Here is a 461,373-nt window from a genome sequence, read left to right as displayed (position 1 = left end):
TTCGTAGAAGGTGATCGGCCCGCTGACCGGTTCCTGTTCCTTGTACATCCGCGCCTGGTCGTCGATCACCCGCTGGCGCATTTCCTCCTCGGTGTAGGGCTTGGGCTCGAACGCCGAGCAGGCGCTCAGGAGGACGCTGACGGTGATGGTGGCGCTCAGGCATTTCAGGGCGTAGGCGGGCATGTTCTTTCCTTGATCCGTGCAAAGGGGGCGCGCATTCCTCATTGGCCGCTCCGGCGTTGGGCGGCCTCGCGCAGCTGGGCGCGGAAGCCCGCTGCGGTCTGTGCTTTATCGGTCTTGCCGACCATGTCGGCGGGGAAGGGGGCCCACAGCGACGGGTCGGGCAGCAGCCCGTCGGCGCTGAGGCTGATGACGCCATGGCGGCCGTCCACCCAGTTCTTGTCCAGGGCCGCCGCGCGGCGACTCTCGGCCACGGCGCGGGCGACGAACTGGCCCTTCACCTGGCCGAGGTTGGCGCCCAGCGACGGGCTCTCGATCTCCGGCGTGGCGAAGAGATCGATGTTGCTGCCGTCGGCGCCCCAGGCGGAGAGCGAGAGGCGGTCGTCGATGCGCTCCACCACCGGCTGCACGAAGATCGCCGGGTCCACGTTGGGCAGGCGATCGCGCGGGTAGCCGTCGTCGCCGAAGCGGTCCAGGTGCGGCCCCGGCGGGATGTACGGCGTGGCGATGTCCAGGGTGATGGTCAGCACCGCGTCGTCGGTGGCGCCGGCCAGGTCGCTGATGGTGTAGGTGAAATGGTCCTTGAGGACCTGGCCCAGGCCCGCGGCGGCCAGCACCTCGCGGTTGCTCAGGTCGATGCGGTAGGTGTAGCTGCCGTCCGCGTTGAGCACGAGCGTGCCGTAGCGCCCGGCGATGGGCTGGCCGACCACGCCGGCGGCGCCGGTGTCGGTTTCCTGGCCGGTGCGGATGCCGGTGACGGTCAAGGCGTCGCCGCCATCCACGTCGCTGTCGTTGGGCAGGACGTTGCCGCTGGCCTGGGGCGCGGGCGTCTGGTCGGTGGCGCTGTTGCTGTCGTCGCGCGCCACCGGGTTGTCGTTGGCGCCCAGGATGACCACCGTCAGGCGCGCATCGGAGGTGGCCCCGGCGGTGTCGCGCATGCGGTAGGTGAAGACTTCCTGCAGCTTCTCGTTGGCGCTGCGCATGGCCTGCACGGTGGGATTGTCGTTGTCGACGCGGTACTCGTAGCTGCCGTCGGCGTTGATCGTCAGCCTGCCGTACAGCCCCTGCAGCACGGTGCCGGCACTGACCGTGGTGCCGTTCTGGCTGGTGAAGTCCAGCACCGCCTTGGTTTCGCCGTACTGCACGCCGTCGACGTCGGTGTCGTTGTCCAGCACGTTGCCGCGCGGGTCGACGCCGGGAGTGCCGTTGTGGACGCCCCCGGCCTCCACGGCCAGGGCGCTGTCGTCGCTGGCGATGGGGGTGTCGTTGCGCCCGTCGATGACGACGGTGAGCACGCCCGGCGTCGCGCCGCCCCAGATGTCCGCGCCCAGGTAGGTGAACCGGTCCTGCAGGGTCTGGCCGCTGGCGCGCAGGGCCTCGACCTCGGGCAGGGAGTTGTCCAGCACGTAGTTCCAGCTGCCGTCGTCGTTGATCGTCAGGTTGCCGTACAGGCCTCGCAGGGTCTGCCCGGGCACGGCGGCATCGGCCGGGGGCGGGCCGTCGCCGGCCCAGAACGAGACCACGTGCATCACGTCCTGCGGGATGCTGGTGATGGTGTCCGGGTCGGTGTCGTTGGCCAGCACGTTGCCCGAGGGGTTGCTGCCCGGTATGGCGTTGTGCAGGCCGCCGTCCTCCACCGCGGTGCCGAAGTCCGGCTCGGTCACCGGCGGGTCGTTGCGCCCGCGGATGATGATGAACAGCGTGGCCTGGTCGCTGAGGCCGCCGTCGTCGGTCACCTGGTAGGTGAAGGATTCGATGGCGAAGGCCAGCGGCCCGAGGGAGACGATGGTGGGGTTGGTGCTGTCGACGACGTACCGGTAGCTGCCGTCGGCGCCGATCACCAGGGTGCCGAAGACGCCCTGGATGACCTGGCCATTGGCGTTGCTGGTGCCGGCCGGCACGGCGGTCAGCGGCGGGGTGCGGTTCTCCGCGCCGACGCCGATGCCGGTGACCACCATGTGATCCCCGGCATCGACATCGGTGTCGGTGCCGAAGTAGGTGCCGAGCACGCCCAGGCCGCTGATCACGTTGCCGGTGGGGTTGCGCCCACCGCTGCCGTCGAGGTTGGCCACCGCGTAGTTGATGTCGTCGTGGGCCACGGGGGCGTCGTAGCGGCCTTCGATGGTGATGGTCAGCTGGGCGATGGAGGCGGCGCCGTCGGTGTCGTGCATGCGGTAGGTGAAGACTTCCGTCAGGCTGTCGCCGGTCTTGAGCGCCTGGACGGCGGCGAGGTTGTCGTTGACCACGTAGCGGTAGGAGCCGTCGGCATTGAGGGTGAGGCTGCCGTAGTTGCCGTCCAGGGTGCGCGTTCCGTTGACCAGGCTGAGGAATGCGCCATTGGTGGATTTGGCCCCGGTGTGCAGGGCGTCGAGGGTGCGCGTCTCGCCATAGCTGGTGCCGTCGACGTCGAGGTCGTTGGTCATCACATTGCCGAGGGCGGGCACGCCCGGCGTGGCGTTGTTGGTGCCGCCGGCCTCGATGGCGATGCCACTGTCGTCCAGGGCGATGGGGGTGTCGTCGCGGCCGTGGATGACGATGGTGAAGCTTGCGCTGACGGATTTGCCCTGGCCGTCGCTGACGGTGTACTGGAAGACGTCGCTGAGGGTTTGCTGGTGGGTGCGCAGCGCCTCCACCAGGGGGTTGTTGTTGTCCACCACGTAGCGGTAGTTGCCCTGGGCGTCGAGCACCAGGCTGCCGAAGCGGCCCACCAGGCTCTGGCCGAGGGTGCCGGCGGCGCCGTTGAAGTTGATGAAACCGGTGATGGTCACGGGGTCGCCGTCCGGGTCGCTGTAGGCGCCGCGGATGCTGCCGCTCGGGTCCAGGCCCGGGGTGGCGTTGAGCAGGCCGCCGGCTTCGATGGCGTCCACGCTGACCGGGTTGACCACCGGCGGGTCGTTGACCCCGGTGACGGTGATCACCAGTTGCGCCTGGTCGGTCAGCCCGCCGGTGTCGTGGATGCGGTAGGTGAAGATCACGTCCAGGCTCTGGTTGGCGGCGAGCGCGCGGATGGCCGGGTCGGCGCTGTTGACGGTGAAGGTGAAGGTGCCGTCGTCGTTGATGGCGAGCTGGCCGAAGCTGCCGCTGATCAGGCTGCCGTTGCCCAGCCGCGCGACGGTGCCGGTGATCGTGGTGGTGATGCCGCTGGCGACGCCGGTGAGTGCCCCGCCCGCGCTTTCCAGGCCGGAGCGCACGCCATCGACCTTGAGCTTCGTGGCGTTGGGCTGGTCGGCGTGGTCGACGTCGGTGTCGGCACCGACGCCGCCGACACCGGCGACCACATTGCCGCTGGCGTTGACCGGCGCCGGGCTGCCGTCGCTGGCGCCGGCCGTGGCGCTGGCGTGGTCGTCCACCGCCACCGGTGCGTCGTTGGCGCCGCGAAGGGTGATGGTCAGGGTGGTGATGGAGCTCAGCCCGCCGGCGTCGGTCATCTGGTAGGTGAAGTCTTCGACCAGCGACTCGCCGGGGGAGAGCGCCTGCACCGCCGGCAGGCTGTTGTCGATCACGTAGCGGTAGGAGCCGTCGGCATTGATGGTCAGGCGGCCGAAGCTGGCCTGCACCGTGGTCGCCGCGCCGGGGCTGACGGCGAAGATCCGTCCGCCGCCGGGGCCGTCGTAGCGAACGAGGCTGACGGCCTTGGTCTCGCCCAGGGCCACCGAGTCCACGTCGGTGTCGTTGGTCAGTACGTTGCCGGTGGCGTCCTGGCCGGGCGTGCCGTTGCTGGTGCCGCCGGCCTCGATGGCGGTGCCGGTGTCGCCACTGGCGATGGGGGTGTCGTTGGCGCCGTGGATGTCGATGGTCAGGGAGGTCGAACTGGTCAGGCCGCCCGTGTCGGCAATGAAGTAGCCGAAGGACTCACGCAGAAAGTCGGCCGTGGTGCGCAGTTCCTGGACCGCGGCGTTGTTGTTGTCGACCACGTACTGGAAGCCGCCGCTGGCGGTGATGAACAGCGTGCCGTAGCGGCCCGCGAGGCTCACCACGCCGGTAGCCGGCACCGTGACGAAGCCGCCGAAGGAGTTCTCCAGGCGGGTGACCCGGAGCACGTCGTTGTTGGTCTGGATGTCGACGTCGGTGTCGTTGGTCAGCACATTGCCGGTGGGATCGATGCCGGGGTCGGCGTTGTTCAGGCCGCCGGCTTCCAGCGCGATGGCCAGGTCGGGATTGGCGATGGGCGCATCGTTCACCGGGTCGATGACGATGTTCAGCGTGTCGGTGTCCTTCAGCGCGTCGTCGGGGTTTTCGCCGGGGATGCCATCGCCGTCCGCGTCGCCGAAGTTGCCCTGGTCGTTGGTGACCATGGTCAGGGTTTCGCGGTCGCGGAAGGTGTTGAAGTCCTGGTCGCCCTTGTAATAGATCTGGCTGAGCAGCACGTTGATCTGCTGCAGGGTGCCGGTGAGGACCAGGGTGCGCCCCGCGCCGGCCGGGGGCGCGTCGCTCGCGCCGGGCGTCGTCGCGCTCTGCCAGAGCACGCCGTGCACCACGCTGAGGGTGACGGTCATGATGCCGTCGGCATTGCCGGCGTTGACGTCGACGTCGCTGGTGGCCAGGCCGACGATGTGCAGCACGGTGTCTTCCGCGCCATGCTGGTCGGCGACGGTGTTGATCGGCGCTTCGTTGAGGTGCACGTAGCCGGCGTCGGCGATGCCGATGGCGCCTTCGGCGAGGTTCAGGTTGATGCTGCCCAGGCCCACGGTGGAGGTGCCGGTGTCGGTATCGACGCGCACGTGGAAGCGGTTGTTGCTCGCCTGGGCGAAGTTCTGCGCCACCGCCACGAGGTAGTTGCCCGAGGGCAGGATGGCGAACTGGTAGGTGCCGTCGGCGGCCGTCGTCGTGCTGAAGAGGCGGTCGTCGCCGGTGCCGAACAGGCCGTCGTCGCCGGCCCAGGTCAACGTCACGCCGATGCCGCCCAGGCCGGGGCCGTCGGGCGTCACGCTGTTGGTGGCCGATTTCGTGTCATCCCACAGGGTGCCTTGCACCACGCCCATGCCGGCGCCGTCGCTGAGGATGTAGTTGTTCAGCCCGCTCGCGCCGTCCTGGCCGGTGCGCTCACCGTCGACGCCGCCGGCGGTCAGCGGCAGCGAGCCGCCCCAGCCGGCGTTCTCGAAGCTGGTGGGCAGGCTGGTCCAGGTCAGTACCGCCGAGCTGCTGGCGTCATCGGGGACGATGGTGTTGGGCAAGGTGACGCTGTAGATCACCTGGACCGTGTCGCCGACGTTCAACTGGTCGAAGTTGAGCACCACCTGGCCACCGACGATGCTGGCGGTGACGCCGGCGGGCAGGGTGCCGGTGGTGTAGGAGGTGCCGTTGATGACGATGCTCTGGATGGCGTAGTCGCTGCCGTTGGGGAACTGGTCGCGCAGCACGACGTTGTAGGCCGGCACCTCGCCGTTCTGGGTGAAACCGACCGACACGGTGGCCGAGGTGGTGCCGGCGACGCTGCCGGCGGCGATGTCGATCACCGACTTGTCCATGCCGGTGAAGCTCGGTTCCACCACGTGCTCGAAGACCGTGGCGCTGTGGCCGCGATCGACCCCGCCGTTGTCGCCGACGTGTTCGAACACGTTCACGCCCAGTTGCTTGCCGCTCTGGTTGCTGGCGATGTTGGCGACGCGGACGTTGAACTCGAGGATCACACCCTCGATGTCGCCGTCGTTGACCTCGGTGTTGGTGAGGTTGCCCAGGTTGAAGGTCACGGTCTGGCTGCCGTCGGCGTTGGTGACGATCTGCAGGCGGCCGTTGTTGATGTCGAAGACGCCGGTGGGCTTGTCGCCGGACAGGTCCGGGTGGATCGGCAGCGAGACGTCGCTGTTCTGGTTGCCGACCATGCCCAGCGTGCCGCCGCTGATCAGGTTGGTGGCGTCGGTGGTCAGCCCGCCGAGGGCGCTGGAGCCCAGGGCGATGAGGATGTTGTTGAGGTTGGCGGGGATGAATTCCAGCCCAGCAGCCAGCTCGATGCGGATCTGGTAGTTGGGGTTGTCGCCGGTGGGCACCACGACCGCCACGCGATAGCGGACGATCTCGCCGACCACCACGGTTTCCTCCAGCCCGGCGGTATCTGTGACGCCGGAGCTGTTGGTGGCCGGGGGCGTCGCGTCCAGGCCGCCCACGCGGGACACCTGGATGCCGTTGGTGACGGGGATCAGCAGCGTGTTGATCTGCCGGTAGTCGTTGAGCACGCCGGAGTTGAGCAGCCCGTCGTCGCCGCCGCGCTCGCCAGCGGCGGTGTCGGTGGCGTTGCTGAGCCCGTCCAGGCTGGTCCAGCGCACCACGACGCTGTTGGAAATGACCGCCTGGCCGGCTGCCGTGGCGTTCACCACGCCCGTCAGGGTGATGACGATGCTGCCGCCGTTGGCGATATCGATGTTGGCGCCGTTGGCGGTGACCAGCTGGCCGTTCTGGATGACGAAGTCCACGCCGCCGTTGTTGGTGGCGCCGCCGTTGTAGACCGTGCCGTTGATGACGATGTTGTCCATCTGCGTGGGCAGGATGTTCAGCAGGCTGAGGTCGAAGGCATTGGTGCCGGACGTGTTGCCGATGGTGATGGTGTAGGTGACCGTGTCGCCTTCGTCGAAGCCGCCGTAGGTGGGCGTGGAGAGCACCTGCTGGCTGACGGTCAGGGTCGGCTCGACGATGGTCACCGCCGGCTGCTGCGGGCTGGCGACGGTGCGGTCGACCGCCGTGGCGCCATTGGGCGTGTCGCCGTCGGGGTCGCTGTAGGTCAGCTGCGCGCCGTTGTTCAGGGTGACGCCCTGCTGGTTGCCCTGCACGTTGCTCGCCACCAGCACCAGGCGGATGACGAAGGCGTTGTTGCCCAGGTTGTTGTCCGCCGTGGAGCCCGCGGCGCTGAACACCAGGTTCAGGTCGCCGCCATCGCTGCCGTCGCCGCTGAAGCTGAGGACGCTGACGTTGCCGGCGAAATCCAGGCCCAGCGCGCCGCTGCCGGCGGCCGTGGTGATGATCTGGTACCCGGCGCCGCCGAATGCCGTGAGATCCAGGCGCAGGCCCGGCGGGATCAGGTCGGCCAGGCGCAGGTTGGCGGTGCTGCCTTCGGGCAGGGTGACGACGATGTCGTAGGTTATCTTCTCGCCGATCACCAGGTTGCTGCCGGTGGTGTGGCTGGCGCTGGAGTCGTCGTCGCTGAGGCTGCCGTTCTGGTAGGTCTTGCTGATGCTTGGCGCGGCCACCTGCTGGTTGGCGACCTCGACGAGGTCCACCGGGGTGAAGTCCTGGCCGCCCTCGACGCTGGCGTAGTGGGTCAGCGCGGCGCTGCTCTGCAGGGTGCGCGAGGCGAGGATGGCGTTATCGACGGTGACGTCGTAGGTGATCACCACCACGTTGGCGCCGGATAGGTCATTGGCGGTGCCGGCGCGGCCGGCGAGCAGGGTGCCCTGGTTGTTGGCGTCGAGGAAGGTGATGCTGTTGCCGCTCACGCTGTAGTCCACACCCTGCACCAGCAGCGTGCCGTCGCCGCGATGGATCTGCAGGTTGGCGCTGGACAGGCTGCCGCCGACGAAGGCCAGGCCCGCCGGCAGGGTGATACTGGTGGACACGTCGAAGGCGTTGCCGCCGCCGCTGTTCTTGATCGCCGTGGCCAGGCGCAGGGTGTCGGCGCCGTCGATGCCGCTGACGTTGCCGTCCACCGCCGCCAGGCTGGTGACGCTGCCGCTGAAGGGCACGCCGCTGGTGCCCGGCTGGGCCCAGGTGCCGGTGGTGCCGGTCACCGTGCCGTGGGTGGTGGAGACTACGCCGTGCTTGATGTCCAGCACCGGCTCGGCGACCGATTCGATCACCGCCACGTCCGAGGAGATCAGCACCGTCTTGTCGATGGTGGTGGTCTGGCTGGATTGCGCCAGCACGTCGAGTTCGCGCTGGTCAGCGAAGGGCTGGTCGCCCACCCGCATGGTGAATTGCACCTGCACGCGGGCGCCGTTGAGGCCTGTGGAGGCGTAGTTGCCGAAGTTGAAGATGATCGAGTTGCCCGGCCCGGTGCGCACGGAGTCCGGCACGTCGCCGATGTTGTTGCCGGCGCCGAAGGTCCACTGGCCGACACCGGTGCCCTGGGTCCAGTCGACCACCTGGGAGGTGAGCAGCGGCAGCGGCAGGTAGGCGGTGAGGGTGAAGTTCTCGTAGTCCGCCACCAGCAGGTCGTAGGTGATGGTGAAGGTCACCACGTCGCCGGGGCGCAGTTCGCTGCTGCCGGGCGCGCCACCGTTCACCTGGGTCAGCTGGATGTCGATCTGCGAGGTCTGGATGGTGCTGGTGGTGGCGGAGCCGTCGGTCTGCTCGCCGCCCAGGTTCACCGAGTCGCGCAGCACGGTGGCGTCCACCACCGCGTTGTTGCTGACGCTGTCGCCCTCGTTGAGCTGGTCGTGGGGCGGGTGGTCGGTGGTGTAGGTGGTGTCGATGGTGGCGTCGTAGACGATGGACATCCGCGTGGCGCCTTCCTGCGCATCGCCGTCCCAGAGGTCGCCGAACAGCGCGTAGAGGCCCGGCCCCTGCACGGCGGCGGCGATGGAGGCGCCGATGTCGAAGACCAGCGTGGTGCTGCCGTCGGCATTCACCGTGGCGGTGTAGATCACCGGGATGACCTGGGTGCCGCCGTGCTGCTGGATGACGATGCTCGGCGGGTTGGCGGCGGAGAAGGTCTGGCCGTCGCTGAGCTGGTCGGTGACGGTGAAGGTGCCCTGGCCGAGGATGTTCTTGCCGAAGGCGTAGAAGTCGGAAATCGCCACGTCCATGGTGTAGCGCAGCGTATCGCCGGGGGTGATGCCGACGCTGCCGACGTCGTTCTGCAGGTTCACCGTCTTGAGCAGGGTGATGGACTTGGCGACGAAGGTGACGCCCGCGCCATCGCCGGTGACGGTGAAGGGGTAGCCGTCCGGGTCGAGGGGGCGGTCGCGCACGTCCAGCGGGTTCCAGTCGCCGCTCACGGTGGCGGTGCCGAAGGTGATGGTGCGCGGGTTGCCGGTGGCGGGGTCGAGCACCGGGCGCCCGGCCGCGTCGATCTCCGGCACGTAGAAGCCGACCGTGGTGGTGCTGGCGGCGCTCAGGGTGTCGTAGTGGATGCTGTAGCTGGCGACGAACACGTTGGGGTTGTTCAGCGCCGCGGCGATCAGCGTCGGGTTGGTCAGCACGGTGCCGTCGTGCAGGGTGATGGAGGTCAGGGTGCCGCCGGCGCCGGGGGTGATGGAGCTGACGTGGACCTGGTCCGGCACGGTCTGGGTGACGGTGACGTTGGTCAGCGTCTGGCCGGGGGCCGGGGTCACGGTGACCGTCTCGGTGCGGGTGAAGTTCGGCCCGGTGACGGTCTCGCCCTCGGGCATGTTCACCGTCTGGGTCACCGACAGCAGCGTCGGGGTGACCACGAAGCTGTGCAGCGCGGCCTCCACCAGGGTCGGGTCCTGCGCGGGGTTGTTCAGCGAATCGTTGCCGTACTCGAAGCCGCCCCGGGCATTGATGGTGAGGTTGGGCGCGCCGTCGGAATAGCTGGTGTCGGCCAGGTTGCTCAGTTGCGCGGTGATCTGGATGTCGATGGCCGGCTGGCCGCTGGCGACGCTGGCGTAGGGCAGTTGCAGCACCACCATCTGGTCGCCGGGCTTCATGCCGACGCTGGCGGCGTTGATCACCAGGGCGCTGCCGTTGGCGTCCTTGGCCAGCGGGTGGGTGGTGTTGCCGCTGGCGTCGAAGGTGATCACAAAGCTTTTCACCGCCTGGCCCAGGTAGGTGGCGGAGACGAAGGTGGCGCCGTCGTTGCCGTCGCGCCCGGTGGCCGGCATGAACAGGTCGATATAGGGCGCGTAGCCCACCTGGGTGGACGGGTTGCTGAAGATCACGTCGAAGGTGAAGGTATCGCCCAGGCGCACGCCCGCGCCGCCGCTGCCCATGGCCACGGTGGGGCTGGCGTTGGCCAGCAGGCCCTGGAAGCTGAGCAGGGTATCGGCACCCAGGGCGATGGATTTGTCCACGTCGCCGGCGCGCACTTCCAGGTCCCAGTCGCCGCCGGCGCTGCGGGCGCCGGTCGCATTGCTGGACGCGCCGACGTCCGCGCCGGTCCAGCGCGCCAGTTCATCGACCAGCGCCTGCCCGGCGCTGCCGGCGCCGACGTCGCAGCCATACAGCTGGATGTCTGCCCCGGCGTTGAGTTCGCCGCGCCAGGCGCTGAGGCGCTCGCCCAACTGGTCGACGCTCTGGCGGGTGAAGGTCTGGTTGCCCAGGGTGAACTGGCCGGTGGCTCCGTGGGAGAAGATCTGGATGGAATCCACCTTGCCCAGCTGCGCCAGCGCATTACTGATCGCGGCAATGGCGTCCTGGCCGGCGTCCACCACCAGCGCGCTGGAGCCCACCGGCAGGTTGGCGGCGAGCTGGTCGCGGTTCTCCAGGCGGGCGTCGATCACCACCAGGTTGCGCGGCGCGGGCTGGGCGGGCGCGGCGGCCTGGGCGCGGGCCTCGACGGCGGTGGCCGGCTGGGCGGTGTCCTTCGCCTCGGCGGCGGTGCTGTCGTGGTGTTGCTGGTCGACGGCCGCAGCGGCGGCGCCGTCGAACAGAATGCGTTGCTCCAGGGCCAGGGCGTGCGCCGCCGGCTGGAAAAGCTTCGAGCGATATTTGGCCTGCATTTCCCTATTTCCAACTGGTCAATCCCGAGAGAAAAGCAGTCCTACGCATATCTGCTTACGGAATTGACGCTAGTCGGAAAAGCAATTTTCGCCAGTAGTTACAGCGGCATAAGCGATGGAGCGCACTACATTTCGCACCCGGCATGTACCGTTTTTCTTACATAAATTTCGCTCGGGGCCGCTGCCGGCGCGGGCTGGGAATCTGACCATGGGATCAGGGCTGAAGAGGAACGCCGGCGGGAGCGACCCCTGATTGCCGTCACCCCGGTGGACTGCCCAGCGTTGGCTACGCTTGTGCGAACGATCGGAACAACATGCAAACCAGGACGACGGGGGATGGCAATGGTCAAGAGCTCGGCGGGGCGGGCGATCCTGTGGATGCTGCTGGCCATCTGGCCGTTGGCGGCGACAGCAGCGTCATCGGCAGGGGATGCCGCCGTGGTGGCCGGCGAGCAACCGCCGGCAGAATTGAAGATCGATAACCGCAGCGTCATCGTATTTCGCGGCACGCTGCTGGGCGAGTCGCCCGCGGCGCGGGTGCACCGGGCCACCACCATCATCGGCGAGGCGCTGGAAAACGGGGGCGAGCTCGCCGTCGGCATCGACCCGATCCAGGACAGCTACCTGGTGCTGCTGGGCTACAGCCGCGCCTTCATCGTTACCCCGCAGGACGTCGACCCGCCCGGCACCTCGGTGCGCGCGGCGGCGGAGAAGGCCGCCGCCAATCTGCGCCAGGTCGTGGTGGAAAGCGGCGAGGCGCGCAGCCTGCACTTTTTGCTCCGCGCCGCCGGCTATGCGGCGCTGGCCAGCGTGCTCTACGGTCTGCTGCTGCGCGCCGCCGGTTATCTGCGCGGCAAGGCCCTGGGCGTGCTGCCGCGGCTGATGCGTCGGCGCACCCACCTGCTGCGGCTGGGCGGCACGCCGCTGCTGGATACCCAGCACCTGCAAGGCCTGCTGGGGCGGTCGCTGTCGCTGCTCTACTGGCTGGTGGTGGCGCTGCTGAGCTATCAGTGGCTGAGCTTCGTGCTGTCACAGTTCCCCTACACCCGGCCGTGGGGCGAGAGCCTCAACGTGCACCTGCTGGACCTGGCGCACTACCTGGTCAACGGCATACTCGATGCGCTGCCCGGCCTGGCGGTGGCGCTGTGCATCCTGCTCATCGCCCGCGCCTTCAGCGGTTTCAGCCGCCGCCTGCTGCAGCGGCTGGCACGGCCGGGCAACCTGCGCTGGCTGACCGTGGAAACCCTGCAGCCGACCACGCGGCTGACCTCCCTGGCGATCTGGCTGTTCGCCATCGTCATGGCCTATCCGTACCTGCCCGGCTCCGGCACCGAGGCCTTCAAGGGCCTGTCGGTGCTGGTGGGCCTGATGATTTCCCTGGGCGCGTCCAGCGTCATCGGGCAGGCGGCGTCGGGGCTGATCCTCACCTATTCGCGCACCTTGCGTGCCGGGGAGTTCGTGCGGGTCGGCGAGCATGAAGGCACGGTCACTGAGGTCGGCATGTTCAACACCACCATCCGCACCGGCCTGGGCGAGGTGCTGACGCTGCCCAACTCGATGATCACCAGCTCGGTGACCAAGAACTACTCGCGCATCGTGCAGGGCACCGGCTACGTGGTGGATACCGTGGTCACCATCGGCTACGACACGCCCTGGCGGCAGGTGGAGGCCATGCTGATCGAGGCGGCGCGGCGTACCGAGGGGATTCTCGCGACGCCCACGCCGCAGGTGTTCCAGACCGCGCTGTCGGACTTCTACCCCGAATACCGCCTGGTGGCCCAGGCGATTCCCAGCGAGCCGCGCCCGCGGGCGGAGCTGCTCAGCCTGCTGCACGCGCATATCCAGGACGTGTTCAACGAGTACGGCGTGCAGATCATGTCGCCGCACTACCTGGGCGACCCGCAGCAGCCCAAGTGGGTGCCGCGCGAGCAGTGGCACGCCGCGCCGGCCAGGCCTGAGGCCGGCGGCGACCGTTGAGCCTGCGAGCCGGCGCGGCGCCGGTGGTCATCTATGCTCAGCGCTCCATGGCCGCCTTGCGCAAGGATCGGCCGCGCATCGACCCATCTTCCGGAGGCACCGCATGAACCTGCACCTGTCCGACAAGCTCGCCCTGGTCAGCGGCTCGACCAAGGGCATCGGTTTCGCCATCGCCCAGGGCCTGGCCCGCGAAGGGGCGCGGGTGATCCTCAACGGCCGCAGCCAGGCCTCGGTGGACGATGCCCTGGCGCGCCTTCGCGCCGGGCAGGGCGATGCGAAGGTCGAAGGGTTCGCCGGTGACCTCTCCAACCCGCAGCAGATCGCCACGCTGGTGCAGCGCTACCCGGCGGTGGATGTGCTGGTGAACAACCTGGGCATCTTCGATCCCAAGCCCTTCGAGGACATCGACGACCAGGAGTGGCTGCGCTTTCTCGACGTCAACCTGCTGTCCGGCGTGCGCCTGTCCCGCGCCTACCTGCCGGGGATGAAGCAGAAGAACTGGGGGCGGGTGGTGTTCATCAGCAGCGAGAGCGGCATCCAGATTCCGCTGGAGATGATCCACTACGGCGTCACCAAGACCGCCCAGCTCGGCCTGTCCCGCGGGTTGGCGGAATACTGCGCGGGCACCGGGGTGACGGTGAATGCGGTACTGCCGGGGCCGACCGCGTCCGAGGGCGTGGGCGAGTTCGTCGACAAGCTCTCCGGCGGCCAGCCGTTCGAGGAGTTCGAGGCGGAGTTCTTCCGCACCGCGCGGCCGGGTTCGCTGCTGCAGCGTTTCGCCCGCCCGGAGGAAATCGCCAACCTGGTGCTCTATGTCTGCTCGGAAGCTTCGTCCGCCACCAATGGCGCGGCGCTGCGGGTGGACGGCGGGCTGGTGCGCTCGGCGTTCTGAATCACTCGGCGCTGCGGCTTTCGAACTCCAGGCCCAGCGCCAGGTCGCCGCAGCCGAGTTGGCCAAGCCAGGCCTGCGCGCTCGGCCCGGACAGGTGCGCCTCCAGCTCGGCCTGGCTGGCCCAGCGGGTGAGCACCTGCCAGCGGTCGGCAGCCAGCGCGTGCAGCTCGCCGGCCTGGCAACCGGGTTGCCGGCGCACCTGCGCCAGCAGGGCAGACAGGTGAGTACCCAGCGCCGCGGCCTGGCCGGGGACTGCCTGGACGCGAACGATGGCAATGGCGGACGGGGACATGGCGAGGCTCCTTGTGCTGGGGTGGCCATTGGGCGCTGGCGCCGGCATCCGGTAAAGGCCGGAACCGGCTTTCAAAGCCGATGCTGAAAGGGTACGAGCCTGCGCTGCGCGCCTGAACCGCCAATTCCACGAAAAACCGCCGGGCCAATCTGTTGGGGCCGTGTTGCGATGCCTCCGACGCCTGTAGGAGCGGACTTCGTCCGCGATGGGGCATCGGTCATGCCCGCAGTGGCCGGAAAGCGATCGCGGACAGAGTCCGCTCCTACGAAAGCGCTCCGTGGCGTGCCTTTTGTAGGAGCAACTGTCTTTCTCTGAAAGTCCGTGCCTGTGTTTCCCTCTCCCTGAAGGGAGAGGGGACTGTACTGTGCAGGTTGAAACCAGGATGTCAGCCGGCACGGGCAGTTCCCTCTCCCTTAAGGGCGGGGGCGGGGGAGAGGGCACGCCCCGGCGCGGCTTTTGTAGGAGCGGGCCATGCCTGCGATCCGTGAGCAGGGCTCACGGCATTGATGCACACCGGGATGCGCGGACATTGTCCGCGGTTCGCGGGCGTGGCCCGCTCCTACAGGATTCGTCCAGAGCGACCGGGTATCGAAGCGAGGGCTCAGGCCAACTGCTGCAGCAGGTCGCGCAGCTTGTCCAGCGCCGGGTCGATGTCCAGCGTGTCGATGGCGCCGAACCCCAGCAGCAGGCCATCACGCACCGGCACCTGGTGATGGAACGGCGCCAGCCCGTAGAGGCCGACGTCGACCTTGCGCGCCAGCTCGCAGAGCAGCGCCACGTTGACCGGCTCGCGCAGCAGGGCGGTGAGATGGAAGCCGGCCACCGACGGCACCGCCTCCAGCCAGGGCGACAGGTCGCCCGCCAGCCGCGCGAGGATGCGTTCGCGACGCCCCGCGTAGATGCCGTGGCAGCGACGGATGTGCTTGAGCAGGTAGCCCTCGCTGATGAACCGCGCCAGCGCCCACTGCGGCAGCGTCGAGCTGTGCCAGTCCACGATCTGCCGGGCACGCACCAGCGCCGGGAACAGGCTCGGCGGCGGGATCAGGTAACCCAGGCGCAGCTCCGGCAGCAGCACCTTGGAGAACGTGCCGATGTAGGCCACCACGCCGTGGCGGTCGAGGCTCTGCAGCGCATCGGTGGGCCGCCCTTCGTAGCGGAACTCGCTGTCGTAATCATCCTCGATCACCAGCGCGCCCAGCTCCAGCGCCCGCGCCAGCAGCGCCTCGCGCCGCGCCGGGCTCATCGGCATGCCCAGCGGGAACTGGTGCGAGGGCGTGGTGTAGATCATCCGCGTGCCATCGGGAATCTGCGCCACGCAGATGCCCTCGGCATCCACCGGCACGCTGACCACCTCGGCGCCCAGGGTCTGGAAGATCAGCCGCGCCGGGGTGTAGCCGGGGTCCTCCATGGCCGCCTTGTCGCCGGGGCGCAGCATGACGCGGGCGAGCAGGTGCAGCGCCTGCTGCGCGCCGTTGCAGACCATCACGTCGTCCAGCTGGCAGTTCACCCCACGGGCGTAGGCGATGTGCCGCGCGATGCCGTCGCGCAGCGGCGCGATGCCCTCGGGGGCGCTGTAGTGCCCGCGCAGGCCGGTCATCTGGCGCAGCGCATGGTTCACGCAGCGCCGCCATTCCTCCTGGGGAAATTGCAGCTGGGTGGTGGCGCCGCCGATGAAGTCGGCCCTGGCCGTGCCGGCGCCGGGGTGGCGCAGGCGCGTGTCGAGGCTGGCCCAGCGCTCGATGTTGTCCTGGCTGGCGAAGCGCACGCCATCCCGGCGACGGTCGTGGCGCGGCAGGTGGGTGTTGACGAAGGTGCCGCTGCCGATCTTGCCCACCAGCACGCCCTCGTAGGTGAGCTGGGCGTAGGTGTCGGAAATGGTCTTGCGCGAAATGCCCAGCTGCTCGGCCAGCAGGCGGCTGGGTGGCAGGCGGCTGCCGGCGGCGAGGCGGCCGGAGTCGATGGCTTCGCGCAGCTGGCGATAGAGTTGCCCGGCGAGATCCTTCTGGCCGTGGATGATCAGGTGCAGCTCCAAGGGCGGACTCCGCAGGTTCAGTGCCGTGGCGCAAGCGTAGCGCCGGCCGGTGGCGCGGTGAAGTTGCGCGGTGGAAATTCCCTGGATTGGCCACTCGCCGCCCGGACGGCGCGGCGCACAATCACCGAGTCATCCCCTGGAGTGCCGTCATGCAGCCGCGTCTGGATTACTACACCGCCTCGCCGGAAGCGCTGAAGGCGGTGCTGGCGCTGGAAGCCGCCATCTTCGAACTGTCGCTGGAAAAGCCGCTGCTGGAGTTGGTGCGCCTGCGCGTGTCGCAGGTGAACCATTGCGCGTTCTGCGCCGACCTGCACGCCATGGAGGCGCGGCGCAACGGCGAGAGCGAACGGCGCCTGTTCGCCGTCAGCGTCTGGCGCGAGTCACCGTTCTTCACCGAACGGGAGAGGGCGGCGCTGGCGTGGTGCGAGTCCGTGACGCTGCTGTCCGAGTCCCAGGTGCCGCTGGAGGTCTTCGAGGCGGCCCGCGACGCGTTCAGCGAACGCGAGCTGGTGGACCTCACCGTGGCCATCGGCGCGATCAACCTGTGGAACCGGCTGGGCGTTTCGTTTCGCCAGCAACCGCCGGCGTGAACGGCAACGCGCCGGCTGCCTTTCTCTTTTGTAGGAGCGAGCTTGCTCGCGAACGAATTCACCGGCAGCTACGGTGTTGAGGCTGTTCGCGAGCAAGCTCGCTCCTACAGGCTTCACTCCGGCGCAGGGGGAGACAGCACAATGCTCCCACCATTAGAGCGCTCGCTGCGGCTGCGAGCGCCGGGATGAAGCTGCCAGTCAACCCACGCAGCGCGCTGGCCGCCAGCGGGCCGATGATCTGCCCGACGCCATACAGCGCCGTCATCGCCGCGAGCATGTTGAAGCGCACCTGCGTGGCCACCGCGCGGGCCGCCGGCATGGCGATGGTCACGGTGCCCATGAAGCTGCCGCCCACCAGCACCGCGCTGGCCAGGTAGAGGAGGGCGGAGTCGCCCAGCGCCGGCAGCATCACGCCCACGGCCTGCACCAGCAGGTTCAGTGCCAGCGCGCGGCGGCCGCCCAGCCTCAGGTGCAGGCGGTGCCAGAGGAAGCAGGACGGCGCGGCGCCCAGGCCGAACGCGGCCCAGACCTGCAGCGGGTCGATGGCGCCCAGGCCGCTCTTCATCAGCAGCGGCAGGTAGGTGGCGGTGATGATGTAGCCGAAGCCGGCCAGGCCGTAGACCAGCAGGATGATCGACGCAGGCAGCTCCGGCGCCGGCCCGGTGCCGTTCGCCGTGTGCCGCGACGCAGCCGGCGCTTCTCGGCCCAGCGCCGGCACGGCGAGCAGCGACAGCACCAGCCCGGCCAGTGCCAGCACGCACCAGATCGCCGCGCTGCCCAGGCCGAAGGCGTTGCCGGCGGCGATCAGCTCCGCGGAGGCGAGGATGCCGACGCCCACGCCGGCGAACATCATCGGCGCGCCGTGGCTTTCGCCCATGCGCTGCAGCAGCCATTGCGCAGCGCTGACCAGCACCATGGCGGTGAGCACGCCGGCCAGCAGGCGCACGCCGACGGCGAACCAGACCGGCGCCGGAATGGCCATGGCAACGAGGGCCAGCAGTGTAGCGGCCAGGGCCATCACGCAGATGCGCGCCGCATGCCGCTCATGGCTGCGCGCCAGCAGCAGGGCGCCGAGCAGGTAGCCCGCGTAGTTGGCCGAGGCCGCCAGGGAGCCGCCGGTGACGCTGAGCACGCCGTCGCGCACCATCAGCGGATACAGGCCGGTGAAGGCGAAGCGGCCAAATCCCATGCCCACGGCCAGGATCAGCGCCGCCGAGAGTGCGGCGGGCAGGCGGCGAGCGCGGCTCATGGGCGCGCCTCCAGGGCTTCGCGCCAGCGCTGGAAGGCGCCGGTGGCATAGCCATCGCGCCAGATCAGCAGGGTGTCCACCTCCATCAGCGGCACCACCTGCAGGGCGGGCGTGTCCCGTTGCAGTTCCAGCACCGAGCGCGGCAGCACGCCGAAGCAGGAACCGGTGTTCACGCAGGCGAGGATGCCGTGGTAGGAGCCCACCTCCTGCACGGCGAGCGAAGCGCCCCTCAACCAGCGCTCGAGCAGCTGGCGGTAAGTGCAGCCGCGGGCGAAGCCCACCAGGGTGCGGATCTGCACGTCTTCGGGGCGGGTGACCGGCGGATGGTCGCCGGGCAGCACCAGCAGCAATTCCTCGCGAAAGACCGCTTCGGCGCACAGGCCACGCTCCAGCAGCGATTCGAAGCCGGGCTCGGCGTGCAGGATGTCCGGATGGGAGATCAGCGCACAGTCCAGCTGGCGCTCCAGCACCTGATTGATGAGTTTCTGGCTGTGCCCCGTGCTGATGTGCAGCTCCACCTCCGGATAGGTGCGATGGAAGCGCGCGAGGATCGCCGGCAAGCGGCTCGCCGCGGCCGCCTCCATGCTGCCCAGGCGCAGGCTGCCGGTGGCGCTGCGAGGGTGCAGCGACTGCCGCGCTTCGTTGGCCAGCGCCAGCAATTGTTCGGCGTAACGGAGGAATTCGCGGCCCTGGTCGGTCAGCGTCATGCGTTTGCCGTCACGCAGGAACAGCGCCGCACCCAGGTCTTCCTCGAGTTGGCGGATGCGCGTGGTGACGTTCGATTGCACCCGCTGCAGACGAGCGGCGGCGCGGGTCACGCTCTGTTCCTCGGCCACGCAACGGAAGATTTCCAGGCTGGAGAGATCCATGATTGATCTTCAATAGAGAATAAGTTGCGAAGAATATTCTCTTCATGAGATGGTAAGTCAAGCCATTGATCGACCACCCGGCGGCGAATCCGCCGGCCCCGCGACGAGGACCCCGTCATGCGCATCACCGAACGGCTCGGCATCCAGCACCCCATCATCCAGGCGCCGATGGTCGGCGTGTCCACCCCGGCGCTGGCCGCGGCGGTGTCCAATGCCGGCGGGTTGGGGTCCATCGGCCTGGGGGCGAGCACCGCGGCCCAGGCCCGCGCGCTGCTGGCGCAGACCCGCGCGCTGACCGACAAGCCGCTCAACCTCAACCTGTTCTGCCACCGCCCGGCCGTGGCGGATCCGGCCCGCGAAGCCGCCTGGCTGGAACACCTGCGCCCGCTGTTCGCCGAGTTCGATGCGCAGCCGCCGACGCAGATCACCGAGATCTACCGCAGTTTCCTCGCCGACCCCGAGATGCTGGAGTTCCTCATCGAGGCGCGCCCGGCCGTGGTCAGCTTCCATTTCGGCCTGCCGCCGCAGGACTGGATCGACCGTCTGAAAGCGGCCGGCATCCGCCTGCTGGCCACCGCCACCTGCCTCGCCGAAGGCCGCGCCATTGAGGCGGCGGGCCTCGACGCCATTGTCGCGCAAGGCTATGAGGCCGGCGGCCACCGTGGCGTGTTCGAGCCGGAAAAGGACGCCCGCATCGGTACCTTCGCGCTGGTGCGTACGCTGGTGAAAGGCACCGGGCTGCCGGTGATCGCGGCGGGCGGGATCATGGATGGGCAGGGCATGCGCGCCGTGTTCGAACTGGGTGCGCAGGCGGTGCAGATGGGCACGGCCTTCATCGGCGCCGACGAGTCTTCGGCCAACGCCGCGTTCAAGGCGGCGCTGCGCGGCGAACGTGGCGAGCGCACCGAAGTGACGGCGGCGATTTCCGGCCGCGCGGCGCGCGGCATGGTCAATCGGCTGTTCACCGACGTCGGCAGCGCGACTGCGCCGGCGCTGCCGGACTACCCGATCACCTACGACGCGGCCAAGGCGCTGACCGCCGCTGCAGCCGCCAAGGGCAACAGCGATTTCGCCGTGCAGTGGGCCGGGCAGGGCGCGCCGCTGGCGCGGGAGATGCCGGCGGCGGAACTGGTGGCGACGCTGATGGCCGAGTTCCGCACCGGCACGAACCTGTAGGAGCGAGCTTGCTCGCGAACGGATTTCCCGAAGGCACTGGCGTCAAGCGGTTCGCGAGCAAGCTCGCTCCTACACGCGCGCCCTACGAGTTGCTGACCTGTAGGAGCGGGCCACGCCCGCGATCGCGCGCACGGCGCGCTCCTGCACGCGTATCCGCGTCAGCGGGCGCTGACGGCGGTGGCGGGCTTCTCCCGCGGCCGCCATAACTCGGCCAGCAGCACGCCAGCCAGGGTCAGCGCGCCGCCCACCAGGTGGTAGCTGGTGAGCCGCTCGCCCAGCACCACGGCGGCGATGGCGGCGGTCAGCACCGGCAGCAGGTTGAAGAACAGCGACATGCGGCTCGGCCCCATGCGCTGGACGCCCTGCATCCACGCCAGCGCGCCGACGATGGAGGCCAGCAGCCCGGCATACAGCACCAGCGGCAGGTTGGCGGCGGACAGGCCGTGGTGCGGCGAGGCCAGGTACAGCGGCGCCAGCGCGACGATCGCCACCAGCACCTGCAGGTACAGCATCAGCAGCGGCGGCAGCGGCAGGTTCCACTTCTTCAGCAGCACGCCATACACGCCGTAGGCGAGGGTGGCGACGATCATCATGCCGTCGCCCAGGTTCACGCCGTGGCTGAGCAGTTGCCGCGGGCTGCCCTGGGTGATCACCAGCAGCACGCCGCCCAGCGACACCAGCGCCCCCAGCAGGGCGGCGAGGCTCAGCCGGTGGCGCAGCAGCACGGAGGCCAGCGCCAGTGACATCAGTGGCATCAGCGAGAGGATGATGCCCATGTTGGTCGCCGAGGTGAGCGCGGCGGCGTAGTAGGCCAGGCACTGGTAGACGGCCATGCCGAGCAGGCCGAGGGTGACGATCCTGCCCAGGTTGGCGCGGATCACCGGCCAGTGGGCGAGGGTGGCGCGCAGCAGGAAGGGCGTCAGCAGCGCGCCGGCGAGCACCCAGCGGAAGAAGCCGATCTCCGCCGGGGCGATCTGCCCCACGGCGAGCTTGTTGACGACGGTATTGCCGGACCAGATGACCACGGCCAGCAGGGGGAACAGGTAGTTCATGGGTTCTTGCAGATCTCAGGATTGACTTCGGAGTGGGGCTGTTTCCCTCTCCCCAGCCCTGGCTACGCGCCCTGCTCCGAAGGGAGAGGGACTGGTTCGGAGCAGGATTACGCCGTTGTGTCAGCCGGCACGAACGGCTCCCTCTCCCTTCAGGGAGAGGGCTGGGGAGAGGGTGCTCCACCGATGGCGCCCATTGTCCGCCCGTCCGAATCCAGACGTATAATGAATACCGGACAATCCACCCCGGCATTCGGACATGACCCGCGCGCTGCCGCTCCCGCTTCCCGACATCGACCAGATGCCCGCCGCGTTGTACTTCCGCTACGACGAGTTCGACGCCGGCACCCACTCGCCCAGCCATCGCCATCCCTGGGGCCAGCTCAACTACGCGTCGCACGGCGTAATGGAGCTGGAAGTGGACGGCCAGCGCTTCCTCTCGCCGCCGCAGTACGCCGTGTGGGTGCCACCGGGACTCGAACACAGCTGCTACAACCGCCAAGCCATCATCTACCGCTCGCTGTATGTGTCCGCCGAGGTGGCGCGCAAGCTGCCGCCGAGCCCCTGCACGCTGGCCATCAGCGACATCCTCAAGGCGATCCTCTCCGACTTCGCCGCACGCCGGGTGAACATCCCGCAGAGCGCCGCCGACCAGCGCCTGGCCGAGGTGGTGATCGACCAGCTGCAGGCCGCACAGCCCCACGACGACTACCTGCCCTATGCCAGCGGCGGTGCGCTGGGCGAGGTGCTGGCCGCGCTGCAGGCCGAGCCGGGCGACAACCGCACCCTGGCGCAGTGGGCCGAGCGCGTGCACAGCACCGAGCGCACCCTGGCCAGGGCCTGTCAGCGGGAGCTGGGGATGTCGTTCGGCGAATGGCGCCAGCGCCTGCGGTTTCTCGCCGCCATCGAGGCACTGGCATCGGGGGAAGGGGTGCAGCAGATCGCCTTCAACCTGGGCTACAGCAGCCCCTCGGCGTTCATCGCCATGTTCCGGCGGCTCGCGGGCACCACGCCGGAGCAGTATCGGTTGACCTTCCGCGCCCTGGCGCGGGGCTGAGGGCTCAGCGGCGTCCTTCTTCGAGGCCCTTCAGCGTCTTGCGGCAATGCACCAGCGCGTCGCGCACCATGAAGTTCACCAGGGTCGGGGATACGCCCAGTTCCTCGGCGATCTCCTTCTGCGTGCGGCCGTGCAGGCGGTACATCTCGAAGGCGTAGCGGGTGCGTTCAGGCAGGCTCTGCAGGGCGCTGGAGATGGCCTCCAGGGTCTGCCGGTCCTCGTGTTCGATCTCCGGCGAGGCGGACGGCGTGGCGATGTGCAGGCCTTCTTCCTCGCTCCCCGAATAGCGCTTCTCCAGCGCCTGGCGGCGATAGAGGTCGATGGCCAGGTTGCGCACCACGCGCATCAGGTAGCCGCTCTGCGACTGGATGCCGGGCGTGAGGTCGCTCGCATTGAGCTTGAGGTACGCATCGTGCACCACGTCTTCGGCATGGCTGCGGCAGCCGAGGATGCGTGCGGCCGCATTGATGAAGGTCTGCCGGTGGGTGGCGAACAGCTCGTGGAGAGCGGGGCGCGGCTCGGCGGGCATTGGCTTGGACATGCAAGGTTTCCTATGCGGCGGCGGAGGCGGGGACGTCCACATGGGTTGAGGCGGTCAATCTAGTTCAAATGATAATTATTATCAATTTATTCGGAAGACTCCGACTCTCGCTCTGGAACAAGGGGTCCCACATAGGCTCGGAGATTTTTCATTCGCATCCATTCGTCAGAACTCTCGTCTTTCAGGTGAAGGGCAAGCCAGGAAATTTCGCCGGGGCATATCTTATGAGAATTAATCGCATCCGAGAACACTAACTATTTCATCTCCTCCCTCGTCTTCATGGCAGAGCCGGAAAACAGCGGTAGTGGCCGCTGGCCGGCATCCCGGACAGCTGAAGGAGAAGAGCGATGGCGTTCGATCGCGACGATGCGGTGTACAAGGTGCTGGTCAATGGCGAAGAGCAGTACTCGCTGTGGCCGGACTACAAGGAAGTCCCCGCCGGCTGGCGCGAAGCCGGCCAGCGCGGCAGCAAGGCCGAGTGCCTGGCTTTCGTCGAGGCGAACTGGACCGACATGCGTCCGCTGAGCCTGCGGCAGAAGATGGACGGCCCGGCGGCGGGGCACTGACCCATGCTGCGTCTGTTCTGCCTGCCGTATTCCGGCGCCAGCGCCATGCTGTATGCGCGCTGGAAGCGCCAACTGCCGAGCTGGGTCGAGGTCTGCCCGGTGGAGCTGCCCGGCCGCGGCCGGCGCTTCGCCGAAGACCTGCAGACCGACCTGCGCGCCCTGGCCAGCCAACTGGCCGATGAGCTTGCGGCGCGCCTCGATCAGCCCTACGCCCTGTTCGGCCACAGCCTCGGCGGCCTGCTGGCGTTCGAGCTCGCCCATGCCCTGCGCGAGCGCGGCCTGCCGATGCCGCAGGCGCTGTTCGCCTCGGCGGCCTCCGCACCGGCGCGTCGCGACAGCCATCGCGAGCTGGCGCAGGCGCAGAGCGACGCCCAGCTGATCGAGCGCATGCGCCGCCTGGGCGGCACGCCCGACGCGGTGTTCGCCGACGAGGAAATGCTGCGCCTGACCCTGCCGGTGATGCGTGCCGACTTCCTCCTCTGCGGCCTGTACGACTACCGCCCCCGCCCGCCGTTGGCCTGCCCGATCCATGTGTTCGGCGGCAAGGCCGACCGGCTCTCGGTGGACTCGCTGTCGGCCTGGCAGGACGAGACCAGCGCCGGCTTCTCCCTGGAGATGCTCGACGGCGGCCACTTCTTCCTGCATGCCGGCGAAGCGCGCCTGCTCGAACTGCTGCTCGGTCACCTGCGCCAGCCCGGCCAGTCGACCAGCGCAGCGCTGGCCTGATCGATCCACGCGGAGACCCCGATGCCCACCTCCACCCTGTTCGACATTGCTCCCCTGGCCGAAGCGCGCGGCGGCCTGCCGCTGCTGGTGCAGGCCCGCGGCGACGGCATCGACCTGCTCGATGCCCTGGCCGAGCTGCGCCCACTGGTGGCGGAGCGCCTGCCGGTGTGCGCCGGCATTCTCTTTCGCGGCTTCCAGGTTGGCGCGCCGGAGCGCTTCCGTGAATTCGCCGCCGGCTTCGGCCACCCGCTGCTCGACTACGAGTTCGGCTCCACCCCGCGCAGCAACGTCACCCGGGGCGTGTACACCTCCACCGAATACCCGCCTCACCAGCACATCCCGTTGCACAACGAGCAGGCCTACACCCGCGAGTGGCCGATGAAGATCTGGTTCTACTGCGTGCAGGCCGCGCAGAGCGGCGGCGAAACGCCGATCGCCGACAGCCGCGAGATCTACCGCCAGGTGGACGCGGGCATTCGCCGGCGCTTCAGCGAACGCGGGCTGATGTACACCCGCAACTACGGCAACGGCCTGGACGTCGCCTGGGAGCAGGTGTTCAACAGCGACGACCCGGCCGTGGTCGAGGCCTACTGCAAGGCCCACGGCATCGGCTGGGAGTGGAAGGAGGACGGTGAGCTGCGCACCCGCCAGGTCTGCCAGGCGGTGGCGCAGCACCCGGCCACCCGCGACTGGGTCTGGTTCAACCAGGCGCACCTGTTCCACGTCTCCAACCTGCCGCCGGAGGTACGCGAAAGCCTGCTGGAAATCGTCGACGAGGAAGACTTGCCGCGCAACGTCTACTACGGCGACGGCAGCCCCATCGAGACCGCCGTACTCGACGACATCCGCGGCGTGCTGGAGGAGGCCAAGGTGAGCTTCCCCTGGGCCAGCGGCGACGTCCTGATGCTCGACAACATGCTCGCCGCCCACGCGCGCTCGCCCTTCAGCGGGCCGCGCAAGGTGGTCGTGGCGATGGCGGAGGGGCATGGGGCGGATGTGCAGGCCTGATGGCCGTGCGGATAGCTCCCTGGCTTTCGGAGGAGTGCTCGGCCAGGGCTGCGGAGAGGGTAAGGGCCAGCGTCGGAGCGGCCGGAAGGACCCTCTCCCTAACCCTCTCCCTGAAGGGAGAGGGGACTGGTCCGGAGTGATGGGAGGTTTCAGGAGTACGCCGGAAATGAGAGCCGGCTCGGATAGCTCCCTCTCCCTTTAGGGAGAGGGCGGGGGGAGAGGGCCGCACCCAGCGCCGGAGCGGCGGGCAACACCCTCACCCCAATCCTCTCCCAGAGGGAGAGGGGACGATCGGAGCGAGTGAGCAGTTCGGCTCTCCGATCCACAGAACGCAAACACAGCTGAACCCACGAATTTCCCCCCGGCGGGCCCCCCACACCCGCCGCCAGAACAGGTGATGTCATGAACGACCGCTACGAAGCCGCAGGAAACCTGGTCGAGGCCCTGCTGCAACGCGCCTGCGAAATGCCGCGCAAGACTGCCCTGCGATTCATCGCCGAGAACGTCGAACTCCCCATCAGCTTCCGCGAGCTGGACGAGCGCGCCCGCGCCATGGCCGCCTGGATGCTGCGCCATGGCCAGCAGGGCGACCGCGCCGTGCTCCTGCTGCCCAGCGGCCCGGAGTACGTCACCGCCTTCTTCGCCTGCCTCTACGCGGGCATCATCGCCGTGCCGGCCTACCCGCCGGAGTCCGTGCGCCCGCAGCACCTGGCGCGGCTGCGTTCGATCCTCGATGACGCACAGCCCAGCCTGGTGCTCACCGACTCCACGCTGATCGAGGCCCTGCGCCCGGCCTGCGCGCGTGACCATGGCGAGAGCCCCCTGCTGCTGGCGGTGGACCAGGCGGACCCGGCGCTGGCGGTGGAGTGGCGGATGCCCGAGCTGGCCGATGACGACATCGCCTTCCTGCAATACACCTCCGGCTCCACCTCGACGCCCAAGGGCGTGCAGGTCAGCCACGGCAACCTGGTCGCCAACGAACGGCTGATCCGCCATGGCTTCGGCATCGGTGACGACGACGTGATCGTCAGCTGGCTGCCGCTGTTCCATGACATGGGCCTGATCGGCGGCCTGCTGCAGCCGATCTACAGCGGCATCGAATGCGTGCTGATGTCGCCACGCTACTTCCTCGAACGCCCGCGCCGCTGGCTGGAAGCCATCGCGCGCTTCGGCGGCACGGTCAGCGGCGGGCCGGACTTCGCCTACCGCCTGTGCTGCGAGCGGGTCAACGAGGCCGCCCTGGAAGGCCTCGACCTGAGCCGATGGCGCGTGGCCTTCTCCGGCTCCGAGCCGATCCGCCCGGACACCCTGGAACGCTTCGCCGCCTGGTTCGCCCCGGCGCGCTTCGACGCCTCGTCCTTCTACGCCTGCTACGGCCTCGCCGAGGCGACCCTGTTCGTCACCGGCGGCGTGCGCGGCCAGGGCATCGGCCAGCTGGAAGTGAACCTCCAGGCCCTGGGCGACAACGTCGCCCGTCCGGGGCGGGGTACGTCGCTGATCAACTGCGGCGGCGCCCAGCCCGATCATGAGATCCAGCTGGTCGACCCGCTCAGCGGTGACATCCTCGGCCCCGACCGCGTCGGCGAAATCTGGAGCAGCGGCCCCAGCGTCGCCCGCGGCTACTGGCGCAACCCCGAAGCCAGCGCGCGCACCTTCGTCGAGCGCGACGGCCGCACCTGGCTGCGCACCGGCGACCTGGGCTTCCTGCATAACGACGACCTGTTCGTCACCGGGCGCCTCAAGGACATGCTCATCGTCCGTGGCCAGAACCTCTACCCGCAGGACATCGAACGCTGTGTCGAGGACGAGGTGGACCTGGTGCGCAAGGGCCGCGTCTGCGCTTTCGCCATCGAGCACCAGGGTCGCGAGGGCATCGGTATCGCCGCCGAAGTCGGGCGCAGCGTGCGCAAGCTGATCTCCGCCGAGGCGCTGGCCAGGGCCATCGCCGCCGCCGTGGCGGAAACCTTCCAGGAAGCGCCGCTGGTGGTGGCGCTGCTGGAGCCGGGCGCGCTGCCCAAGACGTCCAGCGGCAAGCTGCAACGCTCGGCCTGCCGCACCCAGTTGCTCGACGGCAGCCTGCAGGCCTATGCCATCCAGCGTGCCGGCGAGCCGATCAGCGACGGCGCCAGTGCCAAACCGGCCGCCGCGCTGTCCGCCGAGGAGCAGGCTATTGCCGCGCTGTGGAGCGAAGTGCTGGAACTGCCGGCGATCCGCCGCGACGACAACTTCTTCGCCCTGGGTGGCAACTCCATCAAGGCCACCCAACTGATGGCGCGCCTGCGTGAGCGCCTCGGCCGCGCCGTGGAATTGCGCGTGCTGTTCGAAGCGCCGGAACTGGGCGCCTTCGCCGCCGCCCTGGCCGCGCTGCCGATCACCCAAGCCGAGTCTGTGCCGCAAGTCCCGCGTGCCGGCCTGCTGCCGCTGTCGCCGGCCCAGCGCCGCCTGTGGTTCCTCTGGAAGCTGGAGCCGCACAGCGCCGTCTACCACATCGCCGGGCGTATGAACCTGCGCGGCGAACTGCGCCGTCCGGCGGTGGAGCAGGCCTTCGCCGTGCTGCTCGGCCGCCATGAAACCCTGCGCAGCCGCTTCATCGAACAGGCCGACGGCGAGGTGGCGCTGCGCCTGTCCGACGACACGCACGTGGAGCTGAGCGAGAGCGACTTCAGCGCCCTGGGCAGCGCCCGCCGCGATGCCGCTGCCCAGGAGGACGCCAATGCCTTCGCCGCGCAGCCCTTCGACCTGGCCAACGGCCCGCTGCTGCGCCTGCGTCTGCAGAACCTCGGCGGCGGCCGCCAGGCGCTGCTGCTCTGCGTGCACCACATCATCGCCGACGGCTGGTCGCTGAACCTGCTGCTGGAGGAATTCGCCGAGTGCTACCGCGCCATCGTCGAACAGCGCCAGCCGGTGCTGCCGGCGCTGCCGCGCCAGTACCTCGACCTCGCCGCCGCCCAGCAGAGCACGCTGGAAGCGGGCGAGGGCGCGCGCCTGCTGGACTGGTGGAGCGAACGCCTGGGCACCTCCCATGCGCCGCTGGAACTGCCCTTCGCAACGGGCGAGAAAGGCCAGAGCGCCGAGCTGATCGAGCGCGAGGTGGACGCCGAGCTGACCGGCAAGCTGCGCAACCTGGCCCAGGCCCACGGCGCGACCCTGCCGATGCTCCTGCTCGGCGCCTACAACCTGCTGCTGCAGCGCTACAGCGGCCAGCACGACCTGCGCATCGGCCTGACCCAGGCCGGCCGCGAGCAGCTCGACAGCGAACGCCTGGTCGGCTTTTTCGTCAACCTGCTGGTGCTGCGCAGCGAGCTGCCCGAAGGCGCCAGCCTGCGCAGCGTGCTCCGCCAGCTGCGCGACGACCTGCTGCAAGCCCAGGCACACCAGGGCCTGCCGTTCGAGCAGCTGGTGCAGGCGCTGCAACCCGAGCGCGGCCATGGCCGCCATCCGCTGTGCCAGGTCGCCTTCGATCACCAGTGGCAGCCGCGCGCCGGCAATGGCCTGCCGGGCGTCAGCGTGGAAGCGCTGGAGCAGCTCGACTTGGAAACCCCCTTCGACCTGGTGCTGCGCGTCCGCGAGGGCGAGCAGAGCCTGCGCCTGAGCTTCTGCTATGCCCGCGAACGCTACGCCGCCGCCGGCATGCAGCGCCTGGTCGGGCACTTCCTCGACCTGCTGCGCGCCTTGCCGCACCTTAACGCCGACGCCGTGCTGGACGCCCGCGACTGGCTGCCCGCCAGCGACTGGCGCATCGCCGTGGCGGGGGAGGCGCCTGCCTTCGAGGCGCTGAGCGAAACCATCGCCGCCCAGGCGCGCCGGCACCCCGCCAAGGTCGCGTTGATCGACGGGCAGCGCGAAGTGAATTTCGCCGAGCTGGAGGATCGTTCCAACCGCCTGGCGCAACGCCTGATCCAGCGCGGCATCGGTGCTGAACGCCGGGTCGCCGTGGCCCTGCCGCGCGGGGTGGACGTCCCGCTGGCGCTGCTGGCCGTGATGAAGGCCGGCGGCGCCTACCTGCCGCTGGATGTCGACTACCCCGAGGAGCGCCTGGCCTGGCTGATGCAGGATGCCGGCGTCGACCTGCTGCTGACCAACGCCGCGCTGGCCGAGCGCCTGCCGCTGCCCGAGGGGGTCGAGCGCCTGGTGCTGGAAGAAGCCGACCTCGGCAACGCCCTGGCCGTGCGCCCGCTGCTGCACATCCAGGCGCAGAACCTCGCCTATCTGATCTACACCTCCGGCTCCACCGGCCTGCCCAAGGGCGTCGCCGTCGCCCACGGCGAGATCGCCGCGCACTGCCGCGCCATTGGCCAGCGCTACGCGATGAGCGAGGCCGACCGCGAGCTGATCTTCATGTCCTTCGCCTTCGACGGCGCCCACGAGCGCTGGCTCACCGCGCTGTCCCACGGCGGCAGCCTGCTGATCCGCAACGACGCGCTGTGGACCGCCGAGCAGACCCTCGAACAATTGCGCCACCACGCGGTGACGGTCGCGGCCTTCCCGCCGGCCTACCTGCAACAGCTGGCTGAACAAGCGTTGATCACCGGTCACGCGCCGAGCATGCGCATCTACTGCTTCGGCGGCGACGCGGTGCCCGAGGCGGCCTACCAACTGGCGCACCAGGCGCTCAAGCCGCAGCACCTGATCAACGGCTACGGCCCCACCGAAACCGTGGTCACCCCGCTGCTGTGGAAGGCCGACGCGAACACCCCCTGCGGCGCCGCCTACGCGCCCATCGGCGAGGTGGTGGGCGAGCGCAGCCTGTACATCCTCGACGACCGCCTGCAGCCGCTGCCGCGTGGTGTGGCCGGCGAGCTGTACATCGGCGGCCACGGCCTGGCCCGCGGCTACCACCAGCGCGCCGGCATGACCGCCGAACGCTTCGTTGCCGATCCTTTCTGTTTATACGGCCAGGCGGGCCGACTGTACCGCAGCGGCGACCGCGTGCGCTGGCGCGAAGACGGTGCGCTGGACTACCTCGGCCGCGTCGACCAGCAGGTGAAGATCCGTGGCTTCCGCATCGAGCCGGGCGAGATCGAAGCCCGCCTGCGCGCGCTGCCCGGCGTGCGCGAAGCGGCGGTGATCGCCCGCGACAGCGAACGCGGCAAGCACCTGCTGGGCTATGTCTGTGGCGACAGCCTCGCCGAGGACGTGCTGAAAGCCGCCCTGCGCGCGCAACTGCCGGACTACATGGTGCCGTCGCGCCTGCTGGTGCTGGAGCGGATGCCCCTCAACGCCAACGGCAAGATCGACCGAAAGGCGCTGCCTGAACCGCAAGAGGCCGCCCGCGCCAGCGAAGCCCCGCGCGACGGCCTGGAAAGCCGCGTCGCCGCTGTCTGGTCGGAAGTACTCGGCGTGCCCGCCGTGGGCCGCGAGGACGACTTCTTCGAGCTGGGCGGCCACTCACTGCTGGCCACGCAGGTCATCTCCCGTCTGCGCCGTGACCTGGGTTGCGACGTGCCGCTGCGCGACCTGTTCGAAGCCAGCCGCCTGGACGAATTCGCTGCACGGCTGGCGGCTCTTGCGCCCAGCGCGCGTCCGGCCCTGCGCGCCGTGGCCCGCGACGGCGACCTGCCGCTGTCCGCCGCCCAGAGCCGCCTGTGGTTCTTCTGGCAGATGGAACCGGCCAGCGCGGCCTACAACGTGCCGGGCGCCCTGCGCCTGCGCGGCCCGCTGGACGAGGCCGCACTGCGCCGTGCCTTCGACGCCCTGGTCGCGCGCCATGAAACCCTGCGCACCACCTTCGACGAGGTGGATGGCCGGGCCTTCCAGCGCATCCAGCCGGGGCTGGCCCTGGATCTCGCGCGCGTCGATCTGTCCGCTGAAAAAGATGCCGAAGCCGCCGCGCGCCACCTGGCGGAGACAGAAGCGCAGCGCCCCTTCGACCTGCGCAACGGCCCGCTGCTGCGCCTGACCCTCCTCAAGCTGGCCGATGCCGACCACGTGTTGCTGCTGACGATGCACCACATCGTCTCCGATGGCTGGTCGATCCGCGTGCTGGTCGACGAATTCAGCCGCCTCTACGGCGCCTTCGCCGCGGGCGCGGACCTGCACCTGCCGGCGCTGCCGGTGCAGTACGCCGACTACGCCCAGTGGCAGCGCGAGCTGCTGGCGGGGGAGGAGGGCCAGCGTCAGCTGAGCTGGTGGACCGAGCAGTTGGGCGGCGCCGATGCGGAGCGGGAATGGCCGGTGCTGGAACTGGCCACCGACCGCCCGCGCCCGGCCGTGCAGAGCTACCGTGGCGGCAGCCTCGGCTTCAGCCTGGATGCCGGTCTTGGCAGCCGCCTCAAGCAGCTGGCCCGCGAGCAGGACGTCACCCTGTTCATGCTGCTGCTCGGCGCCTACGCCGTGCTGATGCAGCGCTGCAGTGGCCAGCGCCACCTGCGCGTCGCGGTGCCCATCGCCAACCGCCAGCAGCTGGAGACCGAAGGGCTGATCGGCTTCTTCGTCAACACCCAGGTCATGCCGTTCGCCCTGCGTGACGACGAGTCCTTCGCCGCGCTGCTGGCCCGTCTCAAGCCGCTGGCCCTCGGCGCCCAGGCGCACCAGGACCTGCCGTTCGAGCAACTGGTGGACGCCCTGCAACCCGAGCGCAGCCTGGCCTACAACCCGCTGGTGCAGGTGAAGTTCAATTTCGGCTTCGACGTCAGCCGCCTGCCCGACGCCGGTGCGCTGAAGCTGGAGCTGTTCAGCGAGGAACAATACGGCGCGCGCTTCGATCTCGCCCTGGACATGGCCGAGGCGCTGGACACCGACGGCCAGCCGGGCGACGAGCTGCGCGGCAGCTTCGTCTATGCCCGCGACCTGTTCGACGAGGACAGCGTCGCCGCCATCGCCGGCCAGTTCGACGCGCTGCTGCGCCAACTGTGCGCCGAACCGCAGCGCGCCCTCGGTGAGCTGCCGCGGCCGGTGGCGTCGCGCCGTCGTGGCGAAGCGCGGCAGTGGCCGCAGCAGGACGTGCTCGGCCTGTTCGCCGCCCAGGTCGCCGCGCAGCCGGATGCCATCGCCGTGCAGGACGATGGCGTCCGCTACACCTACGCGGAGCTGGACCAGCGCACCAACCGCCTGGCCAATGCCCTGATCGCCAGCGGCGTGGAGCAGGGCGAGTGCGTCGCGATCTGCCACGAGCGCAGCGCGCAGTGGGTGCTCCTGCTGCTGGGCGTGCTCAAGGCCGGCGCCACCTGCGTGCCGCTGGACCCGGCGCAACCGGCCGAGCGCCTGCGCCAACTGCTCGCCGACAACGGCATCCGCCGCGTGCTGGTGAGCGATGTAGCGCTGCTGGACGCGTTCGGCGACGCCGCCCTGCTGATCCCCGCCGGTGGCCCGCAGGAGGGCGCCGAGGCGGCGCCCGCGCGGCGCATCGACCCGCAGCAGGCCGCCTATGTGATCTTCACGTCCGGCTCGACGGGCCAGCCCAAGGGCGTGCGCGTCAGCCACGCCGCGCTGGCCAACTACGTGCAAGCCGTGCTCGAACGCCTGCAACTGGACCAGGGCCGCGCCCGCGGCCTGGGCCTGGCGATGGTCTCCTCGGTGGCCGCCGACCTCGGCCACACCACGCTGTTCGGCGCCTTGTGCGGCGGCGGCCGCCTGCACCTGGCCGATGCCCAGGCGGTGGCCGACGCCGAGCGCTTCGCCGCGTTCATGCAGGAGGTGGACGTGCTGAAGATCGTCCCCAGCCATCTCGCCGGCCTGCTCGCCGCCGCGCCCGACGCCGCTGCGGTACTGCCGCGTCGCCTGCTGGTGCTGGGCGGCGAAGCCTGCGACCGCGCGCTGCTGCAGCCCATCCGCGAGCTCGCTCCCACGCTGCGCATCGTCAACCACTACGGCCCCAGCGAATCTACGGTCGGCGTGCTCACTCACGAATGGTCGCTGCCGGACGCTCTGCCCGCGGCCAGCCTGCCCATCGGCACGCCGCTGGCCAACACCAGCCTGCGCGTGCTCGACGAGAACCGCCGCGACCTGCTGCCCGGCGTGCCCGGCGAGCTGTACCTCGGCGGCGCCGGCCTGGCGCTGGGCTATCTCGGCCTGCCGCAGATGACCGCCGAGCGCTTTGTGGAAGTCGACGGCGAGCGCCTGTACCGCAGCGGCGACCGCGTGCGCCTGAGCCGTCGCGGCGAGGTGGAATTCCTCGGGCGGGTGGACGACCAGGTGAAGATCCGTGGCTACCGCGTCGAGCCGGGCGAGCTGGCCCAGGCCCTCAAGCGACTGCCCGGCGTGCGCGACGCCGTGGCCCTGGCCGAGCGTGACAACGACGGCCCGATCAAGCTGCTGGCCTGGGTCGTGGCCGAAGGGCAGGGCGTGGACAGCCTGCGCGACGCCCTGGCGGCCAGCGTGCCGGACTACCTGCTGCCAGCCCAGCTGACGCTGCTGGAGCGCCTGCCCCTGAACGCCAACGGCAAGGTCGACCGCAAGGCCCTGCCACGCGCCGAAGCGGTCGCCAGGAGCGTCGACAGCGCGCCGCTCTCCGAACTGGAACAGCGCATCGCCGACATCTGGCAGGCGGTGCTGAAGGTCGAGCGCGTCGGCGCGCAGGACAACTTCTTCGAGCTGGGTGGCGACTCCATCCTCAGCCTGCAGATCATCGCGCGCATTCGTAAACTCGGGTACAAGCTCAGCCCGAAACAGCTGTTCGAGCGGCAGAGCGTCCGCCAGCTGGCGCAGTGGCTGGAAAGCCGCGCCCCGACGGCACCGGCAGCGCCCGCACCAGTGACCGCCGTCAGCGGTGAGGTGGCCCTGTCGCCGGTGCAGGCGCGCTTCTTCGAGCGCGTGCCGGGCGCCCAGCGTCACCACTGGAACCAGGCGTTGCTGCTGCAGCCGCGCGAAGCACTGGACGGTGACCTCCTGGCCCGCGCGCTGCATTGGCTGCTCGGCCAGCACGACGCGCTGCGCCTGCGCTTCGACGGCAGCCGCCAGCGCTACGCCGAGCCGGGCCCACTCGACATGACCCTCCTGTGGCGCCGCCGCGCGGCGGACGCCCGCACCCTGGAGCGCCTGTGCGACGACGCCCAGGCCAGCCTGGACATCGCCAACGGCCCGCTGCTGCGTGCCATGCACGTCAGCCTGGCCGACGGCGGTGAACGCCTGCTGCTGGTCATCCACCACCTGGCGGTGGACGGCGTGTCCTGGCGCATCCTGCTGGAAGACCTGCAGTACGCCTACCGCGAGCTGCGCGCCGGCCGCATGCCTGCCGCTCTGCCGCGCAGCGACAGCTACCAGGCCTGGAGCGCCCGCCAGCAGGCGGCGGCCAACAGTGCCGAGGCGGCCGCCGAGCTGGACTACTGGCAGGCCCAGCTGCGCGATGCGCCGCGTCTGACCCGCGCCCGCAGCGACGCGCCGGTCACCTGGAAGGAAGCCGCCAACGCGCGCTTCAGCCTCGACGCCGAGACCACCCGCCAACTGCTCGGCCCGGCACTGAAAGCGCAGCGCCTGCAGATCAACGACCTGCTGCTGACCGCGCTGGCCCGCGCCCTGTGTGCCTGGACTGGTGAAAGCTCTGCGCTGGTGGAGATGGAAGGCCACGGCCGCGACGCCTTCGATGGCGAAGCCGCGCTGGACCTGAGCCGTTCCGTGGGCTGGTTCACCGCGCTCTATCCCGTCCGCCTGCAAGCCGGCGGCGAGCCGGGTGCGGACCTGCGCGCCACCCGCGAACACCTGCGCAACCTGCCGCGCGCCGGCATCGGCTATGGCCAACTGCGTTACCTGAGCAGCCACGCCGCCAGCCTGCGTGACCTGCCGGCGCCGCAGGTGACCTTCAACTACCTTGGCCAGCTCGACCAAGCCTTCGCCGACGCCGACTTCCTGCCGGCCTTCGAAGGCGTGGGCCGCAGCCAACCGCTGAACGCTGCGCTGGGCAATGCGCTGGTCTACGCCGGCCGCGTGCTCGGTGGTGAACTGAGCCTGGAAGTCACCTACAGCAGCGCCATGTTCGACGCGGCGGACATCGCCGAGCTGCAAGCCCTGCTGCGCGCCGAGCTGCAAGCACTGGTCGCTTATTGCCTGAACACCCCACGCAAGCTGGAAGCCACCGAGCTGCCGCTACTCGGTCTCGATCAGCAACAGCTCGACGCACTGCCGTTGCCGGCCGGCGTGGAAGACCTCTATCCGCTGTCGCCGATGCAGCAGGGCATGCTGTTCCACGCCCTTGACGTGCCGGGCTCCTCGCTCTACGTCAACCAGCTGCGGGTCGATCTGGACGGCCTCGACGAGGCGCGCTTCCTCGCTGCCTGGCGCGCGGTCATCGCCCGCCACGCCAACCTGCGCACCGGCTTCCTCGCCAGCGCAGACGCCGCGCCGCTGCAGTTCGTCCTGCGCGACGTGCAGCTGCCGGTGCAGTCCTTCGACTGGCGCGACCAGCAGGTCAGCGCGCAGCAGCTGGAAAGCGTCGCCGACGCCCAGCGCAACCTCGGCTTCGACCTCGCCAAGCCGCCGCTGCAACGCCTGGCGCTGGTGCGCCTCGGCGAGCGCCGCTACCACCTGATCTGGACCTGCCACCACCTGCTGCTGGACGGCTGGAGCAGCGCGCGGCTGATCGGCGAAGTGCTCGCGCTCTACCGTGGCGAAGCACTGCCGGCACCGGCCGCGCAGTACGGCGACTACATTGGCTGGCTGCACGCCCAGGACGGCGCGGCGGGCGAGAGCTTCTGGCGCGAGCGCCTGAAGGGCGACGAGCCGACCCCGCTGGCCACCGCCTGCAGCGCCGGTTTCCGCGAGGAGCCGCTGCGCGAGCTGCACAGCCGCCTCGACAGCGCACCGCTGCAACGCTTCGCCCAGGCCCAGCGCATCACCCTCAACACCCTGGTGCAGGGTGCCTGGGCGCTGCTGCTGCAACGCTACTGCGGCCAGCGCAGCGTGACCTTCGGCGCCACCGTGGCCGGGCGCCCGGCCACGCTGCCGGGGGCGGAGGAGAGCCTCGGCCTGTTCATCAACACCCTGCCGATTGTCCAGGCGCCGGATGACGCCCAGCGCGTCGGCGACTGGCTGCGCGAGCTGCAAGCCTTCAACCTCGACGTGCGCGAGTTCGAGCACACGCCGCTGTACGACATCCAGCGCTGGGCCGGTCGCGGCGGCCAGGCGCTGTTCGACAGCCTCATCGTGTTCGAGAACTTCCCCATGGATGCGGCGCTGGCGTCGTCCAGCGAGGACGACCTGCGCATCCTCGGCCACCACCCGGTGGACGGCACCAACTACGCCCTGGCCCTGGTAGCCAGCGCCGGCGAACAGCTGGACGTGCGCTACACCTACCGCGCCGACCGTTTCAGCGCGAGCCAGATCGAGCAGTTGCGCGGCCACTTCGAGCGCTTGCTGCTGGCCCTGGTGGAGGATGCCGAGCGTCCGCTGGGCCGCGTCAGCCAACTGGCCGACGCCGAGCGCAGCGCACTGCTGCAAGGCGGCAACGACACCGCGGCGGCATTCCCGGCGGACGTGCAGCTGCAGGAACTGATCGAGTGCCAGGTGGCGGCAACCCCGCAGGCGCTGGCCGTGCAGTTCGGCGAGCAGCGCCTGAGCTACGCCCAGCTCAATGCCCGTGCCAACCAGCTGGCGCACTGGCTGCGCGGCCAGGGCGTCGGCCCGGACGTGCTGGTCGGCGTGGCCGCCGAGCGTTCGGTGGAGCTGGTCGTGGCGCTGCTGGGCATCGTCAAGGCCGGCGGCGCCTACGTGCCGATGGACCCGGACTACCCGCAGGAGCGCCTGCAGCACATGCTGAGCGACAGCGGCGTGAGCCTGCTGCTGACCCAGCAGCACCTGCTGGAGCGCCTGCCGGCGAGCAATGCCGTAATGGTCTGCCTGGACAGCCAGTGGAGCGAAATCGCCACGGCGTCCGAGGACAACCCGGCCATCCTCGGCAGCCCGCAGAACCTGGCCTACCTGATCTACACCTCCGGCTCCACCGGCAAGCCCAAGGGCGCCGGCAACAGCCATCGCGCGCTGGTCAATCGCCTGAACTGGATGCAGAAGGCCTACGCGCTGGATGCTTCCGATCGCGTGCTGCAGAAGACCCCGTTCAGCTTCGACGTGTCGGTGTGGGAGTTCTTCTGGCCGTTGCTGACCGGCGCCGCCCTGGTGGTCGCCGCACCCGGTGCGCACCGCGACCCCGCGGCGCTGCGCCAGGTGATCGAGGCGGGGCAGGTCACCACGCTGCACTTCGTGCCCTCGATGCTGCAGGCCTTCGTGGCGTCCGGCGAGCTGGAACGCTGCCCGTCGCTGCGGCAGGTGATGTGCTCCGGCGAAGCGCTGCCCTATGCGCTGCAGCAGCAGTTCCGCCAGCGCAGCAGTGCGAAGCTGCACAACCTCTACGGCCCGACCGAGGCGGCGATCGACGTCAGCTTCTGGGCCTGCGAGGAGGACAACGCGCGGCAGGTGGTGCCCATCGGCCGGCCCATCGACAACCTGCGCCTGGTGCTGCTGGACGAGCGCCTGGAGCCGGTGCCGCAGGGCGTGGCCGGCGAGCTGTACATCGGCGGCGTGGGCCTGGCGCGCGGTTACCACGCGCGGCCCGGGCTGACCGCCGAGCGTTTCGTCGCTGACCCCTTCGGCAGCGGTGATCGCCTGTACCGCACCGGCGACCTGGCGCGCCAGCGCGACGACGGTGCCATCGAATACCTCGGCCGTCTCGACCACCAGGTGAAGATTCGCGGCCTGCGCATCGAGCTGGGCGAGATCGAAGCGCGCCTGCAGGCTCACCCGCAGGTCAGCGAAGCGGTGGTGGTGGCCAGGGACGGCGTGCTGCTGGCCTACGTGGTCGCCAGTGCCGAGCCGGAAGTCCTGCGCCAGGCGCTGCAAGGCGAGCTGCCGGACTACATGGTGCCGTCGCGGATCATCACCCTCGATGCCATGCCGCTGTCGCCCAACGGCAAGCTGGACCGCAAGGCCCTGCCGGACCCGCAGCTGGGCGACAGCCTGCGCGAGTACGTGGCGCCGCGCAGCGACCTGGAAGTCGAACTGGCCGGCATCTGGCAGCACGTGCTGCAGGTGGAGCGCGTCGGCCTGCACGACGACTTCTTCGAACTGGGCGGCCATTCGCTGCTGCTCACCCAGGTCGGCCTGACCCTGCGCCAGCGCCTGGGCCTTGAGTTGCCGCTGCACCGCCTGTTCGAGCTGAGCAACATCGCTGCGCTGGCCGCCTGGATCGAAACAGAGCGCGCAGGCACTGCCAGCGCGGAAGAGGAACTGAACCTGATGGATGAGCTGCTCGGCGAGCTGGAGAATCTGTGATGAGTGGGGCAATGAACCAGCCGATGGATGCGCAGCTGAAACAGGTCGCGGAGCGCCTGGGCGCGCTGCCCGAGGACAAGCAGATCCTCTTCCTGCGACAGCTGCGCGATAAAGGCGTGAGCCTGTCGCGCCTGCCAATCCTGCGCGAGGGGCGCGAGCGCGCGCCGCTCTCGGCGGCCCAGGCGCGGCTGTGGTTCCTCTGGCAGATGGAGCCGCACAGCGCCGCCTACAACATTCCCGCCGCCGTGCGCCTGCGCGGCGCGCTGGACGAAGGTGCGCTGGCGCGGGCCTTTGCCGCGCTGATCGCGCGCCATGAAAGCCTGCGCACGGTGTTCCGCAGCGCAGATGGCCGGCACGATGATCCGCCGCAAGGTGACGTGATGCAGTGCATCCTGCCGCCGGGGCCAGCGTATCTGGAGACGACGGATTTTTCGGGCGAAACCGAGGCGCGGCAATGGCTCAACGACTGCGCCCAGCGCCCCTTCGACCTCGCCGACGGCCCGCTGCTGCGCCTGCACCTGGCGCGCCTGCCGGGCGAGGCGCTGCTGCTGGTGAACCTGCACCACATCATTGCCGACGGCTGGTCCATCGGCGTGCTGATCGATGAGTTCGCGGCGTTGTACAGCGCGGACGTCCAAGGCGCACACGCCGATCTCGAACCCCTGCCGGTCCAGTACAGCGACATCGCCCGCTGGCAGCGCCTGTGGCTGGCTGCGGGCGAGGGCGAGCGGCAGCTGGCCTACTGGAAGGACCAGCTGGGCGATGAATCGCTGCTGCTGACCCTGCCGGGCGACCGTCCGCGGCCGCTGGTGCAGAGCTATCGCGGCGCGACGCTGGACTTCGAGCTGCCGCGCGCCCTCGGCGATTCCCTGCGCGAGCTGGCGCGGGGGCAGGGCGCCACGCTGTTCATGCTCATCCTCGCGGCCTACCAAGTGCTGCTGTCGCGCTACAGCGGCCAGCGCGAGCTGCGCGTCGGCGTGCCCATCGCCGGCCGGGGCCGCCCCGAGAGCGAGCGGCTGATCGGCTTCTTCGTCAACACCCAGGTGCTGTCGGCGCGCATCGATGGCGACCAATCCTTCAACGCCTTCCTCGCCCGCACCCGCGACGCGGTGCTCGGCGCCCAGGCCAATCCGGACCTGCCGTTCGAGCAACTGGTGGATGCGCTGCAACCCGAGCGCAGCCTGAGCTACAACCCGCTGTTCCAGGTGGCCTGCAACCACCAGCCGAGCCGCCGCGACGCCCTGCGCGAACTGCCGGGCGGCCTGCAGCTGGAGAGCCTGGAACTGGACAGCGGCATCGCCAAGTTCGACCTGACCCTGAACACCGAGGAAAGCCGCGACGGCCAGGTGCGCGGACAGTTCATGTACGCCGCCGACCAGTTCGACGCGGCGACTATCGCGCGCCTCGGCGAGCACTTCCTCAACCTGCTGCACGGCATCGTGGGCGACCCGCAATGCCCGGTGGCGCGACTGCCCCTGCTGGGCGGCAGCGAGCGCGAGCAACTGCTCCACGGCTGGAACGCCACCGCGCTGGACTACCCGCGCGACGCCTGCCTGCACCAGCTGATCGAGCAGCAGGTGCAGCGCTCGCCGGATGGCGTGGCGCTCACCGACGGGCAGCGCAGCCTCCGCTACGCCGAGCTGAACCGCCGCGCCAACCGCCTCGCGCACTGGCTGCGCGAGCAGGGCGTCGGCCCGGACAGCCGCGTCGGCGTCGCCCTGGAACGCTCGGTGGAGCTCCCGGTGGCGCTGCTGGCGGTGCTCAAGTCCGGTGGCGCCTACGTGCCGCTGGACCCGGAGTTCCCCGCCGAACGCCTGGCGCACATGCTCGAAGACGGCGGCGTGCGCCTGCTGCTGACCCAGCAGCACCTGCTCGGCGAGCTGCCGCAGACCGGCGCCCACGCCTTCTGCCTGGACCGCGACTGGGCGCTGCTGGAGGGCTACGCCGACAGCGACCTGCCGAACCTCGCGCGGCCCGACGACCTCGCCTACGTCATCTACACCTCCGGCTCCACCGGCAAGCCCAAGGGCGTCGCGGTGCGCCACGGCGGGGTGGTCAACTTCATGCTCAGCATGGCCCGCGAACCCGGCCTCGATGCGCAGGACCGCGTGCTCGCGCTGACCTCGCTGTCCTTCGACATCTCCGCGCTGGAGCTGTACCTGCCGCTGCTGGTCGGCGGCCGCGTGGTGCTGGTGGACCGCGACGTCGCCCGCGACCCGTCGCGCCTGCTCGGCGTGGCGCTGGAGCAGGGCGTGACGGTGATCCAGGCGACCCCAAGCACCTGGACGCTGCTCAGCGGCCACGAGGACTTCCCGCGTCTACGCGGCTGCCGCTTCTTCTGCGGCGGCGAGGCGCTGTCCGCCGAGCTGGCGGACAAGCTCACCGCGCAGACCGAAGCCTTGTGGAACCTCTACGGCCCCACCGAAACCACCATCTGGTCGGCGGCCTGGAAGATCGACCAGGGCGCCCGCGCGCTGCTCGGCCAGCCCATCGGCAACACCCGGCTGTACATCCTCGATGGCGAGCTGCAACCCGCGCCGATTGGCGTGGCGGGCGATTTGTACATCGCCGGCGACGGCCTGGCCCGCGGCTACCACGGACGCCCGGCGCTGACCGCGGAGCGCTTCGTCGCCGATCCCTACGCTAGGGAAACCGGCGCGCGCATGTACCGCACCGGCGACCTCGCCCGTTGGCGCGCCGACGGCGTACTGGAGTACCTCGGCCGTATCGATCACCAGGTGAAGATCCGCGGCTTCCGCATCGAGCTGGGCGAGATCGAATCGTGCCTGCTGGGCCAGCCCGGTGTGCGCGAGGCGGTGGTGATCGCCCGCGACACGGGCCAGGTGAAGCAACTGGTGGGCTACGTGACCGGCCCGATCGAGAGCGACCTGCGTGCCGCCTTGCTGGAAGCGTTGCCGGACTACATGGTCCCCGCGCAGATCGTCCCGCTCGAGCGCATGCCGCTGACCCCCAACGGCAAGCTCGACCGCAAGGCACTGCCGGAGCCGGACTTCAGCCAGCTGCAGAAGACCTACCGCGCGCCGCAAAGCCCGCGCGAGCAGACCCTGGCGGGCATCTGGTGCGCGGTGCTGGGCCTTGAGCGGGTGGGGCTGGACGACAACTTCTTCGAGCTGGGCGGCGACTCCATCGTCTCCATCCAGGTGGTCAGCCGCGCCCGTGCCGCCGGCCTGCACCTTCGCCCGAAGGACCTGTTCCAGCACCAGACGCTGCAGGCGCTGGCCCGCGTTGCCGGTGATTTCGTCGCGGCCGATGCGCCGGTTGCCGCTGCCGCCATCGAGGCGCCCGACGCCGCGCAAGTGGCTGCGCTCGGACTGGAGCCAGAGCAGATCGAGGACCTCTATCCGCTGTCGCCCATGCAGCAGGGCATGCTGTTCCATGGCGTGGATGGCAGCGAGGGCGGCGTCTACGTCAACCAGCTGCGCGTGGAGGTGCAGGACCTGGATGTGGAGCGCTTCCGCGCCGCCTGGCAGGCCGCGCTGGATGCCCACGACAACCTGCGCGCCAGTGTGCATTGGGAGGGGCTGGACCAGCCGGTGCAGGCGGTGCACAGGCACGTCGAGCTGCCGCTGGAGGTGCTCGACTGGCGTGGCCGCGAGGACATGGACGCCGCGCTGGGCGAACTCGCCGCCGCCGAGCGCAGCCGCGGCTTCGACCTGGCGCGGCCACCGCTGCTGCGCCTGGTGCTGGTGCGCAGCGGCGAGGCCAGCCATCAACTGGTCTATACCCATCACCACCTTCTCCTGGATGGCTGGAGCAACGCCCAGCTGTTCGCCGAAGCACTGCGCCGCTACAACGGCGAGACCATCGCCGAGCAGGGCCGCTACCGCGACTACATCCACTGGTTGCAGGCCCAGGAAGCCCAACAGGCCCAGGACTTCTGGAGCGCGCGCCTGAACGGTTTCGCCCAGCCCACCGTGCTCGCCGACAGCCTGGCGCGCCCGGCGGACGGCAGCGGCCACGGCCTGGAATACAGCCGCTACGACGCGGCGGCCACCGAGCGCTTCAAGGCCTTTGCCCGCAGCCAGCGGGTGACGCTCAACACCCTGGTGCAGGCGGCCTGGATTCTCCTGCTGCAGCGCTACACCGGCCAGCAGCGCGTGGCCTTCGGCGCCACCGTGGCCGGGCGGCCCGCGCAACTGCCCGGCGCCGACAGCCTGCTGGGCCTGTTCATCAACACGCTGCCCATCGTCCAGGCGCCGGCCGAGCACGCCGACCTCGGCGACTGGCTGCGCGAGCTGCAGGCCTACAACCTGGAAGTGCGCGAGTTCGAGCACACGCCGCTGTACGACATCCAGCGCTGGGCCGGCCAGGCCGGGCAGGCGCTGTTCGACAGCATCATCGTGTTCGAGAACTACCCGGTGGACGAGGTACTGCGCAGCGCCCGGGGGCTGCGCTTCGGCGAACTGAAGTCGAAGGACGAGACGAGCATCCCCATGGACCTGGCCGTGCGCGTCGGCGAGCGCCTGGAGATCGAGTACCAGTACCTGCGCGCGCACTTCAGCGCCGACGCGGTGGCGCGCCTGCGCGGCAACCTGGAACAGGTGCTGGACAGCCTGCTGCACGGCGCCGGCAAGCGCATTGGCCAGCTGCAATGCCTGTCCGCCCGCGACCGCGAGGCCCTGGCGGCCTGCCGTGGGCCGCACCAGCTGCTGCCGACGCCCGAACCGGTGCACCTGGCCATCGCCCGCCAGGCTGCCCAGCGCGGCACGGCCGTGGCCCTGATCTGCGGCGCCGAGCAGCTCGACTACGCCACGCTGGAGCGCGACTCCAACCGCCTGGCCCATCGCCTGATGGCCCTCGGTGTAGGCCCGGAAGTCCGCGTGGGCGTGGCGCTGCCGCGCGGCGTGCGCCTTCCACTGGCGCTGCTGGCGGTGCTCAAGGCCGGCGCCGCCTACGTGCCGCTGGACGCCGAGTACCCGCGCGAGCGCCTGGAATTCCAGATGGCCGACGCCGGCATCGCGCTGCTGATCACCGACAGCCGCCTGCGCGCGCGCCTGCCGCTGCCGGCGGGCGTGACCTGCCTGGAGCTGGATGGCCTTGACCTCACTGGCGAAGACTGCGACCTGCCGGTGGTCGCGCTGGAGCCGGAAAACCTCGCGTACCTGATCTACACCTCCGGCTCCACCGGCAAGCCCAAGGGCGTGGCGGTCAGCCATGGCCCGCTGGCGATGCATTGCGCCGCCATCGGCGAGCTGTACCGGATGGACGCGGCGACCCGCGAGCTGCACTTCATGTCCTTCGCCTTCGACGGCGCCCACGAGCGCTGGCTGACCACCCTGGTGCACGGCGGCGGCCTGGTGCTGCGCGGCGACGAGCTGTGGACCCCGGAACAGACCTACCGCGTGCTGCACGAGCAACAGGTGAGCGTGGCGGCGTTCCCGCCGGTGTACCTGCAACAACTGGCCGAGCACGCCCTGCGCGACGGCAACCCGCCGCCGGTGCGCATCTACTGCTTCGGCGGCGACGCGGTGCCCAACGCCAGCTTCGAACTGGCCAAGCGCGCGCTGCGGGCCGAGCACCTGATCAACGGCTACGGCCCCACGGAAACCGTGGTCACGCCGCTGCTGTGGAAGGCCGACCGCGATACCGCCTGCGAGGCCGCCTACGCGCCCATCGGCAAGGGCGTCGGTGCGCGCACGCTGTACATCCTCGACGAGCAACTGCGCCAGGTGCCGCTGGGCGTGGCCGGCGAGCTGTACATCGGCGGCGAGGGGCTGGCGCGCGGCTACCATGCGCGCGCCGGGCTGACTGCGGAGCGCTTCGTCGCCGACCCGTTCAGTGCCGGCGGCGGGCGGCTCTACCGGTCCGGCGACCTGGTGCGCGGCCGCGCCGATGGCGTGATCGACTATGTCGGGCGCATCGACCACCAGGTGAAGATCCGTGGCTTCCGCATCGAACTGGGCGAGATCGAAGCGCGCCTGCAGGACCACCCGCAGGTCAGCGAGGCGCTGGTGGTGGCCCGCGACGGTATCAGCGGCAAGCAACTGGTCGGCTACGTGGTGGGCGAGGCGGACGGCGATGCGCTGCGCAGCTTCCTGCGCGCGCAGGTGCCCGACTACATGGTGCCGGCGCAGATCCTGCGGCTGGAGCGCTTCCCGCTGTCGCCCAACGGCAAGATCGACCGCAAGGCCCTGCCCGAACCGACCTGGCAGGGCGAGGCCTACGAGGCCCCACGCAACGAGCGCGAACGCGCCCTGGCGGTCATCTGGCAGGAGGTGCTGCAGGTCGAGCGCGTGGGCATTCGCGACAACTTCTTCGACCTGGGCGGTGACTCCATCCTCAGCCTGCAGATCGTCTCCCGTGCCCGCCTGGCGCTGGGCGAGGGCGTGGAGATCCGCCTGCGCGACCTGTTGCAGTACCAGACCATCGCCGGCCTGCTGGAGCGCGCCGGGAGCGTGGCCGAGGCAGCGTCCACAGCGACCGTGGCAGCGGCTGACGATGGAGAGTCCTTCGGCCTGGTGCCGATCCAGCAGTGGATGTTCGAGCAGCAGCTGGAGGAACCGGATCACTTCAACCAGGCGGTGCTGCTGGAGTGCCGCCAGCACCTCGTCGCCGAGGCGCTGGAAGCGGCGCTGCAAGGCCTGTTGGCCGAACACGGCAGCCTGCGCCTGTCATTCGCCCGCGGGGCTGACGGCCTGTGGCGCCAGCGCACGCGTGAGGCCAGCGAGATCACCGGCACGCTGCTCTGGCAGCGGCAGGCGGCGAACGCCGAGGAGGCGCTGCTGATCGCCAACCAGGCGCAGCGCAGCCTGGACCTGGCTGAAGGCCGCCTGCTGCGCGGCGTGCTCACCGACCTGGCCGATGGCACCCAGCGCCTGTTGCTGGTGATCCACCACCTGGGCGTGGACGGCGTGTCCTGGCGCATCCTGCTGGAGGAGCTGCAGCAGCGTTACGCGGCGCAGCTCGCCGGCGTGCCGGCGCCCCGTTTCTCGCGCACCAGTCCGTACCGCGCCTGGGCCGAAGGCCTGCGCGAGTATGCCGACAGCCAACTGGCCCAGGCCGACCTGCCGTACTGGCTGGAGCAGACCGACGCCGCCGGCCTGGGCGAGCCGCAGCGCGACAACCCGCGCGGCGCCGCGCGCATGGCGTACCTGGAGCAGGTGTTCCTGCGCCTGGATCGGCAGCAGACCCAGCGTCTGCTGAAGGTGGCGCCGGAGGCCTATCGCACGCAGATCAACGACCTGCTGCTGACTGCCCTCGGCCGCACCCTGTGCCAATGGTGCGACAGCGAATCGGTGCTGATCGCCCTGGAGGGCCACGGCCGCGAGGACATCCTCGAGGGCGTCGACCACAGCCGCACCCTGGGCTGGTTCACCAGCCTGTTCCCGCTGCGCCTGACACCGGGGCAGGGCGGCTACGCCCAGGCCATCCCGGCGATCCGCCAGCAACTGCGCGCGGTGCCGGACAAGGGCATCGGCTACGGCGCCCTGCGCTACCTGGGCGACAGCGCGCTGCGCCGTCAGCTCGCCGCCCGCGCCGAGCCGCGCGTCACCTTCAACTACCTCGGCCAGTTCGACCAGAGCTTCGATGACCAGGCGCTGTTCGTGCCGCTGCAGGAGAAACCCGGCGACACCTACGCCGCCAGCACGCCGATGAACAACTGGCTGGAAATCGTCGGCCAGGTCTACGACGGCGAGCTGACCCTGCGCTGCCTGTTCAGCCGGCGGGTATTCCGTCCGTCGCGCATCGAAGCGCTGATGGCGCAGTTGCGCACGGAACTGGAGGGGGTGATCGGCCATTGCTGCGCCCAGGTGGAAAGCACCGCGCGCCAGGAGCGAGCCACGGTATGAATGCATTGATGAATGAGGTGGGCATGCTGCACCCGGAGATTTCCGCCTTCCTGGACATGGTCGACGACGGCCGCCGCACGGGCCGCTCGGCGCTGCACGAACTGCCGCTGGAGCAGGCGCGGCAGGACTTCGAGGCTTCCTCGGAATCGCTCAAGGCCGGCGCGCCGTCGATGCCGGTGGAGAACCTGCTGATCCCCGCGCGGGAGGGCCGGCAGTTGCCGGTGCGCCTGTATCGGCCGGTGGGCTCCAGCGACGCGGCGATCCTGTATTTCCACGGCGGTGGCTACACCGTGGGCAGCCTGGATTCCCATGACGGCCTGTGCCGGTGGCTGGCCAGGCACTGCGATTGCGCGGTGATCTCGGTGGGGTATCGCCTGGCGCCGGAAGCGCCGTTCCCCGCAGCCGTACGCGATGCGCGCGATGCCTGGAACTGGCTGCTGGGCTCGGCCACCAGCCTCGGCCTGGACCCGCAGCGCCTCGCTGTGGGTGGCGACAGCGCGGGCGCTGCGCTGGCCACCGTGCTCTGCGCCGAACTGGCGGGCGAAGGCGCCACGCAACCGTGCGCGCAGCTGCTGTTCTACCCGGCCACCGATGCCAGCGCGCGCAGTGAGTCCCAGGAGCTGTTCGCCGAGGGCTATCTGCTGGAAACCGCCAGCCTGGACTGGTTCTACCAGCAGTACGTGCCTGACGTTGCGCAGCGCCGGGATTGGCGTTGTTCGCCGGTGCATGCGGGGGCGGTCCTGCAGGGCTGCGCGCCGGCGTTGCTGTTCGCGGCGCAGTTCGACCCATTGCTGGACGAAGGCCTGGCCTACGCCCAGGCGCTGGTGGCGCAGGGCGTGGAGGTGGAGGCGCAGCGCTGTTGCGGCATGACCCATGACTTCCTGCGCATGGGCAACCTGGTGCCGGAGGTGGAGGGCTATTACCGACGTGTGGCGGACTTCCTGGCGGCTCGCTGGTAAGCCAGCGCTGCACCGACTGTAGGAGCGGACTTCGTCCGCGATCGCGTGCATGGCACGCTCCTACAGGTTGGCTGCGGTTCGTGTAGGAGCGGGCCATGCACGCAATCGGTCATCCGCTCCGAGCCACGGTGGTACCGGTCGGGACGATGGCAGGAGGTGGTTCGCGAGCAAGCTCGCTCCTACAGGTTGGCTTCGGTGTTTCGGTGGACGTAGGAGCGGACTCCGTCCGCGATCGCGTGCATGGCACGCTCCTACAGGTTGGCTGCGGTTCGTGTAAGAGCGGGCCATGCCCGCGATCCGTCGGCAGGGCCGGCGGTGGCTGTCGCGGCGATCTTCAGGGCTGCTGCGTCGGTTAGGGTGTTCATGCGCCGCTTCGACGTGCGCGGGGACTTCCTGTTTCGCCCCCTCGGGCGACCTTCTTTGGCAAACGCCCCAAAGAAGGCAAAGGTCTTGCCCCGGACATCCGGTTTTTCGCTTAGGCGAAAAATGCCCTCGGTCCATCGCAGTTCCAGGGGCACGCCGCGACAGGCCATCCCTGGCCCATCGCGGCTCTCGCGGCATCCATGCCGCTCAACCCCTGGAACTCCGATTCCACTCGGCCTCCTGAACGGGGCGTCCGGCGCGTGCGGATATTTCTCTGGAAACCTTCAAGAGACAGAGCGGTGCTGATCCTGTAGGTCCTGTAGGTCCTGTAGGAGCGAGCTTGCTCGCGAACCGCCCAACACTGACCCCCCCTGTACCAGCGGACATTGTCCGCCATCGCGTGCATGGCACGCTCCTACAGGTGGGGCGCGATCGCGCGCGTAGCGCGCTTCTGTCAGGCATGGTCATCTCGCGCACCGGCGAGACGCCGGTGCGCGCGTCTGTCACTGAATCGCCGCCACCGGCTGTGCCGCCAGTTGCCGGCTTGCGGCGTCCTGCAGGGCGGGGGCTGCCCAGTCGGCGGACTTGAAGTCGCGGCGGATCAGGCCGAAGGACTTGGCCGCGGCGATCGATGCGTCCAGGCGGCCGAGGAAGTCGGCGTCCAGCTTCGGCGAGAGCACGCCCGCCAGCGGGCGGCCCTGGTATTCGCTCTTGAAGATCACCGCCGGGTAGCTGGCCTGCTGGGACACGAGGTCAATGTAGGCGTCGCGGTTGGCCTCGGTGCTGGCCCATTGCACCGCTTGCAGTTGCACCTTGAGCAGGCGCTCGACGATGTCCGGGTGGGTGTCGACGAATTCGCCGTTGCCCACCAGCAGGGCCTGCAGGGTGCCAGCGCCGCCGAGGTCCTGGGTGCTCAGCGGGATCTCCGCCAGGCCTTTGTCGCGCAGGGCGAACAGGCCGGCCAGGCCCCAGGTGGCGTCGATCTGCTTGGCGGCAAGGGCGGCGAGGGCGGCGCTGAAGTCGAGGTTGATGACCTTCAGGTCCTTCTCGCTCAGGCCGGCGCTGGCCAGGGCGTTGTCGAACGACAGCTGGCTGGCGGTGCCGCGGAAGATGCCGACGCGCTTGCCCTTGAGGTCGGCCAGGGTCTTGATGCCCGAGCCGGGCTGCACGCCCAGGTAATGGTTCACCCCACGCGCGGTGGCGGCCAGCAGGCGGCTGTCGAGGCCACTGGATTTGCCGATGATCGCGGCCAGGTCGCCCAGGTAGGCGAAGTCCACCTGGCCGTTGGCGAAGGCCTCGTTGACCACCGGGCCGGCACCCTTGAAGAAGCTCCACTTGACCTGGATGCCGTCGGCGGCGAATTCCTTCTCCAGCAGTTGGCGGGTGTAGAGGACATCCACCACCCCGCCGCCGGAGTGATTCTGCCCGGCGCTGACGTCGGGCACGGCGATGCGGATTTCCTTCACTGGCTCGGCGGCCTGGGTAATCAGCGGATAGGCGCCGAGCAGCCCGGCCAGCACCGGCGCGGCGAAGAGGGACAGCAATTGGTTGGTGAGGGCCTTCATGGCGCCTGCCTCCTGCAGTGGGGGGAGCGCATGTGGCTCCGGCGCCCGCACTAAAGGCATGTCTGCGTCCATCAACAAAATAATAAAAATTCATTTTTTAGTAATTATTCGAGCTAAGCGAGGCGTCATCGGCGTTCGCGGGCAGATGCCCGCAGGGCATAAAAAATATTCGGCGAATGCATTGGATGCAGGCGGGGGGCTTCCCTTAAATGGCCTGTGTTAGCTCGTAAATGCATTGATGCGATTATTTATATTCCAATGAAGAATATCACCAAGCCCTATCGCCTTGCTCTTCCCGCGCCACGCCTGAGGCCTCCCACGTTGGGCTGGCGGGGCGTGGAGACCCTCCTGCCGTGGCTGGTGCCGCTGGCCATTGGCGTGCTCTGGTGGACGGCCAGTCATCGCCACTGGATGTCCGCGCAAATCCTGCCCACCCCCGAACTGGTGTGGCAGGCCGGGCGCGAACTGCTGGCGAGCGAGCTGTGGCAGCAGTTGGGCGTCAGTTTGAAACGTCTGCTCTGGGGCCTGCTGGCCGGCATCCTCAGCGGGCTGGCACTGGGCGCCTGGCTCGGCTTCAGCCGCCGCGCCGAGCGTCTGGTGCTGCCCACCTTCAGTGCCCTGGCGCAGGTCCCGACCCTGGCCTGGATTCCGCTGTTCATGCTGTTCTTCGGCATCGGCGAACTGCTCAAGCTGGTGGTGCTGATCAAGGCCATCATCGTGCCGGTGACGCTGCACACCCTGGTCGGCGTGCGCGACGCCCAGCCGCGCCTGCGGGAGGCCGCCGCCGTGCTGCGCCTGTCGCGTCGGCTGCTGCTGTGGCGGCTGATCCTGCCGGCGGCGCTGCCGGCGTTCCTCACCGGCGTGCGCCTGGCGCTGGCGCAGGGCTGGACGTCGCTCCTGGCCGTGGAACTGCTGGCCTCCAGCGAGGGCATCGGCTACCTGATGGTGCAGGCGCGACAACTCTTCATGCTCGATATCGTGTTCGTCTGCATCCTGGTCATCGGCCTGGTGGGTGCAGCCATGGACCGTGGCATCCAGGCGCTGGACCGGCGCCTGGTGCACTGGCCGCAGCAGGCCGCCGGCGAGCTGCGCCGCAGCCAGCCGGGGCGCAGCGGCGCAGGGCAGGGGTGGGAGCGCCTGCAGCCCTGGCTGTTGCCGCTGGGCCTGCTGGCGATCTGGCAGGCGGCGAGCGCGCTGGAGTGGGTCGATCCGTCGATTCTCGCCAGCCCCGCGTCGGTCGCGGTGGCACTGTGGGAGGGGTTGCTGGACAACAGCCTGACCGTCGCGCTGCTGGCCAGTCTGCAACGCACGCTCGCCGGCCTGCTGCTGGGCGGCGCGCTGGGCTTCCTGCTCGGCCTGGGGCTGGGATTGTGGCGTCCGGCGGAGCGGCTGTTCGGCCCGTCCTTCGCGGCGTTGCGGCAAGTGGCGATCTTCGCCTGGGTGCCGCTGCTGACCGCCTGGTTCGGCCTGGGTGAACTCGCAAAGGTCGTGTTCGTCGCCCTCGCCGCGTTCTTCCCGCTGCTGCTGGCGACCCAGCGCGGCATCGCCAGCCTGCCGGCGCAACTGACCGAGGCGGCCATCGCCCTGCGCCTGTCGCCCTGGCAGCGGCTGCGCCGGCTGGTGTTGCCGGGCGCCGCACCCTCGGTGTTCGCCGGGGTACGCCTGGCGCTGATCTATGCCTGGCTCGGCACCATCGGCGCCGAGTACTTCATGCCCTCGGACGGCGGCATCGGCAGCCTGATGATCGGCGCGCAACAACTCTTCCGCATGGACCTGGTCGGCGCCGGCATGTTGCTGGTCGGCCTCACCGGAGCCCTGCTGGCCGCCCTCGGCCAGCGCATCGAAGCGCGGGTGACGCGCTGGAGACACGCATGAACGCATTCGCATCCCAGGCCCTGGTGAGCTTTCGCCAGGTGGCCAAGAGCTTCCCCGTGGACGGCCGCGAGCTGCAGGCCATCGAACGCTTCGACCTGGAGATCGCCGACGGCGAGTTCATCGCCATCGTCGGCGCCAGCGGCTGCGGCAAGTCCACGCTGCTGCGCCTGCTGGTGGGGCTGGACCGCGAGTTCCAGGGCGAGATCCGCATCGATGGCGCGCTCATCGATGGCATCGGCGGCGAGCGCGGCATCGTGTTCCAGGAGCACCGCCTGTTCCCCTGGCTGAGCGTGGAGCAGAACGTCGCCCTCGGCCTGGTCAACGAACCGCTGAGCGACACCGGCAAGGCCGCCAAGGTGGCCGACTATCTGCAACTGGTGGGTCTGAGCGCGTTCGCCCGCGCCTACCCGCACCAGCTTTCCGGTGGCATGGCGCAGCGCGTGGCGATTGCCCGCGGCCTGGTGGCCAGCCCGCGCATCCTGCTGCTGGACGAACCCTTCGGCGCGCTGGATGCGCTGACCCGCCAGCAATTGCAGGAAGAACTGCTGCGCATCCGCCAGCGCGAGCGCATCACCACCGTGCTGGTGACCCATGACGTGGAGGAGGCGCTGTTCCTCGCCGACCGCGTGGTGGTGATGGCGCCGCGGCCGGGGCGTATCAAGCGCATCGTCGAGGTGCCGCTGGCACACCCGCGCGAGCGCGGCGGCTACGACTTCCTGCGCCAGCGCGAGGCGCTGCTGCACGAGCTGACGGGCGAGGGCGACTACGTCGCGCCGCAGCCCAGGCGGGTGGAAGACCTGCCGTTCGAGTTCATTGCCTGCTGACCTGAAGAACCCTCACCCCAGCCCTCTCCCAGCGGGAGAGGGAGCCGTCCTCTGCCAACCGGGAAGCACGGAGTTGATCCTCGTGCCGATCAGTCCCCTCTCCCTCTGGGAGAGGGTTAGGGTGAGGGCGCTCTGGAAACACTGACCATCAGAACGAGAGCCCCCATGAGCAAACGCCCCAACTTCCTCGTTATCGTCGCCGACGACCTCGGCTTCTCCGACCTCGGCGCCTTCGGTGGCGAGATCGCCACGCCGCACCTGGACGCCCTGGCTCTCGATGGCCTGCGCCTGACCGACTTCCACACCGCGCCGACCTGCTCGCCGACGCGCTCGATGCTGCTGACCGGCACCGACCACCACATCGCCGGCATCGGCACCATGGCCGAGGCGCTGACCCCGGAGCTGGAGGGCAAGCCGGGCTACGAGGGCTACCTCAACGACCGCGTGGTGGCGCTGCCGGAGCTGCTGCGCGAGGCGGGCTACCAGACGCTGATGTCGGGCAAGTGGCACCTGGGCCTGAAGCTCGAGCAGGCGCCCCACGCGCGCGGCTTCGAGCGCTCCTTCTCGCTGCTGCCGGGCGCGGCCAACCACTACGGCTTCGAGCCGCCCTACGACGACAGCACGCCGCGCATCCTCAAGAGCACGCCGGCGCTGTACGTCGAGGATGACCGTTTCATCGAGGAGCTGCCGGCGGACTTCTATTCCTCCGACGCCTTCGGCGACCGCCTGATCGATTACCTCAAGGAGCGCGACCAGAGCCGGCCGTTCTTCGCCTACCTGCCGTTCTCCGCGCCGCACTGGCCGTTGCAGGCACCCAAGGAGGTGGTGGACAAGTACAAGGGGCGCTACGACGCCGGCCCCGAGGCCCTGCGCCTGGAACGCCTGGAGCGGCTCAAGCAGCTGGGCCTGATCGACGCCGACGTGAAGGCGCACCCGGTGCTGGCCATCAGCAAGGAATGGGCGCAGCTGAGCGACGAGGAGCAGGCGAAATCGGCGCGGGCCATGGAGGTCTACGCGGCGATGGTCGAGCGCCTGGACTGGAACGTCGGCCGCGTGGTCGAGTACCTGCGCCAGCAGGGCGAGCTGGACAATACCTTCGTCCTGTTCATGTCCGACAACGGCGCCGAGGGCGCGCTGCTGGAAGCCTTCCCGCGTTTCGGCCCGGACCTCCTGAGCTTCCTCGACCAGCACTACGACAACAGCCTGGAGAACATCGGCCGGGCCAACTCCTACATCTGGTACGGCCCGCGCTGGGCCCAGGCGGCTACCGCGCCGTCGCGCCTGTACAAGGCCTTCACCACCGAAGGCGGCATCCGCGTGCCGGCGCTGGTGCGCTACCCCGCGCTGCAACGCCAGGGCGAGATCAGCCATGCGTTTTCCACGGTGATGGACATCACCCCGACCATCCTCGACCTGGCTGGCGTGCGCCACCCCGGCAAGCAATGGCGCGGCCGCGAGGTCGCCGAGGTGCGCGGCAAGTCCTGGCTGGGCTGGCTCTCCGGCGAGACCGAGCAGGCCCACGACGAGAAGACCGTCACCGGCTGGGAGCTGTTCGGCATGCGCGCCATCCGCCAGGGCGACTGGAAGGCGGTGTACCTGCCCGCGCCGGTCGGCCCGGCCACCTGGCAGCTCTATGACCTGGGCCGCGACCCCGGCGAAACCCAGGACCTGGCCCAGAGCGAGCCGGCAAGACTGCAGGCGCTGATCGAGCACTACACGCGGTACGTCAACGAGACCGGCGTGATCGACGCGCCGCCGCCGTTCCTCGCGCGCTGATCGCACGCATCCACCACAAGGCCCCGGAGCAACCCTCCGGGGCTTTGTCATTGCGCACCGCTGGTAAAAAAGCCTGAACTCCTCCGGCTTCGTTTCACCCAAGGGATAGGTACAAGACCGAGGCCGCCCCCATGGCGGCCGTTCACCTGGGATGAGGAGCGACGTTTCATGGCCAAGCAACCTGGCAACGAAGCCGGCAAACAGAGCGAACTGGCAGGCACCGGCACCGCCGATCGCGGCAACACCAACGAGAAGCTCGAGCAGCTGGAGCGCTACCGCGAGGACGCCACCGGCGAGGCGCTGACCACCAACACCAACGTGCGCATCGCCGACAACCAGAACAGCCTGCGCGCCGGTGATCGCGGACCGTCGCTGCTGGAAGATTTCATCCTGCGGGAGAAGATCACCCACTTCGACCACGAGCGGATTCCCGAGCGCATCGTGCATGCCCGTGGCGCCGCGGCCCACGGCTACTTCGAGTCCTACGACGACTGGAGCGCGCTGACCAAGGCCTCCTTCCTCGGCAAGGGCGGCAAGCAGACGCCGGTGTTCGTGCGCTTCTCCACCGTGCAGGGCCCGCGCGGCTCGGCCGATACCGTGCGCGACGTGCGCGGCTTCGCGGTGAAGTTCTACACCGACGAGGGCAACTACGACCTGGTGGGCAACAACATGCCGGTGTTCTTCATCCAGGACGCCATCAAGTTCCCAGACTTCGTCCACGCGGTGAAGCCCGAGCCGCACAACGAGATCCCCACCGGGGCCTCGGCCCACGACACCTTCTGGGACTTCGTCTCGCTCACGCCGGAGTCCGCGCACATGGTCACCTGGGCCATGTCCGACCGCGCCATTCCCATCTCCCTGCGGCACATGCAGGGCTTTGGCGTGCACACCTTCCGGCTGATCAACGCGGCGGGGGAAAGCTCGCTGGTGAAGTTCCACTGGAAGCCCAAGTCCGGCGTCTGCTCGCTGGTCTGGGACGAGGCGCAGAAGCTCGCCGGCAAGGACCCGGACATCCACCGTCGCAAACTCTGGGAGGACATCGAGAGCGGCGACTATCCCGAGTGGGAGCTGGGTGTGCAGGTGATCCCCGAGGCGGATGCCGACCAGTTCGACTTCGACCTGCTCGACCCGACCAAGCTGGTGCCCGAGGAACTGGTGCCGGTGAAACTGCTCGGCCGCATGGTGCTCAACCGCAACCCGGACAACTTCTTCGCCGAGACCGAGCAGGCCGCGTTCCACCCCGGCCACATCGTGCCGGGCATCGACTTCACCAACGACCCGCTGCTGCAGGGCCGGCTGTTCTCCTACACCGACACCCAGCTGCTGCGCCTGGGTGGGCCGAACTTCAACCAGATCCCGATCAACCAGCCGCTGTGCCCGTTCCACAACAACCAGCGCGACGGCCTGCACCAGCACATGGTGCACAAGGGCCGAGCCTCCTATGAGCCGAACTCCATCGATGGCGGCTGGCCCAAGGAGACCCCGCCGGCGGCGCGCCAGGGCGGCTTCAGCAGCTACCACGAACCGGTGAACGGGACCAAGGTGCGGGTGCGCGCCGACTCCTTCGCCGACCACTTCAGCCAGGCGGCGCTGTTCTATCACAGCCTCAGCGAGGTGGAGCAGGGTCACGTGGCCTCGGCTTACGCGTTCGAGCTGTCGAAGGTGGAACGGATGTCGATCCGTGAGCGCGAGGTGAACGAGATCCTCGTCAACATCTGCCCGAAACTGGCGGAGAAGGTGGCCAGCCAGATCGGCGTCACGGTGACCGCCAAGCCCGCCTCGGTGCCGCAGCCCACGCTGTCGCCGGCGCTCAGCCAGGTCAACCTGCTCTCCGGCGATATCCGCTCGCGCAAGGTGGCGATCCTGATTGCCGACGGGGTGAGCGAGAGCGACGTCAGCGACCTGATCGATGCGCTGGAGAAGGGCGGCGCATCGGCCAAGCTGATCGCCCCCAGTGCCGCGCCAGTCAAGGCTGCGAGCGGCGCGGAGCTGATTCCCCATGCCAGCTGGGACGGGCTGCCGTCGGTGGTCTTCGACGCGGTGTTCGTGCCCGGCGGTGCGCCGGTGACGCAGCAGATCAGTGGCGATGGCCGCGCGCTGCATTACCTGCTGGAAGCCTACAAGCACCTGAAGCCGTTGGCGTTTGCCGGCGATGCGCAGGCGCTGCCGGGGCAGCTCGGATTGGCGGCGGATGAAGGCGTGATCCAGGGCGGTTCGGCGACCGATGTGTTCGCCCCGTTGGAGGCGGCGCTCAAGCAGCACCGCGTCTGGGCGCGGGAGCCGCAGGTGGCGAAGATTCCGGCGTAAGCCGGGCTCGCTCGAGAGGGGTTGTCGTTTGGCAGCGCACTGGCAGCGAAGAGCCCCTCTCCCTAACCCTCTCCCGGAAGGGAGAGGGGACTGTCTGGCGCGAGTGGAAGCCTCCGTGCTCGCCGGTTGACGCTTTCTCGCGCGAGATTTCCCGAAACTGTAGGAGCGGGCCATGCCCGCGATTGTCCGGGTGTGAGCCGGTGGTTCCGGCAGACGCGGGGGCTCCGGTCGCGGGCGTGGCCCGCTCCTACAGGGGGGCGATCCCTTGGGGTTGAAGTAGCAGACCGTAAGGCGATTGCCCGGGTGTGAGCCGGTGGTGCCGGCAGGCGCGGAAGCTTCGGTCGCGGGCGTGGCCCGCTCCTACAGGGGGCAGACGTAGGGCGAATAACGCCGTCAGCGTTATCCGCCGCTCCTGCGCGATCACGCCAGGCGCTTCACCGTCAGGGTCACCGCTGCGATGCGTTCCGCGTCGCGGTACGCGGCGCTGTCCAGTTCCTCGCCGAAGACGTCCGGGTCCATTTCCTCGTAGCGCCAGCTCACCGGCCGGTCGGCCAGCAGCGCGTCGACCTGCCTGCGCAGCGGCGCGTCGCCGTTGATCACCGCGGCGCCGGTGTAGAGCAGCAGGGTGCCGCCCACCGTGAGGCGCTCCAGCGCCGTCTCGACGATGCGCAGCGACAGGCCGCCACCGTAGTCGCCGCCGCCATGGCGGTAGGTGCGTTCGTCCGGGTCGAGCAGATAGGGCGGGTTGGCGACGATCAGGTCGAACTGCCCGTCAACGCCGTCCAGCAGGTTGCTCTGGCGGATCTGCAGGTCATCGATGCCGGCGAGGTAGGCATTGGCGCGGGTGAAGTCCAGGGCGCGTGGGTTGATGTCCACGGCGCTGACTTCCGCCTGCGGGCAGGCCTGGGCGATGAGGATGGCGCCGGGGCCGGCGCCGCAGCCGATGTCCACTGCGCGGCGCACGGTCCCGGCGTCTGCCTGCTGGAAGAACTGCTGCAGCGCGCGGGCGAAGCGGTAGGTGTCCGGGCCGAAGAACACCGCGTCGTGTTCGACGGTCGGGTAGGCCGAGTGGGCGAACAACTGGTCGTCCAGGCTCGACCAGCGCACCGCGCTGCGCCATTGGCTGTCCTGGCGTTGCAACAGGCCGCCGGTTTCCAGCAGCGCCAGCAGGCGCTCGCTCACCACAGTGTCGGGGAATAGCCGGCTCCAGCCGAACACGCCGTGCAGATCCTCGGCGACCTGGTTCTGCGGGCGCGCGTTGACCCGCGCGTGGGTCGCGGGGGTGACGGTGGTGAAGTGGTAATCCTGTGCCTGCAACTCCTGGCCGAGGGTGATCAGCACCTCCAGCCGCGAGTCGAAGAATGAAGTCATGGTTCGATCCCCAGTTTATCGGTGTAGATGCGCGTGGCCAGCAGCCCGGCTGGCGTCCAGTGGCGATGCGGTGCCATCAGGGCGACCAGCCGCTGCATGCGGCTGCGCGGCGAAAGGGTGGACAGCTCGCTCAGCAGCGCGCGTTCCTCGGCGGCGAATTCCGAGCGGACCGGCGCGGGCTCGGCACTGGCCTTCTCGCTGCCGCTCCAGGGGTTGCGCGGCGGCGGTTCGCTCCAGTCGCCGGCGATCCAGTCGTGCAGCAACTGCCGTTCGTAGGGCGTGAACACGCCGAACATGACGGCGCTGTCGCCGCTGATGAGGTTCCACAGGCGGCTGTGGGCCGGGTCCTGGTGGCGCTTGATCCAGCCCTGGCGTTCCAGCGCCGCGAGCAACTCGCCCATCCGCCCGGGGCCCGCCATCCACTGGTTGACGGTGCGCCCGCCGATGCGCGCGCGGTCGTCGTGCATCTGCTTGGCGAAGGGCCGCTTGCGTTCGAGCATGGCGATCACTTCGGCGTCCAGGTCGAAGCCATCGAGAAGCTGCCGGTTCGACAGGCCGGCATCGTTGAGCCGGTAGCCGGCGTGCACGCGGCGCAGGAAGGCGTCGCGGTCGGCCAGGTGCGGCAGGTTCGCCTGCAGCGCCTGAAGGGCTTTGCGCCCGTGGCCGCTGGCGGCGTTGTCGATGGTCACGTGGAGGCGGAAGTACTCCGGGTCGATGCCCAGCTCACGCAGTTCGTAACTGGTGATCATCAGGTGCAGCGGCGGCAGTTCGTAGCCCAGGTTGTAGCCCAGCACCTCGGGCAGGTAGGCGTCGCTCAGGTAGCCCAGCGCAAGCTGCACGACGCCCTGCACGTAGTGCGCATCGCTCAGCTCGAGCGGCGTGTCGCAGCCCAGGGTGTCGAGCAGGCGCTGGTAGATCAGCACATGGTTACGCGCGGGAATGCCGTGGCCGAGCTCTTCCAGGCAGATGTGCACCAGGGGCAGCAGCCGCGGCTCGCTCCAGTGGGCTAGCACGCCGTAGAGCCAGGCGCCATCCACGTGCTTGGTGGGGGCGACCGCCTGGAGAAAGTGCAAGGCGTGGGCGCGGTTGCGGAAGTGCCGGCGCGGCGCGCCGTCGCGGCGTTCGCCGAGGTAGGCGGCATAGGCTTGCGCGCTGCGTTCGGCGCGGTTGGTCAGCCAGTCGTCCCAGCGCTCGGGATCGCTGGGCAGTTCATCGTCGTCGGCGGCGCGCTGCAGGTCCAGCTGCGCATCGAGGAAGGCGGCAGCGCTGTCCAGGTGGGCTTCCGGTTGGCGCAGCAGGGCGTGGTACAGGTCGCCAATGGAGCGATGCTCGCGGTGGGAGGCGACGGCATTCGGGGCGGCAGGTGGCGTCATGCAGGGCTCCTCGAGCGAGAAAGTGGTGGTCCTTCCTTTGCGAGTGGATGGGCGGGGAAAGGTTTCAACTAAACGCCGAGCTGCGCGGGCCAGCGGGTTCGCTCCCACGAGGCGCAGCACCGCAGCGCCCCTGTAGGAGCGAGCTTGCTCGCGAACCGCACGGCAGCGGCTTTCCAACGGGCGACGAAGCCCGTGGCACAAAGACTGAACGCCACCGCGCCGTCTCGCGTCCCAGACATAACCGTCACCTCCGAGGTCCGCCATGCCCGCACGCGCCGCGCTGCCCCGATTCGGCATCGAGGAAGAATTCTTCCTGCTCGATCCCGCCAGCCTCGATCTGGCGCGGGCGGTGCCGCTGGGTTTTACCCACGCCTGCCGTGGCGTGCTGGGCGATGAGGTGGCCGAGGAAATGTTCCTCTGTCAGTACGAGCTGGTCAGCCCTGTGCTGCGCCACCTCGACGAGGCCGCTGCCTTGCTCCACGACCGCCGCCGGCGCCTGCGCGAGATCGCCGCGTCCCACGGGCTGCAAACCCTCTGCGTCGCGGCTCATCCGTTCACCCGGCTGCATCGCCAGGCGCCGGCGTTCCACCCGCGCTACCGGCACTTGTTCGACGAGCAGGGTGTGGTGGCACGGCAGAGCCTGCTCAGTGGCCTGCACGTGCACGCGGAGGTGCAGGGCATCGATCGTGTGCGGGTGATGAACCGCGTGCTGCCGTGGATGCCGCTGCTCCTCGCCCTGAGTGCGTCGTCGCCATTCTGGGGTGAGTGCGATACCGGGCTGGACAGCTATCGCCAGTCGTTGTGCGGCGAGTGGCCGCGCATGGGGCCGCCGCCACGCTTCGCCGATGAAGCGGCTTGGCGGCGCTACGTCGCCGTGCTGCTGCAGAACGGCCTGATGGACGAGCCCGGCCACACCTGGTGGTATGTGCGGCCCTCGGCGCGCTACCCGACCCTGGAGCTGCGCATCACCGACGCCTGCCCGCGCCTCGACGAGGCGCTGTGCATCGCCGGGTTGTTCCGCTTGCTGGTGGCCCAGGCGCGGGAGCCGTTGGAGAGCGAGGACCCGCACTGGCAGCAGGCACGGCAGGCGGAAAACTTCTGGCAGGCGCGGCGGCATGGCTGCGCCGGGCGCTTCCTGGTTCGGGACGACAGGCTGGTCGGCGCGCACGAGTGGCTGGAGCAGGCGCGGGCAGCGGTCGAACCCTGGCTGGACGAGGAGGGCGAGCGACTGTTCGACCGCGCGCGGCGCATCATCCAGGTGGGCAACAGCGCCCAGCGGCAGCGTGCGGCGTACGCGGCCGCCCTGGCCAAGGGGCGGTCGGAAAAGGCGGCGTGGCGCGCGGTGGTGCGGCATCTGCTGGAAGAAAACCGACGGCCGCCCGACTACAGGGACTGACGGCGGCCGCCGGAAATACCTTCCCATCGTCTGTATCGACTCAGGCGGGCCCCTCCTTGAGGCCATCCTGATGGGCGGCGGACAGGTGCGGCTCCTGCCGGCTGTCCTCGGGTTCGATGTTCACCAGTTCCTCCAGCGACTCCTCGCGGGTCACTTTCGGATCGGGATCGGGCGTATCCATGGGCGTTTTCATCGGTACCTCGCTTGCCGGCTACTTGCCGGCGAGGGCGCGCAGGCGGGCGCCCGCCATCACCACCTTGCGCGGGCGGTGGGTGGGGTTCACCGGGACGAAGGTCTGCAACTCGATGCGCTTGAGGAACCAGTCGACGTTGTCTTCCTCCAGCGGCCCCTCGATGGTCATCAGGTCCCGGCGGATGCGCTCCACCAGGTTGTTCAGCAGCACGGCGTTGCGCTGTTCCTCCTGCTGGATGACGCGGGACATCAGGCGCTTGCCCTTGGCGTTGCGCAGGCTGATCAACACCGTCCCGTCGGGGCGGTCGATGAATTGCGGGCGGTAGTCGGTGAACAGGTGGCTCAGGTGCTCGATGGCAGTGTCGTGGCAACTGGACATGTCGATCTCCCGGATGCGTGGCAGAAGCCAGCCTGGAGCGCTGGCTTGAGCGGGAACCGTTGCATCGGCCGTTCCACCCCGCTCGGGGCTGTCTCAGCGGCTTAACAGGTTGTTATTGTTGGGAAACCCTTTGGCGTACTGGCCCCTGGGCATCAGCAAAGTGCAAGGTCGCCCTGGCCAGGGGCTGGAAAATGCACGGCGAGACGGCTGCGTCGGCGGCGCAACCTTCCGTCTGAAACCGCCAGCGGCCAGCCGCGAGGCCTTACCGGCGGGGTCCCGTCCAGCCCGGGCCATCCATGGGATGCCGCGGGTTGCCGCCGGCGCCAGGGCCAATCGCCAGTATTCCCCCCGCCGTCGCGAGCGGGCAGGGTGGGAACTGGGGACGGGAGGTGGCCATGACGCAGTTACGACGCCTGGACGTGGAGGCGGTGCTCCACGAGGCCTATCCGCTATTCAGCTTCTCCTGCTTCCGCGAGGCTGGCGGGAGCTATTCCATCAGCCTGGGCAGCCAGCTGGCGGACATGCCGCGCATCACCGTCGTGGGTATCCACGGCCATGAGCTGAGCACCGCCGTGCGCGTGCGCAACCTGGGGCTGGAACTGATCAACAGCTTCATCGACGAATGACCCGCGCCGGCCTGCACGCCGGCAGAAAAGCTGAACTCCGCCGCCTGGCCCGGGCTCAACCGGCCTGAACGCACACAGGTCACACCAGCCCGGAGGCATTGCCATGAGCCATCCCGACAAGCCGCACGCGAACCCGCAGCACATCGAGATCGACGACACCGAAGACCGCATGGGCAGCGTGCGCGAACTGGATTTCGAGAAAGGCCCCGAAGGCCGCATCGGCGACGAGCGCTCGCCCGAGGACGTGGAGCGGGAATTCCCCGCCCAGCGCCGTCGCGAAATGGGCCTGAGCGGCGGCGAAACCCTCGGCGACAGCGCCGTGGAAGACGGCGTGAGCATGGACGACCTGGCGCCGGAAACGCTGATCGACGAAGAGGGCACCGAATCGCCGCTGGACCCGGCCGACAGCACGCCGGTGGACCAGGAATTGCACATCCGCCGCGAGAGCGAGATCGGCGGCGGCATCGGCCTGGACGAAGCCGAGGAGGGCCGGGTGCACCCGCTCGACGGCAAGCCCTGGGACGCCACCGACCCGGACGAGGAGCAGTGAGCCATGCCCCGCGCCGCCGCCATCCAGAACCCCACCCTCAAGGAATACGCCCGCAAGCGTGACTTCAGCGGCACCCCCGAACCCAGCGGCGAAGCCCCGGCCAGCCACGCCGGGGAGTACGTCTTCGTGGTGCAGAAGCACGACGCCAGCCACCTGCACTACGACTTCCGCCTGGAGCTGGACGGTGTGCTGAAAAGCTGGGCAGTGCCCAAGGGGCCGTGCCTGGACCCGAGCGTCAAGCGCCTGGCCATCGAGGTGGAAGACCACCCGCTGGACTACGCGCGCTTCGAGGGCCACATCCCCGAAGGGCACTACGGCGCCGGCGATGTGATCGTCTGGGACGAAGGCCGCTGGACGCCCATCGGCGATCCGCACGAAGGCATGAAGAGCGGCCACCTGAAATTCCGCCTGGCCGGCAGCAAGCTCGCCGGCAGCTGGAACCTGGTGCGCACGCGCATGGCGGGGCGCAAGCCGCAGTGGTTCCTGATCAAGGGGCGCGACGACCAGGCGCGGGATTTCCCGCGCTTCGACATCCTCGCCGAAGCGCCGCTGAGCGTGGTCTCCGGGCAGTCGCTGCCCAGCGAGGCGGCGGCGCTGAAGCAGAAGGCGGCGCCCAAGCGGGCGCAGGCCAAGCCGGCGCGGGACACCTCGCGCTCCAAGGCAGCGCCGAAAAAGACGGCCAGGACGGGCAAGGGCAAGCTGCCGGACGCCATCTCGCCCGAGCTGGCCACCCTGGTGGACGCGCCGCCCGCCGGCGACTGGCGCTACGAGATCAAGATCGACGGCTACCGCATCCTCGCCCGGCTCGATGGCGGCGAGGTCAGACTGATGACCCGCAACGGCCACGACTGGTCGGCGAAGCTGCCGGAGCTGTGCCAGGCGCTCGCGGCGCTGCCGGTGCAATCGGCCTGGCTGGACGGCGAGATCCTGGTGATGGACGAGGAGGGCCGCCCGGATTTCCAGCGCCTGCAGAACGCCTTCGACGCCAATCTTTCCGCGCCCATCCACTACACGCTGTTCGACCTGCTCTGGCTGGACGGCGTGGACTATCGCGACCAGCCGCTGGAAGCGCGCCGCCAGGCCCTGCAGCAGGTGCTGCGGGGCAATCAGCAGGCGTCGCTGCGCTACTCCGAAGACTTCACCGACGACCCCCGCAGCGTGCTCGCCAGCGCCTGCCGCCTGGGCCTGGAAGGGCTGATCGGCAAGCGCGCCGGCAGCCCCTATACGCAGAAGCGCTCGCGCGACTGGATCAAGCTCAAGTGCAAGCGCCGCCAGGAGTTCGTCATCGTCGGCTTCAGCGAACCCAAGGGCTCGCGCGCGCACTTCGGCGCCCTGTTGCTCGGCCTGCATGACGCCGATGGCGCGTTGCGCTACGCCGGCAAGGTCGGCACCGGTTTCAGCAGCGCCACGCTGAAAACCCTCTACCAGCAGCTCAAGCCGCTGCAGCGCAAGACCTGCCCCTTGCAGCAGGCGCCCAAGGGCGCCGACGCCCGGGGCGTGACCTGGCTGCGCCCGGAGCTGCTCTGCGAAGTCGCCTTCGCCGAGATGACCCGCGAAGGCCTCGTGCGCCAGGCGGTCTTCCATGGCCTGCGCAGCGACAAGCCGGCCAAGGCCATCGTCGAGGAAAAACCGCAGAAGGCGCCGCGCGCGACCGGCGCAAAAGCGGCAAAAGACAGCACCGGCAACACCCTCGAAGGCGTCACCGTCACCCACCCCGAGCGGGTGATCGACGCCACCAGCCAACTGCGCAAGATCGACGTCGCGCGCTATTACGAAAAGGCCGCCGAGCGCCTGCTGCCGTGGCTGGCCGACCGCCCGGTGTCGCTGGTGCGCGTGCCGGACGGTGTCGGCGGCGAGCAGTTCTTCCAGCGCCATGCCTCGCGCACGGGTATCCCCGGCGCCGAGCAACTGGACCCGAAGCTCGACCCCGGCCACGCGCCGCTGCTGCGCATCGCCACCGCCAAGGGGCTGATCGGCGCCGCGCAGATGAGCGCGCTGGAACTGCACACCTGGAACGCCGCCCTCGATGACCTGGAAAAGCCCGACCGCTTCGTCCTCGACCTCGACCCCGACCCGGCGCTGCCCTGGCAACGCATGGTCGAGGCGACCCAACTGACCCTGACGCTGCTCGACGAGCTGGGGCTCACCGCCTTCCTCAAGACCAGCGGCGGCAAGGGCATGCACATCCTCGTGCCGTTGCAGCGGCGCCACGGCTGGGACGAGGTCAAGGACTTCGCCCACGGCATCAGCCGGCACATGGCGCAGCTGATGCCCGATCGCTTCAGCGCCGTGTCCGGGCCGAAGAATCGCGTCGGCAAGATCTTCATCGACTACCTGCGCAATACCCGTGGCGCCAGCACCGTGTGCGTATGGTCGGTGCGGGCGCGGGAGGGCTTGCCGGTGTCGGTGCCGATCGGTCGGGAAGAATTGCCCACGCTCACCGGCGCCAACCAGTGGACGATTGCCACGGTCGACGAACGCCTGAAGGCGGCCGACCCCTGGGCCGACTGGGCCAGGACGCGGCAGCGCCTGACCCGCGCCATGTTCGACCAGCTCGAAGGCTAGGGCGCCTGCGACGCCACCAGCTGATCGGCCAGCTCGCGCTGGTGGTAGAGCATCGGCAGCCAGAGGCGGGCGAAGCCTTGCAGGTCGGTGTCCGCGTCGTCCTTGGTCATGCGCTCGAAGGCCGTCACCGCCTGCTTGCTCGCTTGCAGCTGGGCCACTGCGTAGTCATGGTCGAAGCGCTCGCTGGCGCCGAGCGGTGCCTGGGAGTTTTCCGGCTTCAACGGGGCGTCACTCTGGGCGGGGGCGCCCTTTTTCTGCGCCAGGGTCTGCAGGTCCCGTAGCAGCGCACCGTGCTGATCCAGCACGCCCTGGGCCTGGTCGCGCACGGCCAGGGTCTTGCCATAGCGGATCGCCTGCTGCGCGCGGGCGAGTTGCTGCTGGCTGTTGCTCAGGGCGGCGGAGATGAACGCCGAGGCCTTGTCCGACTCCTCGGCGGACGCCGTGGCGGCAACGCCGTTGCCCAGGAGTACGAGCAGGCCCAGCAGCAGGCTGCGGCAATACGCGGAGGCAGGTGAGGTGATCATGGGACTTCTTCCTTTTGGGTCGTGGCATTACCGCGGTGGACGGCTGTCTGCGCGCGCGGTTCAGAAAAGCCGGTCGGCGGCGCGCGCCGCTGGCGAAAAAGCCTGAACCATGGCCGCTGCCGCCGGCCTACCCAGTGAGTCCGCGTCAATGGGAGGAAGCATCCATGAACGAACAACGCTGCGCCTGCGCCGGCTGCTCCTGCAGCCTGGGCGCCAACGCCGTCTACCGCGAGGGCCGGGCGTTCTGCTGCCAGGCCTGCGCCGACGGCCACCCGGACGGCGAAAAACACTGCCAGGACCCGCACTGCCACTGCGGTGAGCAGAAGCCGCCGCGCGCCTGACGCGCCGCGCGATGCCGCTGCGCATCGCGCTTATCCATCCGTTTGTCTATCCGAGGAGAACGCCATGAGCGAGACCCAGACCCTGCCGCCCCAGCACCAGGACCAGCAGCCCGGCTCCGAGCAGCAGATGCAGCCGCAGCCTGAATTCGTCTCCGGCCAATACCGCGCCGCCGCCAAGCTGGCCGGCAAGGTGGCTATCGTCACCGGCGGCGACAGCGGCATCGGCCGCGCGGTGGCGGTGACCTTCGCCCGCGAGCGCGCCGACGTGGTGCTGCTGTACCTCAACGAATCCGAGGATGCGCTCAAGACCTGCCAGATCATCGAATCCCTTGGCCAGCAATGCCTGGAGATGGCCGGCGATGTCGCCGATGCCGGCTTCTGTGCGGAAGTGGCGCGGCGCGTCCAGGAGCGCTGGGGCCGGGTGGACGTGCTGGTGAACAATGCCGGCGAACAGCATCCCCAGGAGCGCCTGGAGGACATCAGCGAGGAGCAGTGGGAGCGCACCTTCCGCACCAACATCTTCGGCATGTTCCAGCTCACCAAGGCCGTGCTGCCGTTGATGCGCGAGGGCGGGACGATCGTCAACACCACCTCGATCACCGCCTACAAGGGCAACCCGACGCTCATCGACTACTCGTCCACCAAGGGCGCGATCACCTCGTTCACCCGTTCCCTGGCGATGAACCTGGTCAAGCGCGGCATCCGCGTCAACGCGGTGGCGCCGGGGCCGATCTGGACGCCACTGATTCCCTCGACCTTCGACGCCGAGCAAGTGGCCACCTTCGGCAGCAACACGCCGATGGGGCGGCCGGGGCAGCCCGAAGAACTGGCCCCGGCCTATGTCTACCTCGCCAGCACGGACTCGTCCTATGTCAGCGGGCAGGTGCTGCACGTGAACGGCGGGACGGTGGTCAACGGCTGAGCCGCCGACCACCGCGCCACCCTCAGCGCTGGCGGCTCAAGGCGCAGGCCGCGGCAAGGATGCCGGCGGCCGCCGCGAGTATCGCGGCGGTCTGCCAGGGATGCTCGCCGACGTATTCGCCGCTGGCCTGGATCGCCCGGCGGCTGCGCTCCACCAGGTGCTCGCTGGTTTCGCGGCTCTCGTCCACCAGGTGGCGCAGCTTGGCCTTGAACGCCGGCAGTTGGTCGGCGGTGAGGTCGCGGCCGCTTTCCAGCAGGCTTTCCAGGTCGCTCACCAGTGATTGCAGCTCCTGTACGCCGCTATTGCGGGATGAAGGGAACCATCGATAGCTGCCCATGGCATGTCTCCTTTGTTGCGTGGGGGATAGGTGGCTGGTGCGTGGCTCAGGCGGCCTTGCGCAGGGCGTCGATCAGCTGCTGCTTGCGCATGCTCGAACGGCCGGCGATGTGCCGGGTGCGGGCGCGGTTGAGCAGCTCGGCCTTGGTCATCGATTCCAGCGACTGGTCCGGCCGGGGCACGCCGTGCTTGGTGGCCACGGCGCGCTTGGCCGAACTGCGGCGCGAGGCGGCCTTGGCCGGCGCGCTCTTCTTCTGCCCCGAGCCGCCGCTGCGCTCGCCGCCGCCGGACTGCTTGTTGACCGTGGCCCAGGCGCGGGCTTCGGCTTCGTCCTTGGAGACGCCGCGGTTCTCGTAGCTTTCCTCGATGTGCTCGGCCTTGCGCTTCTGCTTGTCGGTGTACTTGTCTTTGCTGCCCCTTGGCATGGCGGTTCTCCTGTCTGTGCATGGTGGTGTCTGCGGCGCTCTGGCGCGCCCGGCCTGGAAAAGGCCCACATGGGGGAGAAACCACTCGTCGCCAATCGTTCGGCGTTTCTGATGAGCGGGCCGCGCCAATGGGAGAAAAGGTCTGAACTACCTGTTTTCTGCGCGGACAGATGCACTGGGGCGTTTCGCGCTCCGTGCCTCATTGGCGACCAGTCACCGACACATAAGGAGGCGGCAATGGCCCTGGACAGCATGCCCGATCAGTCGGCAGTCGAAACCTTCAAGCACGCCGTGCTCACCCGTTTGCGCTACGCGGTGGGCAAGGACCCCTCCGACGCCTTCGACCATGACTGGTTCGAGGCCGTGGCCCTGGCCACCAGCAAGTACCAGGTGGACAACTGGGAAGAGACCACCCGCGCCATCGATCGCAGCGCGCGCAAGCACGTCTACTACCTGTCCCTGGAATTCCTCATTGGCCGCCTGCTGATCGACAACCTGAGCAACCTCGGCCTGCTCGACGTGGCGCGCCAGGCGCTCTCGGAACTGGGCGTGGACCTGGAGCGCATCCGCCTGCTGGAGCCTGACGCGGCACTGGGCAACGGCGGCCTCGGGCGCCTCGCGGCGTGCTTCATGGAGAGCATGGCGACGCTGGACATCCCCGCCCACGGCTACGGCATCCGCTACGAGCACGGGCTGTTCAAGCAGGTGATCGGCGACGGCTGGCAACTGGAACACACCGAAACCTGGCTGGACTTCGGCAACCCCTGGGAATTCGAACGGCCCGAATCGACCTACAGCGTCGGTTTCGGCGGCATCGTCCACAGCGAGCCGGACGCCAATGGCGTCGAGCGCCAGCGCTGGGAGCCCCTGGAGCGCGTGCGTGCGGTGGCCTACGACATGCCGGTGGTCGGCTGGCGCACCGCCAGCGTCAACACCCTGCGGCTATGGCGCGCCCGCGCCGAGGACACCCTCAAGCTCGACCGATTCAACGCCGGCGACCACCTGGGCGCGGTGGCCGACACCGTGCGCGCGGAGAGCATCTCCCGCGTGCTCTACCCGGCGGACAGCACTGAAGCCGGGCAGGAACTGCGCCTGCGCCAGGAGTACTTCTTCGTCGCCGCCTCGCTGCAGGACCTGATGCAGCGTCACCTGGGCAAGGGCGAGGATGTCTACAGCCTGCCCGAGCGCGTGGCCATCCAGCTCAACGACACCCACCCGGCGATTGCCGTGGCCGAGCTGATGCGCCTGCTGCTGGACGAACGCGGGCTGGACTGGTACGACGCCTGGGAACTGACCGTGGCGACCCTGTCGTACACCAACCACACCCTGCTGCCGGAGGCGCTGGAATCCTGGCCGGTGGGGCTGATGGAACGCCTGCTGCCGCGCCACATGCAGATCATCTACCTGATCAACGCCTTCCACATCGACGCCCTGCGCGCCAAGGACATCCACGACTTCAGCCTGTTGCGCTCGGTGTCGCTGATCGAGGAGGACCACGGCCGCCGCGTGCGCATGGGCAACCTGGCGTTCCTCGGCTCGCACTGCGTCAACGGCGTCTCCGCGCTGCACACCGAGCTGATGCGCGAAACGGTGTTCCGCGACCTGCACCGGCTCTACCCCAACCGCATCAGCAACAAGACCAACGGCGTGACCTTCCGCCGCTGGTTGTTCCAGACCAACCCCGAGCTGACCGAACTGCTGGTGGAAACCCTGGGCGAGGACGTGCTGGACGACCCCGAGAACCGCCTGCGCGACCTCGCCGCCCATGCCGAGAAGTCCGCCGTGCGCCAGCGCTTCGCCCAGCAGCGGCGCAACGCCAAGCAGCGCCTGGCGGCCCTGATCGAGGAGCGCATGGGCCTGCGCGTCGACCCGGACGCCCTGTTCGACGTGCACGTCAAGCGCATCCACGAATACAAGCGGCAACTGCTCAACCTGCTGCACACCGTGGCGCTGTACCAGGACATCCGCAGCGACCCCACCACCGAACGCGTGCCGCGGGTGAAGATCTTCGCCGGCAAGGCCGCGCCCAGCTACGTGCTGGCCAAGCTGATCATCAAGCTGGCCAACGACATCAGCCGCACGGTCAACGCCGACCCCACCGTGCGCGGGCTGCTCAAGGTGGTGTTCATCCCCAACTACAACGTCAGCCTGGCCGAGTCGATCATCCCCGCGGCGGACCTTTCCGAGCAGATCTCCACGGCGGGCCTGGAGGCTTCCGGCACCAGCAACATGAAGTTCGCGCTCAACGGCGCGCTGACCATCGGCACCCTCGACGGCGCCAACGTCGAGATGTGCGAGCGCATCGGCCCGGAGAACATGTTCATCTTCGGCCTCAAGGCGCAGCAGGTGGAAGCGCGCAAGCGGGCGGGGGAGCTGGCGATGCACAACGAGATCGCCAGTTCGCCGCGCCTGCAGGAAGCGCTGATGGCGGTGAGCAGCGGGGTATTCTCGCCGGACGACCCGCAGCGCTACACCGCGCTGGTGGACAGCCTGCGCTTCGACGACCGCTTCATGGTCTGCCCGGACTTCGACGCCTACTGGGACGCCCAGGAGCGCGTCGAACAGCTGTGGAGAAAACCCTCGCGCTGGTGGAAAGCTTCTATGCTCAACACCGCGCGGGTCGGCTGGTTCTCGTCTGACCGCACCATCCGCGAATACGCCCAGGACATCTGGAAGGTGCCCACGGGACCACAATAAGAAGGTGCGACGATTGGTGGCAGTTCGCGGGGCAGCGCAGCGGTGATCGCTTTGTGTAGGATGCCGCCCGCCACGCCATGAGCACTTCAAAGACCGGGAGACTGCCGATGCTGATCCGTGACTTTCGCGACGACGACATGGACTGCGTGCTGGATATCTGGCTGCGCGCCTCGCAACAGGCCCACGGCTTCATCGAGAGCGATTTCTGGCAGCAACGCCTGCAGGACATGCGCAACGTCTACCTGCCCGCCGCCGCGTCGCGCGTCCTCGAGAGCGACGGCCGGGTGAGCGGTTTCTACAGCCTGCACGACGGCGCACTGGCCGCGCTGTTCGTCGCCCCCGAATGCCAGGGCCGCGGCCTGGGCTCGCACCTGCTCAGCGACGCGAAGATCCACCTGCCCATGCTCGAGCTGGCGGTCTATTCGGCCAACGCCGGCGCCGTCGCCTTCTATCAGCGGCACGGCTTCGTGGTGCTGGAAGAACGCCAGGACGCACACACCGGGCACCCCGAAGTGCGCATGGGCTGGAGCGCGCGCCCGGCGGTTTGCGGAGGTTGAGGGGCGGGGCGCTGGCGATGGGCAACCCCGCCAGCGCCGGCGGGGCTCACGGCCTCCGCTGAAAGCCCGATGGCTACCAGAACCCTCCCGCATGCCGGCTGGACGCGTAGTCCAGGTGCAGGGCGAAGGAGCTCTGGAAGAATTCCAGCAGGCGGGTGTCGAGCACCATTTCGTTGAGCGAGGCGAGCGAGCCGATCACCTGCTGCACGTCGGCTTCGCTGTCGCCGCAACGGTTCTCGTGGCACAGGCGCTGGGTCTGCGGGTCGGCGGTGATGCGGCACACGCACTCCGGGTCATGGCAGGACCCCCGCACTTTCAGGCTCAGCTCCGGTAGGTGGCGGCGGCCTTCGAGCAGCTCCACGGTGCATTCCAGGCCGTGTTCGCGGGCGAATTCGCTGGCGCGGGCGAAGGCGGGCAGGGCCACCTCCACGAGGGCGCTTTGATAGGCATTGGCGAAACTCTCGGGGTCGTCGCTCATCCGCGGTCTCCTTTGCAGGTTGCACGATGCACGGCCGGTGGGTGGCCGGGGTTTGAGTCATGGACCACGCAACCTGCGGCTTTCACGACACATCGGCGGACTTTCCGCCGAGCGGTTGTGCGCCGTTGGGAAAATTGAGCAAACCAAATTGCCTTCGCGCCGGTCTGGACTGATATCGGGGCCGCCACACGAGCCGGACATGGACCTACTGGAGCGCATCTGGGCGACGCTGGTCGCCGAGTTCTCCGACCTCAGCGAAGTCGAGCAGATCACCCGCGCCTCGCTGCGCCTGTCGCTGGCGGTGCTGCTGGGTGGCGTGCTGGGCTATGAGCGCGAGAGCAAGGGCAAGGCCGCCGGCCTGCGCACCCACATGCTGGTGACGCTGGGCGCGGCGCTGTTCGTGATGGCGATCCGCGAAGGCAGTACGGAGGCGGACGCCGTCAGCCGCGTGATCCAGGGCATCGCCGCCGGCATCGGGTTCCTCTGCGCGGGGACGATCCTCAAGGGCAGCCGCGCCTCCGATGTAAAGGGGCTGACCACGGCGGCCGGTCTGTGGCTGAGCACCGCCATCGGCATCAGCGTTGGCCTGGGGCATTCGGCGACCGCCGTGCTCGGCACCTTGCTGGCGCTGCTGGTGCTGCATTGCCTGCCCCATGCCGGCGAGCGCCGGGCCGAGCGCCTTTCCATCAACGAACAGCAGCGGGAGGACCGCGATGTTCCGTGAATTTCCCCAGGCCTGCGCCTGGACCGATGCGATGGTCGAGCAGGGCCGCTACACCGGCCTGATCGAGTACCAGGTCAGCCGCGAAGGCGCGGCGGTGGAGGTGCTCTGGGTCTACGCGCCGGGTAGCCGCAACGGCGCCGAGGCCGAGGCGGCAGCGCAGCGCATGCTCGAACGGGTGCGCGATATCGACGGCGAAGGCCGCGTGCATTTCGACGACGGCGTGACCCTGCAGGAGGACTGCCCATGGCCCGTGTGATCTGGAAGGGCGCCATCAGCTTCGGCCTGGTGCACATCCCCGTGGCGCTCAACAGCGCCTCGCGTTCCAGCGGCACCGACTTCGACTGGCTGGACGAGCGCAGCCTGGAGCCGGTGGGATACAAGCGGGTGAACAAGATCACCGGCAAGGAGGTGCCCAAGGAGCACATCGTCAAGGGCGTGGAGCTGGAGAAGGGGCGCTATGTGGTGATCAGCGAGGAGGAAATCCGCGCCGCGCGGCCGGAGGCGACCCAGACCATCGACATCCTCAGCTTCATCGATATCGAGGAGATCCCCGTGCCGTTCTACGACTCGCCGTACTATCTGACGCCGGAGAAGCGCGGTGAGAAGGTCTACGTGCTGCTGCGCGATACCCTGAAGAAGACCGGCAAGGCCGCGGTCTGCCAGTTGGTGATGCACAGCCGCCAGCACCTGGCGATGCTGCGCGAGGAGGGCGAGGCGATCCTGCTGATGACCCTGCGCTGGCCGGCGGATGTGCGCGAGGTGGACGAACTGGGCCTGGCGCTGGACAAGGTCAAGCTGGACAAGCGCGAGGCGGAGATGGCCGAACGCCTGGTCAAGGACATGACCGGCCAGTGGCAACCGGCGGAATACGAGGACACCTTCAGCGAGGAAATCCACCGCCTGGTGGAACAGAAGGCCGCCAAGGGGCAACTGGCCCAGGTGCCGGAAGCCGAAGCCAAGGGCGGGGAAGGCGCCGACATCATCGACCTCACCGAACTGCTCAAACGCAGCCTCAAGGGCGATGGCAAGAAGCGCACGGCCGCCAGCGCGCCGGCGAAGAAGAGCCCGGCCAGCAAGCCCGCCAGCAAGGGCGCGGCCAGGCGCAAGACGTCCTGAGCGAACCGTCGGTGCAATTAGCCTGAACTTGCCGGACCTCCGCCGCTTCCAACCCCCTGTAGCTCGCCAATCCACCATGAGCGCGCCAGGGGGCGCGCACCGCCGCGAGGAGGGCGCCGCGATGGAACTGGAGAACCCCGCCAGCCGGGCTGAAGCCGCCGCCAATGAGGCGCGCATCGTCATCGAGGACGTGGAGCCGCGCCTGGAGAGCGGCCGCTTTGCCGCCAAGGCCATCAGCCACCGCGCGTCGCGCATCCACGCACGGATATTCAGCGATGGCCACGACAAGCTGGCCGCCGAGGTCGCCTGGCGTGAAGGCAAGGGGCAGCCCTGGCAGAAAACGCCTTTGCTGCCGATCGGCAACGATCACTGGGAAGCGCACATCACCCCTACCCAGGTCGGCCGCACCGAGTTCATCGTGCTGGCCTGGATCGACAGCTACGCGAGCTTTCGCTACGAGCTGGAGAAAAAGTACGCCGCCGGGCAGGTGGTGGACCTCGAGTTTCGCGAAGGCATCGAACTGTTGCACAAGGTGCTGCAGACGGCGCCGGACGACTGCGAGGCGGAGCTGGGCGAGATCGTCCGCGAGCTGCAGGACAGCCAGAGCCGCGAAGCACGCTTCGGACTCTTCATGGCGCCGCGCACCCTGGAGCTGATGCAGCGCGCCGAGCACCGGCCCTTTCTCACCCGCAGCCTGACCTTCGAGCTGGACGTGGAACGCCCCCTGGCCGAATTCGCCAGCTGGTACGAGCTGTTCCCGCGTTCGGAGAGCGCGGTGCCCGGCCAGCACGGCACCTTCGCCGATGTGCACAGGCGCCTGCCGGACATCGCCGCCATGGGCTTCGACGTGCTGTATTTCCCGCCGATCCATCCCATCGGCCGCACCCACCGCAAGGGCCGCAACAACAGCCTCCAGGCGGGCGAGGGCGACCCCGGCAGCCCCTATGCCATCGGCAGCGAGGAGGGCGGCCATGACGCGGTGCACCCGCAGTTGGGCACCCTGGCGGACTTCCGCGAACTGGTGGATGCCGCCCGCGAGCACGGCCTGGAAGTCGCCCTGGACTTCGCCATCCAGTGCTCGCCGGACCACCCCTGGCTGCGCGAGCACCCCGGCTGGTTCAGCTGGCGCGCAGACGGCAGCATCCGCCATGCGGAAAACCCGCCGAAGAAGTACGAGGACATCGTCAACGTCGATTTCTACGCGCCGGACGCGGTGCCCGACCTCTGGCTCGGCCTGCTCGACGTGGTGCTGGGCTGGGTGGAGCAGGGCGTGACCCTGTTCCGCGTGGACAACCCGCACACCAAGCCGCTGCCGTTCTGGGAATGGCTGATCGCCGAGGTGCGGCGCGAGCACCCGCAGGTGATTTTCCTCGCCGAGGCGTTCACCCGCCCGGCGATGATGGCGCGCCTGGGCAAGGTCGGATTCAGCCAGAGCTACACCTACTTCACCTGGCGCAATACCAAGCAGGAGCTGGAGGAGTATCTCGGCGAGCTGAACCAGGCGCCGCTGCGCGACTGCTACCGGCCGAACTTCTTCGTCAATACGCCGGACATCAACCCGTATTTCCTGCAGCGCTCCGAGCGCCCCGGTTTCCTCATCCGCGCGGCGCTGGCGACCATGGGGTCGGGGCTATGGGGCATGTACTCGGGCTTCGAACTGTGCGAGGCCGACCCGGTGCCGGGCAAGGAGGAGTATTTCGATTCGGAGAAGTACCAGCTGCGCCAGCGCGACTACCACGCGCCCGGCAACATCGTCGGCGAGATCACCCGGCTCAACCGCATCCGCCGCGAGAACCCGGCGCTGCACAGCCACCTGGGCTTCCAGGCCTACCGCGCGTTCAACGACAACATCCTGCTGTTCGGCAAGCGCACCGCGGACCTCTCCAACTTCATTCTGGTGGCGGTCAGCCTCGACCCGCACAACGCCCAGGAAGCCGACTTCGAACTGCCGCTGTGGGAGTTCGGCCTGCCCGATGACGCGCCCATGGGTGGCGAGGACCTGATGAACGGCCACCGCTGGACCTGGCACGGCAAGCGCCAGTGGATGCGCATCGAGCCCTGGCACCTGCCGTTCGGCATCTGGCGCCTGCACCCCGAGACCTGAACCTGAAGGATTGCGACCATGGCCAAGCGCAAGACCCGCCCCTTTCTCGATGACCCGCTCTGGTACAAGGACGCGGTCATCTACCAGTTGCACGTCAAATCCTTCTTCGACGCCAACAACGACGGCATCGGCGATTTTCGCGGGCTGATCGAGAAGCTCGACTACATCGCCGAGCTGGGCGTGAACACCCTCTGGCTGCTGCCGTTCTACCCCTCGCCACGTCGCGACGACGGCTACGACATCGCCATGTACAAGGGCGTGCACCCGGACTACGGCACCCTGGCCGATGCCCGCCGCTTCATCGACGCGGCCCACGAGCGCGGCCTGCGGGTCATCACCGAACTGGTGATCAACCACACCTCCGACCAGCATCCCTGGTTCCAGCGCGCGCGGCGGGCGAAGAAGGGCTCCCAGGCGCGCAACTGGTACGTGTGGTCCGACGACGACAGCAAGTACGACCAGACGCGGATCATCTTCATCGACTCCGAGCAGTCCAACTGGACCTGGGACCCGGTGGCCGGGCAGTACTTCTGGCACCGCTTCTACTCGCACCAGCCGGATCTCAACTTCGACAACCCGCAGGTGCTGCGCGCGGTGCTCGGGGTGATGCGCTACTGGCTGGACCTGGGCGTGGACGGCCTGCGCCTGGATGCGATCCCCTACCTGATCGAGCGCGAAGGCACCAACAACGAGAACCTCCCCGAGACCCACGTGGTGCTCAAGCGCATCCGCGCCGAACTGGACGCCCACTACCCGGACCGCATGCTGCTGGCCGAGGCCAACCAGTGGCCGGAAGACACCCGCCCGTATTTCGGTGGAACCGACGGCGGCCCCGGCGACGAATGCCACATGGCCTTCCACTTCCCGCTGATGCCGCGCATGTACATGGCCATCGCCCAGGAAGACCGCTTCCCGATCACCGACATCCTGCGCCAGACCCCGGCCATCCCCGACAACTGCCAGTGGGCGATCTTCCTGCGCAACCACGATGAGCTGACCCTGGAGATGGTCACCGACGACGAGCGCGACTACCTGTGGAACTACTACGCCGCCGACCGCCGCGCGCGCATCAACCTGGGTATCCGCCGCCGCCTGGCGCCGCTGGTGGAGCGCGACCGCCGGCGCATCGAACTGCTCAACAGCCTGCTGCTGTCCATGCCCGGCACGCCGACCCTGTACTACGGCGACGAGATCGGCATGGGCGACAACATCTACCTGGGCGACCGCGACGGCGTGCGCACCCCCATGCAGTGGTCGATGGACCGCAACGGCGGCTTCTCCCGCGCCGACCCGGCCAGCCTGGTGCTGCCGCCGATCCTCGATTCGCTCTACGGCTACCAGAGCGTCAACGTCGAGGCCCAGGCCCGCGACCCCCATTCGCTGCTCAACTGGACCCGGCGCATGCTCGGCATCCGCAAGCAGCAGAAGGCCTTCGGCCGTGGCAGCATCACCATGCTGTCTCCGCCGAACCGGCGCATCCTCGCCTACCTGCGCCAGTACAAGCCCGAGGGCGAGGACGCCAGCGAAGACACCATCCTCTGCGTGGCCAACCTGTCCAATGCCGCCCAGGCGGTGGAGCTGGACCTCGCGGCGTTCGACGGCCGGGTGCCGGTGGAGATGCTCGGTGGCTCGTCCTTCCCGCCCATCGGCCGCATGACCTATCTGCTGACCCTGCCGCCCTATGGCTTCTACTGGTTCTACCTGGCCGACAGCCAGCAGATGCCGGCCTGGCACGTTAAGCCGGTGGAGCGCATGCCCGAACTGCCGACCCTGGTGCTGGCCCAGCGCCTGGGCGAGATCATGAATGGCGCCCCGCGCGAGCTGCTGGAGAACGACTCGCTGCCGCGCTACCTGCCCAAGCGCCGCTGGTTCGCCGCCGGGCGCCTGGAGGCGGGCAGCGCCCATCTGCTGTATGCCATGCCGCTGACCGAGGACGATGCCGCGCCGCTGGTGGCAGAAGTCGAGGTCAATGGGGGCGAGGGCGCTGAGCATTACCAGCTGCCGCTGGCTGCGGTGCCGGAGAAATCCAGCGCCGGCCACGACCTGCCGCAGCAACTGGCCCTGGCGCGCCTGCGCCGGGGGCGCCGCGTGGGGTTGCTCACCGATGCCTTCAGCCTGCCGCGCTTCAGCCGGTTGATCCTCAACCAGCTGCGCCAGGCGGCGACCCTCCAGGGCCCCGCCGGCGAGCTGCAATTCCTGCCGCAAGCAGGGCTGGCGCAGCACGCGGACATCGACGACGAAGCCGACATCCGCGTGCTGGGCGTCGAGCAGTCGAACAGCTCCGCGCTGATCGGCAATCGCCTGCTGCTCAAGCTGCTGCGCCGGGTCTTCCCCGGCGTGCATCCGGAGGCGGAAATGGGCGGCTATCTCAGCCGGCGCGGCTTCGCCAACATCGCACCGCTGCTGGGCGAGGTGCGCCGCATCGACGCCCAGGGCCAGCCGCACACCCTGATGCTGCTGCAGGGCTACCTGAGCAACCAGGGCGATGCCTGGAGCTGGACGCTCAACCAGCTGGAGCGCGCCATGCGCGACGGCCTGCTGCCCGGCGTGGAAACGCCCGAGCCGGAATTCGACCCGATGGCAGAGCTGCGCCTGTTCGCCGGCAAGTTCGGCCAGCGCCTGGGCGAGATGCACCAACTGCTGGCCGAGGCCACCGACGAGCCGGATTTCGGCCTGCACCGCAGCGCCGCCGCCGACAGCGCGATCTGGACCAGCAGCATCGGCGCGCAGCTCGAGCAGGCGCTGGAAGCGGCGCAGCGCACGCGCGAGCATCTGGATGAGCGCGGTGGCGTGATGCTCGACTGGCTGCAGGAAAAACGCGGCGAACTGCTGCAGGCGGTCGGCAACCTGGCGCGGCTGGCCGAGGGCGGGGTGATGATCCGCGTCCACGGCGACCTGCACCTCGGGCAGGTGCTGGTGGTGCAGGGCGACGCCTACCTCATCGACTTCGAAGGCGAGCCGAATCGTCCGTTGGCCGAGCGCCGCCAGCGCCACAGCCCGCTGAAGGACGTGACCGGTGTGCTGCGCTCCTTCGATTACGCCGCCGCCATGGCCCTGCGCAGCGCCCAGGGCACCGAGGCGCCCGCGGAGGTGCAGGCGGCCCGTGGCGAGTTGGCCCTGCGTTACCGCCGCGAGGCCCGCGACGCCTTCCTCGAGGCATACCGCGCCGCGGCGGTCGACCTGCCGCATGAATGGCATGGCCGCGAAGGCGAGGGCGCGGCACTGGCCCTGTTCAGCCTGGAAAAGGCCGCCTACGAAGTGCTCTACGAAGCCGGCCACCGCCCGGACTGGCTGGAAGTACCCCTGCAAGGACTATTCGAATTGGCACGACATCTGATTGGAGGACGTACATGACCCCGCGTAGCGACCTGGACCACCTGCAGCGTGCCGATCACGCCGACCCTTTCGCCTTCCTCGGCCCACACCGCGATGAAGACGGCGAGCTGGTGCGCGTGTGGCTGCCCGGCGCGCTGGCGGTGGAATTGCTGTCGCCCCGCGACGAGTTCCTCGCCGCCATGGAGTCGGTGGACGCCAGCGGCCTGTTCATCGCCCGCTTGCCGCAGAAGACGCCATACCGCCTGCGCATCCACTGGCCGGAGCACGAGCAGGTCACCGAAGACCCCTATGCGTTCGGTCCGTCCTTGAGCGAGCTGGATCTCTACCTGTTCGCCGAGGGCAATCACCGCCAGCTCGGCAAGTGCTTCGGCGCCCAGGTGATGGAACACGAGGGCGTGCCCGGCGTGCGCTTCGCCGCGTGGGCGCCCAATGCCCGGCGGGTGTCGGTGGTGGGCGACTTCAACGGCTGGGACGGCCGCCGCCACGTGATGCGCCTGCGTTACCCGGCGGGGGTGTGGGAGCTGTTCATCCCGCGCCTGCAGCCGGGTGAGGTCTACAAGTACGAACTGCTGGGGCAGGACGGCTTGCTGCCGCTCAAGGCCGACCCGATGGCGCTGGCCACCGAAATGCCGCCGGCCACCGGCTCGCGGGTGCCGGACCCGACGCCCTTCGCCTGGCAGGATGACGACTGGATGCGCCAGCGCGGCGAGCGCCAGGGCCATGATCGGCCGCTGTCGATCTACGAATTGCATGCCGGCTCCTGGCAGTGGGTGGACAACCGCGCGCCCACCTGGGACGAGCTGGCCGACCGGTTGATCCCCTACATCACCGACCTGGGCTTCACCCATATCGAGCTGATGCCGATCATGGAGCACCCCTTCGGCGGCTCCTGGGGCTACCAGCCGCTCTCGCTGTTCGCCCCCACCGCACGCTACGGCAGCCCGGCGGACTTCGCCCGCTTCGTCGATCGCTGCCACCAGGCCGGCATCGGTGTGATCCTCGACTGGGTGCCGGCGCATTTCCCCACCGACGCCCATGGCCTGGCGCACTTCGACGGCACCTCGCTGTACGAGTACGCGCATCCCTTCGAAGGCTTCCACCAGGACTGGGATACCTACATCTACAACCTGGGGCGCAACGAGGTGCATGGCTTCATGCTGGCCTCGGCGCTGCACTGGCTGCGCGAATACCACGTCGACGGGCTGCGCGTGGATGCCGTGGCCTCGATGCTCTACCGCGACTATTCGCGCAAGGAGGGCGAGTGGATCCCCAACCGCCACGGTGGCCGGGAGAACCTCGAAGCCATCGAATTCCTCAGCCACCTCAACGCCGTCGTCCACACCGAAGCGCCGGGCGCGCTGGTCATCGCCGAGGAATCCACCGCCTGGCCGGGCGTCAGCCGGCCGACGGAAGAGGGCGGCCTGGGCTTCGCCTACAAGTGGAACATGGGCTGGATGCACGACAGCCTCTCGTACATCCACGAGGACCCGATCAACCGCGGCTACCACCACCACAAGCTGACCTTCGGCCTGCTCTACGCCTTCAGCGAGCACTTCATCCTGCCCATCTCCCACGACGAAGTGGTGCATGGCAAGGGCTCGCTGCTGGGCAAGATGCCGGGCGACCGCTGGCAGCAATTCGCCAACCTGCGGCTGTTCCTCTCGATGATGTGGACGCACCCGGGCAAGAAGCTGCTGTTCATGGGCTGCGAGTTCGGCCAGTGGCGGGAGTGGGACCATGACGGCCAGCTGGACTGGTACCTGTTGCGCTATGCAGAGCACTTCGGCACCCAGGCGCTGGTCCGCGAACTCAACCGCCTGCTGCGCGAGGAGCCGGCGCTGCATGCCTTCGACGACCGCGCCGAGGGCTTCCACTGGCTGATCGGCGACGACTCGCTCAACAGCGTGTTCGCCTGGCTGCGCCTGGCTGGCGACGGCGCGCCGCTGCTGGTGGTGCACAACTTCACCCCGGTGCCACGCCCGCACTACCGTGTCGGCGTCCCCCTGGCCGGGCACTGGGAGGTGCTGTTGAACAGCGACGCCGACGCCTTCGGCGGCTCCGGCGCCGGTAGCCGCGGAACCCTGGAGAGCGACCCGCATGAATCCCACGGGCAGACCCAATCCCTCGCGCTGGACCTGCCGCCCCTGGGCTGCCTGATCCTGCGCCCGGCGGGAGACGCCACCCTGTAGGAGCGGGCCACGCCCGCGAAATGCCTCGCGGCGGAATCCGCTGGTTCCGGTGCAATCAGGAAAAAGGCGCGCGCCGCAGGGTTCGCGAGCAAGCTCGCTCCTACAGTCGGCGTTGGAGCGGGCTTCGTCCGCGATCGCGTGCATGGCACGCTCCTACAGGTGGGCTGGCGCTTGTGTAGGAGCGGGCCACGCCCGCGACCCGCCGGCAGGGCCGGCGTTGTGCGGGTTCGCGAGCAAGCTCGCTCCTACTGGCCAGCCTTGGCATAGGGGCGGACTTCGTCCGCGATCGCGTGCATGGCACGCTCCTACAGGGGGGCGGTTCGTGTAGGAGCGGGCCACGCCCGCGATCCGCCGGCAGGGCCGGCGTTGTGCGGGTTCGCGAGCAAGCTCGCTCCTACAGGTCGGCCCAGGCGTAGGAGCGGACTCCGTCCGCGATCGCGTGCATGGCACGCTCCTACAGGGGTGGCGGTGCGTGTAGGAGCGGGCCACGCCCGCGACCTCGTCGGCGGGGCCGACGGGGCTCCATCCCCGGCGAGGCTTTCGCGGGGTTGTCCTGCGCACCGGTCTTCCCCCGCAAAACCGAAGGGTTGCACCTTTTTCAACCCTGGCACGAACACTGCTTTCCTCCTGCCGTCCGGCCGCTCCTCGCGACTTGTCGCCGGGCGAGCGCGTGGCCGTGCTCCGTTTGGTAGCGCCGTGTGTGGGAAATGTCACCGGTTGCACCGGATTTGCGCGTACGACCAACCGCTTGTTTTTATTGGGTTGCACCTGGTTGCACCTTGCGATTCGGCGGTATAACCTTGCGCCGTTTTTCAGGCACACCTTCTAACAACAGGAAGCCCCATGGCCACCACCACCCTTGGCGTGAAGCTCGACGACGCCACCCGCGAGCGCCTCAAGCTGGCTGCCCAGCAACTCGACCGTACCCCGCACTGGCTGATCAAGCAGGCCATCTTCTCCTACCTGGAGCAGGTGGAAGGCGGGCTGACCCCGGCCGAGCAATCCGGTCTCGCTGCCGCGGCGGGCGAGGAATCGCTGGATGCGCTGAACGAACAAGGGCTGCAGGTCTTCCTCGATTTCGCTGAAAGCATCCTGCCGCAGTCGGTGCTGCGCGCGGCCATCACCGCCGCCTACCGCCGCCCTGAAACCGAGGCGCTGCCGATGCTGCTGGACCTGGCCCGTCTGCCGAAGGAGCAGGCCGCCGCCGCCAGCAAGATGGCCCTGGGCATCGCCGAAAAACTGCGCAACCAGAAGAATGCCGGTGGCCGCCAGGGCCTGGTGCAGGGTCTGCTGCAGGAGTTCTCCCTGTCGTCCCAGGAAGGCGTGGCGCTGATGTGCCTGGCCGAGGCGCTGCTGCGCATTCCGGACAAGGCCACCCGTGACGCGCTGATCCGCGACAAGATCAGCAACGGCAACTGGAGCCAGCACCTGGGCCAGAGCCCGTCGATGTTCGTCAATGCGGCCTCCTGGGGCCTGCTGATCACCGGCAAGCTGGTGTCGACCCACACCGAGGCCGGCATGTCCTCGGCGCTCAACCGCATCATCGGCAAGTCCGGCGAGCCGCTGATCCGCAAGGGCGTGGACATGGCGATGCGCCTGATGGGCGAGCAGTTCGTCACCGGCGAGACCATCGCCGAGGCCCTGGCCAACGCGGCCAACATGGAATCCAAGGGCTTCCGCTACTCCTACGACATGCTCGGCGAAGCCGCGCTGACCGATGAGGACGCCAAGCGCTACCTGGCTTCCTACGAACAGGCCATCCATGCCATCGGCAAGGCCTCCCACGGCCGCGGTATCTACGAAGGCCCGGGCATCTCGATCAAGCTCTCCGCGCTGCACCCGCGCTACAGCCGTGCCCAGTACGACCGGGTGATGGACGAGCTGTACCCGACCGTGCTCGGCCTGGTGAAGATGGCCCGCGACTACGACATCGGCATCAACATCGACGCCGAGGAAGCCGACCGCCTGGAAATCTCCCTCGACCTGCTCGAGCGCCTGTGCTTCGAGCCGTCGCTGGCCGGCTGGAACGGCATCGGCTTCGTCATCCAGGCCTACCAGAAGCGCTGTCCGTACGTGATCGACTACGTGATCGACCTGGCCAAGCGCAGCCGTCACCGCCTCATGATTCGCCTGGTGAAGGGCGCCTACTGGGACAGCGAGATCAAGCTGGCCCAGGTAAACGGCCTGGAAGGCTACCCGGTCTACACCCGCAAGCCGTACACCGACGTCTCCTACCTGGCGTGCGCGCGCAAGCTGCTGGCGGTGCCGGAATCCATCTACCCGCAGTTCGCCACCCACAACGCCCACTCGCTGTCGGCCATCTACCAGCTGGCCGGGCAGAACTACTATCCCGGCCAGTACGAGTTCCAGTGCCTGCACGGCATGGGCGAGCCGCTCTACGAGCAGGTGGTGGGCAAGGTCGCCGACGGCAAGTTCAACCGTCCGTGCCGCATCTACGCACCGGTGGGCAGCCACGAGACCCTGCTGGCGTACCTGGTGCGCCGCCTGCTGGAAAACGGCGCCAACACCTCCTTCGTCAACCGCATCGCCGACCACAGCATCTCCCTGCAGGACCTGGTGCTGGACCCGGTGCTGCAGGTCGAGCAGATGGCCGCGCAGGAAGGCACCCTGGGCCTGCCGCACCCGCGCATCCCGCTGCCGCGTGACCTCTATGGCGAGGCCCGGCTGAACTCCGCCGGCATCGACCTGGCCAACGAGCACCGCCTGGGCTCGCTGTCCTCGGCGCTGCTGTCTAGCACCAACCACGCCTACCTCGCCGAGCCGAGGCTGGGCCTGGCCGACGCCGCGCCGGGCGAGCCGCAGCCGGTGCGCAACCCCGCCGACCACCGTGACGTGGTGGGCCACGTTCGCGAGGCCAGCGAAGCCGACGTCAACAACGCCATCCTCGGTGCACTCTCCAGCGCGCAGATCTGGCAGTCCACCCAGCCGGCCGAGCGCGGCGCCATCCTGCAGCGCGCTGCCGACCTGATGGAGGCCGAGATCCAGTCGCTGATGGGCGTGCTGGTGCGCGAGTCGGGCAAGACCTTCGCCAACGCCATCGCCGAAGTGCGCGAGGCGGTGGACTTCCTGCGCTACTACGGCGCCCAGGCCAGCACCCACTTCGCCAACGACAGCCACCGCCCGCTGGGCCCGGTGGTGTGCATCAGCCCGTGGAACTTCCCGCTGGCGATCTTCAGCGGCCAGGTGGCCGCCGCCCTGGCCGCTGGCAATACCGTGCTGGCCAAGCCCGCCGAGCAGACGCCGCTGATCGCCGCGCAGGCCGTGCGCATCCTGCTGGAAGCCGGCGTGCCGGCTGGCGCCGTGCAACTGCTGCCGGGCCGTGGCGAGACCGTCGGCGCCCGCCTGGTGGGCGATGAGCGCGTGCGCGGCGTGATGTTCACCGGCTCCACCGAAGTGGCCGGCATCCTCCAGCGCAACATCGCCGGCCGCCTCGACGCCCAGGGCCGCACCATCCCGCTGATCGCCGAGACCGGCGGCCTCAACGCGATGATCGTCGACTCCTCGGCGCTGGCCGAGCAGGTGGTGGTGGACGTGGTCAACTCCGCCTTCGACAGCGCCGGCCAGCGCTGCTCCGCGCTGCGCGTGCTGTGCGTGCAGGAAGACGCCGCCGACCGCGTGGTGCAGATGCTCAAGGGCGCCATGGCCGAGTACCGCGTCGGCGCGCCGGAGCGCCTGCACACCGACATCGGTCCGGTGATCGACGAGGAAGCCAAGGCCAACATCGACAAGCACATCCAGGCCATGCGCGACAAAGGCCGCAAGGTGTTCCAGAGCGCCCGCCTGGACGCCGAGGAAATCAAGCGCGGCACCTTCGTCGTGCCGACTTTGATCGAGCTGGACAGCTTCAGCGAACTCAAGCGCGAAATCTTCGGCCCGGTGCTGCACGTGGTGCGCTACCAGCGCGCCGACCTGGACCAGTTGCTCGCGCAGATCAACGAATCCGGCTACGGCCTGACCCTGGGCGTGCACACCCGCATCGACGAGACCATCGCCCAGGTCGTCGGCACCGCCCATGTCGGCAACCTCTACGTCAACCGCAACGTGGTGGGCGCGGTGGTCGGCGTGCAGCCCTTCGGCGGTGAGGGCCTGTCCGGCACCGGTCCGAAGGCTGGTGGCCCGCTGTACCTGTACCGCCTGCTCTCGACCCGCCCGCAGGATGCGGTGGCCAACCAGCTCAAGGGCGATGGCGCCCAGGCGCTGCCGCGTCCGAAGGACGCCCAGCAGGCCGTGGAAGCCCTGGCCAAGTGGGCCGGGCAGAAGGACGCCGCCCTGGCGAGCCTGCTCAGCGGCTACGGCGAGCTGGCTCAAAGCTTCACCCAGCAGGTGCTCACCGGCCCGACCGGCGAACGCAACACCTACACGCTGCTGCCGCGCGAACACGTGCTGTGCCTGGCGGAAGACCGTGCCGACCTGCTGGCCCAGCTGGCCGCGGTGCTCAGCGTGGGCAGCCGTCCGCTGGTGGCCGAGTCCAACGCCGCCGTGGTCAAGGAACTGCCGAAGGAAGTCGCCCAGCGCATCGAGCTGGTCGCTGACTGGAGCGCGACCGACAAGGTGTTCGACGCCATCCTGCACCACGGCGATTCCGACCAGCTGCGCGCGGTCTGCGAACTGGCCAGCCAGCGCAAGGGCGCCATCGTCGGCGTCACCGGGCTGAACCGCGGGGAGACCGACATCCCGCTGGAACGCCTGCTGATCGAGCGTGCCCTGAGTGTCAACACCGCCGCTGCCGGCGGCAACGCCAGCCTGATGACCATCGGCTGACGACCGTGCCGGGAGCGCCTTACCGGGCGCTCCCGGCCAGCTTCAAGGCCGCCACCGCGGCCACCGGCCCGCCAGCCCCCGGGTGGAGCTACCCGCTCCCGGCAGGCCGTCTCCCTCGCGCCTCCTGGCGCACTCCGTTTCGGGCAACAGGCCCGGCACAACGGCGGGGCTACCCGCTCCGCCGCTTTTTAAAGCTCCACCTACCCTCGTTCGCCCTGGATTCGCTCCTTCATCAGGCAGTTTTCCGCTGTCAGGGGCGGCTCATTAGCCAGGAGTTTGTGCTGATAATCCGGAATCTCGAAGTCTTGCACGTCCAACCGCTTGAGCCACTGATCGGCGGACCAGCCGACCAGGCGGTATTCACCATCGTGGGAGCCGCCATGCAGCGAGCCGACGGTTTCGTAGCGAATGCCTTTGAGCAGATGGTTCAGCAGCACATAGGGCGCGGGCTTGGGGTCTTCGGTGTCGCCAGCGAGATAGGGATAGGCGCCTGATTGGATGATCACGCCGCCGCCGTAGTCGTAGAAAGCGAAGTGGCTGGGGGGCAATTGGCTGCGCAGGGCGTCCAGGCCGCCAGCCAGATTGAGGCGTTCCTGATCGAGCAGGGTCAGCCAACTGACGGTTTTTATTTTGGGGAATTTGAACTGGGGTCGATTAGCCAGTAGTGCAGCAGTGCCTACATCCAGACCTAACATGCGGTCAGCCATGAAGGCTTCGGTTGGCTCGTTATCATCCCGTTTGTTAACAGAAAGATTGAAGGCATGGCCGGCATATCCTTGTTCTGGCTTTAGCCGTCGAGAAAACTCGAAGAACAACTGCAGAAAGCTCAGTGGGTGTTGTTCTTGGTACAAAAGAGGAACGGAAAACTCTAATACACTAAGGCTGTTCCCCATGTTAGCTTGCCACGCACGCTTGCCATAAATCTCGAAGAGCCAAGCGCCGGCGTCACAGGATTGTTTTCCGTTGATATAGTAAAAGCTTAAGTGGTCATCTTCATCCATCTGAGAAATCATATCGCGCAGGGAGTTGGCCTTGGAGTATTGTACTAATGGATCTCCTTGAGGAGGTTCTTCACGCCATAACCAAGTTAGGTGGGGTTCTGAAAACTTATTAAATTCATCGAAACACTGACACAAGGCTTCACGTACGAGCTGTGTATGAGCATCTCTGAAATAGAGGGTGCCTCGCAGACAAAGTACGGCTCCGACGTAGTCTTCTCGTCCACCTTTCATCAGCAGGTTGCCGGGCATTTCTACCAGATGAGGTTGTTTAGTTAACTCTGCAGCTAGATCAAATGGATGTTTCATGGTGTGCTCCTCGGAGTTCAATAGGCTGGAATGGTCTGAGGGATGCGACTTTTGCCACGGGTAATGATGAACATAATTGCTCCTGCCACTGTCGCGGCCCAACCAAGCTCCTTGGTTGAAATCTTCGTCTCCTGCTCCTGTTGATTGCAATCACATTCAGTGGCTTTCAGTACAACGACTTTCTGATCATCCTGAGTAATTTCTGCGTAAGCATCCTTCTGCTCATTGCTGGCTGGATCTGGCGGAAACTTCATCTCCACGACCTGCTTGATATTGTCCCGTGTCGGCGGCTTGGTCGGGTCCTTGACAATGACTACATCGGGGCGGCGAATCATCCCTTTTCCTGGCTTGAACGGCGGATGCTCCGGGTCTTCATCCCAGTACTTCCTGATCCACCCCGGTATCCAGCCATGGGGGCTGCTGCCGGTCTGACTGTCCAGCATGGGTTGTGGTGGGTTCTTGGTCATGTCGTAGCTGACTTCGGGTTTGTAGGGGCTGCGCTTTTGAAGGATCTCATCCAACTCCCCCAGCCGCTGGGCCACGCAGGCTTGTTTGAGGTTCCTGCCGTCCTGGCTGATATTGGGGGTGCTGCTGCAATAGCAGACGGCGGAGCAGAGCACCTTTTTGTCCTGCGGGTCGAGTTCGGGTTGGCCGGTTCGGATGGGAGTTTTCACCCCGCCCGACTCCAGGTTGCCCTGACCGAGGCTTGGCTGATCGCTCATGCTTCATCTCCATAAACGAGGTCGAGGTAGATGGGCTGCGGGGTGTCGCGATCGACCCAGGCGGTCTGGCCCTCTGCGTCGGTGGTTTCGATGGCGCTCCAGCCGTCGTCGGTCCAGACCTTGACCTTGCGCCCGGCGATGGGCTTGCCGGTTTTCTGGTCGATCAGCTGGAAGCGCCCTGAGTACGGGCCCTGTGGGCGCGCCGTGGTACGTGCGGCAATGAGGGCGTCGGCGGCCTGATGGGCGGCGGCGTACTGCTCCTGAATCTGCGCCTGGGTGGTGGTGTACTGGGTGGCGGAGCCGTACACGACGTGGTTCGGGCAACTGCAGGCCACCTGATCGCCCGTGGCGACGTAGGGCTGGGCTTCAAACCAGTCATCGGCGGTGCCGATGATGGGGAAGGCACCATTGCATTTGCCGCACCAGGCCAGGTCGCCCTTTTGGGCAATGGGCTTGTTGCCTTCCAGCCAGGTGCTGGTGGCGGAAATGATCTTGCCGTAGGTCGTCTGGTCGCCCAGACAGGCCAGTGCTCTCATCGCGTGTTCCTCGAGCTGGGTTCATTACCACTGGCTGCTACCGGTACGAGGACAGGAGGTGCCTCACCGGTAGCGAGGTGCGCATGCCTTGCGGGCATGCCGGGAGGCTGGAAGCTATCAGTCGAGGATTGGCGTGAGAGCGCAGGGGCGAGGAAGGGGAAGGTTCAGTCCTGCTTTGCGGCGAAGGCTGCCGGGCAGAGGGGAAATGGTGAGGTTCGAAGTCGGAACCGGGCGACTTGCATGACTTTCAGGGGCGGACATTCAGGTCCTCAAGCACCTTGTCTGTAGGAGCAAGCTTGCTCGCGAACCGCTTGATGCCGGATAGGACTGGCTGTCCACAAGACCCGAGAGCGGTTTATGGCGGAGCTACCCGCTCCGCCGCTTCCCCTTTCGCTGTTCAGACCGGCGCTGCCGTGCGGGTCAGTTGCTCCAGCAGTTCCAGGTCGGTGCTCATGCCCGAGGTCTCGCGGATGCGCGCGAGGATCTCCTTTTTCAGGGCGATGAATTCCGTTGCCATCTTCATGTCCTGGTTGCGCTCGGCCGGCAACGGCACCTCGTAGACGCTGTCGATGCGGCCGGGGCGCGGGGCCATCAGCACCACGCGGCCGCCCAGGTAGATGGCTTCCTCGACGTCATGGGTGACGAACAGGATGGTGCTGTTCTCCAGGCGGTGCACATGGCGGATCAGGTCGTGCATCACCTCGCGGGTCTGCGCGTCCAGGGCGCCGAAGGGCTCGTCCATCAGCAGGATCTGCGGCTTGGGCATAAGCGCGCGGGCGATCGCCACGCGCTGCTGCATGCCGCCGGAGAGCTGGCTGGGGTAGGCCTGGGCGAAGGCCGAGAGGCCCATCAGGTTGAGCAGCGCGTCGGCGCGGCCGCTGGCGACCTCCACGTCGGCATCGCCGCGCACGGTGTCGGACACCACCTTGAGCCGGCGGCAGAACTTGATGTTCTCCATCACCCGCAGCCACGGGTACAGGCTGTAGTGCTGGAACACCATGGCGCGGTCGATGCCGGGGCCGTCCACGGCGCGGCCATCGACGAGGATCTCGCCGCCGCTGTGGCGCTCCAGGCCGCCAATGCTGCGCAGCAGGGTGGACTTGCCGCAGCCCGAGGCGCCGACGAAGGTGACGAACTCGTTGGCGCGGATGTCCAGGTTCACGTCCTGCAACGCCTGCACCTGCCGGCCCTGGCTGCTGAAGACCTTGTCGACGTGGCGGATGGCGATCTTGTTCTGGCTCATCGGATTTACCTCTTCATCCAGGGGAAGGCCACCCGACCGAGCCAGCGGAACGCCTGGTCGGTGAGCAGGCCGATGACGCCGATCAGCAGGATGCCGGCGAAGATCTTGTCGGTCTGCATGTAGCGCTGGGCGCGCAGGATGGCGTAGCCCAGGCCGGAGTTGGCGGCCACCAGTTCGGCCACCACCAGGTAGGTCCAGGCCCAGCCGCAGGTGATGCGCAGGGTGTCCAGCAATGCCGGGCGCGCCGAGGGCAGCACCACCAGGCGGATGATCTCGGCGCGGTTGGCGCCCATGGTCTGCGCCGCCTCGATCTGCGCCAGGGGCACGCGGCGCACGTCCTCGGCGACCATCAGCACCATCTGGAAGAAGGTGCCGATGAAGATAATCAGCACCTTGGAGCCTTCGTCGATGCCGACCCAGAGCATCACCAGCGGGATGAACGCCACCGCCGGCATGTAGCGGATGAAGTCGGTGAGCGGTTCGAGGAAGGCCTGCACCGGGCGGTAGGTGCCGATGTACAGGCCCAGCGGCAGGGCGATCACCGCGGAGGCGAGGAAGCCGGCCATGACCCGGTAGACGCTGATGGCGATGTCGCCGACCAGACCCTCGTCGCTCCACCAGTGGCCGATGCGCGCCAGCACCGCGTCCGGGCCGGGGAAGAACATCGGGTTGGCCAGCCCGGCGGCGCTGTAGGCCCACCACAGCAGCAACGGCAGCAGCAGGCCGGCGGCGGCCAGGGTCCAGACGGCGCTGCGCGGCAGCTCGCCACGGATCACCCACCAGCGCTGGCGGGCAGGTTGCGTGGCAGGGCGGGGCAGGGGTTGGTGGGCGGTCATGGCGTCACCTCCACTTCGGGGAATAGGGGCCGCTCGCAGGGTTGCCAGCCACCGGCCGGCGGCTTCGCGCCCAGGCGGTTGAGCCAGCGGGCGTCGCGCAGCAGGTCGGGGTGGTCGGGATCGGCGTCGGCGGGCAACAGACGGGCGGCGATGCGCGCGGGCAGGGTGCTCAGCTCGATCTGCCAGGGCATCGCACCGCCCTGGTGACGGCCAAAGCTCAGTTCGAAATCCAGCAGCTCGGCGTTGTCTCCGTCGAACAGCGCGGCCAGGGACTCGGCGTGCGGCAGCGCCAGGCGCCGTCCAGCGGCGAACAGGAAGCAGTCGCCGGCCAGCAGCAGGCAGCCCTGGCGGCCATCGGCGCCCAGCAGCCAGGTGCCGCGGTTGCGCCCAAGGGATTCCGGCAGGCGTTCCCAGACCTCGTGGTAGCTGCCGTCCTGGCCGTCTTCCAGCACCTTTTCGCTGTCGACGAAGTGCATGCGGCCGATGTCCTCGCCGCCGTTGGGCGGCTGGAAGTCGATCGCCCGATGCCACTGGCAGATATCCCCGGTGACCTCGGTGATGCCGGCGAATCCGGCCTGGGTGGCCAGTTGCGCGGGCGTTTCGGGTGCCGGCAGCGGAATGCGCAGGTCGGCGAACAGGCGCTCGGTCTGCAGCCAGTAGACGCGGGTGCCGGTGTCGTGGATGCCCGCCGTGGTGGTCAGCAGGGTGCGTTGCCAGACGCCGAGGTAGGCGGGCGGTACCGCGGGAAGGTTCAGGCCAGGCACGGGTTTTCCTCCCATTCGGCGAGCACGGAACGACTGTCCAGCACGCGGCCGAACAGCCCGCCTTCCACCGCCACCATCGCCAGGGCGGCGGCGTGCAGCTCGGCGCTCGGCGAGCCGCAGGCATCGCTGACCAGCGTGCAGGCATAGCCCAGTTCCACCCCGGCGCGCAGCGTGGAGGACACGCAGACTTCGGTTGTCACGCCGCACAGCACCAGATGGCCGATGCCGCGGCGGCGCAGCAGCAGGTCCAGGTCGGTGTAGGCGAAGGCGCTGTAGCCGGGCTTGTCGATCACCGGCTCGCCGGCCAGCGGGCGCAGCTCGTCGATCAGGTCGTGGCCGTATTCGCCGCGCACCAGCAGGCGGCCCAGCGGGCCGCGGGCGCCGATGGGCGCGCCGGCCTGTTCGGCGCGGCGGCGTTTGCTTTGGTGCAGGTCGCTGAGGTCCGGGCGATGCCCTTCGCGGGTGTGCACCACCAACAGGCCCTGGGCGCGGGCGCTGTCCAGCAGGCGGGAGATGGCGGGGATCGGTGCGCGCAGGCGGCCGATCTCCAGCCCCGCCTGGTCGGCGTAGCCGCCGGGGGCGCAGAAGTCGCGCTGCATGTCGATGACGATCAGGGCACTGCTCACAATGCGAACTCCTTGCGCACCGCGGCGGCGATCCCCTGGACGATGTCCTTCGCCATGCGCAGGCCCTTGTCGGGGCTGGAACCGCGCGCCGACGACAGCACACCCGAGGGCGGCACCCATTCGGTGCGGCTGGGGTACATGTCGTAGGGGGGGAAGTCGGCCGGGCCGTCGTCGGGAATCAGGTCCAGGCGCACCAGGTTGGGCAGGTAGTGCAGCATCAGCGAGGTCTCGATCACCGCCGCGTGCTCCAGGGCGAAGCCGGGGAAGCCGTCAGGGAAGACGTCGTTGAGCGTGGCCTGGCTGCAGAAGTCCCAGTGCTCCAGGCGCATCACGTCCAGCGGGCTGGAAGGGCCCCGTTCGTGCAAGGAGAGTTCACGCAGGGCGAGCTGGATGCCCTCGGTGACGAACCACTGGTTCTCGTAGTGCCCATCCACCAGCACCAGGCGGGTGACGCCATGGCGGGCGAACTCGCGCACGGCGTCGCGCACCAGGGCGATCAGGGTCTGCCCGTCGAGGCTGGTGGTGCCGCAGAAATGCTGACCGCCGCCGCACTTGGGCTGCGACTTGTAGCCGTAGGAGAGGGCGGGCGCGACCAGGCCGTCGACCTGGCGGGCGACGTCTTCGCACAGCGCACTGGCCAGCAGCGCATCGGTGCCCAGCGGCAGGTGCGGGCCGTGCTGCTCGGTGGCGCCGCACGGCAGGAACACCACGGGGGATTGCTCGCGCACCCGGCGCGCGTATTCGACCCAGCTGAGCTGGTCCATGCGGACAGTCATGTTTCGGCCTCGCAGAGAGTGGGGGAAGAGTCAGCAGACGGGCGCGCGGCGATCAGCGCCGCGGCCAGCACCAGGGAGCCGCCGAGCCATTCGCGCAGGCCCAGTTCGCGCTCGCCGAACCAGGCGGCAGTGAGCACGGCGACCAGCAACTCGATCACCACCAGCACGGCGGCGCGGCTCGCTTCGACGTGGCTGAAGCCGTATTGCGCGGCGCCCATGGCGGCCAGCCAGAACAGCCCGAAGCCGGCCAGCTGCAGCCATTGGTGAGCGTCGAGGGTGGGCAGTGGCGTGCCTTGCAGCAGGCAGAACAGGCCGCCCAGCGCGGCGCTGCCGATGAAACCGACCACCGCCTTGCTGGCCAGCGGCACCTGTTCGGCGGCGCGGGTGGCGAGGTTGTTGAGGGCGAAGGCGAAGCCGGCGGAGAGCGCCAGCCAGTCGCTCGGTCCCAGCGGGCGAAAGGTCTCGCGGCTGACGCCCAGGGTGAGGGCGATGCCGAGCATGGCCAGCGCCAGGGCGCCGAGCCGCGCGGGGGTGAGCTGTTCGCCGAACAGCAACCGGCCTCCCAGCAGGCCCCAGACCGGCGCGAGATAGAACAGCAGCATGGCGCGCACCACGTCGCCCTCGGAGAGCGCCGCCACCAGCCCGGCGGTGGCCCAGCCGCCGAACGCGCCGATGGCCAGCAGGGCGCCGCGCTGGGGCCACCATTGCCGGCGTTGGCGCAGCACCAGCGGCACGGCCACCGTGCACAGCATTCCGTAGGTGCAGAGCACCACCGGCATGCCGGACAGGCCCTGGCCGGCGAAGTGCGCCAGGGGCATCCAGCCCAGGCCCCAGATACTGGCGCCCAGCAGCAGGACGAGTTCCGCGCGCATCAGGCACCCATCCAGGCGCCGCCGTTGGCGCCGAGCATCTGCCCGTGGAAGAAGCTGGCGCCGGGCGAGACCAGGAACAGCACCGCCGCGGCGATCTCCTCGGGCTGGCCGAGACGCCCGGCGGGGATCGCGGTTTCGCGGGCGATCATCGCCTCGCTCATGTGCTCGACCGAGACCATCGGCGTGTCCACCGGCCCCGGCGCCACGCCGTTGATGCGGATGTGCGGGGCGAATTCCCGCGCCAGCGCCTTGGTCAGGCCGATCACCCCGGCCTTGGCGGCGCAGTAGGCGGCGTAGCGTTCGCGGCCGAGCTGGCCCAGCTCCGAGGCGATATTGACGATGCAGCCGCTGCCGCGCGCCTGCATGTGCGTCAGGGCGTGGCGACAGCAGCGGTACACGGCATGCAGATCGACGCCGAGCAGTGTCGCCCAGTCGTCCTCGCTGGTATCGAGAAAAGGCTTTTCCAGGATGATCCCGGCGTTGTTCACCAGGATGTCCAGGTCGCCGTCCGCCAGCACGCGGGCGAACATCCCGGCGACCTGTTCCGGCACCGCGACGTCGGCCTGAATGGCGTGGGCGCGGCCGCCAGCGGCCGCAATGCGAGCCACCAGCGCAATGGCGGCTTCCGGTTGGTCGAGGTGGTTGATCCACACCTGCGCGCCGGCCTCCGCCAGTGCCAGGGCGACGGCTCGGCCAATGCCCTGGGTGGCGCCGGTGACCAGCGCGGTTTGTCCTGCGAGCGGTTTGCTCATCGCGTCACCCCGCCATGCCTGAGCGACAGCGCCTTGTCGGTGATGCGTACGCGTGTGCCCCGGTAGTCGATCATGTTCAGACCGCCGTCAGGAACGAGACGCCCACGGCGCCGTAGAAGCCATCGGCGCGGTCCTTGCCCGCCGGCGCGACCTCGCCGTAGTGGTCGTCCACCACGCGGCGCAGGCGGTGCTGGTGGAAGCTCTTGAACAGCAGGTGCATCGGCAGCAGCTGGGCGTAGTCCTCGCCGTACAGCTCGTGGTGCAGCCTGCGCAGGCGGTACCAGGGCGCGACGGGCTTCTCGTGGTGGGCGTTGTGGTAGGCGAAGTTGAGCAGCAGCAGATCGAGCACCGGCCAGCGCACCGAGACCACGTTGGAGTAGGTGTTCATCTGTTCGTAGGTGCGGTCGCGGGCCTTGTCGTTGGGGATCTTGCCGCCGTCCTCCAGCACCGCGAAAGCATCGTAGGTGTGCTGGTAGGCGTCGGTGAAACGCAGGACCACGATCATCAGCGTCCAGGCGACGAAATAGAGCACCAGCGCCTTGGGCGACGCCGCCGCCACCCCGGCGAACAGCGCGCCGCGCACCAGCAGGGTCAGCGCCACTCGGCGGCGGTTGGCGCGATGGCGGGGGTTGTCGGTGATGAAGGGCAGGAGGATCACGTAGTAATGCATGATCAGCTCGATGGCCGGCACGTAGGCCCATTCGGCGGCCAGTACCAGGCCGCGCACCCAGCGCGGGCTGCGGGCGAGGAAGGCCTTGGTGTCGAAGGTGATCACGTCGGCGCGGTCGACGTGGTGGCGCATGTGCTTGCGGCGCAGGTCCTGGAAGCCGGCGTAGCAGCTGCCGCACAACCAGCTGCAGGCCTCGCCGGCCCAGGTGTTGTGCTCGGGCCGGGCGAAGATGGTGCCGTGGGCGAATTCATGGATCAGGTACGCCGCGACGATCATCGCGTGGCCCAGCAGCAGGGTGCCGGCGGCGTTGAGCAGCCAGCTATCGGCGAACAGCTGGGCGAAGCCGGCAGCGTAACCACCGAAGGCATAGGCCAGGGCCAGGCTGTTGGGCAGCCGGCCATCGGCGTAGCGGTACAGGGACGCGGACATGAAGAACCTCCGTGGGCGCTCCCGCCCTCCCGGCAGGAGCGGTAGGTGGGCGCCTTACTGGGCGAGGGCCTGGACGAACTGCGCGTCGAAGGTCTGGGCGAGGTCGGGGATCGCCGGGATCTGGCTGTTGTCCTTGAGCAACTGGGCGATCACCGCGCCGCTGCCGAAGAAGGAACTGGTGGCGTCGGACTTCTCGAAGTTCCTGCTCATCTCCGCCAGCGGGATGTTGTACACCCCGGCCATCTGCTCCTTGGCTTCGGTGGCGCTGACGCCCAGCACCTTGCCAATGATCTCGGCGGATTCGTCCGGGTGCGCCTTCATGTAGGCCAGCCCGTCGGCGTAGCCCTGGATCATCGCGGTGATCGCCTTCTGGCGCTTGCCGATCACCGCCTGGTTGAACACCAGCACGTCGGTGATCAGGCCCGGCGCGTCCTTGGAGGAGTACACGACGTGGAACTTGTCACCGGGCATGCCGAGGATCTGCGAGACGTTGGGCTCGTAGGTCACGCCCACCGGCAGGCTGCCGGAGGCCATGGCGCCGGGGATGCCCTCGGGCGTCATGTTCACCGGGCTGATGTCCTTGTCGCTCAGGCCGTGGCTCTTGAGCGCATAGGCGAGCAGGAAGTCGGACGGCGAGAGCGGGTTGAAACCGATCTTCTTGCCCTTGAAATCGGCGACGGAGGTGATCGATTTGTCCGCGACGATGGCATCGCCGCCGTTGGAGAAGTCGATGGGCATCACCACGCGGTAGGGCTGGCCCTTGGCGACGCCGCCGACCACCTGGTCGTAGGTGAGCATGCCGCCGTCCAGGGCGCCGCCAGTCATCGCGGTGGGGATCAGCGCCGGGTCGTTGAAGAACTGCAGCTCCACCTTCAGGCCGTGGGGCTTGTAGAGGTCGAGTTTGTCGGCGACATAGAAGGGCGCGTAACCGGCCCAGACGACGGTGCCGATCTTGAGTTTTTCGGCGGCCTGGAGCGTCAGCGGCACGACCCCGGCGGCAGCAAGCAGACAGGCACCGAGCAGGGTCTTGCGCAGGGAACGCAGGGAAAGCGGCATGGTCATGGCATTGCTCCTAACGGTTGGAAATCGGCACGGGATGACATCACGTCTCCCGGGCTTTTCTCCCGCCGTGTAGCCCTGTCCCTAGGGCCGGAAAACTCTCGGACCAGACGCCCTTCTCGCGAAAGACCGGAACCCTAGTTCGCCTGTGGTGCAACTCCACTGTGTGCCTTGCTGCGTTCGCCCACCCGGTGGCTGCCTTGCCGTGGGTGATGCATCCCGTTGCAGGGGACAGAGCAATTGAAATGCCAGTTTTCCCGCTGCGGAAAAACCACCGGGGATTTCAATCGTTTAGCTGAAACCCCGGGTTCGCGGAGGGTGCCGCCGACCTGCAGGCGGGCACCAAGTCGATGCGCCTTGCCTTCTATTGAGGCATCAGGCGGTGCGCGCGGCGCTGCGCTTGAGCGACGCCGCCGCCGTGGCCACGAACAGGCCGGCAGCCAGTGCCAGGGCCACCGGCACGCCCTGCGGGCCGAGGTCCATCAGGCTGCCGCTGAGCAGCGGCCCGAGCAGGCTGCCGACACCCCAGAGCATGCCGGCGGCGGCGTTGGCGGTGACCAGGTCGCGACCGCGGAAACGCTGGCCGATCAGCACCAGCGCCAGGGTATAGACGCCGCCGGCCACCGCGCCCAGCAGCATCAGCGCCGGCCACAGCAGTGACGGCTGGCCGATCAGCCAGGGCAGGCCGAGGCCGATCAGCATCGCCGCGACACCGCAGGCGAGGTGCAGGGCGGGGCGATCGACCCGATCGGAGAGCCAGCCCAGCGGCAACTGGCAGAGCATGTCGCCGAGCAGGATCACCGTGGCCATGAACGCGGCGATGCCCACCGCGTAGCCGTGGCTGGAGGCGTAGACCGGGAAGAGCGACAGGACCACGCTGTCGAAGAAGGAGAAGAACAGCACGCCCATGCACAGGGCCGGGGCGACCCGCAGGAAACCGGCGAGGGAGAAGCTGCGCGGCTCCTCCACGTGCTCATGCAGGCCCTCCTCGGGCATGGCGATGGCCACAGTGGCCAGGGCGATCAGGTGCCCGGCGCTGACCAGCAGCACCACCCAGGGCGTCTGCGCGCCGAGCAGCGCCACCAGGGTCGGGCCGAGCAGCTGGAAGGCGGTGAAGCTGGTGGCGTAGAGGGCCACGATGGTGCCGCGATTGTTCTCGCCGCACAGCTCGTTGACCCAGGCCTCGCCAAGGATGATGGCGATGCCCATGCCGACACCCAGTGCCAGCCGCGCCGCGGCCAGCAGCCAGAGGGAGTGGCTGCTGAACTCGATGGCGGCGGTGCTCGCGGTACACAGCACGAAGCACAGCAGGTACAGGCGGCGCCGGCTCATCAGCTGGCAGGCGCGGTCCACCAGGGTGGCGGCGAGGATCATGCCGGCCGCCGGCACGGCCGAGAGGATGCCGATCTGCAGCGCGCTGGCGCCGTTGTCCAGCAGGCGCAGCGCCACCAGCGGGAGCGTTGCACCCAGGCTCAGGCCGACGATGGAGACGGCGAACAGCAGCACCGCCAGCAGCGGTTTGTCGAGGGTAGTTGGGGTAGTCATGAAACCTTCTCTTGCCCGAGCTTTCCAGCGGCGGGCGTACCAATGCATGCGAGCCCGCGGCGGCTGCCGGTGGGCGGAATCGGAATGCGGAAATGCCAGCGCGAACGCGCGGCGTCCGGCTCAGCAGCCGGCGGGCGGGGAGAAGGTGAAGGCGAACAGCACGCTGCGGCGACGGCGCAGCGCGGTATCGATCTTGCGTACGCGCGGAGGCTCTCGCAGCAGGGCGAGGCTCGGATCGGCGAAGCGCTGGAACGGGGTCATGGTGCGGGTAACACGGGGCTGTCGGAAACCGCGCACTCTAGTGAGTGCGCGGCGGGGCGTCAATCTCGGCCAGCTGCGCGGTATCGCGCCAAGCCCCGGCACGATGCCTGTTGTAGGAGCGAGCCACGCCCGCGAACCGCGGACGGAGTCCGCGCACCCGTCGTGTGTCGGCACCGTAAGCCCTGCTTACGGTTCGCGAGCATGGCTCGCTCCTACAAGGGCCAGCGGGGATGATTCCCTGTAGGAGCGGGCCACGCCCGCGAACCGCGGACGGAGTCCGCGCACCCAACGTGTATCGGCCGTAAGCCTTGATTACGGATCGCAGCGTGGCTCGCTCCTACAAGGGCCAGTGGGGATGATTCCCTGTAGGAGCGGGCCATGCCCGCGAACCGCGGACGGAGTCCGCCCCCCCAACGTGCATCGGCACCGTAAGCCTTGCTTACGGATCGCGAGCGTGGCTTGCTCCTACAAGGGCCCTTCGAGGGATGATTCCCTGTAGGAGCGGGCCATGCCCGCGATTCGCCGGCAAGGCCGGCGTCAATAGGGTTCGCGAGCAAGCTCGCTCCTACAGGTTCAGGAGCGAGGGGGACGCCATCGTTATTGCTCGCGAGCCAGAGCCCGCAGCGTAACTACTGGCCGAATGCCGGTGCTCCCGCAGGCGCTTCTTGCGGCCGGCTCAGCACGTCCCGCCCCGGAAGGAACCGCCCGAAACCGCGCTCCTTGCCCAATGCCTCCGGGAACCCGCTGCCGCGCCGATACGCCACGCGGCCGTTGATCAGCGTGGCCTCCACGGCATCGTCATTGCGCTTGACCAGGCGCGTCAGGCCGATGACCTCCATGGGAGCTTCGCAGACCTCATCCAGTTCGTCAGTCAGCCCGGCCGGATTGATCACCACCAGGTCGGCGCGGTCGCCGACGCGGATGTAGCCGGCGTCGATCCCGGCGAAGTCGGCCAGCTCGCCGGTCAGGCGGTGGATGGCGCGCCCCGTGTCCATGAAGCGCTGCCCGGCCAGCTCGGCATCGCGCACGTACTTGAGCATGCGCAGCGGGAAGTTGTACTGCGCGTGCGACGCCAGGTGCGCGCCGGAGTCGGCGAAGCCCGGCTGGGTCCAGGGGCTGGCCAGCAGCTTGGCCATGATCTCGGGGCGGTGGTTGCCGTAGCAGGTGGTCCACTTGAGAGCGTTGCGGTACTGGCCGGCCAGTTCGAAGAAGGCGTCCACAGGGTCCAGCCCGCGCTCGCGGCCGATGTCCTCGAAGTTGCGGCCGACCAGGGTGGCGTCCGGGCATTCGCGCACCCAGCAGTCGGACAGGTTGCGGTGCCAGAGGCCGAGGCTGAGGGTGGCCTTGATGTCCTTCTTGAAGCGCTCGCGGAAGGCTGGGTCCTGGATGCGCGTGTAGAGCTCCTCCGGGTCCTTGATGTCGCGCAGCACTTCGCCGGCGCCGAACTCCTCGAAGCCGTTCATGTTCAGCCCCTCGATGCGCACCACGAAGGGCGCGGGCAGGGTCTGCCAGCGGTAGCGCCCGCGCAGCAGGCGGTTGGCGACCCAGCCGGAGGCGCGGGTGATGCGGTGCATGAAGGGCTGGGATTTCAGGTCCAGCGCGGTGAGCATCGAGCATTTGAGCGGGCGGCGGAACCAGCCGTGGGCCTGGTAGAGGAAGGCGAACACGTTGATCTTGGTGACCGCATTCGGCGCGCCCTGCATCAGCGCGTTGCGCCGGCGCAGCACGGCGAACAGGCGGGAGAATTCCTTCCAGCTGGCGAACGTGGAGGGCAACGGGCTGGACCAGGCGCGGTCGCCGTCCATCTTGTCCAGGCGCGTGGTCATCACCGAGAGGCCGAAGCAGCCGGCGTCCAGCGCCTGCTCCAGCAGTTCTTCCATGCGGGCAAGTTCCGCTTCGGTGGGCTTGGCGCCGCTGATGGCGCGCTCCAGGCCCATCACGGCCACGCGCAGTTCGGAGTGGCCAAGGAAGGAGCAGAGGTTCGGCCCCAGCGGCTGCTGGTCGTAGAACGCGCGATAGCCCTTGGCGTCCTGCCAGGTGCGCTTGTCGCGCAGGATCGGCAGGACCTGCTCGCGCGGCACGGCTTCGACGCGGGTGAACAGGTCCGAGCAGTCCTCGGCCTCGCCCAGCACCATGCTGATGGAGCAGGAACCGACCGATACGGTGGTCACGCCGTGGCGCACCGATTCCTTCAGCGCCGGCGCGGCGATGGCCTCGGCGTCGTAGTGCGAGTGGATCTCCACGAAGCCGGGGGTGACCCAGCGCCCGCTGGCGTCGATCACCTCGGCGCAGCCGGTCTCGTCCAGCGGGCTGAGGCTCAGGGTGTCGATGCGTCCGTCCTTGATGCCGACGTGGCGCAGGCTGCCAGGGGCATCGCTGCCGTCGAAGTACAGGCCGTTCTTGATGATGATGTCGTAGCTCACAGGAGGCTCCAGGGCGACAGCAGCAGGACGCCGCTGACCAGCAGCAGGCAGTGGATGGCCAGGCGGAAGTGGTGTTCCTCGAAGCGATGGTGCAGGCGTTCGCCCAGCCAGACGCCGAGCAGCAGTAGCGGGGCGTAGGCGAGCACCTGGGGCAGCGCCGGGCGCAGGCGGCCATCGAGGAGGAAGGCCAGGGTCAGCAGGCCATTGAGGGTGAACCAGACGCACACCAGGGTGGCGCGCAGGCGGGTCTTGTCCAGTGGGCGGGTGGCCAGCGCGTAGACCAGCAGCGGGCCGCCCGAGGCGAACAGGCCGTGGCAGACGCCGGCGGCGCCGGTGGCCACGCGCACCACCCAGTTCGGCGTTCGGCCGCGCTCCGGGGCACTGGCGCGCAGGCGCCACAACTCGCGGCCGGCGAACCAGAGGATCAGCACGCCGAGGCCGCGCTTGAGTGGCTGCGGGTCCAGGTGTGGCAGCAGCCGGTAGCCGATCGCCATGCCGATCAGCATGCCTGGCAGCACGGTGCGCAGCAGCAGGCGCGTGTCGATCAGCCGCCGGTGTCGCCAGCAGAGGTAGCCGGTCATGCCGATGTTCAGCGGCACCAGGATCGGCAACAGCGTGTCGATGGGCATCAGCAGCGCGCCGAGGGACAGGGCGATCACCACGCTGCCGAAACCGGTGATGGCTTCCAGGGTATACGCCAGCAGGATAAAGCCACCCAGGGCGATGGCGGGCGCATTCATGGCGCCGTCACCGCGGCGGCGCGAGGCTCGCGCCGCGCCCAGAGTTGCGCCAGGACCAGCCCGGAGAACAGCTGCCAGCAGCCCCAGAACGCCGCGATCAGCAGCATGCCGCCGGCCTGCGGGAAGAAGGTGAGGATCAGCGCCATGCCCAGCGCGGAGTTGTGGATGCCGCTTTCCAGGGTGACGGCGCGCACGTCGGCATCCGGCAGCTGCCACAGCCGCGCGCAGGTGTAGCCCAGCAGCAGCGCCGTGCCGTTGAGCAGCAGCACCAGCCAGAAGAACAGGTGGAACCAGGCCATGAACTGCTGGAAGTTCTTGGCGAAGGCCATGCCGACGAAACCGAGCATGACCAGCAGCGACAGCTGCCGCAGCGGTTTCTCCAGGCGCCGCGCCAATTGAGGCTGGTGTCGGCCCAGCGCCATGCCCAGCAGCATCGGCAGGATCAGCACCAGCACCACCACGCCCACCAGTTCCAGCGGGTCGATGTGGATCTGCGTGAGGCGGTCGCGGGTCGCCGGGTTCAGGCCGGCGTACAGGGCGAAGTTCAGCGGCGTGAAGATGCCCGCGCTGAGCCCCGACACGGCGGTGACGCTGGCCGATACCGCGACATTGCCGCGGGCCATCCAGGTCATGATGTTGGAGAAGGTGCCGCTGGGGCAGGTGGCCACCAGGATCATCCCCAGCGCCAGTTCCGGGTCGATGGGCAGTGCGATGGTCAGCAGGCAGGTGGCGGCCGGCAGCAGCAGGAACTGCACCAGCATGCCGATCGCCGGCGCCTTGGGCTGGCGCAGGATGCGGGTGAAGTCGTCGCGGCGCAGTTCCAGCGACACGCCGAACATCATCAGGGCGATGATGGCGTTCAGCGCGATCATCGAGCCGCCGGAGAATTCGAGATGGACCTCAGGCATTGCCGCTCTCCCGTCGGATCTCGGAAAAGGGCGTACGAACGGCAGCCGGCGGCACGGGCGCGGCTTCGGTGGGATTGGGCATGCAAGGCGACTCTTGTTTGAATTTATCGTTGTAATTGGCAAGCATAGGGGAGCGTTACCGCCCGGTAACGGCTCAATCGGGACCTTCGCCGGTTAATTCGGGACCATGCCGCACACCATTACCGTCCATTACGCCCAGGGCATTCTGCAGGCCGCGCAGCGTCTGGGGTTGCCTGTGCCGGTCGAGCTGCAGGCCGCCAGCCTCGAACCCCGCATCCCGTTGCAGCGCCAGGATGCCTTCTGGGAGGCCATCTGCACCGCTTCGGGCGATCCCCTGCTGGGCTTGCGCCTGGGCGCTGCGCTGCAGGTCGGGCATCTGGACATGGTCGGCGCGCTGCTGATGAGTTGCGAGCGCTACGGCGAGGCGCTGGAGGCGCTGCTGGAGTATTTCCCGATCATCGCCGAGGGCAGCGAGTTCCAGCGCGAGCAGGATGCGACGCAGGTACGCCTGGTCTACCGGCCCAGCTACGCCGTACGCCGCGAGGAGCGCGTGGAGGCCGCGCTGGCGAGCCTGGTGCACCTGACCCGCTGGATCACCGGCGACCAGGTGAGGCCGCAGCGCCTGGCGCTGGGGCATGCCGCGCGGGGCGAGCCGTCACGCTATGCCGAGGTGCTTCAATGCCCGGTCAGCTTCGACGGCACTGAAAGCTCGCTCAGCTTCGCGCTGGCCGACCTGGACGTCCCGCTGATCCAGGCCAACGCCCTGATGCGCGAGCACCTGCGCGCGCTGGCCGATGCGCAGCTCGAGCGCCTGGGTGCGCAGAGCCTGGCCGCACGCGTGCAGCACCTGCTGCGGCAACATCCGCGCTGGGGCAAGGAGAGGGTGGCGGATCAACTGGAACTCAGTGGTCGCCACCTCAACCGCAAGCTCGCCGACGAAGGCACCAGCTTCAAGCTGCTGCGCGAAGAGCTGCTGCATGCGATGGCGGAGCAGCTGCTGCGGGAAAACCCGCGTCTGAGCGAGGTGGCCGAGCGCCTGGGGTTCTCCGACGAAAGCGCGTTCGCCAAGGCTTTCCGCCGCTGGAGCGGGATGACGCCCGGGCAATTCCGCCAAGGCCATTGAGCGATCAGGGGCGGCTGGGTTTCGCCGCCGGCAGCGCCTGGACCTCAGGCGGATAAACGTGCTGCGGAATGACCCGTTGTTGCTCGATCGCCGGAGGACCGGAGTGGCTCGCCGCGAAATGCTGATCGACGCCGAAGAACAGCAGGACCAGGGCGATGGCGCCGACCCAGCAGAGCAGGTCGCAGTTCAGCGGGAAGTCCCGATGGTGGCGTTGCGAGCGGAGGGGAGGCTGCTGTTTCTTCATGGCGAGCACCGCGTGCGAGGTGAGGGTCAGTGAAACCAGGCAGCGCCTGGTGTTGCTGACCATCTTCCCCGGCGCGGGGCTGCCGGTGATTCAGGGAGCTCTGTAGGCTGAGTAGGAAAATCCTCTGTATTCCTACTCGGCTATCTGTAGGCTCATGCGCCCGGCAGGGCCTTGTCCTTTGGCCACAGCAGCCACAGCTGGCCATCCTGCTTCATGTGCCCGGCCAGCTCGCCAGCGGCGTCGCCGGTACCCCAGAACAGGTCTGCACGCACTTCGCCGACGATGGCGCCGCCGGTGTCCTGGGCGGCTACCGGACGCACCACCGGCGCGCCGTTCGGGCGGGTGGTGGCGAGCCACATGAGGCTGCCCAGGGGGATCACCTTGCGGTCGATGGCCACGCTGTAGCCGGGGGTCAGCGGCACGTTCAGCGAGCCGCGGGGGCCTTCGTTGCTGTCCGGGCGCTGGCTGAAGAATACGTAGCTGGGGTTGCTCGCCAGCAGTTCGTCGACGCGCTGCGGATGCGCGCGGGCCCAGTCGCGGATGCGCGCCATGCTGACTTCCTCCTTGCTCAGCTCGCCCTGTTCCACCAGCCAGCGGCCCACCGGCTTGTACGGACGGCCGTTCTGGTCGGCGTAGCCGAGGCGCAGTTGGCGGCCGTTGGCGAGCTGTACGCGGCCGGAGCCCTGGATCTGCAGGAACTGCAGGTCCATCGGGTCCGGCAGCCAAGCCAGCACCGGCGCATTGACGCCGTCGCGGCGGATGCCGGCCGCATCGGCGTAGGGCACCAGGGTGTTGCCTTCGAGCTTGCCGCGCAGGCGCTTGCCCTTGAGCTCGGGGTAGACGCTGTCCAGAGCGACTGTGATCAGGTCCTTGGGGACGCCGTAGACCGGCACGGTGTGCTGGGCGTCGCGCTCTTCGCTGCCGCGGTAGACCGGTTCGTAGTAACCGGTGATCAGCCCGGTCTTGCTGCCACTGCCTGCGCGCAGCTGGTAGGGCTGCAGGCGGGCCTGCATGAACTGGCGGATCGCCGGGGCGGAGGCCGGCACGCTGGCGGCGTCGGCGCAGGTCGCGGCCCAGATCTCATCCTTCTTCAGGCGCACCGCGCAGGCCGAGCGCCAAGCGCTGAAGCCTTGCAGCACATCGCTGTCGGCGGTCCTGGGCAGGTCCGACCAGGCGGCCTTGGCGTAGGTGGGGGCCTGGGCTTCTTCGGGCTTTTTGCCGAACAGGCCGCAGCCGGAGAGCAGGCTGGCGAAACACAGGGTGGCGAGGAGAGGGCGGGTCCGGCGGGACGAATCGGTCACGGGCGAGTCCTGGCAGGCAAACGAAAGCCCGCTAGCTTGGGCAGACGCGGGGCGTGCGTCAAACGCATCGGTCGGATTTACACGCCTTGCAACGAATCCGCGGGCGGACCGGTAGAATGACGTTCTGATTCGACAGACGGGTGGTTAGAGCGTGGAGGCAAGGCAGGGTTTCGTCCTGACCCGACATTGGCGGGATACGCCCGAAGGCACCGAGGTGGGCTTCTGGCTGGCCACCGACGAGGGGCCCCGGCATGTACTGCTGCCGCCGCAGACGTCGGTGGCCTTCGTGCCCGCCGAGCAACGCGCCCGCGCCGAGAAGCTGCTGGCCGGCGAGCGTGGCGCGCAGCTGCGCCCGCTGGGCCTGCGCGATTTCCAGCAACGGCCGGTGCTGGGCCTGTATTGCCAGCAGCATCGCCAGTTGATGAACCTGGAGAAGAAGCTGCGCGAGGCCGGGGTCGAGGTGTTCGAAGCCGACATCCGTCCGCCCGAGCGCTACCTGATGGAGCGTTTCATCACCGCGCCGGTCAGCTTCAGCGGCGAGCCGGGGGAGGGCGGCAGCATCGCCTCGGCGCAACTGCGCCCGGCGCCGGACTACCGGCCGACGCTGAAACTGGCCTCGCTGGACATCGAAACGAATATCCGCGGCGACCTGTATTCCATCGCCCTGGAGGGCTGCGGCCAGCGCCAGGTGTACATGCTCGGCCCGGCCAATGGCGTCGATGGCGAGCGCGATTTCGATCTGGAGTATTGCGACAGTCGCGGGCAACTGCTGGAGCGCCTGAACCAGTGGCTGGCCGAGCACGACCCCGACGCCATCATCGGCTGGAACCTGGTGCAGTTCGACCTGCGTGTGCTGCAGGACCACGCCAAGCGCCTGGATATCCCGCTGCGACTGGGGCGGGGCGGTGACGAGATGGGCTGGCGGCAGCACGCGTCGAGCAATCACTACTTCGCGGCGGCGGCAGGACGGCTGATTATCGATGGCATCGAGGCGCTGCGCTCGGCGTTCTGGAGCTTCCCCTCGTTCAGCCTGGAGAGCGTCTCGCAGCAACTGCTGGGCGAGGGCAAGTCCATCGACAACCCCTACGACCGCATGGCCGAGATCGACCGTCGCTTCGCCGAGGACAAGCCGGCGCTGGCGAAATACAACCTCAAGGACTGCGAACTGGTCACGCGCATCTTCGAGAAGACCCGCATCCTCGACTTCCTCCTCGAGCGCGCCAGCGTTACGGGGCTTCCGGCGGACCGCAGCGGCGGCTCGGTGGCGGCCTTCACCCACCTGTACCTGCCGCCGATGCACCGGCTGGGCTATGTTGCGCCGAACCTGGGCGGCAAGGCGCCGGAGGCCAGCCCCGGCGGCTTCGTCATGGATTCGCGGCCGGGGCTGTACGAGTCGGTGCTGGTGCTGGACTACAAGAGCCTGTACCCGTCGATCATCCGCACCTTCCTGATCGACCCGGTGGGCCTGGTCGAAGGCTTGAGCGATCCGTCCGACGCAGCCTCTGTTCCGGGCTTTCGCGGCGGGCGTTTTTCCCGCACCCAGCATTGCCTGCCGGCCATCGTCGAGCGCGTCTGGCAGGGCCGCGAGGCGGCCAAGCGTGACGGCAACGCGCCGCTGTCCCAGGCGCTGAAGATCATCATGAACGCCTTCTACGGCGTGCTCGGTTCCAGCGGCTGCCGCTTCTTCGACCCGCGCCTGGCCTCGTCCATCACCATGCGCGGCCACGAGATCATGCGCCGCACCCGCGAGCTGATCGAAGCCCAGGGCCATCGGGTGATCTACGGCGATACCGATTCCACCTTCGTCTGGCTGGGCAGCGCCCACGGTGAGGACGAGGCGGCCGATATCGGCCGCGCGCTGGTGCGCCACATCAACCAGTGGTGGGCCGAGCATCTGCGCCAGGAATACGGGCTGGACAGCGCGCTGGAAATCCAGTTCGAGCGGCACTTCCGGCGCTTTTTGATGCCTACCATCCGCGGCGCGGAAGAGGGCAGCAAGAAACGCTATGCCGGCCTGGTGCGGCGCGCCGATGGCAGCGACGAGATGGTCTTCAAGGGCCTGGAAACCGTGCGCACCGACTGGTCGCCGCTGGCACAGCAGTTCCAGCAGGAGCTGTACCTGCGCATTTTCCAGCGCCAACCGTACCGTGACTTCGTGCGCGACTACGTGAACCGCACCCTGGCCGGCGAGCAGGACGAGTTGCTGATCTTCCGCAAGCGGCTGCGCCGGCAACTGGGCGATTACGAACGCAACGTGCCGCCCCATGTGCGCGCCGCCCGCATCGCCGACGACTACAACGAGCGCCAGGGTCGTCCACGCCAGTACCAGCGCGGTGGCTGGATCAGCTACGTGATCACGGTCAACGGCCCGGAGCCGCTGGAAACGCTCAGCTCACCCATCGACTACGACCATTACGTCAGCCGCCAATTGCAGCCGATTGCCGATGCCATCCTGCCCTTCGTGGACGACGACTTCAGCGCGCTGATCGACCGGCAGATGGGGCTGTTCTAGCTGCCTGCCGGCGCGCCGGAAACTCCGGAACCAACCTGTAGGAGCGGGCCATGCCCGCGATCCGCCGGCAGCGCCGGCGTGCACCTGACGCCGCGTATTCCTGCGACAGCTGACACGCAGTCAGGTGCAGGAGCGCGCCCCACGCCCCGACGCGGGCCTGCAGCAATGGCGGAACCGAATCAGTCCCCGCGGTACTCGCAACCGCTGGTGCAGGTCTCGTGCACGCGCACCTTGGACAGCTCCGGCAGCAGCGGCTTGAGCTGTTGCCAGATCCAGCGGCAGAGGTTCTCGCTGGTGGGGTTTTCCAGGCCGGGAATATCGTTCAGGTAGTTGTGGTCGAGCTGATCGTAGATCGGCTTGAAAATCTGCTTGATCTCAGCGAAATCGCGGATCCAGCCGGTATGCGGGTCGACCTCACCCTCGATGTAGATGGCGGCCCGGAACGAGTGGCCGTGCAGGCGGCCGCACTGGTGCCCGGCGGGCACGTGGGGCAGGCGGTGGGCGGATTCGAAGGTGAACTCTTTGAACAGTTCCAATGGTGTGCCTTTAGATCAGGGAAACGTGGCTTGCGGATGATCGCAGGGTGCGGAGGGGCGTGCTTGGCATGCCCATCAGGGTGCCGTGGCGTTGATTCGGTTTGACCGGTTAATCCCAGCCGACCGGAATTCGGCCAATTCTACCTTGTTTCGGGAACGTTCCTTCATTCGTCCGACGATAGATCGTCTGTTGTGAGGGGACGGTTCGGGAGCGCGGGTTAACGATTCCCAGGCTCGCCCGGTAAAAGCGCTTATGGGTGGCAGCGACCTTTCTGTCGAGCTAGCGCGTTTGTCCTGGGAAAGTTCCGGCGTTCAGACGCGTCCGACATTCTTTACCGCAAAGGGCCTGTGCCATGTCAGGGCGGTCCTATCCTCTCGCGTGCGCCGCAAATCTTAATCTGGCTACCTCGATTTTTTACTCTTGAGGTGGGCCTTTTTATGGCAATTGAGAATATCGGTCTGGTGGCGGTCACCGAGAACGCAGCGAAGAAGGTCGCCGTCAAGGGCGGGGGCAAGATCAAGGCAGCGGCAGGCACCAAGTACCTTCTTCAGGTGATCGGCAGCGATGTGTCTCCGGAGAACGTCACCGTCCAGCGCGACGGCAAAGACCTCAAGGTCTTCTTCGAAGGCAGCGAAAAGCCCGACCTGACCATCCAGGACTTCTTCGCCGACGGGATGGACAGCCAACTCTACGGCGTGGCCGAAGACGGCCAGCTCTACGCGTACGTGCGCACGGACGGCGAGGGCTTCTACGGCCAGTTGCTGATGAATGATGGTGAGTCCGCCCCCATCGCCCTGGGCGGCGAGTCGCTGGGCGACGGCGCCGCCTACCTGGCGTCGAGTTTCGATGAGGCCGCGGGCTTTGTGCTGTGGCCATGGCTGCTGGGCCTGGCGGGCGTGGGTGCCGTGGCGGCCGCTGCCAGCCACCACGGAGGCGGTGGTCACCACGAAACGCCCACCAGCGCGGGCCCGACCAATATCAAGGTGATTGACGACGTCGGCCCGATCCAGGGCCAGTTGGCCAATGGCGACGTGACGGACGACGCGAACCCGACCATCACCGGTGGCGGCGTGCCGGGGGCGGTGATCCACATCATCGACAATGGCACCGAGATCGGCAGCACGGTCGTCGACAAGGACGGTACCTGGTCCTTCACCCCGACCACCGGCCTGCCCGATGGCGACCACGATGTCACCGCGATCCAGGTCGAGCCGGGCAAGAAGCCGAGCCCGCCCGTGGATGTGCTGGACTTCACCGTGGACACCGTGCCGCCCGCTGACCCGGTCGCGACCATCGAAGGTGGTGTGGAGAACGGCGGCGACCTGTATTCGCCCAGCAATACCCCGACCGTCACCGGTACCGGCGATCCGGGTGACACCATCACCGTGGTATTCCCGACCGGCGAGAAGGCCTCTACCACCGTGGACCCGAGCGGCAACTGGTCGGTGACGCCGAAAGACCCGATTCCCGAGGGCCCGGTCGATATCATCGTCACCGAGCAGGACCCGGCGGGTAACACCGGCACCACGGTACTGCCGGCGATCATCGACACCATCGCTCCGGATGTTCCTCAGGCCTGGCTCGACCCGGCGTCCGATTCGGGCGTCAAGGGCGATGGCATCACCAACGACAACACGCCGAAGATCGACGGCAAGACCGAGCCGGGCGCCGCGGTGACCGTCACCATCCAGCCGACCGGTGAAGTCATCAAGACCATCGCCGACGACAACGGCGACTGGTCGGTAACGCCGAAACAGCCGATCCCCGATGGCCCGGTGGACATCGAAGTCACCGCCACCGACAAGGCCGGCAACACCAGCCAGCCCAAGGACCTGCCGCTGACCATCGACACCACGCCGCCCGATGCGCCGAAGGTGTGGCTGGACGACGCCTCCGACTCGGGCGTGAAGGGTGACAACGTCACCAACGTCACCAAGCCGACCATCGATGGCACCGCCGAGCCGAAATCCACGGTAACCGTCACGATCAAGGAAACCGGCGAAGTCCTCACCACCACCGCCGATGCCAGCGGCAACTGGTCGGTCACCCCGACCAAGCCACTGCCGGAAGGTCCGGTGCACATCGACGCCACGGCCACCGACGCCGCCGGCAACACCAGCCAGCCGGGCACGCTGGACCTGACCATCGATACCACGCCGCCGGACCCTTCGAGGCTGGCCATCACCGGCGTGCTCGACAACGTCGGTGACATCACCGGCAATATCGAAAATGGCGGCAAGACCGATGATTCCCATCCGGTGATCAGCGGTACCGGTACCGCCGGCGATACCATCGTCGTCTACACCAAGGACAGCACCGGCAACCACGCGATTGGCAGCGCCACCGTCGGTGCCGACGGCACCTGGTCGCTCAAGCCGGAACTGCCACTGAACAACGGCAGCAACGAGTTGACCGCCATCGAGGTCGACCCGGCCGGCAACGACAGCACCAGCAAGCCCTACACCATCACCCTGATCACCGGTGCGCCGGATGTTCCGACCATTGTCAGCGTCTACGACGACGTCGGCCCCTACCAGGGCTTCCTGCAGAAGGGGGACGTCACCGATGACAACCAGCCGACCTTCCGCGGCACCGCGCAAGCGGGCTCGCTGGTCAAGCTGTACGACACCAACGGCCTGGTGATTGGCAGCGGCACGGCCGATAACAATGGCGAGTGGACCATTACCACCAGCGTGCTGGCCGACGGCCTGCACAAGGTGACCGCCACCGCTACCAACAGTGTGGGTATCGAGAGCGCGGCGACGGGCGAGTGGCCGTTGATCGTGGACACCAGCGCACCGGCCAATACCACCCTGGTGGTGACCGACAACGTCGGCGACGTGACCGGCCCGCTGCATAACAACGACACCACCGATGACAACCGTCCGGTCTTTACCGGTGATGCCGAGCCCAACGGCAAGGTCATTCTTTACGACAATGGCAAGCTGCTGGGCGAAGCCGACGTCGGTGCGGACGGCAAATGGTCGTTCATTCCCACCACGCCGCTGGTCGATGGCGACCACCAGTTCAGCACCCAGGTCCTGGACAAGGCCGGCAATAGCAGCGGCCAAGGCAACCAATTGTTCGTGATCGTCGACACGTCCAAGGTGCTCGTGCAGATCACCCATGTGCTCGATAACACTGGTCCGATTACCGGCGATATCGCCCCGGGCGGCTACACCGATGAAAAACGGCCGGAAATCCACGGTACCGGCAAGGCTGGCAGCATCGTCACGCTCTATGATGACGACACCCTGCTGGGCACCACGACTGTCGACAGCAATGGGAACTGGACCTTCACTCCGACCAAGGATCTGGTTGAAGGTGAGCACACCCTCAAGGCTACGGCGACCGACAAGGCCGGGAATGTCAGCGCCCCGTCGACCTTCAGCTTCATCCTCGATATCACTGCACCGGCCAAGCCGAGCATCGATTCCGTTTATGACGACGTGGGCCCGATCCAGGGCCCGGTGGCCAATGGCGGTGTGACGGACGATCCCAACCCGACGCTTTCGGGCAAGGCGGAAGCCGACTCGATCGTCAAGGTCTACGATGGCAGCGAGTTGCTGGGCAGCACCAAAGCGCTGTCCGATGGCACCTGGAGTTTCACTCCGGTCACCTCGCTTGGCGAAGGCGAACACACATTCCACGTCACGGCGACCGACGAGGCGGGCAATACCAGCGTTCCTTCCGATGATTACAGGATCACCCTGGACTTCACCGCGCCGGTCGCGCCGGTGATCGTGCACGTCATCGACAACGTAGGCGACGTGACTGGCGAGATCTCCTCGACGACCCCCACCGACGACCGCAAGCCGGTGGTGTCAGGTACCTCGGCCGAAGCCAACCTGACCCTGGTGGTCTACAACATCGCCAGTGGCAAGTACGTCGAAATCGGCCGCACCACGACCGATGCGAATGGCAACTGGACGTTGACCAGCGATCAGTACAAGTACCCGCTGTCGGGTGATGTCAAGCTGATCGCCAAGGCCATCGACGTGGCTGGCAACGTCAGCGACCCGAGTAACGAGCGTGACTTCACCGTCCTGACCGAGGCGCCGGCGCAGCCGACGATCCAGGAAGTGTGGAACGACGACGTGACTCCGAACCTGAACGTCCAGCCGGGCGGCTACACCAATGACAACACCGCGTTGATCAAGGGCACCGCCGAGCCGGGCGTTCACGTCAAGGTCTACAACGGCGAGCAATACCTGGGCACCGCGGATGCTGACGAGAAGGGCCTTTGGCACCTCAACCTGCCGGTGGGCAGCCCTGACGGCGAGTACAACATCTACGCTGTCGCGGTGAACGACGCGGGCATGGAAAGCACCAAGGCGGGTCCGTACAACTTCTTCGTCGACACCGTTGCGCCGCCGTCGCCGACACCGGATCAGTGGGAAATCATCGACGATGTCGGTAGCAAGACCGGGCCGATCCACAATGGCGACACCACCGACGACGACCTGCCGACGGTGCGCAACACCGACGGTCAGTTGCAGCCTGCGGGCTACGTGGTCACCGTCTACGACGGCGACAAGCCTATCGGCTCGACCGTAGTCAAGCCTGACGGCACCTGGTCGGTGGACGTTCCTGCGCCGCAGGGCCCGCACGATTTCTCGATCACCGTGACTGACCTCGCCGGCAACCAGGGGGGGCCGAGCAACCACATCGCCTTCGATACCGACATCGACCCGAACGCGCCAAGCATCACCGGCGTGTACAACGACGAAGGTACAACGCTGGTGGCCATCCCCCGTGACGGCTACACCAACGACACCACGCCGGAGGTCCATGGCAAGGCCAAGGCGGGCAGCCTGGTGGAGGTGTACGACAACACCAACACCCTGGTCGGCAGCACCACCGCCGACACTAGCGGTAACTGGGTACTGGATGCCTCGACCCTGGCTGAAGGTCCGCACACCCTGACCGTGCGCGCGCAGGACCCGGCCGGTAACTGGAGCGACAAGGTCTCGCCGTACAACCTCAATGTCGATGTGACTGCGCCAGTCAAGCCGACCATTGACTACGCCGACGACACCGTGGGCACCATCACCGGTCATATCCTCGACAACGGCTACACCGACGATCCGAACCCGGTATTCCACGGCACCGGCGAAGCCGGCTCGGTGATCCACCTGTTCGAAATCCATGACGGAGGCAAACGCACCGAAATCGGTTCGACCATCGTCGATGCGAGCGGCAACTGGCAGATCAAGCCGACCGCGGCCTATAGCCTGATCGGCAACCCGGAGACGGCCTACACCTTCAGTGCGGATTCGTACGACAAGGCAGGCAACTCCAGCACTTCCAATGACTTCCACCTCAACGTGGACTTCGTGCCGCCCGTGGCGACGCTGACCATCGACACCGTCGCTGGAGACGACATCGTCAATGCCATCGAGGCCAAGGAGGACCAGCCCATCAGCGGCAAGGTCACTGGCGAGTTCACCGTGGGCGACATCGTCAGCTTCAAGCTCGACGGCACGACCTACACCGCCAAGGTTGCCGCCGACGGTACCTGGAGCGTCAGCGTTCCGGGTAGCGCGCTGGTTGCCGACAGCACCCACAGCATCGTCGCTACGCTGGTGGCGCACGACCAGGCTGGCAACGAGGCCAAGTTCACCGCCAACCACCCCTACAGCGTGCAGACCGACTCAGGGACTACCACGCTGACCATCGACACCGTGGCCGGTGACGACGTCGTCAACCTGGTCGAATCCAAGGAAAGCCAGACCATCAGCGGCAAGGTGGGCGGCACTTACCTGGAAGGGGACAAGGTGACCTTCACCCTCAACGGCCATGACTACAGTGCCAGCGTTGCGGCGGATGGCAGCTGGAGCGTTGCCGTGCCGGGCAGTGACCTGGTGGATGACGCCGCTCACCAGATCGTCGCCACGGTCATCGGGCATGACGCGGCGGGTAATGCCAACACTGTCACTGTCGTCCATGGCTACTCGGTCGATATTGATCCGCCGAGGCCCGACACGACGCAGTTGACCATCAACAACGTCACCAGCGACAACATCCTCAACGCAGCGGAAGCCAAGTCGCCACAAACCATCAGCGGCAAGGCCGTCGGTGAGTTCCAGACCGGTGACGTGGTGAGCTTCACCCTCAACGGTACCGCCTACAGCGCCAAGGTCGCTGCCAGCGGGGATTGGAGCGTTTCCGTGGCCGGTTCCGACCTGGCCAAGGAAACCAACATCCACGCGACCCTGATGGCTCATGATGCCGCCGGCAACGTCGGGCCGATCACTGCCGACCATGCCTATACGGTGCAGATCGATCCGACTGCCGTCACCCTGAGCATCGACACCATCGCCGGCGACGATGTGGTGAACCTGGCTGAGTCCAAGGAAAACCAGACCATCAGCGGCAAAGTGGTCGGCGCGGGTGGTTTCACCGTCGGCGACCTGGTCAGCTTTACCCTTAATGGCACCACCTACAGTGCCAAGGTCGGCGCTACCGGGGACTGGAGCGTTTCTGTGGCCGGCTCGGACCTGGCCGCGGAGACCAACATCCACGCCACACTGGTGGCCCACGATGACGCCGGCAACCTCAACAGCGTCAGCGCCGACCGTGCCTATACCGTCGATACCGTGCCGCCCGTGGCGACACTGACTATCGACATCGTGGCTGGCGACGACATCGTCAACGCGGCGGAAGCGACCACCCCGCAAACCATCAGTGGCAAGGCGAGTGGTGAGTTCCTGGTCGGCGATATCGTCAGCTTCAAGCTCAATGGCACCCCGTACAGCGCAGCGGTAGCGGCGGATGGCAAGTGGAGCGTGGTGGTCGCCGGCGCTGATCTGGCGGCGGAAACCAACATTCACGCCACCCTGGTGGCCCATGATGCGGCGGGTAACAGCGCCAACGTCGTGGCGGACCACCCGTATACCGTGAGCCCCAATCCGCCGGTGGCTTCGCTGTACATCAACATCGTGGCCGGCGACGACATCGTCAACCTCGAGGAATCCAAGGTCAACCAGGCCATCACCGGTGGTTCCACCGGTGGCCGTGCTGGTGACGTGGTCACCCTCGTGGTCAATGGCGTCAGCTACAGCGGCACCATCGATGCTCAGGGCAAGTGGAGCATCAACGTTCCAGGTTCGGAGCTGGTGGCCGACCCGGCCCACCGCATCGATGCCACCCTGGTGGCGACCAACGTCGCCGGCAACAGCGCCAGCGTCACGGCCAGCCACCTCTATAGCGTCGACATCACGCCGCCCGCGGCCACATTGACCATCAACGTGGTGGCCGGCGACGACGTGGTCAACTCGATGGAAGCCGCGAGCCCGCAGACCATCAGTGGTCGTGCTGGCGGCGAGTTCATCAAGGGCGACCTGGTGAAGTTCACCCTCAACGGCACGACCTACAGTGCGGCGGTGGATTCCACCGGCAACTGGAGCGTCACCGTCTCGGGCGCCGACCTGGCGAAGGAAACCAACATCCACGCCACCCTGGAGGCTCATGACACGGCTGGCAACGTCGCCAGCGTCGTGGCGGATCGCGCCTACACCGTGGACACCACCCCGCCAGTGGCCATTCTGACCATCAACGTAGTGGCCGGCGACGACATCCTCAACTATGCCGAATCGCAGACCCCGCAGACCATCAGCGGCAAGGTCAGCGGCGAGTTCATGGTGGGTGACGTTGTCAGCTTCGCCCTCAATGGCACCGACTACAAAGCCACGGTGAATGCCGCCGGCGACTGGAGCGTGCAGGTGGCCGGCGGCGACCTGGCCAAGGCCAACAGCATCGACGCCACGCTGGTGGCGCACGACGCCGCCGGCAACGAAGCCACTGTCACGGCCAGCCATCCGTACACGGTGGAAATCACGCCGCCGGTGGCCGGCTTGGTCATCAATGCCGTGGCGGGCGACGACGTGGTCAACATCGCCGAGTCCCAGCAGGCCCAGACCATCAGTGGCAAGGCAACGGGGCAGTTCCTCGCCGGCGATATCGTCAGCTTCACCCTCAACGGCACGGTCTACAGCGCCGCGGTCGATGCCGCGGGTGAGTGGAACGTGCAGGTGTCGGGCAGCGACCTGGCCAAGGGCAGCAGCATCAATGCGACCCTGGTGGCGCATGACTCGGCCGGCAACGCCACTGACGTCCTTGGCACCCGTCCGTACAGCGTCGACCTGGCCCCGCCGGTGGCGACCCTGACCATCAACGTGGTGGCAGGGGACGACATTGTCAACAAGGCCGAGTCGCAGCAGCCCCAAACCATCAGCGGCAAGGTGGGTGGCGAGTTCGTGACCGGCGATGTGGTGAGCTTCACGCTCAACGGCACCGCCTACAGCGCCGCTGTCAGCGCGACCGGTAGCTGGAGCGTTTCCGTGGCCGGTTCCGACCTGGCCAAGGGCAGCAGCATCGACGCGCCCCTTATCGCCCACGATGCCGCAGGCAACGAAGCCACGGTCACGGCGACCCGTCCGTACAGTGTCGACGTCATCGATCCGGTAGCCACGCTGACCATCAACGTGGTGGCGGGCGACGACATCGTCAACGCCTCCGAAGCCATGACCAACCAGACCATCAGCGGCAAGGCCGGTGGCGAATTCCTGGCGGGCGATCTGGTGACCTTCACCCTCAACGGCACGGCCTACAGCGCGGCGGTCAACGCCACGGGCGAGTGGAGCGTGCAGGTGTCGGGCACCGACCTGGCCAAGGAAACCAATATCCACGCCACGCTGGAAGCCCACGACGCGGCAGGCAACGTAGCCAGCGTCATAGCCGACCGCGCCTATTCCGTGGACACCACTCCGCCGGTGGCAACCCTCACCATCGACGTGATTGCTGGCGACGATATCGTCAACAAGGAAGAGTCCCAGCAGCCGCAAACCATCAGTGGCAAGGTGACGGGCGAGTTCATGCCCGACGACGTGGTGAGCTTCGTCCTAAATGGCACGACCTACAGCGCCAAGGTCAATGCCACGGGCGACTGGAGCGTATCGGTGGCGGGCTCGGACCTCGCCAAGGAAACCAACATCCACGCCGTGCTGATGGCCCATGACGCTGCCGGCAACCTCGGCAGCATCGTGGCAGATCGTGCCTACACCGTGGTGACGGACTCCGGTAACACCACGCTGACCATCGACACCGTGGCTGGCGACGACGTCGTCAACCTGGTCGAATCCAAGGAAAGCCAGACCATCAGCGGCAAGGTGGGCGGCACTTACCTGCAAGGGGACAAGGTCACCTTCACCCTCAACGGCCATGACTACAGTGCCAGCGTTGCGGCTGACGGCAGCTGGAGCGTTGCCGTGCCGGGCAGCGACCTGGTGGATGACGCTGCCCACCAGATCGTCGCCACGGTCATCGGGCATGACGCGGCGGGTAACGCCAACACCGTGACCGTGACACATGGCTACTCGGTGGATATCGTTCCGCCATCGCCGGACACGACGCAGCTGACCATCAACAACGTCACCAGCGACAACATCCTCAACGCGGCGGAAGCCAAGTCGCCACAAACCATCAGTGGCAAGGCCGTCGGTGAGTTCCAGACCGGTGACGTGGTGAGCTTCACCCTCAACGGCACCACCTACAGCGCCAAGGTCAACGCCACCGGGGATTGGAGTGTGTCGGTGGCCGGTTCCGACCTGGCCAAGGAAACCAACATCCACGCGACCCTGATGGCTCACGATGCCGCCGGCAACGTCGCACCCATCACCGCGGATCACGCCTACCAGGTGATCATCAACCCGCTCGCTGTCACCCTGAGCATCGACACCATCGCTGGCGACGATGTGGTGAACCTGGCTGAATCCAAGGAGAGCCAGACCATCAGCGGCAAGGCCGTAGGCGCGGGCGGTTTCACCGTCGGTGACCTGGTCAGCTTTACCCTCAATGGCCATGTCTACAGCGCCAGTGTGAGTGCCGATGGCACCTGGAAGGTCGACGTAGCAGGTTCCGACCTGGCGGCAGAAACCAACATCCACGCCACCCTGGTAGCCCACGATGACGCCGGCAACCTCAACAGCGTCAGCGCCGACCGCGCCTATACCGTCGATACCGTGCCGCCGGTGGCGACGTTGAGCATTGATGACGTCACCAGTGACAACATTCTCAACACTGATGAATCGACCAAGCCACAGACCATCAGCGGCAAGGCCTCGGGCGAGTTCATGGCCAATGACGTGGTCAGCTTCACCTTGAACGGCACCACCTACAGCGCAGCGGTAGCGGCGGATGGCAAGTGGAGCTTGGTGGTCGCCGGTGCGGACCTCGCCCAGGAAACCAACATCCACGCCACCCTGGTGGCCCATGATGCGGCGGGTAACAGCGCCAACGTCGTGGCGGACCACCCTTACACCGTGAACGTCACTCCGCCGGTGGCCTCGCTGTACATCAACATCGTCGCCGGGGATGACATCGTCAACCTCGAGGAATCCAAGGTCGACCAGGCCGTCACCGGTGGTTCCACCGGTGGCCGTGCTGGTGACGTGGTCACCCTCGTGGTCAATGGCGTCAGCTACAGCGGCACCCTCGACGCCCAGGGCAAGTGGAGCATCAACGTTCCAGGTTCGGAGCTGGTGGCCGACCCGGCCCACCGCATCGATGCCACCCTGGTGGCGACCAACGTCGCCGGCAACAGCGCCAGCGTCACGGCCAGCCACCTCTATAGCGTCGACATCACGCCGCCCGCGGCCACATTGACCATCAACGTGGTGGCCGGCGACGACGTGGTCAACTCGATGGAAGCCGCGAGCCCGCAGACCATCAGTGGTCGTGCTGGCGGCGAGTTCATCAAGGGCGACCTGGTGAAGTTCACCCTCAACGGCACGACCTACAGTGCGGCGGTGGATTCCACCGGCAACTGGAGCGTCACCGTCTCGGGCGCCGACCTGGCGAAGGAAACCAACATCCACGCCACCCTGGAGGCTCATGACACGGCTGGCAACGTCGCCAGCGTCGTGGCGGATCGCGCCTACACCGTGGACACCACCCCGCCAGTGGCCATTCTGACCATCAACGTAGTGGCCGGCGACGACATCCTCAACTATGCCGAATCGCAGACCCCGCAGACCATCAGCGGCAAGGTCAGCGGCGAGTTCATGGTGGGTGACGTTGTCAGCTTCGCCCTCAATGGCACCGACTACAAAGCCACGGTGAATGCCGCCGGCGACTGGAGCGTGCAGGTGGCCGGCGGCGACCTGGCCAAGGCCAACAGCATCGACGCCACGCTGGTGGCGCACGACGCCGCCGGCAACGAAGCCACTGTCACGGCCAGCCATCCGTACACGGTGGAAATCACGCCGCCGGTGGCCGGCTTGGTCATCAATGCCGTGGCAGGCGACGACGTGGTCAACATCGCCGAGTCCCAGCAGGCCCAGTCCATCAGCGGCAAGGCAACGGGGCAGTTCCTCGCCGGCGATATTGTCAGCTTCACGCTGAACGGTACTGTGTACAGCACGACGGTCGACGGTTCGGGCAACTGGAGCGTACAGGTAGCCGGTAGCGACCTGGCCAAGGGCAGCAGCATCAATGCGACCCTGGTGGCGCATGACTCGGCCGGCAACGCCACCGATGTCCACGGCACCCGTCCGTACAGCGTCGACCTGGCGCCGCCGGTGGCGACCCTGACCATCAACGTGGTGGCAGGGGACGACATTGTCAACAAGGCCGAGTCGCAGCAGCTCCAAACCATCAGCGGCAAGGTCGGTGGCGAGTTCGTGACCGGCGATGTGGTGAGCTTCACGCTCAACGGCACCGCCTACAGCGCCGCTGTCAGCGCGACCGGTAGCTGGAGCGTGCAGGTGGCCGGTTCCGACCTGGCCAAGGGCAGCAGCATCGATGCGACCCTCATCGCCCATGATGCCGCGGGCAACGAAGCCACGGTCACGGCGACCCGTCCGTACAGTGTCGACGTCATCGACCCGGTAGCCACGCTGACCATCAACGTGGTGGCCGGCGACGACATCGTCAACGCCTCCGAAGCCATGACCAACCAGACCATCAGCGGCAAGGCCGGTGGTGAGTTCCTGGCGGGCGATCTGGTGACCTTCACCCTCAACGGCACCGCCTACAGTGCGGCGGTCAACGCCACGGGCGAGTGGAGCGTGCAGGTGTCGGGCACCGATCTGGCCAAGGGCACCAGCATCGACGCCACTCTGGTGGCACACGATGTGGCTGGCAACAGTTCCAGCGTGACAGCGAACCACCCGTATACGGTGGACCTGTCTCCGCCGGATGACAGCACCACCAAGCTGGCCATCAACGTCATTGCTGGTGACGACATTGTCAACAAGGAAGAGGCGCAACAACCACAAACCATCAGTGGCAAGGTAACGGGCGAGTTCATGCCCAATGACGTGGTGAGTTTCGTCCTCAATGGCACGACCTACAGCGCCAAGGTTAGTGCCACGGGCGACTGGAGCGTGTCGGTGGCGGGCTCGGACCTCGCCAAGGAAACCAACATCCACGCCGTGCTGATGGCCCATGACGCTGCTGGCAACCTTGGCAGCATCGTGGCAGATCGTGCCTACACCGTGGTGACGGACTCCGGCACCACCACGCTGACCATCGACACCGTGGCCGGCGACGACGTCGTCAACCTGGTCGAATCCAAGGAGAGCCAGACCATCAGCGGCAAGGTGGGTGGCACTTACCTGCAAGGGGACAAGGTCACCTTCACCCTCAATGGCCACGACTACAGCGCCAGCGTTGCGGCGGATGGCAGCTGGAGCGTTGCCGTGCCGGGCAGTGACCTGGTGGACGATGCCGCCCACCAGATCGTCGCCACGGTCATCGGTCATGACGCGGCGGGGAACGCCAACACCGTGACCGTGACACATGGCTACTCGGTGGATATCGTTCCGCCGACGCCCGACACCACGCAACTGACCATCAACAACGTCACCAGCGACAACATTCTCAACGCCCTGGAGGCCCAGTCACCACAAACCATCAGCGGCAAAGTCGTTGGCGAGTTCACGGTGGGGGACGTGGTCAGCTTCAAGCTCGCTGGCACCAGCTATTCCGCGGCGGTAGCGGCGGACGGCACCTGGAGCGTGGACGTCCCTGGCAGCAAGCTGGTGGACGAGACGACCCACAGCATCGATGCCACCCTGGTGGCGCACGACGCGGCCGGCAACGCGGGCAACATCACCGCATCCCATGCCTACGATGTCATGCTCAACGGCGTGACGATCACCAGCATGAGCAAGGACACGGCGATCGATCTGGCGCACTCCACCGACTTCATCACCGCGGATGGTTCGGCGGGGCGGGGCGTTTACGGGACTCTCCAGCAGGCGCTGACCGGTACCCAGAAGGTCCAGGTGTCGTATAACGGCACGACCTGGACGGATGCCGTCACCAGTGGCTTGAACTGGGTGACCGTCGATACCTCGATGCACACGGGTGATTGGACCATCCAGGCACGCATTGTCGATAACGGCCAGGTCCAGTCGGACATTGCCACGCAGACCGTCACCTACCTGGCAGACAAGGGGAATGGGCCGACCATCATCGGTATTCCCGATGGCGTGGGTTCTTACACGCAGGCCAAAGCAGCTGATGGCAGCGACGTCCAGGTTTCGCTGGCGGGTACGCTTGCCAAGGCAGGCGACACCTTGCACATCATCTGGGGCGACACCACCTATGACCAGGTGCTCACCGCCGCGGACATCGCAGCGGGCACGGTCACGGCGAAGGTGCCGGCGCAGCAAACCCTGCTGCAAGGCACCACGTTCAGCTTCGCGGTAACGGCACAGATCGTCACCGCCGAAGGGCAGATGAGTGGCCCCAGCGATATCTTCCAGATGCGTGGCGAAGGGTGGAGCACCCTGGCTCAGGACGGGATGCTGCGAGCTATCAGCGCGGATGGAACCTATAAAGCGGGCGGCTTCACCGTTACCTCCAACAACACGCTTTCCATTGGTGCGGCGAGCACTTACGCCAACGCCGGCTTGAACCTGGCTGGCCCATCGACGAGCTACGCCCAGGTCAACTTCACGACGCCGGTCAGCAGCTTCTCCGTCAATATCAGCGGTTTGCAGAACACCGCCGGTGGGTCGCGAGTGGTGGTGTACGACACGGCCGGCAATATCCTGTCGGACACCATGGCGCTGGCCGATGGTACCGGAGGTAAGGCTGCATCGACGCTGTACAGCTTCACCGCTCCGACGTCAGCCGATATCGGCAAGGTCATGATCTACAGCGATGGCGTCGATCTTGGCGGTGCGGGAATTCGTCTCGACTCGATCAAGTTCAACCAGATTCATTACGCTCCAGGCTATACCGAGACCTTCACCAACCTGGTCGGTAAATCAGGCAGCTTCTACTGCCCGGAGGGTCATTTCACCATTACCTCCAAGGGTACTGTGACGGTGAACAATACGAGCACTGTGCCGATGCCTAGCGGGCCGTATTTGTACATCGGCGCCAACAGCGCAAGCAGCATGGGAACCCAGTGGGCCGCTTTCACCTTCGACCAACCAGTGAAGTATTTCTCCTACGACATGTGGGGGGTGGAGAACGAGCCAGGCAACTACTCCAAGCTGCAGGTGTACGACACCAACGGCAATCTCATCTTCGAGCGTAACTGCACCAACAGCGCCGCAACCAAGACCAGTGCCGAGCAGATCAACTACACCGCGCCGGAGGGCTTGAGCATTGGCAAGGTGGTGATCTGGAGTGATGCATGGGGTGCGCTGATCGACAACTTCACCACGGTACTGGCGCCAGAGGCCGTCACGGGGCAGAACCTGCTGGATCACAACTGGGAAACCTACTTCGACGATCGGGTCATCAGTTACAGCATGCAGGACTACGCGCAAAGTTTCGCCAACAACACCTTCAAGAGCGGCGCGTCGCTGGCGGGCTATCACAGCACCGAGGGTGGTTTCACCATCAGCGGTGCGGCAAGCCAGACCGCAGCGGGATCGGTGTGGGTGAACGCCATGCTGGGGTCGATGTTCGTGGACAGTGCCAAGACGGCGGTGGTCACCTTCGACACGGCCCGGTCCAGCATCGAAGTGAACGTGACCGGCATTGAAGCTACTGCCGGTAACAGCGGGGTGCTCAAGGTATACGACACTTCGGGTAGCCTGCTGGATACGGTCACGATGACCAACACCATCGGGACCTACGACATCCAGTCGTTCAGTTACGAAGCCAATGGCAACGTCATTGGGCGTATCGAGATTACGGGGGACCAGTCGGGCATGTATGTCACCAGTATCTCGTCCGAGGTTTCCCAAGCGTCGGTGTCGAACGGTGTGATCTCGATGTCCATTGATCCCACGGCCTACTTCCTCCAGGACACGGCGCATATCTTCGGCAGCGCAGGCGTGGACACGTTGAAGCTGACCGGCGCCAACCAGGTCCTGGACCTGCGTTCGCTCACCGGCGACAGCGGCGCGGCCAAGATCAGCAGCATCGAGAAGTTCGATATCACCGGCACCGGCAACAACACGCTGAAGCTTTCGCTCAACGACGTGCTGCACTTGGGCGAAACCGACATGTTCCAGAAGGACGGCAAGGTCCAGGTGTTGGTGGATGGCGATGCCGGGGACAAGGTGGAGCTCTACGGTCTGCACGACCACGGTGCCGCGGTCGGCACCTGGCAGAGCGCCGGCACTACCAGCATCGGTGGGGCGACCTACCAGGTCTACAGCTACAGCACGCTGGATGCCGAAGTCCTGATCAAGCAGGCCGTGACCAGTACCGTCGTTTGACAAGCGGCGAGGGGGCGGGCACGTCCCGCCCCCGAATCGCCCCCAGGGCCGCCGGCTTATCCGCAAGGATGGCCGGCCGGCTCTGCCTTCGAATCCGGACGCCTATTCATGCTGCTTCGCCCGAGCGGCGGAGCCAACCAGAGAACAGTTCACATGATTTCGATGAATTCCCCCAAAGCCAAGCGCCAGTGGCCCCTGGCATTGTCCGCGCTGGCCGTTGCAGCCTGCCTGCATTCGCCGTTGAGCCTTGCCTTCAGCGACAACCAGAACATCTACGGCGAGACCTACCACAAGGAATCGGTAGTCAAGCAGCAGTCGCAGATCGTGATGTTCCGCGGCAACGACGCCGGCCAGCAGGCCGCCCATGTCTACATCGACGGTCAGTTGCAAAGTGCCCTGATGCCCGGCGGCTACACCACCTTCTGCGTCGCTCCGGGCGAACACTCGGTGGAGTCCTACATCGGCGACGCGCCGCTGTACACCGGCAAGCGCAACCCGCAAAGCTTCGCGAAGCTCGACGGTGGCCAGACCTACGTGCTGGAAGCGCCCATCGCGCCGAACCAGAGCACCCCGATCGTACACACCGGCGCGGACGCCGAGCGCAGCCTGCAAGGCCTGCGCAAGCAGATCCACGTGATCAGCCGCGCCAGTTCGGTGGTGCCCTGCCAGATCCAGACCGAAACCAAGATCAGCCTGCGCAGCGACGTGCTGTTCAACTTCGGCAAGAGCTCCTACAACGACATCACTCCGCAGGGCCGCGCCGAGCTGAGCAAGATCGTCGACCAGATCGGCCACCAGGCCGGCACCGTCGAGAGCATCGACGTGGTGGGCCATGCCGACCCGATCGGCAGCGCCAGCTCCAACCTGCGCCTGTCCCAGGCCCGCGCCGAAACGGTCCGCCGCGTCATGCTCGACCTGGGCGTCAACAGCCAGGCGGTGAGGGCCAGCGGCCGTGGCAGCAGCGAACCGGTGGTGACCTGCAACAGCGGTTCGCGCAATGCGCGCATCGCCTGCAACGCCCCGAACCGCCGCGTCGAGCTGGTGATTCGCGGCGTACGCAGCGAGTAAGAATGGCCTGGGCAGATCCGCAGGAGCAGCCTGCCGATCTGTTTGGGAAAGAGTGTCCCTCCGAGCCTGCCAGCGCTCCTCCCCCCGCGCTTGGCAGACTCGGCAGGGCCTATTTGATCGCCAGGCGCTTCGCCAGACGGTTGAGGTTGGCGCGATCCAGGCCCATCTCCCGGGCCACGGCAGCCCAGTTGCCGGCATGACGCTCCAGGCTCTGGTTGATCATCCGCCGCTGAAAGGCTTCCACGGCCGGGCGCAACTCGCCGCCTTCGGTTGCCCCACTGGGGCGTTCGGGCGTCGGGGTGTCGCTGCTCATGGGCTTCTCCACCTGCGTCAACGCCAGGTCCTCGACGCCGAGGCTGAGAATGCGCGAGCGTTGCGTGTGATTGGCCAGGGCCTTGAGCGAGGCGCGGCCGATCAGGTGTTCCAGTTCCCGTACATTGCCCGGCCAGGCATAGTCGACCAATGCCGCCTGGGCCTCACGGGTCAGGCGCAGGCTGCGCAGCCCGAGGCGTGGGCGGTTCTGCTCGAGGAAATAGCCGGCCAGCAGCACGACGTCGTTGCCGCGCTCGCGCAGGGGCGGCACGCGCAGCGGGTAGACGCTCAGGCGGTGATACAGGTCCGCGCGGAAGCGCCCGGCGCGAACCTCGTCGGCCAGGTCGCGATTGGTCGCGGCGATCAGGCGCACATCCACGTGATGCTCGCGGTCCGAGCCCAGGCGCTGCAACTGGCCGCTCTGCAGCACCCGCAGCAGCTTGGCCTGGATCGCCAGCGGCAGTTCGCCCACTTCATCGAGGAACAGCGTGCCGCCATCGGCCAGCTCGAACTTGCCGCAGCGTTCACTCACGGCGCCAGAGAAGGCCCCGCGGACGTGGCCGAACAGCTCGCTTTCCACCAGGGTTTCCGGCAGCGCCGCGCAGTTCAGGCTGATCAGCGGGTGGCTGCGGCGCAGCGAATGGGCGTGGATCGATTGCGCCACCAGTTCCTTGCCGACGCCGGTCTCCCCGGTGATCAGCACGCTCAGGTCGCTGCCGGCGACCACCTGGATTTCATGCAGCAACGCCTGGTGCGCCTTGCTCTGGCCGATCAGCTCCCTGGGCTGGTCGCCGGACGCGCGCTGGTAAGCATCGGCGCGCTGCTGCTCGTGTTCGGCACGCCGGGCCAGGTCGGACATGCGCTGGCTGGCCTTTACCGTGGCCGCGGCCAGGCTGGCGAAGGCTTCCAGGTTGTCCAGGTCACCAGGGGAGAAACGCTCCGGGTCGAGCGCATCCAGGGTCAGCAGGCCCCAGGCCTGTTCGTCGACCAGCAGCGGGCAGCCCAGGCAGTCATGCACTTCCAGGTGGCCGTGGAGGCCTTCCACCAGGCCGTCGTACGGGTCCGGCAGGCCGCAGTCGGCGGCGAAATGCGTGGGGCCGGGATGTTCGACGAGGGCGCGTAGGCGCGGGTGCTCGCTGATCTTGAAGCGGCGGCCGAGGGTATCCGGGCTCAGGCCATCGACGGCCAGCGGCACCAGTTGGTCGCCTTCCAGGCGCAGCAGGGCGGTGGCATCGCAAGGTAGCAGGCTGCGCAAGGCTTCGAGCAGGCGTCGATAGCGTTCGCTTTCCGGCAGTTCGCGGGACAGATCGGCGACCAGCGGGAGGAGGGTGGGCAGCAACGGATTACGAGTCATATTGACCTCGGTGGAGTCGTTTTGACTAATTTCGTTCAGGGTCATTATGACTCATATTTCCGCGCGAGGCCCGGAAATACGGGCCCCGCTGTTTGGCATGCTTTCTGAAATACCTCTGGCAGAACGCACAGGCGGCCCCACTCACCGCCTGGCCAACCCGAGGAGATCCCCATGCTGTCCCACGAACACCGCACCCTGGTCAAGGCCACCGTCCCGCTGCTGGAGACCAGCGGAGAGGCCCTGACCCAGCACTTCTACCGGATGATGCTCCGCGAGTACCCGGAGGTTCGCCCGTTGTTCAATCAGGCGCACCAGGTCTCCGGCGACCAGCCCCGCGCGCTGGCCAATGGCGTGCTGATGTACGCCCGTCACATCGACGAGCTGGAGCAGCTCGGCCCGCTGGTGGCGAAGATCGTCAACAAGCATGTGGCCCTGCAGATCCAGCCGGAACATTACCCCATCGTCGGCACGTGCCTGCTGCGCGCGATCCGCGAGGTGCTCGGCGAGGAGATCGCCACCCAGGCGGTGATCGACGCCTGGGCCGCCGCCTATGGCCAACTGGCCGACATCCTCATTGGCGCCGAGGAGTCGGTGTACCAGAGCAACGCCGAGCAGCGTGGCGGCTGGCGTGGTGCGCGGCGCTTCCGCATTGCTCGCAAGGCCGTGGAGAGCGAGGAAATCACCTCGTTCTACTTCCAGCCGCTGGATGGCGAGGCGCTGCTGGACTTCCAGCCCGGCCAGTACATCGGCCTGTCGCTGAACATCGACGGGGAAGAGGTGCGCCGCACCTACTCGCTGTCCGATGCGCCCAACGGCCGCGAGTACCGCATCAGCGTGAAGCGCGAGCCGGAAGGCAAGGTGTCGAACTACCTGCATGATCGACTGGAGGTGGGCGATGAACTGGACCTGTTCCCGCCAGCGGGCGATTTCGTCCTGCGCGGCGGCGACAAGCCCCTGGCCCTGATCACCGCGGGCGTGGGCATCACCCCGGCGCTGGCGATGCTCACGCCGGCGCTGGCGGCCGGCCGCGACGTGCATTTCATCCACTGCGCCCGCCACGGCGGCGTGCATGCGTTCCGCGAATGGGTCGAGGCGCAGTCCGACGCGCATCCGCAGCTCAAGCACTACTTCTGCTACAGCGAGCCGCGTGAAGGCGACGGCGGCCACGCCGAAGGTTTCCTCAGCCGCGACTTGCTGGCCGAGTGGCTGCCGGAAGATCGCGATCTGGATGCCTATTTCCTCGGGCCCAAGCCGTTCATGGCCCAGGTGAAGCGCCACCTGCGTGAACTGGGGGTGCCCGAGCAGCAATCCCACTACGAGTTCTTCGGCCCGGCCAGCGCGCTGGAAGCCTGAACCTGAGCGCCTGCCCCAGGCGGGCCGGCGCAACCCGAGGAGGTGTGTGATGAAAGGTCTTTTCTCCTGCCCGCAACGCAATCTGTCGATGTCCTGGTCATTGCTGACTGGCGGGCTGGTCCTGCTGCTCCTGGGCGTCGTGGGCGCCTATGTCGTCGATGGTCAGCTGAACCTGCGCAGCGTTGTCGCGGCGCATGCCTTCACCATCCTCGGCCCCACACTATTGAAGCTGGGCTACGTGCTGCGACTGGTGGCCCAGCACCAGATGCGCAAGGACGGCTGGGAGGTTTGCTGTGTTGCTGGTTGATCGAGCGGCGTCGCTGGCCGTCCCACCCCTGTGGCGCCTGGGCTTTCGGCCGTTCTTCCTCGGTGGCGCGGTCTTTGCGCTGATTGCCGTCGCTACCTGGGCGGCAGTGCTGCTGGGCCTGCTGCCGGCCTGGCAACCGCTGGGCGGCTGGCTGGCCTGGCATCGCCATGAAATGCTCTTCGGCTTTGCCGCAGCGATCGTGGCCGGCTTCCTGCTGACCGCGGTCCAGACCTGGACCAATCGCCCCGGCGTCAGCGGCAGGCCGCTGATGCTGCTGTCGCTGCTCTGGCTGGCAGGACGCTTGGGTTGGCTGGTGGGCGCGCCGCTGTGGGTGGTGACCCCGCTGGAGCTGGCCTTCCTGCCGGCGCTGGCCTACTTCATCGGCCGCAGCCTGTGGGCGGTGCGGCAGCACCGCAACTACCCCGTCATAGTGGTACTGGGACTGCTGACCCTCGCCGATGCGCTGGTCATGGCTGGCGTGTGGACGGGCAACGACGACTGGCAGCGGGGCGGTACGCTGGGGGCGCTCTGGCTGGTCGCGGCGTTGATGGGGTTGATCGGCGGCCGCGTGATTCCCTTCTTCACCCAGCGCGGGCTGGGCCGCACCGCCCAGGTGCCGGCCTGGAACTGGCTGGATAATTCGCTGCTGATCGGCACGCTGCTGGTGGCGGTGCTGACGGCCATCGGTTTCGGTCTGACCTCGCGCCCCCTGATGGGCGCGCTGTTCGCCGCGCTTGCCGTCGGGCACGGGATCCGCCTGTGGCGCTGGTACGACCAGGGCTATTGGCGCGTGCCGCTGCTCTGGTCGTTGCACCTGGCCTACCTGTGGATGCTGCTGGCCCCGGCGGGCATGGCGTTGTGGCACTTTGCGCCGTTCTTCAACCCGAGCCTGGCGGTTCACGCGCTCACCGTGGGGGGCGTCGGCGGGCTGATCCTGGCGATGGTCGCGCGGGTCAGCCTCGGCCACACCGGCCGGCTGCTGCAACCGCCGCGGTCGATGACCTGGGCCTTTGCGCTGCTCAACCTGGGTGCCGTCGCCCGGGTGCTGCTGGTGGTGTGGTGGCCGCTGGAAGGCCTGAGCATTGGGGCGGTGTGCTGGGTGGCGGCGTTCCTGCTGTTCGCCTGGCACTACGGGCCGATGTTCTGGAGGCCGCGGGTGGATGGGCAGCCGGGGTAGGGCGGTTCGCGAGCAAGCTCGCTCCTACAGTGATTCAGCGGTGCAGCCCTTGTAGGAGCGAGCTTGCTCGCGAACCCGGCGGGCTTTTGCCATCACCGGCGAGCGTAGGAGCGGACTTTGTCCGCGATGATTTCCCGACCGCTGAGCGGCTTCAGGCCAATCGCGGACGAAGTCCGCTCCTACGCGCCTTACTGGGCCTGGCGCAGCCGCTTGAGCTCGGTGCCCAGCCAGGCGCTGGCGTCCTGCTTGCCGGCCGGGCAGTTCACCTGGTAACGCTGGCCGCTCATGCTGCTCTTGGTCGCGGCGCGTTCGATGAAGTCCTCCGCGCTGCTCACCAGGTTCTTGTTTTCCAGGTAGTCCAGCTTCTTCTGCAGGTGCGCCCGCGCCTCGGCAGCCGGGTATTCGCTGCCGTTGCGGATGAACTGGCAACCGCTGTGCTCGACGAAGTCGAGCAGTTGGGTGATCTCCTGCTGGGTCTTGGCGTCGACGGCGGCCTGGGTGCCGGCAGCGACGAGCAGGAGGGGAACCAGGAACGAGCGAAGCAAGCGTGAACGGGGCATAGCGATTCCTTGCCGGATGCGTGGGCCGCCGATTATGTCAGCGGCTGCAGGCGTTCGCCGAGGCGGCCGTTGTCTACCAGTTCAAGGAACTCGTCACCCATCCGCCGGCTTTCGTCCATCGCCTTGCGCCAGTAGCGCTCGCGGCCGACGTCATCGCCGAGGTAACGGTGGAAGTCCTTCCGGTCCGGCAGCTTGTTGTGCGGCAGGCGCGCCAGGTAGTCCTTCGACGGGGCGAGCAGCAACACGTCCTGCAGCCGGCCGGCGTCGCCACGGCGCCAGGGCAGGCCCTTGTCGAACCAGCCGGGGATGACCTTGTCGGTGAAGTGCGGGTACAGCACCACGCCTTCGGGCTGATAGGGCAGGTCCAGGTGGTAGTCGAGCAGGCCGCCATCACGGTAGGTGCCGGGGCCGGCGCCGGGGATGTCGCGCACGCCTTCCATGACCATGGGGATGGACCCGGAGGCGAGCAGGGCGTGGCGCAGGTTGGCCAGGTCCAGGTGCAGGTAGCGCGAGGGGAAATCCGACAGCGCCTCCAGCGGCGGTGCTCGGCGGGCATCGTGGATGATCAGCCGCTCGAAATGCCGGTGCAGGTGGCGGCGGCCGACCAGGTTGTCGCGGATCACCGCACCCAGGCCCAGGCCGAGGTGGGTCTTGCCGTCCTGGGCCAGGCGGCCGTGGCTCTTCACCACCACGATGTTGAGGCGGTACCAGGGGTTGTCCAGCACGCTGGCATCGTGGCCGTCGAGCAGGTCATCGAGCATCTTCGCGCAGCTTTTCGACACATCGCTGATGCTCGCCTTGCGGGCGAAGCGCTGCTGGGTATAGAGCTCGCCCAGGCGGCGGATACCCTCGGCGGGGTCGGGGAGGCAGGCGCTGGCGAAGCGCCAGGAACCGATGGAGGCGCCGATCAGCGAGCGCTCGCGCGGCGCGCGCGGCAGCCATTCACCGAACAGGGCGAGGTCCAGCCCCTGGATGCCCAGCGCCTTCGGGCCGCCGGCGGCGCCCGGGAGAATGCCGACATCGGCCGGGGACAGACCCTGGTCGCGGATGCGCTGGAACGCGCGGCGTCCGGCCTTGAGGGTGAGGGCAGGGGTCTTGATGTGGATGGCGGTCATGCGGGCCTCGCTATGGCAGGCCGCGATTATAGAGCCTGTGCAGGGGATTCAAGGATATTTCACGGGGTGAATGTCAGTTGCCGATTCAGCTTGAATTAAGTCCTTCGCCTTAGCCTGACAGCCATGAAAAGCTGATGAGGTACGCTCATGAAATGGCTGCTGATCCCCCCTGCGCTCTGTGCCCTGCTGCTGGGCAGCGGTGTCGCCATGGCCCGCGACATCGGGCCCGACGAGGCGCTGCGGCTGCGCGATGCGGGGACCATCCGCGACTTCGAGGCGCTCAACCGCACTGCGCTGGCCAAGCACGCCGGCGGTTCGGTGTACGATAGCGAACTCGAGCTGGAACATGGCCGCTATCTGTACAAGGTCGACCTCAAGGACGCCCAGGGCGTGAAATGGGATGTCGAGCTGGATGCGGTCACCGGCGAAGTCCTCACCGATCACCAGGATGACTGATGAAGACCGTTCTGCCGCGCGCGGCGCTGCTCGGCCTGGCGCTCGCTGCCTTCGCCGGCGTCGCTCAGGCCCATGACCTGAGCCAGGACGAAGCCCTGCGCCTGAGCAAGGAAGGGGTGATCCGTCCCTTCGAGGAAATCCTCCCCGCCGCGTTGAGCCGCTACCCGGGCTCGCGCCTGCTCGAAGCCGAGCTGGAGAAGGAGCACGACACCTACATCTACGAAGTGGAGCTGCTGACCACCGAGGGCGTGGTGCGCGAACTGGAACTGGATGCCCGCAACGGCCGCATCCTCAAGGATAAGGAAGACGACTGATGCGCCTGCTGCTGGTGGAAGACCACGTACCCCTGGCCGATGAACTGCTCGCCACCCTGACCCGCCAGGGCTACGCGGTGGACTGGCTGGCCGACGGCCGCGACGCCGCCGTGCAGGGCGCCAGCGAGCCGTATGACCTGGTGATCCTCGACCTTGGCCTGCCGGGCCGGCCGGGCCTGGACGTACTGCAGGAATGGCGCGGCATGGGCCTGGCGACGCCGGTGCTGATTCTCACCGCGCGCGGTTCCTGGGCCGAGCGCATCGACGGCCTGAAGGCCGGCGCCGACGACTACCTGACCAAGCCGTTCCACCCCGAGGAATTGCTGCTGCGCATCCAGGCGCTGCTGCGCCGTGCCCGTGGGCTGGCCAACCAGAGCCAGCTGGAGGTCGCCGGCCTGAGCCTGGATGAGTCGCGCCAGTGCGTGCAGCAGGGCGGCAAGGAAGTCGACCTGACTTCCGCCGAGTTCCGCCTGCTGCGCTACTTCATGCTGCATCCTAGCCAGCTGCTGTCGAAATCGCACCTGGCCGAGCACCTGTATGACGGCGAGACCGAGCGCGACTCCAACGTCATCGAGGTCCACATCAACCACCTGCGCCGCAAGCTGGGTCGCGAGATCATCGAGACCCGCCGTGGTCAGGGCTACCGCTTCACCGGCAACGGAGTCGCCCGTTGATGTCGATCCAGCGCCGGCTCGGGCTCGGGCTTGGCGTGGTGCTGGTGGTGATCGGCCTGGCCCTGGCCCAGACCGGCCTGTGGCTGTTCGATCAGGGCTTGCGCCGCTATCTGCTGAACGGCCTGCAGGACGAGGCGGAAAGCCTGCTGGTGGGCATCACCCGCGGCCCGGCCGGGCTGCAGCTCGACGGCCAGCGGGTGGACGCGGTGTACGAACGGCTGTTCTCCGGGCGGTACTTCGTCATCCGTTTTGACGACCAGACCTGGCGCTCGCGCTCGCTGTGGGACAACGAGTTGAAGCTGCCTTCGCAGAAGGGTCTCGCCAGGAAGCTGGAAGAGGGGCCGGAGGACCAGCATCTGCTGGTCTATCGTGGCGACTACAAGCGCTACGGCAAGCAACTGAGCATCGTGGTGGCGCAGGACTACACGCCGATCCTCAAGAGCTTCCATCGCCTGCGCAACATCGGCCTGGGTGCCGGCACGCTGGCCTTGCTGCTGATCCTGGTGTTCCAGGGCTTCACCGTGCGCCGCGCCCTGCGTCCGCTGGAGCGGGTACGCCAGCAGATCGCGCAGTTGCAGGAAGGCCAGCGCAGCCAACTGGACAGCCAGGTACCGCGCGAGCTGGAGCCGCTGGTGGAGCAGGTCAACCATCTGCTCCAGCACACCGAAGATACCTTGCGCCGCTCGCGCAATGCCCTGGGCAACCTGGGGCACGCGCTGAAGACGCCGCTGGCGGTGCTGATCAGCCTCGCCGACCGCGCGGAGCTGCGCGAGCACCCCGAGCTGCGGCAGGTCTTGCAGGAGCAACTGGAGCAGATCGAGCAGCGCCTGGCCCGCGAACTGGGGCGCGCGCGCCTGGTGGGCGAAGCGCTGCCCGGCGCGCATTTCGATTGCGACGCGGAGCTGCCGAGCCTGTGCGACATGCTCAAGCTCATTCATGGCGACCACCTTGCCATCCACTGGCAGGCACCGCCCGCGACGCGCCTGCCGTACGACCGCGAAGACCTGCTGGAGATGCTCGGCAACCTGCTGGACAACGCCTGCAAGTGGGCTGATGCCCAGGTGCGGCTGACGGTCGAGAAGGGCGCGGACGCCTACCGGTTGTGCGTGGACGATGACGGCCCCGGGATTGCCGAGGACCAGCGTGACAGTGTACTGGAGCGTGGCACGCGGCTGGATGAACAGGTCGCCGGGCATGGCCTGGGCCTGGGCATCGCGCGGGATATCGCGGCGGCCTGTGGCGGGAGCCTGACGCTGGAAAGCAGTGCGCTGGGTGGGCTGCGGGTGATGGTGGTGTTACCGCGCCGCACGGCCTGATGTGGCTCCTGGGAGCTTGTGCCGTGCGGTTCGCGAGCAAGCTCGCTCCTACAGATGCTGGCTTGCTCTTGTAGGAGCGAGCCATGCTCGCGAACCAGAACTGGCCCCGGCGTTGCCGGCGGATCGCGGGCATGGCCCGCTCCTACAGGGTCACTCCGGCTTGCTTTTGTAGGAGCGAGCCATGCTCGCGAACCGGATCGGGCGCCGGCGTTGCCGGCGGTTCGCGGGCATGGCCCGCTCCTACAGGGTCACTCCGGCTTGCTCTTGTAGGAGCGAGCCATGCTCGCGAATAGGATCTGGCGCCGGCGTTGCTGGCGGATCGCGGGCATGGCCCGCTCCTACAGGGTTCGGGTGATGCTATAGGAGCGGGCCGCGCCCGCGACCGCTCCTGCTGCGGGCTCAGACGCGGAACTGATCCATCAATCCCTGCTGGTGGTTCGCCAGCTTGTTCAGCGACTGGCTGACCTGCGCCGATTCCTGCGCCTGGCTCGACAGCGATTCGGTCACATCGCGGATGCCGGCGACGTTGCGGTTGATCTCCTCGGCCACCGCGCTCTGTTCCTCGGCGGCGCTGGCGATCTGCAGGTTCATGTCGGTGATCACGCTGACCGCCTCGCCGATGCGTTGCAGCGCGGCCACGGCCTGCTCGACCTGGCTGACGCTGTCCTGCGCCTGGCGGTGGCTGTTGCTCATCGCGCCGACCACGTCGCGAGTGCCGTTCTGCAGGCCTTCGATCACCTGGCGGATTTCCTCCACCGAATCCTGGGTGCGCTTGGCGAGGTTGCGTACCTCGTCGGCGACCACCGCGAAGCCGCGCCCGGCTTCCCCGGCGCGGGCCGCTTCGATGGCGGCGTTGAGCGCCAGCAGGTTGGTCTGCTCGGCGATGCCGCGGATCACGTCCAGCACCGAGCCGATCTGCTCGCTGCTCGCCGCCAGGCCTTCGACCTGGCTCATGGCGCTGCTCATGTCGCTGGCCAGCTCGTCGATCAGGCGAGTGGTGTTGTCGATCACGCTCAGGCCGTCGCGGGTCGCACCGTCGGCGCCGCGGGCGGCATCGGCGGCCATGGCGGCGCTGTTGGCGACGTCGTGGGCGGTGGCGCTCATTTCCTGGGAGGCGGTGGCCACCTGGTCGACTTCGCGGAATTGCTGCTGCATGCCGGCACTGGTCTGGCTGGCGATTTCCGAGGACTGATCGGCAGTGGCGCGGGCGTCCTGCACGGAGGATTTCACGTCGCGGATGATCGGCTGCAGCTTGTCGAGGAAGCGGTTGAACCAGCCGGCCAGCTCGCCCAGCTCGTCCTTGCCGGTGTAGTCCAGGCGCTTGGTCAGGTCGCCTTCGCCGCTGGCGATGTTGCGCAGCATGGCGGCGACGCCGAGGATCGGCCGGGTCACGCCGCGGGCGGTGAGCCACATGGCGAACAGCCCGATCAGGATGGCAACCAGCCCGAAGCCCAGCTGCGAGACGGTGCCCTGTACGCGCTGGTCGTCCAGTTGGTTCTGCAGCCGGATGGCCGGGCCGAGCAGGACGTCCTGCGGGACCTCCAGCAGCACGCCCCAGGGTTTGGAGCCGGGGATCGGCTGCAGGGGTTCGATCACGCGAAGCTGATCGTCCTGGCGGGATACCTGTTCATGGTTGCTGGCCACCGCTTGCAGCAGCTCGGCACCCTGGTTCGGATAGACGTCCTTGAGGTTCTTGCTCAGCTTGGCGGCGTCGGCGCTGTGCCCGGCGAGCAGGCCGGCGGCGCTGACGATGCTGACGCGGCCCTGGCCGTCGTACAGTTCCCGGCTGCCTTCCACGGCGATGTCCTGCAGCTTCTCCATGCTGATGTCCAGGCCCATGACGCCGATGACCTTGCCGTCCAGCACCAGCGGAAAGGCGATGCTGGTCATGAGCATCTTCTTCTTGCCCACTTCGTCGAAGTACGGATCGAGCACGCAGGGCTGGCCGGTGGTCTTGGGGCAGGTGAACCAGGCGTTGTACGCGCTGCCGCTGGGGCCGGGGCTGGTGTCATTGAGCAGCGACTCGGCCATGGCCTCGGATTCCAGCTGGCCCGGCGTGGCCTGGGACCAGTAGATGGAGAAGCGCCCGGCGTCGTTGCTGCCAAGCTCGCCCTGGCCGGCGAAGAGCTTGTCCTTGCCGTCCAGCGCATCGGGTTCGAAGGCCACGTAGAGGCCGAGCAGCTCCGGGTTGCCTTCCAGTGCGGTCTTCACCTGGCGGGTGAGGTCCTCGCGCAGGTCGTAGGCGTCGAGGAAGCGCTTCTGCGCCTGGTCGCGCAGGAACAGCACCTGCCGCGAAAAGCCCTTGCCGTACTGGTAGGCATCCATGATGTAGCGCTGTATGCGCATGGCCTGGACCTCGCCGCGCGATTGCAGACGCGCCTTGGCCGCTTCGTCGAGCATGTCGGTGCTCGATTGCTTGACCAGCGAGGTGCTGTGTTGGGTGCGATAGACCGATAGGCCGGACAGCAGCGAGACGACGCCGAGCAGGCACAGCCCGGCGAGCAACGTGATCTTCCACTGGATGGAGAGACGGCGCAGCAGCATGGAGGGGAATCCTTGTTTGAACTAAGCCTTGGGACGCCCGATATATCGGCGTTTCCCGCCTCTTCTTGACCCGTGACGGGGCGAAACGCCAGAAAACAGGCGATTCTGGCGTGCCGTCGCAACCAGCGGCAGAAAACTAGGCAAAAAGCGTGCGCACCGCGGTGAAAGTCCCGCCGCCCTCGTTCGGAAACGTCTTGATTCCACACAGGTTTTGACACGCCAGCGGGCCTTTGGCAGAGTGCGCGCCTTTTGCCCGTGCCCCGGTGGGGCGATACGCAAGAGGAGTGGTGACGATGAATGCGGTGCTGATTGCCATTGGCCTGATGCTGGTGCTGAGCCTGTGTCGCGTGCACGTGGTGGTCGCACTGATCGCCGGCGCGGTGGCGGGTGGCCTGCTGGGTGGCCTGGGCATGGACGGCACGCTCAAGGCCTTCAACGACGGGCTGGGCGCCGGCGCCACGGTGGCATTGTCCTACGCCATGCTCGGCGCCTTCGCGGTGGCCATTGCGCGCTCCGGCATGGCGCACGCCCTGGCTGACTGTGCCCTGGCGATGCTCGGCCGGCACGAGGCAAACGGCGCCAGCGGTTTCAAGTGGATCATGGTCGGTCTGCTGCTGGTGGTGGCGATTTCCTCGCAGAACATCCTGCCGATCCACATCGCCTTCATTCCCTTGCTGGTGCCGCCGCTGCTCTATGTGCTGACCCGCCTGCGCATCGACCGCCGACTGATCGCCTGCGTGATCACCTTCGGCCTGATCACACCCTACATGTTCCTGCCGGTGGGCTTCGGCAACATCTTCCTGAACCAGATCCTGCTGGCCAACGTCGCCCGCGCCGGTGTGGACGTGCAGGGCATCAACGTCACCCACGCCATGCTGATCCCGGCGCTGGGCATGGTCTGTGGCCTGCTGACCGCGGTGTTCTTCAGCTATCGCCGCCAGCGGGACTACGACCTCGAACGCATCGAACAGGCCGAGCGGGTCGACACGCCCTACAGCAGGATGAGCCTCGTGGTGGCGGGTGTCGCCGTCGCCGCGGCCTTTGCCGTGCAATTGCTGCTCGACTCGATGATCCTCGGCGCGCTGGTGGGCTTTTTGGTGTTCTCGCTGTCCGGCGTGGTGCGCTGGAAGGAAGCGGACGACCTGTTCACCGAGGGCATGAAGATGATGGCGATGATCGGATTCATCATGATCGCCGCCCAGGGCTTTGCCGCGGTGATGACCGCCACCGGGCAGGTCGCCAGCCTGGTGGACAGCGCCGCCGGCTGGATCGGCAGCAGCAAGGCGCTGGGTGCCTTCATGATGCTGCTGGTGGGCCTGCTGGTGACCATGGGTATCGGCTCGTCGTTTTCCACGGTGCCCATCATCGCGGCGATCTTCGTGCCGCTGGCGGTGCACCTGGGGTTCAGCCCGCTGGCCATTGTCAGCATCGTCGGCACGGCCGGTGCGCTGGGGGACGCGGGGTCGCCGGCGTCGGACTCGACACTGGGCCCGACCTCCGGCCTGAATGTGGACGGCCAGCACAACCATATCTGGGACACCGTGGTGCCGACGTTCCTGCACTACAACCTGCCGCTGCTGGCGTTCGGCTGGGTTGCGGCGATGGTGCTGTAGAGCGCTCGCGCGCACGGAACGCGCGCCGAAAGTTGCACTTGGCAGGGCAACTGCTGACTAATGAGCAGGTTTATCCATCCTGGACCCGCTCATGTTCGAATCGAAACTGGAATACCGGACGTTCCTCGTCCTGCTGCTGGTGGTGACACTCGCCTTCGGCTGGATCCTTCTGCCGTTCTACGGGGCGGTCTTCTGGGGCACCATCCTGGCGATCATCTTCGCCCCGTTGCAGCGCCGCCTGCGCGTGCGCCTGAACGACCGCAACAATCTGGCGGCGCTGATATCCCTGGCCGTGTGCTTCCTCATCGTGATCCTGCCGGTGACCTTCATCGCCGGGGCGCTGGTGCAGGAGGGCGCCACCGTCTACCAGCGATTGAAGTCCGGTGAGCTGAACTTCATCGTCTACTACCAGCAGGCGGTCGCCGCGCTGCCCGCCTGGGCGCACCAGTTGCTGGAGCGCTTCGACCTGGCGGACCTCTCCAGCCTCCAGGAAAAGCTCTCGGCGGGCGCGATGCAGGCCAGCCAACTGGTGGCCACCAAGGCATTCAGCATCGGCCAGAACACCTTCGAGTTCGTCATCAGCTTCGGCATCATGCTCTACCTGCTGTTCTTCCTCCTGCGCGACGGCCCGGCGCTGGGCAGACGGATCAAGCAGGCGGTGCCGCTGAGCGCGGAGCACAAGCAGCACCTGTTCACCAAGTTCACGACGGTGATCCGCGCCACGGTGAAGGGCAATATCGCCGTGGCCGCGACCCAGGGTGCGCTGGGCGGGTTGATCTTCTGGTTCCTCGGCATCCAGGGCTCGCTGCTCTGGGGCACGCTGATGGCCTTCCTCTCGCTGCTTCCGGCGATCGGCGCGGGGCTGATCTGGGTGCCGGTGGCGGCCTACTTCCTGCTCACCGGGGCGATCTGGCAGGGCGTGGTGCTGACGCTGTTCTGCGTGGTGGTGATCGGCCTGGTGGACAACATCCTGCGCCCGATCCTGGTGGGCAAGGACACCAAGATGCCCGACTACGTGGTGCTGATCTCTACCCTGGGCGGCATGTCGCTGTTCGGCCTCAACGGCTTCGTCATCGGCCCGCTGATCGCGGCGCTGTTCATGGCCTCGTGGGACCTTTTCACCGGCCGCGAGGGCGAAACGCCCAAGCGGGCGGAGTAGGGCAGTGGCATTGTAGGAGCGAGCTTGCTCGCGAACTCGGCCTCGCAGCGGGGTTTGTTCGCGAGCAAGCTCGCTCCTACGAAAGGCCGCAAGGCTTCACGATAGGAATCCCGCCCAATAAAAAACCCCGCCGAAGCGGGGTTTTTGTTGCCTGTCGAGCTTAGCCGGCGACGGCTACCAGGCCGCTGTGCTGGAGGATGTCCAGCAGCGGCTGCGGGTAGACGCCGAGGAAGAAGGCGAGCAGGGCGATGGCCACCAGCATGATGCCGCCGGCGCGCTGGGCCCAGTCCAGGGGCGCGTCGTGGCGCTTCATGTTCGGCTCGACCAGGTACATGGTCACCATGACGCGCAGGTAGTAGAACAGGCCGATGGCACTGCCCAGTACCAGGGCGCCGACCAGCCACCAGTGCTGGGACTCGACGCCGGTGGCGACGATGTAGAACTTGCCGATGAAGCCGGCGGTCAGCGGGATGCCGGCCAGGGACAGCATCATCACGGTCATCACCGCGGTCAGCACCGGACGGCGCCAGAACAGGCCGCGGTACTCGAACAGCGCGTCGGCGTCGCGGCCGCTGTACGGAGTGGACATCAGGGTGACCACGCCGAAGGCGCCCAGGGTGGTGACGACGTAGGTGGTCAGGTAGACGCCGACCGCTTCCACGGCCAGGCCCTTGCTCGCCACCAGGGCGATCAGCAGGTAGCCGAAGTGGGCGATGGACGAGTAGCCCAGCAGGCGCTTGATGTTGCTCTGGGTCAGCGCCAGCAGGTTGCCGATCAGGATCGAGGCGATGGCGATGACCGCGATGGCGTCATGCAGCAGGCCGTTGTTCAGAGCCGCCGGTGCGATCTGGAACAGGCGCAGCAGCACGGCGAACACGGCAACCTTGGCGGTGGTGGCCAGGAAGGTGGCTACCGGGGCCGGGGCGCCTTCGTAGACGTCCGGGGTCCACAGGTGGAACGGCGCCAGGGACAGCTTGAAGCCCAGGCCGACGACCATCATGCCGACGCCGATGGCCAGCAGCGGGCCATGGCTGGTGCCTTCGGCCAGGGACGCGCCGATAGCGGCGAAGCCCAGGTTGCCGGACTCGGCGTAGAGCAGCGCCATGCCGAACAGCAGGAAGGCGGAGCCGGCGGCGGACAGTACGGTGTACTTGATGCCCGCTTCCAGGGTGCGCTTGTTGAAGAAGGCGTAGGCCACCATGCCGTAGACCGGCACCGACAGCAGTTCCAGGCCGATGAACAGGCCGGCCAGGTTCTGCGCGCTGACCAGCACCAGGCCGCCCGCGGTGGACAGCAGCAGGAGCAGGTACAGCTCTTCACGGTTGCCCGGGAAGCTTTCCAGGTAGGCGTGGGCGAGGGTGGTGCAGGCCAGGGCGCCGATCAGGATCAGGGCCATGTAGAAGCAGGCGAAGTTGTCGACCACCATGAGCGGGGTGACTTCGATCGGGGTGACGTTCAGCACCGGGATGATCGACAGCAGGGCCAGGTTCAGACCGATCACCGAGAGGGTGGCGGCCATCGAGTGGTTACGCTTCCAGGCTACCGCGAGCATCACCACCACCAGGGTGGCGCTGGTGATGAGCAGTGGCAGGAGCGCGATGAAGTGTTGAATCGTGAAGGTCATGTCGCGCTTACCGTGCTGCCAGGGTGGAGAGGGCGGAGCCCAGCCATTGCTGGACGCCGTGCATGGTTGCCGCGGAGGTGTCGAGGACCGGCTGCGGGTAGACGCCGAGCACGATCAGCAGCACCGCCAGGCCGAGCACCATGGAGAGTTCGCGGGCGTTCAGGCCGGCGATGGCGGTGTCGGACTTGGACGGGCCGAAGTACGCGCGGTGGATCATGATCAGCGAGTAGACCGAGCCGAACACCAGGCCGAAGGTGGCGATGACGGTGATCACCGGGACGACCTTGAAGCTGCCCAGCAGGATCAGGAATTCGCCGACGAAGTTGCCGGTGCCCGGCAGGCCCAGCGAGGCGGTGGCGAAGAACAGCGCCACGGCCGGCAGGTACGGGATGCGCGACCACAGGCCGCCCATCTTGCGCATGTCACGGGTGTGCAGGCGCTCGTACAGCTGGCCACAGAGGATGAACAGCGCGGCGGCGGACAGACCGTGAGCGATCATCTGCACGACGACACCCTGCAGCGCCTGCGGGCTGCCGGAGTAGATGCCGATCATCACGAAGCCCATGTGCGACACGGAGGAGTAGGCCACCAGGCGCTTGATGTCGGTCTGCGCGAACGACAGGAAGGCGCCGTAGAAGATGCCGATCAGACCCAGGGTCATGGCAACCGGAGCGAACTCGGCCGAGGCGTTGGGGAACAGCGGCAGGGCGAAGCGGATCAGGCCGTAGGCGGCGGTCTTCAGCAGGATGCCGGCGAGGTCGACGGAACCGGCGGTCGGCGCCTGGGCGTGGGCGTCCGGCAGCCAGGAGTGCACCGGCACCACCGGCATCTTCACCGCGAAGGCGACGAAGAAGCCGAGCATCAGCAGCCATTCGGTGTGCGGCGGCAGCTGGGTCTTGAGCAGGTCGGCGTAGTTGAAGGTCAGCACGCCGGTGCTGTTGTAGTGCACGAACACCAGGCCCAGGATCGCCACCAGCATCACCAGGCCGCTGGCCTGGGTGAAGATGAAGAACTTGGTGGCGGCGTAGATGCGGGTCTTCTTGCCGTCGTCCGAGCTATGACCCCAGAGCGCGATGAGGAAGTACATCGGCACCAGCATCATTTCCCAGAAGAAGAAGAACAGGAACAGGTCGACGGCGAGGAACACGCCGATCACACCGCCCAGGATCCACAGCAGGTTCAGGTGGAAGAAGCCGATGCGGCGCTGGATCTCGTTCCACGAGCAGAGGACGGACAGCACGCCGAGCAGGCCGGTCAGCGCGACCATCAGCAGGGACAGGCCGTCCATTGCCAGGTGCACGCTGATGCCGAAGCGCTCGATCCAGGATACCTGGAACTGCAGGGTCCACTGCGGCTCGCCACCCGGCGCCGGGGCCAGCTGGAAGTCACCGGTGTGCCACACCCACAGGCTCAGCGCCAGGGTGAGGACCATCGATCCCAGGGCGACCCAGCGGGGCAGGGTCTTGCTGGTGTACTCGGCGATCCAGCAAAGGAAGCCGCCGATGAAGGGGATCAGGATTAGCCAGGGCAGAATCATGTCGGGCTCAATCTCTTTCGTGAATTCATTAAGCCAGCAGCAGCGCGCCGAGGAGCAGCGCGGCGCCACCCACCAGGGAAGCGGCGTACCAACGCAGGCGGCCGTTCTCGGTGAGGCTGAGGAGTTTGTGACCGCCGCGGGCGGTGAGCGGGACGAGGACAAGGGTCTTGTCGATCGGGTCCGCGCCCAGCAGGCGGCAGATCAGCAGGTAGGGTTTCACGAACAGCTTGTCGTACAGCCAGTCGAAGCCCCAGGCGTGGTACCACCAGGTGCCGAAGAAGCGGCCCGGTGCGCTCTGTGCAACGGCAGTGACGAAGCGGCGCTTGCCGAGGAACAGCAGGCCCGCCAGCAGGATACCGGCGATGGCGATGGCGCCCGAGGCGATTTCCAGGCTGTGCTTGGCTTCACCACCGGCGTGACCGGCGCTTTCCGGCAGGACGCCGGCCAGCGGCGGGGTGATCAGCGCGCCGACGAAGGTGGAGAGCACGATCAGGACACCCAGCGGCAGCCAGTGGCTGATGCCATGGCCGGCGTGCGCCTCGGTCTTTGCTTCGCCGTGGAAGGCGATGAAGATCAGGCGGAAGGTGTACAGCGAGGTCATGAACGCGCCGACGAGGCCTGCGATCAGCAGGTTCTGGTGGCCGCTGGCGAAGGCTTCCCAGAGGATCTCGTCCTTGGAGTAGAAGCCCGCGGTCAGGAAGGGCAGGGCGGCCAGGGCCGCACCGCCGACCACGAAGCTTGCGTAGGCCAGCGGCAGTTTCTTCCACAGACCGCCCATCTTGAAGATGTTCTGCTCGTGGTGGCAGGCGACGATCACCGCACCGGAGGCAAGGAACAGCAGGGCCTTGAAGAAGGCGTGGGTCATCAGGTGGAAGATCGCGCCACCCCAGGCGCCGACGCCCAGGGCCAGGAACATGTAGCCGATCTGGCTCATGGTCGAGTAGGCGAGGATGCGCTTGATGTCGGTCTGCACCAGGGCGGCGAAGCCGGCCAGCACCAGGGTCACGGCGCCGACGATGCCGACCAGCTCCAGGACGTTGGGCGCCAGCTCGAACAGGCCGTGGCAGCGGGCGATCAGGTAGACGCCTGCGGTCACCATGGTGGCGGCGTGGATCAGCGCGGAGACCGGGGTCGGGCCGGCCATCGCGTCGGCCAGCCAGGTCTGCAGCGGCAGCTGGGCGGACTTGCCGACGGCGCCGCCGAGCAGCATCAGGGTCGCCAGGTTGATCCACAGGTCGCCCTTGGCGAAGTGCTGCGGCGCCAGGACCAGCAGCTCCTGGATGTTCAGCGTGCCCAAGTGCTGGAACAGGATGAACATGCCGATGGCGAAGAACACGTCACCCACGCGGGTCACGATGAAGGCTTTGAGCGCCGCGTTGCCGTTCGGTACGTGGTTGTAATAGAAACCGATCAGCAGGTAGGAGCACAGGCCCACGCCTTCCCAGCCGAAGTACATGAACAGCAGGTTATCGCCCAGCACCAGGAACAGCATGCTGGCGATGAACAGGTTGGTGTACGCGAAGAACCGCGAGTAGCCGGTCTCGCCGCGCATGTACCAGGAGGCGAACAGGTGGATCAGGAAGCCGACGCCGGTGACCACGCCGAGCATGGTGACCGACAGGCCGTCCAGGTACAGGGTGAAGTTGGTCTTGAAATCGCCAACGCTCATCCATTGCCACAGCACCAGGCTGTAGGCGCCACCTTCGGGCGGGTTGCTGTGGAAGCTCCAGATCGCCCAGAAAGCGGAGAGGGCCGCGAGGCCCACGGAGCCGACACCCACCAGTGCCGAGAGATTTTCCGACCACTTGCCACGGGAGAACGAGAGCAGCAGGAAGCCGACCAGGGGGAACAGGAAAGTAAGGGGCAGCAGGTTCATCCGCGCATCTCGCTGGCAGCGTCGATATCGAGGGTATGGAAGCGGCGATACAGCTGGAGCAGGATCGCCAGGCCGATGCTGGCCTCGGCCGCAGCCAGGCTGAGCACCAGGATGAACATCACCTGGCCGTCAGGCTGGCCCCAGCGGGCGCCACCGACCACGAAGGCCAGCGCGGCGGCGTTCATCATCACTTCCAGGCTCATCAGTACGAACAGGATGTTGCGTCGTACCATCAGGCCCACCAGGCCGAAGCAGAACAGCACACCGGCGAGCGCCAGTCCGTGTTCGAGAGGGATTGCATTCATGGTGTTAGTCCTTCGCTTCGTGGCGGCCGAGGTGGTAGGCGGCGACCAGTGCCGCCAGCAGCAGCATCGAGGCCAGTTCGACGACCAGCAGGTACGGGCCGAACAGGCTGATGCCCACGGCCTTGGCGTCCACGGTGGTGTGGCCGATGCCGATGCCGCTGGGCGTGCGCGAGAGCATCCACAGCAGTTCGACCAGCAGCACGGCGGCCAGGGCGCCGGGGCCGATCCAGACGCCGGGCTTGAGCCACTTGCGCTCCTGCTCGGCAATCGCCGGGCCGAGGTTGAGCATCATCACCACGAAGACGAACAGCACCATGATCGCGCCGGCGTAGACGATGATTTCCAGCGCACCGGCGAACGGAGCGCCGAGGCTGAAGAAGGTCATCGATACCGCGAGCAGCGAAATGATGAGGTAGAGCAGGGCATGCACCGGATTGCTGTTGGTGATGACCCGGAAGGTTGCCAGCACGGCGACGCCGGCGGCGAAGTAGAAAGCGAATTCCACGCGACGTCTCCTTACGGCAGCAGGCTCTTGACGTTGATCGGTTCGGCTTCGTTCTGCGCGGCGCCTTTCGGCTTGCCGGCAATGGCCATGCCGGCAACGCGGTAGAAGTTGTAGTCCGGGTTCTTGCCGGGGCCGGAGATCAGCAGGTCTTCCTTCTCGTAGACCAGGTCCTGGCGCTTGAACTCGCCCATCTCGAAATCCGGGGTCAGCTGGATCGCGGTGGTCGGGCAGGCTTCTTCGCACAGGCCGCAGAAGATGCAGCGGGAGAAGTTGATGCGGAAGAACTCGGGGTACCAGCGACCGTCGTCGGTCTCGGCCTTCTGCAGGGAGATGCAGCCCACCGGGCAGGCCACGGCGCACAGGTTGCACGCCACGCAGCGCTCTTCGCCGTCGGGGTCGCGGGTGAGCACGATGCGGCCACGGTAGCGCGGCGGCAGGTACACAGGCTCTTCCGGGTACTGCAGGGTGTCGCGCTTGCGGAAGGCGTGACCGAAGATCATCACCAGGCTGCGCAGCTGGGTGTAGGTGCCGTGCACCACGTCGAAAATGTACTTGATCATGGTCCTACTCCTTACTGGCTGGCCAGCACGACAGCGCCGGTCACCAGCAGGTTGATCAGGGTCAGCGGGAGGCAGAACTTCCAGCTGAAGGCCATCACCTGGTCATAGCGCGGGCGTGGGATGGAGGCCCGCAGCAAAATGAACATCATGATGAAGAAGCCGGTTTTCAGGGCGAACCAGATGAACGGGATCTGCGGCAGGATGCCGAAGGGACCGTGCCAGCCGCCGAAGAACAGGGTCGCCAGAAGCGCGGACACCAGCACGATGCCGATGTACTCGCCGACGAAGAACATGCCCCATTTCATGCCGGCGTACTCGATGTGGTAACCGTCGGCCAGTTCCTGCTCCGCTTCGGGCTGGTCGAACGGGTGACGGTGGGTCACGGCGACGCCGGCGACGAAGAAGGTCATGAAGCCGAAGAACTGCGGGATGATGAACCACATGTGTTCGGCCTGGTAATCGACGATGTCGCGCAGGCTGAACGACCCGACCTGGGCCACGATGCCCATCAGCGACAGGGCCAGGAACACCTCGTAGGAGATGGTCTGGGCCGAGGCGCGCAGGCTGCCGAGCAGGGCGAACTTGTTGTTGCTCGACCAGCCGGCGAACAGCACCGCGTACACGGTCAGGCCGGCCATGGCGAAGAAGAACAGGATGCCGATGTTCAGGTCCGCCACGCCCCAGGTCGGGGTGATCGGGATGACGACGAAGGCGACCAGCAGCGCGCCCATGGCGATCATGGGGGCGAGGGTGAAGATCAGCTTGTCGGCGAACGGCGGGGTCCAGTCTTCCTTGAAGAACATCTTCAGCATGTCGGCGCCGAGCTGGAAGGCACCGAAGGGGCCGACCCGGTTCGGACCGTAGCGGTCCTGCCAGAGGCCGAGCAGACGACGCTCGACCCAGCTGAGCAGCGCGCCGCAGACGACCACGGCGAGCAGGATGACGATGGCCTTGATGACCTCGATCAGGATGTCGACGATGGCGGGTGTCAGCCAACTCATTGCGCAGCCTCCTGAAGACCTTCAGCGACAGCGCCAATGACGCCGGCGGGGATGCCTTGCAGACCGACCGGCAGGGCGACCAGGCCGGCGCCGAGCTCTTCGCTCACGCGCAGCGGCAGGCGCAGTTCCTGGCCCTTGACGGTCAGGCGGATGATCGCCCCTTCGTTGACGCCCAGGCGATCAGCCTCGGACTTCGCCAGAGTGACGTAGGTCTGCGGGATGCGCTCCTGCACCGGGGCGGCCTTGGCGGAATTCTCCTCGCTGCCGAACAGGTGATAGAAGGGCACCACCTTGAACTGGCTGGCGGCGGTGTGGAACGGCGCAGGAATCTCGCTGAACCACAGGGCTTCACCCTTGGCCTCGATCAGGCGCACGCCCGGGTCGCCGGCGCGCAGATGACCGCCGACTTCGTCCTGGAACTTGTTCCAGGCCTGCGGGGAGTTCCAGCCCGGGGACCAGGCGAACGGAATCTGCTGACGCGGTTCGGCGCTGCCGGCGTAGCCTTCCATGGAGAAGGCGAACGCGGAGTCGATGTCCTGCGGCTGACGCGGCTCGCTGACATTGATGTTGGCGCGCATGGCGGTGCGGCCGGAGTAGCGGTGCGGCTCGCGCGCCAGCTTCAGGCCCTTGATGCGGAACGCGGCGTTCGGCGCGGCGTCGCGGATGCCGGCCAGTTGCGGCTTGGCGGCGACGACGGCGTCGATCACGTGGTCCAGCTGGGTCCAGTCGACACGCTTGCCCTCGAGGGTGCTGTGCAGGGCGTGCAGCCAGCGCCAGCCTTCGCGGACCAGGTTGTCAGCGTTGTAGTAGGTCGGATCGAACACCTGGAAGAAGCGCTGGGCGCGGCCTTCCTGGCTGACCAGGGTGCCATCGCCTTCGGTGAAGCTGGCGGCCGGCAGCAGCACGGTGGCCTTGGCGGTGGTGGCGGTCTGCTGGTGATCGGCGACGACGACGATCTTCGCGGCGGCCAGGGCGGCATCGACGGCGGCTGCGTCGGCGCGGCGGTACAGGTCGTTCTCCAGGATGACCACGGCATCGGCGGCGCCGGAGGTCAGTTGCTCCAGCGCTTTCTCGACGGATTCACCGCCGAAGAGAGCCAGGCCCAGGCTGTTGGCTTCCGGAACCACGAGGCTCAGGGAGCCGTTCTTCTCGCGATTCTTCAGCGCGCTGGCGATGTTGGCGGCGGCTTCGATCAGGGCGTTGCTGCCCAGCGAGGTGCCGGAGATGACCAGCGGGCGCTTGGCAGCGACCAGGGCATCGGCGATGCGCTGGGCCAGGGCGGCGGCGTCGGCGTCGAGGCCGGCCACGGCCGGGGCGCTAGCGTCGATGGCGTGGGCCACGGCAAAGCCCAGGCGAGCCAGGTCTTCGGTGGCGGCGTGCACGCACTCGGCGGCGACGTCGTCCAGGCGGGTTTCATCGAGGCTGGCGATGAACAGCGGGTTCATCTCGTGCTGGGCGATGGTCTTCACCGCGGCGTCGAGCCACGGCTGGATCTTCATCGCGGCGGCCATGTCCTCGCCCTTGCCTTTCACCGACTGGCGCAGGGCCAGGGCGATACGGGCAGCGGTCTGGGTCAGGTCTTCGCCGAGCACGAATACCGCGTCGTGGTCTTCGATGTCACGGATGGTCGGCACCGGCAGCGGGCCGTCCTGCATCACCTTGAGCACCAGTTGCAGGCGCTGTAGCTCGTCGGCGGAGATGCCGCTGTAGAAGTTCTGCGCGCCGACCAGTTCGGCCAGGGCGTAGTTGCTTTCCAGGCTGGCCCGCGGCGAACCGATGCCGATGACCTTGCGGCCTTTCAACAGGGCAGCGGTCTGGTCCAGGGCGCCGTCCAGCGAAAGCTTCTGCTTGCTCAGCACCAGCTGCGGCTGGCGCGGGCGGTCTTCGCGGTTGACGTAGCCGTAGCCGAAGCGGCCGCGGTCGCACAGGAAGTAGTGGTTCACCGAGCCGTTGTAGCGGTTCTCGATGCGGCGGATTTCACCGTAACGCTCGCCGGGGCTGATGTTGCAGCCGCTGGAGCAGCCATGGCAGATGCTCGGGGCGAACTGCATGTCCCACTTGCGGTTGTAGCGCTCGGAGTGGGTCTTGTCGGTGAACACGCCGGTCGGGCAGACCTCGGTCAGGTTGCCGGAGAATTCGCTCTCCAGCACACCGTCCTCGATCCGGCCGAAATAGACGTTGTCGTGCGCGCCGTACACGCCCAGGTCGGTACCGCCGGCGTAGTCCTTGTAGTAACGAACGCAGCGGTAGCAGGCGATGCAGCGGTTCATCTCGTGGGCGATGAACGGGCCGAGCTCCTGGTTCTGGTGGGTGCGCTTGGTGAAGCGGTACCGGCGCTGGTTGTGGCCGGTCATCACCGTCATGTCCTGCAGGTGGCAGTGACCGCCTTCCTCGCAGACCGGGCAGTCGTGCGGGTGGTTGGTCATCAGCCATTCGACGACGCTGGCGCGGAACTGCTTGGCCTCTTCGTCTTCGATGGAAATCCAGGTGTTGTCGGTGGCAGGGGTCATGCAGGACATGACGAGGCGACCGCGTTTGTCGTTCTCGTCGGTGTACTGCTTGACCGCGCACTGGCGGCAGGCGCCGACGCTACCGAGCGCCGGGTGCCAGCAGAAGTAGGGGATGTCGAGACCGAGGGAGAGACAGGCCTGCAACAGGTTGTCCGCTCCATCGACTTCTAACGTCTTGCCGTCTACGTGAATCGTGGCCATGGGTCTAAGTCTTCGTTGGCCCGTTGTCAGCGGGCGTGGCTAATAGAAATCACGGTTTCATCGGGCCAGCGGCACACCGCGGCACTGCAACGAAACAACGCCGGACGCGCGCGCCCGGCGATCAAAGCATCAAGCGCCGACGGTCTGCGGTGCTTGTACGGCCTGAGCCTGGCGGGAAATGCCCGCTTCGAACTCGGGACGGAAATACTTCAGTGCGCTGCCCAGCGGCTCGACGGCACCCGGTGCGTGGGCACAGAAGGTCTTGCCTGGGCCGAGGAAGTTGACGAGCTGCTCGAGGGTTTCCAGGTCGCCCTGGGCGCCTTCGCCTTTCTCCAGCGCGCGCAGGACCTTCACGCTCCACGGCAGGCCGTCGCGGCACGGCGTGCACCAGCCGCAGGATTCGCGGGCGAAGAACTCTTCCATGTTGCGCAGCAGGGAGACCATGTTGACGCTGTCGTCCACCGCCATGGCCAGGCCCGTACCCATCCGGGTGCCGACCTTGGCGACGCCGCCGGCGTAGAACAGTGCGTCCAGGTGCTCCGGCAGGAGGAAGCCGGTACCGGCGCCGCCGGGCTGCCAGCACTTGAGTTTGTAGCCGTCGCGCATGCCGCCGGCGTAGTCCTCGAACAGCTCGCGGGCCGGCAGGCCGAAGGGCAGTTCCCAGATGCCGGGGTTCTTCACCTTGCCGGAGAAGCCCATGAGCTTGGTGCCCATGTCTTCGCTGCCCGGACGGGCGAGGCCCTTGTACCAGTCGACGCCGTGCTCGACGATCGCCGGCACGTTGCACAGGGTCTCGACGTTGTTCACGCAGGTCGGCTTGCCCCAGACGCCGACGGCGGCGGGGAAGGGCGGCTTGGAGCGCGGGTTGGCGCGGCGGCCTTCCAGCGAGTTGATCAGCGCGGTCTCTTCGCCACAGATGTAGCGGCCGGCGCCGGTGTGCACGAACAGCTCGAAATCGAAGCCGCTGCCGAGGATGTTCTTGCCCAGCAGGCCTGCGGCCTTGGCTTCCTCGATGGCGCGGTTGAGGTTGCGGGCGGCATCGACGTACTCGCCACGCAGGAAGATGTAGCCGCGGTAGGCCTTCAGGGCGCGCGCGGAGATCAGCATGCCTTCCACCAGCAGGTGCGGCAGCTGCTCCATGAGCATGCGGTCCTTCCAGGTGTTGGGCTCCATCTCGTCCGCGTTGCACAGCAGGTAGCGGATGTTGAGGGATTCGTCCTTGGGCATCAGGCCCCACTTCACGCCGGTGGGGAAGCCCGCACCGCCGCGGCCCTTGAGGCCGGAGTCCTTGACGGTCTGGACGATGTCGTCGGCGGCCATCTGCGCCAATGCCTTGCGGGCAGCGGCATAGCCATTCTTCGACTGGTATTCCTCCAGCCAGACCGGGGCGCCGTCGTCACGCAGGCGCCAGGTCAGCGGGTGGGTTTCGGCCGCGCGCGCGGTGCGGTTGGGCGTGCCGTAGGAGGTGAGGCGACTCATGCGTAGGCCTCCAGCAGTTTGGCGACGCCGTCGGGACGCAGGTCGCCGAAGGTGTCGTCGTCGATCATCATCGCCGGGGCCTTGTCGCAGTTGCCCAGGCAGCACACCGGCAGCAGCGTGAAGCGGCCGTCGGCGGTGGTCTGGCCGAGGCCGATGCCCAGCTGCTTCTGGATCTCGCCGACCACGGATTCGTGGCCGCCGATGTAGCAGACCATGCTGTCGCAGACGCGGATGATGTGGCGGCCGACCGGCTGGCGGAAGATCTGGCTATAGAAGGTCGCCACGCCTTCGACGTCGCTGTCCGGGATGCCGAGGATCTCGGCGATGGCCGGAATGGCGCCGTCCGGCACCCAGCCGCGCTGCTTCTGGACGATCTTCAGGGCTTCGATGGACGCCGCACGGGAGTCCTCGTAGTGGTGCATCTCGTGCTCGATGGCCGAGCGCTCGGTTTCGCTGAGTTCGAAACGATCAGTCTGGATAAGGGTACTCATGATCAGCGGTCCACGTCGGCCATAACGAAGTCGATACTGCCCAGATAGGCGATCAGGTCAGCGATCATGCTGCCGTTGATCACCGACGGAATCTGCTGCAGGTGCGCGAAGCTGGGCGTCCGGATACGGGTCCGGTAGCTCATGGTGCTGCCATCGCTCGTCAGGTAGTAGCTGTTGATGCCCTTGGTCGCTTCCACCATCTGGAAGGCTTCGTTGGCCGGCATGACCGGGCCCCAGGAAACCTGCAGGAAGTGGGTGATCAGGGTTTCGATGTGCTGCAGCGTGCGCTCTTTGGGCGGCGGCGTGGTCAGCGGGTGGTCGGCCTTGTACGGGCCTTCGGGCATGTTCTTCAGGCACTGCTCGATGATGCGCAGGCTCTGGCGCATTTCGCCCATCTTGACCATGCAGCGGTCGTAGGCATCGCCGTTGGCGGCCAGCGGCACTTCGAACTCGAAGTTCTCGTAACCGGAGTACGGGCGCGCTTTACGCAGGTCGAAGTCGCAACCGGTGGCGCGCAGGCCGGCGCCGGTGGTGCCCCATTCCAGCGCTTCCTTGGTGTTGTACTGGGCAACGCCGATGGTACGGCCACGCAGGATGCTGTTCTTCAGGGCGGCGGTTTCGTACTCGTCCAGGCGTTTGGGCATCCAGTCGAGGAATTCGCGGACCAGCTTGTCCCAGCCGCGCGGCAGGTCGTGGGCGACGCCGCCGATGCGGTACCAGGCCGGGTGCAGGCGGAAGCCGGTGATGGCCTCGACGACCTTGTAGGCGCGCTGGCGGTCGGTGAAGGTGAAGAACACCGGGGTCATCGCGCCCACGTCCTGGATGTAGGTACCCAGGTAGAGGAGGTGGTTCAGGATGCGGAAGAACTCCGACATCATGATGCGGATGACGTCGACGCGCTGCGGCACCTTGATGCCGGCGAGCTTCTCGACCGAGAGCACGTACGGCAGGTTGTTCATCACGCCGCCGAGGTAGTCGATACGGTCGGTGTACGGAATGAAGCTGTGCCAGGACTGGCGCTCGGCCATCTTCTCGGCGCCACGGTGGTGGTAGCCGATCTCCGGAACGCAGTCGAGGATCTCTTCGCCGTCCAGCTGCAGGATGATGCGGAATGCACCGTGGGCGGACGGGTGGTTCGGGCCGAGGTTGAGGAACATGAAGTCCTCGTTCTCGCCGTGGCGCTTCATGCCCCAGTCTTCGGGCTTGAAGCGCAGCGCTTCCTGCTCGAGGTCCTGTTTGGCGGCGGACAGCGCGTAGGGATCGAACTCGGTGGCGCGCGCCGGGTAGTCCTTGCGCAGCGGGTGGCCTTCCCAGGTCGGCGGCATCAGCATGCGGGTCAGGTGCGGGTGACCATTGAAGGTGATCCCGTACATGTCCCAGACCTCACGCTCGTACCAGTTGGCGTTCGGCCAGATACGGGTGGCGGTGGGCAGGTTGAGGTCGCCCTCGGACAAGGCCACCTTGATCATCACGTCACTATTACGTTCGAGCGACATCAGGTGGTAGAACACGCTGAAGTCGGCGCCCGGCAGGCCGCGACGGTGGGTGCGCAGGCGCTCGTCGACACCGTGCAAGTCATAGAGCATGACGTACGGCTTGGGCACATTGCGCAGGAAGGTGAGGACGTCGATCAGGCGCTCACGGGCAACCCAGAGCACCGGCATGCCGGTGCGGGTGGCCTGGACGGTGAAGGTCTCGGCGCCAAAGCGGGAATTCAGTTCGACGACGATATCTTGGTCGTCTGCCTTGTAAGGCGGGATGTACAGAGCGGAGTCTGCATTCATAGTCTTTAAGTCACTCGGTCAACGGTGGAGTGAAAACGGGCCTCTCGTGGAGGGCCGGATCACACTTCGTCGGGGCTGCGCAGGTTGGTGACCGCAATGCGCTGTTCGCGCTTGAGGTCCTTCTGGGCAGGCATGTCGGCGCGATAGACGCCTTGGTCGCCTACGACCCAGGACAACGGGCGACGCTCCTGGCCGATGGATTCCTGCAGCAGCATCAGGCCTTGCAGGAACGCCTCCGGACGGGGCGGGCAGCCGGGGATGTACACGTCCACGGGGAGGAACTTGTCGACCCCCTGAACGACCGAGTAGATGTCGTACATGCCGCCAGAGTTGGCGCACGACCCCATCGAGATCACCCACTTGGGTTCCAGCATCTGCTCGTACAGGCGCTGGATGACCGGAGCCATCTTGATGAAGCAGGTGCCGGCGATGACCATGAAGTCAGCCTGGCGGGGCGATGCACGGATCACTTCGGCGCCGAAACGGGCGATGTCGTGCGGCGCGGTGAACGCCGTGGTCATCTCCACGTAGCAGCAGGACAGCCCGAAGTTGTACGGCCACAGGGAGTTCTTGCGACCCCAGTTCACCGCACCGTTGAGAACATCCTCGAGCTTGCCCATGAAGATGTTCTTGTGGACCTGCCCTTCGATGAGCGGGTCTTCTACCGTTTCGCGCTGGCCGATCGGGTATTGATCATTGGGCGCATCCGGATCGATCCGGGTAAGTTTGTATTGCATCGCCAAAGCCTCATTGTTTTAGCTTCGCCTGCCGTGCGCGACGTGCCGCCGGCGCCCAATCGAGCGCGCCGATACGCCACAGGTAGACAAGACCTGCCAACAGAATTGCTATGAAAATGGTTGCCTCGATCAGACCCGCCCAACCGCTTTCACGGACGGACACGGACCAGGCGAAGAGGAAGAGGGCTTCGACGTCGAAGATCACGAAGAGCATCGCGACCAGATAGAATTTTGCCGACAGGCGCAGGCGGGCGCTGCCGGTGGGAACGATACCGGATTCGAAGGGTTCGTTCTTGCTGCGACCAAATGCCTTACTGCCAAGCAGGCTGGAAACCCCTAGCATGAAGGCGAGCAGCCCCAGCACTCCTAAAAGGAAGGCGGCGAGTCCCCAGTGTTGAGCTGCAAGTTCAGCTGGATTGGGCATGCCGATACTCCTTCCTACAAAAACGATTGTCTTGGGTGCCGGGCGCAATGCCCGAGTACTGCGAACCCGACAACTCAAGGATAGTGAGCTAAGGGTTCAGGTCATCTTTCCAATTTTATGCCCAAAGCCTTCAGCAAGTAAATTTTTCCAACACAAACAGATGCTTCTATTTCGGGCAAAAGCCTTTTGCATTTCCCGTAGCGCCCTGTTTGCGCGGCTCTGGATGCCTAGTCTGACGGCACTTGGGCTTTGGTCGAATAGTACTTTCGAGGTATTTATCGGCAATAAATCGGTGATCAACAAATGATAAGTATTATCATTTGCAGTGTCGTATATCCGTAACTTTACTACATATAAGCGGCGCGGCTTTTATTTCGTCCGCATATCGACGTCGAATTATCCCTTCGCAATCTTCTTGGTCGCCCCACGGCGAGGGTGGTTCAGTTTCTCTTGCGAACCCACGCCCAGCGCATATCGCAGCGCACCGGCTGCGCGCCGGAATCATCGAGCAGTATCACGTGCACCAGGGTTTCGCCTTTGTCCTGCTCGAGCATGGCCTGTCGCTGCTCGGGTTGGAGCGTGGCGATGGCGCGCAGGCCGCCGCTGGCCCGGCGCAGGTAGTCGATCTGGAGGCTCTTGATCAGCGGCAGTTTGTCATCGGGCAGGTTCATCCCGACCATGCAGCCGCTGGCGGACTCGGCCAGCAGCGCCATCGCCGCGGCATGCACGCCGCCGATGTGGTTTCGCGCGCGACGGCGGTTGGCGAGGCTCATGCGCACCTCGCTGTCGGACAGCCTCTGGATGCGTACGCCTGCGGTACCGGCGAAGCGCACCTGGGAGCAGAACAGGCGCGTCAGCAGAGGCTCCTGCAGCCGACGCGGCAGGCGTTGGATGAGGTGGGCGGCGAGGGCGAGACGGTTGCGCTTGGGCATGGGCTTTCCGGGTTCATATATAAAGGAAGGCCGAGGCTGGCATGTCGAAGCGGTGCTGCCCTTGGCGGGCGGGGAAGGGATGGCTGGCGATTCGGCCAAGCGCAAAAGCGAAACCCCGGCCGGAGCCGGGGTTTCGCGGTGCCTCCCAGCCCCGAGGGGCTGGTTGAGCCAGTTCTTAGTGGAACTGGTTCATGGTGTTGTCTTTACCCGAGGCTTTCAGAGCGGCTTCGCCAGCGAAGTACTCTTTGTGGTTGTCGCCGATGTCCGAGCCAGCCATGTTCTGATGCTTGACGCAGGCGATGCCCTGACGCAGTTCCTGACGCTGAACGCCTTTCACGTAGGCCAGCATGCCCTGGTCGGCGAAGTAGCCCTTGGCCAGGTTGTCGGTGGACAGCGCGGCGGTGTGGTAGGTCGGCAGGGTGATCAGGTGGTGGAAGATGCCCGCGTGGGCGGAACCGTCACGCTGGAAGGTACGGATCTTCTCGTCGGCGATCTGGGCCAGTTCGGTTTCGTCGTACTCGACGCTCATCAGCTTGGCGCGGTCGTAGGCGGAAACGTCCTTGCCTTCGGCGACGAACGCATCGAACACCTGCTGGCGGAAGTTCAGGGTCCAGTTGAACGACGGGCTGTTGTTGTACACCAGCTTGGCGTTCGGGATGACCTGACGGATGCGGTCAACCATGCCCTTGATCTGGCCAACGTGCGGCTTCTCGGTTTCGATCCACAGCAGGTCGGCGCCGTTCTGCAGCGAGGTGATGCAGTCCAGGACGCAGCGGTCTTCGCCGGTGCCCTTGCGGAACTGGAACAGGTTGGAAGCCAGGCGCTTGGGACGCAGCAGCTTGCCGCCGCGGTTGATCACCACGTCGCCGTTCTGCAGGTCGGAAGCGGAGATTTCTTCGCAGTCCAGGAAGGAGTTGTACTGGTCGCCCAGGTCGCCCGGCTCGCGGGTAACGGCGATCTGCTTGGTCAGGCCGGCGCCCAGGGAGTCGGTACGGGCGACGATCACGCCGTCGTCAACGCCCAGCTCGAGGAACGCGTAGCGAACGGCGTTGATCTTGGCGAGGAAGTCTTCGTGCGGAACGGTCACTTTGCCGTCCTGGTGGCCGCACTGCTTCTCATCGGAAACCTGGTTTTCGATCTGGATGCAGCAGGCACCGGCTTCGATCATCTTCTTGGCCAGCAGGTAGGTCGCCTCGGCGTTACCGAAACCGGCGTCGATGTCGGCGATGATCGGTACCACGTGGGTTTCGAAGCTGTCGATCTGAGCCTGTACTTCTGCTTCCTTGGCCTTGTCGCCGGCAGCGCGGGCGGAGTCCAGGGCGGTGAACAGCAGGTCCAGTTCGCGGGCGTCAGCCTGGCGCAGGAAGGTGTAGAGCTCTTCGATCAGGCCGGCAACGGCGGTCTTCTCGTGCATCGACTGGTCCGGCAGCGGGCCGAAGTCGGAGCGCAGGGCCGCAACCATCCAGCCGGACAGGTAGAGGTAGCGCTTGTTGGTGGTCTTCAGGTGCTTCTTGATGGAGATCAGCTTCTGCTGGCCGATGAAGCCGTGCCAGCAACCCAGGGACTGGGTGTAGACGGAGGAGTCCGCATCGTACTCAGCCATGTCCTTGCGCATGATGGCTGCGGTGTACTTGGCGATTTCCAGACCGGTCTTGAAGCGGTTCTGGACGCGCATGCGGGCAGCGTACTCGGGGTTGATCGCGCTCCAGCTGTTGCCGTTCTTCTCTTTGAGCGCGGCGACTGCTTTGATCTCGTTCTGATATGCGGACATGGCCAATCCTTCAAAAGAATGTATTTGGTTAAGCACCGACTACCCACATAAAACCGCACCTGAACGGTAATGACTGCGGGTTGCTCGCCGCGGGATGGCGAAGGGGCGACCGAAAAGAAGGAGTGACGCAGGGGGAGGGGGTGGCGCGGTGCAAAGACGGGTGACTGCAGCAGTGGCATCCAGAATCGCTTGCCGGCTCGTGGCAGCCGTTGGGCGATGGTGGACGGCTGAATCCGTCACGTCGTGCTGTTGCTTAGGCTTGCTTCCCCGTCCCTCAGGACAACCTCTTGCCAGTCGCAACCTCGTCGATCCGCCTTGTGGGCTTAACAACACGAACCGGCGCGACGGGTGTGTCGCTGGCGCGGTCCGGAGGGCTTTGAGGCCCTCTGGTTAGCGGGAGCGAGGCCATCATGCACTTTCAAACGAGCGTTCGTCAAACGTTTTGTAGTGTTTTTTTTGGACTACTACACGAAGGTCTAAGGAGGACTGGCAAGTCACCTACGGAAGGCTTAGTCGAGCACGTCGACCTTCACCCGCAGGCTGCTGTCGCTGCGGCCCTGGGTGCTGTATTGGCGGGTGTAGCCGTTCTGGGTGCTCTGGTTGCTCTCGCTGACGCCGCCGATCTCGATCCATTGGCCGATCGGGCCGCTGACGCGGGTATCGGCCGAGCTGGTGTTCATCGAGCCCTGGTAGTTGCCATTGAAGCGATCGTTGCGGGTGCTCAGGGTGATGTGCACGAGATTGCCGGAGAGGCTCGCCGTCACGTACATGCCCTGGTTGGCGTCGCGGTATTCGGTCTGGCTGTAGACCTGGCCGTAGGGGCCGATACCGGCGTTGGTCACCGGTTGGCTCTGGCCCACCTGGATGAAGGCCGGCGAACCCTCGGTGGCGCGCACCTGCTGGGTGCCGCCGCCGCGGCTGCTGGTGGAGCGGTTGATGATGCGCACCTGGTCGCGGCCGTTGACTTCGCCGCGACCGGCCTGGATTTCGACGTTGCCGGCGCTGACCGAACCGTTCACCGAATAGCCGCTCTGGCTGCCCTGGCTGCCGTCGACGGTATCGAGGCTGATGAGCAACTGGTGAGGGCGGGTGTCCAGTTGTTCGAGCACCTGCTGCAGTTCGCGGATCTTTTCGAGCTCAGCATTCACTACCAGTTGGTTGCCGTAGGCGGTCACCCGGCCCTCGTTGCCCAGCACCTGCTGCGCCACCGGCAGCACGTCTTCGGCGGTGCGGTAGTTGAGCGGGATGATCTCGGTGCGCGGCGCCGCGACGGCGGTCAGGCTGATGGCGCAGGCGAGCGTCAGGGCGAGAGGATGTCGGCTCAAATCAGGAAGCTCCGCAGGTTCGGGTCGAGGAGGCTGGTGTTCCAGGTCTGTTCGAATTGCGCAATCAATTGGCGAACGCGGCCGGCATTGTTGTAGTGCGCATAGCCGGTGTAGTCGCCCGGCTCCGGGCGCAGCAGCAGGCCGCAGTCGTCGGCGAGCAGGAAGGCATGCTCATCGCTCGGATAGTCGGGGTTGATCCGGCGAATCTGACAATAGCTGGACAGGCGGCGGCTGAGGTTGAGCAGCCGATGGCCTTCCTTCACCGCGCGGGTGCTGTCGCGCACCAGGATCATCAGGCGATTGCGTGGATTGCCCAGTAGCAGCTGGGTGCAGGCTTCCTGGATGCTGCTGTGGTGATATAGCCAGGGCTCCAGGTCGGGCGTGTAGAGGTAGAGCGTGCGACGCACCTGCTGGATCAGCGCCAGCGCGTGGGCGCGGGCGTCGTCCGGCGTGTTGAAGCGGTGCAGCTGGTCGCCTTCGCCGAGGCGGAAGGGCGCCGGCTCCAGCGCCTCGGGCGGCAGCGCTTCGCTGGGCGGGTTGTGGACGGCAAAACGCCCCGGTGACTGAAACTCGATGGCCGGCAGGTCTGCCGAGAGGTCGTCTTGATCCGGGGCGTTGTCCATGCCGCTCCTTCAGGCGCTTTCGCGCACCATGTCCACGTGGGGGAGGCCGGCGTCGAGGAATTCGCCGCTGGCCACCTGGAAGCCTAGCCGTTCGTAGAAGGGAATGGCGTAGACCTGGGCCGTCAGCAACTGGCGATTGAGCCCCTGGCTCTCCGCCTGTTCGATGGCGGCGCGCATCAGCAGGTCGCCGACCTTCAGGCCGCGCCAGTCCTTGAGGACCGATACGCGGCCAATATGCCCGTCCGGCAGGAGGCGGGCGGTGCCGATGGCGTAGTCGCCTTCGAAGGCCAGGAAGTGCACGGCTTCGACGTCCTCGGCGTCCCATTCGAGTTCCGGCGGGACCGATTGCTCGGCGATGAACACCGCCTCGCGAATGCGCCGCAGATCGGCATTATCCTTCTGCCAGTCCGCGACGCGAACCCTGATCTTGCTACTCATCGGCAAACTCCAGACTGCCCTGTTTGATCAGTTCTCCGATGAGCTTACGCCCATCGTCGTCGGCCAGCCATTGGCCGAGATTCCCTTCGTGCAGCGACTGGGCCGAGCACACCAGCTTGAGCAGATCGCGCAGTTTTTCCGGCAGGACCACGGTCTGGCCGCTGGCAAACAGCAGCAGGCCGACATCCACTTCGCTCCAGGCCATGCGGGCGCTGGGGTTGCGAATCAGCACCTCGCCATCCTGGATGGCGGTGGTCAGGTCGTCTTCCTCGATCTCCTCGCCGGCCACCAGTTCCGGGTAGCGCGGCTCGGTCATGAACTGGCCGAACCAGGTGAGCAGCAGGCGCTCGTCGCTCATGTGTTCCTGCAGCAGGTTCTTCAGGCGATCAAGGGCGTCGCGCTGGATCTGGTGCTGGTCAGCGTCGCCTTTCATGGCCGCCATGCCGGCGTCGCTGTAGCGTTCCTCGTCGGAGAGGAACTGCGCGAGGAAGTCGGTGAAGTGGGTCAGCACTTCGGCGGCGCTGGGCGCGCGGAAGCCGACCGAGTAGGTCATGCAGTCATCTTCGGCGATGCCGTAGTGCGCCACGCGCGGCGGCAGGTAGAGCATGTCGCCCGGTTCCAGCACCCATTCGGCGCTCTCTTCGAATTCGGCGAGGATGCGCAGGTCGGCGTGGGGCAGCATCGGGCTGCTGGCATCGCAGACCTGGCCGACCTTCCAGCGGCGATGGCCGTGGCCCTGGAGCAGGAACACGTCGTAGTTATCGAAGTGCGGGCCGACACCGCCGCCCGGCGCGGCGTAGCTGATCATCACGTCGTCGATACGCCAGCTGGGCAGGAACTTGAAGTGCTCCAGCAGTTCGGCAACTTCCGGGATGAACTGGTCGACCGCCTGCACCAGCAGGGTCCAGTCGCGCTCGGGCATCTGGCTGAAGGTGTCTTCCTGGAACGGGCCGCGGCGCAGCTCCCAGGGGCTGTCGCCGTGTTCGAGGACGATGCGCGACTCGATCATCTCTTCCAGGGCGAGGCCGGCCAGCTCGTCAGGGTCCAGCGGGCTCTTGAAGTCGGGGATGGCCTGGCGCACCAGCAGGGGCTTTTTCTGCCAGTAATCGCGGAGGAATTCGTCGGCGCTGATGCCACCCAGAAGCTGAAGAGGAATAGCAGGATTCATGGTTAAGTCCTTGAAACAAAAACGCCCGGCACAGCCGGGCGTGCAAAGTCGGGGCGAATCTCAGATGCGCTTGGCCTGGGCTGCAGCGTTACCGATGTAATTCGCGGGGGTGAGTTTCTTCAGCTCGGCCTTGGCGTCGGCGGGCATGTCGAGGCCGTCGATGAACACCTGCAGGGCTTCGGCGCTGATGCCTTTGCCGCGGGTCAGCTCCTTGAGCTTCTCGTAGGGGTTCTCGATGCCGTAGCGGCGCATGACGGTCTGCACCGGCTCGGCCAGGACTTCCCAGCAGGCGTCCAGGTCTTCGGCGATGCGCGCGGCGTTCAGCTCCAGCTTGCCGATGCCCTTGAGGCTGGCTTCGTAGGCGATGACGCTGTGGGCGAAGCCGACGCCCAGGTTGCGCAGCACGGTGGAGTCGGTCAGGTCGCGCTGCCAGCGGGAGATCGGCAGTTTGCTGGCCAGGTGCTGGAACAGCGCGTTGGCGATGCCCAGGTTGCCTTCGGAGTTCTCGAAGTCGATCGGATTGACCTTGTGCGGCATGGTCGAGGAGCCGATCTCGCCAGCGACGGTCTTCTGCTTGAAGTAGCCCAGGGAGATGTAGCCCCAGACGTCGCGGTCGAAGTCGATGAGGATGGTGTTGAAGCGCGCGATGGCGTCGAACAGCTCGGCGATGTAGTCGTGCGGCTCGATCTGGGTGGTGTAGGGGTTCCAGTTCAGGCCCAGGTCACCTTCGATGAACTCGCGGGCGTTGGCTTCCCAATCCACCTGCGGGTAGGCCGACAGGTGGGCGTTGTAGTTGCCCACGGCACCGTTGATCTTGCCCAGCAGCTCGACCGAGGCGACCTGCTTGATCTGGCGCTCCAGGCGGTAGACGACGTTGGCCAGTTCCTTGCCCAGGGTGGTCGGGGAGGCCGGCTGGCCGTGGGTGCGCGACAGCATCGGCACGTCGGCGAACTTCACTGCCAGCTCACGGATGGAGTCGGCGATCTGGCGCATCAGCGGCAGCAGCACGGTGTCACGGCCTTCGCGCAGCATCAGGGCGTGGGACAGGTTGTTGATGTCCTCGGAGGTGCAGGCGAAGTGGATGAACTCGCTGACCTTGGCCAGTTCCGGCAGCTGGGCGGCTTGTTCCTTGAGCAGGTATTCCACGGCCTTGACGTCGTGGTTGGTGGTGCGCTCGATGTCCTTGATGCGCTGGGCGTGCTCCAGCTGGAAGTCGTCGGCGAGCTGGTTCAGCAGGGCGTTGGCTTCGGCGGAGAAGGGCGCTACTTCAGGGATGCCGGCGTGGGCGGCGAGACGCTGGAGCCAGCGAACCTCCACCAGGACGCGGAAACGGATCAGACCGTATTCGCTGAAAATCGGACGCAGGGCGCTGGTTTTGCTGCCGTAACGGCCGTCAACGGGGGAAACCGCGGTAAGGGAGGAAAGCTGCATGGGGCGTTCTCGTAGCTGTCGGTCAACGAAAAGGGCGCACATCATACACGAATGGCGCGATGCGGTCGCCTTTGCGGCGACCGCAAGGGCAGGTTTCAGCCGCGCAGCAGGGGACGCAGTTCGTTGAGCATTTTCTTCCGGCTGAACAGCATCTGCCAGCGGTTGCCGCCGAGCTGTCGCCACAGGCGCGCGGAGCGGATGCCGGCCAGCAGCAGGGCGCGGATGCGCGCGGCGTTCGCGTTGATCTGCAGGTGGCGCATGTCGCCATGCACCTGGATGCGTTGGCGGAAGGTGCTGAGCGTGTCCTGGTAGAGGCCGGCGCAGGAGGCGATGACGTTCTCGTGGACCAGGCCGAAGTGCTGCACCTGTTGCTGGATCTGGTCCAGGCGGGTGCCCATGATATCGAGCATGTCGTCGCGCTTGTTGAGCTGGCGTTCCAGGCCGATCAGCGACAGCGCATAACGCAGCGGTTCGCGCTGCAGGCTGTTGGGGTCGCGTTCCAGGGCGCTGACCAGGGCGCGGAAGCCTTCGCGCAGGTTGGCGGTGTCGCCGCCGTAGACGTCGAGGGTGGTCTTCGGGTCGCGCACCAGCAGGCTGCCGAGCATGCAGCCCAGGGGCGCCTCCGGGATCTGCCCGGTGCGAGCGAGGCGGTCTACCAGGGCGGCGGCTTCGAAGACGCCGGAAAGGGCGATGATCTGGTCGTGCAGATCGCTCATGCGGTTTCCTTAGCGAACGCGGGTTCAGCGGATTCGATCACGCCGCCGCCGAGGCAGATTTCGCCGTCGTAGAAGACGACGGACTGGCCCGGGGTGACGGCGCGCTGCGGCTCGTCAAAGACGGCGCGGTAGCCGTTCGCGGTGCGCTCCAGCACGCAGTCCTGGTCCGCCTGGCGGTAGCGCACCTTGGCGCGCAGGGCCTTGGGCTGGTCCAGATCGATGGGGTTGACCCAGTAGATGTGCGAGGCGTGCAGGGCGCGGGAGAACAGCCAGGGGTGGTCGTTGCCCTGGCCGACGACCAGGACGTTGCGCGCAAGGTCTTTCTCCAGCACGTACCAGGGGCTGTCGTCGGCGTTCTTCAGCCCGCCGATGCCCAGGCCCTGGCGCTGGCCGATGGTGTGGTACATCAGGCCGACGTGTTTGCCGATGACCTTGCCGTCGGTGGTCTCGATGTCGCCCGGTTGTGCTGGCAGGTACTGCTTGAGGAAGTCGCTGAAGCGACGCTCGCCGATGAAGCAGATGCCGGTGGAATCCTTCTTCTTCGCGGTGGCCAGGCCGTATTTCTCGGCGATGGCGCGGACTTCGGGCTTTTCCAGTTCGCCGACCGGGAACAGGGTCTTGCCGATCTGCTCGCCGCCCACGGCGTGGAGGAAGTAGCTCTGGTCCTTGTTCGGGTCCAGGCCCTTGAGCAGTTCGCTGCGGCCGTCGATATCGCGGCGGCGCACGTAGTGCCCAGTGGCGATCAAGTCCGCGCCCAGGGCGACGGCGTAGTCGAGGAAGGCTTTGAACTTGATCTCGCGGTTGCAGAGGATGTCCGGGTTCGGCGTGCGGCCGGCCTTGTACTCCTCGAGGAAGTGCTCGAAGACGTTGTCCCAGTATTCCGCGGCGAAGTTGGCGGTGTGCAGCGTGATGCCGATGCGGTCGCAGACGGCCTGGGCGTCGGCCAGGTCGGTCATGGCGGTGCAGTACTCGGTGCCGTCGTCTTCTTCCCAGTTCTTCATGAACAGACCTTCCACCTGGTAGCCCTGTTCCTTGAGGAGCAGGGCAGAGACAGAGGAATCCACGCCGCCGGACATGCCGACGATGACGCGGGTGTTCTGGGGGCTTTTCAGCGAAGACGGGGACGAATCAGGCATGGTGGCGCATCACGGGGGCAGGTAAAGGCGAGGATTCTACCAGAGCCGAGCGGTTGAGGCTCGGCTGCGGGTTCAGTCGCGGATCAGGGCAAGCGGGAAGCGCTCGCCGTCGAGGTAGTCGTCGATGCAGCGCAGCACCAGGTGGCTGCGCCAGCGATCGGGCTGCGCGGCCAGTTCTTCGCGCGTCATCCAGCGGGCGCCGAGGATGCCCTCGTCCAGTGCGCGTTCGGGGTGGTGGCGCAGGGGGCGGGCGGCAAAGCACACGCGTTGGTAGGTCACGCCGTTGCTTGGCGCGGTGTACAGGTAGATGCCGGTCACGGCGGTCAGCTCTACGTCCCAGCCGGTTTCCTCGAGGGTTTCGCGTACGGCGGCCTCGAGCAGGGTCTCGTTGGCTTCCAGGTGGCCGGCGGGCTGGTTGAAGACCTGTTTTTTGTCAGCGGACATTTCCTCCACCAGCAGGAAACGGCCCTGGTCTTCGACGATGGTGGCGACGGTGACGTGTGCTAGCCAGCGCATGGATTGATTCTCATGAGTCGGAAAGGCGCGAGTTTAACGTTGCCGGAGGCAGAAAGCAGAACCCCCGGGAAGGCCCGGGGGTTCTGGTGTCACGCGAAGCGGCTTACGCCAGTGCGTCGATCGCGGCGTTGAAGGTCGCGCTCGGGCGCATGACCTTGCTGGTCAGCTCCGGGTTGGAACGGTAGTAACCGCCGATGTCCGCCGGCTTGCCCTGTACGCCGTTGAGCTCGGCAACGATCGCTGCTTCCTTCTCGGTCAGGGTCTTGGCCAGGGGCGCGAAGTGTGCCTTCAGCTCGGCGTCGTCGTTCTGCTCGGCCAGGGCTTGGGCCCAGTACATGGCCAGGTAGAAGTGGCTGCCGCGGTTGTCGATCTCACCGATCTTGCGCGACGGCGACTTGTTGTTGTCGAGCAGCTTGCCGGTGGCGATGTCCAGGGTCTTGCCCAGTACCTTGGCCTTGGCATTGTCGGTCTTGATGCCTTCTTCCTCGAATGAGACCGCCAGGGCCAGGAACTCGCCCAGGGAATCCCAGCGCAGGTAGTTCTCTTCCACCAGCTGCTGCACGTGTTTCGGAGCTGAGCCGCCGGCGCCGGTTTCGTACATGCCGCCGCCCGCCATCAGCGGAACGATGGACAGCATCTTGGCCGAGGTGCCCAGTTCCATGATCGGGAACAGGTCGGTCAGGTAGTCGCGCAGGACGTTGCCGGTCACCGAGATGGTGTCCAGGCCGCGCATCTGGCGCTCCATGCTGGTGCGGATGGCTTCGTTGTAACCCTTGATGCTGATGTCCAGGCCGGTCAGGTCGTGGTCCTTCAGGTACAGCTCGACCTTCTTGCGCAGCTCGTTGTCGTGGGCGCGTTCCGGGTCCAGCCAGAAGATGGCCGGGGTGTTGGAGGCGCGGGCGCGGGTAACGGCCAGCTTGACCCAGTCGCGGATCGGGGCGTCCTTGGTCTGGCAGGCGCGCCAGATGTCGCCGGCCTGTACTTCGTGCTGCATCAGGACCTTGCCGTCGGCATCGACGACGCGCATTACGCCGTCAGCTTCCAGTTCGAAGGTCTTGTCGTGGGAGCCGTATTCCTCGGCCTTCTGCGCCATCAGGCCGACGTTCGGTACGCTGCCCATGGTGGTCGGGTCGAACGCGCCGTTGGTCTTGCAGAAGTTGATCATTTCCTGGTAGATGCGGGCGTAGGTGCTTTCCGGCATTACCGCTTTGGTGTCTTTCTGCTTGCCGTCCTTGCCCCACATCTGACCCGAGTTGCGGATCATGGCCGGCATGGAGGCGTCGACGATCACGTCGCTGGGGATGTGCAGGTTGGTGATGCCCTTGACCGAGTCGACCATCGCCATTTCCGGACGGTGGCTGTACACCTCGTGGATGTCGTGCAGGATTTCTTCCTGCTGCGAGGCCGGCAGCGACTTGATCTTGTCGTAGACGCTGGAGATGCCGTTGTTCGGGTTGACGCCGAGCTCTTCGAACAGCTGGCCGTATTTCTCGAACACGTCCTTGTAGTAGACGGTGACGGCATGGCCGAAGACGATCGGGTGGGAGATCTTCATCATGGTGGCCTTGACGTGCAGGGACCACATGACGCCGGTTTCCTTGCAGTCCTGCAGGGTCTTCTCGAAGAAGGCGCGCAGTTTGCTGCAGCTCATGAACATGCTGTCCAGGACTTCGCCGTCCTGCATCTTCAGGGTCTTCTTGGTCTCGACCTTGCCGTCCTTGCCGACGAACTCGATGCGGACTTCACCGGCCTTCGGGATGGTGACCGACTGCTCGCTGGAGAAGAAGTCGCCGCCACGCATGTAGTCGGCGTGGGAGCGCGACGCCATGCTCCACTTGCCCATGCTGTGCGGGTGCTTGCGGGCGTAGGCCTTCACGGCGGCCGGCGCGCGGCGGTCGGAGTTGCCTTCACGCAGGACCGGGTTCACGGCGCTGCCCAGGACCTTGGCGTAGCGGGCGCGGGTGTCTTTCTCTTCGTCGGTCTGCGGGTCTTCCGGGAAGTCCGGAACGGCGTAGCCAAGCTTCTGCAGCTCGGCGATGGCGCCCTTGAGCTGCGGTACCGAAGCGGAGATGTTCGGCAGCTTGATGATGTTGGCTTTGGGGTCGGTGGCCAGTACGGCCAGGTAGGCCAGATCGTCTTCGATCGCCTTGTCGCCGAGCTTGTCAGCGAAGGAGGCCAGGATACGGCCCGAAAGAGAGATGTCGCGGGTCTCGACGTCGATGCCGGCGGAAGCGGCAAAGGCTTTTACGATGGGAAGAAGCGAATAGGTGGCAAGGGCGGGTGCTTCGTCGGTGAAGGTGTAGGTGATCTTCGAGCGGATGGACATCTCGTTCTAACTCTCTTCTTTGCTGGGCGCGCACAGAGTCTCGAATCGCGTTGGTACACGCTTGCGTTCAACGAAGTGGTTGACCGACCTTCGAGATTTGCCGCGGGGATATTGGGGCGCCAGTAGAGCGTTGTACGGCGGGATCCTGATGGGGATGTGCGCCGCTGCGAGGAGAGAGTCTGGTCCCAGACTGCTCGGACCTCGATGACCATTAAGTCATGCCGGCCAGTATACCACCCTAAAGGCCGGCTGATGCGCGTGGCTTTTTTAGACTAAGGAATGATGTGGTTCGATCATCGACTTGTGAGCTACCCTCAGTGGCTGCAAGTGGGTTTCAACCAAAAAGCGGAGTTCAGCATGGGATACCAAAAGATCCAGGTGCCGGCCGGTGACAAAATCACCGTCAACGCCGATATGTCCTTGAATGTACCGAAGAACCCGATCATCCCGTTCATCGAGGGTGATGGCATTGGCGTGGATATCAGCCCGGTCATGATCAAGGTCGTCGACGCTGCCGTCGAGAAAGCCTACAAGGGCGACCGCAAGATCGCATGGATGGAAGTCTACGCCGGCGAGAAAGCCACCCAGGTCTACGACCAGGACACCTGGCTGCCCCAGGAAACCCTGGATGCCGTTCGCGATTACGTGGTGTCCATCAAGGGCCCGCTGACCACCCCGGTGGGCGGCGGCATTCGCTCTCTGAACGTGGCCTTGCGCCAGCAGCTCGACCTGTACGTTTGCCTGCGCCCGGTGCGCTGGTTCGAAGGCGTGCCCAGCCCGGTGAAGAAGCCCGGCGACGTGGACATGGTGATCTTCCGCGAGAACTCCGAGGACATCTATGCTGGTGTCGAGTGGAAGGCGGGCTCGCCGGAAGCGCAGAAGGTGATCAAGTTCCTCACCGAGGAAATGGGCGTCAAGAAGATCCGCTTCACCGACAACTGCGGCATCGGCATCAAGCCGGTTTCCCAGGAAGGCACCAAACGCCTGGTGCGCAAGGCCCTGCAATATGCCGTGGACAATGACCGCAGCTCGGTCACCCTGGTCCACAAGGGCAACATCATGAAATTCACCGAGGGTGCGTTCAAGGACTGGGGCTACGAAGTGGCCCGCGACGAGTTCGGCGCCCAACTGCTCGACGGCGGCCCGTGGATGCAGTTCAAGAACCCGACCACCGGCAAGAACATCGTGGTGAAGGACGTCATCGCCGACGCCATGCTGCAGCAGATCCTGCTGCGGCCGGCCGAATACGACGTGATCGCCACCCTCAACCTGAACGGTGACTACCTGTCCGACGCCCTGGCGGCGGAAGTGGGTGGCATCGGCATCGCGCCGGGGGCCAACCTGTCCGACTCGGTGGCCATGTTCGAGGCGACCCACGGTACCGCGCCCAAGTACGCGGGGCTGGACAAGGTCAACCCGGGGTCGGTGATCCTCTCCGCGGAGATGATGCTGCGCCACATGGGCTGGCCGGAGGCGGCCGACCTGATCATTGACGGCGTCAACGGCGCGATCGCCGCGAAGACCGTGACCTACGACTTCGAGCGCCTGATGGACGGCGCCAAGCTGCTGTCCTGCTCCGAGTTCGGCGACGCGATCATCGCCAAGATGTAACGGGGTAATTCCTCGCCCATGAAAAAGGCCGGCTTGCTGCCGGCCTTTTTCGTTTCGTCTGATCCGTGACGAATCAGGCTTCCGCCGTGAGGTTCTCGACCTCGCTGCTCGGGGCAGTCTGCGCGGCTGGGGTGGATGCATTGGCGTTGACGGGCTGGATGTTCACCGCGTGCAACCCTTTCGGACCTTGCAGGATCTCGAAACTGACGGGTTGGCCGGCCTTGAGAGTCTTGTAGCCATCCATCTGGATTGCCGAATAATGAGCAAACAGGTCCTCATCTCGGCCATCAGCCAGGATGAAACCATAGCCCTTGGCGTTGTTGAACCACTTGACCTTACCGCTAAGCATGCTGATATCCCTCTGCAAAGGACTCCATCGCTGGAGTATCATCCACTACTATTCCGCTATGCCTTTTTGTAAAGACTGGCGTCCGGAACTCCTGATACCCTCCGGGGGGTATCCTTTGGTTGTAACACCCTTTTGCCGTTAGTCAAGGCGGCGTCGTCTGGGCCTGAGAGGCGATTCAAACTCCAACCGGCCCACTCATTCACCCACTCGCAAAGCTTTTATTCCAGCATGCATGCAAGTAGCCAGATTCGACTAACATTCAATCAGGACCGCCCGGATCCAATGGAAGACGACGGGACGGGGCTGGCGGTTGAAGAAGCCAAACCAGCCCTCAAGGCGCCGTCCATGTATCGGGTCATCATGTTCAACGATGATTACACCCCGATGGATTTCGTGGTTGAGGTGCTGGAGCTGTACTTCAACATGAACCGCGAGCAGGCAACCAAGGTCATGTTGACTGTGCATACCCAGGGCAAGGCGAACTGCGGGACCTTTACCCGCGATGTCGCGGAAACCAAAGCCATGCAGGTCAATCAATATGCGAGGGAGAGCCAACATCCACTGTTGTGCGAAATTGAGATAGAAGGTTGATGCGGATGTTTGGGAGCGAGGTGAAGTCATGTTGAATCGAGAGCTCGAAGTCACCCTCAATCTCGCCTTCAAGGAGGCGCGGGCGAAGCGGCATGAGTTCATGACCGTTGAGCACTTGCTGTTGGCGCTTCTGGATAACGAGGCTGCCGCGACGGTTCTGAAGGCGTGCGGTGCGAATCTGGACAAGCTGCGGCGAGACCTGCAGGAGTTCATCGATTCCACGACGCCGCTGATCCCTCAGCACGACGAGGAACGCGAAACCCAGCCGACCCTGGGCTTCCAGCGTGTCCTGCAGCGTGCCGTATTCCACGTGCAGAGTTCCGGCAAGCGTGAAGTCACCGGCGCCAATGTGCTGGTCGCCATCTTCAGCGAGCAGGAGAGCCAGGCGGTGTTCCTGCTCAAGCAGCAGAGCGTCGCCCGCATCGACGTGGTCAACTACATCGCCCACGGCATCTCCAAGGTGCCCGGCCATGCCGAGCACCCGGACAGCGAGCAGGAGATGCAGGACGAGGAGGGCGGCGAGTCGTCCACCTCCAGTCATCCGCTGGATGCCTATGCCAGCAACCTGAACGACCTGGCGCGCCAGGGGCGTATCGATCCGCTGGTCGGCCGCGAGTCGGAAGTCGAGCGTGTCGCGCAGATCCTCGCCCGTCGGCGCAAGAACAACCCGCTGCTGGTGGGTGAGGCTGGCGTGGGCAAGACCGCCATCGCCGAAGGCCTGGCCAAGCGCATCGTCGACGGCCAGGTGCCGGATCTGTTGTCCGACAGCGTCGTCTACTCCCTGGACCTGGGCGCGCTGCTGGCCGGCACCAAGTACCGCGGCGACTTCGAGAAGCGCTTCAAGGCGCTGCTCAACGAACTGCGCAAGCGGCCGCATGCCGTGTTGTTCATCGACGAAATCCACACCATCATCGGCGCCGGCGCGGCATCGGGCGGGGTGATGGATGCGTCCAACCTGCTCAAGCCGCTGCTGTCGTCCGGTGAGATCCGCTGCATCGGTTCGACCACCTTCCAGGAATTCCGCGGCATCTTCGAGAAGGATCGCGCGCTGGCTCGTCGCTTCCAGAAGGTCGACGTCACCGAACCGTCCGTCGAGGACACCTTTGGCATCCTGAAGGGCCTGAAGCCGCGCTTCGAGCAGCACCACCACATCGAGTACAGCGATGAAGCGCTGCGCGCCGCCGCCGAGCTGGCCGCCCGCTACATCAACGACCGGCACATGCCGGACAAGGCCATCGACGTCATCGACGAGGCGGGTGCATACCAGCGCCTGCAACCGGAAGAGAAGCGCGTGAAGCGCATCGAAGTGCCGCAGGTCGAGGACATCGTCGCGAAGATCGCGCGGATTCCGCCCAAGCACGTCTCCAGTTCCGACAAGGAGCTGCTGCGTAACCTGGAACGCGACCTGAAGCTGACCGTGTTCGGCCAGGCGGCGGCCATCGAGTCGCTGTCCACCGCCATCAAGCTGTCACGCGCCGGCCTGAAGTCGCCGGACAAGCCCGTGGGTTCCTTCCTGTTCTCCGGCCCGACCGGGGTGGGCAAGACCGAGGTGGCGCGACAGTTGGCCAAGGCGCTGGGCGTGGAGTTGGTGCGCTTCGACATGTCCGAGTACATGGAGCGGCATACCGTGTCCCGTCTGATCGGCGCGCCTCCGGGCTACGTCGGTTTCGACCAGGGCGGCCTGCTCACCGAGGCCATTACCAAGACGCCGCACTGCGTGCTGCTGCTGGATGAGATCGAGAAGGCGCACCCGGAAGTCTTCAACCTGCTGCTGCAGGTGATGGACCACGGCACCCTGACCGATAACAACGGGCGCAAGGCGGACTTCCGCAACGTCATCCTGATCATGACCACCAACGCTGGCGCGGAAACCGCGGCGCGGGCCTCCATCGGCTTCACGCAGCAGGACCACTCCACCGATGCCATGGAAGTGATCAAGAAGAGCTTCACCCCGGAGTTCCGCAACCGCCTGGATACCATCATCCAGTTCGGCCGCCTGAGTCACGAGACCATCAAGAGCATCGTCGACAAGTTCCTCACCGAGCTGCAGGCGCAGCTGGAGGACAAGCACGTGCAGATCGAGGTCAGCGACGCAGCCCGCGGTTGGCTGGCGGACAAGGGTTACGATCCGCAGATGGGCGCTCGCCCCATGGCACGGCTGATCCAGGACAAGATCAAGCGGCCGCTGGCCGAGGAGATCCTGTTCGGGGAGCTGGCCGAGCACGGCGGTGTGGCCCATGTGGACCTCAAAGATGGCGAGCTGGCCTTCGAGTTCGAAGTGATCGCCGCAGAGCCTGCCTGACGCCAGTCGGGCGTTCCAAACGAAAACGCCCGGCAATGCCGGGCGTTTTTCTATGTGCCGGATTTGCCGGCACCTACCGTCTATCAGCGAGCGCGGTAGGTAATACGACCCTTGGACAAGTCGTAGGGCGTCAGTTCAACGCGAACTTTGTCGCCAGTCAGGATGCGGATGTAATTCTTGCGCATCTTCCCGGAGATGTGCGCGGTAACGACGTGCCCGTTCTCCAACTCCACGCGGAACATGGTGTTGGGCAGGGTGTCGACGACAGTGCCTTCCATTTCGAAGCTGTCTTCTTTCGACATGCAGTAGAACCCTCGGTATCTATGGTTGCCTGAAGTTTCAGGGCATTAAAAAAGGCACACATTGTGCCTGAAATCACCCCATAACGCCAATGGCTGTTTTCGTCTCAGTTCAACGCCACCCAGCGCTGATTGACGAAAAGCTCGATCGGACGGTACTGGGTCTTGTAGTTCATCTTTCGGCAGTTCTTGATCCAGTAGCCCAGGTAAACCGCGTGCAGGCCCAATCTTTCGGTCTCGCCGATTTGCCAGAGAATGGCGAAGCGCCCGAGGCTACGGCGCTCTTCGTCCGGATCGTAGAAGGTATAGACGGCGGAAAGGCCGTTGGGCAGGACGTCGGTCACGGCGACGGCGAGCAGCCTGCCTTGCAGGCGGAATTCGAAGAAACAGCTGAAGGGCAGGTCGCGCACCAGGAAGGTAGCGAACTGGTCGCGGCTGGGCGGGTACATGTCACCGTCGGCATGCCGCTGCTCAATGTAGCGCATGTAGAGGGCATAGTACTCCTCGGTGAAGGCCGGGCGCTTGCGGATGACCTCCAGGTCGGCGTTGCGCTTGATGATGCGCTTCTGCTGGCGACTGGGCTGGAAGCCGGCGGCCGGGATGCGCGCCGGGATGCAGGCAGTGCAGTGCTGGCAGTGCGGCCGGTAAAGGTGTTCGCCGCTGCGCCGGAAACCGACCTCGGACAGCGAGGCATACAACTGCGCGTCCATGGGCTGGCTGGGATCGAGGAACAGGGTGGTGGCCTGCTCTTCGGGCAGATAGCTGCATGGATGCGGTTGTGTGGCGTAAAACTTCAGGCGGGCGAGCTCGGTCATCTTCAACCCCTGCGAGGTCCCTCAGGCAAGTTTAAGACAGGCTGAGCAGGTCCGCTCGCGAAGTCCAGTCCTGCGTCGGTGTTTCGTCGAGATGACGGCGCAGGTAGCGGGCGAATTCGCCGCGGGAAATAGCCCGGGCGCCGAAGCTGTGCAGGTGCTGGGTCGGCATCTGGCAGTCGATCAGCACGAAGCCGGCCGCTTTGAGGCGCTGCACCAGGGTGACGAAGGCGACCTTGGAGGCATTGTCGGCGCGGCTGAACATCGATTCGCCGAAGAACAACCGACCGATGGCCAGGCCGTACAGTCCGCCGACCAGTTCATCGCCCTGCCACGCTTCCGCCGAGTGGGCGACTCCCAGGCGGTGCAACTGGCAATAGGCCTCCTGCATCGGCGTGGTGATCCAGGTGCCGTCGGCGTAGTCGCGCGGGCCGGCGCAACCCTGGATGACCTGCTCGAACGCCTGGTCGATGGTGACCTGGTACTGCTGCTGTCGAATGAACTTGGCGAGACTGCGGGAAACGTGCAGTTCATCCGGGAACAGCACCGTGCGCGGGTCGGGCGACCACCAGAGGATCGGCTGGCCGTCCTGGTACCAGGGGAAGCACCCGTGGCGGTAGGCCTGGATCAGGCGTTGCGGGTTCAGGTCTCCACCGGCCGCGAGCAGGCCGTTGGGCTCATGCAGGGCCTTGTCGAGGGGAGGAAAGTCGAAATTGCTGCGGGAAAGCCACTTGAGCATAGGGAGGAGGGGAGGGCGAGCCTCCCCTGGCGCCGATCAGTTGTCGTCGAGGAACTTTTCGGCGTCCAGCGCGGCCATGCAGCCAGCGCCAGCGGAAGTGATCGCCTGGCGGTAGACGTGGTCGGCCACGTCGCCGGCGGCGAAGACGCCGTCGATGCTGGTCAGGGTCGCATTGCCTTCGGCGCCACCCTTGACCTTCAGGTAGCCGTCACGCATTTCCAGCTGGCCCTTGAACAGGTCGCTATTGGGTTTGTGGCCGATGGCGATGAATACGCCGGCCAGGTCCAGCTGGCGGGTTTCGCCGCTGTCGACGTCTTTCAGGCGAACGCCGACGACGCCCATGTTGTCGCCCAGCACCTCGTCCAGAGTGGTGTTCCAGTGCAGGCGCACATTGCCGTTCCTGGCTTTCTCGAACAGCTTGTCCTGGAGGATCTTCTCCGAACGCAGCTTGTCGCGGCGGTGGATCAGGTGGACTTCCTTGGCGATGTTGGACAGGTACAGCGCCTCTTCCACGGCGGTGTTGCCGCCGCCGACCACGCAGACCACCTGGTTGCGGTAGAAGAAGCCGTCGCAGGTGGCACAGGCGGAAACGCCCTTGCCCATGAAGGCCTCTTCCGAAGACATGCCCAGGTACTGGGCCGAGGCGCCGGTGGCGATGATCAGCGCGTCGCAGGTGTAGGTGCCGCTGTCACCCTTGAGGGTGAAGGGCTTCTGCTGCAACTCCGCGGTATGGATGTGGTCGTAGACGATCTCGGTATCGAAACGCTTGGCGTGCTGCTCCATGCGCTGCATCAGGGCGGGGCCGGTCAGGCCCTCGACGTCGCCGGGCCAGTTGTCGACCTCGGTGGTGGTGGTCAGCTGGCCGCCGGGCTGGATGCCGGTGATGACAACAGGCTTGAGGTTGGCGCGCGCGGCGTACACGGCCGCGGTGTAACCCGCGGGGCCGGAGCCCAGGATGATCAGGCGCGAATGCTTGACTTCACTCATAAAAAGACTCCATAAGCCTTTGTCACGTAAGAGAATGCATGCTCCAATTGAGCAGCCGCAAAGCGGTGTTGGGCTATGCTACACCGAACCCCGGAAAGCCGGCAAAAGCGCAGTCAGGCACACCCGGGTTCGCTGGCATCGGCCGGCCAAAGCCGTACAATAGGCCCGTTTCGCGGCCCAACGACTCTCGGACGCGCGTATAGCGCAGGAATAGAAGCGTTTTGAAGGACACCACAGCAAGCCATGCCGCCGCCTGGCGCCAGCAACTGCATTACCGTCTGAAGGAAGGGGCTCTGATCGCGCTCGGCGCGCTCTGCCTGTACCTGTGGATGGCACTGCTCACCTACGATTCCTCCGATCCGGGCTGGAGCCACTCCAGTCACGTCGAGCAGGTGCAGAACGCGGCCGGCCGCCTGGGCGCGCTCAGCGCCGACATCCTGTTCATGGTGCTGGGCTATTTCGCCTACCTGTTCCCGCTGCTGCTGGCGGTGAAGACCTATCAGGTCTTCCGCAAGCGCCACCTGCCGTGGGAGTGGAGCGGCTGGCTCTTCTCCTGGCGCCTGATCGGCCTGGTGTTCCTGGTGCTGTCGGGCTCTGCGCTGGCCTACATCCACTTCCATACCAGCGGTGCCCATATGCCGGCCACGGCCGGCGGTGCCCTGGGCGAAAGCCTCGGCCAACTGGGTATCAACGCGCTGAACGTGCAGGGCAGTACGCTGCTGTTCCTGGCGCTGTTCCTGTTCGGCATGACGGTGTTCGCCGATCTGTCCTGGTTCAAGGTGATGGACGTCACCGGCAAGATCACCCTCGACCTCTTCGAGCTGATCCACAACGCCACCAATCGCTGGTGGAGCGCCCGTAGTGAGCACAAGCAACTGGTCGCTCAGCTTCGCGAAGTCGACGAGCGCGTGGCTGAAGTCGCCGCACCCATCGTGGCCGACCGCCGCGAGCAGGCCAAGGTCAAGGAGCGCCTGATCGAGCGCGAGGAAGCGCTGGTCAAGAGCGTGCAAGAGCGCGAGAAGCGCGTGGCGCCGAAGATCGACGTCCCGCCGCCGCCCTCCAAACCGGTCGAGCCGAGCAAGCGCGTGCTGAAGGAAAAGCAGGCACCGCTGTTCGTCGATACCGCCGTGGAAGGTACCCTGCCGCCGCTGTCGATCCTCGACCCGGCCGCGGAAAAGAAACAGAGCTACTCGCCCGAGTCCCTGGAGGCCATGTCGCGCCTGCTGGAAATCAAGCTCAAGGAGTTCGGCGTCGAGGTCATCGTCGAATCCGTGCATCCGGGCCCGGTGATCACCCGTTTCGAAATCCAGCCAGCCGCTGGCGTGAAGGTCAGCCGCATTTCCAACCTGGCCAAGGACCTGGCGCGCTCGCTGGCAGTCATCAGCGTGCGCGTGGTGGAAGTCATCCCCGGCAAGACCACCGTCGGCATCGAGATTCCCAACGAAGACCGGCAGATGGTGCGCTTCTCCGAAGTGCTGATGACCCCCGAATACGACGAGCACAAGTCCACCGTGCCGCTGGCCCTGGGCCACGATATCGGCGGCAACCCGATCATCACCGACCTGGCGAAGATGCCGCACCTGCTGGTGGCCGGTACTACCGGTTCGGGTAAGTCGGTGGGCGTGAACGCCATGCTGCTGTCGATCCTGTTCAAGTCCACGCCGGAAGAGGCGCGGTTGATCATGATCGACCCGAAGATGCTGGAGCTGTCGATCTACGAAGGCATTCCGCACCTGCTCTGCCCGGTGGTCACCGACATGAAGGAGGCCGCCAACGCGCTGCGCTGGAGCGTCGCCGAGATGGAGCGGCGCTACAAGCTGATGGCGGCCATGGGCGTGCGTAACCTCGCCGGCTTCAACCGCAAGGTGAAGGACGCGGAGGAGGCCGGCACGCCGCTGACCGACCCGCTGTACCGCCGCGAAAGCATGGAAGACGAAGCGCCGCTGCTGCAGACCCTGCCGACCATCGTGGTGGTGGTGGACGAATTCGCCGACATGATGATGATCGTCGGCAAGAAGGTGGAAGAGCTGATCGCCCGTATCGCCCAGAAGGCGCGGGCCGCCGGTATCCACCTGATCCTGGCGACCCAGCGTCCGTCGGTGGACGTGATTACCGGCCTGATCAAGGCGAACATCCCGACCCGTATCGCCTTCCAGGTCTCCAGCAAGATCGACTCGCGCACCATCCTCGACCAGGGTGGCGCCGAACAGCTGCTGGGCCACGGCGACATGCTCTACCTGCCGCCGGGCACCGGCCTGCCGATCCGCGTGCATGGCGCCTTCGTCTCCGACGACGAGGTGCACCGCGTCGTCGAAGCCTGGAAGCTACGTGGCGCACCGAACTACATTGAGGACATCCTCGCCGGCGCCGAAGAAGGCGGTGGCGGTTCATTCGAAGGTGGCGGTGGCGGCGAAGGTGGCGAGGGCAGCGAGGACGACCCGCTGTATGACGAAGCCGTACGCTTCGTGACCGAAAGCCGCCGGGCGTCGATTTCCGCCGTGCAGCGCAAGCTAAAGATCGGCTATAACCGCGCCGCGCGGATGATCGAGGCCATGGAAATGGCCGGTGTGGTCACCCCGATGAATACCAATGGCTCGCGCGAAGTGATCGCGCCGGCCCCGATCCGTGATTGATTCGACTTCGAGGATTTCGATGCGTCTGATCCGCCTGTTGTTCGTTGCTGCGCTGGCTGTCGCCGGCGTCCAGGCCCATGCCGACGAAGCTGCTGCGCAGCGCCTGAGCGGGATGCTCACCAAGGCCCAGACCATGACCGCGCGCTTCTCCCAGCTGACCCTGGATGGCAGCGGCACCCGCCTGCAGGAAACCGCCGGCACCCTGGGCCTCAAGCGGCCGGGCCTGTTCCGTTGGCACACCGATGCGCCGAACGAGCAACTGCTCATCTCCAATGGCGAGAAGATCTGGCTGTACGACCCGGACCTGGAGCAGGTGACCATCCAGAAGCTCGACCAGCGCCTGACCCAGACGCCGGCCCTGCTGCTCTCCGGCGATGTGTCGAAGATCGGCCAAAGCTTCGACATCACCGCCAAAGACGGCGGCAACGTGGTCGACTTCACCCTCAAGCCGAAATCCAAGGACACCCTGTTCGACAGCCTGCGGATTTCCTTCCGCAGCGGCGTGGTGAACGACATGCAGCTGATCGACAGCGTCGGCCAGCGCACCAACATCCTGTTCTTCGACGTGAAGATGAACGAGGCGATAGACGCCAAGCAGTTCGTCTTCGAAGTGCCCAAGGGCGTCGACGTCATCCAGGAGTGACCGGCGCGCCCTGTTCGCGCCGAGTAACCCGTTTCGAGTAAATAGGTAAGACCGTGGATCTGTTCCGCTCCGCCCCCGTTTCCCAGCCCCTGGCCGCGCGCCTGCGCGCGACCAGCCTGGACGAGTACGTCGGTCAGGAGCACCTGCTCGCCCGCGGCAAGCCGCTGCGCGAGGCGCTGGAACAGGGCGCGCTGCACTCGATGATCTTCTGGGGGCCGCCCGGGGTCGGCAAGACCACCCTGGCCAAGCTCCTGGCCCAGGTCACCGATGCGCATTTCGAGACCATCTCGGCGGTGCTCTCGGGCGTGAAGGAAATCCGCCAGTCGGTGGAAGTGGCCAAGCAGCACGCCGCACAGTATGGCCGCCGCACCATCCTCTTCGTCGACGAGGTGCACCGCTTCAACAAGAGCCAGCAGGATGCCTTCCTGCCCTACGTGGAAGACGGCACGCTGATCTTCATCGGTGCGACCACCGAGAACCCATCCTTCGAGCTGAACAATGCACTGCTTTCCCGTGCCCGCGTCTACGTGCTGAAAAGCCTGGACGAAGCGGCCCTGCGCCGGCTGGTGGAGCGTGCGTTGACCGAAGAGAAGGGCCTGGGCAAGCGCAACCTGAGCCTGCCCGACGACAGCTTCGCGATTCTCATGGCTGCCGCCGACGGCGATGGCCGGCGCCTGCTCAACCTGCTGGAGAACGCCTCCGACCTCGCCGAGGACAACGGCGAGATCAGCGCCGAACTGCTGCAGAACCTGCTGGGCGATTCGCGCCGGCGCTTCGACAAGGGTGGCGAAGCCTTCTACGACCAGATCAGTGCGCTGCACAAATCGGTGCGCGGCTCCAGCCCCGATGGCGCGCTGTATTGGTATGCGCGCATGCTCGATGGCGGCTGTGATCCGCTATACATCGCCCGCCGCGTGGTGCGCATGGCCAGCGAGGACATCGGCAACGCCGACCCGCGCGCCCTGACACTGTGCCTCCACGCCTGGGATGTGCAGGAGCGCCTCGGCAGCCCCGAAGGCGAGCTGGCGATTGCGCAGGCTATCGTCTATCTGGCCTGTGCGCCCAAGAGCAATGCAGTCTACAACGCTTACAACACGGCGCGCCGTGACGTGGCGGAGAGCGGTTCGCTGGAAGTGCCGCTGCATCTGCGCAACGCACCGACCAAGCTGATGAAGAACCTGGGCTATGGCGACGAGTACCGCTATGCCCATGATGAGCCGGATGCCTATGCGGCCGGGGAAGATTACTTCCCCGAGTCCATGGAGCCGCGCCAGTATTACCAACCCGTGCCGCGCGGGCTTGAACTGAAGATCGGCGAAAAGCTGCGCCACCTGGCCAGCCTCGACAAGGCCAGTTCCCGCCGTCGCAGAAAATCCTGAAGTGGCGCCCGCGAGCGCCGCCTGACACTCGACACGAGAAGACACCATGCTCGATTCCAAACTGGTTCGTACCCAGCCGCAGGAAGTGGCCGAACGCCTGGCCACCCGTGGCTTCACCCTGGACGTGGCGCGCATCGAAGCGCTGGAGAGCCAGCGCAAGGCCGTGCAGACCCGCACCGAGACCCTGCAGGCCGAGCGCAATTCGCGCTCCAAGGCCATCGGTCAGGCCATGAAGAACGGTGAGGACGTCGCGCCGCTGAAGGCCGAGGTCAACCGCATGGCCGAAGAACTGGATGCCGGCAAGCGCGAGCTGGACGCCATCCAGGCCGAGCTGGACAGCCTGCTGCTGAACATCCCCAACCTGCCGCACGAGTCCGTGCCGGTGGGCGCCGATGAAGACGACAACGTCGAAGTCCGTCGCTGGGGCACGCCGCGCACCTTCGATTTCGAGATCAAGGACCATGTCGCCCTGGGTGAAAAACACGGCTGGCTGGACTTCGAGACCGCCGCCCGCCTGTCCGGCGCCCGTTTCGCCCTGATGCGCGGCCCGATCGCCCGCCTGCACCGCGCCCTGGCGCAGTTCATGATCGACCTGCATACCCGCGAGCACGGCTACGAAGAGGCCTACACCCCGTATCTGGTACAGGCTCCGGCGTTGCAGGGCACCGGCCAGCTGCCGAAGTTCGAGGAAGACCTGTTCAAGATCCAGCGCGAAGACGAAGCGGACCTGTACCTGATCCCGACTGCGGAAGTCTCTTTGACCAACATCGTTGCCGGGCAGATTCTCGACGCGAAGGAACTGCCGCTGAAGTTCGTCGCCCACACCCCGTGCTTCCGCAGCGAAGCCGGTGCGTCGGGCCGCGATACCCGCGGCATGATCCGCCAGCACCAGTTCGACAAGGTCGAGATGGTGCAGATCGTCGAGCCGTCCAAATCCTGGGAAGCGCTGGAAAGCCTCGTCGGCAACGCCGAGAAGGTCCTCCAGGCCCTGGAGCTGCCGTACCGCGCCCTGGCGTTGTGCACCGGCGACATGGGCTTCGGCGCCGCCAAGACCTACGACCTGGAAGTCTGGGTGCCGAGCCAGGACAAGTACCGCGAGATTTCCTCCTGCTCCAACTGCGGCGACTTCCAGGCCCGCCGCATGCAGGCGCGCTATCGCAACCCGGAAACCGGCAAGCCGGAGCTGGTGCATACCCTCAACGGCTCGGGCCTGGCCGTAGGCCGTACCCTGGTCGCCGTGCTGGAGAACTACCAGCAGGCCGACGGCTCGATCCGCGTGCCGGAGGTGCTCAAGCCTTACATGGCGGGCATCGAGGTCATCGGCTGAGATGGACTTCCTGCCGCTGTTCCACATCCTGCGCGGACGTCGCGCGCTACTGGTCGGCGGCGGTGATGTCGCACTGCGCAAGGCGCGCCTGCTGAGCGACGCCGGCGCGGTGCTGCGCGTCGTGGCTCCGGAGGTGCATTCGGAGCTGCGCGAGCTGGTCGAGGAGGGCGCGGGCGAACTGCTCCTGCGCCCGTATGCCCAGGGGGACCTGCGGGATTGCGTACTGGTCATCGCCGCGACGGACGATGAGCCGCTCAATGCCCAGGTCTCCCGCGACGCCCATGCCCGTGGTGTGCCGGTCAACGTGGTCGATGCGCCGGCACTGTGCAGCGTGATCTTTCCGGCCATCGTCGATCGTTCGCCGCTGGTGGTGGCGGTCTCCAGCGGTGGCGATGCGCCGGTGCTGGTGCGACTGCTGCGTGCCAAGCTGGAAACCTGGATTCCCGCCACTTACGGCCAGCTGGCGGGCCTCGCCAGCCGCTTCCGCGAGCGCGTGAAGCAGCGCCTGCCGGACCTGCAGCAGCGCCGCCAGTTCTGGGAAGACGTGTTCCAGGGCCCGGTCGCCGAGCGCATGCTGGCCGGCCAGCCCAGCGAAGCCGAGCGCCTGCTGGCGGACAAGCTGGAAGCGCCGCAGGCCGAATCCCGTGGCGAGGTCTATCTGGTGGGCGCCGGCCCCGGCGATCCCGACCTGTTGACCTTCCGCGCGCTGCGCCTGATGCAGCAGGCCGATGTGGTGCTTTACGACCGCCTCGTCGCACCGGCCATCCTCGAGCTGTGCCGCCGCGACGCCGACCGCCTCTACGTCGGCAAGCGCCGTGCGGACCACGCCGTGCCGCAGGACGAGATCAATCGCAAGCTGGTGGAACTGGCCCAGCAGGGCAAACGTGTATTGCGCCTGAAGGGCGGCGATCCGTTCATCTTCGGCCGAGGCGGCGAGGAGATCGACGAACTGGCGGCCAATGGCATCCCGTTCCAGGTCGTGCCCGGCATTACCGCCGCCAGCGGCTGCGCGGCCTACGCCGGTATCCCGCTGACCCACCGCGATTATGCGCAGTCCGTGCGTTTCGTGACCGGTCACCTGAAGGACGGCAGCACTGACCTGCCCTGGAATGACCTGGTCGCGCCAGGACAAACCCTGGTGTTCTACATGGGCCTGGTCGGCTTGCCGGTCATCTGCGAGCAACTGGTGCGCCATGGCCGCTCGGCGGACACCCCGGCCGCGCTCATCCAGCAGGGCACCACGGTCCACCAACGGGTCTTCACTGGCACGTTGGGGAACCTGCCGGCGCTGGTGGCCGAGCATGAGGTCCATGCGCCCACCCTGGTGATCGTCGGGGAAGTGGTGCAGCTGCGCGAAAAACTCGCCTGGTTCGAGGGGCAGCCGTGAAACCGCTGCGCACGGTGATCCTTGGCGCCGTGTGCGCCCTGGGTTGCTTCGCCGTGCCCGCCTCGGCGGCCAGTTTCGACTGCAAGAAGGCCCGACAGGCCGACGAGAAAGCCATCTGCGCGGATCGCCAGTTGTCCGAGCTGGACGTGCAGGTGGCGACCACCTACCGCCTGCTGCGCGGCCTGTTCGCCATGGGCATGCGTGGCAACCTGGGCGACTCCCAGCTCGCGTGGCTGGAGCAGCGCCGCGCCTGTCGTGCCAACACGGCGTGTCTCAAGCAGCGCTACCAGGAACGCCTGGATGCGCTGCAGAAGGTCTACGACGGCATCGAAAAACCGATCTGACCGGCTCTTTGTAGGAGCGAGCTTGCTCGCGAACCGCTTGAAGCCGTGAAATTGCCCTGAGCTTCGCGAGCAAGCTCGCTCCTACAGGTGCTGTAGGGCTCCTGCAGGGCACTGTCTTCTTCTGAAAGTCCGTTTCCCTCTCCCTAACCCTCTCCCTGAAGAAAGAGGGGACCGTATGGTGCAGGATGAAATTGTGGCGTCAGCCGGCTCGGATGGCTCCCTCTCCCTTCAGGGAGAGGGCGGGGGGAGAGGGCTGGGGCCAGCGAAGGAGTTTCCAGGTAGTAGCGGACTTTGTCCGCGAATCGCAGGCATGGCCCGCTCCTACAAAGGCGGCGCCGTGGGTCAGCCCCTGCGCGCAATCCCCTTGCCCCGCAGATGCCCCCGCCCGTGCGGGCCGGTGAAGTCCTGCTGCGGGCCGAGCGGCACGATGCCGGTCGGGTTGATGGTCCGGTGGCTGCCGTAGTAGTGATGCTTGATGTGTTGGAAATCCACGGTTCCGGCGACACCCTCCAACTGATACAGCTCGCGCAGCCAGCCGGACAGGTTCGGGTAATCCGCCAGGCGCCGCAGGTTGCACTTGAAGTGGCCGTGGTAGACCGCATCGAAGCGAATCAGGGTGGTGAACAGGCGAACATCCGCCTCGGTCAGGTATTCGCCGGCGAGGTAGCGCTGCGTACCCAGGCGCTCTTCCAGCCAGTCCAGTTCGTTGAACAGCGTCTTGAATGCTTCTTCATAGGCGTCCTGCGTCGTGGCGAAGCCCGCGCGGTACACACCATTGTTCACGGCCGGGTAGATACGTTCGTTCAGCGCGTCGATCTGCGCGCGCAGGGGCTCGGGGTAGAGATCCAGCGTGTTGCCGGTGATCCCGTCGAAGGCGCTGTTGAACATGCGGATGATCTCCGCCGACTCGTTGCTGACGATCCGCTGCTCGTGCTTGTCCCACAGCACCGGCACGGTCACGCGGCCGGTGTAGTGCGCGTCGTCCCTGGTGTAGCGCTGATGGAGGAAGTCCAGGCCGTCCAGCTTGTCGCCCGTGGAGCCGAGCGTCTTGTCGAACGTCCAGCCGTTTTCCAGCATCAGCCAACTGACCACCGAGACGTCGATCAGCGACTCCAGGCCCTTGAGCTGGCGATAGATCAGCGTGCGGTGCGCCCACGGGCAGGCCAGGGAAACATAGAGGTGATAGCGACCGGCTTCGGCGCGAAAGCCACCTTCGCCGGTGGGGCCGGGCTGGCCGTCGGCAGTAACCCAATTGCGGCGCTGAGCGTTTTCGCGCTGGAAGCGGCCGTCCTTGCTGGTGTCATACCACTGGTCCTGCCAGCGGCCATCGATCAATTGTCCCATCTGCTTCTCCAGAAAGTGGGGAGATGGGACCAGTCTATCGACTGTGGCTCGATTGTTTAGCGCAAAATCAGGATTCCAGATATCGATTAAATCGATCTGTTTCGGGCGGCCCAGCGTCTGTCCGCTTCCGCGAAGGCTTCATCGCGCGGCAAGCCCAAGGCGCGCAGGGCCAATGCCATCGTCGCGCGGACGGCCAGTTCGCCGTAGGCGTCCTCGGTTTCGCCGCGCCAGAAGGCGACCAGGTGGGCCGGGTCCAGGGTTTCCGGCTTGACGTGGCGCAGCGGCGACAGCGCCGGCCACTCTTCGTCCCACGCTTCACCGCCCTGGCAGCCGTAGAGGTGCGAGGTGGCGTCGGGGTTCATCTCGATCTCGCCGCCTTCGCCCTTGATGACGATGGCGTAGTCGCCGAGCAGGCGGCTGCCCTCGCGGTGCACTTCCTGATAGCCGGGATGGAAGATGCTCTGCAGGACGCAGGTGGCGCCCAGCGGGTTGAGCAGGCGCACGGCCGAATGCATGGGGGAGCGCAGGCCGAGCGTGTTGCGCAGGTCGATCATGCGCTGCAGGCGCGGCATCCAGTCCACCAGCGGGGCGAAGGCGATCCCCGTGGCGTCCAGTGCAGCACTGACGGCGCTCCAGTCACGGCACAGCGGCAAGCCGAGCCGTTCCAGAAGTTGCTCGCTGTAGATCCGGCCGGCGGTATGCGCGCCACCGCCGTGCAGCAGAATGCGCGTGCCGCTGCCGGTCAGGCATTTGGCCGCCAGCAGGTACCAGGGCAGGTGGCGCTTCTTGCCGGCGTAGCTGGGCCAGTCGAGGTCCACGGCGATCTTCGGCGCCTGCAGGCGGGAGCGCGCGGCCTCGGTGAAACCCGCGAGCTCTTCGGCGCTTTCCTCCTTGTGCCGCAGGAGCATGAGGAAGGCGCCCAAGTGGGATTCCTCGACCTGGTCGTCCAGGATCATGCCCAGTGCTTCGCGGGCCTCCTCGCGGGTCAGGCCGCGGGCGCCGCGCTTGCCTTTGCCGAGGATGCGCACGAACTGGGCGAAGGGGTGTTCGGCGGGAGTCTGCAGGACGAGCGGAGCGGCGGTCATAGGCAATTGGTCGGCTTCGGCAGGCCGGCGAGCTTGGCGGCAAGCTTGGCCGGTGTGCCCTTGAACAGGAGGTTGAGGTGCAGGCTGCTGCCTTTTTCCGTGCCGAGTTTCTGGGCCACGTACTTGATCAGCGGGCGGTTGGCCGGCGACAGCTGGAACTCGCCGTAGAACTCGCGCAGCAGCAGGAGGATTTCCCAGTGATCGGGCGTCAGCTGGAGGCCCTCGTTATGAGCGAGGGCTTCGGCGGCAGCGTCGCTCCAGTCGTTGAGGTCGACCAGATAACCGTCCTTGTCCAGCGGCAGGGCTTGGCCGTTGACCAGTAACGTACTCATAGCCAGGCGTTTACCTTGTCAAAGCGTGTGCAGAGTTCGACGAAGCCGGAGTAATCCAGGGCGACGACCCGTGCAGGCGGATCGTCCAGGCCGCGCGCCTGCAGATCTTCATGCAGCGCGTGCAGTGCATGGTCGGCGGGCAGCGCCAGCAACGCCTGGGCGGCCTTGCTGCCTGGCTGCAGGGCGTACGCCGCATCCCCGGTCAGCAGGATGCCATCGTCAGCGCCCAGCAGTCGCAGGCAACTGTCGAAACGGCCGTCGTTGAAGGGGGAGTGCGAGAGCAGGTGGAGAGTGGCCATCAGATCGTGATCACCTGGTCGTGGGTTTGCAGCAGGTCGCGGAGCGCGGCATCGTCCAGTGCCTGGACAGGCAGCGTCAGGCTGGTGCTGTCCAGCCCGCGCTCCGCCAGGCTAAGGCTGCTGGCGTAGAGCGCCTCCACGCCGAACAGGGGCAATGCTTGCAGGTTGGCCTGCAGGTCCTTCTGTTCCAGCGTCGCTGGGCGCTGGCCAGGGGCGAGCTGGAACACGCCGTCATCGAGGAACAGCATGGAAATCGGCAGGTCGAACGCGCCGCCAGCCAGGGCGATGTCCAGCGCCTCGCGCGCGGCGGGGCCGGCCCAGGGCGCCTGGCGGCTGATGATTAGCAAGGACTTGGCCATCAATCGCCTCCGAAGCAGACCAGGCGGTCCGCCAGTTGCGCCGCTTCATGCAGCTGACCGAGGCCGGAAAGCTCCCACGGAGCCCGCAGGTTCGCGGCGGGGCGGGAGTAGCGCTTGGCTTCTTCCTCATTGAGCACACCGCGACGTAGCGCAGCGGCAATACAGACCACGCCGTCCAGATGGTTATCGGCCACGAAGCGCGTCCAGGCGGCGGCCACATCCAACTCGTCCTGGCTCGCGACCACGTTCGCCGAGGCGCTGTGCACGCCGTCCCGGTAGAAGAACAGCCGGGTGATTTCGTGACCGCCAGCCAGCGCAGCCTCGGCGAAGCGAAGGGCGCGTCGCGCGGCCGGCGAGTGCGGCGCAGAGAAGAGGGCAATGACGAATTTCATACGGTGACTGACTGCAACGATAGTTCGCGGAATGATACGGCAACACGGCTTTTTTGCCCTGCCGGAAATGAAAAAAGCCCGTCGAGACGGGCTTTTTTCGCAGGGCCGAAGGATCAGTCGTCGCTGCCCATGATGCCGAAGAGCTGCAGCAGGCTGATGAACAGGTTGTAGATCGAGACGTACAGGCTGATGGTCGCCATGATGTAGTTGCGCTCGCCACCGTGGATGATCGCGCTGGTCTGGAACAGGATCATCGCCGAGGAGAACAGCACGAAGCCGGCGCTTATGGCCAGTTGCAGGCCGCTGATCTGGAAGAACAGCGATACCAGCACGGCGCCCAGCAGCACGAAGAAGCCCGCGGTGATGAAGCCGGACAGGAAGCTCATGTCCTTGCGGGTCGTCAGCACGTAGGCGGACAGGCCGAAGAACACCAGGGCGGTCATGAAGAAGGCCGACGAGATCACGCTCGCACCATTGGCCATGCCCAGGTACATGTTCAGGATCGGGCCGAGGGTGTAGCCCATGAAGCCGGTGAGGGCGAAGGTGCTGACCAGGCCCCAGCCGCTGTTGCGCAGCTTCACGGTGAGGAAGAACAGGCCGTAGAAGCCGAGCAGAGTAACGATGGGGCCCAGGTAGGGCAGGCGCAGTTGCTGCGAGGCGTAGGCCACCAGGCCGCTGAAGGCCAGGGTCAGGGCCAGCAGACCGTAGGTATTGCGCAGGACGCCGCTGACCTCCTTCTGCTCCACGGCTGTGGAGTCGAGATATTGCCGTTCTTGCATGTCGAGACACTCCTGTTAAGCGGGATACGGATCCGTGACCGTAGTGATGCCCATGATAACAGAGGCAAAAGCGGGCTGAATCATCAGAGTTTGACAGTGTGTTGCGATCCGGTAATATTGCCGCCCGTTCATGTGGAAGCGTGGCCGAGTGGTTTAAGGCAACGGTCTTGAAAACCGTCGACGGGCAACTGTCCTAGAGTTCGAATCTCTACGCTTCCGCCACTATTACAACGTTGAAAGCCCCGCACTGCGGGGCTTTCGCGTTTCTGGTGGGTGGCAATCTGGCCCATCGTTATCTCCCTATCATTTCCGCATCATTTCAATCATTTCCGCATCAGCGTCATTAGCGGGTCGGTTTCACTACTTCGCCAACGCGTCGATACACGGTTTCGGTAATCCGTTTATCGGAGTGGCCGAGTAAGGCTGAAGCCTCGCGAATGTCGGCAATCTCCGATGCGGCCTTGGGACGGATATCACGGAATTGGAATTGGCCAATGGCGGCTGCCAGTTGCTCGTCGCCGGCATCAAAGGCAGCTTCGCGCGCCTCCAGGGCGGGCAGCATGCTGGTCGTCGCCCCTGCGGCCGGTCGGGCTGGCTATCACAAGGGGCCAGGTGATGCAGTAAGTTGTTTGTACGTAGCCACTGCGAGCCTCCCGCCTCTGACTCAAGGCGCCCACGGTATCAAACGCGAACGGCCCTTCTTCGTCGAGCGAGACGGAGAAGGGCTTTGGGAGGGAGTTAAGAACTGCTCGTCGCCCCGGCAGCGGCCTTGGTGAGTACCGCGCAGAGGTCGCCGGGACAATCAGCATGGCTTGAACGTGGTAGGGGGACGCCCCCTGACCGAAGGGCATTGAAGACTGCGGTCAGGCGCCGCGGTGCGGCCTGTGGGTCAACACCCAATGCGACAAGAGCGGACAAGGCTGCTGCGGTCAGGTCAGCGTCACCGTCGCTCACAGATGCTCCTTCAGCTCCAGCGAGCGCTGCATTGTCAGGCTGAGAATCCAGTCGCTAAGTTGCTGGCATTCATCCTCGCGCAACTCGTCACGCTCAACGGCGGCGAGCATTCGGCCCTGCGTTGCGCCGGCACGATATTCCAGTTCCAGCATGTTGGTGCTGGCACTTAGTTCGCTGGCTGCGGTGAGCAAGCCGGCGGCAGCGACCTTTGGCAGGCGTGCGACGGTGGCGCGCAGCGTAGCGGGCAGCGCCTTTGGGGATATGGCGGATGGCGGAAATTGTGCTACCAGCTCGGGCTGTGGCTGACGGCTTACGGGCGTCAGACCTTGAAGAACGTTTTGGAGGCCCTCAAGGGCCTTAAAAGCATCTTCCATGCCGTTTCTGCAAACGGTGCTCATTTTGATACTCCTGAACAAGCCGGCACGTACCAACCTCGGCCGGCAAAGATTGAGCGAGGCAGGTGGAGCTTTAGTCGGTGCGATCCTGAACCAACATGCGAGCTAGACCGCTCCTCTGTCCCTGGCATGGCTACATGCTATCATGCTGCGGCAGAGTGTTTGTATAGGAATATTCTGATTCGGAGGCTCTAGGACGGCATTTCTCACCAGGATTAGCTTGCCGCTGAATCCGGCATAACCTGACTTGGTAGTCATATGGTAAGCGCTTAGGAGATCTTGTCTTCCATGGAGCAACTCAAGGTGTTGGGCGCCGTTGCGGCGCTTTGTGGTGAATCAGCGCGCCGAGCGCTTGTAGGAGGTGCGGATCGACAGCGGGCTGCCGCAGCAGCGATGCCTTGTAGTCGCTGGGAGCCGCAGTGATTAGCCTTCCCTTGTGCCTGCCGTAGGGCATGACCGCCGCCTTGCTCAGCGCGTGGACGCCCCTCCAAGTTTCGGCCGTCTGGCCAATGCTACAGGCGATATCACGGTGAGTCATAGTACTTACCGAGCGCCTGACAAGGTAGGCGCTCAGCTGAGTGCCATGGTGCAGAATGTCATGGCTAAGTCAGTGTAGAACTTAACTGTTCGATTCTTAATAGCGTTGTGACGTCGTGCTAGCGAGCACTGCCGTGTCGTTGACTGGCAGCGCTCATTCTTTTATCCCAGGGACGGTGCGGGCAACGTGTTCCCCTTTCGATGCATGAATCTTTCTTCGATGAACTTGTAACTGTAGCAAGAAACCACAGTCGCCACTGCCATCATCGCAAAGCAAATTGAGATCATGGCGGTCCAGTTCTGTGTGTCATGGAAGTGGCGCGTCACGATCTGCATCGTGTAATGATTGATGCCAAGATGCCAAAGATAGAAGGAATAGCTAATTTTTCCGACCATCTGCATGGGTGGCCAGGTTAGTCTGTCCGAGAAGCTCTTTGATAATACGAAATACATGAAAACTGGGAACATGCAAAAAAGCATGTACGGAACGCGAACGTTCTTCTGCATGACCTCGCCACGGAAGAGATATATGAGTAACGCTGATATACCGCACAGGAGCAGGAAGTTGCTTGCGGCCCTCGAATTCAGGAACTTGAAAATTCCGTTCTTTCCGCTTTCTATCTCAACGGATAGCGCGCCAAACCAAAAGGCTAGGATGAAGACAATGTCAGTCGTTCCGTTGAATAAATCGAGAGGGTTGAAAAATGTAATAGATAAAAAAATTGCGAACGCTGTTGTGATCGAGAATCTATTGAATGTCGCCAGAATCGGTATGACAAGATAGAATAGCCACTCCCAGCGAAGCGTCCAGATGCTATTTATTCTCAGGTACATGTCTTTCGAGAAAACGTCGTTTACGTTTCCGATACTGTTGACCACAGTTCCGAAGCCGAAACCGTAATTTCTGATCAATGCCGTGAGCTGTGTGGGAGTCGGAATTTGGAAGCCAGAAGTGGCCCAGTCCAGAAATGTGAACGTTGAAATTACGAGCAGGTAAACGGGGAGAAGCCGCTTAATCCGCTTCTGGAAGAATGATTCCGCCCGGTACCGATTGTTTCTTATCTGGGACCAGAATAAGTGGCCAGTGAGCATGAAGAAAAGCAGGACGCCAACCTCCCCAAAGGTGGCGGAGAATACCTGCTTTGGCGCAAGTCCAAAATACATGGTGGAATGTGCGCCGAACACAAGAAACGCAGCCATTCCCCGGAGAACTTCAAGAGAGCTTGAGAAGCCTTTTTCTGACTCGATCTCTATGCCTATTCTCGAGCCAACTGCTCTAGTGATAAAGCATGAGAATATGTAGAGGACCATTATAATGGCTGGATACATGAATTCGTTAAGCATAATTGGCCCGATCCTTAGATGTTCTTGTCGTCGCCTTCGTCCGTCGTCTATTCCTTGCTTTGAATTCGTGCCATCCCCATATGCCAAGGCCGGTCAGGCGGATATATCTCCATCCGCTTCCATTGGAGTGCCCTGTGAGAAGCAATATCAGTGATATGACTCCGATGATTCTTGTAAAAGCGTCTATATACTTCATGCTTGATCCAGGGTTGTTTACTAAGCAGGCTGCACGTATGAAGACAATCCACTTCTAAAGATGCCAGGCAGCAGCTTCGGCGCAGTGCAAGCCGACGAACAGTAAAGATGGATACGCTTAGCGTCAAGTCGCGGAGGGGGGGGCTCGCCCAAAGCTACCCACTGAAGTCTCAGATAGCCTGCAATGAGCGGGTACTTTCGCTGGAGAAAGTGAAGAGCACACGCGGCATCGAACGACCCCAGCAGCATTAGCTCCTATCCAACGAGCGATAGAGTCATCTGAGTTTCGGGCTTGGCGTGTCGAAACCGCCTTTAGGCTGGCGAATGCCTACTGCACGTGGTAGCTGCCTTGGGGCAGTGCTCGTGCCAAGGAAATTTGCCGAGATGATGGACGCTACGTTGCGCTCAATCACGAGTTATCGAGTTTCCTTGAGGGCATACAGCAGGGGCGGTGGTTGCCTTCTCTCGTATCCTGCTTCTGACTTGGGTTATTGGATTGTCGATGAATTCGACTATAAAGATGCTTGCCGCTATTGTTGCGAAATATGCGTAGCTAAATATTTCCCATCCGCGCAGTTCTGTATTGAATAGCTTCCATACAAGGAATGCATAAATGAAGTGTCCAAGGAACACTGGGTAGGCTAGGTCGCCTAGGTACTTGTCGATCCTCGCAGTAACTCCGCTCATCCTGGATTTATTTACGAGCAATACAGTGATGAACGCCAGTGCGATGTTTGCATAGTAGCTCCAATGGCTGACCACTATCTTCGAAGTATCTAACGATTCGCGCCACAGCCAAATGAAAACGGCGACGACGGAGAGGAGTAAGACTGTCTGCGCTGGTTTGTTATTTCGAAGGCCGCAAAGGAAGGTTAACTTCGTAGACATGAAGTAGGCCATAGATCCCAGGCTGAATGGGAGCATCGCGGCGATAATCGGGTAGTATTTGAGCATAGGGTTGGAGTTAGAGAAGCTTACCCAGAAATACCAAGCGATGGAGAATGCAGCCGTGATCAGAGAAAGACGCCACGATCGGGAGGTTATCAGCCATAAAATGGCATAGCAGCACAGCTCTACGCCGACCGACCAAGAGGAAGGAATGATTCGGTACTGTTCGACATTTGTGCCGGCAACGATTCCCCAGGGGAAAATCAACGTGTTGCCGAAAATGTCCAGCAGGGAGCCAGTGCTATGCCATGTCGGGTGGAAAGCACTAAAGCCGTCGATCATGGATGCAGTGATGCCGATGCCTAGCGTAAACAGGTAGGCGGGGTAAAGTCTTAGTATTCTGTTCGTGGTGAATTGCGTGACTTTGAAGTTGTAAGTCTCGTGAAGTACCAAGGTTATCAGATATCCGCTGATCGAGTAGAAGAATACTATTGCCAGCATTCCGATATTTGGAGTTTCCTCGGTTAGATGGAAAGCAACCACGCAACTTGCCATGAAAAACCGCAGCGTCCCCATCATTTCCTTTGTCTCCACTGAATAACCGGCGCATTTTGCAGAATGGCGACCTAAATGCCAATCACCAAGCAGCCCCCACAAGCATTTCCAAACGCCAGCCTACGAATTGGCGTTTTCGTTTCTGAAGATCAGCCATGACCGTTAGCGGTGTCCGCAACAACAATCCCGGCAACAGCCACCGCAACCCGTCTAATAACTGGCAGGGGCAGCTCGGCCTGGAGCTGAGCGTGGCCAAGCTACGCTTCAATACTCGAGAATGGCATCCACGCCCTCAGCAAGCTGTTGTTGGCGTATCGGTGATGGCCTAGGCATCAACAACTCCATTAGCGAAACCTTCAACCGCTGGGCGCCGGGTAACGAGAGCGGCAACGACGCGTTCCTTGGGCCGGTGGCCAAGGCCTTAGGCGTACGGACCAATTAAACGATGGACGTTCGGCTGCCGGCGCCCCTGCATGGACTGGTAGTGGTGATCATTGGGTACGAGAACGGCTGCGTCCCTTATTTCAGGTGCGTCGAGCGACGAGGATGTGCGAAGGCACTGGTGTGAGTGCGGCCATGTGGAAGGAGCGGCGCTAATACTATCGTCCTGCCATTACCGCTCGCGCCCGTCTTGGGGCATGGCTTGCAGTCGGGAGCTACCGGTCGCTGCTAAACACTGGCTGGCAGCGTACCGCCGACAGCTAGGCCGCCCGCACAGTAGGGGTTGAGATTAGGGCGCAGGCCGCCCAGCAGAAAGGCTAGCGAATCTTGGCCGAGCGACCGGCCGGCGCGGAAGCCAGCAGCGCGACGCGTCAGTCGCTCGAGAAAGAATTGGCACAGGAGCGTGTGCGATGCAGGGTGAGCGGCTGTTGGGCGCCCAGTCAAACTGCATAAGAACATCCAGTCGTGTCTAGGGATGATTCTGTAGGACTTTGATCCTCTCAGTTAAACTACACGTCCCATTTCTCGGAAAACTCTGAATGAACCAAGTCGAAGATCTCGAACGCCAGATGCGTGAAGCGCTGGGTGTTGCTCCCAAGAAAGAAAAAACCACTCGGGAAGCCAGTAACCCCATGCGCGGATACCAGATCGTTCTGAGTGTCAGGGGAGCGACCGGCCCGGCATTTCGCTTCGAGCATCGCTCGCGCTCGCTGAGCCGCACCGAGGCGATCCTGGAAGCGGAGAAGGCCGCGCGCAACGCAGGCTACAAGCCCTGGGCCCTGCTGGATGCCGTCGAAGCCTGAGCCCCCTGGCCCTCGGCTGCGGTAAGGGCCGCCATGATTCAGGCGCGGCGTGTAACTCCGGAGGCGGCGGAGACTGGCAGCTATCGATAGCGTCCAGATGTCAGCGCTTTCTTCTCTTTTGTCGTCCTTCACATTCGTCATGGGAAACTGTCGGAACGGCCGTCCTAGACGCGCTTTGACACATCTGTCAGCATTTGTCCCGCCCGCGCCGCATTTCTCTGGCGCTTGCATTTTGGCGAAGCGCTTCCAAGCTAGGTCGTAGAGTCGCTTTCTGTTAAGGTTCGGCAATTGTTTGGAGTCTCTTCCGGGGGCTCGCCATTCCATTCTGCTCAAGGGGTGCTGCGTGATTAAGGTGCTGGTGGTCGATGATCACGATCTGGTGCGCACCGGAATTACCCGCATGCTGGCCGATATCGACGGCCTGCAGGTCGTTGGGCAGGCCGACTCCGGCGAGCGCGGATTGCAGCTGGCGCGCGAACTCAAGCCTGACGTGGTCCTGATGGACGTGAAGATGCCCGGCATCGGCGGCCTCGAAGCCACCCGCAAGCTGCTGCGCAGCCAGCCTGACGTACGCGTCGTGGTGGTGACGGTGTGCGAGGAAGACCCGTTTCCGACACGCCTGATGCAGGCTGGAGCGGCGGGCTACCTCACCAAGGGCGCCGCCCTGGACGAGATGGTCCAGGCGATTCGCCAGGTCTTCGCCGGCCAGCGCTACATCAGCCCTCAGATTGCCCAGAACCTCGCTTTGAAGTCGTTCGAACCGGAACGCAACGCGTCGCCCTTCGATACCTTGTCCGAGCGCGAAATCCAGATCGCGCTGATGATCGCCAACTGCCACAAGGTGCAGAGCATCTCGGACAAGCTGTGTCTGTCGCCCAAGACCGTGAACACCTACCGCTACCGCATTTTCGAGAAGCTCTCGATCACCAGTGACGTCGAGTTGGCGTTGCTGGCTGTCCGGCACGGCATGGTCGACGCCAGCAACTGACCATGGTGCAACCGTTCGATTCGGCGGCGTTCCTGGCCACCTGCAGCGGCCGGCCGGGCGTTTATCGCATGTTCGACGCCGAGGCCAAGCTGCTGTATGTCGGCAAGGCGAAGGACCTCAAGAAGCGGCTCTCCAGTTATTTCCGCAAATCCGGCCTGGCGCCCAAGACGGCCGCCCTGGTGGCGAAAATCGCCCAGGTCGAGACCACCATCACCGCCAACGAGACCGAGGCGCTGCTGCTCGAGCAGACGCTGATCAAGGAATGGCGACCGCCGTACAACATCCTGCTGCGCGACGATAAGTCGTATCCGTATGTCTTCCTGTCGAGCGAGGACGCGTTCCCACGCCTGACCATCCACCGCGGCGCGAAGCGGGCGAAAGGGCGGTATTTCGGGCCTTATCCCAGCGCCGGCGCCATTCGCGAAAGCCTGGCGCTGCTGCAGAAAGCCTTCTTCGTGCGCCAGTGCGAGGACAGCTACTACCGCAACCGCACGCGTCCGTGCCTGCAGTACCAGATCAAGCGGTGCAAGGCGCCCTGTGTCGGGCTGGTGAGCGAGGAGGAGTACGCCGAAGACGTGCGCCACTCGATCATGTTCCTCGAAGGGCGCAGCAATGTGCTGGCCGAGGAGCTGTCCACCAGCATGGAGCAGGCGGCGATGCGCCTGGACTTCGAGAAGGCGGCGGAACTGCGTGACCAGGTACAGATCCTGCGGCGTGTGCAGGACCAGCAGAGCATGGAGTTCGGCACCGGCAACGTCGATGTGGTAGCGGCGATCGTCACGCCCGGCGGTGCCTGTGTGCATCTGATCAGCGTGCGTGGCGGCCGGGTGCTCGGCAGCAAGAATTTCTTCCCGCAGGTGGCGATCGAGGAGGAGGTGGGTGACGTCCTGCTGGCCTTCCTCGGGCAGTACTACCTCAGCCATCATGAGCGCGATCTGCCCAATGAGCTGATCGTCAACGCGGTGCACGAAGATTTCCCGATCCTGGCGTCGGCCATCGAGGAGTCGCGCGGGCGGCAGCTGGAAATCACTCCGCGAGTCCGCGGCACCCGGGCGCGCTGGCAGCAACTGGCCGTCACCAATGCCGAACAGGCGCTCGCCGCGCGGCTCGCCAACCGCCAGCACATGGCGGCGCGCTTCGATGCGCTGGGCGAGGCGCTGGACTTGCCCGAGCCGCCGCAGCGTCTGGAATGCTTCGACATCAGCCACTCCAGTGGTGAGGCGACGGTGGCGTCCTGCGTGGTCTTCGGTCCGGAAGGCGCGCTGAAATCCGACTATCGGCGCTTCAATATCGAAGGCATCACCGGCGGCGATGACTACGCCGCGATGCACCAGGCGCTCACGCGCCGCTTCAGCCGTCTCAAGGAGGGCGAGGGCAAGATGCCTGACATCCTGCTGGTGGATGGTGGCAAGGGGCAGTTGGCAATGGCCCAGGAAGTGCTCCAGGAACTGGCGGTCGTGGGGTTGACGCTGCTGGGCGTCGCCAAGGGCGTCACCCGCAAGCCCGGCCTGGAAACGCTGTACCTCAACGACGCCGAACACGAATTCACGCTACCTGCCGACTCGCCGGCGCTGCACCTGATCCAGCAGATCCGCGACGAGGCTCACCGCTTTGCCATCACCGGCCACCGTGCGCGGCGCGGCAAGGCGCGACGCACGTCGACATTGGAAGATGTCGCTGGCGTCGGTCCCAAGCGTCGCCGCGACCTGCTCAAGCACTTCGGCGGGTTGCAGGAGCTGGCCAGAGCCAGTATCGATGAAATTGCCAAGGCCCCCGGCATCAGCAAAAAGCTGGCAGAGCAGATTTATGCTGCGCTGCACAGCGAGTAGAATGCCGGCTCAACTCGCAGACCACCGACCCGATGAATATCCCGAACCTGCTCACACTGCTTCGCGTTCTGCTCATCCCGATCTTCATCCTGCTGTTCTATCTCCCGTTTCCGGCCAGCCACCTGGCAGCCAGCGCCGTCTTCGCCCTTGCCGCCGCCACCGACTGGCTGGATGGCTACCTGGCGCGGCGACTGGGGCAGAGCACGCCCTTCGGTGCCTTCCTCGACCCGGTAGCGGACAAGCTGATGGTCGCCACCGCGCTGGTGCTGCTGGTGGAAGAACACGCCAACCTGTGGCTGACGCTGCCGGCGGCCATCATCATCGGTCGTGAGATCGTCGTTTCCGCGTTGCGCGAGTGGATGGCCGAAATCGGCGCGCGGGCGCACGTGGCGGTTTCCAGCCTGGGCAAGTGGAAGACGGCAGCGCAGATGCTGGCGCTGGTGATTCTTCTGGCCAATCCGCCGCTGATGACCTTCTGGGTGCTGGTGGGCTATGCGCTCCTGATCGTTGCCGCCGTGCTCACCCTCTGGTCGATGCTGCACTACCTGCTGGCGGCGTGGCCGCATCTGAATACCACCCCGAAAGAGAAATAAGTTTTTTTGAATCAAGGAGTTGACAGGCATTTCTGAAACGTTAGAATGGCGCCCGTCAACACGACAACGCGGGAATAGCTCAGTTGGTAGAGCACGACCTTGCCAAGGTCGGGGTCGCGAGTTCGAGTCTCGTTTCCCGCTCCAGATTTTGATGATTCGCCTTGAGTCATCCGTGTTATGGCTGAGTAGCAGAGTGGTTATGCACCGGATTGCAAATCCGTGAACGCCGGTTCGATTCCGACCTCAGCCTCCAATAGAAAAGCCCTGTAAATCCTCGATTTACAGGGCTTTTTCTTTAACTGCCCACTGCAGGGATTGTGCGTTCCAGCAACTTGCGCAGGGGGAGGCGGGCTGTATATAGTCCAGCCCTTTCCGGGCTCCCAGGAGCCCGGCGACGCTGCAAAGCGCTACCGCCCGGATGGCGAAATCGGTAGACGCAGGAGACTTAAAATCTCTCGCCCTTTGGGCGTGCCGGTTCGAGTCCGGCTCCGGGCACCACTTCCAGTCTCCCCGAGTCATTACCATTGAAGACCCGACTTGGGGTGCGCATCACACATGAGAAACCCGGCCTCGGCCGGGTTTTTTATTTCCTGCAAATCACGCGCTGATTTGCGCCATCGAGCGCAGTTTCGCACCGGCCTTGACGATTCGGCGCTGGCGCCGCGGGCCGGCGGACTCGTAGAAGTTCTGCAGTGGCACTTCCTCCTTGAAGTGATCGGCGTCGCGCTCCTGCAGCGGGCCGAATTCCGTGGCCAGGTCGCGACGAATGCGGCTGACCAAACTGGTCAGCAAGGCTTCGTTGCGTTGTTCTTCCTGGCGGATAACGCGGCAGGCAATGTGTTCGCCCGCGTCCTTGCTCAATGTCATGATCAGATTGCCGTCCGGTCGAGCGCTGAAGCTCACGTCGAAATCGGAGAAGACCTGGCAGAGATATTGGGCGGCAGGCAGGCGGTCGATTGGCATGGTGTCGTCCTCGGCAATGAATGGGCGGTTCCTTCCCTTTCTTTGCAGGGTGCATACCAATCTCTATAAAATAAAAAGTCCTTTAAAATCAGTAATTTATATTTTTATGCCGACTCGCTTTCCATGCAGCTTGCAAGGCTGTGGGAAAACTTCGTGGCATTTTGCACGATCGATATTCAGTGCGGGAGCGGGTGGTGTTGCGAAGACGTAGTTTTGGCCTTGCTGTTGGGCTTCTGCAGTCGGGCTCGACGCATGGGAACGCGCAGAAAGGCCCACAGTGTGACCAGCGCCAGCAGGACCCAGCCCAGAATCATGAGCGTGACGAACGTGCCTGGATTCATATCGATATCCTCACCCCTCCCTAAGGGTAGTCCACCGTCATTGGTGCGCTGTCCTTTCGGTTGAGCGGCATTTCTCTCAAGAGGTTCCATCCAATGGCTTGTCGGGCCGACGAGTATCTGTTATCTGTATGGATATACAGTATTCGGAGAAGGCCCATGCAGCAAGCCATTCTGGAAGTCGGGGACGTGGTGCGTCGCGGCGGCGCGGCGACCCCTGCCTCTGTTCATACCTACATAATCCGCGCCTGTGGCGAAGGGATGACAAAGGCCGGCATTCATCACAGCGACCTGCTGCTGGTGGATCGCTCCGAACTGGCGTCGCCCGGTGAGATTGTCGTCGCGGCGCTCAATGGCGAAGCGCTGATCCGTCGTCTGGCCATCGTCGATGGCACGTTCGCATTGCAGGCGGCGAGCGATGATTTTCCGACGCTCAAGGTTGAGGAGGGCGATGAGCTGTCGATCTGGGGCGTGGTGCGTCAGCGGCTGTCCGGCAGCGAGGTGGTTCAGGACAGCCGAGCGCACGGTTGACGGGCGATGGAGCAGGATGCTGACGCTTTGCCATTAATTTCACGAACTAAATCTGCGCCTGGGTGGTCAGATGCCGGTGCCACCCGATTCGCAAGTCTTCACACGAGTCGTGCAGCTTGCAATACGGGGCATTGTAAGGCGGGCGCAGCCTGATTAGACTGCGCGCAACTCGCACCCCTGTCCCTCTCGAAGGACTCTCATGATCAAGAAATGTCTGTTCCCGGCCGCCGGCTACGGTACCCGCTTCCTCCCGGCCACCAAAGCCATGCCCAAGGAAATGCTGCCGGTGGTGAACAAGCCGCTGATCCAGTACGCCGTTGAAGAGGCGCTGGAAGCCGGTCTCGGCGAAATCGGCATCGTCACCGGTCGCGGCAAGCGCTCCCTCGAAGACCACTTCGACATCAGCTACGAGCTGGAGCACCAGATTCGCAACACCGACAAGGAAAAATACCTGGTCGGTATTCGTCGTCTGATCGACGAGTGCACTTTCTCCTACACCCGCCAGATCGAAATGAAGGGTCTGGGCCACGCCATCCTGACCGGCCGTCCGCTGATCGGCGATGAGCCGTTCGCCGTCGTGCTGGCGGACGACCTGTGTCTGAACCTCGAAGGCGACAGCGTCCTCAAGCAGATGGTCAAGCTGTACAACCAGTTCCGCTGCTCGATCGTGGCGATTCAGGAAGTGCCGCCGGAAGAAACCAACAAGTACGGTGTGATCGCCGGCGAGATGATCCGTGACGACATCTACCGCGTGAACACCATGGTGGAGAAGCCGAAGCCCGAGGATGCGCCGTCCAACCTGGCGATCATCGGCCGCTACATCCTGACCCCGGACATCTTCGACCTGATCGAGCAGACCGAGCCGGGCAAGGGCGGTGAGATCCAGATCACCGACGCCCTGATGAAACAGGCCCAGGACGGTTGCGTGCTGGCGTACAAGTTCAAGGGCAAGCGTTTCGACTGCGGTAGCGCCGAGGGTTACATCGAGGCGACCAACTTCTGCTACGAGCACCTCTACAAGACCGGCAAGGCTTGGTAATCCCGAGCTTTCCGTTCCTGGAAAAAGCCACCTTCGGGTGGCTTTTTCGTTTCCTGCCTACAGGGAGCGCGGGATCGGCATGGCTTCCGAGCCGGGCCCCAGCGGCTGGCCGTAGCTGAACTCGACGTAGTTGCCCGCAGGGTCGCGCAGGCCGCAGTAGTATCCGACGGGGTAGGGTTCCTCCCGCGGCGCCCAGATCAGGCAGCCTGCGGCTTCGGCATCCCTGGCGATACGGTCGACCTCATCATGCGTGGCCACGGCAAAGCCGAAGTGGCTGTAGTCGTCGCTGGCGAGGTGGCGTTCCTGGCCGCCGGGCATGATGACGAAAATGAAGCTGTGCTCCTTGCCCGGCTCCGCCATCCAGACGATGCGCGAGCCCTTGCCGTCGCGCTGGTGGATGATCCGCATGCCGCAGAAGCGCTCGTAGAAGGCCACGCAGGCATCCAGGTCGGGCACGTGCAGGGCCAGGTGGGTGAGGGTCGGGCGCATGGCGATACCTCCTTCGGGGCCGGCAATTGCAGGATAGGACAGGCGCCTTGAGGTATGCTGCCCGACATATCCAAGCGGAGAACCATGATGTCTTTCGATTTTGACCTGTTCGTCATCGGTGCGGGTTCCGGCGGTGTGCGTGCCGCGCGCTTCGCCGCGGGCTTTGGCGCCAAGGTGGCCGTAGCGGAAAGTCGTTACCTGGGCGGCACCTGCGTCAATGTCGGATGCGTGCCGAAGAAGCTGCTGGTATACGGAGCGCACTTCCACGAGGACTTCGAGCAGGCCGCCGGCTTCGGTTGGTCCCTGGGCGAGGCGAGCTTCGACTGGGCGACCCTGATCGCCAACAAGAACCGCGAAATCCATCGCCTCAATGGCATCTACCGCAACCTGCTGGTGAACAGCGGCGTCACCCTGCTGGAGGGCCACGCCAAGCTGCAGGATGCGCATACCGTGGAAGTGGATGGGCAGCGCTTGCGCGCCAAGCACATCCTCATTGCCACCGGCGGCTGGCCGCAGGTGCCGGACATTCCCGGCAAGGAACATGCGATCACCTCCAACGAGGCGTTTTTCCTGGAGTCCCTGCCGCGCCGCGTGCTGGTCGTGGGCGGGGGATACATTGCGGTGGAATTCGCCGGCATCTTCCACGGGCTGGGCGCACAAACCTCGCTGCTGTACCGCAACGAGCTGTTCCTGCGCGGCTTTGACCGCAGCGTGCGTGAGCATCTGCGCGACGAACTGACTAAAAAGGGCCTGGACCTGCAGTTCAACAGCGACATCGTGCGCATCGACAAGCAGGGCGACGGCACCCTGGCGGCCACCCTGAAGGACGGCCGCGTGCTGGAGGCCGATTGCGTGTTCTACGCCACGGGCCGCCGCCCGCAGCTGGACAACCTGGGCCTGGAGAATGTCTCGGTCGAGCTGGATGCGCGGGGCTACATCAAGGTGGACGAGGCGTATGGCACGAGCGAGCCGTCGATCCATGCCATTGGCGATGTGATCGGCCGCGTTCAGCTGACGCCGGTGGCGCTGGCGGAAGGCATGGCGCTGTCGCGCAAGCTGTTCCGCCCGGAGGAGTACCGCCCGGTGGACTACAAGCTGATCCCCACGGCGGTGTTCAGCTTGCCGAACATCGGTACGGTCGGGCTCACCGAGGACGAAGCGCGGGCTGCCGGGCACAAGGTGAAAATCTTCGAAAGCCGCTTCCGGCCAATGAAGCTCACCTTGACCGAGAGTCAGGAGCGGACCCTGATGAAGCTGATCGTCGACGCCGACAGCGACAAGGTCCTGGGCTGTCACATGGTCGGGCCGGACGCCGGGGAAATCCTGCAGGGCATCGCCGTGGCGCTCAAAGCCGGGGCAACCAAGCGGGTGTTCGACGAAACCATCGGCATTCATCCCACGGCCGCGGAAGAGTTCGTCACGCTGCGCACGCCGGTCGGCGCCTGATCGCTTCGTCGGCAAGAAAAAAGCCGGTGCATCTGCACCGGCTTTTTCATGCCTGGGTACGCCGTCAGTTGGCGCGCTCCAGGGAGGCAGGGTTGGCGTCCTGGCGCTGTGCGTAGCGCTGGGCGAGAACGGCGCAGACCATCAGCTGGATCTGGTGGAAGAGCATCAGCGGCAGCAGGATTACCCCGACCGTGCTGCTGGCGAACAGCACCGAGGCCATGGGTACGCCGGTGGCCAGGCTCTTCTTCGAGCCGCAGAAGACGATGGTAATGCGGTCTTCGAGGGAGAAGCCGAGGTAGCGGCCCAGCAGGTTGGTGGCGATCAGCGCCAGGGCCAGCAGCACGCAGCAGGCGACCACCAGGCCGGCGAGGGCGGGCAGCGGGATCTGGTGCCACAGCCCTTGAATCACCGCGGCGCTGAACGCGGTGTAGACCACCAGGAGAATCGAGCCCTGGTCGACGTATTTCAGCACCGGCTTGTTGCGCTCGACCCAGGCGCCAATCCACGGGCGCAGCAGTTGGCCTGCAAGGAAGGGGACCAGCAGTTGCAGGGTGATCTTGCCGATGGCGTCGAGGGTCGACATGCCGGTATCGCCGTGGGCACCGATCAGCAGTTGCACCAGCAGTGGCGTCAGGAACACGCCCATCAGGCTGGAGGCCGAGGCGCTGCAGATCGCCGCGGGCACGTTGCCGCGGGCCAGCGAGGTGAAGGCGATGGATGATTGCACGGTGGCGGGCAGGGCGCAGAGGTAGAGCATGCCCAGGTACAGGTCCGGGGTCACCAGCGGCGACAGCGCGGGTTTGAGCGCCATGCCGAGAATCGGGAAGAGGATGAAGGTGCAGGCGAACACCAGCAGGTGCAGGCGCCAGTGGGTGGCGCCGGCGATGATCGCCTGGCGCGACAGCTTCGCGCCATGGAGGAAGAACAGCAGTGCGATCCCCAGGTTGGTGATCCAGCCGAAGACCACCGCAGCGGTGCCCTCGCAAGGCAACAGGCTGGCAACGGTCACGGTGGCGATCAGCGCCAGGGTGAAGTTGTCGGGAAGCAGGCGTGGGCGGGCCATGGGCACATCTCTCTTCGTTGTTGTGTGAACGACCACGTCGGGTCAGGTTCGCACTCTACTGGGGAGAGACTGTGCCGGCTAACGCCAGAAAGCCAGTTTATGTCGCCGAAAGGACAGCCTCCGCGCCCTGCACATGCAGGTCCACGGAACAGACGCTGACCATGCCGCGCATGCGCTGGGCGATCACCTCGGCGCGGTAGCGCGGCAGCGTATTCACGCGCAGGGCGATATCCAGCCAGTCCTCCCGGCGCGAGGCCTCCACCTCTGCGGGCACATGGCCCTGCAGCGCAAACTGGTTGAGCAGGCGGCAAAGGATGTCGGCGTCGACCTCGGCGCGGATCAGGTAGCGCGCGTCGGCAGCGATCTCGGTCGGAACGGGGCGATCCTGATGGTTCAGGGGGAGGTTGACGAGGTTGAGTGCTGGGAGAGTCATGACGGCCGGCCGATGCAGTTGGAGTGGAGATATTCTGCGGCCGTGGCGGCGGATAGATTTGCCTGTTTTCTACCGGTTTCCGAGTATTTGTGCATTAATAAGTCTTCATAGTCAGCATGAAGGACTTGTTCATGTCCGTTTCGCTCGATGCCCATGACCGCAGGATTCTCGCCCTCCTGCAGGAAGAGGCGACCCTGTCGACGGCGGAGATCGCCGAACGCATCGGGCTGTCGCAGTCACCGTGCTGGCGGCGGATTCAGCGCCTGAAGGACGAGGGGGTGATCCGCAAGCAGGTGACGTTGCTCGATCGCAAGAAGATTGGCCTGAACACGCAGATTTTCGCCCAGGTGAAGCTCAATGCCCACGGGCGCAATCACCTGACCGATTTTGCCCAGGCCATGCAGGCGTTCCCCGAGGTGCTGGAGTGCCATGTGCTGATGGGCGCCGTGGATTTCATGCTGCGCATCGTCACCGAGGACGTCGAGGCTTACGAGCGCTTCTTCTTCGAGCGGCTGTCCCAGGTGCCCGGCGTGCAGGAGATCAACTCCATCGTCGCCCTGTCGGAGATCAAGTCCACCACCAGCCTGCCGCTGCCGCGCGGCTGAAGGGCGCCGGGGTGGCCGGCGCCCGGGCGGTCAGACGCCGCCCAGATAATCCATCTTGCCGATTTCCACGCCGTTGTGGCGGAGGATGTCGTAGGCCGTGGTGATGTGGAAATAGAAGTTAGGGTTGACGAAGCCCAGCAGGAAGTCCGCCCCGGTGAAGCTGACCTCGCGGGCGCGCAGTTTCAGCTCGATGGTGCGCGCCTCGGCGCCTTCGAACTGCTCGGGCTTGAGGCCCTTGAGGAACTCGACGGTCTTGGCGATGCGCACCTGCAGCTCGTCGAAGGTGGTTTCGTCGTCGGCGAAGCTCGGCACTTCCACGCCGGCCAGGCGCGCGCCAGCGCCCTTGGCCGAATCCGAGGCGATCTGCACCTGGCGCGCCAGGGCGAACATGTCCGGGGCGAGGCGGGCGTTGATCAGGACGGAAGGATCGATGGACTTGGCTTCGGCGTGGGCGGCGGCCTTGGCGAGAATCGCCGAAAGGTTGCCGAGCATGCGGATGAAGACGGGAACCGAAGCCTGGTAGATCGAGAAGGACATGCTGCTTACTCCAGACAGATAAAGGTTGGGCTCGTCCTGCGGGACGGCTGTCGGAGTCTACTGCTGGCGCTTGCGGCTGTCGCCAGGCTTCAACGCCTGGCGATTTTCGGGGCCGGACAGCGCTCGGTCTCGATCGGGCCGACGTACGGATTGCCCCAACCCATCACGCAGCCAACCATCTGGTTGCGCTGGCGCTCCCAGGCTTCCACGGGGTACTGCTTGCTCCAGGCGGTGAACAGCTGGCGGTCCTGCTTCGACAGCTTCAGGCCGTAGCGGTCGCTCATGTAGAAATAGGTGCGGGCGATCATGCCGCGGATCTGCGGCCGGGGCATGGCCTTGCGTGCCTTGAAGTCCACCACCATGGGGCAGGCGCCATACTGCGACGGTTTCTGCTGCAGCCAGGCGAAGCTGTAGTTGGCGCGGTCGCCGTTCACCTCACCGATGCTCGGCACCAGGTTGTGCAGGTCGGCTTCGGCCTTCTGGTACGTCCGATCGTTCTGCGAGCAGTTCTTGCGGCCGCCTTTCTGCCAGCATTGGCGCTGATGGCCGATCACCCAGGCGGGGACGATGTGCTCCCATTCAATGCGCGACGCGCGCTGGGCGTTCTTGCGCGGGGAGTAGCCGCAGCTCTTCAGGTCGACCTTGGTGCCGTTGTAGCGGCAGCCGCAATAGAACTCCACCGACTGACGGGCATACAGTGTGCGACCGACCTTCTTGGCTTCCTCGAAGGTGCGCGGCGCGGCAGCCAACGCGAAAGTGGGCAGGGTGAGGACCAGCAGCAGGGTCAGGCAGCGTCCGAACATGAGGCGTTCCTTACGAAAGTCGCTGCATCTTACTGATTGATAGGGAAATGCCAATCGTGGCAATGGAATGGCAACGCGGCCAGAACGGTGGTCGGCGGTTGATAGGACGGGGCGGGCGTTTCTGGGGTTGAGAGAGTATCGCGATAGGAGCGCTAAGCTTTATGAAGCGCATGAGGTTATAGCTGTAACAGATTGTTTTTAAAGCATAAAAATAACTAGAAATCACTTCAAGAATGCGACCTAACCGATTGGGTGCGAGGCTTTTTTGCCAGGCAGAGAGTCGGCTGCGCTGGCTTCAAGCGGTTTTTGTAATTCAAAACCTTAGATAAGTGTCGTAACTGATTGATATATAATGATTTCTGTGTTTCTAAAAGCCGTCTCCACGATCTGCCCAGAGCTTGGTAAGCTGAAGCCTTTCCATCAGTGGGAGATCGCCATGATCGGTCTCAGAAGCCTGGCATTCATCCTCTGCGGCAGTCTGACGATGCCGGTCTTCGCGCAGACGTTCACCGGGCAACAAAACCAGCGACAGGGCCAGCCGGGTTCGCCGCAATGGCAGCAGTCCCCGCCGGTGATCCAGCGGATCTACATCAGCCCGGGCGCCAGCGGCAGCGTGGAGAGCTCCTCCACCTGGCAGCGACAGGACGGTTACGGTGGCGTGCGCGTACCCAGCGGCTACGGCGAGTCGCGTTCGGGGACGGTGATCATCGACCAGGGCAGCGGCGGTATCCGTCAGAGCATCGAATACCCCAACGGCGCGGTCTACCCGCGTGGCAATGGCAGCTATCAGCAGCAGTAGACCGGGTCAGTCGAGCAGGTCGTCGCGGGTCAGGCGGGATTTGCGCAGGCCGCCGTGGCTGTAGAACAGCCCGGTGTCGCCGCGCCAGTGGAAGAGTGTGGCGAGAAAGGCGGAGCTGCAACGGCCCACATCCCAGCTACGGAGTTTGCGGTAGGCCCAGAGCCAGCTGTCGTTGGAAGAAGAAGCGCGCATGGAATCGTCCTTGATTCGGCAAGCGGGAAAGAGTGCATGGGACATTAGTGCGCCAGCTGGGCCTTCGCAAGTCGCTGCTCCCGCAATCGCGACCTGCGAAAAAGGCCGTGTCGTCAGGCGATGCTGACCGCCTTCGACTCTTCGACGTACTCCTTCAGCCAGCGCAGCACCTCCACGGCGTCCCAGCGACTGGGGTCGAACATGGCGTAGGCCTGGCCCTGGTAGCCCACCACATCCAGCGGACGGTGGTAGCCGGCGCGCTGCATCAGGGCCTCGATTTCCGCGAAGCACACATTGAAGTGGGTACGGCTGAAAGGCGTCTTGCCCTCCGTGACCAACCCCTCCAGCAGCAATTCCGCCACCGCCTCGCTGACTTCCTCGATGGCCATGTGGTTCACGGTGTATTTCAGCTGATGGATGCTCACCATCGCTTGCTCCTCAATGGGTATCAGGCCCATGCCCTGTTCCGGGGTGATCGACGTAGCCAATGGACTGCGGCCATTCGTCGAGGTTTAAAAAATTTTCGCAAAATACTGTATGCATGAACAGTATTTTCTCCTAGTATCGCTTTCACGGTCTGACAGAAACCCTGAAGTGCCCGTCAGCAGTGGTCTGACAGGCATTTCTCGACGAACAAGAGTGATGGCGATGCTGCAGAAACTCATGCTGTGTGCCGGTGTGGCAATGCTGGCGGGCTGTGCCCAGCCCCAGGCGGATGTCCCGCGCGCCAATGGCGCTTACCTCATCATCGAGGGCAAGGAGGCCTGGGCGGTGCTGGTGGCGGACGGCAAGCGCATCGAGGAGCGCGGCACCGTGCGCGATGCGATTCGTCTGCCCCGGCAGCGTTCGGCGATTGCCGCCAGCTACGTCATCGACACGCCCAATTGCGGCCGCCTGCAGTGGTTGACCGAAGGCGAGGGCGATTCCACCGTGCGCCTGTCTTCGCGCGGTGAAGCGGACGATCTGTCGAGCTGCCAGATCAGCGAAGGGCTGAGTCGCGTGTGGACCGCGCTGGATTATTCGAGCTGATCAAGCCCGCCCGGTCTGATCTCCAACAAAATGTTTCGATTGCTCCTTGCTTCACGTTTTTTTCACACCCAGGGGCAGAGGATGAAAACAGCTAAGGGATTAGCTCCCCATCGAAAAGCCCGCTTGATTGCGGGCTTTTTATTGCCTGTCGTCCACGATCGGCTCGCCCGTTCGACGCTGCGCGGCTAAGGTGAAACTCCACGGAAATGGCGGAGATAGACATGCAGCGGGTTCTCGTCGAACGACTCTGGACAGCCCTGGGCGGCCAGGCCGAGCGCCTCAGCCACCTGGCCTTTCGCAGCGAAGGCTCGCTGCCTTCGGCGTTCTTCACCACCGAACTGGCGGCCGCCAGTATCGCCAGCGCGGGACTGGCGCTGGGCGAATGGCTGGAGCCCGACTCCGGCGCCGGCACATCGCTGGTCGTGGACCGCCGTCTCGCTTCCTTCTGGTTCTCCACCTCCCTGCGCCCGCAGGGCTGGACGCCGCCCGGCATGTGGGATGCCATTGCCGGCAATTACGCCACGCGCGACGGCTGGATACGCCTGCACACCAATGCGCCGCATCACCGCGACGCGGCCCTGCGGGTGCTGGGCACCGAGAACGATCGCGAGCAGGTTGCGGCCGCGGTGGCGGGCTGGAATGCAGGTGATCTGGAGCTGGCGATCGTCGCGGAAGGCGGCTGCGCGGCGCAGATGCGCTCCTGGGACGCCTGGAAAGCACATCCGCAAGGTATCGCCGTGGCCCGCGAGCCGCTGGTGCTGCGTGATCTCCAACTGGTGTCCGCGCCTGCCCTGGATATCGAAATCGACCGCGAGCGTCCGCTGGCCGGGCTGCGCGTACTGGACCTGACCCGGGTGCTGGCCGGGCCGGTTGCCACGCGCTTCCTCGCCGGCTTCGGCACCGAGGTGCTGCGCATCGACCCGCCTGACTGGGACGAGCCGGGCGTGGTGCCGGAAGTCACCCTGGGCAAGCACTGTGCTCGGCTGGACCTGCGCCAGCCGGCGGACCGCGAACGCTTCCAGGCGCTGCTCGCCAGCGCCGACGTGCTGGTCCATGGCTATCGCGCCGATGCCCTGGAACGCCTGGGCTTCGGCGCGGATGTGCGGCGGACGATCGCGCCGGGGCTGGTGGACGTCAGCCTGAATGCCTATGGCTGGTCGGGGCCGTGGAGCAATCGGCGCGGTTTCGACAGCCTGGTGCAGATGAGCAGCGGTATCGCGGAGGCGGGGCGCATCTGGCGTGGCGAGGACAAGCCCGTGCCGTTGCCGGTGCAGGCCCTGGATCATGCGACGGGCTATCTGATCGCCGCCGCGGCCCTGCGCGGGCTGGCGGAGCGCCGTCGCAGCGGGCGCGGCAGCCGCTGGCGGTTATCGCTGGCGCGCACGGCTCACTGCTTGCTGGAGGCGGGTGTTTCGTCGGTGGGCGCGCTGGAACTGGCGGCCGAGACGGCCGCTGATCTGGCCCCGGGTATCGAAAGCACCACCTGGGGCCCGGCGCGGCGCCTGCGCGCGCCGCTGCAGTTCGCCGGGTCGCCGCTTTACTGGGAGTGGCCGGCCTCCGCGCTGGGCTCGGCGCCGGCCGCCTGGCAGCCGGTCAGCCCCGACTGACCTGGAAGGCCTCGCCGGTGGCGAAGAACGCGCCGCCGGCCTGGTAATGGATGGTGCGCAGCTCGTCGCTGGGGAAGTGCCAGCGGCCATGGGAGAAGGCGCGCTCGTCGGCATAGGCGGCGACCACCTCGGCGATGAAGAGGTCGTACTTCTCCTGGTTGTGCGGCTCGCTGATCACCTTGCATTCCAGGTAGGCCACGCAGCCGTCGACGACCGGCGCCTGGACCTGCTTCGCGCGGGACGTGCGGATATCCAGTAGCTCGAATTTGTTGGCCTCGCCCCCGTTGCTCGAACCCACCGCCAGGGTCAGCTCGGCCTGCTGGCGCGACGGCAACTGGATGACGAAGGCGCCGGAGCCTTCCACGAGATGGCGCGACCAGGTGTTGCGGTCGAGCACCAGCATCAGCTTGGGCGGGTCGAAGTCCAGCGGCATGACCCAGGCAGCGGCCATGACGTTGGCAACGCCGTCGTGCTCGCTGGTGACGAGGGTGCTCGGGCCGTGGTTGAGCAGCAGGTAGGCCTTGTTCAGCGGCACGTCTTTCAAGTGGTTCATTCGAGGGTCCTCAGGGCTGGCTCAGAGCAGCAGGCCGTCCACCGGCTTCAGCGGTTCGGGCAGGTTGGTCTCGCCAAGGATTTCCAGCACGGCGATTTCCACGTTGCGGCTCATGGCATCCAGCGGCAGGTCGTTGGGTTGGGTATCGAACGGGTCGGCGATCTGGTCGCCCAGGGCGTCCAGACCGAAGAACGTGTAGGCCAGCACGCACACCGCCAGCGGGGTGAACCAGCCGATGCTGTCCACCAGGCAGAAGGGCAGCAGGAAGCAATAGACATGCACGATGCGGTGCAGCATGAGGATGTAGGGATAGGGGATCGGCGTGTTGCGGATCCGCTCGCAGCCGCCCAGCACGTAGGACAGGCGCGTCATCTGCTGGTCGATGGCGGCCAGGGTGACGTCGCTGGCGCCGCTGGCGCGGCCGCGCTCGGCGAAGCGCTGGCCGAGGCTGGCGAGCAGGGCATTGGTCGGGCTGCGGCTGGCGGCCAGGGCCGCGGCGTCATCGCCGAGCAGGCGTTTTGCGTCGTCGCTTGGCGGGTTGCCGCGCAGCTGGTCGCGCAGGGTGTAGCTGAAGGCGATCAGCGGATTGCACAGCTGGCGGCGCTCTTGCGCATCCAGCGTGGGCAGCAGGGAGCGGGTCTGCCGCGCCAGGTTGCGAGTCACGATGAGCAACTCGCCCCACAGCGTGCGCGCCTCCCAGAAGCGCTGGTAGGCGACGTTGTTGCGAAAGCCCAGGAAGATCGCCAGCGTCAGCCCCCAGAGAGTGAAGGGCGTGGAGGTGATGATCACCTTGTAGTGGTAGAGCGTGCCGTGGGTGGCCACCACCAGCGAGCTGAGCAGCACCGTGTACAGCACCTTGCGCCAGATCGCCGGGATGATCGAACCCTTGAGGGAGAACAGCAGGACCCAGAGCGTCGGGGTTTGCGGGCGGAGGATCATCGGGCGGCATCCGGTGGGGCGGAGCGCGGATGATAACCGAGATAGGGGCGGGATACCGCTGTAGGAGCGGGCCATGCCCGCGATCGCGTCCCTGGGACGCGGCTCCAGGTAAGGGATGGTTCAGAACTGCCGCCGTAGGAGCAGGAGCAACTGTCTTTCCCTGAAAGTCCGTGCCGATAACTCCCTCTCCCTAACCCTGGCTGCGCGCCCCGCTCCGAAGGGAGAGGGGACTGGATCGGTACCGGCTGAAACTGCGGCGTCAGTCGGCAGGACAGCTCCCTTTCCCTTCAGGGAGAGGGCTGGGGAGAGGGGAGCCCCAGCGCAGTAGTTTCCAGATAGGAGTGGGCCTTCGAAGCCAAGACTGTCCGTGCGCGCAGCCATGGCAAGGAGCGCCGAGATTCGCCTGCCGGCGAATCGCGGGCATGGCCCGCTCCTACAGAGGTCAGTTCTGTTCGTAGAGCTTCACGATGGCCGAGAAGTCCAGCTGGCCGTTGCCCTGGTTGCTGAAGGTCTGGAACAGCTGCTGGGCCAGCGCGCCGAGCAGCACCGGCTGGCGCACCTGGCGCGCGGCTTCGCTGGCCAGGCCCAGGTCCTTGAGCATCAGGTCGGTGCCGAAGCCGCCGCTGTAGCCGCGCGCCGCCGGGGCGCCGGTGAGCGGGTTGTTCACTTCCGAACTCCAGCAGCGGCCGCTGGAGGTGTTGATGATGCCGGCCAGTACCTCCGCGTCCATGCCCAGCTTGACGCCCAGGGACATGGCTTCCGCTACGCCGATCATGGAGATGCCCAGCAGCAGGTTGTTCGCCACCTTGGCCACCTGGCCGTTGCCGGCGCCGCCGCAGTGCACGATGTTCTTGCCCATGGCGGCGAGCACCGGGCGGGCGCGCTCGAAATCGGCCTGTTCGCCGCCGACCATGAAGGTCAGGGTGCCCGCCGCGGCGCCCGCCGTGCCGCCGGACACCGGCGCATCGAGCATCGGGTTGCCGTGGGCGAGGGCGGCGGCGCTGACGTCGCGGGCGTTCAGCGGGTCGATGGTGGAGGAGTCGATCAGCAGCACGCCCGGCTGCACGTTGGCCAGCAGGCCGTCGTCGCCGAGGAATACCTGCTTCACGTGGGCGGCAGCGGGCAGCATGGTGATGATCACCTCGACATCGTCGCGCGCCACCTCGGCGGGCGAGGCCAGGGCGCGGGCGCCGAGGGCGACGGCCGCTTCCACGGCCTCGGCCGACAGATCGAAGACGCTCAGGTCGAAGCCCGCCTTGAGCAGGTTGGCGGCCATGGGGCCGCCCATGTTGCCGAGTCCGATGAAACCGATGCGCATGGGGTGGTCCTCTTCTTCTTGTTCGGGGCGCCCGCAGGGCAGGCGCGAAAGGAGGTGCCCGCCCGCGTGGCGCCGGGTCCGGACCAGCATCCGTGCTGATGTCCGGGCCGGCTCGGGGCGAGCGGGCGGGCAGGCGTTGTTACTTGAGGTTGATGGTGGTGTTCACCGCGCCGCCGACCTCGTTCTCGTCGAACCAGCGTTCGGTGACGGTCTTGGTCTGGGTGTAGAACTGCACCACCTGCTTGCCGTACGGGCCCAGGTCGCCCAGCTTGGAGCCGCGCGAGCCGGTGAAGGAGAACAGCGGCACCGGCACCGGGATCGGCACGTTGATGCCCACCTGGCCGACGTCGATCTCTTCCTTGAAGTGCCGTGCGGCGGCGCCGGAGCGGGTGAACAGCGCGGTGCCGTTGCCGTTGGGGTTGGCGTTGATCAGTTCGATGGCCTCGTCGAAGGTCTTCACCGACACCACGCAGAGCACCGGGCCGAAGATTTCCTCGCGGTAGATGGTCATCTGCGGCGTGACGCCGGAGAACACGGTCGGGCCGACGAAGTTGCCCTTGGCGTAGCCGGCCACCTGCGGGTTGCGGCCGTCCAGCTCCAGCGTGGCGCCTTCCTGCACGCCGCGTTCGATCAGGCCGCTGACGCGGTCCAGCGCGGCGCAGGAGACCAGCGGGCCGACGTCGGTGTTGGCCTCGGTGCCGCCGCTGACCTTGAGGGTCCTGGCCTTGGCCACCAGGTCGGGGATCCACTGGCCGGCTTCGCCCACCAGGATCGCCACCGACACCGCCATGCAGCGCTGCCCCGCCGCGCCGAAGGCCGCGCCGGCAATGGCGTTGAGGGTCTGTTCCTTGTTGGCGTCGGGCAGCACCACCGCGTGGTTCTTCGCGCCCATCATGCACTGCACGCGCTTGCCGGCCAGGGAGGCGCGGTTGTACACGTGGGTGCCGACGCGGGTCGAGCCGACGAAGGAGACGGCCTTGATATCGGGGTGGTCGCAGATTGCATTGACCACGTCCGGGCCGCCGTGGATGACGTTCAGCACGCCCGGCGGCACACCGGCCTCATGGGCCAGTTCGACCAGGCGCATGGTCACCATCGGGTCCTGCTCGGACGGCTTGAGGACGAAGGTGTTGCCGGTGGCGATGGCCATCGGGAACATCCACAGCGGAATCATTGCCGGGAAGTTGAACGGGGTGATGCCGGCGCAGACGCCGATGGGCTGCAGGAGGGTGAAGGTGTCCACCCCGCCGGCCACGTTGTTGGCCAGCTCGCCCAATTGCAGGTTGCCGATCCCGGCCGCGTGCTCGACCACTTCCAGGCCGCGGAACACGTCGCCTTCGGCGTCAGGCAGGGTCTTGCCCTGTTCGGCGGTGAGGATCGCCGCCAGCTCCTTCATGTTTTCGCGGATCAACTGCTGGTACTTGAGGAAGATGCGGGCGCGGGCGCCGATGGGGGTTTTCTTCCAGGTCTTGAACGCGGCCTTGGCGCTGGCCACCGCGCGCTCGACTTCCTCGGGCGTGGCGAAGGGTACGCGGGCGAGGACTTCCTGGGTGGCGGGGTTGATCACCTCGCGCCATTCGGAGGTGGTGGACTCGACGGGCTTGCCGTCGAGGAAGAGTTTGACGGTCGGGACGGCAGGTGCGGTCATCGGGGTTCTCCCAGCCTGAAGGCTTTCTTGTTGTGTGGTCCGATCCTAACAGTGCATTTTTGATGTGCTCAATGCGGTGATGTGCAAGTATGGTCTGCGTTTTTGCACACACGCGGCACAGTGAGGCGGTTATGGATTGGGACAACCTGCGGTTCTTCCTCGAACTTTCACGGGCCGGCAAGCTGACCGTCGCCGCCCGCCGCCTGGGCGTGGACCACACCACCGTGGCACGCCGTCTCCAGGCGCTGGAGAAGAGCATCGGCGCACAACTGCTGGTGCGCGAGCCCGGCGGCTATCGGCTGACCGAAGCGGGGCACGGCCTGCTGCCCCAGGCCGAAGCCATGGAAAGCGCCTGCAAGGTGATCGAGAAACGCCTGGCGGGCGCCGAGGACAATCTCTCCGGCAAGGTGCGCATCGGCGCCACCGAGGGGTATGGCTCGACGCTGCTGACCTCGCAGCTGGTGGAGCTGAACCAGCGCCATCCGCACCTGGGCGTGGACCTGCTGGCGGTGCCGCGCGCGCTGCAGCTGTCACGCCACGAGGCGGACATCGTCATCACCCTGGAGCGCCCCGGTCGAGGGCCCTACATCATCACCCGGCTCACCGACTACGTGCTGCGCCTGTATGCCTCGAAGGACTACCTCGCCGAGCGCGGGCCGATCCGCACCCGCGACGACCTGCGCGAGCATGCCCTGGTGGGCTACGTCGACGACCTGCTCTACAGCAAGGAACTGCAGTACCTCGACGAAATCGGCCGGCCGTTGCACATGGCGCTGCGCTGCACCAGCATCCTTGCCCAGCAGCGCGCGGTGGCGGAGGGCGCCGGGCTGGCGATCCTGCCGGCGTTCGCGGCGAGCGAAGACCCGGCATTGCAGCCGGTGCTGGCGGGCGAGATCGAGTTCGTGCGGACCTTCTGGATGCTGATGCCCACGGAGCTCAAGGACATCGCACGGATGCGCACCACCTGGGATTTCCTCCGGGAGAAGGCGGAAGGCAGCCAGGACGTGCTGATGGGGCGGGGCGCGTAGGGCGCTTACATCGGAACGACTTATCCGCCGAGGTGCTTGCAGAAGGAAGAGATTGCGACCGCACGCCGGGACGGCGAATAACACCAGAGCGTTATCCGGTCAGCTGTGACCGCCAGATCAACCGCCGTGCGCCCTTGTAGGAGCGAGCTTGCTCGCGAACCGGGGTTACCGGTAATGACGGGCGTGAAGTGGGTTCGCGAGCAAGCTCGCTCCTACAATTCACGCGCACGCGGAATGAAAACGGGCGGCCTGATGGCCGCCCGTTTCGTCTTACGCCAGGCCGACGTACAGGTTCTGCACGTCGTCGTTGCCGTCCAGGGCATCGAGGAAGGCTTCGACTTCCTCCAGCTCTGCACCGGAAAGGCTCACCGGGTTCTTCGCCTTGTAGCCCAGTTTGGCCGAGGCGACGGTGAAGCCGTGTTCGGGCAGCGCGCGGCACACCGCGTCGAGGTCGGTGGCGTCGGTGAGGAACAGGGTGTCGCCGTCTTCCTCGCCCGGCTCGAAGTCCTGGGCGCCGGCTTCGATGGCCGCCAGTTCCGGATCGGCATCAGCGCTGGCCGGGGTGGCTTCCACCAGGCCCAGGTAGTCGAAGTCCCAGGCCACCGAGCCGGATGCGCCCAGCTGGCCCTTGCGGAACAGCACGCGGATTTCCGCGACGGTGCGGTTCACGTTGTCGGTCAGGCACTCGACGATCACCGGCACGCGGTGCGGGGCGAAGCCTTCGTACACCACGCGCTCGAAGGTGGCGCCGCCTTCCAGCAGGCCGGCGCCTTTCTTGATGGCGCGCTCCAGGGTGTCGCGGGGCATGGAGGCTTTCTTCGCCTGCTCGACGACCAGGCGCAGTTTCGGGTTCATGTCCGGGTCGGCGCCGTTGCGCGCGGCGATCATGATTTCCTTCGACAGTTTGCCGAACACGCGGCCCTTGGCGTTGGCTGCGGCTTCTTTATGTTTGGCTTTCCACTGGGCGCCCATAGTGATCTCTTGCTGGCGGTTGCTGATGGGCGGCAAGTCTAAGGGCTGGCGCGCCCGCTGGCGATATCTGGCGGACCGATGCCTGCTTTTGCAGGGCGTAGACCCCGACGCGGGTTCTCGCCCCTCACACGGCACGTTGGTCTTTTTTGTAGGAGCGAGCTTGCTCGCGAACAGCCCAGGCATTGTCTCCGACGGCGAGTCCGTTCGCATGCAAGCTCGCGCCCGCGGGTTGCTCAGCCCTGGGCGGCGAGGAAGGTGTACAGCCGCTCGTCCAGCGAGTGCGCGACGTTGAAGCGCATCCACGGCACGCTGCGGCCGTCGGGCATGAACAGCTGGCCGGGGAACAGCAGGATCTTGGCCTCCTTGGCTCGGCTGGCGAGCAGGGTGGCGTCGTCCACCGCGCGGTGGCGGGCCCAGAGGAACAGGCCGGCGCGGGGCTCGTGGAAGATGTCCATGCCGGCACCTTCCAGGCGCCGCGCCACGCTGTCGTGGGCTTCGCCGAGCTGGTCGCGCAACTGACGCACGTGCTTGCGGTGGCGGCCCTGCAGGAGGATGTCCAGCGCCAGGGTTTCGGTGAGTTCCGAGCTGGTCAGGCCGCTGACCATCTTCAGCGGCACCAGCTCCTCGATCAGTTCGGGGTGCGCGGCGATGAAGCCGGTGCGCAGCGCCGGGGCGATGACCTTGGACAGGCTGCCGATGTAGATCACCCGCGCCAGCTGGTCGAGGTTGGCGAGGATCAACTGGCCAGCGGGGTCGAGGTCGGCGTAGATGTCGTTCTCGACGATGAGGAAATCGTATTTCTCCGCCAGTTGCAGCAGGCGGTGCGCGGCGGCCAGCGACAGGCTGCCACCGGTGGGGCTCTGCAGGCGCGCCTGGGTGAAGTAGACCTTCGGGCGGTGCTCGCGGGCCAGTTGCTCCAGGCGGTCGAGGTCCAGCCCATCGGCGCTGCGCGGCACGCCCAGCAGCTGCGCGCCCTGCAGGCGCAGGTTGAGGAACAGGTTGTGGTAGCCGGGTTCGTCCACCAGCACCGGGTCGCCGCGTTGCACCAGGTAGCGCACGGTGAGGTCCAGCGCCTGGCTGGCGCCGGCGGTGAGCAGGATCTGCTCGGGGCTGGCGGCCACGCCGACGTCGCCCAGGCGGTCGGCCAGCTTGCCGCGCAGCTTGAGGTTGCCCTTGCTGTGGCCGTAGTTGCCGAACTGCGTCGGCTCCTCCCGTGCCAGGCTGCGCAGGCCGCGCAGCAGGCCCTCGCCATCGAGCCAGTGCTCGGGCAGCAGGCCGACGCCGGGGCGCAGCTCCATGCCCAGCGGCTGGAAGACCTTGTGCAGCAGCAGGTGCGCGTCGAAGTCGAACTCCGGCGGTGCGTCATCGCCGGTGCTGTCCTCCACCAGCGGGCCGCGCACATAGAAGCCGGCGTTGGGCACCGCGTTCAGGCAACCCCGCGCCACCAGCCGGTCGTAGGCCTCGACCACGGTGAAGTGGCTGACACCGTTGGCCTGGGCGAACTTGCGGATCGAGGGCAGCTTGGCGCCGGGACGCAGGCGTTGGTCATCGATGGCCTGGGCGATGCCGTCGACGATCTGGGTGACCAGGGGAATGTCCGAGGTGGGGTCGAGCAACAGCATCCGAAGGTCCGGTTCTTGTGGAGGGGATCTGTACAGGTCGGCGGACCATAACAGCACTGCAAAATCTGCGAGGGCCCTGTGCATGGTGCGGGCCGGGCGTGGCCAGCACACTCGGGCCCGTGAAGCGGCAATCCGCCGCACTGCCTGAAAAGAACAAGGACCGCCCGCAATGCGTGACACAGCTTACAACATCGACCCGTCGAGTATTTCCGCCGAAGAATGGCAGGCCCGTTGCGACCTCGCCGCGCTCTATCGGCTGATCGCGCACTTCCGCTGGACCGACCACATCGACACGCACATTTCCGCGCGGGTGCCGGGCGAGCCGGGCCACTTCCTGATCAACCGCTACGGCGTGATGTTCCATGAAATGCGCGCCTCGGACCTGGTCAAGGTCGACCACGCGGGTGACGTCATCGATCCGCGTTTCGGGCCGAAAAGCGTCAATCGCGCCGGCTTCAACATTCATTCCGCGGTGCACGCCGCCCGCGAGGACGTGGCCTGCGTGATCCATACCCATACCGCCGCCGGCATCGCGGTGTCCGCCCAGGAAGACGGCCTGCTGCCGATCAGCCAGCACGCGCTGAAGTTCTACAACCGCCTGGGCTACCACGACTACGAAGGCATCGCCCTGGACCCGGACGAGCGTTCGCGCCTGGTCAACGACCTGGGCGGCCACATGGTGATGATCCTGCGCAACCACGGCCTGCTGGCCACCGGCCGCTGCATCGCCGAAGCCTTCAACCAGATCTACTTCCTCGAGCGCGCCTGCCAGGCGCAGGTCCAGGCGCTGGCCGGCGGACGCCAGCTGCGCTATCCGCCGCACGCGGTGTGCGAGCGCGTGGCCGTGCAGGAAGAGGAGGCGCTGGTCGACGGCCTGCACCTGCTGGCCTGGGAGTCGGCGCTGCGCCTGATCGAGGACGGCGGCGCCGACTATCGCACTTGAGACAATGGGCGCATCCGTCCGATAGCGCGCCCCGGTCCGCAGAGACCGGGCGCCTGCGTGCTTGAACCATCTGCCAACAACAAAGCCAAGAGGTGGAAATGAAGAATCCGATTCTGGGAGCCCTGCTCATGGGCGTGGCGTCCGGCGCCATGGCCGCGGACCTGACCGTGATCTCCTTCGGCGGCGCCAGCAAGGACGTGCAGACCGAAGCCTTCTACAAACCCTTCGAGAATAAGGAGGGGGTGAAGGTGATCGCTGGCGAATACAACGGTGAGATGGGCAAGATCAAGGCCATGGTCGACACCGGCAGCGTCAACTGGGACGTCGTCCAGGTGGAAGGCCCGGAGCTGCTGCGCGGCTGCGAAGAGGGCCTGTTCGAACCCCTCGACCCGGCGATCCTCGGCAAGGCCGAGGACTATGTGCCGGGGACCCTTTCCGATTGCGGCGCCGGCCTGCTGGTGTGGTCGATGGCCATGGTCTACGACGGCAAGCGCTTCGCCAGCGGCCCGACCGGCTGGGCGGATTTCTGGGACACGCGGAAATTCCCCGGCAAGCGCTCCCTGCGCAAGGGCGCCAAGTACACCCTGGAAATCGCCCTGCTGGCCGACGGCGTGAAGAAGGAAGACCTGTACAAGGTGCTGGCGACCCGCGACGGCGTGGACCGCGCGTTCCGCAAGCTGGACCAGATCAAACCGTCGATCCAGTGGTGGGAGTCGGGCGCGCAGCCGATGCAGTTCATCGCCAGCGGCGACGTCGCCATGAGCACCGCCTACAACGGCCGCGCCTTCGCCGCGCAGGAGGAGGGCGCGCCGATGAAGGTGGTGTGGAACGGCAGCCTGTACGCCATCGACTCCTGGGCGATCCCCAAGGGAAGCCCGAACAAGAAGACCGCCGAGGACTTCATCGCCTTCTCGCTCAAGCCTGAGCAGCAGAAGATCCACACGGTGAAACTGGGCTACGGCTCGGTGAACCTGGGGACGACCCGACTGCTCGATCCTGCGCTCGTCGAGCGGCTGAACACCGCGCCGGCCAACCTGGAACAGGCGGTGCCGGTGAACTTCGAGTTCTGGGTGGACCACGGCGAGGACCTGGAGCAGCGCTTCAACGCCTGGGCGGCGAAGGGTTGATACGTCTACTGGCGCGGGGGTGACATCGGCGATGACGGGGTGGGAAGGGGTAGGTCCCGTGGCAGCAGTTTCCAGTAGGAGCTACTGTCTCCTTCCTGGCAAGTTCGTACCGACGTTTCCCCCTCACCCCAGCCCTCTCCCTGAGGGAGAGGGAGCAGGTTGTGCCGGCTGACGCTGTAGCTTCATCCTGCACCGACTGGTCCCCTTTCCCTCTGAGCGGGGCGTGCAGCAGGGTTAGGGTGAGGGCACGCCCGAGCGCTGGATCATCCCTGTAGGAGCGGACCTTGTCCGCGAAATCCCCCACGGCGGGCTCTGATCCTGACGACGAGCCCGCGGCATCGCGCCCTTGTAGGAGCGGGCCACGCCCGCGACACCGCCGGCAGGGCCGGCGTCAGGCGGGTTCGCGAGCAAGCTCGCTCCTACGAAAAGCGCAGCGGAGTACCGTCACACCTTGCGCCACACGCTCGCCAGCCACGGCTGCTGTTCCCGCGGCAGGCCGGCGGGACGGTAGTAGTGCTCCAGCTCGCGGAAGCCCGCGTCTTCCATCAGCTGCGTCCAGTTCTCGCGATCGTGGTAGGCGCCATAGCGACCGCCATTCCAGCCTTCCTGGTTGTCCCCGCGCGGGTTGGAGCTGAACAGCACGCCGCCGGGCTTCAGCGCCGCCTGCAACTGGCGCAGCACACGCGGCAGTTCGCTGCGCGGCACGTGAAACAGGCTGGCATTGGCATAGATGCCGTCGAAGCGTGCGGTGGGCAGGTCCAGGGCCAGGAAGTCCTGTTGCAGCACCTCACAGCCGCTGGCCTCGCGGGCCATGGCGACGAACTCGGCGCAGCCGTCCAGGCCCACCGGCGCATGCCCCATGGCCTTCAGGGCGCACAGGTCGCGCCCTGGGCCGCAGCCGAAATCGAGCAGGGCGAAGGGCGGTTCACCCCGGATGTGCCGCAGCAGTGTGGCGATGTTCTGGCTGACGTCGTGGTCCCAGGTGCCTTCGCGGAAGGACTCGGCGCTGTCCTGGTAGTGCTGCAGGGTGACGCGGGAAATGTCCCGCAGGAACGGATCGTGGGTGCTCATGAGGCAGGCCGCTGGAGAATGGATGCCCCATTCTACGTGGCGCCACGCCCTTCGCCGAGGCGAAAAAAGCGCGGCGTGCCCGTCAGGGCTGGCCGCGCAATCACGCTCAAATCGTCAGAACTGCTCGGCGCGCAGCTCGAACAGGCTGTCGCTGCCGGCGCGAATGGCGCTTGCCAGCGACTCGACGCGCGGCAGCAGGCGGGCAACATAGAAGCGTGCGGTGGCCAGCTTGCCGCGATGGAAGTCATCGTCCTTGCCCAGGCTGGCCTGCGCCATGCGTGCCCACAGGTAGGCATAGGCGGTGTAGCCGAACAGGTGCAGGTACTCCACCGAGGCGGCGCCGACCTCCTGCGGTTGGCTGGCGGCGCGCTCGCGCACCTGCCGGGTGACGGATTCGAGCCGCTCCAGCGCATCCAGCAGCGGCGCGGTGAAGGCGTGCAGATCGGCTGGGGCCGCTTCGGCAAAGGCGCGGATTTCCCCGGCGAACAGCGCCAGTGCCTGGCCGCCGTCGGCGATCACCTTGCGCCCCAGCAGGTCCAGCGCCTGGATGCCGTTGGTGCCTTCGTAGATCTGCGCGATGCGCACGTCGCGCACCAATTGCTCCTGGCCCCATTCGCGGATGAAGCCGTGGCCGCCGAACACCTGCTGGCCATGGATGCAGCTTTCCAGCCCGGTGTCGGTGAAGAAGGCCTTGGCCACCGGCGTCAGCAGCGCCACCAGGGACTGGGCGGCTTCGCGCTCGGCGGCGTCGGCGGCGTACTTGGCGACGTCCAGTTGCTGGCCGACGTAGGTGGAGAAGGCGCGTCCGCCCTCGGTCAACGCCTTCATGGTGAGCAGCATGCGGCGCACGTCGGGGTGCACGATGATCGGGTCGGCGGCCTTGTCCTTCGCCACCGGGCCTGTGGCGGCGCGACTCTGCAGGCGCTCGCGGGCGTAGGCCACGGCGCTCTGGTAGGACATCTCGGCGCAGCCGATGCCCTGGATGCCGATGGACAGGCGCTCGTAGTTCATCATGGTGAACATTGCCGCCAGCCCCTTGTTCAGTTCGCCCACCAGCCAGCCGGTGGCGCCGTCGAAGTTCATCACGCAGGTGGCCGAGGCCTTGATGCCCATCTTGTGTTCCACCGAACCGCAGCTCACGGCGTTGCGCGCGCCCAGCGAGCCGTCGGCCCGCACCAGGAACTTGGGCACCAGAAACAGCGAAATGCCGCGCGAGCCGGCCGGGGCGTCGGGCAGCTTGGCCAGCACCAGGTGGACGATGTTGCCGGTGAGGTCCTGCTCGCCGCCGGTGATGAAGATCTTGGTGCCGGTGACGCGGTAGCTGCCGTCCGCCTGGGGCTCGGCGCGGGTGCGGATCAGGCCCAGGTCGGTGCCGGCGTGGGGTTCGGTCAGGCACATGGAGCCGGCCCATTCGCCGGCGTACATCCGCGGCAGGTAGGTGCGCTTGAGCGCTTCGTCGGCATGGGCATCCAGCGCCAGGCAGGCGCCGGCGGAAAGCGTGGAGTAGAGGCTGAAGCTGGCGTTGGCGCCGTACATCATTTCCTCGAACTGCACCGACAGCATCTTCGGCATGCCCATGCCGCCGTAGTCGGGGTTGCCGGCCAGGCCGACCCAGCCGCCCTCGGCGTAGGTCGCGTAGGCCTCGCGGAAGCCGGCCGGCGTGCGCACCTCGCCGTCGGCGAACTGCACGCCTTGCTCGTCGCCGCTGCGGTTGAGCGGGGCGAGCAGGCTGCCGGTGATCTTCGCAGCTTCTTCGAGAATGGCGTCGGCGGTGTCGGCGTCGATGCGCTCGGCCAGCGCCGGCAGGCGGGCCCACAGGGCGGGGGCGTCGAACACCTCGTCGAGCAGGAAGCGCATGTCGCGCAGGGGAGCGTTGTAGTCAGGCATGGCGGAACTCCGGCGCTCCCGGCGGCGGGAGCGCGCAATGGCGGGCGAGGGGTGGGGTCAGAGGGCGTTGGCTCGGGCGCGCAGGACGAACTTCTGGATCTTCCCGGTGGAGGTCTTGGGCAGCTCGGTGAACACCACGGTGCGCGGCACCTTGAACCCGGCCAGGTGTTCGCGGCAGAAGGCGATGATGTCCTGCGCCTCGACGGCCGCGTGCTCGGTCTTCAGGGTAATGAAGGCGCAGGGCGTCTCGCCCCAGCGCTCGTCCGCGCGCGCCACCACGGCGGCCTCGAGCACGGCCGGGTGGCGGTAGAGCACGCCTTCGACCTCGATGGTGGAGATGTTCTCGCCGCCGGAGATGATGATGTCCTTGAGCCGGTCGCGGATTTCCACGTAGCCGTCCGGGTGCCAGACCGCCAGGTCGCCGGTGTGGAACCAGCCGCCGGCGAAGGCTTCCTCGGTGGCGGTGGGGTTCTTCAGGTAACCCTTCATCACGGTGTTGCCGCGCATGAAGATCTCGCCGATGGTCAGGCCGTCGCGCGGCACCGGTTCCAGGGTCTTCGGGTCGGCGACCATCACGCCTTCCAGGGTCGGGTAACGCACGCCCTGGCGGGATTTGATGCGGGCGCGTTCGTCCAGCGTCAGCGCATCCCATTCCTCATGCCAGGCGCACACGGTGACCGGCCCGTAGACCTCGGTGAGGCCGTAGACGTGGGTGACCTTGATGCCCATTTCTTCCACCGCGCCGATGACCTTGGCCGGCGGCGCGGCACCGGCGACCATGGCGTGCACCGGGTGGTCGATGGCGGCCTTGGCGGAGTCGGGCATGTTGATCAGCGCGTTGAGCACGATGGGCGCGCCGCACAGATGGCTGACCTGGTGCTCGCGGATCAGCGTGAGGATCTTCTGCGGGTCGACCCGCCGCAGGCACACGTGGGTGCCGCCCAGCGCGGTGACGGTCCAGGGGTAGCACCAGCCGTTGCAGTGGAACATCGGCAGGGTCCACAGGTACACCGGGTGCTGGCCCATGGACCAGGTCATCTGGTTGCCCAGGGCGTTCAGGTAGGCGCCGCGGTGGTGGTAGACCACGCCCTTGGGGTTGCCGGTGGTGCCGGAGGTGTAGTTGAGGGAGATGGCGTCCCACTCGTCGCGGGGCCACTGCCAGGCGAATTCCGGGTCGCCCTCGGCGAGCAGGGCCTCGTAGTCCAGGGGGCTGACCGCCTCGCCCTCGCCGTACTCGGGGTCGTCCACGTCGATCACCAGCAGCGGCCGGCCGAGCATGCCGAGGGCCGCATGGATGACTTCGTGGAACTCGCGATCGGTGATCAGCGCCTTGGCCTCGCCGTGCTGCAGCATGAAGGCGATGGCTTCGGCATCCAGGCGCACGTTGAGGGTATTGAGCACCGCGCCAATCATCGGTACGCCGAAGTGCGCCTCGATCATCTGCGGAGTGTTGGGCAGCATCACCGCCACCGTGTCGCCGTGGCCGATGCCGCGCGCGGCGAGGGCGGAGGCCAGGCGGCGGCAGCGCTGGTAGGTTTCCTTCCAGGTGCGGCGCAGGCTGCCGTGGATGATCGCGGTGCGCTCGGGGTACACCTGGGCGGTGCGTTCGATGAAGCTCAGCGGCGACAGCGCGATGTGGTTGACGGCCGCGCGCGGCAAGCCATGTTCGAAGATCGACATGAGGACACCCTGTGGCTGATTGTTAGCTCATTGTTCTGGTATGACCCGTGGTTCGCTGGGCAGCAGGCGGGTCGTGACCGCTGCGGCAAGCTGTCGCGCGGTCAGTGCGAGGTTTTATAGCAACCTGGAACGGGATATGGAAGTTAAACCTAATGTGTATGGTATAAGTACTATATCCACCTGAAGCGCCTCCGAGCCTCTGCCATGACCGAATTGAACACCCTGGTGCGCCTGGTGCGCGAACAGGCGCCCGTTGCCGTGCAGGCCGAAGCCCTGCAGCGCCTCTGCCTGGAGCGCGAGACCGTGGAGCGCGCGCTGTACCTGCAATGGCAGCCGCGCAGCCAGAGCTTCGAAGCGCTGGCGGGCGGCTCGCGCCTGCCGCCGGGCAGTGGCGATCCGTTGCAGGCCAACGACCTGGCGCTGCTGGAACACCTGGGCGAGCGCGCCCGGGTGCCGCTCCAGGAGTTGCTCGCCGTGCCCAGCTGGCTCGGCGGTCGTCTGCGCCGCGCCGGCTGGAGCCAGGGGCTGGCGCTGGTCCTGCCGTTGCAGGCCGGGCGGCAGGGGATGTTGCTGGTGCAAGGCACTGGCGCTGACGCCGAGCAGTGGCTGGCGTGGATCGCCGAGCTGCTGGGCGACGTGCTCGCCCTGGCTCATCAGGCCCGGCGCACCGCGCCGCTGCTCAGCGCCGACCCGCAGCCGGCGCTGGTGCTGGATGAGGCAGCCGTGCAGGTGGACGGCAACCAGGCCCTGCGCCAGTTGCTCGCCGAGTTCCCCGCATGCCAGGTGTACGACCTGTTGCCCAGCAACTACGCGCACCTGCTGCGCACCTGCCTGGAGCAGGGGCGCGCGGTGCACGAGGTGAGCGGCGAGCGCGACGCCCGCCAGTTCCTCTGGAGCTTCGTGCCGATGCCCGCCGAGCGCCAGGTGCTGGTCCATGGCCGCGAGGTCACCGCGCAGCGGCGCGAACAGCGTGAAGCGGCCCGTGCCAGCCGGCTGTACCGGCAGATCATCGAAAACACCACCGACCTGATTTCCCGGCGCACCCTCGACGGTCGCCTGCTGGACGTCTCGCCGGCGTCCTGGACGCTGCTCGGTTACTGGCCCGAAGAACTGCGCGGCAGGGAGCTGCTGCCGCTGCTGCACGAGCAGGATCGCCAGCGCGTGGCCGAGCGCACCCGCGACGCGCTGGTGCAGGACGGCTACGTGACCCTGACCTACCGCCTGCGCCACCGCGACGGCCATTACCTCTGGTTCGAAACCGCCAGCCGCGCCATCCGCGAGACCTACACCGGGCATGTGATGGAGGTGGTCAGCGTGTCCCGCGACATCACTGCCCGGGTGCGCGCCGAGGAAGGCCTGCGGCGCCTGGCCGAGGTGGTGGAGGCCAATACCGATCTGGTGCTGTTCGTCGATCCCGGTGGCCGCGTCACCTATCTCAACCCTTCGGCGCGGCGCGCGCTTGGCCTGGACGGCGAGACGCTGCCGGCATCGGTCGCCCAGGTACTGGACGACGGCCTGCTGGAGAAGCTGGAAGGCGAAGGCTGGGAAGCGGCCCGCCGCGAGGGCGTGTGGAGCGCCGAGGGGCGCCTGCGCGGACGCACCGCTGCGCCGCTGTCGCTGGTCCTGCTGGCGCACCGCGCGGCCGGCGGCGAGCGCTATTACTCGCTGGTGGCCCGCGACATGACCGAGCGCGAATTGCGCGAGAACCAGCAGCGCCGCCACCAGGACGAACTGGCGCACACCGCGCGCCTGGTGACCCTGGGCGAACTGGCCTCGGGCATCGCCCACGAGATGAACCAGCCGCTGGCAGCGGTGATGAACTACGCCAGCGCCAGCCAGCGTTACCTGAAGACCCTGGACCGCCAGCCGGACGCCGCGCAGCGCGTGGCCCAGGGGCTGGCGCAGATCGTCGAGCACACCACCCACGCCTCCGAGGTGATCCGCCGCCTGCGCGCGTTCCTGCGCAAGGGCCAGCGACGCATGCAGGCGCTCGATCTCAACCAGGTGGCCCGCACGGCGCTGGGCCTGTGTGCCTGGGAAGCCGCCAGTGCAGAGGTGGCGATCGGCGAGGCGTTCGCCGACAATCTCGCGCCCGTCTACGCCGACCGGGTGCTGCTGGAGCAGGTATTCCTCAACCTGCTGCGCAACGCCATCGAGGCCAACCGCGAACGCCATGCGGGCGCGCCGTCCACCGTGCGTATCGGCAGCCGCCGCGCCGCCGACGGCCAGCTGTGCGTCTGGGTGGAGGACGAAGGGCCGGGGGCGAGCGGCACGGCGCTGGAGCAGATGTTCACGCCGTTCTTCACCAGCAAGCCGGAGGGCCTGGGGCTTGGGCTGTCCATGAGCCGCGGCATCGTCGAAGGCTTTGGCGGCACGCTGGACGCCATGGCCGCGGCCACGGGCGGCCTGCGCCTGGAATGCCGGCTGCCGGCACGGAAAATCGAACAATGACGGAGACAGCGATGGAAGCGGCGGTGGTGTATGTGGTGGACGATGACCAGCGGATGCTCGACTCCACGGTCTGGCTGCTGGAGTCGGTGGGCCTGAAGGCGCGGCCGTTCACCAGCGGTCGTGAGTTCCTCGACGCCGGCCCGAACGCCGCCCACGCCTGCGTGCTGCTGGACGTGCGCATGCCCGGCCTGGGCGGGCTGGCGGTGCAGGAGGAAATGCGCAGGCGCGGCATCGAACTGCCGGTGATCTTCGTCAGCGGCCACGCCGACGTGCCCATCGTGATCCGCGCCTTCAAGGCAGGCGCCGTGGATTTCATCGAGAAGCCCTACAACGAGCAACTGCTGCTGGACAGCGTGCAGCAGGCGCTCAGCTCCCGCGAGCGCCAGCACGCGTCGCGCTCCGGCCAGGGCGAGCTTGCGCAGCGCCTGGCCGCGCTGACCCCCCGCGAGCGCGACGTGTTCCTGCCGCTGGTGCGCGGCTACACCAGCCGCGAAGTCGCCGAGCAGTTGAACATCAGCGTGAAGACCGTCGACCTGTACCGCGCGCGGGTGATGAAACGCATGCAGGCCGGCACGCTGCCGGACTTGGTGGGCATGGCCATTGCGGCGGGGTTGGTCGACCCGTTGCAGCTGCGCCCGGTGTGACGGGCCCGGCCCAGGGGGTTGCCGTGCAGCCGCGGGCCACGCCCGCAACCTGCTGGCGAATGGTCGGTGGCCGGGTTCGCGAGCAAGCTCGCTCCTACGAAGAGCGCGCCGGGGCAGACCTGTAGGAGCGAGCTTGGCCGCGAACCTGCACGGCACGGCTTTCCCACGGGCCGGCTTTCCCTCTCCCTGTGGCGGCGGACTCCCCGTAGGAGCGGACCTTGTCCGCGAAATCCCGCGCGGCGAAATCCCCTGCTACACGCTGAACTCATTCGCCCATGGCAGATGCGGGCTCTGCCCGCGGTCGCGGGCGTGGCCCGCTCCTACATACAGGTAGGCCGCGGCGTGTGCGGTGATCACCGGGCCACCCTGCCATGGCGTCAGCCGCGTGCATACCGGCGAGCGCTTCACCCTCGGGGTGATCTTCCACGATGCGCTGTGAGGAGTAGCATGGATCGGTCCAGGGAACCGGGAGATCGACATGCACTACGAAGTGATTCAGCGCCACCGTAGCGAGTACCCCGCGCCCATCACCTTCGCCAAGGGCGCGCCGTTGTTCATCGGCGAGCGCTACGAAGGCGCGCAGGGCTGGGAGGACTGGTACTTCTGCTCCACGCCCGGCCAGCGCGACGGCTGGGTGCCGGCGCAGGTGTTCAACATGACCGCGCCGGGCGCCGGGGTGGCGATGGAGGACTACACCGCCCGCGAACTCGACGTGGAAGTCGGCGAGCGGCTCGAAGGCGGCCGCGAGCTGGGCGGCTGGCTCTGGTGCGTCCGCGCCGGCGGCGAAGCCGGCTGGGTGCCGCTGGAGTGCCTGCAGGAAGTCAGCGCCTGATTCCGCCTCGGCCTCAGGCCTTGTAGCGGCGCCCGGCGTGTTGCTTGAGCCAGGCCATCAGCCCGCGCTGCTGCACCACGGTGGGTTGTTCCACCAGCAGGGCGGCGCTGGCCTTCTGCCGGAAGTCCAGCAGGCGGCCCATGGCGTCGGCGATTTCCTGGCGCGCTTCCATGCACGGCGCCAGGGTCTGCTTGTCGATGTAGTACGCGGCACCGTCGCTGATGGCGGTGAACTGCGCCTGCCAGGCGGTGCCGGTGAGCACGCCGGCCTCGCCGAAGACTTCCCCCGGCCCCATGCGCCCGGCCTCGATGGGCTGGCCATCGTGGGGCAGGGTGACGCTGACCACGCCGGAGTCGATGATCAGCAGGCGGTCGCTGATATCCCCCGGCGCCAGCAGCACCTCGCCGCGCCGGAAGGGGCGCCGCTGCATGCGCGTCGCCAGTTCGTCGCGTTCTTCATCGCGCAGGGCATCGAACAGCCCGGAGCGCACCAGCAGCGCCCGCGCCCGCGAGGTGCTCTCGCGCATCGGCGCGTCGGCCTCGGCCAGCAGGTTGATGCCGGCGGCCTGCAGGTGGCGGTAGGCCAGGTCGAACAACTGGTTGCGCACCTCGCGCTTCTCGCCCATGGCGGCGACGAAGCCGCTCATTTCGTATTCCACCCCGTCGGGCGCGGACTTGCGCACGCTGACCGCCGGCGCCGGGTTGGCCAGCAGGGCGCGGCAGCCGCCGAGGGCGTGTTCCAGCGCCTCGATCACCTTGCGCGGGCGGATATGCGGGCTGACCGTCAGGCTCACGCTGACGCCGTAGAGGTTCGCCGGGCGGCTCAGGTTGAGCACCTTGGCCTTGGCCGCCAGCGAGTTGGGCACCACGGCCAGGGTGCCCTGGGAGGTTTGCAGGTAGGTCGAGCGCCAGTCGATCTCGGTGACCTTGCCCTCGATGCCGTCGATGGAAATCCAGTCGTCGAGCTGGTACGGCTTGGTGGTGTTCAGCACGATGCCGGAAAACACGTCGCTCAGCGTGCTCTGCAGCGCCAGGCCGAGGACGATGGCGACCACCCCGGAGGTGGCCAGCAGGCCCTTCACCGGCAGCTCCAGCACGTAGCCGGCGGCGGCGATGATGGCGACCAGGAAGATCAGCGCGCCGACCACGTCCTGCAGCAGCCGGCCGCCATGGCCGATGCGCTGCACCAGCAGGAAGCCCAGCACCACCGTCAGGCAGCGTGCGGCGAACAGCCACCAGATGATCTGCACGGCGGTGGCGACCATGTGGCTGGGCAGGTCGTCCGGCCAGGGCGCGGCGCGCAGCGGGTTCATCCCGGCGTTGAACAGCAGCAGGCTGAACAGCAGGAAGCCGAGCAGGCGCACGGCCAGGCGCCAGTGCGGGTGGGCCGCACCGACCAGCCGCCAGAGCAGCAGGTCGATCAGCAGCAGGACGGGGGCGGCGAACAGCGGGTGGGTAGTGAGCAGGGCGGGCATCTAGCCTCTCCTTGGAACGATCGCAAGAAGATGGCACAGAAAGCGCGTTCTGGCAGCGGCCTCAGCTGCGGTTGTGCGCGTCGAGCAGTGTCCGCCACTCGTCGGTCTCGACTTCGCCGGCGATGCGCAGCGCCGGTTCGCGCTCGTCGAACAGCACCAGGGCGCTGCCGTACTCGGGGGTATCGGTCTCCCGCGCCTTGAGGTTCTCGCGCAGCAGGTCGAAGCATTCGCTGTGGGTGACCAGCACCAGGTTGCGGTGCGCGGCCTTGTGCTCGCGGATCTGCGCGGCCAGGTCGCCGTCCTTGCAGCCGAGCAGCCAGTCCTGGCGCGCCACGCTGTGGTCGAACATCAGGTCGGCGGTCTGCGCGGTGCGGTTGGCCGGGCTGCTGTAGATGTCGGTGGCGCTCAGGCCCAGGCGGGCGATGCTGTCGCCCATGCTCCTGGCGAGGTCGGCGGCGCGGGCGGTAATGCCGTCGGCGGCGCCCAGGCACTCGGCGCTGGAGCGGTCGCAGCGCTCCATGTGGCGCACCAGCAGGACGACGCCACCACGGGCCCAGTTCTGGGCGAACAGGCTGCTGCTGGGCACCTCGTCCTGCGGCGAGGGCAGTGAACGGGCCGCCAGGGCGAGGGTGGTGCAGGTCAGCAGGGCGACGGCGAGCAGTCGAAGGCGAAAGCGGGGCAAGGGGCATCCTCGGGCGCGGGCATCCGCGCGGAATGCGGGAAGCTGGGGGCATGCTGCACCGGGTCGGTGACAATCACGCGATGGGTTGATGACCGGGCGGTGATGAAAGTTCCGCAACCGGCCTATCGATCGTCGTCGTCATTGTTGCTGGACGTGACACTGACCGTCGCGGTGGTGCCGGCGCGCAGGCGGTCGCGGCCCGGATAGTCCGGGTCGATGGCGATGCGCACGGGGATGCGCTGGGCGAGTTTCACCCAGGTGTAGCTCGGGTTGATATTGGCCAGCAGGCGCGCCCCGGGGGCGTTCTCGCGGTCGGTGATGGCGAAGGCGATGCTCTCGACGCGGCCGTCAAAGCGTTCGCCGCTCATCAGCTGCACGGCCACGGCATCGCCCTCGCGGATGCGCGGCAGCTTGGTCTCCTCGAAGTAGCCGCCGACGTAGAAGGAGTCGCTGTCCACCAGCGCCACCAGCGAGTGGCCGGCGGTGGCGTAGTCGCCGGCGCGCGTCAGCAGGTTGGTCACGTAGCCGTTCACCGGCGCCACCACCTGGGTTCGCTCCAGATCCAGGCGGGCCTGCTTCTGTGCGGCTTCGGCAAGGGCCACGTTGGCTTGCGCCAGGCCCAGGTTGGCCTGCTCGCGCAGCAGCTGCGCCTGGGCCACGGTGACATCGGTATGGGCCTTCTCCCACTCCTCGTTGGAGATGGCGGAGCGCGCCTTCAGCGCCTTGCGCCGGGCTTCCTCGCTCTGCCGCTGTTGCAGCAGCGCCTGGTTGGCGGCGATGGCCGCCTGGGACTGGCCGAGCGCGGCGCGGGCGACCTCCACCGCGCGGTCGGCGTGCAGCACCGCCAGCTCGTAGCGCGCCGGGTCGATGGTCAGCAGCAGCTCGCCCTTGCGGACGTGCTGGTTGTCCTTCACCCGCAACTCGACGATGCGCCCGGTGACGTCCGCCGACAGCGTCACCACGTCGGCGCGCACACGGGCGTCGCGGGTCCAGGGCGCGCGGGTGTAGTAGGTCCAGGCGAAGTAACCCAGCACCAGGGCGAGCGCGACCACCGCGAGGGTGATCAGCGGCGGCACGGCTTTGCGCAGGTCGGCCATTCAGTGCAGGGCTCCCATGAGCAGGATCAGGCCGGCGCAGAGGCAGGCATACAGCGCGCCTTCGAACAGCGCCTCGTGCCAGACCAGGCGCAGCACCCCGAGGCGGCGCAAGGTCCAGTCCAGTAGCAGGAAGATCGGTAGCGCCAGCAGCAGCGCCTGGGCCAGCGGTGGCAGGTAGACCCCGCCCAGCTCGATATCAACGGGCATGCAGGGCGGGTTCCCCGTGGTCGTCATGGAAGGCGGTGGATTCGCCATACAGGTCGCGGAAGCGCTCCAGCAGGTCGGCCGCCACCAGCAGCGCCACGCCGCTGACGAACAGCGGACGCATGGCGCCGCCGCTGGGGTAGTTGCCGTGGTTCTGCAGCTCGTCCAGCTCGTTGCCCAGCTCGCGCATGGCCGGCAGCACGCGGTGCAGCGGTGCGGCGGGCGGCTGGTCGAGGCAGGCGGCGAGTTCGTCGAGCAGCAGCGACAGCCGAGCCCGCAGGGCTTGCGGCAGGCCGTTGGCATTGAGACTCTCGCGGCGCAGCTGGTGCAGCACCACGCCCAGGGTCATGCTCGCCAGGCTGCACTGGAAGCGTTCGGCGGACTGGCTGTCGCGCGCCGCCGGCAGCAGCCCGAGCATGATCGCCAGGCGATCCACCAGGCGGCTTTCGAACAGGAAGCGGCGCGCCTCGCAGGGCTTGGACAGCAGCACCGAGCGCACCTCGGCGCGGGTGCGGCGCGACTGGCGGCGCAGGCGCGCGTCGGCATCGAAGGGGAACACCCAGGCGTACACCAGCAGGGCTAGGACGCCGGCGCTGACATAACCGCCGGCGAATTCGAACCACTGCAGCGAGGTGTTGATCCACGCGCCCTGGTTCTGCGGGCCGACCAGCAGGAAGGTGGACAGCCCCAGGCCAATGCCGATGCCGGCGGTCTGCGGGTTGGCCAGGCCCACTGCGATCACGTACAGCAGCGGGGTGAGGAGCAGCGCGAGCATCTCGAAATCGCCGACGCTGGGCAGCAGCAGGAACTGCAGCAGCGCTGCCGCCACCAGCGCCATGGCCAGCCCGCGCATGTACGCCAGGCTCGCCATCAGCGGGCGCGGGAAGGTGGCCAGCAGCGAGCAGAGGATGCCGATCAGGATCATGCCGGCGCGGGCGCCGTCCCAGGCGGTTTCGATCCAGATCCAGCCGGCGCAGCACAGTGCGACGAAGGCGCGGGTGGCGTTCATCGCGGCGAGGTGGAAGTCCAGGTGCAGCGCCTGGGCCTGGCTCTGCGGATAGGAGCTGCTGCCGGGGCGGCCGTCCTGGATCGCCTCGCTCAGCTCGATCATCTCGTCCAGCTGCTGCATCAGCCGCGCCTGCTCGAAACGCAGCGCCCAGGCCAGGGAACGCAGCGAGGTGGGCAGGCCGTCGGCCAGTTCCTCCGCCTGCCGCGCGGCGCTGTCGAAGCGCTGGCGCAGCTGGGTGATGCGCTTGCGGGTGGGGCTGGGCAGGTCGCGGCCGAACTCGGCCAGTTCGGCGAGGCAGGCCAGCTCGTCTTCACGCAGGCGCCGCACGGATTCGGGCAGCGGCCCGCTCAGGCGCGCCTCGATCAGCTTGCGCTGGCGTCGCAGGATGGCCAGCCGCGAGGTCATCAGCACCAGCTGGTTGGCCAGTTGCTGCACCAGCTCATCGGCGCCGCGCAGGCGCGGGGCGTCGAAATAGAGGTGGCGGCGGAGCATTTCCAGGGCGGCGATTTCGCTGAGCAATTGCTTCTGCCGTTGCTGGAAGTCCTCCTCCCGCTCTTCACCCCGAATCACCGCGGCGGCGTGCACGGCGATCAGGCGGATCAATTGGTCGACCTTGGCGAAGTAGCCGCGCGCCACGCTCTGCGGACGGGCGAAGAACAGGCTGACCAGGGTCACGCAGGCCACGCCCAGCAGGGTTTCGGTGACGCGGGTGATGGCCAGGGTATAGGTGGACTCCGGCGCCGGCTGGGCCAGCAGCGCGACGATCACCGCGGTGAAACCGCTGAGCACGAAGGCGTGGGAGTAGGTGAAGCGCATCAGTGTGCCGCCGGCCGTGCAGATCGCCAGCCACAGCGCCAGGGTGACGATGAAGGGCAGCGGCGCCTGGGGGAACAGCGCCATGATGGCCACGGCGACCATGGCGCCGATGGTGGTGCCGATCACCTGGGCGAAGCTCTTCTGCAGGGTCATGCCGGCCAGCGGGGTGCTGATGATCACCACCGTCATGGTCGCCCATTTGGGCTGGTCGAGGTCGAGCAGGAACGCCAGGTACAGCGTCAGCAGCCCCGCCAGCACGGTGCGCAGGGCGAACAGCAGGGTATCGCGGCCAGGGTGGATGATGGCGCGCAGGTACAGCAGCATGGGTGACATGCCAACCCCCTCGATCTTGGCGGGATGACGCCCCGGCGGCGGGCGTCGCGAACCCTGTTCAGTGTGGTCGAGGATTTTCGGCTGTGGGAAATTTCTTGGCTCAGCCGGTGGCGTGAAGGGACTGCGCCAGACGCTCCTGGATGAAGTCGAGGAAGCACTGGATGCGCAGCGCCAGTTGCGAGTTGCGGTAGTACACGGCGTGGATCGGCTGGCGGCGCTCGCTGGTCAGTTCCGGGAGCACGCGCACCAGGCGGCCGGCGCGGATGTCGTCGCAGGTCATGAAGCTGGCGAGGCAGGCGATGCCCTGGCCGCCGATGGCCAGCTGGCGCAGGGTCTCGCCGCTGGAGGCGGACAGCGACGGGGTGATCGCCAGCGTGTCGCCGCCGGCATGGCGGATCGGCCAGACGTTCAGCGCCTCGGGCTGGGTGAAACCGAGCAGCGAGTGGTCGAGCAGCGCTTCCAGGTCGGCCGGGGCGCCGTGGCGCTCCAGGTACTCGGGCGCGGCCAGCAGGTTCAGCCGGCTGCTGCCCAGCGGACGGGCGTGCAGGCTGGAGTCGGCGAGCTGGCCGATGCGGATGGCGATGTCGGTGCTCTGTTCCAGCAGGTCGATGTTCAGGTCGTTGGTGTTGAGCTGCAGCTCGATGTCCGGGTAGCGCTCGCGGAAGGCGCCGATGTGCGGCACCACGGCGTGCAGCATGAAGGGCGAGGCAGCGTTGATGCGCAGGCGACCGGCGGGGGATTGCTGGCGCAGGGCCAGGCGCTCTTCGAGGGCGTCCATTTGTTCGAGGATATGGCGGGCGTTCTCCAAGAAGAATTCGCCTTCCTCGGTGAGCTTCATGCGCCGCGTGGTGCGGTTGAGCAAGGTGGTGCCGAGCTTTTCCTCCAGCTTCGACAAGGCCCGGCTGACCGCGGAGGGCGTCAGCCCCAGCTGCTCGGCGGCGGCGGTGATGGAGCCGCAGTCGATCACCGTGGCGAAGGTCTTGAGTTCGTCGGAATGGGCTTTCATCGGCAGGTCTGTTCGGGGGCGGCGGAGTGATTGTAGGAAGGTGCGGGCGGGTTGTCTTGAACGTCGGACTCCCTTGGGGGAGCGGACCGTGTCTGCGGGGTTCCGCGCGGGGCCTTGTCGTTTCCCGGCAAGCGCTGGCGCGTGCCCAGCGCCGGCCTTGCCGGCGGATCGCGGGCGTGGCCCGCTCCTACAGGTGTTTGGGGTGGCGTAGGAGCGGACTCCGTCCGCGATAGGGTCGGTCAGAGCGTCGCGCACTCCGCTCCTGCGCGGAGGTCAGAACGTCCCCGGATAGGCCCCGCCATCCAGCAGCAGGTTCTGCCCGGTCAGGTAGCCGGCCTGGGCGCTGCAGAGGAAGGCGCAGAAGGTGCCGAATTCCTCGGCCGTGCCAAAACGCCCGGCGGGGATGGCGCGTTTTTCGGCGTCCACCAGCTCGCCTTCGTCGCGCCCGCTCAGTTGCGCCGCGCGCTGGAGGCCGCTGCGCAGGCGGTCGGTGTCGAAGGAGCCGGGCAGCAGGCCGTTGATGGTCACGTTATGCCCGGCCACCCGGGGCTGGCGGGCGAGGCCGGCGACGAAGCCGGTCAGGCCGCTGCGCGCGCCGTTGGACAGGCCGAGCACGTCGATGGGCGCCTTCACCGCGCCGGAGGTGATGTTGACGATGCGCCCGAAGCCGCGCTCGGCCATGCCGTCGATGGTCGCCTTGATCAGCTCGATGGGCGTGAGCATGTTCAGCTCCAGGGCGCGCAGCCAGTCTTGCCGTTCCCAGTCGCGGAAGTCGCCGGGCGGCGGGCCGCCGGCATTGTTGACCAGGATGTCCACCTGCGGACAGACGGCGATCAGCGCGGCGCGCACCTCCGGCTGGCTGATGTCGCCAACCACTTCGCGTACCTCCACGCCCAGCTGGCGCAGCTCGGCAGCGGTGGCGGCGAGGGTGGCGCCGTCGCGGGCGTTGATCGCCAGGTTCACGCCCTCGCGGGCCAGCGCCAGGGCGCAGCCCTTGCCCAGGCCCTTGCTGGCGGCGCAGACCACGGCCCAGCGGCCCTTGATGCCAAGATCCATGTTGTTCTCCTCTGATGCGGGAATAAACCTGTAGGAGCGAGCTTGCTCGCGAACCCACCCCGCTGCAATGCGGTTCGCGAGCAAGCTCGCTCCTGTGAAATACGCATCGTCCCGCGGTGCGTTCAGGCCATGACCATCGGCGCCGGCAGGCGACTGATCCATTTACCGCCGCCGTCGCCAGACTTCAAGCGGCGCAATGCATCGGGCAGTTCGGAGAATTCGAAGAACTGCTTGGCCGGCGCCTGCAACTGGCCGTCGGCGACGCCCTGCATCAGGCGCGCCGCGGCAGCGTGCAGTACCTGCCAATCGAGGCGTTCGCCATGGGCGTGGATGCTGTTGAGCGCCACTTCATGCAGCGAAACGGCGGTGCTGAAGGCGGGCAGCGGGGCGCTTTCCAGGCGGTCCTGGATGCACACCAGATGGCCGTTGTAGCCCAGCAGCGGGGCAAGGCTGGCGGCGTGGCTGCCGCTGACAGTGTCGAAGATGCCGTGCAGTCGGCGCGGGCCGAGGGCTTCCAGCAGGTGCTGGGTCCAGTGGCCGTCGCGGTAGTCGAACACCCCGGCGACGCCCAGTTGCAGCAGGTGCTCGCGGTGTTTCGCCGAAGCCGTCACCCATACCCGCAGCCCGCGTTGCAGCGCCAGTTGCGCCAGCAGGTAGCCGACGGCGCCACCGGCGCCGGTCACCAGCACGTCGCGGTGGTCACAGGCCGGTAGCTTGTCCAGTGCCTGCGCGGCGGTGAGGCCGGGGCAGGGCAGGCTGGCGGCGGTGGCGTCGTCCAGCGCATCCGGTACCGGGTAGACGGCGCGGGCGCGCAGCACGCTGTATTCGGCGAAACTGCCGCCACGGCTCAGCGCCTGGTGGTAGGCGACGCGGGCGCCGGCGCGCAGGTTCACCTCGCTGCCCACCGCGATGACGATACCGACGCCATCCACGCCGGGCACCTGGCCAGGCTGCCAGTCGTCGCGCCCCCAGTCGATCATCTTCCAGTCCACCGGGTTCAGCGCGATGGCCGTATTGGCCACCAGCACCTCGTCCGGGCCTGGCGTCGGCACCGGCAGGCGGGCGAGGGTCAGGCCGTCGAGGCCACTGCCGGGCGTCCAGGTCCAGGCGGCGTAGTCATGCACGGGTGTATTCATGGGAACTCCTTGGAAACGGCGAAGCCGCCCCGAGGGGCGGCTGTCGGACGGCGGCGGATCAGTCCCAGGCCGGCGCGAGGCTTTCCGGGCTGGTGATGCGCTCGTTGCGCTCCAGCGCGGCGATGGCGGCCAGGTCGGCGTCGGAGAGGCGCAGGTCGACGGCGCGCAGGTTGGCTTCGAGGTTTTCGCGCCGGGTGGAGGACGGGATCACCGAATAGCCCAGTTGCATCGCCCAGGCCAGGGTGACCTGCGCCGGGGTGACGCCGTGGCGCTTGGCGATCGCCATGAGGGTCTCGTCGCCCAGCACCTTGCCGTAGCCCAGGGTCATGTAGGAGGTGATGTGGATGCCCTGGCTGCGGGCAAAATCCACCAACTTGCGGTTCTGCAGGTAGGGGTGCAGTTCGATCTGGTTGGTGGCGATCTGGCCGGCGCCGACGGCGGCGATGGCTTCCTGCATCAGCGCGATGGTGAAGTTGGACACGCCGATCTCACCCGTCAGGCCCTGGGCCTTGGCCTCGGCCAGGGCGCCCATGAACTCGGCGACCGGCACCTCGCCCTTGGGCGACGGCCAGTGGATCAGGGTCAGCTCGACACGGTCGGTGCGCAGCTTGTGCAGGCTGTCCTTGAGGCTGGGGATCAGCTTGTCGGCGGCGTAGTTCTCGGTCCAGATCTTGGTGGTCAGGTACAGCTCGTCGCGCTTGACCCGGCTACCGGCGATGGCTTCGCCGACGTCGGCTTCGTTGCCGTAGATCTGCGCCGTGTCGATGGCGCGGTAGCCCAGCTCCAGTGCGGTGCGGATCGAGTCGATGACGGTCTGGCCCTTGAGGCGGAAGGTGCCGAGGCCGAATGCGGGAACGCTCATGGGAAATCTCCTTGGTCGATCAGTGAGTGGGAACCGCGCCAGGGGCGGCCGGTTCCGTGGAATTGCGGCGGTCCAGACGGCCGCTGAGGGCGGTCAGGCCGAAGGCGGCGAGGGTGACGACGGCGGCGATCCACGGCGTATGGCCCAGGCCCAGGTGGCTGACCACCAGGCCGCCCGCCCAGGAACCGCCGGCCACGCCGAGGTTGAACGCAGCGATGTTGAAGCCGGCGGCGACGTCCACCGCGTCCGGCGCCACGCGCTCGGCCTGCTGCACCACGTAGACCTGCAGGCCCGGCACGTTGCCGAAGGCGACGGCGCCCCAGGCCAGGACAGTCAGCACCACCAGCCACGGGTTGCCGGCGGTGAAGGTGAGCACCAGCAGAACCGATGCCAGCAGGCCGAAGATGATCTTCAGGGCGCTGACCGGACCGCGCGCATCGGCCAGGCGGCCGCCCCAGATGTTGCCGATGGCCACCGAGACACCGTAGGCCAGGAGCACGGCGCCGACCATGTTCGGGCTGAAGCCGGCGAGGTCCTGGAGAATCGGCGCTAAGAAGGTGAAGGCGATCAGCGAGCCGCCGTAGCCCACCGCCGTCATGGCGTAGACCAGCAGCAGGCGCGGCTGCAGCAGCACCCGGGCCTGGCGCAGCAGCGGGGCCGGCGGGGTGTGCTGGATATGCTTGGGCACGAACAGCAGGCTGCCGAGCAGGGCGACCACGCCGAAGGCGGCGACCACCAGGAAGGTCACGCGCCAGCCCAGGTGCTGGCCGATGAATGTGCCCAGCGGGATGCCGGTGACGAAGGCGACGGTCATGCCGCTGAACATGGTGGCGATGGCGCTGGCGGCCTTGTCCTTGCTCACCAGGTTGGTGGCGATGATCGAGCCGACGGAGAAGAACACGCCATGGGCGAGGCCCGTGAGGATGCGCGCAACGATCAGCGAGGCGTAGCTGGGCGCCTGCCAGGCCACCAGGTTGCCGAGGGTGAACAGCGCCATCAGCCCGACCAGCAGCGCCTTGCGCGGGATGCGCCCGGTCATGGCGGTGAGCAGCGGCGCGCCGATGGCGACGCTCAGGGCGTAGAGGCTGACCAGCAGGCCGGCAGAGGGCAGGGTGACGCCCAGATCGCTGGCGATGGTGGGGATCAGGCCGACGATGACGAACTCCGTCGTGCCGATGGCAAAGGCGCTGAGGGTCAGCGCCAGCAGGGCGAGTGGCATGTTGTGGGGCTCCGGACGAATGGGATGCGATAGGGGCATTGTCCGGAAGTCGGTCATTGAGAAAAACGCGCTGAACAGCAAAGGATAGTTGAACTGCATTCACGAATAGGGCGGCCGTCTAGGCTGTGGGTATCCAGCAGGAGGACTTTGCTCATGCATTACACCGGCACCTGCCACTGCGGCGCGGTGGCCTTCGCCTTCGAGGCGGAGCTCGATGAACTGGTGCGCTGCGACTGCTCGCTGTGCGGCAAGCGCAATGCGCTGATGGCGACCGTGGCGAAGGACCGATTTCGCCTGACCCGCGGCGAGCAGGCCTTGCGCCTGTATCGCTGGAACAGTGGCGTGGCCCTGCATTATTTCTGCGGGACGTGCGGGATCTACGTCTATCACCAGCGCCGCAGCAACCCGGCGCTGCTCAGCGTGAACGCCTGCTGCATCGATGGCTTCGACCCCGCCTCCCTGCCGACGCGGCAGGTGGATGGCAAGAGCATGTCCACCGTCGCCGCCCCGGACCTGTAGGAGCGGGCCACGCCCGCGATTCGCCGGCAGGGCCGGCGCTGGGGTCGCGAGCATGGCTCGCTCCTACAGGGGGCGCCGGTGTTGGGATCTGGGACTTCGTCCGCGATCGCGAGCATGGCTCGCTCCTACAGGGTGTAGCATCGGTGTTGTAGATCGCGCCCATGGCTCCGTGGCTCGGCTGTTGTAGGAGCGGGCCATGCCCGCGATCCGCCGGCAGGGCCGGCGCTGGGGTCGCGAGCATGGCTCGCTCCTACAGGGTGGGGTCGGCGCGCGCGCCCGTGCCATCGTCCGCCCATAAAAAAGCCCCGCGGGACGCGGGGCTCTTTCGTTCAGGCTTCACTCAACCGTGGGAACGCAGTTCGGTGCTGAGGCCGGCCTGGGCGATGATGTCGATTGCCTGGTCGCGAGACGCTTCGGAGTCGTACAGCTTGCTGGTGTGCAGCTCGGCACCGGTGTTGTCGCGGATCACGAAGAAATTCTTGCCACCCGCGGACATCTGGCGCTTGTAGCGCTCGACCGCCGCACAGGACTTGCGCAGGCTGGTGATGGCCTGCTCGGCTGCCTCCTGTGTGGGGTAGGCGAGAGTTTCCAGCAGGGTACCGTGTGCGGTGTTCTTGAGAAGTACACGGCGAGTGCCGCTGCTGAGTTCCTTGATTTCATACCAACCAGGCATGAGTCGCTCCAAATAACCGGTGTCAACATCTGCGGGTGGTCCCGCAGGGTGACAGTCCATTGTAGGAGCACGCTCGTGCCAGGCGTATAGGAAAAGTCCTATAAAACAAAGAGTTACTGTATCAATTTGTCTCAAGGAAGGTTTCAGAAGCTCGCTTTCACCTGCAGGCCCAGCAGCAGGGCATTGTCGATGTCCTGGCCGGAGAAGGCGCCGGGCTCGATGACGTATTGCAGATCCGGGCGCAGGGTCAGCCAGGGAGTGGCCTGGTAGCCGTAGCTCAGCTCGATCAGTTGTTCGCCGCTGTCGAGGTTCGGGTAGTCCTGGCCATTGGCGTAGGCGTTGTCCTGCTGCACGTCGCGGCTGCGCGGGTTGGGTACGGCGCGGCCATAGCCCAGCGCGAGGCTGTCCTTGGGGCGGGCATCGAACGGCTTGTAGAGCACGACACCGGCGCCGTACCACTTGGTGAAGGGCGAGGCGGCGCTGCTGGCGGCCGAGGCCTGGCCGAACAGGTGCAGGCTGCGGCCCCGAGAGGCCGGGTCGTTCCACACGGCCTGGTCCACCAGCAGGTAGTGGCCGCCGCGACCGGCCACCTCCTTGCTGCTGCCGATGCGCTGGGCGTCGGAGCTGTCGTAGTACCAGCCCAGCTTGTACTCGCCCGGCAGCTCGCCCTGGGGCTTGTAGACCAGCTCGATGGGCACCACGGTGCCGGTGGTGTGCTTGGGCGTGAGGTGCCAGGCGCGGCTGGAGTTGCCGTTGCTCTGCGGGTCGACGTTGAAGGCGGCGATGCGCAGTTGCCAGTCGGGCGCGAAGCTGTACTTCACCCGCGCGCCGAGGTGAGCGTTGGGGTAGTTGGTCCAGCCGCTGCCGCCGGACATGTTCAGCGGGTGGCCGCAGAAGCCGGCGTTCATGAAGTGGCAGAGGATGCCGCTGTCCAGCCCGCCAACGTCGTTGCCCATGGCCATGTAGCCGAGCTTGAGGTTCACCGCCTGGCCCAGGTCGCGCTCGTAGCTCAGCTCGGTCAGGCGGGTGTAGAGGCCGCCGTAGTTTTCCTGCACCGGCAGGCGGTTGCCGACCAGCTCTTCCGAGGCACTGTTGCCGCGGCGGTCATTGAGGGTCAGCTGGACCTTGCCGGCGTTGTCCAGGCCGTAGAGTTTCGACAGGTCGAACTGCACGCCCAGCTTGATGTTCTGCGAATAGCGCGCCGAGCGGTGCTGGCCGCCGTGGGCGTTGTAGGCGGTCTCGCCGCTGTAGTCGCCGGTGAATTTGACGCCGTCCGCTTCCAGCTGGTGGCGCAAGCCGCCCCAGTCGCCGGTGAGGGTGTTGCGTTCAAGCAGGCCTTCTTCAGCCAGCGCCGGTAGCGAGGCGACGCACAGCAGCAGGCCGGGCGTGAGGCGAAGGGTAGTGCGCATGGTAGTTCCTGATCGTGCTGCGAATAAAAAAAGGCGCGGTGGTAGGGCCGCGCCGCAAGGAAGCGCCCGCACGAGGCGGGCGCGATAGGATGCTTACGCCTGGGCGTTCACTGCTGGTCGGGCAGGGCGTAGGCCATCACGTAGTCGCCACGGTCGGGGGACTGGCGCGCGCCGCCAGCGGTGACGACGATGAATTGCTTGCCGGTTTTGGGCGAGACATAGGTCATCGGGCCGCCCTGGCTGCCGACCGGCAGGCGGGCCTTCCAGATTTCCCGGCCGTTGCTGCTGTCGTAGGCGCGCAGGTAGAAGTCCTGGGTGCCGGCGATGAACACCAGGCCGCCCTGGGTGGACAGCGTGCCGCCGAGCGTCGGCAGGCCGATGGGGATCGGCAGGTGCATGCGGATGCCCAGCGGGCCGGTGTCTTCCACGGTGCCCACCGGTACCTGCCAGGCCACCTGGCGGGTCTTCAGGTCGATGGCGGTGAGAGTGCCGAACGGCGGCGCCTGGCAGGGAATGCCGGCCACCGAGAGGAAGCGGTTCTTGTTCACCGCGTAGGGCGTGCCCTTGAGCGGCACGGCGCCCATGCCGGTGTTCAGCGCTTCACCACCGCCGGCCGCCGCGCCCTTGTTCGCCGAGGGGATCATCTGGATCCACAGGCCCAGGCGCATGTCGTTGACGAAGATGAAGCCATGCACCGGGTCGGTGGAGAGGCTGCCCCAGTTCATGCCGCCCAGGGAGCCGGGGAAGCTCAGCGACAGGTCGGTGCCCGGCGCGGTGTAGAGACCGTCATAGCGCATCTTCTTGAAGTCGATGCGGCACAGCAGCTGGTCATAGGGCGTGGCGCCCCACATGTCCGACTCGGTGAGGGTCTGCGCGCCGATCTGCGGCATGCCGACGGAGCGCGGCTGGGTCGGCGAATAGGGCTCGTTGGGAATGTTGCCCGGCTTGACCGGAACGTCCTTCACCTCGGTGAGCGGTTTGCCGGTGGCGCGGTCGAGCACGTAGATCTGCCCGGCCTTGGTGCCGATCACCACGGCGGGCACGGTCTTGCCGTCGGCCAGCGGGAAGTCGATCAGGCTCGGCTGCATCGGCAGGTCGAAGTCCCAGAGGTCGTTGTGCACGGTCTGGTAGACCCACTTCTGCGCACCGGTGGTGGCGTCCAGGGCGAGGACGGACGCGCCGTAGGTGTGGTCGAGCCGGGTGCGCTCCACGCCATAGATGTCGGTGGAGGAGCTGCCCATGGGCAGGAAGACGGTGTTCATCGCCGGGTCGTAGGACATCGGCGCCCAGCTGTTGGGCGTGCTGCGCACGTAGGTCTTGCCGTCCGCCGGGGCCTGTTTGTCGTCGGGGTTGCCCGGGTCGAAAGCCCAGCGCATGGCGCCGGTGATGACGTCGAAGCCACGGATCACGCCGCCGGGCATGTCGGTCTGGACGTTGTCGGCGACACGGCCGCCGACCACCACGGTGGTGCCGGCGATGAGCGGGGCGGAGGAGAGCTGGTAGTAGGAGTCGGGCACGTCACCCAGGCCGGCCTTCAGGTCGACCTGGCCGTTGTGGCCGAAGCCCCGGCAGAACTCGCCGGTGTCGGCATCCACGGCAATCAGGCGCGCGTCGATGGTGTTGGTCAGCAGGCGACGCTGGCAGTTGGCGCCCGCCGGGACGCTGGCCGGGAGGACCTGCGAGCTGTTGGGCTGGGTCGGCTGTGCGATGGCCTGGGTGGCATCGAAATAGGCCATGCCACGGCAGCGCTGCCAGACCTTGGACTGGGCATTGATCTCGTTCTTCCAGAGTTCCTTGCCGGTGTCCGCGTCCAGGGCGATGAGGTTGTTATGCGGGGTACAGATGAACACCTTGTCGCCGATCTGCAGCGGGGTCAGCTGGTCCTCCGCGCCGTTGCCGTCGCTGATGGCCACGTCGCCGGTGTGGTAGGTCCAGGCCACCTTGAGCTTGTCGACGTTGCCGCGGTTGATCTGGTCCAGCGCGGCGAAGCGGCTGCCGCCCTCGGTGTTGCCGTAGTGCGCCCAATCCTTCTGGGCGTGGGCCGGGTCCACCGGCGTCAGGCCAGGACCGTTGCCGGTGGGGGCGACGCTGGGGTGGGCGACGAACATGTTGCCGGCGGCAATCGCCACCAGCACCGCCAGCACGCCGGCGACGCCGTACGCACCGCGACCGGCCGCGCGGCCAGCGGAGCGCGCCAGCAGCGGGTAGACCAGCGCGACCACCACACCGATGGCGCTGAACATGAACAGGCGCGAGAACAGCGGCCAGAACACCAGGCCGGTGTCGGCCACGGCCCAGACCGCGGTGGCGACCAGGAAGGCGGCGAACAGCCAGGCGCCGGCCGGTTTGCGCAGCGCAATCAGCAGGCCGGAAAGGGCCATGGCGAGGCCGCCGATGAGGAAGTACCAGGAGCCGCCGAGGCTGACCAGGCGAACGCCGCCGGCCGCCAGGGCAAGGCCGAGGAGGGCGATGACCACGCCCAGGCCGAGGAGGAGGAAAGTGCTCGCGCGGGAGGCACGCTGTATCGGTTTCATACAGAAGGTTCTCACTGTTGGATTCGCCGATTATACTCTTAGCAAGCTAATTAACTAGATAGTACAAACGTCGAAGATGCGCCTTTTGTCAAAAAACGCCGGGACGAACCCGATGGACTCCCGCCTCCGCCCGGAACATGCCGGCCCGCGAAGCCCCTGTGCAGAAGCCGCCCGGACTGGCAGCATCGCTGCCCGGTCCTACAGAAGAATCCTAGCTGCCGTGCCCGATTCCCGCTCCGCTGTGCCCGCCCGGCTCACGCTCCTGCCGCTGCTGATCTGCGGCGTCGCCCATGGCCAGGCGGTGCGTGCGGCCGAACCCCAGGCCGCCGAGGACGTGCTGGCCGCGCCCATGGTGGTGACGGGGGCCTATGCGCCGGTGTCGAGCTTCGACCTGCCGTTCTCCATCGATACCGTGCAGCAACCGCAGCTCGGTGACGGCCAGCTCGGCGTCAACGCCTCCGAAGTGCTGCAGCGCGTACCCGGCCTGGTGGTGCAGAACCGCCAGAACTACGCCCAGGACCTGCAGATTTCCTCCCGCGGTTACGGCGCGCGCTCGGCCTTCGGCATTCGCGGGCTGAAGCTGCTCAGCGACGGCATCCCGGCCAGCACGCCGGACGGCCAGGGCCAGGCAGCGACGCTGAACCTCGACGTCGCCGACCGCATCGAAGTGCTGCGCGGCCCGGCTTCGACGCTCTATGGCAGCAACAGCGGCGGGGTGATCCAGATGTTCTCCCGCGACGGCTATGGCCCGCCGAAGGTCGGCGCCGAATCCACCGTCGGCAGCGACGGCTTCAACAAGAACCACCTGTTTGCCGAGGGTGGCACCGACCAGGCCGGCTTCCTGCTCGATGCCTCGCGCATGGATACCGACGGCTACCGCGACCACAGCGCTGCGCGCCGCGACCAGACCTTCGCCAAGCTCAACTTCAAGCCCGACGAAGACAGCCGGATGGCGCTGATCTACAGCAGCCTGGAGCAGAACAACACCCAGGACCCGCTGGGCCAGACTTGGGACGCCTACCAGCACGACCCGCGTTCGGTCGCGCCGGCCGCCGAGCTGTACAACACGCGCAAGAGCATCGACCACCAGCAACTGGGCATGAACTACGAGCGCTACGTCGGCGACGCCACCCTGCAGTTCAACCTCTACGCCGGCCAGCGCAGCGTGGTGCAGTACCTGTCGATCCCGCGGGGCGTGGTGTCCAATGCCCAGCGTGGCGGCGGCGTCGTGGACTTCGACCGCGAATTCCACGGCGGCACCCTGCGCTGGATCCAGCCGGTGCACGGCGTGCCGGGCGAGCTGACCGTCACCACGGGGGTGGACTACGACCGCAGCGAGGATGACCGCAAGGGCTTCCAGAACTTCAGCGGCGACCAGCTGGGCGTGAAGGGCGAGCTGCGGCGCAACGAGAACGACATCGCCACCAGCCTCGACCCCTATGTGCAGGCGCGCTGGGAGCTGGGCAACTGGACTGTCGACGCCGGCCTGCGGCACAGCACCATGAAGATGGAAGTGGACGACCACTACCTGGCCAACGGCGATTCCAGCGGTTCGAAGAAGTACCAGCAGAACACCCCGTCGCTCTCGGTGATGTACGCCTTCACCCCGCAGCTGCACGGCTACGTCAGCGCCGGCAAGGGCTTCGAGACCCCGACCCAGGCCGAGATGGCCTATGCGCCGGGCCTGACCGAGAGCTTCAACTTCGGCCTCGAGCCGGCCACCAGCACCCAGTACGAGATCGGCCTGAAGGCCAAGGTCGCCGGCAACACGCGGATCAATGCGGCGATCTTCGACATCCGCACCGACGACGAGATCGTCGTCGCCAGCTCCACCGGCGGACGCACCAGCTACCAGAACGCCGGCAAGACGCTGCGCCGCGGCTTCGAGCTGGGCGTGCAGAGCGACCTGTCCGAACACTGGCAGGCCAACCTGGCCTACACCCGTCTCGACGCCACCTATGACGAGGATTTCGTCGAGAGCGGCAGCACCATCGAAAAGGGCAACCACCTGCCTGGCGTGCCCGGCAGCAGCCTGTTCGGCGAGCTGGTGTGGAAGCCGCAGGACGGCATCAGCATGGGCGTCGAAGGCCAGTACCGCAGCAAGGTCTACGTCGAGGACAGCAACGAGGACAAGCCCGCGCCCAGCTACGCGGTGTTCAACTGGCGCACCCGCTTCGAACAGCACGTGGGGCCCTGGACCTTCCACCAGTTGGTGCGCCTGGACAACCTGCTGGATCGCCAGTACGTCGGCTCGGTGATCGTCGGCGACAGCAACGGCCGCTACTACGAGGCGGCGCCGGGACGCTCCTGGTATGCGGGGGCGGGGCTGGAGTACCGGTTCGACTGATAGTGCCGGGTGGTTCGCGAGCAAGCTCGCTCCTACAAAAAGCAGGCGCTGCGTGTAGGAGCGAGCTTGCTCGCGAACCTGCCTTCTTCCATGCCCGATCATCGGCATCGGATGAACATTCGCGCTGCGAATCCTCTATCCTCGCGTGCTTTGCATTGAACGAGGTTGGCGTGTGATGGGCAGATGGGCGATCGGGGCACTGTTGATGTGCGTGGCGGGCGTGGCGTGCGCGGCTGACCCGCTGTTCGGCAAGTACAATTATGGCGCGGCGCAGAGGGGCATCGGCGAGAAGCAGGGTTTTGCCCCGTGCCTGGAGTCCACCGGCGCCACCGTGCGCTGCAAGGAGAACGTCGAGTACGCCGGTGCGCGTTTCCGCCTGGCCCTGACCTTCAACCAGCAGAAACTGGTGGACGCCTCGCTGTACGGCGAATACAGCGACGCGAACTACCGCCGCGTGCTGCAGCAGGTGGCGAAGACCTACATGCTGGTGGCGATCGCCGACGACAAGAACGTCGTGGACGTGCTGGCCCACACCCTGAACCCGAACCGCACCGAAGCCGACGCCAAGGCCATCGGCGACTTCGAGACCCACGCGCTGCGCAACGGCAGCATCACCTATCGCCTGTACGAGCAGCTCGACCAGTACATCAAGCCGGGCCTGAGCGCCCAGCAGGTGCTGGGCTCGCTGCCGGCGAACATCCGCGTGGCCGAGGTGACGGTCAAGCGCGACAAGGACGGCAACCTGCTGATCGTCAAGTTCGCCCGGCCTGGCCTGTCGTCGAAGAAGACTCGCCCCTGAATCCCCACGGATAGGCCGGGGCTACGCGCGCCCGCACCGCAGGCGTTCCCTTGTAGGAGCGGGCCATGCCCGCGACCTCGCCGGCAGGCGATTCCCTCCAACCCGCGACCGACACCCGTTGCGCACGAACGGCCTTCGCGGACAAGGTCCGCTCCTACGCGCGCCCGCACCGCAGCGCTCCCTTGTAGGAGCGGGCCATGCCCGCGACCTCGTCGGCAGGCGATTCCCTCCAGCCCGCACCGACACCCGCTGCGCACGAACGGCCTTCGCGGACAAGGTCCGCCCCTGCGACAGCGCCCCCACACCCTCAGCCGGGGTTCACCAGCTGCAGCAGGCGCGCGGCCAGTTCGGCGCGGCGGAAGGGCTTGGACAGCACCTCGTAGCCGCGAATCTGGCTCGGCGTGAGGTTGGCGTAGCCGGTGATGATCAGCACGGGCAGCTGGGCAAAGCGCTGGCGCAGGTCCTGGGCCAGTTGCGCGCCGGTGCGGTCGGCCATGATGTGGTCCGTGACCAGCACGTCCGGGACCAGGCCGTTGTCGATCAGCGCCATGGCCGCCGCCGCCGACGGCGCATCAGTGACCTGGTAGCCGAGGTCGCGCAGCTGCAGGCGCGTGGTGTAGCGCACCATGTCCTCGTCATCCACCAGCAGCACGTGGATCGGCCGCGGCGCCACCGGCGCGTCGAAGACCTCCCCGTCATCGTCGCTGGCCAGCTCGTCGGTGATCGGCAGCCACACCGTGACCTGCGTGCCGCTGCCCACCTGCGAGGCAATGCCCAGGCCGCCGCCAGACTGCGCCGCCAGCCCCTGCACCATGGACAGCCCGAGCCCCGTGCCCTTGCCCACGCCCTTGGTGGAGAAGAACGGCTCCAGGCAGCGCGCCAGGGTCTGCGCGCTCATGCCACTGCCGTTGTCGCTCACCACCAGGCCGACGTAGCGCCCGGCGGCGATGCCGTCGAACTGGCCGTCGGCAATGTCGCTGACCTTGCCGACGATCTTCAGCTGGCCGCCCTCGGCCATGGCATCGCGGGCGTTGACCGCCAGGTTGAGAACCGCCAGCTCCAGCTGGTGCGGGTCGACGATTACCGCCGGCAGGCGTTCGGGAATCTCGATCACCACCTCGATCATGCTGCCCAGGGAGCGTTCGATGAGGTCGCGCATGTCGCTGACCAGCTCGCGCAGCGACACCACCTGGGGCTTGAGGGTCTGCCGGCGGGCGAAGGTCAGCAGGCGGCCGACCAGGATGCGCGCGCGATCGGCCGCTTGCAGCGCGCCATCGATCAGGGTGGTGGAGCGCTCGTCGTCCAGGCGCCGGCGCACCAGCTCCAGCGACGCCATGATCGGCGTCAGCAGGTTGTTGAAGTCGTGGGCGATGCCGCCGGTGAGCTGGCCGATCATCTCCATCTTGCGCGCCTCGTGCAGCTGCGCCACGGCGGTCTCGCGCTGGGCGACCATGGCGGCCACGCGTTCCTCCAGGCCCTCGTTGACCCCGCGCAGCTCGTTCTCGGCGCGGATGCGTGCGCTGATGTCGACGCAGACGCAGAGCATGCCGGTGACGGCGCGCTGTTCATCGAGCAGCGGCGTGAGCTGGTCCTGCACCCAGACGTCGCTGCCATCGGGGCGCAGATGGCGACGGACGATCTCCTTTGGCATGAGCGAGCCGCTCGGTGACAGCTCGTCGATCTCCTGCAGGCGGGTATGCAACAGCTCCTCGCGCGAGCGCCCGACGATCTCGCAGTAACGCTCGTTGACGCGCTTGAAGTACCCCTCGCGGTCGCACAGCGCAATGCCGGCGCTGGCCTGGTCGAACATCGCCGACAGTTGCGCGGAGCTGGCACGCAGCGCCGCTTCGGCGCGGGCGTGCAGGATCGCCGTCCAGGCCTGCTTGGCGGTTTCCTCGGCCAGGCGCAGCTCGAACTCGGCATAGCTGTGGGGCTGTTCGTGATGGACCGCCAGCACCGCTTCCAGTACGCCATGGCGGATCACCGGCACGTGCAGGGTCGCGGCCAGCTGCAGGTCGCGCCGGGTCTGCGCTTCGCCTTCGGGCAGGTTGCCGTCGTCGTTGCGGTAGTGCCGCGTTACCGGCAGGCCGGCCTGCAAGGAGCGCAGCAACTCGCCGCCGAAGCTGCGGTAGCGGTGGCGGCCCAGCGCACTGTGGGCGCCGTCGAGAAACTCCTGGGCGACATCGAAGGTGACCCCATCGCCGTTGTCCTCGCCGAAGAACACCCGGCTGGCGCCCAGTTCCTCGCCCAGCTTGCGCACGGCGATGGCTTCGATGTGGTCGGGGGCGCTGGTGGCGGGCAGGGCGCGCCCCAGCTCCAGCAGGAACGCCTGGCGCCGCTCGAACTGCACGCGCTCGGTGGTTTCGGTGACGATGCACAGCACGCCGCCGATGGAGTCGTCGTCATCGCGCACGGCGGAATAGGAGACGTCGAAGTACACCGTTTCGCCGGCGCCATGGCGCTCGATATAGAAGGGGCGATCCTTGGCGGCGAAGGTTTCGCCGGTTTCGCGCACGCCGCGCAGCAGTGGCTCGAGGTCGTCCCACAGCTCGGTCCAGTTCTCCTGGGCGGGGCGGCCGAGGGCGCGCGGGTGCTTGGCGCCGATGCTCGGCACGTAGGCGTCGTTGTACAGGGCGACGTATTGCGGGCCCCAGAACAGGACGATCTGCGCCTTCACCGGCAGCACCGTGCGCATCAGTGTCTGCAGGCTGGCTGACCAGCTGGCCGGCGCACCGAGCGGCGAGTCGCTCCAGTCGCGCGTGCGGATGAGGGTGGCGACGTCCGCCGCGGCGTCCGCGCAGGCGTGCGCAGCGGAGACATCCGGGTCGGCGGCGAAGTCGGAAAGCTGTTCCATGTCGTCAGGGGCCGCAAGAGTCGTGGCGAGGGGACTGTGTCGTTAAGAGCACACGAGCAGCCGCCGCGTTCCATCGGTGTGAACCACACCCTGGCGCCGGCACCGCTGACTATAGCGTGCCGGCGGCAAGCGGAGCGGCTGGCTGCGTTGCGACCCGCTCAGCGTTTCCCGGTGCGGCCCGGGCCACGGCGCGTGGCCGGCTCCGGCAAGGGGTGCACCTCGGCAACCGACGCCTGCTGCAGGTCGCCCAGCAGCGCCTTCATCCGACAGCGCCCGGTCAGGCCGCGCTTGACCACCAGCACCGCCGCCGCCACCTCCAGCCAGCCGCTCACGCCACCGCGGCGCACACCCTTGCCGATACCGGCCAGGCCGATTGCCAAGGACAAGGCGCGCTCCCATCCACTGACGTTCTGCTCGTTCATCTCAGACCTCCCGTGCACATGGGCGAAACGGGCGCGCCGAGCGCGCCCTGAGGGTGTGAGCGGGCAGGGGGCTGCGGGTTCAGTGGAAGTTACGAACGGCGTTCCTGGCAGCGGCGCATTCCGCTAGGCGTTGCGGTTGCCGCGCAATGCCAGCGCGGCTACCGCGCAAGCGAGCAGGGCGAGGAAGGACAGGTAGAACGCATCGCCGTAGGCCATGAGGAACGCCTCGTGGCGGATATGCGCGCCCAGCCGCGCGAGGGTTTCGGCCTGCTCCGGCAGCCATTCGTTGAGGGCGAATACCCCGCCGGGGTCACCCTGCACGCGCTCCTGCAGGGCCGGCGCGAAGAGCGTCACCTGCTCGCCGATGCGCTCGGAATGGAAGCGTTCGCGCTGCGAGACGATCTGCGTCAGCGCCGCGGTGCCCACCGCGCCGCCGAGGTTGCGCAGCATGGAGAACAGCGCCGAGGCCGAACCGGCTTCCTGCTTGGACAGGCCGGACACCGCCAGCACCGACAGCGCCACCATGATGAAGGGCTGGCCGATGCCGCGCACCACGGTCGAGGGAATGATCACGTTGGCGGCGCTGTCGGCGTCCAGGTGCGCGCCGAGGTAGCAGCCCAGGGCCATGATGGCGAACCCGCTGGCGACCATCAGCTTGGGGTTCAGCCAGCGCATCAGGCGCGGCATCAGTGGCGCCAGCAGCAATTGCACGAGGCCGTAGGCGATCAGGCTGATGCCGATCTCCCGGGCGTTGTAGCCGTGCAGCTGGGACAGGTAGTTGGGCACCAGGAATACCAGGCCGAAGGTCGCCGCGCCGAAGATGAACATCGCCGCGCTGGCCACGCCGAAGTTGTAGCCGGCCAGCAGGCGCAGGTTGATGAACGAGCGCCGGCCGTACAGCTGCGTGTAGATGAACAGCAGCAGGGCGCCGACGCCGATCACCAGCATCCAGACGATGAACTCGGAGCCGAACCAGTCCTTGCGACCGCCTTCTTCCAGCACGATCTGCACCGCGCCCAGGCCGACGATCATGCTGGCGATGCCCAGCCAGTCGCCCTGGCGCAGCTTCTCCAGCTGCGGTGTCTGCGGGGCGATGGCCCAGGCCACGGCGGCCAGCAGGAACACGCCGGGGATCAGTTGCAGGTAGAAGATCCAGCGCCAGCTGTAGGCGTCGGTGAGCCAGCCGCCGATGGAGGGGCCGGCCGCCTGGGCGACGCTGTTGGACAGGCTGAACAGTGCCATGCCCATGGCCACCCGCGAGGCGGGCAGCTCGGTGATGATCAGTTGGAACGACAGCGGGATCAGCACCGCGCCGGCCGCGCCCTGGACGACGCGGATGGCAATCAGGGTGGCCAGGTTAGGGGAGAACGAACAGGCCACCGAGGCCGCCAGGAAGATCGCCGACCCCACCAGCATGACCCGGCGCAGGGAGAATACTTCCACCAGCCAGGCGGTCAGCGGGATCATCACGATCTCGGCGACCAGGTAGGCCGTGGAGATCCACGAGCCCTCCTCGAAACTGGCGCTCAGCGAGCCCTGGATTTCCGGCAGGGCGGCGCTGGTGACGTGGACGTTCATGCCCGCCATGAAGCAGCCGAACAGGCCGCCGATCACCGCCACCCAGGCCTTGAGCGAGGTCTTCTCGGTATCACTGGCCATGGCGTTGCGCCTCGTCTTGGCCACGGGTGTCCGCCTCGGCGATCACCGACATGCCGGGCAGGATCGGCACCTGTCGGCGCGCGTCGGCATCGAGGGCAATCTTCACCGGGAAGCGCTGGACGATCTTGGTGAAGTTGCCGGTGGCGTTGTCCGGCGGCAGCAGGGCGAATATCGCCCCGGAACCGGGCGAGACGCTCTCGACGCGGCCGTGCAGGCGGGCATCGGGGAAGCTGTCCACGCGCACCTCCACCGGCTGGCCGGGGCGCATCCGGCGCAGCTGGGTTTCCTTGAAGTTGGCGACCACGTAGGACTGCTCCACCGGAACCAGCGCCAGCAGCGGCAAGCCTGGCGTGACGTACTGGCGCTGGCGCACGCGGCGCTGGCCGACCATGCCGTCGATGGGCGCGCGGATCAGCGTGTCCTCCTGTTGGTGCTCCGCCAGGGCAAGGCTGGCGTCCGCCTCCGCGGCGCGGGCCTGCTGCTGTTGCAGTTGGGCGGCAGCCTGTGCGTGGCTGGCCTGGAGCACACCCAGGCGGGTACGTTGCCGGCTGGCGGCGGCCTCCGCGCGGCTGAGTGCCGAGCGCGCCCGGGCAAAGTCGGCGGTGACGCTTTCCAGGCGTTGGCTGCTGGCGGCCTGCTGCGCCGCCAGGTCGCGGTAGCGCTGGTAATCCAGTTGCGCGCGCTGGCGTTCGGCCTGGGCGCTGGCGACGTCGGCGGCGGCCTGGTCGATCAGCGCCTGCTGTTCCTTGAGCTGCGCGTCCAGCGTCACCAGCGCGGCCTGTTGGGCGGCGATGGCGGCCTGCGCCGCGTTGCGTCGTGCCTGCGCCTGCTGCAGGCGGGCCTGGTAGTCGCGGTCCTCGATGCGGACCAGCGCCGTGCCGGCGCTGACGCGCTGGTTGTCGTCCACCAGCACCTCGGCGACGTAGCCTGCGACCTTCGGGCTGATGGCGATCCAGTCGGCGCGCACATAGGCGTCGTCGGTTTCCTCCAGGTAGCGGCCAATGCTGACCCAGTAAGCGCCGACGGCCAGGGCGGCGATGGCGAGAACACCACCGCCCAGCCCGATCAGGCGGCGCTTGCTGTTGAGCCTTGTGGCGGGTGCGGCGGCGGTTTGCGGTTCATCGACGGCCATGTTCATTGCGCGGGTCTCGTGGAAACGGTGATGACCCCGGCGGGTTCGCCGGCCGGCGTTGCCTGCCAGCCGCCACCGAGGGCGTGGAAAAGTTCGATCTGGCGCTCGACCAGGCGCCGGTCGGCCTCGGCCTTCTCGGCTTCGAGGCGGACCATGGCGCGCTCGCTGTCGAGCACGTCGAGGAAGTCCAGGGCGCCGGCCTGGTAGTTCAGCTGCGCCAGGCGGTAGGCGTTGCGGCTGCTGTCCAGTGCGCTGCCCAGGGCATCGCGGTGGCCGATCTCGCCGCGGTAGCGCGCCAGGTTCTGGCGGACCTCCTTGAGCGCGACCAGCGCCTGCTGCTGGAAGCGCGCGAGCTGCTGGCGCTCATGGGCCTGCGCGCCATCGAGGCGGGCGCGGGTGGCCAGCAGGTTGGGGAAGTTCCAGCGGATCAGCGGCCCGACGGCATAAGTGATCGCCTCATGGTCGCCGAGGTCATGCAGGCGCTCGGCGGAGGAGGTGATCGAGGCGCCAAAGGACACGTTCGGGTAGAAGTCCGCCTGGCGCACGCCGACGGTATGCCCGGCGGCCGCCAACGTGCGTTCGGCGGCGCGGATGTCCGGACGGCGCCGCAGCAGTGCCCAGCCATCGCCCACCGGCAACGCCTGGCGGAGCTGTGGCACCTGTTGGCAGTCGCTCACGGCCGCCGGCAGGTGCCCTGGCTCGCTGCCGGTGAGCACGCCGAGTTCTTCCAGCGCCGCCTGGTGTTCGGCTTGCAGGCGCGGCAGCAGGGCACGGGTTTCCTCCAGCAGGCTGCGCACGCGGTCCACCTCCAGCTCGGTGACCAGGCCGGCGCGGCGCTGGCGCAGCGTGAGGTCGAGGCTGCGCTCCACGGTCACGGCCGAGTGCTGCTGGATGGCGGCCCGCGCGGCATAGGCGCAGGCATTGGCATAGGCGCGAGCGGTGCCGGCGGCGACGTTGACGCGCAACTGGTCGTGGGCCGCCTGCGCCGCTTCGGCGTTGGCCGTGGCGGCGAGGATCGACTGGCGAACCTGGCCCCAGAGGTCGAGCTGGTAGTCCAGCGCGAACCCCGGCACCTGGTTCCACTGCGAAGCGGCGCGGCGGTCGGTGGCCTGGGCCAGGGTCTGGTCGTCGCCGGTGCGGCCGTAGAAGGTCTGCCAGCTCAGCGTGGTGGCGGGCCAGCGCTGCGCCCGCGCCTGGCCGAGCAGGGCGAGCAGCTCGTCGACGTGGGCGAGGGAGGCTTGCAGGTCCTGGTTGTGTTGCAGGGCCTGGGCTACCAGGTGGTCGAGCTGCGGGTCCTGGTACAGCCGCCACCAGTCGGCGGGCGGCTCCTGGGCAGCGGTGCCGCGGGCGAGGGCCTGCCAGTCGCCGCCGGGGGAAAGCCGGGCAGGCGGCGTCGCGGGTTCGCTGACGGCCGCGCAGCCGCCCAGCAGCAGGCCGGCACAGGCCAGCGCGAGCAGCGAGTGTCGCGGTTTCGGGGATGGGTTGGGCATGTCGGGAAGTCACTTGTAGTCGGACTTCCGCAGGTTAGGGATTCAGCCGCCGCGGCTCTCTCGCGCGGCGGACAAGCAGCCTCGCGAAACGGACACGCTGCTCAGCTGCGCGCGGCCAGGTAGTGGCTGGGCGACTGCCCGAGGATGCGCTTGAAGGTCTGGGAGAAGGCGCTGGGGCTCTGGTAGCCGTGTTCCAGCGCCACTTCCAGCACCGAGGCGCCGGCGGTCAGCCGTTGCAGGCTGAGCACCATGCGCACGCGGGTGCGCCAATCGCCGAAGTTCATCCCCAGCTCGCGCTGGAACAGCCGGGCCAGGGTGCGGCTGCTCATGTTCAAGCGCTGCGCCCAGTCCTCCATGCCGGTTTCGTCCGCTGGCGCTGCGATCACTGCGTTGCACAGCCGCAGCAGGCGCGGATCATGGGGCATGGCGAGGTGAATGGCGACCGTCTGCGCCGCATCCATCTCCACCAGCAGCAGTTCGTGCAGGCAGCGGCGGCGGTGGGCGCTGCCATCACCGGCCGGCAGTGCACTGGCGGCGACCAGCAACTCGCGCAGCAGCGGCGTTACCTCGATCAACTGGCACTGCTGCCCGCCCCAGGGCCAGGTGGAAGCGGGCATGAACAGCGTGCGCATCCGCACGTTGCCGAACATGCGGATCTGGTGCTCGGTGCCCGGCGGTACCCACAGCGCGTGGCCGGCGGGCACCACCCAGTTCTTCTGCGCCGCCGCCACCAGCATCACGCCCGAGAGGGAATGGATGAGCTGCGCCTGGTTGTGGCAGTGCGGCAGGATTTCCTCGCCATCGTGGTGGTCGTAGGCCAGCGCTTCGAGGGAGAGGGCACAGGTCATCGCGGGCCTCCTTGGGGGCCGGGAAGGTGGAAGAGCAGCAGGAGAACATTCTAGGGAATGTGACGGGACGTAGGCTGGCGTTTGATTGCTCGTATTTTGTCAGGTGCGCAATAAAATTCTGATTATTTCGGAATTTCAGCAATTTCCTTAAAGGCATTGGTTGTGCTGTCGCAGGCATGGCCAGCTCCTACAGGTCTGGCATATGGCGCGGAAACTTCCCTCTCGCGTTCTACGCAAGCCCTGCGGCGCGCTCTTCGGCGCGCAGCGTCAGCACCTCGACGCCCTTGGCGGTGACGGCCACCGTGTGTTCGAACTGCGCAGACAATTGGCCGTCGAGGGTGACCACGGTCCATTCGTCCGCCAGGGTTTTCACGCCGGAGTGGCCCTGGTTGAGCATCGGCTCGATGGTGAAGGTCATGCCCTGCCTGAGGACCTGCCCGGTGCCAGGGCGGCCGACGTGCAGCACCTGCGGCGACTCGTGCATCTCGCGGCCGATGCCGTGGCCGCAGTAGTCCTCGACCACGGTATAGCCGTGCTGCCGCGCGTGCCGTTCGATGGCGTGGCCGATATCGCCCAGGCGGGCGCCGGGTTTCACCGCGCGGATGCCTTTCCACATCGCCTCGTAGGTGACGTCCACCAGGCGCCGGGCGGCGGGGGAGACGTTGCCGACCAGGTAGGTCTTGCTCGAGTCGGCGATGAAGCCGTTCTTTTCCAGGGTGATGTCGAAGTTGACGATGTCGCCGTCGCGCAGCCGGTCCGCCTCGGATGGCACGCCATGGCAGACCACCTGGTTGGGCGAGGCGTTGAGCACGAAGGCGAAACCGTACTGGCCCTTGCTGGCCGGCCTGGCCTGCAGCTCGTCGACGATGTAGCGCTCGACCCGGTCATTCACCTCCAGGGTCGTCATGCCTTCCAGTGGCAGCGTATCGACGAAGCCGAAGACCTTCGCCAGCAAGCGACCGGATTCGGCCATCAGCGCCAGTTCCGCCGCGGTCTTGATCACTTGGCGCCTCCGGCGGCAGCGTACCGGACCCCGGCCTCCTGCAGCTCGCGGGTGACGATCTCGTTGAAGCTCAGGGTCGGCTCCAGCTCGCAGAGCATGCCGATCTTGATCCAGAACGCCGCCTGCGCGTTGATCGAGCGACAGGCCACGGAGCTGGCGCGGCGCAACTGGTCGTGGAGGTCGTCGTCGAGGTTGATGATGCCCATGATTCTCTCGTCTCTCGTCTCTCGCGAATGCAATACGTTATGAAGCATAACAAAACATATATGCATCATATTGGCTTGCGATGCTCAACGCAAACCACCGCGTCATCACGTCAGCGCGCCAGGGTGTGATGGCGCGCCGCGCAGCAGGTCCACCAGCGCGCGGGCGCAGGCCGGCAGGGCTTCGCGCTCGCGCAGCAGCACGCTGCGTTCGCGGACCACCCAGGGCTCGTCCAGCGCCAGGATGCGCAGGTTCATGGTGCGGCTGTGGCGCACGGCGGCGGTCTCGGGGATCACGCCGATGCCGACCCCGGCTTCCACCATCCGGCAGATGGCTTCGAAGCTGGCCACCTGGATGCGCAGGTTGAGGTCGCCGCCGACGCGCTCCACCTGCTCGCGCAGGAAGCTCTGCAGGGTGCTGCCCTCATGCAGGGCGATGTGCGGGTAGTCCAGCGTATCGGCCAGGGTCAGGCGGGGCAGGGCGCACAGCGGGTGCTCCGGCGCCACGGCGAGCACCAGGCGGTCGGTGCTGAAGTGAACGATCTGCAGCCCTTCGGCGCGCACCGGGCCGGCGACGATCCCCAGGTCCGCCGAGCCGTCGAGGATGGCGCGGACGATGTCGCGGTTCAGCCGCTCCTGCAGGTCGATGCTGACGCCGGGGCGCCCGGCGAGGAAGTCCGCCAGCAGCTCGGGGAGGAATTCGGTCACCGCCGTGGTGTTGGCGAAGATGCGGATGTGCCCGACCTGGTCGCCAGCCTGGCCGCTGAAGTCGCTCTTCAGGTGGTCCACCTGACGCAGGATCAGCCGCGCATGCTGCAGCAGGCGCTGGCCGGCCGGGGTCAGCTCGACGCCACGGTTGTCGCGGTACAGCAGGCGACAGTCGAGCTGGCCTTCCAGCGCCTTGATCCGCGCGCTGGCGGCGGCGGCCGAGAGGTGAGCGCGGCGCGCGCCCTGGGTCAGGCTGGGGGCTTCGGCGATGTGCGCGAAGAGTCGCAGGTCGGCGAGATCGAAATGCATGGGGTCTCCGGTAAACGGCAGGCAGCCCCGACAGGCTGAAGAGTGGAGGCGGCGTTCGGCAGTGCTTAACGCTGGATTATGAAAATGTGGATTCGACGAACGCAAGCCCTGTTGCATGCTCCGTCCATCGATGACGCCAAGAGGTCCGACATGAGCGATTCGCCCTACGCCGACTGGATCGGCCGCTCCCAGGAGCGCGAGGAAGAACTGAGTACGTTGCTGGTCCGCCGCCTGGCCGTGACCCTGGCCGAAGATGCGCCCGCCGCCGGCGAGGCGCTGCCGCCGCTATGGCACTGGATGTTCTTCCAGGATGAAGTGACCGAGCCGGGCCTGGGCGCCGACGGCCATCCCGCGCGCGGTGGCTTCCTGCCCCCGGCCGAGGGGCGCAACCGCATGTGGGCCGGCGGCCGCCTGGAATTCCACGCGCCGCTGCGCGTCGGCGGCGTGGCGAAACGCACCACCACCATCCTGAATGTCGAGGAAAAGCACGGCCGCACCGGTTCGCTGCTGTTCGTCACCCTGCGCCACGACTTCCAGCAGGACGGTCGCCTGGCGTTCAGCGAAGAGCAGGACATCGTCTACCGCGAGCCCAGCCCGCCCAAGCTCTCCAGCGGCGATGCACTGCCAGCAGGGGACTGGAGCGAGGCCGTGGTGCCGTCGCCGATCCTGCTGTTCCGCTATTCCGCGCTGACCTTCAACGGCCACCGCATCCATTACGACTGGCCCTACGTCACCGACACCGAGGGCTACCCCGGCCTGGTGGTGCACGGCCCGCTGATCGCCACCCTGAACCTGCGCGCGTTCTGCCGCGCCAACCCCGACGCGCGCCTGCGCCGCTATGCCTACCGCGGCCTGCGCCCGCTGATCAGCCCCGAGCCGTTCGAAGCCGGCGGCCGCCTGAGCGGCCCCGGCAAGGCCGAGGTCTGGGCCGGCAACGGCGCCGGCATCGCCCAGCGTGGCGACGTGGAATTCGACTGACCGCACCGTTTCCGGTGCCTCCAACAAGAACGACATGAGGTGTTTCGATGACGTCCACCCCCGAAGAACTCCAGGCCATCCGTGACGGCGTGCGCGCCCTGTGCGCGGAGTTCCCCGCCGAGTACTGGCGCCGGATCGACGAAGAGAAGGGCTTCCCCGAGGACTTCGTGCGCGCCATGACCGAGGCCGGCTGGCTCAGCGCGATGATCCCGGAAGAGTACGGAGGCTCGGGCCTCGGCCTGGCCGAGGCGTCGGTGATCCTCGAGGAGGTGAACCATTGCGGCGGCAACTCCGGGACCATCCACGGGCAGATGTACAACATGTTCACCCTGCTGCGTAACGGCAGCGCCGAGCAGAAGGCCTACTACCTGCCGAAACTGGCCAGCGGCGAACTGCGCCTGCAGTCCATGGGCGTCACCGAGCCGACCACCGGCACCGACACCACCAAGATCAAGACCACCGCCGTGCGCCAGGGCGACAAGTACGTGATCAACGGGCAGAAGGTGTGGATCTCGCGCATCCAGCATTCCGACCTGATGATCCTGCTGGCCCGCACCACGCCGCTGGCCGAGGTGAAGAAAAAGTCCGAGGGTATGTCGATCTTCCTGGTCGACCTGCGCGAGGCCATCGGCAACGGCCTGACCGTGCAGCCGATCGCCAACATGGTCAACCACGAGACCAACGAGCTGTTCTTCGACAACCTGGAGCTGCCGGCCAGCAGCCTGATCGGCGAGGAAGGCAAGGGCTTCAAGTACATCCTCGACGGCCTCAACGCCGAACGCACGCTGATCGCTGCCGAGTGCATCGGCGATGGTCGCTGGTTCACCGAGAAGTCCGCACAGTACGCCCGCGACCGCGTGGTGTTCGGCCGCCCGATCGGGCAGAACCAGGGCGTGCAGTTCCCCATCGCCGAGGCGCATATCGAGATCGAGGCCGCGGACCTGATGCGCTGGCGCGCCTGCCAGGAATACGACAGCGGCAGGAACGCCGGGGCCGCCGCCAACATGGCCAAGTACCTCGCCGCCAAGGCCAGCTGGGAAGCGGCCAACGCCTGCCTGCAGACCCACGGCGGGTTCGGCTTCGCCAACGAATACGACGTCGAGCGCAAGTTCCGCGAGACCCGCCTGTACCAGGTGGCGCCGATCTCCACCAACCTGATCCTGTCGTACGTGGCCGAGCACCTGCTCGAACTGCCGCGCTCCTTCTAAGCCGGGACGAGAACAACCATGAACAATACCCACGCCCTGGCCGAATTCCTCGCCGGCCTGCGTTACGAAGACCTGCCCGCGTCCGTGGTCGCCTACACCGAGGAGCTGTTCCTCGACTGGCTCGGCTCGGCCCTGGCCAGCCAGGACCGCCACCCGATCCCGCTGTTCCAGCGCTACGCCCGGCGCATGGGCCCGGCCAGCGGCAAGAGCCGCGTGCTGGTGGACGGCAGTTCCACCTCCGCCTACTTCGCCGCGCTGGTGAACGCGGCCAGCTCGCACCTGGTGGAGCAGGACGACCTGCACAACAGCTCCGTGCTGCACCCGGCCACCGTGGTCTTCCCGGCGGCCCTGGCGGCGGCGCAGGAGCTGGGCAAGTCCGGCCGCGAACTGATCCTCGCCAGCGTCGCCGGCTACGAGGCGGGCATCCGCATCGGCGAGTTCCTCGGCCGCTCGCACTACCGCATCTTCCACACCACCGCCACGGTCGGCACCCTGGCCGCCGCCGTTGCCGTGGGCAAGCTGCTGGGCCTGGACAGCCGCCAGTTCGTCCATTGCCTGGGCAGCGCCGGTACCCAGGCCGCCGGGTTGTGGGAATTCCTGCGCGACGCTGCCGATTCCAAGCAGCTGCACACCGCCAAGGCCGCCGCCGACGGCCTGCTCGCCGCCTACCTGACGGCCGACGGCCTGAGCGGCGCGCAGAACATCCTCGAAGGCGAGCAGGGCATGGCCGCCGGCATGTCCAGCGACGCCGACCCGAGCCGGCTGGTGGACGGCCTGGGCACGCGCTGGGCGCTCTGCGAGACCTCCTACAAGTTCCACGCCTCCTGCCGCCATACCCATCCCGCCGCCGACGCGCTGCTGGGCCTGATGCAGCGCGAGGGGCTCAAGCACGGCGACATCGCCCAGGTCACCGCCCGCGTGCACCAGGGCGCCATCGATGTGCTCGGCCGCGTGGTGGTGCCGCAGACGGTGCACCAGGCGAAGTTCTCCATGGGCACCGTGCTGGGGCTGATCGCCGTGCACGGCAAGGCCGGGCTGGTGGAGTTCGAGGAGTTCTCCCTGAGCGATCCCGAGGTCGCGGCCTTCCGCGAGAAGGTCAGCATGCAGCTCGATGCGGACGTGGACGGCGCCTACCCGCGTCGCTGGCTCGGTCGCGTCGATGTGCTCACCACCGATGGCCGCCAGCTGCACGGCGCCATCGACGAGCCCAAGGGCGATCCGGGCAACGGCCTGAGCCGCGCCGAGCTGGAGGACAAGTTTCGCCGCCTGCTGGCCTTTGCCGGCCAGCGCAGCGAGGCCGAGGCACAGCGTCTGGTGCAGGCCAGCTGGCGGCTGCACGCGCTGCCGGACCTCGGCGACTTCCGTTAAGCCCGCAGCGGGCGGCGGGATGGCCGCCCGGTATTTCTGACTATGCGCGTCGGCCGCCGGCCGGCGTCTGGAGTGCCCATGAGTTCGCGTCCCCTCGACGGCATCACCGTCATCAGCCTGGAACACGCCATCGCCGCGCCGTTCTGCACCCGCCAGTTGGCCGACCTCGGCGCCCGCGTGATCAAGATCGAACGCCCCGGCGTCGGCGACTTCGCCCGTGGCTATGACGAGCGCGTGCGCGGGCTCGCCTCGCACTTCGTCTGGACCAACCGCTCCAAGGAAAGCCTGTCCCTGGACCTCAAGCAGGCCGCGGCCCAGACCGTGCTGGAACAATTGCTGGAGACCGCCGACGTGCTGGTACAGAACCTCGCGCCGGGCGCCGCCGCGCGCCTGGGCCTGTCGTTCGAGGCGCTGCACGAGCGCTTCCCGAGGCTGATCGTCTGCGATATTTCCGGCTACGGCGAAGGCGGTCCCTACGAGCAGAAGAAGGCCTATGACCTGCTCATCCAGAGCGAGAGCGGCTTCCTCTCGGTGACCGGCGGGCCGGGCGCCGACGAGATGGCCAAGGCCGGCTGCTCCATCGCCGACATCTCCGCCGGCATGTATGCCTACAGCGGCATCCTTTCCGCGCTGCTGCTGCGCGGGCGCACGGGGGAGGGCAGCCGCGTCGAGGTGTCGATGCTCGAAGGCATGGCCGAATGGATGGGCTTTCCCCTGTACTACGCCTTCGATGGCCAGTCGCAGCCGCCGCGCGCCGGCGCCGCCCACGCCACCATCTATCCCTACGGGCCGTTCCCCACCGGCGATGGCGGCAGCGTCATGCTCGGCGTGCAGAACGAGCGCGAGTGGAAGCTGTTCTGCGAGGTCGTGCTGCAGCGCCCGGAGCTGGCGGCGGACCCGCGCTTCACGGCCACCAGCCTGCGCGTGGCCAACCGCGATGCGTTGCGCACGCTGATCGTCGAAGCGTTCGCCGGCCTGGATGCCGAGCAGGTGGTCGACCGCCTGGAACAGGCGCAGATCGCCAATGCCCACGTCAACGACATGCGTGGCCTCTGGCAGCACCCGCAGCTGGCCGCCCGCGACCGCTGGCGCGAAATCGACAGCCCCGCCGGCCGCCTGCCGGCGCTGTTGCCGCCGGCGAGCAGCAACGCCTATGCGCCGCGCATGGACGCCGTGCCGGCGCTGGGCCAACAAACCGATGACGTCCTGACGGAACTGGGGTATACCGCCGGGGATATCCAGCGCCTGCACGAGCAGGGCGCGGTATGACCCAGGAGAACCCCATGATTCAGCAAAGCCCGGCGCAGCCCATCGTGCGAACCGCGTTGTTCGTGCCCGGCAGCCGTCCGGAGCGTTTCGCCAAGGCCCTGGCCAGCGGCGCCGACGCGGTGGTCGTCGACTTCGAGGACGCCGTCGAGGCACCGCTCAAGGCCCAGGCCCGCGACAACCTGGCGGCCTTTCTCGAGGCCAACCCCGAGGCCCGCGTGCGGGTGCGGGTGAACGCCGCCGGCGATCCCGAGCAGGCAGCCGACCTGGAACTGTGCGGGCGGTTGCCCGGCGTCATCGGCATCCTGTTGCCCAAGGCCGAGCGCGCCATGCAGGTGCGCATCGCCGCGTCTTGCGGCAAGCCGGTGTGGCCGCTGATCGAGAGTGCCCGCGGCCTGCTCGCGCTCGGCGAAATCGCCGCGTGCGAGGGCGTGGAGCGCCTGACCTTCGGTGGCCTCGACCTGGCGCTGGACATCGGCATGAGCAGCGGCACCCCGGCTGCCGCGGTGGTCTATGACCAGGTACGCCTGAGCCTGCTGCTGCACTCGCGGGTAAACGACCTGCAACCGCCGCTGGACACGGTATTCCCGGCGTTCGACGATGCCGAAGGCTTCGCCGCGACCATCCGCCATGGCCGCGACCTCGGCATGCTCGGCGCGTTGTGCATCCATCCCAGGCAGGTGAGCGTGGCCCACGCGGCGCTGGCCCCCAGCGCCGACGAACTGGACTGGGCGCGGCGGGTGGTGGCTGCCGCGGAAAGCGGCGCGGCGGCCTTCCAGGTGGATGGGCAGATGGTCGATGCCCCGGTGCTGGGGCGCGCCCGGCGGTTGCTGGCCAATGCTGGCGACTGACGGTTCACGTGTAGATGCAGGTGTAGGAGCGAGCTTGCTCGCGAACCCCGATTTAAGCCGGGGCGGCGGCTGCCGTGTGTTCGCGAGCAAGCTTGCTCCTACAAGAGCACGGCGCTCTGCCTTCAGGGCTTTGCCAGAGCCATCACGATTGCGGCAACAGCAGGTGCGTGTTGCTGTTGATCAGCGTCTGCGCGACCTCCACCAGGCCGTTGATGGCGAACTGCACGCCCATGCACACCAGCAGGAAGCCCATCAGCCGCGAGATGGCGTCGATGCCGGACTTGCCGGTGGCCTTCATGATCAGGTCCGAGGCGCGCAGGCAGGCCCAGAGGATCAGCGCGGTGCAGAGGAAGATCAGCGGCGGCGCCACCAGGATCACCCATTGCGGGAAGCTGGTGCTGTGCTTGATGCTCGCCGCGGAGCTGATGATCATCGCGATGGTGCCCGGCCCGGCGGTGCTGGGCATGGCCAGCGGGATGAAGGCGAAACTGGTGCGCTCGGGCATCTCGTCGCGGGACTCGCGGGAGGGCATGGGGGCGGGGAACAGCATGCGCCCGCCGATGATGCAGAGGATGCCGCCGCCGGCGATGCGCAAGCCGGGAATGGAGATGCTGAACACCCCCATGATGAACTCGCCGATATAGTAGGTGAGGGTCATGATGACGAACACGTAGCAGGCGGTGAGCAGCGCCTGCTGGTTCTTCTCTTCCCGACTGAACCCCTGGGACAGCGCGAGGAACAGGGCCACCGTGGTCGGTGGATTGATCAGCGGCAGCAGGGCGAGCAGCCCCAGCAGGATGGCGTCGAACAGGCTGCTCATGGGCGGGCGTTGCTCCGGGGCGATTGACTGGGGCAAGTGTAGGTGCGGAATCGGATTCCGCGCGCCGGGCGCGTGCCCACGCCGCGTCGCCACGGGCGCTGATCTACGCTATAGAGCGATACGTTGCCGCTGCGCTTCGCGTTGCGCCGTACTCGCCTGGAGCCATGCCCCGATGCCCGACACCTCGCCGCAATCCCGTTCCGGTTTCGACTGGCAGCGCTGGCTGCCCGGCCTCGTCACCCTGCGCCAGTACCAGGCGAGCTGGCTGCCCAAGGACCTGGCCGCCGGCCTGGTGCTGACCACCATGCTGGTGCCGGTGGGCATCGCCTATGCCGAGGCCTCCGGCGTGCCGGGCATCTACGGGCTGTACGCGACCATCATTCCGCTGCTGGCCTACGCGCTGTTCGGGCCGAGCCGCATCCTGGTGCTCGGGCCCGATTCGGCCCTGGCCGCGCCGATCCTCGCGGTGGTGGTGCAATACGCGGCGAGCGACCCGCAGCGGGCGATCGCCATCGCCAGCCTGATGGCGCTGGTGTCCGGCGCGGTGTGCATGATCGCCGGCCTGCTGCGCCTGGGCTTCATCACCGAGTTGCTGTCCAAGCCGATCCGCTACGGCTACATGAACGGCATCGCGCTCACGGTGCTGATCAGCCAGTTGCCCAAGCTGTTCGGCCTGAAGATCGACAGCCAGGGGCCGCTGCGCGATCTCTGGCAGCTCGGCCAGGCGCTGCTGGAGGGCAAGGCCAACTGGACCAGCTTCGCCGTCGGCGCCGGCAGCCTGGTGCTGATCCTCCTGCTCAAGCCCTACAAGCGCATTCCGGGCATCCTCATCGCGGTGATCCTGGCGACGCTGGCGGTAAGCCTGCTGGACCTCGGCAGCCATGGCGTCAAGGTGCTGGGGCAGCTGCCGCAGGGGTTGCCGTCGTTCGCATTGCCGTGGGTGAGCGATATCGATCTGCTGGAAGTGGTGCTCGGCGGTGTCGCGGTGGCGCTGGTGTCCTTCGCCGATACCAGCGTGCTGTCGCGCACCTATGCGGCGCGGTTGAATACGCCGGTGAACCCCAACCAGGAGATGTTCGGCCTCGGCGTGGCCAACGTCGCCTCCGGGCTGTTCCAGGGCATTCCCATCAGCAGCAGCTCCTCGCGCACCCCGGTGGCCGAGGCGGCCGGGTCGAAGACGCAGCTCACCGGCATCATCGGCGCGCTGGCGGTCACGCTGCTCCTGCTGGTGGCGCCCAACCTGATGGAGCACCTGCCCAACAGCGCGCTGGCCGCGGTGGTGATCGCCGCCGCGCTGGGGCTGTTCGAATTCGCCGACCTCAAGCGCATCTACCGCATGCAACCGTGGGAGTTCTGGCTGTCGATCAGCTGCTTCGTCGGCGTGGCGGTGTTCGGCGCCATTCCCGGCATCTGCATCGCCGTGGTGATTTCGGTGATCGAGTTCCTCTGGGACGGCTGGCGGCCGCACCACGCCGTGCTCGGGCGGGTCGACGGGGTGCGCGGCTACCATGACGTAACGCGTTACCCGAATGCCCGGCGCATTCCCGGCCTGGTGCTGCTGCGCTGGGATGCGCCGCTGTTCTTCGCCAACGCCGAGCAGTTCCAGAACCAGGTGCTGGCCGCGCTGGACGACTCGCCGACGCCGGTGCAGCGGCTGGTGATCGCGGCCAGCCCGGTGACCAGTATCGACGTGACCTCCGCCGACATGCTCGCCGAGCTGGACAAGGTGCTGGAGCAGCGCGGCGTGGAGCTGCAGTTCGCCGAGATGAAGGACCCGGTGAAGGACAAGATGAAGCAGTTCGAGTTGTTCGAGGGCCTTGGCGAATCGGCGTTCCACCCGACCCTCGGCGCGGCGGTGGACGCCTACCTGGCCGATTCCGGGGTGGACTGGACGCCCTAGGCCGGGCGAACCCGTGCGCGGCGTCGGTCGATCCAGATGAGCATGCCGCTGGCGTACAGCGACACCGCGAGGAACAGCGCCATGCGCACGGCGAAGGCGCGGTAGACGTCCTGGCCGCCGGCGCTGTCCGCCACCGACTGGCCGAGCAGGATCAGCACGGTGGTCAGGCAGCTCACCCAGTAGGCCGGGCTCTTGCGGGTGGCGACGACGGCGTAGAGCCGGCGCCCTTGCCAGAGGGTGGCCAGCAGCACCCAGAGGAAGAACATCCACAGGTGCACGAACAGGCTCAGGGCGCCCCACACGAGGATCGCCAGCACGCCGGCGAGCAGGGTGGAACCGATCAGTTCGCGACTGGCGTGGCGCGCGCGGGTTTCCCCGGCCTGTTGGCCGAGGCTCACCGATTTCATGATCAGCGGCATGAAGCGGTCCGGCGCGATGATCGCCAGCAGGAACGCCGGCATCACGATCAGCACGGCGCGCAGGGCGATCCAGGCGGCGTCGTCCTCGCTGGGCAGCGGCGGGGCAGGGGGCGAGGGCGCATGGGCAGGCTCCGGGAACAGCGCATGGGCGACGGCGGTGCTCAGCACCGCCAGCAACATGCCCTTGGCCAGCGCCTCGACCACCGACAACGCCAGGGTGAAATCGCTGGTGCCGGCGGCGGCGATCATGGTCAGGCCGATCACCAGCAGGTTCGCCAACAGGCCGTTGCCGCCACGCAGCGCATAGCGGAACACGCCGTACAGCCCGACGCCCACCAGCAGCACACCACTGAACGGCGCGTGGCGCAGCAACGGAATCAGCAGCAGGCCGACGCCGCAGCTGAGCAACACCAGCACCGCCAGCGCCGGTGCCGCCTTGAGCGGCAGGGCCTGAGCGCGCATCGCCAGCAGGAGCACGGCCAGCACCGGGGCGAGAAAGGGGATCGGCAGGCCGATGCCGTAGCTGGCCGCCAGGCACAGCGCGGTGCCCCAGGCCAACCGGAGCGCGCGGCGGCGCCGCAGCTCAATAGGCATACGACAGCCAGCTCATCAGCCACATGAACGCCCGGCCGAGCAGGTTCAGCGGGTTGCCTTCGCTGGGCAGCGCCATGACTTCCGCCTGGCCGCCCACGCGCAGGCCTGAGGGGCCTTGCAGCTGGTCGCGGTCCAGTTCGACGATGACCGGGAAGCGCTGCGCCGAGCGCAGCCATTCGCGGCTGTTCTGCACCGTGGGCAGCGAGCCGGGCGGGGTGCCCTGGCCGACGCTGACGCCGTAGCCGATGCTGCGGATGCGGCCGCTGAGCAGTTCGCCGGGCAGGGCATCGAGCACCACCAGCACCGGTGTGCCGTTGCGCAGGTGGCCGAGGTTGTTCTCGGTCATGTCGGCGCTGATCCACAGGTCGTGGATGGCGATCAGCGTCATCACCGGGCTGCCGGGGCCGACGTAGTGGCCGACGTCGGTGCGCAGGTCGGTGATCAGGCCGTCGGAGTCGGCGCGCACGGTGGTGCGGGCGAGGTCCAGACGGGCCTTGGCGACAGTGGCGGTGGCGCTGCGCAACTGGGCGTTGTCTTCGTCGTGGCCGCCTTGCTGTTCGCGGGCGCGCTCGACCTCGGCGCGTGCCGCGGCGACCTGGCTGGCCGCCTGCTCGCGGGTCGCCTGGGCGCTCTCCAGGCGGCGCACGGAGACGGTGCCGGGGTCTTCCTGGTAGAGCCGTTGCAGGCGCTCGGCATCCTGCCGGGCCTTGCGCTCGTTGGCCTGGGCGGCAGCCAGTGCGGCCTGGGCCGAGTCGATGCCGGCGGTGCTCGCGCCGATCTGCCGGCGCACCGTGTCCAGGTCGGCTTCGGCGCGCTGCAGGGCGATGCGGTACTGCTCCTGGTCCAGCTCGAAGAGCACGTCGCCCTTGCGCACCTCCTGGTTGTTGCCCACGGCGACGCGCTTCACTTGGCCGGCCACTTCGGCGCTCACCGGCACCACGTAGGCCTGCAATCGCGCCTGCTGGGTGTAGGGCGTGAAGCGGTCGGCGAGCAGGTACCAGACCAGGCTGACGACGATCAGCAGCAGCACCACGCGCATGCCCCGGTCCGGCGCGGACGCGCGGGGGGCGGGAGCGGAGGGCGGTGAGGGCGGCGGGGCAGGGGTGTCGCTCATTTCGGGCGTCCTTGGTCCGTGGCGGCCGGGGCGGGCTCGTCGAGCAGGTCGCCCCAGTCGGTGCGTTGTTGCATCTGTTGCCGGGTGGCCGGGTCGATGGGCGCGCGCTGGCTGTCCCAGCCGCCACCCAGCGCCTTGTACAGCGCCACCAGGTTGCTGACCGCGTTGCCGCGGCTGACCAGGTAGCCATCCTGCTGTTGCAGCAGCAGTTGCTGGGCGTCGAGCACCCGCTGGAAGTCGGCAAAACCTTCGCGGTACTGGGAGCTGGCGAGGTTCAGCGAGCGTTGCGCTGCCTGCGAGGCCTGTTCGCGGATCCCGGCGCTCTGCAACGAGCGCACCAGCCCGCTGGCGGCGTCATCGGCCTCGCGCGCGGCGTTGCGCACGTCCTGCTGGTACAGCTCGATCAGTTGCTGCAGGCGCGCATCCTGCACCCGCACGGCGTTCTTGCGCCGACCGTAATCGAAGGGGTTCCAGATCAGGCTCGGCCCGGCAGCGAGGTTGAAGCTGTCGGGCAGGTTGTGCGCCGAGACGAAGCTCCAGCCGATGCTGCCGATCAGGCTCAGCGACGGATACAGGTCCGCCTCGGCGACGCCCACCAGCGCCGACTGCGCCGCCACCGCCTGCTCGGCGGCGCGGATGTCCGGTCGGCGTTGCAGCAGGCTGGCCGGCACGTCCTGGAGGATCGCGCCCGTGGGCATCGGCAACTGGCCGTGACGGGCGAGCAACTCGGGCATCTCGCCCGGCGGCCGGCCGAGGAGGGCGCAGAGGATGTTGCGCAGGGCGTTCACCTGGTTCTCGAACTCGGGGATGGTGGCCTGGGTCGCCAGGTACTGGGTGCGCGCCTGCTGCCAGTCCAGTTCGTCGTTCTCGCCATGGCGGAACAGCCGTTCGGTGATCTCCAGGCTGCGCTCCTGGCGCTTGGCGTTTTCGCGGGCGATGTCCAGGCGCGCTTCCGCCGTGCGCAGGCCGAAGTAGGTGTCGGCGACCTGGGCGCGCAGCAGCACCATGGCATCGGCGTAGTTGGCCTGGGAGGCGAAATACACCGCATCCGCCGACTCGATGGCGCGGCTGAAGCGCCCCCAGAAGTCGATCTCCCAGCCGATGTCGAAGCCGATGCTGGATTGCCAGAACACCGAGTCCCGCGCGCTGGGGGCGCCGTGCTGGTTCTGCTTGAGGTAAAGGCTGTCCGCGCTGATCTGCTGCAACTGCGGGTAGCGCCCGGTCTGGGCGATGGCCAGCTGCGCGCGCGCCTCGGCGATGCGCAAACCGGCCACGCGCAGGCTGGTGTTGTGCGCATCGGCCTCGGCGATCAGGGCATCCAGGGTCGGGTCGGCGAACACCGTCCACCAGCGGCTGACGTCCGGCGCGGCAGCGCGCTGGCCGGCCTGCTCCAGCAACGGCGTGCGCCAGTCGTCCAGCCACGGCGACGGCGGCGTCTGGAAGTCCGGCCCGACCTGGGTGCAGCCGCCCAGCAGGACGGCCAGGAGCAGGCTGCAGCGTCTGGCGCGCTCGGGCATGGCGAGCGGGGTCACTCGCCGGGTGTCGCCGGCTGGTCCAGCTTCGGCACCTGCTGGTCGACCCATTGCCAGAACAGCTTGTAGGTCACCGCCAGGATCACCGGGCCGAGGAACAGGCCGATGATGCCCTTGACCACCATGCCGCCCAGGGCGCCGATCAACACCACCGGCATCGGCACGTCGACGCCGCGGCCCAGCAGCAGCGGCTTGAGCACGTTGTCGGCGAGGCCGGCGACGAAGATATAGAGGGAGAAGGCGATGGTTGCGCCGGTGAAGCCTTCGGTGCTCAGCACATAGATGATCACCGGCAGCGTGACCAGGGTCGCCGGCGCCTGGGCGATGCCCAGTACCAGGACGATCAGCGCGAGAATGCCCGCCCCGGGGATGCCCTTGATCACGAAGCCGATGCCGATCAGCAGCATCTGGATGAAGGCGATGCCGATCACCCCGAGCGCCACCGCGCGGATGGTGGCGGTGCACAGCGCGGCAATGTGCAGGCCGCGTTCCGGGCCGGAAATGCGTATGGCGATGCGCTGCGCGGCGATGGTGCCCATTTCGCCGAACGCCATGATGATCCCGGAGATGATGATCGCGCCGACGAACAGCAGGAAGGCCCCGCCGGCACTGGCCGCTGCGCCCAGCAGCATGCGCCCGGCATCCTTGATATTGGGCATCAGGCCGCGCAGCACGTCGGTCAGGCTGGTGGACGCCGCCAGCCAGAGGTCATAGACGCGCGGGCCGATCAGCGGCCACTCCGCCACCGACGGCTTGGGCGCCGGTACGTTCAGGGTGCCGCTCTTGAGGATGTCGCCGACGCTGCCGGCGGATTCGGTGATGGACATCGCCATCAGGTAGATCGGCACGATCAGCACGAGCAGGACGAACAGCACCAGCAGCGTCGCCGCGTGGCCGTCCTTCAAGCCGGTGCGCGCCTTGACCTTGCGCAGCACCGGGTAGAGGGTGACCGCGAGGATCACCGACCACAGCATCAGTTCGAGGAACGGCTGGAACACCTCGAAGGAGAAGATCACCAGGGCGGCGACCAACCCCGCCTTGATGAGGATGTCGAGCATGCCCTGGGACAGGGCGCCGTCGAGTTTGAAGCCGGGTTGCATGGTGTTCTCCTCAGGCCGGACGGTCATTGGCGCGGTTCGGCGCTTTGCAGGTTCTTTTCAGGAGGCGGCAGCCCGGAAGACTGCCGCCCGGGGGGCTGCTGCGCGGCGAGCGGACCGACGCCGGAAAGCCCGGCACCATCGTCGTCGAAGCGGCCACCCGGCTCGTCGTCGCGGCCCTGGCGATGCAGCTCCAGCAGCGATTGCACTTCCTGCTGCTGGTAGCGGCGCACCCAGGCCTCGGCCTGTTCTTCGCTCGCACCCAGTTCGATAAAGGCGCGGCGTCCCATTTCCAGGCTGGAATGGAAGGTTTCACGCACCGGGTTGGCGCCCCGGTCGAGCAACTGCAGGACTTGCTGGCGGTTCAGCGCACGGGCGATCACCCGTGTCTGCGGATAGAGGCGGGAGAGGGCGTCCACGGTGTCCAGGTTGATCTGCGGATCGTCCGTGGCCACGATCACCAGGTCCGCCTCGCCGACCTTGGCGGCATGCAGAATTTCCGGGCGGGTCGGGTCGCCGTAGTAGACCGGCACCCGGCCTTCCTTGCGCTGGCGGACCAGGGCGTCCATCGAAGTATCCAGCGCCACCACCGGCACGCCCTGGGCCTGCAGCAGGTTGGCGACCACGCGCCCCATGCGGCCCAGGCCGGCGATGACCACGCGGGGTGCGTCGCTGACCTCCGGCGGGGCGTCCGGGCGTTCCTTCACCGCTGCCTCGCCGCGCAACGGGCGGGCCAGCGCCATCATCACCAGCGGCACCACCGCCATCGACAGGGTGATGACCAGCACCAGCAGGTCGTGGACGCGCGGGTCCAGCAGGCGGTGATCCAGGCCCAGCTTGAACACCACGAAGGCGAACTCGCCGCCGGAGGCGAGCACCACGGCCAGGCAGAGGGCTTCGGCGCGCTCCAGCCCGCCGGCGAAGCGCCCCAGGCCGAACAGCAGCGGCAGCTTGATCGCCACCAGCAGCAGCGTCAGGCCCAGCACCAGCAGCGGTGCGCCGAGCAGCAGGCTGAGGTCGGCGGTCATGCCCACGCCGACGAAGAACAAGCCCAGCAGCAGCCCCTTGAGCGGCTCGATCTGCGACTCCAGTTCATGCCGGAACTGCGATTCGGCCATCAGCATGCCGGCCAGGAAGGCGCCCAGCGCCATGGATACGCCGACGTGCTCCATGATCCAGGCGGTACCCAGCACCACCAGCAGCGCGGTCGCGGTCGAGAGTTCGCGCAGTCCCGAGCCCATCGCCCAGGTGAAGACCGGGCGCAGCAGGTAGCGGCCGCCGACCACCACCACACCGACGCCCACGGCCACCGTGAGCAACGGACGCACGCCCTCATCGGACGGGTCGCCGCTTCCGGCCAGCAGCGGCACGACGGCAATCAGCGGGATCGCGGCGATGTCCTGGAACAACAGAATGCCCACCGCCAGCCGGCCCTGGGGCTTGCCCAGTTCCTTGCGCTCGGCGAGCACCTGCAGGCCGAAGGCCGTGGAGGAGAGCGCCAGGCCCACGCCGAGCACCACGGCGGCGGCCGGCGTCTGGCCAAACAATGCGAAGGCCAACAGGCCGAGCACCAGGGCCGTCAGCCCCACCTGCAGCGAACCGACGCCGAACAACGACCGGCGCATCATCCACAGGCGGCGCGGCGAAAGCTCCAGGCCGATGATGAACAGCAGCATCACCACGCCCATCTCGGACAGCCGGCTGACGTTCTCCGGGTGGCTGACCAGGCCCAGCACCGACGGGCCGATCAGGATGCCCGCCAATAGATAGCCCGGCACCGCGCCCAGCTTCAGGCGCTGCGCCAGGGGCACGAGGATGACGACCGTCAGCAGGAAGATTACCGTCGCCTGCAGCAGGCTCCCGTCATGTGGCATTCATCAGCCCTCTTGTGGTTCCTTGCGGGCCGTCGGCCCTGTCGATAACGCCGGCGGGCATGTCCCGGCCGGCCGCTTCCTGGCTGCCACGTCACCCTTGCTCCCAGGGCTTCTTGAAAGAAAGAGAGCAGGGGGCTTGTCTCTGCTACGCACCGGTCAGGCACCGTGCCGCGCCGAGGAAGGTCCTGGACGTCCTCGCGGGTGCTGTGCGGCGTGCATTGAGTATGGGTGATCCGTAGCTTTTTGCCGGCCGGGGAGCTTACGGGCTGATCCGCCGATGGAAAATACAATTCCAGCAGATTCAAAGACTTACGAGGTTCACAGCTTCCAGATGGGACCGTAGGTGCCAAAACAGGCATTGGCCAGGGCCTGCGGACGCACGCCGTGGGTCTGGTAACCGCCGTATTCGTTGATTTCCAGGGTCAGTTGCGGGGTGAGCTCCCGGCCGCTTTTCAGGCGCACGCTGTCGAACACCTGCAGCTTCTTGCCGGTGTTGACCACGCTGGTTTCCATCCACGCATCCGGCGTATTGGCTTCGTCCAGCCGCGCCAGCAGCGCGTTGTACAGCGGCAGATGGCGGCCATCGGGCGCCTTGCAGTCGATGTTGATCTGCTTCACCAGCGCCTCGGCCTCGGCGGAACTGAAGTACAGGCGGGCGCCGAAGTCGCGCTGCAGTCGGTCCACGTAGGAGCCTTGACCAGTCTCGCGGGACGCTGCGCTGACCGGTTGCGGAGCGATATCCGCCAGGCAGGCCGCGCGGTTCTTGTAGAACGTGTGGGAAACCCGGACGCCGGTGGGCGTGTAGATCGCCGAGGTGATCAGCACCTCGCCGTTGGCGCTCAGGTGTTCGCCATCGGCCACGTAGTCGCCGCCGTTGCCCCAGACCCCCTCGGGCAGGCCGTTCGGCCATTCCACGCAGGTTGGCTGGGAGGTATCGCGGCGCAGTTCGTACACGCGCTGCTGAAGAAAGCTCGCGGACGTTTCGGCGTGCGCGACGAAGGACGTCAGTAAAAGGCTGGCGGTGACGAACAGACGAGTCCGATTCAAGAAGCATCTCCTGATTGCCCAACGCAACGCCGTCGGGCCGTACGCTCAGAAGAATAGCCGGGCGTTGGGCAAATGCTGTTCGAAGATCAGGGCGATCGAATGGGAAAGGAACAACGGGGTGGGGATGGGAAACGGCACGAGGCCCTGGCCGACCCGCCAGGGGTGCATATGTAATTTAACATAATATACATTATGCGAAGTTACCCATATGGCGGGCTGGGCCGAGTGTGCCGCTTTGCGCTTCCCACTGCCTGGAAAAAACCGCTTCGCGCCTCAACCGAGAATGCTGCGGATTCGACTCCGTTGGAACTCAACTCGGTCCACTGCAGGACGCTGCCATCACTTCCCGGCGACTTCGGTTTTCACCCTGGGCATCTCGATGCCGTATTGCTTGACCCGCCGATACAAGGTCGCACGGGAAATGCCCAGCGCGGCCGCGGCCGGTGCCGGTAGCCAGCGGTGACGCACCAGGGCGTCCAGCAGTGCCTGTCGCTGCGGGCTGGACGGATGCTCATGCTGCTCACGACGATGCAGGTCACCGTGCAGTTCCTGTGGCAAATCCTCCAGGCGGATCGTCGCGGCGCTGCAGATGGCGCAGGCATACCGCAGCACATGGCGCAGCTGGCGAACGTTGCCCGGCCAGTGATAGCCCAGCAGACATTCCAGCGCGCTGTCGCACAGGCTGACGCTGATGCCGCACAGTGCCGCCTCTTCGTCGAGAATGCGGTTGATCAGCGCCAGTTTGTCGGTGCGCTCGCGCAGTGGCGGCAACTCGAAGCGCGCGCCGCTGAGGCGGAAATACAGGTCCTCGCGAAACGCGCCGGCTGACACCAGCGCCGCCAGGTCGCGGTGGCTGGCGCAGACCACCTGGATATCGATCGCCTGGCGCCGGGCGGCGCCCAGCGGCGCGACTTCGCCCTCGGCCAGCACCCGCAGCAGGCGCGTCTGCAACGCCAGCGGCATGTCGCCGATCTCGTCCAGGAACAGCGTGCCGCCGTCAGCCTGCTGCAGCAGCCCGCGCATGCCTTTGCGCTCGGCTCCGGTGAAGGCGCCGGCCACGTAGCCGAACAGCTCGCTTTCGATCAGGCTTTCCGGAATCGCGGCGCAGTTCAGGGCAACGAAGGGTTTGTCCCGCCGCAGACTCATCTCGTGCAGCTGCCGAGCGAAGACTTCCTTGCCGGCACCGGTTTCGCCATGGATCAGCACCGGAAGGTTGCGGTTCTTCACCCGTACCGCCAGGCGCAGCGCCTCGGCGATGCGGGCATCCTCCCCCGCCGCCCTCCCCGGCATCGCCACGCTGGCCGCGCGCCTGGGGACGCTGAGGCGAATGTGCAGGCCATGTTCGGCGAGATGATGCGGGCCTTCGTCAGCGGCGGCGCGCAGCTTGTCCAGGTCGAAGACCTCGCCGATGTGCTCGGGCAGCTTGCCGTAGCGCTCCTGCAGGTAGCGGCGCGCCATGGGGTTGAGCGCCTGGAGGCGGCCGTCGCCATCCCAGGCGAGCAGGTAATCCGGCTGGCTGTCGACGTAGCCGGGCGCCGAATGGGCGCGCAGGACCCATTGACCGCGCGTGCTGTGCATGAAGAAGGCATTTTCGATCTGGCGGGCGCTCTGCACCGCCATCTGCCGGATCAGGTGCTGGCTGCGGCGGTCATCCGGGGACTCCACGGCGGACACGTCGAGCACGCCCAGCAGTTCGCCCCAGGGGTCGAACACCGGCGCCGCGGAGCAGGTCAGGCCGATGAAGGCGGCGCGGAAGTGATCGCGCTTGTGCACGGTCACCGGCACGCCGTTGGCCAGGACGGCGGCCACCCCGCAGGTCCCCTCCTCGCCTTCGGACCAGCAGGTCCCCAGGTACAGCCCGGCCCGCCGGCACTCGCTGCGAATCGCCGATTCCACGCGGTAGTCGATGGTGCGGCCCTGGGCGTCGGTCAGCAGGACGCAATAGTCCGCGTCGCGCACGCGGCCATGCAGGCGCGAGACTTCCTCGCCGGCGATGCGCAGGAAGCTGTCGGCGCGCTCGCGGCATTCCTTGAGCAGCGTCTGGCTGAGGATGCGCGGCCCCTGGAGGGATCCTGGGTCGAGGTGATGCTGCTCCATCGAGCGGCGCCAGGAGTCCAGGATCAGGTTCGGCACCGGCAGGTCAGGCAGGCCTCCGGCATGACGCAGCACGCGGCTGACACAGTCCACGTGGGCTTTCGAGTTGGCAGGCAGCATGGGGCCTCCACGGCTCGGATCTTTTTCTTGTGAGGCCCATTTAAGCCCCAGCCCGCTCGCCAGACAAGCACGGCGGCCAGACGGCACGGGCGTGAGACGCCGCGTCTCAGCGTCTCGCCGCCGGGCCTTGCAGCCTGACATGCGGCGTCTCATCCGGCGCGTCACGAGCGCTCATCGTGACCCGTCGTGCAGGGCTCTGGCACGCGGCTTTCCGGCGGTTTCTCCAGCCGCTGGCATCGACTTTGCCCCTTTCTGTCAAAGGCCGCCGCGTGGCGGTCGTGACACCCAGAACAACAACAAGAGATGCCGTCATGCCCTTTCCTGCTCGTTTTCTCAGGTTCGGTGCGCCATGAGCCTGCGCGTCGGAATCATCGCCAACCCAGCCTCGGGCCGTGACCTGCGGCGCCTGACCGCCAACGCCGGGCTTTACTCCAGCACGGACAAGGCCGCCGTGGTGCAGCGTCTGCTCGGTGCGTTCGGCGCCTGTGGCATCGATGAAGTCCTGATGCCGCCGGACATGACCGGCATCGCCGCCGCCGTGCTCAAGGCCAGCACCAGCCGCCATGCCCGCGACAGCCGCTGGCCGCGCCTGGAGTTCCTCGACCTGCCGCTGCGCCAGAGCGTGGAGGACACCCGCCTGGCCGCGCGCCTGCTGGCCGAGCGCGGCGTCGCGCTGGTCGCGGTGCTGGGCGGCGATGGCACGCACAAGGCGGTGGCCGCCGAGGTCGGCGAGATTCCACTGTTGTGCCTGTCCACCGGCACCAACAATGCGTTTCCGGAGTTGCGCGAAGCCACCGGCGCCGGCCTGGCCGGCGGCCTCTACGCCAGCGGGCGCATTCCGCCGCACGTCGCCCTGCGGCGCAACAAGCGTCTGCGCGTCCGTCTGGCCTCGCGTGGTATCGACGAGATCGCGCTGGTGGAAGTCGCGGTCTCCCCGCTGACCTTTACCGGCGCCCGCGCCATCTCCCGCGCCGACGACCTGGCGGAAATCTACGCCGCGTTCGCCGAGCCCCACGCCATCGGTCTCTCGTCGCTGTGCGGGCTGTGGAACCCGGTGTCGCGGCGCTGCCCGCGCGGCAGTTGGCTGCGCCTGTCGCCCCATGCCGACGAGGCGCTGCTGGCTCCGCTGGCACCCGGCCTGCTGCAGGCCTGCGGCGTGGTGGCCAGCGGCAGCCTGGAACCGGGCATCCCGCACCGGCCGCTGCTGGCGGCCGGCACCCTGGCCCTGGATGGCGAACGGGAAATCGAATTCGCCGCCGCCGACCGCCCCGCCATCACCCTCGAACTCGACGGCCCGCTGAGCATCGACGTCGAGGCCGCCCTGGCCTTCGCCGCCTGCCATCGCCTGCTGGCCGTTCCTGGCAAGCCCGTGAACCACCCTGGAGAACAACAAGATGCCCACGCTATCGACTGAGCAATTGCTGAATGCCTACCGCGTGATGCGCACCATCCGCGCCTTCGAGGAACGCCTGCACGTGGAGTTCGCCACCGGCGAGATTCCCGGCTTCGTCCACCTGTATGCCGGCGAGGAAGCGTCCGCCGCCGGGGTCATGGCGCACCTCGACGACGAAGACTGCATCGCCTCCAACCACCGCGGCCACGGTCACTGCATCGCCAAGGGCGTCGACGTGTACGGCATGATGGCCGAGATCTACGGCAAGAAGACCGGCGTCTGCCAGGGCAAGGGCGGCTCGATGCACATCGCCGACCTGTCCAAGGGCATGCTCGGCGCCAACGGCATCGTCGGCGCCGGCGCACCGCTGGCTGCCGGGGCGGCGCTGGCCGCCAAGCTCAAGGGCAACCGCGCGGTGGCCGTGGCCTTCTTCGGCGACGGCGGCTCCAACGAAGGCGCCGTGTTCGAGGCGATGAACCTGGCCTCGGTGTGGAACCTGCCGTGCATCTTCGTGGCGGAAAACAACGGCTACGCCGAGGCCACCGCCTCCAACTGGTCGGTGGCCTGCGACCACATCGCCGACCGCGCGGCCGGCTTCGGCATGCCCGGCGTGACGGTGGACGGCTTCGACTTCTTCGCCGTGCACGAGGCCGCCGGCGCCGCCATCGAACGCGCCCGCGCCGGCGAAGGCCCGTCGCTGATCGAGGTCAAGCTGACCCGCTACTACGGCCACTTCGAGGGCGACGCCCAGACCTACCGCGCGGCCGACGAGGTCAAGCACTACCGCGAAACCCGCGACTGTCTGATGCAGTTCCGCGACCGCACCACCCGCGCCGGCCTGCTGCAGGCCAGCGCCCTGGACGCCATCGATGCCGAGGTCGAGGCCCGCATCGAGGAAGCGGTGCTGCGCGCCAAGGCCGACCCCAAACCCTCCCCCGCCGACCTGCTCAGCGACGTCTACGTCGCCTACCCCTGAGCCGCCCGAAGAACAACAACAGGAGAGCCATCATGGCCAGAAAGATCAGTTACCAGCAGGCCATCAACGAAGCCCTGGCCCAGGAAATGCGGCGCGACGCGACCGTCTTCATCATGGGCGAGGACAATGCCGGCGGCGCCGGCGCCCCTGGCGAGGACGACGCCTGGGGCGGCGTGCTGGGCGTGACCAAGGGCCTGTACCACCAGTTCCCCGGCCGCGTGCTGGACACCCCGCTCTCGGAGATCGGCTACGTCGGCGCCGCGGTGGGCGCCGCCACGCGCGGGCTGCGCCCGGTGTGCGAGCTGATGTTCGTCGATTTCGCCGGCTGCTGCCTGGACCAGATCCTCAACCAGGCGGCCAAGTTCCGCTACATGTTCGGCGGCAAGGCAGTGACGCCGCTGGTGATCCGCACCATGGTCGGCGCCGGCCTGCGCGCCGCCGCGCAGCACTCGCAGATGCTCACCGCGCTGTGGACGCACATCCCCGGCCTGAAGGTGGTCTGCCCCTCCTCCCCCTACGACGCCAAGGGGCTGCTGATCCAGGCGATCCGCGACAACGACCCGGTGATCTTCTGCGAGCACAAGCTGCTCTATTCGATGCAGGGCGAGGTGCCCGAAGAGCTCTACACCGTGCCCTTCGGCGAAGCCAACTTCCTGCGCGACGGCGACGACGTGACCCTGGTGACCTACGGGCGCATGGTGCACCTGGCCATGGAGGCGGCCGCCAGCCTGGCGCGCCAGGGCGTGTCCTGCGAGGTGCTGGACCTGCGCACCACCAGCCCGCTGGACGCCGACAGCATCCTGGAAAGCGTCGAGAAAACCGGGCGCCTGGTGGTGATCGACGAAGCCAACCCGCGCTGCTCGCTGGCCACCGACATTGCCGCGCTGGCCGCCGAGCGGGCCTTCGATGCACTCAAGGGGCCGATCCGCCAGGTCACCGCGCCGCACACGCCGGTGCCCTTCTCCGATGCGCTGGAAGACCTCTACATCCCCAGCGCGGCCAGGATCGAAGCCACGGTGCTGGAGCTGGTGAACGGGAGGAAGGTGGCATGAGCCGTATCCATACCCTGACCATGCCCAAGTGGGGCCTGTCGATGACCGAGGGCCGGGTGGATGCCTGGCTCAAGCAGGACGGCGAGACGATCGAGAAAGGCGACGCGGTGCTGGACGTGGAGACCGACAAGATCAGCAGCAGCGTCGAGGCGCCCTTCTCCGGCGTGCTGCGCCGCCAGGTGGCCCGCGAGGACGAAACCCTGCCGGTGGGCGCGCTGCTGGGCGTGGTGGTCGAAGGCGACGCCAGCGAGGCCGAGATCGACGCGGTGGTCGAACGCTTCCAGGCCGAGTTCGTGCCCGGCGGCGACGGCGAAGCCGACAGCGGCCCGGCGCCGCAGAAGGTCGAGCTGGACGGCCGCACCCTGCGCTATTTCGAGCGGGGCGAAGGCGGCGATGCGCTGCTCTTGATCCACGGCTTCGGCGGCGACCTGAACAACTGGTTGTTCAACCACGAAGCACTGGCGGCCGACCGTCGCGTCATCGCACTGGACCTGCCCGGCCACGGCGAATCCGGCAAGCAGTTGCAGCGCGGTGACCTGGACGAGCTGAGCGACGCGGTCCTCGCCCTGCTCGATCACCTGGACATCGAGCAGGCCCACCTCGCCGGGCACTCCATGGGTGGCGCCGTTGCGCTCAATACCGCACGCCGGGCGCCTGAGCGGGTGCGCTCGCTGAGCCTGCTGGCCAGCGCGGGACTGGGCGAGGAGATCAACGGCGCCTACCTGCAGGGCTTCGTGGACGCCGCCAATCGCAACGCGCTCAAGCCGCCGCTGGTGCAACTGTTCTCCGACCCTGCGCTGGTCACCCGGCAGATGCTCGAGGACATGCTCAAGTTCAAGCGCCTGGAAGGCGTGGACAGCGCGCTGCGCCTGCTGTCGTCCCAGCTGTTCGGCGACGGTCGGCAGCAGGTGGCGCTGCGCGACGTCCTGGCCAGCGGCGCGCCCCCGGCGCTGGTGATCTGGGGCGACGCCGACGCCATCATCCCGGCCCGCCACGCCGAGGGCCTGCCGGCGGAAGTCCACGTACTGCCGGGCCAGGCGCACATGCTGCAGATGGAAGCGGCGGACGCGGTCAACGCCCTGCTGCTGGATTTCCTCCAACGCCATTAGGCAACGCCACCAAAACAATGCCATCGACTCAACGCCATTGAACCAGCGCCCGGCCAACCGGCCGGGCCTGCAGGAGATCATCATGACCCTCACTTCCAACAGCATGCGCGCGGCGGTCTGGCACGGGCGCAACGATATCCGCGTGGAAAGCGTGCCGCTGCCGGGCGACCCGGCCCCCGGCTGGGTGCAGATCCGCGTGCACTGGTGCGGCATCTGCGGCTCGGACCTGCATGAATACGTCGCCGGGCCGGTGTTCATCCCGGTCGAGGCGCCGCACCCGCTCACCGGCATCAAGGGCCAGTGCATCCTCGGCCACGAGTTCTGCGGCGAGATCGTCAAGCTCGGCGCGGGCGTCGAGGGCTTCAGCGCCGGCGAAGTGGTGGCCGCCGACGCCTGCCAGCACTGCGGGACCTGCTACTTCTGCCGCACGGGCCTGTACAACCTGTGCGAGAGCCTGGCGTTCACCGGGCTGATGAACAACGGCGCGTTCGCCGAATGGGTCAACGTGCCGGCCAACCTGCTCTACAAGCTGCCCGAAGGCTTCCCCGCCGAGGCCGGCGCGCTGATCGAGCCGCTGGCGGTGGGCATGCACGCGGTCAAGAAGGCCGGCAGCCTGCTGGGGCGCAACGCGGTGGTGGTCGGCGCCGGCACCATCGGGCTGTGCACCATCATGTGCGCCAAGGCGGCGGGTGCCGCCCAGGTCATCGCGCTGGAGATGTCCTCCGCGCGCAAGGCGAAGGCGCGGGAAGTCGGAGCCAGCCATGTGCTCGACCCCAATGAATGCGACGTGCTGGCGGAGATTCGCCGGCTCACCGACGGGCTCGGCGCCGACGTCAGCTTCGAGTGCATCGGCAACAAGCACACCGCCAAGCTGGCCATCGATGCCATCCGCAAGGCCGGAACCTGCGTGCTGGTGGGCATCTTCGAGGAGCCCAGCTCGTTCAACTTCTTCGAGCTGGTCGCCACCGAGAAGCAGCTGATCGGCGCCCTCGCCTACAACGGCGAGTTCGCCGACGTGATCGCCTTCATCGCCGATGGCCGCCTGGACATTTCGCCGCTGGTGACTGGCCGCATCGAGCTGGAGCAGATCGTCGAGAAAGGCTTCGAGGAGCTGGTGCACAACAAGGAGCACAACGTGAAGATCATCGTCTCGCCCCGGGCGGCCTGATCTCCAACCTTGGGGCCGTGAGCGGGCGGCCCGGCCCCGGCGCCAGGCCGGGGCTTTTTTTACCGTCACCATGACCGGCACCGCCCTGCCCGCCTTGCCTGCCGACACCGCGAGCCGGCACCTCACGGATGGGCGGGATAGTCGATGTACCCCCGCTCATCGCCGCCGAAGAACGACGCCGGATCGGGCGTATTCAGCGGCAGGCCTTCGCGGATGCGCCGCGGCAGATCCGGGTTGGCCAGGAACGGGCGACCGAAGGCGATGATGTCCGCGCGCCCGTCCGCCACCGCCTGCGCGGCGGTCGTCGAATCGTAGCCACCGGCGAGGATCAGCACGCCATCCCAGGACTCGCGCAACTGCCGGATGATGGCATCCCAGCCGGGGTCGACCTGCTCGTCCCGTACCGTGCCGACGATGGCGGGCTCGACCAGGTGCAGATAGGCCAGGGACATCTCGTTCAGGCGCTCGACCAGGTAGCCGAAGGTGTCGTGCGGGGTGTCGTCGCCCATTCCCATGAAGCGGCCCATCGGCGTCAGGCGCACACCGACGCGCTGCGGGCCGATCTGCGCCGCCACCGCCGCGACGATCTCCAGCACCAGGCGTGTGCGGTTCTTGATGGTGCCGCCGTACTGGTCCTGGCGCTGATTGCTGGCACTGTTGATGAACTGGTCGAGCAGGTAGCCGTTGCCGGCATGGATCTCGACGCCATCCATGCCCGCCGCGATGGCATTGCGCGCCGCCACGCGGTAATCCTCGATGATGTCGCGGATGCCGTCGAGCGTCAGTTCCTGCGGCACCGGCACGTCGCCCCAGGTACCGGCGCCGTCGGCGCCCACGATGAAGGTCTTGCCGGGCACCGGCAGCGCACTGGGCGCGACGGGCAGGCCGCCGCCGGGCTGGAAGCTCGGGTGCGACACGCGGCCGACGTGCCAGAGCTGCATGAAGATCAGCCCGCCTTCGCGGTGCACGCCCTGCGCAACGTCCCGCCAGCCTTCGATCTGCGCCGGGCTGTAGATGCCCGGCGTCCACGCGTAGCCCTGGCCCTGGCGGGAGATCTGCGTGGCTTCGGTGATGATCAGCGCCGCGCTGGCGCGTTGGCGGTAGTACTCGACGTTCATCGCGGTGGGCACGTCGCCCGGCTGTCCGGCGCGCGACCGCGTCAACGGCGCCATGGCGATGCGGTGCGACAGGGTATGGGTGCCAAGCTGGATGGGTTGGAACAGGGGCTGGGTCATTTCGGGTGGTTTCCTAAGTGGTTGCTGGTTGCTGGTTGCTGGTTGCTGGCCACTCTAGGAAACCCCCGTCGCCTTGATAATCCGCCGCCTCGGCTCAACCGTATTGCGCGTGGCGCAACGCTTGGCGCACGTAACCTGCATACGCGCCGACAGCGCTCAGCCGCGAGCCAGCGGCAGGTTCAGCGGCCGCTGGCCGGTGGCGTTGGCGAGGGCATTGCCCAGGGCGGCGGCCATCGGCCCCTGGACGATTTCCGCAGCGCCGAGGAACGGCTGGCCGGGCTGGTCCAGCAGGTGGACCTCGACCTGCTCGGGCAACTGCGGGAAGCGCAGGATCGGATAGCCGCTCCAATCGTAACTGCGCACGCCGCCGGCGTCGTAGCGCAGCGCCTCATAGAGGCTCCAGCTGGTGGACTGGACGATCCCGCCTTCGACCTGGTTGCGCAGCCCGTCGGGGCTGACGATCTGCCCGACATCCACGGCGGTCACCACCCGCTTGACCTTCACCTCCCCGGTCTGCGGGTGCACCCACACCTCCACGGCAATGGCGCAGTAACCCATGATGTTCTTGTAGCGGGCGAAGGCAAAACCGACGCCTGAGCCGGCCTGCGCTGCCTTGAGCGGCCAGCCGAAGGCGTCGCGTGCGCGCTCCACCACCGCCCGCGCGCGGGGATCGTCGAGGTGGTCGAGGCGAAACTGCACGGCGTCCACCCCGGCCTGCCGAGCCAGTTCGTCCAGGCAGGCCTCGATGGTGAAGACATTGATGTGCGCCCCGAGCGAGCGCATGGCCGAGGTTCGGAACGGCATCTGCGTAATGAAGTGCATATCGATGCGCGTCGAACCCAGGCGGTACAGCGGCACGGCATTGCGGTCGCCGTCGCCTTCGGGCTGGGCGATGGGGATCGACGGCGCCGAGGCGAAGGGCCGTGCCAGCAGGCGCGCGGGGATCAGCCGGCCGGCGTTGACGATTCGCTCGTTGTGCGGCGTCGTCCACAGCTCGCCGCGCCAGTCACCCAGGCGGCCCTCGCTGTCGAGCGTGGCCTGCACCTGGGTGATCATCGCCGAGCTGTAGGGCTCCCAGAGGTTCTCCTGCTCGCGCATCCATTGCAGCCTGACCGGCACGCCGGGGACTTTCATGGCGATCAGCGCGGCGTCCGCCGCGGCATCGTCCGCGCCGTTATGCCCGTAGCAGCCGGCGCCCTCGCTATGGATGCAGCGCACCCGCTCCAGGGGCAGACCAAGCATTTCGGCCAGCCCGGCGCGCAACGGGTAGACGCCCTGGGTGTGGGTCCAGACGGTCAGCACCCCGTCCTTGAACCAGGCCACCGAACAGGACGGGCCGATGGAGCCGTGCATCAGGTACTGCTTGGTGACGCGCGCTCGGTACTGCGCCTTCGCGGCGGCAGCCGCCGGCTGGCCTTCCTGGCGAATCGGGTAGGTTCTGGCTTCCAGGCGCGGCAGCAGTTCATGGATCGTGCGCTCGTCCGGGATGACGTCGCCTCCCGTCCATTGCGCCACCTCGTAGCCCACCCGCATGGCCTTGATCGCCTGCCATTCGTCCCGGGCGACCACGGCGAGGTAGTTGCCGTCGCGGATGACCTCGACCACGCCGGGCAGGCGGCTCAGGCGCTCGGCGTCGAAGGCGACAAGCCTGCCCCCCGGACGCGGCGGCCGGATGACGCGGGCGTGGAGCATGCCCGGCAACCGCAGGTCCTGGACGAACGCCTCGCCCCCGCTGACCTTCGCGGGGATATCCAGGCGCGGTAGCGAACGACCGATCACCTGGAACTCGCCCGCCGGCTTCGCGGGGGACTCGCGGCCGGCATAGCGGTGCAGGTCCACGCCCGCCACGGCGTCGTGGTAGGCCATGTGCCGGCCATCGGGCGCCAGGATGACTCCATCGCGCGTGGACAACTGCTCGACCGGCACATGCCATTGGCGCGCCGCCGACTCCAGCAGCAGTTGGCGGACCTGCGCCGCCGCATTGAACAGCGCCGTGCCACTGTCGAAGATGCTGTGGCTGCCGGCGGTATAGCCCTCGTTGGGCGTCAGCGCGGTATCGGCGGTAATCAGCTGGATCGCGCGTGGATCGACCTCCAGGCGCTCCGCGGCGATCTGCAGCAGCGCGGTCCGCACCCCGGTGCCCAGCTCGACCTTGCCGGTGTACACCGTGATCCCCTCGGCGTCGAGGCGAATCCACGCATCCAGGTACGGGTTGGTGCGCAGGCTGCCCGGCAGGTCGGGCGCCAGGACCTGCGTGCCCAGCGTGTCCACCTCGGTGTCGGCCAGGGCGCGACGCGCCGTGGGCAGTAGCGCGAACGCCACCACCAGTGCGCCGCCGCGCAGGAACGCACGGCGGGAGCAATCCAGCTCAGCGGCGGTTTTCATGGGGCATGGCTCCTTGTTCGGCGACGTGGCGGATGGCCTTCACGATGCGCAGGTGGGTTCCGCAGCGACACAGGTTGGTCGCCATGTACGCGCGGATGTCGTCCTCGCTCGGGTGCGGATTGCGTTCGAGCAAGGTCTGCGCGCGCATCAGCATGCCGGCGATGCAATAGCCGCATTGCGCCGCCTGCTCATCGATAAAGGCCTGCTGCAGCGGGCCGGGCCGCTCGGCGCTTCCCAGGCTTTCCACGGTGCGAATCGACTTGCCGGCGAGCCCCGAGCAAGGCGTCAGGCAGGCGAACACCGGCTTGTCGTCGACGATCACCGTGCACGCGCCGCACTGCCCCAGGCCGCAACCATATTTCGCGCCGTTGAGCCCCAGGTGATTGCGCAGCGCGTAGAGCAGCGGCATGTCCTCATCGAGGTCGAGCGTGTGCGGCTCGCCGTTCACCGTCAGCGTGGTCTGAGTCATGGCGTCTGCTCCCGTAGGGCATCGAGGGTGGTTGAAAGGTCCTGCCAGGGTTGCTGCGGCTTGGCCTTGGCCCGCAGATAGGCCGCGAGTTGCGCAAGCTGGCGGTTGTTTAGGCTCGCCGCGAACGGCGGCATGGCCGGGCGGGCCTGGCCTGGCGTGGGTGGCAGGCCTTCGAGGACGGTCTTGATGAAGTTGCGCGGGCTGTCGGCGCGCAGCGCGGAGGTCGTGGCGAGCGCCGGGCGCGCATCGATCTGGCGCATCGGCGCTGCATCGTCATGACAGCCGGCGCAGGAGGCCTGGAACAGTGCGGCGCCCTGGTTCTGCTGCGGGTCGGCCGGAACCTGCCGCGGCGCCGGCGGGACGGCACTGGCAGGGGCTGGCGGCAGGCTCAGCAGATACTCCGCGATGGCCTGCACGTCGGCGCTGGGCAGGCGCGCAAGCCCCAGGCTGACCGGGCGCATCGGCCCCGCCGCGGCGCCATGGTCGGCGGCCACCTCGCCGCGCAGGTAGGCGACCAGTTGCTCGCGGGTCCATGGCGCCGGGGCGCTGGCCATGCCACGCAGGTCGGGCGCCTCCCAGCCATCGACGACCCCGCCGGCCAGTTGCTCGCCGGAGCTTTCGGCCCCCAGCAGGTTGAGCGGCGAATGGCAGGCCGCACAGTGGCCCGCGCCCTCCACCAGATAACGGCCACGGTTCCACGGCGCGGATCGCGTGGCGTCGTAGGAAGAGGTTTCTCCCCGCAAAAAGAGGATGTTCCAGAACGACACGAGCGGCCGGAGGTTCATCGGGAAGTTCATCTGGTTGTCCGTCGCCGGTGCGTTCACCGGCGGGCCGCTCATCAGGTACGCATAGGCATCGCGCAGGTCGTCGTCGGTCATCCGGCGATAGTGGACGTAGGGAAGGGCCGGATAGAGAAAATGCCCGTCCCGGGAAATGCCGTGGCGCATCGCCCGCTCGAAGGCTTCGAACGACCATTGGCCGATGCCGGTGCGGGCGTCCGGGGTGATGTTGGTGCTGTACAGCGTGCCGAACGGCGTGACCAGGCCGAGGCCGCCCGCCAGGTAGGCCCCGCCGGGCCTGGTGTGGCAAACCGCGCAATCACCGGCCTCCACCACGAGGCTGCCCCGGCGGATCTGCTCCTGGGACGCCGCGGCGAGTTCCCCCCGCGGCGCGATGGCGGGCCGCCAGAGGATGGCGAAGGCCAGTGCGACGCCCACCGCCGCCAGGGCACCCAGGCCGGTCCAGATCGTTTTTCGCGTCATCAGCACTCACCTCCGCAATCCATGGATACCGCACCGGGCGTGTTCCAGTTTCCTGGCCGCGTCGCGTGGAGTGGCTATCGACTCCGGCAACCGCGGCATGCCGGCTCGAATGGTAGGGAGCGCGTCCTGATTGGAATATCGCCCCACCGAGCAAAACCGCGTTGCGCCACGCGCAATGCCTGTTGGCATGCGTCAGGGAACGACGGCAGGACGTGGCGCGTGGACGCGGTGGCCCGCCCTCGTGGCAGCGGGATGCCGTTCCCCGCCTGCGGCATCTTTGCGGGGCGCGGGTACTGAGGGCGAGTTAAAGCTCGTTAAATCCTATGAAGGCGCCAAGCGACGGCTCAGCCGGTCACCGGCTCGCCGCGGGGCTGTGCCAGTTGCTGCAACTGGCCGATGCTGGCGAACCACCGGTGCTGGCCCAGGCTGCTGAAGGCCTCCGGCGCGCCGTAGCCCCAGGCCACCGCGCCAAAGGCGATGCCGGCGCTGGCGGCGGCTTCGCCGTCCATGGGCTGGTCGCCCACGTAGATCGTCTCATCGCGCGTCACGCCGAACTGGCGCATGACCCGGTTCAGGCGCGAGGCCTTGCCGAAGATCGATGCCCCGCACTCCAGTGCGCGGATATGCCGGCAACACGGCCCCAGCACATGGGTGACGTTCTCCCGGGAATTGGACGACACCACCGCCAGGATCACGCCCTGCCGGTCAAGCTCGGCCAGCGTCGCGGCGATGCCATCGAAGAGCTGGATCGCGCTGCGCTGCTGCTTCATCAGGCGGGTAAAGCTGCGCGCCACCAGCGGCAGCTTCCAGCGCGGTATGCCCAGGCGCGCCATGATCTGGCGTGCGCCCTGGGTGCGCAGGCTGTCCAGGTCCTGCGGATGGATGCGGCTGAAGCCATGTCGATCGGCGACCTGGTTGAACACCCCGACGAACCAGGGAAAAGAATCGGCCAGCGTGCCGTCGAAATCGAAAATGGCGAGTCGGTAGGTCATCCGGATAGTTCTCGTGGGTGCCCGGGCAGGTGCGTTCAATAGGAGGGCGGCGGCCCTCAGGGCGGCCGGCGTTGCGCGGCCAGGCAACGGCCAGGCAACGGCCAGCAGCGTGCCCTGCCCTGCGCGCCGGGTCCAGCACGGCGGGCGTGCTGGGGGACGACGATCGAACGCCTTGCGCCCGACCGTCGCGCAGCGGGCCTAGAACAGCCCGCCGATGTACACGGCCGCGCCGCCGCCCGCTTGCAGGCCGGCGGTCACGCCGCGCATGAACAGCGCGCCACGCGCCGACTGCAGCAACTGCCGCTGGACGGTGAAGCCGCCCAGGATCTGGGACGCCGGCACGGCCGACATGGCCATGGTCAAGGCCAGGAGCTTGGCGTCCAGCCCGAACAGTACCGCCGTCCCGCTGTAGCCCAGGCCAAGACCGCCCGCCAGTTCGATATAGGCGCAGGCGCCGGTGATGTCGTCGTGGCTCAGGTCGCGGTCACGCAGCGCATCGGACACATACACCTGGCCGGTGCTGGGGAACGACTCGGCGGCACCGGTGGCGCCGACGCTCTTGCCGCGCACGTTGAGGTTGACCTTGCCGATCTTCGGCAGGCGGGCGCCGAAGCCCGCTCCCACCCCCACGCCACCGAAGGAGAACTTGTCCTCCTGGCCTTGCGGGTTCTTCAGCACCAACTGCCCACCCCCGCCGGCCAGGAACATGAAGCTCACGCCCCCGCTGCTGCCGGTGACGTATTCCCAGGCGCTCGCGCGCAGGCTGATGGGGATGATCGAGTTTTCCATGGTTCAGATTCCTTTGAACGAAATACACGCGCCCTACCGGCGCTTGAGCAGCGAATGCAGGCCGACACCGGCGAAGGCGGCGCCCAGCAGACCGAGCAGGGCCGTCATGCCCCACAGGGCGCCCATGTCATCGACGATGGCGCTGGCCTGGGCGCGTTCGGGCAGGTACAGCACGCGAACGCTCTGGCCTTGCTGGTAGCCGAAGATCAACCCGTTCTGCGGATAGGAAATCCGCTGGCCGTCGTCCGTGGTGAAGGCCACCTGCGGGTGCGAGCCGCCAGCGTTGAGGCTCTCGACCTGGCCGTCGGCGACGTGGGCGTTGCGCAGGAACTGCACGCGGTCGACCACCTCGTAGGCGACGATCGCCAGGCAGACCAGGCCGATCACGCCGAACAGCAGGCCGCGCAGGACTTCAGCGGGGCGGGAAACGGAAGCTTCAGACATCGCGGGGACTCATCCTTGTTCAGTGACTGCCCCCTTCGGGCGGGCCCGAAGGGGGAACAACGGCGGCCGGTGCAACGCCGGCCTCCTGGCTTACGCGTTCGGGCAGGGAACCGGTGCCCAGTCGCCGATATCCGGGTTCTTGCACATGCCGTTGACCTGGGTGGTGCCCTGGGAGGCAACCTCCACGCTCTTCAGCTGCTTGGCCTGGGCATCACGCAGGGCGCGCTCGGAAGCGACCGCTTCGCTGGGCACCACCGGGAGTTTCTTCTGCTGGGTCTTGGTCTTGGTCTTGGTTTTCGCCTTGGTCGGCGAGGTGGTGGTGCTGCTGGCCTGGGCGACGGTGGCGACGTCGGCACGCTTGACGCCAACGGTCTGCAGGTCCTTCTCATAGGCCTGGGTGTAGTTGCTCAGGTCTTCGCCGGCCTTGCCGCTGACCGCGGTGATCAGGTCGTTGGATTCCTTCAGGCCGGCGACGATTTCCGCCAGGCGCTTGCGACCTTCGTCGTCCTTGATGGTCCCGGCCTTGCGCTGTTGCAGCAGGGCGCTGAACTGCTGCTGGTAGCAGGACTGCGACGCCTGGGCGTAGGCCACGCTGCGATCGATGTCGGCGGAGCTCTTGTCCGCGTCGGCGGCGTAGGAAGCCAGGCGCTGATGGTCGTCGGTGATCTGCTTCTGCTTCTCGGTGTAGTAGCCGGCGGCACCGCCAACCAGCGCACCACCGGCAGCGCCGATGGCGGCGTTGCGGCCGCGGTCTTCCTTGTTGCCGACCAGCGCGCCGGTGAGGGCACCGCCCACCGCGCCGATCACCGCGCCGGTGGCGACCGACTTGGTCATGTTGGAGTCGGTGTCGCGCAGGTGCTGCACCGGCTCGTAGCAGCTGGGGTAGTACTCGACCTTGGTGCTCTTGCCGATCTGCGAGACCGGCGAGCTGGAGCAGCCGCTGAGCAGGACAGCGACACAGGTGAAGCCGGCGGTGGCCAGCGTCAGCGCGCGACGGCGCGGGTGCAGGGATACGGAGTTAGCGAACGATTGCATTTCTGGGCTCTCTACTGGGGTTTGACCACCCCGGAAACGGCGGGTCGCCGACCGGGTTCCTTCTGTACATGCCTGGCATCGGTGGTCATGGCTTCGGTACTGCCGATGCAAGCAATTCCTTCAGGACCGCCTCCGGTTCCGCGCGCTGCTGCTGGCGGTACTGGCTGACGTGCCTGACGAACAGGGTGGCGCGGGTGACCAGGCTCTTGCCGATCACCGGCTTGCGATTGAGTTCTTCCTTGATGCGCTGGAACTGCGCCTGGATCACCGCGTCGGTGTAGCGCGTGCCGGTGGCCAGGTTGTCGATGTAGATGACCACGGCGCCATTGAGCGCACTGCTGCCGTTCTCGATGGCCTGGCCGAACAGCTTGGCGCTGGCGGCGTCCTTGGCCTGCTCGGCCTGCTGCTGGCTCTTGCGCAGGTTGGTGAGGCGGATGTTGTAGTTGTTGATGGTTTCCGCCACCAGCGCCGAGGACTGGATCAGGTTGCCGGCGGCCTCCTCGCGCTGCCGGGCGATCAGCGCGACGTTGCGCTTGAGTTCCTCGTTGATCGTGCCCAGCTCGGCCTGCAGGCGCGCATCGGTGGTGGCGGCGATGATGCCGTCCAGGCGCTGGGTGGGGTCCTGGGTATCGTCGATGGCGTCGGTCAGCCCGGCCAGGCGCCCTTCCTTCTTCCACTGCTCGAACAGTTCCTGGTAGCGCGATCGCGGCGCCGACAACGCGCCGATGGCCACGCGGAAGCCGGTGGTCTCATTGCGCTGCTCGGTGCCGTCGGGGGCGAACAGCGGGTACTCGCGACGCATGCCGGTGAACAGGGTGCCCTCGCCTTCGAGGTAGTTGCCGCCCTTGACCACGAAGCCGCCATAGGCGCCTTGCAGACGGCCGGCATGCACCAGCTGGAAGGACTCCTGGACCATCTCGGCGGCATTGCCGATGACGTCGAACAGGCCGATCGGGTTCGGCTGCCGGGTGCCGATGGGCATCAGGCGCGCCGCCTGGCCGGTGCCGCCGGCCACCTGGTTGAATACCGCCCAGTCGGCCAGCGGCCCGTCGTTGTCGCTGCCCTCCACCCGGCGCGGAAACAGCCGCGCCTCCAGTTGCTGCCGCGACACCGCCTGGGCGCCGCGCGCGGCGAATTCCCACTCGACCTCGGTGGGTAGGCGGACGAAGCCGAATCCGCCGTCCTCCTCGCTCTTGCCACGGCCGCTGACGGGCAGGCGGTCGCGCTGATACTTCATCAGCCAGGCGCTGTACACCGCGGAAAAGCGCTCCGCCTCGAAGCGTGACAGCTTCACCTTGGGCAGCCGCCCGGCCACGCCGTCGGGCAGGTTCAGCGTCTCGCAGGCCGGCGCGTCCTGGCCCTCGGCCAGCGCCTGGGCCTGTGCCATCACCTGGGCGTACTGGCGGGCGGTCACCTCGTACTTGCCGAGGAAATAGAACATCGGTTTCAGCGGCTCGCCTTTGCCCGCTTTGGGCAACTGGCTGGCGATGGCCTTGCTCCAGTCCGCCGGCAGGTCGCCCAGGCTGAACTGGCCGTTGATGTACTCGCGGCGATAGCCGGAGATGAACGACTGCTTGTAGCCGGGCTCGCCCTCGCTGAAGGGATAGCCCAGGTTGACCTCGCGATCGTCCAGCGAGCCCTTGGCCAGCACGTAGACGTAACGGAACACCATCTCCCCGCCGCAGGGCAGCGGCAGTGCCACGTCATCGGCCAGCGGCTTGGGGTTGTTCAGCTTGTCGCCCTCCTCCGCCTGCGCGGCGGGCGCCGCCAGCAGGGACTGGAGGGCCAGGGCAACGGGGGCCAAGGCCAGGACAGCACGGCGCCATTCAGACATCTCTGACTCCTTGAGCAGCATCGATTCGGCTGGTGCGCCACCCGCCGAGCAGCGCCGCCAGCAGGCTGGCCGCGAGCACCGCGAGGACGGCGATGAGGTAATGAACGGGCAGCAACTGCGCGGCATGCTCGCCCGGCTGCGCCACGAACAGCTGGTTCAGCCCGCCCTGGGCCAGGCGGTACACCAGCGCCGCGAGCAGCGTGGCGAAGGCTGCGCTGTAGAGCGCCTGCAGCACCACGAAGGCGAGCAGCGCCGAGGTACCGAAGCCCACCAGCCGCAGCACCGCCAGCTCGCGGCGCTTGCGTTGCACCGCGGCCAGCGCGCCGGCGCAGATGGCGGCGAAGGCCCCCGCCAGGGCCAGGGCGGCGATCAGCCAGAACACCAGCGTCAGGTTGCGCGACAGCGACCGCACCCGCTCGATGGCGGCGGCCTGGGTGAAGACGTCCACGCCCTGCCGGGCGAAGTGCAGGCGCAGCGGCTCGACGTCGTCCAGGCCGCGGGCATACAGGCGGAACGCCGGGTAGATGCGCTGCACGTGATCGCCGGCTGCCTCGCCGGGCCAGCCGAAGGCCGCCACGGCGCGGCCATCGCGGAAGTCCTCGGCGGCTTCCAGCAGCGCCGGCGCGGCGAACAGCCCATCGCGGCCGAACGCTTCCAGCGGCAGCACGCCGATCACCTGCACGGCCATCGAACGGGAACTGTCGCGGCCGGCGTTCTGCCGCGTCAGCAGTGCCTGCAGCGTGTCGCCGGCGTGCACGTTCAGCTTCTGCGCCGCGGTGTGGCTGAGCAGTACCTGGGTCAGCTGCGCCGGCACCGGCAGGCTGCCGAGCAAGGGGTCGCCAGCGGCGGTCGGGATCATCTCGGCGGTCAGCGCCTCGCGCCCGGGCTGCGACAGCTGCACGCTGGCGGCGATCTGCCGGGTGCGCGGCACGGCGAACGCCACGTCCGGGCGTGCCGCCAGCGCGGCAACGTAGGCCGCATCGAAGCGCGCACCGCCCAGCGGGATGATCTCGCGCACGCCCGGGTCGCGCTGCAGGCGCTCGGTGAGGCTGCCGACCAGGCCGAACTTCAGGCCGAACAGCACCAGCAGCGGCACCAGCACCGCCACCAGGGCGAGCACCGCGCAGGCGGACAGCCGCCAGTCGCTGCGGTAGTCCTGCCAGGCCAGGCTGGCGACCAGGAACAGGCGCATCAGGCGTGCTCCTCCAGGGTCGCGCAGACACCGCCGTCGCTCTCGCGTCGGCAATCCAGGCGCAGGATGCGCAAGCCGGCCTCGCGTGCCGCGGCCTCGTCGTGGGTGGCGATCACGCAGCAGGCCTGCTGTTCGCGCACCTGTTCGAGGAACAGCGCAAGCACCTGGCGCGCATTGAACGGGTCCAGCGCGGCGGTCGGCTCGTCGGCCAGCAGCAGCGCTGGGCGATGGGCCAGGGCGCGGGCGCAACCGACGCGCTGGCGCTGGCCGACGGACAGCTGGGCGGGTTTTTTCGCCAGGTGTTCGTGGATGTCCAGGCGTCGCGCCAGGCGCTCGACGCTGCCGTCATCGGCCAGGCCCAGCAGGCGCCGCGGCAGCTCGATATTGCCGCGCACGCTGAGATAGCCGAGCAGCCCGCCGGTCTGCAGGACGTAGCCGCAGTGACGGCTGCGCAGCGCCGCCAGGGTGCTGCGCTGGCCGGCGCGCCAGAGGTCGGCGACGGCGTACACGCCCGCCCCCGCCCGCCAGTCGAAGCGCGCGGCCTGCTGTGGCGGCGCCACCAGGGAGAGCAGGTCCAGCAGTGTGCTCTTGCCGCTGCCGCTGGCCCCCACCAGGGCCAGGCGCTGGCCGGGCGCGAGGTCCAGGCACGGCACGTCCAGGCGGAAACGCTGCGCGCCCTGCCCCCGGATACTGCTGACGTCACGCAGGCTGAGCAGGCTCATGGCAGCGTCGCCAGCGGCACACGGTACAAGGCGTCGCCCGGTTCGGCGGCGCCGAAGCGGACCCAGTTGGCCGTGTCGTTGTGGAAGGTTTCGTAGAGCCGGATCTTCGACTCCAGTTCGTCGATGAAGTCCTGCTGCTCGGCCACCGACAGCGACAGCCAGAGGTCCTGGGTCATGCCCAGGACCTTGCTGCGGTACGGCAGGCCGTCGAGGTATTCGCCCAGCAGGCCGCCCTTGGCCAGGTTGCCGCCCTGGCGCAACGCCGACGGGTCGCGGCTCATGTAGGCACTGGCGCTGGCGATCTCCTGGAAGAAATCCTTGGGCGAGGTCTGGGTCTTGCGCGCCGCATCGACGATCAGCTTGAGCGACTGCTGCAGCTCGTTGAGTTGCAGGCGGGTCAGCAGCGCGCACACCTGGAAGGCCGGCAGCGCCGGGTTGCTCAGGTCGCGGTCGGCGGTCCAGGCGCTGACCAGCTGCGGGCTCTGTGCCTGGGTCTTGCGGCCGAGGAAGTCCATGTGCATGGCGTAGCCGATGGCCGCCGACTTCTGCGCAAGGCTCGGCGCGCCGTCCAGTTGCGGCGCAGCGCCGGGGGCGTTGCCGCGCACCTGGTGGACGAGGTCGGCGAACACGCTGCCGATTTCGTCCAGGCGCTGGCCGAAGCGCTGCACATCGCCGCCCGGCACCGGCACGTAGAGGTCGCCGATGCGCGGGTTGGCGTCGGCGGTCAGCGTGCGGTACTGCTGCTCGGCGGCTGCATGGTTGTTCGCCCCGGCCGGCGTCAGCAGGTGCAGGGCGTACAGGTGGATCTGCTTGTTCAGCGCGGCCTGGCGGACCTCGGCCTCGTTCATGCGCGTCGAACTGTAGGGGTCGCTCTTGCGCAGCGCACCGGCGTCGCTGACCACCAGCACCACGCGGCCGCCGTAGCCGCTCCAGTCCATGCCGTCCACCGCCTGCATGATGCCGGCGAAGGCGTCTTCGTTGAACGAGTGGCTGGACACCGTGGTGGCCTTGATCTGCCCGGCCAGTTGCAGGAAGCGCGCGGGATCGCGACCTTCCTCCAGCGGGATCAGGGTCTTGCTCAGGTACTCCAGCCCCGGCGTCTTGTCGGTGTTGTTGCGAAAACCCACCAGGCCGAAGCTCACGCTATCGAGTTCGCCGCGCTCGGCGAGCTTGCCCTGCAGGCTGCGCACCACCTCGCGGATCTGGTCGATATAGGGTTGCATCGATACCGAGGTATCCACCACCAGCACGATGCCGGTGCGGAACGCGTCGGCGGCGGCAGCCTTCAGCGGCTTGCCTTCCAGTGTGCTGGCCGCCTGGCTGCCGGGGTCGATGGAGGCGACCTTGAGCATCTGCACGATCTGCCCGTTCTCATCCATGCTCTCGCGCGACTCGAAGATCGGCAGCAGGTAGAAACGATCCTGCGCCACCGCGCGGGTGGCCGGCTCCAGCGCCAGTACCTGGCTGTTGTCGCCGGCGTCGGCCTGGGCCTTGCGCAGCAGGCTGCGGGCCGCGGTGGGGTCGGCGATCAGTTGCTCCAGCAGGCTGTCCTGGCGCAGGAACATCACCGGCGCGCGGCCGGAGCGTTCGGTGAACTTGAGCACCAGGCTCTGCTTCCAGTCGGCGCCCTCGCTCGCCGGCAGCCAGCCCAGCGCGCGGCCATCGCTGGCGGCGCTGACCTGCAGCCAGTCCTGGCCGGCGACGTCGCGCCGGGCATACACGTACAGCACGGAGAACGCCGGCAACGGCTGGCCGGCGCCCTGCCCCGGCTCGGTGTGCAGCTGCGCGCCGGGCTTGGCCAGCACGCGCTGGTACAGCGTCTTCTTGCCGGGGATCAGCAGCGGGTGCTCGCCGGCCAGCGACTCGTCGGCCGCCCGGGCCTGGCTCGGCAGGCCGGACGTCTGCGGCGTGGCACTGGCGAACGTCTGGCCCGGCGCCTCGTCCCTGGCGTTCTGCTGGTCGACAGCCACCGGCGCCTTGGCCGTGCGGCCGAGCCACCAGTAGCCGGCGCCACCGACACCCAGTGCGGCCGCAACGGCCACGGCGAGCAGCGCCAGTACCGGGCCTTTTCGTTGCCCCGATGGCGCGTGCCCGGCCGATGGCGGCACGCGCGCACCGGCAGCGGGCGGTGGCGTGACCGGGGGCAGCGGCGCTTGTGCCGGCGGCGGCGCCTGGGGAATGTCGATGGACACCGCCTGCAGGCCGCCCAGTTCGGTGGGCGTCGGCTTGGCCAGCGGCGCCGGGTCGGCGGCCGGCGGTGGCGCCACCGGCAGCGGGCGCACGACGGTGGCGTCCGGGTCGGACGCCGGCAGCGCATCGAGGGCGGCGAGCAGCTCGCCGGCATTGGCGAAACGTTCGCCCGGCTCCTTGGCCAACAGGCGCTGCAACAGGTGCTGGTAGCGGCCGTGGTGCAGTGGCAGCTCCGGCAGCGGCTGGGTCAGGTGCGCCAGTGCGGTGGACAGCGCATCGGTGCCCAGGTACGGCAGTTCGCCGACGAGGATTTCGTAGAGCACCACGCCCAGCGAATACAGGTCGGCGCGTCCGTTGATGTCCATCCCGCGGGCCTGCTCGGGGCTCATGTAGTTGGGCGTGCCGACGGCGAAGCCGGCCTGGGTGAACTGGGTGCGGTCATCCAGCGACTTGGCGATGCCGAAGTCCGAGAGCACGGCCGTGCCGTCCGCGCGGAACAGGATGTTCGCCGGCTTCACGTCGCGGTGGATCAGGCCCTGGGCGTGGGCGTAGCCCAGCGCCGAGGCGATCTGCCGGACATAGGCCAGGCCCTGCTCCGGGCTCAGCCCGGCGGCGATGCGTTCGCGCAGGGTGCCGTTGGGCAGGTACTCCATGGCCATGTAGTACTGCTCGCCGGCGTTGCCGATGTCGTGCACGGTGACGATGTGCGGGTGCGACAGGCGCGCCAGGGTCTTGCCTTCGCGCAGGAAGCGCTCGCAGAAGGAGGCGTCGGCCGCCAGCGCGGGCGCCATGATCTTCAGCGCCACCTTGCGCTCCAGCGAACGCTGCACGGCCAGGTAGACGGTGGCCATGGCGCCTTCGCCGATCACGCTGTCGATGTCGAATCCGGGGATTTGCAGGTTCATGCCAGGGGTTCGCTTGCCTTGATGACGATGGCGGTGATGTTGTCGGGGGCGCCGCGGGTCAGGCCCAGGTGCACCAGGCTGCGCACCACCTGGTACGGGTCGGCGTGGCCAAGCACCTCGCGGATCTCGTGGTCCTCGGCGGTACGGGTGAGGCCGTCGCTGCACAGCAGCCAGGTGTCGCCGGGGAGGATCTGCACCTGCTGCGCGGACAGTTCGAGCTGGTCCTGCACGCCGATGGCGCGGGTGACGATGTTCGCCCGCGGGTGCACGCGCGCCTCGGCTTCGCTGAGCAGGCCGCTGTCCTGCAGCTCCTGCACGTAGCTGTGGTCGCGGGAAACCGGGCTCAGCTCGCCGTCGCGCAGGCGGTACAGGCGGCTGTCGCCGGCCCACAAGCACAGGCCCCGGTCGGCGCGCACGGCCAGCAGGACCACGGTGCTGCCCATCATGCTCACGCCGCGCTGGCGGGTTTCTTCACGCACCGCGTCGTTCACCTGGGCCAGGCCCTGGCGCAACGCGGCCTCGTAGTCCTGCAGCGAGCCGGCCGGCACGATGCGCCGCAGCGAATCGACGATCAGGCTGCTGACGTAGTCGCCGGCCGCGTGGCCGCCCATGCCGTCGGCGACCACCCAGAGCCCGTCCTCGGGGCGATCCAGGTAGGCGTCCTCGTTGATCTGGCGGACCAGGCCGACATGGCTGTGCGCCGCCGAACAGTAGCCAAGCGTTGCCATCAGCACGACGCCTCCCGGCCCAGCAGGCAGGCCGCGAAATGTTCGGCGGCCGGCAGCCCGTGGCAGCGCAGCAGGCCCGGGGCGACCTGCTCGGAGCCGTTGCCCCACCACAGGCTGGCGCCGTCGCAGGCGCGCTCGGCGAGGGCCGTCAGGCGAGCCGAAGCGTCCAGCGCCGCCAGGCGCTGCGCGGCGAGCAGCGACTCGCACGCGGCGGCGCCCTGTTGGGGGATGTTCGGCAGTGCCTGCACCGACGCTTCGAAGTCCTCGAAACGGGCGCCCTCCTCCAGCGTCGCCAGCAACGCCGCCTCGACGGCATCGAACCAGCCGTCGGCTGCCTGGAGCGCCGCCGGCGACTGCCCCTCCGGCAGCACCACGGCGACCGTCAGCGGGAAGTAACGGCCGACGCGGTCGATGCTCGGCATCAGCACACCCGCCACCGGCGCGGCGCCGCAGACGCCCGGCGCCAGGACGAAGCGCCACAGCGGGCTGACGAGATAGGCCTGCAACCAGGCCTCGCCCAGTTGCCGCTGGCATGCCTGCAGGCCGGCAGCCAGCCAGGCGTCCCAGGGTTGCTGGAAGCTGGCGGGCAAACCGCGCCCCACGAAGTCGCCGCGGCTGGCGATCTTGCCGTAGAAACCCACTGCCGTCATAGCCGCTCCGGCAGGCTGAAGCCGGCTACCGCGCGGCTCTTGAAGGGGTTGAAGGCGCTGTTGGCGCGCAGCTCGTAGGCGATGCTCGCGCTGTCCACGCGCAGGCGCAGGTTGAAGCGATCCGGTGAGCCGCCGCCCACCAGCTCGGACTGGTCGAGCAGGCGGAACCAGGCCCACGGGCCTTCGACGGTCAGTGCCGAACGCCCGCCCGTCGCTGGCGGCGACACCGACAGGCGCACCGCGCCGATGCTGTTGGGGTTGGGCCACTGCATGGCCACCGGGCGGCTGGGGCCGTGGTCGTAGCTCAGTTGCTGGCCGTCCAGGTCGAGCAGGAACTGGCTGACCGAGGCGTCCATGGTCACCGGCTTGAGTTCGAAGCGCACGCTGGGTTGCAGGCCGCCGCCACGGAAATACACGTCGCGGATCAGCGCCGCACGCTGGAACGTCTGCAGCACGCCCGGCGCGATGCCCAGCTTCTGCGCCGCGCCCGGCTGCCAGCGCCAGGTGGGGCTGGAGGTATCGACGTAGGGTTGCAGGTAGCGGCGGAAGTAGTTGTCCATCACCCCGCCGACACCGAAGAACTGGCCGAAATCGTCCAGGGTGGCGTCGCGGGAGCTGCCCGGCACCAGCGGATAGCGCCCGCTCAGGGACTGTCGCCAGACATTCACCACCTCGCTGGTCCAGGCCGCGTTCAGCTGGTTGCGCACGCCACCCATCATGGTGTTGGTCGTGGAGCTGACCACGGACTTCACCAGCCCCTGCACCACCGGCGGCTGGCGCTCGGCGGCCAGGCTGACACGCGCGGCGGCGGCGCTGGCCTGGTTCTTCGCCTCGCCCAGCAGCGCGTCGCCACTGGCGCCGACCATCGCGCTGACCTGCACGTAGAGCGCGTTCATGTCCGCCAGCAGCGCATCGATCGCCATGGACGAGCCGCCCTCCTGGCTGACCAGGGCCGTGAGGTCGGCGAAGTGCGCGCTGACCGGGTCCTGCCCCGCGGGCTGCGCCGCCGGGCCGGTGCCTTCCGGCGCCTGGCCGAGCAGCGAGCCGAGCTTCTGCTTGAGCTGGTCGACGCCGGCGTCGGCCTTCTTCACCTGCGCGGCGACGGCCGGGTCGGCCTGCTGCAGGTCGGTTTCATGGGCCACCGCCAGCAGCAGCTTCTTCAAGGGCGAGGTCGGCCCGGAGATCACCCGCAGCACGTCGGCAGCCTGCGCCACGCTGGTGATGGGCACGAAGTCGATGTCCGCCAGCAGTGCATCCCACTGCCGCACGTAGTCCTGGAAATACAGCTGGCGCACCTCGGCGGCGAGGGTCAGCGCATCCTCGGCGTCGTTCAGCGAATGGCCCAGCACCCACTGTTCCTCGGCCAGCACGCCGGCCTGGTTGACGCTGGCCAGGAGGAAGGCCTCGCGGTAGCCGCGCAGGGTGAAGAAGCCGCTCAGCGGATCGGCCAGCGGCTTGCCGCTCTTGCGCACGAACACCAGGGCGGCGTCACGGCCGGCGGCCTCGCTGAGGCGGAAGTCCTCAACGCCTTCGGGCAGCTTCTGCCGTTTGACGCGGTCGTACACGCGCTGCGCCACCGGCAGGCGTTGCAGTTGCTGGCGCAGTTCGTCGATCAGGCGCTGGTCCAGGCGCGCATCCGGCGGGCGCCGCTCGAACAGGGCCTGCAGGTGCGTGTTGAGCGCCTGGCGCTGCGCCGCCGGCAGGTCGCGCGGCAGGCTCTGGTCCCAGTCCAGGCTGATCCAGGCCTTGAGGAAGTCCGGGTCGTAGTGTGCGCCATCGCCCAGCATCAGGTAGGCCTTGAGCCCTTCGTAGAGGTAGTCCGAGCCGCCGCCGCTGCGCAGCTGCTCCTCGACGCGGCTGACCAGGCGTGGGGCGAAGGTCGCCACCAGCAGACGGCGGTAGACGTTGCTGGCTTCCTCGTCGAGCATGTCGCCCTGGTACAGGCCCAGGCCCTCGGCCATGCCCGGCGGGTCGCCGGCCAGGTGGCGCACCGCGTCGAGCAGCGGCAGCACCGCCAGCACGTCGCGCTGGGCCGGGCTCAGGCTGCGCACGCTCTGTTCCAGCGGCGCGGTCTTCGTCCCGACCTGGGCGATGTAGGCCTGGTTGGCGCGGTAGCTCAGCAGCCACAGCGTGCCCACCACCAGCACCAGTGCCACGCTGGCGGCCAACGCCCCGATGGCCACCCACTTACGCCGCCGCTCGACCTTCGGGTCGACGCCGACCAGGCCGCGTTCGGCGAAGGCGACATCGGTGAACAGGCGATGGAGGAAGTAGCTGCGGCCCGTGCCGTTCTGCCGCGCCAGGTGTTGCCGGTCCAGGTTCATGCTCTGGGCCATGGCGCCGATCAGGCGGTCGATGGGGCTGCCTTCCTGGGTGCCACTGGTGAAGTAGACGCCGCGCAGCAGCGCGCGCTCCTCATAGGCGTTGGGCTTGAATACCCCGCCGAGGAATGCCTCGAGCATCGCCTTGAGCGCGGCGAACTGCTGCGGGAAGCCGTAGATCAGGTCGCGCCGCGCGGGGTCGCGTTCGTGCTGCAGGCGCTCGACCAGCCGCTGGTTGAGGCGCTGCTCCAGCGCGGCGAACTCGCTGCCGAAGGCCTGCAACGGCCCGCCGGCCTGCTGGCCGTCGTCCAGGGCGAAGGTGAAGCCCCACACCTGGGCGCGCGCCTCGCGGTCCAAGTCGTCGAAGAACTCCATGAAACCCGGCACCAGGTCGCACTTGGTCAGCATCACGTAGACCGGGAAGCGCACGCCCAGCTGGGTGTACAGCTCCTGCACCCGCGCGCGGATCGCCACCACGTGCGCCGCCCGCTCCTGCTCGCTGGCCTGCAGCAGGTCGGCCAGGCTGATGGCGATGAACGCGCCATCGATGGGCCGGCGTGCGCGCTCGGTCTTGAGCAGGTCGAGGAAGCCCAGCCAGGCCGCCTTGTCGACCTGGGCGTGGCTGTCCTGGGTGGTGTAGCGGCCGGCGGTGTCGAGCAGCACGGCCTCGTCGGTGAACCACCAGTCGCACTGGCGGGTGCCGCCCACGCCGCGGATGGCGCCGGCGCCCAGTTGCGCCGCGAGGGGGAAGGTCAGGCCGGAGTTGACCAGCGCGGTGGTCTTGCCCGAGCCCGGCGGGCCGATGATCACGTACCAGGGCAACTGGTACAGGTTGCGCCGCTCCGCGCCGCCCAGGCGCGCCTTTTTCAGCAGCGCCAGGGCCTCGTCCATGCGCTGGCGCAGGGTCGCCAGCTCCTCGGCGGTGGCCACGCTGGCCGCATCCGGTGCCGTCTCGGCCGCCAGGCTGGCGAGCATGCGCCGCTCCTGCCGGCGTGCCTGCAGCAGGCGCCACAGACGCCAGCCCAGCCACAGGCCGAACAGCAGGACGATCAGCGCCCAGCGGCGCCAGGCCGGCACCAGCGCCGTCAGCAGCGGGCCGATGAACCAGATGATCAGGCTCAGGGCAATCAGCCCGAGCACGGGAATCACCCAGCGGGTGACGAATCCGAACAACGACTTCACTCCACACCCTCCGCCAGTACCGTGACTTCAACCCGACGGTTCTTCGCCCGTCCCTCGGCGGTGGCGTTGGAGGCCACCGGCTCGGTATCGCTCAGGCCCTCGGCGCTGAAGCGTTGTGCCTGGCCGGTGCGCGCCGCGAGGATCTGCAGCACCTCTTCGGCGCGCGCCCGCGACAGCGCCCAGTTCGACGGGAAGCGCAGGGTGGCGATGGGACGGTTGTCACTGTGGCCGGTGATGCGCACCTGGCCGTTGATCTTGCCGATGGCGTCGGCGATGCGCCCCATCAGCGGTTGGAAATCGTCCTTGATGCTGGCGCTGCCGGAGGCGAACAGCTCGTCGCCGCGGATGGTCACCACCGAGCGATCGACGCCGTCCTGCACCGCCACGCGGTTGGCGCGGATGTCCTCGGCGAGGAAGGTCGCCAGGCGCGGACGTTCCACCACGCGCGGCTTGACCACCGCCGGCTCGATGCTCTGCACGGGCACCTCGCCCAGCGCGTGGATCTGCCGGAACACCGGCTCGGCGTCGGCGGCCAGCTTCAGGCGCAGGCCGAACAGCAGCAGCAACAGCAACGCCAGCGCCACGGCCAGGCCCACCCACGGCGGTACCAGGCGCGACAGGCGATCAGGCATGACCTGCACGCCCCGCCAGTGCGGCGACAACTCGCGCTCCCGCTCGCCGCGCACGCTGCGCAGGGTCGCGGCGGTGCGCTCGCGCAGCGCTTCGAGCTGGCTGCGGCCGTCGTGCATCACCCGGTAGCGGCCTTCGAAGCCCAGGCTCATGCACAGGTACAACAGCTCCAGCAGATCGATGCGCTCGCGCGGGCTCTGCAGGCAATGCTCCAGCAGCTGGAACACTTTTTCGCCGCCCCAGGCCTCGTTGTGCACGGTGATCAGCAGGCTCTGCTTGCCCCACTCGCTCGCGCTACCCCACGGCGTACTGAGCACCGCCTCGTCCAGCGCGGTGCACAGCGCGTAGCGCGCGAGCAGCACGTCGTTGCGGGCGACGCCGGCGGCCTCGGCGCGCTGCTCGAACTGGCGCAGGTAGCCCAGCAGCTGCGCGCGCAGGCTGGCCGGCGCCGGATGCGCCAGGGTGCTGCGCAGGCGCGTCAGCAGGCTGAGCAGCGAGCCGGCGGCCTGTTCCAGCGGGTTCATGCCCAGCGCCTGGCCGGCCGGCAAGGGCGCGGCGGCCACCGGCAGCGGTGCGGCAGGCGACGGCGCGGCGGCTTGTGGGGCGCGGCCACCGGGGCGCGGCATGAACTGGGTGCGGTCGTTGCCCAGCGGATTGGGGCTGGCGTTGCTGCTCGGCCACTCGTCGTTGTTGACGCTCATCGCTTATCCCCGGATCGCCCAGAAGGCCAGGTTCAGGCCGGGGAACTCTCCGGCGACGTGGAAGGCGAAGCCACCGGACTGCGCCAGTTGCTTCCAGTGCTCGCTGCCACGGTCCAGCTCGTAGTAGGTGGAGCCGGCGTGGAACGGAATCTGCCGTGGCGCCACCGGCAACGGCAGCAGGCCGATGCCCGGCAGCTGCAGGTTGACCAGGTCGCGAATGTGCTCCACCGAGCCGATCTTGCTCTGCTGGCCGAAGCGCCCGCGCAGGGTTTCGGCGGGCATGTCGGCGCGCACCACGAGGACGAAGCTGGCGGTGTCCAGCAGGCTGCGGTCGGCGAGCATGCCGACGTGGATGCCGTAGGCCTTCTCGACGATGGGGATCGGCACCGCCTTGCTGTCGATGAGCATCGACAGCGCCTCGCGCAGCGCCTGCATCACCGGGGTGAAGCTCATCACCAGGTCATCGTGCTGGTACACCGGGAACGCCGCCGGGCGCCGCTCGGCGCTGGAGAAGGTGGCGAACTCGCCGGCCAGGGCGAGCAGCTCGCTGTACAGGCGCTCCGGGTGCAACGGGGTGATCCGCGCCAGGTGTGCCACCAGCGGCTCGGCGCGGTTGACCAGTTGCAGCAGCATGAAGTCGGCGATTTCCGAGGCGCCGCCGGCGCTGGACGCCACTACCCGGCCGGCCAGGGCTTCGCCGCGCTGGTGCAGCAGGCCCAGCAGTTCGCTGCGAAACGCCGCCAGGGGCTTGCTGACGCTGACGTCGAGCAGCGGCGGGATGTACTGCTCGTCCAGCAGCAGCGCGCGGTCGGCGCGTTTCTCGCGCACACGCGCCACGCCCAGTGCGGCGTAGTCATGCAGGCCGTCCGCGGCGGTGAGCAGACGCAGTGCGCGCTCGCCCACCGCGACCGGAATGCGGCTCTCGAAGGCGGCGTTGTCGTCCCGTACCTCGCGCACCTGGCTGCGGTAGCGCGCACCGCCGGCGGGCTCGCCCGCCTCCACCGTGTCGCGCACACCGGAGCGGCGCAGCGGCAGGGCGAGGTAGATCACCCCGTCACGCAGGCCGTCCTCGATGTCCAGCGGTTCGGGAGCGACATCCTCCTGGGGAATGTTGAACGGCGTGCCGTCGGGCAGCAGGCCGCGGGCCGTGACGATGGCCAGCTTGCCCTGGGCCAGCAGCCCGGCGTCGAGCTGGAGCTCCGAAAAGCCCCAGCCGGCGGCGGACAGCGGCCGGCTGCGGGCGTCGATGAGGCTTTCCAGGTAGCGGTCGTGCTGCTGGAAATGCTGGGTGCCGATGAACATGCCTTCCGACCAGATCACGCGGTTGTTCCAGGACATAGGGGCTCCGTTTAGCGAGAGTCGGGACGGGAGGGTTGTTCGAGGGCCACCACGCGCACGGCGTTGGCGCCCAGTTCGATGCGGTAGCGGCTCGCCTGCCCGGCCACGGGCTGCAGCACGCTGCGCCATTGCGCGCGGTCGAGGTCGCGGTAGCCGACCATCAGCGCCACCTGGCGGGTGGCGGGTTCCAGGCGGCGGGTCAGCTCGCGCTGCTCGCCCGGCTGCAGCAGCCAGTCGTCCTGGGCGACGAGGTCAGCGCCCAGGACACCGGCCGCCTGTTCGGCGAGGCTGAAATAATCGGCGCGCTCGAACAGCGCGGCGCTGCGCAGTTCCAGCAGGCGCACGCGCACCGGGGCGCTGTGGCCATCGGGCGTGGGGTTGAGGCGGCTGTCGGCCTGCACCAGCAGGGTCAGGCGGGTGCCCTCCTCCGGCGCCGGCGGCACGCTGGGCGTATCGCTGGAGCAGCCACTGCACAGCAGGGCCAAGCCCGCTGCCAGTAAAATCTGTCGAATCATCCTTGTTCCTCGGTAACGCTTGTTTCTTCCCTGATCGACCGGCCTAGGGGTGGCGCAGGCGGGCGATGTGTTGCTCGTAGGCACGGCCGAATTCGCGGCCGAACAGATCCTGGAAATCGTCTTCGGCTTCGCGCGACAGCGTGCCGTACAGCTCGACGAACTGCTGCCAGCTCTGCGCCTGGCGGGCGCCCGGCAACAGGCTGGAGAGGCCGCCGCCCTTGCCCATGCGCGCCTCCAGCGCATGGGGTTCGAAGCGTGCCAGCAGGTGCTTGATCGCTGCCTCGACCCCGGCCATCACCGCCAGCTGGTGCGCGCGCAGGTCGTCGAAGCCATCGCGCACCGCCTGGTCGGCCGGCATGAACGCCGGGCTGCCGCCGCGCAGCAGCAGGAGCAGCGCTTCGTCGGCATTGGGGGCGAATTTCAGCGGATTGTTCTCCACCGGGCGCACCAGAGTCTGCTGCATGCGGAACTCGCCCTTCAGGCTGCTGCGCGCGCGCAGGACGTCGATCAGCCCTTCCACCATCAACCGGTAGCTGCGCCCGATGGCCTCCATCTGCGCGGCGGCCTGGCGGTTGTCCAGGCGCAGGCGCTCCAGACCGGCGCCGCGCAGGAAGGCCTGCAGCAGTTCGTCGTCGTTTGCCACCGGCGCGGCGGCCGTGGCGCGGGGCTCGTGCTCGGCGGCCCGGGCCGGCGCGACCGGTTGCTCCACGGGCGGCGCAGCGACCGGCGGCAAGGGTTCGGGGGTGGAGGGGCTCAGCGGCGATGCCGGCTCGATCGTGGCAAAGGGATTGGCCGCCGCCGGCGTGTCGCCCAGCAGGTCCCAGTCCTCGGGAATCAGGCCGGCGCCCGCTGCCGGCGCCGACGGCACGACGGGTGCCGGCGCGGGGGTGGCCGGTGGCGGCGGCAGGGTCGCGGCGGGCGGGCGGAAGTCATGGCGCTCGGCCGGCACGTGGTCGGCAATCGGCGCCGGAGCCGGCGTTGACGGCGCCAGAAAATCGAACAGGTCGGGCAGGGTTTCCTGCGGGGAAACGCCCTGCAGATGCGCCGAAGCCGAGGGGCTGAAGGGGGTATCGGGGATCGGCGCGGGGGCCGATTGATGGGCGGCCATCAGGGCTTCGAAGCTGTTCGCCGAATCCGCCGCGGCGAAGGGCGAAGCGCCGGACATCAGGCCGGTTTCGATGCGCGCCTGGATCTCGTAGTCACCGATACGGATAACTTCGCCATCTTCCAGAAGTTCACTGCTGCCACGGCGCATGCGAACTCCGGCATTGAGCAGTTCGACACCGTTCGTGCTGTTATCGGTGAGGAAGTAGCGGCCATCTTTATATTGAATGAGGCAATGTCGCGAAGAAACCAGGCGCGCAGGGTCCGGTAATACCCAGTCATTGTCGGGATTACGGCCAATTGCCATCACACCGGTATCCAACGTCATTTCAGGACATTGACCGGGGGTGATCTTGTGATAACTGGTGATGGTCAAACGCAGCGCCATGTAGCCTCCCTGCCTGCTCCGCTTCCCGTCGTCCCATCCAGGGACAACCCAACCCTCATGCGGGTTCCACACTTTTTCCTACAAGCGTGAACCCTTGATTCTGAAGGGCTGACGGCGGAAACCGCGCGATCTTATCCTTGCTTTCCGCGACCGGCAAACACGAATCGCCGAAGAACTTCTCGACTCTTTGGTGCGGGTCACAACTGCAGTAACACGTAAATAGCTTACCTTGACAACAGCAACTACTAAACCAAAAATGGCGACTTCATCGCAAATATGTGATGGCTCAGTGATATTAACTGAGGGCAACTTCCCACAGAAATAACATGGAAACTTCTGGGGACTTTGTCAGCCAAATCCACACCGATAGGGAGATCGATTACTGTGGATGGATCGCTTTTGCTCGCCTCGATTTCAGAGAGCGCGCCCTGTGGCGTTGACCTGGAATACGACAGCGAATTCCTGCAACTCGAACGCGATGCCCAGGGGCGCCCCGAGCGCAGCATGGGCGACGTGGTCCAGGCCGCCGAGCCGCCGGATTGGCGCGCCGTCGAGCAGGCCAGCAGCAGCCTGCTGCAACGCAGCAAGGACCTGCGCATCACCCATTTCCTCGTGCAGAGCAGCCTCGCGCTGGAAGGTCTCGACGGCCTCGCCAGCGGCCTGACGCTGATCAGCGAACTGCTCTCGCGCTACTGGGCCGAACTCTACCCGCGCCTGGACGCCGACGACGACAACGACCCCACCGTGCGGGTCAACACCCTCGCCGGCCTGACCTGCGACACCAACCTCGCCCTGCTGCGCAACGCCGTGCTGCTGCGCTCGCGTGTGTTCGGCACGGTCACCGTGCGCGCCGCCCTCAATGCCGCCGGCCTGCTGCCGGCGAGCGACGAAACCCTCGGCGCCGACGAACTCACCGGCGCCCTGCGCGACAGCGATCCTGAACGACTCGACGCCACCCGCACGGCGATCCTGACCGCGCTGGAGGCCGCCCAGGCCATCGAGCGCCAGGTCGCCGAGCAGGTCGGCTCCGACCGCGGCGTCGACCTGCAGCCCTTGCGCCAGCCGCTCAAACTCGCCCTGCAGGTGCTCGGCGAATCCGCGCAGGCCACGACTGACGGCACCGACGCCACGGCGCAGGAGCCACCCCGTACCGATGCCGCGGGCGCCGCTGCGAGCCCCAGCGCGGCCCCCGCCAGCGGCGAAATCCGCAACCGCGACGATGTGCGCCGCAGCCTCGACCGGCTGCTGGAGTACTACGCCCGTCACGAGCCTTCCAGCCCCCTGCCCGTGCTGCTCAATCGGGCGCGGACGCTGGTCGATGCGGATTTCGCCAGCATCGTGCGCAACCTGATTCCCGACGGCATCAGTCAGTTCGAAAACCTGCGCGGCCCCGACGCGGACCAGGCCTGACCGGCCGGGAAACGGGATCACGCGTAATCGATGACGGCCCGCGGGCCGACACGCAGCGTCGCGTCAGGCGACCAGGAGAGAAGCCATGTCCAGCAACAGCAGTTCCCAGAAGTTCATCGCACGCAATCGCGCCCCGCGGGTGCAGATCGAGTACGACGTCGAGCTCTACGGCGCCGAGAAGAAGGTCCAGTTGCCCTTCGTCATGGGCGTGATGGCCGACCTCACCGGCAAGCCCGCCGAGCCCCTGGCGCCGGTGGCCGAGCGCAAGTTCCTGGAGATCGACGTCGACAACTTCGACTCGCGTCTCAAGGCCATGAAGCCGCGCGTGGCGTTCAACGTGCCCAACGAGCTGACCGGTGAAGGCAACCTCAGCGTCGACATCACCTTCCAGAGCATGGACGACTTCAGCCCGGCGGCCGTGGCGCGCCAGGTCGATTCGCTCAAGCAGCTGCTCGAGGCCCGCACCCAGCTGGCCAACCTGCTGACCTACATGGACGGCAAGACCGGCGCCGAGGAAATCATCATGAAGGCGATCCAGGACCCTGCCCTGCTGCAGGCCCTGGCCAGCGCGCCGAAACCGCAGGACAACGAGCCCCAGGCCTGATCAGAGGAGGATCACCATGAGCGAGATGTTGCGTGAAGAGCAGGCCATCCAGGCGGCCGGCGAGCAGACCAGCGAATTCGCCAGCCTGCTGATGCAGGAATTCAAACCCAAGACCGAGCGTGCCCGCGAAGCGGTGGAAACCGCCGTGCGCACCCTGGCCGAACAGGCCCTGGCGCAGACCGACCTGATCTCCAACGATGCGATCAAGTCCATCGAGTCGATCATCGCCGCCATCGATGCCAAGCTCACCGCCCAGGTCAACCAGATCATCCACCACGCCGACTTCCAGCAGGTGGAAAGCGCCTGGCGCGGCCTGCATTACCTGGTGAACAACACCGAGAGCGACGAGCAGCTGAAGATCCGCGTGCTCAACATCGCCAAGCCCGAGCTGCACAAGACCCTGAAGAAGTTCAAGGGCACCGCGTGGGACCAGAGCCCGGTGTTCAAGAAGCTCTACGAGGAAGAGTACGGCCAGTTCGGCGGCGAGCCCTACGGCTGCCTGGTGGGCGACTACTACTTCGACCAGTCGCCGCCGGACGTCGAGCTGCTCGGCGAGCTGTCCAAGGTGTGCGCGGCGATGCACGCGCCGTTCATCTCTGCCGCCTCGCCCACCGTGCTGGGCATGGGCTCCTGGCAGGAGCTGTCGAACCCTCGCGACCTGACCAAGATCTTCACCACCCCCGAGTACGCCGGTTGGCGCTCGCTGCGTGAGTCCGAGGATTCGCGCTACATCGGCCTGACCATGCCGCGCTTCCTGGCACGCCTGCCCTACGGCGCGAAGACCGACCCGGTGGAAGCCTTCGCCTTCGAGGAAAACACCGACGGCGCCGACAGCAGCAAGTACACCTGGGCCAACGCCGCCTATGCCATGGCGGTGAACATCAACCGCTCGTTCAAGCACTACGGCTGGTGCTCGCGCATCCGCGGCGTGGAGTCGGGCGGCGAAGTGCCGAACCTGCCGGCGCACACCTTCCCCACCGACGACGGCGGCGTGGACATGAAGTGCCCGACCGAAATCGCCATTTCCGACCGCCGCGAGGCGGAGCTGGCGAAGAACGGCTTCATGCCGCTGCTGCACAAGAAGAACACCGACTTCGCCGCCTTCATCGGCGCGCAGTCCCTGCAGAAGCCGGCCGAGTACGACGACCCGGACGCCACCGCCAACGCCAACCTGGCCGCGCGCCTGCCGTACCTGTTCGCCACCTGCCGCTTCGCGCATTACTTGAAGTGCATCGTTCGCGACAAGATCGGCTCCTTCAAGGAGAAGGACGAGATGCAGCGCTGGTTGCAGGACTGGATCCTCAACTACGTCGATGGCGACCCGGCGCACTCCACCGAGACCACCAAGGCCCAGCACCCGCTGGCCGCCGCCGAAGTGGTGGTCGAGGAAGTCGAGGGCAACCCCGGCTACTACAACTCCAAGTTCTTCCTGCGTCCGCACTATCAGCTCGAAGGGCTGACAGTGTCGCTGCGGCTGGTTTCCAAACTGCCGTCGGCCAAGGGCGCCTGATCGGGCGCGACGCGGGTTCTGCAAAGCGGCGCCGTCGGACCGGCGCCGTCCCTGACACCTTCCATTCGGTCACTGCACCACAGGAGAAAACATGGCTGTCGATATTTTCATCAAGATCGGCGACATCAAAGGCGAGTCGATGGACAAGACTCACAAGGACGAAATCGACGTACTGAACTGGAGCTGGGGCATGACCCAGTCCGGCAACATGCACGTCGGCGGTGGCGGTGGCGCGGGCAAGGTTTCCATCCAGGACCTGACCCTGACCAAGTACGTCGACAAGGCGACCCCGAACCTGATGATGCACTGCTCCAGCGGCAAGCACATCGACAAGGCCGTGCTGACCGTGCGCAAGGCGGGCGGCGAGAATCAGGTCGAGTACCTGATCATCACCCTGCAGGAAGTGCTGGTCACCTCGCTGCACACCGGCGGCTCGGGCGGCGACGACCGCATCACCGAGACCGTCTCGCTGAACTTCGGCCAGGTCTCGGTCGACTACCAGCCGCAGAAAGCCGACGGCGGCAAGGACGGCGGCCCGATCAAGTACGGCTGGAACATCCGCCAGAACGTCAAGAAGTAAGCCTGCATGCCCCCGTCGCCTGAGCGCCGGGGGCTTGCCTGCGGGCACCGGGCGCGCCAGCGCCCCTTCCCCGCCACTGCGTACAGGATTCCTCCGTTGGTAGCCGACCTGACTTCCCGCGAGCGCCTGCAGCCATCGCTGCTCGACCGCCTCACCGATGACGCCCCCGGCACCCTGCTCGACGCGCCGGGCCGGCGCGCGTTCTCGCACAACGAGCTACGCGCGGCGGTGCTGCGCGACCTTGCCTGGCTGCTCAACTCCACGGCGCTGCTCGACCCCGAGCGCAGCCGCCAGACGCCCGCCGGCACCTCGGTCCTGAACTACGGCCTGCCGCCGCTGGCCGGCAACAGTGCCTCGAGCATCGACGTGCTGGCCCTGGAAGGCCTCATCCACCAGGCCATCGCCACCTTCGAGCCGCGCATCCTGCGCCATACCCTGCGCGTGCGCGCGCACAGCGCCACCGGCGAGATGAACCACAACGCCCTGAGCTTCGAAATCGAGGGCGACCTGTGGGCGCAACCGGTGCCCCTGCCCCTGCTGCTGCGCACCGAACTGGACCTGGAATCGGGCCATGTCTCCGTGGTGCCCGCGCAACAGCGGAGGCGCCCATGAATCCGCGCCTGCTGGAGCTGTACAACCAGGAGTTGCAGCACATCCGCGAGAGCGCGGCGGAATTCGCCCGCGACTACCCGAAGATCGCCAGCCGCCTCAACCTGGCCGGCATGGAGTGCGCCGATCCCTATGTCGAACGCCTGCTCGAAGGCTTCGCCTGGCTCACCGCGCGGGTACAGCTCAAGCTCGACGCCGAATACCCGACCTTCACCCACAACCTGCTGGAAGTCGCCTACCCGCACTACCTCGCCCCGACCCCGTCGATGTGCGTGGTGCAGATGCAGACCAACCCCGATGACGGCTCCCTCAACGACGGTTTCCGCCTGCCCCGACAGAGCGTGCTGCGCGCGCCGCTGGGCAAGGAAGGCCAGACGCCGTGCGAATTCCGCACCGCCCATGAGGTGACCCTGTGGCCGCTGCGCGTGGCCCAGGCCGAATACATCGCCAACCCCGCCGCCGAACTCGGCCGCCTGGCCGCTGCCGAACCGCGCGCCAAGGCCGCCCTGCGCCTGACCCTGCGCAGCGGCGCGGAGGTCCCGTTCAACAGCCTGGCGCTGGAGAACCTGCCGCTCTACCTCAACGGCGTCGACGAAGTGCCGGTGCGCCTGTACGAGCAACTGCTCGGCAACGCCTGCGCGGTCTACGCCTGCCAGAGCGGCCGCGACTGGGTGGAGCGGCTGCCCGCCGACGCCCTGCGCCCGTGCGGTTTCGACGACGAAGACGCGGCCCTGCCGGTGGTGCCCCAGGCCTTCCAGGGCTACCGGCTGTTGCAGGAATATTTCGCCCTGCCGCAGCGCTATCTCTTCGTCGACGTCACGGGGCTGCAGCGTGCGGTGCGCCGCTGCGATGGTGAGGAGCTGCAGCTGATCGTGCTCTTCGACCGCCTCGACAAACAGTTGCAGGGCCAGGTTGGCGCGCAGCAGTTCGTGCCCTTCTGCACGCCGGCGATCAACCTGTTCCCCCGGCGCCTGGACCGCATCCACCTGAGCGAGCGGGTCCACGAGCACCACGCCATCGCCGACCGCACCCGGCCGATGGATTTCGAGATCCACTCGTTGACCTCGGTCAGCGGCCACGGCACCGGCGCGGACCAGACCTTCCTGCCCTTCTACGCCGTGCGCGATCCGTCGCGCTATGGCCAGGAGAAGGCCTATTACATCCTGCGCCGCGAGCAGCGCGTGCTCTCCAGCGAGCAGCGACGCAGCGGCGCCCGCTCCAGCTACGTGGGCAGCGAAACCTTCATCAGCCTGGTGGACAGCCACCAGGCGCCCTATCGCCACGACCTGCGCCAACTGGGCCTGGGCGCGCTGTGCACCAACCGCGACCTGCCGCTGTTCATGAACCCCGGCAGCGGCAGCAGCGACTTCACCCTGGCCGACAGCGCCCCGGTGCAGGCGGTGCGCTGCCTCACCGGCCCCAGCCGGCCACGCCCCAGCCGTGCCCATGACCGCGAGGCCTGGCGGCTGATCAGCCAGCTGTCGCTGAACTACCTGTCGCTGGCGGAGAACGGCCAGGGCGCCGCCGCCCTGCGCGAGCTGCTGCGCCTGTATGCCGACAGCCAGGACCCGGCGCTGCCGTTGCAGATCGAAGGCCTGCGCGAGGTCAGCAGCCGGCCCATCACCCGGCGTCTGCCGATGCCAGGCCCGATCGTTTTCGGCCGCGGCCTGGAGATCACCCTGGCGTTCGACGAAAACGCCTTCCGCGGCACCGGCGTGTTTCTCCTGGGGGCGGTGTTCGAGCGCTTCCTGGCGCGCTACGTGTCCCTGAACAGCTTCACCGAAACCGTGCTTCGCAGCACCGAACGTGGCGAGATCATGCGATGGAAAGCCCGACCCGGACGTCGACCGAACCTCTGAGCGCCCTGCAGGCGATGCAGGCCGAGCCCTGGGAATTCGACTTCTTCCAGGCGCTGCGGCGCATCCAGTGCGAGCACCCCGACCTGCCCCGCCTGGGCCATTCGCGGCGCCTGGCGGACGACCCGCTGCGCCTGGGTCAGCAGCCCGAAGGCAGTTTCGCCCCCTCGACCCTGGCCGCCGTGCGCCCGCCCGAAGGCAACACGCCGGGGCGCCTGGAGCAGTTCTTCTTCGGCCTGGGCGGGCCCAACGGGCCGCTGCCGCTGCACATCACCGAATACGTGCGCGACCGCCAGCGCAACCATGGCGACAGCACCAGCAAGCAGTTCTTCGACGTCTTCCACCATCGCCTGCTGAGTCTGTTCTACCGCGCCTGGGCCGAGGCCCGGCCGACCGTGAGCCATGACCGCCCGGACGACGACTACTGGTCCGAGCGCCTGGCCGCCTTCAGTGGCCGCGGCCAGCCCAGCCTGCGCGGCAAGGGACTGATCGACGGCGACGCGGTGCTGCACTTCACCGGCCATCTGTCCGCGCAGACACGCTACCCGGATGGCCTCAAGGCCATCCTGCAGGACTACTTCGGTGTGCCGGTGTGCATCGAGGAGTACGCCGGGCAATGGCTGCAGCTGCCCGAACGCACGCGCCTGGGCGTGGCCTGCACCCGCCTGGGCGAGGACTTCTGCCTGGGCGGCCAGGCCTGGGACCGCCAGCACTGCTTCGGCATCTGCCTGGGCCCGCTGAGCCTGGCGCAGTACCAGGCGCTGCTGCCCGACGGCCGCGCCTTCGCCGAGCTGGTGGCCTGGGTCGGCGAATACCTGGGCGAAGAGCTGGACTGGCAATTGACGCTGCAACTGCGCCGCGAGGAAGTCCCCGCGCTGCGCCTGAACCAGGGGCTGCGCCTGGGCTACACGACCTGGCTGGGCCGCCCCGCCCACGACCCGAAGGACCTGGTGCTGTCCCGGCACCACGCCGCGCCGAGCGCGCCGGCACACTAGACAAGGAGCAACACCATGGGTGAAATCAGTCGCGCCGCGCTGTTCGGCAAGCTCAATCCCACCGCCTACAAGGCCATCGAAGCCGCCACCGTGTTCTGCAAGCTGCGCGGCAATCCCTACGTGGAGCTGGTGCACTGGGTGCATCAGCTGCTGCAGCTGCCCGACTCGGACCTGCACCGCGTGGTGCGCCAGTTCAGCCTGGAGCCGGCGCGTCTGGCGCGGGACGTCACCGAGGCGCTGGACCGCCTGCCGCGCGGCTCGACCTCCATCACCGACCTGTCCGCCCATGTCGAGGAAGCCGTGGAGCGTGGCTGGGTCTATGGCAGCCTGATGTTCGGCCAGAGCCAGGTGCGCAGCGGCTTCCTGGTCATCGGCCTGCTCAAGACCCCGAGCCTGCGGCACGCGCTGCTGGCGGTGTCGCGCGAGTTCGAGAAGGTCAAGGTGGACACCCTCGCCGAGCGCTTCGACGAGTACATGGGCGACTCGCCGGAGAACGGCCAGGGCGCCAGCGACGGCTTCGAGGCCGGCGTCGCGCCGGGCGAATCCAGCGGTGCCCTGGCGCCCAGCGCGCTGGGCAAGCTGGAGGCGCTCAAGCGCTTCACCGTCGACCTCACCGAGCAGGCGCGCAACGGCGAGATCGACCCCATCGTCGGCCGCGACGAAGAGATCCGCCAACTGGTGGACATCCTCATGCGCCGCCGGCAGAACAACCCGATCCTCACCGGCGAGGCCGGGGTGGGCAAGACCGCGGTGGTCGAAGGCTTCGCCCTGCGCATCGTCGCCGGCGACGTGCCGCCGGCGCTCAAGGACGTCGAGCTGCGCGCGCTGGACGTCGGCCTGCTGCAGGCCGGCGCGAGCATGAACGGCGAATTCGAACAGCGCCTGCGCCAGGTCATCGAGGATGTCCAGGCCTCGCCCAAGCCCATCATCCTGTTCATCGACGAAGCCCACACCCTGGTCGGCGCCGGCGGCGCGGCGGGCACCGGCGACGCGGCCAACCTGCTCAAGCCGGCCCTGGCCCGCGGTGCGCTGCGCACCGTGGCGGCGACCACCTGGGCCGAGTACAAGAAGCACATCGAGAAGGACCCGGCACTGACCCGGCGCTTCCAGGTGGTGCAGGTGCCCGAGCCGTCGGAGGACAAGGCGCTGCTGATGATGCGCGGCGTCGCCTCGACCATGGAGCGCCACCACCAGGTGCAGATCCTCGACGAGGCGCTGGAGGCCGCGGTGAAGTTGTCGCACCGCTACATTCCGGCGCGGCAACTGCCGGACAAGTCCGTGAGCCTGCTGGACACCGCCTGCGCCCGCGTCGCCATCAGCCTGCACGCGGTGCCGGCGGAAGTGGACGACAGCCGCCGGCGCATCCAGGCGCTGGAAACCGAGCTGGCGATCATCGCCCGCGAGCACGCCATCGGCATCGAGGTGGGCGCCCGCCGCGCCAACAGCGAGGCCCTGCTGGCCGCCGAGCGCGAGCGCCTGGTCACCCTGGAGGCGCGCTGGAGCGAAGAGAAGGCACTGGTCGACGAGCTGCTCGCCACCCGCGCCCGGCTGCGCGAACAGGCCGGCACGGTGGACAGCGACAACGCCGGCGACGACCACCACGCCCTGCGTGCGCAGCTGCTCGATCTGCAGCAGCGCCTGGCTGCGCTGCAAGGCGAGGCGCCGCTGATCCTGCCGACCGTGGACTACCAGGCCGTGGCCTCGGTGGTCGCCGACTGGACCGGCATCCCGGTCGGGCGCATGGCGCGCAACGAACTGGAAACCGTCCTGCGCCTGGACGAGCACCTGGCCAAGCGGATCATCGGCCAGGACCATGCCCTGCGGATGATCGCCAAGCGCATCCAGACCTCCCGCGCCGGGCTGGACAACCCCAGCAAGCCGATCGGCGTGTTCATGCTCGCCGGCACCTCCGGCGTCGGCAAGACCGAAACCGCCCTCGCCCTGGCCGAGGCGCTGTACGGCGGCGAGCAGAACCTCATCACCATCAACATGAGCGAATTCCAGGAAGCGCACACCGTTTCCACCCTCAAGGGCGCCCCGCCCGGCTACGTCGGCTACGGCGAGGGCGGCGTGCTGACCGAGGCGGTGCGCCGTCGGCCGTACAGCGTGGTGCTGCTCGACGAGGTGGAAAAAGCCCACCCGGACGTGCACGAGATCTTCTTCCAGGTCTTCGACAAGGGCGTGATGGAGGATGGCGAGGGCCGTCTGATCGATTTCAAGAACACCCTCATCCTGCTGACCACCAACGCCGGCACCGAGCTGATCGCGCGCCAGTGCGCCAACCCGGCCGCCCTGCCCGCGCCGGACGACATCGCCCAGGACCTGCGCCAACCGCTGCTGGAAATCTTCCCGCCGGCGCTGCTCGGCCGCCTGGTGACCATCCCCTACTACCCGCTGAGCGACGCCATGCTCAAGGCCATCACCCGCCTGCAGCTGGAGCGCATCAAGAAGCGCGTGGAGGGCACGCACAAGGTCGCCTTCGACTACGACGACGCGGTCATCGACCTGGTGGTCTCGCGCTGCAACCAGACCGAGAGCGGCGGCCGCATGATCGACGCCATCCTCACCAACAGCCTGCTGCCGGACATGAGCCGCGAATTCCTCACCCGCCTGCTCGAAGGCAAGGCGCTGGCCTCGGTGCGCATCGGCGTGGAGAACAGCGAGCTGGCCTACCACTTCGCCGACGCCGCGGCCTGAGCCCGCGTTGAAGCCGGGGCCCGCGCCCCGGCGATTTCCAGCAAGGCAGAGGACCGGATATTTCCATGCAGTTCACCCCGTTCACGCAACATTCCCGCTTCGCCCAGGTCTCCAGCCCGCTGGGCCCGGACGCGCTATTGCTGCGCGATTTCTCCGGCAACGACGAGCTGGGGCGGCTCTTCGAGTACGACCTGCAACTGGTCTCCCGCGATGCCAACCTGGACTTCAACCAACTGCTGGGCAAGCCGCTGTGCGTATCGGTGCAATTGCCCGAGGGCGGCCAGCGGCATTTCCATGGCCTGGTGGCGCGCTGCGGGCAGAGCATCGACATCGGCCAGTTCGCGGCCTACCAGGTAACGCTGCGGCCCTGGCTGTGGCTGCTCAGCCGCACCTCCGACTGCCGCATCTTCCAGCACCAGAGCGTGCCGCAGATCATCAAGCAGGTCTTCCGCGACCTGGGGTTTTCCGATTTCGAGGATGCCCTGAGCCGCAGCTACCGCGAGTGGGAGTACTGCGTGCAGTACCGCGAGACCAGCCTGGACTTCGTCAGCCGGCTGATGGAGAAGGAAGGCATCTATTACTACTTCCGCCACGAGAAGGACCGCCACGTGCTGGTGCTGGCCGACGCCTACGGCGCCCACCGCACACCGGCCGGCTACGCGCAGGTGCCCTACTACCCGCCGGACGGCCAGCACCGCGAGCGCGACCACCTCAACGACTGGCGCCTGGCGCAGCAGGTACAGCCCGGCTCCCTGGAACTCAACGACTACGACTTCCAGCGCCCCGCCGCGCGCATGGACGTGCGCTCGGCGCAACCCCGCCCGCACAGCGCCGGCGACTACGCGCTGTACGACTACCCCGGCGCCTACGTGCAGAGCGAGCATGGCGAGCAGTACGCGCGCAACCGCATCGACGCCTTGCAGAGCCTGCACGAGCGCGTGGAGTTCAGCGGCAACGCGCGCGGCCTGGCCAGCGGTGACCTGTTCAGCCTCACCGGCTTCTCCCGCGCCGACCAGAACCGCGAATACCTGATCGTCGGCGCCAGCTACCGCGTCACCCAGGAGTCCCTGGAGAGCGGCAGCGGCGGTGGCGGCCAGTACCTGTGCAACCTCACCTGCACCGATGCGCAGCAGACCTTCCGCCCGCTGGAGATCACCCGCAAGCCCAGCGTCCGCGGCCCGCAGACCGCCCGCGTGGTCGGCCCCAGCGGCGAGGAAATCTTCACCGACCAGTTCGGCCGGGTGAAGGTGCACTTCCACTGGGATCGCCACGACCAGTCCAACGAAAACAGCTCATGCTGGATCCGCGTGTCCCAGGCCTGGGCCGGCAAGAACTGGGGCAGCGTGCAGATCCCGCGGATCGGCCAGGAGGTGATCGTCAGCTTCCTCGAAGGCGACCCGGACCAGCCGATCATCACCGGGCGCGTCTACAACGCCGACCAGGCGGTGCCCTACGACCTCCCCGCCAATGCCACCCAGAGCGGCATCAAGAGTCGCTCCAGCAAGGGCGGCACGCCGGCCAACTTCAACGAAATCCGCATGGAGGACAAGAAAGGCGCGGAGCAGCTGTACATCCACGCCGAGCGCAACCAGGACATCGTCGTCGAAGTCGACGAGAGCCACAGCGTCGGCCACAACCGTACCAAGAACATCGGCAATGACGAGAACGTGCGCATCGGCCAGCACCGTTCGCGGGCGGTCAAGCAGAACGACAGCCTGCTGGTGGGCGGCATGAAGAGCGACAAGGTGAGCATTCAGTACCTGATCGAGGCCGGCGCGCAGATCCGCCTGGTCTGCGGCCTCAGCGTGCTGGAGTTCAACGCCGATGGGCGCATCAACATCTCCGGCAGCGCCTTCAATATCTACGCCAGCGGCAATGGCAACATCGACACCGGCGGCCGGCTGGACCTCAACTCAGGCGGCGCCAGCGCGGTGGATGCCCAGGGGCAGGGCAACAAGGGCAGCATCGACGCCGAGGTACAGGCGGCCTTCCCGCCGCCGCCCAAGGCCTCCTGAACCTTCGGGCGCCCTGCCCTGGGCGCCCGCTCAGGGCGCAGGAAAGCCGCGCAGGTATTCCTCGCGGCTGATCTCGCGGCCAAAGCGCAGGGCGTCGTTGAACAGCGGGTTATCCTGCGGCACCGGCTCGGGATGCTCGGGCTCGCCGTAGAAGCGCACGTAGACCGTGCTGGTGCGGTGATCCCAGCGGTAGGTGACGTCTTCGAAGTCGTAGTCGATGTAGATGTCGCGCTGGGCGAAAACCTCGCCCTTTTCAATTCCCATTTCCCGTCCTCACGGCGTCGTAGTAGGCCCGGCTCTTTTCGGCGATGGCCTGGGCCTCGGGTGACTTCGGATCGAGCACCCGCCATTCCTCATAGTACTTGTGCCCCAGGCCGCCGGGCACATCAGTCTTCGCCGCGACCGCGTTGTAGGCGTCGTCGCCCAGCAGCACGCGGGCCATGGGCTCGGACTCCTTGGCGTAGATCATCTCCGGCGAGTTGACCTGGATCTCGCCGGGTATCCCGGCCTTGGTGTTCATCGTCGAGTTCACCCCGCTGTAGCCCAGCGGGTCGCTGGCGCCGTCGATGACCTTGACCTTGGCGCCACGGCTGGCCAGTTCGCCAGCGACCGTGTTGACCTTGTCGCCCTCGACGATGATGGTGTTGCGCGCCAGGTCCTTGATCTTGGTCGGGTCGCCCTTGTAATCGCCGTTGATCTTCTCGATGGCCCGCGCCTGCGACTTGATCGGCGCCTTGGCGACCTTGCCGCCGTACTGCGCCGCCAACTCGTCGGCCACGCCGTCGATCTCGGCCTTGGCCGCCGGCGCCTTGGCGTAGACCTCGTCGAAGCCCTTGGGCACCTGCGTCTTCGGCGGCGGCTCCTCCAGCGCAGCCCGCCGCGCCAGCTTCGGGCTCAGCCCCAGCAGCGCCATGCCGGCCACGCCCTGCAGCAGGTCGCGGTAACCGGGGCCGAGACGGTCGCCGAGTTCGCCCAGCAGGGTCATGCCGCCCATCATCAGGGCGCCGATGCCGACGAACGTGCCCAGTGCTGCCAGGCCCGCCATCGCCGCCAGCACCAGGCCGCCCAGCGCGGCGACGATGCCCAGCGCCTCCAGCCCGGTGTGCAACCATTCCTCGAGGTCGAGGACGAAGGCCACGCGCTCAGTCGGGCCGCCGATGAAGGTGTTCTTGCTGCCGGTCTTGATGTGCGCGCCACAGACCATCTTGCTCTGCAGCCGCGCGGCGGGCTTGCCGTTGATGTACACCGTGGCGCTGCCTTCGGCGATCACCACCGGGAACGGCCACATCGGGTGGTTCAGCGGCAGCCCGGTGCAGCTGGACGACGCATCGTCGCCCGCGCGCATCGCGTTGCGGCTGTTCACGTAGACATTGAAGCTGCCCCGTATGAGCACCCCGGTCGTGGGCTCGGGCAACTCGAAGATGGTGGTCAGGCCCTTGACGATCTGGAACATCGACAGGCCGCCCGCGGCGATCGAACCGGCGATGATCACCGCCGCCAGGCCACCGGTGGCGGCCGTGGCGGCGACTACCGCGGCGCCGATCAGGGCCCCGGCGACCGCGCCCGCGACCATCGCGGCGACGCCGAAACCATGGGCGATCTCATCGCCCAGGCGTGCTGCAGCTTGCGCATCCATGCGGCGTACTCAAACGGTGGTCGGCTGGGGTACCAGGCTCTGCATCGCCTGCTTCCAGGCCGCTTCATGGTGCGGCAGGTCGTAGGGCGTGGTGGTGAGGGTGGTGATCAGCACCGCCGGACGGCGTTCGATGAACACCTGGCGCAGCATCAGGTCACGGCCTTCGCGCTGCCACTGGTAGTCCAGCATCACCGCGGCGTGGCCATGGATGTTGAAGTCCCAGCGCTTGTACAGCTTGAACCCCGGCAACTGCTTTTCGGCATTGGCCAGTTGACCGCTGACGTACTCGGCGAACGAGGCGTCGCCCTGGCTGGCGTCCCGGCTGATGACGAAGCTGGCTTCGCGGGCCGGGCCATTGGCGGGCAGCTTGAAGATGTTGATGCTCTGGTCCTGCCAGGCATCGGGAATATCCAGGTCCGCTTCGTTGAGGCGATAGAGCGACAATGTTTAACCCCTTCCGTAGGATTCTGCTCTCTGAGCTGAACGAAAAATCTTCCAGCAACGCATCCGAACAATCAAGGATTGCATTGTGCCAGCGTCGCGCAGCGCGTCACAGCGATAGCACCTGGCCCGCCCATGACAACGACGGGCACGGGGTGCAAGGGAGCAGCAATCGACAGCCGCCAACCGGTGATTGGCAGCTGTCGAACGCGGTCAGAACAGGTACTTGAACCCGACCATCGCATCGTAGCCGTGGCTGTCGCCGTCGAAGGCTTCGCGGTAGCCGGCGGAGACGGTGAAGGTCACCTTCTCGCTGGCCTGGTGGTCAATGCCCAGGTTGACCTCGCCCCAGGTGCCATCGATGTTCGCCTCGAACGGGATGTAACCCGACTGCGACGAGAACTCGGTCTTCGGCTGCCCCTTGAACTCGTGCCAGACGCTGGGGCGGACCCAGCCCTGGGTGCGCCGGCGGCTCCTGTCGCTGCCTTCGGTTTCCCAGTCCTTGGCGATGCGCACGCCGAGCCGGCCGATCAGCGACTCCACATCGCGGAAGCGCACGTCAGCGCCGATGTCGTCGCTGTCGTCGAGGTCCACGTAGCTGTAGATCACCTGGGCCTGCGGCTCGACCCACAGGTCCTTGTCCGCCTCGTAGGGGTAGCCGCCCTCCAGCGACCCGGTGTAACCCCAGCCCTTGGTCTTGAGCTTGGACAGCTCGTTGGGGCGCGCCTCGATGTCGTACCGGCTGATTTGCAGGACGCCGTCCAGGTACCAGCCCTCCTGGCCGAAGTGCGTCCAGTAGCCGCCCAGGCTGTAGGCCCGCAGCGTGTCATCGCCGGCGTTGCGGCCGGTGTAGTGGCTGACGCCGGCGTCCATGCTGCCGATGCCCAGGGAGAAACCGGCCTGGTCGTGGCTGCCATCGGCCCGCTCCTTGCGGTACAGGTCGGCGCCGACCTGGAAGGCGGTCAGGTCGTAGTTGTACTCCGGGGTGTTGCCGACGCTGTCCTTGCGGTCGCCGTCCTGTTTGCCGCTGCGGTAGATGACGCGCCCCCATCCCAGGGACGGGCCCCAGGTGCTTTCATCCTCGGCGGGTGGCTGTTGCCACGCCGTCGGTCGTTCCTCACCCACGCGCTCGTGGAGGGTATCGACCATGGTGCGGCCATAGACCAGGGCCAGCGCCGGGAGCGCCCCGTACAGCGATACCTCGGGACGGAAGTTCGGTGTACGCGGTTCCGGCGGCGTGGGCGGCCCGGGCGGCGGCGGCTCCGGGGGATTGGGCGGGGTCGGCGGATCGGGCGGAGTCGGTGGCGTGGGCTCGATATCCGAGCGCAGGTACCACGTCTGCGTCCCGCTGCCATCGGGCGCGCCACGGTAGAGCTGGTATTCGTAGGGGCCGGCCACGACCCGCCGGGCCAGGCGGAAGGCGTTGGCGTCACTGGCGGCCACGGCGGTATCGAGCAGGTCCACCACGGCGATACCATTGCCCTCGGTGAGGGCGCCCTGGCCGCCGACATTGTTCACCAGCAGGCCGGTGGCGCCACCGCTGCCCGTGGCGGTGGAGTCCACCACCAGCATGTCCGAGCGGCTGTTGGCGCCCCCTTCGTTGAGCTCGGTGTTGAGCAGCAGGCGCCCGCCATTGGAGACGAACACGCCGCCGCCGTTGCTGCCGGCGACCTGCCCGTTGCTGATGAGCAGCACGTTGCCTACCGCACTGCCGCCACCCGTCAGGTCGATCAGCCCGCTGTGGGTGAAGGTGCCCACGCCCAGCAGTTGGCCTTGCACCGCGCCGCCCTGCACCGGAGCATTGGCGCTCTGCCCCAGCGGCAGGTAGGCGCCCGTCGCATCGAACGTCTGGATGCCGCCGCTCGGCTGGGCCGCCAGGGTGAGGGTGCCGCTGTTGTCGATGCGGTTGCCGCTGGCGGTGCCGAGATTGCTGACGGCCACCGCCCAGCTGTCGCGAACGCCGTCGCCATTGCTGTCGGCGAAATTGCGCACGACCCAATTGCCCTGGTTGGCGATGCTGACCTGGGAGGTTCCCGCAGTGATCGAGCCGACGATCTCGCCGCCGTTGTCGATGGTCACGGTGGCATCCGGGCCACTGGCATCGCCCAGGACGGCGCGGTCGCTCAGTGCGCCGATGGTGCCGGTATTGCTCAACGCCTGGGTCTCGCCAGCCAGGGAGACACCGGTGCTCTGGCCCCAGCCGCCGAGGATGGCCGCGCTGTTGCTGACACTGACGGACCCTCCGACGGTGAGCGCGTCGATGCCCGAGGCGATGCTGCCATGGGTCGTGATGTTGCCGCTGTTCTGCACGGTGATCCTGGCCGCACCGGAAGCCTGCGCCAGTATCCCCTGGCTGTTGGTGTCGCCCTGGGTAGTGATCGCCCCACGGTTGATGATCGTCTGGTCGCCGGTCACCGTGATGGCGTGAATCCCGCGCTGGCGGTTGCCCCTGGCGATCAGCTCGCCGCTGTTGTCGATCGTTGCCTGGCCCGCACCGGTGCCCGACTTGTAGGTGGTTCTGGCGAGAATGGCCGCACCGCTACCGTTCACATCGATGCGCGGGCCCGTGTAGGTGATGCTGGCGTCCTGTCCGCCGGTCTCGGCGCGCAATCCGTAGGCTTCGATCCCCGTCCCTTCCCCGCCAGCGCCTTGGGAATGGGTGGTGATGGTGCCGCTGGAGCTGATCGTCGCCTTGCCCAGCAGCGCGGTTGCGTAGATGCCGTGGGCTTGCGTGCTGAGGGTTTCCAGCTTGGTGCCGGTGTAGTTCACCGTCGCGTCGCCGCCGGAAGAGTCGAGGCGAATGGCGCCCGCTCCCGGCCCGCTGGTGACGATGTCACCGCTGTAGTCCACCGTTCCGTTCTGCGCCGTGGTGATGATGATGCCGTTGGCCCGCGTGGAATCCGGCCCGTTTCTGACGGTGATGTTGCCGCTGCCGGTCAGGCTGAAATTGCCCGTGCCGCGCTTGATGACGTAGATCCCCCGCGCCCCCCCCGGGTCGCTGTCATTGCCGACCACCAGGTCGCCGTCGTTCTGGATGCTGATGTCGCCGGTCGCCCCGACATTGTCGTTGACGTAGATGGCGTGCCCGTTATTCCCGGTGGTCGTGATGTCGCCGCTGTTGACGACGTTGATGCTGCCGGTGGTGGACAGCGCGCGGATGCCGAAACCGTTCAGGCCGTCGGTGGTGATGGTGCCGGTATTGGTGAGGCTGGTCATGCCCGCACCGCCTTCGGTAAAGATGCCAAAAGCGTTCTGCCCGATGCCGCGAATGGTCGCGGCGTTGCTCACTCGGGTATTGCCGTTGACAGCGCGGGTATGCAGGCCGGCATGGTTGCCGGTGCCGGCCTGGGGATCGTTTTCGTCATCGATGTTCGGATCGCCAGCGGACAACGGGTCGTTGTTGTTGACCGTGAGCTTTGCGCCGGCCCCGACGGTGGCATTCACATTGCCGCTGCCCACGGCCTTCAACCAGATGTTGTTGCCGCCGTAGGTGAGGATGGCGCCGGTGCCCTGGCGCTGGAAACTGATGTCCCCGCCCCCGCTGGCCGTGACATCGATGCCGTCGTGCTCGGTGCCCGTCACGCGGTTCTCGATGTCGAGCGTCGCGCCGCTGCTCACCACCAGGGAGGAGGTCCCGGAATTGGTGTTGATGATGGCTACGGCATCCTGGCCCTTGCCGGCCAGTCGGACCACATTGCTCCCACTTTGGAACTCGATCATCGCCTGCCCGAGGCCGGTGTTGCCCAGGATCTGCGCCTGAACGGCACTGGCCGCTGTCGGGGGCGAGCTCAGGACCACGGTGCCGTTGAGCAGGATGGTGGATGCCGCATTGGTCGAACGGCTCAGCAGCGCGTTACCGGCGCTGGTCGTCAGGGTCGTACCCGGTCGCGTCGATATTTCCGCGGAACTCCCGCTCGGCGGCGTGCAGGTCTGCGAGGTCGCGTAGTCGCCGCTCTGCTCCCCGCAGGCTGCGTGGGCCGGCTCGGGTAGCAGGGCCAGGACCAGCGCATTGGCGATGGCCAGGCTCAGGGCGGTTCTGGCGTGGACAGGGCGTGAGGGGCGCGCGGGTGGCGTGCGCATGGCGAACCTCCTTGTTGCGTTTCGTCCGTGGCAATTGCAAACGAACGCCGCAGCCGCACGCCGTACTCCCTGGCTCGCCGTAGACGCCTGCCGATAGGCATTCGTAAGCAGACTGTAGCCCAGCGTTTCAGAAACGCTACACAGTGCCGCGCTGCACGCCTGCCCTACCGCGTCGTCTGCACACCTTGGCGGTCGAGTTCGTAGACCTTCGCCCGCTGCAGGCATTCGCGCAGCCAGCGCTCCGCCTTGCCCGGCCGGCGCTGGCGTTGCCAGAGCAGATCGACGCCCACCAGCCAGTCCGTGTGGGGGTAGGCCTCCAGTTGCAACTCCACCAGTTCGCCCGCGGCGAGTTCACGCTGGATCAGTTGCCGCGGCAGGGTCGCCCAGCCGAGGCCCGCGCGGACCATCTCCACCAGCGCCAGGTAGCTTTCCGCCCGCCACACCTGGGCGGCGCGCAGGTATTCGCTGCTGGGCAATTTCTGCGCATGGGCCACGTAGGCCAGGCGGCGGTAGGCGTGCAGATCGGCGAAGCCGACCTGAGCGCGCCGGGCCAGGGGAAAGGTGGCGTGGCAGACGTGGGCCATGATCAGTTTGCCCAGCTGCTGGAAGGCCAGCGCCTGCGGGTAGTGCGGCTGCGAGAACGCCACGCCGAGATCCGCCTCGCCCTTGAGCACCAACTCGCTGACGTCGCCATTGAGCGGGTGGCGGATCAGCAGGTCGACGAAGGGAAAGGCCGCGTCGAACTCACTCAGCACCGGGATCAGCGAGGCATAGGGCACCTCGATGGCGAGCGTCAACGAGGGCTCAACCTGGTCCGCCAGGCTGTCGGCGCTGCCTTCCAGCGCGTAGCAGCGCTCCAGCACCGCTTCGGCCTGCAACAGCAGCTTGTGCCCGGCGGGCGTCAGCGAGGGGATGCGGCTGGAGCGATCGAACAGCTCGACGCCCAGGTCGGTCTCCAGGTTGCCGATGGCGGCGCTGATGGTCGACTGGGTCTTCCCCAGGCGGCGCGCGGCGGCGGAAAACGAACCGGCGTTGACCGCTGCGACGAAGACCTGCAACTGCTCCAGGGAAAAGCGCATCGGTTCGGCTCCGGCGTGATGATCCATCGATACTAACGATGGTTATTCATTTGTTCCATCGCTTGTAGCGCAGGATCATCCCCCTCGACATCGGCAGCAGCTGCCCTCGACCACTGTGCTGCGTGTCACTCCGGGCGCCCGTAATAACAACAAGAGCCGCACCTTCAGGAGATACATGACATGAGCCACACCCACGTTCACCCGGTGGACGAGTTGTTGTTGCCCCTGCGGCAGCTCTTCACCTTCGGTCTGCAGCACGTCCTGGTGATGTACGCCGGCGCCGTTGCCGTCCCGCTCATCCTGGGCAGCGCCCTGGGCTTGACCCAGGCGCAGGTCGTCACGCTGATCAACGCCAACCTGCTCACCTCCGGGATCGCCACGCTGATCCAGACCCTCGGCTTCTGGCGCTTCGGCGCACGCCTGCCGCTGATCCAGGGCTGCTCCTTCATCGCCCTGGCACCGATGATCATGATCGGCAAGCAGTTCGGCCTGCAGGAAGTGTTCGGCGCGGTGATCGCCGCCGGCGCCATCACCATCGCCCTGGCGCCGTTGTTCAGTCGCCTGCTGCGGTTCTTCCCGCCGGTGGTGATCGGCAGCCTGATCACCATCATCGGCATTTCCCTGATGCCCGCCGCCGCCATCTGGCTGGGCGGCGGCAACCCCGGCGCGGAAGACTTCGGCAAGCCGGCCAACCTGCTGCTGGGCCTTGCGACCGTGGCCATCACGCTGGTGATCTACGCGCGGTTCTCCGGCTTCATCGGCAACCTCAGCGTGCTGCTCGGGCTGATCGCCGGCAGCCTGGTGGCGGCGGCCTTCGGCATGACCCACTTCGGCCAGGTCGGCGCAGCGGCGTGGTTCGAGCTGAGCCCGCCGATGGCCTTCGGCGTACCGCAGTTCTCCGTGACACCGATCCTGATCATGGTGCTGGCGATGCTAGTGATCATGGCGGAAACCACCGGCAACTGCCTGGCCATCGGCAAGCTGGTGGGCAAGCCGACCAGCCAGCGTACCCTGAGCGACGCCTTCCGCGCCGACGGCCTGTCGACGCTGCTGGGCGGCTTCTGCAACAGCTTCCCCTATAACGCCTTCACCCAGAACACCGGGCTGATCGCCCTCTCCAACGTGAAGAGCCGCTTCGTGGTCGCCGCGGCCGGCGCCATCATGGTGCTGATGGGGCTGTTCCCCAAGCTTGGCGCGCTGATCGCGGCGGTGCCCACGCCCGTGCTGGGCGGCTGCGCCATCGTGATGTTCGGCATGACCACGGTCGCCGGCATCCAGGAGCTCTCCCGCGTGCGCTTCGAGGGGACCCGCAACGGCATCGTCGTCGCCGTCTCGATCAGCATCGGCGTGCTGCCGATGTCCTTCCCCGCCCTCTTCGAACACGCCAGCGGCCCGCTCAGACTGGTGCTGGAAAGCGGCATCTTCCTCGGCGCTATCACCGCGATCCTGCTCAACCTGCTGCTCAATGGCGAGCAGCGCGCCACCACCGAACCGGCCAGCCAGGCCGGCACCACCCAGTGACCCATCGCGCGCGCTCCGGCGCGCGCCCTTTCACTGCCCAAGGAATCTCCATGAGCCACTTCAGCAACCTTACGCCGGCCGGCCTGTCCGAACTCGACCTGGACCTGCTGCGCCAGTCGATCCGCCTCTCCGAAGAGTCCCGCGAGCGCGGGCGCCATCCTTTCGCCGCTCTCGTCGCCGATGCCGAGGGCCGCGTGGTCGCCCGCGCCGGCAACAATTCCATGCCGCCCGAAGGCGACCCGACCCAGCACGCGGAACTCGTGGCAGCCGCCCAGGCCGCGCGCCTGCTGAGCCCGAAGGAGCTGGCGAACTGCACGCTGTATACCAGCGCGGAGCCGTGCTGCATGTGCGCCGGGGCGATCTACTGGACGGGCATCGGCCGGGTGGTCTATGCGCTGTCCGAGCACGCGTTGCTCGGCCTGACCGGCGCGCACCCGGAGAACCCCACCTTCTCCCTGCCCTGCCGCGACGTGTTCGCCCGTGGCCAGCGCGCGGTCGTGGTCCACGGCCCCCTGCTGGAGGACGAAGCCGCGACCGCCCACGCGGGGTTCTGGGAATGAACGGCGGCGTGTCCATCCACGTCGTCGACATCGCCACGGGGCGCGTGGCGCAGGGCCTGGAAGTGAGCATCGGGCGTCCGGACGGCGCGCCCGTCCTGCACGGGCGCATCGATGAGCGCGGGCTGCTGCCGGGGCTGGAAACCCTGGGCGAGCAGTTCGGCAGCGGCGTCTACGACGTGCGCCTGCAGGTCGCCGCCTTCTACCGCGCGGCTGGGGCCGCCCTGCCCGCCACGCCGTTCCTCGATGAGCTGATCTACCGCTTCGGCATCGGCGATGCGCGCCAGCATTATCACCTGCCGTTCAAGCTCACCGCCTGGGGCGTGTCCTGCTTCCGTGGCGGTGCCTGAACGGCGAATGCCTGCGCTGTGGCGCTTCGTATCGGGCAAGCGCGGTCGCAGGCGTTTCCGATCTCGGCCGGGCATGCTATTGATGCAGCTCTTCTATCAATAGCGCAGCCCCGCCATGAGCATCAACTTCGACCTCGACGACCTGCAAGCCTTCCGCGCCGTTGTCGAGAAAGGCAGTTTCCGCAAGGCCGCCGAGGCCGTGAAGATCACCCAGCCGGCGCTGAGCCGGCGCATCGAGAAGCTCGAATCGGCCTTGAACGTCAGGCTGTTCGAGCGCACCACGCGAAAGGTGAGCCTCACCCCGGTCGGCCGCGCCTTCCTGCCGGAAGTCGAGCGGGTGCTCGATCACCTGGACAGCGCGCTGATGAACATCGCCGAGGTCGCCTCCAGCCGGACCGAGCGCGTCACCATCGCCTGCGTGCCCTCGGCGGCCTATTACTTCATGCCGCAGGTGGTGAGCGAATTCCATCGGCTCTATCCGCGCATCAAGATCATGGTGCTGGACTCCAGCGCCAATGACGTCAACGCGGCGGTGGCCAGCGGCGAAGCGGACTTCGGCGTCAGTTTCACCGGGCACCTGGGGCCCGAGCTGATCTTCGAGCGGTTGCTGGAGGAGCGCTATGTGATGGCCTGCCGCCGCGACCATCCGCTGGCGGACCTGCCGTCGGTGACCTGGAGCCAGATGTACGAGTACGACTACATCTCGCTGGACAAGTCCTCGGGCAATCGCCTGATCCTCAGCCAGGCCCTGAAGCGCCTGCACCCGCCGCGCCAGAGCATCTGCGAGACGCGGCACGTGACGACGGCGATCGGCCTGGTGGAAGCCGGGGTGGGCGTGGCGGCGGTGCCTTCGATCGCGATGCCGCGCACGAGTCATCCGATCCTGACCGCGGTACCGCTGGAGGAGCCGCAGGTGATGCGGCATGTGGGGTTGATCAAGTGCCGCGGACGCGCGTTGACGCCGGCGGCACTCGAACTGGAGCGGCTTGTCAGGGACATGCCGGTACGGTCAGCGGGGGATTGAGTCCAGCCCGGTCGCCTGGATGACCGGCTGCGCCGCCGGCGACGACAGGTACGCCAGCAGCGCCTTGGCCTGCGCCGGGTGCTTGGCGTTGCGCGGGATGCCGGCGGAATAGCGGGTGACGGACTGCAGGCTTTCCGGGATCTTGCCGACGAAGGTCACGCCGGGCACGGGCAGCAATTCGGCGACCTGCTGGAAGCCGATCTGGTATTGCCCGGACGCCACGACCGACGCCACCGGGATGCGCTCGATCATCTTCGCCTTCGGGGCCACCGCTTGCTCCACGCCCAGTTTGCGGAACAGCTGGTTCTGGATGTACACCCCGCTGGCGCTGTCGGAGTAGGCCAGCGACGTGGCGTCGAGCAGGGTCTTGCGGAACGCCTCTGCGGTCGCGATGTCCGGCTTGGCGGCGCCCTGCTTCACCACCATGCCGATGCGCGAGTCCGCCAGTTCCACCTTGGACGCCGGGTCGACCTTACCCTGGCGGATCAGCTCGTCCAGCGCGTAGCCGACCATGATCACCAGATCGGCGTTCTCGCCTCGCTCCAGCCGCTGGGGAATCGCTTCGCGGGCCTGCCCCATGGACGGGCCGAGCACGGTGTGGATGGTGTCGCCGCTACGCTGGGCGAACGCCGGGTTCAACTGCTTGAACGCCGCGGTGAAGCCGCCGGAGGTCATGACGTCCAGCTCTTCGGCAGAGGCCCCGGCGCTCAGCGCGCAGAGGCCGATGGAGAGTGCGGCAAGGTGTTTCGCCAGTGTTTTCATCGGGGAGTCTCTCAGTCAGTCAGGCCGGCACGGCGGCGCGGGAGGAACTGTCGCGGTAGAGCAGCAGGGTCGAGCAGAGCGCGCACAGCGCGGCGAACGTCATCCAGTAGCCCGGCGCGCCCTTGTCGCCACTCAGGTGGATGAGCCAGGTGCAGATGGCCGGCGTGAATCCGCCGAACACCGCCGTGGCCAGGCTGTAGGCCAGCGAGAAGCCCGCGACGCGCACCTCGACCGGCATGATTTCGGTCAGGGCGGGGATCATGGCGCCGTTATAGAGGCCATAGAGGAAGGACAGCCAGAGCAGCACTTCGAGCATGTGCGCGAAACTGGGCGAAGCGGCCAGGAAGGACAGCGCCGGATACGCCGTGAACACCGCCAGCAGGGTCATGGCGATGAGCATCGGCTTGCGCCCGAAGCGGTCGCTCAGGTGCCCGCCGATGGGCAGCCAGATGAAGTTCGATACGCCCACCAGCAGCGTGACGAGCAAGGCGTCGGTGGTGCTCAGGTTGAGGACGGTCTTGCCGAAGGTCGGGGCGTAGACGGTGATCAGGTAGAACGCGGTGGTGGTCATGGCCACCATCAGCATGCCTGCCACGACGACGCTCCAGTTGCGCCCCAGCGTGGCGAACACCTGCTTCATGGTCGGGCGTTGCGCGCGTTTGGCGAACTCCTCGGTTTCCTCCAGGCTGCGGCGCAGCACGAAGATGAACGGCACGATGATGCAGCCCACCGCGAAGGGAATCCGCCAGCCCCAGTCGGCCACCATGGCCGGCGACAGCTGCTGGTTCAGCACGTAGCCCAAGCCCGCGGCCACCACGATCGCCGCCTGCTGGCTCGCCGATTGCCAGCTGGTGTAGAAGCCCTTGCGCCCCGGGGTGGCCATTTCCGCCAGGTAGACCGAGACGCCGCCCAGTTCGGCACCGGCGGAGAACCCCTGGAGCAGCCGCCCCACCAGCACCAGCAACGGCGCCCAGAGCCCGATGCTGGCGTAACCCGGCACCAGGACGATCAACAGGGTGCCGCTGGCCATGATCGACAGGGTGACGATCAGACCTTTCTTGCGCCCCACGTCGTCGATGTACGCGCCCAGGATCACCGCGCCGAGCGGGCGCATCAGGAAGCCCGCGCCGAACACCGCGAAGGTCATCATGAGCGAGGCGAATTCGCTGGAGGACGGGAAGAAGACGGCGGCTATCTGCGTGGCGTAGAAGCCGAAGAGGAAGAAATCGAACTGTTCGAGGAAGTTACCCGAGGTCACGCGGAAGACGGCGCCCGCCTTTGAGCGTGCGGAGGGCGAGCCCGGGGTGTGGGAGGCATGCATAGGTCATTTCTCCAGCGATCTTATTTAGGCTTGTTGACGCTTGCGAAGGCCGGATTCTGCTCGACACAATTTGAAACGATAAGTGCTATGTTTGCATGCATTGATGCAAAACCCTTATCAATACCCGAAAAGTTCGCTGAACCCGGCCCGAAATTTCCCGCTTCGCCACGCGGGATGCGTGCCCTCCCCGCCCCTTCACCGAATGGCTCGTCGCTCACCGGTGAGCACTCTGGGCTAACGTAACCCCATCGCCACGTGCGCTGCTTCGGCCGCTTTTGCGAGATAATTGCCGCTCCGCTCGCCCCCTCACCGGAGGCTCGCTGGAGGGCGCTCGAGGCCGACGCTGGTTGAATCGCATGACGCGCAAGGCGCTCCGGTTAATGCCCAGCGACCTGGGCATCACCCGGGACAGCCCTCCCCGGACCGCTGTTGATAAGGAAATATCTTGCGATTGCCTGCCCTACGGAAAAGCGGGACCCCTGCGGTCACCGCCGTGAAGCGTGACATCCACCTCGTGTTTCTGCTCCTCCTCATCATCGGTCTGTCGCTGGCATCGCTGACGCTGTGGAAGGTGATGGCCTCTCGAAAGCAGATGCTCGATGACATCAATACCCACAGCCTCAACCTCACCCAGGCACTGTCCACCTATTCCGAAGGGATCGTCCGGCAAAGCTCAATGATCCTGCTCGGCCTGGTGGAACGACTGGAAACCGAGGGCAGCGGTCCGGCGCAGATCGAGCGGCTGCGGCAACTGGTCAGCCGCCAGCAGTCGCTGATGCCGCAGATGAGCGGCGTGACGGTGTACGACAAGGACGGCCGCTGGCTGATGTCGTCGAACCGGCCGATTCCCGCTGGCGCCAACAGCAGCGACCGGGCCTACTTCATCCACCACCGCGACGATCCCTCGCGCGAGCCGTTCATTGGGCTGCCAATCCGCAGCCGCTCGACGCAGGAATGGGTGATCACCGTCAGCCGTCGATTCGACGGCCCGCACGGGGAGTTCGCCGGCGTCGTCGCGGTGACCCTGGGCATCGAGAACTTCCTGCGCCTGTTCGGCCAGCTGGACATTGGCCGCGAAGGCGCCATCGGCCTGTCCTACACCGACGGCGCGCTGCTGGTGCGCTACCCCTTCCGCGAGCAGGACATGGGCCGCAACTTTTCCAAGTCGCCCATCTACGCCAAGTACCTGGTCGACCGGTCTGTCGGCACCGCGTCCTTCACCTCCAGCCTGGACGGCGTGGAGCGTCTCTACGCCTTCCGCAAGAGCGACAAGCTGCCCCTGGTGACGACGGTCGCGCTGGGCAGGAACGAGGCGCTGGCCGCCTGGCGTTTCGAAGCGCTGCTGTCGCTGCTGGTGGTGTCCGGCCTGCTGATGCTCACCGGCTTCGTCGGCTGGATGCTGATTCGCGATATCCGCCGGCGCGTTGCCGTGGAGAGCGAGCTGCGCGTCGCACAGCAACAGCTGCTCGACAGCAACCAGAAGCTCGCGCACCTGGCGCTGAACGACCCGCTGACCGGCCTCGCCAACCGCCGTTGTTTCAACGAGACGCTGGACGTCGAAGTCCGCCGGGCCCAGCGGGAAAAGACCTCGCTGGCCCTGCTGATGATCGATATCGACCACTTCAAGCTGTTCAACGACACCTATGGCCACCCCGCTGGCGACGCCTGCCTGCAGGAGGTCGGCGCGCTGCTGGCGGCCTGCGTGCGCCGCCCGACCGACCTGGTGGCGCGCTACGGCGGCGAGGAAATCGCCGTGGTGCTACCCCTGACCGACAGTGCCGGGGCGGCCGTCGTGGCGCAGATGATGCTCGACCGGCTGAAGGAGAAAGCCATCGACCATCGCGCGAGCCCGTTCGGGCGGGTGACCGTCAGCATTGGCATCGCCTGTGCGGCGGGCGCGGAGCTGGACGGCTGGCAAGTGCTGCTCGACCACGCCGACGGCGCGCTGTATGCCGCCAAGCGGTTGGGCCGCAACCGGCTCCACGGCGGTTGAGCCCGGCTGCCAGCCGCGCCACTGCACGGCAGCGGCCGGTGCGGTCCGGGGCTGCTTTTCGGGCTGCCCTGGGCACGGGGACGGGGGCTTGAAACCGCAACGCGTTTTGGTAAATTTTTCTGCCGTGCGGCGTGGAGAGCAGCCGCCGCACGCCCCAAGGCCGCGTCGACAGATGCGGCCTTTCTTGCTTTTGCGTGCTCAGCTGTCGCTGCGGAGGTCATCATGAATACCCATCCCCTCCCCTCGCTGGTCTGCCGCATCAACCAGAACATCAACGCCACCCGCGCCGCCATCCAGGAACTCGCCGCCTGGGCAGAGGCCAGCGGCGCGCCGGACACCTGCGAAGCCGTGCAGCGCCATCTGCGGGTGCTGGAGGCGAACACCCAACCCATCAGCGAAGCCCTGGCGGAACTGATCGCCCGGCAAGCCGGCGACTAGCGCCGGGCGCTCGGCAGCCGCCGTTGCGCCGACGGGCGCCCCTCAGCGGCGCGGCTGGCCGGGGTGCTCCCGCGCTGGGCGAAGGCGCCACATGCTCGACCACACACCGTCGCGGCGGAGCAGGCCATGCACCAGCGCCGCCGCGGCATGCAGGAGGATCAGCGCGAACAGCGCATAGGCGATCCAGGCGTGCGCGCCACGCAGCAGGCCATAGAGGTCAGGATTGGCGCCGACCAGCGCCGGGACGTGCCATCCGCCCAGCCGCAGCGGATAGTCCGCGGCGCCCTGCATGGCCCAGCCGACCAGGATCTGCCCGAGCAGCAGGCCGTACAGTGCGACATGCACCGCACCCGCCAGGCGGCGCTGCCAGGGCGTCACCGAGGCCGGCAGCGCCGGGCGCGCCGTGACCGCGCGAACCAGCAGGCGCAGCAGCAGAAGCACGAGCAACACCAACCCCAGCGGCTTGTGCCAGGCGACCAGCTGCGGCTGGAGGCCGTCAACGCTGGCGACCATGGTGACGCCGATGAACAGCATGGCGACCACCAGCACCGCCATCAGGCCGTGCAGCAGGCGCAGCAGTGGATGGAACGAATCGACACGCGCGCTCACGGTTGTGCTCCCGGTTGTTGGCTGGAGGGCTGCCCTTCGAGGGTGCGCCGCCGGTAGGACTGCGCATAGGCCGAGGAGCGGGCACGGAGGATGGCGTCGCCGCTGGGCTCGACCCCGTCGGGCAGGGTCAACGGGTCGAAGTTGAAGCCGTAGCAGTCGCCGCCCAGTTGCGCGTGGGCCTGCTCCACCACCAGAGTGCCGGCGTCCAGATGCGGGCGCTCGGCCGGCCAGGCGCGGGTCGGGTCTTCCACCGCATCGCCGGCGCCGGCCAGGGTGAAACGCCAGGTCCAGCGCAGCGGCGCCGCTTGCAGGCGCTGCAGCAGGTCCTGTTGCAGCACATCGTCGGGCACGTTCGCCGAGGCCAGCGGTGTGGCGGGCAGTTGCGGCACCATCGACCAGCGCACAGCCTGGCGCTGGCCCTTGCCGTCAACCAGGACGAAGGCATTGATGCTGTTGTAGGCCGTGCTGGCGAAGCTGTCGCTGGGCCGGTAGGCCGCCGCCCAGGCGCGGAACTCGGCACTTTCCGGGTGGGCGTCGAAGAACGCCTTGGCCCGCGCCGGGTCGCTCTTGCCGGTCGCCGGGTCCGGGCGCATCGCCCCCAACTGCTCGTAGAAGTCCTGCGGGGTGCGCACCGCGAGCACAGGCGGATTGTTCATCGCCATACGCCACTGCTGCCCGTCCGCCTGACGCAGCAGCAGCGCCATGCTGCGCACCGGCACGCTGGTATCGGCGGCGTGGGGGTTGCCGGCGCCCACCGACAACCGCCCGAGCACCGGCACGCGGCCCGCTCCCAGCAGCGCCGCGCGGGAGAGCGGCGCCAGGGTGCCGTTCACCTCCAGGTAGCCACTGAAGCAGATGCCCCGCGGATGCGCACGGCGATAGCCCGGATGTACGCCGGCATTGGCCTCCATGCGTTCGATGAGTTGAGCGCTGGTGAGCGGATGAGCTCCCAGCCAGCCGGCGCTCCAGGCGAACAGGCCGATGGCGCCGCACAGCGCGCCGGCAATGGCGGCGCTGCGGAGCACGCGTTGGGGGCGGGTCAGGGGTGGCGATGGCGGCATGGTCGGTCCTACCGGTGGGTCAGGGGCAGCAATGCGCTCGGGGCGAACTGCACGAATGCGCCATTATCTATACAAATCATTTTCAATGCACACAATTTAGCCTCGACGTTGTACGCAAGCTCGGTGCCGGAATAGACGCAAGTCTCCCCACACGGCACGTTCCCAGCTCACAACTGCCGCGACCGCCCGAGGTCCAGTCCATGGATTGCGTCGGCCACCATTCGTCCAATACCTATACATAAAGTATTTTTTGTACAACTATTAGGTGACGCACCCGGAGTCGAACTCATGCCAACCACCCTGCGCCCGTTCTCTTTGAGCCTTGCCCTGCTCTGCGGCCTGTGGGGCCAGGTTGCCTGCGCGGATTGGCGAAGCGAGGTCCCCGGCGCGGCGCAGGTTGGCCAGGGGCAGTTCACCTGGTTCGGCTTCGTCGTGTACGAGGCGCATCTGTGGAGCGCCACCGCCGCCCCGGACTGGACGCATGCCTTTGCCCTGGAGCTGGTCTATCGACGCGAACTGTCCCGGGACACCCTGGTGCAGGCCAGCCTCGACGAAATGCGCCGCCTGGGCAACGAGGACGACACGCAGCTGGGGCGCTGGGCTGGCGAGATGCGCCAGTCCTTCGTCGATGTGCAGCCGGGGCAGCGCATCACCGGCGTCTATCTGCCCGGCGAAGGCTGCCGCTTCTACGTCGACGGCAAGCTGCATCACGCCGTGGCCGACGCGCGCTTTGCCCGGGCGTTCTTTTCCATCTGGCTGGACCCGCGCACGCGCAGCCCCGACCTGCGCCGCGACCTGCTGGGCCTGAACGGAGATGAGCCATGAAGTTGACCTTGCGCCTGTTCCAACTCGCCCTCTGCCTGTTGCTGGGCAGCTGCGGCAACGTCGGCGTCGAGCACTACGCCCACGAGCGCCCGGCCCTGGACCTGCCGGCCTTCTTCGCCGGCCCGGTGAAAGCCTGGGGCATCTTCCAGAAGTCGTCCGGGGAGGTGGTCAAGCGCTTCGAGGTGGACATCACCAGCCGCCGCGACGGGGAGCGCCTTATCCTCGACGAGCGCTTCCGCTACAGCGACGGCACCCGCCAGCAACGCATCTGGACCCTCACCCCGGACGGCCCCGGCCGCTGGCGCGGGCGCGCCGCCGATGTGGTTGGCGAGGCCGTGGGTGAAATCGCCGGCAATGCCTTGCGCTGGCGCTACGACCTGAACCTGGAGGTGGACGGCAGCACCTGGCAGGTGAGCTTCGACGACTGGATGTACCTCATGGACGACGACACCCTGATCAACCGCTCCAGCATGCGCAAGTTCGGCGTCGAGCTGGGCGAGGTGACCTTGTTCTTCCGCCGCGAGGCCGCCGCCCACCCCGGCAACAGCTGAGGCCGGCGCTCGCCCCTTTCGCCGGCCGCGCCGGCCAGGAGCCATCGATGACAATGCAGGAACTTGCGCAGGCCGTGGCGGCCGGGCGCGTACGGGGTTTCGAGACGATTTCGCTGGAGGGCGGCTTCTATGTCGTGCAGGCGCGCCTGGCGGAGCGCTCGCATCCGCTGCGCGATGCCCACGGGGAGATGTTGCACCTGCGCTCCATCGCCCAGGTGCGCGACGTGCTGCGCGAATGGGCGTCGCTGCCCTGCGAGCTGGTGCAGCACTGCGTGCATGACGAGATCGGCGCGACGCATCCGACGGCCGTGCCGCCGCTGCGCGTCGCGCTGTCGCTGGAACCCCGCGAATGACCGACAGACCACGCCGCCTGGGCCTGCTGCTGGGTGACCAGCTGAGTTTCGAGCTGTCGCTGTTCGACGCGCTGGACCCGGCCCGGGATGCGATCCTGATGGCCGAGGTGAACGAGGAAGCACGCTACGTGCCCCACCACCCGCAGAAGATCGTGCTCATCTTCAGCGCCATGCGCCACTTCGCCCAGGCACTGCGTGAGCGCGGCTGGCAGGTGATCTACGTGACGCTGGAGGATGCCGACAACAGCGGCAGCCTCCCCGGCGAAGTCGAGCGCTGGCATGCCGCGCTGGGCCAACCCGAGGTGCACGTTACCGAGTGCGGCGAGTGGCGGCTCGAACAGGCGCTGCGCGGCGGCGCGGTGCCGCTGGTCTGGCATGACGACCAGCGCTTCCTCTGCAGCCGGGAGGCGTTCGCGCGCTGGGCCGGAGCGCGCTGGCAATTGCGCATGGAGCACTTCTACCGCGAGATGCGTCGGCGCACGGGCTGGCTGATGGAACCCGATGGCCACCCGGTCGGCGGCGCCTGGAACCTCGACGCGGACAACCGCAAGCCCCTGCCGAAGGGGCTGCGCGGCCCCTTCCCGGCGCGCTTCGGGCAGGACCGCATCACCCGCGAGGTCGTGCACCTGGTGGGCGAGCGGTTCAGCGATCACTATGGCCGCCTGGACGGCTTCGATTACCCCGTGACTCACGCCCAGGCGCAGCAGCTCTGGCAGCACTTCCTGGAGTTCTCCCTGGCGGCGTTCGGCGATTACCAGGACGCCATGGCCGAAGGCGAGCCGTTCCTGTTCCACGCGCGCATCAGCGCCGCACTGAACATCGGCCTGCTGGACGTGCGCCAGCTGGGCAACGACGTGGAGCAGGCCTACCGCCAGGGCCGTGTGCCGTTGAACGCCGCCGAAGGCTTCATCCGCCAGTTGATCGGCTGGCGCGAGTACGTGCGCGGCATCTACTGGCTGCGCATGCCCGAGTACGCGCACCTCAACGCGCTGGGCAATCGCCGGCCGCTGCCGGCGTTCTACTGGACCGGGCAGACCGACATGCGCTGCATGGCCCAGGCGATCGGCCAGACCCTGGAGCTTGGCTACGCCCACCACATCCAGCGGCTGATGGTCACGGGCAACTTCGCCCTGCTGGCAGGCATCGTGCCACCGGCCATCTGCGACTGGTACCTGGCCGTGTACCTGGATGCCTTCGACTGGGTCGAACTGCCCAATACGCTGGGCATGGTGATGCATGCCGACGGTGGCTATCTGGGCTCCAAGCCCTACTGCGCGAGCGGTCGCTATATCCAGCGCATGTCCGACCACTGCGGCGCGTGCCGCTACCGGGTCGACCAGGCGACCGGCGAGGACGCCTGCCCGTTCAACGCGCTGTACTGGCATTTCCTCATGCGTCACCGCGAGCGGCTCGGCGCCAATCCGCGGATGGCCATGGCCTATCGCAACCTGCAACGCATGGACGAGGCGCGCAGCCTCGCCCTGTGGGAGCGGGGCGAGGCGTTGCTGGCGCGCCTGGATGCGGGGCTGGCGTTATGAAGAAAGCCCACCTGCCCGAGAAGATCTGCGCGGTCTGCGGTCGCCCGTTCACCTGGCGGCGACGCTGGGCGCGTTGCTGGGAAGAGGTCCGCTATTGTTCGGAACGCTGTCGGCGTTCACCGCCCCAGCGCCAGGCGCAGCATCAGCGGTAGCCAGGCGGCCCACAGCGCGGCCAGCAGCAGCGCCGATACCACCACGCCCAGCGGCAACCCGACGCCCGCCAGCGGCGCGCCGGCGCAGTAGGCCAACGGGCCTCCCACCGCCCCCGCGAGGGCGCCGCCCCAGGCCGGTCGCGCGGCCCAGGCCAGGCTATGGCGCAGTCCGCTGGCAAACACCAGCCAGAGCAAGGCCAGCCAGCTCGGCAGCAGCACGCCGTGGAAGTCGAACAGTCCGAGCCATCCCAGCACCGCGTCCAACCAACAACCGGCGAGGCCGACGCGCAGCAGCGCCCTGCCCTCCTCACCCCGTTGGCGGCACGCGCCCAGGTGCACCAGCAACCCCACCGCCACCACGCCCAGCAACACCGGGCGCTGCGCCCCGAGCACACAACCCCACCAGCCCACTTGCAGCCAGAGTGCATTGGCCAAGAGTGGCAGGCGCCGGTCCATCAGGCTTCCAGCTGATCCACCAGGCTCGCCTGGCGCGCCGCCGGCCCCGCCCACAGCAGGTGTGCCACGCCAATGGCGCGCTCTTCGAAACCGCCCTGGCAATAGCACAGGTAGAACTCCCACAGTCGCTGGAAGCTCTCGTCGTAGCCCAGCTCCAGCAACTCGGTGCGCGATTGCCGCAGGTTGTCGCGCCAATACCTGAGGGTGCGCGCGTAATCCCCGGCGAAATCCTCCAGGTGGACGAGATTGAGCGCCGTGTGCGCCGTGGCGGTCTGCAGCAACGTGGTGATCGAGGGCAGCGCGCCGCCGGGGAAAATGTAGCGCTGGATGAAGTCCACCGACCGCCGCGCCTGCTCGTAGCGCTGGTCGCGGATGGTGATGGCCTGCAGCAGCATCAGCCCGTCGTCCTTGAGCAACGCGGCGCAGCGGCGGAAGTACTCGGGCAGGTAACGGTGCCCGACCGCTTCGATCATCTCGATGGACACCAGCTTGTCGTAGTGCCCGCGCAGTTCACGGTAATCCTCCAGCAGCAGGGTCACCCGGTCCTCCAGGCCCTGCTCGCGGATGCGGTACTGGGCGCAGGCGTACTGCTCCTTCGACAGGGTGGTGGTGGTCACCCGGCAGCCGTAATGCGTGGCGGCGTACAACGCCAGGCTGCCCCAGCCGGTGCCGATCTCCAGCAGGTGATCCTCGGGCTGCAGGTCCAGCTTGCGGCAAATGATCTCCAGCTTGTTCAACTGGGCCTGCTCCAGGCTCTGCGAGGGGCTGGCGAACATCGCCGATGAGTACATCAGCGTGGGGTCGAGCAGCCGTTCGAAGAGGTCGTTGCCCAGGTCATAGTGCGCGCGAATGTTGCGTTGCGAGCCGCTGCGGCTATTGCGGTTGAGCCAGTGCAGCAGGCGCAGCGCGGGTCTTGCCAGCAGGGCCAGCCCCCCTTCCATGGCATCGAGCACCGCCAGGTTGGCAACGAACAGGCGCGTCACCGCTGCCGGATCGGGGCTGCTCCAGTAGCCGTGTATGTAGGCTTCGCCGGCGCCGATCGAGCCGTTGCACGCCACCATGCCCCAGACCGCGTCGTCATGGACCTCGATCACCGCGCGCATTGGGCTGAGCGGGTCGCCGAAGTCCAGCAGGCTTTCGCCACGGCGCACCTGCAGCCAGCCGTGGCGCAACTGGCGCAGGCGGGCGATCACCGCGTGGCGGAACAGGTTGCCGATCCGCGGCGCGGCGCTGCCGGCCTTATCGGCGCTCAGGGTGGGTTCTGACATGGTCGGGCTCCTCGAGGGCGCTATGACCGACCGCCAGGTGCTGCTCGCTGGCCTGGTGGTCGTGAACGGGAATGCGCTTGAACAGCAGGCGCAGCGCCTGCCAGTAGATGGCCGCCACGGTGCGCAGGCTCAGCCAGGGAAACGCCAGCAGATGCCGGCGCAGGGATGCGCGGTCCAGCTCCTCGCGCCGCAGATCGAGGTGGGCGAGGAACACCAGGCGCTCGTCACGCCAGTTCTCCATGTGCACATGCACGCGGGCCGGGTCGATGAGGAACCGCATGCGGTATTCCATCTCCCGTGGCAGGAACGGCGACACGTGGAAGGCCTTGGCGACCGCCAGTTCCTGGGGCGCCCCGGGCTTCACCGGCAGCACGTAATGGAAGCGCTCCCGCCAGGGCGTGTTGCGTACCTCGCAGAGGATGGCGGCCAGCCGGCCGTCGCGGTCGTGGCAGAAATAGAAGCTGACCGGGTTGAACCACAGGCCCCAGCTGCGCAGTTGGGTGAGCAGCAGAATCTGGCCGGCGGGCGCCTCGCCCAGCGCTTCGCGCAGCAGGCAGCGCACCGCGGCGTCCAGCGGCATGCCCCGCTCCGTCCAGGCCGGCAGGTAATCGTTCTGCCGCCAGCTCAGCGGCGCAAAGCGCGAGGACCGCAGGAGCGGCGAAAGGCGCATCAACGCCTGCTGTTCCGCCAGGTCCAGCAGCACCATGCCCACCGGGTAACGGAAGGCGTGCACGCGCGGCAGCAGCCGTCGGTGCATCACCCAACCGCGGCACAGGCTGCTCTTCATAGCCGCTCCCCGAAGTAACCGGCGACTTCCAGCGCGCTGACCACGCCGTCCTCGTGGAAGCCGTTGCCCCAGTAGGCACCGCAGAAGTAACTGTGCTGCCGCCCCTGCAACCGGGCACGCCGGGCCTGGGCCGCAATGCCCGCCAGGCTGAATTGCGGATGGGCGTACTCGAAGCGCGCCAGGACCTTGGCCGGGTCGATCTGCTCGCCCTGGTTGAGGCTGACGCAGAAGGTGACCGGCGCCTGGATGCCCTGCAGCAGGTTCATGTCGTAGGTGAGCGCGGCGGGTGCCTGTCCCGGGCCGCCGAGCCGATAGTTCCAGCTCGCCCAGGCGCGCCGGCGGCTGGGCAGCAGACGAGTGTCGGTGTGCAGCACGGCCTCGTTGGCGGCGTACTGTAGCGCGCCGAGCACGGCGTGTTCATCGGCGCTGGGCGCGTCCAGCAGGGCCAGGGCCTGGTCGCTGTGGCAGGCGAACACCACCTTGTCGAAACGTTCGCTGCCGGCTGCGCTGAACACCGCCACGCCCTGGGCATCGCGGCGCACACGATGCACCGGGCAGTTCAGGCGGATGCGCTCGCGGTAGCGCGCCGTCAGCGGTGCCACGTAGCTGCGCGAGCCGCCCTCCACCACCCGCCACTGCGGCCGCTTGTTCACCGACAGCAGGCCGTGGTTGGCGAAGAAGCGGATGAAGAACTGCACCGGGAAATCCAGCATGCGGGCGCGGGACATCGACCAGATGGCCGACCCCATCGGCACGATGTAATGCTCGATGAAACGCTCGCCATAGCCACCGGCGCGCAGGTAGTCGCCCAGGCTCAGCGCGTGCGGAATGCGCTCCTCGGCGTGGTCGTCGAGGGCTTCGCGATTGAAGCGCAGGATGTCGCGCAGCATGCCCCAGAAGCCGGGCGACAGCAGGTTGCGCCGCTGGGCGAACAGGGTGTTGAGGTCATGGCCGTTGTACTCCAGCCCGCTCGCCGGGTCGTGCACCGAAAAACTCATCTGGGTGGGCCGGGAGGCGACGCCCAGGCGCGTCAGCAACTGGATGAAACGTGGATAGGTCCAGTCGTTGAAGACGATGAACCCGGTATCCACGGCGTAGCGCTGGCCTTGCCAATCGACGTCCACCGTGTGGGTGTGGCCGCCAATCCAGTCGGAGGCCTCGAACACGGTCACTTCGTGCTGGCGGGTCAGCAGGTGCGCGCAGGTAAGGCCGGAGATGCCGCTGCCGATGATCGCGATGCGCATGGCTCAGGCCTCCGCCGGACGACGCGCCAGGCGCCGGCCGAGACCGAGGCGCCAACGGGCCGGCAACAGTCCCATCAGCCGCAGCACCAGCACGAAGCGACGCGGGAAAGCCAGCTCCAGCGGACGGGCCTCCAGGTGCTGGACGATATGCTCGGCGGCGCGCTCAACCGGCCACAGCATCGGCATGGGGAAGTCGTTGCGCCGGGTCAGGGGGGTGTCGACGAAGCCGGGGCTTACCAGGGTCGTGTCGATGGCCTCGGCCGCCAGATCGATGCGCAGCGATTCCAGCAGATAGCGCAGTGCCGCCTTGGACGCACCGTAGGCCCCGGCACGGGGCAATGCCAGCCAGGTCACCGCGCTGCCGATCACCACCAGGTGCGGGCGCAGACCTTGGCGAAGCAGCGGCAGGCACGCCTGGATGCACAGCGCGGCGCCGAACAGATTGGTCTTCATCACCCGCTGCACCAGGGCGGCATCGAACTGCCCTGGCTCCAGGTACTCGCAGGTTCCGGCGTTGAGCACCACGCGATCCAGCGCGCCCCAGGTCTGCTGGATGCGCCGCGCGATGTCGGCGACCTGCCCGGCATCCGTGATATCGCCGGGCACCACCAATACACGCTCGCCAAAGCGCTCCGCCAACGACTGCAGTGGCGCCGCCTGGCGAGCCGTCACTGCCAGGCTGTGGCCGTCGCCGAGCAGCCGCTCGGCCAGGGCGGCGCCGATTCCGCTGCTGGCGCCGGTCAGCCAGATGCGGCTCATGCCAGCCTCCGCTTGAGCCAGCGGATCACGCTGCCCATGAGCGGCAAGTGCTCGTAGAGCAGCGCGCCGGCGTCGAAGTAATCCCGGTGAAACTCCACCCGCTCGCCCCAGCGCAGATGGCTGCAGCCTTCCACCGCAACGCGCGCGCCCCCGGCCAGGCGCGGATGGCGGTAGTGCAAGGTCCAGCGCAGGTAGCCTTGGCCGGGCGCGACTTCATCGAAGCCGTGAAAGTCGTAGCGCAGCTCCTGCACGTTGGCGTAGAGCCCGGCGAAGTACCGGCGCAGGTCGGCAAGCCCGTCTACCCGGTGCAACGGGTCCTGGAAGCGGATGTTCTGGCTGTACAGCTCATCCAGGCGGTGGAGACTGGTCGCGTCGAGGGCGGCGAAGCGCCTGGCGAAGGATTGCAGAAACGAGGACATGGCAGGCTCCGGCAAATCCTGTACAACTTTTATTTTCTGTACAGGTATAAGCGAAGCCTACGGCATTAATTGTACAAATCAAGTCGCCTTGTACAATTTTTCACGACTTTTCGGCCGCACCCGGGCTGAGCGCGGCCAGCTGTACCTTGAGCGCCTCCACTTCGGCCTGCAACGTCTGCACGCGCTCCAGCGCCTCCATTTCGCGGCTGACGTCGCGCTGGATACCGATGAAATAGGTGAGCTGGTCCGCTTCGTTGCGCACCGGCGTGATCGACAGCTCGTTCCAGAATGGCGTGCCGTCCTTGCGGAAGTTGCGCAATACCTGGCGGCACGGCTGCCCAGCGCGGATCGCCTCGCGCACGGCCGCAAGCCCCGGCTGGTGCCGCTCGGCACCCTGGAGGAAGCGGCAATCCTGATAAAGGATGTCGTCCACGGCATAGCCGGTCAGGCGCTCGAAGGCCGCGTTGGCATAGATCAGGATGCTGTCCTCCCCCTCCTGCTCGGCCACCACGATGCCGTCGTTGGAGGCTTCGACCATCAATTGCAGGAGCTTGGCGTTGATCATGGTTTTCCTTCCGGTTCGCTACGATCTGCGTAGGTTAGTCGCGCGGCCCGGTACTGCCTAGCTCGGCCACAGGCCCGTTGCTGGTTTACAATCCATGCTCCTTTGCCGCCTGGCTGCGCCATGAACGACCTCTCGGATATCGACCCCAGCGAACTGTTGCCCATGCGCGAGGTGGTGCGCCTCACCGGCGTCAACCCGGTGACCCTGCGGGCCTGGGAGCGCCGCTACGGGCTGGTCAGCCCGCTGCGCACCGATGGCGGCCATCGCCTGTACACCCCCCGCGACCTGCAGACCATCCAGGACATCCTGCTGTGGTCCAGCCGGGGCATGGCGGTGGGCAAGATCGGCGAACTGCTGGCCCAGCGCCAACGCCAGGAACCGGAGAAGTCCAGCGATGAGCGCGACCACTGGCGCGAGGCATTTTCCCGCGCCGCGGCGGCGTTCGACCAGGCCGAGCTCGACCGGCTCTACGGCCAGGCCTACAGCATCTTCCCGACGGCCACGCTGCTGGAAGACATCCTGCTGCCGCTGTGGCGCTCCCTGCTGACGCTCAACGCCTACGGCGCCCGCAGCCAATGGCTGTTTCTCGACGCCTTCCTGCGCGCCCGGGTGCTCCTGCGCCTGCAGATGAGCCGCGAGGAATGCACCCGTGTGCTGCTGGCGGACGCCGCCGGCACCACGCAGGAATTCGAACTCCTCGCCGCCGGCCTGCTGCTGGGTGGCGAGGATGTACGCGTCCAGCCCATCGGCCCGGCCGCGCCGCTGGAGGAGTTGCCGCTGATCTGCGAGGCCACCCGGCCGGCCGCCCTGGTGCTGCTGCAGCACGTGGCCCTGCCCGCGGACATGCTCAAGCGCCTCGAACGACTGCAGATGGCCATCGAGTGCCCGCTCGCTTTGGTCGGCGAAGCCGCGGAGCAGATCGCCGCTGCCGTGCCCGGCGTCCCCATCGTTGCGCTGGGCAGCAGCCCGGCGAACAGCGCGCAGCGCCTGCGCCTCCTGTTGCGCGGGGCACTGGAGCGCTGACGGCCGGACCCTGCTCCGATCAGTGAATCTGTACAGTTTTATAAAATCGTACAGAATGACGACGTGCGCTGCAGCGACCTCGCGGCGCCTTCACTGTCCAACCCGCCAAACGGATCCGAGAATGGCCCGACCCCGCCATGTCGTTCTCGTCGAAGATGACGCCATCATGCAAATGCTGCTGGTCGACCTCCTCCAGGAATTGACCGACGGCTCCGTCCACCCCTTCGCCAAGGGCGAGGACGCCATCGCGTTCCTGCGCCAGCATCCCGAGATCGACCTGCTCATCACGGACGTCAACCTCGCTGGCGAGACCTCCGGCATCGAGGTTGCCCGGTTCGCCACCGAATCGATCCCCGCCCTGCCGGTGGTCGTGACATCCGCCATCCACTGGCACCGCCGCGGCATCCCACCCAGCGCCACCTTCCTGACCAAGCCCTTCACGGTCGAAGCGTTCGACCGAATGATTCGAGGGCTTATGCAGGGGTGATTCGTGCGCAGGGGCGTTGGGGCGGCAATCGGCCAGAAGCGGACGTTGGTGTGTTAATCCGCATTAAAAGACAGCGGGTTAGAAGTTGCGCGGCGATAATGGGGTATGTTGTCGCTCCACCGTGCCCTGGTGGAGTTTCACGAAAACGGTATTAGCCCCAACCGCCCGGGCATTCAACGCAGTCCTAATCCCTGTTTATTTCAGGGCAAGGTTTATGGGGGCTGGCGGTAGGAGTGGGGACATAAGTTGCACTCTTGAGTTCTTGCCTCTAAGGATCTCACAACTCCATATCGAAAACTCCTCCAAAATCAATAAATGGCGCCCTATTAATCGCTGTAAAATATGACAAGGGGAAGATATCTTCTACCGAGACGCTCTGCGCCCAATCTAGTTCACTCAAGAAGCTGTGAAGCTGCTCTTTTGATCGGGTGGCCATGTTCTTGTTCACGAAGAAGACTTTGTCATTAGCAAACAAGCCAATGGAAAATATATTCCCAAACCCAACGATATAGCCATCAAAGGATCGTCCAGCGGGGGTTGAAAATTTTGCTTTAAATGAAAGATCGAATATCGAATCCCCCAAATCATCAGTCGTCAGAACCGGATATTTCAATTCATCACTATCATCGTATCGCCAGATCGGATGTTCTTCATATTCCATTCGCCCTAGAAAATCTTTTGCCAAATTATTCTTCATGTGTTGAGTCCTTTCACCGGCCTAGTGCCAGGGTTTTGGAGGCGGGTGAATCCCCTCGTCTCTGCATTTACAGTGTGCCTCGTGATACTGGTCAGCGATAACAAGTCTACGAAGTTTTGTGTCCAACCTGATTCAGCCAAAGAGTCGTTTGAAGCGTCTTACGACCCTCAGGGTTTGTGCATTCGGTCAGTCACGCCGACTGAGATCCACGCCTTCCACTATGTCGAGGGATGACTGCATGTCAACACCGACGTCCGCTATGGGTCGGTAGCTACCCCACGTCACAGGCAAAAATCGGCCAGAAGCGGATGTTCCATCCAGCCCCACCTTCAACTTGGAAGCGAAAAAGCCGATTCGAGGGGCCTAGTCCTTAAGGGCACGCAATATTTCGAAGACTATCGGCCTCGCGTATTGCTCACCGGCGTCAGTTTTCCGGTGAATCACTGCTGCGAATCCATTCGCCTTGATCAAACGATTGATATAGCAAGAAAGCGGGTTGCGGTGGCCGGCGCAGGGAACCCAGGGCCGCCGTTTCAGCCGTGAGCTCCCTGCTGGGCCAGCCATTATTCGAGCGTTTGAGTCACAGCTTCGGGGTAGTAGGCGATCTGCAAGGTGCGGCGCTGTCCCATCAGTTGCCCGTCGCCGTACCAGGTGATGTTGTCCTGGCGCAGGGTCATGCCGTCGTTGCTGTATTCGTATTCGCCACCGTTGGAGGTACCGAAGGCGAAGCGTTCATTGTCCAGGCGCTTCAGGTCGAAGCGGGTGCCGGCCGGTGGCATCTGCTGCTTGACGCGCTTGAGGAAGGCCGGCGCCAGTTCGGAAAACAGCTCGCGCGTGCGAGCCTGGTACTGGGCATCGGTCAGGCCCGGCGTCTGCTGCAGTTTCTCGGCGATCAGCGTGAAGTACTCGGCATCCACGCGAGCCAGGGCCATGCGCACTGCCATGACCTCGCTCAGGCGTGCCTGGTCGACCTGCAGCTTGCCGTCGGCGCCCTTCTGTGCGGCGATGAACTGGGCGCCATCGACCTGGATGAGCGGCGCGGTGGCCAGGTACGCGGCACAGGCGATTTCCTGCCCGCTGTGATTGCCGCTGACCAGCAGGGCGGTCACCCCGCCCTTCTGCTTCAGGCCGGCGCTCGTCTCGCCGCTGGCGCTGACGAACCGGTCGACCTCCGACTGACTCATCTCGCCGCGCGCCAGGCCGCAGATGTGCTGCATGACGGCCGGGTTGCGCTTGCCATCCACCAGCGGCGACATGCTGAAGATCGCGTTGCGGATCACCGGCAGCGCGGGGTACTCCAGCGTGCGCAATGGTTGTGCAGGAGGCTTGGCAAGCGCACTGGCGGTGGTCTGGTCGGCCTCCTTGCAGCCGGCCAGCAGGCAGATGGGCAACAGCATTGCAGTCAGCCATTTACGGGAAGTGGTCATGGCTCATTCCTCGCTCTTGATGGGTTGCGCCACGGCGGCGGTGATTTCGACGGTGACCCGGCGGTTGGCTGCCAGGCAGCGGATCAGTTGGGCACGCGGGGCATCCGGGCAATCCGTGATCGGCTGTGCCGCGCCCACTCCCTGTACCTGCATCAGCGCGGCGGGCACGCCGGCGCCGAGGAGGTAGTCACGCACGGATTCAGCGCGGCGCAGCGAGAGGTCGAGGTTGTGGTCGCGCGACCCCAGGCGGTCGGTGTGTCCGGTGATGGCGATGGCTTTGGGCTGCTGCCCCTGGAGCTGCGCGGCCAGGCGCTGCAGCCTGGCCTGGCCCTCGGCGCTCAACCGGGCGCTGTCGAAAGCGAAGGCAGTGTCGGCGGCCAGGGTGAGGCGTTGCACCGGCTGCGGTGCGGGCGCCACGGTGGGCTTGAGCTGCTCCTGGCAGTCAACCGGGGAGTACAGGAAGCTCTGCGCCTGCATGTCCTTGTCGAACAGAACCTTGTACTGGCAGACCAGGTCGCTCTGGGCCGGGCGGCGGAAGCGCAGGATGTAGTCCCACTCGCGCACACCGAACAGACCTTCGTGGAAGTGCGGCGTGCCGAGCAGTTCGTACAGCTGGGCCTTGCTCATGCCCGGCTGGACCTTGGCCAGGTTCTCCAGACTCACGTAGCTGCCTTGCGGCCGGTAGGAGTCGCTGATCGACGGGAACTGCGGCGCGGCGCTGTGCCCCAGCTCATCGACGCTGCTGTGGGTGCCACAGGCCGCCAGCAGCAGGCTGGCGCAAGCGATGACGAGCGTGCGGACGGCGAAGGGTTTGAAAGTATTCATCTCGATCTCCTCGAAGAGGCCCGGCCGGAGCCGGGCCTGGATGGAAAAACTCACCATTGATAACCAACACCGACGGAGACGCCGGTATCGCCCTGACTGGTCGTGCTGCCCTGCAGCTTGGTGACCCATTTGCCGTTGTCGGAGATCTTCGACACGCCGACCGCCAGCGCACCCTGGCCGCGGTAATTGCCCAGGCCCACGGCAGCCATGCTGGCCCCCGGCGAATACGGCTGCGGCAGGGTCGCCATGACCATGGCGCCGGCGATGCCCGAACTCAGGATGTCATCCTGTTTCTTCAGGTCGTGGCGCAGCGCGTTGTAGCGGGAGTCGGTGTAGTCGTAGAACTGGTTGGAGATGTCACCCATGCTCTTCTGGAGCTGACCGACGTTCACGGCATCGGTGGCCGCCGTCCCCGCGGCGACGTTGGTGATCTGCCGTTCCTGACCGGCATTGCCCACCGAGACGCTGTTGTCGCGGTCGGCCACCGAGCCTGCGCCCAGGGCGACGGAGTTCGATGCCGGGGCGTCGGCTCCATTGCCCAGCGCCGTCGCGTTGCGGCCGGTCGCGCGGGCACCGCTGCCGATGGCGGCACTGTTGTCGCCGCTGGCTACAGCGCCTGCGCCGCCGGCCAGCGAGTCGGCACCGGTTGGGCGAGGCTTGGGCAGATGGCTGGTGTTGTTCACCTGGAACATGCCATCGGTGCCGTTCTGCAGCTGGGTGATGTCGGTCTTCGCCTGGGTGACCCGATTGTCTACGTTGTTGATGGTGCTGTTGATCGCATTGCCGTGGTCGCGCAGTTGCGACACGTTGACGGCATCGGTATCAGCCTCGCCGGCTTTCACGTTGGTGATCTGCCGTTCGTTGCCGGCGCTGCCCACCGAGACGCTGTTGTCGCGGTCGGCCACCGAGCCTGCGCCCAGCGCAACGCTGTCATTGGCCTGCGCAACGGATCCGGCACCCATGGCCAGGCTGCGCTCGCCACTGGCGGCAGCGCCCTCGCCCACGGCCACCGTGGAGGTACCACTGGCGTTGGCGCCGCTACCCATCGCGGCTGCACCGCTGCCGCTGGCACTGGCGTTGGCACCGATTGCGCTGGCGTTACCGGCGCTGGCAGTGGCGCCGTCCCCCACGGCGAGGGACGAGGAACCCGAAGCCTGGGCGGTCGGGCCGACGGCGATGGAGTCGGCTCCGCTGGCGACCGAATCGGCCTTCTCCGAAGTCGCGTGGAAGTACTTGGTGCGCCCCAGGGTGATGTTGCTGATCTGGGTGGTCACCTCATACAGCTGCGAGCCGTTGATGGCGTCCGTGGAGCCAGCGCTGACCTCCCCTGCCGCAACCTGGGTGATCCTGTTCGGCCCGCGCCCGCCGTGGCTGGCGTTGTAGGCACCGGTGCCGCCATTGGCCGCCGGGTCCCAGGCCAGGGCGTCCTGGGCCAGTTGCTCGGTGCGGTCGGCGACTCCCTTGAGTTGCGAGACGTTGACCGCGTCGGTTTCATCGGCGCCGGCCGCCACGTTGGTGACACGGCGCTCGGCACCGGCGGCGCCCACGGACACTTCGCCGGTAGCGGTGCCGGCCACCGCGGCTCCGGCAGCGGCATACGCCGGATGGCTGAGGTCGGCAGTGGTGGCGCTGTTGGCGCCCAGCGCCACGCTGTTGTCGGCCGTGGCACTGGCATTGCGGCCCAACGCCAGGGCACTGTCACCGCTGGCTTGCGCCTGGTAGCCAACCGCAGTGGAACCCTGCCCTTTCGCGTAGGCATCGTCTACCGGCAAGCCGTTGTCATTGGTGCGCGCGTAGCGGATACCGCGGCCGTTTTGCTGGACGTTGGTTTGGCTATCGTCACCAACGACTGCGCCTATCCGGTCGTCGACGATGCTGACACGATGATCGACGTTGGCGACCTGCTTGTCGGTTGCGTGCAGTTGCGAGCCATTGACCGCATCCATCGAACTGTCGGACAGCTCACCGGGAGCCACGTTGGTGATCTTGCTCGGCATGCCCCAATGGTTGGCGCTGAACGCGCCCTGACCGCCGTTGGCGCTCCAGTCCCAGAGCAGCGCATCCTGGGCGAGCTTCTCGGTGCGATCGGCCACGCCGCGCAGCTGCGAGACGTTCACCGCATCGGTGTCTTCGGCGCCCGCCGCCAGGTTGGTAATGCGCCGTTCGGCGCCAGGGGAGCCGACGGAGACCTCGCCGACCGGATTTTGGCCGGCAACCGGCATCCAGTACGGTGCATAGGCCCACAGGCCCAGGTTCGCCGTGGTGGTGCTGCCGGCGCCCAGCGCTACGCTGTTGTCCGTGGTGGCGGCGGCGCCGGTACCCAGCGCCACGGCGTTTTGCCCGCTGGCGAGTGCATTGTTGCCGATGGCTATCGACTCGACGCCGAGGGCACGCGTCCCCGTCTGGGCACCCGAGGAATCCGTGCCGACGTTGCCGATGGCCAGCGAGTTGGTCCCATCGATCTTGTTGTTCAGGCCGAGACGCCCGCCATTGACGAACAGCTCATTGCCCAGCGTCAGCGAGTTGGTGCCGTCGGCCTGGCTACCGGAGCCATAGAAGAGCACCCGGCCGGTCTGGGTGGATTTGTCGCCAGACTTGCAGTTGCTGTTGTTGCCGTCGTACTTCCAGCCCATGTCGCCGGTCACGCCCGTGTCATGGACGAAGACACAGCCCGAGTCGGTGCTGTCGTTGACGTACAGCCCGGGGTTGCCGGCGATGCCTTTCTCGTAGGCTGAGCCACCTGCCGCAACGGCGTCGCCCAGGCCGAGGCCACTGAGGGCGCCAACGCCCACCACGGCCAGAGTGCGACCGCTCTTGCCCGAGCGGCGGGCAAATTCGCAGGCCACGCACCAGCAGTGCTGGGCCCTGGACCAGACCAGACGATAAATCCTGTTCATGAGAAAACTCCTTCCAGGGGGTTGCCCTGGCGTGGATAGGGGGAATTCAGCGGGAAGACAGTTGCAGGGCGCGGCTGGACTGGATCAGCAGCGGGCGCTCCATGGCCGACGGCCGGGATTGGTCGAGGGCGCGCTGGTAGAGGCGCAGCGCGCCTGCAGGGTCCTGGCGGACGTAGTCCAGATAGGCGCCGGCGAACAGGCCTGCCTCGGTGCGCAGGTCACGCTTGACCGCGTCGGGGGCCTGCAGGGCATCGATTTCGGCGAACACCGCCGAGCTGTCGGTCTTGCCCTGGTACAGGGCAACCAGCGCGTGCTGCTGGGCAGTGACGGCCTTGATGCCACGGGCGAGTTTCTGCACCCGCGCCTTGGCGGCATCCGGCTTGAGCCCGGCATCGCTGGCGCCGCGAGCACCGAGCCACAGCCCCCAGAGGCCGGCATAGGCCTGGATCTGCGGATTCGATGAGTGCTTCTGCAGGTCGGCGAAGGCATTGCGCGCCAGGTCGAAGCGAGCCAGGGCGGCCAGGTTCACCGCCGAAGGCACGGCGACGATGGCGCTCTGATCGCTGCCCTTGAGCGCGTCGTAGAACTGCCGGGCGCGCATATGACGGCCGTTGGCATCTTCGAGGAAGGCCTGCTCCGCCAGAGCACGGGTGCCGCCCTGTCCTTCGGCCGCCGCTTCGCGAAGCAGGGCCTGGGCGGCGGCGAGGTCGCCTTCGAGCAGTTGCTGGTGGGCCAGCAGCACCATGGGCTGGGCAGGCTGCTTCGCGGCGCCGACCGGGTCGGCAAGGGCGACGCCGCTGCCGATCAATAGCGCAATGGCGAGCATGGACAGGGCGCCGGAGCGGCGCGAAAGAGAGGATTTCGAGGTGAGGTTCATGGCGGCAACTCCGCAAATGGACGAGTTGCGCACATGCTAGGAAGGGGGCCGCCCGAGCGAACTCAGAGTCCTTCAGGCGACGCCATCGGAGTTATTCGATAGTCGCTACTGGCTGGCCAGAAGCAGCTCAAGTTCGAGGCTCACATTCACGTCATCGTCGATACGCTCACACAGGAATCTGCCCCCCATGAGCTCGGCCAGACGTTCGGCGCGGCTACGATCGATGATGCTGTCCCTGGCCGTCTGGCCGGACATCGCCAGCAACCCCCAGACTCGGCCATGCTCGCGCAGCGCCAGTTCCAGGCGCACTTTCACCGGAACCTCGGCATCGGCGCGAAACAGCGCCAGGGTGGTGGTGATCCACTCCGAGAAGACCGCCGTATCGATCCGGACGCGGCCGACAGGGCTGCGAGGGACGCGCAGCATGCTCGCCGAGTGCCCGGTCAGGCTGCGCTGTATCAGCGTGGGCAGGTCGCCCACCACGGGCGAGGTGGCCACCTTCCCCTCCTCCAGTGCGCACACGCGACGCAAACGCTCCAGGCGCGCCGTGAGGTCGGGCAGGCCGGGCGTGGCGGGATGCAGCTTCAAGTCCTCCAGACGCCCCGCCAGTTCGGCCAGCGACGAGAGATAGAACGCGGAGCGCTGGCGCAGTCGCGCCTCGGCGACCAGTGCACGGTCGCGCAATTCGAGCAGGTGCTCCTCGCTGGCGGTGATGTCCTGCAGCCCGCCGAGCATGCCGGACAGCCTGCCGTTGAGGTCGCGGTACGGCACCATCCAGTAATGCAGCACCCGTGGCTCCCCGAAAATCTCGACACGGTTGGTCACCGCGATAGGTACGCCGTCATTGACCAGCCGGCGGAATGTCTCCGGGAGGGTTTCGCGCAATGCCGGCGGGAACCAGCGGGCATCGGTGAGGCCGGAATCGAGTGCCTCTTCGGCAGTGATACGGAAGTGGTCGAGGAAACGCTGGTTACAGAACAGCAATCGCCCCTCGATCGATCGCACGAACATCGGATTCGGCGCTGAGTCGACCAGGCTGCGCAGCATGCCCAGCTCCAGCGGCAAGCTGTCCTGCGTGACCGCGCCAGCCGGGGGCTGATCCCCCACCAGACCATTGCGCCGGGCGATTTCCGCCAGCTCGACGCTGGAGCCCACGTGCAGCTTTTCGAGAAGATGCCCCTTGTAGGTGCTGACCGTTTTGAAGCTGATCCGCAGTTGCTCCGCAATGCGGATATTCGAGTTGCCCTCTGCAATCAGCTGTAGAACGGCCAGCTCGCGCGGCGTCAGCCCCTCCAGCTCGTTGCCGGGCCCGGGCTGCATATGCTCGCGGGCAAAATGCGCGCGCCCGGCCAGCACGTCGACTATCGCCCTGTGCAGGTCGCTCAGGTCCTCATCCTTGCTGACAAAGCCACTGGCGCCTGCCTGAAAACACAGCGGCGCAAAATGCGACGGGTTCTGCCGGCTGTACACCAGCAACTTCTGTTTCGGCTCGCGTGCGCGCAGCCTGCGCAGCAGATCGAGTCCGCCAGCCCCGCCCAGGGCAAGTTCCAGTATCACCAGGTCAACCTGCACCCTGCGGGAATGGCTCAACGCGGAGAGCACGTCCTCCGCCTCCGCCGCCACCACGTGCCCCATACCTTCCAACAGATCCCGCAATGCGCTGCGCACAATGGGCGTCGGATCCACCAGCAGAACCGTTGCCATCCCCCGCTCTCCTTAAATCTGCGCGTCCCGCGCAGAAGCATAGGCGAGCCGTGATCGGAGGATGGGGTGGCAACGTGGAGCCGACGTCGGTTTCGTTACGGTCCGCTCGGGGGCGGCAGGTCCCTCCCCGAGTCACTATCGGGCCAATAAGCTTGTCCGCGCAGCATTCGGCATTGGCACCAGCGTCAGCCTACCCGCCGCATTGCCCCGCTCGCGTCTTCGGGAACCGCGAATGTCGTTTCCACGTAATGCCGGGCATGAATGACTGGCGGCGGGACAACAGGGGGATCCAGCGCTTCTCCCGAGAAGCAGCGCAGGTGATTGGTCACCATGTCGTAGCCGGACAGATGACTGAAGGCGACCCCGCCAGAAAAGCGCGGGTTGATGTCCATCACCAGAGGCCAGTCGCCTCCGACCAGGAACTCGATATTGATGCAGCCATCGAGGTCCAGCGCTGATGCAACCTGCGTCGCCGCATCGATCAGGATGGGTTCGTCCAGCATTCTCACCGTCACCCCCGCGCCGTTGGAGGTTCGCACCAGTTCCTGGCGCGCCATGGCGGCGGTTTGCCCGGTGCTGCGCTGCCGGACGATGTCAACGACGCACACATCGCCGTCGAGCAGTGGCTGGACCACGTAGGGTCGGCTCCTGAGCTTCTTGCACAGGTAGCTCAGGTCGTCCGCATCCAGGATGCGCGCCAGCCCCTCGCTGCTTCGTCCATCGCGCGGCTTGGCGTGTAGCGGGAATGGCAGCTGCTCCACGTCCGGATCGTCCATGCGCCAGGTGGGGATGGGGTGTACGACGGGGTGGTCCCGAAAAAACTCGTAGACGCGCCATTTGTTCCGGCTGATGCGGACGGTTTCCGGCGGTGCCATGCACAGGGTGATACCCCGCTCGGAAAACGCCTGCCGGTGCGGGTTGAAGGCATCGACCTCCAGATCGATCAACGGCAGCACATGGGTCACCTGCTCCAGCTGGCAGATCTCCAGCACCCGCGCGATATAGGCGGGAATCTCGCGGGCGGGTGGAACCTGGTGGAAGGCATCCAGCAGGACCGAGGCCGCACTCCACTCCCGTGCCAGGGTGTTGATACCGATCACCCGGGCCCGGGGCACCCGGCGCAGCGATTGAATGACCGCTTCGGCGCAAAGCGAGCCTATGGCGGTGACCAGGTAGGTCGGCGGGCGACCCGAGCCAAGTTGACTGTCCAATTGAATACTCTGCCAGCAGTACGCCAATAAACAGGGCAGAACAACGACGTCCCTCTTTTCACACCCTCATGTGGCTCCGTCTGAGCCTTCACACTGCGGCTCAAAAGGAACCCGAGTTTTCCAGCCTGGCACTCCTGCCGTCCTCAACCGCGCTGTATACGCAGACTGCGCGCGCAATCCTTAAAGGAACCTGAAGCGCACCGACACCGCCTCGGTGGCCACCCGGGGCCGGATTGACCGGCCAGCCCGCAAGCCGCTGATTCACTCCGCCGAGCCGGCGCACCGCCACTTCAGACTACGTTCAGATTCGCCGCTGATACTCCCCCTCATCGAACGACCCCGGGGGGATCATCCATGACCCAGCAAGAATGGAGCGCACTGTTTCCATTCCACTTTGGATCCGTCATCGAGCGGCAGGCTCGTCTGACCTTGCGCCGCGACGGCGACGGCGACGGCGACGGCGACGGCGATCGTGGGGAGCTTGAAGCCTTCATCCATGCGCGCTTCGAGTCCATCCACCACGCGGACGTCCACCACTTTCTACCGGAACTGATCGGCCTGCAGGACAGCCATGGACGGCTGATCGCCGCGGCCGGCATGCGTCCGGCCAGCCAGGGGGCGCTGTTTCTCGAACGTTACCTCGACGAGCCGCTGGAAGGCGTGGTGTCGCGTCTTGCCGGTCGCGCTGTCGCGCGTGAGCAATTGGTCGAGGTGGGCAATCTTGCTGCGTTGAGCGCAGGCAGTGCGCGCGTGATCATCACGGCGGTGACCTGGCTGCTGGCTGCGCGCGGTCTGCAATGGGTCGCCTTCACCGGCGCTTCCACCCTGGTCAACAGCTTCCACCGGCTAGGGCTGGAGCCGACTGTCATTGCCGAAGCCGACCCGCAACGCCTGAACGGCGAGATGGCCAGCTGGGGCAGCTACTACGCCCAGCATCCGCTGGTCTATGCCGGCAATATCGGTTACGGCCACGACGAACTGGAACGCACCGGCGTGTACAAGCGCATGGGTTTCCCGATGTTGCTGCAGGAGACCGGCCATGCCGCATGAGGTGAACGCTTTCCGCGACGTACTGCGCGCGCATGCCACGGAGCGGGCCGCGCAACCGGCCATACGCGGGCTCACCGGCACCATCGGCTATGCCCAGTTGCTGGCTGAAGTCGAGCAGCGTGAAGCGTGGCTGCGCGATCAACCCCCAGGCCCATTCGTCCTGGGCCTGGAGAATGGCGCCGAAGCGCTGTTCTGGGACCTGGCCGCGCTCTTCGCCGAGCGCCCTTGCGTCATCCTGCCGCCGTTCTTCAGCGCCACGCAGCGTCTGCACTGCCTGATGCAAACCCAGGCCACCGTCGCCCTTGCCGACGACGGATTCGCTGAGGATCTGCGGGCCGCCGGCTTTACCCGCGGCGAGCGCTTCTGGGAGCGGCCGGCGGTGGTCGACGCTGGCCTGCCCGCAGGTACCGCCAAGGTCACCTACACCTCCGGCAGCACCGGCTCGCCCAAGGGCGTATGCCTGAGCGCCGCGTCGCTGCTCTGCGTGGCACGGGAGCTGGAGGCGGCAAGTCGCCCCTGCGGGCCGACGAAGAATCTCGCCGTGCTGCCGCTGGCCGTCCTGCTGGAAAACCTCGGCATCTATGCTGCCCTGCTGGCCGGCGCCAGCATCACGCTCTACCCGCAGGCGCAGATGGGGATCGGCGGCGCCAGCCAGGTCGACTGGAAGCGCTTCCTGGGGACCATCGCCCTCAGCGGTGCCGAAAGCCTGATCCTGGTGCCGCAACTCCTGCTGGGCCTGGTCACCGCCATCGAACGCGGACAGATGAAGGTCGGCGCCCTGCGCTTTGTCGCCGTGGGCGGCGCGCGCGTGGCGAGCAGCCTGCTGCAGCGGGCGGAAGCCATGGGGCTGCCGGTCTTCGAAGGCTACGGGCTGTCCGAGTGTGCGTCCGTGGTGTGCCTGAACCGCCCCGGCGATCGGCACCCCGGGAGCGTGGGCCGGCCCCTCCCCCACGTCCAGGTGCGCCTTGCCGACGACGGCGAAGTCCTGGTGCGCGGGTCCACCCTGTTGGGCTATCTGGGCGAGCCCGCTTTCGCAGGTGACTGGTGGCCCACCGGCGATCTCGGCCATTTCGATGCGGCCGGCTTCCTGTATCTCGCGGGCCGCAAGAAAAACCAGTTCATCACCAGCTTCGGGCGCAACGTCAATCCCGAATGGATCGAGGCCGAACTGTCCCAGACCGGCGTGATCCTCCAGGCCTTCGTCCACGGCGAGGGGTTGCCGCGCAACGTCGCGCTGCTGTGGCCACTGGATCCCGGCATCAATGACGCGCTCATCGACCAGGCCGTGCAGCACTGCAACGCCGGCCTGCCCGATTACGCCCGGGTGCACGCCTGGAGACGCCTGCCCAGCCCCTTCAGGGGGGCGGAAGGAACCCTCACCAGCAACGGCCGGCCACGGCGCGAGGAGATCCTTCGCCGCTACCAGCCGCTCATCACCGAACTCTCGCCAGCCTGAGGTCTGCCATGAATTTCTTCGACACGCTCCAATCAGCCACCACCCAGGAACGCCAGGCCCTGTTCAGCGTTCCGGTCATCCGCGACGCCCTGGGCGGCGTCGTCAGCCTGGAGGGTTATATCGCCTTTCTCACCCAGGCCTACCACCACGTTCGCCACACCGTTCCGCTGATGATGGCGTGCGGGGCGCGCCTGCCCAGCCGGCTCGAATGGCTGCGCGGCGCGGTCTGCGAGTACATCGAAGAAGAATACGGCCACGAGCAGTGGATCCTCAACGACATCGCAGCCTGCGGCGGCGACCCGGAGCAGGTGCGCAACAGCCGTCCCAGCCTGCCGATCGAGCTGATGGTGGCGTTCCTCTACGACCTGATCGCCCGGGACAATCCCGTCGGGCTGTTCGGCATGGTCAACGTCATCGAGGGTACCAGCATCGCCCTCGCCACGCAGGCCGCCGGCAGCATCCAGCAGGGGCTGGGCCTGCCGCCGAACGCGTTCAGCTACCTGAGCTCCCATGGCGCGCTGGACCAGGACCACATGGCGACTTATCGCGGGTTGATGAACCGTCTGGATCGCCCGGAAGACCAGGAGGCGGTGATTCATTCCGCCAAGGTCGTCTACCAACTCTACACCGAGATGTTCCGCGGCCTGCCGCGAGCCCACCAGCTCGAGGTGCAGCATGCGCTTGCCTGAGTCATTTGTGGTGTTGACCGGCGCCAGCGGCGGCATCGGCCTGGAGCTGGCCAGCCAGCTCTGCGCAGGCGGCGCGCGGGTGCTGGCGGTCAACCGGCAGATAGGTGGCCTGGCGGCACTCATGAAGCGCTACCCCGAACAGCTTCGCTGGCAGTGTGCCGACCTGCGGACCCGCAGTGGGCGGCAGGACGTGGTCACCGCCGCCGGGGCCATGGGTGGTGTGAACGTGCTGATCAACGCCGCAGGCGTGAACCGCTTCGCCCTGCTGGAGCAGATCGACGAGGACACCCTGGACGACCTGCTGGATCTCAACATCAAGGCCCCGCTGCAACTGACTCGCCTGTTGCTGCCGTTGCTGCGCGAGCAGCCCCATGCGCTGGTGGTGAACGTCGGCTCCATCTACGGCTCCATCGGCTATCCGGGGTACGCCACCTACAGCGCCAGCAAGTTCGCCCTGCGCGGATTCTCCGAAGCGCTTCGGCGCGAATTGGCCGACACCACGGTCGACGTGCTCTACGCCGCCCCGCGCGCCACCCGCACCGCGATGAACACCTCCGCCGCCAACGCGCTCAACCAGGCGCTGAAGGTGGGCATGGATGACCCGGTCGACGTCGCGCGGGCCGTGCTCGCGGCCGTGCAGAGCCAGCGCAGCGAGTTGTACCTGGGCTGGCCGGAAAAGCTCTTCGTACGCCTCAATGGCATGCTGCCCGGGCTGGTCGACCGCGCCTTGCGCAAGCAGCTGCCACTGATCCGCCGCTACAGCGATGCCAACGCCAAGGAGCAGAGCAAATGAAGCGCCTGATACTCGCCAGCCTGCTGGCCCTCTCGCCACTGACCTGGGCACTGGACCCGGCGGGCAGCCAGCAGCTTGGCGCGATCCAGCAGCGCTGGGCGCAGATCCAGTACCGGTTGCCCGAGGCACAGCGCGCGGCCGCCTTCGAAAAGCTGGCGAGCGACGCGGAAGCCTTCACACGCGAGCAGCCCCAGGCCGCGGAAGCCTGGATCTGGAGCGGCATCGTCACCAGCAGTTGGGCCGGCGCCACCGGTGGGCTGGGTGCGCTGGGCAAGGTGAAGGCCGCCCGCGCAAGCCTGGAGAAGGCCCTGGCGCTCGATCCGAGCGCACTTCAGGGCTCGGCCTATACCAGCCTCGGTGCGCTGTATGACCGGGTACCGGGCTGGCCGATCGGATTCGGCGATTCGGACAAGGCCGACGGCCTGCTGCGCAAGGCGCTGCAATTGAACCCCGACGGTATCGACAGCAATTACTTCTGGGGAGACCACCTCTATCGCCAGGGGCATTACGCCGAGGCGCGCGCCGCCTTGCAGAAGGCGCTCCAGGCACCGCCACGGCCCGGGCGCGAAGTGGCCGATCAGGGTCGCCGCGGCGAAATCGATGCTTTACTCAAGACCATCAAGGACAAGCAGGACTGAGCATGCGGCTGCTGGTGGTCGAAGACGATCCCGCTCTGGGAGAAGGTATCTGCACCGGATTGCGCCAGGAGGGCTACACCATCGACTGGCTGCAGGATGGCGCAAGCGCATGGCACGCCTTGCAGCAGGAGACGTTCGATCTGGTCGTACTGGACCTTGGGCTTCCCCGCCTGGACGGCATCGAGGTGCTGCGGCGACTGCGCGCGGCGGGCGACGCGGTGCCCGTGCTGATCCTCACCGCGCGGGATGCCACCGATGACCGCATCGCCGGCCTGGATGCCGGCGCCGACGATTACCTGGTCAAGCCGTTCGACCTCAACGAACTGAAGGCTCGCCTGCGGGCCCTGCTGCGCCGCAGCGCCGGGCGCGCCAAGGTGGTGATCGAACACGCCGGGGTGACCCTCGACCCGACTACCCGGCAGGTCAGCTACCAGGGGCATCCCGTCATCCTGACGCCCAAAGAGTATCGCCTGCTTCACGAACTGCTCTCCCAGCCAGGCAAGGTCTTCACGCGCGAGCGCCTGACCCAGCTTCTCTACGGATGGGATGAAGAACCCGAGAGCAACACGCTGGAAGTGAACGTCTACCACCTGCGCAAGAAGCTCTTCAACGACCTGATCCGCACCGTCCGCGGGATCGGCTACCTGGTGGAAGGCAAGGCATGAGTTCGCTGCGCCAGCGCACGCTCTGGCGGGTCATGCTGCTGTTGCTGGTCGGTACCAGCCTGCTCGCGCTCTACAACTACCACGACAGCAGCCACGAGATCGACGAGATCTACGACGCGCACCTGGCGCAGAACGCCCGGCTCCTGCAGGGCGTGATGAGCATGCCGCTGGACGACAGGGATCGCCATGCCCTGTATCTCGCGTTCAACGACGCGCTGAACCAGGCGGGCAAGGATCGGGGCGGCCACCCCTATGAGAGCAAACTCGCCTTCCAGGTATGGCGCATCAACGGCGAAGTGCTGGTGCACACGGCCAGCGCCCCGAGCTTCACGCGCCCGATCAGCGAGCCGGGCTTCTCCAACATCCAGGTTGGCGAGCAGCAATGGCGCAGCTTCGTGCTTCCGGCGCCGGAGCGGCAGCTGGTGATCTGGGTCGGTGAGCGCAACGACGTGCGCGACGACCTCATCGGCCGTATCGTTCGCCACACCCTGTTTCCCTTCCTGATCGGCAGCCTTGCGCTGGCGTTGCTGGTGTGGCTGGCCATCGGCTGGGGGCTGCAACCGCTGCAGAACATGACGCGGGTCATCCGCGCGCGGCATGCCGAGTCGCTGGAGCCGCTGCAGCTGGTACCGCTGCCTCGGGAGCTGGAACCCATGCAGGCAGCGCTCAACCGCCTGCTGGGACAGATCGACGATCTGCTGCACCGGGAGCACCGCTTCATCGCCGACGCCGCCCACGAGATGCGCACGCCCCTGGCGATCCTCCGCCTGCATGCGCAGAACGCCCTGGAAGCGAAGAGCGCCGCCGAGCGCGACAAGGCCCTGGGGTTCCTGGTGGGCGGCGTCGACCGCCTGAGCCGGGTGGTCAACCAGTTGCTGACCATGGCGCGCATCGAGCCGCGCCTCGGGCAGCGCCATTGGCAGGCGGTCGATCTGGCCGCGGTCGCCACGGAAACCCTGGCGGAAATGACGCCCTGGATCCTCGACCAGGGCCTGGAGCCCTCGCTGGACATCGCCGAGGGCAGCTACCGGCTGCAAAGCGACGCGGGCGCCCTGGGCATTGCCCTGCAGAACCTGGTAGCGAACGCAGCGAACCACTCGCCTGCCGGGGGACGCATCAGCGTCACGCTGCAACGCGAAGGCGCCGTCTTCGTCCTCAGCGTCGACGACCAGGGGCCCGGGATCGACGAGCAGGACCTCGATCGGGTTTTCGAGCGTTTCTACAGCAAGGGCTCCGAGAACGGCGCCGGGCTGGGCCTGTCCATCGTGGCGATGATCATGGAGCGGCTCGGCGGCAGCGTGCAGTTGACCAACCTGCCCGCGGGCGGGCTGCGCGCCACCCTCCGGGTGACGCCGGGGTCCTGAGCTGTGCTGCTCGCGCCACTCGCGAGTGCATTCGCGGACGCATGTGGTCATGGCGCCGACCTTGAGGGCAGCGGGACGATATAGCGCTAACGGAACGATAAATTCCATAAAGATATTAGAAAAATATTTTTTATGTCGTTCTAATCTTGCGCAATCCCCGCCCATCCGGAGCCTACGTTGAAACTTCCCCTCACCCTTCTCGGCCTGGCGCTGGCCGCCAGTTGCGCATCCGCCGTCGCCGGCACCACCCTCGATCGTATCCAGCACCAGGGCGAACTGGTGGGCGTACTGATGGAGAACTACCCGCCGTTTTCCTTCCTCAATGACCAGAACCAGCTCGACGGCTTCGACGTCGACATTGCCAAGGCGGTGGCGGAGCGCCTGGGCGTCAAGCTTCGCCTGGAAACACCGTCCTGGGACGTGATCGCCGCCGGCCACTGGAGCGGCCGGTACGACCTGTGCGTGTGCTCCATGACCCCCAGCCAGGCGCGCGCCCAGGTATTCGACTTCCCGGTGAAGTACTACGAGTCGCCGGCGGTGGTCGTGGTCAATGCCAAGGACTCGCGCATCAACTCGGCCAAGGACCTGGACGGCAAGAAAGTCGGCGTGATCAGCGCTTCCACCTACGAGAGCTACCTGCGCAAGGACCTGGTCATCGAGGGCGCGGAAGACAAGCCGCTGAGCTACCCCTTCGAGCAGGTCGAGATCGCGCCCTACGACAACGAAACCGTCGCCTTCCAGGACCTTGCCCTGGGTGGCGGCGTGCGCCTGGACGCCATGGTCACCAACCTGGTGACGGCCCGCGAACGGATCGCCCAGGACCCGCGCTTCAAGATTGTCGGCCAGCCGCTCTATGGTGAGCCCAACGTGGTGGCCATCGAGAAAGGCGACCCGCAGTGGAACGCCAAGGTCACCGAGATCATCGGCCAGTTGCGCCAGGACGGCACGCTCGCCCGCATCTCGAACAAATGGATCGGTTCAGACATCACCCAATGAGCGCGTTCCAGACTCCCCCCTCCCGACTCCGCGACGCGCCGGCAGAACCGCTGCTGGCGCGCCTGTTCGGCTTCCGTACCCGGCTCTACCTGACCTGGGCGGTCATGCTGCTCCTGTGCGTGGCGTTTTTCCTGAGCTTCGACCTCAAGCTTGCGATCATCCTCGACAAGTGGCGCAACCTGGTGGGCATCAACCTCGCCCCCAACGGGTTCCTCCAGGGCGCGGCGCTCACGCTGTTCCTCAGCTTCTGCTCGATCTGGGTTTCGTTGCTGCTGGGTTTCCTCACGGCGCTGGCCCGCCTGTCGAGCAGCGCCGTCGCCTTCGGCGTGGCCAGCTTCTACGCGTCGTTCTTCCGCGGCACGCCGCTGCTGATCCAGATACTGCTGATCTACCTGGGCCTGCCCCAGCTGGGGGTGGTGCCGGGTGCCATCAGCGCGGGCATCCTGGCGCTCTCGCTGAACTACGGGGCCTATCTGAGCGAGATCTTCCGCGCGGGCATCATCGGTGTACCGCAGGGACAGCGCGAAGCTGCGGCTGCGCTGGGCATGAACCGCACCCTGACCTTCTGGCGCATCGTCCTGCCGCAGGCCATGCGCACCATCATTCCGCCGACGACCAACCAGTTCATCTCGATGCTCAAGGATTCGTCGCTGGTGTCGGTGATGGGCGTCTGGGAGGTGATGTTCCTCGCACAGTCCTACGGCCGCGCCTCCTACCGCTACATCGAAATGCTCAGTGCCGCCGCCCTGCTCTACTGGCTGATGTCCATCGGCCTGGAGCTGATCCAGGCCCGACTGGAGCGCCATTACGGCCGCGCCTACGACACACGCCGCTGAATTCGCGCGCGCCTTCGACCATCGCTCTTCTGGAAACCCGCATGTCCGACCCCAAACCTCTGCTCTTTGCGCTCTATGAACAAGCCAGCGTCGGCTGTGGTGGCGCGCCCAGCCTCTGGACCCACCCGGCCGACGAGCGTCTGCGCATCAACACCCTTGGCTACTGGACCGACCTGGCGCGCAGCGCCGAACAGGCCAACCTCGACATGCTGTTCTTCGCCGACGTGCTCGGGCTGTATGACGTCTACGGCGGCTCCCACGAGGCCGCGCTGAAGTGGGCGGTGGAGGCGCCGGCCAACGATCCGCTGCTGCATCTGCCAGCCCTCGCGGCAGTGACCGAACGCCTGGCCTTCGGCGTGACCATCAGCACCACCTACGAACACCCGTTCAGCCACGCCCGGCGCCTGAGCACCCTCGACCACCTGAGCAACGGCCGCGTCGGCTGGAACGTCGTCACCTCCTATCTGAGCAGCGCGGCCCGCAACTTCGGCCTCGATGAGATGATCCGCCACGGCGACCGCTACGCCCGTGCCGAGGAATTCCTCGATGTGGTGTACAAGCTCTGGGAAGGCAGCTGGGCGGACGACGCCCTGGTGGCCGACAAGCACGGGCAGACCTACGCCCGTGGCGACCGCGTCCGCCCCATCGAACACCATGGCGAGCACTATCGGGTGCAGGGCGCCCACCTCTGCGCGCCCTCCCCGCAGCGCACGCCGGTGCTGATCCAGGCGGGCTGGTCCGAGCGCGGCCGCGCCTTTGCCGCCAAGCACGCCGAACTGATCTTCATCGCCAAGTCGCGCCCGGAGGAAATCCGCGCCGGTCTCGAGGACATCTGGGCGCAGGCGCAGGCACGTGGGCGGGCGCAGGACGACATCAAGTCGCTCACCGTGCTGCGCATCGTCACCGCCCGCACGGCCATCGAGGCGCAGAAGAAGTACGACCAGTTGCAGAGCAACTATCACCTGCAGGCGCAGTTGGTGAGCTATGCCGGCGACACCGGCATCGATCTCGACCGCTACGCCGACAATGAACCGCTGACCACCGAGACCCAGGGGCTGACGTCCTACGTCATGCGCCCCGACGGCAGCGGCCAGCCGCTGACCGCCGGCGATGTGCGCAAGCGCTTCGCCCAGGTGACCCGTGGGACCGACCTGATCCTGGTGGGCACGCCGGAGCAGGTAGCCGACCGCATCGAAGAGCACGCCCGCCTCTCCGGCACGAGCGGCTACATGCTCAATCCACTGGTCAGCCCCGGCACCTTCGACGACTTCGCCGAACTGGTGATACCCGAACTGCAGAAGCGCGGCCTCTATCGCACCCAGGCGCAAAGCGGGACCTTCCGCTCCCGCCTGCGTGCCGATCGCAGTGATCGTCTGCCACAGAGCGCCTACGGAGCGTCCTTCCGCTTTGAATGAGGCAGGGCGCTGCTTTCGAACAGCACGCGGCGCCCAGCTGGAACGCTCAGCGCGGCCCGTGCCGCCGTCACGAAGGTTCCGGACGGCGGCAAGGCCGTAGCCTGCTATTGCAGCGGGATATAGACGTCCGTCTGCCACTGGTCCAGGGGCGTCTCCGGGAAGACGCTCAGGTAGTGGAAGAACAGCGGATGGTCGCGAAGCTCTTCGTTGCTGACGGGCAGCCAGTCGCGATAGATCGGATAGATGCTTTCGCCGATGTGATCCGGCGAGCCGACGTGGCGCACCACCACGCAGCGGCCGCCGGGAATGACCAGCTCGCGGACGCCCTGGTCGTTCGGCGCCACGGCCTCGCTGATCTCGCCGCAGATATCGAAGCGGAAGTCGTCCGCCGGCGTGGTGTCGGGGTTGCCGTAGGGAATGCCGAAGGTGCGGCTCGCGCCGACCGGCGATTGCCCGCTGCCCATGCGCCACTGGATGAACTGGCGCACGCTCGCATCGAGCGATGCGGGCGAGCCGCAGTGCTGGAGGGCTGCAACCCGGACTTCGGGGAAATCGACGATACTTACCTGCATGGTGATGCTCCTGGAAAAATGGGGAATGTCGAAAACCGCATGCCAGGTCTGCCAGTTCGGCTGCTGCCGGAAGGCACTGGGCGCCATGCCAAAGTCCCGTCGAAACGCCCGGCTGAATGCCTCGGGGCTGTCGAAGCCTGCATCGAGCGAGGCCTCCAGCACCGTGCAGGGCGCGCCGGAAGCCAGGCGATGCGCCGCGCGCCGCAGGCGCATCAGTTGCACATAACGCGCAACCGGCACGCCGACATAGCCGGTGAATTGCCGATGGAAGTGAAACACCGAGAAATGCGCCACCTCGCTCAAGGTCCGCACCGAAAGGTCACCCTCCAGGTGGGCATCGATGTAGGCAAGCACGGCGTCGAAGCGTTTGGCGTAGGCAGTCGAAATAGCAGGCACCGGGTTGGCGCTCCTGGTTATGCGGTCGACGACAGGTTCTCCCACCCCGCGCTGGGCGCGCCTAGCCGGGCTTGCTCAGGTCATGTCCGTGGCGGGCCGCAGCCCCTGCCGACAGGCTGCGGCTGCGCATTATCACCGCAACGGCTGCCATGAGGGTGGCGACGATCACGACAACTCGCTGCGCAGCAGCTCCAGGGCGCGGTCAAAGTCGAACTGATCGAGCTGTTGCGCCACCTCGGCCAGGCGCTGGGCCAGGCCCGGCTGGAGCTGGCGTTGGCGCAGGCGCTCGACGGCCTTGATGGCGTCCGAGTCGCTTTCGCTCAGCAATTGCTGCAGACGCGCCAGCTCCCGCTCCACCTGCTCATCGCCCTGCTGCGCCTGGGCCAGGGCGCTGGGCGCGGCATCGGCGGCGAGCGTGGCGAGGGCGTTCAAGGTGGGGGCCAGGCGTTGCATCAACGCGGCGAGCAGGTCGTCGATAATCGCCTGGGCCTCGCCGGCCTGGCACGCCTGCTCCAGAGCGGCGGCGGCCTGGGCGATGGCCGTGGCGCCGATGTTGCCGGCCGTTCCGCGCAGCGTGTGGGCCATGCGCGCGGCGGCGGTTTCGTCCGCATCGCCCAGGGCGCTGCAAAATCGCTCGGGGAACCCGGCCTGGGCGTCGCGAAACTTGATCAGCAGGCGCCGATACAGCTCGGGCCGGCCCATGCACGTGGCCAGCCCGGCAGCCATGTCGATGCCTTCCAGGTTATCGGGCAGCACACCGGCCAGCGGCACTGGCGTTTGCTGCACGGCGTCCTGCCCCCTGGCCCTGGGGACGATCCATCGGGCCAGCGTGGCGAACATCGCATCGACGTTGAGCGGCTTGGAGATGTGGTCGTTCATGCCGCTGGCCATCGCCCGCTCGCGGTCGCCCTCCATGGCGTTGGCGGTCATGGCCAGCACCGGCAGTTCGGCGAAGCGCGCCTGCTCGCGGATCTTGCGGGTGGCGGTGTAACCGTCCATGACCGGCATCTGGCAATCCATCAGTACGCCATCGAAGCCGTCGTCGACCGCGAGGATGTCCAGCGCCTGCTGGCCGTTGCCGGCCAGCTCCAGGTGGATGCCGGCGCTCTCCAGCAGTTCGCGTGCGAGCTCCTGGTTCAGCTCGTTGTCTTCCACCAGCAGCAGCCGGGCCCCGTTGAGGCCGGCCAGGTTGCTGGCCGTGTGGCCGGAGCGCTCGGTGGCGCGGGTTTCGCTGGGCGGGACCTGCCCCAGCACCACGGCGATGGCCTCGAGCAACGACGAGGGCGTGACGGGCTTGGTCAGCACCAGTGGCAGCGTAATGCCCTGGCGCTCGGCTTCCTCGTGGGCCTCATCGCGACCGAAGGCGGTCACCATGATCACCGACGGGGTATGGCGCAGGTCGCCGGCATACATCCGGCTGACCGTCTCCATGCCGTCCATGCCCGGCATCTTCCAGTCCATCAGCACCACGTCATAGGGCAACGTGCGGGCTTCGGCATCGGCGAGCAGGCGCAGGGCCATGCCGCCGCTGTCCGCGACGTCCACCTCCAGACCGAAACTGCGCGCCATGCCGGACAGGATTTCCCGCGCGCTGGCGTTGTCGTCCACCACCAGGACGCGCGTGCCCAGCAGTTCGTCGGCCTTGAACATGCGTCGCGGCCGCACGCCCTGCTGCACGCCCAGGCGAACCACGAAGTGGAAGGTCGAGCCCCGCCCCTGCTCGCTCTCCACCCAGATACGGCCGCCCATCAGTTCCACCAGCTTCTTCGAGATGGACAGGCCCAGACCGGTGCCGCCGTATTTGCGGGTGGTGGAGTTGTCGGCCTGGCTGAACGACTGGAACAGGCGCTCGCATTGCTCCTGGGTCATGCCGATGCCGGTGTCGCGCACCCAGAAGTGCAGCTCGGCCTGTTCGTCGGTGGCCTCGACCGCATCGACGCCCGCCACGATCTCTCCCCGCTCGGTGAACTTGGCGGCGTTGTTGCCCAGGTTGATCAGCACCTGCCCCAGTCGCAGCGGATCGCCTATCAGCGCGGTGGGCAGCTCGGGATCGGTCTGGAAGAGCAGCTCCAGCCCCTTGTCCTCGGCCTTGAGGCCGACCATGCCGGCAAAGCTGTCCAGCACGTCTTCCAGGCGGAAGGGAATCTGTTCGAGGCTCATCTTGCCGGCCTCGATCTTCGAGAAGTCGAGGATGTCGTTGATGATGCCCAGCAGGTTCTCGGCGGATCGATGCACCTTCTCGATGTAGTTGCGCTGCTTGTTGTCCAGGCCGCTGCGCAGTGCCAGGTGGCTCATGCCGATGATGGCGTTCATGGGCGTGCGGATCTCGTGGCTCATGTTGGCCAGGAACTCGCTCTTGGCCAGCGTGGCCGCCTCCGCCGCCGCGCGAGCGGCGATCAGCTCGGTGACGTCGATGTTCACCCCGGTGGCGCGCAACGGCGTGCCGTCGGGTGCGCGGGTGAAGCGGCTCAGGGACCTGAAGGTCCGCACCTGGCCGTCGTTCTGCCGGATGATGCGGAAGTCGCATTCATAGCGCTCGGCGCCGCTGGCCGCCGCCACGGCATAGGCCTGGTCCGTCGCCTCGGCGTCCTCGGGGTGCAGCAGAGCCTTCCAGGCCGCCATCGTGCCGCCGAATCCGCCCGGTTCGAGACCGAACATTTTTTCCAGCTGCGGCGTCCAGTAATCCTGCCCCGTGGTGAAATCGACATCGAACACACCGATATCGCCGGCTTCCTGGGCCAGGCTCAAACGGTCGCTGGCGGTGCGCAGGCTGCTTTCCATGGCCCGCCGTTCGCTCACATCCCGCACCGACGCGCAGACGCAGCGGCCGCGTCCTTCCAGGCTCGGCAGGTGCGACAGACCGATCTCCACCGAAAACAGGCTGCCGTCCTTGCGCACGCCACGCAGGTCGTCGAGGTTGGCGCCCATCTGCCGTGTGATTCGGGTGGACATGAAGCCGTTGCGCAAGCCCACGTGCCGCTCGCGGATGGCCTGCGGCACCAGGCGTTCCACGGTGGAGCCGACCAGTTCGCCGCGCTCGTAGCCGAACAGGGCGTCCAGCTGCGGGTTGGTCATCAGGATGCAGCCGTCCTCCCCCAGCACCAGCATGCCGTCCGGCGAGGCCTCGATGATCCCGCGATACCATGCCTCCGTCGCCTGCAGCGCCGCCTGGCGGGACTCCAGCTCCGTCGCCTGGCTTTCCAGCAGCAGCGTCTGCGCCGCCATGGCGTCGGCCTGCCGGCGTGTTTCCGCCAGCAGCGCCTGGGCCGTTTCACTGCGCTCCATGATGGCCATGGCCCCCGCCAGCCGCGGCAGGACCTCCTGCAGCAGGGCGGATTCCAGCTCCGACGGCTCCCGCAGCCCGGCCAGCTCCAGGACCCCCAGCAAGCGCTCGCCGCGCATCACCGGCTGCACCAGCAGATGGCTGGCGGCGGCCTCGCCCAGCTCGGAGCGGATGTGCCAGAACTTCCCCGGCAGGTCGGTGAACTGGCGGGGCGTGCGGTCCAGCGCGCACTGGCCGAGCAAGCCCTCGCCAAGGGCCACGCGGTCCGCCGGCGGAAACGCCCTGTCCAGCGCATAACCGCCCAGGAGCTGCAGGTGGCTCGCGCCCTCGAAGAGCACGTAGAGCACCGCCTGGCAGGCGCCCATCATCGGCACCAGGCGTTGCAGGAACAGGCGGCCCAGCTGCTCAGGCGTCTCGGCCGCCTGGATATCGATCTGCACGAGCGAAACCTGGGCCTTGATCCAGCGTTGCCGTTCCAGCTGGCGCGCCTGGATCTGCAACTTGGCGATGGCGCGCGCGAGGTCGCCGGTTTCATTGTCCAGGTCGGTATGCGGGATGGGCTGGTCCAGGTCGCCGGCGGTGAGCTGATCGACTGCGTTGCGGACGCGCTCCAGCGGCTTGCGAATGGACTGGCTGACCAGCCAGGCCAGCGTGAGCGCCAGGGCCAGGCCGCCCAGGAGCAGGACGTAGGTCAGCAGGCTGCCCTGCTCGGCGTTGCGGGTGATCTCGTTGACCAGGTCGCGCAGGGCTGCCTGCTTGTCCTTGGTGATCTGGTCGAGCGCGGCACCGGCGCGCTCGTTGAGCTGCTGGAACTCGTCGCCGCTGATCAGCAGCTGCGCCTGCCCCTGACGCCCCTCGCCGGCCAGTTGCAGCGCCTCGTTGCCGGTCGCGAGCACCCGCTCCAGCAGCAGTTCGAATTCGGCGAGGCGCTCGATGTTGTCGGCGCGGAACACGGTCGGCCGGGCAAGCGCCAGGGACTCCTGCAGGTTCTGCTTGTCCGCTTCCATCTGCCGCAGCGCGGCGATTCGCGTGTCCGCGCTGCTGGTGGCGACGGCCCGCTGCAGGGCGCGGACGATGTTGGGCAGCTGGACCCGCACCTCCTGCAGGTGGTTGGCACCGATCAGGTCGCGGTTGTAGAGCTGCTGCAGTTGATGCTGCAGCACCGCCTGCAGGCGCAGGCTGGCCATGCCCAGGACGAGGGACAGCGCCAGTAGCGCGGTAAAGCCCAGGATCAGCTTGCGACGCAGGGACAGCCGCTCGAGCACAGCGAATACGTTCATCGACGAGCACTCCTTGGCTGTCGGCGCGTCATCATGGCCACTCAGGGCTCCTGGGCGATGTGCTCCAGCGCGGCCAGTTGCCTGGCCCTGTCCTGCTCGGTATCGGCAAAGCGCAGGGCGATGTCCCAGAAGCGCTCGGCGTTGGCCAGGAAGGCATCGCAGACGTCGGGATCGAAGTGCGAGCCGCGACCCTCGCGAATGATCGCCACCGCCTTTTCATGGGGCATGCCCGGCTTGTACACGCGGTGGCTGATCAGCGCGTCATACACGTCCGCCACCGCCATGAGGCGGGCACTGATGGGAATGTCGTCGGCGGCCAGGCCCTGCGGATAGCCGCTGCCATCCCATTTTTCCTGGTGGCTGTAGGCGATCTCCTTGGCCAGGCGGAGGAAGTCGACCTTCACCGCCAACTGGTTTTCCGCCTGCTGGATGGCGTCCCGCCCGAGGGTGGTGTGGGTCTTCATGATCTCGAACTCTTCGGGGGTGAAACGTCCGGGCTTGAGCAGGATGTGATCCGGAATGCCGACCTTGCCGATGTCGTGCAGCGGCGCGGATTTGTACAGCAGCTCGATGGTCGCCTCATCGAGGAACTGGCTGAAGCGCGGGTGCTCGCGCAGCAGCTCGGCCAGCAGCCTGACGTAGTTCTGGGTGCGGCGGATGTGGTTGCCGGTTTCGTTGTCGCGGGTTTCCGCCAGCGAGGCCATGGCCTGGATGGTCACGTCCTGGATCGCCATGACCTCCTGAGTGCGGCGCTTCACCTCGCTTTCCAGATAGTCGTTCTGGTCGCGCAGGAAGTCTTCGGCGGCTTTGACCTTGAGCTGGGTGGCGACACGCGCCAGCACCACCGGCGGGCTGATCGGCTTGGTGATGTAGTCGGCCGCCCCCACCTCCAGCCCGTGGATCTCATCCTCGGCCGAGGCCATCGCGGTGAGAAAGATGATGGGTATGTTGCAGGTGCGGGCGTTGGCCTTGACCTGTTCGGCCACGGCGTAACCGGACAGGCCCGGCATCATCACGTCCAGCAGGATCAGGTCGGGAAGGTGTTCGCCCTCGAGGATGCGCAGCGCCTTCTCCCCGTTGTTCGCCACCTTGATGCGGTAGCGGTCCTTGAGCAGGTCGACCATCAACATCAGATTTTCAGGCGTATCGTCGACCACCAGGATGGTCGAGAGGGAAGAAGCGTTCTGCGTGGTGTCCATTGAGTCGGCTCCCTAGCCAGTCGAAGAGAGGCCCTGACCTCGCCGCTCCATTGCAGGAAGCGTAGCTAAAAAACGCGCAGCCGCCGTGGCACCTGGCACGGGATTGCTTCGGCGCGATAGCGCTGGCGGATGTTCACGCCGTCATATGAAGAAGCCGCCCGGTGGGCGGCTTCTTCGCTGCACGTCGGCGCGGGGACTCCTCACCCGCGAAGGGCGCCATGCGGCGCCCCCGCTTTCCGGCACAGCCCTACCATTGCACCTGCACGCCGACCTTGGCGCCGATCGAATGGCTGTCGCCGAAGTCCTGCAGGCTGGTGCGGCCGAGCAGCTCACCGAACAGCAGGGAACGATCGTCGTCCCAGTTCAGCGAGGCGCCGATGCCCAGGCCGCCCCACAACGCCTGCTCCTCGTTCTTCACGTGCAGGTCTGCGACGTCAGCCGAGGTGCCGTTGGCGAAGTCGTAGTACAGGTTGGTGATGCCGTAGAGGTGCGAGCGGCTGGTCTTGCCGTTACGGGAAACCCACCGGGTTTCGCGGTCCAGGGAAACGCCCAGGCGCGACACCAGGCTGTCGCCGTTGTCGTGGGAGACTTTCGCGCCGAAATCGTCGGTGAACGAATCGAAGCGCACCTGCGACCAGGTCAGCTGTGCCTGCGGGGTGACCGACCAGGTGTCGTCCAGCGTCACGCGATGGCCGACCTCGACACCCGCGGCGATGCCATTGCCGCGGTTGCCATTTTCCAGCTTCCGGCCCAGTTGCGAGGAGCGCAGGTCGCTGTCGTACCAGCTCAGCGCCGCCTGGCCGTCCACGTAGGTGCCGTCGTTGCCGTACCAGGTGGCCGTGCCGCCGAAGCCGTAGCCGGTGACGTCGATGGAGCCGTCGCCGAAGCGCGAGGACACGCCGGAGTTGGCGGTGCCGTAGTGCACGGTGGGGCCGACCACCAGGGTACCGGCATCACTCTCGTAGACGGGCGCATCGAAGCCGGCTTCGAACTTCCACAGGTGCACGTCGTAGTTGGCGCTGCTGGTGCTCGACGACGGGTCGATCTCGGCATCCGAGCCCTCCACCCGAACCCAGGCGCCGCGACCGATGGCCGGCTGGCCCTGGCGGACGTCGGCCTGCAATTGCGCATCGGGCTGCCAGTAACGGTTGCCGACGCGCTGTTGCAGCGTGCCCAGTTCGTTGAAGCGCTGCAGCACGCTGGCGTAGCTCTCGTACAGGGGAACGCTCGGCGCCAGCAGCGGGCCGGCAGGCGGCGTCACGGGCGGTTCTATGGGCGTCGTCACCGGCGGCTCGACGGGTGGCGTGACCGGAGGGGTGACCGGAGGAGTCACCGGAGGCGTGACGGGAGGCGTCACGGGGGGCGTGACCGGAGGAGTCACGGGAGGCGTGACCGGGGGCGTCACCGGCGGGGTGACTGGCGGGGTGACCGGCGCATCCAGCGAGGAACGCAGGTACCAGCCGCCATCGCTGGAAGCCGTCACGCCGTTCTGGTACAGGCGATAGGCATAGGCCCCCGCCACCACGGCGGGCTGCCCCTGGTAGGTGTAGTTGCCGGCCAGGGTGAACAGGCCATTGGACAGGCCCTGCACATCGATCAGCTTGATGCCTTCCACCGTCGGCGCGCCGAGGCCGCCAAGGTTGGTGACCCGGATGGTGCCGGTGCCCGAGGTATCGCCGGTGATGATGAGGCGGCCGGTGGCCGAGCTGTCGTCGCCCAGCACGGTATTGATGGCCACCACGCCGCCGTTGCCGATGTAGTCGCCGTCGATGGTCAGCACGCCGGAGCCGCCGCCCGGCGTCACCACGCCGGCGTTGGTGAGGTTGCCGAACACGGTGCCGTTGCCGGACAGGGTGCCGAGGCTGTTCACCGTCACCGGGCTGGTGATCGAGCCATCGATGGCCAGGGTGCCGAGGTTGATGGTGGTCGGGCCGGTATAGGTATAGGCACCCGTCAGCCGGGTGGTACCGGTGCCATTCTGCGCAACGCCACCCGCCCCGCTGATCTGCTGGTTGAAGGTGAACAGGTCGCTGCGATTGAAGGCGAAGATCGCACCGCTGTCGACCACCACATCGCCGGCGAGCGTGCCACTGGTGCCGCCGTTGCCCAGCTGCAGCGTGCCCTGCTGTACGTTCCAGGCCGCGGTGACGGTGCTGTCGCCCATCAGTGCCCAGGTGCTGCTGCCGGTTTTCTGGAAGAGGTCGAAGTTGCGGTACTGCGCGCTGCTGCCGATGGACGAGACGTCGAACAGCGCATCGGTGCTGCCGCCCAGTCGGAACACATCGGCGGTACTGAGCGCGCTGGCGACCACGTTGCCGCGGATGTCCGAGCCGGCCTGGAGTTCCAGCTCGGAAAGCGCGGCGCCGGTAGTGAACTCGATGGCATTGGCGTAGCCGGCCCCGGCATGGATGGAGCCAGAGTTGACGATGCTGAGGCTGCCGTTGGGGCGGTCCACATAGATGGCCGCGGCACCATTGCCGCCCTCGATCACCCCGCTGTTCTGCAGGGTGTTGGTGCCAAGGGTGAAGCGCACGCCGCGACCGCCAGTGCCGCCGTTCAGACCGGTGCCGCCACGGATGGTGCCCTGGTTGACGATGCTGTTGCCCGTCGACACACCCATGTACACACCCGTGCCGGCCACCCCGCCATTGCTGGCACCGCCGGTGACGACACCGCTGGCGGTGTTCACCAGGTTGGAGGCGTTCGACATCGACACGCCCGCCCCCAGGCCGCTGTTGGTGGCATTGAAGCCGATGTTGCTGCCGCCGGTGATCGTGCTGTTGTTGGTCAGCGTCGCGCGGACCGAAACACCGACCCCGGTCCCCCCGCCGGTGTTGGCCACGGTGCCGTCACCGCCGGTGACCGTGCCGTTGTTGACGAACTGACCGTTGCCGACGCTCAAGCCATTCGCGCCGCCACTGGCATTCTGCGCCCCGGTGAACGTCCCTTCGAAGGTGTAGGTCGAGTTGATCGGCACGGTGCTGGTGTTGGTCAGCACGAAGCCCTGCGTGTCGATGGTGATGGACTTGGTCGAGAGCAGGGTCACGCCGCTGATGGAGAAGCTGGCGGTCAGGTTGATCGTGGAGCTGGGGTCTGCGTCCGCATTGGCTGCGTTCACCGCTGCAATGAGTTCGCTCTCGCTGGAGGCGGTATAGACCCCCGCCTGGGCAAGCTGGGGTAGGTGGGCCGCCGCGAGGGCCAGCGTGATGGCGGAGAGTTGGGGCGCACGCACGCAGGTGCGCTGCATTCCTTGGCGCTGATAGGAGGACGTCATGTGATCCCGCTCGAGTGTGTTGTATTTGTTACAGGAGTGAAGCGGCGGCGAGCTTAGATCACGGTGTGATGGGCAAGATACGAGTGGTTGGCAACGACAGGATTTAATCTTGTCAGCCGTTCTCAAAACTTCTCAAAATCCCGGCGCAAGGCTTTTCAGGGCGATCCCGCGGCGTGCGCCACAGCAGAATCAGTAACGCGTTACGCAAAATTGAACAGCATTCTGGTAACGCGTTACACACTTCGGGCCTGTCGTATTTCCTGCACAGCCCGCAGCGGGATACACGCGGCATTCGCTCAGCCTCGAACGAATGCGGCAGCGCCTAGTCGGCCAGATCCGCCAGCACGCGTTCGAGGCGCTCCAGTGTCGCCGGCGTGCATGCCTGCATCGGCTCGCGCAACTCGTTGGCGATCAGCCCCTGCAGGGCCAGTGCACCTTTCACCGGTGCGGGGTTCGCTTCGGCAAAGGCCGCCTGCATCCAGGGCAGCAACCGATAGAAGGTGCGCCGCGCGGCGGTGATGTCGCCCTCCTCCATCTGCCGGAACAGTTGCACATAGAGATCCGCGCGCACATGGGAGGACGCCGAGATCGCCCCGGCCCCGCCCAGGCAGAGGTTGGCGAAGATCTGCAGGTCCTCCCCGGTGAGCACCTCTACCTGGCCGTCGGCGATCAGCGCGAGGGTGGTCTCCACGTCGCCGGCGCAATCCTTGATCGCCCGGATGTTCGGATGGCGCACGATACGGCGCAGCGTCTCGCGCTCGATGCGCACGCCGGTGCGGTAGGGAATGTCGTAGAGCACCACCGGCACGCGGGCGGCGTCGGCCACGCTGCGGAAGAAGGCTTCCAGGCCGGCTTGCGAGGGGCGGATGTAATACGGCGCCGGCACCAGCACGCCGGCCACCGGGCGGCGCTGGATCGCCTCCAGCAAGCCCAGCAGTTCGCGCTGGTTGTTGCCCGCCAGGCCCATGATCACCTGGTGCGCCGGCACCCATTGCAGCACGGCGTCGAGGACCTCGAGCTGCTCGTCATGGCTGAGCGCTGCGGCCTCGCCCGTGGTGCCGCACACCACCAGGCCGGTGACACCCTGCTCCAGCAGATGGGCGACCAGCCCCTGCAGGGCCGGGAAATCGACCGCGCCATCACGAAAGGGAGTGACCAGCGCCACCCAGATCCCACGAAAATTCGACATGCAAAAACTCCTGTTGGCTGACCGTGTAGTCGCCGTCAGGGAGGGATGCGGGAATCAAGCGGGGGGAGGTTCGACCTTGCGCCTTGTGTCCTGTCAGCCCATCTGACGGGACAGCGCCCCGGTCAAATGAGCGACTGTTTCTTCGATTTCTTGGCAACGACGACGCACGCGCACGCCTGGGCGAGGAAGCCCGAAGCGGAGAGCGAATGGTCGTGGATGGGGAACATGTCGGTGCCGATGCGTGAAATGTCTGACGGATACTGCTCAACGCGCGGGGGCGCTGTCAACTCCCCCGCTGCGCTTCGCGGTCCCGCAGGCAATACGCGATCAGTCCTTGCCGCAGCGGCTCTCGTCGTGCTGCAGGCTGGCCTGGCTCACCTGGCTGCCAGGCGGCACGCTACGGGTCAGCCAGACGTTGCCGCCGATGGTCGAACCCTTGCCGATGGTGACGCGACCGAGAATGGTCGCCCCGGCGTAGATCACCACGTCGTCCTCGACGATGGGGTGGCGCGGCTCGCCCTTGTGCAACTGGCCGGTTTCATCGGACGTGAAGCGTTTCGCCCCCAGGGTCACGGCCTGGTAGATGCGCACCTGCTTGCCGATGATCGCGGTTTCGCCGATCACCACGCCGGTGCCGTGGTCAATGAAGAAACTGCTGCCGATCTGCGCGCCGGGGTGGATGTCGATGCCGGTGGCCGAATGCGCCAGTTCCGAGATGATCCTCGCCAGCAGCGGCAGGCCGGCGTTGTACAGGTGGTGCGCGAGGCGGTGATGGATGATCGCCACTACACCCGGGTAGCACAGCAGCACTTCGTCCACGCTGCGCGCCGCCGGGTCGCCCTGGTAGGCGGCCAGCACGTCGGCATCCAGCAGGCGGCGCATTTCCGGCAGCGCGCGGGCGAAGTCGCGCACCAGCACCACGGCGTGCTCATCGATGCGGTCGTCCACCACATCGCCACGCTGCCGCGCGCTGTAGCGCAACTCCAGGCGGGCTTGCACCAGCAGCGCATTCAGCGCGGCATCCAGGGTGTGGCCGACGAAGAAGTCCTCGCTCTCCTCGCGCAGATCGTTCGGCCCCAGGCGCATCGGGAACAGCGCACTCGCCAGGCGCTCCACCACTTCCTCGACGGACTGGCGCGACGGCAGTTCGCGACCGCCCTGCTCCGGATGCCGGCCGCTGCGGGTGCGCCAGTCGTTGCGGGCGCTGCGCAGGTCCTCGACGATCTGCGCCAGTTGCCAGTTCACCGGGCCATGTTCGTTCAGTCGCTTGGCATCATTCATCGCTTGCTGTGTTCCTTGGTCTGCGGGGACTTTCAATCACGATGGCCTATCCTGCTCGGTCCCGCCGCGCAGGACAAATCGCCGGAAGGCATAACCTAATGCCTTTTTTGCAGGTTCAACTGTTTCCCCGGCAACAGCGAATCAACAGCGGTGTTACCCAGGCAACACTGCAAGGTGCTTGGATACCGCGAAAACCCGGCCTCGCCGCCCTGGCACAGGCCTTGCTGACTCGCTGCACCCACCCAGACGCCTTCCCCATCCCGGAGTCACCGCACGAAACATGCCGGCAGCCGGGGCCGAATTCCAATGAAGACTTGCCACGCGTGCACCGACGGGGCGCCGCCCCACTTCGACGATGGCAACGAGGACACTCCATGAGTCTCGATATTTTCTGGTTCCTGCCGACTTCCGGCGACACCCGCTACCTGGGCCACTCCAGCAGCGGCCGCCCCGCGACCAACCACTACATGCGGCAGATTGCCGTGGCCGCCGACCAGCTCGGTTACGACGGCCTGCTGATTCCCACCGGCAGCAGCTGCCTCGACCCCTGGGTGACCGCCGCCAGCCTGGTGCCGGTCACCCAGCGCATCAAGCTACTGGTGGCGCTGCGCACCTCGCTGGGCAACCCCACCGCCTCGGCGCGCCAGGCTGCCACGCTGGACCAGGCGAGCAACGGCCGCCTGCTGCTCAACGTGGTGCCCGGGGGCGACAGCACCGAACTGGAGGCTGACGGCGTCTTCCTCAGCCATGACGAGCGTTACGCGGCGTCCGACGAGTTCCTGACCATCTGGCGCCGCCTACTGTCCGGCGAGACCGTCGACCATGACGGCGAGCATCTGAAGGTCAACGGCGCGCAGAACTTCTTCCCGCCGGTGCAGAAGCCCTACCCGCCGCTGTACTTCGGCGGCTCCTCCCCCGCCGCGCACGAACTGGCGGCCAAGCACGTGGACGCCTACCTGACCTGGGGCGAGCCGCCCGCGGCGGTGGCCGAGAAGATCGCCGACGTGCGCGAACGCGCCGCGCGCCAGGGCCGCACGGTGCGTTTCGGCGTGCGCCTGCACGTCATCGTCCGGGAAACCAACGAGAAGGCCTGGGCCGCCGCCGACGAGCTGATCAGCCACCTGGACGACGCCACCATCGCCGCCGCGCAGAGCAACTACGCGAAGATGGATTCGGTCGGCCAGCAACGCATGGCCGCGCTGCATGGCGGGGATCGCAACAAGCTGGAAGTGGCGCCGAACCTGTGGGCCGGCGTGGGCCTGGTGCGCGGCGGCGCCGGCACGGCACTGGTCGGCGACGCGGAAACCGTGGCCGCGCGGCTGCTGGAATATGCCGCGCTGGGCGTCGACAGCTTCGTACTGTCGGGCTATCCGCACCTGGAGGAAGCCTATCGCTTCGCCGAACTGGTGTTCCCCCTGCTGCCCGGCAAGGGCCGCGTGACGGTGGACGGCGTGCTCACCGGGGGTGCCTTCGACGTGCGCGCCGGGCGCGACAAGGACGCCGCCGCCTGAGGCTCGGCCGCCCTGCCCGCGCGCGGCGGGCAGGGCTGGCGGGCTACTCCTGCATGGCGCCGCTGACACCCAGCTCGCGGGCGATCCGCTGCAGGGTATCGAGCGTCACCGGCTTGCTGACGTGGGCGTTGTAGCCCGCCGCGCGCGCCTGTTCGGCATCCGCCGCCGAGCCGTAGCCGGTGAGCGCCACCGCCGGCGTGCCGGCATGGCCGGGCAACTGGCGCACGCGCCGCATCAGCTCGTGTCCGTCCATGCCCGGCATGCCGATGTCCGACAGGATCAGGTCGCAGGTCTGCGCCTCCAGCCAGCGCAAGGCGGCGGGGCCGTCTTCGGCGGTGGCGACCGTGGCGCCTTCCATTTCCAGCAGTTGCTGGAGGATCAGGCGGATATCCGGCGAGTCATCCACCAGCAACAGGCGGGCGCCGGCGAGCGGGCCGGTGGACTCCTGCACGGTATCCACCGGCAGGTCGAGCTGGCGATACTGCGGCAGCCAAACGCTGAACAGCGCGCCCTGCCCCCTGCCGGCCGAGGTCGCCTCGATGCGCCCCTGCTGCGCCTCCACCAGCTCGCGCACCAGCGCCAGGCCAATGCCCAGGCCTGACTTGGGCAGGTGCGGCTGCTGCTCGGTCTGGCCGAACAGCTCGAAGATCCGCGGCAGGTCTTCCACCGCGATGCCCTGGCCATCGTCGCGCACGCGGATGCGCAACATGCCGTCGTCCTGGTCCAGGCTGACCTGGATATTGCCGTGGGACGGGGTGAACTTCACCGCGTTGCTCAGCAGGTTCCAGACGATCTGCTCGACCCGCACCGGATCGGCCTCCGCCACCAGCGGATCGCTGCCGCGCGGCGGCAGTTGCAGGTCGATCAGCAGGTCCTTGTCGTGGGCCTCGGAGCCCAGCGCGCCGACCACATCCTCGATGACGTTCTGCAGGATCACCGGAGCCAGGTTGAGCTTGAGCTTGCCGGTATTGACCCGCGACAGGTCGAGCAGGTCGTCGATGATCCGCGCCTGGCTGCGCACCGAGCTCTGGATACCCTCGATGGCGCGCGCCGCGACCGCGTGGGAACGCACCGCCGACAGCCGCGCAATGAGGTCGGCATTGAGCTGGATGAGGTTCAGCGGGTGCTTGAGCTCGTGGGACATCATGGCGAAGAACTCGTCGCGCAGGCGCACCTTCGCCTGGTTCTGCTGCAGGCGGCTTTCCTGCTCGGTTTCGGCGCGCTTGCGGCTGGTCACGTCGCGACCCATCTTGGCGAAGCCGTGCGGCAGCGCGGTGGTCACGCCACTGCAGAAAAAGCTGCTGCCATCCTTGCGCAGTTGCCAGCGGTCGGTTTCCGCGCGGCCCACCTGGCTGGCCACGCGCAGCTCTTCACGGGGCGCGCCGGCGTGCTGGTCCTCCTCGGTGAAGAGGACGTCCAGGCTGTGGCCGACGATCTCCTGCTCGCGGTATCCATAGGCGCGCTCGGCGCCCTTGTTCCAGCCGGTGATGCGCCCCTCGCGGTCGAGGGTGACGATGATGAAGTCCTGGGTGCTCTCCACCGCCAGGCGCAAACGCTCTTCGCTGTCGCGTGCCTTGTCTTCGGCGAGGCGCCGCTCGGTGATGTCGATGAAGGTCAGCACCGCGCCATCGATGACATTGTCGGTGGTGCGGTACGGCAGCATGCGCGCCAGGTAGCGCCGGCCATCCTTGCTGGCGACCTCGCGCTCGATGGTGCGCAGCGTTTCGAAGCTCGCCGTGGCGTCGTGGGCGAGGTCCGGGTACTCCAGTCGGTGGGTGATGTCCAGCAGCGAGCGCCCGGTGTCGCTGCCGATGATGCTGAAGATCGCCGTGGCGCGCGGCGTGTAGGACTTGATGCGCATGTCGCGGCCGACGAACACCGTGGCGATGTCCGTGGAGGCGATCAGGTTCTGCAGGTCGTCGTTGATCTTGCCGGTTTCCTCGACCTTGGTCTTGAGCTCCTGGTTGACCGTGATCAGCTCTTCGTTGATCGACTGCAACTCTTCCTTGCTGGTCTCCAGCTCCTCGGTGGTGGAACGCAGCTCCTCGTTGATCGCCTGCAATTCCTCGTTGGAGGCCTTGAGCTCCTCGGTGGAGGTTTCCGCCTGCTCGATGGTCGCCTGCAGCTGCTCCTTGTTGCGCTGCAGCTCGCTCTCCAGCTGCGACAACACGCTGTCCTTGACGGTCTGCTGGTGGCTGGGGCTGTCGGTGGCCATGCTCTCTTCGACCTCGTCGAAGATCACCAGGGCGAAGTCGGCGTCCTGGTCGCGGAACGGCCGGATGACCATGTTGATGTAGGCCGTGGCACCGTCACGTTCGTGCTTGACCCGTCGCGCCTCGACGCTCTTGCCGGTCTGGAAGGCCTGGAACAGCGCGGTACGCAGCTCCAGGCGCAGCGACGGATGGACCAGCGACAACAGATGGTGCGAGGGCTCGCCGCCGATGTAGCGCAGGTAGCGCCCGGCCCGGTCGGACATGTGCACGATGCTGGATTCATGGTTCACCACCACGCTGGGCGGCGCGTATTGCTCCAGCACCCGCTGGTGCAGGTCGGCGAAGGAGATGCGCCGGCGTTCGGCCGGCCGCTCGCTGCTGGCCTGTGGCGTATCCGCCAGGGCGATGAGCGGCAACGGCGATGCCGGCCGGCCCATTACCGCGCCGGGCCTGGCGCGGTAGATGCGATTCTTCTTGTCCACCGGGGTGAACAGTTCCAGACAGACGTCGGCCGACTCGGCGCTGCCCAGGAACAGGTAGCCGCCCGGCGCCAGGGCAAAGTGGAACATCTGCAGGATGTCGGCCTGCACTTCACGGTCGAGGTAGATCAGCAGGTTGCGGCAGCTGATCAGGTGCAGCTTGGAGAACGGCGGGTCGCGAAGCAGGTTGTGCATGGCGAACAGCACACGCTCGCGGATTTCCTTCTTCACCCGGTAGCCGGTCTGCTCCTTGGTCACGTACTGGCGCAGGCGCTGCGGGGTGATGTCGGTGAGGATCGCCTCCGGGTACGCGCCGCTGCGGCCGATAGCGATGGCGTGCTCGTCGATGTCGGTGGCGAACACCTGGAACTGCCGGTCGCTCTCGCGGTACTCGACGTACTCGGCCAGCAGGATCGCCAGCGAATAGGCTTCCTCACCCGACGAGCAGCCGGCGCTCCACACCCGCACCGGCGTATCGGCGGATTCGGGCATGTCGAACACGCGCGGGATGATCTCCCGTTCCAGCGCTTCGAAGGCTTCGCGGTCGCGGAAGAAATTGGTCACGCCGATGAGCATGTCGGCCAGCAGGTGGCGGGCTTCCTCCGGCGTGTTCTGCAGGAAGGCGCGGTACGCCGGCAGGTCGCCCAGGCGGTTGACCTGCATGCGCCGCTCGATGCGGCGCAGGACGGTGGCGCGCTTGTAATGCTTGAAGTCGTGGCCGCTGCGGGTGCGCAGCAGCGTGAGAATGTCCTTCAACGCGGTTTCCGCGGCACGCGACTGTTCCGGGTCGTCGATGGAGCGGAACGGCGTCGCCACCTCGGCATCGGCCGGCAACTGCATGGTGCGCATGGTCTGCCATAGGTCGATGAGCTTCTGCGGCATGTCGCCCACCGGCAGGATGAAATCCACCTGCCCGGTGGCGATGGCGCTGCGGGGCATCTCGTCGTATTCGGCATCGTCCGGAGCCTGGGCGATGGTCACCCCACCCTGCTCCTTGACCCGCGACAGCCCGGCCGAGCCGTCGCTGCCACTGCCGCTGAGGACGATGGCCACGGCGTGCTCGGCATGGGCGTCGGCCAGGGTCCGCATGAAGATGTCGATGGCGATGTGGCGCGGCTGGGCGGGGTTGAGTTCGGTCACGCGCAGGTAGCCATCGTTCATGGTCAGCTGCATCGCCGGCGAAATCAGGTAGACGCAGTTGCGCTCGATGGGGGTCGGCTCGCTGATCTGCCGCACCTTCATCTTGGTGACTTTCTGCAGGATCTCGTGGGCGCTGCTCTCGTGGTGCGGTGAAAGGTGCATCACCACGACGAAGGCCATGCCGTTGTCGTTGGGCATGTTCTCGAACAACCGCAGCAAGGCCGCCAGTCCGCCCGCCGAGGCACCGATGCCGATCACGGGGAAGTTGAGGTGGCTGGGCTGCACCTTCAGCTTCAGTCCTTCGGCGGCGGGAATCTCTTCACTCATGGCTCTGGTTCCTTGGAGTCATTCGGCCGGGTCGGCGGCAAGCGAAGCGTAGCAGCGTCGGGCGCCGAATCCGACCATCCGCGCGGCATTTTTGCCGCCCAAACGCGACGCCCGCGCAAGCTGGAACGTCCGTTCCAGCCGCTGCCGTAGCGACCGGCGTCTTGCTGTAGAAGACCGCGTCGCTACCGTTTGGGTTCGAACGGCATCGGCCGGCGGGCCGTGGTCGTGCAATCTGCCAGTGCCGGTTGGCTTCACCTTGCGTTCTGCATCACCGGATTCTTCGGACAACTTCGTAACCCATTGAATAAAAACTCAATAATATTTTGAAACAGGTGGCACGGGCGCTGCAAAGACAGGTTCAGGTTCAGCCAAAGGAGCACTGACCATGATTGCCAGCACCGACACTTCCCTCACCGCCGTGCAGGACCGCTCCGGCGTTGCCTGGCCGGCGATATTCGCCGGCGCGGCGGCCGCCGCAGCGTTATCGCTGATCCTCATCGTCCTTGGCTTCGGCCTGGGATTCTCCGCCGTGTCGCCCTGGCCCGGCGATGGCGGCACCTTCAAGCAGATGAGCATTTCCACCTTCATCTGGCTGGCGATCACGCAGATCCTCGCTTCCGGCCTGGGCGGCTATCTGGCCGGGCGCCTGCGGGTGAAGTGGGCCAGCCTGCACGGTGACGAGGTGTACTTCCGCGATACCGCCCACGGCTTCCTCGCCTGGGCCATCGCCACGCTGGTCACCGCCACCCTGGTGGTCGGCTCGGTCAGCAGCCTGGTGGGCGGCGGCCTGCAGGCGGGCGCCACCCTCGCCGCCGGCGCAGCGGCCAGCGCCAGCGGCGCCGCGTCGGGCAGCGCGAAGACCGCCAGCGACAACACGGACGACGCGGCCTACTTCATCGACACCCTGTTCCGCGACAACCGCCCGGTGGCCGTCAGCGATGACGCCGCCCATGCCGTCGCCACGCGCATCTTCCTGCGCGGCCTGGCCCAGGGGCAGCTCAGCGCGGACGACCGCACCTACCTCGCCCAGGTGATCGCCCAGCGCACGCAGATCAGCCAGGCCGAGGCCGAGCAACGCATCGACGCGGTCTTCGCCCAGGCGCAGCAGGCCAAGCAGCAGGCATTGCAGGCCGCCGATACGGCGCGCAAGGTCGCGGCCGGCTCGGCGCTGTGGATGTTCGCCGCCCTGCTGTGCGGTGCGTTCTTCGCCAGCTTCATGGCCATCGTCGGTGGCCGCCGCCGTGACGCGGAGCTGCTGGTGGTCCACCACGTCCATTCCACCCCCCATACCCAGCCCATCCGCTGACAGGAGACTCACCATGCGCTCGATCCTCCTCTACTTCCTCGGCGTGCCGATCCCGATCATCATCCTGCTCGCGCTGTTCTGGCACTGATCCGCCTGCGGGAGAGCGGGAGGGCCCCTTGCGGCCCTCCCGGCTTGCCGACTCCGCTCCGCTTGCCGGCACCGCTCAGGTGTCGCGACTGAACTTCCTTTCCCCCTGCCGCCCCAAACCTACTCCTGTCACCGCCGATAAGGAGACACCATGGCGTCGCTGAATTCCTGGCTGGACCTGACGGTGCTCGGCCGCCTGCTGCTGGTGGTCGTTGCGGCCGCCGCCGGGTTCGTCATCCTGCGCTTTCTCATCGCCACCGCACGCAAACGCCTGGAGGGACGCACCAGCCAGTGGGCGCGCTACGCCTCGGCCATCGCCGGGCGTACCAGCAATGTGCTGATCTTCGTCTTCGCCCTGATGCTCGCCCTCAAGCTCGCCACCCTGCCGGACAACTGGAGCGCCGCCCTGTCGCACGCCTGGTTCGTCGTGCTCGCGCTGCAGGTCGCCTGGTGGCTGGACGCCTGTGTGCGGCTGTGGACCCGCGACCTGTCGCGGCTGCGCTTCGGCAGCCTGCACAACCCGGTCATGGCCTCGATCGTCTCGGTGGTGGTGCTGGTGGTGGTCTGGGCGGTGATGCTGCTGTCGATCCTCGCCAACCTGGGCGTGGACATCACCGCGCTGATCGCCAGCCTCGGCGTGGGCGGTATCGCGGTGGCGCTGGCGGTGCAGACCATCCTCAGCGACATCTTCGCCTCGCTGTCCATCGGCTTCGACAAGCCCTTCGAGATCGGCGATTTCGTGGTGTTCGGCGATGTCGCCGGGACCATCGAGCACATCGGCCTGAAGACCACGCGCATCCGCAGCCTGAGCGGCGAACAGATCGTCTGCTCCAACGCCGAGCTGCTCAAGCAGACGCTGCACAACTACAAGCGCATGAACACCCGGCGCATCGTCTTCCAGTTCGGCATCAGCTACCGCACCCCGGCCGACAAGGCCAAGGCGGTGGCCGATCTGGTGAAGGAGATCATCGACGAGGTGAGCGAGGCGAAGTTCGACCGCGCCCACTTCCTCTCCTTCGACGAGAGCCGGCTGCTGTACGAGGTCGTCTACATCATGCAAACCGCCGACTACAACCGCTACATGGACGTGCAGCAGCGCATCAACCTGCGCCTGCTGGCGGGCATGCAGGCGCTGGGCGTGGACTTCGCCTTCCCGGTGCGCGAGCTGCGCAACCCACAGGCCCTCGTCGATGCCGGCGAACCGGCGCGCGAAGACTTCGACGACCGGCGCATGGATGCCGCGCGCCCTGGCACCAGCCACTGACGCGGCTCAGTCCTCGGGTGCGGAACGCTCGTAACGGGCGTTGAACGCCTGGACGAAGGCATTGCGCAGGATGCCGAGGAAGGCCTGGAAGGCGCTGATGTCCTGGCGATGGATATTGCCGCTGAGGTCCACGCGGGTGGCGAACTGGTCCCGGGGCTGGTTTTTCAGGACCGTTTCGCCGCCGCCGACCAGCGCCTCCCAGATGGAGCGGAACAGGCTCTTGTCCTTCTCCTCCACGTCCTGCTGCCAGTTGAACACGTCGACGTCGCGCAGCAGCGGCTTGATGTAGCCGCTCAGACGGCCCTTCTGCGCCTTCGCCTCGATCACCAGGGTGCCGCGCCCGCGGTTGAAGTCGAACTTGCCGTAGGCCGAGGCGAAATCGTTCACCCGGCGCAGCTCCACATCGCTGGCGCGCAGGCGCAACTGGAAGTCCTCGAAGTCAGTAAAGGGGTCGAAGCTGGCCTGCACTTCCAGCGGCGCCTGGTCGAACAGCCGGGCGCGTCCTTCGAAGCGCGCGACCCGTTCGCCGTTTTCGTCGGCCACGTTGGTCAGGTTGTACAGGCTGGCGTTCACCGCGCTGGCGGACAGGTGCACCGGCGGGCTGGACTGATAGTTGTGGAAGCGGATGAGGCCGTCGTCGATGCGCAGCTCATCCAGGGTGATCGGCAGCAGCTTTTCCAGCTGCTCGTGCCAGTTGGTGCCGGCGCCGCTCTGGGAGGCCTGGCGGCTGCCACCGTCGACGAAGTTCAGCTCCGGCCGCAGGAACGCCACCCGCGCCACCACACTATGCTTGTGCCAGAGCGCATGCCAGCTCACGGCGAGGTCGATCACCGGGGCGTCCAGCAGCGGCACCGGCACCTTGCCGGTGACCTTGACGATCTTCAGCCCGTTGATCCGGTAGGCGCCGCGCCAGAGAGCAAGGTCCACGTCGGTGATCTGCCCGTGGTACTCGCCCATGCGATCGAGTTTGCCGTTGAGGTAGTCGCGGATCACATAGGGCAACGCGATATGCACGACCAGCAGCACCAGCAGTATCGCCAGGATGGTCGCCGTGGGCACGCTGTAGCGTCGTTTCATCCCCGCCTCCTAAGGTTCTCTGGCTGTGGACTGGCGGGGCGCCACGGGAGTTCAGGGGAAACGCCGAGCGCATCGGTGCGACAACGCTGCGGCGGCAGATGATATTCAAATGCCATCATTTTGTGCTTTAGTCAGGCCCTGGCATCACATCCACGGAGGTCACGTGGCCCCGCTTTTCAGCAAAGGCACCTACGAGCTGTTCACTCCTGGCGGTGTCGGCCGGCGCATCGGCGTGCTGCACAATGGCCGGGTCGAATTGCTCAGCAGCCCGGATCGCTTTCGCGTCTATGCCAACCACCTGTTCATCGAACTCGATGGCCAGGACCTGGGCGAATGCATCGGCGAGATCGACGCCCGCGGCCATGCCCAATGGCTGGACGGCCGCGCCTTGTTCCGCCTGGTGAGTGTCCCTTCCTGACGTACCCCGCTGTGCCAGGCCAACCCTGGCGTCCCGCGTTGCCTGGATGAGTCCGCCCCCTGTAGGAGCGGGCCATGCCCGCGATGGCGCCCGGCAGGCGCTCCTGTCAATCAGCGGCCGATGTTGGTGTCTGCCGGTGAACTCCCCTTCCGCCGCGCGGGATTTCGCGGGCATGGCCCGCTCCTACAACATGCAGAGCCGCTTCCTTCAGGGAGGAAATCCCACACGGAGTATCCGTTGCTCCTCCACAGGAGCGAGCAACAGTAAGCGCCAGAACCGCCGCGTTCGCAGCAGATCGGCCCCGAATCGCCCTCGCCTGCCCCACATTGAGTTGAACGTTCCCGCCGTCGCCCCACTCACAGTTCGTATCGCTGCGCTTGCCCGCGCGCGATCTGCACCAGGGGGAAATGGATGACGACGAGAACGCCGGGGCTGGCTTTCTTTCTGATGGCGCTCACGCTGGCCGGCTGCGGCCAGGACAAGCCGGCCGAGCACCTGCCGCGCGTGCTGGTACGCGAGGTGAGCACCCGCGACTATGCCGCGCGCCCCAGCGTGGTGGGCGATATCCAGGCACGGGTCGAAGCGCAGCAGGCCTTCCGCGTCGGCGGCAAGATCGTCGAACGCCGCGCTGACGTGGGCGATGCCGTGAAGGCCGGCCAGGTGCTGGCCCGCCTCGACCCGCAGGACCTGCGCACCCAGGTGGAGAACGCCCGCGCCGCGGTGGCTGCCGAACAGGCGCGGTTGCGCCTGGCCCAGGTGGGCTTCCAGCGTCAGGAAAAGCTGCTGCCCAAGGGCTACACCAGCCGCAGCGAATACGACCGCGCCCAGGCCGAACTGCGCGCCGCGCAGAGTTCGCTGGCGGCGGCCCGTGCGCAGTTGGCGTCGGCCAACGACCAGCTCTCCTACACCGAACTCAAGGCGTCGGCCGATGGCGTGATCACCCAGCGCAGCGGCGAGGTCGGCCAGGTGGTGCAGGCGACCATGCCGATCTTCACCCTCGCCCGCGACGGCGAGCGCGACGCGGTGTTCAACGTCTACGAATCGCTGTTCCAGGACCCGCAGGCCGACCAGCCGGTGGCCGTGTACCTGCTGTCCGACCCGAAGGTAAAGGTCACCGGCCGCGTGCGCGAAGTCACCCCGACCGTGGATGCGCGCAGCGGCACACTGAAGGTCAAGGTCGGCCTCGACCCGGTGCCCGCCGCCATGGGCCTGGGCGCAGTGGTGGGCGCCGAACTGCCGCAGACACCCCAGCCCCGCGTGGTGCTGCCCTGGTCCGCCCTGTTCAAGCAAGACAAGTCGCCCGCCGTGTGGGTGCTGGACGATCAGGATCGCGCGCAGCTTGCGCCCGTCGGCCAGGTCAGCTTCGCCCGCGAGCAGGTCATGATCGGCGAAGGGCTGCACGCCGGGCAGCGGGTGATCGTGGCGGGCGGCCAACTGCTGCATCCGAACCAGAAAGTCGAGGTCGCCCGGCCGGAGGAAGGCGCCGAGCCAGTAGACAGCAGCGCCCAGGCCGAGCCTCGCACCCAGGCTCGACGGACGGAGGTGCGCCCATGAAGCACGCGTTGCTCGCCGTGCTGGCCATCACCCTCGCCGCCTGTTCGAAGGAACCGGAGGCACCGCCGCCGCGACCGGTGCTCTATGTCACCGTGAAGGCCGACGACGTGCGCCAGGTCGGCCGCTTCGCCGGCAGCATCCAGGCGCGCTACGAGACCACCCTCGGCTTTCGCACCAATGGCCGCATCGCCGCGCGCAAGCAGGACGTCGGCGACCGCGTGGAGAAGGACACGCTGCTCGCCACCCTCGATCCCACCGACCAGCAGAACACCTTGCTCAGCGCCCAGGGCGACGCCTCCCGCGCCGAGGCCGAGTGGCTTGACGCCCAGGCCGACGAACGCCGGCAAAGCGAACTGCTCGCCCGAGGCGTGGGCGCCCAGGCCAATCTCGACCGCGCCCGCACGCGGCTGAAAACCAGCCGCGCCACCCTCGACCAGGCGCGCTCCGCCACCGACCGCGCCAAAGACCAGTTGGGCTACACCCAGCTGCGCAGCGACTTCGCCGGCGTCATCACCCAGTGGCACGCGGAGGCCGGGCAGGTGGTGCAGGCCGGCCAGGAGGTGGTGACGCTGGTGCGCCCCGAGGTGAAGGAAGCGGTGGTCGACCTGCCGGACGAACTGGTGCAGCGGCTGCCCGCCGATGCGCGCTTCGAGGTCAGCGCCCAGCTCGCCCCGCAGGACCGTACCACCGGCACAGTGCGCGAACTGGCGCCCCAGGCCGACGCCGCCACCCGCACCCGGCGCTTGCGCCTGAGCCTGGCCGACGCGCCGCCCAGCTTCCACCTCGGCACCACGGTCAGCGTGCTGCTCACCAGCCAGGTGGCGCCGCGCAGCCGCCTGCCGGCCACCGCCCTGATCGGCGATACCGCCGCCACCGGAGCCGCCCGCGTGTGGGTCATCGACCCGCAGAGTCGCCAGGTGCACCGCCGCGAGATCCAGGTGCTGCGCCATCGCGACGGCCAGGTGATCGTCGGCGGCGGCCTGGCGGACGGTGAGCGGGTAGTCAGCGCCGGCGTGAACAGTCTTGAGGAGGGCCAGGTGGTCCGGATCGACGAGGGGACGCAACCGTGAGTGAACAGGGCAAGCCAAACAGCGGGTTCAACCTGTCCGAATGGGCGCTGCGGCATCAGTCCTTCGTCTGGTACCTGATGGCCGTGTCGCTGCTGATGGGGGTGTTCTCCTACTTCAACCTCGGCCGCGAGGAAGACCCGTCCTTCACCATCAAGACCATGGTGATCCAGGCGCGCTGGCCGGGCGCCACGGTGGACGACACGCTGCTGCAGGTCACCGACCGCATCGAGAAGAAGCTGGAGGAACTGGACAGCCTCGACTACGTGAAAAGCTACACCCGGCCCGGCGAGGCGACCGTCTACGTCTACCTGAAGGACACCACCAGCGGCAAGGCGATCCCGGACATCTGGTACCAGGTACGCAAGAAGATCACCGACATCAAGGGCGACTTCCCCCAGGGCCTGCAGGGGCCGGCGTTCAACGACGAGTTCGGCGACGTGTTCGGCAGCGTCTATGCCTTTACCGCGGACGGCCTGAGCTTCCGCCAGCTGCGCGACTACGTGGAAAAGGCGCGGCTGGACATCCGCAGCGTGGAGAACCTGGGCAAGGTCGAGCTGATCGGCGCCCAGGACGAAGTCATCTACCTGAACTTCTCCACCCGCAAGCTGGCCGCCCTGGGCATCGACCAGCGCCAGGTGCTGGAGAGCCTGCAGCAGCAGAACGCGGTAACGCCCTCGGGCGTGATCGAGGCCGGCCCGGAGCGCATCTCGGTGCGCACCAGCAGCGAGTTCCGCTCCGAGGCGGACCTGGCGGCGGTCAACCTGCGGGTCAACGACCGTTTCTACCGTCTCTCCGACCTGGCGGACATCCAGCGCACCTATGTCGACCCGCCCAGCACCCAGTTCCGCTACAACGGCCAGCCGGCCATCGGCCTCGCCGTGGCCATGCGCAAGGGCGGCAACATCCAGCAGTTCGGCGAAGCGCTGCGCCAGCGCATGGAGCAGATCACCAGCGAGCTGCCGGTGGGCGTTGGCGTGCACACCGTGTCGAACCAGGCCGAGGTGGTGGAGAAAGCCGTCGGCGGTTTCACCAGCGCGCTGTTCGAGGCCATCGTCATCGTGCTGGTCGTCAGCTTCATCAGCCTCGGCGTGCGCGCCGGCCTGGTGGTCGCCTGCTCGATCCCGCTGGTGCTGGCGATGGTCTTCGTGTTCATGGAATACACCGACATCACCATGCAGCGCATTTCCCTCGGCGCGCTGATCATCGCCCTGGGCCTGCTGGTGGACGACGCCATGATCACCGTGGAGATGATGGTCACCCGCCTGGAGCTGGGCGACTCGCTGCACGAGGCGGCGACCTTCGCCTATACCTCCACCGCCTTCCCGATGCTCACCGGCACCCTGGTGACCATCGCCGGCTTCGTGCCCATCGGCCTCAACGCCAGCTCGGCCGGCGAATACACCTTCACCCTGTTCGCGGTGATCGCCGTGGCGTTGATCCTCTCCTGGATCGTCGCCGTGCTGTTCGCCCCGGTGATCGCCCTGCACGTACTGCCCAAGACGCTCAAGCAGCACGAGGAGAAGCAGAGCCGGCTGTTCGACTTCTTCGATACCTGGCTGCAGCGCGCCATGCGGCGCAATGTGCTGACCATCGTCTTCACCGTGGCGCTGCTGGGCGTCTCGCTGTACCTGCTGCAGTACGTCCAGCAGCAGTTCTTCCCCTCCTCCGACCGTCCCGAGCTGCTGGTGGACCTCAACCTGCCGCAGAACAGCAGCATCGACGAAACCCGCCGGGTGATGGACAAGGTCGAAGCGCAGCTCAAGGACGACGAGGACGTCGCCCGCTGGAGTTCCTACATCGGCCAGGGCGCCATCCGCTTCTACCTGCCGCTGGACCAGCAACTGCAGAACCCCTTCTACGGCCAGCTGGTGATCGTCGCCAAGGACCTGGAGGCCCGCGAGCGCCTCGCCGGTCGCCTCCGGGAGCACCTGCGCCGCGACTTCGTCGGCATCAGCACCTACGTGCAGCCGCTGGAGATGGGCCCGCCGGTGGGCCGGCCGATCCAGTACCGCATCAGCGGCCCGGACGTGGACAAGGTGCGCGACTACGCCATGCAGCTGGCCGGGGTGCTGGACGGCAACGCGCACATCGGCGAGATCATCTACGACTGGAACGAGCCGGGTAAGGTGCTGCGCATCGAGATCGCCCAGGACAAGCTGCGCCAGCTGGGGCTGGGCTCCGAAGACGTGGCGCAGATGCTCAACAGCGTGGTGACCGGCACCACCGTGACCCAGGTGCGCGACAACATCTTCCTGATCAACGTGGTCGGCCGCTCGGAACGCGCCGAACGCAGCTCGCCGGAAACCCTCGAGAACCTGCAGATGGTCAACGCCAGCGGCACCTCGATCCCGCTGAAAGCCTTCGCCCGCGTCGGCTACGAACTGGAGCAGCCGCTGGTGTGGCGGCGTGACCGCAAGCCGACCATCACCCTCAAGGCGAGCATCACCGACGACATCCAGCCGCCGGACCTGGTCAAGGTGCTGAAACCCGAGATCGAGAAATTCGCCAGCCAGCTGCCGCCCAACTACAAGCTCGCCACCGGCGGCACGGTGGAGGAAAGCGGCAAGGCCCAGGGGCCGATCGGCCAGGTGGTGCCGCTGATGCTGTTCCTCATGGCGACCTTCCTGATGATCCAGCTGCAGAGCGTGCAGAAGACCCTGCTGGTGGCCAGCGTGGCGCCGCTGGGGCTGATCGGCGTGGTCGCCGCCCTGCTGCCCACCGGCACGCCGATGGGGTTCGTGGCGATCCTCGGCATTCTCGCGCTGATCGGCATCATCATCCGCAACTCGGTGATCCTGGTGACCCAGATCGACGCCTTCGAGGCCGAGGGCCGCTCGCCGTGGAAGGCGGTGATCGAGGCGACCCACCACCGCACCCGGCCGATCCTGCTCACCGCCGCGGCGGCCAGCCTGGGGATGATCCCCATCGCGCGGGAGGTCTTCTGGGGGCCGATGGCCTTCGCCATGATCGGCGGGATCGTCGCCGCCACCCTGCTGACGCTGTTCTTCCTGCCGGCGCTGTACGTCACCTGGTACCGCATCCGCGAGGACTGAGCGGCGCCGATGCCTCAGCGGCGGCGCGTCACTTTTCCGCGATGCCGCTGAGGGTCACGCCGTAGCGGCGCAGCAGTTCGCCACTGGCAGCATCGCCGTGCTGGTCGCGCGCGGCGCCGTACTCGCCCGCCGGCAGGTGCTGCCGGGCCCACTCCAGCAGGAAGGCCGTCGCCTCCTCGATGGTGGGCCGCGTGGCGTGGCTCATGTCCAGGGTGCTGGTGTTGTTGTCCTTCTGGTAGCTGATTACCCATTCGGTCATCGGTCTCTCCTTTGGCTGCGGCGGGCCCGCACTCAGAAGCGCGGCTGCCGGTGCATCCCGGCGCGCACCAGGGCGAATTCGTCGCTCAGCGTCTGGCTGAGCAGGTGGATGGCGCGCTCGTCGGCGACGCGTTCCAGGCTGATGCCGCGCAGGGTGAATTGCGTGCCGCGGGTGACGCGGCTGTCGAACTGCAGGGTGATGAACCCCTGTGCCGCGGACGTGGCGCGGCAGGCGTAGCTGGGAATGAAGTTCTCGAACAGCCCGGCGATCTGCATCATGTTCATCTGCGTGTTCCTCGTGGTGTGGGTGGGGCCTTCACTGGCGCGCCGGCGCTGCGGCCGCTAGGGCTCGGTGCTGCCGGGATCGCTGGAAGGGTCGCTGGCGCCACCGGGGTGGGAATGCTCCGGGGAGTCATCCCGCTGCTGGCGGTTGTTGCTGTCGCCATTGTCCGGGCGGACCTTCCTGCCATCCTCGGTGCGCACGTCGCCGTGCGGGTCGCGGTGGGTCTTCAGGTTCTGCGGGTTGGCGCTGCCGGAGGATTGGCCGCGCGGCATGTCCTGGGTGGGTTCGTTGCTCTTGGGTTGCGGCGACTCGGCCAGGGCCAGGTTGGCCGATAGCAGCCCGAGGCTGGCGGCCACCCCCAGCACCTGCATGGCCGCGACCAGGCGCTTGGGCCGGGCAGCCCCCGGCCTGCACAGTATTCGATGGGTCATGGGCATTCTCCCGTTCTGCGAGCGCGGCCCGACCGGGGTGGTCGGGCGCGTGGCTCCCGCCAGGCGCAAGCCCGGCGGGAGCACGGTCCTGGCAGTCATGGACTGCTCACCGAGCTGGCTCAGCTGCGACCGCCGCCATGGCTGTGCTGGCCGCCCTTGCGCCCGGCTTCAGAGGCTTTTTCGCGGTCATTGGCGAAGTTGCCGCCGCTGTTCTGGCCGCCCTTCTTCCCTGCTTCGCTGGCCTTCTCCTTGTCGTTGGCAAAGTTGCCGGGGTTCTTGTTGGTAGTCATGGTGATTACCTCGCTAGGCAGTTGATGACGATGCAAGGTCGAGAAATCGATGCCTTACACCGGGTCTGAAAAATGGCTGCCCTCGACGTTCAACTTGTTTCGCCGCCAACGATGAATGGAGCCCGCAAACCCGCGTGCTAGCCGCTTCGCTTAGCATTTCGCCAGTAGCAGAATGCACGGTCAGAACGGCCCTTCGCGTGCATTTTTCAAACGCCTCAAACGACAGATCAATGACTTAGCGCGCATTTGCGCTGGCCCGCGGGTTGCTCCCTTAAAAGGTACCAACAAGGAGGACCCCGCCCATGCCACGCGACTTCGAGACCACCCGTGAACTGATCTGCCAATCCCTGCCCGAGTACGCGATCAGCTTCTCCCAGCGCCCGGACAAGGCCCTGCTCTGTTCCTTCCGCAACCAGGCCGGCGAGCATCTGTTCGACCGCGTCATTACCCGCCAGGACCTGCAGCACCAGCAGTTGCTGGACGACCTGATCGGCCGCATCAAACGCGACCTGATCCTCGAGTGCGGCCCGCTGCCGGAAGAACAGGTGGACGTGTTCACCAAGCGCATCCCGCTGCCGACCTTCCAGCCCGGCCACGGCAAGCATCGCCAGCGCAAGATCGTGGTCGCCGGCGACCGCCTGCGCCGCCTGGCTGGCGTGCGCCAGGAACTGCGCGCCTGACGCGTCGTTCCCCGGCGCCTTTTTCGTCGCCACGCCTGGCGGGGCGACGGACTCCAGGGTGGGCCCCGTGCCCGCCAACCCATCCCGTAGCAGGAGAACCACCATGGCCGAACACCGAGGCGGAAAAGGCAACTTCGCCGAAGACCCCCAACGCGCAGCCGAAGCCGGCAAGAAAGGCGGCAGCAACAGCGGCGGCAATTTCAGGAACGATCCGCAACGCGCGTCCGAAGCCGGACGCAAGGGCGGACAACGCAGCCGCAGCGCCAACCAGGACTGAACGGCGCCCGTAAAAAAAGCGAAGCCAGGTCACCCTGGCTTCGCTTTTTTCTGCCCGCTGCAATCAGGCCGCGCGCGTATCCCACTGCGCCTTGATGTCCTTCTTCAGCTGCGCCATGGCGGCGCCCAGGCGCTCCAGGGTCGGATGGTCCAGCAGCTCTTCGGCGCGCGGGAACATCTCCTGCTCCTCTTCCTCGATGTGGTGCTCCAGCAGTTCCTTGAGCACCTTGACCCGGCCGGCGAATTCGACGCTGTCCGGCTTGGTCTTCTTCAGGTCCGGCAGGACCAGCGCGTCCACGGTGCGGTGCTCCTCCTTGGCTTCGTAGTACATCTGCGCGTCGTCCTTCTCGCCGGCCTGCTTGAGCGCCGGGTAGAAAATCTCCTCCTCGATGGACGTGTGCTGGGTCAGCTCCAGCTCGATGCGGCGCAACAGTTCGGTCCGCTTCTTCACCGCGCGCTCGGTGGTTTCGCTCAACTCGCCGAGCAGCTTCTTCACCAGCTCGTGGTCGTTCTTCAGCAGTTCGATGGCATTCATCGCAAGTCTCCTCTCAGGTCACGCTTGTTGTCATGGATCAGGCTGTCAGGCCGGGCTTTCACAGTGCAGCGACGGCGGCGCCGTCTTCGTCATCGCGGGCGCGTCAGCGGCGTTCGCCAGCCAGCGCCCTGCGATGAAATTCGGGGATCAGTTCCAGGGCATGGCGCACGGTCTGGTGACGCATCCACGCGGCGTCGCCGGTGAAGTGCACGCGCCGGGTGAACAGCGCCAGGCCATCGGGCATGCGATAGCCCCAGGCCAGGCAGACGGTGCCGGGCGGGATGCCGTCCTTGCCCTTTTCGTCCAGCAGGCCGGTCACCGCCAGCACGGCGGTGGCCGGCTCGTAGCGCAGCGCCGCCTCGGCCATCGCCCGCGCCACCTCCACGCTGGTGAGGTTGAAGTCCTCCAGCCACATGGCCTCCACGCCGAGCAGCTCGCGCTTGGCGGTGGGCGAATAGACCACCAGGCCGCCCTCCATCACCTGCCCGCTGCCGGGAATGGCGGAGAGCAGCGCGGCGATGTGCCCGCCCGTGCAGGACTCGGCGGTGAGCAGGCGCAGGCGCTGGCGCTCCAGGTAATCCACGACCCGTTGGGCCGCTTCACGCAGGTCGGCTTCGAACATGATCAGCACTCCAGCCAGGGCGTGACGGCGGGCGAGCGCAGGGTGAACTCAATGGCCCGCTCCAGTTCGTCCAGGCGAATGGGTTTGAGTAACGCCGGATACGGCGCGCTGTCGTCCAGCACGCGCGGCTTGGAGGAAGACAGGCCGAGCACACGCATGCGCGGGCGCACCGGCAGGCAGGCTTCCACCAGCATGGCGGCGCTATGCGGGCCGGCGAGCTGTTCATCGAGCAGGAACAGGTCAATCACCACGGCGGAGTTCAAATGGTCCAGCGCCGCCTCCAGGGACGAGGCGCTGAGCACCGCATGGCCTTGCTCCAGCAGGTAGTGCTCCAGGCGCTGCAGGTCAGCGGCCTGTTCTTCGAGGATGAGGATCGAGGCGTCGCGCAGGTTCATCACGGTCTCCCTTGGTCAGGGAGGAAGCGAGCAACTTTCGCGCCCGATGCGGCCAATCGGTGCAAGCCGCGCCGCAGACGGCCCGGCGCAAAACCGGCGGCGACGCGCAGGCTGCATTGCGCACGATGGGCAGCGGCGGAGGCTGCAAATCGCCCGAGCGCAACGGCAGGAAAAATCCTCGGCACCAATGATCCAGCGCAGCGGTCGCAAGGAATAACCCAGCGAGGACCGCGAGCATGGCCAGACCACCGGGCAGCGACACCGACGACGACTTCAGCGCACGGGAATACCCCATCCCCGAACGCATCGAAGGCCAGCGTCGCGCCTGGCGGCTGGAGCGGGCGTCGCTGTTCGTCCTGCTGGCGATCCTGCTGCTGGCCCTGGCGGGCCTGTTCTCGAGCGGGCCGCTGAGCAGCGCGCGCCTGGCCGGTCCCGCCGGCAAACTCAGCGTGGAGTACGAACGCTTCGAACGCCTGGGCGCCAGCAGCCGCCTGCACATCACCCTGCGCGGCGGCGCCGGCGAGGCGGCGCGCCTGCACATTGCCGGCGACCTGCTCGCCAGCCACGACGTGCAGAGCCTGCAGCCGGCGCTGCCGGGGCGCAGCTGGCACGGCGGGCTGGAGCTGACCGGGCAGCTGGACGAGCGCGGCGAACTGCACCTCTACCTGGCCTTGCTGGCGACCCGGGCCGGGGTGCTCGCGCACCGCCTGGAGTATGCCGGCGAAACGCTGGAGTTCCGCCAACTGGTCTATCCCTGAGGAGCCTGCCCATGGATTCCGTCCTGCGCGCGGTCAGCATCTACCTGTTCCTGGTGATCCTCTTCCGCCTGGTGGGCAAGCGCGCCCTGGCGGATGTCAGCACCTTCGACCTGCTGTTGCTGATGATCATCAGCGAGGCGACCCAGCAGGCCATGCTCGGCGACGACTTCTCCACCACCAATGCGCTGCTGGTGATCATCACGCTGGTGGTGATGGACGTGCTGTTCTCGCTGATGAAGCTGCGTTTCCCACGCGTGGACCGGGTGCTCGAAGGCTCGCCGACGCTGATCGTCGAATACGGCCGGCCATTGAAGAAGCGCCTGGCCGAGGCGCGGCTGCGCGAGGAGGACATCCTGCTGGAAGCGCGGCAGTCCCAGGGGCTGGAGCGTATGGAGCAGATCCGCTTCGCCGTGCTGGAGAAGAACGGCAAGATTTCCATCATCCCCGAGCCCGAGTGAGCGCCACCGGGCAGGAAATCTGAACAGCCGCCCTGCCCGCCTTTCCCACCTACAGGCGCCCGCCCGCCTGCCCCGCCGCGAGCGGCCCCGTCCGCTCGGCCACTCTTCTCCCGCCAGAAGGAAACCACTCCCGTGTCACGGCTGATCACCTCGCCGCAGGACCCACCCGATACCGAGAACACCCACCTGTTCGGCACGCCCAAGGAGCGCCTGGATTTCTACCGGCGCGAAATCCACCACGAAATCGGCCTGCTCTCCAGCCGCACCAACGCCTACCTCACCGCGCAATCCTTCCTGGTCATCGCCTACGCCTCGTCGATGTCCAACCTCAACCCGGCCTGGGGCGAGGTGTTCACCCTGGTGATCCCCGCCGTGCTGGCCCTGCTCGGGCTGGTCAACTCGCTGCACGCCTGGCCGGGCATCCGCGCCTCCTCGGAGATCATCCATCACTGGCACTTCAAGCAGACCCAGTTGCTGCGCAGCGACCCCAGCATGGGCCGCGCCTACGACGAGTCGCCGCTGTTCAGCGAGCGCGAGTCGGACCGCGCCAGTTTCGACAAGTCGCTGCTGTTTTCCCGCCGCACGCCGTTCCTGTTTTCCGCGTTCTGGGGCGTGCTCGGGCTGTTCTCGCTATGGGTGCAACTGAGCTAGCGCGTGACCGCCGGGAAAAGAAATCTGAACAGCCGTGCCACCCCCCTTTCACAACTGCACGAGCCGGCCTCCCGGTCGACCGCCCGGCGCACCCGCGCCCCACCCGGCAAGCGCCTTGCGCCTGCCCCTGCGACAGGAGACTGTCATGCGAGCACTGACCTACCACGGTAGCCACAACGTCAGCGTCGACAACGTTCCCGACCCGGTCCTCCACGAGGCCGACGACATCATCCTCAAGGTCACCGCCACCGCGATCTGCGGCTCCGACCTGCACCTGTACCGCGGCAAGATCCCGCAGGTGGAAAGCGGCGATATCCTCGGCCACGAGTTCATGGGCGTGGTCGAGGAAGTGGGCAGCGGCGTCACCGCCGTCCGCCCCGGCGACCGCGTGGTGATTCCCTTCGTGGTCGCCTGCGGGCAATGTTTCTTCTGCCAGATGAACCTGCACGCGGCCTGCGAGACCACCAACGACGGACGCGGCGCGATCCTCAACAAGAAGCAGATTCCCCCAGGCGCCGCGCTGTTCGGCTACAGCCACCTGTATGGCGGCATACCCGGCGGCCAGGCCGAGTACGTGCGCGTGCCCAAGGCCAATGCCGGCCCCTTCGTGGTGCCCGACGCACTGGAGGATGAACGCGTGCTGTTCCTCACCGACATCCTGCCCACGGGCTACCAGGCGGTACTCAACGCCGGTGTCGGTCCGGGCAGCAGCGTGGCCATCTACGGCGCCGGCCCGGTGGGGCTGATGTCCGCGGCCTGCGCACGGATGCTCGGCGCCGAGCAGATCTTCATGGTCGATCACCACGCCTACCGCCTGCACTTCGCCGAGCAGACCTACGGCGTCATCCCGATCAACTTCGATCAGGACGACGACCCGGCGGCCACCATCATCTCCAAAACCGCCGGCCAGCGTGGCGTCGACGCGGTGATCGATGCGGTGGGGTTCGAAGCCAAGGGCAGCACCACCGAGACGGTGCTCACCGCCATCAAGGTGGAGACCAGCAGCGGCAAGGCGCTGCGCCAGTGCATCGCCGCCGTGCGGCGCGGCGGCACGGTCAGCGTGCCGGGCGTCTATGCCGGCTTCATCCACGGCTTCCTGTTCGGCGATGCCTTCGACAAGGGGCTCACCTTCAAGATGGGCCAGACCCACGTCCACCCGCTGCTGCCGGAGCTGCTGGAAGCCATCGGCGAGGGCCGCCTGCGGCCGGACGAGATCATCACCCACCGCCTGACGCTGGAGCAGGCGGCGCACGGCTACGACATCTTCAACCGCAAGCAGGAGGATTGCCGCAAGGTGGTCCTGCGGCCCTAGCAGGACAACGGCCCGGCGCAAGGCCGGGCCGTTGGTGGTATCAGCCGGGGCGGTTCTCCTCGCCGATGCCGGCGATGTCCGGGTCGCTGGGCGAGACTTCCGGTTCGTCCTGCGGCGGCTGGTCGGCGCGGTCGCCACCCTGGCGCTCCCATTCCGGATGCAGTTCGCCGGGGATGTTCTGCCGGCCACCCTCGGTGCCCGTGCGCGGTTCGTCTTGCGGGTTCATGTCGGTTCTCCTTGGTTCGGGCCATGCGTGCGCCCGGCACAGCCGGGCAGCGCCGCGTCAGGGCCGTTGGATCTCGATGTCGGTGATGTCCGCCGGGTTCGCCTCGGCGTGCCGGGACTGCACGTAGAAGCGCGCCTGGTCCGGCGTCAGCGAGCCGGAAAAGCTGTTCACCTCGATGCTGTAGGGCTGGTCGTGCAGGCGGTAGTTGACGGTGAAGGTGCGGGTTTCGCTCATGGGTGGTCCTCCGTGCGGGCTGTGATCGGAGGACTGGCGCCCCGGCGCAAGGTTCAGCTTGCTGGCTCGGCGGCAACCGCTCGTGCCATCCAGCGGAACCCGGCCGGCGCAAACGCCTCGCAAGCACATGCCCGCGAAACCGAGGAAGCGCCATGAACCTTCGTCCCCGCCACGGCGAAGCGCCAGAAAAGATCGATCGCCAGACCTTCTCCCGGCGTTTTCGCGAGCGCTTCACCGACCCGGCCTTCCGCGCCGAGGATGCCGCCCTGGAACGCATCGAGGCCATCGCCTGGGAGGCCTACCAGGACAGCCGCAAGGCCCCGCTCACGCGCAAGGCCGGCCCCGGCTACGCCGACCCGGACTACGACCTGGCGCTGGACTGGCTCGAGGCCCACCAGGCGATACGCGCCGCCGAGCGGCAACGGCTGTCGCGCACCCGGCCCGCCCGCGTGCTGGTGGTCACCGGCTCGGCGCGCAACGACGGCAGCTGCCCCGGCGAGCTGTCCAAGAGTTGGCGCCTGGCGAGGCTGGCCGAGGTGGAACTGGCGATTGCCTGCATCGAGGTCGACCTGCTCGACCTCAGCTTGCTGACCTCCGAGTACGGCCAGCGCATCTTCCCGTGCAAGGCCTGCGTCTCCACCGCCATGCCGCTGTGCCACTGGCCATGCAGCTGCTACCCGAACCACTCGCTGGACCAGGTGGGCGACGTGATGAACGCGCTGTATCCGCGCTGGGTCGCCGCCGACGGCGTGCTGCTGATCACCCCGGTGTACTGGTACCAGTCGCCCAGCCCGCTGAAGCTGATGATCGACCGCCTGGTCTGCGCCGACGGCGGCAATCCCGACCCGACCAGCACCCACGGCAAGGACGCCGCCCGCGCCAAGCAGCTGGAGCTGGACGGCTGGGACTACCCCAAGCACCTGGCGGGACGCGCCTACGGCGTGGTGGTGCACGGCGACGTGGCGGGCATCGAGTCGGTACGCCACGCGCTCTGTGACTGGCTGGACTGGATGGGCCTGGTGGATGCCGGGCACAAGGCCCGCCTGGAGCGCTACATCGGCTACTACCGACCCTACGCCACCAGCCACGGGGAACTCGACGCAGACCAGGACCTGCAGGAAGAACTGCGCAACGTGGCGCGAGCGCTGGCGGTCGCCGTGCGCGACCTGCGCGCGGACAGCCTGTCGCGCCCCGATGCGCGGCTGCGCGACCCTCGCCCCAAGTAGCGCTCACCGCTCGGGGTCGGCCGCTTCGAAGGACACCTCCTCGACGTTGTGCGCCTCCACGCTGCTGCGAATGGCGTGGTAGAGCTTCTGGAAACCCTGCAGGTCGTTGATCGGGATGTGCAGGTAGCGCGCCACGTGGCACCAGGCGCGGGCCTCGCTCATCGCATCGTCGGCGACCTCGAACTCGAATGCCTGGCCGTCCCGATCAAAGCGCACGCGGTAGCGCTTGGCCAACGACTGATCGCCCATGGAGCCTCCGATTCATGCCTGTGCTTGAGCACTGACTGGCGCAGCCCGCAGCGGGTTCCGGGAAATTGCCCGGCGCCGGCTCGCCTGGCTGAACCGCGGAACCACCGGCGGCCGCGGCCGGTCGTCCAGTCATACCCCACAGGAGCGCCACCATGGAATCGACCCCGCCCACCCAGACCGGCAGCGGCAACCGCCTGCTCGACGAACTGCTGCTCGCCCGCGGCCCCGGTGGCCAGGAGGACGAAGTACGGGCCGTCTGCCACCGGGAGCTGGTCAAATCCTGCGACCGCGTCTGGACCGACGCGGCAGGCAACCTCATCGGCCTGCTGGACGCGGGCAAGCCCCAGGGGCCGGCGGTAAAGATCATGGCGCACCTGGACGAGATCGCCATGATCGTCAAGCGCGTGGAAAGCGACGGCGCCCTGCGCGTGGTGGCGCTCGGCGGGGCCAACCCGGTGAACTTCGGCGTGTGCCCGGTGGACATTCTCGCCGAAGGCCAGGCCTTGCCCGGCGTGCTGTCCTTCGGCTCGATGCACATCACCAGCGAGTCGCCCCAGGGCAAGGACGTGCAGACGGGCGCGGTGACCTGGCAGGACGTGCACGTGGTCACCCGGCTCAGCGCGGAACGCCTCAAGGCCGCCGGCGTGCGCCCCGGCACCCGCGTGGTGCTGTCGCGCCACTGGCGCCAGCCGTGGCGGGTGGGCGATGCCATTGCCGCGCACTTTCTCGATGACCGCGCGCCACTGGCCGCCTGCATCGAGGCGGCGGCGCTGACCGCCGTGCGCCGCGAGGAACTGGACGCGAACGTCTATTTCGTCTTCACCACCATGGAGGAGGAATCCAACTCCGGTGCGATGTACGCCGCGCGCACGCTGCCCGGCGAGGTGACCATCGCGGTCGAGGTGGCTCCGGTGATGCCCGAGTACGCCACGCAACTGAGTGTCGATCCGATCATCAGCACCGGCGACCAGAAGGCCTATTACACCCGCGCGGTGGCCGAGCAACTCAACCGCGCCGGCGTGCGCTGCGGCTACCAGCCGCAATTCGCCCTGCTGCTGGATTTCGCCTCCGACGCCAGCGCCGTGCTTGCCAGCGGCGTCTGCCCGCAAAGCGGCTGCCTGGCGATCCCCACGGAAAACACCCACGGCTACGAGATGGTGCTGGCGGACGGCATCAGCGCCTGCGCGCGCACGCTGTCGCAGTACCTGGTGGATTTCAGCTGACCGTTGCGCCTGCATCCGGCCTCGCATGCAGGATGCAATGCAACGCCGCGCTCATCTTGCAGATTCCCGCGGCCGGCGACGGTGCAATGGCCCTTCCCGAGCGGCACCGTCCTGGCCTGCGCTTTGCTGCCTAGAAGGTTTCCACGCACACCTGCCCATCCACCAACGCCGACAAACAAGGGGGCAATCATGCAGGAGTTTATGCTGGCAAAGGACGTACTGGAGGCGTGTTTCGCCCATCTGCAGTGTGAATGCCGGCTGGAGGGCGACACCACGCTGTCGGTGCGCCTGGTCAACAGCCACACCGGGGAGCTTCTGCTGTGCGCCGCGCGGATCCAGCCCGAACACTGGGCCAGCGTCAGCGCGGTGGCCTCACTCGCGCTGACGCTGCGTCGGGCCCTGGCGCTCACCGATTCCGGCGCCGGGCTCGACCTCCCTCACTGACCCGCCCTCAGGCGGCCTGAAGCGCCTTGACCAGCGCCTCGTTGAAGGCCGGCAGGTCGTCCGGGGTACGCGAGGTGATCAGCGTCCAGCCCTGCGCCGGGCACACCTGCACCTGCGCATCCACCCAGTCCGCGCCGGCGTTGACCAGGTCGGTGCGCACGCTGGCGTAGGAGGTCAGCGACTTGCCGTCGGCCACGCCGGCGTCGATCAGCAACCAGGGTCCGTGGCAGATCGCGGCCACCGGCTTGCCGGCCTCGCGGAACGCCTTCACCAATTGCTGCGCGTCGCCATCCTGGCGCAGGGTGTCGGCGTTCACCGTGCCACCGGGAATCACCAGCAGGTCGTAGTCGCTGGCATCCAGGCCCTGGATCTTCGTATCGGAGTCCACCGTCACGTCCTTCTCGCTGTCCTGCACCCAGGTCTGCGCCTGGCCGCCCTTGACGGTGGCATAGGTGACGGTGGCGCCCTGCTCCTGCAGCGCCTGCAACGGCTTGAGCAACTCGTCGCGCTCGATGCCGGCGTTGGCGGTGATGATCAGGACGTTCTTGCCTTGCAATTGTGCACTCATGGGAATTTCTCCATTCGGGCGTCGGGCGACGCCGGCCAGGGCAGCGCGGGAAGCGCTGCCGACACCAGAGTGGAAACCACGCCGGGCGGAGGAGTTCGAAACAGTTGCCCGAAGGCGTCGTTGGCGCGGGCGATGGGACCGGCTATGCTCGCGTAACGCGTTACCAGAATATGCCGTGAATAGCCGTAACGCGTTACCAGCCAATCCAGGAGAGTGCCATGAAAGACGCCAAGGACAGAGCCACCCGCGACGCCTTCGAAGCCCCGCGCAAGGGCCGTCCGCGCAAGGAAGGCGCGATGACCAATGCCCAGAAGCAGGCCGCCTACCGCAAGCGGAGGGCCGAGGCCGGCGGCGGCGCGGTGATGCTCAATAACGAGGAAATCTGGCTGATCTGCCATGCCCTGGACGGCAAGGTCTGGGAGGCGGACGCCGAGCAGCGGCAGAAGCTGATCGCGCGGCTGCGCAAGCGCGTGGTGTGAGGGGCTTACATCAGCCCGCAGATGAGCTCCAGGCCCAGGTCCTTCACCTGTCGGTCGGTACGCAGCTCATGGCCATGGATGCCGATCACAGTGGTCGGCGGTGTGGAGGTGTAGCGGCTCTGCAGGCTGATGAGATAACAGCCGTCGTCCTGGCGGTCACAGGTGAAATCGAACAGCGGATAGCTTCGATGCAGCAGTTCCGCGACGGATTTGCAGCTGGGCGGGTTCATGGCTTGCTCCTGCGTTGACCTGATCATCCTGAAGCCTTGCCGCCAAAATGGAACCGTGGCCGATGGCCATCGCTTACAGCCTGCCGGCCGCGCCCGACGCAAAAGTCACTCCGTATTAAGCGCTTGCGCCACCCGCTGCCCGCGTTTGCGCCGTTTGCCAATTTAATCACCCTGACCAACGGTCTCGCTTCCGGCTCCGGCAGGTTGCTGCATCGGGCCAGCCCCTCTCCCGTCGTGGAGAGGGGCTGAAGGGCCGTCAATGCGCCCGCGCCACCCCGCGCAGCAAGTTGGCGCTCACCTTGTCGGCATTGCAGCTCGCCACGTTGGCGAGGGAGACGATGCCCACCAGGCGTTTTTCGCGGTTGACCACCGCCAGGCGGCGTTTCTCGATCTGCGCCATGTTCTTCGCCACATGGTCCACGGACTCATCGTCGAAGCAGTAGCAGACGTCCTCGCTCATCACCTCGCTGACCGGCGTGCGCAGGTCCAGCCCGTCGGCCAGGGCGCGCACCACCAGGTCGCGGTCGGTGAGGATGCCGCTGAGGTGGTCGTTGTCGTTCACCAGCAAGGCGCCGACGTCCACCTGGCGCATCAGCAGCGCCGCTTCCTGCAGGGTGGTGTCCGGGCTGATGGTGCGCACTTCCCGGCTCATGATCTCGCGCACGGCCATCGAGCTGCGTTCGACGGAGCGGTCGCTTCGGGCGTGATCTCTCATGACAGGTCCTCCTGTGTCGTGGGTGTCGTTCGGTGGAAAGGTCGATTGGGTGATCGTTCGATGTTTCCGTCGCGGCGACTCAGGAGTGCACGCTCCACTGGCAGCCATCGAGCGGAATCGGTACGTCGTCGATGCCGTGGATGAGCCCGAAGGCCAGCGCCTGTCGCGGTTCGACGATGTGCGCTTCGGCGGTCAGGGCGTGGCGCACGTCCAGCCGCTGTGGCGCATCGAGGGTGCGCTGGCGGACGATGTCCTCGTACAGCGCCAGGTCATGCTGCAGGCTGGCGGCGTACTCCACCATGCGCGTGTGGTCCACCGAGCCGTGCAGCGTCCAGTGGAACGGGTGGAACAGGAACTTGCTCAGCGGGCAGGCCGTGCGGCGCGCGCCGGCGAGGAAGAGGATGTTGCCCATGGACTCGACGGTGCCGAGGTTGTGGGTGTCCACCGGGATCGGCAGGGCCAGCAGGTAGTTGTACAGGGTGAAGCCATAGGCGCAGTCGCCGCCCATGGTGGCGATGTTCAGTTGCAGGTGGCTCGCGCCCTGCTGCAGCGCCTTGGTGCAGGTGCCGATGAGGTTGCCGCAGGTGGACGAATTGATCGGGCCGGTGAAGTGAATGATGTGCCGGGCCATGGCGGACTCCTGTTCTGGCGGGCGGGTTTCTTCTGCTGAGTCCCCGCGCGGCGCCGGCACACCATCATCACGACGAACGGTCCCGCGTCACTGGGTGCAGAGCACCTCGCTGACCTGGATCTGCGCCCGCGAATCGCGCCCCAGCGGGCCATGCAACGCCTGGACGAACTTCTGCGCTTGCTCGCGGCTCAGGCTCTCCTGCAGCAGCACCGTGCTCATGGGCTGGCCGTCGCGGCGGTAACGAATCAGGTAGGCGTGCATGGCGATTCTCCTGGATGTCAGGGTGGCGGCAGACTCTGTCGCGGGGGCTGCCTGTCGACACCGTGTTGCCGGTTGGAATTCGCGGACAAGGTCCGCTCCTACGCCGCCAGTCGCAGGGCACATAACCCGGTTATGCCCCGAAGCCTCACGGCGCCCCGCCGCCCCTGCAGGAGCGAGCTTGCTCGCGAACCCTGCCCAATATCCGCTCAGAACCGTAGGGCGCATAACCCGGAACGGGTTATCCGCCGATGCCTGTGGCGGATGACGCTGGCGCGTCATGCGCCCTACGAATCAACGCGGCGTCCCGCCGTCCCTGTAGGAGCGAGCTTGCTCGCGAACCCTTTCCCCAAAATCCGCTCAGTTAAGCAACCACGGCTGCACCGGCGGGTTGCGCAAGGTGCGCTGGATGGCGCCTTCCAACTCGTCCAGGTCCACCGATTTGGGCAGCACCGGATAGGGCGCGCCCTCCTCGCCTTTTTCCGCCCAGGGCGACATCACCAGCACGCGCATGCGCGGGCGCAGCGGCAGGCAGGCTTCGATCAGCGCGGCGCCGGTCAGCGGGCCGGTGAGCTGTTCGTCGATGAGAAACAGGTCGATCACCGACGACGACACCAGGTGCTCGATGGCCTCCTCTTCGCTGAGGGCGCTGAGCACCGCGTGGCCCTGGCCGAGCAGGTGGTGCTCCAGGCGCTGGAGCTGTTCGGGGGTTTCTTCGAGGACCAACACCATCTTGTTGCTGAACGTCTGCATGTTGCACATCTCCCGTGTCGAGGACGGGAGTACAGCAAGTTCCACGCCGCCTTGGCGCTCAGCCGCAAACGCCCGCGGCACAAGGGTTCCAGGGCAACAGGCGGATGACAGACAGCGGCAGAATGCCCGATTGCCCGCGTCAGGCCATGCAGATTGCCTGAGCGCGACGACTCAATCGTCGCTGCCGTCATGGCGCTCCTGGCGCGCTTCTTCTCCCTCGGCCACTTTCTGCGGCGAGCCTTCGGCGCCTCGGCCCATTTCCTCGTAGGTCTTGCGCAGCTTCTGAAGCTCTTCGCTGCCCATGTCATCCAGGCACATCAGCACACTATGGGCGTGGCGCGTGGTGCGCAGCAGTTCGTCGATCTTGATGTGCAGCGCATCGGTATCACGGTTCTGCGTGCTCTGGATGAGGAACACCATGAGGAAGGTGATGATGGTGGTCGAGGTGTTGATCACCAGCTGCCAGGTGTCGTTGAAATGAAAGAACGGCCCGCTCAGCGCCCAGCCCACCAGCAGCACGCAGGCCAGGGCGAAGGTCAGCGGCCGGCCGCTCCATTGCGAGAGCGTCTGGGCGAAGCGCGAGAACCCCGCGTCGGCCTTGTGCTCCTTCTCGGGCTTCTGCCCCTTCTCCGGCCTGCGCTCATTCGGCGTCCCGGCGCCCTCGGCCTTACTCGGCTGGCGGGACATGGCCGAGGCGCTCAGGAACAGTGATGGTGACATGGCGCGGCGGCGTGGCCGGGGTGGACGGCCGGCGAGTCGGCTGGCCGGCCGGGGCGGCGGACGCGGTTCGGGTGGCGGTCATGGTGGGTTCTCCGCAATCGAGGTGCCTATCCGATAGAGGCATCGGTCGCGGGCGGAGTTCAGAAAAACTGCAGGGCTTGAGGTGCCTTCCCGCGGTGCACGCTACGTAGGAGCGGACTCTGTCCGCGAAATCCAACCGGCAATTTGGCGCTTGCAGGAAGGCCTGGCGGATAGGGCTCCCTGACATATCCGCGCTGCGCCCCTCTCCCCCCGCCCTCTCCCTGAAGGGAGAGGGAGCTATCCGTGCCGCCGGCCAGCAAGGTGTTTCGCTTGACGCCGGTCAGTCCCCTCTCCCTCTGGGAGAGGGTTAGGGTGAGGGCATACCAGCGTATGGGAGGCGCTGTAGGAGCGGACCTTGTCCGCGAAATCCAACCGGCGATTTGGCGTTGGCAGGAAAGCCTTGTGGTTATCGTTCCTTGAAAGATCTGCGCAGCGTCGCCCCTCTCCCCCGCCCTGGCTGCGCGCCCCGCTCCGAAGGGAGAGGGAGCTATCCGTGCCGCGGGCCAGCAAGGTGTTTCGCTTGAAGCCGGTCAGTCCCCTCTCCCTCTGGGAGAGGGTTAGGGTGAGGGAACCCGGCACCGACTGTCAGTGAACGACGCGTACTAGCGCACCGTCACCGTCGCCAAAGCCCCGCATATTCCCCCAACCGCAACGGCCTATGCCGACAAGTTGCTTGGCACCCGGGCCCAGCCTGTTAGTCTGGAGGTGGCTCCAAGTCTTTCCCCTGGCCCCTTCCGACGGGGCCTTCTTTTTGCCCGCCGTTTGGCCCCTGCCCTCAATAGGACTCGGGCGTCGTGCCCTTGTGCTGGGTGTCGTCGTGGGTCTTGCTCTTCTGCTTGTCCTTGCTGTCCTGGGATTGCACCTGGCTGTTGTCGTCGGTGCGGCCCTCGTCCTTCTGTTTCTGCTGCGACGCCGGCGGTGTGGGCGCCTGGCCGGGGCTCTGGCCGTGGGGTTTTTCGTTGGTGGGCACCTGCGGGGCATCGGCGGCCTGGGCCGGGATCAGGCCGAGGGACAGCCAGGCGAGCAGCACGGCGGCGAAAGGACGGTTGAGTCGGGTCTTGTTCATGGTGTCTTCTCCTTGGGGTGGGTCATCGACGCGCCAGCAGTTGCCGCGCGCTCTGGCGCAGCACGCCCCAGCGATGGGGGTCGCCGGGCAAGGCGCCCAGCAGGTTGCGCGCCTGCTCGAAGCTGATGTGTGGCGGCAGCGGCGGCACGTTCGGATCGGTGAGGACCTCAAGCACTACCGGACGGTCGCTCTCGAACGCCTCCTGCCAGGCGGACTGCAGGCGCGCCGCATCGGTCACGCGGATGCCGCGAAACCCCAGCAGCTCGGCGTAACGCGCGTAGGGGAAATCGATCACTTCCTGCGCCGCGGCGAATTCGGGGTCGCCGGCCAGGGCGCGCTGCTCCCAGGTCACCTGGTTGAGGTCGCCGTTGTTGAGTACCAGCACGATGAAGGTCGGGTTGTCCCGCCAGCGCCGGTAGTACTGCTGCACGCTGACCAGCTCGGCGTTGCCGTTCATCTGCATGGCGCCATCGCCCACCAGTGCGATCACCGGGCGCTGCGGGTGCGCAAGCTTCGCCGCCAGCGCGTAGGGCAGGCCGCTGCCCATGCTCGCCAGCTTGCCCGACAGCGAGCCGAGCATGCCCGGCCGCACGCGCAGGTCGCGGGCGTACCAGTTGGTGTGCGAGCCGCTGTCGCCGGCGAGGATCACATCGTCAGGCAACTGCGCGGACAGCTCCCAGAACACCCGCTGCGGGTTGATCGGTTCGGCGCCCTGCATCGCCTGGGCTTCCAGTTCCTGCCAGCTGTCCTCCACCGCCTTCTCGATGCGGATGCGCCAGGTGCCGTGGCGCTTGGGCTTGAGCAGCGGCAACAGGCGCCGCAGGGTTTCCCCGGCGTCGCCCAGGAGCACCTGGTCGATGGGGTAGCGCATGCTGACGTTGCGCGCGTGCAGGTCGATCTGCACGGCTTTCGCCTGCCCCGGCCTGGGCAGGAACTCGCTGTAGGGGAAGGTCGTGCCGACCATCAGCAGCGTGTCGCAGCGCTCCATCAGCTCGGCACTGGCGCGGGTGCCGAGCAGGCCGATGGAGCCGGTCACGTAGGGCAGCTCATCGCTGATCGCCATCTTGCCCAGCAGCGCCTTGGCGACCCCGGCGGACAGCGCCTCGGCCACCGCCTCCACCTCGGCATGGGCGCCCAGCGCACCGGCGCCGACGAGGATCGCCACCTTGCGCCCGGCGTTGAGAATCTCCGCCGCGGCCACCAGGTCGTCCTCGCGGGCATACGGGCGCGGCGCGCTGAAGCCCACGCCCGAATACACGTGGCCGTGCTTGTGCGGCGGCTTCTGCGCCGGCATCTGCTGCACGTCGTTGGGGATGATCACCGTGGCCACCTGGCGTTCGCTGAAGGCCACGCGCAACGCCCGGTCGATCACGTGCAGCAACTGGCCGGGGTGGGCGACGGTCTCCACGTAGTTGCTCACGTCGCGGAACAGGGTGTGCAGGTCGACCTCCTGCTGGTAATCGCTGCCCAGCGAGGTCACCGCCTGCTGGCCGACGATGGCGACCACCGGCTGGTGGTCCATGCGCGCGTCGTACAGGCCGTTGAGCAGGTGGATGGCGCCGGGGCCGGAGGTGGCCAGGCACACGCCCACCTCGCCGGTGAACTTGGCATGGGCGCCGGCCATGAAGGCAGCCATTTCCTCGTGGCGCACGCGGATGTAGTCGAAGTCCTCGGCGCGGCGGCCGAAGGCACCCATGATCCCGTTGATGCCATCGCCGGGGTAACCGAAGACGCGTTGCACGCCCCACTGCGAAAGGCGTTCGAGCAATTGATCGGCGACGGTCTGGGACATGTTTTCCTCCTGTCGAGATGCGTCTGCGGGCCATGCGCCCCTGTTGCACCGACCGGTGTACGGCAGTGGCGTTCAGAACAATTCCCCGACGGTGCGCCCGGACGCTTGGGCTGAACTCCGCCGCGTCCGGGCGGACGAAACCTTCAGAAGACGCACGCCAGACGACGAACAGAAGGAGCCGCGCCATGCCCGTCACCGCCACGCCGACGTCCGCTTCCGCCATCAAGGCCGTCCTGCGCCGTTACGCCGAGCCCCTGGCCGACCCCGGCACAGCGGAGTTCGCCGCCCCCTTCGCGCAGCTGGCCGATGCCCGCGTGGTGCTGCTGGGCGAAGCCAGCCACGGCACGGCGGAGTTTTACCAGGCGCGCGCGGCCATCACTCGGCTGCTGGTGGAGCACCATGGCTTCGAGATCGTCGCCATCGAAGGCGACTGGCCGGACGCGGCGCTGGTGGACCGGCAGTTGCGCGGCAAGGCGCAACCGGCCAGCGAGCCGCCGTTCACCCGCTTCCCGTCGTGGATGTGGCGCAACCGCGAGGTGAAGTCCTTCCTCGCCTGGCTGCGCGAGCACAACGCCGGCCTGTCGGCGGACCGCCGCGTGGAGTTTCGCGGGCTGGACATCTACAGCCTGCGCGGCTCGATCAACCAGGTGCTGCGCTACCTCGACCAGCACGACCCGCAGCAGGCCGCCGACGCGCGGCGGCGCTACGCCTGCCTGACGCCCTGGCAGGACAACCCGGTCAGCTACGGCCGCGCCGTGCTCGAAGGCGACGAATCGCCCTGCGAGGAAGCGGTGATCACCCAGCTCAACGAACTGCTGATGGCGCGGCTGGAAGCACTCGACCCGCACGAGGACTCCTTCGACGCCGCGCAGAACGCGCGGGTGGTACGCGCCGCCGAGCACTACTACCGCGCCATGTACCGCGGCGGCTCGGCCTCCTGGAACCTGCGCGACAACCACATGTTCGACACCCTGCGCCAGGTGCTGCGCCGGCGCGGCCCGCAGGCGCGGGCGGTGGTCTGGGCGCACAACTCGCACATCGGCGACGCCTCGGCCACCGAGATGGGCTGGAACGGCCAGTTCAACCTCGGCCAGCTGTGCCGCACGCACTGGGGCGACGCCGCGGTGCTGCTGGGCATGGGCACCGACAGCGGCATGGTGGCGGCGGCCGATCACTGGGACGGCGAGATGCAGCTCAAGCCGGTGCGCCCGGCCCGCGCGGACAGCTGGGAGCACCAGTTCCTGGAAACCGGCATACCGGCGTGCCTGGTGGACTGGCGCCACCGCGAGGCCTTGCGCCAGACACTGGAGGAGCCGCTGCTGGAGCGCGCCATCGGGGTGGTCTACCGCCCCGAAAGCGAACGCCAGAGCCATTACTTCCCGGCGCTGCTGGGCAGCCAGTTCGACGCCTTCCTGTGGTTTGCCCGCACCCGCGCCATCACCCCGCTGGACCGCCACAGCGCGCCGGGCGAGGACCAGACCTACCCCTTCGGGCTGTGATCCGCGAGCAGGCCGGCCAGCGCGGCGCGGTCCACCGCCTGGCTGAAGAGGAAGCCCTGCACCTCGCCGCACTGCTCGTCCTCGAGGATGCGCAGCTGGCCTTCGGTCTCCACGCCCTCGGCGGTGACCGCCAGGTTCAGCGCCTTGCCCAGGCCGATGATGGCCTGGACGATGGAGCGGTCGCGGCCGGTGGTGTCGAGGGTGGCGATGAAGCGGCGGTCGATCTTGATGCTGTCGAACGGGTAGGAACGCAGATAGCCCAGGGATGAATAACCGGTGCCGAAGTCGTCCATGTTCAGCTTCACGCCCAGCTCCTTGAGCGCCTGCATGGTCTGCAAGGCGCCTTCGACGTCGCCGAGCATGCTGTTCTCGGTAACCTCCAGCTCCAGGCGCTCCGCCGCCAGGCCCGACCCCACCAGCGCCTGCTGCACCTGGCCGACGATATCGGCGTGGGCGAACTGGCTGGGCGAGATGTTCACCGACACCAGCATCGCCTCGGGCCAGCCGGCCGCCTCGCGGCAGGCTTCGCGCAGCACCCAGGCGCCGATCTCGACGATCAGGTCGCTCTCCTCGGCCAGCCGGATGAACTCGTCCGGCCCCACCAGCCCTCGCTGTGGATGGTTCCAGCGCAGCAGCGCCTCGGCGGAGACGATGGCGAGGTCGCCGACCCGGTAGCGCGGCTGGTAGTACAGCTCCAGTTGCCCCTCGCGCAGGGCCTGGCGCAGTTCGATTTCGCTGCGCTTCTTGGCCCGCAGCTGCACATCCATGCTCTCGGAATAGAAGCGCCACGCGTTGCGCCCGGCGGTCTTGGCTTCGTACATGGCGACGTCGGCGCAACGCAGCAGGTTCTGCGCATCGCCCCGGGCGTCGCCGGAGAGCACGACGCCGATGCTGGTGCCGACGTGCAGCAGGTGGCCGTTGTAGTCGATGGGCTGGTTGATGAGGGCCACCAGGCGCCGGCAGAAGGCCTCCGCGTCCTCGCGGCCGTGGGACTGGCTGTCGACGATGACGAACTCGTCGCCGCCCAGGCGCGCCACCAGGTCCTCGCCGCGGATCGATTCGCGCAGGCGCTCGGCAACCATCTGCAGCACGGCATCCCCGGCCGGGTGGCCGAGCGTGTCGTTGATCGGCTTGAAGCGGTCCAGGTCGAGCATCAGCACCGCCATCTGCTGCTCGCGGCCGCTGCCCAGCAGGTCGTCCATGAAGCTGGCGAGCTTGCTGCGGTTCGGCAGGCCGGTCAGGGCGTCGTGCAGCGACAGGTGCTGGATGCGCGCGTGGGCCTCGACCTCGTGGGTGATGTCCGCACTGGTGCCGCGGTAGCCGCGCCCGCCGGCCCCGGAGGCGGTGAACTTGCAGATGCGCCGCAAGCCGTGGGCATCGCGGAAGCCGCAGGTCAGGGTGCTGGAATGGCCTTCAGGGGGGATCTTCTCCAGCCAGGCGATCAGGCTGGTGGTGTCGCAGGTGATCAGGTCGTCGATGCGCCGCCCCACCCACTCGGCGATGCGGTAGCCGGTAAGGATCTCGAAGCGTGCGGACAGGTAGCTCAGGCGGAAGCTCTCGTCGGTTTCCCAGATCCAGTCCGAGCTGGCCTCGGCGATGGCCTTGAAGCGCTGCTCGCTGGTTTCCAGCGCCTGGTTGCTGTCCTTCAGGCTGCGCTGGTAGTGATCCACCACACGGGCGTTGGCCAGGGCGGCGCGGATCAGCCAGACCAGGAAGATCACCACCAGCACTCCCACCGCGGCCCAGGCCCCGGCGAGGCGCCGGAGCATGTCGCTGCCGGGCGTGGGCGTGTGCCAGCTGAGCTCGTAGCCGGAACTGCCCAGGGCCACGGCATTGCCCAGGTTGGGCCGCCGGTCGTCGGGCAGGACCTGCAGGCCGTCCACGCCGAAGTCCCGCGCCAGCTTCTGCAGCTTGGTGGGCGTCAGGCGGTCCACCAGGATCATCAGCGGGCCGTCCAGCGCCTCGCCGTCGCGCACCGGCTTGACCAGCGCTGCGCTGGCAATCGCCGGCCCCCCGGCGAGGCTGACGTAGCGACTCACCGCCTTGTCGCGCCGGGCGGCGGCACTGGCGTCGTCGCGCAGCTCGTCGAGGTTGGCTGGCATCAGGCTGGTGCAGTGGCTGCGCGATGGCTTGCCTTCCACCAGCACGTACTCCTCCCCGCCCTGGTTCAGCACGCACACCAGTTCGTAGCCGTTGGCGGTGTACAGCTGCGGGCCGATGTTGTCGTCGTCGAAGGCCCAGGCGAAGTTCAGCGGCGGGCTGAGGTGGCGGTAGGCGTCGTTCCAGAAGGCGTTGCTCTTGAGCAGCGACTCGGAGGTGGCGATGCGGTTCTGCAGCGCCTTGCCGACGTAGAAGCGCGTCTGCTCGCGGGCGAGCTGGTCCTGCAGCGAGGCGATATGCGCCATCACCGCACCGCTCACCCCCATCGCGCCGATCAGGAGCAGGATGAACAGCGTCAGGTGCCAGGTGACGGTGCGCTGCGCGGAAATCTCGCGCGGCGCGGCTAGCCGGGTGACATGGGTATTCATCGGCGTGCTTCCGGGAGGACTTATCCGTAGGAGTGGCGCGGCGTATGGACGTTCAACCCGAGGGCGCGATGGTGAATTTCGTCTGAACCCAAGCGCGGGACTCGCAGTCCGGATGAATAAGGAACCTGCCTCGGGGATCACCATGACTCAGGATCGTCTGCTCGCCCTGCGCGACCTTCTGCGCGACTTCGAATTGCCGCTGGAGCACGCCCACCAGGGGCCGTTCCTCGGCGCCGCCCTGCGCCAGCTCCGCGACGACGGGCTGGACCGCCTGCCGCTGCCCGGCGGCGGCGACACCCTGCGCCGCTGGCAGGCGCTGGCCACGGTGGCCGGCGCCGACCTGTCGCTGCTCAAGCTCTACGAGGGGCATACCGATGCGCTGGCGATCCTCGCCGAACTGGACGGCGACGCGCTGCCCGGCACCTGGGCGGTATGGGCAGCCGAGCCGCCGGGGGTGAGCGTGCGGATCGACACCCGCGAGGACGGCCAGGTGCGCATCAGCGGCAGCAAGGCCTGGTGCTCCGGCGCCGCCGTGGTGGAGCACGCCCTGGTCACGGTGAAGGATGAGCAGCAGCGCTCGCAACTGGTGGCGGTTACCCTCGCCCAGCCGGGGGTGAGCGTCGGCTCGGGCGGCTGGAACGCCGTGGGCATGGCCGCGACCCACAGCGTGACGGTGGACTTCGACAACGCCCTGGCGCGCTGCGTCGGCGGCCCGGAGGAATACCTGCAACGCCCCGGCTTCTGGCATGGCGGCGCCGGCATCGCCGCCTGCTGGTATGGCGCGGCCAGCCGCCTGGCCAGCTACCTGCGCTACGGCCATAGCGACGACCCGCATGCCATGGCCCACCTCGGCGCGGTGGACGCCGCGCTGGCCGGCGCGGCCGGAGCGCTGCGCGAATGCGCCGGGTGGATCGACGAGCACCCCGCCGCGCCTTCGGAGCTGGCCGCCCGGCGCGTGCGGGCGCAGGTGGAAGGCGCGGTGGAGGCGGTGCAGTGGCACGTCGGCCGCGCCCTCGGCGCCACGCCCTTCTGCCGCGACCGCCGCTTCGCCCGGCTGGCCGCCGACCTCCCGGTGTTCCTGCGGCAGAGCCACGGCGAGCGCGACCTGGCGCACCTCGGCTTGCACCTGAAGGCGGGCCATGAAGAGGCCTGGGCGCTGTGAACCAGCCCGTCAACCTGATTGCCGACTCCTCCGGCACCCCGGCAGCGGTGTGGCGCGCCGCGACGCACCTGCAGCGGCTGCCGCGCCTGCGTCCGGAAGACCTGCTGCCACCCGGCGAGCGCCTGGTGGTGGTCGCGCCCCACCCCGACGATGAAGTACTGGCCTGTGGCGGCCTGCTCGCCCTGCTGGCCGCCGAGGCCAAGCCGGGCGTGCTGGTGTCGGTCACCGATGGCGAAGGCAGCCACCCCGGCTCGCCGCACTGGACGCCACAACGCCTGCGCACCACCCGCGCCGTGGAAAGCCGCACCGCCCTCGCCCGCCTCGGCCTGAACCTGCCGCGCTGGGACTGGCAGCGCCTGCACCTGCCCGATGCCGGGGTGGACGCCACCGCCCTGGCCGAGCGCCTGCGCGCGCTGGTCCGCCCCGGCGACCGGCTGATCAGCACCTGGCGCGGCGACGGCCACTGCGACCACCAGGCCACCGCCCTAGCCTGCGCCGAAGTGGCCGCGCAGTGCGGCGCCCGGCATATCGAAGCGCCGGTCTGGGCCTGGCACTGGGCCGTGCCGGGCGACCCCCGGCTGCCCTGGGAACGGGCGCAACGCCTGGACCTGACGCCGGCCGCGGCGCGACGCAAGCGCGAGGCCATCCAGGCCCATGCCAGCCAGCTGGAGGGCCCCGATCCGGTGCTCGGCGAGCATCTGCTGGAGACCCTGGCGCAACCCTTCGAGGTGTACTTCGCATGAATCCCTCCCAGGGGCTGCCGGCCAGCTATTTCGATGAACTGTACGAAGGCGACCCCGACCCGTGGTCGTTCCGCACCCGCTGGTACGAGCAGCGCAAGCGCGAACTGATCCTCGCCAGCCTGCCCCGTCCCTCGTTCCGCCATGGCTACGAGCCCGCCTGTGCCAATGGCGAAACCAGCGCCGTGCTAGCCCAGCGCGTGGACTGGCTGCTGTGCAGCGACTACAGCGCCGCCGGCGTGGCCCTGGCCCGCGAGCGGCTGGCCGCCCTGGAGAACGTGCGCGTGGAGCAGCACAGCCTGCCCGAGGATTGGCCGCGGGCGCGCTTCGACCTGATCGTGCTCGGCGAAGTGGGTTACTACCTCGCCCCGAAGGCCTGGCAGCGCACCGCCGAGCAGGCCCGCGAGAGCCTGTGCGAGGGCGGTGTGCTGCTCGCCTGCCACTGGCGCCATCCCATCGACGGCTGCGCGCGGGCCGGCGACGCAGTGCATGAGGAACTGGCCGACGCCCTGGGCAAGCGCCCGGCGGTGCGCCACCTGGAGCGGGATTTCCGCCTGGAGCTGTGGTTCGACGAGGAGGCTGGATGATCGGCGTGCTGGTACCCGCACACAATGAAGAAAAGGTCTTGGGGGACTGCCTGCGTTCGCTGCGCGATGCCGCCCGCCATCCAGGCCTGGACGGCGAGGCGGTGTGCATCCTGGTGGTGCTCGACGCCTGCAGCGATGCCAGCGAAGCCGTGGCCCGCGGGGCCGGCGTGGAGGTGCTGCAGGTCAGCGCGCGCAATGTCGGCCAGGCTCGCCGCGCCGGCGCCGAATGGCTGCTGCAGCGTGGCGCCCGCTGGCTGGCCTGCACCGACGCCGACAGCCAGGTGAACCATGAATGGCTGGTGCGCCAACTGGCCTTCGAGGCCGAGGCGGTGTGCGGCACGGTGCAGGTGGGCGATTGGTCGGCCCATGCGCCGCAGGTACGCCGCCGCTACGAGGCGCATTACCAGAGCCGCGAGGACCACCGGCACATCCACGGCGCCAACCTGGGCGTCTGCGCGCGGGCCTACCGGCGCGTCGGCGGCTTCCGCCCGTTGCCCAGCGACGAGGACGTGCACCTGGTGCGCGACCTGGAGCGCAGCGGCGCGCGCATCGTCTGGACGCACCAGACCTGCGTCACCACCAGCGCCCGACGCGATTACCGCGCACGCGGCGGTTTCGGCGAGTTCCTCCAGGCGCTTGCCGCGCCCTGACCGCTCACCCGGATTTTCCGAACCATCCTCGCGGCCCTCACTCACAGCACAGGCAAGCCACCCAGACTCCGGAGGCACCATGCCCGCACACCGCGAGCCGCCCATGGCGGCGCAGAGCATCAGCCTGATCCTCAATGGCGAAGAACGGCGGCTGGACGTGCTGCCCTGGACCACCACCCTCGACCTGCTGCGCGAGCACCTCGGCCTGGTCGGCAGCAAGAAAGGCTGCGACCACGGCCAGTGCGGCGCCTGCACCGTGCTGCTGGACGGCCGCCGGGTGAACGCCTGCCTGCTGCTGGCGGTGATGCTCGACGGCCATCGCCTGACCACCATCGAAGGCCTGGCCCGGGGCGAGCAACTGCACCCGATGCAGGCCGCCTTCATCCGCCACGACGCCTTCCAGTGCGGCTACTGCACGCCGGGACAGATCTGCTCCGCCGTCGCCCTGGCCCACGAGCCTGCGCCGTCCGATCGCGCCGACCTGCGCGAGCGCATGAGCGGCAACCTGTGCCGCTGCGGCGCCTACCCGAACATCCTCGATGCCATCGAGGAGGCCCTGCCCGCCAGCCGCCTGGAGGAACTATGACGCCCTTTGCCTACAGCCGCCCTGCCGGCATCGACGAGGCCGTGGCGCTGGCCGGCCCGCACAGCCGCTTCATCGCTGGCGGCACCAACCTGGTGGACCTGATGAAGGAGGAGGTCGAACGGCCCGAGCGGCTGATCGACATCAACGCCCTGCCGCTGCGCGAGATCCGCGATACCGACGCCGGCGGGCTGAGCATCGGCGCGCTGGTGGACAACGCCAGCCTCGCCGCGCACCCGCAGGTCACCGCGCGCTACCCGCTGATCAGCCGCGCCATCCTCGCCGGCGCCTCGCCGCAGTTGCGCAACATGGCCAGCACCGGCGGCAACCTGCTGCAACGCACGCGCTGCCATTACTTCTACGACCGCGCCGTACCCTGCAACAAGCGCGAGCCCGGCAGCGGCTGCCCGGCGAGGGACGGCCTGAACCGCCAGCACGCCATCCTCGGCGCTAGCGAGCACTGCGTGGCGGTGCATCCCTCGGACCTCTGCGTGGCGCTGGCCGCGCTCAACGCCCTGGTTCACGTGCGCGGCCCGCAGGCGCAGCGTTGCCTGACCTTCGAGCAGTTCCACCGGCTGCCCGGCAGCCGCCCGCAGGAGGACAACATCCTCGCCGCCGATGAGCTGGTGCTGGGCATCGAACTGCCCGGCGAGGGCTTCCCGCAGCATTGCGCCTACCTCAAGGTGCGTGACCGCGCATCCTACGCATTCGCCCTGGTGTCGGTGGCCGTCGGCCTGCTGCTCGATGGCGACGGGCGCATCGCCCAGGTCAACATTGCCTTGGGCGGCGTAGCGCACAAACCCTGGCGCGACGCCGAGGCGGAAGACCTGCTGCTGGGCTGCCGGCCCGAGGCGACGCACTTCCAGCGCTGCGCCGACCACCTGCTGCGCGGCGCAAGACCCCTGCGCGACAACGCCTTCAAGATCGAACTGGCGCGGCGCAGCATCGTCCGCGCCCTGCACATGGCCGCAGGAGGTGCGCAATGAACCGTCATCCGCATCGCTCCATCGGCACCCCGCTGGACCGCGTCGACGGCCCGTTGAAAGTCACCGGCGGCGCGCGCTACGCCGCCGAATACGGCGCCGAGGGTCTGCTCCATGGCGCGGTGGTCAACAGCCGCATCGCCCGCGGGCGGATCATCGCCATCGACAGCGACGCCGCCTGCGCCGTGCCCGGCGTGCGCCTGGTGATGAGCCACCTGAACCGCCCGCCGCTGGCCGCCGACGATGACAGCTACGAGGACGAGGACTCCGCCGACGGCTCGTCGTTCCGCCCCCTGTTCAACGACCGCGTGCTGTACAACGGCCAGCCGGTGGCGCTGGTGGTGGCCGACGACCTGCAGACCGCCCGTTACGCCGCCGCCCTGGTGACCGTGGAATACGCGACCGAGCCGCACGCCACCGACCTGCGCCGCCAGCTGGACGATGCCCTGCCCGCGCCCGCCGAATTGCCCGGCCCGCGCGGCGATGCCGATGGCGCGCTGGCCAGCGCGCCGGTGCGCATCGAGGCCCAGTACGAGTTGCCGGTGGAGCACCACAACCCCATGGAGCCGCACGCCTCCACGGTGATCTACCAGGCGGACGGCAGCCTGCTGGTGCACGACAAGACCCAGGGCTCGCAGAACAGCCAGAGCTACCTGTGCCACGTGCTCAAGCTCGAACCCACCCAGGTGCGCGTGCAGGCGGCGTTCATCGGCGGCGCCTTCGGCTCCGGCTTGCGCCCGCAGTACCAGTTGCCGCTGGCGGCGATGGCCGCGCTCATGCTCAAGCGCTCGGTGCGCGTCGCGCTGACCCGCCAGCAGCAGTTCACCTTTGGCTATCGGCCACGCACGGTGCAGCGCCTGAGCCTGGGCGCCGACGCCGAGGGCCGCCTGCTCGGCCTGGTGCACCAGGTCACCGGGCAGACCTCGCGCTTCGAGCAGTTCACCGCCCACGTCGCCGAATGGTCGGGGATGCTCTACCACTGCGACAACGTCCGTCTTACCTATCGCCTGGTGCCGCTGGACGTCTACACGCCGCTGGACATGCGCGCCCCAGGCGCCGCCGAAGGGGTCTACGCCCTGGAGTGCGCCATGGACGAACTGGCCTGGGCCGCCGGCCTCAACCCGCTGCACCTGCGCCTGATCAACTTCACCGCGCTCAACCAGAACCTCGGCAAGCCTTATTCCAGCAAGGCCCTGCGCGACTGCTACAGCGAAGGCGCGCGGCAATTCGGCTGGCCGACGCAGATGCCCGCGCCCGGCACCTTGCGCGAAGGCGAGCAGCGCATCGGCCTGGGCATGGCCACCGGCGTCTGGGAGGCCATGCAGATGCCCGCCAGCGCCAGTGCCGCACTGGCGCCGGACGGCAGCGTGGTGGTAGCCAGCGCCACCACCGACATCGGCACCGGCACCTACACCGCCATGACCCAGATCGCCGCCGAAACCCTCGGCCTGCCGCCGGAGAAGGTGCGCTTCGTACTGGGCGACTCCTCGCTGCCCCAGGCCCCGCTGCAGGGCGGCTCGTTCACCGTGTCCTCGGTGGGCAGCGCGGTGCGCGAGGCGTGCCTGGCACTCCGGCAAACCCTGCTGGAAGCGGCCCGTCAACTGCCCTCCGGGCCTTTCCAGCACATCGCCGATGACCAGGTGCAGTGCAGCGAGGGCCACTTGCAGGCGGCGTCCAGCAGCCAGCGCATCGCCTTTACCGAGCTGTTCCAGCGCTACGGCAGCTTGCAGGCCAGCGCCACCGCCCATCCCTCGGCGCTGCGCCAGCGCTACGCCACGGCCACCCACTCGGCGGTGTTCGTCGAGGTGGCGGTGGACGAGGCACTGGGCACGGTGCGCGTGCGCCGGGTGGTGAGCGCCATCGCCGCCGGGCGCGTGGTCAACCCCAAGACCGCGCGCAGCCAGATTCTCGGCGGCGTGGTCTGGGGCGTGAGCATGGCGTTGCACGAGGCCAGCCTGATGGACCACGGCCTGGGGCGGTTCATGAACCACAACCTGGCCGAGTACCACATCCCCGTGCAGGCCGACATCGGCGATATCCGCGTGCTGTTCGTCGACGAGCCGGATGCGGTGGTCAATCCGCTGGGCTCCAAGGGCGTCGGCGAGATCGGCGTCGTCGGCGTGGCGGCGGCGGTCGCCAACGCGGTCTACCATGCAACCGGTAATCGCATACGCGAGCTGCCCATCACCCTGGATAAGCTGCTGTAACTCGGCAAAGGAGGTGCAGATGCCCAGTCCGCGCTATACCAATCGGCGCCACGCCGGCATCGCCCTGGCCATGGTCCTGCGCGACATGCCGCTGGTCGCCCCGCTGATCCTTGCGCTGCCCCGTGGCGGCGTGCCGGTGGCCAAGGAAATCGCCCGCATCCTCGCCGCGCCGCTGGACGTGCTGCTGGTGCGCAAGATCGGCGCACCGGGCAACGAGGAATATGCCCTGGGTGCCATTGTCGACGGCCCCGAGCCGAACTGGGTGGTGGACGAAGCGATGCTCGCGCGCTTCGACCCGCCGGCGCAGTGGTTCGAACAGCAGGTGATGGAACAGCTGCGCGAACTGGAGCGCCGCCGTCTGCTCTACCGCGGCGTGAAGGCCCCGGCCCGGGTGGAAGGCCGCGACCTGGTCGTGGTCGATGACGGCCTGGCCACCGGCAGCAGCATGCGCGCCGCGCTGCAATGCCTGCGCGCCCAGCACCCGCACAGGGTGGTGCTGGCGGTGCCGGTGGGCCCGGCAGAAACCGTGCAGCGGCTGCGCGAGGAGGTGGACGAGCTGGTCTGCCTGGACACGCCCTCGCCCTTCCGCGCGGTCGGCGACCACTACCGCGACTTCCACCAGCTCAGCGACCAGGAAGTGATCGACCTGCTGGTGAAATGACCGCTCGCCCTGTAGGAGCGGGCCATGCCCGCGATCCGCGGACAAAGTCCGCGCCATTTTCTCCATATCGACGCCGTGAGCCCTGCTCACGGATCGCGGGCATGGCCCGCTCCTACACAGGGGGCATTCAGCCGCTTTCGCGCTCCAGCACCCGGCAGCCGAGCAGGTTCAGGCGCTCCACCGCGCCCTCCAGCGGCAGCACGCCGATGGATTGCAGCACCCGCAGCGCGGCGATCTCGCCGATCTCGCGGGCCGGCGGCTTGATGGTCGAAAGGCTCGGCAGCAGCATCGGCGCAAAGGGATAGTCGCCGAACCCCAGCACCGCGCACTCCTCGGGAATCTTCAGCCCGGCGCGCTGGCCGGCGAGCAGGCCGCCGGCGGCGAGGTTGTCGTTGGCGAAGACGATCGCCTCGGGGCGCTTCGCACCGCGGGCCATCAGTGCTTCCATGGCCTGGCGCCCGGCCTCGAAGGGCGCGCTCTCGGTGGGCACGAACATCCACGGTTCGCCGCCCAGGTCGCGCAGGGTGTCGGCGTACCCGTCGCGACGGTCCAGGGCGCTGAAGTCGCCGGGCGCGCTGTTCTGCACGAAGGCGATACGCCGATAGCCCTTGCCGTGCAGGTAGCGCACCGCGTCCACGCCGACCTGGTAATGGGAAAAACCGACCTGGATCGGCGCGCGCTCGGGTTGGTAATCCCAGACCTCGACCACCGGCATGTCCGCCGCGGCGATCAGCTTCTGCGTCGCGGCGGTGTGGAAGTGGCTGGTCAGCACCAGGGCCGCCGGGTTCCAGCCGAGGAAGGCGCGCACGGCGTTCTCCTCCCTGTCTTCGGAGAAGTAACTGGAGGCCAGCAGCAACTGGTAGCCGTGGGCGGCCAGGGTGTCGCTGACGGCCTGGATCGTGTCGGCGAAGATCGGCCCGGAAATGTTCGGCACCACCATGCCCACCACCCTGCCCCGCGCCGACGCCAGCCCGCCGGCCACCTGGTTGGGCACATAGCCCAGCGCCTCCACCGCCGCGCCGATGCGTTCGCGCAGGTCATCCGACAGCTGCGCCGGCTGGTTGAAATAGCGCGACACGCTGATGGCGGAAACGCCGGCGCGCTCGGCCACCGCGGTCAGGGTCACACGGCCTGCGCCACGGCGTTTGCGGGGTGTCTGGTTGGCCAAGCCGGCTCTCCTGCCTGTCGGTCGTGATCTGTGATGTCAGGAATATAAACGTAATTTTTAATTATTTGACGTTCTATCTGGCGATTCAGGATACTCGTCGATGTTAGCGCTAACAACACAAACTGTCCGCAAGATTCCAGCCACTCGCACGAGCGAGCGCTCGTGACAGTCCCGCAGATAAAAGGCGCCCCGGCAAAAGACCCGGGGCGGACCAGGGCAAGAAGGAGTGGCTATGCAATCGCAACATCGGGGGACGCTCGGCCGTCCGCACTTCACGGGTCGGCGCAGCGCGCTGGCCCTGGGCATCGCCAGCGTGATCGGCGCCCTCGCCTGCAGCGTGCAGGCCGCCGAATCCAGCGGCGGCGACACCCCATCGGCCGAGGCGGCACCGACGCTCAAGGCCGTGACCGTGACCGCCACCCGCCGCGAGGAATCGCTGCAGAAGGTCCCCGTGGCCGTTTCCGTGCTCTATGGCGAGCAACTGGAACGCGACAACCGCAACAACGTATCGAGCATCGTCCAGCAGGTGCCGACGCTGAACTTCCGCACCGGTGCCTCGAACAAGGACACCTCGCTGTTCGTCCGTGGCGTGGGCACCATCTCCACCTCCCCCGGCGTCGAGCCGAGCGTGTCGACGGTGATCGATGGCGTGGTGCTCGGCCGTGCCGGCCAGGCCACCCTGGACCTGCTCGACGTCGAGCGCATCGAAGTGCTACGCGGCCCGCAGGGCACGCTGTTCGGCAAGAACGCCTCGGCCGGCGTGCTCAACGTGGTCACCCGCGAGGTGCCGGACGACACCACCGGCTACATCGATTATTCGCATTTTGGCGGCGGCAACGAGAACCGCACCCGCTTCGGCATTGGCGGCACGCTGATCCCCGGCAAGCTCAAGGCCAGCGTCACCACCCTGGTGGGCAGCTACGACGGCAACGTCGACAACGTCTACAACGGCCACGAGGTGAACGGCTACAACCGCGCCGGCGCCCGCACCAAGTTCGAGATCACCCCCAACGACGACCTCAAGGTCACCCTGATCGCCGACTACATGCAGGGCAACGACGACAGCCCCAGCGGCGTCATCACCAGCACCACCAGCCCGGCCTTCGCCAACGCGCTGCGGCCGGTGACGCCGGACAGCGACAACCGCAAGATCAACAGCGACTACCGCACCCACGTCGACGACACCAACAAGGGCCTGTCGGCGCAGCTGGACTGGAACCTGGGCGACTACACCCTGACCTCCATCAGCGCCTGGCGCGGCTGGGATAACACCCAGTGGCAGGATGGCGACCGCCTGTCCCAGGTCACGGCGAGCATCCCCAGCTCCCACGACAAGGGCGAGCTGAACTACGACCAGTACTCCCAGGAGCTGCGCCTGGCCTCGCCCAAGGGCGAGTTCCTCGAATACGTCGGCGGCGTCTACTACATGCACGCCGTGGACGACGAGACCTACCGCCGCGTCGTGACCTCCACCACCGCGCAGAATACCGGCGTGGCCGACTACGGCACGCGCAGCGACACCTATGCGGTGTTCGGCGAGAGCACGCTGAACTTCACCGACGATTTCCGCGGTATCGCCGGCCTGCGCTACACCCACGACGAGCTGGAATATGACCACCGCCGCCGCTCCACCTCGTCCACCGCGGTGACCGGCATCCAGCCCTCCACCTCCAGCTCCGGCTCCACCGACGAAGACGGCTGGTCCGGCCGCCTGGGCCTGCAGTACGACCTCAGCGAGCAGCTGACCAGCTACCTCACCTACTCGCGCGGCTACAAAGGCCCGGCCTACAACGTGTTCTTCAACATGCAGCCGCGCGACACCGAGGCGCTCAAGCCGGAGACGTCCAACTCCTGGGAAGCGGGCCTCAAGGCCACCGCGCTGGATAACCGCCTGACCGCCAACCTCGCGGTGTTCCACACCGTGTACGACAACTACCAGGCGAACTTCTACGACACCGTCGCCGGCCAGGTGGTGACCCGCCTGATCAACGCGGGCAAGGTGAAGACCGAGGGCGCCGAGCTGGACTTCAGCTACCAGGCCACCCGCCAGCTCAAGCTCTCCGGCGCCCTCGCCTACACCAAGGCCCGCATCGACAGCTTCGCCTGCCCCGCGGGCGCGGCGGCGGCGTGCAACGTCAACGGCAAGCCGCTGCCCTTCTCGCCGGACTGGAAGAGCTACGTGCGCGCCGACTACGGCATCCCGCTGGACAACGGCCTGGATGTGGAGCTGGGCACCGACTACAGCTGGCAGGACAAGGTGCAGTACGACCTCAGCCAGAACCCCGACACCATCCAGGGCGCCTACGGCCTATGGGGCGCCAGTGTCGCGCTGGCCGACTACAACGAAGGCTGGCGCGTGGCGGTGGTGGGCAAGAACCTCACCGACAAGTCCTATTCGCCCCTGCTGGCCAGCGGCGGCAGCTACATCTACCGCATGGTGCCGCGCGACGACGGACGCTACTTCGGCGTCGAGCTGCGCAAGGACTTCTGATCGCTTGAAGCAAACGGCGCCGGCTCGCCCCGGCGCCGCCGACAAGAACGGCACGCCGCCTTGCGTCCCTCCCGACGGACACACAGGAACACCGACATGACACGCACCCTTTCCCTTGGCGCCTTCCTCATGGCCACCGGGCACCACGTTTCGGCGTGGCGCCACCCGGACGTGCCGGCCGACGGCGGGCTCGACTTCCGCCTCTACAAGCGCCTGGCGCAGGTGGCCGAAGCGGCGAAGTTCGACGCCGTCTTCGTCGCCGACAGCGTGGCCGCGCCCACCGCCGAGATCGCCAGCCGCATGGCGCGCTCCGACCACTTCGAGCCGTTGACCCTGCTCGCGGCCCTGGCGGCGGTGACCGAGCGCATCGGCCTGATCGGCACCGTGACCACCAGCTACAACGAGCCCTACCACGTGGCGCGCAAGTTCGCGTCCCTCGATCATCTTTCCGCCGGCCGCGCCGGCTGGAACCTGGTGACCTCCGACGCCGCCGCCGAGGCGCTGAACTTCAACCGCCAGGAGCACTTCGGCCACGCCGAGCGCTACGCCCGCGCGCGGGAATTCCACGAGGTGGTCACCGGCCTGTGGGACAGCTGGGAAGACGACGCCTTCACCCGCGACAAGGCCAGCGGCCAGTACTACGACCCGGCCAAGCTGCATGTGCTCAACCACGAGGGCGAACACTTCCGCGTGCAGGGCCCGCTGAACGTGGCGCGCACGCCCCAGGGCCGGCCGGTGATCGTCCAGGCGGGCAGTTCCGAGACCGGCCGCGAGCTGGCCGCGCAGACCGCCGACGTGGTGTTCACCGCGCAGACGTCCCTGGCTGCCGCCCGCGACTTCTACAACGACCTGAAAGGCCGCCTGCCGCGCTTCGGGCGCGGCCCGGACGAGCTGCGCATCATGCCCGGCGTGTTCGTGGTGGTGGGCCAGAGCCAGGCCGAGGCGCAGGAGAAGTTCGAGCAATTCCAGGAGCTGGTGGAGCCGCAGGTGGGCGTCGCGCTGCTGTCGCGCATGCTCGGCAACTTCGACCTCTCCGCCTACCCGCTGGATGGCCCCCTGCCCGAGCTGCCGCTCACCGACAGCGGGCAGCGCAGCCGCCAGTTGCTGCTCACCGAACTGGCCGGGCGGGAGAACCTGACCCTCGCCCAACTCGGCCGACGCATCGCCGGTGGACGCGGGCACCACAGCCTGATCGGCACGCCGACGCAGATCGCCGACGAATTGCAGGCCTGGTTCGAAGGCGGCGCCGCCGACGGCTTCAACGTGCTGGTGCCGCACCTGCCCGGCGGCCTGGAAGACGTGGCCAACCACGTCGTGCCCGAGCTGCAGCGCCGCGGGCTGTTCCGCCGCGAGTACAGCGGCAGCACCCTGCGCGAGCACCTCGGGCTCAAACGCCCGGCCAACCGCTACACGATCTGACGATTCACCGGCCGCCCTCTCTGCGGCCCGCTTTCCAAGGAGTTTGCATGACCTACCTCGCCCACCCCGACCGCTACCAGCGCGTACCCTACCGCCGCGTCGGCCGCAGCGGGCTGGTGCTGCCCGCCCTCTCCCTGGGCCTGTGGCACAACTTCGGCGACAGCGTGCCGCTGGACCGCCAGCGCGCCCTGCTGCGCACCGCCTTCGACCTGGGCATCAACCACTTCGACCTGGCCAACAACTACGGCCCGCCCTACGGCAGCGCCGAGATCAACTTCGGCCGCCTGCTGCGCGAGGACTTCGCCGCCTACCGCGATGAGCTGATCATCTCCACCAAGGCCGGCTGGGACATGTGGCCCGGCCCCTACGGCCAGGGCGGCAGCTCGCGCAAGTACCTGCTCGCCAGCCTCGACCAGAGCCTGAAACGCCTGGGCCTGGACTACGTGGACATCTTCTACTCGCACCGCTTCGACCCCGACACGCCGCTGGAAGAAACCGCCGGCGCGCTGGCCAGCGCCGTGCAGCAGGGCAAGGCCTTGTACGTGGGGATCTCGTCCTACTCCGCCGGCAAGACCGCCGAACTCGCGGCGCTGCTGACGCAATGGAAGGTGCCGCTGCTGATCCACCAGCCAGCCTACAACCTGTTCAACCGCTGGGTGGAAAAGGACCTGCTGGCCACCACCGACGAGCTGGGCGCCGGCGTCATCGCCTTCACGCCGCTGGCCCAGGGGCTGCTCACCGACCGTTACCTCAATGGCGTGCCGGCCGACGCGCGGGTCAACCAGCCGGGCGGCGCCTCGCTGCGCCCGGAGCATCTGTCCGAGGACAACCTGCGCCGCGCCCGCGCGCTCAACGAGATCGCCCAGCGTCGCGGCCAGAGCCTGGCGCAACTGGCGCTGGCCTGGGTGCTGCGCGATGCGCGGGTGACCTCCGCGCTGATCGGCGCCAGCCGGCCGGAGCAGATCATCGAGAACGTCGCGGCGCTGGACAACCTCGCGTTCAGCGCCGATGAGCTGGCGGAGATCGATCGCCACGCGGTGGAAGGCGGCATCAACCTCTGGGAAAAACCCTCCCACGACTGGAAGGACTGAGCCGGTGAGATTGTTCAATCGACTGCTTGCGGCAATGCTGCTCATCGTGGCCGGCGCCGCCCACGCGCAGGACCCGGCGCAACTGCGCATCGGCTACCAGAAGGCCTCGGTCAGCCTGGTGCTGGCCAAGGAGCACGGGCTGCTGGAAAAACGCTTCCCGCAAACGCAGGTCCAGTGGATCGAATTTCCCGCGGGGCCGCAGATGCTCGAAGCGTTGAACGTCGGCAGCCTGGACATCGGCTCCACCGGCGACATCCCGCCGATCTTCGCCCAGGCCGCCGGCGCCGACCTGCTCTACGTCGGCGTGGAGCCACCCAAGCCGCAGGCGGAAACCGTGGTGGTGCCCACGGACAGCCCGATCCGCAGCGTCGCCGACCTCAAGGGCAAGCGCGTGGCCTTCCAGAAGGGCTCCAGCTCGCACAACCTGCTGCTGCGCCTGTTGCAGAAGGAAGGGCTGACCCTCAAGGACATCCTGCCACTCTACCTGACGCCGGCCGACGCCCGCGCCGCCTTCGAAAGCGGCCGGGTGGACGCCTGGGCGATCTGGGACCCGTGGTATTCCGCGTTGCTGCTGGACGGCCATGCGCGTTTGCTGGCGGATGGCTCGGCGGTCGGCCTCAGCGGGCCGTTCTATCTGTCCAGCCGCGAATACGCCGGCGCCCATCCAGCGTTCATCCACCAGGTGCTGGGCACGCTCAACGAGGCCGAAGCCCTGACCCGCAGCGACCAAGCCGGCAGCGTGGCGATCATGGCGCGCGTCACCGGGCTGGCGCCGGCAGTGATCGAGGAAACCTTCAAGCACCGCCCCGCGTCGCCCATCCAGCCGGTGAGCGACGCCGACATCGCCGCGCAGCAGCGCACCGCCGACCTGTTCCTCGCCGAGCGAATCCTGCCGCGCGCCGTGGATATCGGCGCGGCACGCTGGAAGCCCTGAACCAAGGGCAAGAGTCACGTAGGAGCGACTGTCTTTCCCTGGAAATTTCGTGCTGTGCTTACCCCCTCACCCCAGCCCTCTCCCTCAGGGAGAGGGGGCAGATCGTGCCGTCTGTCGCTGTGGTTTCATCCTGCACCGAACGCGACCCGCTCCCTTCGGAGCGGAGCGCATAGCCGGGGTCAGGGAGAAGGCAGCCCTTGCGCAGGTCATTGTAGGAGCGGGCCATGCCCGCGATCCGTGAGCAGGGCTCACGGCTCCGTCGCCCCGGCTTGCGCGGACTTCGTCCGCGGATCGCGGGCATGGCCCGCTCCTACAGGGTTCGATGCAAACGGTTATTCAACCATGAATTTATATTTCTTCCGGTTATGAGCTAGACCAATTCATTCCTTCTCCGCGCCACCGCCTCGCTGCCACACTCGGCGTCGCCGGTGGGCCATCCCCGCCGCTCTGGAACGGGCCTTTGACACCCTCGAAGGCCCGCACTCGATCATCACGGGAACCCGTCGCACGAACGGGGCCCGAAAAGGAGCTGGATGTTCATGAAGAAACTCACTGCCGTTACCGCCCTCGCCCTGGCCGTCCTGTCCGGCCTGGCCCACGCCGACCGCCTGGAGGACATCAAGAAAGCCGGCGTGCTGCGCGTCGCCGCGTTCGACAGCAACCCGCCGTTCGGCTTCGTCGATGCCAAGAGCAAGCAGATCGAAGGCCTCGACGTGGATTACGCCAAGGCCCTGGCCGACAAGCTGGGCGTCAAGCTGCAGGTCCTGCCGACCAACCCGGCCAACCGCATCCCGCTGCTGACCGCGAACAAGGTCGACCTGGTGCTGGCCAACTTCACCATCACCCCCGAACGCGCCCAGCAGGTGGATTTCAGCATCCCCTACTTCTCTTCCGGGCAGCAGTTCATCGTGCGCAAGGGCAGCCTCAAGTCGCCCGACGACCTGAACAAGTGGCGCGTCGGCGTGGACAAGGGCACCGTCAACGAAGGCGTGCTGCGCGAGAAATTCCCCGGCGCCAAGGTCGTCGCCTACGACGACACGCCGTTCGCCTTCACCGCCCTGCGCAACGGCCAGGTCCAGGCCATCACCCAGGACGGCCCGAAGCTGATCGGCCTGCTGGCCAACGTGCCGGACAGGGACAAGTACGAAGTCCCGCCCTTCACCATCTCCAACGACCTGATCGGCGTCGGCATTCCCAAGGGCGAGAAGGCCCTGGGCGAGTTCGTCAACCAGAGCCTCACGGAGCTGGAGGCCAGCGGCAAGGCCCAGGCCATCTACGACACCTGGTTCGGCCCGACCACCAAGACGCCCCTGGCGCGCCTGTACAAGATCGGCGACAAGAGCTGACCTTCGCCGCGCGCTGTGTTCTACCGCAGGCCCCACGCTCGTGGGGCGTTGCCGTTCCTACCCTTGATGGATTCCCACGATGTTCGGCGAACTGCTCGCCCCGACCTACCTGAGCTGGCTGCTCGACGGCTTTTTGCTCACCCTCGGTATTTCCCTGTTCTGCTGCGTGGTCGCCACGCTGCTCGGCGCGCCGCTGGCCATCGCCCGGCAGGCGGCGTCGCGCTGGCTGTCGTGGCCGGCGCGGGCCTATCTCGCGCTGTTTCGCAACACGCCGCTGCTGGTGCAGCTGTTCTTCTGGTACTTCGGCGTGCCGGCGCTGCTGCCCGAGGACCTCGTTGCCTGGTTGAACACACCCCATGAGCTGGGTGCCCTGGCGTGGCCGTCCTTCGAATTCATCGCCGCCGCCTGGGGCCTGACGCTCTACACCAGTGCCTTCATCGCCGAGGAATTTCGCGCCGGCATCGCCTCGGTCCGCCCGGCGCAACGTGAGGCCGGCATGGCGCTGGGCCTGCGCCCGCTCCAGGTGTGGCGCTGGGTGATCCTGCCGCAGGCGCTGCGGACGGCGCTGCCGCCGCTGATGGGGCAATACATGAACGCGCTGAAGAACTCCTCGCTGGCCATGGCGATCGGGCTGGCCGAGCTGTCCTACGCCTCGCGCCAGGTGGAAACGCAGACCTTCAAGACCTTCCAGGCCTTCGGCATCGCCACCCTGCTCTACATCGGCGCCATCGCGCTGATCGAGGCGCTGGGCGAGGCGCTGCAACAGACGCGCCGCTACCGCCAGGGAGCCTGACATGGACTTCACCGTCATCCACGACAACCTGTCCTACTTTCTCGTCGGCGCCTACCCGGACGGCCCGCTGGGCGGCGCCGCGCTGACCGTCATCCTGGCCCTGGCCTCCGGCATCGCCTCGGCGGTCATCGGCCTGGCGCTGGGCATCGCCCTGTCGGTATTGCGCGGCAGGCCGCGCCTCGTGCTCGTGGCCTTCCTCGGTTTCTTCCGCGCCATCCCGGTGCTGATGCTGATCTTCTGGACCTACTTCCTGCTGCCCATCGTCTTCCAGATCGACGTGCCGGCGCTGGCCACGGTCGTCTGCGCGCTGTCGCTGATCGGCGGCGCCTACCTCGCGCACTCGGTGCATGCCGGCATCGACAGCCTGCCCAAGGGCCAGTGGGACGCCGCCCGCGCCCTGGGCCTGCGCCCCTGGCAGGTGCTGACCCTGGTGATCCTGCCGCAGGCGCTGCCGATCATGCTGCCGTCCTTCCTCAACCAGTGGGTATCGCTGATCAAGGACACCTCCCTGGCCTACGTGATCGGCGTCGGCGAGCTGTCCTTCGTCGCCACCCAGGTGAGCAACCGGGTGATGGTCTACCCCACGGAAGTCTTCCTGTTCGTCGCGCTGCTCTATTTCCTGCTGTGCTCGACGCTGGACCTGGCGGCGGCACTGCTGGCGAGGCTGCGCCCGGCGTATCGCAAGGCCGGGTGAGCGTCACGCCCGCCGTGGCGATGCCGTGCCCACGCTTTCGGCACCGGCCGCGCGGCCATGGCTAGACTAGCCAGCAGACCGGCTTGAGGGGAGCGACACGGGTGGCGGGATTTCCATGGATTCGCTGATCACGGCGGCGGCCAGCGCGCTGGCGGCGGGCGACCCGTTCGCGGCGCTGAACCGCGTGGCGCTGCGCGAGGACCCGCCCGCGCTGGCCCTGCGCGGCATCGCCATGGCCCAGCTGGGCGACTTCTCCCGTGCGCGCGCCCTGTTGCGCCGTGCCGCCCGCGGCTTCGGCAACCACGAGCCCGTCGAGCGCGCGCGTTGTCGGGTCGCCGAAGCCGAAGTGGCGCTGGCCAGCCGCGAGCTGAACTGGCCGACCGCGCCGCTGGAGCAGGCTACGCAGGTGCTGCAGCACTACGGCGATGCCGACAATGCCGCCCACGCGCGCTACCTGCTGATCCGCCGCGCCCTGCTGATCGGCCAGCTCGACGCCGCCAATGCTGCGCTGGCCGCTCTCGAACCGGCAGCGCTGCCGGCGCACCTGCGCGCGGTGCATTGGCTCATCGTTGCCGGCATCGCCGTCCGCCGGCTACAGGCAACCCAGGCGCGGGCGGCGCTGGGCCAGGCCGCCGACGCGGCTGCTGCATCCGGCATTGCCGCCCTGCGCGCGGAGGTCGACCAGGCCGCGCAGCTGCTTGCCGCCCCGGCCGCCCGGCGCATCGATCGGCAGGCCACGCTCCTGCTGTCGTTGGACCAGGTGGAAGCCCTGCTGCACAGCGACGCGCTGGTGATCGATGCCTGTCGCCACCGCGTCGGCCACCTGTCGCTGGCCAGCCGCCCGCTGCTCTTCGCCCTCGCTCGCGCGCTGGGTGAAGCCTGGCCGGACGATGTGGTCCGCACGGACCTGATCAACCGGGTGTTCCGCACCCGTCACCCGGACGATACCCACCGCGCCCGCCTGCGCGTGGAAATCGGCCGGCTGCGGCGTCTGTTGCAACCCTTGGCGGGCATCGAGTCGACACCGCGGGGGTATCGGCTGGTCGCCGCCAATCCGCTGGTCCTTGCGCCACCGCGGGAGGACGCCAACGCTGATGTGCTGGCGCTGCTCAGCGATGGCCAGGCCTGGGCCAGCTCCGCCCTGGCGTTGGCCCTGGGTACCAGTCAGCGCAGCGTGCAGCGCGCCCTCGAAGCGCTCGCCAGCGCCGGCCAGGTGCAGCCGCTGGGCCAGGGGCGCACGCGGCGCTGGACGCTGCCGCCGGCACCGGGATTCGCGACGACCTTGTTACTCCCCGCGCCCTTCGGTGTCTGAATAGGCTGAAGGCTCCCACCCACCACGTGCAGGGCTACACCATGACCACCCACTACAAGCAATCCCCGGCGCAAGTGTTGCAGGAGTACGGCCCGTTCCCCGGCGTCAGCACCGTCCATGGCCTGACCTTCGATGGCCGGCGCGTCTGGTTCGCCGTCGGCGAGCGGCTGCAGAGCCTCGATCCGCAGGACGGCAGGCTGGAGCGCGCCATCGAGGTGCCCGCCCACGCCGGCACCGCCTTCGACGGCACGCACCTGTACCAGATCGCCGAACGCCGCATCCAGAAGATCGACCCGGCCAGCGGGCAGGTGCTCTCCACCATCCCCGCGCCCGGCAACGGTGGCGATTCCGGCATGGCCTGGGCGGAAGGCTCGCTCTGGGTCGGCGAATACCGTGCGCGGAAGATTCATCAGATCGACCCGGAAACCGGCGAAGTCCTGCGTACGATTGATTCAAATCGTTTCGTCACCGGCGTGACCTGGGTCGACGGCCAACTCTGGCACGGCACCTGGGACCCGGAATCGACCTACAGCGAGCTACGCCGCGTCGACCCGCAGTCCGGCGCGGTGCTCGAGCAATTGGACATGCCCGAGGGCATGCACGTCTCCGGCCTGGAAGCCGACGGCGGCGAGCGTTTCTACTGCGGCGGCGGCACCAGCGGCAAGGTGCGCGCGGTGAAACGGCCGCGCTGATCGCAACGATCTGGGCTAGTGTTGGCACCTCACTGGACATGGCCGCACTGGCCCGGAGATACCCATGGATTGGCTGGAACACCGTATTCCCCCGCCCCTGGTGGCGATCGTCAGCGGCGTGCTGATGTGGCTGGCGGTGCGTCCCATCGCGCCACTGGGCGGACGCCTGTGGTTGGCACTGCTGGTCGTGCTGGCGGGCGCTGCGGTGTGCCTGGCGGGTGTGGCCTCGTTCCGCCGCGCGCGCACCACGGTCAACCCGCTGAAACCGGAAAGCGCCTCGGCGCTGGTGATCAGCGGCATCTACCGGCACACCCGCAACCCGATGTACCTGGGCTTCGCCATCATCCTGCTCGGCTGGTGCGTTCTTCTCGGCTCGGCGTGGGCGGTGCTCGGTGTCGCGGGCTTCGTGCTATACATCGGACGCTTCCAGATCCGCCCGGAAGAACGGGCGCTGCGCGAGCTGTTCGGCGCCGAGTTCGATGCCTTCTGCAGCCGGGTGCGCCGCTGGGTCTGAGACGGCGCCGCTGAGGCATTGGCAGATCGCCATTGCCTTCCGGCCGCCAGGAGTGAGATATTTGCAAATGCTAAAGATTCTCACTACAGAAACTCTCAAGGCTCACCGTGTCCCCTTCGCTCTTGCTGGTGGAAGACGATTCCCGTCTTCGCCTGGACCTCGAACGTCATTTCTGTCAGCGCGGTTTTGCTGTCACCACCTGCGCCAACGGTGACCAGGGCCTGGTGGCCGTCCACCAGAACGACTTCGACCTGGTCCTGCTGGACATCCTCCTGCCCGGCATCGATGGCCTGGCGCTGCTGGATACCCTGCGCCGCGCGCGCACCACGCCGGTGATGCTGATGTCCGCCCTTGGCGCGGAACAGGACCGCATCACCGGCTTCACCCGAGGGGCCGACGACTACCTGCCCAAGCCGTTCAGCCTGGCGGAGCTGGATGCGCGCATCGATGCGCTGCTGCGCCGGGTAAGCCTGGATCGCGCCCGCGAAAAACCGCGGCCCCGCGGTTCGCTGCACTTCGACGATGAGCTGCAGGATGTTTCCCACAACGGTGAACAGGCAGGCCTGACGCATTCCGAATACCGCCTGCTGGCCACACTGAACGCCCATGCCGGGGAGGCGCTGAGCAAGAGCTACCTCTACCAGAGCGTGCTGCACCGCACCTATACCCGGCTGGATCGCGGGCTGGACGTGCACGTCTGCAACCTGCGCCGCAAGCTGGCAAGCATCGGTGCGCAGCAGGTGCAGATCCAGGCCGTGCGTGGCCAGGGCTACATCCTGGTGGACGCGGACCGTCACTGATGCGCCGTCATCCCCTGCTGTGGAAGATCGCCGCGCTACAAATCGGTTTCTGCCTGTTGCTCACCTGGCTGATCTGGAGCTGGGGCCTGTCGCTGGAGCGCAGTACGTACTTCCTCGGCCCCGAAGACCGCAGCTACCTGGCGCGTTACGCCGAACAGGCCGAACGGGTCTGGGAGCAACAGGGCACCCAGGGCGTGGAGCGCTTCCGTCGGGAGCTCGCCGCCGCCGAGGACACCTGGGTCGCGGTGATCGACGACCACCTGCGGAGCCTGAGCACCACGCCGCTGACGGCGGAGGAATCCAGCCACCTGACCTTCATGCGCAAGCTGGACTGGCCCATGAGTCGCCGGCTGCAGGACGAGCTGCCCTACGTCAGCATCGAGTTCCCTCGGCATCCCGAGCGCGGGCGGCTGGTCATGCAGTTGCCCGAGCGCCTGCTGCCCGGCGGCCTGACGCCCTGGACGCACCTGTTCAGCCACGGCGTGGTGCCTGCCCTGCTGGCCGCCCTCCTGGGCCTGTTGATCTACCGTCACCTGGTCGTGCCGCTCAACCGCCTGCGCGCACGCGCCGATGCCCTGCGCGCCGACGACCTGGACAGCGAAGGCCCCGGCACGCCGCTGGCCCATCGTCGCGACGAACTGGGCGAACTGGCGCTGGCCTTCGACCACATGGCCGACCGCCTGCGGCATAGCCTGGCGCAGCAACGCCTGCTGCTGCGCACGCTGTCCCACGAATTGCGCACGCCGCTGGCGCGCCTGCGCATCGCCCACGACAGCGACCTGCCGGCAGGGCAGTTGCGCGAGCGGCTGGACCGGGAAATCCAGGACATGCAGCGCCTGCTGGAAGACACCCTCGACCTCGCCTGGCTGGACACCGAACGCCCGCAGCTGGAGCGCGAGCCGGTGCTGGTCCTGTCGGTGTGGGAAGCCTTGCGTGAGGACGCCTGCTTCGAAAGCGGCTGGGAGCCCGGGCGGCTGCCCTGTTCGCTGGGCACCGACTGCGTGGTGCAGGTGCACCTGGACAGCTTCGCCCAGGCCATCGAAAACCTGCTGCGCAACGGCATTCGCCATTCCCCGCGCGGCGGCAGCGTGCGCCTGGATGGCTGGCGCGAGGGCGAATTCTGGCACCTTCGCGTCAGCGACGACGGCCCCGGCGTGGCCGAGCAGGATCTGGAGCGCATCTTCCAGCCCTACCAGCGGCTGCAACCGTCCGAGTCCAGCGGCTTCGGCCTTGGCCTGGCCATTGCCCGGCGCGCCGTGGAGCTGGCGGACGGGCGTTTGTGGGCCGCGAACGGCAGCGGGAACGGCAAGGCCGGCCTTTGCCTGCACCTGCGGCTGCCGGCCGCTGCGGCCCGCCAGGACGTGGCAAGTGTTTAGAAAGTTAATGCGCTTTACTGGCAAATAGCATTAATTATCATTTGGCGATCTTTCAGTTGTCGGAGATCACCGATGCCGTCCCGCCCGATGCACTTCCTGCCGCCCTTCCTGCTGCTCTCCAGCAGCCTGCTGTCCTTCGCCGTGCAGGCCGCCAGCGCCGATTCCGAGCCCGTCGAACTCGACAGCGAGACCATCGTCGCGACCGCCGCAGAGGAAGCCAAGCAGATGCCGGGCGTGTCGATCATCACCGCCGAGGACATCAAGAAGCGTCCGCCGGCCAGCGACCTGTCGCAGATCATCCGCACCATGCCGGGCGTCAACCTGACCGGTAACTCCACCAGCGGCCAGCGCGGCAACAACCGCCAGATCGACATCCGCGGCATGGGCCCGGAGAACACCCTGATCCTGGTGGACGGCAAACCGGTGTCCAGCCGCAATGCCGTGCGCTACGGCTGGCGCGGCGAGCGTGATTCGCGCGGCGACACCAACTGGGTGCCGGCTGACCAGGTGGAGCGCATCGAAGTCCTGCGCGGCCCGGCGGCGGCGCGCTACGGCAACGGCGCAGCAGGCGGCGTGGTGAACATCATCACCAAACAGGCGGGCCAGGAAACCCACGGCGACGTCACCGTCTACAGCAACTTCCCGCAGCACAGCGACGAAGGCGCCACCCAGCGCATGACCTTCGGCCTCAACGGCCCGCTGACCGACAGCCTGAGCTACCGCGTGTACGGCAACGTCGCCAAGACTGACTCGGACGACTGGGACATCAACGCCGGCCATGAATCCAACCGCACCGGCAACCAGGCCGGCACCCTACCCGCCGGCCGCGAAGGCGTACGCAACAAGGACGTCAACGGCCTGCTCAGCTGGCACCTGACGCCGGAGCAGACGCTGGACTTCGAGGCCGGCTTCAGCCGCCAGGGCAACATCTACACCGGCGATACGCAGAACACCAACAGCAACGCCAACGTGAAGTCCATGCTCGGCCACGAGACCAACCGCCTGTACCGCGAGAACTACTCGATCACCCATCGCGGCGAGTGGGACTTCGGCAGCTCCATGGCCTACCTGCAGTACGAGAAGACCCGCAACAGCCGCATCAACGAAGGCCTGGCCGGCGGCACCGAGGGTATCTTCAGCAACACCGATTTCTACACCGCCACCCTGCGCGACCTGACCGCCCACGGCGAGGTGAACCTGCCGCTGCACGCCTGGCGCGACCAGACCCTGACCCTGGGCAGCGAGTGGGTGCAGCAGAAGCTCGACGACCCCAGCGCCAACACCCAGACCACCAGCGAAGGCGGCTCGGTGCCGGGGCTCACCAGCACCAACCGCGACACCACCTCCCAGGCGCAGATCTTCTCGCTGTTCGCCGAAGACAACATCGAGTTGCTGCCCGGCACCATGCTCACCCCGGGCCTGCGCTGGGACCACCACAGCATCGTCGGCGACAATTTCAGCCCGTCGCTGAACCTGTCCCACGCGCTCACCGACAGCGTCACCCTGAAGGCCGGCATCGCCCGCGCCTACAAGGCGCCGAACCTGTACCAGCTCAACCCCGACTACCTGCTCTACAGCCGCGGCCAGGGCTGCTACGGCCAGAGCACCAGCTGCTACCTGCAGGGCAACGAGGACCTCAAGGCGGAAACCAGCGTCAACAAGGAACTGGGCATCGAGTTCCAGAAGGACGGCCTGATCGCCGGCCTGACCTACTTCCGCAATGATTACAAGAACAAGATCGAGTCGGGCCTGTCGCCCATCGACCAGGCCAGCGGCGGCACCGGCAGCTATGCCAACGCCGCGATCTACCAGTGGGAAAACGTGCCCAAGGCGCTGGTCGAGGGCCTGGAAGGCACCCTGACCATCCCGCTGCTGGAGCAGCTGAAGTGGAGCAACAACTTCACCTACATGCTGCAGTCGAAGAACAAGGAAACCGGCGACGTGCTCTCGGTGACACCCAAGTACACCCTGAACTCCATGCTCGACTGGCAGGCCACCGATGCGCTGTCGCTGCAGGCCAGTGTCGCCTGGTACGGCAAGCAGACGCCGAAGAAATACGACTACCACGGCGACCGCGTCACCGGCAGCGCCAACAACCAGCTCTCGCCCTACGCCATCGCCGGGCTGAGCGGCACCTATGTGTTCACCAAAAACCTGAGCTTCACCGCCGGCGTGGACAACGTCTTCGACAAGCGCCTGTTCCGCGAGGGCAACGCCCAGGGCGTGAACGGCATCGAGGGCGCCGGCGCCGCCACCTACAACGAACCGGGCCGCACGCTGTACACCAGCCTCACCGCGTCGTTCTGACCAGAGAAAGCCTGATGAAATTTCCCCTCCTGGCCCTGGCACTGGCGTTCGCCGTGCCGGAGCTGGCAGCGCACGCCGCGCCTGCCCCCGACCAGACGATGGACACCCACCTGCTGCAACGCCACGACCTGGCCTACCGCTTCAGCGAGCTGAAACTGGACTCCGCCGACGGCCAGCGTCACTACCAGCTGTGGATCGCCCGCCCCACCCGCCCCGCACCCGCCGCCGGCTACCCGCTGGTATGGATGCTCGACGGTAACGCCGCCCTCGGCGCACTGGACGACAAACTGCTGGCCGACCTGAACGACGGCCGCGCCCCGCTGCTGGTCGCCGTCGGCTACCAGACGCCTCTGCGCATCGACCGGGCGAGCCGCACCCGCGACTACACTCCGCCGCGCCCGCAGCTGGCGGAGCAGAAAGACCCGCTCACCGGCGACCCCAGCGGTGGCGCCGATGCCTTCCTCGACCTTATGCGTGACCGGATGCTGCCGGCGGTGGCCGCGCAGGCGCCCATCGACCGTGCGCAACAGACGCTCTGGGGCCATTCCTACGGCGGCCTGCTGACGCTTCACGCGTTGCTCACCCGGCCGCAACAGTTCAGCGTCTACGCTCCGGCCAGCCCTTCACTGTGGTGGGGCGACGGCGCCATCCTCGAGGAACAGGACGGCTTCGCCCAGCGCCTGGCCGGCCACTCTGCACAACTGTTGCTGATGCGCGGCGGCGAGGAACCCTTCCGGCCGCGCGAAGGCATCACTCCCAGCGCCCCCCGCGCCGCCCAGCAACTGGTGGAAAACGTCGGCAAGGTGCCCGGCATGCAGGCGCAGTTCCATGCCTTCGACGGCCTGAGCCATGGGCAGACGCTGGAGGCGTCGCTGAAGTACCTGCTGCGGCTGCGGTTCGTGGAGTAATACGGCAAAAGGCCCCTGCCTGGCGGCGTTGTTCGCGAGCAAGCTCGCTCCTACAACAGCGCGCGGAGTTTCCCTGTAGGAGCGAGCTTGCTCGCGAACCCGCCCAACGCCCCGCGTAGGAGCGCGCTACGCGCACGGTCGCGGGCATGGCCCGCTCCTACAGGCGTGAATCGCCGTCAGACCGATGCGGCAATCTGCTCCCGCAGCCACCGGTGCGCCGGGTCGCGGTGGGAGCGTTCGTCCCAGAGCATCGACATCTCGTACCCCGGCACCTCCACCGGCGCCTCCACCACGCGCAGCGCCGGGTTATCCCGCACCAGCCGCGCCGGCACCATGGCCACCAGGTCGCTGCTGGCCAGGGCGGAGATGACGAAGAGGAAATGCGGCACCGACAGCGCCACCCGCCGGCTCAGGCCGACCGCCGCCAGCGCCTCGTCGGTCACGCCGCTGAAGTACCTGTTGCGGCTGCGGTTCGTGGAGTGATACGGCAAAAGCCCCCTGCCTGGCGGCGTTATTCGCGAGCAAGCTCGCTCCTACAACAGCGCGCGGAGTTTCCCTGTAGGAGCGAGGTTGCTCGCGAACCCGCCCAACGCCCCGCGTAGGAGCGCGCTACGCGCACGGTCGCGGGCATGGCCCGCTCCTACAGGCGTGAATCGCCGTCAGACCGATGCGGCAATCTGCTCCCGCAGCCACCGGTGCGCCGGGTCGCGGTGCGAGCGTTCGTCCCACAGCATCGACATCCCGTACCCCGGCACCTCCACCGGCGCCTCCACCACGCGCAGCGCCGGGTTATCCCGCACCAGCCGCGCCGGCACCATGGCCACCAGGTCGCTGCTGGCCAGGGCGGAGATGACGAAGAGGAAATGCGGCACCGACAACGCCACCCGCCGGCTCAGGCCGACCGCCGCCAGCGCCTCGTCGGTCACGCCGCTGAAGCCGCCGCCATCGGGCGACACCATCACGTGCTCCAGCTGGCAGAACTGCGCCAGGCTCGGCTTGCGCTTGAGCCTGGGGTGGCCGGCGCGGCCGGCCAGCACATAGCGCTCGCTGAACAACGTGCGGCGGCGCATGCCCGGCGGGCTGCCGTCGGTGGTGTGGAACGCCAGGTCGATCTCGCCCTGCTCCGCCTGCCGGGCGATGCGCGGCGGAGACAGCTCCAGCAGGGCCAGGCGGGTGCCCGGCGCGCTGTGGCGAATGGCGTTCAGCGCCGGCAGCAGGATGGTGGACTCGCCATAGTCCGTCGCGGCGACGCGCCAGGTGGTTTGCGCCTGGGCCGGGTCGAACGGCGCGGCGGGCGCCACCGCCTGCTCCAGCGCCTCCAGGGCGAGGCGCAGCGGTTCGCGCAGGGATTCCGCCCGCGCCGTCGGACGCATGCCACGGGGGCCGGGCAGCAGCAGCGGGTCGTCGAAAATGTCGCGCAGCTTGGCCAGGTGCACGCTCACCGATGGCTGCGAGAAATTCAGCCGCTGCGCCGCGCGCGTCACGTTGTGCTCGGACAGCAGCACGTCCAGGGTCACCAGCAGATTGAGGTCGAGCCTGCGAAGATTATTCATCCCTATACCTGAAATACCGGATATTCATTTCCACTATACCGACGGCCATCGCATCCTGCGCGCATCCCCTCTCAACGGAAGCCGCCAGCATGAACGTACTGATCGTCTACGCCCACCCCGAGCCGCGCTCGCTCAACGGCTCACTGAAGGACTTCGCCGTGCGCCGCCTGCAGGCCGCCGGGCATGACGTGCAGGTCTCCGACCTCTACGCGATGAACTGGAAAGCCACGCTGGACGCCGCCGACAGCCTGGACCGCGACCCCGAGGCGCGCTTCGACCCCTCGCTGGACTCCAAGCGCGCCTACGCGGCCGGCCGGCAGAGCAGCGACATCGCCGCCGAGCAGGAAAAGCTGCGCTGGGCCGACACGGTGATCCTGCAGTTCCCGCTGTGGTGGTTCAGCATGCCGGCCATCCTCAAGGGCTGGGTCGAGCGGGTGTACGCCTACGGATTCGCCTATGGTGTCGGCGAGCACTCCGATGCCCGCTGGGGCGACCGCTACGGCGAAGGCTACCTGGCCGGCAAGCGCGCCATGCTGGTGGTCACCGCCGGTGGCTGGGCGTCGCACTACAGCCCGCGCGGCATCAACGGGCCGATCGACGACCTGCTGTTCCCGATCCATCACGGCGTGCTGTTCTACCCGGGCTTCGATGTCCTGCCGCCCTACCTGGTGTACCGCACCAGCCGCGTGGACGCGGAGCGCTACGCGCAGATCGAGCAGGAACTGGGCGCGCGCCTGGACAGCCTGCAGACCACCGCGCCCATCCCCTTCCGTCGGCAGAACGGCGGCGACTACGACATCCCCGCGCTGACCCTGCGCGAGGAGATCGCGCCGGAGGTCAGCGGGTTTGCCGCGCACCTGGCCTGAGCGCCGTTCGCCAGCACGTTCGCTCCTGCCGGGGTGCGAGCGGGACCCTGCGCAGGCGCCCGCCTGCTGGCGAACCGGGGAGGCGGCCATCGCCTGAACCCGCGGGGCGCTTGCAAAGGCCGGGTTTTCCTGCGAAAACGCACGCCCTTGCGGCCCCGCGCCGACCGTTTCCCCGGAGAACGCCATGAGCAGCGAACTGCAGATCGAAGATATCGTCGTCGGCGACGGCAAGGCCGTGGTCAAGGGCGCCCTGATCACCACCCAGTACAGGGGCACCCTGGAGGACGGCACCGTGTTCGATTCGTCCTACGACAAGGGCCGCCCGTTCCAGTGCGTGATCGGCACCGGCCGGGTGATCAAGGGCTGGGACCAGGGGCTGATGGGCATGAAGGTCGGCGGCAAGCGCAAGCTCTTCGTGCCCGCGCACCTGGCCTATGGCGAGCGCCAGGTGGGCGCGCACATCCAGCCCCACTCCAACCTGCTGTTCGAAATCGAACTGCTGGAAGTCCTCACCCGTGACGACTGACTGACGCTCCCCCAGGCTCAGGCGGGAGCCGTTTCGACGGTGCGCCGCATCGCCAGGATCGCCGTCGGCCCCTGGGCCTTGCGGGTGAACCAGAACACCCGGCTCACCCCGCGGGTGATCGCCACGTAGGCCAGGCGCAGCTGTTCATCCTGCTGGGCCTGGTCGTAGCTGCTGGTGAAGAAGCCCGAGGCCGCGTACAGCGCGCTGCGCAGCGGGTGTTTCTCCGGCGGCGCACAGTCATCGACGATGATCGCCACTTCCGCCTGCAAACCCTTGGCGCGGTGGATGGTCATGCCCTTCACCGGCAGTTTGCGGTCCAGCTCGCCGAGGATGCTCTGCAGGGTTTCGTTGCGCCGGCTGAGCACCAGCACGGCGGTTTTCTCCCGCGAACCGCGCGCGGCGACGTGCTCGCACTGCTTGCGGATTTCCTCGAGCAGGATCGGCAGGCTGTTGCGCGCGTCGAAGCGCTGCACCAGCTTCACCCCGTGGTCGCCCGGCTCCGCCGACTTGAAGGCGCGACAGGTCTTGGCCTGCTTGTTGGCCACGCCCACCAGCACCCGCTCGCCGTCGCGGATCACCGGGTCGATGCTGCGGTAGTTGGTTTCCAGCAACAGCACGCGGCTCTTGCGCCGGCCCTTGCTGGGGAAGTGCCGGTCGAAATCCATGAACAGCTCCGGCGAGCTGCCGCGCCAGGCGTAGATCGACTGCCAGTCGTCACCGATGGCCATCAGGCTGACGCTTTCGCCGCGCTTGGCCAGGTCGCGGTGCAGCGCCTGCAGCCATAGCACGATCTGTGGCGAGACATCCTGGAACTCGTCGATCAGCAGATGCTGGAACGGCGCCAGTGCCTGTGCCGGCAGCGCACCGTCGCCGAGCTGGTCGGTGAGGCGCTGGAAGGCCAGGTTGAAGGTCAGCAGGCCCTGCGCCTGCAAGGCGCTGTCGAAGGCTGCCCAGAACAGCTGCAATGCCTCGATGAACTGGCGCTCGCGCGGTGGGCAGGCGAGCCTCGATGGCTGCAGCTGCGCAATGCGCAGGCCGATGCTCTCGATGAAGCCCGACTGCGCATAGAACGCCTCGAACAGCGGCAGCGCCACGAACTCGCCCGGCAGCTTGAAGGCGTCCAGCGGCGCCTTGCCGATGCGCGGTGGCTTGCCGTCCTCGCCGGCTTCGGGCGGTGGCGGCAGCTCCAGCAGCTGGTGCACCAGCGTGCGGAACGCCGGCTGTTCGGCGTAGCACTGCTGGTAAACCTGCTTGAGCAGACGCTGCTGGGCCGGGCGCAGGCGCCCGGCAAGCAAGGGGTTGTCCAGCTCATCGGCCGGGGGGCGCTCGTCCAGTTGCTCGAACCAGCGCGGGTTCTTCAGCGCCACCTTGGCCAGGGTGCCCATGGCCGAATGGAAGGTGCGCACGCACTGCCGCGCCTGGGCCGCGTCGAAGGGATGCCCCCAGTAGCCGAGCACCTTCACCAACTGCTCGCGCAGCTGTGCGCAGGAGGCGTTGGTGAAGGAGATCACCGTGACCTTTTCCGCGTCGATGCCCAAGTGGCAGAGCATGTAGACCACCCGCAGCACCAGCGTGGTGGACTTGCCGGAACCGGCGCCGGCAAAGATGCGCGTCAGCGGCTCGGGCGCGAGGATCATCGCCCATTGCTCGTCGGACGGCAGGCTGACTATCCCGTGGGCCGCCGCCTGGGCCACGCGCTGGCGCATGTCCATGGCGTGCTGCTCGTCGGGCGCGGTGGCGCTGCCGTAGATGCCGGCCGCCGCTGCGCGCGGGCGTTTGGGCGCCGGCGCATCGCCGTCCTGTTTGGGCTTGGCGCTGCGCTTGGCCGGCGCCCTGGCCTTGCCTTTCGCCTTGCCGCGGGTGCCAGGCTTGGGCTGCGAGGCTTCGCGCTCGGCGCGCAGGTATTCGGTGGTACGGGGGAAATAACGCGCAAGGGCTTCGGCGACCAGCCGCTTGTAGCGTTCGACAGCAGACTCCATGGGCCCTACCAGATCGTGTACGACGTTGAATCATAAGCGGTTTGCGACAGGGAAAGGCAACCCATCCAGCAGTTCCGCGACGCCTTGGAAAATTGATAACCATTAGCGATTGCATTAGAGTCAGGCTCCCGCTTTTTCCGGCCACGCCGCCGAGATGGATGACCCCATGTTCGAACTGGAAAACGTCAGTTTCAGCGTCCCCGGCCGCACCCTCCTGCATCCGCTGAGCCTGCAACTGGGCGACGGCAGGATGATCGGCCTGATCGGCCACAACGGTTCGGGCAAGTCCACCCTGCTCAAGCTGCTGGCCCGCCAGCAACAGGCCAGTGGCGGCAGCATCCGCCTGGATGGCAAGCCGCTGCAGGACTGGGGCAACCGCGATTTCGCGCGCCAGGTGGCGTACCTGCCGCAGCAGCTGCCGCAAACCGATGGCCTGACCGTGCGCGAGCTGGTTGCCTTCGGCCGCTACCCGTGGCACGGCGCGCTGGGGCGCTTCACCGGCGAGGACAGACAGCAGATCGACCGCGCGCTGGACCTCACCGACACCCTCGCCTTCGCCGAGCGCCCGGTGGACCTGCTCTCCGGCGGCGAACGCCAGCGTGTCTGGCTGGCCATGCTGCTGGCGCAGAACAGCCGCTACCTGCTGTTGGACGAGCCCACCTCGGCACTGGACATCGCCCACCAGGTGGAAGTGCTCTCCCGCGTCCACGACCTCAGCCGCGAACTGGGCCTGGGCGTGCTGGTGGTGCTGCACGACATCAACATGGCGGCGCGCTACTGCGACCACCTGATCGCCCTGCACGCCGGTCGCCTGCTGGCCCAGGGCTCCCCGGCAGAGCTAATGCGCGGCGAGACGCTGGAGCATATCTACGGCATCCCGATGGGCGTGCTGAGCAACCCGGTGGACGGGTCGCCGATCAGTTATCTGCGCTGATATCGGCACTTCTTGCAGGAGCGGGCCATGCCCGCGATTGCCCCATGGGCACGCCTGCACGTCCGCTGCACACGTCAGCGGACGTCGGCCCTGCCGACGGATCGCGGGCATGGCCCGCTCCTACGCAACGCGATGCTTCGGCGCTCTGGCTCCGCCACGCAGGGTGGATAACGCCGGCGGCCGCAGCATGGCGTCGGTGCCGGGCGGTTCGCGAGCCAGCTCGCCCCTACGAAAAGCGATGTGTCAGTGTTTGCCTGCAGTTGCACATTCCGCCGCGATGGGATTCGCGGACAGGGTCCGCTCCTACGAAACGCATTCCGGCGCTTCCCTGTAGGAGCGAGCTTGCTCGCGAACACAGCGCCTGCAGGCGCGTGATTCACAGGTCGCTGGGTTCTGGCGGCGGCTCGTCGATCAGCGGGCAGTTGTCGCAATGCCCGAGGGTGTCCAGGCGATAGCGGATGCAGCAGGTCCGCCGCTGCCGCCACAGGCCATCCGGCCGCTGCGTGCACGCCACCTCGATATACCGGACCGGCTGGTACAGCGGGTTGCGCGTGCCATCCGGGCGGCGTTCGGTCGCCAGCAGCTCGCGGCCGTGGCCGAGCAGCGGGGCCAGCGGCGGCAGCTTGGCCATCTCGCCGATGAACCATTCGAAATAGTTGCCGGCATTGCTCCAGAGCACCCTGGGCGACAGGCGCGCCTCGGCGGCGAGGGTCTGGATGAAGGGCTGCAGATGGTCTTCCAGCAAATGGGCGAAGCGCTGGAACGGATCCTGGGGCGGCGCGGCGAACGCTGCGCCCTCCCCCGGCAGCTTGAACGCCTCGGGGATGCCCTGGGCATCGAGCACCACCTCCACCTCATCGAACGCCAGCGGCAACCGGCGGCCAAGCACCAGCGCGGCGGCGACCACGGGCGGGACGAGGCGCACCAGGTACCACTTGGACCACTGCGAGGCCAGGGCACGCCTGTCACTGTCGGCGTTGGGAGGGTCGAAGCGGCGCAGCACGTTGTCGAGCATCTGCCGTTCCAACAGGGCGCGCGCCGGGATCGAGGGACGGGGGTCGTCGCGGGTCACCAGCACCTCGCGGTAGCTGGCGAATTCGCCGAAATACAAGGGCGAGAGGGCTGCGATCACCGGCCGCCCTCGACCCACCGGCGTACCGCCGTCAGCACAGGCGGCAGCGCTCGAAGAAGGTTTCCCGGCTCTGCACCATCAGGGCGGCGCGCTTGTGCGGGAAGTTGAATTCCTTCTCGCGCCAGAAGCCCAGGCGCTGCATGTGGCCGATCATCTTCGCGTTGTCGGCGCGCGGTTCGGCGACGATGCGCCGGGTGCGCGGGTCGTCCAGCAGCAGGTAGTGCACCAGGGCGGTCATCCAGCTTTCCACCTTGTGCGGGCCGCGATGGCTGTCCTCGCCCACCAGCATGTGGATGCCACGGTCGTAATCGTCCACCTCATAGAAGGGTGCGATGCGGTCTTCCTTGGCCCAGTAGGCTTCGTAGTAGGCGAAGGGTTCGTCGTCGATGCAGCCGATCAGGGCGGTGGTGTGCAGGTCGGCAGCGCCTTTTTCCAGGTAGGCGCGGTGCTGCTCCAGGGTGCCGCCTTCCTGCCAGAACTCCAGCACGCGCGGGCTGTTCTGCCAGCGGTTGAAGCGCTCGAGGTCACGTTCGATATCCAGGGTGCGCAGGGAAATCCACTGGCCCAGCCTGGCGTCGAAGCGGCGATAGACCTCGCCCTGGGGCTTTGGAGCACGCAGCGGATGACGGCGGCCGCCGCTCATGCGGTAGACCAGCGGGAAGTCGGCACTGGCCACGCCTTTGTGCCACGCAGCGGGCAGTTGCCAGAAGGCGGCGCGCTCGATCTGCAGGCGCCCGCCGACCTCATCGCGATTCACCAGCCCTTGCGCGAAGGCCTCGGCCGGCACATCGGCAGCCGCGAACGGCACGCGCTCGCTCTGCGCATCGCCGGCAAACGTCCAGTAGGCGAGCGCCCACAGCGCCTCCACGGTGGGCTCGGAGGTCAGTTGCCAGCACTCGCCGTTGCGCTGCGCGCTCAGCAGCGGCTGGCCGTCCAGCAGCAGGGTCAGGCCGTGGGTGCCGGCATCGGCGCCGAGTGTGCGGCCATCGGGCAGCGGCAGGGAAAAATTGGGCGTCATGGTAGGTAGCCTTTGGGTGAATGCAACGACCCCGCTCGTATGACGAGCAGGGTCGGCCGGAATTTAGTCGGCCCGGATGTCGATGCCGGGCGCCGTGGGTCAGGCGCTTTCCGCCGCCAGCGGACGCGCCGGCTTGTGCGCGGCTTCCTGGGGCGGCAGGTGCTCGAACAGCGAGGCGGCGATTTCCTGCGCACGCATCGGCAGCACCGACAGCAGCGTGTCGCTCAGGCCGTGGCTGTCCTGGGTGAAGCCCTGCAGGTAGATACCGGCGTGCAGGCGCTCGTCGGCCAGCACGCGGTAGTCGCGGCCCACCTCGAAGTCACCCAGGTATTCCTGCAGCGGCGCGAGCAGCTCGCGGTGCGAGGTACGCTCGTAGCCGGTGGCGAGGATCACCGCGTCGTAGCGGTGGGTTTCCACCGCGCCGGTGGCACTGTCGCGCAGGGTGAGCTCGATGCCGTCGGCGTCGGCCCTGGCGGCTTCGACATGGCGGCGGCAGAGGAAGGCGTGGCGATCCACGCCGGCGACTTTCTGCCGGTAGAAGATGCCGTAGATGCGCTCGATCAGGTCCAGGTCCACCACCGAATAGTTGGTGTTGTGGAACTCCTGGATGAGCTTCTCGCGCTCGGCCTTGGGCTCGTTGAACACCAGGTCGGTGTAGCGCGGGGCGAAGATTTCGTTGACGAAGGGGCTGTCGTCGGCGGGCTTGAGCACCGCGGCGCGCAGCACCATGTCGACCTGCACCGAGGGGAAACTGTCGTTCAGGTCGATGAAGGCTTCGGCGGCGCTTTGCCCGCCGCCGATCACCGCGATGCGCATCGGCTCGTTCTGGTTGCAGCGCTGCTTGGCGATGCACTCCAGGTAGCGGGCGTGGTGGAACACCCGCGGGTCGTCGCGCAGGTGGCTGAAGGCCGATGGGAAGCGCGGCGTACCGCCGGTGCTGACCACCACGCTGCGCGCCAGGCGGAAGCGCTCGTGGCCGCGGGCATCGGTGGAGAGCACTTTCACCAGCTCGATGCCGTCCGGCCCCTGCACCGGTTCGACGCGGCTGACGGTCTCGCCGCAGACGCGCTGCTCGGCAAACTGCTCGCTGACCCAGCGCAGGTAGTCGTTGTACTCCATGCGGCACGGGTAGAAGGTGCCCAGGTTGGTGAAGTCGATCAGCCGGCCCATGGCGTGCAGGTAATTGACGAAGCTGTACGGGCTGGTGGGGTTGCGCAGGGTCACCAGGTCCTTGAGGAAGGAAATCTGCAGCTCGCTCTGCGCCACCAGGGTATTACCGTGCCAGCGGTAGTCGGCCTGCTTGTCGAGGAACAGCGCGTGGTAGTGGCGGCCCTCGCGTCGCGCCTGCTCCTGCAGGGCGATCGCCAGCGCAAGGTTCGAGGGGCCGAAACCGATGCCGAGCACGTCATAGGTCGGGGTGATCATCTGGGTCATGGTGCCAATGTCCTGTATCGCGATGGCCGAGGGGCGTGACCACGCGGGAGCCGGCGGCTTACTGCTGAGCCCTGCCTGGAGAGCCTCGCCGCGTGGCGGCCGGCACTCGATCCTGCGTGTCGCCGATGATGTGCGCTGTCGAAAGCGCGTTATCTGGAGAGACGAGACAGGTGCGGAGAAATTTAGAATGATTCTCAATAAGTCATGAAAATTTCAGAATGACGACGGGAATCGGTAGCGGGAAAGCAGGTGGGGCACGCGGGACTAAATCCGGACGGAGGTGGCGCGTCTTTTCTTCTGGGTGACGGGCTCTCGCAGAGCAGTGGACGGAGTGTGCTCCTACCTGAACAATCGCGCCGGGGCGTGCCCTCTCAACCGCCCTGGCTGCGCGCCCCGCTCCGAAGGGAGAGGTAGCTAAAGCAGCCGGCTGACACGGCGGGCGCAATCTGCACTATGCGGTCCCCTCTCCCTTCAGGGAGAAGGTTAGGGAGAGGGAAACACAGGCACGGACTTTCAGAAGAAGACAGTTGCTCCTACACACACCTAGAGTCCCCTGCCGATCGCCTCTGTAGCCTCGTGCTGACAGCGCCCGCCCGGCTTATTTATAATCAGTCGCATCAACGCACGAAGAAATTGCGATATCGGCCGCCAGCGGCCCTAGCGGAACACCTGATGACCACCTCCCCCGCCCCGTTCGACGACGACCGCATCAGCGCCGAAGCTGCGCACTGGTGCGCGCGCCTGCACGACGAGGGGTGCAGCGACGCCGAGCGCGAGGAGTTCGCCCAGTGGCTCGCGCGCGACCCGCGGCACGCGGTGGAGTACCAGGCGATGCTGGAGATCTGGGAGCTTTCGGCACGCCTGCCGGCGTCGCCCCCTATCGCCGTCGCCCCTATGGCGCCGGAGCCACGGCACGGCGCCCGTTCGCGCAGCCGCCGCCCGCGCAGTGGCAAGCGCATCGCCGCGTTGGCTGCCGGCGTGCTGGCGGCCATCGGCGCCGCGTGGTCGGCGGGCTGGTCCGCCGGGTGGCTGCCCTCGCAGGTCGGCTACTACGCCGCCCAGCCCAGCCCCCGCGAAGTCGAGCTGGCCGACGGCTCGACGGTCGAACTCAACAGCCACTCGCAACTGTTCTTCGCCCACTTCCGCGACCGTCGTAGCGCCTGGCTGAAAAGCGGCGGCGAGGCGTACTTCCACGTCACCCACGACACCCTGCAACCCTTCTCGGTCTACACCGACAACGGCAACGTGCGCGTCACCGGCACACGCTTCAACGTCTGGACCGATCCCCAGCAGATGCTCGTCACCCTGCTCGAAGGCTCGGTGGTGGTCAGCCCGCCGGACAGCGTCGACGGCAACAGCGCCCAGCTCACCCCGGGCATGCAGGCGCGCTACAGTCGCGGCGCCGAGCGCATCGAGCTGGCCCAGGTCGCCCCGGCCGGCGCCATTGCCTGGCTCGACGGCAAGCTGGTGATCGACGACCTGACGCTGCAATCGGCCATCCCGCTGATCAACCGCTACCTCCCGCAACCGGTGTACCTCGACGACGCCACCGTCGCCGCCCTGCGCATCGGCGGCATCTACCGCACCGACGACCTGCAGGCGTTGGTGGAGTCGCTGCCCAAGGTCCTGCCGGTGGAGCTGCGCAAGGACAGCCAGGGCCGCACCCTGCTCGCCAGTCGTTACGTGCAGCTCTAGCCGGGCTGGCGGATGACCCGGTCCAGGTCATTTGCCCTGCGCCTGGGTTCGGTGCCACGCCCGTTCGCGAGCACGCTCGCTCCTACAGGATCCGGGTTTGCCGGGTGCGTAGGAGCGGACTCTCTCCGCGATGCTCTCCGGCGCGATGCGAACCTATCGCGGACGGAGTCCGCTTCTACGCGCGATCCGGCACCGGGCAGGAGCGAACCCTGCGCAGATCACCGGGGCGGTTCATCTCATTTGAGAAAAACTCGCAAATTCTCTTCAGTTTTTCCCGCGCTCATTCGTCTTGATAGGAACGATTCGGATTTGCCGATGATTTCCTGATTCGCGCGCCGTCTCGTCCCGTAGTGCGGCCTGCTCCTTCGCAGGCCGGGTCCAGGAAAAGACGATGCAAACACCCGCTCCAAGCGCCTTTGGCGAGATGCTCAAACTGCTGCGGCCACACTGGCTGCCGCTGACCGCCGCCACCGTGCTGGGCATGCTCGGCGGCGCCGCCATCACCGCGCTGCTCGCCACCATCAACTACAGCCTGCACTCCGAGGGCGGCATGCCCGCCGGCCTGCTGCTGGGCTTTGCCGGGCTGTGCGGGCTGGCGCTGCTGGGCTCGATCATTTCCGACCGGGGCACCAACTACGTTGGCCAGCATGTGATTGCGCGGCTGCGCAAGGACCTGGGCCGCAAGATCATCGCCGCGCCCATCGAGCAGATCGAGCGCTACCGCAGCCACCGGCTGATCCCCGTGCTGACCCACGACATCGACACCATCAGCGATTTCGCCTTCGCCTTCGCGCCGCTGGCCGTCGCCCTGACCACCACCCTGGGCTGCCTGGGCTACCTCGCCTGGCTGTCGCCGCCGATGTTCCTCGCCACCGCTGTCGCCATCGTTATCGGCAGCGCCGTGCAATACGTCGCGCGGGCCAAGGGCATCAAGGGCTTCTTCGAGGCGCGGGACAAGGAAGACGAACTGCAGAAGCACTACCGCGCCATCGCCGAGGGCGCCAAGGAGCTGCGCATCAGCCGGCCGCGCCGCTTCCAGCACTACAGCGAGCGCCTGCAAGGCACCGCCGACGAGATCTGCGACATCCAGCTGCGCTCGATCAACCTGTTCAACCTCGCCAAGGGCTTCGGCTCGACGCTGTTCTTCATCGTCATCGGCGTGGCCCTGGCCTACCAGTCGCTGTGGCCGAGTACCGACCGGGCGACGCTGTCCGGCTTCATCCTGGTGCTGCTGTACATGAAGGGCCCGCTGGAAGGCCTGATCGGCCAGCTGCCGGTGGTGAGCCGCGCCCAGGTCGCATTCCGCCGCATCGCCGAGTTGTCGGTGCGCTTCTCCTCGCCGGAACCGAACCTGCTGCTGGCCGACGATGGCCGCCCGGCGCCGGACTTCCAGCGCCTCGAACTGCGCGACCTGGCCTACCACTACCCCACCGATGACGGCCCGCGCGGCTTCGGCGTCGGCCCGCTGAACCTGACCGTCAACCGCGGCGAGATCCTGTTCATCGCCGGCGAAAACGGATGCGGCAAGACCACCCTGATCAAACTGCTGCTGGGGCTCTACGCCCCGCGCGGCGGCGAGCTGCTGCTCAACGGCGCGCCGGTGACCGACGCCAACCGCGACGACTACCGCCAGCTGTTCACCACCATCTTCGCCGACTACTTCCTCTTCGAGGACCTGCTCAAGGGCAGCCAGGACATCCCCGCCCAAGCCAGCCGTTACCTGGAACGCCTGGAGATCGCCCACAAGGTCAGCCTGGAAGGCCAGACGTTCTCCACCACCGACCTGTCCACCGGCCAGCGCAAGCGCCTGGCGCTGGTGCAGGCCTGGCTGGAAAAACGCCCGGTGCTGGTGTTCGACGAATGGGCGGCGGACCAGGACCCGGAGTTCCGCCGGATTTTCTACACCGAGCTGCTGCCCGAGCTGCGCGCCCAGGGCAAGACGCTGATCGTGATTTCCCACGACGACCGTTACTTCGACGTCGCCGACCGCCTGTTGCGCATGGGCGCCGGGCAGATCGTGGAAATCGAGGACCATCGCGCCGCATCGCCGCCCCACGGCGGCTCCGGCGTGGCCATGCGTTAACCGCCGGGAGGTGCGGCTCGCCGCCCTTCACCCAGTCTTTACCCGGCAGCAACAGAGCGAACGGATTGTTCCGGTGCCTGCACCGGTGTGCCACACCCAGCTGAATCATTCTTATTAGAAACTGCAACACGATCATAGGAGCAACACACGTGAGTCGCACCCGCACTGCGCTTCAAACCCGGCACAGGGTCAAACCGCTGGCCCGCCTGGTCCGCGCCACCGCCCTGGGCATGGTCCTCACCGCCACCGCCGCGCAAGCGGCGCCGGTCCGCATCGACATTCCGGCGCAATCGCTGGCCTCCGCGCTGACCAGCCTGGGCGCGCAGTCGAACCTGCAGATCGTCTTCAACCAGACCCAGGTGCAGAACCTGCGGGCACCCGGCGTGCGGGGCGAGATGGAGCCGACCCAGGCGCTGGAGCGCCTGCTGCAAGGCACCGGCATCCAGTACCAGGTCGATGGCAGCCGCGTGACCCTGCTGGGCGCAGACGCCGCGGGTGGCGATACCCTGAACCTCTCGTCGCAGACCATCACTGGCGCCATCGAAGGCGAGGACAGCTACGTGCCGCGCACCTCCACCAGCGGCAGCAAGACCGACACCCCGCTGCTGGAGATTCCCCAGTCGATCTCGGTGATCACCCGCAAGCAGATGGATGCCCAGGGCGCGCAGACCGTGACCGAAGCGCTGCGCTACGTGCCCGGCGTCAAAGTGGAAGCCTACGGCCTGGACCCGAAGGGCTTCGACTGGATGTACATCCGCGGCTTCAACGCCCAGGCCACCAGCGACTACCTCAACGGCCTGCGTCAGCAGAACAACAGCTACGCGTTCTTTCGCAGCGAGCCCTATGCCTTCGAGCGCATCGACGTGGTCCGTGGCCCGTCTTCCAGCCTGTTCGGCCTGGGCGACGCCGGCGGTATCGTCAACCGCGTGAGCAAGAAGCCCACTGCCAACCACGTCAACGAAGTCCAGCTGACCGGCGGCAACCATGACCGCAAGCAGGGCCAGTTCGACCTCGGCGGCGCGCTGGACGAGCAGAACCAGTTCCTCTACCGCGTGGTGGGCCTGGCCCGCGACGCCAACACCCAGGCCGAGTACGACGACGGCCACGAGGTCGAGGACGACCGCTACTACATCGCCCCGTCCTTCACCTGGGCGCCGGACGAAGACACCAGCCTGACCGTGCTCACCGACTTCCTGCGTGACCGCAACTCCGGCTCGATCTTCGACTACAGCGTCAATGGCCACACCACCGGCACCCTGCTGGGCGACCACAGCTACAACCACTTCAGCCAGGACCAGTACACCCTCGGCTACGAATTCCGCCATCGCTTCGACGATGTCTGGGAGTTCCGCCAGAACGCGCGCTACGGTCAGGTCGACCTGGTCTTCGCCAACCTGCTGCCGCAGGCCCAGGTGGGGCGCAACATCATCCGCACCGCGGATCGCTTCGACCAGCACCTGGACACCTTCAACCTGGACAACCAGTTGCAGGCCAACTTCGACACCGGCGCCATCAAGCACACCCTGCTGATGGGCGTGGACTACAGCTGGCAGGACGCCGACATCGCCCGCTGGCGCACCCTCGGCCCGTCGCTGAACCTGGACAACCCGCAGTACGGCCAGAGCGTGCAGCGCCCGACCAAGGACACCACCCTCCCCGGCCAGGCTATCGACTACGACCAGAACATCGAGCAGATCGGCGCCTACCTGCAGGACCAGGTCAAGTTCGACGACCACTGGATCCTCACCGCCGGCGGCCGCTACGACTATGTGCGCAACGACCTGGACAGCCACACCGGCGCCCACAGCATGCAGAAGGACAACGCCTTCACCGGCCGCGTCGGCCTGACCTACCTGACCGACTTCGGCCTCGCCCCCTACGTCAGCTACTCCGAGTCGTTCGTGCCCAACTCCGGCATCGGCCCGGATGGCGGCGCATTCAAGGCCAGCGAAGCGCACCAGTACGAAGCCGGCGTGAAGTTCCAGCCGGACGACACCCTGCTGATCACCCTGGCCGCCTACGAGCTGACCAAGGAAAACATCCTCACCCCGCAGCTCAGCGCCAACGGCGTGCCCACCGGCTTCAGCGAGCCGACCGGCGAGCAGCGGTCGCGCGGCATCGAGGCCGAGTTGAAGGCCAAGCTGGACCAGAACTGGGACCTGCTCGCCTCCTACACCTACACCAAGGCCAAGATCACCCAGAGCAACGACGGCAACGAAGGCAACCGCCCGGCCAACGTGCCCGAGCACATGGCCAATGGCTGGCTGAACTACACCTTCCACGAAGGCGCGGTCGACGGCCTCTCCATCGGCGGCGGCGTGCGCTACACCGGCTCGCTCTACGGCAACAACGCCAACACCTACCACGTCGACAACTACACCCTGTTCGACGCCGGCGTGAGCTACCCGCTGAACAAGAACGTGACCCTCTCGGTGAACGCCCAGAACCTGCTGGACGAGGACTACGCCGCGACCTGCGACAGCCCGATCTCCTGCTACCCGGGCCTGCGCCGCACCGTCATGACCAGCGTGAAGTACAGCTGGTAAGGCGCTCGCGGAGCGGGCCACGGGCCGCCTCCGCCAGTCGCTGCCGGGCTCCCTGTTCGCAGGGGGCCCTTTGTTGTTTCAGGAGCCTGTCGTTTGATCGAGCGGAGAAGTCCCATGTCCCTCACCCGTCGCCACCTGCTGCAGGGCCTCGCCATCGGCGGGCTGGCCTGCGCCTCCGGCCTGCCGGTATTCGCCGGCGAGCGTCTGACGCGGATCGTCGCGCTGAACTGGGTGGCCGCCGAGACGCTGTTGACCCTGGGCGTACCGCCCCTGGCGATCTCCGACGACCGCTACTACCGGGTGCGCATGCCGACCCTGCCGCTGCCCGACAGCGTGCGTGACGTGGGGCCCTACTGGGAGCCGAACCTGGAGCTGATCCAGCAGTTGCAACCGCAGCTGATCCTCAGCGACCCGATGACCCCGACCCTGGAGCGCCGCCTGAACGGCATCGCGCCCACCGAGCGGGTAGCTATCTATCCGGCCGCCAACGGCGCCTGGCGCGCCACCACGGACTTCATGAGCGACCTGGGGCAGCGCCTGGGCGTCGAGCAGGTCGCCAGCGAGTACATCGCCGCCGGTGAACGGCGCCTGGCTGCACTGCGCGCCACGCTGGCGAAGCGCAACCTGCCGCCGGTGTGCGTCGCCGTGCTCAACCAGGACGGCCGCCACGCCGCCGTATACGGCAAGAACAGCATGGTGCAGGACGTGCTCGACCGTCTCGGCGTGGAAAACGCCTGGCAAGGGCCGGTCGGCCCGGTGGGGCTGGCCATGGTCAGCATCGAGCGCCTGGCCGAGCGGCCGGACGCGCACCTGGTCTACGTCGATATCCCTACCACTTCGGCGCGCCTGCAGAGCCTGCGGCAGCCCAACGACCTGTGGGCCAACCTGCCCGCCGTACGCCGCGGCCATACCCTGACGCTGCAGCGCTTCTACCCCTACGCCGGCGCCGCTTCGGTGCTGGACCTGGCCGAGCGCATCGCCGCCTACCTGGACAGCGCCACGGAGCTCGCCCATGCCTGAATCGACCCTCGGCCTCGCCGCCGCGCGCCCGCGCCTGCAATGGGGCCCGGCGCTGTGCACGCTGGCCCTGGCAATCCTCGCGGGTTTGCTGGTGCTCCACGGCCTGCAGGGCGCCCTGCCCCGCGACCTCTGGTGGCAGGCGCTGTGGGCGCCGGACCTGGACGACGTGCGCCAGGTGCTGCTGCACTTCAGCTTCTTCCCGCGCCTGGTGGTGAGCCTGATGGCCGGCGCCGCACTGGCCCTGGCCGGCACGCTGTTCCAGCAGATCCTGCGCAACCCGCTGGCGGAACCGGTGACCCTGGGCGTTTCCGCCGGCGCCAACCTGGCCCTCTCGGCGGCCACCATCTTCGCCCCCGCGCTGCTGGTCCACGGCCTGGAGGCCGTCACCCTGGCCGGCGCGGCGCTGGCCGCCGGCCTGTTGTTCGCCTTCGCCTGGGGCCGCACGCTGTCGCCGCTGCGCTTCATCCTCGCCGGCATGGTCATCAGCCTTTACTGCGTGTCGCTCAACGCGCTGCTGGTGCTGTTCAACCACGACTACCTGATCGATCTGCTGCTCTGGCAGGCCGGCTCGCTGAACCAGAGCGGCTGGGATGGCGTGCTGTACCTTGCCCCGCGCCTGGCGCTGGCGATGGCGATTGCCCTGCTGATGGTGCGCCCGCTGGCGGCGCTGGGCCTGGAAGACGAAGGCGCCGCCGCGGTGGGCGTCAACCTGTTGCGCACCCGCGTGCTGGGCCTGGCCGTGGCCGTGGCGCTGAGCGCGTTCGTCACCAGCGCCGTGGGCATGCTGGCCTTCGTCGGCCTGGCCGCGCCGGCGATCGCCCGGCTATGCGGAGCGCGCACGCTGAAGCAGCGCTTGGTCTGGGCGCCGCTGCTGGGCGCGGCGCTGCTCTGCGGGGTGGACCAGATCGCCCGCGAGCTGTCGCGCTTCGCCGGGGAGATCCCCGCCGGCATCCTCACCGGCATCTTCAGCGTGCCCCTGCTGCTGTGGCTGCTCAGCCGCCAGCGCAGCGGCGGCATCGTCCCGCGGCCGGCGCCGGCGAAACCGCAGCGCGAGCATCCGTGGCGGCTGATCATCGGCGCGGCGATCCTGCTGGGCCTGCTGACGCTGCCGGCAATCTACTTCGCCGTGGACGCCAACGGCTGGCACTGGGGCGACGCCGGCCTGAGCGACGCCATCGCGCAATGGCGCCTGCCGCGCGTGCTCGGCTCCCTGGCCGCCGGCGCCATGCTCGCCGTGGCCGGGCTGCTGGTGCAGCGCCTGACCGGCAACCCGATGGCCAGCCCGGAAGTGCTGGGCGCCACCTCCGGCTCGGCGATCGCCGTGCTGGTGCTGTTCCTGGTGATGCCGCAGCCGCAGGCCTACATGGTCCCGGCGGCCAGCATCGGCGCACTGCTCACCCTCGGCCTGCTGCTGTGGTTCGCCTGGCGCAAGACCTTCAACGCCGAACGCCTGCTGCTCACCGGCGTGTGCCTGACCACCCTGCTGCACTCGCTGAGCACGCTGCTGCTGGCCAGCGGCGACCCGCGCATGACGGCGATGATGAGCTGGATGACCGGCTCGACCTACCAGGTGGACACGCTGTCGGCGAGCACCGGCCTGGTGGTGGCCGCGCTGATGATCGGCGTCAGCCTGCTGCTGGCGCGCCCGCTGGACCTGCTGACGCTGGGCAACGGCACGGCGACCGCGCTGGGCCTGCGGCTGCGCCTGAGCCATTTGGCGATCCTGCTGACTGCCGCGGTACTCACCGCCACCGCGACCATCATCGTCGGGCCGCTGAGTTTCGTCGGCCTGATCGGCCCGCACATCGCCCGCCACCTCGGCGTGCGCCACGCCGCGCCGCAGGTGCTGCTGAGCGCCGTGGCCGGTGCGCTGATCATGGTGGTGGCGGACTGGCTGGGGCGCAACATCGCCTATCCCTGGCCGGTGTCGGCGGGGCTGCTGGCGGCGTTCATCGGCTGCCCATACTTCCTGTGGCTGATGCATCGGGAGCGCAAAGGCTGAGCGAGTGCCTGCGGTGGCGCGGACCCTGTCCGCGGGTCGCGAGCATGGCTCGCTCCTACAGTGAGCGCGGGATTGCCCTGTAGGAGCTGGCCATGCCGGCGACAGCCCGAGCGCTGGAGCATCGCGGACGGAGTCCGCTTCTACGCCTGGACTGGCATCGGCGTTCGGTGGCGCGCGCGGACGTTGTCCGCGGATCGCGAGCGTGGCTCGCTCCTACAGGCCCGGCATCAGGCCTGCTGCAACGCGCGCGGGCGGTTGCTGCGGTCCTCGGCGTCGACGGAGGCGGCCCGCTGCAGCTGGAAGTCGAACTCGATCTCGGCAAAGCGCCCCTCCACACCGCGCGCCTGGGCGGCGGCTGCGTCCTCGACGAAACGCACCTCGCCGATCAGCCCGTCGCGGGTGGCGTAGGCGAAGTCGTCCCACAGGTATTGGTCACCGGCCAAGTTGATCTGCGTGGTCAGGTGGCGATGCCCCGGCGCGGAGATGAAGAAGTGGATGTGCGCCGGGCGCTGGCCGTGGCGGCCGAGTTGGTTCAGCAGTTCCTGGGTCGGGCCGTCCGGCGGGCAGCCGTAGCCGCTGGGCACGATGCTGCGCGCCTTGTAGCGGCCCTCGGCGTCGGTGACGATGCGGCGGCGCAGGTTGAACTCGGACTGGGTGCTGTCGAAGTACGAGTACGTGCCCTGGGTGTTGGCGTGCCACAGGTCGACCACCGCGCCGGCCAGCGGCTGGCCTTCGGGGTCGAACACGCGGCCGGAGAGGAACATCACCGTGCCCGGGTCCTTGCCGTCGTCCATTCGTGCTTCGCCTTCGGACAGCGGTGCGCCAGCCACGTACAACGGCCCTTCGATGGTGCGCGGAGTGCCGCCGCCGATGCCGGCCGCCGCGTCCTGTGCGTCCAGCAGCAGGTCGAGGTAATGCTCGATGCCCAGGCCCGCGACCACCAGCCCGGCCTCCTGGCGGGCGCCGAGGCGGTTGAGGTAGTCCACTGCCTTCCAGAACTCGTCGGGGGTGACGTTCATGTCTTCGATGAGCCGGGCCGTATCCTGCAACACGCGCAGGACCAACTGCTTCACCCGCGGGCTGCCGCCCTCGTTCAACGCGCCACTGGCTTCCTGGAAGAACGTCTGGATCTCGGCAGTCTGGGAAATCTTCACGGTCATGGTGCTTACCTCGTTCTTGTTGTGGGACGGCTCAGCTGGCGCAGCGCACCGCCTCGCGCTCGACGCGGTGGAACACGCGGTTGAAGTACACCAGGCTGTCCTGGCGCTCGCGCACCGCGACCTTCTCCAGTTCGACGAACATGACGGTGTGGGAGCCGACCTCCTTGCAGTCGCTGATCCGCCCTTCCAGGCTGACCAGCGCCTGACGCAGCACCGGCAGGCCGGCGTAGCCGTCGTCCCACAGGTCCCAGGCGAAACGCTCCTCCATGGAGACCTTGGTCATCCCGGCAAAATGCCGGGCCAGCTCTTCCTGCTCGCCGCACAGCACGTTGACGCACAGGTGGCCGTTGCTGCGGAACACGTCGTGGGTGGCGCTGCCGCGGTTGACGCAGACCAGCACGGTCGGCGGCGAGTCGGTGACCGAGCACACCGCGCTGGCGGTGATGCCGCAGCGGCCTTCGGGGCCGTTGGTGGTGATGATGTTCACCGCCGCCGGCAGCTGCGCCATGGCGTTGCGGAAGTCGATCTGGGTCTGGCTGAGGGTGTTGGCCATTTCGTCGCCCCTTGTTCTGCGGTGGCCGGCACGCCCGGCCTTTCCTGGATGGGGCCAGCGTAGGGCAGCACGACGGCGCGCCATATTCAGACGATCACCACGCCAGAGGGTGGAGTCCGCTAGTCATGTAGGTGGTTTCTTTATCGTCAGCGTCGACGACTATGGGTATGCTCCGGGCAAGACCTTGCGGCGACCGCGGCAAAAGCCCGGCGTACCGCGGCCTACGTGCAGCTTCACAACGATAAGAAAGACAGTGGCGACGCCTGATGGAAGCTAGAAAACCCGTGGTCTACATCGTCGACGACGACAAGGACCTGCGCACCTCCCTCGCCTGGCTGCTCGATTCGGTCAGCATCGAATCGCTGTGCTTTGGCGGCGCCGAGGAGTTCCTGCGCGAATACGACCCGAAACTTCCCGCGTGCCTGGTGCTCGACGTGCGCATGCCCGAGACCAGCGGCTTCCAGCTGCAGGAGATGCTCAACGACAGGGGCATCGCGCTGCCGACCATCTTCGTCAGCGCCCACGGCGACATCCCCATGTCGGTGAAGGCGATGAAGAATGGCGCGCTGGATTTCGTCGAGAAGCCCTACAACCCGCAGCAGATGCTGGACCGCATCCAGGCGGCGCTGAAAAGCGCGGTGCAGGTGCACGCGGGCCAGGAGCAGCGGCAGCACCTCAAGCACAAGCTCGACCTGCTCACCGGGCGGGAACGGGAAATCCTGATGATGGTGGTGGACGGCAAGGCCAGCAAGGTGATCGCCCGCGAGCTGAACATCAGCGTCAAGACGGTCGACGTGCACCGCACCAAGATCAAGGAAAAGATGGGCGTAAGCAGCATCGCCATGCTGGTGCGCGAGGTGCTCAACGTACCGCTGGAAGAATCGCGCCCGTAAGCGGGGCGCGCTCCTTGTCGTTCAGTCGACGCGCTCGCCGCACAGGTCGAGGGCGAACAGGCGCTCCACGTCCGCCGCCGCCAGGCCGCAGCCCAGCAGGCTGAACAGCTTGCCCAGCGCCGCTTCGCGGGTCATGCCGCCCCCGGACACCAGCCCCGCGTCGCGCAGGCGGCTGCCGGCGGCATACACGTCGAAGGCCACGTGGCCTTGCGGGCATTGGCTGATCGCCGGCAGCACCACGCCACGGGCATGGGCTTCACGCAGGACGGCGAGCAGCTCGTCGTTGTCCGACGGGCCGGTGCCGCTGCCGAAACACTCCAGCAGTAGCGCCTGCACGCCACTGCCCAGCAGCGCGCGCAGGTGCTCGGCGCGCAGGCCGGGGAACAGCGGCAGCACCGCGAGGTTCACCGGTTGCCGTGGCTGGCGGTAGTCCAGCTCGGCGGGCAGCGATTGCGCACGCTCACCCTGGCGCTCGCGCGGCAGCACGGCGAAGGCATCGAACGCCTCGCTGCGCAGCTTGGTGACGCGCGCGCCGTGCATCATCGTGCCGTTGAAATACAGCCAGACGCCGGTCTCGACACCGCTTTCCAGCGCTTTCAGCGCGCCCAGCAGGTTGCCCGGCGCATCGCTGCCCGGCACGCCCATGGGCTGCATGGCGCCGGTCAGCACCACCGGCACGTCCAGGCCCAGCAGCAGGAAGGACAGCGCGGCGGCGCTGTAGGCCAGCGTGTCGGTGCCGTGCAGCACCAGGACGCCGTCATGGCCGCCCTGCTCCACCGCGTGGACGATGGCATCGCGCATGGCCAGCCAGTTGGCCTGGGTCATGTTGGCGCTGTCGAGCAGCGGCTGCAGCTCGGCGAAGCGCCAGTCGAGGCGCAGCTGGTGCTCGCCCTGTAGTTGTTCGCGCATGCGAGCTTCGAAGCCGCCCGCCGGGGCCAGGCCTTCGGCGGTCTGCAACATGCCGATGGTGCCGCCGGTATAGAGGACGAAGAGGTTCTTCACTCGACGCATGCCAGTGCTCTTGTAGGAAAGTTCACAGGATAAACCGCAAGGCCGGGAGAAGTCCCGGCCTTGCGTGTCAGACCTTGCTTAGGAAGCGGTCCGGGAGGGATCAGCCCTGGGCCGGCAGGCTGCCGTGGGCCGGAGCGGTCGCGTTGATCTTGTGGGCATCGCGCCAGGCGTCGTGGTCGATGTCCAGATCGGCGAACTTGCTGGCGTCGAACACCGGGCGCTCGATGCCGGCGCGGCGCTGCTCGTCGTAGTCGCGCATCACGCGCAGGCCAGTCTTGATCAGCAGCGCCAGGGCCACCAGGTTGACGAAGGCCAGGCAGGTCATGGTGATGTCGGCGAAGGCGAACACGGTGCCCAGGTTTTGCATCGAGCCCCAGAGGATCAGGCCCAGCACCAGCACGCGGAAGGCGATCAGCGCGGAACGGCTACGGCCGACGATGAACTGCAGGGCGTTCTCGCCGAGGTAGTAGTTGTAGGTGATGCAGGTGAACACGAACAGCGACAGCGCGACGCTGACGAAGATGCGGCCCCAGTCACCGACCACGGCGGCCAGCGAGTTCTGGGTCAGGGTGATGCCGTCGCCTT

General features: G+C 67.3%; 371 protein-coding genes, 4 tRNA genes, 6 pseudogenes and 1 riboswitch (2 of these 382 running past the window's edge). Of the genes and pseudogenes, 169 read left to right on the top strand and 212 right to left on the bottom strand.

The features are described 5' to 3' along the window. Both N0B71_RS23515 and N0B71_RS23510 read right to left on the bottom strand, forming a co-directional pair. Positions 1-183: the 5' portion of a TolC family protein gene (locus N0B71_RS23515; RefSeq protein WP_259755238.1), read on the bottom strand. The gene continues 1,359 nt to the left of window position 1, outside the view; only the first 183 of its 1,542 coding nucleotides appear in the window; the start codon lies at positions 181-183; the stop codon falls past the left edge of the window. 38 nt (positions 184-221) lie between these two features. Continuing rightward, a complete protein-coding gene (locus N0B71_RS23510) occupies positions 222-10,790 on the bottom strand; it encodes a VCBS domain-containing protein (RefSeq protein ID WP_259755237.1) in 10,569 nt (3,522 codons plus the stop codon). A gap of 336 nt (positions 10,791-11,126) precedes the next feature. Here N0B71_RS23510 and N0B71_RS23505 point away from each other — a divergent pair, with 336 nt between their 5' ends. Together N0B71_RS23505 and N0B71_RS23500 are read left to right on the top strand one after the other, a co-directional pair. After that, on the top strand, positions 11,127-12,767 hold the full coding sequence (locus N0B71_RS23505) for a mechanosensitive ion channel family protein (protein WP_259755236.1): 1,641 nt from the start codon (positions 11,127-11,129) through the stop codon (positions 12,765-12,767). Positions 12,768-12,870: 103 nt separating this feature from the next. Next, positions 12,871-13,659 (top strand): SDR family NAD(P)-dependent oxidoreductase, encoded by a 789-nt coding sequence (locus tag N0B71_RS23500; protein ID WP_259755233.1) that lies wholly within the window; start codon positions 12,871-12,873, stop codon positions 13,657-13,659. 1 nt (position 13,660) lies between these two features. Here N0B71_RS23500 and N0B71_RS23495 read toward each other — a convergent pair whose 3' ends face one another. After that, the gene (locus N0B71_RS23495; RefSeq protein ID WP_259755231.1) at positions 13,661-13,951 is read right to left on the bottom strand and encodes a putative quinol monooxygenase; all 291 of its coding nucleotides are present in this window, start codon (positions 13,949-13,951) and stop codon (positions 13,661-13,663) included. 601 nt (positions 13,952-14,552) lie between these two features. Beyond that, on the bottom strand, positions 14,553-15,983 hold the full coding sequence (gene pdxR, locus N0B71_RS23490; protein ID WP_259755229.1) for a MocR-like pyridoxine biosynthesis transcription factor PdxR: 1,431 nt from the start codon (positions 15,981-15,983) through the stop codon (positions 14,553-14,555). Between the two features lie 149 nt (positions 15,984-16,132). Between pdxR and N0B71_RS23485 the strand changes: the two genes are divergently transcribed. Beyond that, complete coding sequence (locus N0B71_RS23485; protein ID WP_259755227.1) at positions 16,133-16,573, top strand: carboxymuconolactone decarboxylase family protein; 441 nt, start codon at positions 16,133-16,135, stop codon at positions 16,571-16,573. 58 nt (positions 16,574-16,631) lie between these two features. Here the strand turns inward: N0B71_RS23485 and N0B71_RS23480 are convergent, their stop codons facing one another. Then, a complete protein-coding gene (locus tag N0B71_RS23480; protein ID WP_259755226.1) occupies positions 16,632-17,822 on the bottom strand; it encodes a YbfB/YjiJ family MFS transporter in 1,191 nt (396 codons plus the stop codon). Then, positions 17,819-18,691, bottom strand: a complete 873-nt coding sequence (locus tag N0B71_RS23475) for a LysR substrate-binding domain-containing protein (protein ID WP_259755225.1) — start codon at positions 18,689-18,691, stop codon at positions 17,819-17,821. Before N0B71_RS23475 ends, N0B71_RS23480 begins: the two co-directional genes overlap by 4 nt. Before the next feature lie 117 nt (positions 18,692-18,808). On the opposite strand from N0B71_RS23475, the gene N0B71_RS23470 reads away from it, so the two are divergent. Continuing rightward, positions 18,809-19,867 (top strand): NAD(P)H-dependent flavin oxidoreductase, encoded by a 1,059-nt coding sequence (locus N0B71_RS23470; protein WP_259755223.1) that lies wholly within the window; start codon positions 18,809-18,811, stop codon positions 19,865-19,867. Between the two features lie 158 nt (positions 19,868-20,025). Here N0B71_RS23470 and N0B71_RS23465 read toward each other — a convergent pair whose 3' ends face one another. Continuing rightward, positions 20,026-20,919 (bottom strand): DMT family transporter, encoded by an 894-nt coding sequence (locus N0B71_RS23465; RefSeq protein WP_259755222.1) that lies wholly within the window; start codon positions 20,917-20,919, stop codon positions 20,026-20,028. Between the two features lie 256 nt (positions 20,920-21,175). Between N0B71_RS23465 and N0B71_RS23460 the strand changes: the two genes are divergently transcribed. After that, a complete protein-coding gene (locus N0B71_RS23460) occupies positions 21,176-21,973 on the top strand; it encodes an AraC family transcriptional regulator (RefSeq protein WP_259755221.1) in 798 nt (265 codons plus the stop codon). A 4-nt stretch (positions 21,974-21,977) separates the two neighbouring features. On the opposite strand, the gene N0B71_RS23455 is transcribed toward N0B71_RS23460, so the two are convergent. Beyond that, positions 21,978-22,514 carry an RNA polymerase factor sigma-70 gene (locus N0B71_RS23455; RefSeq protein ID WP_259755220.1) on the bottom strand — a complete coding sequence of 179 codons (537 nt, stop codon included), beginning with the start codon at positions 22,512-22,514 and terminating at the stop codon, positions 21,978-21,980. Between the two features lie 347 nt (positions 22,515-22,861). Between N0B71_RS23455 and N0B71_RS23450 the strand changes: the two genes are divergently transcribed. The 6 genes from N0B71_RS23450 (at position 22,862) to N0B71_RS23425 (ending at position 46,781) form a co-directional block, all read left to right on the top strand. Further along, positions 22,862-23,080 (top strand): MbtH family protein, encoded by a 219-nt coding sequence (locus N0B71_RS23450; RefSeq protein WP_259755218.1) that lies wholly within the window; start codon positions 22,862-22,864, stop codon positions 23,078-23,080. Positions 23,081-23,083: 3 nt separating this feature from the next. Then, positions 23,084-23,806 (top strand): thioesterase II family protein, encoded by a 723-nt coding sequence (locus N0B71_RS23445; protein ID WP_259755217.1) that lies wholly within the window; start codon positions 23,084-23,086, stop codon positions 23,804-23,806. A 21-nt stretch (positions 23,807-23,827) separates the two neighbouring features. Further along, positions 23,828-24,814: a TauD/TfdA family dioxygenase gene (locus N0B71_RS23440; protein WP_259755215.1), complete on the top strand. Its 987-nt coding sequence runs from the start codon at positions 23,828-23,830 to the stop codon at positions 24,812-24,814. 402 nt (positions 24,815-25,216) lie between these two features. Then, a complete protein-coding gene (locus N0B71_RS23435; RefSeq protein ID WP_259755214.1) occupies positions 25,217-38,011 on the top strand; it encodes a non-ribosomal peptide synthase/polyketide synthase in 12,795 nt (4,264 codons plus the stop codon). 11 nt (positions 38,012-38,022) lie between these two features. Beyond that, positions 38,023-45,822, top strand: a complete 7,800-nt coding sequence (locus N0B71_RS23430; RefSeq protein WP_259755213.1) for a non-ribosomal peptide synthetase — start codon at positions 38,023-38,025, stop codon at positions 45,820-45,822. Continuing rightward, the gene (locus N0B71_RS23425; protein WP_259755212.1) at positions 45,819-46,781 is read left to right on the top strand and encodes an alpha/beta hydrolase; all 963 of its coding nucleotides are present in this window, start codon (positions 45,819-45,821) and stop codon (positions 46,779-46,781) included. Before N0B71_RS23430 ends, N0B71_RS23425 begins: the two co-directional genes overlap by 4 nt. 866 nt (positions 46,782-47,647) lie before the next feature. Here N0B71_RS23425 and N0B71_RS23420 read toward each other — a convergent pair. Continuing rightward, positions 47,648-48,709 carry an ABC transporter substrate-binding protein gene (locus N0B71_RS23420; protein ID WP_259755210.1) on the bottom strand — a complete coding sequence of 354 codons (1,062 nt, stop codon included), beginning with the start codon at positions 48,707-48,709 and terminating at the stop codon, positions 47,648-47,650. Between the two features lie 258 nt (positions 48,710-48,967). On the opposite strand from N0B71_RS23420, the gene N0B71_RS23415 reads away from it, so the two are divergent. The 4 genes from N0B71_RS23415 to katE all read left to right on the top strand — a co-directional run bounded on the left by N0B71_RS23415 (position 48,968) and on the right by katE (position 55,491). Further along, the gene (locus tag N0B71_RS23415; protein ID WP_311197175.1) at positions 48,968-50,584 is read left to right on the top strand and encodes an ABC transporter permease; all 1,617 of its coding nucleotides are present in this window, start codon (positions 48,968-48,970) and stop codon (positions 50,582-50,584) included. Continuing rightward, positions 50,581-51,408: an ABC transporter ATP-binding protein gene (locus N0B71_RS23410; RefSeq protein WP_259755209.1), complete on the top strand. Its 828-nt coding sequence runs from the start codon at positions 50,581-50,583 to the stop codon at positions 51,406-51,408. Before N0B71_RS23415 ends, N0B71_RS23410 begins: the two co-directional genes overlap by 4 nt. A 165-nt stretch (positions 51,409-51,573) precedes the next feature. Beyond that, complete coding sequence (locus tag N0B71_RS23405) at positions 51,574-53,184, top strand: arylsulfatase (RefSeq protein ID WP_259755208.1); 1,611 nt, start codon at positions 51,574-51,576, stop codon at positions 53,182-53,184. A 168-nt stretch (positions 53,185-53,352) separates the two neighbouring features. Further along, positions 53,353-55,491 carry a catalase HPII gene (katE, locus tag N0B71_RS23400; RefSeq protein WP_259755207.1) on the top strand — a complete coding sequence of 713 codons (2,139 nt, stop codon included), beginning with the start codon at positions 53,353-53,355 and terminating at the stop codon, positions 55,489-55,491. A 420-nt stretch (positions 55,492-55,911) separates the two neighbouring features. On the opposite strand, the gene N0B71_RS23395 is transcribed toward katE, so the two are convergent. Then, positions 55,912-56,862 (bottom strand): class I SAM-dependent methyltransferase, encoded by a 951-nt coding sequence (locus N0B71_RS23395; RefSeq protein WP_259755205.1) that lies wholly within the window; start codon positions 56,860-56,862, stop codon positions 55,912-55,914. Further along, entirely contained in the window at positions 56,859-58,235 is a 1,377-nt protein-coding gene (locus N0B71_RS23390) for an iron-containing redox enzyme family protein (RefSeq protein WP_259755204.1), read from the bottom strand. Before N0B71_RS23390 ends, N0B71_RS23395 begins: the two co-directional genes overlap by 4 nt. 262 nt (positions 58,236-58,497) lie before the next feature. Here N0B71_RS23390 and N0B71_RS23385 point away from each other — a divergent pair, with 262 nt between their 5' ends. Beyond that, a complete protein-coding gene (locus N0B71_RS23385; RefSeq protein WP_259755202.1) occupies positions 58,498-59,631 on the top strand; it encodes a carboxylate-amine ligase in 1,134 nt (377 codons plus the stop codon). Between the two features lie 40 nt (positions 59,632-59,671). Here the strand turns inward: N0B71_RS23385 and N0B71_RS23380 are convergent, their stop codons facing one another. Next, positions 59,672-59,812 carry a hypothetical protein gene (locus N0B71_RS23380; RefSeq protein ID WP_259755201.1) on the bottom strand — a complete coding sequence of 47 codons (141 nt, stop codon included), beginning with the start codon at positions 59,810-59,812 and terminating at the stop codon, positions 59,672-59,674. A gap of 30 nt (positions 59,813-59,842) precedes the next feature. Next, positions 59,843-60,202: a DUF3509 domain-containing protein gene (locus N0B71_RS23375; protein ID WP_259755200.1), complete on the bottom strand. Its 360-nt coding sequence runs from the start codon at positions 60,200-60,202 to the stop codon at positions 59,843-59,845. A 395-nt stretch (positions 60,203-60,597) separates the two neighbouring features. Here N0B71_RS23375 and N0B71_RS23370 point away from each other — a divergent pair, with 395 nt between their 5' ends. From N0B71_RS23370 to ligD, 3 genes are all read left to right on the top strand, one after another. Continuing rightward, positions 60,598-60,828, top strand: a complete 231-nt coding sequence (locus tag N0B71_RS23370; protein ID WP_259755199.1) for a hypothetical protein — start codon at positions 60,598-60,600, stop codon at positions 60,826-60,828. Positions 60,829-60,931: 103 nt separating this feature from the next. Further along, positions 60,932-61,378, top strand: coding sequence for a phosphotransferase system, HPr-related protein (locus N0B71_RS23365; RefSeq protein ID WP_259755197.1), 447 nt, complete (start codon positions 60,932-60,934; stop codon positions 61,376-61,378). Between the two features lie 3 nt (positions 61,379-61,381). Continuing rightward, positions 61,382-63,943, top strand: coding sequence for a DNA ligase D (gene ligD / locus N0B71_RS23360; RefSeq protein ID WP_259755195.1), 2,562 nt, complete (start codon positions 61,382-61,384; stop codon positions 63,941-63,943). On the opposite strand, the gene N0B71_RS23355 is transcribed toward ligD, so the two are convergent. After that, the gene (locus N0B71_RS23355) at positions 63,940-64,467 is read right to left on the bottom strand and encodes a DUF4142 domain-containing protein (protein ID WP_259755193.1); all 528 of its coding nucleotides are present in this window, start codon (positions 64,465-64,467) and stop codon (positions 63,940-63,942) included. The two genes, ligD and N0B71_RS23355, sit on opposite strands and share 4 nt — an antisense overlap. Positions 64,468-64,631: 164 nt before the next feature. Between N0B71_RS23355 and N0B71_RS23350 the strand changes: the two genes are divergently transcribed. Beyond that, positions 64,632-64,808 (top strand): metallothionein, encoded by a 177-nt coding sequence (locus N0B71_RS23350; protein WP_259755191.1) that lies wholly within the window; start codon positions 64,632-64,634, stop codon positions 64,806-64,808. A 64-nt stretch (positions 64,809-64,872) separates the two neighbouring features. Next, positions 64,873-65,730 (top strand): SDR family oxidoreductase, encoded by an 858-nt coding sequence (locus N0B71_RS23345; RefSeq protein WP_259755189.1) that lies wholly within the window; start codon positions 64,873-64,875, stop codon positions 65,728-65,730. A gap of 22 nt (positions 65,731-65,752) precedes the next feature. Here N0B71_RS23345 and N0B71_RS23340 read toward each other — a convergent pair whose 3' ends face one another. Then, positions 65,753-66,067, bottom strand: coding sequence for a DUF883 family protein (locus N0B71_RS23340; RefSeq protein WP_259755188.1), 315 nt, complete (start codon positions 66,065-66,067; stop codon positions 65,753-65,755). A gap of 46 nt (positions 66,068-66,113) precedes the next feature. Further along, complete coding sequence (locus tag N0B71_RS23335; protein WP_259755187.1) at positions 66,114-66,491, bottom strand: Rho termination factor N-terminal domain-containing protein; 378 nt, start codon at positions 66,489-66,491, stop codon at positions 66,114-66,116. 237 nt (positions 66,492-66,728) lie between these two features. On the opposite strand from N0B71_RS23335, the gene N0B71_RS23330 reads away from it, so the two are divergent. Beyond that, positions 66,729-69,188, top strand: coding sequence for a glycogen/starch/alpha-glucan phosphorylase (locus N0B71_RS23330; protein ID WP_259755186.1), 2,460 nt, complete (start codon positions 66,729-66,731; stop codon positions 69,186-69,188). Between the two features lie 110 nt (positions 69,189-69,298). Next, positions 69,299-69,745, top strand: a complete 447-nt coding sequence (locus N0B71_RS23325) for a GNAT family N-acetyltransferase (protein ID WP_259759664.1) — start codon at positions 69,299-69,301, stop codon at positions 69,743-69,745. Positions 69,746-69,818: 73 nt separating this feature from the next. On the opposite strand, the gene N0B71_RS23320 is transcribed toward N0B71_RS23325, so the two are convergent. Beyond that, a complete protein-coding gene (locus N0B71_RS23320) occupies positions 69,819-70,223 on the bottom strand; it encodes a hypothetical protein (protein ID WP_259755185.1) in 405 nt (134 codons plus the stop codon). Between the two features lie 199 nt (positions 70,224-70,422). On the opposite strand from N0B71_RS23320, the gene N0B71_RS23315 reads away from it, so the two are divergent. The 7 genes from N0B71_RS23315 to putA all read left to right on the top strand — a co-directional run bounded on the left by N0B71_RS23315 (position 70,423) and on the right by putA (position 84,474). Then, positions 70,423-70,947, top strand: coding sequence for an MgtC/SapB family protein (locus N0B71_RS23315; protein WP_259755183.1), 525 nt, complete (start codon positions 70,423-70,425; stop codon positions 70,945-70,947). Further along, positions 70,937-71,203 (top strand): hypothetical protein, encoded by a 267-nt coding sequence (locus N0B71_RS23310; protein WP_259755181.1) that lies wholly within the window; start codon positions 70,937-70,939, stop codon positions 71,201-71,203. The genes N0B71_RS23315 and N0B71_RS23310 overlap by 11 nt, the downstream gene beginning before the upstream one ends. Beyond that, the gene (gene ku / locus N0B71_RS23305; RefSeq protein WP_259755179.1) at positions 71,191-72,063 is read left to right on the top strand and encodes a non-homologous end joining protein Ku; all 873 of its coding nucleotides are present in this window, start codon (positions 71,191-71,193) and stop codon (positions 72,061-72,063) included. Before N0B71_RS23310 ends, ku begins: the two co-directional genes overlap by 13 nt. A 121-nt stretch (positions 72,064-72,184) precedes the next feature. Next, positions 72,185-74,167, top strand: coding sequence for an alpha-1,4-glucan--maltose-1-phosphate maltosyltransferase (locus N0B71_RS23300; protein ID WP_259755177.1), 1,983 nt, complete (start codon positions 72,185-72,187; stop codon positions 74,165-74,167). 18 nt (positions 74,168-74,185) lie between these two features. Then, complete coding sequence (gene treS / locus N0B71_RS23295) at positions 74,186-77,521, top strand: maltose alpha-D-glucosyltransferase (protein ID WP_259755175.1); 3,336 nt, start codon at positions 74,186-74,188, stop codon at positions 77,519-77,521. Continuing rightward, the gene (gene glgB, locus N0B71_RS23290; protein WP_259755173.1) at positions 77,518-79,692 is read left to right on the top strand and encodes a 1,4-alpha-glucan branching protein GlgB; all 2,175 of its coding nucleotides are present in this window, start codon (positions 77,518-77,520) and stop codon (positions 79,690-79,692) included. The genes treS and glgB overlap by 4 nt, the downstream gene beginning before the upstream one ends. 843 nt (positions 79,693-80,535) lie before the next feature. Further along, positions 80,536-84,474 carry a trifunctional transcriptional regulator/proline dehydrogenase/L-glutamate gamma-semialdehyde dehydrogenase gene (gene putA, locus N0B71_RS23285; RefSeq protein ID WP_259755171.1) on the top strand — a complete coding sequence of 1,313 codons (3,939 nt, stop codon included), beginning with the start codon at positions 80,536-80,538 and terminating at the stop codon, positions 84,472-84,474. A gap of 200 nt (positions 84,475-84,674) precedes the next feature. Here putA and N0B71_RS23280 read toward each other — a convergent pair whose 3' ends face one another. The 17 genes from N0B71_RS23280 to N0B71_RS23200 form a co-directional block, all read right to left on the bottom strand. Beyond that, on the bottom strand, positions 84,675-85,781 hold the full coding sequence (locus N0B71_RS23280) for a DUF3396 domain-containing protein (RefSeq protein WP_259755170.1): 1,107 nt from the start codon (positions 85,779-85,781) through the stop codon (positions 84,675-84,677). 17 nt (positions 85,782-85,798) lie between these two features. Then, positions 85,799-86,503, bottom strand: a complete 705-nt coding sequence (locus N0B71_RS23275; protein ID WP_259755168.1) for a VRR-NUC domain-containing protein — start codon at positions 86,501-86,503, stop codon at positions 85,799-85,801. Then, the gene (locus N0B71_RS23270; protein ID WP_259755167.1) at positions 86,500-87,039 is read right to left on the bottom strand and encodes a PAAR domain-containing protein; all 540 of its coding nucleotides are present in this window, start codon (positions 87,037-87,039) and stop codon (positions 86,500-86,502) included. Before N0B71_RS23270 ends, N0B71_RS23275 begins: the two co-directional genes overlap by 4 nt. Positions 87,040-87,436: 397 nt before the next feature. Beyond that, complete coding sequence (locus N0B71_RS23265; RefSeq protein WP_259755166.1) at positions 87,437-88,282, bottom strand: ABC transporter ATP-binding protein; 846 nt, start codon at positions 88,280-88,282, stop codon at positions 87,437-87,439. A gap of 5 nt (positions 88,283-88,287) precedes the next feature. After that, on the bottom strand, positions 88,288-89,118 hold the full coding sequence (locus tag N0B71_RS23260; RefSeq protein ID WP_259755165.1) for an ABC transporter permease: 831 nt from the start codon (positions 89,116-89,118) through the stop codon (positions 88,288-88,290). After that, positions 89,115-89,882 (bottom strand): hypothetical protein, encoded by a 768-nt coding sequence (locus N0B71_RS23255; RefSeq protein ID WP_259755164.1) that lies wholly within the window; start codon positions 89,880-89,882, stop codon positions 89,115-89,117. The genes N0B71_RS23260 and N0B71_RS23255 overlap by 4 nt, the downstream gene beginning before the upstream one ends. Beyond that, positions 89,870-90,481, bottom strand: coding sequence for a cysteine hydrolase family protein (locus tag N0B71_RS23250; RefSeq protein WP_311197255.1), 612 nt, complete (start codon positions 90,479-90,481; stop codon positions 89,870-89,872). Before N0B71_RS23250 ends, N0B71_RS23255 begins: the two co-directional genes overlap by 13 nt. Positions 90,482-90,504: 23 nt before the next feature. Beyond that, a complete protein-coding gene (locus tag N0B71_RS23245) occupies positions 90,505-91,284 on the bottom strand; it encodes a creatininase (RefSeq protein ID WP_259755162.1) in 780 nt (259 codons plus the stop codon). Then, positions 91,281-92,156: a DMT family transporter gene (locus tag N0B71_RS23240; protein WP_259755161.1), complete on the bottom strand. Its 876-nt coding sequence runs from the start codon at positions 92,154-92,156 to the stop codon at positions 91,281-91,283. The genes N0B71_RS23245 and N0B71_RS23240 overlap by 4 nt, the downstream gene beginning before the upstream one ends. Then, positions 92,156-92,908 carry an SDR family NAD(P)-dependent oxidoreductase gene (locus tag N0B71_RS23235; RefSeq protein ID WP_259755160.1) on the bottom strand — a complete coding sequence of 251 codons (753 nt, stop codon included), beginning with the start codon at positions 92,906-92,908 and terminating at the stop codon, positions 92,156-92,158. Before N0B71_RS23235 ends, N0B71_RS23240 begins: the two co-directional genes overlap by 1 nt. Positions 92,909-92,984: 76 nt before the next feature. Further along, on the bottom strand, positions 92,985-94,007 hold the full coding sequence (locus N0B71_RS23230) for a fatty acid desaturase family protein (RefSeq protein ID WP_259755159.1): 1,023 nt from the start codon (positions 94,005-94,007) through the stop codon (positions 92,985-92,987). Positions 94,008-94,061: 54 nt separating this feature from the next. Further along, entirely contained in the window at positions 94,062-95,069 is a 1,008-nt protein-coding gene (locus N0B71_RS23225) for an ABC transporter substrate-binding protein (protein ID WP_259755158.1), read from the bottom strand. A 44-nt stretch (positions 95,070-95,113) separates the two neighbouring features. Continuing rightward, positions 95,114-95,218: riboswitch (guanidine-I (ykkC/yxkD leader) on the bottom strand. Between the two features lie 223 nt (positions 95,219-95,441). Further along, complete coding sequence (locus tag N0B71_RS23220) at positions 95,442-96,611, bottom strand: MFS transporter (protein WP_259755157.1); 1,170 nt, start codon at positions 96,609-96,611, stop codon at positions 95,442-95,444. Positions 96,612-96,731: 120 nt separating this feature from the next. Continuing rightward, on the bottom strand, positions 96,732-96,872 hold the full coding sequence (locus N0B71_RS23215; RefSeq protein WP_259755156.1) for a hypothetical protein: 141 nt from the start codon (positions 96,870-96,872) through the stop codon (positions 96,732-96,734). A gap of 629 nt (positions 96,873-97,501) precedes the next feature. Next, positions 97,502-99,295 carry an N-acyl-D-amino-acid deacylase family protein gene (locus N0B71_RS23210; RefSeq protein WP_259755155.1) on the bottom strand — a complete coding sequence of 598 codons (1,794 nt, stop codon included), beginning with the start codon at positions 99,293-99,295 and terminating at the stop codon, positions 97,502-97,504. Next, positions 99,292-100,035 carry a sulfite exporter TauE/SafE family protein gene (locus N0B71_RS23205; RefSeq protein ID WP_259755154.1) on the bottom strand — a complete coding sequence of 248 codons (744 nt, stop codon included), beginning with the start codon at positions 100,033-100,035 and terminating at the stop codon, positions 99,292-99,294. Before N0B71_RS23205 ends, N0B71_RS23210 begins: the two co-directional genes overlap by 4 nt. Next, positions 100,032-100,943 carry a bile acid:sodium symporter family protein gene (locus N0B71_RS23200; RefSeq protein WP_259755153.1) on the bottom strand — a complete coding sequence of 304 codons (912 nt, stop codon included), beginning with the start codon at positions 100,941-100,943 and terminating at the stop codon, positions 100,032-100,034. Before N0B71_RS23200 ends, N0B71_RS23205 begins: the two co-directional genes overlap by 4 nt. Before the next feature lie 187 nt (positions 100,944-101,130). Between N0B71_RS23200 and N0B71_RS23195 the strand changes: the two genes are divergently transcribed. Further along, positions 101,131-102,087, top strand: a complete 957-nt coding sequence (locus N0B71_RS23195; protein ID WP_259755152.1) for an AraC family transcriptional regulator — start codon at positions 101,131-101,133, stop codon at positions 102,085-102,087. Positions 102,088-102,091: 4 nt separating this feature from the next. Here the strand turns inward: N0B71_RS23195 and N0B71_RS23190 are convergent, their stop codons facing one another. Together N0B71_RS23190 and mltA are read right to left on the bottom strand one after the other, a co-directional pair. Then, positions 102,092-102,394: a hypothetical protein gene (locus tag N0B71_RS23190; protein ID WP_259755151.1), complete on the bottom strand. Its 303-nt coding sequence runs from the start codon at positions 102,392-102,394 to the stop codon at positions 102,092-102,094. Between the two features lie 89 nt (positions 102,395-102,483). After that, entirely contained in the window at positions 102,484-103,632 is a 1,149-nt protein-coding gene (gene mltA / locus N0B71_RS23185) for a murein transglycosylase A (RefSeq protein WP_259755150.1), read from the bottom strand. A 151-nt stretch (positions 103,633-103,783) separates the two neighbouring features. Here mltA and N0B71_RS23180 point away from each other — a divergent pair, with 151 nt between their 5' ends. Further along, positions 103,784-106,144: a DNA polymerase II gene (locus tag N0B71_RS23180; protein ID WP_259755148.1), complete on the top strand. Its 2,361-nt coding sequence runs from the start codon at positions 103,784-103,786 to the stop codon at positions 106,142-106,144. A gap of 179 nt (positions 106,145-106,323) precedes the next feature. Here N0B71_RS23180 and queD read toward each other — a convergent pair whose 3' ends face one another. Both queD and N0B71_RS28325 read right to left on the bottom strand, forming a co-directional pair. After that, a complete protein-coding gene (gene queD / locus N0B71_RS23175; protein ID WP_017516521.1) occupies positions 106,324-106,680 on the bottom strand; it encodes a 6-carboxytetrahydropterin synthase QueD in 357 nt (118 codons plus the stop codon). A 109-nt stretch (positions 106,681-106,789) separates the two neighbouring features. Continuing rightward, positions 106,790-106,864: a hypothetical protein gene (locus tag N0B71_RS28325; RefSeq protein WP_442964693.1), complete on the bottom strand. Its 75-nt coding sequence runs from the start codon at positions 106,862-106,864 to the stop codon at positions 106,790-106,792. Positions 106,865-107,118: 254 nt separating this feature from the next. Here N0B71_RS28325 and N0B71_RS23170 point away from each other — a divergent pair, with 254 nt between their 5' ends. Beyond that, complete coding sequence (locus N0B71_RS23170; RefSeq protein ID WP_259755145.1) at positions 107,119-122,370, top strand: Ig-like domain-containing protein; 15,252 nt, start codon at positions 107,119-107,121, stop codon at positions 122,368-122,370. A gap of 162 nt (positions 122,371-122,532) precedes the next feature. Further along, entirely contained in the window at positions 122,533-123,438 is a 906-nt protein-coding gene (locus tag N0B71_RS23165; RefSeq protein WP_259755144.1) for an OmpA family protein, read from the top strand. Positions 123,439-123,547: 109 nt separating this feature from the next. Here the strand turns inward: N0B71_RS23165 and norR are convergent, their stop codons facing one another. Then, the gene (gene norR / locus N0B71_RS23160) at positions 123,548-125,104 is read right to left on the bottom strand and encodes a nitric oxide reductase transcriptional regulator NorR (protein WP_259755143.1); all 1,557 of its coding nucleotides are present in this window, start codon (positions 125,102-125,104) and stop codon (positions 123,548-123,550) included. A gap of 171 nt (positions 125,105-125,275) precedes the next feature. On the opposite strand from norR, the gene hmpA reads away from it, so the two are divergent. The 3 genes from hmpA to N0B71_RS23145 are packed head-to-tail and all read left to right on the top strand — an operon-like array spanning position 125,276 to position 127,941. After that, the gene (gene hmpA / locus N0B71_RS23155; protein WP_259755142.1) at positions 125,276-126,457 is read left to right on the top strand and encodes an NO-inducible flavohemoprotein; all 1,182 of its coding nucleotides are present in this window, start codon (positions 125,276-125,278) and stop codon (positions 126,455-126,457) included. Between the two features lie 49 nt (positions 126,458-126,506). After that, the gene (locus N0B71_RS23150; protein ID WP_259755141.1) at positions 126,507-126,764 is read left to right on the top strand and encodes a transmembrane sensor/regulator PpyR; all 258 of its coding nucleotides are present in this window, start codon (positions 126,507-126,509) and stop codon (positions 126,762-126,764) included. After that, positions 126,751-127,941, top strand: a complete 1,191-nt coding sequence (locus N0B71_RS23145) for an NnrS family protein (protein WP_259755140.1) — start codon at positions 126,751-126,753, stop codon at positions 127,939-127,941. The genes N0B71_RS23150 and N0B71_RS23145 overlap by 14 nt, the downstream gene beginning before the upstream one ends. Positions 127,942-128,129: 188 nt before the next feature. Here N0B71_RS23145 and N0B71_RS23140 read toward each other — a convergent pair whose 3' ends face one another. Both N0B71_RS23140 and N0B71_RS23135 read right to left on the bottom strand, forming a co-directional pair. Continuing rightward, positions 128,130-128,501 (bottom strand): DUF5329 domain-containing protein, encoded by a 372-nt coding sequence (locus tag N0B71_RS23140; protein ID WP_259755139.1) that lies wholly within the window; start codon positions 128,499-128,501, stop codon positions 128,130-128,132. 32 nt (positions 128,502-128,533) lie between these two features. Beyond that, positions 128,534-129,616: a patatin-like phospholipase family protein gene (locus N0B71_RS23135; RefSeq protein WP_259755138.1), complete on the bottom strand. Its 1,083-nt coding sequence runs from the start codon at positions 129,614-129,616 to the stop codon at positions 128,534-128,536. Positions 129,617-129,763: 147 nt separating this feature from the next. Between N0B71_RS23135 and N0B71_RS23130 the strand changes: the two genes are divergently transcribed. The 4 genes from N0B71_RS23130 to N0B71_RS23115 are packed head-to-tail and all read left to right on the top strand — an operon-like array spanning position 129,764 to position 132,376. Further along, complete coding sequence (locus tag N0B71_RS23130; RefSeq protein WP_259755137.1) at positions 129,764-130,072, top strand: PepSY domain-containing protein; 309 nt, start codon at positions 129,764-129,766, stop codon at positions 130,070-130,072. After that, a complete protein-coding gene (locus tag N0B71_RS23125; RefSeq protein ID WP_259755136.1) occupies positions 130,072-130,386 on the top strand; it encodes a PepSY domain-containing protein in 315 nt (104 codons plus the stop codon). The genes N0B71_RS23130 and N0B71_RS23125 overlap by 1 nt, the downstream gene beginning before the upstream one ends. Beyond that, positions 130,386-131,060, top strand: a complete 675-nt coding sequence (locus N0B71_RS23120; protein ID WP_259755135.1) for a response regulator transcription factor — start codon at positions 130,386-130,388, stop codon at positions 131,058-131,060. Before N0B71_RS23125 ends, N0B71_RS23120 begins: the two co-directional genes overlap by 1 nt. After that, positions 131,057-132,376: an ATP-binding protein gene (locus N0B71_RS23115; RefSeq protein WP_259755133.1), complete on the top strand. Its 1,320-nt coding sequence runs from the start codon at positions 131,057-131,059 to the stop codon at positions 132,374-132,376. The genes N0B71_RS23120 and N0B71_RS23115 overlap by 4 nt, the downstream gene beginning before the upstream one ends. Positions 132,377-132,775: 399 nt before the next feature. Here the strand turns inward: N0B71_RS23115 and N0B71_RS28320 are convergent. Both N0B71_RS28320 and N0B71_RS28315 read right to left on the bottom strand, forming a co-directional pair. Next, a pseudogene (locus N0B71_RS28320) lies at positions 132,776-133,288 on the bottom strand (methyl-accepting chemotaxis protein); the annotation flags it as partial. A gap of 393 nt (positions 133,289-133,681) precedes the next feature. Continuing rightward, positions 133,682-134,701: pseudogene (locus tag N0B71_RS28315) on the bottom strand (PDC sensor domain-containing protein); the annotation flags it as partial. Positions 134,702-135,213: 512 nt separating this feature from the next. On the opposite strand from N0B71_RS28315, the gene N0B71_RS23105 reads away from it, so the two are divergent. Together N0B71_RS23105 and N0B71_RS23100 are read left to right on the top strand one after the other, a co-directional pair. After that, positions 135,214-136,533 carry a Na+/H+ antiporter family protein gene (locus N0B71_RS23105; protein ID WP_259755131.1) on the top strand — a complete coding sequence of 440 codons (1,320 nt, stop codon included), beginning with the start codon at positions 135,214-135,216 and terminating at the stop codon, positions 136,531-136,533. Positions 136,534-136,624: 91 nt separating this feature from the next. Continuing rightward, entirely contained in the window at positions 136,625-137,692 is a 1,068-nt protein-coding gene (locus N0B71_RS23100) for an AI-2E family transporter (RefSeq protein ID WP_259755130.1), read from the top strand. 160 nt (positions 137,693-137,852) lie between these two features. On the opposite strand, the gene nuoN is transcribed toward N0B71_RS23100, so the two are convergent. The 24 genes from nuoN to N0B71_RS22980 form a co-directional block, all read right to left on the bottom strand. Further along, entirely contained in the window at positions 137,853-139,316 is a 1,464-nt protein-coding gene (gene nuoN, locus N0B71_RS23095; RefSeq protein WP_259755129.1) for an NADH-quinone oxidoreductase subunit NuoN, read from the bottom strand. A gap of 7 nt (positions 139,317-139,323) precedes the next feature. Beyond that, positions 139,324-140,853: an NADH-quinone oxidoreductase subunit M gene (gene nuoM / locus N0B71_RS23090; protein ID WP_259755128.1), complete on the bottom strand. Its 1,530-nt coding sequence runs from the start codon at positions 140,851-140,853 to the stop codon at positions 139,324-139,326. Between the two features lie 28 nt (positions 140,854-140,881). After that, entirely contained in the window at positions 140,882-142,729 is a 1,848-nt protein-coding gene (gene nuoL / locus N0B71_RS23085; RefSeq protein WP_259755127.1) for an NADH-quinone oxidoreductase subunit L, read from the bottom strand. Beyond that, positions 142,726-143,034 carry an NADH-quinone oxidoreductase subunit NuoK gene (gene nuoK, locus N0B71_RS23080; RefSeq protein ID WP_017517116.1) on the bottom strand — a complete coding sequence of 103 codons (309 nt, stop codon included), beginning with the start codon at positions 143,032-143,034 and terminating at the stop codon, positions 142,726-142,728. The genes nuoL and nuoK overlap by 4 nt, the downstream gene beginning before the upstream one ends. A 4-nt stretch (positions 143,035-143,038) precedes the next feature. After that, complete coding sequence (gene nuoJ / locus N0B71_RS23075) at positions 143,039-143,539, bottom strand: NADH-quinone oxidoreductase subunit J (RefSeq protein ID WP_017517115.1); 501 nt, start codon at positions 143,537-143,539, stop codon at positions 143,039-143,041. An 11-nt stretch (positions 143,540-143,550) separates the two neighbouring features. Continuing rightward, the gene (gene nuoI / locus N0B71_RS23070) at positions 143,551-144,099 is read right to left on the bottom strand and encodes an NADH-quinone oxidoreductase subunit NuoI (RefSeq protein WP_015477483.1); all 549 of its coding nucleotides are present in this window, start codon (positions 144,097-144,099) and stop codon (positions 143,551-143,553) included. An 11-nt stretch (positions 144,100-144,110) separates the two neighbouring features. Continuing rightward, positions 144,111-145,100, bottom strand: a complete 990-nt coding sequence (gene nuoH, locus N0B71_RS23065) for an NADH-quinone oxidoreductase subunit NuoH (protein WP_259755126.1) — start codon at positions 145,098-145,100, stop codon at positions 144,111-144,113. Then, positions 145,097-147,811, bottom strand: a complete 2,715-nt coding sequence (gene nuoG / locus N0B71_RS23060) for an NADH-quinone oxidoreductase subunit NuoG (RefSeq protein ID WP_259755125.1) — start codon at positions 147,809-147,811, stop codon at positions 145,097-145,099. Before nuoG ends, nuoH begins: the two co-directional genes overlap by 4 nt. Positions 147,812-147,940: 129 nt before the next feature. Continuing rightward, positions 147,941-149,290 (bottom strand): NADH-quinone oxidoreductase subunit NuoF, encoded by a 1,350-nt coding sequence (gene nuoF, locus N0B71_RS23055; RefSeq protein WP_207883118.1) that lies wholly within the window; start codon positions 149,288-149,290, stop codon positions 147,941-147,943. Then, a complete protein-coding gene (gene nuoE / locus N0B71_RS23050) occupies positions 149,287-149,787 on the bottom strand; it encodes an NADH-quinone oxidoreductase subunit NuoE (RefSeq protein WP_259759663.1) in 501 nt (166 codons plus the stop codon). The genes nuoF and nuoE overlap by 4 nt, the downstream gene beginning before the upstream one ends. Then, positions 149,784-151,565, bottom strand: a complete 1,782-nt coding sequence (gene nuoC, locus N0B71_RS23045; protein ID WP_017517110.1) for an NADH-quinone oxidoreductase subunit C/D — start codon at positions 151,563-151,565, stop codon at positions 149,784-149,786. The genes nuoE and nuoC overlap by 4 nt, the downstream gene beginning before the upstream one ends. Positions 151,566-151,624: 59 nt before the next feature. Then, positions 151,625-152,302, bottom strand: a complete 678-nt coding sequence (locus tag N0B71_RS23040) for a NuoB/complex I 20 kDa subunit family protein (RefSeq protein ID WP_017517109.1) — start codon at positions 152,300-152,302, stop codon at positions 151,625-151,627. 10 nt (positions 152,303-152,312) lie between these two features. Next, positions 152,313-152,726: an NADH-quinone oxidoreductase subunit A gene (locus N0B71_RS23035; RefSeq protein ID WP_017517108.1), complete on the bottom strand. Its 414-nt coding sequence runs from the start codon at positions 152,724-152,726 to the stop codon at positions 152,313-152,315. Positions 152,727-153,166: 440 nt separating this feature from the next. Beyond that, complete coding sequence (locus tag N0B71_RS23030) at positions 153,167-153,658, bottom strand: DUF4442 domain-containing protein (RefSeq protein WP_259755120.1); 492 nt, start codon at positions 153,656-153,658, stop codon at positions 153,167-153,169. A gap of 175 nt (positions 153,659-153,833) precedes the next feature. Then, positions 153,834-155,429: an isocitrate lyase gene (locus N0B71_RS23025; protein WP_259755119.1), complete on the bottom strand. Its 1,596-nt coding sequence runs from the start codon at positions 155,427-155,429 to the stop codon at positions 153,834-153,836. A 509-nt stretch (positions 155,430-155,938) separates the two neighbouring features. After that, positions 155,939-156,754: a secretin N-terminal domain-containing protein gene (locus tag N0B71_RS23020; RefSeq protein ID WP_259755118.1), complete on the bottom strand. Its 816-nt coding sequence runs from the start codon at positions 156,752-156,754 to the stop codon at positions 155,939-155,941. Beyond that, a complete protein-coding gene (locus N0B71_RS23015) occupies positions 156,751-157,377 on the bottom strand; it encodes a DUF7931 domain-containing protein (protein WP_259755117.1) in 627 nt (208 codons plus the stop codon). Before N0B71_RS23015 ends, N0B71_RS23020 begins: the two co-directional genes overlap by 4 nt. A 9-nt stretch (positions 157,378-157,386) precedes the next feature. Next, on the bottom strand, positions 157,387-157,815 hold the full coding sequence (locus tag N0B71_RS23010; protein ID WP_259755116.1) for a GNAT family N-acetyltransferase: 429 nt from the start codon (positions 157,813-157,815) through the stop codon (positions 157,387-157,389). Next, positions 157,808-158,983 (bottom strand): ribosomal protein uL16 3-hydroxylase, encoded by a 1,176-nt coding sequence (locus N0B71_RS23005; protein WP_259755115.1) that lies wholly within the window; start codon positions 158,981-158,983, stop codon positions 157,808-157,810. The genes N0B71_RS23010 and N0B71_RS23005 overlap by 8 nt, the downstream gene beginning before the upstream one ends. A gap of 60 nt (positions 158,984-159,043) precedes the next feature. Continuing rightward, positions 159,044-160,414: an adenylosuccinate lyase gene (gene purB / locus N0B71_RS23000; RefSeq protein WP_259755114.1), complete on the bottom strand. Its 1,371-nt coding sequence runs from the start codon at positions 160,412-160,414 to the stop codon at positions 159,044-159,046. A gap of 95 nt (positions 160,415-160,509) precedes the next feature. Further along, a complete protein-coding gene (gene hflD / locus N0B71_RS22995; protein ID WP_259755113.1) occupies positions 160,510-161,130 on the bottom strand; it encodes a high frequency lysogenization protein HflD in 621 nt (206 codons plus the stop codon). After that, positions 161,127-162,266, bottom strand: a complete 1,140-nt coding sequence (mnmA, locus tag N0B71_RS22990; protein WP_259755112.1) for a tRNA 2-thiouridine(34) synthase MnmA — start codon at positions 162,264-162,266, stop codon at positions 161,127-161,129. Before mnmA ends, hflD begins: the two co-directional genes overlap by 4 nt. Positions 162,267-162,338: 72 nt before the next feature. Next, a complete protein-coding gene (locus N0B71_RS22985; protein WP_259755111.1) occupies positions 162,339-162,782 on the bottom strand; it encodes an NUDIX hydrolase in 444 nt (147 codons plus the stop codon). A gap of 103 nt (positions 162,783-162,885) precedes the next feature. Beyond that, positions 162,886-165,108, bottom strand: coding sequence for an NADP-dependent isocitrate dehydrogenase (locus N0B71_RS22980; RefSeq protein ID WP_259755110.1), 2,223 nt, complete (start codon positions 165,106-165,108; stop codon positions 162,886-162,888). 357 nt (positions 165,109-165,465) lie between these two features. Here N0B71_RS22980 and icd point away from each other — a divergent pair, with 357 nt between their 5' ends. Then, a complete protein-coding gene (icd, locus tag N0B71_RS22975) occupies positions 165,466-166,719 on the top strand; it encodes an NADP-dependent isocitrate dehydrogenase (RefSeq protein ID WP_259755108.1) in 1,254 nt (417 codons plus the stop codon). A gap of 73 nt (positions 166,720-166,792) precedes the next feature. Here icd and cspD read toward each other — a convergent pair whose 3' ends face one another. After that, positions 166,793-167,068, bottom strand: coding sequence for a cold shock domain-containing protein CspD (gene cspD / locus N0B71_RS22970; RefSeq protein WP_259755107.1), 276 nt, complete (start codon positions 167,066-167,068; stop codon positions 166,793-166,795). 228 nt (positions 167,069-167,296) lie between these two features. Between cspD and clpS the strand changes: the two genes are divergently transcribed. Together clpS and clpA are read left to right on the top strand one after the other, a co-directional pair. After that, entirely contained in the window at positions 167,297-167,659 is a 363-nt protein-coding gene (clpS, locus tag N0B71_RS22965) for an ATP-dependent Clp protease adapter ClpS (protein WP_259755106.1), read from the top strand. 28 nt (positions 167,660-167,687) lie between these two features. Then, a complete protein-coding gene (clpA, locus tag N0B71_RS22960) occupies positions 167,688-169,961 on the top strand; it encodes an ATP-dependent Clp protease ATP-binding subunit ClpA (protein ID WP_259755105.1) in 2,274 nt (757 codons plus the stop codon). Between the two features lie 83 nt (positions 169,962-170,044). Here the strand turns inward: clpA and infA are convergent, their stop codons facing one another. The 4 genes from infA to trxB form a co-directional block, all read right to left on the bottom strand. Beyond that, complete coding sequence (gene infA / locus N0B71_RS22955) at positions 170,045-170,263, bottom strand: translation initiation factor IF-1 (RefSeq protein WP_002553999.1); 219 nt, start codon at positions 170,261-170,263, stop codon at positions 170,045-170,047. A gap of 104 nt (positions 170,264-170,367) precedes the next feature. Further along, entirely contained in the window at positions 170,368-171,075 is a 708-nt protein-coding gene (locus N0B71_RS22950) for an arginyltransferase (protein ID WP_259755104.1), read from the bottom strand. A 31-nt stretch (positions 171,076-171,106) separates the two neighbouring features. Further along, positions 171,107-171,811 (bottom strand): leucyl/phenylalanyl-tRNA--protein transferase, encoded by a 705-nt coding sequence (gene aat / locus N0B71_RS22945; protein WP_259755103.1) that lies wholly within the window; start codon positions 171,809-171,811, stop codon positions 171,107-171,109. Between the two features lie 36 nt (positions 171,812-171,847). After that, entirely contained in the window at positions 171,848-172,798 is a 951-nt protein-coding gene (gene trxB, locus N0B71_RS22940) for a thioredoxin-disulfide reductase (protein WP_259755102.1), read from the bottom strand. A gap of 221 nt (positions 172,799-173,019) precedes the next feature. Between trxB and ftsK the strand changes: the two genes are divergently transcribed. Genes ftsK through N0B71_RS22910 form a run of 6 tightly spaced genes read left to right on the top strand, consistent with a single transcriptional unit; the run spans position 173,020 to position 180,511 of the window. Then, positions 173,020-175,431, top strand: a complete 2,412-nt coding sequence (gene ftsK / locus N0B71_RS22935; RefSeq protein WP_259755101.1) for a DNA translocase FtsK — start codon at positions 173,020-173,022, stop codon at positions 175,429-175,431. A gap of 19 nt (positions 175,432-175,450) precedes the next feature. Beyond that, the gene (lolA, locus tag N0B71_RS22930) at positions 175,451-176,074 is read left to right on the top strand and encodes an outer membrane lipoprotein chaperone LolA (protein WP_259755100.1); all 624 of its coding nucleotides are present in this window, start codon (positions 175,451-175,453) and stop codon (positions 176,072-176,074) included. A gap of 53 nt (positions 176,075-176,127) precedes the next feature. Further along, positions 176,128-177,453, top strand: coding sequence for a replication-associated recombination protein A (locus N0B71_RS22925; RefSeq protein ID WP_259755099.1), 1,326 nt, complete (start codon positions 176,128-176,130; stop codon positions 177,451-177,453). 46 nt (positions 177,454-177,499) lie between these two features. Continuing rightward, positions 177,500-178,780 carry a serine--tRNA ligase gene (serS, locus tag N0B71_RS22920; RefSeq protein WP_259755098.1) on the top strand — a complete coding sequence of 427 codons (1,281 nt, stop codon included), beginning with the start codon at positions 177,500-177,502 and terminating at the stop codon, positions 178,778-178,780. A 1-nt stretch (position 178,781) separates the two neighbouring features. After that, positions 178,782-180,167 (top strand): siroheme synthase CysG, encoded by a 1,386-nt coding sequence (gene cysG / locus N0B71_RS22915; protein WP_259755097.1) that lies wholly within the window; start codon positions 178,782-178,784, stop codon positions 180,165-180,167. Continuing rightward, positions 180,164-180,511 (top strand): lysozyme inhibitor LprI family protein, encoded by a 348-nt coding sequence (locus tag N0B71_RS22910; protein ID WP_442964627.1) that lies wholly within the window; start codon positions 180,164-180,166, stop codon positions 180,509-180,511. The genes cysG and N0B71_RS22910 overlap by 4 nt, the downstream gene beginning before the upstream one ends. Positions 180,512-180,853: 342 nt before the next feature. On the opposite strand, the gene N0B71_RS22905 is transcribed toward N0B71_RS22910, so the two are convergent. The 7 genes from N0B71_RS22905 to N0B71_RS22875 form a co-directional block, all read right to left on the bottom strand. Then, positions 180,854-181,855 carry a glutathione S-transferase family protein gene (locus N0B71_RS22905; RefSeq protein WP_259755096.1) on the bottom strand — a complete coding sequence of 334 codons (1,002 nt, stop codon included), beginning with the start codon at positions 181,853-181,855 and terminating at the stop codon, positions 180,854-180,856. Between the two features lie 86 nt (positions 181,856-181,941). Beyond that, a complete protein-coding gene (locus N0B71_RS22900) occupies positions 181,942-182,940 on the bottom strand; it encodes a glycosyl transferase family protein (protein ID WP_259755095.1) in 999 nt (332 codons plus the stop codon). After that, complete coding sequence (locus tag N0B71_RS22895; RefSeq protein WP_259755094.1) at positions 182,937-183,272, bottom strand: TusE/DsrC/DsvC family sulfur relay protein; 336 nt, start codon at positions 183,270-183,272, stop codon at positions 182,937-182,939. Before N0B71_RS22895 ends, N0B71_RS22900 begins: the two co-directional genes overlap by 4 nt. Further along, positions 183,269-183,571: a sulfurtransferase complex subunit TusB gene (tusB, locus tag N0B71_RS22890; protein WP_259755093.1), complete on the bottom strand. Its 303-nt coding sequence runs from the start codon at positions 183,569-183,571 to the stop codon at positions 183,269-183,271. Before tusB ends, N0B71_RS22895 begins: the two co-directional genes overlap by 4 nt. Then, positions 183,571-183,930, bottom strand: coding sequence for a sulfurtransferase complex subunit TusC (gene tusC, locus N0B71_RS22885; protein WP_259755092.1), 360 nt, complete (start codon positions 183,928-183,930; stop codon positions 183,571-183,573). The genes tusB and tusC overlap by 1 nt, the downstream gene beginning before the upstream one ends. After that, complete coding sequence (gene tusD / locus N0B71_RS22880; protein WP_259755091.1) at positions 183,930-184,322, bottom strand: sulfurtransferase complex subunit TusD; 393 nt, start codon at positions 184,320-184,322, stop codon at positions 183,930-183,932. Before tusD ends, tusC begins: the two co-directional genes overlap by 1 nt. 113 nt (positions 184,323-184,435) lie before the next feature. Further along, on the bottom strand, positions 184,436-185,101 hold the full coding sequence (locus tag N0B71_RS22875) for a Bax inhibitor-1/YccA family protein (protein WP_259755090.1): 666 nt from the start codon (positions 185,099-185,101) through the stop codon (positions 184,436-184,438). 134 nt (positions 185,102-185,235) lie between these two features. Here N0B71_RS22875 and N0B71_RS22870 point away from each other — a divergent pair. Beyond that, a tRNA-Ser gene (locus tag N0B71_RS22870) sits at positions 185,236-185,323 on the top strand. A gap of 121 nt (positions 185,324-185,444) precedes the next feature. Here N0B71_RS22870 and N0B71_RS22865 read toward each other — a convergent pair. The 4 genes and pseudogenes from N0B71_RS22865 to N0B71_RS22850 all read right to left on the bottom strand — a co-directional run. Beyond that, positions 185,445-185,633, bottom strand: a pseudogene (locus N0B71_RS22865) (hypothetical protein); the annotation flags it as partial. Between the two features lie 418 nt (positions 185,634-186,051). Then, complete coding sequence (locus tag N0B71_RS22860; protein WP_259755089.1) at positions 186,052-186,453, bottom strand: hypothetical protein; 402 nt, start codon at positions 186,451-186,453, stop codon at positions 186,052-186,054. 696 nt (positions 186,454-187,149) lie between these two features. Beyond that, positions 187,150-188,331, bottom strand: coding sequence for an acyltransferase family protein (locus N0B71_RS22855; protein WP_259755088.1), 1,182 nt, complete (start codon positions 188,329-188,331; stop codon positions 187,150-187,152). Between the two features lie 600 nt (positions 188,332-188,931). After that, the gene (locus tag N0B71_RS22850) at positions 188,932-189,993 is read right to left on the bottom strand and encodes an acyltransferase family protein (RefSeq protein WP_259755086.1); all 1,062 of its coding nucleotides are present in this window, start codon (positions 189,991-189,993) and stop codon (positions 188,932-188,934) included. 956 nt (positions 189,994-190,949) lie between these two features. Between N0B71_RS22850 and N0B71_RS22840 the strand changes: the two genes are divergently transcribed. From N0B71_RS22840 to N0B71_RS22810, 7 genes are all read left to right on the top strand, one after another. Then, the gene (locus N0B71_RS22840; protein WP_259755085.1) at positions 190,950-191,213 is read left to right on the top strand and encodes a hypothetical protein; all 264 of its coding nucleotides are present in this window, start codon (positions 190,950-190,952) and stop codon (positions 191,211-191,213) included. 343 nt (positions 191,214-191,556) lie between these two features. After that, positions 191,557-192,201 carry a response regulator transcription factor GacA gene (gene gacA / locus N0B71_RS22835; RefSeq protein WP_017517075.1) on the top strand — a complete coding sequence of 215 codons (645 nt, stop codon included), beginning with the start codon at positions 191,557-191,559 and terminating at the stop codon, positions 192,199-192,201. Between the two features lie 2 nt (positions 192,202-192,203). After that, positions 192,204-194,030 carry an excinuclease ABC subunit UvrC gene (gene uvrC, locus N0B71_RS22830; protein WP_259755084.1) on the top strand — a complete coding sequence of 609 codons (1,827 nt, stop codon included), beginning with the start codon at positions 192,204-192,206 and terminating at the stop codon, positions 194,028-194,030. Positions 194,031-194,062: 32 nt separating this feature from the next. Beyond that, complete coding sequence (pgsA, locus tag N0B71_RS22825) at positions 194,063-194,623, top strand: CDP-diacylglycerol--glycerol-3-phosphate 3-phosphatidyltransferase (RefSeq protein WP_259755083.1); 561 nt, start codon at positions 194,063-194,065, stop codon at positions 194,621-194,623. A gap of 68 nt (positions 194,624-194,691) precedes the next feature. Further along, positions 194,692-194,767, top strand: a tRNA-Gly gene (locus N0B71_RS22820). A 35-nt stretch (positions 194,768-194,802) separates the two neighbouring features. Then, positions 194,803-194,876: transfer RNA gene (locus tag N0B71_RS22815), tRNA-Cys, on the top strand. Between the two features lie 159 nt (positions 194,877-195,035). Further along, positions 195,036-195,121 (top strand) — tRNA-Leu (locus N0B71_RS22810). A 99-nt stretch (positions 195,122-195,220) separates the two neighbouring features. On the opposite strand, the gene N0B71_RS22805 is transcribed toward N0B71_RS22810, so the two are convergent. Beyond that, the gene (locus tag N0B71_RS22805) at positions 195,221-195,586 is read right to left on the bottom strand and encodes a DUF3509 domain-containing protein (RefSeq protein ID WP_259755081.1); all 366 of its coding nucleotides are present in this window, start codon (positions 195,584-195,586) and stop codon (positions 195,221-195,223) included. A gap of 497 nt (positions 195,587-196,083) precedes the next feature. On the opposite strand from N0B71_RS22805, the gene N0B71_RS22800 reads away from it, so the two are divergent. Continuing rightward, the gene (locus N0B71_RS22800; protein WP_259755080.1) at positions 196,084-196,455 is read left to right on the top strand and encodes a LexA family protein; all 372 of its coding nucleotides are present in this window, start codon (positions 196,084-196,086) and stop codon (positions 196,453-196,455) included. A gap of 199 nt (positions 196,456-196,654) precedes the next feature. Next, positions 196,655-197,494, top strand: a complete 840-nt coding sequence (gene galU, locus N0B71_RS22795; RefSeq protein WP_088421520.1) for a UTP--glucose-1-phosphate uridylyltransferase GalU — start codon at positions 196,655-196,657, stop codon at positions 197,492-197,494. A 57-nt stretch (positions 197,495-197,551) separates the two neighbouring features. Here galU and N0B71_RS22790 read toward each other — a convergent pair whose 3' ends face one another. Then, complete coding sequence (locus N0B71_RS22790; RefSeq protein WP_259755079.1) at positions 197,552-197,983, bottom strand: VOC family protein; 432 nt, start codon at positions 197,981-197,983, stop codon at positions 197,552-197,554. A gap of 87 nt (positions 197,984-198,070) precedes the next feature. On the opposite strand from N0B71_RS22790, the gene gorA reads away from it, so the two are divergent. Further along, the gene (gene gorA / locus N0B71_RS22785) at positions 198,071-199,429 is read left to right on the top strand and encodes a glutathione-disulfide reductase (protein WP_259755078.1); all 1,359 of its coding nucleotides are present in this window, start codon (positions 198,071-198,073) and stop codon (positions 199,427-199,429) included. A gap of 64 nt (positions 199,430-199,493) precedes the next feature. Here gorA and N0B71_RS22780 read toward each other — a convergent pair whose 3' ends face one another. Together N0B71_RS22780 and N0B71_RS22775 are read right to left on the bottom strand one after the other, a co-directional pair. Then, a complete protein-coding gene (locus N0B71_RS22780; protein WP_259755077.1) occupies positions 199,494-200,492 on the bottom strand; it encodes a bile acid:sodium symporter family protein in 999 nt (332 codons plus the stop codon). Between the two features lie 97 nt (positions 200,493-200,589). Continuing rightward, entirely contained in the window at positions 200,590-200,925 is a 336-nt protein-coding gene (locus N0B71_RS22775) for a hypothetical protein (protein ID WP_259755076.1), read from the bottom strand. Positions 200,926-201,056: 131 nt separating this feature from the next. Between N0B71_RS22775 and N0B71_RS22770 the strand changes: the two genes are divergently transcribed. Next, entirely contained in the window at positions 201,057-201,530 is a 474-nt protein-coding gene (locus tag N0B71_RS22770) for an Lrp/AsnC family transcriptional regulator (protein ID WP_259755075.1), read from the top strand. Between the two features lie 30 nt (positions 201,531-201,560). Here the strand turns inward: N0B71_RS22770 and N0B71_RS22765 are convergent, their stop codons facing one another. Both N0B71_RS22765 and N0B71_RS22760 read right to left on the bottom strand, forming a co-directional pair. After that, complete coding sequence (locus tag N0B71_RS22765) at positions 201,561-202,067, bottom strand: DUF1993 domain-containing protein (RefSeq protein ID WP_259755073.1); 507 nt, start codon at positions 202,065-202,067, stop codon at positions 201,561-201,563. Positions 202,068-202,156: 89 nt separating this feature from the next. Next, positions 202,157-202,870 (bottom strand): endonuclease I family protein, encoded by a 714-nt coding sequence (locus N0B71_RS22760; protein ID WP_259755072.1) that lies wholly within the window; start codon positions 202,868-202,870, stop codon positions 202,157-202,159. A 436-nt stretch (positions 202,871-203,306) separates the two neighbouring features. Here N0B71_RS22760 and N0B71_RS22755 point away from each other — a divergent pair, with 436 nt between their 5' ends. Continuing rightward, complete coding sequence (locus N0B71_RS22755) at positions 203,307-203,669, top strand: hypothetical protein (RefSeq protein WP_259755071.1); 363 nt, start codon at positions 203,307-203,309, stop codon at positions 203,667-203,669. A gap of 6 nt (positions 203,670-203,675) precedes the next feature. Here the strand turns inward: N0B71_RS22755 and N0B71_RS22750 are convergent, their stop codons facing one another. Both N0B71_RS22750 and N0B71_RS22745 read right to left on the bottom strand, forming a co-directional pair. Beyond that, complete coding sequence (locus tag N0B71_RS22750) at positions 203,676-203,861, bottom strand: hypothetical protein (protein WP_259755070.1); 186 nt, start codon at positions 203,859-203,861, stop codon at positions 203,676-203,678. A gap of 113 nt (positions 203,862-203,974) precedes the next feature. Further along, positions 203,975-204,289 carry a transcriptional regulator gene (locus N0B71_RS22745; protein ID WP_259755068.1) on the bottom strand — a complete coding sequence of 105 codons (315 nt, stop codon included), beginning with the start codon at positions 204,287-204,289 and terminating at the stop codon, positions 203,975-203,977. Positions 204,290-204,509: 220 nt separating this feature from the next. On the opposite strand from N0B71_RS22745, the gene N0B71_RS22740 reads away from it, so the two are divergent. Both N0B71_RS22740 and N0B71_RS22735 read left to right on the top strand, forming a co-directional pair. Continuing rightward, positions 204,510-204,890 (top strand): hypothetical protein, encoded by a 381-nt coding sequence (locus N0B71_RS22740; RefSeq protein ID WP_259755067.1) that lies wholly within the window; start codon positions 204,510-204,512, stop codon positions 204,888-204,890. A 221-nt stretch (positions 204,891-205,111) separates the two neighbouring features. Continuing rightward, complete coding sequence (locus N0B71_RS22735) at positions 205,112-206,497, top strand: CoA transferase (RefSeq protein ID WP_259755066.1); 1,386 nt, start codon at positions 205,112-205,114, stop codon at positions 206,495-206,497. Here N0B71_RS22735 and N0B71_RS22730 read toward each other — a convergent pair. The 4 genes from N0B71_RS22730 to N0B71_RS22715 all read right to left on the bottom strand — a co-directional run bounded on the left by N0B71_RS22730 (position 206,484) and on the right by N0B71_RS22715 (position 210,955). Continuing rightward, positions 206,484-207,050 carry a flavin reductase family protein gene (locus tag N0B71_RS22730; RefSeq protein WP_259755064.1) on the bottom strand — a complete coding sequence of 189 codons (567 nt, stop codon included), beginning with the start codon at positions 207,048-207,050 and terminating at the stop codon, positions 206,484-206,486. The genes N0B71_RS22735 and N0B71_RS22730 overlap by 14 nt on opposite strands. Positions 207,051-207,071: 21 nt before the next feature. Next, a complete protein-coding gene (locus N0B71_RS22725; RefSeq protein WP_259755063.1) occupies positions 207,072-207,989 on the bottom strand; it encodes a bestrophin family protein in 918 nt (305 codons plus the stop codon). 442 nt (positions 207,990-208,431) lie between these two features. Beyond that, on the bottom strand, positions 208,432-209,307 hold the full coding sequence (mmsB, locus tag N0B71_RS22720; RefSeq protein ID WP_259755061.1) for a 3-hydroxyisobutyrate dehydrogenase: 876 nt from the start codon (positions 209,305-209,307) through the stop codon (positions 208,432-208,434). 139 nt (positions 209,308-209,446) lie between these two features. After that, positions 209,447-210,955 (bottom strand): CoA-acylating methylmalonate-semialdehyde dehydrogenase, encoded by a 1,509-nt coding sequence (locus tag N0B71_RS22715; RefSeq protein WP_259755060.1) that lies wholly within the window; start codon positions 210,953-210,955, stop codon positions 209,447-209,449. Between the two features lie 131 nt (positions 210,956-211,086). Here N0B71_RS22715 and N0B71_RS22710 point away from each other — a divergent pair, with 131 nt between their 5' ends. Further along, complete coding sequence (locus N0B71_RS22710) at positions 211,087-211,983, top strand: LysR family transcriptional regulator (RefSeq protein ID WP_259755059.1); 897 nt, start codon at positions 211,087-211,089, stop codon at positions 211,981-211,983. Between the two features lie 270 nt (positions 211,984-212,253). On the opposite strand, the gene N0B71_RS22705 is transcribed toward N0B71_RS22710, so the two are convergent. Then, complete coding sequence (locus tag N0B71_RS22705) at positions 212,254-212,955, bottom strand: YebC/PmpR family DNA-binding transcriptional regulator (protein WP_259755058.1); 702 nt, start codon at positions 212,953-212,955, stop codon at positions 212,254-212,256. Positions 212,956-213,188: 233 nt separating this feature from the next. Further along, on the bottom strand, positions 213,189-214,577 hold the full coding sequence (locus N0B71_RS22700; RefSeq protein ID WP_259755057.1) for an aminotransferase-like domain-containing protein: 1,389 nt from the start codon (positions 214,575-214,577) through the stop codon (positions 213,189-213,191). 169 nt (positions 214,578-214,746) lie between these two features. Between N0B71_RS22700 and N0B71_RS22695 the strand changes: the two genes are divergently transcribed. Together N0B71_RS22695 and N0B71_RS22690 are read left to right on the top strand one after the other, a co-directional pair. Further along, complete coding sequence (locus N0B71_RS22695; protein WP_259755056.1) at positions 214,747-215,520, top strand: class II aldolase/adducin family protein; 774 nt, start codon at positions 214,747-214,749, stop codon at positions 215,518-215,520. A gap of 98 nt (positions 215,521-215,618) precedes the next feature. Beyond that, positions 215,619-216,647, top strand: coding sequence for an ABC transporter substrate-binding protein (locus N0B71_RS22690; protein WP_259755055.1), 1,029 nt, complete (start codon positions 215,619-215,621; stop codon positions 216,645-216,647). A gap of 444 nt (positions 216,648-217,091) precedes the next feature. Here the strand turns inward: N0B71_RS22690 and N0B71_RS22685 are convergent, their stop codons facing one another. The 3 genes from N0B71_RS22685 to N0B71_RS22675 form a co-directional block, all read right to left on the bottom strand. Then, complete coding sequence (locus tag N0B71_RS22685; protein WP_259755054.1) at positions 217,092-217,718, bottom strand: class I SAM-dependent methyltransferase; 627 nt, start codon at positions 217,716-217,718, stop codon at positions 217,092-217,094. 114 nt (positions 217,719-217,832) lie between these two features. Continuing rightward, positions 217,833-219,605: an acyl-CoA dehydrogenase C-terminal domain-containing protein gene (locus N0B71_RS22680; protein ID WP_259755053.1), complete on the bottom strand. Its 1,773-nt coding sequence runs from the start codon at positions 219,603-219,605 to the stop codon at positions 217,833-217,835. Positions 219,606-219,662: 57 nt separating this feature from the next. Then, entirely contained in the window at positions 219,663-221,285 is a 1,623-nt protein-coding gene (locus N0B71_RS22675) for an acyl-CoA synthetase (protein ID WP_259755052.1), read from the bottom strand. A 204-nt stretch (positions 221,286-221,489) separates the two neighbouring features. Here N0B71_RS22675 and N0B71_RS22670 point away from each other — a divergent pair, with 204 nt between their 5' ends. The 4 genes and pseudogenes from N0B71_RS22670 to N0B71_RS22655 all read left to right on the top strand — a co-directional run bounded on the left by N0B71_RS22670 (position 221,490) and on the right by N0B71_RS22655 (position 225,212). Next, positions 221,490-223,736, top strand: coding sequence for a PAS domain-containing sensor histidine kinase (locus tag N0B71_RS22670; RefSeq protein WP_259755051.1), 2,247 nt, complete (start codon positions 221,490-221,492; stop codon positions 223,734-223,736). Between the two features lie 11 nt (positions 223,737-223,747). Beyond that, on the top strand, positions 223,748-224,380 hold the full coding sequence (locus N0B71_RS22665; RefSeq protein WP_442964692.1) for a response regulator transcription factor: 633 nt from the start codon (positions 223,748-223,750) through the stop codon (positions 224,378-224,380). Positions 224,381-224,716: 336 nt separating this feature from the next. Continuing rightward, a pseudogene (locus tag N0B71_RS22660) lies at positions 224,717-224,819 on the top strand (2OG-Fe(II) oxygenase); the annotation flags it as partial. 39 nt (positions 224,820-224,858) lie between these two features. Then, the gene (locus tag N0B71_RS22655; protein WP_259755046.1) at positions 224,859-225,212 is read left to right on the top strand and encodes an SH3 domain-containing protein; all 354 of its coding nucleotides are present in this window, start codon (positions 224,859-224,861) and stop codon (positions 225,210-225,212) included. 13 nt (positions 225,213-225,225) lie between these two features. Here N0B71_RS22655 and N0B71_RS22650 read toward each other — a convergent pair whose 3' ends face one another. The 10 genes from N0B71_RS22650 to N0B71_RS22605 all read right to left on the bottom strand — a co-directional run bounded on the left by N0B71_RS22650 (position 225,226) and on the right by N0B71_RS22605 (position 236,106). Continuing rightward, on the bottom strand, positions 225,226-226,686 hold the full coding sequence (locus N0B71_RS22650) for a mechanosensitive ion channel family protein (protein ID WP_259755045.1): 1,461 nt from the start codon (positions 226,684-226,686) through the stop codon (positions 225,226-225,228). Positions 226,687-226,747: 61 nt separating this feature from the next. Next, positions 226,748-227,368, bottom strand: a complete 621-nt coding sequence (locus N0B71_RS22645; RefSeq protein WP_259755044.1) for a histidine phosphatase family protein — start codon at positions 227,366-227,368, stop codon at positions 226,748-226,750. A 122-nt stretch (positions 227,369-227,490) separates the two neighbouring features. Then, on the bottom strand, positions 227,491-228,465 hold the full coding sequence (locus N0B71_RS22640; protein ID WP_259755043.1) for an HlyD family efflux transporter periplasmic adaptor subunit: 975 nt from the start codon (positions 228,463-228,465) through the stop codon (positions 227,491-227,493). After that, on the bottom strand, positions 228,466-228,672 hold the full coding sequence (locus tag N0B71_RS22635) for a DUF1656 domain-containing protein (RefSeq protein WP_259755042.1): 207 nt from the start codon (positions 228,670-228,672) through the stop codon (positions 228,466-228,468). Beyond that, the gene (locus N0B71_RS22630) at positions 228,662-230,827 is read right to left on the bottom strand and encodes an FUSC family protein (protein WP_259755041.1); all 2,166 of its coding nucleotides are present in this window, start codon (positions 230,825-230,827) and stop codon (positions 228,662-228,664) included. Before N0B71_RS22630 ends, N0B71_RS22635 begins: the two co-directional genes overlap by 11 nt. A gap of 100 nt (positions 230,828-230,927) precedes the next feature. Further along, a complete protein-coding gene (locus N0B71_RS22625) occupies positions 230,928-231,833 on the bottom strand; it encodes a LysR family transcriptional regulator (protein ID WP_259755040.1) in 906 nt (301 codons plus the stop codon). Between the two features lie 273 nt (positions 231,834-232,106). Further along, positions 232,107-232,889, bottom strand: a complete 783-nt coding sequence (locus tag N0B71_RS22620) for an SDR family oxidoreductase (RefSeq protein WP_259755039.1) — start codon at positions 232,887-232,889, stop codon at positions 232,107-232,109. Between the two features lie 122 nt (positions 232,890-233,011). Continuing rightward, positions 233,012-234,025 carry a zinc-binding dehydrogenase gene (locus N0B71_RS22615; protein WP_259755038.1) on the bottom strand — a complete coding sequence of 338 codons (1,014 nt, stop codon included), beginning with the start codon at positions 234,023-234,025 and terminating at the stop codon, positions 233,012-233,014. A gap of 58 nt (positions 234,026-234,083) precedes the next feature. Next, complete coding sequence (gene dkgB / locus N0B71_RS22610; protein WP_259755037.1) at positions 234,084-234,887, bottom strand: 2,5-didehydrogluconate reductase DkgB; 804 nt, start codon at positions 234,885-234,887, stop codon at positions 234,084-234,086. A gap of 19 nt (positions 234,888-234,906) precedes the next feature. Then, a complete protein-coding gene (locus N0B71_RS22605; RefSeq protein ID WP_259755036.1) occupies positions 234,907-236,106 on the bottom strand; it encodes an MFS transporter in 1,200 nt (399 codons plus the stop codon). Between the two features lie 153 nt (positions 236,107-236,259). Here N0B71_RS22605 and N0B71_RS22600 point away from each other — a divergent pair, with 153 nt between their 5' ends. Continuing rightward, positions 236,260-236,625 carry a GFA family protein gene (locus tag N0B71_RS22600; protein WP_259755035.1) on the top strand — a complete coding sequence of 122 codons (366 nt, stop codon included), beginning with the start codon at positions 236,260-236,262 and terminating at the stop codon, positions 236,623-236,625. Between the two features lie 340 nt (positions 236,626-236,965). Here the strand turns inward: N0B71_RS22600 and N0B71_RS22595 are convergent, their stop codons facing one another. From N0B71_RS22595 to N0B71_RS22585, 3 genes are all read right to left on the bottom strand, one after another. Continuing rightward, a complete protein-coding gene (locus N0B71_RS22595) occupies positions 236,966-237,298 on the bottom strand; it encodes a hypothetical protein (RefSeq protein ID WP_259755034.1) in 333 nt (110 codons plus the stop codon). Positions 237,299-237,441: 143 nt separating this feature from the next. Continuing rightward, complete coding sequence (locus N0B71_RS22590; protein WP_259755033.1) at positions 237,442-238,707, bottom strand: carbohydrate porin; 1,266 nt, start codon at positions 238,705-238,707, stop codon at positions 237,442-237,444. Positions 238,708-238,814: 107 nt separating this feature from the next. Continuing rightward, on the bottom strand, positions 238,815-241,241 hold the full coding sequence (locus N0B71_RS22585; protein ID WP_259755032.1) for a glucose/quinate/shikimate family membrane-bound PQQ-dependent dehydrogenase: 2,427 nt from the start codon (positions 241,239-241,241) through the stop codon (positions 238,815-238,817). A 349-nt stretch (positions 241,242-241,590) separates the two neighbouring features. On the opposite strand from N0B71_RS22585, the gene N0B71_RS22580 reads away from it, so the two are divergent. Together N0B71_RS22580 and N0B71_RS22575 are read left to right on the top strand one after the other, a co-directional pair. Next, positions 241,591-243,588 carry a TonB-dependent receptor family protein gene (locus tag N0B71_RS22580; RefSeq protein WP_259759660.1) on the top strand — a complete coding sequence of 666 codons (1,998 nt, stop codon included), beginning with the start codon at positions 241,591-241,593 and terminating at the stop codon, positions 243,586-243,588. 175 nt (positions 243,589-243,763) lie between these two features. Next, the gene (locus N0B71_RS22575) at positions 243,764-244,387 is read left to right on the top strand and encodes a hypothetical protein (protein ID WP_259755031.1); all 624 of its coding nucleotides are present in this window, start codon (positions 243,764-243,766) and stop codon (positions 244,385-244,387) included. Positions 244,388-244,694: 307 nt separating this feature from the next. Here N0B71_RS22575 and N0B71_RS22570 read toward each other — a convergent pair whose 3' ends face one another. The 9 genes from N0B71_RS22570 to N0B71_RS22530 all read right to left on the bottom strand — a co-directional run bounded on the left by N0B71_RS22570 (position 244,695) and on the right by N0B71_RS22530 (position 255,015). Further along, on the bottom strand, positions 244,695-247,241 hold the full coding sequence (locus N0B71_RS22570; RefSeq protein WP_259755029.1) for a PAS domain S-box protein: 2,547 nt from the start codon (positions 247,239-247,241) through the stop codon (positions 244,695-244,697). Between the two features lie 158 nt (positions 247,242-247,399). Further along, complete coding sequence (locus tag N0B71_RS22565; RefSeq protein WP_259755028.1) at positions 247,400-247,663, bottom strand: YgaP family membrane protein; 264 nt, start codon at positions 247,661-247,663, stop codon at positions 247,400-247,402. Positions 247,664-247,786: 123 nt separating this feature from the next. Next, complete coding sequence (locus N0B71_RS22560) at positions 247,787-249,322, bottom strand: MDR family MFS transporter (protein ID WP_259755027.1); 1,536 nt, start codon at positions 249,320-249,322, stop codon at positions 247,787-247,789. Beyond that, complete coding sequence (locus tag N0B71_RS22555) at positions 249,312-250,460, bottom strand: HlyD family secretion protein (RefSeq protein ID WP_259755026.1); 1,149 nt, start codon at positions 250,458-250,460, stop codon at positions 249,312-249,314. Before N0B71_RS22555 ends, N0B71_RS22560 begins: the two co-directional genes overlap by 11 nt. Then, entirely contained in the window at positions 250,457-251,944 is a 1,488-nt protein-coding gene (locus tag N0B71_RS22550; protein ID WP_259755024.1) for an efflux transporter outer membrane subunit, read from the bottom strand. Before N0B71_RS22550 ends, N0B71_RS22555 begins: the two co-directional genes overlap by 4 nt. Positions 251,945-252,045: 101 nt before the next feature. Then, complete coding sequence (locus N0B71_RS22545; RefSeq protein WP_259755023.1) at positions 252,046-252,792, bottom strand: AraC family transcriptional regulator; 747 nt, start codon at positions 252,790-252,792, stop codon at positions 252,046-252,048. 229 nt (positions 252,793-253,021) lie between these two features. Further along, complete coding sequence (gene map / locus N0B71_RS22540; protein ID WP_259759659.1) at positions 253,022-253,765, bottom strand: type I methionyl aminopeptidase; 744 nt, start codon at positions 253,763-253,765, stop codon at positions 253,022-253,024. 26 nt (positions 253,766-253,791) lie between these two features. Next, positions 253,792-254,001 carry a ParD-like family protein gene (locus N0B71_RS22535; RefSeq protein WP_259755022.1) on the bottom strand — a complete coding sequence of 70 codons (210 nt, stop codon included), beginning with the start codon at positions 253,999-254,001 and terminating at the stop codon, positions 253,792-253,794. Positions 254,002-254,106: 105 nt separating this feature from the next. Then, entirely contained in the window at positions 254,107-255,015 is a 909-nt protein-coding gene (locus tag N0B71_RS22530) for a LysR substrate-binding domain-containing protein (protein WP_259755021.1), read from the bottom strand. Between the two features lie 150 nt (positions 255,016-255,165). Here N0B71_RS22530 and N0B71_RS22525 point away from each other — a divergent pair, with 150 nt between their 5' ends. The 5 genes from N0B71_RS22525 (at position 255,166) to N0B71_RS22505 (ending at position 260,686) form a co-directional block, all read left to right on the top strand. Next, the gene (locus N0B71_RS22525) at positions 255,166-255,993 is read left to right on the top strand and encodes an FAS1-like dehydratase domain-containing protein (protein ID WP_259755020.1); all 828 of its coding nucleotides are present in this window, start codon (positions 255,166-255,168) and stop codon (positions 255,991-255,993) included. A gap of 47 nt (positions 255,994-256,040) precedes the next feature. Further along, positions 256,041-257,201, top strand: a complete 1,161-nt coding sequence (locus tag N0B71_RS22520) for an acyl-CoA dehydrogenase family protein (protein WP_259755019.1) — start codon at positions 256,041-256,043, stop codon at positions 257,199-257,201. Positions 257,202-257,219: 18 nt separating this feature from the next. Beyond that, positions 257,220-258,569, top strand: coding sequence for an MmgE/PrpD family protein (locus N0B71_RS22515; RefSeq protein WP_259755018.1), 1,350 nt, complete (start codon positions 257,220-257,222; stop codon positions 258,567-258,569). Between the two features lie 78 nt (positions 258,570-258,647). Continuing rightward, positions 258,648-259,838, top strand: coding sequence for a CaiB/BaiF CoA transferase family protein (locus N0B71_RS22510; protein ID WP_259755016.1), 1,191 nt, complete (start codon positions 258,648-258,650; stop codon positions 259,836-259,838). A gap of 14 nt (positions 259,839-259,852) precedes the next feature. Further along, positions 259,853-260,686, top strand: a complete 834-nt coding sequence (locus N0B71_RS22505) for an HpcH/HpaI aldolase/citrate lyase family protein (protein ID WP_259755015.1) — start codon at positions 259,853-259,855, stop codon at positions 260,684-260,686. A gap of 142 nt (positions 260,687-260,828) precedes the next feature. On the opposite strand, the gene N0B71_RS22500 is transcribed toward N0B71_RS22505, so the two are convergent. Further along, on the bottom strand, positions 260,829-261,506 hold the full coding sequence (locus tag N0B71_RS22500) for a MarC family NAAT transporter (RefSeq protein ID WP_259755014.1): 678 nt from the start codon (positions 261,504-261,506) through the stop codon (positions 260,829-260,831). Between the two features lie 172 nt (positions 261,507-261,678). Here N0B71_RS22500 and N0B71_RS22495 point away from each other — a divergent pair, with 172 nt between their 5' ends. After that, entirely contained in the window at positions 261,679-263,406 is a 1,728-nt protein-coding gene (locus tag N0B71_RS22495) for a SulP family inorganic anion transporter (RefSeq protein WP_259755013.1), read from the top strand. Here the strand turns inward: N0B71_RS22495 and N0B71_RS22490 are convergent. From N0B71_RS22490 to N0B71_RS22460, 7 genes are all read right to left on the bottom strand, one after another. Continuing rightward, positions 263,403-264,419 carry a DUF2955 domain-containing protein gene (locus tag N0B71_RS22490; protein WP_259755012.1) on the bottom strand — a complete coding sequence of 339 codons (1,017 nt, stop codon included), beginning with the start codon at positions 264,417-264,419 and terminating at the stop codon, positions 263,403-263,405. The genes N0B71_RS22495 and N0B71_RS22490 overlap by 4 nt on opposite strands. Beyond that, positions 264,409-265,533: an HlyD family secretion protein gene (locus N0B71_RS22485; protein ID WP_442964626.1), complete on the bottom strand. Its 1,125-nt coding sequence runs from the start codon at positions 265,531-265,533 to the stop codon at positions 264,409-264,411. Before N0B71_RS22485 ends, N0B71_RS22490 begins: the two co-directional genes overlap by 11 nt. Continuing rightward, positions 265,530-267,050, bottom strand: coding sequence for an efflux transporter outer membrane subunit (locus tag N0B71_RS22480; protein WP_259759656.1), 1,521 nt, complete (start codon positions 267,048-267,050; stop codon positions 265,530-265,532). Before N0B71_RS22480 ends, N0B71_RS22485 begins: the two co-directional genes overlap by 4 nt. A gap of 11 nt (positions 267,051-267,061) precedes the next feature. Next, complete coding sequence (locus tag N0B71_RS22475; protein ID WP_259755011.1) at positions 267,062-268,165, bottom strand: AI-2E family transporter; 1,104 nt, start codon at positions 268,163-268,165, stop codon at positions 267,062-267,064. A 23-nt stretch (positions 268,166-268,188) separates the two neighbouring features. Beyond that, entirely contained in the window at positions 268,189-270,036 is a 1,848-nt protein-coding gene (locus tag N0B71_RS22470; protein ID WP_311197171.1) for a monovalent cation:proton antiporter-2 (CPA2) family protein, read from the bottom strand. 318 nt (positions 270,037-270,354) lie between these two features. Beyond that, positions 270,355-271,083 (bottom strand): hypothetical protein, encoded by a 729-nt coding sequence (locus N0B71_RS22465; protein WP_259755010.1) that lies wholly within the window; start codon positions 271,081-271,083, stop codon positions 270,355-270,357. A gap of 339 nt (positions 271,084-271,422) precedes the next feature. Next, a complete protein-coding gene (locus tag N0B71_RS22460) occupies positions 271,423-273,297 on the bottom strand; it encodes a sigma-54-dependent Fis family transcriptional regulator (RefSeq protein ID WP_259755009.1) in 1,875 nt (624 codons plus the stop codon). Positions 273,298-273,646: 349 nt separating this feature from the next. On the opposite strand from N0B71_RS22460, the gene N0B71_RS22455 reads away from it, so the two are divergent. The 5 genes from N0B71_RS22455 (at position 273,647) to N0B71_RS22435 (ending at position 278,995) form a co-directional block, all read left to right on the top strand. Beyond that, on the top strand, positions 273,647-274,711 hold the full coding sequence (locus N0B71_RS22455) for an ATP-NAD kinase family protein (RefSeq protein WP_259755008.1): 1,065 nt from the start codon (positions 273,647-273,649) through the stop codon (positions 274,709-274,711). Beyond that, positions 274,692-275,666, top strand: coding sequence for a thiamine pyrophosphate-dependent dehydrogenase E1 component subunit alpha (locus N0B71_RS22450; RefSeq protein ID WP_259755007.1), 975 nt, complete (start codon positions 274,692-274,694; stop codon positions 275,664-275,666). The genes N0B71_RS22455 and N0B71_RS22450 overlap by 20 nt, the downstream gene beginning before the upstream one ends. 32 nt (positions 275,667-275,698) lie before the next feature. Continuing rightward, positions 275,699-276,718, top strand: a complete 1,020-nt coding sequence (locus N0B71_RS22445; protein ID WP_259755005.1) for an alpha-ketoacid dehydrogenase subunit beta — start codon at positions 275,699-275,701, stop codon at positions 276,716-276,718. Beyond that, positions 276,715-277,827 (top strand): acetoin dehydrogenase dihydrolipoyllysine-residue acetyltransferase subunit, encoded by a 1,113-nt coding sequence (locus tag N0B71_RS22440; protein WP_259755004.1) that lies wholly within the window; start codon positions 276,715-276,717, stop codon positions 277,825-277,827. Before N0B71_RS22445 ends, N0B71_RS22440 begins: the two co-directional genes overlap by 4 nt. Before the next feature lie 103 nt (positions 277,828-277,930). Next, on the top strand, positions 277,931-278,995 hold the full coding sequence (locus tag N0B71_RS22435; RefSeq protein ID WP_259759654.1) for a 2,3-butanediol dehydrogenase: 1,065 nt from the start codon (positions 277,931-277,933) through the stop codon (positions 278,993-278,995). A 122-nt stretch (positions 278,996-279,117) separates the two neighbouring features. Here the strand turns inward: N0B71_RS22435 and N0B71_RS22430 are convergent, their stop codons facing one another. From N0B71_RS22430 to tagH, 19 genes are all read right to left on the bottom strand, one after another. Next, positions 279,118-280,230 (bottom strand): alkene reductase, encoded by a 1,113-nt coding sequence (locus N0B71_RS22430; RefSeq protein WP_259755003.1) that lies wholly within the window; start codon positions 280,228-280,230, stop codon positions 279,118-279,120. A gap of 156 nt (positions 280,231-280,386) precedes the next feature. Beyond that, on the bottom strand, positions 280,387-282,615 hold the full coding sequence (locus N0B71_RS22425) for a xanthine dehydrogenase family protein molybdopterin-binding subunit (protein WP_259755002.1): 2,229 nt from the start codon (positions 282,613-282,615) through the stop codon (positions 280,387-280,389). Continuing rightward, on the bottom strand, positions 282,599-283,084 hold the full coding sequence (locus N0B71_RS22420; RefSeq protein ID WP_259755000.1) for a (2Fe-2S)-binding protein: 486 nt from the start codon (positions 283,082-283,084) through the stop codon (positions 282,599-282,601). Before N0B71_RS22420 ends, N0B71_RS22425 begins: the two co-directional genes overlap by 17 nt. After that, entirely contained in the window at positions 283,081-284,346 is a 1,266-nt protein-coding gene (locus N0B71_RS22415) for a c-type cytochrome (RefSeq protein ID WP_259754998.1), read from the bottom strand. Before N0B71_RS22415 ends, N0B71_RS22420 begins: the two co-directional genes overlap by 4 nt. Positions 284,347-284,690: 344 nt before the next feature. Beyond that, entirely contained in the window at positions 284,691-285,338 is a 648-nt protein-coding gene (locus tag N0B71_RS22410; RefSeq protein ID WP_259754996.1) for an HAD hydrolase-like protein, read from the bottom strand. Positions 285,339-285,536: 198 nt separating this feature from the next. After that, on the bottom strand, positions 285,537-286,127 hold the full coding sequence (locus N0B71_RS22405; RefSeq protein WP_259754994.1) for a hypothetical protein: 591 nt from the start codon (positions 286,125-286,127) through the stop codon (positions 285,537-285,539). 33 nt (positions 286,128-286,160) lie between these two features. Continuing rightward, positions 286,161-286,571, bottom strand: coding sequence for a DUF3592 domain-containing protein (locus N0B71_RS22400; protein WP_259754993.1), 411 nt, complete (start codon positions 286,569-286,571; stop codon positions 286,161-286,163). Positions 286,572-286,661: 90 nt separating this feature from the next. Next, positions 286,662-287,606 carry a type VI secretion system-associated lipoprotein TagQ gene (tagQ, locus tag N0B71_RS22395; RefSeq protein ID WP_259754992.1) on the bottom strand — a complete coding sequence of 315 codons (945 nt, stop codon included), beginning with the start codon at positions 287,604-287,606 and terminating at the stop codon, positions 286,662-286,664. Positions 287,607-287,691: 85 nt separating this feature from the next. Further along, positions 287,692-289,440 (bottom strand): formylglycine-generating enzyme family protein, encoded by a 1,749-nt coding sequence (locus N0B71_RS22390; protein WP_259754990.1) that lies wholly within the window; start codon positions 289,438-289,440, stop codon positions 287,692-287,694. Further along, positions 289,433-290,632: an FtsX-like permease family protein gene (locus N0B71_RS22385; protein WP_259754989.1), complete on the bottom strand. Its 1,200-nt coding sequence runs from the start codon at positions 290,630-290,632 to the stop codon at positions 289,433-289,435. Before N0B71_RS22385 ends, N0B71_RS22390 begins: the two co-directional genes overlap by 8 nt. After that, positions 290,632-291,348, bottom strand: a complete 717-nt coding sequence (locus N0B71_RS22380; protein ID WP_311197254.1) for an ABC transporter ATP-binding protein — start codon at positions 291,346-291,348, stop codon at positions 290,632-290,634. The genes N0B71_RS22385 and N0B71_RS22380 overlap by 1 nt, the downstream gene beginning before the upstream one ends. Positions 291,349-291,350: 2 nt before the next feature. Further along, positions 291,351-294,449 (bottom strand): serine/threonine-protein kinase, encoded by a 3,099-nt coding sequence (locus tag N0B71_RS22375; protein ID WP_259754987.1) that lies wholly within the window; start codon positions 294,447-294,449, stop codon positions 291,351-291,353. After that, entirely contained in the window at positions 294,446-295,177 is a 732-nt protein-coding gene (locus tag N0B71_RS22370) for a PP2C family protein-serine/threonine phosphatase (RefSeq protein ID WP_259754986.1), read from the bottom strand. Before N0B71_RS22370 ends, N0B71_RS22375 begins: the two co-directional genes overlap by 4 nt. Beyond that, entirely contained in the window at positions 295,177-295,827 is a 651-nt protein-coding gene (gene tagF / locus N0B71_RS22365; RefSeq protein WP_259754985.1) for a type VI secretion system-associated protein TagF, read from the bottom strand. The genes N0B71_RS22370 and tagF overlap by 1 nt, the downstream gene beginning before the upstream one ends. Continuing rightward, on the bottom strand, positions 295,824-299,330 hold the full coding sequence (gene tssM, locus N0B71_RS22360) for a type VI secretion system membrane subunit TssM (RefSeq protein ID WP_259754984.1): 3,507 nt from the start codon (positions 299,328-299,330) through the stop codon (positions 295,824-295,826). The genes tagF and tssM overlap by 4 nt, the downstream gene beginning before the upstream one ends. Further along, entirely contained in the window at positions 299,327-300,661 is a 1,335-nt protein-coding gene (locus N0B71_RS22355; protein WP_259754983.1) for a DotU family type VI secretion system protein, read from the bottom strand. Before N0B71_RS22355 ends, tssM begins: the two co-directional genes overlap by 4 nt. 3 nt (positions 300,662-300,664) lie before the next feature. Next, positions 300,665-301,999, bottom strand: coding sequence for a type VI secretion system baseplate subunit TssK (gene tssK / locus N0B71_RS22350; protein ID WP_259754982.1), 1,335 nt, complete (start codon positions 301,997-301,999; stop codon positions 300,665-300,667). 11 nt (positions 302,000-302,010) lie between these two features. After that, on the bottom strand, positions 302,011-302,514 hold the full coding sequence (gene tssJ / locus N0B71_RS22345) for a type VI secretion system lipoprotein TssJ (protein WP_259754980.1): 504 nt from the start codon (positions 302,512-302,514) through the stop codon (positions 302,011-302,013). A 43-nt stretch (positions 302,515-302,557) separates the two neighbouring features. Further along, positions 302,558-304,006 (bottom strand): type VI secretion system-associated FHA domain protein TagH, encoded by a 1,449-nt coding sequence (tagH, locus tag N0B71_RS22340; protein WP_259754979.1) that lies wholly within the window; start codon positions 304,004-304,006, stop codon positions 302,558-302,560. 384 nt (positions 304,007-304,390) lie between these two features. On the opposite strand from tagH, the gene tssA reads away from it, so the two are divergent. From tssA to N0B71_RS22295, 9 genes are all read left to right on the top strand, one after another. Further along, positions 304,391-305,416: a type VI secretion system protein TssA gene (gene tssA / locus N0B71_RS22335; protein ID WP_259754978.1), complete on the top strand. Its 1,026-nt coding sequence runs from the start codon at positions 304,391-304,393 to the stop codon at positions 305,414-305,416. A gap of 85 nt (positions 305,417-305,501) precedes the next feature. Further along, positions 305,502-306,020, top strand: a complete 519-nt coding sequence (gene tssB, locus N0B71_RS22330) for a type VI secretion system contractile sheath small subunit (RefSeq protein ID WP_017518696.1) — start codon at positions 305,502-305,504, stop codon at positions 306,018-306,020. A gap of 16 nt (positions 306,021-306,036) precedes the next feature. After that, positions 306,037-307,530, top strand: coding sequence for a type VI secretion system contractile sheath large subunit (gene tssC / locus N0B71_RS22325; protein WP_259754976.1), 1,494 nt, complete (start codon positions 306,037-306,039; stop codon positions 307,528-307,530). 91 nt (positions 307,531-307,621) lie between these two features. Beyond that, entirely contained in the window at positions 307,622-308,110 is a 489-nt protein-coding gene (locus N0B71_RS22320; RefSeq protein ID WP_017518698.1) for an Hcp family type VI secretion system effector, read from the top strand. Positions 308,111-308,206: 96 nt separating this feature from the next. After that, positions 308,207-308,722 carry a type VI secretion system baseplate subunit TssE gene (gene tssE, locus N0B71_RS22315; protein ID WP_259754975.1) on the top strand — a complete coding sequence of 172 codons (516 nt, stop codon included), beginning with the start codon at positions 308,207-308,209 and terminating at the stop codon, positions 308,720-308,722. After that, entirely contained in the window at positions 308,719-310,578 is a 1,860-nt protein-coding gene (tssF, locus tag N0B71_RS22310; protein ID WP_259754974.1) for a type VI secretion system baseplate subunit TssF, read from the top strand. Before tssE ends, tssF begins: the two co-directional genes overlap by 4 nt. Then, on the top strand, positions 310,542-311,570 hold the full coding sequence (tssG, locus tag N0B71_RS22305; protein WP_259754973.1) for a type VI secretion system baseplate subunit TssG: 1,029 nt from the start codon (positions 310,542-310,544) through the stop codon (positions 311,568-311,570). Before tssF ends, tssG begins: the two co-directional genes overlap by 37 nt. Before the next feature lie 15 nt (positions 311,571-311,585). Continuing rightward, a complete protein-coding gene (gene tssH, locus N0B71_RS22300; protein WP_259754972.1) occupies positions 311,586-314,267 on the top strand; it encodes a type VI secretion system ATPase TssH in 2,682 nt (893 codons plus the stop codon). A 65-nt stretch (positions 314,268-314,332) separates the two neighbouring features. Continuing rightward, positions 314,333-316,282 (top strand): type VI secretion system Vgr family protein, encoded by a 1,950-nt coding sequence (locus tag N0B71_RS22295; RefSeq protein ID WP_259754971.1) that lies wholly within the window; start codon positions 314,333-314,335, stop codon positions 316,280-316,282. Between the two features lie 30 nt (positions 316,283-316,312). Here the strand turns inward: N0B71_RS22295 and N0B71_RS22290 are convergent, their stop codons facing one another. The 5 genes from N0B71_RS22290 to N0B71_RS22270 all read right to left on the bottom strand — a co-directional run bounded on the left by N0B71_RS22290 (position 316,313) and on the right by N0B71_RS22270 (position 323,518). Then, positions 316,313-316,546: a hypothetical protein gene (locus N0B71_RS22290; protein WP_259754970.1), complete on the bottom strand. Its 234-nt coding sequence runs from the start codon at positions 316,544-316,546 to the stop codon at positions 316,313-316,315. Next, entirely contained in the window at positions 316,536-317,918 is a 1,383-nt protein-coding gene (locus N0B71_RS22285; protein WP_259754968.1) for a PAAR domain-containing protein, read from the bottom strand. The genes N0B71_RS22290 and N0B71_RS22285 overlap by 11 nt, the downstream gene beginning before the upstream one ends. 9 nt (positions 317,919-317,927) lie before the next feature. Next, the gene (locus tag N0B71_RS22280; protein ID WP_259754967.1) at positions 317,928-318,362 is read right to left on the bottom strand and encodes a DUF1795 domain-containing protein; all 435 of its coding nucleotides are present in this window, start codon (positions 318,360-318,362) and stop codon (positions 317,928-317,930) included. A gap of 210 nt (positions 318,363-318,572) precedes the next feature. Continuing rightward, positions 318,573-322,439, bottom strand: a complete 3,867-nt coding sequence (locus tag N0B71_RS22275) for an autotransporter outer membrane beta-barrel domain-containing protein (protein ID WP_259754966.1) — start codon at positions 322,437-322,439, stop codon at positions 318,573-318,575. Between the two features lie 164 nt (positions 322,440-322,603). Further along, positions 322,604-323,518, bottom strand: coding sequence for a LysR family transcriptional regulator (locus N0B71_RS22270; RefSeq protein ID WP_259754965.1), 915 nt, complete (start codon positions 323,516-323,518; stop codon positions 322,604-322,606). A gap of 180 nt (positions 323,519-323,698) precedes the next feature. On the opposite strand from N0B71_RS22270, the gene N0B71_RS22265 reads away from it, so the two are divergent. From N0B71_RS22265 to N0B71_RS22250, 4 genes are all read left to right on the top strand, one after another. Further along, the gene (locus N0B71_RS22265; RefSeq protein WP_259754964.1) at positions 323,699-325,039 is read left to right on the top strand and encodes a nucleobase:cation symporter-2 family protein; all 1,341 of its coding nucleotides are present in this window, start codon (positions 323,699-323,701) and stop codon (positions 325,037-325,039) included. Positions 325,040-325,089: 50 nt separating this feature from the next. Further along, positions 325,090-325,599: a nucleoside deaminase gene (locus N0B71_RS22260; protein ID WP_259754963.1), complete on the top strand. Its 510-nt coding sequence runs from the start codon at positions 325,090-325,092 to the stop codon at positions 325,597-325,599. 8 nt (positions 325,600-325,607) lie between these two features. Beyond that, positions 325,608-325,946 carry a hydroxyisourate hydrolase gene (locus N0B71_RS22255; RefSeq protein WP_259754962.1) on the top strand — a complete coding sequence of 113 codons (339 nt, stop codon included), beginning with the start codon at positions 325,608-325,610 and terminating at the stop codon, positions 325,944-325,946. Between the two features lie 115 nt (positions 325,947-326,061). After that, the gene (locus N0B71_RS22250; protein ID WP_259754961.1) at positions 326,062-326,970 is read left to right on the top strand and encodes a LysR family transcriptional regulator; all 909 of its coding nucleotides are present in this window, start codon (positions 326,062-326,064) and stop codon (positions 326,968-326,970) included. On the opposite strand, the gene N0B71_RS22245 is transcribed toward N0B71_RS22250, so the two are convergent. Together N0B71_RS22245 and N0B71_RS22240 are read right to left on the bottom strand one after the other, a co-directional pair. Continuing rightward, positions 326,956-327,732 (bottom strand): substrate-binding domain-containing protein, encoded by a 777-nt coding sequence (locus N0B71_RS22245; RefSeq protein ID WP_259754960.1) that lies wholly within the window; start codon positions 327,730-327,732, stop codon positions 326,956-326,958. The two genes, N0B71_RS22250 and N0B71_RS22245, sit on opposite strands and share 15 nt — an antisense overlap. A gap of 19 nt (positions 327,733-327,751) precedes the next feature. Beyond that, the gene (locus N0B71_RS22240; protein WP_259754958.1) at positions 327,752-329,053 is read right to left on the bottom strand and encodes an MFS transporter; all 1,302 of its coding nucleotides are present in this window, start codon (positions 329,051-329,053) and stop codon (positions 327,752-327,754) included. A gap of 493 nt (positions 329,054-329,546) precedes the next feature. Here N0B71_RS22240 and N0B71_RS22235 point away from each other — a divergent pair, with 493 nt between their 5' ends. Next, the gene (locus tag N0B71_RS22235; RefSeq protein WP_259754956.1) at positions 329,547-331,046 is read left to right on the top strand and encodes a sensor domain-containing diguanylate cyclase; all 1,500 of its coding nucleotides are present in this window, start codon (positions 329,547-329,549) and stop codon (positions 331,044-331,046) included. 222 nt (positions 331,047-331,268) lie between these two features. After that, complete coding sequence (locus N0B71_RS22230) at positions 331,269-331,484, top strand: hypothetical protein (protein ID WP_259754954.1); 216 nt, start codon at positions 331,269-331,271, stop codon at positions 331,482-331,484. A gap of 42 nt (positions 331,485-331,526) precedes the next feature. Here N0B71_RS22230 and N0B71_RS22225 read toward each other — a convergent pair whose 3' ends face one another. Both N0B71_RS22225 and N0B71_RS22220 read right to left on the bottom strand, forming a co-directional pair. Further along, the gene (locus N0B71_RS22225; RefSeq protein WP_259759653.1) at positions 331,527-332,039 is read right to left on the bottom strand and encodes a cytochrome b; all 513 of its coding nucleotides are present in this window, start codon (positions 332,037-332,039) and stop codon (positions 331,527-331,529) included. Between the two features lie 50 nt (positions 332,040-332,089). Then, positions 332,090-333,154 (bottom strand): catalase family peroxidase, encoded by a 1,065-nt coding sequence (locus N0B71_RS22220; RefSeq protein ID WP_259754952.1) that lies wholly within the window; start codon positions 333,152-333,154, stop codon positions 332,090-332,092. A 288-nt stretch (positions 333,155-333,442) separates the two neighbouring features. Here N0B71_RS22220 and N0B71_RS22215 point away from each other — a divergent pair, with 288 nt between their 5' ends. From N0B71_RS22215 to N0B71_RS22195, 5 genes are read left to right on the top strand one after another with little or no spacing between them, the layout of a single operon-like run. Further along, positions 333,443-333,979 (top strand): chalcone isomerase family protein, encoded by a 537-nt coding sequence (locus N0B71_RS22215; protein WP_259754951.1) that lies wholly within the window; start codon positions 333,443-333,445, stop codon positions 333,977-333,979. After that, positions 333,976-334,530 carry a DUF3833 domain-containing protein gene (locus N0B71_RS22210; protein ID WP_259754949.1) on the top strand — a complete coding sequence of 185 codons (555 nt, stop codon included), beginning with the start codon at positions 333,976-333,978 and terminating at the stop codon, positions 334,528-334,530. Before N0B71_RS22215 ends, N0B71_RS22210 begins: the two co-directional genes overlap by 4 nt. A gap of 47 nt (positions 334,531-334,577) precedes the next feature. Beyond that, entirely contained in the window at positions 334,578-334,883 is a 306-nt protein-coding gene (locus N0B71_RS22205) for a DUF6482 family protein (protein WP_259754948.1), read from the top strand. Further along, positions 334,880-336,421, top strand: coding sequence for a cryptochrome/photolyase family protein (locus N0B71_RS22200; RefSeq protein ID WP_259754947.1), 1,542 nt, complete (start codon positions 334,880-334,882; stop codon positions 336,419-336,421). The genes N0B71_RS22205 and N0B71_RS22200 overlap by 4 nt, the downstream gene beginning before the upstream one ends. Next, positions 336,418-336,573 carry a DUF2256 domain-containing protein gene (locus N0B71_RS22195; protein ID WP_259754945.1) on the top strand — a complete coding sequence of 52 codons (156 nt, stop codon included), beginning with the start codon at positions 336,418-336,420 and terminating at the stop codon, positions 336,571-336,573. The genes N0B71_RS22200 and N0B71_RS22195 overlap by 4 nt, the downstream gene beginning before the upstream one ends. On the opposite strand, the gene N0B71_RS22190 is transcribed toward N0B71_RS22195, so the two are convergent. The 7 genes from N0B71_RS22190 to N0B71_RS22160 all read right to left on the bottom strand — a co-directional run bounded on the left by N0B71_RS22190 (position 336,538) and on the right by N0B71_RS22160 (position 342,071). Beyond that, on the bottom strand, positions 336,538-337,029 hold the full coding sequence (locus tag N0B71_RS22190; RefSeq protein WP_259754944.1) for a DUF2878 domain-containing protein: 492 nt from the start codon (positions 337,027-337,029) through the stop codon (positions 336,538-336,540). The genes N0B71_RS22195 and N0B71_RS22190 overlap by 36 nt on opposite strands. Further along, a complete protein-coding gene (locus N0B71_RS22185) occupies positions 337,029-338,297 on the bottom strand; it encodes an SAM-dependent methyltransferase (protein ID WP_259754943.1) in 1,269 nt (422 codons plus the stop codon). The genes N0B71_RS22190 and N0B71_RS22185 overlap by 1 nt, the downstream gene beginning before the upstream one ends. Beyond that, entirely contained in the window at positions 338,269-339,084 is an 816-nt protein-coding gene (locus N0B71_RS22180) for a DUF1365 domain-containing protein (RefSeq protein WP_259754942.1), read from the bottom strand. Before N0B71_RS22180 ends, N0B71_RS22185 begins: the two co-directional genes overlap by 29 nt. Further along, positions 339,081-340,328 carry an NAD(P)/FAD-dependent oxidoreductase gene (locus N0B71_RS22175; RefSeq protein WP_259754941.1) on the bottom strand — a complete coding sequence of 416 codons (1,248 nt, stop codon included), beginning with the start codon at positions 340,326-340,328 and terminating at the stop codon, positions 339,081-339,083. Before N0B71_RS22175 ends, N0B71_RS22180 begins: the two co-directional genes overlap by 4 nt. 3 nt (positions 340,329-340,331) lie before the next feature. After that, the gene (locus N0B71_RS22170; protein ID WP_259754940.1) at positions 340,332-341,087 is read right to left on the bottom strand and encodes an SDR family NAD(P)-dependent oxidoreductase; all 756 of its coding nucleotides are present in this window, start codon (positions 341,085-341,087) and stop codon (positions 340,332-340,334) included. After that, complete coding sequence (locus N0B71_RS22165) at positions 341,084-341,506, bottom strand: nuclear transport factor 2 family protein (RefSeq protein ID WP_259754939.1); 423 nt, start codon at positions 341,504-341,506, stop codon at positions 341,084-341,086. The genes N0B71_RS22170 and N0B71_RS22165 overlap by 4 nt, the downstream gene beginning before the upstream one ends. 100 nt (positions 341,507-341,606) lie before the next feature. Continuing rightward, a complete protein-coding gene (locus N0B71_RS22160; protein WP_259754938.1) occupies positions 341,607-342,071 on the bottom strand; it encodes a PAS domain-containing protein in 465 nt (154 codons plus the stop codon). A 120-nt stretch (positions 342,072-342,191) separates the two neighbouring features. On the opposite strand from N0B71_RS22160, the gene N0B71_RS22155 reads away from it, so the two are divergent. After that, positions 342,192-343,094 (top strand): MerR family transcriptional regulator, encoded by a 903-nt coding sequence (locus N0B71_RS22155; protein ID WP_259754937.1) that lies wholly within the window; start codon positions 342,192-342,194, stop codon positions 343,092-343,094. Positions 343,095-343,215: 121 nt separating this feature from the next. Then, positions 343,216-343,581 carry a response regulator gene (locus N0B71_RS22150; protein WP_259754936.1) on the top strand — a complete coding sequence of 122 codons (366 nt, stop codon included), beginning with the start codon at positions 343,216-343,218 and terminating at the stop codon, positions 343,579-343,581. 277 nt (positions 343,582-343,858) lie between these two features. Here the strand turns inward: N0B71_RS22150 and N0B71_RS22145 are convergent, their stop codons facing one another. From N0B71_RS22145 to N0B71_RS22115, 7 genes are all read right to left on the bottom strand, one after another. Beyond that, positions 343,859-344,278 carry a hypothetical protein gene (locus N0B71_RS22145; protein WP_259754935.1) on the bottom strand — a complete coding sequence of 140 codons (420 nt, stop codon included), beginning with the start codon at positions 344,276-344,278 and terminating at the stop codon, positions 343,859-343,861. A 563-nt stretch (positions 344,279-344,841) separates the two neighbouring features. Further along, positions 344,842-345,705, bottom strand: a complete 864-nt coding sequence (locus tag N0B71_RS22140; protein WP_259754934.1) for a hypothetical protein — start codon at positions 345,703-345,705, stop codon at positions 344,842-344,844. A gap of 3 nt (positions 345,706-345,708) precedes the next feature. After that, positions 345,709-346,530 carry an OmpA family protein gene (locus N0B71_RS22135; RefSeq protein WP_259754933.1) on the bottom strand — a complete coding sequence of 274 codons (822 nt, stop codon included), beginning with the start codon at positions 346,528-346,530 and terminating at the stop codon, positions 345,709-345,711. 50 nt (positions 346,531-346,580) lie between these two features. After that, positions 346,581-349,427 carry a YadA-like family protein gene (locus tag N0B71_RS22130; protein ID WP_259754932.1) on the bottom strand — a complete coding sequence of 949 codons (2,847 nt, stop codon included), beginning with the start codon at positions 349,425-349,427 and terminating at the stop codon, positions 346,581-346,583. A 46-nt stretch (positions 349,428-349,473) separates the two neighbouring features. Beyond that, positions 349,474-350,304 (bottom strand): hypothetical protein, encoded by an 831-nt coding sequence (locus N0B71_RS22125; protein ID WP_259754930.1) that lies wholly within the window; start codon positions 350,302-350,304, stop codon positions 349,474-349,476. A 105-nt stretch (positions 350,305-350,409) separates the two neighbouring features. Further along, a complete protein-coding gene (locus N0B71_RS22120) occupies positions 350,410-352,008 on the bottom strand; it encodes a response regulator (protein ID WP_259754929.1) in 1,599 nt (532 codons plus the stop codon). A gap of 185 nt (positions 352,009-352,193) precedes the next feature. Next, positions 352,194-353,219: an ATP-grasp domain-containing protein gene (locus N0B71_RS22115; RefSeq protein ID WP_259754928.1), complete on the bottom strand. Its 1,026-nt coding sequence runs from the start codon at positions 353,217-353,219 to the stop codon at positions 352,194-352,196. 354 nt (positions 353,220-353,573) lie between these two features. Between N0B71_RS22115 and N0B71_RS22110 the strand changes: the two genes are divergently transcribed. The 10 genes from N0B71_RS22110 to N0B71_RS22065 all read left to right on the top strand — a co-directional run bounded on the left by N0B71_RS22110 (position 353,574) and on the right by N0B71_RS22065 (position 363,121). Beyond that, positions 353,574-354,269 carry a thermostable hemolysin gene (locus tag N0B71_RS22110; RefSeq protein ID WP_259754927.1) on the top strand — a complete coding sequence of 232 codons (696 nt, stop codon included), beginning with the start codon at positions 353,574-353,576 and terminating at the stop codon, positions 354,267-354,269. Further along, the gene (locus N0B71_RS22105) at positions 354,259-355,725 is read left to right on the top strand and encodes an AMP-binding protein (protein ID WP_259754926.1); all 1,467 of its coding nucleotides are present in this window, start codon (positions 354,259-354,261) and stop codon (positions 355,723-355,725) included. The genes N0B71_RS22110 and N0B71_RS22105 overlap by 11 nt, the downstream gene beginning before the upstream one ends. An 8-nt stretch (positions 355,726-355,733) precedes the next feature. Then, positions 355,734-356,414: a TenA family transcriptional regulator gene (locus N0B71_RS22100; RefSeq protein ID WP_259754924.1), complete on the top strand. Its 681-nt coding sequence runs from the start codon at positions 355,734-355,736 to the stop codon at positions 356,412-356,414. Continuing rightward, positions 356,401-357,207 carry an SDR family oxidoreductase gene (locus N0B71_RS22095; protein WP_259754922.1) on the top strand — a complete coding sequence of 269 codons (807 nt, stop codon included), beginning with the start codon at positions 356,401-356,403 and terminating at the stop codon, positions 357,205-357,207. The genes N0B71_RS22100 and N0B71_RS22095 overlap by 14 nt, the downstream gene beginning before the upstream one ends. Continuing rightward, complete coding sequence (locus N0B71_RS22090) at positions 357,204-357,845, top strand: tetratricopeptide repeat protein (RefSeq protein ID WP_259754920.1); 642 nt, start codon at positions 357,204-357,206, stop codon at positions 357,843-357,845. Before N0B71_RS22095 ends, N0B71_RS22090 begins: the two co-directional genes overlap by 4 nt. 2 nt (positions 357,846-357,847) lie before the next feature. Then, positions 357,848-358,510 (top strand): response regulator, encoded by a 663-nt coding sequence (locus N0B71_RS22085; RefSeq protein ID WP_259754919.1) that lies wholly within the window; start codon positions 357,848-357,850, stop codon positions 358,508-358,510. Next, positions 358,507-359,874, top strand: a complete 1,368-nt coding sequence (locus N0B71_RS22080; RefSeq protein ID WP_259754917.1) for a sensor histidine kinase — start codon at positions 358,507-358,509, stop codon at positions 359,872-359,874. Before N0B71_RS22085 ends, N0B71_RS22080 begins: the two co-directional genes overlap by 4 nt. A 177-nt stretch (positions 359,875-360,051) precedes the next feature. Next, positions 360,052-360,870, top strand: a complete 819-nt coding sequence (locus N0B71_RS22075) for a transporter substrate-binding domain-containing protein (RefSeq protein WP_259754916.1) — start codon at positions 360,052-360,054, stop codon at positions 360,868-360,870. Then, positions 360,867-361,706 carry an amino acid ABC transporter permease gene (locus N0B71_RS22070; RefSeq protein ID WP_259754914.1) on the top strand — a complete coding sequence of 280 codons (840 nt, stop codon included), beginning with the start codon at positions 360,867-360,869 and terminating at the stop codon, positions 361,704-361,706. The genes N0B71_RS22075 and N0B71_RS22070 overlap by 4 nt, the downstream gene beginning before the upstream one ends. Before the next feature lie 41 nt (positions 361,707-361,747). After that, positions 361,748-363,121, top strand: a complete 1,374-nt coding sequence (locus tag N0B71_RS22065) for an LLM class flavin-dependent oxidoreductase (RefSeq protein WP_259754913.1) — start codon at positions 361,748-361,750, stop codon at positions 363,119-363,121. 104 nt (positions 363,122-363,225) lie between these two features. Here N0B71_RS22065 and N0B71_RS22060 read toward each other — a convergent pair whose 3' ends face one another. The 6 genes from N0B71_RS22060 to epsC all read right to left on the bottom strand — a co-directional run bounded on the left by N0B71_RS22060 (position 363,226) and on the right by epsC (position 375,595). Beyond that, complete coding sequence (locus N0B71_RS22060) at positions 363,226-364,089, bottom strand: AraC family transcriptional regulator (RefSeq protein ID WP_259759652.1); 864 nt, start codon at positions 364,087-364,089, stop codon at positions 363,226-363,228. A gap of 165 nt (positions 364,090-364,254) precedes the next feature. Next, positions 364,255-368,652: a response regulator gene (locus tag N0B71_RS22055; RefSeq protein ID WP_259754912.1), complete on the bottom strand. Its 4,398-nt coding sequence runs from the start codon at positions 368,650-368,652 to the stop codon at positions 364,255-364,257. Between the two features lie 41 nt (positions 368,653-368,693). After that, on the bottom strand, positions 368,694-369,851 hold the full coding sequence (locus N0B71_RS22050; RefSeq protein WP_259754911.1) for a response regulator: 1,158 nt from the start codon (positions 369,849-369,851) through the stop codon (positions 368,694-368,696). A gap of 247 nt (positions 369,852-370,098) precedes the next feature. Further along, positions 370,099-373,125: an autotransporter family protein gene (locus tag N0B71_RS22045; protein ID WP_259754910.1), complete on the bottom strand. Its 3,027-nt coding sequence runs from the start codon at positions 373,123-373,125 to the stop codon at positions 370,099-370,101. A gap of 322 nt (positions 373,126-373,447) precedes the next feature. Further along, entirely contained in the window at positions 373,448-374,314 is an 867-nt protein-coding gene (gene dapA, locus N0B71_RS22040; protein ID WP_259754909.1) for a 4-hydroxy-tetrahydrodipicolinate synthase, read from the bottom strand. Positions 374,315-374,641: 327 nt separating this feature from the next. Further along, positions 374,642-375,595 (bottom strand): serine O-acetyltransferase EpsC, encoded by a 954-nt coding sequence (gene epsC, locus N0B71_RS22035; RefSeq protein WP_259754908.1) that lies wholly within the window; start codon positions 375,593-375,595, stop codon positions 374,642-374,644. Between the two features lie 374 nt (positions 375,596-375,969). Between epsC and ssuD the strand changes: the two genes are divergently transcribed. After that, positions 375,970-377,106, top strand: a complete 1,137-nt coding sequence (ssuD, locus tag N0B71_RS22030; RefSeq protein WP_259754907.1) for an FMNH2-dependent alkanesulfonate monooxygenase — start codon at positions 375,970-375,972, stop codon at positions 377,104-377,106. A gap of 43 nt (positions 377,107-377,149) precedes the next feature. On the opposite strand, the gene N0B71_RS22025 is transcribed toward ssuD, so the two are convergent. Next, positions 377,150-381,265, bottom strand: a complete 4,116-nt coding sequence (locus N0B71_RS22025; protein ID WP_259754906.1) for a CheR family methyltransferase — start codon at positions 381,263-381,265, stop codon at positions 377,150-377,152. A gap of 385 nt (positions 381,266-381,650) precedes the next feature. On the opposite strand from N0B71_RS22025, the gene N0B71_RS22020 reads away from it, so the two are divergent. Next, positions 381,651-382,571, top strand: coding sequence for a hypothetical protein (locus N0B71_RS22020; protein ID WP_259754905.1), 921 nt, complete (start codon positions 381,651-381,653; stop codon positions 382,569-382,571). A 238-nt stretch (positions 382,572-382,809) separates the two neighbouring features. Beyond that, positions 382,810-383,922, top strand: a complete 1,113-nt coding sequence (locus tag N0B71_RS22015) for a mechanosensitive ion channel family protein (protein WP_259754904.1) — start codon at positions 382,810-382,812, stop codon at positions 383,920-383,922. A 6-nt stretch (positions 383,923-383,928) separates the two neighbouring features. Here the strand turns inward: N0B71_RS22015 and N0B71_RS22010 are convergent, their stop codons facing one another. After that, a complete protein-coding gene (locus N0B71_RS22010; RefSeq protein ID WP_259754903.1) occupies positions 383,929-384,999 on the bottom strand; it encodes a DUF748 domain-containing protein in 1,071 nt (356 codons plus the stop codon). A gap of 163 nt (positions 385,000-385,162) precedes the next feature. Between N0B71_RS22010 and N0B71_RS22005 the strand changes: the two genes are divergently transcribed. The 4 genes from N0B71_RS22005 to N0B71_RS21990 all read left to right on the top strand — a co-directional run bounded on the left by N0B71_RS22005 (position 385,163) and on the right by N0B71_RS21990 (position 391,094). After that, positions 385,163-385,417, top strand: coding sequence for a hypothetical protein (locus tag N0B71_RS22005; RefSeq protein ID WP_259754902.1), 255 nt, complete (start codon positions 385,163-385,165; stop codon positions 385,415-385,417). A 411-nt stretch (positions 385,418-385,828) separates the two neighbouring features. Next, on the top strand, positions 385,829-386,971 hold the full coding sequence (locus N0B71_RS22000; protein ID WP_259754900.1) for an efflux RND transporter periplasmic adaptor subunit: 1,143 nt from the start codon (positions 385,829-385,831) through the stop codon (positions 386,969-386,971). Next, entirely contained in the window at positions 386,968-388,041 is a 1,074-nt protein-coding gene (locus tag N0B71_RS21995) for an efflux RND transporter periplasmic adaptor subunit (protein ID WP_259754899.1), read from the top strand. The genes N0B71_RS22000 and N0B71_RS21995 overlap by 4 nt, the downstream gene beginning before the upstream one ends. Further along, complete coding sequence (locus N0B71_RS21990) at positions 388,038-391,094, top strand: efflux RND transporter permease subunit (protein WP_259754897.1); 3,057 nt, start codon at positions 388,038-388,040, stop codon at positions 391,092-391,094. The genes N0B71_RS21995 and N0B71_RS21990 overlap by 4 nt, the downstream gene beginning before the upstream one ends. A 28-nt stretch (positions 391,095-391,122) precedes the next feature. On the opposite strand, the gene N0B71_RS21985 is transcribed toward N0B71_RS21990, so the two are convergent. From N0B71_RS21985 to N0B71_RS21970, 4 genes and pseudogenes are all read right to left on the bottom strand, one after another. Beyond that, positions 391,123-391,353, bottom strand: a complete 231-nt coding sequence (locus tag N0B71_RS21985; RefSeq protein WP_259754896.1) for a hypothetical protein — start codon at positions 391,351-391,353, stop codon at positions 391,123-391,125. A gap of 32 nt (positions 391,354-391,385) precedes the next feature. Further along, positions 391,386-391,637: a hypothetical protein gene (locus N0B71_RS21980; protein ID WP_259754895.1), complete on the bottom strand. Its 252-nt coding sequence runs from the start codon at positions 391,635-391,637 to the stop codon at positions 391,386-391,388. Between the two features lie 57 nt (positions 391,638-391,694). Then, positions 391,695-392,066, bottom strand: a complete 372-nt coding sequence (locus N0B71_RS21975) for a hypothetical protein (protein ID WP_259754894.1) — start codon at positions 392,064-392,066, stop codon at positions 391,695-391,697. Positions 392,067-392,185: 119 nt separating this feature from the next. Then, a pseudogene (locus tag N0B71_RS21970) lies at positions 392,186-392,335 on the bottom strand (general stress protein); the annotation flags it as partial. Between the two features lie 323 nt (positions 392,336-392,658). Here N0B71_RS21970 and N0B71_RS21965 point away from each other — a divergent pair. Together N0B71_RS21965 and N0B71_RS21960 are read left to right on the top strand one after the other, a co-directional pair. After that, entirely contained in the window at positions 392,659-393,036 is a 378-nt protein-coding gene (locus N0B71_RS21965) for a DUF3509 domain-containing protein (protein WP_259754892.1), read from the top strand. Positions 393,037-393,139: 103 nt separating this feature from the next. After that, entirely contained in the window at positions 393,140-393,313 is a 174-nt protein-coding gene (locus N0B71_RS21960) for a general stress protein (protein WP_259754891.1), read from the top strand. Positions 393,314-393,376: 63 nt separating this feature from the next. Here N0B71_RS21960 and N0B71_RS21955 read toward each other — a convergent pair whose 3' ends face one another. The 3 genes from N0B71_RS21955 to N0B71_RS21945 all read right to left on the bottom strand — a co-directional run bounded on the left by N0B71_RS21955 (position 393,377) and on the right by N0B71_RS21945 (position 394,864). Next, a complete protein-coding gene (locus tag N0B71_RS21955; RefSeq protein WP_259754890.1) occupies positions 393,377-393,847 on the bottom strand; it encodes a hemerythrin domain-containing protein in 471 nt (156 codons plus the stop codon). Between the two features lie 103 nt (positions 393,848-393,950). Beyond that, positions 393,951-394,469: a CinA family protein gene (locus N0B71_RS21950; RefSeq protein ID WP_259754889.1), complete on the bottom strand. Its 519-nt coding sequence runs from the start codon at positions 394,467-394,469 to the stop codon at positions 393,951-393,953. A gap of 2 nt (positions 394,470-394,471) precedes the next feature. After that, positions 394,472-394,864, bottom strand: a complete 393-nt coding sequence (locus N0B71_RS21945; protein ID WP_259754887.1) for a response regulator — start codon at positions 394,862-394,864, stop codon at positions 394,472-394,474. 236 nt (positions 394,865-395,100) lie between these two features. On the opposite strand from N0B71_RS21945, the gene N0B71_RS21940 reads away from it, so the two are divergent. The 4 genes from N0B71_RS21940 (at position 395,101) to N0B71_RS21925 (ending at position 398,043) form a co-directional block, all read left to right on the top strand. After that, entirely contained in the window at positions 395,101-395,622 is a 522-nt protein-coding gene (locus N0B71_RS21940) for a hypothetical protein (RefSeq protein WP_259754886.1), read from the top strand. Positions 395,623-395,633: 11 nt separating this feature from the next. After that, positions 395,634-396,080, top strand: a complete 447-nt coding sequence (locus tag N0B71_RS21935; RefSeq protein ID WP_259754885.1) for a DUF421 domain-containing protein — start codon at positions 395,634-395,636, stop codon at positions 396,078-396,080. 132 nt (positions 396,081-396,212) lie between these two features. Continuing rightward, a complete protein-coding gene (locus N0B71_RS21930; protein ID WP_259754884.1) occupies positions 396,213-396,731 on the top strand; it encodes a hypothetical protein in 519 nt (172 codons plus the stop codon). 145 nt (positions 396,732-396,876) lie between these two features. Beyond that, a complete protein-coding gene (locus tag N0B71_RS21925; RefSeq protein ID WP_259754883.1) occupies positions 396,877-398,043 on the top strand; it encodes a zinc-dependent alcohol dehydrogenase in 1,167 nt (388 codons plus the stop codon). 40 nt (positions 398,044-398,083) lie between these two features. Here N0B71_RS21925 and N0B71_RS21920 read toward each other — a convergent pair whose 3' ends face one another. Continuing rightward, positions 398,084-398,269: a hypothetical protein gene (locus N0B71_RS21920; protein ID WP_259754882.1), complete on the bottom strand. Its 186-nt coding sequence runs from the start codon at positions 398,267-398,269 to the stop codon at positions 398,084-398,086. Between the two features lie 57 nt (positions 398,270-398,326). Then, complete coding sequence (locus N0B71_RS21915) at positions 398,327-398,503, bottom strand: hypothetical protein (RefSeq protein WP_259754881.1); 177 nt, start codon at positions 398,501-398,503, stop codon at positions 398,327-398,329. Between the two features lie 152 nt (positions 398,504-398,655). Here N0B71_RS21915 and N0B71_RS21910 point away from each other — a divergent pair, with 152 nt between their 5' ends. After that, positions 398,656-399,729, top strand: a complete 1,074-nt coding sequence (locus N0B71_RS21910; protein WP_259754880.1) for a flavodoxin family protein — start codon at positions 398,656-398,658, stop codon at positions 399,727-399,729. Between the two features lie 3 nt (positions 399,730-399,732). Here the strand turns inward: N0B71_RS21910 and N0B71_RS21905 are convergent, their stop codons facing one another. Further along, on the bottom strand, positions 399,733-399,978 hold the full coding sequence (locus N0B71_RS21905; protein ID WP_259754879.1) for a hypothetical protein: 246 nt from the start codon (positions 399,976-399,978) through the stop codon (positions 399,733-399,735). Positions 399,979-400,130: 152 nt separating this feature from the next. On the opposite strand from N0B71_RS21905, the gene N0B71_RS21900 reads away from it, so the two are divergent. Beyond that, positions 400,131-401,201, top strand: coding sequence for a M42 family peptidase (locus N0B71_RS21900; protein ID WP_259754878.1), 1,071 nt, complete (start codon positions 400,131-400,133; stop codon positions 401,199-401,201). A 189-nt stretch (positions 401,202-401,390) separates the two neighbouring features. Further along, on the top strand, positions 401,391-401,645 hold the full coding sequence (locus N0B71_RS21895) for a DUF1652 domain-containing protein (RefSeq protein WP_259754877.1): 255 nt from the start codon (positions 401,391-401,393) through the stop codon (positions 401,643-401,645). Between the two features lie 7 nt (positions 401,646-401,652). On the opposite strand, the gene N0B71_RS21890 is transcribed toward N0B71_RS21895, so the two are convergent. Continuing rightward, positions 401,653-402,213, bottom strand: a complete 561-nt coding sequence (locus N0B71_RS21890) for a type 1 glutamine amidotransferase domain-containing protein (protein ID WP_259754875.1) — start codon at positions 402,211-402,213, stop codon at positions 401,653-401,655. 218 nt (positions 402,214-402,431) lie between these two features. Here N0B71_RS21890 and N0B71_RS21885 point away from each other — a divergent pair, with 218 nt between their 5' ends. Continuing rightward, a complete protein-coding gene (locus tag N0B71_RS21885) occupies positions 402,432-402,692 on the top strand; it encodes a hypothetical protein (RefSeq protein WP_259754874.1) in 261 nt (86 codons plus the stop codon). A 5-nt stretch (positions 402,693-402,697) separates the two neighbouring features. Here N0B71_RS21885 and N0B71_RS21880 read toward each other — a convergent pair whose 3' ends face one another. The 9 genes from N0B71_RS21880 to N0B71_RS21840 all read right to left on the bottom strand — a co-directional run bounded on the left by N0B71_RS21880 (position 402,698) and on the right by N0B71_RS21840 (position 408,938). Then, a complete protein-coding gene (locus N0B71_RS21880) occupies positions 402,698-402,922 on the bottom strand; it encodes a hypothetical protein (protein WP_259754873.1) in 225 nt (74 codons plus the stop codon). Between the two features lie 256 nt (positions 402,923-403,178). Beyond that, positions 403,179-403,592: a CBS domain-containing protein gene (locus N0B71_RS21875; protein WP_259759650.1), complete on the bottom strand. Its 414-nt coding sequence runs from the start codon at positions 403,590-403,592 to the stop codon at positions 403,179-403,181. A 124-nt stretch (positions 403,593-403,716) separates the two neighbouring features. Then, positions 403,717-404,268, bottom strand: a complete 552-nt coding sequence (locus N0B71_RS21870; RefSeq protein WP_259754872.1) for an ATP-dependent Clp protease proteolytic subunit — start codon at positions 404,266-404,268, stop codon at positions 403,717-403,719. Positions 404,269-404,355: 87 nt separating this feature from the next. Then, positions 404,356-404,529, bottom strand: a complete 174-nt coding sequence (locus tag N0B71_RS21865; protein ID WP_259754871.1) for a hypothetical protein — start codon at positions 404,527-404,529, stop codon at positions 404,356-404,358. 357 nt (positions 404,530-404,886) lie between these two features. Further along, the gene (locus N0B71_RS21860) at positions 404,887-405,279 is read right to left on the bottom strand and encodes a response regulator (protein WP_259754870.1); all 393 of its coding nucleotides are present in this window, start codon (positions 405,277-405,279) and stop codon (positions 404,887-404,889) included. A gap of 171 nt (positions 405,280-405,450) precedes the next feature. Then, entirely contained in the window at positions 405,451-405,819 is a 369-nt protein-coding gene (locus N0B71_RS21855) for a low affinity iron permease family protein (protein ID WP_259759649.1), read from the bottom strand. Between the two features lie 127 nt (positions 405,820-405,946). Beyond that, a complete protein-coding gene (locus tag N0B71_RS21850) occupies positions 405,947-406,081 on the bottom strand; it encodes a hypothetical protein (protein ID WP_259754869.1) in 135 nt (44 codons plus the stop codon). Between the two features lie 774 nt (positions 406,082-406,855). Continuing rightward, complete coding sequence (locus N0B71_RS21845) at positions 406,856-407,146, bottom strand: hypothetical protein (RefSeq protein ID WP_259754868.1); 291 nt, start codon at positions 407,144-407,146, stop codon at positions 406,856-406,858. Positions 407,147-407,168: 22 nt separating this feature from the next. Continuing rightward, the gene (locus N0B71_RS21840) at positions 407,169-408,938 is read right to left on the bottom strand and encodes a thiamine pyrophosphate-requiring protein (protein WP_259754867.1); all 1,770 of its coding nucleotides are present in this window, start codon (positions 408,936-408,938) and stop codon (positions 407,169-407,171) included. A 185-nt stretch (positions 408,939-409,123) separates the two neighbouring features. Here N0B71_RS21840 and N0B71_RS21835 point away from each other — a divergent pair, with 185 nt between their 5' ends. Then, complete coding sequence (locus N0B71_RS21835; RefSeq protein ID WP_259754866.1) at positions 409,124-410,437, top strand: erythromycin esterase family protein; 1,314 nt, start codon at positions 409,124-409,126, stop codon at positions 410,435-410,437. Here N0B71_RS21835 and N0B71_RS21830 read toward each other — a convergent pair. Next, the gene (locus tag N0B71_RS21830) at positions 410,419-412,965 is read right to left on the bottom strand and encodes a bifunctional diguanylate cyclase/phosphodiesterase (protein ID WP_259754864.1); all 2,547 of its coding nucleotides are present in this window, start codon (positions 412,963-412,965) and stop codon (positions 410,419-410,421) included. The two genes, N0B71_RS21835 and N0B71_RS21830, sit on opposite strands and share 19 nt — an antisense overlap. A gap of 136 nt (positions 412,966-413,101) precedes the next feature. On the opposite strand from N0B71_RS21830, the gene N0B71_RS21825 reads away from it, so the two are divergent. The 8 genes from N0B71_RS21825 (at position 413,102) to N0B71_RS21790 (ending at position 420,538) form a co-directional block, all read left to right on the top strand. Continuing rightward, complete coding sequence (locus N0B71_RS21825) at positions 413,102-414,127, top strand: acyl-CoA dehydrogenase (RefSeq protein WP_442964691.1); 1,026 nt, start codon at positions 413,102-413,104, stop codon at positions 414,125-414,127. Next, positions 414,124-414,870 carry a PIG-L deacetylase family protein gene (locus tag N0B71_RS21820; RefSeq protein ID WP_259754862.1) on the top strand — a complete coding sequence of 249 codons (747 nt, stop codon included), beginning with the start codon at positions 414,124-414,126 and terminating at the stop codon, positions 414,868-414,870. The genes N0B71_RS21825 and N0B71_RS21820 overlap by 4 nt, the downstream gene beginning before the upstream one ends. Next, on the top strand, positions 414,867-415,454 hold the full coding sequence (locus N0B71_RS21815; RefSeq protein ID WP_259754861.1) for a class I SAM-dependent methyltransferase: 588 nt from the start codon (positions 414,867-414,869) through the stop codon (positions 415,452-415,454). Before N0B71_RS21820 ends, N0B71_RS21815 begins: the two co-directional genes overlap by 4 nt. After that, on the top strand, positions 415,451-416,104 hold the full coding sequence (locus N0B71_RS21810) for a glycosyltransferase (RefSeq protein WP_259754860.1): 654 nt from the start codon (positions 415,451-415,453) through the stop codon (positions 416,102-416,104). The genes N0B71_RS21815 and N0B71_RS21810 overlap by 4 nt, the downstream gene beginning before the upstream one ends. A 79-nt stretch (positions 416,105-416,183) precedes the next feature. Further along, the gene (locus N0B71_RS21805; RefSeq protein ID WP_259754859.1) at positions 416,184-416,690 is read left to right on the top strand and encodes a (2Fe-2S)-binding protein; all 507 of its coding nucleotides are present in this window, start codon (positions 416,184-416,186) and stop codon (positions 416,688-416,690) included. Further along, the gene (locus N0B71_RS21800) at positions 416,687-417,673 is read left to right on the top strand and encodes an FAD binding domain-containing protein (RefSeq protein ID WP_259754858.1); all 987 of its coding nucleotides are present in this window, start codon (positions 416,687-416,689) and stop codon (positions 417,671-417,673) included. Before N0B71_RS21805 ends, N0B71_RS21800 begins: the two co-directional genes overlap by 4 nt. Next, positions 417,670-419,877 carry a xanthine dehydrogenase family protein molybdopterin-binding subunit gene (locus N0B71_RS21795; protein WP_259754856.1) on the top strand — a complete coding sequence of 736 codons (2,208 nt, stop codon included), beginning with the start codon at positions 417,670-417,672 and terminating at the stop codon, positions 419,875-419,877. The genes N0B71_RS21800 and N0B71_RS21795 overlap by 4 nt, the downstream gene beginning before the upstream one ends. A gap of 19 nt (positions 419,878-419,896) precedes the next feature. After that, positions 419,897-420,538, top strand: coding sequence for a phosphoribosyltransferase (locus N0B71_RS21790; RefSeq protein WP_259754855.1), 642 nt, complete (start codon positions 419,897-419,899; stop codon positions 420,536-420,538). 127 nt (positions 420,539-420,665) lie between these two features. On the opposite strand, the gene N0B71_RS21785 is transcribed toward N0B71_RS21790, so the two are convergent. Beyond that, complete coding sequence (locus N0B71_RS21785) at positions 420,666-421,706, bottom strand: LacI family DNA-binding transcriptional regulator (RefSeq protein WP_259754854.1); 1,041 nt, start codon at positions 421,704-421,706, stop codon at positions 420,666-420,668. A gap of 232 nt (positions 421,707-421,938) precedes the next feature. Between N0B71_RS21785 and N0B71_RS21780 the strand changes: the two genes are divergently transcribed. The 14 genes from N0B71_RS21780 to N0B71_RS21715 all read left to right on the top strand — a co-directional run bounded on the left by N0B71_RS21780 (position 421,939) and on the right by N0B71_RS21715 (position 438,383). Then, entirely contained in the window at positions 421,939-424,197 is a 2,259-nt protein-coding gene (locus N0B71_RS21780) for a TonB-dependent receptor (RefSeq protein ID WP_259754853.1), read from the top strand. A gap of 96 nt (positions 424,198-424,293) precedes the next feature. Beyond that, entirely contained in the window at positions 424,294-425,616 is a 1,323-nt protein-coding gene (locus tag N0B71_RS21775; protein ID WP_259754852.1) for an LLM class flavin-dependent oxidoreductase, read from the top strand. Between the two features lie 47 nt (positions 425,617-425,663). Further along, a complete protein-coding gene (gene mgrA, locus N0B71_RS21770; protein WP_259754851.1) occupies positions 425,664-426,707 on the top strand; it encodes an L-glyceraldehyde 3-phosphate reductase in 1,044 nt (347 codons plus the stop codon). Positions 426,708-426,711: 4 nt separating this feature from the next. Further along, complete coding sequence (locus N0B71_RS21765; RefSeq protein WP_442964625.1) at positions 426,712-427,641, top strand: sulfonate ABC transporter substrate-binding protein; 930 nt, start codon at positions 426,712-426,714, stop codon at positions 427,639-427,641. A 539-nt stretch (positions 427,642-428,180) separates the two neighbouring features. Beyond that, a complete protein-coding gene (locus tag N0B71_RS21760) occupies positions 428,181-428,987 on the top strand; it encodes an ABC transporter substrate-binding protein (RefSeq protein WP_259754850.1) in 807 nt (268 codons plus the stop codon). 79 nt (positions 428,988-429,066) lie between these two features. After that, positions 429,067-429,780 carry an amino acid ABC transporter permease gene (locus N0B71_RS21755; RefSeq protein ID WP_259754848.1) on the top strand — a complete coding sequence of 238 codons (714 nt, stop codon included), beginning with the start codon at positions 429,067-429,069 and terminating at the stop codon, positions 429,778-429,780. Position 429,781: 1 nt separating this feature from the next. Then, the gene (locus N0B71_RS21750) at positions 429,782-430,474 is read left to right on the top strand and encodes an amino acid ABC transporter permease (RefSeq protein ID WP_259754847.1); all 693 of its coding nucleotides are present in this window, start codon (positions 429,782-429,784) and stop codon (positions 430,472-430,474) included. Positions 430,475-430,589: 115 nt separating this feature from the next. Then, positions 430,590-431,786, top strand: coding sequence for a helix-turn-helix domain-containing protein (locus tag N0B71_RS21745; protein WP_259754845.1), 1,197 nt, complete (start codon positions 430,590-430,592; stop codon positions 431,784-431,786). A 41-nt stretch (positions 431,787-431,827) separates the two neighbouring features. Then, positions 431,828-432,478, top strand: coding sequence for a Vgb family protein (locus N0B71_RS21740; protein WP_259754844.1), 651 nt, complete (start codon positions 431,828-431,830; stop codon positions 432,476-432,478). A 64-nt stretch (positions 432,479-432,542) separates the two neighbouring features. Continuing rightward, a complete protein-coding gene (locus N0B71_RS21735; protein ID WP_259754843.1) occupies positions 432,543-432,992 on the top strand; it encodes a methyltransferase family protein in 450 nt (149 codons plus the stop codon). Positions 432,993-433,099: 107 nt separating this feature from the next. Further along, the gene (locus tag N0B71_RS21730) at positions 433,100-433,792 is read left to right on the top strand and encodes a response regulator transcription factor (protein ID WP_259754842.1); all 693 of its coding nucleotides are present in this window, start codon (positions 433,100-433,102) and stop codon (positions 433,790-433,792) included. After that, complete coding sequence (locus tag N0B71_RS21725; RefSeq protein WP_259754841.1) at positions 433,792-435,168, top strand: HAMP domain-containing sensor histidine kinase; 1,377 nt, start codon at positions 433,792-433,794, stop codon at positions 435,166-435,168. Before N0B71_RS21730 ends, N0B71_RS21725 begins: the two co-directional genes overlap by 1 nt. A gap of 87 nt (positions 435,169-435,255) precedes the next feature. Beyond that, positions 435,256-437,475: a TonB-dependent siderophore receptor gene (locus tag N0B71_RS21720; protein WP_442964690.1), complete on the top strand. Its 2,220-nt coding sequence runs from the start codon at positions 435,256-435,258 to the stop codon at positions 437,473-437,475. Between the two features lie 14 nt (positions 437,476-437,489). Further along, positions 437,490-438,383: an alpha/beta hydrolase gene (locus N0B71_RS21715; protein ID WP_259754839.1), complete on the top strand. Its 894-nt coding sequence runs from the start codon at positions 437,490-437,492 to the stop codon at positions 438,381-438,383. A 176-nt stretch (positions 438,384-438,559) separates the two neighbouring features. On the opposite strand, the pseudogene N0B71_RS21710 reads toward N0B71_RS21715, so the two are convergent. After that, positions 438,560-438,835, bottom strand: a pseudogene (locus N0B71_RS21710) (LysR substrate-binding domain-containing protein); the annotation flags it as partial. 207 nt (positions 438,836-439,042) lie between these two features. Next, positions 439,043-439,936, bottom strand: coding sequence for a LysR family transcriptional regulator (locus N0B71_RS21705; RefSeq protein WP_259754838.1), 894 nt, complete (start codon positions 439,934-439,936; stop codon positions 439,043-439,045). A gap of 89 nt (positions 439,937-440,025) precedes the next feature. Here N0B71_RS21705 and N0B71_RS21700 point away from each other — a divergent pair, with 89 nt between their 5' ends. Both N0B71_RS21700 and N0B71_RS21695 read left to right on the top strand, forming a co-directional pair. Then, on the top strand, positions 440,026-440,802 hold the full coding sequence (locus N0B71_RS21700) for an NAD(P)H-dependent oxidoreductase (protein WP_259754837.1): 777 nt from the start codon (positions 440,026-440,028) through the stop codon (positions 440,800-440,802). Positions 440,803-440,986: 184 nt separating this feature from the next. Then, positions 440,987-441,328 carry an FKBP-type peptidyl-prolyl cis-trans isomerase gene (locus N0B71_RS21695; RefSeq protein ID WP_259754836.1) on the top strand — a complete coding sequence of 114 codons (342 nt, stop codon included), beginning with the start codon at positions 440,987-440,989 and terminating at the stop codon, positions 441,326-441,328. 17 nt (positions 441,329-441,345) lie between these two features. On the opposite strand, the gene N0B71_RS21690 is transcribed toward N0B71_RS21695, so the two are convergent. Continuing rightward, positions 441,346-443,307 (bottom strand): DEAD/DEAH box helicase, encoded by a 1,962-nt coding sequence (locus tag N0B71_RS21690; RefSeq protein WP_259754835.1) that lies wholly within the window; start codon positions 443,305-443,307, stop codon positions 441,346-441,348. 166 nt (positions 443,308-443,473) lie between these two features. Between N0B71_RS21690 and N0B71_RS21685 the strand changes: the two genes are divergently transcribed. Then, positions 443,474-444,241 carry an ATP-binding cassette domain-containing protein gene (locus N0B71_RS21685; RefSeq protein WP_259754833.1) on the top strand — a complete coding sequence of 256 codons (768 nt, stop codon included), beginning with the start codon at positions 443,474-443,476 and terminating at the stop codon, positions 444,239-444,241. Positions 444,242-444,617: 376 nt separating this feature from the next. On the opposite strand, the gene fhuF is transcribed toward N0B71_RS21685, so the two are convergent. The 3 genes from fhuF to N0B71_RS21670 all read right to left on the bottom strand — a co-directional run bounded on the left by fhuF (position 444,618) and on the right by N0B71_RS21670 (position 447,825). Continuing rightward, a complete protein-coding gene (fhuF, locus tag N0B71_RS21680) occupies positions 444,618-445,373 on the bottom strand; it encodes a siderophore-iron reductase FhuF (protein ID WP_259754831.1) in 756 nt (251 codons plus the stop codon). 31 nt (positions 445,374-445,404) lie between these two features. Then, on the bottom strand, positions 445,405-446,391 hold the full coding sequence (locus N0B71_RS21675) for a GNAT family N-acetyltransferase (protein ID WP_259754830.1): 987 nt from the start codon (positions 446,389-446,391) through the stop codon (positions 445,405-445,407). A gap of 99 nt (positions 446,392-446,490) precedes the next feature. Next, the gene (locus N0B71_RS21670; RefSeq protein ID WP_259754829.1) at positions 446,491-447,825 is read right to left on the bottom strand and encodes a lysine N(6)-hydroxylase/L-ornithine N(5)-oxygenase family protein; all 1,335 of its coding nucleotides are present in this window, start codon (positions 447,823-447,825) and stop codon (positions 446,491-446,493) included. 672 nt (positions 447,826-448,497) lie between these two features. Between N0B71_RS21670 and N0B71_RS21665 the strand changes: the two genes are divergently transcribed. The 5 genes from N0B71_RS21665 to fhuB all read left to right on the top strand — a co-directional run bounded on the left by N0B71_RS21665 (position 448,498) and on the right by fhuB (position 457,171). After that, positions 448,498-449,520, top strand: coding sequence for a FecR family protein (locus tag N0B71_RS21665; RefSeq protein ID WP_259754828.1), 1,023 nt, complete (start codon positions 448,498-448,500; stop codon positions 449,518-449,520). 391 nt (positions 449,521-449,911) lie between these two features. After that, positions 449,912-451,603 carry a cyclic peptide export ABC transporter gene (locus N0B71_RS21660; protein WP_259754827.1) on the top strand — a complete coding sequence of 564 codons (1,692 nt, stop codon included), beginning with the start codon at positions 449,912-449,914 and terminating at the stop codon, positions 451,601-451,603. Positions 451,604-451,752: 149 nt separating this feature from the next. Continuing rightward, positions 451,753-454,149 carry a TonB-dependent siderophore receptor gene (locus N0B71_RS21655; RefSeq protein ID WP_259754826.1) on the top strand — a complete coding sequence of 799 codons (2,397 nt, stop codon included), beginning with the start codon at positions 451,753-451,755 and terminating at the stop codon, positions 454,147-454,149. A 114-nt stretch (positions 454,150-454,263) separates the two neighbouring features. After that, positions 454,264-455,169, top strand: a complete 906-nt coding sequence (locus N0B71_RS21650; RefSeq protein ID WP_259754825.1) for an ABC transporter substrate-binding protein — start codon at positions 454,264-454,266, stop codon at positions 455,167-455,169. Then, entirely contained in the window at positions 455,162-457,171 is a 2,010-nt protein-coding gene (gene fhuB / locus N0B71_RS21645) for a Fe(3+)-hydroxamate ABC transporter permease FhuB (RefSeq protein ID WP_259754824.1), read from the top strand. Before N0B71_RS21650 ends, fhuB begins: the two co-directional genes overlap by 8 nt. 227 nt (positions 457,172-457,398) lie before the next feature. On the opposite strand, the gene catA is transcribed toward fhuB, so the two are convergent. Continuing rightward, positions 457,399-458,331 carry a catechol 1,2-dioxygenase gene (gene catA, locus N0B71_RS21640; RefSeq protein ID WP_259754823.1) on the bottom strand — a complete coding sequence of 311 codons (933 nt, stop codon included), beginning with the start codon at positions 458,329-458,331 and terminating at the stop codon, positions 457,399-457,401. Between the two features lie 31 nt (positions 458,332-458,362). Beyond that, the gene (hpaC, locus tag N0B71_RS21635; protein ID WP_259754822.1) at positions 458,363-458,884 is read right to left on the bottom strand and encodes a 4-hydroxyphenylacetate 3-monooxygenase, reductase component; all 522 of its coding nucleotides are present in this window, start codon (positions 458,882-458,884) and stop codon (positions 458,363-458,365) included. 266 nt (positions 458,885-459,150) lie between these two features. Between hpaC and N0B71_RS21630 the strand changes: the two genes are divergently transcribed. Beyond that, on the top strand, positions 459,151-459,777 hold the full coding sequence (locus N0B71_RS21630; protein WP_259754820.1) for a response regulator transcription factor: 627 nt from the start codon (positions 459,151-459,153) through the stop codon (positions 459,775-459,777). Between the two features lie 21 nt (positions 459,778-459,798). On the opposite strand, the gene N0B71_RS21625 is transcribed toward N0B71_RS21630, so the two are convergent. Together N0B71_RS21625 and N0B71_RS21620 are read right to left on the bottom strand one after the other, a co-directional pair. After that, positions 459,799-460,788, bottom strand: a complete 990-nt coding sequence (locus tag N0B71_RS21625) for an asparaginase (protein ID WP_259754819.1) — start codon at positions 460,786-460,788, stop codon at positions 459,799-459,801. Positions 460,789-460,888: 100 nt separating this feature from the next. Further along, positions 460,889-461,373, bottom strand: the 3' portion of a protein-coding gene (locus N0B71_RS21620; RefSeq protein ID WP_259754818.1) for an alanine/glycine:cation symporter family protein. Its footprint extends 958 nt past the window's final position; only the last 485 of its 1,443 coding nucleotides appear in the window; its start codon lies off the right edge, out of view; the stop codon is at positions 460,889-460,891.

The organism is Pseudomonas sp. GCEP-101 (genome assembly GCF_025133575.1).
Taxonomy (GTDB): Bacteria; Pseudomonadota; Gammaproteobacteria; order Pseudomonadales; family Pseudomonadaceae; genus Pseudomonas; species Pseudomonas nitroreducens_B.
Note: the sequence above shows the minus strand (reverse complement) of the source record. Positions and strands in the feature narration are given on the sequence as shown.

What these genes read in the sequence shown, in the direction of transcription:
- N0B71_RS23510 (WP_259755237.1), bottom strand. Translation starts at nt 10,790, where the DNA reads ATGCAGGCCAAATATCGCTCGAAGCTTTTCCAGCCGGCGGCGCACGCC.
- N0B71_RS23505 (WP_259755236.1), top strand. Translation starts at nt 11,127, where the DNA reads ATGGCAATGGTCAAGAGCTCGGCGGGGCGGGCGATCCTGTGGATGCTG.
- N0B71_RS23500 (WP_259755233.1), top strand. Translation starts at nt 12,871, where the DNA reads ATGAACCTGCACCTGTCCGACAAGCTCGCCCTGGTCAGCGGCTCGACC.
- N0B71_RS23495 (WP_259755231.1), bottom strand. Translation starts at nt 13,951, where the DNA reads ATGTCCCCGTCCGCCATTGCCATCGTTCGCGTCCAGGCAGTCCCCGGC.
- N0B71_RS23485 (WP_259755227.1), top strand. Translation starts at nt 16,133, where the DNA reads ATGCAGCCGCGTCTGGATTACTACACCGCCTCGCCGGAAGCGCTGAAG.
- N0B71_RS23480 (WP_259755226.1), bottom strand. Translation starts at nt 17,822, where the DNA reads ATGAGCCGCGCTCGCCGCCTGCCCGCCGCACTCTCGGCGGCGCTGATC.
- N0B71_RS23475 (WP_259755225.1), bottom strand. Translation starts at nt 18,691, where the DNA reads ATGGATCTCTCCAGCCTGGAAATCTTCCGTTGCGTGGCCGAGGAACAG.
- N0B71_RS23470 (WP_259755223.1), top strand. Translation starts at nt 18,809, where the DNA reads ATGCGCATCACCGAACGGCTCGGCATCCAGCACCCCATCATCCAGGCG.
- N0B71_RS23465 (WP_259755222.1), bottom strand. Translation starts at nt 20,919, where the DNA reads ATGAACTACCTGTTCCCCCTGCTGGCCGTGGTCATCTGGTCCGGCAAT.
- N0B71_RS23460 (WP_259755221.1), top strand. Translation starts at nt 21,176, where the DNA reads ATGACCCGCGCGCTGCCGCTCCCGCTTCCCGACATCGACCAGATGCCC.
- N0B71_RS23455 (WP_259755220.1), bottom strand. Translation starts at nt 22,514, where the DNA reads ATGTCCAAGCCAATGCCCGCCGAGCCGCGCCCCGCTCTCCACGAGCTG.
- N0B71_RS23450 (WP_259755218.1), top strand. Translation starts at nt 22,862, where the DNA reads ATGGCGTTCGATCGCGACGATGCGGTGTACAAGGTGCTGGTCAATGGC.
- N0B71_RS23445 (WP_259755217.1), top strand. Translation starts at nt 23,084, where the DNA reads ATGCTGCGTCTGTTCTGCCTGCCGTATTCCGGCGCCAGCGCCATGCTG.
- N0B71_RS23440 (WP_259755215.1), top strand. Translation starts at nt 23,828, where the DNA reads ATGCCCACCTCCACCCTGTTCGACATTGCTCCCCTGGCCGAAGCGCGC.
- N0B71_RS23435 (WP_259755214.1), top strand. Translation starts at nt 25,217, where the DNA reads ATGAACGACCGCTACGAAGCCGCAGGAAACCTGGTCGAGGCCCTGCTG.
- N0B71_RS23430 (WP_259755213.1), top strand. Translation starts at nt 38,023, where the DNA reads ATGAACCAGCCGATGGATGCGCAGCTGAAACAGGTCGCGGAGCGCCTG.
- N0B71_RS23425 (WP_259755212.1), top strand. Translation starts at nt 45,819, where the DNA reads ATGAATGCATTGATGAATGAGGTGGGCATGCTGCACCCGGAGATTTCC.
- N0B71_RS23420 (WP_259755210.1), bottom strand. Translation starts at nt 48,709, where the DNA reads ATGAAGGCCCTCACCAACCAATTGCTGTCCCTCTTCGCCGCGCCGGTG.
- N0B71_RS23415 (WP_311197175.1), top strand. Translation starts at nt 48,968, where the DNA reads ATGAAGAATATCACCAAGCCCTATCGCCTTGCTCTTCCCGCGCCACGC.
- N0B71_RS23410 (WP_259755209.1), top strand. Translation starts at nt 50,581, where the DNA reads ATGAACGCATTCGCATCCCAGGCCCTGGTGAGCTTTCGCCAGGTGGCC.
- N0B71_RS23405 (WP_259755208.1), top strand. Translation starts at nt 51,574, where the DNA reads ATGAGCAAACGCCCCAACTTCCTCGTTATCGTCGCCGACGACCTCGGC.
- katE (WP_259755207.1), top strand. Translation starts at nt 53,353, where the DNA reads ATGGCCAAGCAACCTGGCAACGAAGCCGGCAAACAGAGCGAACTGGCA.
- N0B71_RS23395 (WP_259755205.1), bottom strand. Translation starts at nt 56,862, where the DNA reads ATGACTTCATTCTTCGACTCGCGGCTGGAGGTGCTGATCACCCTCGGC.
- N0B71_RS23390 (WP_259755204.1), bottom strand. Translation starts at nt 58,235, where the DNA reads ATGACGCCACCTGCCGCCCCGAATGCCGTCGCCTCCCACCGCGAGCAT.
- N0B71_RS23385 (WP_259755202.1), top strand. Translation starts at nt 58,498, where the DNA reads ATGCCCGCACGCGCCGCGCTGCCCCGATTCGGCATCGAGGAAGAATTC.
- N0B71_RS23380 (WP_259755201.1), bottom strand. Translation starts at nt 59,812, where the DNA reads ATGGATACGCCCGATCCCGATCCGAAAGTGACCCGCGAGGAGTCGCTG.
- N0B71_RS23375 (WP_259755200.1), bottom strand. Translation starts at nt 60,202, where the DNA reads ATGTCCAGTTGCCACGACACTGCCATCGAGCACCTGAGCCACCTGTTC.
- N0B71_RS23370 (WP_259755199.1), top strand. Translation starts at nt 60,598, where the DNA reads ATGACGCAGTTACGACGCCTGGACGTGGAGGCGGTGCTCCACGAGGCC.
- N0B71_RS23365 (WP_259755197.1), top strand. Translation starts at nt 60,932, where the DNA reads ATGAGCCATCCCGACAAGCCGCACGCGAACCCGCAGCACATCGAGATC.
- ligD (WP_259755195.1), top strand. Translation starts at nt 61,382, where the DNA reads ATGCCCCGCGCCGCCGCCATCCAGAACCCCACCCTCAAGGAATACGCC.
- N0B71_RS23355 (WP_259755193.1), bottom strand. Translation starts at nt 64,467, where the DNA reads ATGATCACCTCACCTGCCTCCGCGTATTGCCGCAGCCTGCTGCTGGGC.
- N0B71_RS23350 (WP_259755191.1), top strand. Translation starts at nt 64,632, where the DNA reads ATGAACGAACAACGCTGCGCCTGCGCCGGCTGCTCCTGCAGCCTGGGC.
- N0B71_RS23345 (WP_259755189.1), top strand. Translation starts at nt 64,873, where the DNA reads ATGAGCGAGACCCAGACCCTGCCGCCCCAGCACCAGGACCAGCAGCCC.
- N0B71_RS23340 (WP_259755188.1), bottom strand. Translation starts at nt 66,067, where the DNA reads ATGGGCAGCTATCGATGGTTCCCTTCATCCCGCAATAGCGGCGTACAG.
- N0B71_RS23335 (WP_259755187.1), bottom strand. Translation starts at nt 66,491, where the DNA reads ATGCCAAGGGGCAGCAAAGACAAGTACACCGACAAGCAGAAGCGCAAG.
- N0B71_RS23330 (WP_259755186.1), top strand. Translation starts at nt 66,729, where the DNA reads ATGGCCCTGGACAGCATGCCCGATCAGTCGGCAGTCGAAACCTTCAAG.
- N0B71_RS23320 (WP_259755185.1), bottom strand. Translation starts at nt 70,223, where the DNA reads ATGAGCGACGACCCCGAGAGTTTCGCCAATGCCTATCAAAGCGCCCTC.
- N0B71_RS23315 (WP_259755183.1), top strand. Translation starts at nt 70,423, where the DNA reads ATGGACCTACTGGAGCGCATCTGGGCGACGCTGGTCGCCGAGTTCTCC.
- N0B71_RS23310 (WP_259755181.1), top strand. Translation starts at nt 70,937, where the DNA reads ATGTTCCGTGAATTTCCCCAGGCCTGCGCCTGGACCGATGCGATGGTC.
- ku (WP_259755179.1), top strand. Translation starts at nt 71,191, where the DNA reads ATGGCCCGTGTGATCTGGAAGGGCGCCATCAGCTTCGGCCTGGTGCAC.
- N0B71_RS23300 (WP_259755177.1), top strand. Translation starts at nt 72,185, where the DNA reads ATGGAACTGGAGAACCCCGCCAGCCGGGCTGAAGCCGCCGCCAATGAG.
- treS (WP_259755175.1), top strand. Translation starts at nt 74,186, where the DNA reads ATGGCCAAGCGCAAGACCCGCCCCTTTCTCGATGACCCGCTCTGGTAC.
- glgB (WP_259755173.1), top strand. Translation starts at nt 77,518, where the DNA reads ATGACCCCGCGTAGCGACCTGGACCACCTGCAGCGTGCCGATCACGCC.
- putA (WP_259755171.1), top strand. Translation starts at nt 80,536, where the DNA reads ATGGCCACCACCACCCTTGGCGTGAAGCTCGACGACGCCACCCGCGAG.
- N0B71_RS23280 (WP_259755170.1), bottom strand. Translation starts at nt 85,781, where the DNA reads ATGAAACATCCATTTGATCTAGCTGCAGAGTTAACTAAACAACCTCAT.
- N0B71_RS23275 (WP_259755168.1), bottom strand. Translation starts at nt 86,503, where the DNA reads ATGAGCGATCAGCCAAGCCTCGGTCAGGGCAACCTGGAGTCGGGCGGG.
- N0B71_RS23270 (WP_259755167.1), bottom strand. Translation starts at nt 87,039, where the DNA reads ATGAGAGCACTGGCCTGTCTGGGCGACCAGACGACCTACGGCAAGATC.
- N0B71_RS23265 (WP_259755166.1), bottom strand. Translation starts at nt 88,282, where the DNA reads ATGAGCCAGAACAAGATCGCCATCCGCCACGTCGACAAGGTCTTCAGC.
- N0B71_RS23260 (WP_259755165.1), bottom strand. Translation starts at nt 89,118, where the DNA reads ATGACCGCCCACCAACCCCTGCCCCGCCCTGCCACGCAACCTGCCCGC.
- N0B71_RS23250 (WP_311197255.1), bottom strand. Translation starts at nt 90,481, where the DNA reads ATGCAGCGCGACTTCTGCGCCCCCGGCGGCTACGCCGACCAGGCGGGG.
- N0B71_RS23245 (WP_259755162.1), bottom strand. Translation starts at nt 91,284, where the DNA reads ATGACTGTCCGCATGGACCAGCTCAGCTGGGTCGAATACGCGCGCCGG.
- N0B71_RS23240 (WP_259755161.1), bottom strand. Translation starts at nt 92,156, where the DNA reads ATGCGCGCGGAACTCGTCCTGCTGCTGGGCGCCAGTATCTGGGGCCTG.
- N0B71_RS23235 (WP_259755160.1), bottom strand. Translation starts at nt 92,908, where the DNA reads ATGAGCAAACCGCTCGCAGGACAAACCGCGCTGGTCACCGGCGCCACC.
- N0B71_RS23230 (WP_259755159.1), bottom strand. Translation starts at nt 94,007, where the DNA reads ATGTCCGCGTCCCTGTACCGCTACGCCGATGGCCGGCTGCCCAACAGC.
- N0B71_RS23225 (WP_259755158.1), bottom strand. Translation starts at nt 95,069, where the DNA reads ATGACCATGCCGCTTTCCCTGCGTTCCCTGCGCAAGACCCTGCTCGGT.
- N0B71_RS23220 (WP_259755157.1), bottom strand. Translation starts at nt 96,611, where the DNA reads ATGACTACCCCAACTACCCTCGACAAACCGCTGCTGGCGGTGCTGCTG.
- N0B71_RS23215 (WP_259755156.1), bottom strand. Translation starts at nt 96,872, where the DNA reads ATGACCCCGTTCCAGCGCTTCGCCGATCCGAGCCTCGCCCTGCTGCGA.
- N0B71_RS23205 (WP_259755154.1), bottom strand. Translation starts at nt 100,035, where the DNA reads ATGAATGCGCCCGCCATCGCCCTGGGTGGCTTTATCCTGCTGGCGTAT.
- N0B71_RS23200 (WP_259755153.1), bottom strand. Translation starts at nt 100,943, where the DNA reads ATGCCTGAGGTCCATCTCGAATTCTCCGGCGGCTCGATGATCGCGCTG.
- N0B71_RS23195 (WP_259755152.1), top strand. Translation starts at nt 101,131, where the DNA reads ATGCCGCACACCATTACCGTCCATTACGCCCAGGGCATTCTGCAGGCC.
- N0B71_RS23190 (WP_259755151.1), bottom strand. Translation starts at nt 102,394, where the DNA reads ATGGTCAGCAACACCAGGCGCTGCCTGGTTTCACTGACCCTCACCTCG.
- N0B71_RS23170 (WP_259755145.1), top strand. Translation starts at nt 107,119, where the DNA reads ATGGCAATTGAGAATATCGGTCTGGTGGCGGTCACCGAGAACGCAGCG.
- N0B71_RS23165 (WP_259755144.1), top strand. Translation starts at nt 122,533, where the DNA reads ATGAATTCCCCCAAAGCCAAGCGCCAGTGGCCCCTGGCATTGTCCGCG.
- norR (WP_259755143.1), bottom strand. Translation starts at nt 125,104, where the DNA reads ATGACTCGTAATCCGTTGCTGCCCACCCTCCTCCCGCTGGTCGCCGAT.
- hmpA (WP_259755142.1), top strand. Translation starts at nt 125,276, where the DNA reads ATGCTGTCCCACGAACACCGCACCCTGGTCAAGGCCACCGTCCCGCTG.
- N0B71_RS23150 (WP_259755141.1), top strand. Translation starts at nt 126,507, where the DNA reads ATGAAAGGTCTTTTCTCCTGCCCGCAACGCAATCTGTCGATGTCCTGG.
- N0B71_RS23140 (WP_259755139.1), bottom strand. Translation starts at nt 128,501, where the DNA reads ATGCCCCGTTCACGCTTGCTTCGCTCGTTCCTGGTTCCCCTCCTGCTC.
- N0B71_RS23135 (WP_259755138.1), bottom strand. Translation starts at nt 129,616, where the DNA reads ATGACCGCCATCCACATCAAGACCCCTGCCCTCACCCTCAAGGCCGGA.
- N0B71_RS23130 (WP_259755137.1), top strand. Translation starts at nt 129,764, where the DNA reads ATGAAATGGCTGCTGATCCCCCCTGCGCTCTGTGCCCTGCTGCTGGGC.
- N0B71_RS23125 (WP_259755136.1), top strand. Translation starts at nt 130,072, where the DNA reads ATGAAGACCGTTCTGCCGCGCGCGGCGCTGCTCGGCCTGGCGCTCGCT.
- N0B71_RS23120 (WP_259755135.1), top strand. Translation starts at nt 130,386, where the DNA reads ATGCGCCTGCTGCTGGTGGAAGACCACGTACCCCTGGCCGATGAACTG.
- N0B71_RS23105 (WP_259755131.1), top strand. Translation starts at nt 135,214, where the DNA reads ATGAATGCGGTGCTGATTGCCATTGGCCTGATGCTGGTGCTGAGCCTG.
- N0B71_RS23100 (WP_259755130.1), top strand. Translation starts at nt 136,625, where the DNA reads ATGTTCGAATCGAAACTGGAATACCGGACGTTCCTCGTCCTGCTGCTG.
- nuoN (WP_259755129.1), bottom strand. Translation starts at nt 139,316, where the DNA reads ATGACCTTCACGATTCAACACTTCATCGCGCTCCTGCCACTGCTCATC.
- nuoM (WP_259755128.1), bottom strand. Translation starts at nt 140,853, where the DNA reads ATGATTCTGCCCTGGCTAATCCTGATCCCCTTCATCGGCGGCTTCCTT.
- nuoL (WP_259755127.1), bottom strand. Translation starts at nt 142,729, where the DNA reads ATGAACCTGCTGCCCCTTACTTTCCTGTTCCCCCTGGTCGGCTTCCTG.
- nuoK (WP_017517116.1), bottom strand. Translation starts at nt 143,034, where the DNA reads ATGAATGCAATCCCTCTCGAACACGGACTGGCGCTCGCCGGTGTGCTG.
- nuoI (WP_015477483.1), bottom strand. Translation starts at nt 144,099, where the DNA reads ATGATCAAGTACATTTTCGACGTGGTGCACGGCACCTACACCCAGCTG.
- nuoH (WP_259755126.1), bottom strand. Translation starts at nt 145,100, where the DNA reads ATGAGTTGGCTGACACCCGCCATCGTCGACATCCTGATCGAGGTCATC.
- nuoG (WP_259755125.1), bottom strand. Translation starts at nt 147,811, where the DNA reads ATGGCCACGATTCACGTAGACGGCAAGACGTTAGAAGTCGATGGAGCG.
- nuoF (WP_207883118.1), bottom strand. Translation starts at nt 149,290, where the DNA reads ATGAGTCGCCTCACCTCCTACGGCACGCCCAACCGCACCGCGCGCGCG.
- nuoC (WP_017517110.1), bottom strand. Translation starts at nt 151,565, where the DNA reads ATGAATGCAGACTCCGCTCTGTACATCCCGCCTTACAAGGCAGACGAC.
- N0B71_RS23040 (WP_017517109.1), bottom strand. Translation starts at nt 152,302, where the DNA reads ATGCAATACAAACTTACCCGGATCGATCCGGATGCGCCCAATGATCAA.
- N0B71_RS23035 (WP_017517108.1), bottom strand. Translation starts at nt 152,726, where the DNA reads ATGCCCAATCCAGCTGAACTTGCAGCTCAACACTGGGGACTCGCCGCC.
- N0B71_RS23030 (WP_259755120.1), bottom strand. Translation starts at nt 153,658, where the DNA reads ATGCCCAAGCGCAACCGTCTCGCCCTCGCCGCCCACCTCATCCAACGC.
- N0B71_RS23025 (WP_259755119.1), bottom strand. Translation starts at nt 155,429, where the DNA reads ATGTCCGCATATCAGAACGAGATCAAAGCAGTCGCCGCGCTCAAAGAG.
- N0B71_RS23015 (WP_259755117.1), bottom strand. Translation starts at nt 157,377, where the DNA reads ATGGACAACGCCCCGGATCAAGACGACCTCTCGGCAGACCTGCCGGCC.
- N0B71_RS23010 (WP_259755116.1), bottom strand. Translation starts at nt 157,815, where the DNA reads ATGAGTAGCAAGATCAGGGTTCGCGTCGCGGACTGGCAGAAGGATAAT.
- N0B71_RS23005 (WP_259755115.1), bottom strand. Translation starts at nt 158,983, where the DNA reads ATGAATCCTGCTATTCCTCTTCAGCTTCTGGGTGGCATCAGCGCCGAC.
- purB (WP_259755114.1), bottom strand. Translation starts at nt 160,414, where the DNA reads ATGCAGCTTTCCTCCCTTACCGCGGTTTCCCCCGTTGACGGCCGTTAC.
- hflD (WP_259755113.1), bottom strand. Translation starts at nt 161,130, where the DNA reads ATGAGCGATCTGCACGACCAGATCATCGCCCTTTCCGGCGTCTTCGAA.
- mnmA (WP_259755112.1), bottom strand. Translation starts at nt 162,266, where the DNA reads ATGCCTGATTCGTCCCCGTCTTCGCTGAAAAGCCCCCAGAACACCCGC.
- N0B71_RS22985 (WP_259755111.1), bottom strand. Translation starts at nt 162,782, where the DNA reads ATGCGCTGGCTAGCACACGTCACCGTCGCCACCATCGTCGAAGACCAG.
- N0B71_RS22980 (WP_259755110.1), bottom strand. Translation starts at nt 165,108, where the DNA reads ATGTCCATCCGCTCGAAGATCACCTACACCTTCACCGACGAAGCACCC.
- icd (WP_259755108.1), top strand. Translation starts at nt 165,466, where the DNA reads ATGGGATACCAAAAGATCCAGGTGCCGGCCGGTGACAAAATCACCGTC.
- cspD (WP_259755107.1), bottom strand. Translation starts at nt 167,068, where the DNA reads ATGCTTAGCGGTAAGGTCAAGTGGTTCAACAACGCCAAGGGCTATGGT.
- clpS (WP_259755106.1), top strand. Translation starts at nt 167,297, where the DNA reads ATGCATGCAAGTAGCCAGATTCGACTAACATTCAATCAGGACCGCCCG.
- clpA (WP_259755105.1), top strand. Translation starts at nt 167,688, where the DNA reads ATGTTGAATCGAGAGCTCGAAGTCACCCTCAATCTCGCCTTCAAGGAG.
- infA (WP_002553999.1), bottom strand. Translation starts at nt 170,263, where the DNA reads ATGTCGAAAGAAGACAGCTTCGAAATGGAAGGCACTGTCGTCGACACC.
- N0B71_RS22950 (WP_259755104.1), bottom strand. Translation starts at nt 171,075, where the DNA reads ATGACCGAGCTCGCCCGCCTGAAGTTTTACGCCACACAACCGCATCCA.
- aat (WP_259755103.1), bottom strand. Translation starts at nt 171,811, where the DNA reads ATGCTCAAGTGGCTTTCCCGCAGCAATTTCGACTTTCCTCCCCTCGAC.
- trxB (WP_259755102.1), bottom strand. Translation starts at nt 172,798, where the DNA reads ATGAGTGAAGTCAAGCATTCGCGCCTGATCATCCTGGGCTCCGGCCCC.
- lolA (WP_259755100.1), top strand. Translation starts at nt 175,451, where the DNA reads ATGCGTCTGATCCGCCTGTTGTTCGTTGCTGCGCTGGCTGTCGCCGGC.
- serS (WP_259755098.1), top strand. Translation starts at nt 177,500, where the DNA reads ATGCTCGATTCCAAACTGGTTCGTACCCAGCCGCAGGAAGTGGCCGAA.
- cysG (WP_259755097.1), top strand. Translation starts at nt 178,782, where the DNA reads ATGGACTTCCTGCCGCTGTTCCACATCCTGCGCGGACGTCGCGCGCTA.
- N0B71_RS22905 (WP_259755096.1), bottom strand. Translation starts at nt 181,855, where the DNA reads ATGGGACAATTGATCGATGGCCGCTGGCAGGACCAGTGGTATGACACC.
- N0B71_RS22900 (WP_259755095.1), bottom strand. Translation starts at nt 182,940, where the DNA reads ATGACCGCCGCTCCGCTCGTCCTGCAGACTCCCGCCGAACACCCCTTC.
- N0B71_RS22895 (WP_259755094.1), bottom strand. Translation starts at nt 183,272, where the DNA reads ATGAGTACGTTACTGGTCAACGGCCAAGCCCTGCCGCTGGACAAGGAC.
- tusB (WP_259755093.1), bottom strand. Translation starts at nt 183,571, where the DNA reads ATGGCCACTCTCCACCTGCTCTCGCACTCCCCCTTCAACGACGGCCGT.
- tusC (WP_259755092.1), bottom strand. Translation starts at nt 183,930, where the DNA reads ATGGCCAAGTCCTTGCTAATCATCAGCCGCCAGGCGCCCTGGGCCGGC.
- tusD (WP_259755091.1), bottom strand. Translation starts at nt 184,322, where the DNA reads ATGAAATTCGTCATTGCCCTCTTCTCTGCGCCGCACTCGCCGGCCGCG.
- N0B71_RS22875 (WP_259755090.1), bottom strand. Translation starts at nt 185,101, where the DNA reads ATGCAAGAACGGCAATATCTCGACTCCACAGCCGTGGAGCAGAAGGAG.
- N0B71_RS22860 (WP_259755089.1), bottom strand. Translation starts at nt 186,453, where the DNA reads ATGAGCACCGTTTGCAGAAACGGCATGGAAGATGCTTTTAAGGCCCTT.
- N0B71_RS22855 (WP_259755088.1), bottom strand. Translation starts at nt 188,331, where the DNA reads ATGCTTAACGAATTCATGTATCCAGCCATTATAATGGTCCTCTACATA.
- N0B71_RS22850 (WP_259755086.1), bottom strand. Translation starts at nt 189,993, where the DNA reads ATGATGGGGACGCTGCGGTTTTTCATGGCAAGTTGCGTGGTTGCTTTC.
- N0B71_RS22840 (WP_259755085.1), top strand. Translation starts at nt 190,950, where the DNA reads ATGAACCAAGTCGAAGATCTCGAACGCCAGATGCGTGAAGCGCTGGGT.
- uvrC (WP_259755084.1), top strand. Translation starts at nt 192,204, where the DNA reads ATGGTGCAACCGTTCGATTCGGCGGCGTTCCTGGCCACCTGCAGCGGC.
- pgsA (WP_259755083.1), top strand. Translation starts at nt 194,063, where the DNA reads ATGAATATCCCGAACCTGCTCACACTGCTTCGCGTTCTGCTCATCCCG.
- N0B71_RS22805 (WP_259755081.1), bottom strand. Translation starts at nt 195,586, where the DNA reads ATGCCAATCGACCGCCTGCCTGCCGCCCAATATCTCTGCCAGGTCTTC.
- N0B71_RS22800 (WP_259755080.1), top strand. Translation starts at nt 196,084, where the DNA reads ATGCAGCAAGCCATTCTGGAAGTCGGGGACGTGGTGCGTCGCGGCGGC.
- galU (WP_088421520.1), top strand. Translation starts at nt 196,655, where the DNA reads ATGATCAAGAAATGTCTGTTCCCGGCCGCCGGCTACGGTACCCGCTTC.
- N0B71_RS22790 (WP_259755079.1), bottom strand. Translation starts at nt 197,983, where the DNA reads ATGCGCCCGACCCTCACCCACCTGGCCCTGCACGTGCCCGACCTGGAT.
- gorA (WP_259755078.1), top strand. Translation starts at nt 198,071, where the DNA reads ATGTCTTTCGATTTTGACCTGTTCGTCATCGGTGCGGGTTCCGGCGGT.
- N0B71_RS22780 (WP_259755077.1), bottom strand. Translation starts at nt 200,492, where the DNA reads ATGGCCCGCCCACGCCTGCTTCCCGACAACTTCACCCTGGCGCTGATC.
- N0B71_RS22775 (WP_259755076.1), bottom strand. Translation starts at nt 200,925, where the DNA reads ATGACTCTCCCAGCACTCAACCTCGTCAACCTCCCCCTGAACCATCAG.
- N0B71_RS22770 (WP_259755075.1), top strand. Translation starts at nt 201,057, where the DNA reads ATGTCCGTTTCGCTCGATGCCCATGACCGCAGGATTCTCGCCCTCCTG.
- N0B71_RS22765 (WP_259755073.1), bottom strand. Translation starts at nt 202,067, where the DNA reads ATGTCCTTCTCGATCTACCAGGCTTCGGTTCCCGTCTTCATCCGCATG.
- N0B71_RS22760 (WP_259755072.1), bottom strand. Translation starts at nt 202,870, where the DNA reads ATGTTCGGACGCTGCCTGACCCTGCTGCTGGTCCTCACCCTGCCCACT.
- N0B71_RS22755 (WP_259755071.1), top strand. Translation starts at nt 203,307, where the DNA reads ATGATCGGTCTCAGAAGCCTGGCATTCATCCTCTGCGGCAGTCTGACG.
- N0B71_RS22750 (WP_259755070.1), bottom strand. Translation starts at nt 203,861, where the DNA reads ATGCGCGCTTCTTCTTCCAACGACAGCTGGCTCTGGGCCTACCGCAAA.
- N0B71_RS22745 (WP_259755068.1), bottom strand. Translation starts at nt 204,289, where the DNA reads ATGGTGAGCATCCATCAGCTGAAATACACCGTGAACCACATGGCCATC.
- N0B71_RS22740 (WP_259755067.1), top strand. Translation starts at nt 204,510, where the DNA reads ATGCTGCAGAAACTCATGCTGTGTGCCGGTGTGGCAATGCTGGCGGGC.
- N0B71_RS22735 (WP_259755066.1), top strand. Translation starts at nt 205,112, where the DNA reads ATGCAGCGGGTTCTCGTCGAACGACTCTGGACAGCCCTGGGCGGCCAG.
- N0B71_RS22730 (WP_259755064.1), bottom strand. Translation starts at nt 207,050, where the DNA reads ATGAACCACTTGAAAGACGTGCCGCTGAACAAGGCCTACCTGCTGCTC.
- N0B71_RS22725 (WP_259755063.1), bottom strand. Translation starts at nt 207,989, where the DNA reads ATGATCCTCCGCCCGCAAACCCCGACGCTCTGGGTCCTGCTGTTCTCC.
- mmsB (WP_259755061.1), bottom strand. Translation starts at nt 209,307, where the DNA reads ATGCGCATCGGTTTCATCGGACTCGGCAACATGGGCGGCCCCATGGCC.
- N0B71_RS22715 (WP_259755060.1), bottom strand. Translation starts at nt 210,955, where the DNA reads ATGACCGCACCTGCCGTCCCGACCGTCAAACTCTTCCTCGACGGCAAG.
- N0B71_RS22710 (WP_259755059.1), top strand. Translation starts at nt 211,087, where the DNA reads ATGGATTGGGACAACCTGCGGTTCTTCCTCGAACTTTCACGGGCCGGC.
- N0B71_RS22705 (WP_259755058.1), bottom strand. Translation starts at nt 212,955, where the DNA reads ATGGGCGCCCAGTGGAAAGCCAAACATAAAGAAGCCGCAGCCAACGCC.
- N0B71_RS22700 (WP_259755057.1), bottom strand. Translation starts at nt 214,577, where the DNA reads ATGCTGTTGCTCGACCCCACCTCGGACATTCCCCTGGTCACCCAGATC.
- N0B71_RS22695 (WP_259755056.1), top strand. Translation starts at nt 214,747, where the DNA reads ATGCGTGACACAGCTTACAACATCGACCCGTCGAGTATTTCCGCCGAA.
- N0B71_RS22690 (WP_259755055.1), top strand. Translation starts at nt 215,619, where the DNA reads ATGAAGAATCCGATTCTGGGAGCCCTGCTCATGGGCGTGGCGTCCGGC.
- N0B71_RS22685 (WP_259755054.1), bottom strand. Translation starts at nt 217,718, where the DNA reads ATGAGCACCCACGATCCGTTCCTGCGGGACATTTCCCGCGTCACCCTG.
- N0B71_RS22680 (WP_259755053.1), bottom strand. Translation starts at nt 219,605, where the DNA reads ATGCCTGACTACAACGCTCCCCTGCGCGACATGCGCTTCCTGCTCGAC.
- N0B71_RS22675 (WP_259755052.1), bottom strand. Translation starts at nt 221,285, where the DNA reads ATGTCGATCTTCGAACATGGCTTGCCGCGCGCGGCCGTCAACCACATC.
- N0B71_RS22670 (WP_259755051.1), top strand. Translation starts at nt 221,490, where the DNA reads ATGACCGAATTGAACACCCTGGTGCGCCTGGTGCGCGAACAGGCGCCC.
- N0B71_RS22665 (WP_442964692.1), top strand. Translation starts at nt 223,748, where the DNA reads ATGGAAGCGGCGGTGGTGTATGTGGTGGACGATGACCAGCGGATGCTC.
- N0B71_RS22655 (WP_259755046.1), top strand. Translation starts at nt 224,859, where the DNA reads ATGCACTACGAAGTGATTCAGCGCCACCGTAGCGAGTACCCCGCGCCC.
- N0B71_RS22650 (WP_259755045.1), bottom strand. Translation starts at nt 226,686, where the DNA reads ATGCCCGCCCTGCTCACTACCCACCCGCTGTTCGCCGCCCCCGTCCTG.
- N0B71_RS22640 (WP_259755043.1), bottom strand. Translation starts at nt 228,465, where the DNA reads ATGGCCGACCTGCGCAAAGCCGTGCCGCCGCTGATCACCCTCGCGGTG.
- N0B71_RS22635 (WP_259755042.1), bottom strand. Translation starts at nt 228,672, where the DNA reads ATGCCCGTTGATATCGAGCTGGGCGGGGTCTACCTGCCACCGCTGGCC.
- N0B71_RS22630 (WP_259755041.1), bottom strand. Translation starts at nt 230,827, where the DNA reads ATGTCACCCATGCTGCTGTACCTGCGCGCCATCATCCACCCTGGCCGC.
- N0B71_RS22625 (WP_259755040.1), bottom strand. Translation starts at nt 231,833, where the DNA reads ATGAAAGCCCATTCCGACGAACTCAAGACCTTCGCCACGGTGATCGAC.
- N0B71_RS22620 (WP_259755039.1), bottom strand. Translation starts at nt 232,889, where the DNA reads ATGGATCTTGGCATCAAGGGCCGCTGGGCCGTGGTCTGCGCCGCCAGC.
- N0B71_RS22615 (WP_259755038.1), bottom strand. Translation starts at nt 234,025, where the DNA reads ATGAATACACCCGTGCATGACTACGCCGCCTGGACCTGGACGCCCGGC.
- dkgB (WP_259755037.1), bottom strand. Translation starts at nt 234,887, where the DNA reads ATGAGCGTTCCCGCATTCGGCCTCGGCACCTTCCGCCTCAAGGGCCAG.
- N0B71_RS22605 (WP_259755036.1), bottom strand. Translation starts at nt 236,106, where the DNA reads ATGCCACTCGCCCTGCTGGCGCTGACCCTCAGCGCCTTTGCCATCGGC.
- N0B71_RS22600 (WP_259755035.1), top strand. Translation starts at nt 236,260, where the DNA reads ATGCATTACACCGGCACCTGCCACTGCGGCGCGGTGGCCTTCGCCTTC.
- N0B71_RS22595 (WP_259755034.1), bottom strand. Translation starts at nt 237,298, where the DNA reads ATGCCTGGTTGGTATGAAATCAAGGAACTCAGCAGCGGCACTCGCCGT.
- N0B71_RS22590 (WP_259755033.1), bottom strand. Translation starts at nt 238,707, where the DNA reads ATGCGCACTACCCTTCGCCTCACGCCCGGCCTGCTGCTGTGCGTCGCC.
- N0B71_RS22585 (WP_259755032.1), bottom strand. Translation starts at nt 241,241, where the DNA reads ATGAAACCGATACAGCGTGCCTCCCGCGCGAGCACTTTCCTCCTCCTC.
- N0B71_RS22580 (WP_259759660.1), top strand. Translation starts at nt 241,591, where the DNA reads ATGGTGGTGACGGGGGCCTATGCGCCGGTGTCGAGCTTCGACCTGCCG.
- N0B71_RS22575 (WP_259755031.1), top strand. Translation starts at nt 243,764, where the DNA reads ATGGGCAGATGGGCGATCGGGGCACTGTTGATGTGCGTGGCGGGCGTG.
- N0B71_RS22570 (WP_259755029.1), bottom strand. Translation starts at nt 247,241, where the DNA reads ATGGAACAGCTTTCCGACTTCGCCGCCGACCCGGATGTCTCCGCTGCG.
- N0B71_RS22565 (WP_259755028.1), bottom strand. Translation starts at nt 247,663, where the DNA reads ATGAACGAGCAGAACGTCAGTGGATGGGAGCGCGCCTTGTCCTTGGCA.
- N0B71_RS22560 (WP_259755027.1), bottom strand. Translation starts at nt 249,322, where the DNA reads ATGGCCAGTGATACCGAGAAGACCTCGCTCAAGGCCTGGGTGGCGGTG.
- N0B71_RS22555 (WP_259755026.1), bottom strand. Translation starts at nt 250,460, where the DNA reads ATGAACATGGCCGTCGATGAACCGCAAACCGCCGCCGCACCCGCCACA.
- N0B71_RS22550 (WP_259755024.1), bottom strand. Translation starts at nt 251,944, where the DNA reads ATGCCCAACCCATCCCCGAAACCGCGACACTCGCTGCTCGCGCTGGCC.
- N0B71_RS22545 (WP_259755023.1), bottom strand. Translation starts at nt 252,792, where the DNA reads ATGACCTGTGCCCTCTCCCTCGAAGCGCTGGCCTACGACCACCACGAT.
- map (WP_259759659.1), bottom strand. Translation starts at nt 253,765, where the DNA reads ATGGCCGAATCCGGTCGCTTGCTGGCGAAGGTCTTCGGCTTCGTCGAT.
- N0B71_RS22535 (WP_259755022.1), bottom strand. Translation starts at nt 254,001, where the DNA reads ATGGGCATCATCAACCTCGACGACGACCTCCACGACCAGTTGCGCCGC.
- N0B71_RS22530 (WP_259755021.1), bottom strand. Translation starts at nt 255,015, where the DNA reads ATGCATTTCGATCTCGCCGACCTGCGACTCTTCGCGCACATCGCCGAA.
- N0B71_RS22525 (WP_259755020.1), top strand. Translation starts at nt 255,166, where the DNA reads ATGAGCGATTCGCCCTACGCCGACTGGATCGGCCGCTCCCAGGAGCGC.
- N0B71_RS22520 (WP_259755019.1), top strand. Translation starts at nt 256,041, where the DNA reads ATGACGTCCACCCCCGAAGAACTCCAGGCCATCCGTGACGGCGTGCGC.
- N0B71_RS22515 (WP_259755018.1), top strand. Translation starts at nt 257,220, where the DNA reads ATGAACAATACCCACGCCCTGGCCGAATTCCTCGCCGGCCTGCGTTAC.
- N0B71_RS22510 (WP_259755016.1), top strand. Translation starts at nt 258,648, where the DNA reads ATGAGTTCGCGTCCCCTCGACGGCATCACCGTCATCAGCCTGGAACAC.
- N0B71_RS22505 (WP_259755015.1), top strand. Translation starts at nt 259,853, where the DNA reads ATGATTCAGCAAAGCCCGGCGCAGCCCATCGTGCGAACCGCGTTGTTC.
- N0B71_RS22500 (WP_259755014.1), bottom strand. Translation starts at nt 261,506, where the DNA reads ATGAGCAGCCTGTTCGACGCCATCCTGCTGGGGCTGCTCGCCCTGCTG.
- N0B71_RS22495 (WP_259755013.1), top strand. Translation starts at nt 261,679, where the DNA reads ATGCCCGACACCTCGCCGCAATCCCGTTCCGGTTTCGACTGGCAGCGC.
- N0B71_RS22490 (WP_259755012.1), bottom strand. Translation starts at nt 264,419, where the DNA reads ATGCCTATTGAGCTGCGGCGCCGCCGCGCGCTCCGGTTGGCCTGGGGC.
- N0B71_RS22485 (WP_442964626.1), bottom strand. Translation starts at nt 265,533, where the DNA reads ATGAGCGACACCCCTGCCCCGCCGCCCTCACCGCCCTCCGCTCCCGCC.
- N0B71_RS22480 (WP_259759656.1), bottom strand. Translation starts at nt 267,050, where the DNA reads ATGCCCGAGCGCGCCAGACGCTGCAGCCTGCTCCTGGCCGTCCTGCTG.
- N0B71_RS22475 (WP_259755011.1), bottom strand. Translation starts at nt 268,165, where the DNA reads ATGCAACCCGGCTTCAAACTCGACGGCGCCCTGTCCCAGGGCATGCTC.
- N0B71_RS22470 (WP_311197171.1), bottom strand. Translation starts at nt 270,036, where the DNA reads ATGCCACATGACGGGAGCCTGCTGCAGGCGACGGTAATCTTCCTGCTG.
- N0B71_RS22460 (WP_259755009.1), bottom strand. Translation starts at nt 273,297, where the DNA reads ATGCTGCCTGCCAACTCGAAAGCCCACGTGGACTGTGTCAGCCGCGTG.
- N0B71_RS22455 (WP_259755008.1), top strand. Translation starts at nt 273,647, where the DNA reads ATGAGCCTGCGCGTCGGAATCATCGCCAACCCAGCCTCGGGCCGTGAC.
- N0B71_RS22450 (WP_259755007.1), top strand. Translation starts at nt 274,692, where the DNA reads ATGCCCACGCTATCGACTGAGCAATTGCTGAATGCCTACCGCGTGATG.
- N0B71_RS22445 (WP_259755005.1), top strand. Translation starts at nt 275,699, where the DNA reads ATGGCCAGAAAGATCAGTTACCAGCAGGCCATCAACGAAGCCCTGGCC.
- N0B71_RS22440 (WP_259755004.1), top strand. Translation starts at nt 276,715, where the DNA reads ATGAGCCGTATCCATACCCTGACCATGCCCAAGTGGGGCCTGTCGATG.
- N0B71_RS22435 (WP_259759654.1), top strand. Translation starts at nt 277,931, where the DNA reads ATGCGCGCGGCGGTCTGGCACGGGCGCAACGATATCCGCGTGGAAAGC.
- N0B71_RS22430 (WP_259755003.1), bottom strand. Translation starts at nt 280,230, where the DNA reads ATGACCCAGCCCCTGTTCCAACCCATCCAGCTTGGCACCCATACCCTG.
- N0B71_RS22425 (WP_259755002.1), bottom strand. Translation starts at nt 282,615, where the DNA reads ATGAAAACCGCCGCTGAGCTGGATTGCTCCCGCCGTGCGTTCCTGCGC.
- N0B71_RS22420 (WP_259755000.1), bottom strand. Translation starts at nt 283,084, where the DNA reads ATGACTCAGACCACGCTGACGGTGAACGGCGAGCCGCACACGCTCGAC.
- N0B71_RS22415 (WP_259754998.1), bottom strand. Translation starts at nt 284,346, where the DNA reads ATGACGCGAAAAACGATCTGGACCGGCCTGGGTGCCCTGGCGGCGGTG.
- N0B71_RS22410 (WP_259754996.1), bottom strand. Translation starts at nt 285,338, where the DNA reads ATGACCTACCGACTCGCCATTTTCGATTTCGACGGCACGCTGGCCGAT.
- N0B71_RS22405 (WP_259754994.1), bottom strand. Translation starts at nt 286,127, where the DNA reads ATGGAAAACTCGATCATCCCCATCAGCCTGCGCGCGAGCGCCTGGGAA.
- N0B71_RS22400 (WP_259754993.1), bottom strand. Translation starts at nt 286,571, where the DNA reads ATGTCTGAAGCTTCCGTTTCCCGCCCCGCTGAAGTCCTGCGCGGCCTG.
- tagQ (WP_259754992.1), bottom strand. Translation starts at nt 287,606, where the DNA reads ATGCAATCGTTCGCTAACTCCGTATCCCTGCACCCGCGCCGTCGCGCG.
- N0B71_RS22390 (WP_259754990.1), bottom strand. Translation starts at nt 289,440, where the DNA reads ATGTCTGAATGGCGCCGTGCTGTCCTGGCCTTGGCCCCCGTTGCCCTG.
- N0B71_RS22385 (WP_259754989.1), bottom strand. Translation starts at nt 290,632, where the DNA reads ATGCGCCTGTTCCTGGTCGCCAGCCTGGCCTGGCAGGACTACCGCAGC.
- N0B71_RS22375 (WP_259754987.1), bottom strand. Translation starts at nt 294,449, where the DNA reads ATGAACCTGCAAATCCCCGGATTCGACATCGACAGCGTGATCGGCGAA.
- N0B71_RS22370 (WP_259754986.1), bottom strand. Translation starts at nt 295,177, where the DNA reads ATGGCAACGCTTGGCTACTGTTCGGCGGCGCACAGCCATGTCGGCCTG.
- tagF (WP_259754985.1), bottom strand. Translation starts at nt 295,827, where the DNA reads ATGACGGCAGTGGGTTTCTACGGCAAGATCGCCAGCCGCGGCGACTTC.
- N0B71_RS22355 (WP_259754983.1), bottom strand. Translation starts at nt 300,661, where the DNA reads ATGAGCGTCAACAACGACGAGTGGCCGAGCAGCAACGCCAGCCCCAAT.
- tssK (WP_259754982.1), bottom strand. Translation starts at nt 301,999, where the DNA reads ATGTCCTGGAACAACCGCGTGATCTGGTCGGAAGGCATGTTCATCGGC.
- tssJ (WP_259754980.1), bottom strand. Translation starts at nt 302,514, where the DNA reads ATGATTCGACAGATTTTACTGGCAGCGGGCTTGGCCCTGCTGTGCAGT.
- tagH (WP_259754979.1), bottom strand. Translation starts at nt 304,006, where the DNA reads ATGGCGCTGCGTTTGACCATCACCAGTTATCACAAGATCACCCCCGGT.
- tssB (WP_017518696.1), top strand. Translation starts at nt 305,502, where the DNA reads ATGTCCAGCAACAGCAGTTCCCAGAAGTTCATCGCACGCAATCGCGCC.
- tssC (WP_259754976.1), top strand. Translation starts at nt 306,037, where the DNA reads ATGAGCGAGATGTTGCGTGAAGAGCAGGCCATCCAGGCGGCCGGCGAG.
- N0B71_RS22320 (WP_017518698.1), top strand. Translation starts at nt 307,622, where the DNA reads ATGGCTGTCGATATTTTCATCAAGATCGGCGACATCAAAGGCGAGTCG.
- tssF (WP_259754974.1), top strand. Translation starts at nt 308,719, where the DNA reads ATGAATCCGCGCCTGCTGGAGCTGTACAACCAGGAGTTGCAGCACATC.
- tssG (WP_259754973.1), top strand. Translation starts at nt 310,542, where the DNA reads ATGGAAAGCCCGACCCGGACGTCGACCGAACCTCTGAGCGCCCTGCAG.
- tssH (WP_259754972.1), top strand. Translation starts at nt 311,586, where the DNA reads ATGGGTGAAATCAGTCGCGCCGCGCTGTTCGGCAAGCTCAATCCCACC.
- N0B71_RS22295 (WP_259754971.1), top strand. Translation starts at nt 314,333, where the DNA reads ATGCAGTTCACCCCGTTCACGCAACATTCCCGCTTCGCCCAGGTCTCC.
- N0B71_RS22290 (WP_259754970.1), bottom strand. Translation starts at nt 316,546, where the DNA reads ATGGGAATTGAAAAGGGCGAGGTTTTCGCCCAGCGCGACATCTACATC.
- N0B71_RS22285 (WP_259754968.1), bottom strand. Translation starts at nt 317,918, where the DNA reads ATGGATGCGCAAGCTGCAGCACGCCTGGGCGATGAGATCGCCCATGGT.
- N0B71_RS22275 (WP_259754966.1), bottom strand. Translation starts at nt 322,439, where the DNA reads ATGCGCACGCCACCCGCGCGCCCCTCACGCCCTGTCCACGCCAGAACC.
- N0B71_RS22270 (WP_259754965.1), bottom strand. Translation starts at nt 323,518, where the DNA reads ATGCGCTTTTCCCTGGAGCAGTTGCAGGTCTTCGTCGCAGCGGTCAAC.
- N0B71_RS22265 (WP_259754964.1), top strand. Translation starts at nt 323,699, where the DNA reads ATGAGCCACACCCACGTTCACCCGGTGGACGAGTTGTTGTTGCCCCTG.
- N0B71_RS22260 (WP_259754963.1), top strand. Translation starts at nt 325,090, where the DNA reads ATGAGCCACTTCAGCAACCTTACGCCGGCCGGCCTGTCCGAACTCGAC.
- N0B71_RS22250 (WP_259754961.1), top strand. Translation starts at nt 326,062, where the DNA reads ATGAGCATCAACTTCGACCTCGACGACCTGCAAGCCTTCCGCGCCGTT.
- N0B71_RS22245 (WP_259754960.1), bottom strand. Translation starts at nt 327,732, where the DNA reads ATGAAAACACTGGCGAAACACCTTGCCGCACTCTCCATCGGCCTCTGC.
- N0B71_RS22240 (WP_259754958.1), bottom strand. Translation starts at nt 329,053, where the DNA reads ATGCATGCCTCCCACACCCCGGGCTCGCCCTCCGCACGCTCAAAGGCG.
- N0B71_RS22230 (WP_259754954.1), top strand. Translation starts at nt 331,269, where the DNA reads ATGAATACCCATCCCCTCCCCTCGCTGGTCTGCCGCATCAACCAGAAC.
- N0B71_RS22225 (WP_259759653.1), bottom strand. Translation starts at nt 332,039, where the DNA reads ATGGCGGTGCTGGTGGTCGCCATGCTGTTCATCGGCGTCACCATGGTC.
- N0B71_RS22220 (WP_259754952.1), bottom strand. Translation starts at nt 333,154, where the DNA reads ATGCCGCCATCGCCACCCCTGACCCGCCCCCAACGCGTGCTCCGCAGC.
- N0B71_RS22215 (WP_259754951.1), top strand. Translation starts at nt 333,443, where the DNA reads ATGCCAACCACCCTGCGCCCGTTCTCTTTGAGCCTTGCCCTGCTCTGC.
- N0B71_RS22210 (WP_259754949.1), top strand. Translation starts at nt 333,976, where the DNA reads ATGAAGTTGACCTTGCGCCTGTTCCAACTCGCCCTCTGCCTGTTGCTG.
- N0B71_RS22205 (WP_259754948.1), top strand. Translation starts at nt 334,578, where the DNA reads ATGACAATGCAGGAACTTGCGCAGGCCGTGGCGGCCGGGCGCGTACGG.
- N0B71_RS22200 (WP_259754947.1), top strand. Translation starts at nt 334,880, where the DNA reads ATGACCGACAGACCACGCCGCCTGGGCCTGCTGCTGGGTGACCAGCTG.
- N0B71_RS22195 (WP_259754945.1), top strand. Translation starts at nt 336,418, where the DNA reads ATGAAGAAAGCCCACCTGCCCGAGAAGATCTGCGCGGTCTGCGGTCGC.
- N0B71_RS22190 (WP_259754944.1), bottom strand. Translation starts at nt 337,029, where the DNA reads ATGGACCGGCGCCTGCCACTCTTGGCCAATGCACTCTGGCTGCAAGTG.
- N0B71_RS22185 (WP_259754943.1), bottom strand. Translation starts at nt 338,297, where the DNA reads ATGTCAGAACCCACCCTGAGCGCCGATAAGGCCGGCAGCGCCGCGCCG.
- N0B71_RS22180 (WP_259754942.1), bottom strand. Translation starts at nt 339,084, where the DNA reads ATGAAGAGCAGCCTGTGCCGCGGTTGGGTGATGCACCGACGGCTGCTG.
- N0B71_RS22175 (WP_259754941.1), bottom strand. Translation starts at nt 340,328, where the DNA reads ATGCGCATCGCGATCATCGGCAGCGGCATCTCCGGCCTTACCTGCGCG.
- N0B71_RS22170 (WP_259754940.1), bottom strand. Translation starts at nt 341,087, where the DNA reads ATGAGCCGCATCTGGCTGACCGGCGCCAGCAGCGGAATCGGCGCCGCC.
- N0B71_RS22165 (WP_259754939.1), bottom strand. Translation starts at nt 341,506, where the DNA reads ATGTCCTCGTTTCTGCAATCCTTCGCCAGGCGCTTCGCCGCCCTCGAC.
- N0B71_RS22160 (WP_259754938.1), bottom strand. Translation starts at nt 342,071, where the DNA reads ATGATCAACGCCAAGCTCCTGCAATTGATGGTCGAAGCCTCCAACGAC.
- N0B71_RS22155 (WP_259754937.1), top strand. Translation starts at nt 342,192, where the DNA reads ATGAACGACCTCTCGGATATCGACCCCAGCGAACTGTTGCCCATGCGC.
- N0B71_RS22150 (WP_259754936.1), top strand. Translation starts at nt 343,216, where the DNA reads ATGGCCCGACCCCGCCATGTCGTTCTCGTCGAAGATGACGCCATCATG.
- N0B71_RS22145 (WP_259754935.1), bottom strand. Translation starts at nt 344,278, where the DNA reads ATGAAGAATAATTTGGCAAAAGATTTTCTAGGGCGAATGGAATATGAA.
- N0B71_RS22140 (WP_259754934.1), bottom strand. Translation starts at nt 345,705, where the DNA reads ATGACCACTTCCCGTAAATGGCTGACTGCAATGCTGTTGCCCATCTGC.
- N0B71_RS22135 (WP_259754933.1), bottom strand. Translation starts at nt 346,530, where the DNA reads ATGAATACTTTCAAACCCTTCGCCGTCCGCACGCTCGTCATCGCTTGC.
- N0B71_RS22130 (WP_259754932.1), bottom strand. Translation starts at nt 349,427, where the DNA reads ATGAACAGGATTTATCGTCTGGTCTGGTCCAGGGCCCAGCACTGCTGG.
- N0B71_RS22125 (WP_259754930.1), bottom strand. Translation starts at nt 350,304, where the DNA reads ATGAACCTCACCTCGAAATCCTCTCTTTCGCGCCGCTCCGGCGCCCTG.
- N0B71_RS22120 (WP_259754929.1), bottom strand. Translation starts at nt 352,008, where the DNA reads ATGGCAACGGTTCTGCTGGTGGATCCGACGCCCATTGTGCGCAGCGCA.
- N0B71_RS22110 (WP_259754927.1), top strand. Translation starts at nt 353,574, where the DNA reads ATGACCCAGCAAGAATGGAGCGCACTGTTTCCATTCCACTTTGGATCC.
- N0B71_RS22105 (WP_259754926.1), top strand. Translation starts at nt 354,259, where the DNA reads ATGCCGCATGAGGTGAACGCTTTCCGCGACGTACTGCGCGCGCATGCC.
- N0B71_RS22100 (WP_259754924.1), top strand. Translation starts at nt 355,734, where the DNA reads ATGAATTTCTTCGACACGCTCCAATCAGCCACCACCCAGGAACGCCAG.
- N0B71_RS22095 (WP_259754922.1), top strand. Translation starts at nt 356,401, where the DNA reads ATGCGCTTGCCTGAGTCATTTGTGGTGTTGACCGGCGCCAGCGGCGGC.
- N0B71_RS22090 (WP_259754920.1), top strand. Translation starts at nt 357,204, where the DNA reads ATGAAGCGCCTGATACTCGCCAGCCTGCTGGCCCTCTCGCCACTGACC.
- N0B71_RS22085 (WP_259754919.1), top strand. Translation starts at nt 357,848, where the DNA reads ATGCGGCTGCTGGTGGTCGAAGACGATCCCGCTCTGGGAGAAGGTATC.
- N0B71_RS22080 (WP_259754917.1), top strand. Translation starts at nt 358,507, where the DNA reads ATGAGTTCGCTGCGCCAGCGCACGCTCTGGCGGGTCATGCTGCTGTTG.
- N0B71_RS22070 (WP_259754914.1), top strand. Translation starts at nt 360,867, where the DNA reads ATGAGCGCGTTCCAGACTCCCCCCTCCCGACTCCGCGACGCGCCGGCA.
- N0B71_RS22065 (WP_259754913.1), top strand. Translation starts at nt 361,748, where the DNA reads ATGTCCGACCCCAAACCTCTGCTCTTTGCGCTCTATGAACAAGCCAGC.
- N0B71_RS22055 (WP_259754912.1), bottom strand. Translation starts at nt 368,652, where the DNA reads ATGAACGTATTCGCTGTGCTCGAGCGGCTGTCCCTGCGTCGCAAGCTG.
- N0B71_RS22050 (WP_259754911.1), bottom strand. Translation starts at nt 369,851, where the DNA reads ATGGACACCACGCAGAACGCTTCTTCCCTCTCGACCATCCTGGTGGTC.
- N0B71_RS22045 (WP_259754910.1), bottom strand. Translation starts at nt 373,125, where the DNA reads ATGACGTCCTCCTATCAGCGCCAAGGAATGCAGCGCACCTGCGTGCGT.
- dapA (WP_259754909.1), bottom strand. Translation starts at nt 374,314, where the DNA reads ATGTCGAATTTTCGTGGGATCTGGGTGGCGCTGGTCACTCCCTTTCGT.
- epsC (WP_259754908.1), bottom strand. Translation starts at nt 375,595, where the DNA reads ATGAATGATGCCAAGCGACTGAACGAACATGGCCCGGTGAACTGGCAA.
- ssuD (WP_259754907.1), top strand. Translation starts at nt 375,970, where the DNA reads ATGAGTCTCGATATTTTCTGGTTCCTGCCGACTTCCGGCGACACCCGC.
- N0B71_RS22025 (WP_259754906.1), bottom strand. Translation starts at nt 381,265, where the DNA reads ATGAGTGAAGAGATTCCCGCCGCCGAAGGACTGAAGCTGAAGGTGCAG.
- N0B71_RS22020 (WP_259754905.1), top strand. Translation starts at nt 381,651, where the DNA reads ATGATTGCCAGCACCGACACTTCCCTCACCGCCGTGCAGGACCGCTCC.
- N0B71_RS22015 (WP_259754904.1), top strand. Translation starts at nt 382,810, where the DNA reads ATGGCGTCGCTGAATTCCTGGCTGGACCTGACGGTGCTCGGCCGCCTG.
- N0B71_RS22010 (WP_259754903.1), bottom strand. Translation starts at nt 384,999, where the DNA reads ATGAAACGACGCTACAGCGTGCCCACGGCGACCATCCTGGCGATACTG.
- N0B71_RS22000 (WP_259754900.1), top strand. Translation starts at nt 385,829, where the DNA reads ATGACGACGAGAACGCCGGGGCTGGCTTTCTTTCTGATGGCGCTCACG.
- N0B71_RS21995 (WP_259754899.1), top strand. Translation starts at nt 386,968, where the DNA reads ATGAAGCACGCGTTGCTCGCCGTGCTGGCCATCACCCTCGCCGCCTGT.
- N0B71_RS21985 (WP_259754896.1), bottom strand. Translation starts at nt 391,353, where the DNA reads ATGACCGAATGGGTAATCAGCTACCAGAAGGACAACAACACCAGCACC.
- N0B71_RS21980 (WP_259754895.1), bottom strand. Translation starts at nt 391,637, where the DNA reads ATGAACATGATGCAGATCGCCGGGCTGTTCGAGAACTTCATTCCCAGC.
- N0B71_RS21975 (WP_259754894.1), bottom strand. Translation starts at nt 392,066, where the DNA reads ATGACCCATCGAATACTGTGCAGGCCGGGGGCTGCCCGGCCCAAGCGC.
- N0B71_RS21965 (WP_259754892.1), top strand. Translation starts at nt 392,659, where the DNA reads ATGCCACGCGACTTCGAGACCACCCGTGAACTGATCTGCCAATCCCTG.
- N0B71_RS21960 (WP_259754891.1), top strand. Translation starts at nt 393,140, where the DNA reads ATGGCCGAACACCGAGGCGGAAAAGGCAACTTCGCCGAAGACCCCCAA.
- N0B71_RS21955 (WP_259754890.1), bottom strand. Translation starts at nt 393,847, where the DNA reads ATGAATGCCATCGAACTGCTGAAGAACGACCACGAGCTGGTGAAGAAG.
- N0B71_RS21950 (WP_259754889.1), bottom strand. Translation starts at nt 394,469, where the DNA reads ATGTTCGAAGCCGACCTGCGTGAAGCGGCCCAACGGGTCGTGGATTAC.
- N0B71_RS21945 (WP_259754887.1), bottom strand. Translation starts at nt 394,864, where the DNA reads ATGAACCTGCGCGACGCCTCGATCCTCATCCTCGAAGAACAGGCCGCT.
- N0B71_RS21940 (WP_259754886.1), top strand. Translation starts at nt 395,101, where the DNA reads ATGGCCAGACCACCGGGCAGCGACACCGACGACGACTTCAGCGCACGG.
- N0B71_RS21935 (WP_259754885.1), top strand. Translation starts at nt 395,634, where the DNA reads ATGGATTCCGTCCTGCGCGCGGTCAGCATCTACCTGTTCCTGGTGATC.
- N0B71_RS21925 (WP_259754883.1), top strand. Translation starts at nt 396,877, where the DNA reads ATGCGAGCACTGACCTACCACGGTAGCCACAACGTCAGCGTCGACAAC.
- N0B71_RS21920 (WP_259754882.1), bottom strand. Translation starts at nt 398,269, where the DNA reads ATGAACCCGCAAGACGAACCGCGCACGGGCACCGAGGGTGGCCGGCAG.
- N0B71_RS21915 (WP_259754881.1), bottom strand. Translation starts at nt 398,503, where the DNA reads ATGAGCGAAACCCGCACCTTCACCGTCAACTACCGCCTGCACGACCAG.
- N0B71_RS21910 (WP_259754880.1), top strand. Translation starts at nt 398,656, where the DNA reads ATGAACCTTCGTCCCCGCCACGGCGAAGCGCCAGAAAAGATCGATCGC.
- N0B71_RS21905 (WP_259754879.1), bottom strand. Translation starts at nt 399,978, where the DNA reads ATGGGCGATCAGTCGTTGGCCAAGCGCTACCGCGTGCGCTTTGATCGG.
- N0B71_RS21900 (WP_259754878.1), top strand. Translation starts at nt 400,131, where the DNA reads ATGGAATCGACCCCGCCCACCCAGACCGGCAGCGGCAACCGCCTGCTC.
- N0B71_RS21895 (WP_259754877.1), top strand. Translation starts at nt 401,391, where the DNA reads ATGCAGGAGTTTATGCTGGCAAAGGACGTACTGGAGGCGTGTTTCGCC.
- N0B71_RS21890 (WP_259754875.1), bottom strand. Translation starts at nt 402,213, where the DNA reads ATGAGTGCACAATTGCAAGGCAAGAACGTCCTGATCATCACCGCCAAC.
- N0B71_RS21885 (WP_259754874.1), top strand. Translation starts at nt 402,432, where the DNA reads ATGAAAGACGCCAAGGACAGAGCCACCCGCGACGCCTTCGAAGCCCCG.
- N0B71_RS21880 (WP_259754873.1), bottom strand. Translation starts at nt 402,922, where the DNA reads ATGAACCCGCCCAGCTGCAAATCCGTCGCGGAACTGCTGCATCGAAGC.
- N0B71_RS21875 (WP_259759650.1), bottom strand. Translation starts at nt 403,592, where the DNA reads ATGGCCGTGCGCGAGATCATGAGCCGGGAAGTGCGCACCATCAGCCCG.
- N0B71_RS21870 (WP_259754872.1), bottom strand. Translation starts at nt 404,268, where the DNA reads ATGGCCCGGCACATCATTCACTTCACCGGCCCGATCAATTCGTCCACC.
- N0B71_RS21865 (WP_259754871.1), bottom strand. Translation starts at nt 404,529, where the DNA reads ATGCACGCCTACCTGATTCGTTACCGCCGCGACGGCCAGCCCATGAGC.
- N0B71_RS21860 (WP_259754870.1), bottom strand. Translation starts at nt 405,279, where the DNA reads ATGCAGACGTTCAGCAACAAGATGGTGTTGGTCCTCGAAGAAACCCCC.
- N0B71_RS21850 (WP_259754869.1), bottom strand. Translation starts at nt 406,081, where the DNA reads ATGACCGCCACCCGAACCGCGTCCGCCGCCCCGGCCGGCCAGCCGACT.
- N0B71_RS21845 (WP_259754868.1), bottom strand. Translation starts at nt 407,146, where the DNA reads ATGAACAAGACCCGACTCAACCGTCCTTTCGCCGCCGTGCTGCTCGCC.
- N0B71_RS21840 (WP_259754867.1), bottom strand. Translation starts at nt 408,938, where the DNA reads ATGTCCCAGACCGTCGCCGATCAATTGCTCGAACGCCTTTCGCAGTGG.
- N0B71_RS21835 (WP_259754866.1), top strand. Translation starts at nt 409,124, where the DNA reads ATGCCCGTCACCGCCACGCCGACGTCCGCTTCCGCCATCAAGGCCGTC.
- N0B71_RS21830 (WP_259754864.1), bottom strand. Translation starts at nt 412,965, where the DNA reads ATGAATACCCATGTCACCCGGCTAGCCGCGCCGCGCGAGATTTCCGCG.
- N0B71_RS21815 (WP_259754861.1), top strand. Translation starts at nt 414,867, where the DNA reads ATGAATCCCTCCCAGGGGCTGCCGGCCAGCTATTTCGATGAACTGTAC.
- N0B71_RS21810 (WP_259754860.1), top strand. Translation starts at nt 415,451, where the DNA reads ATGATCGGCGTGCTGGTACCCGCACACAATGAAGAAAAGGTCTTGGGG.
- N0B71_RS21805 (WP_259754859.1), top strand. Translation starts at nt 416,184, where the DNA reads ATGCCCGCACACCGCGAGCCGCCCATGGCGGCGCAGAGCATCAGCCTG.
- N0B71_RS21800 (WP_259754858.1), top strand. Translation starts at nt 416,687, where the DNA reads ATGACGCCCTTTGCCTACAGCCGCCCTGCCGGCATCGACGAGGCCGTG.
- N0B71_RS21795 (WP_259754856.1), top strand. Translation starts at nt 417,670, where the DNA reads ATGAACCGTCATCCGCATCGCTCCATCGGCACCCCGCTGGACCGCGTC.
- N0B71_RS21790 (WP_259754855.1), top strand. Translation starts at nt 419,897, where the DNA reads ATGCCCAGTCCGCGCTATACCAATCGGCGCCACGCCGGCATCGCCCTG.
- N0B71_RS21780 (WP_259754853.1), top strand. Translation starts at nt 421,939, where the DNA reads ATGCAATCGCAACATCGGGGGACGCTCGGCCGTCCGCACTTCACGGGT.
- N0B71_RS21775 (WP_259754852.1), top strand. Translation starts at nt 424,294, where the DNA reads ATGACACGCACCCTTTCCCTTGGCGCCTTCCTCATGGCCACCGGGCAC.
- mgrA (WP_259754851.1), top strand. Translation starts at nt 425,664, where the DNA reads ATGACCTACCTCGCCCACCCCGACCGCTACCAGCGCGTACCCTACCGC.
- N0B71_RS21760 (WP_259754850.1), top strand. Translation starts at nt 428,181, where the DNA reads ATGAAGAAACTCACTGCCGTTACCGCCCTCGCCCTGGCCGTCCTGTCC.
- N0B71_RS21755 (WP_259754848.1), top strand. Translation starts at nt 429,067, where the DNA reads ATGTTCGGCGAACTGCTCGCCCCGACCTACCTGAGCTGGCTGCTCGAC.
- N0B71_RS21750 (WP_259754847.1), top strand. Translation starts at nt 429,782, where the DNA reads ATGGACTTCACCGTCATCCACGACAACCTGTCCTACTTTCTCGTCGGC.
- N0B71_RS21745 (WP_259754845.1), top strand. Translation starts at nt 430,590, where the DNA reads ATGGATTCGCTGATCACGGCGGCGGCCAGCGCGCTGGCGGCGGGCGAC.
- N0B71_RS21740 (WP_259754844.1), top strand. Translation starts at nt 431,828, where the DNA reads ATGACCACCCACTACAAGCAATCCCCGGCGCAAGTGTTGCAGGAGTAC.
- N0B71_RS21735 (WP_259754843.1), top strand. Translation starts at nt 432,543, where the DNA reads ATGGATTGGCTGGAACACCGTATTCCCCCGCCCCTGGTGGCGATCGTC.
- N0B71_RS21725 (WP_259754841.1), top strand. Translation starts at nt 433,792, where the DNA reads ATGCGCCGTCATCCCCTGCTGTGGAAGATCGCCGCGCTACAAATCGGT.
- N0B71_RS21720 (WP_442964690.1), top strand. Translation starts at nt 435,256, where the DNA reads ATGCACTTCCTGCCGCCCTTCCTGCTGCTCTCCAGCAGCCTGCTGTCC.
- N0B71_RS21715 (WP_259754839.1), top strand. Translation starts at nt 437,490, where the DNA reads ATGAAATTTCCCCTCCTGGCCCTGGCACTGGCGTTCGCCGTGCCGGAG.
- N0B71_RS21705 (WP_259754838.1), bottom strand. Translation starts at nt 439,936, where the DNA reads ATGAATAATCTTCGCAGGCTCGACCTCAATCTGCTGGTGACCCTGGAC.
- N0B71_RS21700 (WP_259754837.1), top strand. Translation starts at nt 440,026, where the DNA reads ATGAACGTACTGATCGTCTACGCCCACCCCGAGCCGCGCTCGCTCAAC.
- N0B71_RS21695 (WP_259754836.1), top strand. Translation starts at nt 440,987, where the DNA reads ATGAGCAGCGAACTGCAGATCGAAGATATCGTCGTCGGCGACGGCAAG.
- N0B71_RS21690 (WP_259754835.1), bottom strand. Translation starts at nt 443,307, where the DNA reads ATGGAGTCTGCTGTCGAACGCTACAAGCGGCTGGTCGCCGAAGCCCTT.
- N0B71_RS21685 (WP_259754833.1), top strand. Translation starts at nt 443,474, where the DNA reads ATGTTCGAACTGGAAAACGTCAGTTTCAGCGTCCCCGGCCGCACCCTC.
- N0B71_RS21675 (WP_259754830.1), bottom strand. Translation starts at nt 446,391, where the DNA reads ATGACGCCCAATTTTTCCCTGCCGCTGCCCGATGGCCGCACACTCGGC.
- N0B71_RS21670 (WP_259754829.1), bottom strand. Translation starts at nt 447,825, where the DNA reads ATGACCCAGATGATCACCCCGACCTATGACGTGCTCGGCATCGGTTTC.
- N0B71_RS21665 (WP_259754828.1), top strand. Translation starts at nt 448,498, where the DNA reads ATGACCACCTCCCCCGCCCCGTTCGACGACGACCGCATCAGCGCCGAA.
- N0B71_RS21660 (WP_259754827.1), top strand. Translation starts at nt 449,912, where the DNA reads ATGCAAACACCCGCTCCAAGCGCCTTTGGCGAGATGCTCAAACTGCTG.
- N0B71_RS21650 (WP_259754825.1), top strand. Translation starts at nt 454,264, where the DNA reads ATGTCCCTCACCCGTCGCCACCTGCTGCAGGGCCTCGCCATCGGCGGG.
- fhuB (WP_259754824.1), top strand. Translation starts at nt 455,162, where the DNA reads ATGCCTGAATCGACCCTCGGCCTCGCCGCCGCGCGCCCGCGCCTGCAA.
- catA (WP_259754823.1), bottom strand. Translation starts at nt 458,331, where the DNA reads ATGACCGTGAAGATTTCCCAGACTGCCGAGATCCAGACGTTCTTCCAG.
- hpaC (WP_259754822.1), bottom strand. Translation starts at nt 458,884, where the DNA reads ATGGCCAACACCCTCAGCCAGACCCAGATCGACTTCCGCAACGCCATG.
- N0B71_RS21630 (WP_259754820.1), top strand. Translation starts at nt 459,151, where the DNA reads ATGGAAGCTAGAAAACCCGTGGTCTACATCGTCGACGACGACAAGGAC.
- N0B71_RS21625 (WP_259754819.1), bottom strand. Translation starts at nt 460,788, where the DNA reads ATGCGTCGAGTGAAGAACCTCTTCGTCCTCTATACCGGCGGCACCATC.